Origin of the sequence: Janthinobacterium sp. NFX145, from assembly GCF_049810325.1 — a bacterium.
GTDB lineage: Bacteria > Pseudomonadota > Gammaproteobacteria > Burkholderiales > Burkholderiaceae_D > Janthinobacterium > Janthinobacterium rivuli.
On record NZ_CP187360.1, the window covers coordinates 2,567,625 to 3,018,262 of the forward strand.

At 62.8% G+C, this 450,638-nt stretch carries 417 protein-coding genes, 1 tRNA gene, 2 pseudogenes and 1 riboswitch (2 of these 421 cut by a window edge); of the genes and pseudogenes, 219 read left to right on the plus strand and 201 right to left on the minus strand.

Features of this window, described 5'->3' with window-relative positions:
* A protein-coding gene (locus ACPJXG_RS11465; protein ID WP_425254313.1) for a serine hydrolase domain-containing protein crosses the window boundary here: on the plus strand, window positions 1-5 show its end. It extends 1,885 nt beyond the left edge of the window; the window shows 5 of its 1,890 coding nt (coding positions 1,886-1,890); the start codon falls outside the window, past its left edge; the stop codon is at window positions 3-5.
* Window positions 6-12: 7 nt separating this feature from the next.
* On the opposite strand, the gene ACPJXG_RS11470 is transcribed toward ACPJXG_RS11465, so the two are convergent.
* The 7 genes from ACPJXG_RS11470 to ACPJXG_RS11500 all read right to left on the minus strand — a co-directional run bounded on the left by ACPJXG_RS11470 (window position 13) and on the right by ACPJXG_RS11500 (window position 8,219).
* Window positions 13-270, minus strand: coding sequence for a hypothetical protein (locus ACPJXG_RS11470; RefSeq protein WP_425254314.1), 258 nt, complete (start codon window positions 268-270; stop codon window positions 13-15).
* Window positions 267-1,127 (minus strand): DUF692 domain-containing protein, encoded by an 861-nt coding sequence (locus tag ACPJXG_RS11475; RefSeq protein ID WP_425254315.1) that lies wholly within the window; start codon window positions 1,125-1,127, stop codon window positions 267-269. Before ACPJXG_RS11475 ends, ACPJXG_RS11470 begins: the two co-directional genes overlap by 4 nt.
* The gene (locus ACPJXG_RS11480; protein WP_425254316.1) at window positions 1,111-2,022 is read right to left on the minus strand and encodes a TIGR04222 domain-containing membrane protein; all 912 of its coding nucleotides are present in this window, start codon (window positions 2,020-2,022) and stop codon (window positions 1,111-1,113) included. The genes ACPJXG_RS11475 and ACPJXG_RS11480 overlap by 17 nt, the downstream gene beginning before the upstream one ends.
* Complete coding sequence (locus ACPJXG_RS11485) at window positions 2,019-2,747, minus strand: hypothetical protein (RefSeq protein WP_425254317.1); 729 nt, start codon at window positions 2,745-2,747, stop codon at window positions 2,019-2,021. The genes ACPJXG_RS11480 and ACPJXG_RS11485 overlap by 4 nt, the downstream gene beginning before the upstream one ends.
* A gap of 98 nt (window positions 2,748-2,845) precedes the next feature.
* Window positions 2,846-3,688: a phosphoserine phosphatase SerB gene (serB, locus tag ACPJXG_RS11490; protein WP_425254737.1), complete on the minus strand. Its 843-nt coding sequence runs from the start codon at window positions 3,686-3,688 to the stop codon at window positions 2,846-2,848.
* 55 nt (window positions 3,689-3,743) lie between these two features.
* Window positions 3,744-7,187 (minus strand): transcription-repair coupling factor, encoded by a 3,444-nt coding sequence (gene mfd, locus ACPJXG_RS11495; protein WP_425254318.1) that lies wholly within the window; start codon window positions 7,185-7,187, stop codon window positions 3,744-3,746.
* 87 nt (window positions 7,188-7,274) lie between these two features.
* Entirely contained in the window at window positions 7,275-8,219 is a 945-nt protein-coding gene (locus ACPJXG_RS11500) for a 5'-nucleotidase (RefSeq protein ID WP_278316210.1), read from the minus strand.
* A gap of 340 nt (window positions 8,220-8,559) precedes the next feature.
* Between ACPJXG_RS11500 and ACPJXG_RS11505 the strand changes: the two genes are divergently transcribed.
* From ACPJXG_RS11505 to ACPJXG_RS11520, 4 genes are all read left to right on the plus strand, one after another.
* Window positions 8,560-10,329 (plus strand): methyl-accepting chemotaxis protein, encoded by a 1,770-nt coding sequence (locus ACPJXG_RS11505; RefSeq protein ID WP_425254319.1) that lies wholly within the window; start codon window positions 8,560-8,562, stop codon window positions 10,327-10,329.
* Between the two features lie 332 nt (window positions 10,330-10,661).
* Window positions 10,662-12,257: a methyl-accepting chemotaxis protein gene (locus tag ACPJXG_RS11510; RefSeq protein WP_425254320.1), complete on the plus strand. Its 1,596-nt coding sequence runs from the start codon at window positions 10,662-10,664 to the stop codon at window positions 12,255-12,257.
* Window positions 12,257-13,156 carry a putative bifunctional diguanylate cyclase/phosphodiesterase gene (locus ACPJXG_RS11515; RefSeq protein WP_425254321.1) on the plus strand — a complete coding sequence of 300 codons (900 nt, stop codon included), beginning with the start codon at window positions 12,257-12,259 and terminating at the stop codon, window positions 13,154-13,156. Before ACPJXG_RS11510 ends, ACPJXG_RS11515 begins: the two co-directional genes overlap by 1 nt.
* Before the next feature lie 51 nt (window positions 13,157-13,207).
* On the plus strand, window positions 13,208-15,985 hold the full coding sequence (locus ACPJXG_RS11520) for an ATP-binding protein (protein WP_425254322.1): 2,778 nt from the start codon (window positions 13,208-13,210) through the stop codon (window positions 15,983-15,985).
* 3 nt (window positions 15,986-15,988) lie between these two features.
* On the opposite strand, the gene ACPJXG_RS11525 is transcribed toward ACPJXG_RS11520, so the two are convergent.
* Window positions 15,989-16,909, minus strand: a complete 921-nt coding sequence (locus tag ACPJXG_RS11525; protein WP_425254323.1) for a lipase secretion chaperone — start codon at window positions 16,907-16,909, stop codon at window positions 15,989-15,991.
* A gap of 10 nt (window positions 16,910-16,919) precedes the next feature.
* On the minus strand, window positions 16,920-17,834 hold the full coding sequence (locus tag ACPJXG_RS11530) for a lipase family alpha/beta hydrolase (RefSeq protein WP_425254324.1): 915 nt from the start codon (window positions 17,832-17,834) through the stop codon (window positions 16,920-16,922).
* Between the two features lie 361 nt (window positions 17,835-18,195).
* On the opposite strand from ACPJXG_RS11530, the gene ACPJXG_RS11535 reads away from it, so the two are divergent.
* The gene (locus tag ACPJXG_RS11535; RefSeq protein WP_425254325.1) at window positions 18,196-18,852 is read left to right on the plus strand and encodes a TetR/AcrR family transcriptional regulator; all 657 of its coding nucleotides are present in this window, start codon (window positions 18,196-18,198) and stop codon (window positions 18,850-18,852) included.
* Window positions 18,853-18,914: 62 nt separating this feature from the next.
* Here ACPJXG_RS11535 and ACPJXG_RS11540 read toward each other — a convergent pair whose 3' ends face one another.
* Complete coding sequence (locus tag ACPJXG_RS11540) at window positions 18,915-21,194, minus strand: penicillin-binding protein 1A (protein WP_425254326.1); 2,280 nt, start codon at window positions 21,192-21,194, stop codon at window positions 18,915-18,917.
* Between the two features lie 246 nt (window positions 21,195-21,440).
* Between ACPJXG_RS11540 and ACPJXG_RS11545 the strand changes: the two genes are divergently transcribed.
* Entirely contained in the window at window positions 21,441-23,708 is a 2,268-nt protein-coding gene (locus ACPJXG_RS11545; protein WP_425254327.1) for an OPT family oligopeptide transporter, read from the plus strand.
* Window positions 23,709-23,764: 56 nt separating this feature from the next.
* Here the strand turns inward: ACPJXG_RS11545 and ACPJXG_RS11550 are convergent, their stop codons facing one another.
* Together ACPJXG_RS11550 and ACPJXG_RS11555 are read right to left on the minus strand one after the other, a co-directional pair.
* Complete coding sequence (locus ACPJXG_RS11550; RefSeq protein ID WP_425254328.1) at window positions 23,765-24,694, minus strand: AAC(3) family N-acetyltransferase; 930 nt, start codon at window positions 24,692-24,694, stop codon at window positions 23,765-23,767.
* The gene (locus ACPJXG_RS11555; RefSeq protein ID WP_425254329.1) at window positions 24,687-25,880 is read right to left on the minus strand and encodes a hypothetical protein; all 1,194 of its coding nucleotides are present in this window, start codon (window positions 25,878-25,880) and stop codon (window positions 24,687-24,689) included. The genes ACPJXG_RS11550 and ACPJXG_RS11555 overlap by 8 nt, the downstream gene beginning before the upstream one ends.
* Before the next feature lie 133 nt (window positions 25,881-26,013).
* Between ACPJXG_RS11555 and ACPJXG_RS11560 the strand changes: the two genes are divergently transcribed.
* Together ACPJXG_RS11560 and ACPJXG_RS11565 are read left to right on the plus strand one after the other, a co-directional pair.
* Entirely contained in the window at window positions 26,014-26,241 is a 228-nt protein-coding gene (locus ACPJXG_RS11560) for a hypothetical protein (RefSeq protein ID WP_035819625.1), read from the plus strand.
* Window positions 26,242-26,339: 98 nt separating this feature from the next.
* A complete protein-coding gene (locus tag ACPJXG_RS11565) occupies window positions 26,340-26,861 on the plus strand; it encodes a GNAT family N-acetyltransferase (protein ID WP_278316200.1) in 522 nt (173 codons plus the stop codon).
* Here ACPJXG_RS11565 and ACPJXG_RS11570 read toward each other — a convergent pair.
* From ACPJXG_RS11570 to ACPJXG_RS11590, 5 genes are all read right to left on the minus strand, one after another.
* On the minus strand, window positions 26,848-27,228 hold the full coding sequence (locus tag ACPJXG_RS11570) for a hypothetical protein (RefSeq protein WP_425254330.1): 381 nt from the start codon (window positions 27,226-27,228) through the stop codon (window positions 26,848-26,850). The two genes, ACPJXG_RS11565 and ACPJXG_RS11570, sit on opposite strands and share 14 nt — an antisense overlap.
* A 14-nt stretch (window positions 27,229-27,242) precedes the next feature.
* On the minus strand, window positions 27,243-27,989 hold the full coding sequence (locus ACPJXG_RS11575; protein WP_425254331.1) for a hypothetical protein: 747 nt from the start codon (window positions 27,987-27,989) through the stop codon (window positions 27,243-27,245).
* 440 nt (window positions 27,990-28,429) lie between these two features.
* Complete coding sequence (locus ACPJXG_RS11580; protein ID WP_425254332.1) at window positions 28,430-28,945, minus strand: hypothetical protein; 516 nt, start codon at window positions 28,943-28,945, stop codon at window positions 28,430-28,432.
* A 12-nt stretch (window positions 28,946-28,957) separates the two neighbouring features.
* Window positions 28,958-29,644, minus strand: coding sequence for a UPF0149 family protein (locus ACPJXG_RS11585; protein WP_425254333.1), 687 nt, complete (start codon window positions 29,642-29,644; stop codon window positions 28,958-28,960).
* Window positions 29,645-29,775: 131 nt separating this feature from the next.
* The gene (locus ACPJXG_RS11590; RefSeq protein WP_425254334.1) at window positions 29,776-31,281 is read right to left on the minus strand and encodes a peptide MFS transporter; all 1,506 of its coding nucleotides are present in this window, start codon (window positions 31,279-31,281) and stop codon (window positions 29,776-29,778) included.
* Window positions 31,282-31,592: 311 nt separating this feature from the next.
* Between ACPJXG_RS11590 and ppnN the strand changes: the two genes are divergently transcribed.
* The 11 genes from ppnN (at window position 31,593) to ACPJXG_RS11645 (ending at window position 42,099) form a co-directional block, all read left to right on the plus strand.
* The gene (ppnN, locus tag ACPJXG_RS11595; protein ID WP_035819612.1) at window positions 31,593-32,963 is read left to right on the plus strand and encodes a nucleotide 5'-monophosphate nucleosidase PpnN; all 1,371 of its coding nucleotides are present in this window, start codon (window positions 31,593-31,595) and stop codon (window positions 32,961-32,963) included.
* A 188-nt stretch (window positions 32,964-33,151) separates the two neighbouring features.
* Window positions 33,152-34,201, plus strand: a complete 1,050-nt coding sequence (locus ACPJXG_RS11600) for a LacI family DNA-binding transcriptional regulator (RefSeq protein ID WP_402718550.1) — start codon at window positions 33,152-33,154, stop codon at window positions 34,199-34,201.
* Window positions 34,202-34,398: 197 nt separating this feature from the next.
* Window positions 34,399-35,205 carry a transporter substrate-binding domain-containing protein gene (locus ACPJXG_RS11605; protein WP_425254335.1) on the plus strand — a complete coding sequence of 269 codons (807 nt, stop codon included), beginning with the start codon at window positions 34,399-34,401 and terminating at the stop codon, window positions 35,203-35,205.
* A 90-nt stretch (window positions 35,206-35,295) separates the two neighbouring features.
* Window positions 35,296-35,988: an amino acid ABC transporter permease gene (locus ACPJXG_RS11610; protein ID WP_425254336.1), complete on the plus strand. Its 693-nt coding sequence runs from the start codon at window positions 35,296-35,298 to the stop codon at window positions 35,986-35,988.
* Window position 35,989: 1 nt separating this feature from the next.
* Window positions 35,990-36,640, plus strand: a complete 651-nt coding sequence (locus ACPJXG_RS11615) for an amino acid ABC transporter permease (protein ID WP_425254337.1) — start codon at window positions 35,990-35,992, stop codon at window positions 36,638-36,640.
* Window positions 36,627-37,361 carry an amino acid ABC transporter ATP-binding protein gene (locus ACPJXG_RS11620; protein ID WP_099403130.1) on the plus strand — a complete coding sequence of 245 codons (735 nt, stop codon included), beginning with the start codon at window positions 36,627-36,629 and terminating at the stop codon, window positions 37,359-37,361. The genes ACPJXG_RS11615 and ACPJXG_RS11620 overlap by 14 nt, the downstream gene beginning before the upstream one ends.
* On the plus strand, window positions 37,358-38,104 hold the full coding sequence (locus ACPJXG_RS11625; RefSeq protein WP_425254338.1) for a sugar phosphate isomerase/epimerase family protein: 747 nt from the start codon (window positions 37,358-37,360) through the stop codon (window positions 38,102-38,104). Before ACPJXG_RS11620 ends, ACPJXG_RS11625 begins: the two co-directional genes overlap by 4 nt.
* Window positions 38,101-39,042 (plus strand): sugar kinase, encoded by a 942-nt coding sequence (locus tag ACPJXG_RS11630; protein ID WP_425254339.1) that lies wholly within the window; start codon window positions 38,101-38,103, stop codon window positions 39,040-39,042. Before ACPJXG_RS11625 ends, ACPJXG_RS11630 begins: the two co-directional genes overlap by 4 nt.
* Window positions 39,043-39,067: 25 nt before the next feature.
* Entirely contained in the window at window positions 39,068-40,027 is a 960-nt protein-coding gene (locus tag ACPJXG_RS11635; protein ID WP_425254340.1) for a 2-hydroxyacid dehydrogenase, read from the plus strand.
* Between the two features lie 35 nt (window positions 40,028-40,062).
* Window positions 40,063-41,085 carry a porin gene (locus ACPJXG_RS11640; protein WP_425254341.1) on the plus strand — a complete coding sequence of 341 codons (1,023 nt, stop codon included), beginning with the start codon at window positions 40,063-40,065 and terminating at the stop codon, window positions 41,083-41,085.
* A 12-nt stretch (window positions 41,086-41,097) separates the two neighbouring features.
* Window positions 41,098-42,099, plus strand: coding sequence for a Gfo/Idh/MocA family protein (locus ACPJXG_RS11645; RefSeq protein WP_425254342.1), 1,002 nt, complete (start codon window positions 41,098-41,100; stop codon window positions 42,097-42,099).
* Between the two features lie 72 nt (window positions 42,100-42,171).
* Here the strand turns inward: ACPJXG_RS11645 and lysS are convergent, their stop codons facing one another.
* The 4 genes from lysS to ACPJXG_RS11665 all read right to left on the minus strand — a co-directional run bounded on the left by lysS (window position 42,172) and on the right by ACPJXG_RS11665 (window position 45,732).
* Window positions 42,172-43,701: a lysine--tRNA ligase gene (gene lysS / locus ACPJXG_RS11650; protein WP_425254343.1), complete on the minus strand. Its 1,530-nt coding sequence runs from the start codon at window positions 43,699-43,701 to the stop codon at window positions 42,172-42,174.
* Window positions 43,702-43,719: 18 nt separating this feature from the next.
* The gene (locus ACPJXG_RS11655) at window positions 43,720-44,421 is read right to left on the minus strand and encodes an HAD family hydrolase (RefSeq protein WP_425254344.1); all 702 of its coding nucleotides are present in this window, start codon (window positions 44,419-44,421) and stop codon (window positions 43,720-43,722) included.
* A 2-nt stretch (window positions 44,422-44,423) separates the two neighbouring features.
* A protein-coding gene (gene prfB / locus ACPJXG_RS11660; RefSeq protein ID WP_138829122.1) for a peptide chain release factor 2 occupies window positions 44,424-45,528 on the minus strand; the annotation gives its coding sequence in 2 pieces (ribosomal slippage) (window positions 44,424-45,446 and window positions 45,448-45,528; 1,104 coding nt in all).
* The gene (locus ACPJXG_RS11665) at window positions 45,445-45,732 is read right to left on the minus strand and encodes a hypothetical protein (protein WP_176390249.1); all 288 of its coding nucleotides are present in this window, start codon (window positions 45,730-45,732) and stop codon (window positions 45,445-45,447) included. Before ACPJXG_RS11665 ends, prfB begins: the two co-directional genes overlap by 84 nt.
* Here ACPJXG_RS11665 and ACPJXG_RS11670 point away from each other — a divergent pair.
* Complete coding sequence (locus ACPJXG_RS11670) at window positions 45,731-47,764, plus strand: bifunctional 2',3'-cyclic-nucleotide 2'-phosphodiesterase/3'-nucleotidase (protein WP_425254345.1); 2,034 nt, start codon at window positions 45,731-45,733, stop codon at window positions 47,762-47,764. The genes ACPJXG_RS11665 and ACPJXG_RS11670 overlap by 2 nt on opposite strands.
* Window positions 47,761-48,252 carry a tetratricopeptide repeat protein gene (locus tag ACPJXG_RS11675; protein WP_425254346.1) on the plus strand — a complete coding sequence of 164 codons (492 nt, stop codon included), beginning with the start codon at window positions 47,761-47,763 and terminating at the stop codon, window positions 48,250-48,252. The genes ACPJXG_RS11670 and ACPJXG_RS11675 overlap by 4 nt, the downstream gene beginning before the upstream one ends.
* Here the strand turns inward: ACPJXG_RS11675 and ACPJXG_RS11680 are convergent.
* Together ACPJXG_RS11680 and ACPJXG_RS11685 are read right to left on the minus strand one after the other, a co-directional pair.
* Window positions 48,206-48,676, minus strand: a complete 471-nt coding sequence (locus ACPJXG_RS11680) for a hypothetical protein (protein WP_219312716.1) — start codon at window positions 48,674-48,676, stop codon at window positions 48,206-48,208. The two genes, ACPJXG_RS11675 and ACPJXG_RS11680, sit on opposite strands and share 47 nt — an antisense overlap.
* Before the next feature lie 9 nt (window positions 48,677-48,685).
* Window positions 48,686-49,582: a hypothetical protein gene (locus tag ACPJXG_RS11685; protein WP_425254347.1), complete on the minus strand. Its 897-nt coding sequence runs from the start codon at window positions 49,580-49,582 to the stop codon at window positions 48,686-48,688.
* Between the two features lie 368 nt (window positions 49,583-49,950).
* Here ACPJXG_RS11685 and ACPJXG_RS11690 point away from each other — a divergent pair, with 368 nt between their 5' ends.
* The 6 genes from ACPJXG_RS11690 to ACPJXG_RS11715 all read left to right on the plus strand — a co-directional run bounded on the left by ACPJXG_RS11690 (window position 49,951) and on the right by ACPJXG_RS11715 (window position 59,099).
* Window positions 49,951-51,108, plus strand: a complete 1,158-nt coding sequence (locus tag ACPJXG_RS11690) for an ABC transporter substrate-binding protein (RefSeq protein WP_035819582.1) — start codon at window positions 49,951-49,953, stop codon at window positions 51,106-51,108.
* A gap of 85 nt (window positions 51,109-51,193) precedes the next feature.
* Window positions 51,194-52,084: a branched-chain amino acid ABC transporter permease gene (locus ACPJXG_RS11695; RefSeq protein WP_035819581.1), complete on the plus strand. Its 891-nt coding sequence runs from the start codon at window positions 51,194-51,196 to the stop codon at window positions 52,082-52,084.
* Between the two features lie 7 nt (window positions 52,085-52,091).
* Window positions 52,092-54,035: an ABC transporter permease subunit gene (locus ACPJXG_RS11700; protein ID WP_425254348.1), complete on the plus strand. Its 1,944-nt coding sequence runs from the start codon at window positions 52,092-52,094 to the stop codon at window positions 54,033-54,035.
* A gap of 10 nt (window positions 54,036-54,045) precedes the next feature.
* Window positions 54,046-54,768 carry an ABC transporter ATP-binding protein gene (locus tag ACPJXG_RS11705; protein WP_425254349.1) on the plus strand — a complete coding sequence of 241 codons (723 nt, stop codon included), beginning with the start codon at window positions 54,046-54,048 and terminating at the stop codon, window positions 54,766-54,768.
* Window positions 54,769-54,876: 108 nt separating this feature from the next.
* Window positions 54,877-56,898: a DKNYY domain-containing protein gene (locus ACPJXG_RS11710; RefSeq protein ID WP_425254350.1), complete on the plus strand. Its 2,022-nt coding sequence runs from the start codon at window positions 54,877-54,879 to the stop codon at window positions 56,896-56,898.
* Between the two features lie 122 nt (window positions 56,899-57,020).
* Window positions 57,021-59,099 (plus strand): TonB-dependent receptor plug domain-containing protein, encoded by a 2,079-nt coding sequence (locus ACPJXG_RS11715; RefSeq protein ID WP_425254351.1) that lies wholly within the window; start codon window positions 57,021-57,023, stop codon window positions 59,097-59,099.
* Window positions 59,100-59,102: 3 nt separating this feature from the next.
* On the opposite strand, the gene ACPJXG_RS11720 is transcribed toward ACPJXG_RS11715, so the two are convergent.
* From ACPJXG_RS11720 to ACPJXG_RS11750, 7 genes are all read right to left on the minus strand, one after another.
* Window positions 59,103-59,423: a DUF2288 domain-containing protein gene (locus ACPJXG_RS11720; protein ID WP_035819573.1), complete on the minus strand. Its 321-nt coding sequence runs from the start codon at window positions 59,421-59,423 to the stop codon at window positions 59,103-59,105.
* Between the two features lie 41 nt (window positions 59,424-59,464).
* Window positions 59,465-60,172 carry an RES family NAD+ phosphorylase gene (locus ACPJXG_RS11725; RefSeq protein WP_425254352.1) on the minus strand — a complete coding sequence of 236 codons (708 nt, stop codon included), beginning with the start codon at window positions 60,170-60,172 and terminating at the stop codon, window positions 59,465-59,467.
* A 2-nt stretch (window positions 60,173-60,174) separates the two neighbouring features.
* On the minus strand, window positions 60,175-60,612 hold the full coding sequence (locus ACPJXG_RS11730; RefSeq protein WP_425254353.1) for an MbcA/ParS/Xre antitoxin family protein: 438 nt from the start codon (window positions 60,610-60,612) through the stop codon (window positions 60,175-60,177).
* A 137-nt stretch (window positions 60,613-60,749) separates the two neighbouring features.
* Window positions 60,750-63,377 (minus strand): S53 family peptidase, encoded by a 2,628-nt coding sequence (locus ACPJXG_RS11735; protein WP_425254354.1) that lies wholly within the window; start codon window positions 63,375-63,377, stop codon window positions 60,750-60,752.
* An 85-nt stretch (window positions 63,378-63,462) separates the two neighbouring features.
* Window positions 63,463-63,549: riboswitch (cyclic di-GMP riboswitch) on the minus strand.
* Between the two features lie 274 nt (window positions 63,550-63,823).
* Window positions 63,824-64,237, minus strand: coding sequence for a fosfomycin resistance glutathione transferase (fos, locus tag ACPJXG_RS11740; RefSeq protein WP_425254738.1), 414 nt, complete (start codon window positions 64,235-64,237; stop codon window positions 63,824-63,826).
* A gap of 20 nt (window positions 64,238-64,257) precedes the next feature.
* A complete protein-coding gene (recJ, locus tag ACPJXG_RS11745; protein ID WP_099403146.1) occupies window positions 64,258-65,958 on the minus strand; it encodes a single-stranded-DNA-specific exonuclease RecJ in 1,701 nt (566 codons plus the stop codon).
* The gene (locus ACPJXG_RS11750) at window positions 65,955-67,007 is read right to left on the minus strand and encodes a hypothetical protein (protein WP_425254355.1); all 1,053 of its coding nucleotides are present in this window, start codon (window positions 67,005-67,007) and stop codon (window positions 65,955-65,957) included. The genes recJ and ACPJXG_RS11750 overlap by 4 nt, the downstream gene beginning before the upstream one ends.
* A gap of 160 nt (window positions 67,008-67,167) precedes the next feature.
* On the opposite strand from ACPJXG_RS11750, the gene ACPJXG_RS11755 reads away from it, so the two are divergent.
* The 7 genes from ACPJXG_RS11755 (at window position 67,168) to ACPJXG_RS11785 (ending at window position 73,628) form a co-directional block, all read left to right on the plus strand.
* Window positions 67,168-68,445 carry a lipoprotein-releasing ABC transporter permease subunit gene (locus ACPJXG_RS11755; protein WP_099403227.1) on the plus strand — a complete coding sequence of 426 codons (1,278 nt, stop codon included), beginning with the start codon at window positions 67,168-67,170 and terminating at the stop codon, window positions 68,443-68,445.
* Between the two features lie 65 nt (window positions 68,446-68,510).
* The gene (locus ACPJXG_RS11760; protein ID WP_425254356.1) at window positions 68,511-69,776 is read left to right on the plus strand and encodes a lipoprotein-releasing ABC transporter permease subunit; all 1,266 of its coding nucleotides are present in this window, start codon (window positions 68,511-68,513) and stop codon (window positions 69,774-69,776) included.
* A 16-nt stretch (window positions 69,777-69,792) separates the two neighbouring features.
* Window positions 69,793-70,518 carry a lipoprotein-releasing ABC transporter ATP-binding protein LolD gene (gene lolD / locus ACPJXG_RS11765; protein ID WP_035819561.1) on the plus strand — a complete coding sequence of 242 codons (726 nt, stop codon included), beginning with the start codon at window positions 69,793-69,795 and terminating at the stop codon, window positions 70,516-70,518.
* 12 nt (window positions 70,519-70,530) lie between these two features.
* On the plus strand, window positions 70,531-71,328 hold the full coding sequence (locus ACPJXG_RS11770; RefSeq protein WP_425254739.1) for a TatD family hydrolase: 798 nt from the start codon (window positions 70,531-70,533) through the stop codon (window positions 71,326-71,328).
* 7 nt (window positions 71,329-71,335) lie between these two features.
* Window positions 71,336-72,568: a PQQ-dependent sugar dehydrogenase gene (locus tag ACPJXG_RS11775; RefSeq protein WP_425254357.1), complete on the plus strand. Its 1,233-nt coding sequence runs from the start codon at window positions 71,336-71,338 to the stop codon at window positions 72,566-72,568.
* A gap of 198 nt (window positions 72,569-72,766) precedes the next feature.
* Window positions 72,767-73,153, plus strand: coding sequence for a Rap1a/Tai family immunity protein (locus tag ACPJXG_RS11780; protein ID WP_425254358.1), 387 nt, complete (start codon window positions 72,767-72,769; stop codon window positions 73,151-73,153).
* A gap of 1 nt (window position 73,154) precedes the next feature.
* Window positions 73,155-73,628: a T6SS effector amidase Tae4 family protein gene (locus tag ACPJXG_RS11785; protein WP_425254359.1), complete on the plus strand. Its 474-nt coding sequence runs from the start codon at window positions 73,155-73,157 to the stop codon at window positions 73,626-73,628.
* 3 nt (window positions 73,629-73,631) lie between these two features.
* Here ACPJXG_RS11785 and ACPJXG_RS11790 read toward each other — a convergent pair whose 3' ends face one another.
* Window positions 73,632-75,620: a helicase-related protein gene (locus ACPJXG_RS11790; protein ID WP_425254360.1), complete on the minus strand. Its 1,989-nt coding sequence runs from the start codon at window positions 75,618-75,620 to the stop codon at window positions 73,632-73,634.
* Between the two features lie 231 nt (window positions 75,621-75,851).
* On the opposite strand from ACPJXG_RS11790, the gene ACPJXG_RS11795 reads away from it, so the two are divergent.
* The 3 genes from ACPJXG_RS11795 (at window position 75,852) to ACPJXG_RS11805 (ending at window position 79,574) form a co-directional block, all read left to right on the plus strand.
* Window positions 75,852-76,331: a GNAT family N-acetyltransferase gene (locus tag ACPJXG_RS11795; protein ID WP_402718529.1), complete on the plus strand. Its 480-nt coding sequence runs from the start codon at window positions 75,852-75,854 to the stop codon at window positions 76,329-76,331.
* A 61-nt stretch (window positions 76,332-76,392) separates the two neighbouring features.
* A complete protein-coding gene (locus ACPJXG_RS11800; RefSeq protein ID WP_425254740.1) occupies window positions 76,393-78,816 on the plus strand; it encodes a DNA internalization-related competence protein ComEC/Rec2 in 2,424 nt (807 codons plus the stop codon).
* A 281-nt stretch (window positions 78,817-79,097) separates the two neighbouring features.
* Window positions 79,098-79,574, plus strand: a complete 477-nt coding sequence (locus ACPJXG_RS11805) for a hypothetical protein (protein WP_425254361.1) — start codon at window positions 79,098-79,100, stop codon at window positions 79,572-79,574.
* A 35-nt stretch (window positions 79,575-79,609) separates the two neighbouring features.
* Here ACPJXG_RS11805 and ACPJXG_RS11810 read toward each other — a convergent pair whose 3' ends face one another.
* Entirely contained in the window at window positions 79,610-80,557 is a 948-nt protein-coding gene (locus ACPJXG_RS11810; RefSeq protein ID WP_425254362.1) for a LysR family transcriptional regulator, read from the minus strand.
* Between the two features lie 222 nt (window positions 80,558-80,779).
* On the opposite strand from ACPJXG_RS11810, the gene ACPJXG_RS11815 reads away from it, so the two are divergent.
* The 7 genes from ACPJXG_RS11815 (at window position 80,780) to ACPJXG_RS11845 (ending at window position 85,219) form a co-directional block, all read left to right on the plus strand.
* Window positions 80,780-80,998, plus strand: a complete 219-nt coding sequence (locus ACPJXG_RS11815; protein ID WP_425254363.1) for an antitoxin VbhA family protein — start codon at window positions 80,780-80,782, stop codon at window positions 80,996-80,998.
* Complete coding sequence (locus ACPJXG_RS11820) at window positions 80,995-81,579, plus strand: Fic/DOC family protein (protein ID WP_425254364.1); 585 nt, start codon at window positions 80,995-80,997, stop codon at window positions 81,577-81,579. Before ACPJXG_RS11815 ends, ACPJXG_RS11820 begins: the two co-directional genes overlap by 4 nt.
* Window positions 81,580-81,702: 123 nt before the next feature.
* Window positions 81,703-82,464: a sulfite exporter TauE/SafE family protein gene (locus tag ACPJXG_RS11825; RefSeq protein WP_034756294.1), complete on the plus strand. Its 762-nt coding sequence runs from the start codon at window positions 81,703-81,705 to the stop codon at window positions 82,462-82,464.
* A gap of 32 nt (window positions 82,465-82,496) precedes the next feature.
* The gene (locus tag ACPJXG_RS11830; protein WP_425254365.1) at window positions 82,497-83,192 is read left to right on the plus strand and encodes an HAD family hydrolase; all 696 of its coding nucleotides are present in this window, start codon (window positions 82,497-82,499) and stop codon (window positions 83,190-83,192) included.
* A 58-nt stretch (window positions 83,193-83,250) separates the two neighbouring features.
* Window positions 83,251-84,051: an alpha/beta fold hydrolase gene (locus ACPJXG_RS11835; RefSeq protein ID WP_425254366.1), complete on the plus strand. Its 801-nt coding sequence runs from the start codon at window positions 83,251-83,253 to the stop codon at window positions 84,049-84,051.
* Window positions 84,052-84,184: 133 nt separating this feature from the next.
* Window positions 84,185-84,754 carry a dCTP deaminase gene (gene dcd / locus ACPJXG_RS11840; RefSeq protein ID WP_034755486.1) on the plus strand — a complete coding sequence of 190 codons (570 nt, stop codon included), beginning with the start codon at window positions 84,185-84,187 and terminating at the stop codon, window positions 84,752-84,754.
* A 120-nt stretch (window positions 84,755-84,874) separates the two neighbouring features.
* On the plus strand, window positions 84,875-85,219 hold the full coding sequence (locus ACPJXG_RS11845; protein ID WP_051958669.1) for a FlxA-like family protein: 345 nt from the start codon (window positions 84,875-84,877) through the stop codon (window positions 85,217-85,219).
* A 42-nt stretch (window positions 85,220-85,261) separates the two neighbouring features.
* Here ACPJXG_RS11845 and ACPJXG_RS11850 read toward each other — a convergent pair whose 3' ends face one another.
* Together ACPJXG_RS11850 and ACPJXG_RS11855 are read right to left on the minus strand one after the other, a co-directional pair.
* Window positions 85,262-86,758: a HAMP domain-containing sensor histidine kinase gene (locus ACPJXG_RS11850; RefSeq protein WP_425254367.1), complete on the minus strand. Its 1,497-nt coding sequence runs from the start codon at window positions 86,756-86,758 to the stop codon at window positions 85,262-85,264.
* 2 nt (window positions 86,759-86,760) lie between these two features.
* Window positions 86,761-87,450, minus strand: a complete 690-nt coding sequence (locus ACPJXG_RS11855) for a response regulator transcription factor (RefSeq protein ID WP_176389168.1) — start codon at window positions 87,448-87,450, stop codon at window positions 86,761-86,763.
* Window positions 87,451-87,643: 193 nt separating this feature from the next.
* Between ACPJXG_RS11855 and ACPJXG_RS11860 the strand changes: the two genes are divergently transcribed.
* The 3 genes from ACPJXG_RS11860 to ACPJXG_RS11870 are packed head-to-tail and all read left to right on the plus strand — an operon-like array spanning window position 87,644 to window position 89,040.
* Window positions 87,644-88,072 (plus strand): Spy/CpxP family protein refolding chaperone, encoded by a 429-nt coding sequence (locus ACPJXG_RS11860; protein ID WP_425254368.1) that lies wholly within the window; start codon window positions 87,644-87,646, stop codon window positions 88,070-88,072.
* 30 nt (window positions 88,073-88,102) lie between these two features.
* Entirely contained in the window at window positions 88,103-88,246 is a 144-nt protein-coding gene (locus ACPJXG_RS11865) for a hypothetical protein (protein ID WP_425254369.1), read from the plus strand.
* The gene (locus tag ACPJXG_RS11870; RefSeq protein WP_425254370.1) at window positions 88,204-89,040 is read left to right on the plus strand and encodes an intradiol ring-cleavage dioxygenase; all 837 of its coding nucleotides are present in this window, start codon (window positions 88,204-88,206) and stop codon (window positions 89,038-89,040) included. Before ACPJXG_RS11865 ends, ACPJXG_RS11870 begins: the two co-directional genes overlap by 43 nt.
* Here ACPJXG_RS11870 and ACPJXG_RS11875 read toward each other — a convergent pair.
* Both ACPJXG_RS11875 and ACPJXG_RS11880 read right to left on the minus strand, forming a co-directional pair.
* On the minus strand, window positions 89,037-90,482 hold the full coding sequence (locus ACPJXG_RS11875) for a DUF1501 domain-containing protein (RefSeq protein ID WP_425254371.1): 1,446 nt from the start codon (window positions 90,480-90,482) through the stop codon (window positions 89,037-89,039). The two genes, ACPJXG_RS11870 and ACPJXG_RS11875, sit on opposite strands and share 4 nt — an antisense overlap.
* Window positions 90,483-90,491: 9 nt before the next feature.
* Window positions 90,492-92,294: a DUF1800 domain-containing protein gene (locus ACPJXG_RS11880; RefSeq protein WP_425254372.1), complete on the minus strand. Its 1,803-nt coding sequence runs from the start codon at window positions 92,292-92,294 to the stop codon at window positions 90,492-90,494.
* Window positions 92,295-92,706: 412 nt separating this feature from the next.
* Between ACPJXG_RS11880 and ACPJXG_RS11885 the strand changes: the two genes are divergently transcribed.
* From ACPJXG_RS11885 to ACPJXG_RS11920, 8 genes are all read left to right on the plus strand, one after another.
* Window positions 92,707-93,273, plus strand: coding sequence for a hypothetical protein (locus ACPJXG_RS11885; protein WP_425254373.1), 567 nt, complete (start codon window positions 92,707-92,709; stop codon window positions 93,271-93,273).
* Between the two features lie 63 nt (window positions 93,274-93,336).
* Window positions 93,337-94,071 (plus strand): hypothetical protein, encoded by a 735-nt coding sequence (locus ACPJXG_RS11890; RefSeq protein ID WP_425254374.1) that lies wholly within the window; start codon window positions 93,337-93,339, stop codon window positions 94,069-94,071.
* Between the two features lie 4 nt (window positions 94,072-94,075).
* On the plus strand, window positions 94,076-95,431 hold the full coding sequence (locus ACPJXG_RS11895; RefSeq protein WP_219313534.1) for a hypothetical protein: 1,356 nt from the start codon (window positions 94,076-94,078) through the stop codon (window positions 95,429-95,431).
* Between the two features lie 10 nt (window positions 95,432-95,441).
* Entirely contained in the window at window positions 95,442-97,616 is a 2,175-nt protein-coding gene (locus ACPJXG_RS11900) for a hypothetical protein (RefSeq protein WP_425254375.1), read from the plus strand.
* A gap of 19 nt (window positions 97,617-97,635) precedes the next feature.
* Entirely contained in the window at window positions 97,636-98,664 is a 1,029-nt protein-coding gene (locus ACPJXG_RS11905; protein ID WP_425254376.1) for an aminotransferase class I/II-fold pyridoxal phosphate-dependent enzyme, read from the plus strand.
* A complete protein-coding gene (locus ACPJXG_RS11910; RefSeq protein ID WP_425254377.1) occupies window positions 98,648-99,508 on the plus strand; it encodes a GIY-YIG nuclease family protein in 861 nt (286 codons plus the stop codon). Before ACPJXG_RS11905 ends, ACPJXG_RS11910 begins: the two co-directional genes overlap by 17 nt.
* Window positions 99,509-99,541: 33 nt before the next feature.
* Window positions 99,542-100,192 carry a hypothetical protein gene (locus ACPJXG_RS11915; RefSeq protein ID WP_425254378.1) on the plus strand — a complete coding sequence of 217 codons (651 nt, stop codon included), beginning with the start codon at window positions 99,542-99,544 and terminating at the stop codon, window positions 100,190-100,192.
* A 9-nt stretch (window positions 100,193-100,201) separates the two neighbouring features.
* Entirely contained in the window at window positions 100,202-100,930 is a 729-nt protein-coding gene (locus tag ACPJXG_RS11920) for an amidohydrolase family protein (protein WP_425254379.1), read from the plus strand.
* Here ACPJXG_RS11920 and ACPJXG_RS11925 read toward each other — a convergent pair.
* From ACPJXG_RS11925 to ACPJXG_RS11945, 5 genes are all read right to left on the minus strand, one after another.
* The gene (locus ACPJXG_RS11925; RefSeq protein WP_425254380.1) at window positions 100,887-102,059 is read right to left on the minus strand and encodes an acyltransferase family protein; all 1,173 of its coding nucleotides are present in this window, start codon (window positions 102,057-102,059) and stop codon (window positions 100,887-100,889) included. The two genes, ACPJXG_RS11920 and ACPJXG_RS11925, sit on opposite strands and share 44 nt — an antisense overlap.
* Window positions 102,060-102,092: 33 nt before the next feature.
* On the minus strand, window positions 102,093-103,466 hold the full coding sequence (locus ACPJXG_RS11930; protein WP_425254381.1) for a sigma-54-dependent transcriptional regulator: 1,374 nt from the start codon (window positions 103,464-103,466) through the stop codon (window positions 102,093-102,095).
* A 157-nt stretch (window positions 103,467-103,623) separates the two neighbouring features.
* A complete protein-coding gene (locus tag ACPJXG_RS11935; RefSeq protein WP_035819521.1) occupies window positions 103,624-105,888 on the minus strand; it encodes an arginine/lysine/ornithine decarboxylase in 2,265 nt (754 codons plus the stop codon).
* 239 nt (window positions 105,889-106,127) lie between these two features.
* On the minus strand, window positions 106,128-106,613 hold the full coding sequence (locus ACPJXG_RS11940; RefSeq protein ID WP_425254382.1) for a dihydrofolate reductase: 486 nt from the start codon (window positions 106,611-106,613) through the stop codon (window positions 106,128-106,130).
* Window positions 106,610-107,395, minus strand: a complete 786-nt coding sequence (locus ACPJXG_RS11945) for an alpha/beta fold hydrolase (protein ID WP_425254383.1) — start codon at window positions 107,393-107,395, stop codon at window positions 106,610-106,612. Before ACPJXG_RS11945 ends, ACPJXG_RS11940 begins: the two co-directional genes overlap by 4 nt.
* Before the next feature lie 227 nt (window positions 107,396-107,622).
* On the opposite strand from ACPJXG_RS11945, the gene ACPJXG_RS11950 reads away from it, so the two are divergent.
* The 4 genes from ACPJXG_RS11950 (at window position 107,623) to ACPJXG_RS11965 (ending at window position 113,472) form a co-directional block, all read left to right on the plus strand.
* A complete protein-coding gene (locus tag ACPJXG_RS11950; protein ID WP_034784423.1) occupies window positions 107,623-108,198 on the plus strand; it encodes a TerD family protein in 576 nt (191 codons plus the stop codon).
* A gap of 211 nt (window positions 108,199-108,409) precedes the next feature.
* On the plus strand, window positions 108,410-109,669 hold the full coding sequence (locus ACPJXG_RS11955) for a TerD family protein (protein WP_099403176.1): 1,260 nt from the start codon (window positions 108,410-108,412) through the stop codon (window positions 109,667-109,669).
* A gap of 9 nt (window positions 109,670-109,678) precedes the next feature.
* Entirely contained in the window at window positions 109,679-111,004 is a 1,326-nt protein-coding gene (locus ACPJXG_RS11960; RefSeq protein WP_425254384.1) for a VWA domain-containing protein, read from the plus strand.
* A gap of 197 nt (window positions 111,005-111,201) precedes the next feature.
* Window positions 111,202-113,472 (plus strand): TonB-dependent receptor domain-containing protein, encoded by a 2,271-nt coding sequence (locus ACPJXG_RS11965; RefSeq protein ID WP_425254385.1) that lies wholly within the window; start codon window positions 111,202-111,204, stop codon window positions 113,470-113,472.
* On the opposite strand, the gene ACPJXG_RS11970 is transcribed toward ACPJXG_RS11965, so the two are convergent.
* Both ACPJXG_RS11970 and ACPJXG_RS11975 read right to left on the minus strand, forming a co-directional pair.
* A complete protein-coding gene (locus tag ACPJXG_RS11970) occupies window positions 113,469-114,512 on the minus strand; it encodes an SMI1/KNR4 family protein (RefSeq protein WP_099403179.1) in 1,044 nt (347 codons plus the stop codon). The two genes, ACPJXG_RS11965 and ACPJXG_RS11970, sit on opposite strands and share 4 nt — an antisense overlap.
* Entirely contained in the window at window positions 114,512-115,486 is a 975-nt protein-coding gene (locus tag ACPJXG_RS11975; protein ID WP_099403180.1) for a thymidylate synthase, read from the minus strand. The genes ACPJXG_RS11970 and ACPJXG_RS11975 overlap by 1 nt, the downstream gene beginning before the upstream one ends.
* 157 nt (window positions 115,487-115,643) lie before the next feature.
* Between ACPJXG_RS11975 and ACPJXG_RS11980 the strand changes: the two genes are divergently transcribed.
* The gene (locus ACPJXG_RS11980; RefSeq protein ID WP_425254386.1) at window positions 115,644-118,403 is read left to right on the plus strand and encodes a bifunctional diguanylate cyclase/phosphodiesterase; all 2,760 of its coding nucleotides are present in this window, start codon (window positions 115,644-115,646) and stop codon (window positions 118,401-118,403) included.
* A gap of 197 nt (window positions 118,404-118,600) precedes the next feature.
* Window positions 118,601-120,043 carry an OmpP1/FadL family transporter gene (locus ACPJXG_RS11985; RefSeq protein WP_425254387.1) on the plus strand — a complete coding sequence of 481 codons (1,443 nt, stop codon included), beginning with the start codon at window positions 118,601-118,603 and terminating at the stop codon, window positions 120,041-120,043.
* A 148-nt stretch (window positions 120,044-120,191) separates the two neighbouring features.
* Here the strand turns inward: ACPJXG_RS11985 and ACPJXG_RS11990 are convergent, their stop codons facing one another.
* Genes ACPJXG_RS11990 through wrbA form a run of 9 tightly spaced genes read right to left on the minus strand, consistent with a single transcriptional unit; the run spans window position 120,192 to window position 130,399 of the window.
* Window positions 120,192-121,283, minus strand: coding sequence for a threonine aldolase family protein (locus ACPJXG_RS11990; RefSeq protein ID WP_425254388.1), 1,092 nt, complete (start codon window positions 121,281-121,283; stop codon window positions 120,192-120,194).
* Between the two features lie 9 nt (window positions 121,284-121,292).
* Window positions 121,293-121,967 (minus strand): leucine efflux protein LeuE, encoded by a 675-nt coding sequence (gene leuE, locus ACPJXG_RS11995; protein ID WP_402718502.1) that lies wholly within the window; start codon window positions 121,965-121,967, stop codon window positions 121,293-121,295.
* Between the two features lie 11 nt (window positions 121,968-121,978).
* A complete protein-coding gene (locus tag ACPJXG_RS12000) occupies window positions 121,979-123,832 on the minus strand; it encodes an ABC transporter transmembrane domain-containing protein (RefSeq protein WP_425254389.1) in 1,854 nt (617 codons plus the stop codon).
* Window positions 123,833-123,882: 50 nt separating this feature from the next.
* Window positions 123,883-124,959 (minus strand): lipocalin-like domain-containing protein, encoded by a 1,077-nt coding sequence (locus ACPJXG_RS12005; protein ID WP_425254390.1) that lies wholly within the window; start codon window positions 124,957-124,959, stop codon window positions 123,883-123,885.
* Entirely contained in the window at window positions 124,959-127,556 is a 2,598-nt protein-coding gene (locus ACPJXG_RS12010; RefSeq protein WP_425254391.1) for an FtsX-like permease family protein, read from the minus strand. The genes ACPJXG_RS12005 and ACPJXG_RS12010 overlap by 1 nt, the downstream gene beginning before the upstream one ends.
* Window positions 127,544-127,972, minus strand: a complete 429-nt coding sequence (locus tag ACPJXG_RS12015) for a DUF4124 domain-containing protein (protein WP_425254392.1) — start codon at window positions 127,970-127,972, stop codon at window positions 127,544-127,546. The genes ACPJXG_RS12010 and ACPJXG_RS12015 overlap by 13 nt, the downstream gene beginning before the upstream one ends.
* Window positions 127,969-129,384 carry an FAD-binding oxidoreductase gene (locus tag ACPJXG_RS12020; protein WP_425254393.1) on the minus strand — a complete coding sequence of 472 codons (1,416 nt, stop codon included), beginning with the start codon at window positions 129,382-129,384 and terminating at the stop codon, window positions 127,969-127,971. The genes ACPJXG_RS12015 and ACPJXG_RS12020 overlap by 4 nt, the downstream gene beginning before the upstream one ends.
* On the minus strand, window positions 129,381-129,791 hold the full coding sequence (locus ACPJXG_RS12025; RefSeq protein ID WP_425254741.1) for a DUF2069 domain-containing protein: 411 nt from the start codon (window positions 129,789-129,791) through the stop codon (window positions 129,381-129,383). The genes ACPJXG_RS12020 and ACPJXG_RS12025 overlap by 4 nt, the downstream gene beginning before the upstream one ends.
* Window positions 129,791-130,399 (minus strand): NAD(P)H:quinone oxidoreductase, encoded by a 609-nt coding sequence (gene wrbA, locus ACPJXG_RS12030; RefSeq protein ID WP_070255883.1) that lies wholly within the window; start codon window positions 130,397-130,399, stop codon window positions 129,791-129,793. The genes ACPJXG_RS12025 and wrbA overlap by 1 nt, the downstream gene beginning before the upstream one ends.
* Before the next feature lie 67 nt (window positions 130,400-130,466).
* Between wrbA and ACPJXG_RS12035 the strand changes: the two genes are divergently transcribed.
* The gene (locus ACPJXG_RS12035) at window positions 130,467-131,843 is read left to right on the plus strand and encodes a YihY family inner membrane protein (RefSeq protein WP_425254394.1); all 1,377 of its coding nucleotides are present in this window, start codon (window positions 130,467-130,469) and stop codon (window positions 131,841-131,843) included.
* A 122-nt stretch (window positions 131,844-131,965) separates the two neighbouring features.
* Entirely contained in the window at window positions 131,966-133,363 is a 1,398-nt protein-coding gene (locus tag ACPJXG_RS12040) for an esterase-like activity of phytase family protein (protein ID WP_425254395.1), read from the plus strand.
* 22 nt (window positions 133,364-133,385) lie between these two features.
* Here ACPJXG_RS12040 and ACPJXG_RS12045 read toward each other — a convergent pair whose 3' ends face one another.
* Genes ACPJXG_RS12045 through ACPJXG_RS12060 form a run of 4 tightly spaced genes read right to left on the minus strand, consistent with a single transcriptional unit; the run spans window position 133,386 to window position 138,981 of the window.
* A complete protein-coding gene (locus tag ACPJXG_RS12045; RefSeq protein WP_425254396.1) occupies window positions 133,386-135,386 on the minus strand; it encodes a DUF6630 family protein in 2,001 nt (666 codons plus the stop codon).
* A gap of 29 nt (window positions 135,387-135,415) precedes the next feature.
* A complete protein-coding gene (locus tag ACPJXG_RS12050) occupies window positions 135,416-136,822 on the minus strand; it encodes a PoNe immunity protein domain-containing protein (protein WP_425254397.1) in 1,407 nt (468 codons plus the stop codon).
* 34 nt (window positions 136,823-136,856) lie between these two features.
* Window positions 136,857-137,669 (minus strand): alpha/beta fold hydrolase, encoded by an 813-nt coding sequence (locus ACPJXG_RS12055; RefSeq protein ID WP_425254398.1) that lies wholly within the window; start codon window positions 137,667-137,669, stop codon window positions 136,857-136,859.
* A gap of 1 nt (window position 137,670) precedes the next feature.
* Window positions 137,671-138,981, minus strand: a complete 1,311-nt coding sequence (locus tag ACPJXG_RS12060) for an O-acetylhomoserine aminocarboxypropyltransferase (protein ID WP_425254399.1) — start codon at window positions 138,979-138,981, stop codon at window positions 137,671-137,673.
* 377 nt (window positions 138,982-139,358) lie between these two features.
* Here ACPJXG_RS12060 and ACPJXG_RS12065 point away from each other — a divergent pair, with 377 nt between their 5' ends.
* Together ACPJXG_RS12065 and ACPJXG_RS12070 are read left to right on the plus strand one after the other, a co-directional pair.
* A complete protein-coding gene (locus tag ACPJXG_RS12065) occupies window positions 139,359-139,901 on the plus strand; it encodes a 2OG-Fe(II) oxygenase (RefSeq protein WP_425254400.1) in 543 nt (180 codons plus the stop codon).
* Window positions 139,902-140,029: 128 nt separating this feature from the next.
* Window positions 140,030-140,476: a CBS domain-containing protein gene (locus ACPJXG_RS12070; protein WP_010398828.1), complete on the plus strand. Its 447-nt coding sequence runs from the start codon at window positions 140,030-140,032 to the stop codon at window positions 140,474-140,476.
* A gap of 69 nt (window positions 140,477-140,545) precedes the next feature.
* Here the strand turns inward: ACPJXG_RS12070 and ACPJXG_RS12075 are convergent, their stop codons facing one another.
* On the minus strand, window positions 140,546-142,807 hold the full coding sequence (locus ACPJXG_RS12075; protein ID WP_099403198.1) for a putative bifunctional diguanylate cyclase/phosphodiesterase: 2,262 nt from the start codon (window positions 142,805-142,807) through the stop codon (window positions 140,546-140,548).
* A gap of 434 nt (window positions 142,808-143,241) precedes the next feature.
* Between ACPJXG_RS12075 and aroC the strand changes: the two genes are divergently transcribed.
* The gene (aroC, locus tag ACPJXG_RS12080) at window positions 143,242-144,336 is read left to right on the plus strand and encodes a chorismate synthase (protein WP_425254401.1); all 1,095 of its coding nucleotides are present in this window, start codon (window positions 143,242-143,244) and stop codon (window positions 144,334-144,336) included.
* 128 nt (window positions 144,337-144,464) lie between these two features.
* On the opposite strand, the gene ACPJXG_RS12085 is transcribed toward aroC, so the two are convergent.
* A complete protein-coding gene (locus ACPJXG_RS12085) occupies window positions 144,465-145,961 on the minus strand; it encodes an HDOD domain-containing protein (protein ID WP_035819462.1) in 1,497 nt (498 codons plus the stop codon).
* Window positions 145,958-147,637 (minus strand): putative bifunctional diguanylate cyclase/phosphodiesterase, encoded by a 1,680-nt coding sequence (locus ACPJXG_RS12090; protein ID WP_402718492.1) that lies wholly within the window; start codon window positions 147,635-147,637, stop codon window positions 145,958-145,960. The genes ACPJXG_RS12085 and ACPJXG_RS12090 overlap by 4 nt, the downstream gene beginning before the upstream one ends.
* A gap of 456 nt (window positions 147,638-148,093) precedes the next feature.
* On the opposite strand from ACPJXG_RS12090, the gene ACPJXG_RS12095 reads away from it, so the two are divergent.
* From ACPJXG_RS12095 to ACPJXG_RS12110, 4 genes are all read left to right on the plus strand, one after another.
* Window positions 148,094-149,776 (plus strand): isovaleryl-CoA dehydrogenase, encoded by a 1,683-nt coding sequence (locus ACPJXG_RS12095; protein WP_425254402.1) that lies wholly within the window; start codon window positions 148,094-148,096, stop codon window positions 149,774-149,776.
* 145 nt (window positions 149,777-149,921) lie between these two features.
* On the plus strand, window positions 149,922-150,572 hold the full coding sequence (gene upp / locus ACPJXG_RS12100) for a uracil phosphoribosyltransferase (RefSeq protein WP_010398816.1): 651 nt from the start codon (window positions 149,922-149,924) through the stop codon (window positions 150,570-150,572).
* Window positions 150,573-150,594: 22 nt separating this feature from the next.
* The gene (locus tag ACPJXG_RS12105) at window positions 150,595-150,957 is read left to right on the plus strand and encodes an Hpt domain-containing protein (RefSeq protein ID WP_402718490.1); all 363 of its coding nucleotides are present in this window, start codon (window positions 150,595-150,597) and stop codon (window positions 150,955-150,957) included.
* 298 nt (window positions 150,958-151,255) lie between these two features.
* Window positions 151,256-151,459, plus strand: coding sequence for a cold-shock protein (locus ACPJXG_RS12110; protein ID WP_010398811.1), 204 nt, complete (start codon window positions 151,256-151,258; stop codon window positions 151,457-151,459).
* A 270-nt stretch (window positions 151,460-151,729) separates the two neighbouring features.
* On the opposite strand, the gene ACPJXG_RS12115 is transcribed toward ACPJXG_RS12110, so the two are convergent.
* Window positions 151,730-152,641, minus strand: coding sequence for a LysR family transcriptional regulator (locus ACPJXG_RS12115; protein ID WP_035819455.1), 912 nt, complete (start codon window positions 152,639-152,641; stop codon window positions 151,730-151,732).
* Window positions 152,642-152,857: 216 nt separating this feature from the next.
* Between ACPJXG_RS12115 and aceB the strand changes: the two genes are divergently transcribed.
* On the plus strand, window positions 152,858-154,456 hold the full coding sequence (gene aceB, locus ACPJXG_RS12120) for a malate synthase A (protein WP_099403203.1): 1,599 nt from the start codon (window positions 152,858-152,860) through the stop codon (window positions 154,454-154,456).
* 79 nt (window positions 154,457-154,535) lie between these two features.
* On the opposite strand, the gene gloB is transcribed toward aceB, so the two are convergent.
* Window positions 154,536-155,345: a hydroxyacylglutathione hydrolase gene (gene gloB / locus ACPJXG_RS12125; RefSeq protein WP_425254403.1), complete on the minus strand. Its 810-nt coding sequence runs from the start codon at window positions 155,343-155,345 to the stop codon at window positions 154,536-154,538.
* A 19-nt stretch (window positions 155,346-155,364) separates the two neighbouring features.
* Between gloB and ACPJXG_RS12130 the strand changes: the two genes are divergently transcribed.
* The 4 genes from ACPJXG_RS12130 (at window position 155,365) to ACPJXG_RS12145 (ending at window position 157,543) form a co-directional block, all read left to right on the plus strand.
* Entirely contained in the window at window positions 155,365-156,141 is a 777-nt protein-coding gene (locus ACPJXG_RS12130; protein ID WP_425254404.1) for a class I SAM-dependent methyltransferase, read from the plus strand.
* Entirely contained in the window at window positions 156,134-156,583 is a 450-nt protein-coding gene (rnhA, locus tag ACPJXG_RS12135; protein WP_046682922.1) for a ribonuclease HI, read from the plus strand. The genes ACPJXG_RS12130 and rnhA overlap by 8 nt, the downstream gene beginning before the upstream one ends.
* Window positions 156,584-156,670: 87 nt before the next feature.
* Window positions 156,671-157,387 carry a DNA polymerase III subunit epsilon gene (gene dnaQ / locus ACPJXG_RS12140; RefSeq protein ID WP_035819444.1) on the plus strand — a complete coding sequence of 239 codons (717 nt, stop codon included), beginning with the start codon at window positions 156,671-156,673 and terminating at the stop codon, window positions 157,385-157,387.
* 81 nt (window positions 157,388-157,468) lie between these two features.
* Window positions 157,469-157,543: transfer RNA gene (locus tag ACPJXG_RS12145), tRNA-Val, on the plus strand.
* Window positions 157,544-157,629: 86 nt separating this feature from the next.
* Here the strand turns inward: ACPJXG_RS12145 and ACPJXG_RS12150 are convergent.
* Entirely contained in the window at window positions 157,630-158,664 is a 1,035-nt protein-coding gene (locus ACPJXG_RS12150) for a tyrosine-type recombinase/integrase (RefSeq protein ID WP_402718486.1), read from the minus strand.
* A gap of 178 nt (window positions 158,665-158,842) precedes the next feature.
* Here ACPJXG_RS12150 and ACPJXG_RS12155 point away from each other — a divergent pair, with 178 nt between their 5' ends.
* From ACPJXG_RS12155 to ACPJXG_RS12165, 3 genes are all read left to right on the plus strand, one after another.
* Complete coding sequence (locus ACPJXG_RS12155; protein ID WP_425254405.1) at window positions 158,843-159,652, plus strand: DUF6651 domain-containing protein; 810 nt, start codon at window positions 158,843-158,845, stop codon at window positions 159,650-159,652.
* Window positions 159,653-159,793: 141 nt separating this feature from the next.
* Window positions 159,794-161,158: a P22 coat - protein 5 family protein gene (locus ACPJXG_RS12160; protein WP_425254406.1), complete on the plus strand. Its 1,365-nt coding sequence runs from the start codon at window positions 159,794-159,796 to the stop codon at window positions 161,156-161,158.
* A gap of 58 nt (window positions 161,159-161,216) precedes the next feature.
* A complete protein-coding gene (locus ACPJXG_RS12165) occupies window positions 161,217-161,672 on the plus strand; it encodes a hypothetical protein (RefSeq protein ID WP_402718483.1) in 456 nt (151 codons plus the stop codon).
* Window positions 161,673-161,729: 57 nt separating this feature from the next.
* Here ACPJXG_RS12165 and ACPJXG_RS12170 read toward each other — a convergent pair whose 3' ends face one another.
* On the minus strand, window positions 161,730-162,377 hold the full coding sequence (locus tag ACPJXG_RS12170; RefSeq protein WP_257626541.1) for an FxDxF family PEP-CTERM protein: 648 nt from the start codon (window positions 162,375-162,377) through the stop codon (window positions 161,730-161,732).
* A 116-nt stretch (window positions 162,378-162,493) separates the two neighbouring features.
* On the opposite strand from ACPJXG_RS12170, the gene ACPJXG_RS12175 reads away from it, so the two are divergent.
* Genes ACPJXG_RS12175 through ACPJXG_RS12200 form a run of 6 tightly spaced genes read left to right on the plus strand, consistent with a single transcriptional unit; the run spans window position 162,494 to window position 165,233 of the window.
* Window positions 162,494-162,997, plus strand: a complete 504-nt coding sequence (locus tag ACPJXG_RS12175; protein ID WP_425254742.1) for a DnaT-like ssDNA-binding protein — start codon at window positions 162,494-162,496, stop codon at window positions 162,995-162,997.
* Window positions 162,994-163,434 (plus strand): hypothetical protein, encoded by a 441-nt coding sequence (locus tag ACPJXG_RS12180; RefSeq protein WP_425254407.1) that lies wholly within the window; start codon window positions 162,994-162,996, stop codon window positions 163,432-163,434. Before ACPJXG_RS12175 ends, ACPJXG_RS12180 begins: the two co-directional genes overlap by 4 nt.
* Window positions 163,421-163,804, plus strand: a complete 384-nt coding sequence (locus ACPJXG_RS12185; protein ID WP_425254408.1) for a hypothetical protein — start codon at window positions 163,421-163,423, stop codon at window positions 163,802-163,804. Before ACPJXG_RS12180 ends, ACPJXG_RS12185 begins: the two co-directional genes overlap by 14 nt.
* Window positions 163,804-164,301: a hypothetical protein gene (locus ACPJXG_RS12190; protein ID WP_425254409.1), complete on the plus strand. Its 498-nt coding sequence runs from the start codon at window positions 163,804-163,806 to the stop codon at window positions 164,299-164,301. The genes ACPJXG_RS12185 and ACPJXG_RS12190 overlap by 1 nt, the downstream gene beginning before the upstream one ends.
* Window positions 164,298-164,699, plus strand: coding sequence for a DUF4128 domain-containing protein (locus ACPJXG_RS12195; RefSeq protein WP_219313699.1), 402 nt, complete (start codon window positions 164,298-164,300; stop codon window positions 164,697-164,699). Before ACPJXG_RS12190 ends, ACPJXG_RS12195 begins: the two co-directional genes overlap by 4 nt.
* A 33-nt stretch (window positions 164,700-164,732) precedes the next feature.
* Window positions 164,733-165,233: a hypothetical protein gene (locus ACPJXG_RS12200; protein WP_402718479.1), complete on the plus strand. Its 501-nt coding sequence runs from the start codon at window positions 164,733-164,735 to the stop codon at window positions 165,231-165,233.
* 1,233 nt (window positions 165,234-166,466) lie between these two features.
* Here the strand turns inward: ACPJXG_RS12200 and ACPJXG_RS12205 are convergent.
* The 4 genes from ACPJXG_RS12205 to ACPJXG_RS12220 all read right to left on the minus strand — a co-directional run bounded on the left by ACPJXG_RS12205 (window position 166,467) and on the right by ACPJXG_RS12220 (window position 170,771).
* The gene (locus ACPJXG_RS12205; RefSeq protein ID WP_425254410.1) at window positions 166,467-168,569 is read right to left on the minus strand and encodes a hypothetical protein; all 2,103 of its coding nucleotides are present in this window, start codon (window positions 168,567-168,569) and stop codon (window positions 166,467-166,469) included.
* 135 nt (window positions 168,570-168,704) lie between these two features.
* Window positions 168,705-169,001: a helix-turn-helix domain-containing protein gene (locus ACPJXG_RS12210; RefSeq protein WP_425254411.1), complete on the minus strand. Its 297-nt coding sequence runs from the start codon at window positions 168,999-169,001 to the stop codon at window positions 168,705-168,707.
* 530 nt (window positions 169,002-169,531) lie between these two features.
* The gene (locus ACPJXG_RS12215; RefSeq protein WP_139143344.1) at window positions 169,532-170,071 is read right to left on the minus strand and encodes a hypothetical protein; all 540 of its coding nucleotides are present in this window, start codon (window positions 170,069-170,071) and stop codon (window positions 169,532-169,534) included.
* Between the two features lie 205 nt (window positions 170,072-170,276).
* Window positions 170,277-170,771, minus strand: coding sequence for a hypothetical protein (locus tag ACPJXG_RS12220; protein ID WP_425254412.1), 495 nt, complete (start codon window positions 170,769-170,771; stop codon window positions 170,277-170,279).
* A gap of 140 nt (window positions 170,772-170,911) precedes the next feature.
* Here ACPJXG_RS12220 and ACPJXG_RS12225 point away from each other — a divergent pair, with 140 nt between their 5' ends.
* Window positions 170,912-171,769 carry a helix-turn-helix domain-containing protein gene (locus ACPJXG_RS12225; RefSeq protein WP_425254413.1) on the plus strand — a complete coding sequence of 286 codons (858 nt, stop codon included), beginning with the start codon at window positions 170,912-170,914 and terminating at the stop codon, window positions 171,767-171,769.
* 329 nt (window positions 171,770-172,098) lie between these two features.
* Here the strand turns inward: ACPJXG_RS12225 and ACPJXG_RS12230 are convergent, their stop codons facing one another.
* Window positions 172,099-173,340 (minus strand): hypothetical protein, encoded by a 1,242-nt coding sequence (locus tag ACPJXG_RS12230; RefSeq protein ID WP_425254414.1) that lies wholly within the window; start codon window positions 173,338-173,340, stop codon window positions 172,099-172,101.
* 380 nt (window positions 173,341-173,720) lie between these two features.
* Between ACPJXG_RS12230 and yddG the strand changes: the two genes are divergently transcribed.
* The gene (yddG, locus tag ACPJXG_RS12235; RefSeq protein WP_425254415.1) at window positions 173,721-174,626 is read left to right on the plus strand and encodes an aromatic amino acid DMT transporter YddG; all 906 of its coding nucleotides are present in this window, start codon (window positions 173,721-173,723) and stop codon (window positions 174,624-174,626) included.
* Window positions 174,627-174,643: 17 nt separating this feature from the next.
* Here the strand turns inward: yddG and ACPJXG_RS12240 are convergent, their stop codons facing one another.
* The 7 genes from ACPJXG_RS12240 to ACPJXG_RS12270 all read right to left on the minus strand — a co-directional run bounded on the left by ACPJXG_RS12240 (window position 174,644) and on the right by ACPJXG_RS12270 (window position 185,898).
* The gene (locus tag ACPJXG_RS12240; protein ID WP_425254416.1) at window positions 174,644-175,807 is read right to left on the minus strand and encodes an MFS transporter; all 1,164 of its coding nucleotides are present in this window, start codon (window positions 175,805-175,807) and stop codon (window positions 174,644-174,646) included.
* Between the two features lie 91 nt (window positions 175,808-175,898).
* Complete coding sequence (gene vioE, locus ACPJXG_RS12245) at window positions 175,899-176,480, minus strand: violacein biosynthesis enzyme VioE (protein ID WP_099402241.1); 582 nt, start codon at window positions 176,478-176,480, stop codon at window positions 175,899-175,901.
* A gap of 10 nt (window positions 176,481-176,490) precedes the next feature.
* Window positions 176,491-177,609 (minus strand): tryptophan hydroxylase, encoded by a 1,119-nt coding sequence (locus ACPJXG_RS12250; RefSeq protein ID WP_425254417.1) that lies wholly within the window; start codon window positions 177,607-177,609, stop codon window positions 176,491-176,493.
* Window positions 177,609-178,898, minus strand: a complete 1,290-nt coding sequence (locus ACPJXG_RS12255; RefSeq protein ID WP_035819422.1) for an FAD-dependent oxidoreductase — start codon at window positions 178,896-178,898, stop codon at window positions 177,609-177,611. The genes ACPJXG_RS12250 and ACPJXG_RS12255 overlap by 1 nt, the downstream gene beginning before the upstream one ends.
* 1 nt (window position 178,899) lies before the next feature.
* Window positions 178,900-181,917, minus strand: a complete 3,018-nt coding sequence (gene vioB, locus ACPJXG_RS12260; protein ID WP_425254418.1) for an iminophenyl-pyruvate dimer synthase VioB — start codon at window positions 181,915-181,917, stop codon at window positions 178,900-178,902.
* Window positions 181,914-183,224 carry an FAD-dependent oxidoreductase gene (locus ACPJXG_RS12265; RefSeq protein WP_219313819.1) on the minus strand — a complete coding sequence of 437 codons (1,311 nt, stop codon included), beginning with the start codon at window positions 183,222-183,224 and terminating at the stop codon, window positions 181,914-181,916. Before ACPJXG_RS12265 ends, vioB begins: the two co-directional genes overlap by 4 nt.
* Before the next feature lie 520 nt (window positions 183,225-183,744).
* Window positions 183,745-185,898: a TonB-dependent receptor gene (locus ACPJXG_RS12270; protein ID WP_402718465.1), complete on the minus strand. Its 2,154-nt coding sequence runs from the start codon at window positions 185,896-185,898 to the stop codon at window positions 183,745-183,747.
* A gap of 74 nt (window positions 185,899-185,972) precedes the next feature.
* Here ACPJXG_RS12270 and ACPJXG_RS12275 point away from each other — a divergent pair, with 74 nt between their 5' ends.
* Together ACPJXG_RS12275 and ACPJXG_RS12280 are read left to right on the plus strand one after the other, a co-directional pair.
* Window positions 185,973-186,260 carry a hypothetical protein gene (locus ACPJXG_RS12275; RefSeq protein WP_278316106.1) on the plus strand — a complete coding sequence of 96 codons (288 nt, stop codon included), beginning with the start codon at window positions 185,973-185,975 and terminating at the stop codon, window positions 186,258-186,260.
* 2 nt (window positions 186,261-186,262) lie between these two features.
* The gene (locus tag ACPJXG_RS12280; RefSeq protein WP_099402183.1) at window positions 186,263-188,494 is read left to right on the plus strand and encodes an NADP-dependent isocitrate dehydrogenase; all 2,232 of its coding nucleotides are present in this window, start codon (window positions 186,263-186,265) and stop codon (window positions 188,492-188,494) included.
* Window positions 188,495-188,587: 93 nt separating this feature from the next.
* On the opposite strand, the gene ACPJXG_RS12285 is transcribed toward ACPJXG_RS12280, so the two are convergent.
* The 3 genes from ACPJXG_RS12285 to ACPJXG_RS12295 all read right to left on the minus strand — a co-directional run bounded on the left by ACPJXG_RS12285 (window position 188,588) and on the right by ACPJXG_RS12295 (window position 190,858).
* Window positions 188,588-189,031: a DUF411 domain-containing protein gene (locus ACPJXG_RS12285; RefSeq protein WP_035819413.1), complete on the minus strand. Its 444-nt coding sequence runs from the start codon at window positions 189,029-189,031 to the stop codon at window positions 188,588-188,590.
* A 67-nt stretch (window positions 189,032-189,098) separates the two neighbouring features.
* Window positions 189,099-189,467, minus strand: coding sequence for a hypothetical protein (locus ACPJXG_RS12290; protein WP_158300138.1), 369 nt, complete (start codon window positions 189,465-189,467; stop codon window positions 189,099-189,101).
* 47 nt (window positions 189,468-189,514) lie between these two features.
* On the minus strand, window positions 189,515-190,858 hold the full coding sequence (locus tag ACPJXG_RS12295; protein ID WP_099402180.1) for a sensor domain-containing protein: 1,344 nt from the start codon (window positions 190,856-190,858) through the stop codon (window positions 189,515-189,517).
* 257 nt (window positions 190,859-191,115) lie between these two features.
* Here ACPJXG_RS12295 and ACPJXG_RS12300 point away from each other — a divergent pair, with 257 nt between their 5' ends.
* Complete coding sequence (locus ACPJXG_RS12300; RefSeq protein ID WP_425254419.1) at window positions 191,116-192,732, plus strand: hypothetical protein; 1,617 nt, start codon at window positions 191,116-191,118, stop codon at window positions 192,730-192,732.
* Between the two features lie 78 nt (window positions 192,733-192,810).
* On the opposite strand, the gene ACPJXG_RS12305 is transcribed toward ACPJXG_RS12300, so the two are convergent.
* Window positions 192,811-194,175, minus strand: coding sequence for an amino acid permease (locus ACPJXG_RS12305; RefSeq protein WP_219313833.1), 1,365 nt, complete (start codon window positions 194,173-194,175; stop codon window positions 192,811-192,813).
* A gap of 153 nt (window positions 194,176-194,328) precedes the next feature.
* Window positions 194,329-194,820 carry an acyl-CoA thioesterase gene (locus ACPJXG_RS12310; RefSeq protein WP_425254420.1) on the minus strand — a complete coding sequence of 164 codons (492 nt, stop codon included), beginning with the start codon at window positions 194,818-194,820 and terminating at the stop codon, window positions 194,329-194,331.
* 86 nt (window positions 194,821-194,906) lie between these two features.
* Here ACPJXG_RS12310 and ACPJXG_RS12315 point away from each other — a divergent pair, with 86 nt between their 5' ends.
* Window positions 194,907-195,629: a GntR family transcriptional regulator gene (locus tag ACPJXG_RS12315; protein ID WP_425254421.1), complete on the plus strand. Its 723-nt coding sequence runs from the start codon at window positions 194,907-194,909 to the stop codon at window positions 195,627-195,629.
* The gene (locus tag ACPJXG_RS12320) at window positions 195,622-196,359 is read left to right on the plus strand and encodes an SDR family NAD(P)-dependent oxidoreductase (protein WP_219136911.1); all 738 of its coding nucleotides are present in this window, start codon (window positions 195,622-195,624) and stop codon (window positions 196,357-196,359) included. The genes ACPJXG_RS12315 and ACPJXG_RS12320 overlap by 8 nt, the downstream gene beginning before the upstream one ends.
* Before the next feature lie 41 nt (window positions 196,360-196,400).
* Here ACPJXG_RS12320 and ACPJXG_RS12325 read toward each other — a convergent pair whose 3' ends face one another.
* Entirely contained in the window at window positions 196,401-196,874 is a 474-nt protein-coding gene (locus tag ACPJXG_RS12325; RefSeq protein ID WP_116744637.1) for a heme-degrading domain-containing protein, read from the minus strand.
* A 94-nt stretch (window positions 196,875-196,968) separates the two neighbouring features.
* Between ACPJXG_RS12325 and alkB the strand changes: the two genes are divergently transcribed.
* From alkB to ACPJXG_RS12350, 5 genes are all read left to right on the plus strand, one after another.
* On the plus strand, window positions 196,969-197,631 hold the full coding sequence (alkB, locus tag ACPJXG_RS12330) for a DNA oxidative demethylase AlkB (RefSeq protein WP_425254422.1): 663 nt from the start codon (window positions 196,969-196,971) through the stop codon (window positions 197,629-197,631).
* A gap of 89 nt (window positions 197,632-197,720) precedes the next feature.
* Window positions 197,721-198,641: a GTP cyclohydrolase FolE2 gene (gene folE2 / locus ACPJXG_RS12335; protein WP_425254423.1), complete on the plus strand. Its 921-nt coding sequence runs from the start codon at window positions 197,721-197,723 to the stop codon at window positions 198,639-198,641.
* A gap of 24 nt (window positions 198,642-198,665) precedes the next feature.
* On the plus strand, window positions 198,666-198,824 hold the full coding sequence (locus ACPJXG_RS12340; RefSeq protein WP_157814607.1) for a hypothetical protein: 159 nt from the start codon (window positions 198,666-198,668) through the stop codon (window positions 198,822-198,824).
* A gap of 87 nt (window positions 198,825-198,911) precedes the next feature.
* A complete protein-coding gene (gene blaOXA, locus ACPJXG_RS12345) occupies window positions 198,912-199,730 on the plus strand; it encodes a class D beta-lactamase (RefSeq protein ID WP_402718457.1) in 819 nt (272 codons plus the stop codon).
* Complete coding sequence (locus ACPJXG_RS12350) at window positions 199,727-199,975, plus strand: hypothetical protein (RefSeq protein WP_425254424.1); 249 nt, start codon at window positions 199,727-199,729, stop codon at window positions 199,973-199,975. The genes blaOXA and ACPJXG_RS12350 overlap by 4 nt, the downstream gene beginning before the upstream one ends.
* 158 nt (window positions 199,976-200,133) lie before the next feature.
* On the opposite strand, the gene ACPJXG_RS12355 is transcribed toward ACPJXG_RS12350, so the two are convergent.
* The 4 genes from ACPJXG_RS12355 to ACPJXG_RS12370 all read right to left on the minus strand — a co-directional run bounded on the left by ACPJXG_RS12355 (window position 200,134) and on the right by ACPJXG_RS12370 (window position 203,404).
* Window positions 200,134-201,051 (minus strand): hypothetical protein, encoded by a 918-nt coding sequence (locus ACPJXG_RS12355; protein WP_425254425.1) that lies wholly within the window; start codon window positions 201,049-201,051, stop codon window positions 200,134-200,136.
* A gap of 181 nt (window positions 201,052-201,232) precedes the next feature.
* Complete coding sequence (locus ACPJXG_RS12360) at window positions 201,233-201,913, minus strand: hypothetical protein (RefSeq protein ID WP_425254426.1); 681 nt, start codon at window positions 201,911-201,913, stop codon at window positions 201,233-201,235.
* A gap of 7 nt (window positions 201,914-201,920) precedes the next feature.
* Window positions 201,921-202,997 (minus strand): ParA family protein, encoded by a 1,077-nt coding sequence (locus tag ACPJXG_RS12365; protein WP_425254427.1) that lies wholly within the window; start codon window positions 202,995-202,997, stop codon window positions 201,921-201,923.
* Between the two features lie 47 nt (window positions 202,998-203,044).
* On the minus strand, window positions 203,045-203,404 hold the full coding sequence (locus tag ACPJXG_RS12370; protein ID WP_425254428.1) for a hypothetical protein: 360 nt from the start codon (window positions 203,402-203,404) through the stop codon (window positions 203,045-203,047).
* Between the two features lie 362 nt (window positions 203,405-203,766).
* Between ACPJXG_RS12370 and ACPJXG_RS12375 the strand changes: the two genes are divergently transcribed.
* Window positions 203,767-206,220 (plus strand): penicillin-binding protein 1A, encoded by a 2,454-nt coding sequence (locus ACPJXG_RS12375; RefSeq protein WP_425254429.1) that lies wholly within the window; start codon window positions 203,767-203,769, stop codon window positions 206,218-206,220.
* A gap of 39 nt (window positions 206,221-206,259) precedes the next feature.
* A complete protein-coding gene (locus ACPJXG_RS12380; RefSeq protein ID WP_425254430.1) occupies window positions 206,260-207,801 on the plus strand; it encodes a cryptochrome/photolyase family protein in 1,542 nt (513 codons plus the stop codon).
* Window positions 207,802-207,894: 93 nt separating this feature from the next.
* Here ACPJXG_RS12380 and ACPJXG_RS12385 read toward each other — a convergent pair whose 3' ends face one another.
* Window positions 207,895-208,065 carry a hypothetical protein gene (locus ACPJXG_RS12385; protein ID WP_158300136.1) on the minus strand — a complete coding sequence of 57 codons (171 nt, stop codon included), beginning with the start codon at window positions 208,063-208,065 and terminating at the stop codon, window positions 207,895-207,897.
* A gap of 533 nt (window positions 208,066-208,598) precedes the next feature.
* Here ACPJXG_RS12385 and ACPJXG_RS12390 point away from each other — a divergent pair.
* Window positions 208,599-208,844 (plus strand): hypothetical protein, encoded by a 246-nt coding sequence (locus ACPJXG_RS12390; RefSeq protein WP_099402167.1) that lies wholly within the window; start codon window positions 208,599-208,601, stop codon window positions 208,842-208,844.
* 31 nt (window positions 208,845-208,875) lie between these two features.
* On the opposite strand, the gene ACPJXG_RS12395 is transcribed toward ACPJXG_RS12390, so the two are convergent.
* From ACPJXG_RS12395 to ACPJXG_RS12410, 4 genes are all read right to left on the minus strand, one after another.
* Entirely contained in the window at window positions 208,876-209,610 is a 735-nt protein-coding gene (locus ACPJXG_RS12395) for a hypothetical protein (RefSeq protein WP_425254431.1), read from the minus strand.
* Complete coding sequence (locus ACPJXG_RS12400) at window positions 209,607-210,179, minus strand: hypothetical protein (RefSeq protein WP_425254432.1); 573 nt, start codon at window positions 210,177-210,179, stop codon at window positions 209,607-209,609. The genes ACPJXG_RS12395 and ACPJXG_RS12400 overlap by 4 nt, the downstream gene beginning before the upstream one ends.
* A 79-nt stretch (window positions 210,180-210,258) precedes the next feature.
* Complete coding sequence (locus ACPJXG_RS12405; protein ID WP_425254433.1) at window positions 210,259-210,546, minus strand: putative quinol monooxygenase; 288 nt, start codon at window positions 210,544-210,546, stop codon at window positions 210,259-210,261.
* 93 nt (window positions 210,547-210,639) lie between these two features.
* Window positions 210,640-211,212, minus strand: coding sequence for an FMN-dependent NADH-azoreductase (locus tag ACPJXG_RS12410; protein ID WP_425254434.1), 573 nt, complete (start codon window positions 211,210-211,212; stop codon window positions 210,640-210,642).
* A 162-nt stretch (window positions 211,213-211,374) separates the two neighbouring features.
* Here ACPJXG_RS12410 and ACPJXG_RS12415 point away from each other — a divergent pair, with 162 nt between their 5' ends.
* Complete coding sequence (locus ACPJXG_RS12415) at window positions 211,375-211,770, plus strand: winged helix-turn-helix transcriptional regulator (RefSeq protein WP_176389929.1); 396 nt, start codon at window positions 211,375-211,377, stop codon at window positions 211,768-211,770.
* A 6-nt stretch (window positions 211,771-211,776) separates the two neighbouring features.
* Here ACPJXG_RS12415 and ACPJXG_RS12420 read toward each other — a convergent pair whose 3' ends face one another.
* Complete coding sequence (locus ACPJXG_RS12420) at window positions 211,777-212,826, minus strand: helix-turn-helix transcriptional regulator (RefSeq protein WP_402718451.1); 1,050 nt, start codon at window positions 212,824-212,826, stop codon at window positions 211,777-211,779.
* Window positions 212,827-213,043: 217 nt separating this feature from the next.
* On the opposite strand from ACPJXG_RS12420, the gene ACPJXG_RS12425 reads away from it, so the two are divergent.
* Window positions 213,044-215,053 carry a glycoside hydrolase family 3 protein gene (locus tag ACPJXG_RS12425; protein ID WP_425254435.1) on the plus strand — a complete coding sequence of 670 codons (2,010 nt, stop codon included), beginning with the start codon at window positions 213,044-213,046 and terminating at the stop codon, window positions 215,051-215,053.
* A gap of 13 nt (window positions 215,054-215,066) precedes the next feature.
* On the opposite strand, the gene ACPJXG_RS12430 is transcribed toward ACPJXG_RS12425, so the two are convergent.
* Window positions 215,067-216,185 (minus strand): Gfo/Idh/MocA family protein, encoded by a 1,119-nt coding sequence (locus ACPJXG_RS12430; RefSeq protein ID WP_402718449.1) that lies wholly within the window; start codon window positions 216,183-216,185, stop codon window positions 215,067-215,069.
* Between the two features lie 32 nt (window positions 216,186-216,217).
* The gene (locus ACPJXG_RS12435) at window positions 216,218-217,405 is read right to left on the minus strand and encodes a phytanoyl-CoA dioxygenase family protein (protein ID WP_425254436.1); all 1,188 of its coding nucleotides are present in this window, start codon (window positions 217,403-217,405) and stop codon (window positions 216,218-216,220) included.
* A 114-nt stretch (window positions 217,406-217,519) separates the two neighbouring features.
* On the opposite strand from ACPJXG_RS12435, the gene ACPJXG_RS12440 reads away from it, so the two are divergent.
* The 9 genes from ACPJXG_RS12440 (at window position 217,520) to ACPJXG_RS12480 (ending at window position 227,591) form a co-directional block, all read left to right on the plus strand.
* Window positions 217,520-218,569 (plus strand): LacI family DNA-binding transcriptional regulator, encoded by a 1,050-nt coding sequence (locus ACPJXG_RS12440; protein WP_425254437.1) that lies wholly within the window; start codon window positions 217,520-217,522, stop codon window positions 218,567-218,569.
* A gap of 73 nt (window positions 218,570-218,642) precedes the next feature.
* Window positions 218,643-220,460: a DUF885 domain-containing protein gene (locus ACPJXG_RS12445; RefSeq protein ID WP_425254438.1), complete on the plus strand. Its 1,818-nt coding sequence runs from the start codon at window positions 218,643-218,645 to the stop codon at window positions 220,458-220,460.
* Between the two features lie 101 nt (window positions 220,461-220,561).
* Window positions 220,562-221,017 (plus strand): homoprotocatechuate degradation operon regulator HpaR, encoded by a 456-nt coding sequence (gene hpaR, locus ACPJXG_RS12450; protein WP_425254439.1) that lies wholly within the window; start codon window positions 220,562-220,564, stop codon window positions 221,015-221,017.
* A gap of 315 nt (window positions 221,018-221,332) precedes the next feature.
* Window positions 221,333-222,499: a porin gene (locus ACPJXG_RS12455; protein WP_425254440.1), complete on the plus strand. Its 1,167-nt coding sequence runs from the start codon at window positions 221,333-221,335 to the stop codon at window positions 222,497-222,499.
* Window positions 222,500-222,527: 28 nt separating this feature from the next.
* On the plus strand, window positions 222,528-223,043 hold the full coding sequence (locus ACPJXG_RS12460; RefSeq protein WP_255206321.1) for a sorbitol dehydrogenase family protein: 516 nt from the start codon (window positions 222,528-222,530) through the stop codon (window positions 223,041-223,043).
* A 9-nt stretch (window positions 223,044-223,052) separates the two neighbouring features.
* Entirely contained in the window at window positions 223,053-224,663 is a 1,611-nt protein-coding gene (locus ACPJXG_RS12465) for a GMC family oxidoreductase (protein ID WP_425254743.1), read from the plus strand.
* Window positions 224,660-226,048 carry a c-type cytochrome gene (locus tag ACPJXG_RS12470; protein ID WP_425254441.1) on the plus strand — a complete coding sequence of 463 codons (1,389 nt, stop codon included), beginning with the start codon at window positions 224,660-224,662 and terminating at the stop codon, window positions 226,046-226,048. The genes ACPJXG_RS12465 and ACPJXG_RS12470 overlap by 4 nt, the downstream gene beginning before the upstream one ends.
* Before the next feature lie 114 nt (window positions 226,049-226,162).
* Entirely contained in the window at window positions 226,163-226,615 is a 453-nt protein-coding gene (locus ACPJXG_RS12475) for an RrF2 family transcriptional regulator (protein ID WP_219309694.1), read from the plus strand.
* Window positions 226,602-227,591, plus strand: coding sequence for an NAD(P)/FAD-dependent oxidoreductase (locus ACPJXG_RS12480; RefSeq protein ID WP_425254442.1), 990 nt, complete (start codon window positions 226,602-226,604; stop codon window positions 227,589-227,591). Before ACPJXG_RS12475 ends, ACPJXG_RS12480 begins: the two co-directional genes overlap by 14 nt.
* Here the strand turns inward: ACPJXG_RS12480 and ACPJXG_RS12485 are convergent.
* Window positions 227,519-228,292 (minus strand): SDR family oxidoreductase, encoded by a 774-nt coding sequence (locus ACPJXG_RS12485; protein ID WP_425254443.1) that lies wholly within the window; start codon window positions 228,290-228,292, stop codon window positions 227,519-227,521. The two genes, ACPJXG_RS12480 and ACPJXG_RS12485, sit on opposite strands and share 73 nt — an antisense overlap.
* Window positions 228,293-228,415: 123 nt before the next feature.
* On the opposite strand from ACPJXG_RS12485, the gene ACPJXG_RS12490 reads away from it, so the two are divergent.
* Both ACPJXG_RS12490 and ACPJXG_RS12495 read left to right on the plus strand, forming a co-directional pair.
* Entirely contained in the window at window positions 228,416-229,339 is a 924-nt protein-coding gene (locus tag ACPJXG_RS12490) for a LysR family transcriptional regulator (protein WP_425254444.1), read from the plus strand.
* A gap of 15 nt (window positions 229,340-229,354) precedes the next feature.
* Window positions 229,355-230,107, plus strand: a complete 753-nt coding sequence (locus ACPJXG_RS12495) for a DUF4303 domain-containing protein (RefSeq protein ID WP_425254445.1) — start codon at window positions 229,355-229,357, stop codon at window positions 230,105-230,107.
* A 3-nt stretch (window positions 230,108-230,110) separates the two neighbouring features.
* Here the strand turns inward: ACPJXG_RS12495 and ACPJXG_RS12500 are convergent, their stop codons facing one another.
* From ACPJXG_RS12500 to ACPJXG_RS12530, 7 genes are all read right to left on the minus strand, one after another.
* Window positions 230,111-231,232, minus strand: coding sequence for a metallophosphoesterase (locus tag ACPJXG_RS12500; RefSeq protein ID WP_425254446.1), 1,122 nt, complete (start codon window positions 231,230-231,232; stop codon window positions 230,111-230,113).
* Window positions 231,233-231,311: 79 nt separating this feature from the next.
* Entirely contained in the window at window positions 231,312-232,826 is a 1,515-nt protein-coding gene (locus tag ACPJXG_RS12505; RefSeq protein ID WP_176389897.1) for an ATP-binding response regulator, read from the minus strand.
* On the minus strand, window positions 232,813-234,636 hold the full coding sequence (locus tag ACPJXG_RS12510) for an ATP-binding protein (RefSeq protein WP_425254447.1): 1,824 nt from the start codon (window positions 234,634-234,636) through the stop codon (window positions 232,813-232,815). The genes ACPJXG_RS12505 and ACPJXG_RS12510 overlap by 14 nt, the downstream gene beginning before the upstream one ends.
* Complete coding sequence (locus ACPJXG_RS12515) at window positions 234,633-235,718, minus strand: ATP-binding SpoIIE family protein phosphatase (RefSeq protein WP_425254448.1); 1,086 nt, start codon at window positions 235,716-235,718, stop codon at window positions 234,633-234,635. The genes ACPJXG_RS12510 and ACPJXG_RS12515 overlap by 4 nt, the downstream gene beginning before the upstream one ends.
* On the minus strand, window positions 235,715-236,149 hold the full coding sequence (locus tag ACPJXG_RS12520) for an ATP-binding protein (protein ID WP_051958626.1): 435 nt from the start codon (window positions 236,147-236,149) through the stop codon (window positions 235,715-235,717). Before ACPJXG_RS12520 ends, ACPJXG_RS12515 begins: the two co-directional genes overlap by 4 nt.
* Window positions 236,150-236,159: 10 nt before the next feature.
* Window positions 236,160-236,522 carry an STAS domain-containing protein gene (locus ACPJXG_RS12525; RefSeq protein ID WP_278316061.1) on the minus strand — a complete coding sequence of 121 codons (363 nt, stop codon included), beginning with the start codon at window positions 236,520-236,522 and terminating at the stop codon, window positions 236,160-236,162.
* 7 nt (window positions 236,523-236,529) lie between these two features.
* Window positions 236,530-237,408 (minus strand): STAS domain-containing protein, encoded by an 879-nt coding sequence (locus tag ACPJXG_RS12530; RefSeq protein WP_425254449.1) that lies wholly within the window; start codon window positions 237,406-237,408, stop codon window positions 236,530-236,532.
* A gap of 213 nt (window positions 237,409-237,621) precedes the next feature.
* Here ACPJXG_RS12530 and ACPJXG_RS12535 point away from each other — a divergent pair, with 213 nt between their 5' ends.
* From ACPJXG_RS12535 to ACPJXG_RS12550, 4 genes are all read left to right on the plus strand, one after another.
* On the plus strand, window positions 237,622-238,035 hold the full coding sequence (locus ACPJXG_RS12535) for a hemerythrin domain-containing protein (RefSeq protein WP_099402142.1): 414 nt from the start codon (window positions 237,622-237,624) through the stop codon (window positions 238,033-238,035).
* Window positions 238,036-238,067: 32 nt separating this feature from the next.
* A complete protein-coding gene (gene hmpA, locus ACPJXG_RS12540; RefSeq protein WP_425254450.1) occupies window positions 238,068-239,249 on the plus strand; it encodes an NO-inducible flavohemoprotein in 1,182 nt (393 codons plus the stop codon).
* 128 nt (window positions 239,250-239,377) lie between these two features.
* A complete protein-coding gene (locus ACPJXG_RS12545; protein ID WP_225241489.1) occupies window positions 239,378-239,686 on the plus strand; it encodes a DUF485 domain-containing protein in 309 nt (102 codons plus the stop codon).
* Between the two features lie 14 nt (window positions 239,687-239,700).
* Window positions 239,701-241,368 (plus strand): cation acetate symporter, encoded by a 1,668-nt coding sequence (locus ACPJXG_RS12550; RefSeq protein ID WP_425254744.1) that lies wholly within the window; start codon window positions 239,701-239,703, stop codon window positions 241,366-241,368.
* A 64-nt stretch (window positions 241,369-241,432) separates the two neighbouring features.
* Here ACPJXG_RS12550 and ACPJXG_RS12555 read toward each other — a convergent pair whose 3' ends face one another.
* A complete protein-coding gene (locus ACPJXG_RS12555; RefSeq protein WP_035819341.1) occupies window positions 241,433-241,888 on the minus strand; it encodes an RrF2 family transcriptional regulator in 456 nt (151 codons plus the stop codon).
* A 340-nt stretch (window positions 241,889-242,228) separates the two neighbouring features.
* Between ACPJXG_RS12555 and ppc the strand changes: the two genes are divergently transcribed.
* The 12 genes from ppc to ACPJXG_RS12615 all read left to right on the plus strand — a co-directional run bounded on the left by ppc (window position 242,229) and on the right by ACPJXG_RS12615 (window position 259,081).
* Window positions 242,229-244,982 carry a phosphoenolpyruvate carboxylase gene (gene ppc / locus ACPJXG_RS12560; RefSeq protein ID WP_425254451.1) on the plus strand — a complete coding sequence of 918 codons (2,754 nt, stop codon included), beginning with the start codon at window positions 242,229-242,231 and terminating at the stop codon, window positions 244,980-244,982.
* A gap of 110 nt (window positions 244,983-245,092) precedes the next feature.
* Window positions 245,093-246,103 (plus strand): type I glyceraldehyde-3-phosphate dehydrogenase, encoded by a 1,011-nt coding sequence (gap, locus tag ACPJXG_RS12565; RefSeq protein WP_425254452.1) that lies wholly within the window; start codon window positions 245,093-245,095, stop codon window positions 246,101-246,103.
* 86 nt (window positions 246,104-246,189) lie between these two features.
* Window positions 246,190-247,650 (plus strand): pyruvate kinase, encoded by a 1,461-nt coding sequence (gene pyk, locus ACPJXG_RS12570; RefSeq protein ID WP_425254453.1) that lies wholly within the window; start codon window positions 246,190-246,192, stop codon window positions 247,648-247,650.
* Window positions 247,651-247,807: 157 nt separating this feature from the next.
* Window positions 247,808-247,981 (plus strand): hypothetical protein, encoded by a 174-nt coding sequence (locus ACPJXG_RS12575; protein ID WP_161784151.1) that lies wholly within the window; start codon window positions 247,808-247,810, stop codon window positions 247,979-247,981.
* Window positions 247,982-248,040: 59 nt separating this feature from the next.
* Window positions 248,041-248,523, plus strand: a complete 483-nt coding sequence (locus ACPJXG_RS12580; RefSeq protein WP_425254454.1) for a DUF3617 domain-containing protein — start codon at window positions 248,041-248,043, stop codon at window positions 248,521-248,523.
* A 134-nt stretch (window positions 248,524-248,657) separates the two neighbouring features.
* Window positions 248,658-249,164: a sigma-70 family RNA polymerase sigma factor gene (locus ACPJXG_RS12585; protein WP_278316052.1), complete on the plus strand. Its 507-nt coding sequence runs from the start codon at window positions 248,658-248,660 to the stop codon at window positions 249,162-249,164.
* Window positions 249,161-250,126 carry a FecR domain-containing protein gene (locus ACPJXG_RS12590; protein ID WP_278316051.1) on the plus strand — a complete coding sequence of 322 codons (966 nt, stop codon included), beginning with the start codon at window positions 249,161-249,163 and terminating at the stop codon, window positions 250,124-250,126. Before ACPJXG_RS12585 ends, ACPJXG_RS12590 begins: the two co-directional genes overlap by 4 nt.
* A 324-nt stretch (window positions 250,127-250,450) precedes the next feature.
* Entirely contained in the window at window positions 250,451-252,910 is a 2,460-nt protein-coding gene (locus ACPJXG_RS12595; RefSeq protein ID WP_425254455.1) for a TonB-dependent siderophore receptor, read from the plus strand.
* Between the two features lie 74 nt (window positions 252,911-252,984).
* Window positions 252,985-253,353 (plus strand): hypothetical protein, encoded by a 369-nt coding sequence (locus ACPJXG_RS12600; RefSeq protein ID WP_402718425.1) that lies wholly within the window; start codon window positions 252,985-252,987, stop codon window positions 253,351-253,353.
* Entirely contained in the window at window positions 253,350-254,006 is a 657-nt protein-coding gene (locus ACPJXG_RS12605) for a hypothetical protein (RefSeq protein ID WP_425254456.1), read from the plus strand. The genes ACPJXG_RS12600 and ACPJXG_RS12605 overlap by 4 nt, the downstream gene beginning before the upstream one ends.
* A gap of 358 nt (window positions 254,007-254,364) precedes the next feature.
* Window positions 254,365-258,072, plus strand: coding sequence for a PAS domain S-box protein (locus tag ACPJXG_RS12610; protein ID WP_425254457.1), 3,708 nt, complete (start codon window positions 254,365-254,367; stop codon window positions 258,070-258,072).
* Between the two features lie 13 nt (window positions 258,073-258,085).
* Window positions 258,086-259,081, plus strand: coding sequence for an HD domain-containing phosphohydrolase (locus ACPJXG_RS12615; protein WP_425254458.1), 996 nt, complete (start codon window positions 258,086-258,088; stop codon window positions 259,079-259,081).
* A gap of 11 nt (window positions 259,082-259,092) precedes the next feature.
* Here ACPJXG_RS12615 and ACPJXG_RS12620 read toward each other — a convergent pair whose 3' ends face one another.
* The 4 genes from ACPJXG_RS12620 to ACPJXG_RS12635 all read right to left on the minus strand — a co-directional run bounded on the left by ACPJXG_RS12620 (window position 259,093) and on the right by ACPJXG_RS12635 (window position 263,220).
* The gene (locus tag ACPJXG_RS12620; protein ID WP_425254459.1) at window positions 259,093-259,734 is read right to left on the minus strand and encodes an RES family NAD+ phosphorylase; all 642 of its coding nucleotides are present in this window, start codon (window positions 259,732-259,734) and stop codon (window positions 259,093-259,095) included.
* A gap of 40 nt (window positions 259,735-259,774) precedes the next feature.
* The gene (locus ACPJXG_RS12625) at window positions 259,775-260,419 is read right to left on the minus strand and encodes a hypothetical protein (RefSeq protein WP_425254460.1); all 645 of its coding nucleotides are present in this window, start codon (window positions 260,417-260,419) and stop codon (window positions 259,775-259,777) included.
* Window positions 260,420-260,543: 124 nt separating this feature from the next.
* Window positions 260,544-262,424: an esterase/lipase family protein gene (locus tag ACPJXG_RS12630; RefSeq protein WP_425254461.1), complete on the minus strand. Its 1,881-nt coding sequence runs from the start codon at window positions 262,422-262,424 to the stop codon at window positions 260,544-260,546.
* Window positions 262,425-262,437: 13 nt separating this feature from the next.
* A complete protein-coding gene (locus tag ACPJXG_RS12635) occupies window positions 262,438-263,220 on the minus strand; it encodes a DUF481 domain-containing protein (RefSeq protein WP_176389881.1) in 783 nt (260 codons plus the stop codon).
* A 256-nt stretch (window positions 263,221-263,476) separates the two neighbouring features.
* On the opposite strand from ACPJXG_RS12635, the gene ACPJXG_RS12640 reads away from it, so the two are divergent.
* The 11 genes from ACPJXG_RS12640 (at window position 263,477) to hmgA (ending at window position 275,327) form a co-directional block, all read left to right on the plus strand.
* Window positions 263,477-264,163, plus strand: coding sequence for a winged helix-turn-helix domain-containing protein (locus ACPJXG_RS12640; protein WP_035819315.1), 687 nt, complete (start codon window positions 263,477-263,479; stop codon window positions 264,161-264,163).
* The gene (locus tag ACPJXG_RS12645) at window positions 264,156-265,508 is read left to right on the plus strand and encodes a sensor histidine kinase (RefSeq protein ID WP_425254462.1); all 1,353 of its coding nucleotides are present in this window, start codon (window positions 264,156-264,158) and stop codon (window positions 265,506-265,508) included. Before ACPJXG_RS12640 ends, ACPJXG_RS12645 begins: the two co-directional genes overlap by 8 nt.
* Before the next feature lie 174 nt (window positions 265,509-265,682).
* Window positions 265,683-266,585, plus strand: a complete 903-nt coding sequence (locus tag ACPJXG_RS12650; protein ID WP_425254463.1) for a VirK/YbjX family protein — start codon at window positions 265,683-265,685, stop codon at window positions 266,583-266,585.
* A 112-nt stretch (window positions 266,586-266,697) separates the two neighbouring features.
* Window positions 266,698-267,672, plus strand: a complete 975-nt coding sequence (hemB, locus tag ACPJXG_RS12655; protein ID WP_070218449.1) for a porphobilinogen synthase — start codon at window positions 266,698-266,700, stop codon at window positions 267,670-267,672.
* A 114-nt stretch (window positions 267,673-267,786) separates the two neighbouring features.
* On the plus strand, window positions 267,787-269,130 hold the full coding sequence (locus tag ACPJXG_RS12660) for an MBL fold metallo-hydrolase (RefSeq protein WP_425254464.1): 1,344 nt from the start codon (window positions 267,787-267,789) through the stop codon (window positions 269,128-269,130).
* A gap of 56 nt (window positions 269,131-269,186) precedes the next feature.
* On the plus strand, window positions 269,187-269,708 hold the full coding sequence (gene msrA / locus ACPJXG_RS12665) for a peptide-methionine (S)-S-oxide reductase MsrA (RefSeq protein WP_035819305.1): 522 nt from the start codon (window positions 269,187-269,189) through the stop codon (window positions 269,706-269,708).
* A gap of 10 nt (window positions 269,709-269,718) precedes the next feature.
* Window positions 269,719-270,537: a helix-turn-helix domain-containing protein gene (locus ACPJXG_RS12670; protein ID WP_425254465.1), complete on the plus strand. Its 819-nt coding sequence runs from the start codon at window positions 269,719-269,721 to the stop codon at window positions 270,535-270,537.
* A gap of 175 nt (window positions 270,538-270,712) precedes the next feature.
* Window positions 270,713-272,050 carry an MFS transporter gene (locus ACPJXG_RS12675; protein WP_425254466.1) on the plus strand — a complete coding sequence of 446 codons (1,338 nt, stop codon included), beginning with the start codon at window positions 270,713-270,715 and terminating at the stop codon, window positions 272,048-272,050.
* Window positions 272,051-272,066: 16 nt separating this feature from the next.
* Complete coding sequence (locus tag ACPJXG_RS12680; RefSeq protein WP_425254467.1) at window positions 272,067-273,734, plus strand: FAD-dependent oxidoreductase; 1,668 nt, start codon at window positions 272,067-272,069, stop codon at window positions 273,732-273,734.
* 109 nt (window positions 273,735-273,843) lie between these two features.
* The gene (locus ACPJXG_RS12685) at window positions 273,844-274,029 is read left to right on the plus strand and encodes a DUF2783 domain-containing protein (protein WP_092708909.1); all 186 of its coding nucleotides are present in this window, start codon (window positions 273,844-273,846) and stop codon (window positions 274,027-274,029) included.
* Window positions 274,026-275,327: a homogentisate 1,2-dioxygenase gene (gene hmgA, locus ACPJXG_RS12690; protein WP_035819294.1), complete on the plus strand. Its 1,302-nt coding sequence runs from the start codon at window positions 274,026-274,028 to the stop codon at window positions 275,325-275,327. The genes ACPJXG_RS12685 and hmgA overlap by 4 nt, the downstream gene beginning before the upstream one ends.
* A 29-nt stretch (window positions 275,328-275,356) precedes the next feature.
* Here the strand turns inward: hmgA and ACPJXG_RS12695 are convergent, their stop codons facing one another.
* Window positions 275,357-275,479: a hypothetical protein gene (locus ACPJXG_RS12695; RefSeq protein WP_255206395.1), complete on the minus strand. Its 123-nt coding sequence runs from the start codon at window positions 275,477-275,479 to the stop codon at window positions 275,357-275,359.
* A 161-nt stretch (window positions 275,480-275,640) separates the two neighbouring features.
* On the opposite strand from ACPJXG_RS12695, the gene ACPJXG_RS12700 reads away from it, so the two are divergent.
* Together ACPJXG_RS12700 and ACPJXG_RS12705 are read left to right on the plus strand one after the other, a co-directional pair.
* Window positions 275,641-278,334 carry a polysaccharide deacetylase family protein gene (locus ACPJXG_RS12700; RefSeq protein ID WP_425254468.1) on the plus strand — a complete coding sequence of 898 codons (2,694 nt, stop codon included), beginning with the start codon at window positions 275,641-275,643 and terminating at the stop codon, window positions 278,332-278,334.
* 2 nt (window positions 278,335-278,336) lie between these two features.
* Window positions 278,337-278,717: an immunity 22 family protein gene (locus ACPJXG_RS12705; protein WP_425254469.1), complete on the plus strand. Its 381-nt coding sequence runs from the start codon at window positions 278,337-278,339 to the stop codon at window positions 278,715-278,717.
* Here ACPJXG_RS12705 and ACPJXG_RS12710 read toward each other — a convergent pair.
* A complete protein-coding gene (locus ACPJXG_RS12710) occupies window positions 278,702-279,919 on the minus strand; it encodes a response regulator (protein WP_425254470.1) in 1,218 nt (405 codons plus the stop codon). The genes ACPJXG_RS12705 and ACPJXG_RS12710 overlap by 16 nt on opposite strands.
* Window positions 279,920-280,030: 111 nt before the next feature.
* Here ACPJXG_RS12710 and ACPJXG_RS12715 point away from each other — a divergent pair, with 111 nt between their 5' ends.
* Together ACPJXG_RS12715 and ACPJXG_RS12720 are read left to right on the plus strand one after the other, a co-directional pair.
* A complete protein-coding gene (locus ACPJXG_RS12715) occupies window positions 280,031-282,109 on the plus strand; it encodes a TonB-dependent receptor (RefSeq protein WP_425254471.1) in 2,079 nt (692 codons plus the stop codon).
* A gap of 17 nt (window positions 282,110-282,126) precedes the next feature.
* Complete coding sequence (locus tag ACPJXG_RS12720) at window positions 282,127-282,672, plus strand: RNA 2'-phosphotransferase (RefSeq protein WP_402718406.1); 546 nt, start codon at window positions 282,127-282,129, stop codon at window positions 282,670-282,672.
* Here the strand turns inward: ACPJXG_RS12720 and ACPJXG_RS12725 are convergent, their stop codons facing one another.
* From ACPJXG_RS12725 to ACPJXG_RS12770, 10 genes are all read right to left on the minus strand, one after another.
* A complete protein-coding gene (locus ACPJXG_RS12725; RefSeq protein ID WP_425254472.1) occupies window positions 282,673-283,872 on the minus strand; it encodes a PepSY-associated TM helix domain-containing protein in 1,200 nt (399 codons plus the stop codon). It abuts the gene before it with no gap.
* Window positions 283,872-286,349: a TonB-dependent siderophore receptor gene (locus tag ACPJXG_RS12730; RefSeq protein WP_425254473.1), complete on the minus strand. Its 2,478-nt coding sequence runs from the start codon at window positions 286,347-286,349 to the stop codon at window positions 283,872-283,874. The genes ACPJXG_RS12725 and ACPJXG_RS12730 overlap by 1 nt, the downstream gene beginning before the upstream one ends.
* Window positions 286,350-286,453: 104 nt before the next feature.
* A complete protein-coding gene (locus ACPJXG_RS12735; protein ID WP_425254474.1) occupies window positions 286,454-287,440 on the minus strand; it encodes a FecR domain-containing protein in 987 nt (328 codons plus the stop codon).
* Complete coding sequence (locus tag ACPJXG_RS12740; RefSeq protein WP_425254475.1) at window positions 287,437-287,946, minus strand: sigma-70 family RNA polymerase sigma factor; 510 nt, start codon at window positions 287,944-287,946, stop codon at window positions 287,437-287,439. Before ACPJXG_RS12740 ends, ACPJXG_RS12735 begins: the two co-directional genes overlap by 4 nt.
* A gap of 118 nt (window positions 287,947-288,064) precedes the next feature.
* Window positions 288,065-289,234, minus strand: a complete 1,170-nt coding sequence (locus ACPJXG_RS12745; RefSeq protein WP_425254476.1) for a HupE/UreJ family protein — start codon at window positions 289,232-289,234, stop codon at window positions 288,065-288,067.
* Window positions 289,235-289,251: 17 nt separating this feature from the next.
* Window positions 289,252-290,463 (minus strand): hypothetical protein, encoded by a 1,212-nt coding sequence (locus ACPJXG_RS12750; RefSeq protein WP_425254477.1) that lies wholly within the window; start codon window positions 290,461-290,463, stop codon window positions 289,252-289,254.
* A gap of 63 nt (window positions 290,464-290,526) precedes the next feature.
* Complete coding sequence (locus tag ACPJXG_RS12755) at window positions 290,527-290,772, minus strand: hypothetical protein (RefSeq protein WP_425254478.1); 246 nt, start codon at window positions 290,770-290,772, stop codon at window positions 290,527-290,529.
* Window positions 290,773-290,785: 13 nt separating this feature from the next.
* Window positions 290,786-292,285, minus strand: a complete 1,500-nt coding sequence (locus ACPJXG_RS12760; protein ID WP_425254479.1) for a DUF4331 domain-containing protein — start codon at window positions 292,283-292,285, stop codon at window positions 290,786-290,788.
* 374 nt (window positions 292,286-292,659) lie between these two features.
* The gene (locus ACPJXG_RS12765; RefSeq protein ID WP_425254480.1) at window positions 292,660-293,307 is read right to left on the minus strand and encodes an NrsF family protein; all 648 of its coding nucleotides are present in this window, start codon (window positions 293,305-293,307) and stop codon (window positions 292,660-292,662) included.
* The gene (locus tag ACPJXG_RS12770; RefSeq protein WP_176390831.1) at window positions 293,304-293,888 is read right to left on the minus strand and encodes a sigma-70 family RNA polymerase sigma factor; all 585 of its coding nucleotides are present in this window, start codon (window positions 293,886-293,888) and stop codon (window positions 293,304-293,306) included. Before ACPJXG_RS12770 ends, ACPJXG_RS12765 begins: the two co-directional genes overlap by 4 nt.
* A 130-nt stretch (window positions 293,889-294,018) precedes the next feature.
* On the opposite strand from ACPJXG_RS12770, the gene ACPJXG_RS12775 reads away from it, so the two are divergent.
* From ACPJXG_RS12775 to ACPJXG_RS12810, 8 genes are all read left to right on the plus strand, one after another.
* A complete protein-coding gene (locus ACPJXG_RS12775; RefSeq protein WP_425254481.1) occupies window positions 294,019-294,825 on the plus strand; it encodes a DUF1223 domain-containing protein in 807 nt (268 codons plus the stop codon).
* Complete coding sequence (locus tag ACPJXG_RS12780) at window positions 294,825-295,421, plus strand: cytochrome b/b6 domain-containing protein (protein ID WP_099402103.1); 597 nt, start codon at window positions 294,825-294,827, stop codon at window positions 295,419-295,421. The genes ACPJXG_RS12775 and ACPJXG_RS12780 overlap by 1 nt, the downstream gene beginning before the upstream one ends.
* Window positions 295,422-295,470: 49 nt before the next feature.
* On the plus strand, window positions 295,471-296,202 hold the full coding sequence (locus ACPJXG_RS12785) for a molybdopterin-dependent oxidoreductase (protein ID WP_425254745.1): 732 nt from the start codon (window positions 295,471-295,473) through the stop codon (window positions 296,200-296,202).
* A gap of 83 nt (window positions 296,203-296,285) precedes the next feature.
* A complete protein-coding gene (locus tag ACPJXG_RS12790; protein WP_425254482.1) occupies window positions 296,286-296,588 on the plus strand; it encodes a pentapeptide MXKDX repeat protein in 303 nt (100 codons plus the stop codon).
* Between the two features lie 167 nt (window positions 296,589-296,755).
* The gene (locus ACPJXG_RS12795; protein WP_425254483.1) at window positions 296,756-297,976 is read left to right on the plus strand and encodes an MFS transporter; all 1,221 of its coding nucleotides are present in this window, start codon (window positions 296,756-296,758) and stop codon (window positions 297,974-297,976) included.
* A gap of 8 nt (window positions 297,977-297,984) precedes the next feature.
* Window positions 297,985-298,137: a hypothetical protein gene (locus ACPJXG_RS12800; protein WP_425254484.1), complete on the plus strand. Its 153-nt coding sequence runs from the start codon at window positions 297,985-297,987 to the stop codon at window positions 298,135-298,137.
* A complete protein-coding gene (locus ACPJXG_RS12805) occupies window positions 298,137-298,685 on the plus strand; it encodes a DUF6714 family protein (protein WP_035819254.1) in 549 nt (182 codons plus the stop codon). Before ACPJXG_RS12800 ends, ACPJXG_RS12805 begins: the two co-directional genes overlap by 1 nt.
* A gap of 37 nt (window positions 298,686-298,722) precedes the next feature.
* Complete coding sequence (locus ACPJXG_RS12810) at window positions 298,723-299,364, plus strand: CatA-like O-acetyltransferase (RefSeq protein WP_425254485.1); 642 nt, start codon at window positions 298,723-298,725, stop codon at window positions 299,362-299,364.
* Here ACPJXG_RS12810 and ACPJXG_RS12815 read toward each other — a convergent pair.
* Entirely contained in the window at window positions 299,361-300,119 is a 759-nt protein-coding gene (locus ACPJXG_RS12815; RefSeq protein ID WP_425254486.1) for an AraC family transcriptional regulator, read from the minus strand. The two genes, ACPJXG_RS12810 and ACPJXG_RS12815, sit on opposite strands and share 4 nt — an antisense overlap.
* Window positions 300,120-300,204: 85 nt before the next feature.
* Between ACPJXG_RS12815 and ACPJXG_RS12820 the strand changes: the two genes are divergently transcribed.
* A complete protein-coding gene (locus ACPJXG_RS12820; RefSeq protein ID WP_425254487.1) occupies window positions 300,205-300,966 on the plus strand; it encodes an alpha/beta fold hydrolase in 762 nt (253 codons plus the stop codon).
* Here ACPJXG_RS12820 and ACPJXG_RS12825 read toward each other — a convergent pair whose 3' ends face one another.
* Window positions 300,967-301,608, minus strand: a complete 642-nt coding sequence (locus ACPJXG_RS12825) for a LysE family translocator (RefSeq protein ID WP_034755914.1) — start codon at window positions 301,606-301,608, stop codon at window positions 300,967-300,969.
* A 106-nt stretch (window positions 301,609-301,714) separates the two neighbouring features.
* The gene (locus ACPJXG_RS12830; protein ID WP_425254488.1) at window positions 301,715-302,800 is read right to left on the minus strand and encodes a YeiH family protein; all 1,086 of its coding nucleotides are present in this window, start codon (window positions 302,798-302,800) and stop codon (window positions 301,715-301,717) included.
* Window positions 302,801-302,906: 106 nt separating this feature from the next.
* On the opposite strand from ACPJXG_RS12830, the gene ACPJXG_RS12835 reads away from it, so the two are divergent.
* From ACPJXG_RS12835 to ACPJXG_RS12845, 3 genes are read left to right on the plus strand one after another with little or no spacing between them, the layout of a single operon-like run.
* Window positions 302,907-303,806: a LysR family transcriptional regulator gene (locus ACPJXG_RS12835; protein WP_035819247.1), complete on the plus strand. Its 900-nt coding sequence runs from the start codon at window positions 302,907-302,909 to the stop codon at window positions 303,804-303,806.
* Between the two features lie 32 nt (window positions 303,807-303,838).
* The gene (locus ACPJXG_RS12840) at window positions 303,839-304,411 is read left to right on the plus strand and encodes a helix-turn-helix domain-containing protein (RefSeq protein WP_035819244.1); all 573 of its coding nucleotides are present in this window, start codon (window positions 303,839-303,841) and stop codon (window positions 304,409-304,411) included.
* A gap of 7 nt (window positions 304,412-304,418) precedes the next feature.
* Window positions 304,419-304,943: a GNAT family N-acetyltransferase gene (locus tag ACPJXG_RS12845; protein ID WP_278316011.1), complete on the plus strand. Its 525-nt coding sequence runs from the start codon at window positions 304,419-304,421 to the stop codon at window positions 304,941-304,943.
* Between the two features lie 30 nt (window positions 304,944-304,973).
* Here the strand turns inward: ACPJXG_RS12845 and ACPJXG_RS12850 are convergent, their stop codons facing one another.
* Window positions 304,974-306,362, minus strand: coding sequence for a methyl-accepting chemotaxis protein (locus tag ACPJXG_RS12850; RefSeq protein WP_425254489.1), 1,389 nt, complete (start codon window positions 306,360-306,362; stop codon window positions 304,974-304,976).
* Window positions 306,363-306,679: 317 nt separating this feature from the next.
* On the opposite strand from ACPJXG_RS12850, the gene ACPJXG_RS12855 reads away from it, so the two are divergent.
* Window positions 306,680-306,943, plus strand: a complete 264-nt coding sequence (locus tag ACPJXG_RS12855; protein WP_081922454.1) for a DUF378 domain-containing protein — start codon at window positions 306,680-306,682, stop codon at window positions 306,941-306,943.
* A 12-nt stretch (window positions 306,944-306,955) separates the two neighbouring features.
* Window positions 306,956-307,318, plus strand: coding sequence for a hypothetical protein (locus ACPJXG_RS12860; protein ID WP_278316009.1), 363 nt, complete (start codon window positions 306,956-306,958; stop codon window positions 307,316-307,318).
* A gap of 47 nt (window positions 307,319-307,365) precedes the next feature.
* On the opposite strand, the gene ACPJXG_RS12865 is transcribed toward ACPJXG_RS12860, so the two are convergent.
* Together ACPJXG_RS12865 and ACPJXG_RS12870 are read right to left on the minus strand one after the other, a co-directional pair.
* Window positions 307,366-307,716: a c-type cytochrome gene (locus tag ACPJXG_RS12865; protein WP_425254746.1), complete on the minus strand. Its 351-nt coding sequence runs from the start codon at window positions 307,714-307,716 to the stop codon at window positions 307,366-307,368.
* Window positions 307,717-307,904: 188 nt separating this feature from the next.
* Entirely contained in the window at window positions 307,905-308,783 is an 879-nt protein-coding gene (locus ACPJXG_RS12870) for an EamA family transporter (protein ID WP_199534278.1), read from the minus strand.
* A gap of 155 nt (window positions 308,784-308,938) precedes the next feature.
* Here ACPJXG_RS12870 and ACPJXG_RS12875 point away from each other — a divergent pair, with 155 nt between their 5' ends.
* Window positions 308,939-309,907, plus strand: a complete 969-nt coding sequence (locus ACPJXG_RS12875) for an IS1595 family transposase (protein ID WP_099402232.1) — start codon at window positions 308,939-308,941, stop codon at window positions 309,905-309,907.
* Between the two features lie 120 nt (window positions 309,908-310,027).
* Here ACPJXG_RS12875 and ACPJXG_RS12880 read toward each other — a convergent pair whose 3' ends face one another.
* Window positions 310,028-310,744: an immunity 52 family protein gene (locus tag ACPJXG_RS12880; protein ID WP_158300130.1), complete on the minus strand. Its 717-nt coding sequence runs from the start codon at window positions 310,742-310,744 to the stop codon at window positions 310,028-310,030.
* Window positions 310,745-311,170: 426 nt separating this feature from the next.
* Here ACPJXG_RS12880 and ACPJXG_RS12885 point away from each other — a divergent pair, with 426 nt between their 5' ends.
* Window positions 311,171-311,614 (plus strand): hypothetical protein, encoded by a 444-nt coding sequence (locus tag ACPJXG_RS12885; protein ID WP_158300129.1) that lies wholly within the window; start codon window positions 311,171-311,173, stop codon window positions 311,612-311,614.
* Here the strand turns inward: ACPJXG_RS12885 and ACPJXG_RS12890 are convergent.
* Window positions 311,584-311,846, minus strand: a pseudogene (locus tag ACPJXG_RS12890) (IS481 family transposase); the annotation flags it as partial. The gene ACPJXG_RS12885 and the pseudogene ACPJXG_RS12890 overlap by 31 nt on opposite strands.
* Window positions 311,847-311,969: 123 nt before the next feature.
* On the opposite strand from ACPJXG_RS12890, the gene ACPJXG_RS12895 reads away from it, so the two are divergent.
* Together ACPJXG_RS12895 and ACPJXG_RS12900 are read left to right on the plus strand one after the other, a co-directional pair.
* Entirely contained in the window at window positions 311,970-312,113 is a 144-nt protein-coding gene (locus ACPJXG_RS12895; RefSeq protein ID WP_158300128.1) for a hypothetical protein, read from the plus strand.
* A gap of 78 nt (window positions 312,114-312,191) precedes the next feature.
* Window positions 312,192-312,608: a hypothetical protein gene (locus ACPJXG_RS12900; protein WP_099402088.1), complete on the plus strand. Its 417-nt coding sequence runs from the start codon at window positions 312,192-312,194 to the stop codon at window positions 312,606-312,608.
* Window positions 312,609-312,668: 60 nt separating this feature from the next.
* Here ACPJXG_RS12900 and ACPJXG_RS12905 read toward each other — a convergent pair whose 3' ends face one another.
* Window positions 312,669-314,528, minus strand: coding sequence for a phytase (locus tag ACPJXG_RS12905; protein ID WP_425254490.1), 1,860 nt, complete (start codon window positions 314,526-314,528; stop codon window positions 312,669-312,671).
* Window positions 314,529-314,545: 17 nt separating this feature from the next.
* Entirely contained in the window at window positions 314,546-317,083 is a 2,538-nt protein-coding gene (locus ACPJXG_RS12910) for a TonB-dependent receptor (protein WP_425254491.1), read from the minus strand.
* A 306-nt stretch (window positions 317,084-317,389) separates the two neighbouring features.
* Here ACPJXG_RS12910 and ACPJXG_RS12915 point away from each other — a divergent pair, with 306 nt between their 5' ends.
* The 6 genes from ACPJXG_RS12915 (at window position 317,390) to ACPJXG_RS12940 (ending at window position 324,424) form a co-directional block, all read left to right on the plus strand.
* The gene (locus ACPJXG_RS12915) at window positions 317,390-318,292 is read left to right on the plus strand and encodes a GGDEF domain-containing protein (protein WP_402718375.1); all 903 of its coding nucleotides are present in this window, start codon (window positions 317,390-317,392) and stop codon (window positions 318,290-318,292) included.
* Window positions 318,292-319,317, plus strand: a complete 1,026-nt coding sequence (locus ACPJXG_RS12920) for an AraC family transcriptional regulator ligand-binding domain-containing protein (RefSeq protein ID WP_425254492.1) — start codon at window positions 318,292-318,294, stop codon at window positions 319,315-319,317. Before ACPJXG_RS12915 ends, ACPJXG_RS12920 begins: the two co-directional genes overlap by 1 nt.
* Window positions 319,318-319,581: 264 nt before the next feature.
* Window positions 319,582-320,976 (plus strand): class I SAM-dependent methyltransferase, encoded by a 1,395-nt coding sequence (locus ACPJXG_RS12925; RefSeq protein WP_035819223.1) that lies wholly within the window; start codon window positions 319,582-319,584, stop codon window positions 320,974-320,976.
* Window positions 320,976-322,319: a sensor histidine kinase gene (locus ACPJXG_RS12930; protein ID WP_099402082.1), complete on the plus strand. Its 1,344-nt coding sequence runs from the start codon at window positions 320,976-320,978 to the stop codon at window positions 322,317-322,319. The genes ACPJXG_RS12925 and ACPJXG_RS12930 overlap by 1 nt, the downstream gene beginning before the upstream one ends.
* Window position 322,320: 1 nt before the next feature.
* Window positions 322,321-323,418, plus strand: a complete 1,098-nt coding sequence (locus tag ACPJXG_RS12935; RefSeq protein WP_225241410.1) for a hybrid sensor histidine kinase/response regulator — start codon at window positions 322,321-322,323, stop codon at window positions 323,416-323,418.
* Window positions 323,411-324,424 carry a response regulator gene (locus ACPJXG_RS12940; protein WP_051958603.1) on the plus strand — a complete coding sequence of 338 codons (1,014 nt, stop codon included), beginning with the start codon at window positions 323,411-323,413 and terminating at the stop codon, window positions 324,422-324,424. The genes ACPJXG_RS12935 and ACPJXG_RS12940 overlap by 8 nt, the downstream gene beginning before the upstream one ends.
* A 58-nt stretch (window positions 324,425-324,482) precedes the next feature.
* Here the strand turns inward: ACPJXG_RS12940 and ACPJXG_RS12945 are convergent, their stop codons facing one another.
* Entirely contained in the window at window positions 324,483-325,010 is a 528-nt protein-coding gene (locus ACPJXG_RS12945; RefSeq protein WP_425254493.1) for an SRPBCC family protein, read from the minus strand.
* A 204-nt stretch (window positions 325,011-325,214) separates the two neighbouring features.
* Here ACPJXG_RS12945 and ACPJXG_RS12950 point away from each other — a divergent pair, with 204 nt between their 5' ends.
* Both ACPJXG_RS12950 and ACPJXG_RS12955 read left to right on the plus strand, forming a co-directional pair.
* Complete coding sequence (locus tag ACPJXG_RS12950) at window positions 325,215-326,000, plus strand: DNA/RNA non-specific endonuclease (protein ID WP_219309474.1); 786 nt, start codon at window positions 325,215-325,217, stop codon at window positions 325,998-326,000.
* 24 nt (window positions 326,001-326,024) lie between these two features.
* Window positions 326,025-326,279 (plus strand): hypothetical protein, encoded by a 255-nt coding sequence (locus ACPJXG_RS12955; protein ID WP_035819202.1) that lies wholly within the window; start codon window positions 326,025-326,027, stop codon window positions 326,277-326,279.
* Window positions 326,280-326,412: 133 nt separating this feature from the next.
* On the opposite strand, the pseudogene ACPJXG_RS12960 reads toward ACPJXG_RS12955, so the two are convergent.
* The 6 genes and pseudogenes from ACPJXG_RS12960 to ACPJXG_RS12985 form a co-directional block, all read right to left on the minus strand.
* Window positions 326,413-328,632: pseudogene (locus ACPJXG_RS12960) on the minus strand (M28 family metallopeptidase); the annotation flags it as partial.
* Between the two features lie 185 nt (window positions 328,633-328,817).
* Complete coding sequence (locus ACPJXG_RS12965; RefSeq protein ID WP_425254494.1) at window positions 328,818-331,694, minus strand: M16 family metallopeptidase; 2,877 nt, start codon at window positions 331,692-331,694, stop codon at window positions 328,818-328,820.
* A gap of 76 nt (window positions 331,695-331,770) precedes the next feature.
* A complete protein-coding gene (locus tag ACPJXG_RS12970; RefSeq protein WP_176389805.1) occupies window positions 331,771-332,103 on the minus strand; it encodes a type II toxin-antitoxin system RelE/ParE family toxin in 333 nt (110 codons plus the stop codon).
* 1 nt (window position 332,104) lies between these two features.
* Window positions 332,105-332,392 carry a type II toxin-antitoxin system Phd/YefM family antitoxin gene (locus ACPJXG_RS12975; RefSeq protein WP_099377240.1) on the minus strand — a complete coding sequence of 96 codons (288 nt, stop codon included), beginning with the start codon at window positions 332,390-332,392 and terminating at the stop codon, window positions 332,105-332,107.
* An 81-nt stretch (window positions 332,393-332,473) separates the two neighbouring features.
* On the minus strand, window positions 332,474-333,472 hold the full coding sequence (locus tag ACPJXG_RS12980; RefSeq protein WP_176389804.1) for a sensor domain-containing diguanylate cyclase: 999 nt from the start codon (window positions 333,470-333,472) through the stop codon (window positions 332,474-332,476).
* An 89-nt stretch (window positions 333,473-333,561) separates the two neighbouring features.
* The gene (locus tag ACPJXG_RS12985) at window positions 333,562-334,467 is read right to left on the minus strand and encodes a sensor histidine kinase (protein ID WP_176389803.1); all 906 of its coding nucleotides are present in this window, start codon (window positions 334,465-334,467) and stop codon (window positions 333,562-333,564) included.
* Window positions 334,468-334,753: 286 nt separating this feature from the next.
* Here ACPJXG_RS12985 and queE point away from each other — a divergent pair, with 286 nt between their 5' ends.
* The 8 genes from queE (at window position 334,754) to ACPJXG_RS13025 (ending at window position 343,485) form a co-directional block, all read left to right on the plus strand.
* Window positions 334,754-335,389 (plus strand): 7-carboxy-7-deazaguanine synthase, encoded by a 636-nt coding sequence (gene queE, locus ACPJXG_RS12990; RefSeq protein ID WP_035819193.1) that lies wholly within the window; start codon window positions 334,754-334,756, stop codon window positions 335,387-335,389.
* Between the two features lie 22 nt (window positions 335,390-335,411).
* Window positions 335,412-335,858 (plus strand): 6-carboxytetrahydropterin synthase QueD, encoded by a 447-nt coding sequence (gene queD, locus ACPJXG_RS12995; RefSeq protein ID WP_035819191.1) that lies wholly within the window; start codon window positions 335,412-335,414, stop codon window positions 335,856-335,858.
* Complete coding sequence (gene tadA / locus ACPJXG_RS13000) at window positions 335,851-336,363, plus strand: tRNA adenosine(34) deaminase TadA (protein WP_035819189.1); 513 nt, start codon at window positions 335,851-335,853, stop codon at window positions 336,361-336,363. Before queD ends, tadA begins: the two co-directional genes overlap by 8 nt.
* Window positions 336,364-336,573: 210 nt before the next feature.
* The gene (locus ACPJXG_RS13005) at window positions 336,574-338,937 is read left to right on the plus strand and encodes a TonB-dependent hemoglobin/transferrin/lactoferrin family receptor (protein ID WP_425254495.1); all 2,364 of its coding nucleotides are present in this window, start codon (window positions 336,574-336,576) and stop codon (window positions 338,935-338,937) included.
* 61 nt (window positions 338,938-338,998) lie between these two features.
* The gene (locus tag ACPJXG_RS13010; protein ID WP_425254496.1) at window positions 338,999-340,153 is read left to right on the plus strand and encodes a hemin-degrading factor; all 1,155 of its coding nucleotides are present in this window, start codon (window positions 338,999-339,001) and stop codon (window positions 340,151-340,153) included.
* 270 nt (window positions 340,154-340,423) lie between these two features.
* Window positions 340,424-341,341, plus strand: coding sequence for an alpha/beta fold hydrolase (locus ACPJXG_RS13015; protein WP_099402069.1), 918 nt, complete (start codon window positions 340,424-340,426; stop codon window positions 341,339-341,341).
* 42 nt (window positions 341,342-341,383) lie between these two features.
* Window positions 341,384-342,301, plus strand: a complete 918-nt coding sequence (gene ldcA, locus ACPJXG_RS13020; protein WP_425254497.1) for a muramoyltetrapeptide carboxypeptidase — start codon at window positions 341,384-341,386, stop codon at window positions 342,299-342,301.
* Window positions 342,302-342,306: 5 nt separating this feature from the next.
* Window positions 342,307-343,485: a DUF418 domain-containing protein gene (locus tag ACPJXG_RS13025; protein WP_425254498.1), complete on the plus strand. Its 1,179-nt coding sequence runs from the start codon at window positions 342,307-342,309 to the stop codon at window positions 343,483-343,485.
* A 9-nt stretch (window positions 343,486-343,494) separates the two neighbouring features.
* On the opposite strand, the gene ACPJXG_RS13030 is transcribed toward ACPJXG_RS13025, so the two are convergent.
* Window positions 343,495-344,211, minus strand: coding sequence for an SOS response-associated peptidase (locus tag ACPJXG_RS13030; RefSeq protein ID WP_425254499.1), 717 nt, complete (start codon window positions 344,209-344,211; stop codon window positions 343,495-343,497).
* 145 nt (window positions 344,212-344,356) lie between these two features.
* Between ACPJXG_RS13030 and ACPJXG_RS13035 the strand changes: the two genes are divergently transcribed.
* The gene (locus ACPJXG_RS13035; RefSeq protein ID WP_035819178.1) at window positions 344,357-344,578 is read left to right on the plus strand and encodes a hypothetical protein; all 222 of its coding nucleotides are present in this window, start codon (window positions 344,357-344,359) and stop codon (window positions 344,576-344,578) included.
* Between the two features lie 7 nt (window positions 344,579-344,585).
* On the opposite strand, the gene ACPJXG_RS13040 is transcribed toward ACPJXG_RS13035, so the two are convergent.
* The 10 genes from ACPJXG_RS13040 to ACPJXG_RS13085 form a co-directional block, all read right to left on the minus strand.
* Window positions 344,586-344,831 (minus strand): hypothetical protein, encoded by a 246-nt coding sequence (locus tag ACPJXG_RS13040; protein ID WP_035819175.1) that lies wholly within the window; start codon window positions 344,829-344,831, stop codon window positions 344,586-344,588.
* A 72-nt stretch (window positions 344,832-344,903) separates the two neighbouring features.
* Window positions 344,904-345,218, minus strand: a complete 315-nt coding sequence (locus tag ACPJXG_RS13045) for a hypothetical protein (protein ID WP_425254500.1) — start codon at window positions 345,216-345,218, stop codon at window positions 344,904-344,906.
* Window positions 345,219-345,455: 237 nt separating this feature from the next.
* Window positions 345,456-345,662 (minus strand): hypothetical protein, encoded by a 207-nt coding sequence (locus ACPJXG_RS13050; RefSeq protein WP_070259409.1) that lies wholly within the window; start codon window positions 345,660-345,662, stop codon window positions 345,456-345,458.
* Between the two features lie 106 nt (window positions 345,663-345,768).
* Window positions 345,769-346,338 (minus strand): manganese efflux pump MntP, encoded by a 570-nt coding sequence (gene mntP, locus ACPJXG_RS13055; RefSeq protein ID WP_070218395.1) that lies wholly within the window; start codon window positions 346,336-346,338, stop codon window positions 345,769-345,771.
* Window positions 346,339-346,395: 57 nt separating this feature from the next.
* The gene (locus tag ACPJXG_RS13060) at window positions 346,396-347,250 is read right to left on the minus strand and encodes an undecaprenyl-diphosphate phosphatase (RefSeq protein ID WP_099402063.1); all 855 of its coding nucleotides are present in this window, start codon (window positions 347,248-347,250) and stop codon (window positions 346,396-346,398) included.
* A 94-nt stretch (window positions 347,251-347,344) separates the two neighbouring features.
* Window positions 347,345-348,211 (minus strand): alpha/beta hydrolase, encoded by an 867-nt coding sequence (locus ACPJXG_RS13065; RefSeq protein ID WP_425254501.1) that lies wholly within the window; start codon window positions 348,209-348,211, stop codon window positions 347,345-347,347.
* Window positions 348,212-348,295: 84 nt separating this feature from the next.
* Window positions 348,296-348,937: a hypothetical protein gene (locus ACPJXG_RS13070; protein ID WP_425254502.1), complete on the minus strand. Its 642-nt coding sequence runs from the start codon at window positions 348,935-348,937 to the stop codon at window positions 348,296-348,298.
* 104 nt (window positions 348,938-349,041) lie between these two features.
* Window positions 349,042-349,374: a hypothetical protein gene (locus tag ACPJXG_RS13075; protein ID WP_425254503.1), complete on the minus strand. Its 333-nt coding sequence runs from the start codon at window positions 349,372-349,374 to the stop codon at window positions 349,042-349,044.
* A 25-nt stretch (window positions 349,375-349,399) separates the two neighbouring features.
* Entirely contained in the window at window positions 349,400-350,086 is a 687-nt protein-coding gene (locus ACPJXG_RS13080; protein ID WP_425254504.1) for a hypothetical protein, read from the minus strand.
* A gap of 103 nt (window positions 350,087-350,189) precedes the next feature.
* On the minus strand, window positions 350,190-351,854 hold the full coding sequence (locus ACPJXG_RS13085) for a DUF6138 family protein (RefSeq protein WP_425254505.1): 1,665 nt from the start codon (window positions 351,852-351,854) through the stop codon (window positions 350,190-350,192).
* 431 nt (window positions 351,855-352,285) lie between these two features.
* Here ACPJXG_RS13085 and ACPJXG_RS13090 point away from each other — a divergent pair, with 431 nt between their 5' ends.
* Window positions 352,286-352,978, plus strand: coding sequence for a DUF3334 family protein (locus tag ACPJXG_RS13090; RefSeq protein ID WP_034784631.1), 693 nt, complete (start codon window positions 352,286-352,288; stop codon window positions 352,976-352,978).
* Between the two features lie 59 nt (window positions 352,979-353,037).
* On the opposite strand, the gene ACPJXG_RS13095 is transcribed toward ACPJXG_RS13090, so the two are convergent.
* From ACPJXG_RS13095 to ACPJXG_RS13105, 3 genes are read right to left on the minus strand one after another with little or no spacing between them, the layout of a single operon-like run.
* On the minus strand, window positions 353,038-353,484 hold the full coding sequence (locus ACPJXG_RS13095) for a GNAT family N-acetyltransferase (protein WP_425254506.1): 447 nt from the start codon (window positions 353,482-353,484) through the stop codon (window positions 353,038-353,040).
* 48 nt (window positions 353,485-353,532) lie between these two features.
* Window positions 353,533-354,204 (minus strand): hypothetical protein, encoded by a 672-nt coding sequence (locus ACPJXG_RS13100; RefSeq protein WP_425254507.1) that lies wholly within the window; start codon window positions 354,202-354,204, stop codon window positions 353,533-353,535.
* Between the two features lie 12 nt (window positions 354,205-354,216).
* Window positions 354,217-354,759 carry a DUF2939 domain-containing protein gene (locus ACPJXG_RS13105; protein WP_425254508.1) on the minus strand — a complete coding sequence of 181 codons (543 nt, stop codon included), beginning with the start codon at window positions 354,757-354,759 and terminating at the stop codon, window positions 354,217-354,219.
* A gap of 209 nt (window positions 354,760-354,968) precedes the next feature.
* Here ACPJXG_RS13105 and ACPJXG_RS13110 point away from each other — a divergent pair, with 209 nt between their 5' ends.
* From ACPJXG_RS13110 to ACPJXG_RS13125, 4 genes are all read left to right on the plus strand, one after another.
* Entirely contained in the window at window positions 354,969-356,567 is a 1,599-nt protein-coding gene (locus tag ACPJXG_RS13110) for an ABC-F family ATPase (protein ID WP_034756044.1), read from the plus strand.
* Between the two features lie 205 nt (window positions 356,568-356,772).
* Complete coding sequence (gene nadA / locus ACPJXG_RS13115; protein WP_425254509.1) at window positions 356,773-357,906, plus strand: quinolinate synthase NadA; 1,134 nt, start codon at window positions 356,773-356,775, stop codon at window positions 357,904-357,906.
* Window positions 357,903-358,769 (plus strand): carboxylating nicotinate-nucleotide diphosphorylase, encoded by an 867-nt coding sequence (nadC, locus tag ACPJXG_RS13120; RefSeq protein ID WP_425254510.1) that lies wholly within the window; start codon window positions 357,903-357,905, stop codon window positions 358,767-358,769. The genes nadA and nadC overlap by 4 nt, the downstream gene beginning before the upstream one ends.
* Window positions 358,769-359,533, plus strand: coding sequence for a substrate-binding periplasmic protein (locus ACPJXG_RS13125; RefSeq protein WP_425254511.1), 765 nt, complete (start codon window positions 358,769-358,771; stop codon window positions 359,531-359,533). Before nadC ends, ACPJXG_RS13125 begins: the two co-directional genes overlap by 1 nt.
* A 45-nt stretch (window positions 359,534-359,578) precedes the next feature.
* Here ACPJXG_RS13125 and ypfJ read toward each other — a convergent pair whose 3' ends face one another.
* Entirely contained in the window at window positions 359,579-360,469 is an 891-nt protein-coding gene (gene ypfJ, locus ACPJXG_RS13130) for a KPN_02809 family neutral zinc metallopeptidase (protein WP_425254512.1), read from the minus strand.
* A 165-nt stretch (window positions 360,470-360,634) separates the two neighbouring features.
* Between ypfJ and ACPJXG_RS13135 the strand changes: the two genes are divergently transcribed.
* A complete protein-coding gene (locus ACPJXG_RS13135; RefSeq protein WP_425254513.1) occupies window positions 360,635-361,528 on the plus strand; it encodes a GNAT family N-acetyltransferase in 894 nt (297 codons plus the stop codon).
* 9 nt (window positions 361,529-361,537) lie between these two features.
* Here the strand turns inward: ACPJXG_RS13135 and ACPJXG_RS13140 are convergent, their stop codons facing one another.
* On the minus strand, window positions 361,538-362,236 hold the full coding sequence (locus tag ACPJXG_RS13140) for a DAPG hydrolase family protein (RefSeq protein ID WP_035819138.1): 699 nt from the start codon (window positions 362,234-362,236) through the stop codon (window positions 361,538-361,540).
* A 107-nt stretch (window positions 362,237-362,343) separates the two neighbouring features.
* Between ACPJXG_RS13140 and ACPJXG_RS13145 the strand changes: the two genes are divergently transcribed.
* A complete protein-coding gene (locus ACPJXG_RS13145; RefSeq protein ID WP_425254514.1) occupies window positions 362,344-363,018 on the plus strand; it encodes a TetR/AcrR family transcriptional regulator in 675 nt (224 codons plus the stop codon).
* On the opposite strand, the gene ACPJXG_RS13150 is transcribed toward ACPJXG_RS13145, so the two are convergent.
* The 8 genes from ACPJXG_RS13150 to ACPJXG_RS13185 form a co-directional block, all read right to left on the minus strand.
* A complete protein-coding gene (locus ACPJXG_RS13150) occupies window positions 362,981-363,661 on the minus strand; it encodes a DNA alkylation repair protein (protein WP_425254515.1) in 681 nt (226 codons plus the stop codon). The genes ACPJXG_RS13145 and ACPJXG_RS13150 overlap by 38 nt on opposite strands.
* 33 nt (window positions 363,662-363,694) lie before the next feature.
* Window positions 363,695-364,906, minus strand: a complete 1,212-nt coding sequence (locus tag ACPJXG_RS13155) for an ISL3 family transposase (protein WP_425254727.1) — start codon at window positions 364,904-364,906, stop codon at window positions 363,695-363,697.
* A gap of 171 nt (window positions 364,907-365,077) precedes the next feature.
* Entirely contained in the window at window positions 365,078-365,854 is a 777-nt protein-coding gene (locus ACPJXG_RS13160; RefSeq protein WP_425254516.1) for a peptidylprolyl isomerase, read from the minus strand.
* A gap of 111 nt (window positions 365,855-365,965) precedes the next feature.
* Window positions 365,966-366,745, minus strand: coding sequence for a peptidylprolyl isomerase (locus tag ACPJXG_RS13165; RefSeq protein ID WP_131686481.1), 780 nt, complete (start codon window positions 366,743-366,745; stop codon window positions 365,966-365,968).
* Between the two features lie 84 nt (window positions 366,746-366,829).
* Window positions 366,830-367,117, minus strand: a complete 288-nt coding sequence (locus ACPJXG_RS13170) for a BolA family protein (protein WP_035819127.1) — start codon at window positions 367,115-367,117, stop codon at window positions 366,830-366,832.
* Window positions 367,114-367,743, minus strand: coding sequence for a septation protein A (locus ACPJXG_RS13175; protein WP_219309381.1), 630 nt, complete (start codon window positions 367,741-367,743; stop codon window positions 367,114-367,116). Before ACPJXG_RS13175 ends, ACPJXG_RS13170 begins: the two co-directional genes overlap by 4 nt.
* Window positions 367,744-367,826: 83 nt before the next feature.
* Window positions 367,827-368,228: a peptide-methionine (R)-S-oxide reductase MsrB gene (msrB, locus tag ACPJXG_RS13180; RefSeq protein ID WP_035819122.1), complete on the minus strand. Its 402-nt coding sequence runs from the start codon at window positions 368,226-368,228 to the stop codon at window positions 367,827-367,829.
* A gap of 9 nt (window positions 368,229-368,237) precedes the next feature.
* Complete coding sequence (locus ACPJXG_RS13185) at window positions 368,238-369,716, minus strand: protein adenylyltransferase SelO (RefSeq protein ID WP_425254747.1); 1,479 nt, start codon at window positions 369,714-369,716, stop codon at window positions 368,238-368,240.
* 224 nt (window positions 369,717-369,940) lie between these two features.
* Here ACPJXG_RS13185 and ACPJXG_RS13190 point away from each other — a divergent pair, with 224 nt between their 5' ends.
* Window positions 369,941-371,593 carry a 3-(methylthio)propionyl-CoA ligase gene (locus ACPJXG_RS13190; RefSeq protein ID WP_425254517.1) on the plus strand — a complete coding sequence of 551 codons (1,653 nt, stop codon included), beginning with the start codon at window positions 369,941-369,943 and terminating at the stop codon, window positions 371,591-371,593.
* Between the two features lie 6 nt (window positions 371,594-371,599).
* Here the strand turns inward: ACPJXG_RS13190 and ACPJXG_RS13195 are convergent, their stop codons facing one another.
* The 4 genes from ACPJXG_RS13195 to ACPJXG_RS13210 are packed head-to-tail and all read right to left on the minus strand — an operon-like array spanning window position 371,600 to window position 376,093.
* Window positions 371,600-373,123, minus strand: coding sequence for a chemotaxis protein CheW (locus ACPJXG_RS13195; RefSeq protein ID WP_425254518.1), 1,524 nt, complete (start codon window positions 373,121-373,123; stop codon window positions 371,600-371,602).
* The gene (locus tag ACPJXG_RS13200; protein ID WP_176390988.1) at window positions 373,110-373,634 is read right to left on the minus strand and encodes a chemotaxis protein CheD; all 525 of its coding nucleotides are present in this window, start codon (window positions 373,632-373,634) and stop codon (window positions 373,110-373,112) included. The genes ACPJXG_RS13195 and ACPJXG_RS13200 overlap by 14 nt, the downstream gene beginning before the upstream one ends.
* Window positions 373,631-374,455 carry a CheR family methyltransferase gene (locus ACPJXG_RS13205; protein ID WP_425254519.1) on the minus strand — a complete coding sequence of 275 codons (825 nt, stop codon included), beginning with the start codon at window positions 374,453-374,455 and terminating at the stop codon, window positions 373,631-373,633. The genes ACPJXG_RS13200 and ACPJXG_RS13205 overlap by 4 nt, the downstream gene beginning before the upstream one ends.
* A gap of 3 nt (window positions 374,456-374,458) precedes the next feature.
* Window positions 374,459-376,093 carry a methyl-accepting chemotaxis protein gene (locus ACPJXG_RS13210; protein ID WP_235211671.1) on the minus strand — a complete coding sequence of 545 codons (1,635 nt, stop codon included), beginning with the start codon at window positions 376,091-376,093 and terminating at the stop codon, window positions 374,459-374,461.
* Between the two features lie 643 nt (window positions 376,094-376,736).
* Here ACPJXG_RS13210 and ACPJXG_RS13215 point away from each other — a divergent pair.
* Window positions 376,737-378,824, plus strand: coding sequence for a 3-hydroxyacyl-CoA dehydrogenase NAD-binding domain-containing protein (locus ACPJXG_RS13215; protein ID WP_425254520.1), 2,088 nt, complete (start codon window positions 376,737-376,739; stop codon window positions 378,822-378,824).
* A 45-nt stretch (window positions 378,825-378,869) separates the two neighbouring features.
* On the opposite strand, the gene ACPJXG_RS13220 is transcribed toward ACPJXG_RS13215, so the two are convergent.
* From ACPJXG_RS13220 to ACPJXG_RS13230, 3 genes are all read right to left on the minus strand, one after another.
* Window positions 378,870-379,718 carry an alpha/beta fold hydrolase gene (locus tag ACPJXG_RS13220; RefSeq protein ID WP_219309364.1) on the minus strand — a complete coding sequence of 283 codons (849 nt, stop codon included), beginning with the start codon at window positions 379,716-379,718 and terminating at the stop codon, window positions 378,870-378,872.
* A 107-nt stretch (window positions 379,719-379,825) separates the two neighbouring features.
* Entirely contained in the window at window positions 379,826-380,224 is a 399-nt protein-coding gene (locus tag ACPJXG_RS13225; protein ID WP_425254521.1) for a VOC family protein, read from the minus strand.
* Between the two features lie 101 nt (window positions 380,225-380,325).
* Window positions 380,326-380,565, minus strand: a complete 240-nt coding sequence (locus ACPJXG_RS13230) for a DUF2798 domain-containing protein (RefSeq protein WP_035819102.1) — start codon at window positions 380,563-380,565, stop codon at window positions 380,326-380,328.
* Between the two features lie 96 nt (window positions 380,566-380,661).
* Here ACPJXG_RS13230 and ACPJXG_RS13235 point away from each other — a divergent pair, with 96 nt between their 5' ends.
* Window positions 380,662-381,603, plus strand: coding sequence for a LysR family transcriptional regulator (locus ACPJXG_RS13235; RefSeq protein WP_425254522.1), 942 nt, complete (start codon window positions 380,662-380,664; stop codon window positions 381,601-381,603).
* A gap of 113 nt (window positions 381,604-381,716) precedes the next feature.
* Complete coding sequence (locus ACPJXG_RS13240; protein ID WP_099402044.1) at window positions 381,717-381,920, plus strand: hypothetical protein; 204 nt, start codon at window positions 381,717-381,719, stop codon at window positions 381,918-381,920.
* Between the two features lie 88 nt (window positions 381,921-382,008).
* Here ACPJXG_RS13240 and ACPJXG_RS13245 read toward each other — a convergent pair whose 3' ends face one another.
* On the minus strand, window positions 382,009-383,709 hold the full coding sequence (locus ACPJXG_RS13245) for an MFS transporter (RefSeq protein WP_425254523.1): 1,701 nt from the start codon (window positions 383,707-383,709) through the stop codon (window positions 382,009-382,011).
* 228 nt (window positions 383,710-383,937) lie between these two features.
* On the opposite strand from ACPJXG_RS13245, the gene ACPJXG_RS13250 reads away from it, so the two are divergent.
* The 3 genes from ACPJXG_RS13250 to ACPJXG_RS13260 all read left to right on the plus strand — a co-directional run bounded on the left by ACPJXG_RS13250 (window position 383,938) and on the right by ACPJXG_RS13260 (window position 386,641).
* Window positions 383,938-385,116 carry an acetyl-CoA C-acyltransferase gene (locus ACPJXG_RS13250; protein ID WP_425254524.1) on the plus strand — a complete coding sequence of 393 codons (1,179 nt, stop codon included), beginning with the start codon at window positions 383,938-383,940 and terminating at the stop codon, window positions 385,114-385,116.
* A gap of 126 nt (window positions 385,117-385,242) precedes the next feature.
* Entirely contained in the window at window positions 385,243-385,545 is a 303-nt protein-coding gene (locus ACPJXG_RS13255) for a Dabb family protein (protein WP_058048132.1), read from the plus strand.
* Window positions 385,546-385,642: 97 nt separating this feature from the next.
* The gene (locus ACPJXG_RS13260) at window positions 385,643-386,641 is read left to right on the plus strand and encodes an NADP-dependent oxidoreductase (protein WP_425254525.1); all 999 of its coding nucleotides are present in this window, start codon (window positions 385,643-385,645) and stop codon (window positions 386,639-386,641) included.
* 51 nt (window positions 386,642-386,692) lie between these two features.
* On the opposite strand, the gene ACPJXG_RS13265 is transcribed toward ACPJXG_RS13260, so the two are convergent.
* Entirely contained in the window at window positions 386,693-387,889 is a 1,197-nt protein-coding gene (locus ACPJXG_RS13265) for an FAD-dependent monooxygenase (protein ID WP_425254526.1), read from the minus strand.
* 125 nt (window positions 387,890-388,014) lie between these two features.
* On the opposite strand from ACPJXG_RS13265, the gene ACPJXG_RS13270 reads away from it, so the two are divergent.
* Both ACPJXG_RS13270 and ACPJXG_RS13275 read left to right on the plus strand, forming a co-directional pair.
* Entirely contained in the window at window positions 388,015-388,815 is an 801-nt protein-coding gene (locus tag ACPJXG_RS13270; protein ID WP_425254527.1) for an AraC family transcriptional regulator, read from the plus strand.
* 68 nt (window positions 388,816-388,883) lie between these two features.
* Window positions 388,884-389,309 (plus strand): GNAT family N-acetyltransferase, encoded by a 426-nt coding sequence (locus ACPJXG_RS13275; RefSeq protein ID WP_425254528.1) that lies wholly within the window; start codon window positions 388,884-388,886, stop codon window positions 389,307-389,309.
* A 97-nt stretch (window positions 389,310-389,406) separates the two neighbouring features.
* On the opposite strand, the gene ACPJXG_RS13280 is transcribed toward ACPJXG_RS13275, so the two are convergent.
* The 9 genes from ACPJXG_RS13280 to ACPJXG_RS13320 all read right to left on the minus strand — a co-directional run bounded on the left by ACPJXG_RS13280 (window position 389,407) and on the right by ACPJXG_RS13320 (window position 398,932).
* Window positions 389,407-390,417, minus strand: a complete 1,011-nt coding sequence (locus tag ACPJXG_RS13280) for an ABC transporter permease subunit (protein WP_035819084.1) — start codon at window positions 390,415-390,417, stop codon at window positions 389,407-389,409.
* Window positions 390,418-390,441: 24 nt separating this feature from the next.
* Window positions 390,442-391,941 carry a sugar ABC transporter ATP-binding protein gene (locus ACPJXG_RS13285; protein ID WP_035819081.1) on the minus strand — a complete coding sequence of 500 codons (1,500 nt, stop codon included), beginning with the start codon at window positions 391,939-391,941 and terminating at the stop codon, window positions 390,442-390,444.
* Between the two features lie 77 nt (window positions 391,942-392,018).
* Window positions 392,019-392,954, minus strand: coding sequence for an ABC transporter substrate-binding protein (locus ACPJXG_RS13290; protein ID WP_077404737.1), 936 nt, complete (start codon window positions 392,952-392,954; stop codon window positions 392,019-392,021).
* A 64-nt stretch (window positions 392,955-393,018) separates the two neighbouring features.
* Entirely contained in the window at window positions 393,019-393,969 is a 951-nt protein-coding gene (gene tal / locus ACPJXG_RS13295; protein ID WP_425254529.1) for a transaldolase, read from the minus strand.
* On the minus strand, window positions 393,969-395,456 hold the full coding sequence (gene xylB / locus ACPJXG_RS13300; protein WP_425254748.1) for a xylulokinase: 1,488 nt from the start codon (window positions 395,454-395,456) through the stop codon (window positions 393,969-393,971). The genes tal and xylB overlap by 1 nt, the downstream gene beginning before the upstream one ends.
* Window positions 395,457-395,487: 31 nt before the next feature.
* Complete coding sequence (locus tag ACPJXG_RS13305) at window positions 395,488-396,495, minus strand: LacI family DNA-binding transcriptional regulator (RefSeq protein ID WP_425254530.1); 1,008 nt, start codon at window positions 396,493-396,495, stop codon at window positions 395,488-395,490.
* 295 nt (window positions 396,496-396,790) lie between these two features.
* Window positions 396,791-397,528, minus strand: coding sequence for an NRDE family protein (locus ACPJXG_RS13310; protein ID WP_099402033.1), 738 nt, complete (start codon window positions 397,526-397,528; stop codon window positions 396,791-396,793).
* Complete coding sequence (locus ACPJXG_RS13315) at window positions 397,519-397,809, minus strand: DUF4936 family protein (RefSeq protein WP_035819070.1); 291 nt, start codon at window positions 397,807-397,809, stop codon at window positions 397,519-397,521. The genes ACPJXG_RS13310 and ACPJXG_RS13315 overlap by 10 nt, the downstream gene beginning before the upstream one ends.
* 7 nt (window positions 397,810-397,816) lie before the next feature.
* Window positions 397,817-398,932: a YgfZ/GcvT domain-containing protein gene (locus tag ACPJXG_RS13320; RefSeq protein WP_425254531.1), complete on the minus strand. Its 1,116-nt coding sequence runs from the start codon at window positions 398,930-398,932 to the stop codon at window positions 397,817-397,819.
* Between the two features lie 176 nt (window positions 398,933-399,108).
* On the opposite strand from ACPJXG_RS13320, the gene mltG reads away from it, so the two are divergent.
* Genes mltG through ACPJXG_RS13335 form a run of 3 tightly spaced genes read left to right on the plus strand, consistent with a single transcriptional unit; the run spans window position 399,109 to window position 401,807 of the window.
* Window positions 399,109-400,095, plus strand: coding sequence for an endolytic transglycosylase MltG (gene mltG, locus ACPJXG_RS13325; protein ID WP_425254532.1), 987 nt, complete (start codon window positions 399,109-399,111; stop codon window positions 400,093-400,095).
* Window positions 400,096-400,121: 26 nt separating this feature from the next.
* Entirely contained in the window at window positions 400,122-400,763 is a 642-nt protein-coding gene (gene tmk / locus ACPJXG_RS13330; protein WP_425254533.1) for a dTMP kinase, read from the plus strand.
* A 15-nt stretch (window positions 400,764-400,778) separates the two neighbouring features.
* Window positions 400,779-401,807, plus strand: coding sequence for a DNA polymerase III subunit delta' (locus ACPJXG_RS13335; RefSeq protein WP_425254534.1), 1,029 nt, complete (start codon window positions 400,779-400,781; stop codon window positions 401,805-401,807).
* A gap of 60 nt (window positions 401,808-401,867) precedes the next feature.
* On the opposite strand, the gene ACPJXG_RS13340 is transcribed toward ACPJXG_RS13335, so the two are convergent.
* A complete protein-coding gene (locus ACPJXG_RS13340) occupies window positions 401,868-402,221 on the minus strand; it encodes a hypothetical protein (RefSeq protein WP_425254535.1) in 354 nt (117 codons plus the stop codon).
* A gap of 153 nt (window positions 402,222-402,374) precedes the next feature.
* Between ACPJXG_RS13340 and ACPJXG_RS13345 the strand changes: the two genes are divergently transcribed.
* The 6 genes from ACPJXG_RS13345 (at window position 402,375) to ACPJXG_RS13370 (ending at window position 406,206) form a co-directional block, all read left to right on the plus strand.
* A complete protein-coding gene (locus ACPJXG_RS13345; RefSeq protein WP_425254536.1) occupies window positions 402,375-402,761 on the plus strand; it encodes a VOC family protein in 387 nt (128 codons plus the stop codon).
* 86 nt (window positions 402,762-402,847) lie between these two features.
* Window positions 402,848-403,627 carry a TatD family hydrolase gene (locus ACPJXG_RS13350; protein WP_077404693.1) on the plus strand — a complete coding sequence of 260 codons (780 nt, stop codon included), beginning with the start codon at window positions 402,848-402,850 and terminating at the stop codon, window positions 403,625-403,627.
* Window positions 403,628-403,643: 16 nt separating this feature from the next.
* A complete protein-coding gene (locus ACPJXG_RS13355; RefSeq protein WP_425254537.1) occupies window positions 403,644-404,297 on the plus strand; it encodes an ankyrin repeat domain-containing protein in 654 nt (217 codons plus the stop codon).
* A 274-nt stretch (window positions 404,298-404,571) separates the two neighbouring features.
* The gene (locus ACPJXG_RS13360) at window positions 404,572-405,495 is read left to right on the plus strand and encodes a methyltransferase domain-containing protein (protein WP_402718323.1); all 924 of its coding nucleotides are present in this window, start codon (window positions 404,572-404,574) and stop codon (window positions 405,493-405,495) included.
* Window positions 405,496-405,595: 100 nt separating this feature from the next.
* Window positions 405,596-405,844: a hypothetical protein gene (locus ACPJXG_RS13365; protein ID WP_035819046.1), complete on the plus strand. Its 249-nt coding sequence runs from the start codon at window positions 405,596-405,598 to the stop codon at window positions 405,842-405,844.
* A gap of 164 nt (window positions 405,845-406,008) precedes the next feature.
* Window positions 406,009-406,206: a hypothetical protein gene (locus ACPJXG_RS13370; protein ID WP_034784591.1), complete on the plus strand. Its 198-nt coding sequence runs from the start codon at window positions 406,009-406,011 to the stop codon at window positions 406,204-406,206.
* Between the two features lie 63 nt (window positions 406,207-406,269).
* On the opposite strand, the gene ACPJXG_RS13375 is transcribed toward ACPJXG_RS13370, so the two are convergent.
* Window positions 406,270-407,388 (minus strand): phospholipase A, encoded by a 1,119-nt coding sequence (locus ACPJXG_RS13375; RefSeq protein WP_425254538.1) that lies wholly within the window; start codon window positions 407,386-407,388, stop codon window positions 406,270-406,272.
* Between the two features lie 285 nt (window positions 407,389-407,673).
* On the opposite strand from ACPJXG_RS13375, the gene fusA reads away from it, so the two are divergent.
* Together fusA and ACPJXG_RS13385 are read left to right on the plus strand one after the other, a co-directional pair.
* Entirely contained in the window at window positions 407,674-409,782 is a 2,109-nt protein-coding gene (fusA, locus tag ACPJXG_RS13380) for an elongation factor G (RefSeq protein WP_425254539.1), read from the plus strand.
* A 183-nt stretch (window positions 409,783-409,965) separates the two neighbouring features.
* Window positions 409,966-410,496 carry an SRPBCC family protein gene (locus ACPJXG_RS13385; RefSeq protein ID WP_425254540.1) on the plus strand — a complete coding sequence of 177 codons (531 nt, stop codon included), beginning with the start codon at window positions 409,966-409,968 and terminating at the stop codon, window positions 410,494-410,496.
* 263 nt (window positions 410,497-410,759) lie between these two features.
* Here the strand turns inward: ACPJXG_RS13385 and ACPJXG_RS13390 are convergent, their stop codons facing one another.
* The gene (locus ACPJXG_RS13390; protein ID WP_425254541.1) at window positions 410,760-412,511 is read right to left on the minus strand and encodes an ATP-dependent nuclease; all 1,752 of its coding nucleotides are present in this window, start codon (window positions 412,509-412,511) and stop codon (window positions 410,760-410,762) included.
* 196 nt (window positions 412,512-412,707) lie between these two features.
* The gene (locus ACPJXG_RS13395) at window positions 412,708-413,622 is read right to left on the minus strand and encodes an alpha/beta hydrolase (RefSeq protein ID WP_425254542.1); all 915 of its coding nucleotides are present in this window, start codon (window positions 413,620-413,622) and stop codon (window positions 412,708-412,710) included.
* 140 nt (window positions 413,623-413,762) lie between these two features.
* On the opposite strand from ACPJXG_RS13395, the gene ACPJXG_RS13400 reads away from it, so the two are divergent.
* On the plus strand, window positions 413,763-416,963 hold the full coding sequence (locus ACPJXG_RS13400; RefSeq protein ID WP_425254543.1) for a PAS domain-containing protein: 3,201 nt from the start codon (window positions 413,763-413,765) through the stop codon (window positions 416,961-416,963).
* On the opposite strand, the gene ACPJXG_RS13405 is transcribed toward ACPJXG_RS13400, so the two are convergent.
* The 4 genes from ACPJXG_RS13405 to ACPJXG_RS13420 are packed head-to-tail and all read right to left on the minus strand — an operon-like array spanning window position 416,960 to window position 425,409.
* On the minus strand, window positions 416,960-419,854 hold the full coding sequence (locus ACPJXG_RS13405) for a PAS domain S-box protein (protein WP_425254544.1): 2,895 nt from the start codon (window positions 419,852-419,854) through the stop codon (window positions 416,960-416,962). The two genes, ACPJXG_RS13400 and ACPJXG_RS13405, sit on opposite strands and share 4 nt — an antisense overlap.
* Window positions 419,855-419,861: 7 nt before the next feature.
* Window positions 419,862-421,052 (minus strand): hybrid sensor histidine kinase/response regulator, encoded by a 1,191-nt coding sequence (locus tag ACPJXG_RS13410; RefSeq protein WP_425254545.1) that lies wholly within the window; start codon window positions 421,050-421,052, stop codon window positions 419,862-419,864.
* Entirely contained in the window at window positions 421,049-421,927 is an 879-nt protein-coding gene (locus tag ACPJXG_RS13415) for a CheR family methyltransferase (protein ID WP_219309310.1), read from the minus strand. The genes ACPJXG_RS13410 and ACPJXG_RS13415 overlap by 4 nt, the downstream gene beginning before the upstream one ends.
* Window positions 421,927-425,409, minus strand: coding sequence for a response regulator (locus ACPJXG_RS13420; RefSeq protein ID WP_425254546.1), 3,483 nt, complete (start codon window positions 425,407-425,409; stop codon window positions 421,927-421,929). Before ACPJXG_RS13420 ends, ACPJXG_RS13415 begins: the two co-directional genes overlap by 1 nt.
* Window positions 425,410-425,691: 282 nt before the next feature.
* Here ACPJXG_RS13420 and ACPJXG_RS13425 point away from each other — a divergent pair, with 282 nt between their 5' ends.
* Window positions 425,692-426,144, plus strand: a complete 453-nt coding sequence (locus ACPJXG_RS13425) for an Hsp20/alpha crystallin family protein (RefSeq protein ID WP_099402226.1) — start codon at window positions 425,692-425,694, stop codon at window positions 426,142-426,144.
* Between the two features lie 329 nt (window positions 426,145-426,473).
* Here ACPJXG_RS13425 and ACPJXG_RS13430 read toward each other — a convergent pair whose 3' ends face one another.
* Window positions 426,474-427,820, minus strand: a complete 1,347-nt coding sequence (locus tag ACPJXG_RS13430; RefSeq protein WP_035819021.1) for an MFS transporter — start codon at window positions 427,818-427,820, stop codon at window positions 426,474-426,476.
* 217 nt (window positions 427,821-428,037) lie between these two features.
* On the opposite strand from ACPJXG_RS13430, the gene cyoA reads away from it, so the two are divergent.
* From cyoA to ACPJXG_RS13465, 7 genes are all read left to right on the plus strand, one after another.
* Complete coding sequence (gene cyoA / locus ACPJXG_RS13435) at window positions 428,038-429,021, plus strand: ubiquinol oxidase subunit II (RefSeq protein WP_071653323.1); 984 nt, start codon at window positions 428,038-428,040, stop codon at window positions 429,019-429,021.
* Window positions 429,022-429,105: 84 nt separating this feature from the next.
* Complete coding sequence (cyoB, locus tag ACPJXG_RS13440; RefSeq protein WP_034748052.1) at window positions 429,106-431,109, plus strand: cytochrome o ubiquinol oxidase subunit I; 2,004 nt, start codon at window positions 429,106-429,108, stop codon at window positions 431,107-431,109.
* Window positions 431,102-431,740, plus strand: coding sequence for a cytochrome o ubiquinol oxidase subunit III (gene cyoC / locus ACPJXG_RS13445; RefSeq protein ID WP_034788486.1), 639 nt, complete (start codon window positions 431,102-431,104; stop codon window positions 431,738-431,740). The genes cyoB and cyoC overlap by 8 nt, the downstream gene beginning before the upstream one ends.
* On the plus strand, window positions 431,737-432,123 hold the full coding sequence (gene cyoD / locus ACPJXG_RS13450; RefSeq protein WP_034748058.1) for a cytochrome o ubiquinol oxidase subunit IV: 387 nt from the start codon (window positions 431,737-431,739) through the stop codon (window positions 432,121-432,123). Before cyoC ends, cyoD begins: the two co-directional genes overlap by 4 nt.
* Window positions 432,120-432,956: an SURF1 family protein gene (locus ACPJXG_RS13455; RefSeq protein WP_035819020.1), complete on the plus strand. Its 837-nt coding sequence runs from the start codon at window positions 432,120-432,122 to the stop codon at window positions 432,954-432,956. Before cyoD ends, ACPJXG_RS13455 begins: the two co-directional genes overlap by 4 nt.
* Window positions 432,940-434,289 (plus strand): ATP-binding protein, encoded by a 1,350-nt coding sequence (locus ACPJXG_RS13460; RefSeq protein ID WP_034748064.1) that lies wholly within the window; start codon window positions 432,940-432,942, stop codon window positions 434,287-434,289. Before ACPJXG_RS13455 ends, ACPJXG_RS13460 begins: the two co-directional genes overlap by 17 nt.
* Window positions 434,279-434,815, plus strand: a complete 537-nt coding sequence (locus ACPJXG_RS13465) for a response regulator transcription factor (RefSeq protein ID WP_099402007.1) — start codon at window positions 434,279-434,281, stop codon at window positions 434,813-434,815. The genes ACPJXG_RS13460 and ACPJXG_RS13465 overlap by 11 nt, the downstream gene beginning before the upstream one ends.
* Here ACPJXG_RS13465 and ACPJXG_RS13470 read toward each other — a convergent pair whose 3' ends face one another.
* From ACPJXG_RS13470 to ACPJXG_RS13540, 15 genes are all read right to left on the minus strand, one after another.
* Window positions 434,816-435,541: a hypothetical protein gene (locus ACPJXG_RS13470; protein ID WP_425254547.1), complete on the minus strand. Its 726-nt coding sequence runs from the start codon at window positions 435,539-435,541 to the stop codon at window positions 434,816-434,818.
* A gap of 167 nt (window positions 435,542-435,708) precedes the next feature.
* Window positions 435,709-436,293, minus strand: coding sequence for a hypothetical protein (locus tag ACPJXG_RS13475; RefSeq protein WP_425254548.1), 585 nt, complete (start codon window positions 436,291-436,293; stop codon window positions 435,709-435,711).
* Between the two features lie 27 nt (window positions 436,294-436,320).
* A complete protein-coding gene (locus ACPJXG_RS13480; protein WP_219309298.1) occupies window positions 436,321-436,815 on the minus strand; it encodes a GNAT family N-acetyltransferase in 495 nt (164 codons plus the stop codon).
* A 104-nt stretch (window positions 436,816-436,919) separates the two neighbouring features.
* The gene (locus ACPJXG_RS13485) at window positions 436,920-437,285 is read right to left on the minus strand and encodes a hypothetical protein (RefSeq protein WP_425254549.1); all 366 of its coding nucleotides are present in this window, start codon (window positions 437,283-437,285) and stop codon (window positions 436,920-436,922) included.
* A gap of 25 nt (window positions 437,286-437,310) precedes the next feature.
* Window positions 437,311-438,114 (minus strand): phosphonate ABC transporter, permease protein PhnE, encoded by an 804-nt coding sequence (gene phnE, locus ACPJXG_RS13490; protein ID WP_425254550.1) that lies wholly within the window; start codon window positions 438,112-438,114, stop codon window positions 437,311-437,313.
* Complete coding sequence (locus ACPJXG_RS13495) at window positions 438,111-438,923, minus strand: PhnE/PtxC family ABC transporter permease (protein ID WP_425254749.1); 813 nt, start codon at window positions 438,921-438,923, stop codon at window positions 438,111-438,113. The genes phnE and ACPJXG_RS13495 overlap by 4 nt, the downstream gene beginning before the upstream one ends.
* Window positions 438,924-438,934: 11 nt before the next feature.
* Window positions 438,935-439,747: a phosphonate ABC transporter ATP-binding protein gene (locus tag ACPJXG_RS13500; RefSeq protein WP_425254551.1), complete on the minus strand. Its 813-nt coding sequence runs from the start codon at window positions 439,745-439,747 to the stop codon at window positions 438,935-438,937.
* A 130-nt stretch (window positions 439,748-439,877) separates the two neighbouring features.
* The gene (locus ACPJXG_RS13505; RefSeq protein WP_099377113.1) at window positions 439,878-440,744 is read right to left on the minus strand and encodes a putative selenate ABC transporter substrate-binding protein; all 867 of its coding nucleotides are present in this window, start codon (window positions 440,742-440,744) and stop codon (window positions 439,878-439,880) included.
* A 26-nt stretch (window positions 440,745-440,770) separates the two neighbouring features.
* Complete coding sequence (selD, locus tag ACPJXG_RS13510) at window positions 440,771-441,835, minus strand: selenide, water dikinase SelD (RefSeq protein WP_425254552.1); 1,065 nt, start codon at window positions 441,833-441,835, stop codon at window positions 440,771-440,773.
* Between the two features lie 104 nt (window positions 441,836-441,939).
* Window positions 441,940-443,019 (minus strand): tRNA 2-selenouridine(34) synthase MnmH, encoded by a 1,080-nt coding sequence (gene mnmH / locus ACPJXG_RS13515; RefSeq protein WP_425254553.1) that lies wholly within the window; start codon window positions 443,017-443,019, stop codon window positions 441,940-441,942.
* 90 nt (window positions 443,020-443,109) lie between these two features.
* The gene (locus ACPJXG_RS13520) at window positions 443,110-443,922 is read right to left on the minus strand and encodes a hypothetical protein (protein WP_425254554.1); all 813 of its coding nucleotides are present in this window, start codon (window positions 443,920-443,922) and stop codon (window positions 443,110-443,112) included.
* Window positions 443,919-445,004: an HBL/NHE enterotoxin family protein gene (locus tag ACPJXG_RS13525; protein ID WP_072453575.1), complete on the minus strand. Its 1,086-nt coding sequence runs from the start codon at window positions 445,002-445,004 to the stop codon at window positions 443,919-443,921. The genes ACPJXG_RS13520 and ACPJXG_RS13525 overlap by 4 nt, the downstream gene beginning before the upstream one ends.
* A 49-nt stretch (window positions 445,005-445,053) precedes the next feature.
* Complete coding sequence (locus ACPJXG_RS13530) at window positions 445,054-446,145, minus strand: hypothetical protein (protein WP_425254555.1); 1,092 nt, start codon at window positions 446,143-446,145, stop codon at window positions 445,054-445,056.
* Window positions 446,146-446,239: 94 nt separating this feature from the next.
* Window positions 446,240-446,929, minus strand: a complete 690-nt coding sequence (locus tag ACPJXG_RS13535) for an LrgB family protein (RefSeq protein WP_219309284.1) — start codon at window positions 446,927-446,929, stop codon at window positions 446,240-446,242.
* Window positions 446,926-447,384 carry a CidA/LrgA family protein gene (locus ACPJXG_RS13540; RefSeq protein WP_425254556.1) on the minus strand — a complete coding sequence of 153 codons (459 nt, stop codon included), beginning with the start codon at window positions 447,382-447,384 and terminating at the stop codon, window positions 446,926-446,928. The genes ACPJXG_RS13535 and ACPJXG_RS13540 overlap by 4 nt, the downstream gene beginning before the upstream one ends.
* Before the next feature lie 103 nt (window positions 447,385-447,487).
* Here ACPJXG_RS13540 and ACPJXG_RS13545 point away from each other — a divergent pair, with 103 nt between their 5' ends.
* The 4 genes from ACPJXG_RS13545 to ACPJXG_RS13560 all read left to right on the plus strand — a co-directional run.
* The gene (locus ACPJXG_RS13545) at window positions 447,488-448,396 is read left to right on the plus strand and encodes a LysR substrate-binding domain-containing protein (RefSeq protein ID WP_425254557.1); all 909 of its coding nucleotides are present in this window, start codon (window positions 447,488-447,490) and stop codon (window positions 448,394-448,396) included.
* Between the two features lie 49 nt (window positions 448,397-448,445).
* Entirely contained in the window at window positions 448,446-449,240 is a 795-nt protein-coding gene (locus ACPJXG_RS13550) for a glutaminyl-peptide cyclotransferase (protein ID WP_425254558.1), read from the plus strand.
* 81 nt (window positions 449,241-449,321) lie between these two features.
* On the plus strand, window positions 449,322-450,176 hold the full coding sequence (locus tag ACPJXG_RS13555) for a hypothetical protein (protein ID WP_425254559.1): 855 nt from the start codon (window positions 449,322-449,324) through the stop codon (window positions 450,174-450,176).
* A protein-coding gene (locus ACPJXG_RS13560) for a hypothetical protein (RefSeq protein WP_176389061.1) crosses the window boundary here: on the plus strand, window positions 450,173-450,638 show its 5' portion. It continues 182 nt past the right edge of the window; only the first 466 of its 648 coding nucleotides appear in the window; it begins with the start codon at window positions 450,173-450,175; its stop codon lies off the right edge, out of view. Before ACPJXG_RS13555 ends, ACPJXG_RS13560 begins: the two co-directional genes overlap by 4 nt.

Sequence of the window (450,638 nt, forward strand, 5' to 3'; positions counted from 1 at the left end):
TCTAGAGGGCGCTCAGCGCCAGGCAGCCAGCAGCCGGCGCCACCAGCGTTGCGCCGGCCTGGCCTTGCTGCCGTGCGCGGACCGCTTGGCGCGATAACTGGCCGCCGCCATCTGCAGGCCGACGCGGTCCATCGCCGCCATCGCCTCCGCTTCCTCTGGCGACAAGCCTTGCAGCAAAGCGTGCGCACGGGGATCGAGCAGGAAGGCGGCACGCAGGGCGTCGTCCGTGTACAACTTTGCCAGGTAGGTTTCCAGTGCGGGGGAACTCATGTGTTTCGCCCTGCGCGCAAGGCCGCGCGCGCCAGCTCCAGCTGGCCCAGCACATGCTCGAACGACGGGTAATTGCCGTCGCGTTCGACGATCACCGTCAACGGTTGCGGCGCCTGGCGCGCCAGCACCGTCAATAAAGCGAAGACTTCGGGTGGCACGTCGTGCAGGTGGTCGTCCAGCAGGCGCTGGCCGCCGCCCGGCGCGTCTATCCAGTGGCCGCCGCTCAGGTGCACGGCGCCGACCCTGTCCAGCGGCAGGCGCAGCAGCAGTTCCTGCGGCGATTCGCCGGCATTGACGGCATTCGCATACAGGTTGTGCAGGTCGAGCAGCAGCGGCACTTGCGCGCCGTGGATAATTTGCGCCACCCACTCGGCTTCGTCCAGGGTGCTGGCGGGCGGCTGGAGCAGGGTGGCGATGTTTTCCATCAGCGGCGCGCAGCCGACGATGCGCGTGGCCAGTGCGATATTGGCGATCGCCCCGGCGGCGCTGCGTGGCGTGCGCGGCGGCGCCGCCAGGTGGCCGATTTCCACGCCGCCGGCGCGCACGAAACTCAGGTGCTCGGACCACGATTCGGCCTGCACTTCTTTCATCAGGCGCGCCATCGCATGCAGGCGGCGCGGGTCGGCGGGAATCGTCGAGGCCAGCCCCATGCCCACGCCATGCAGGCTGACCGGCACCTGGCGCGCCAGGCTGCACAGGGCCGCGATGCCGGTACGCGAGGCGCGGTAATAATCGTCAGCGATCACTTCCAGCACGTCGATCCGCGCCAGGTTGGACACGATGCCGGCAGCCAGTTCGCCACGCCAGCCCAGGCCGACGCGGTCGCGCGTGGCGCCCTGGCTAGCTGCCACAGCCACCGCCGCATCCACCGCAGCCGCTGCCGCACGACGAGCCGCCGCCGTCTCCGCCCGATGAGGAATCGCCCGAGTCGCTCGACGTCGAGCTGCCGCCCTGCTGCGGCCGGGGCACCGGGTACAGCTCGGCGACGTAGGCATACACGGACAAGGGCAGGGCGCCGAGGCCGAAGATGGCCGCCAGCAGGGCCATGTCGGCACTGCTGCTGCCTGCGTTCAGGCGCGACGAGCGCATGTTCAGGCGGCCAAACAGCATGCGCAGGTCGGTCAGCAGCCGCTGCGCGCTCCAGCTGGTCGCCTGGGTGCGCAAGCCGCGCAGCATCAGGAGAAAAATCACCAGCAGGACCGCCAGGAACAGCAGGTTGTAATGCTGGCGGCTGATGGCGATGACGGCCTTGACGGCGGCCACCGTCAGCAGCAGCCAGTGCGCAGCCCAGGTGATGCGTTCGCGGCGGCGCAGCAGCGGCGGGCCGACCAGCAATTCCTGCTGCGTCAAGGTCTCCTGGTAGGCACGGCATGACGGCAGCATCTCGGCCTGCACGGCCAGTTCCTTGCTGTGACCCTGGCGGCCCAGGTACAGCCGCAGCACGTCGCGTTCGATGTCATGGCGGGCAAAGCGCAGGCTGTCGGCGCTGGCCGTCTCCAGCAGCGGGCCATCGGCGCGCAGCAAACCGCGGTCGACCAGCACGATGGTGGCGATTTTCACGGCTTCAAGCGCGCCGCCGCGCAGGTAGGCGATGCGGTAGGGATCATCGGCCAGCGACAGCTGGGCGTGCGGATTGCGCAATTCCATGCGTATGAGCAGCTCGCGCGCGAGGTAGTACACGAGCACGCCGAAGATCAGATAGGCCAGCAGGAACCATGGCCCGCTCCAGTCAAAGGGATTGAGGCCGTTCACCGCATCTGCTCCGCGTGCTCGCGCAAGTGTCCGGTAATCGTCATCAAGCCCGTAAAGGTGGGCAGGGCCTGCCCCGGCGCCAGGCGCGCCGTTTCGCGCGCCGCCGACATGGCTTGCAAGGCGGCGTGCAGGGCCGGCTCGCCCAGCTGGTCGACAAACGCTTCGAGCGCCTGCTTGCCGGACAGCGCAGGCTTGCCCTCCAGCTGCGCCAGCGAGGCTGCGGCCGCGCGCAGGGGGCCGGCCGCGTCGGCGATGGCGCCTGCCAGCTGTTCTTCATTCAGGCTCAATAGCATATAGCGCTCGCGCATGCGCACCTGCTGGTTCAGCAGCACTTGCCGCAGCCGGCGCAGCACGGCGTCGCGGCTGGTGTGCAGACTGGCGAACGGGTCGACGCCATGCAGCACCCTGTGGCGCGCGATGATGTCGGCGAACTTGACGGCGAAGGCGTCGGCGGCCTGCGTCAATTCGCTCTCGAGCAGGAACATCACCTGCAGATCGATGGCGGCATGCGCCAGGCGCAGTGACCCGCGCAGCGCATCGGCCGCCTGCGGCGTAAAGCGCTTGAGCAGCAACAGCAGGTTGACGTCGGAGGTGGCGCGCACCTGGCCATCGGCGGCCGAGCCAAACAGCACGGCGGCGGCAAGGTCGTCACCAAAGGCGCTTTGCGCGGCGGCGACAAACACATCCAGGTGGCGTTGAATCTCTTCTGGCAGCGGTGGCGGCATGCGGTGTACTTTCACGGTGGGTTGGCGGAATGATCATAAGTTTGCAATATAGCAAAAATGTCCATCCCTGCGCGCACCGTCCGCCAGAGAGCATCAACTCAGGTCAATACATTGAGCAAGCCATCGAGTCCCACGAAGTTCAGCGCCACGTCGGCCTGCGAGCGCACCACGGGCTTGGCGCGGAAGGCCACGGACAGGCCGGCGATGCCCATCATTTTCAAGTCGTTGGCGCCGTCGCCCATGACGATGGCTTCGGATGGGGAAATGCCCATCTCCTTGCACACGCGCTCCACGGTGCGCTGCTTTTCCTCGGCGTCGACGATGCCACCGACGACTTTGCCCGTCAGCTTGCCGTCGACGATTTCCAGTGCGTTCGCATGCGTGTAGTCGAGGCCCAGGCGTTCCTTCAGGCGCTCGGTAAAGAAGGTAAAGCCGCCCGATACCAGCAGGGTTTTCAGGCCGGCTTTTTGCACGGCCGCCAGCATGGTTTCCGCGCCCGGCGACAGTTTCAAACGCTCGTCGTAGACGCGCTGCAGGGCCGACGCATCGAGGCCTTCGAGCAGGGCCACGCGCTGTTTCAGGCTGGCGCTAAAATCGAGTTCGCCGCGCATGGCCGCTTCCGTGATGGCTGCCACTTGCGGTTTCAGGCCCTGCATGTCGGCGATTTCATCGATGCACTCGATGGTGATCAGGGTCGAATCCATGTCCATCGCCACGAGCTTGAATTCGGCCAGTTCGCGCTGGCCCATCATGTAGGTGGCGTCCAGCTGCGCCGCCTGGGCCGCCACTTCGATGGTGGGGCGCAGCGCAGGCGAATAGGCGATCTGCTCGCAGCGCACGGCGTTCGGGCCCAGGCGCGTGATGGAGGTCGGCGCGGCCAGCGCGGCGATGCGTTCGAGGCGTGCGCTATCGCCGTCCAGGCCCTGCAGGATCAGATTCATGGTGATGCTCTTGGTAGTGGTCATGGGGCAGTCCTGCATTAAGTATCGAAATGGTCTACACCGTCAATTGCTTGATGGTGGTCTTGATCTGTGTCACGCGCGCGGCCAGGTCCGGCATGGCGGCCGTGATTTTCAGCTTGTCCTGGCCATGCAGCTTGATATGGCGGTTTTTCTGGATCAGGTCGATGATGCGCATCGGGTCGATGGGCGGCTTGGCCATGAATTGCAGGGTAGCCGCCTCGCCATGCACGTCGATCTTGACGATGCCCACGGTTTTCGCCGCGATGCGCAGCCGGTGCGTTTCGACCAGGGCCTTGACGGCGTCGGGCAGCTTGCCGAAACGGTCGATCAGCTCTTCCTGGATATCGTCGATCTTCTCTTGCGTGGCGCAGTTGGCCAGGCGCTTGTAGATCGACAGGCGCTCGTGCACGTCGCCGCAGAAGTCGGCCGGCAGCAGGGCCGGCACGTGCAGGTTGATCTCGGTGGTCGAGGCCAGCGGCGCGGCCAGGTCCGGCTCCTTGCCGGCTTTCAGCGAGCGCACGGCTTCGTTGAGCATGTCCGAATACAGCTGGAAGCCGATTTCCGTCATCTCTCCCGACTGGCTCTCGCCCAGCACCTCGCCGGCGCCGCGGATTTCCAGGTCGTGCATGGCCAGGTAAAAGCCGCTGCCCAGTTCTTCCATCTGCTGGATGGCGTCCAGGCGGCGCTGCGCGAGTTTCGTGAGACCTTGCACGTCGTGCACCAGCAGGTAGGCGTAGGCCTGGTGATGCGAGCGTCCGACCCGGCCGCGCAGCTGGTGCAGCTGCGCCAGGCCGAACTTGTCGGCGCGGTGCATGATGATGGTGTTCGCCGTCGGCACGTCGATGCCCGTTTCAATGATGGTCGTGCACAGCAAAATATTAAAGCGCTGGGCGACGAAGTCGCGCATGACCTTTTCCAGGTCGCGCTCGTGCATCTGGCCGTGCGCGACGGCGATGCGCGCCTCGGGCAGCAGTTCCGTCAGCATGGCCAGGCGGTTCTGGATGGTTTCCACCTCGTTGTGCAGGAAGTAGATCTGGCCACCCCGTTTGAGTTCGCGCAAGCACGCTTCGCGGATGATGGCTTCGCCTTCGCTGCGCACGAACGTCTTGATGGCCAGGCGCTTTTGCGGCGCCGTGGCGATGATGGAAAAGTCGCGCAAGCCTTCCAGGGCCATGCCCAGGGTGCGCGGGATCGGCGTGGCCGTCAGGGTCAGCACGTCCACTTCCGCGCGCAGGGCTTTCAAGGCTTCCTTCTGGCGCACGCCGAACCTGTGTTCCTCGTCGATGATGACGAGGCCCAGGCGCGTAAACTTCACGTCGTCGGACAGCAGTTTATGCGTGCCGATGACGATGTCGATGGTGCCGTCGGCCATGCCCTTGAACGCTTGCGTGATCTCCTTGCCGCTGCGGAAGCGCGACAATTCCGCGATGCGTACGGGCCAGTCGGCGAAGCGGTCGGCGAAGGTTTGCGCATGCTGCTCCGCCAGCAGGGTGGTGGGCGCCAGGATGGCCACCTGCTTGCCACCCATGACGGCGATGAAGGCTGCGCGCAGCGCCACTTCCGTCTTGCCGAAGCCGACGTCGCCGCAGACCAGGCGATCCATCGGTTTGCCGGAAGTCATGTCCTTGATGACGTTATGGATGGCCTCGGCCTGGTCCGGCGTTTCATCGAAGCCGAAGCTGTCGGCGAAGCGCTGGTAGTCGTGCGACGAGAATTCGAACGAGTGGCCCTGGCGCAGCGCGCGGCGTGCATACAGGTTGAGCAGCTCGGCGGCCGTGTCGCGCACCTGTTCGGCCGCGCGCTTTTTCGCTTTTTCCCACTGGCCCGAGCCGAGCGAATGCAGCGGCGCGTCTTCCGGCGACGCGCCCGAATAGCGGGAAATGACGTGCAGCTGCGACACGGGCACGTACAGTTTCGTGTCTTTCGCGTATTCGAGGTGCAGGAACTCCGTTTCGCCTTCGCCCAGGTCCATGCTGGTCAGGCCCATGTAGCGCCCGATGCCGTGGTTGATGTGCACGACGGGGTCGCCGATCTTCAGCTCCGACAGGTCGCGCACCATCGATTCGACCTGCGTCACGCCTTCCTGCCTCTTGCTGCCGACCCGGCGGCCGGAACCGGCGTACAGCTCCGTCTCGGTGATGAAGGCCAGGTTGCCCTCGGGCGTGAACAATTCAAAACCCGCATGCAGCGGCGCCACGCCCAGCATCAGCCTGGCGTCGGACTGCAGGAAGCCGTCGCTGCCCTCCACCGGCGTCAGGTGCAGATCGTATTCGCTGAAGTACTGCTGCAAGGTTTCGCGGCGGCCGTTCGATTCGGCGCAGATCATCACGCGGCGGCCCGCCTGCAGCAGGTAGCTGCGCAGGTTGGCCAGCGGATCGTCGGCGCGGCGGTTGACGGCGATGTTCGGCACGGGCGCCGACAGTTCGGACGCCAGCGCATCGTTCGACTTCGCGATCGCCAGGCGCGGATACGGCTTGGCCAGGGCGAAGAACTGTTCATCGGACAGGAACAGCGACTCGGGCGGCAAAATCGGCCGCTCGCGGTCCGCTTTTAAAAAGCGGTAGCGCGACTGGGTATCGGTCCAGAAGCGGCCGATGGCCGCATCGATCTCGCCCACCAGGGCCAGCGAGGCGTCGGGCGGCAGATAGTCGAACAAGGTGGCCGTTTGTTCAAAAAACAGGGGCAGATAATATTCGATGCCGGCCGAGGCGATGCCGCTGCTGATGTCCTTGTAGACGACGGAGCGCGATGGATCGCCTTCGAACTGCTCGCGCCAGCGGTTGCGGAAGGTGGTGCGGGCCGCTTCATCCATGGGGAATTCGCGGCCCGGCAACAGCCGCACTTCATGCACGGGATACAGCGAGCGCTGGGTGTCGGCATCGAACGTGCGGATGGTTTCGATGGTGTCGCCGAACAGGTCGAGCCGATAGGGCAGGGCTGACCCCATGGGGAACAGGTCGAGCAGGCCGCCGCGCACCGAGTATTCGCCGGGCGACATCACTTGCGAGACGTGGCTGTAGCCGGCCAGGGTCAGCTGCGACTTCAATCGTGCTTCGTCGAGTTTTTCGCCCTTCTTGAAGAAGAAGGTGTAGGCGGCCAAAAAGGACGGCGGCGCCAGGCGCACCAGCGCCGTGGTGGCCGGCACGATCAGCACGTCGCACTGGCGCGTCTGGATTTCGTGCAGGGTGGCCAGGCGCTCGGAGACCAGATCCTGGTGCGGCGAAAACGCGTCGTAGGGCAGCGTTTCCCAGTCCGGCAGCAAATGGCAGCGCAGGTCCTTGCCGCCAAACCAAGGGATTTCATCGAGCAGGCGCTGGCCGTCGCTGGCCTGCGCCACCACCACGGCCAGCATCTGGCCCCGCGCTTTCAATTCCAGTGCGGCCAGCGCCAGGGCATAGGCGTCGGATGAACCATACAGGGCGGGCAGCGCATAGCGGTTGCCGGGCTTGGGGAGGGCTTTTGTTAAGTCTAAGGACATGCAGGCGATGACACTAGTGGCAGAGGCAGTTGAATGGGACAGCTGTGGTGCGCGCAGCGCCGCCAGTGACGGCGCTGACAGGCGAGATTATAGACCATCACCCGCGCGCATATTCGCGATACCGAAAGGAACATGCACCATGGGGATGGTCCCGCCCGCCGATTTGAGGTGGCTCAGCTGGTCGTCGAAGAAGATATGCGGCTTGAACACGGCCAGCACGCGCGATTTGTCCATGCCGCCGAGGAAAAACGTTTCGTCGGCCGCCACGCCCCAGCTTTTCAGGGTCGTCACGACCCGCTCGTGCGAAGGCGCGTTGCGCGCCGTGATGATGGCGATGCGCAGGATCTTTTTATAGCCGGGATCGCGCCGCTGGGCTCTTTCCTCCAGGCGCTGCATGGTGGCCAGCTTCTGGAACAGGCCGGCCAGCGGTCCCGGGCGGTGCGGCGTGCCCACGTTCAGGGTTTCATGGGCGTGGAATTCATCGACGTCGTTGTTGCGCTTGAAGACGGTTTCCGCTTCGTCGTCGGCGATCACGCCGTCGAAGTCGAAGGCCACGCGCAGTTCCTCGTCGTTCTCGTCGTCTTCCGTGCGCGACGGCAGCACCAGGCCGGCCGGATAGTCGCAAGCCAGGGCGCTGCGCACATCGTCTTCATTCGCGCTGAGGAAGAGCGAGGCGTTGAAGGCGGGCAGGTAGGGGTAGGGCGACTTGCCCGTCATGAAGGCGGCGCGCGAAATATCGAGGCCGTAGTGGGCGATGCTGTGCATCACGCGCAAGCCCGTTTCCGGCGAATTGCGCGAAAACAGCACCACTTCCACGGGCGACTGGCGCGGATAATGCTTGTTGATGTTCAGGAAGCGGCGGATGAAGGGAAAGGCCACGCCGCGCGGCAAGACCGTGTCGATATGCGTTTCCTGGTATTTGCGGTATTCCTCGGGACCGTTGTCGAGGTAGACCTGGTGCGATTCGGCCAGGTCGAACAGGGCGCTGGAAGCGACCCCGATCACCAGTTTGTGTTCGATAGGATAAGCCATGGTCTGCCTGTTGTTTGCTTGTTGCTCATCTTATACGACTATCAACTGCGTAGCCAATAGTGGCGCAGCGCGATTTTTTGCACCAAAGCGGGGCGCTCTGTCAATTTTTTTGACCGCTGTGCAATACACGCCACAGTAAAGAAATAAATCTTGTTTTGTATCAAGTATTTGACAGCCAGCGCCCCCGTTTTCCACTATGCTTCCTATTATAAAATCTCGCCAATTGTAACGAAGCGTACGCCCCATCCCCGCCACCTTTATACAAGTGTCAGCTGTTTTACTCGAACATGCCAGCCCCGCATTCGCCAGCAGTCTTCGTGACTTTATAAAGGATCTCGCCATGTTTAAGAATTTACTGATCAAATGGAAGTTGGCGACGCTCGTTGCCGTGATGATGGCGGCCTTGCTGGTGGTGGGCATCAGCGGCTATACGGGCATCGCCACCGTAGGCCGCGCCGTCAATGAAATCGGCGTGGTGCGCCTGCCGTCGATCCAGGGCCTGATGATGATCAGCGAAGGCCAGACGGCCGTCGCCGCCGCCACCCTGACGGCCGCCATCTATGAAAACAATTACCAGGCACAGGACAAGTTCGCGGAAGCGCTGCAGCTGCGCACCAAGGCCTGGAACAATATCGAGGCGGGCCGCAAGCTGTACGAGCCGCTGCCGCAAACGCCAGAGGAAGCCGCGCTGTGGCAGCGCTTCCAGGGCGAGTGGGCGGCCTGGAAGGGCGATGACGACAAGGTGCGCGCCATCTTGCGCCAGCTGGCCGACAACCGCGACGAGCCGCGGCAGAAAGAGTTGTTCGTGACTTTCTACAAGCAGTATCAGGACTCGCGCGCGCTGTTCGGCAAGGCCGAAGGCACGCTCAACGAGATCATCAAGCTCAATAACGGCGTGGCCGATGCCAGCGTCAAGGACGGCAGCGCGGCCGTGATCCGCTCGGAAAGCCTGATGGTCATCCTCGGCTTGCTGGCTTCCGCGCTGGGCATCGGTTGCGCCGCCTACATCACGCGCGCCATCACGCAGCCGATCAATTCGGCCGTGAAAGTGGCGCAAACGGTGGCCTCGGGCGACCTGACGAGCCAGATCGAAGTGCACACGACGGAAGAAACGGGCCAGCTGCTGCAGGCGCTGAAAGACATGAATTCCAGCCTGGTCAGCATCGTCGGTCAGGTGCGCAGCGGCACGGAAACCATCGCCACGGCCTCGTCGGAAATCGCCAGCGGCAACCTGGACCTGTCCTCGCGCACGGAAGAGCAAGCCAGTTCGCTGGAAGAGACGGCGTCGTCGATGGAAGAACTGACGTCCACCGTGCGGCAGAATGCCGACAATGCCCAGCAGGCGAACCAGTTGGCGCTGAGCGCCTCGGGCGTGGCCGTCAAGGGCGGCGCCGTGGTGGGCAAGGTGGTCGAGACCATGGACGCCATCAACGACTCGTCGCGCAAGATCGTCGACATCATTTCCGTCATCGACGGCATCGCCTTCCAGACGAATATCCTGGCCTTGAATGCGGCCGTGGAAGCGGCGCGCGCGGGCGAGCAGGGACGCGGTTTCGCCGTCGTGGCGACGGAAGTGCGTAATCTGGCGCAACGTTCGGCGGCGGCGGCGAAGGAAATCAAGACCCTGATCGGCGACTCCGTGGTGGCCGTCGACGCGGGCAGCAAGCTGGTGGCCGAGGCGGGCAGCACGATGGCCGAAATCGTCTCCAGCGTGCAGCGCGTGACGGACATCATGGCGGAAATCAGCCTGGCCACGCAGGAGCAAAGCTCGGGCATCGACCAGATCAACCAGGCCATCGGCCAGATGGACCAGGTGACCCAGCAAAACGCGGCCCTGGTGGAAGAGGCGGCCGCCGCTGCCGAATCCCTGCAGGAGCAATCGGGCCAGCTGGCCGACGTGGTCAGCGTCTTCAAGCTCGATGGCGCCCAGGCGCCTGCCGCGCGCGCGAACGCCAAGCCGGCCGCGCCACGCGCCGCGGTGGCCAGCGTGGCGCCGAAGCGTCCGGTACCGGGACATGCTTCGCGCCCCGCCGCAGGCCGCCCGGCCTTGCACGCGGTGTCGTCCCAGCGCCAGAGCGCGCCGCGCAACGACGAGTGGGAAGTGTTCTGATCGATTGACGGCGCCAGCATGCGCTAACGGACGGCCGCCTTGTGCGGCCGTTTTTGCCTGTGCACTGCGGTTACTACTTACTAAAAAAACAGCGTTATAAAAATAGCTGTTTTGCCATCTAAGCAAATCTTTGCAAAACTTAACGCGACATTGCTTGTGAGATAACTCACACTGCCTGCCGTACCACCCTTGTTCCCGCCTCGGCCACATCCCGGCTGACCCCTCCGCCTGCTGCGTCCAGCCATACCTGGCAGGCGGCAGCCATTGCCGTCAGCCTTGCATGCGAGCCCGGCGCGATGACCGATGCACCACACTGAAGGATGCGAATAAAGATGGCAAATATGAAAATCGGCACGCGCCTGCGCTGCTCCTTTGCGTTGTTGACCTTGCTGCTGCTGGCGACCGCCATGCTGGGCATGCTGCGCCTGTCCAGCCTGGAACTGCGCATGCGCGACGTGATCGACGACAAATATCCGAAAACCGTGCTGGCCAACGACATCATCAAGAATGTCAACATCATCGCGCGCTCCTCGCGCAACCTGCTCCTGATGACGGAGCCGCGGCAGCTGGCGCAGGAACGCGCCACCATCGCCAGGGCGGGCGGCGAAACGGAACAGGGCCTGGCGCAGTTGGACAAGGTGGTGCTGTCGCCGCAGGGCCGCCAGCAGATGGCGGCCGTGACGCAGGCGCGCGCCGCGTTCAACGCCGGGCGCGACAAGGTGCTGGCCCTGCTGGAAGAGGGCGCGCGCGACGAAGCGACGACTTTGCTGCTCGGCACCGTGCGCGGCGAGCAGCTGCGCTACATGGCGGCGCTGGAAAGCCTCATCGCGCACCAGCATGAGCTGATGGAGCAGGCGGGCGCCCAGGTGCGCCACGAATACATCACGGCGCGCAACATGATGCTGGCGCTGAGCGCGCTGGCCGTGCTCTTTTCGCTCGTCACCGCCTGGCTGGTCACGCGCAGCATCGTCAATCCGCTGCGCCATGCCCTGACGGTGGCGCAGACCGTGGCCGCCGGCGACCTGACGTCGACCTTCGGCCGCCACGCCGGCGATGAAACGGGCAAGCTGCTCGACGCGCTGTGCATCATGAACGGCAACCTGCTCGACATCGTGCAGCAGGTGCGCGGCGGCACCGATACCATCGCCACGGCCTCGTCGCAGATCGCGGCCGGCAATATCGACCTGTCGTCGCGCACCGAGGAGCAGGCCAGCTCGCTGGAACAGACGGCGTCGGCCATGGAAGAACTCAGTTCCACGGTGCAGCAGAACGCGGACAATGCGCGCCATGCCAGCGTGCTGGCCGTCGAGGCGGCGAACATCGCCGGCGCCGGCGGGCAAGCCGTGGGACAGGTCATTCACACCATGGACGCCATCAGCGCGTCCTCGGCGCAGATCGCCGACATCATCGGCGTGATCGACATGCTGGCCTTCCAGACGAATATCCTGGCCCTGAACGCGGCCGTCGAGGCGGCGCGCGCGGGCGAGCAGGGGCGCGGCTTTGCCGTCGTGGCGACGGAAGTGCGCAACCTGGCGCAGCGCAGCGCGGCGGCGGCGCGCGACATCCGCGCCCTGATCGCCAATTCCACGCAGCAGGTGGACGCCGGCGCGGCCCTCGTGGCGCAGGCCGGCGCCACGATGCAGGACGTGGTGGCGGCCGTGGGGCGCGTGAGCCAGATGGTGGCCGACATCACGGCGGCCAGCGCCGAGCAAAGCACGGGCATCGGCCAGGTCAGCCAGGCGGTGCTGCAGATGGACGAAGTGACGCAGCAGAACGCCGCCCTGGTGGAAGAGGCGGCGGCCGCATCGCAATCGCTGGAGGGCGAGGCGGCGAAGCTGCTGCAGGTGGTCAGCGTGTTTCGCCTGCGCCAGGGGCCGGCGGTTCTGGCGGGCCGCCCTGCGTCTGCCGTGCCGCGCCTGCCGGCCTAGTGGCGCGCCTGGCAAGGTTCTGGCAGGTCGCGCTGGCGCGGCTGTGCCGGGCGCCGGCGCGCAGCCGGGAGTTGCAGCGGCGCCTGGACAGCGCCATCGCCGGCGGCGAATTCTGCTTTCACTACCAGGGCAAGTTCGATACGGCGCAATTGCGTCTGGTCGGCCTCGAAGCGCTGCTGCGCTGGAACCATCCGCGCCACGGCCTGGTCTATCCGAACGAATTCATCGGCCTGGCCGAGCAGACTGGCGCCATCGCCGCGCTGGGCAACTGGGGCATTGACGCGGCCTGCCGCCAGCTGGCGCAGTGGCGCGCGCAGGGCCTGCCTTTGGTGCCGGTCGCGGTGAACGTCTCGGCGCGCCAGCTGTGCCAGCCGCAGTTGCCGGCGCAGTTACCCGATTTCGTGCTGGGCTGCCTGCGGCGCCACGCCATTCCCGCCTGCCTGCTGGAGCTGGAAGTGACGGAAAGCTGCTGCATCGACGACATGGCGCAGGCGGCGCAGGGCTTGCGCCAGCTGCGCGCGCTGGGGCTGGCCATTTCACTCGACGATTACGGTACCGGCCATTCGGGCTTGAGCCATGTCAGGCTGCTGCCGATTCATACCATCAAGGTCGACCGTTCCTTCATCCATGACCTGGGCAGCAGTGGCAGCAGTGGCCGCGACGCCGTCATCGTCGCCTCGACCCTGGCGCTGGCGCGCGGCCTGGGCTTGCAGGCGCTGGCCGAAGGCGTGGAAAACGGTGAGCAATTGGCGCAGCTGCGGCGGCTGGGCTGCCCGCAGGTGCAGGGATTCTATTTGCACCGCCCGGCGCCCGCGGACGAGGTGGCCGCGCTGCTGTCCGCCGGCCTTGTAACAGTGCCGAAACATGGCGCCATGCGGCATGGCGCGGATGCTCAGTAGAATATGGCCACTGCAAGCCGCGTGCTTTAACACCTACTCCCCCACGCAAGAATGATAAACAGTCCCGTCCCGGCCTATGTCTTTGGCCCGTTTCGCCTTTTGCCGCTGGAGCGCCTGCTGTTCGAGGGCGACCGCGCGCTGCGCCTGGGCAGCAGGGCCATGGACTTGCTGCTGGCCCTGCTGGAGCGCGCCGGCGACATCGTCGACAAGCATGAACTGGTGGCCATCGTCTGGCCCAATGCCGTGGTCGACGACGCGACCTTGCGCGTGCATCTGGCGGCGCTGCGCAAGGCGCTCGGTGATGGCCGCGACGGCCAGCGCTACATCACCACCATCCCCGGTCGCGGCTACGGCTTCCTGGCGCCGCTGGCGCACACGGGCCGTCCGGCCTCCGGTGCGGCTGGCGCCGAGCCGCGCCACAATCTGCCCGTCATGCTGACGCGCATGCTGGGCCGCGCCGAGGTGCTGCAAACGATGGCCAACCAGCTGCTGCAATTGCGCCTGCTGTGCATTGCCGGTCCGGGCGGGATCGGCAAGACCACGCTGGCCGTCGGCCTGGCCACGCGCGTGCTGCGCCGCTATGCCGACGGCGTGTGTTTCGTCGACCTGTCGCCGCTGGACGAGGACCGCCTGGTGCCGCTGGCGCTGGCCACGGCGCTGGGCGTGGCGGTGCCGGCCGGCGACGCCATGCCGGTCCTGCTGGCCTATCTGCGCCCGCGCCACATGCTGCTCGTGCTCGATAACTGCGAACACGTGATCGGCGCGGCCGCCACGCTGGCCGACGCCTTGCTCAAGGGCGCGCCGCTGCTGCACCTGCTGGCCACCAGCCGCGAGCCGCTGCGCCTCAGCAGTGAACAGCTGCAGCGCCTGCCCGCGCTGGAATTGCCGCCGGCCGATGCCGCGCCCGATGCGGCGGCGCTCCGGCATTTCGCCGCGGTGCAGCTGTTTTGCGAACGCTGCGCGGCCGTCGACGATGCCTTCGTGCTGGCCGACGCCGACGTGCCCGTGGTGGTGGACATCTGCCGGCGCCTCGACGGCATCCCGCTGGCGCTGGAGCTGGCGGCCGGGCGCATCGGCCATTTCGGCCTGCACGAGTTGCGCCGCCAGCTCGACGACCGCTTTCGCCTGCTCACGCGCGGCGCGCGCAACATGCCCTTGCGCCACCAGACCCTGCGCGCCACCCTGGACTGGAGCTACGGCCTGCTCGATGCGCAAGAACGCCAGGTGCTGCAGGCGCTGAGTGTGTTCAGGAGCCGCTTCCGCCTCGAGTCGGCCAGCGCCGTGGCGGGCTGCGACGTGTTCGACACACTGGCCGACCTGGCCGCCAAGTCCCTCGTCAGCATCGAGTTTTGCCGCCAGCATGTGTATTACCGGCTGCTCGACACCACGCGCGCGTATGCTGGCGCGCAGCTTGCGGCGGGCGGGGATGCGGGCGCCGTGCTGCTGCGCCATGCGCGCCATTGCCTGGGCCTGGCCGGACGCATCGCCGCCGACTGGGCAAGCATGCCGCCGGCCCAATGGAGCGCGCGCTACGGCCGCCATGTCGACGACCTGCGCGCCGCCATCGACTGGGCCTTCGGCGAGGAGGGCGACGTGGCGCTGGGCGTGGCGCTGACCCTGGCCGCGCAAACCCTGTTCTATCAGCTGTCGCTGATGGATGAATACCGCGTGCGCGTCGAGCGGGCGCTCGAGCGCATGGCAACGCATGCCGTGGACGACCCCGACAGCGAGATGCAGCTGCATGCCTCGCAGGCGCACCTGCTGCTGCATACGCAGGGCATCACCGGCACCATGCTGCGTTCGTTCCAGCGCGGCTATGCGCTGGCCATGCGCACGGACGATGGCAGCCGCCGTGCCGAAGCGATCTGCGGCATGTGGATCTGCAGCCTGAAGCTGGCCGACTTCCAGCGCGCCGACAGTTACGTCACCGAGCTGGCCATCCTGTGCGACACGCGCGATGACACGGCGATGCGCCTGGTGCTGGCGCGCATGCGTTCCGTGGGCGAGTATGTGCAGGGACGCTACGCGCAGTCGGCGGCGCTGGCGCGCATGGTGCTCGCGCATCCCGAGGGCGCCGCGCAGCTCGGCTTCAACAATGCCTTGCTGGCCGATCACCAGGTGTGCCTGCGCGGCACGCTGGCGCGCTGCCTGTGGATGCAGGGCCGCCCCGACGACGCACTGGCGCTGGCGCGCGAGGCGGTGACGGTGGGCTTCGAGCACAATGGCGTCACGCTGTGCGTGGCGCTGGCCATCAATGCCATTCCCGTCGCCCTGTGGTGCGGGCAGCGGGAACTGGCGCATGCGTGGATTTGCCTGCTGTGCGAGCACGCGGCCCGCTATGGCTTGCTGTACTGGAGCGCCTGGGGCGCCGCCTACCAGCGCCTGCTCGACGGGGGCGAGGCGCTGGCGCTGTTCCCCTGGCCGTCGGTGCGCAGCTGGCCGATACAGGTCGATCTGATGGCCACCCTGCACGACGCGGCCGCCGATAGCCAGGCGCTGCGGCGCGCGCGCATGGGCCTGGCGCCGTGGAGCGCGCCGGAAGTGCTGCGCCGCGACGCGCACCACCGCTGGCGCGCGCTGGCGCACGACGATGCGGCCGGCCTGGAAGCGGTGCGGGTGCAGCTGGAAGAAGCGCTGCAGCTGGCCAGGGGCCAGCAGGCGCCGGGCTGGGAGCTGCGCTGCGCCACCAGCCTGGCGGCCGTGCTGCAGGCGCAAGGCCGCGCCGTCGCCGCGCATGCCGTGCTGGCCCCTGTGCATGCCGGTTACCGTCAGGGACGCGAGACGACGGATGTGATGGCGGCGGCGGCTTTGCTGGCGCAGCTGGCTTGAGCGCTATTCGTAGGCGCCCAGGCGGCGCTGTTCCTCCGGCGTGAAACTGGCGTCGCGCAGCTGCTGCAGGGCTGCCGCATCCTGCGCGCCGCCGGGAAGGCTGGCCTGCTGTGCCTTGGCAGCCTGGTACGCGATGATGCGCTGCTGCCACTGCGATTCCTCGCGGTCCAGTTCCGCCAGGCGCGCCGCCGCCGCCGGCGTAAACGTGCTGGCGCGCAGGCGGTAGACTTCATTCTCGCCGCCGCCCTGTGCCCGCAAGGCCTTGACGGAGGCGTCCAGCTGCGCCACCTGCAGCGGCGCATCGCGCGCGGCGCGCTGGGCCGGCGACATTTTCTGGTCCAGCGCGGCCAGTTGCGCCTGTCGCTGCGCCTCGTCGAGCGTGGCGTCGCCGAGGATGGCCATGCGCGCCACGGCGTCGTCGTCATATGCGTCGCTGGCACCGAACAGGCCCGCGCTTTCCTCGGCTGTAAAGTAATTGCTGCGCAAGGCGCGCATGGCTTGCAGGCGCGCGCGCGCCGCCAGGGCCGCATCGGCTTGCGCCGGCAAGGCCTGTTCCGCGCCGGCCAGCGCCTGCTTGTAAGCCAGGTAAGCGCCCAGCAGGCGCTTGGCTTCGCGGGCGGGCGCGGGCGCCAGGCGCTTGTCGAGTTCCGCCTCGATCTGGCTGCGGATGGCGGCCAGCGGCTTTTCGCCGAGGCCCGCCAGATAGTAGTCGAACAGGTGGGCCAGTTCCGCGTCGACCACCAGCTTGTCGCCGGCGGCCACCGTCACGTTGCCGTCGGGCCGCGTGCCTTCCATCGAGCGCACGAACGCGAACAGGTCCGGTTCCGCCTTTTCCGGCGGCGGGGCGGGCGCCTCGCCCGGGCGCAGCGCCAGGTACAGGGCCAGCGCCGCCAGGCTGCCGCCGAAAATCCATTTCGCGTGCATGCGCTTCTCCTTACAGTCCCAGGCCTTGCAGGCGGTTGGCTTGCTGGCGGAAGACGGTGACGGGGCTCGTCTCGAACAGATTGACGATGCCGACGAACTGGTTGACTTCATCGAGGTGGTTCATGGCGTAGTCGTCGCGGATCACCTTGCCCAGGTGGCTGGAGCAGCTGCTCACCAGGCCATCGTTCTTGACGCCGCCGAAGGCCAGGCTGATGGCCGCCAGGGCAGGGTCGCCCACGTCGAGCACATTCGTGTACGGCTGCGCGCCGCTCCACGAAAAGTAGTGCACGCCTTGCACCTGGTAGGCGCCTTCGCCGCAGGCGGAGGTGGGTACGCCTTGCGGGTGGCGGCTATTGAACGCCAGCGAGCCGGCCGTGGACAGCGACGCCAGCGAGGCGCCCGCGTTTTGCGGCAAGCCCTTGTTGCCGGACAAAATGCCAATCAGCGAGGCGAGCGCATTGCCCAGCGCATTGCTGGTGTTGGGAATGGCGCCGCTGAGGATGTCGGCCACCTTGGAACCCTTGTTCACGCCGGCCACGCTGGTGACGGACGCCACCAGGTCGGGGCGCACGGAGGCGACATAGCGGGCCGTGGGGCCGCCGTGGCTATGGCCGATCAGATTGACCTTGGCCGCGCCGGTGGCGGCGAGTATTTGCCGCACCTGCGACAGCAGCTGCTCGCCGCGTACTTCCGTGCTGTTGGCGCCCGACACGGTGGTCACATACACTTGCGCGCCGCCGCTGCGCAGGGCGGCGGGAACGCCATAAAAATATTCGACGGGACCGAGCTTGTCAAAGCCGAACAGGCCGTGCACGAGCACGATCGGGTACTTGGTCTGCGTGTAGCCGGCGGCGCTGGCGCTGCCGGGCACGATGGCGAGGGAAAACAGCAGGGTGGATAGCAATTGCCAGAAGCGAGTCTTCATTTTGTCTCCGTTATTTGAATAATATGGAAATGTCGATGCTGTAGCGGTGAACCGTGCACTCCTTACATTCTCGATGCATTAAAAATAGCGAGCGCTCGGTTTTTTGAATGTAGCACCGCTGGATGTAAATTGCATTTGAATTGCATGATGCAGCGCAATAACTGTGGGAATTTGGCGTTGCTGATGTGCCCATTGCATAGTTGAAAAGTCAAATAGTTGTTTTCCTGAGCTATAATCGGCCCGGCATCCGCCGTCCCGCCGTCTTGCCATGCCGCGTACCGGCATGGCATGGATATCGCTCCTCCACCGTTACTTGGGAATGCACTTGTCGACCCATTTTAATTTTGAACAGTTTCAGCAGATGACGCCTTTAAATGGCGAAAACATCTGGGAATATATTCTTGACCGCCACGCGGAGCGCATCGGCGTCAAACGCCGCAAGCCGGCGCTGGAAAATCTTGAACGCATCTTCGTCGCCACCTTCCGCCTGGCCAATGACGTGGGCTTCCGCGCCATGAGCTTGCGCGATTTGTGCCGCGAGACGGGGTTGTCGATGGGCGGCCTGTATGGCTACATCACCAGCAAGGATCAACTGGCTGAAATGATCGAGGATGTGGTGCGCCACGCCACGCAAGCCTTGCCGCTGCTGTTTGTGGACGTGAAGTCGCCGCTGGACCGCCTGGAAGCGATGATACGCTCGTCGATCTACCTGTCCGAAGTGCTGCAGCCGTGGTTTTATTTTGTCTTCATGGATTCGCGCGTGCTGCAGGTGGAGCAGCGCAGCATGGCGAAAAATTCGGAACTGTATGTGCAGACCCTGATCGCCACCACCATAGCGGAAATCGAAGCGAAGCCGCAGGGCGATCCCACCTTGCTGGCCGCGCACTGCCTGGCCCTGTTCCAGGACTGGTATGTGAAACGCTGGAAGTACCGCGCCGCGAAGGTCAATGTCGACGATTTTGCCGACAGCGTCGTCAGTACGGTGCGCGGGTATTTGAGCATGGTCAAGGCGGCGTAAAAACGCCGCCAACGGCGGCTTGCCGGGTTACGCCGTTCCGGCTAACCCGACCTACGGGCTCATCAGTTCGTGGTTTCCACCGGCACCGTCTCCGGCACGGCCGCCGGATCCGTCGGCGTCTCCACGTCCATATCCAGCGTCTTGACGCCATTCATGTCGATGAATTCGTCGTACAGCCACTCGCCGTCGACCTGGCTCAGGCCCGCCGGCACGGCGCGCGTGATTTGCGGGCGCGCCGACAGGGCCGTGCGCATGTAGTCGATCCAGATCGGCATGGCCAGCGAGGAGCCGAATTCGCGTCCGCCCAGAGATTTGGGTTCGTCATAGCCCATCCACGCCACCGCCACGATGCCGCCGCCATAGCCGGCGAACCAGCCGTCGACGGCGTCGCTGGTGGTGCCCGTCTTGCCGGCGATGTCGCCGCGTCCCAGTTTTTTCGTCGCCGCCGCGCCGGTGCCGGTGCGCGTGACTTCGCGCAGCATGCTGTCCATCACGAAGGCGTTGCGCGGGTCCAGCGCCAGGGTCTTGTCGTCGTTCGGCGCGGGCGGCTTGGTCTGCATCAGCACCGTGCCCCTGGCGTCGACGATGCGGTCGATCAAATACGGCTCCACCTGGTGGCCGCCGTTGGCGAACAGGGCGTAGGCGCCCGCCATCTGCACGGGCGTGACGGAACCCGTGCCCAGCGCCATGGTGAGATTGCTGGGCTGGCGCTTTGGATCGAAGCCGAATTTTTCCATGAAGTCGTGCGTGTATGACACGCCCAGTGCGCGCAGGATGCGCACCGAGGCCACGTTCTTCGATTGCGCCAGCGCGTAGCGCATGGTGATGGGGCCGTCGAACTTGAAGTCGTCATTCTGCGGCGCCCACACCTTGCCGCCCGCCTGCATTTCCAGGGGCACGTCGTTGATCAGGGTGGCCGGCGAAAAGCCTTTTTCCAGCGCCGCCGAATACACGAACGGCTTCATGGCCGAACCGGGCTGGCGCCAGGCTTGCGTGACGTGGTTGAACTTTTGCAGGTTGTAGTCGAAGCCGCCCACCATGGCGTGGTAGGCGCCCGTTTCCGCATCGAGCGAGACGAAGGCGGCGGCCACCAGCGGCACTTGCGTGATGGCCCAGTTGCCCTTGCCATCCTTGCTGATGCGGATCACGGCGCCCGGGCGCAGCTTGATGCCAGCGCTGGCCTTGGCGGACAGGGCAGGGGCGGCAAAGCGCAGGCCTTCGCCCGTGATGGTCTTGGCGTCGCCGTCGCCCGTGTCGGCCACCACCTTGCCGCTAACCACTTCCGTGACGACGGCGGCGATCAGGCCGTCGCTGTCCGGGCGTTTTTGCAGTGCAGCATCGATGGCGTCGTCGCGCTGCTCGGCGTCGAGCGGCATGTCGATGAAGGTTTCCGGGCCGCGATAGCCGTGGCGCTGGTCGTAGGCGATGACGTTGCGGCGCGTCGAGGCGTAGGCCGCGTCCTGGTCCGCTTTCAGGATCGTCGTGTAGACGCTGATGCCCTTGGTGTAGCTGTCTTCCTTGTACTGGGCATACACGGCCTGGCGCGCCAGTTCGGCCACGTATTCGGCGTGCGTGTCGAAACCCTGCTTGCCGCGGGTATTGATATGCAGCGGCTGCGCCAGCGCTTGCTGGTACTGGCCTTCGCTGATGTAATCGAGTTCGCGCATGCGTTTCAAGACCAGTTGCTGGCGCGCGTGCGCCTTTTTCGGATTGCTGATCGGGTTATGGCGCGATGGGTTTTGCGGCAGGCCGGCCAGCATGGCCATTTCCGCGATCGACAGTTCATTCAGCGGTTTGCCGAAGTAGGTCTGCGCCGCGCTGCCGAAGCCGAACGAGCGCTGGCCCAGGTACATCTGGTTCATGTACAGCTCGAGAATCTGGTCTTTCGACAGGGCCGCCTCGATTTTCAGGGCCAGCATGATTTCATTGAGCTTGCGCGAGGCGACTTTTTCGCGCGTCAGGAAGAAGTTGCGCGCCACCTGCATGGTGATGGTGGAACCGCCGCCGTGGCCGAAGCCGTGGCGCAGGTTCGACAGCACGGCACCGCCGGCACGCACGAAGTCGATGCCGTGGTGTTCGTAGAAGCGGCCATCCTCGATGGCCAGCAAGGCCTTTTTCATCATTTCCGGCACTTGCGCGATCGGCACGAAGTCGCGGTGTTCTTCGCCGAATTCGCCGATCAGCACATTGTCGGCCGTGTACACGCGCAGCGGTATCTTTGGCTGGTAGTCGGTGATGACGTTCAGTTCGGGCAGGCGCGGGCGCACATATAGGAACAGCCACGCGGCCAGCAGCACGGCGGCGGCCAGCGCGGCGCAGCCAGCGATGATGATAGTGCGCACGGTGGCGCGGCGGGAAGGCCAGGGGAATCCGGTTCGTTTGGCAGTCAAGGCAGTCTCACGTGAGCGTGCAAGGCACGGTGGCAGCGATTATAGACCAATGCGCCAACGCTTCCCGTGCGGGCGGGGCGGCGTCATGGACCTCAAAAAACCTTTTCATCGAAACGCGGCTGTGCGATAGTCTCGGCTTCAAGAAAATAGCCTGGATCTCGATCCGGGCTGTTTATTTTAAAAATTAAGGAAATATCCATGGCAAAAGATGCAATGCCGAGCGCCGTGAAGCCGTATATTCCGGCCGATGCGAAACTGCCCGAAATGACCTTCCGCGCGCTGTTCATGGGCGTGATACTCGGAATGGTCTTTGGCGCCTCTTCGCTGTACCTGGTGCTGAAAGTGGGCCTGACCGTCAGCGCCTCGATTCCCGTCGCGGTCATTGCGATTACCCTGTTCGGCCTGGCCAAGAAGGTGGGCGGCAAGGATTCGTCGATCCTGGAAAACAGCATCACGCAAACGGCCGGTTCGGCCGGCGAATCGCTGGCCTTCGGCCTGGGCGTGACCATGCCGGCCATTTTGATCCTCGGCTTCGACCTGGAAATCTCGCGGGTCATGCTGGTCGGTATTCTCGGCGGCCTGCTGGGCATCCTGATGATGATCCCGATGCGCCGCACCATGATCGTCGACCAGCACAAGGAACTCAAATTCCCCGAAGGCACGGCCTGCGCGGAAGTGCTCAAGGCGGCCGCCACGGAAGAATCGCGCATCGCCGCCGGCGAAAGCATCGAAAAGGATTCGGCTGCCGCGCTGGACGCCAAGCGCCGCGCGAAGATCATCTTCGGCGGTTTTGCCGTCGGTTTGCTGTATAAAGTCTTCAATATCTCGTTCAAGGGCTGGAGAGACACGCCGGGCGTGGAATTTGCCGCGCCGCTCAAGGGCGGCTCCATCGGCGCCGAGATTTCCCCTGAATTGCTGGGCGTGGGCTACATCATCGGCCCGCGCATCGCCGCCACCATGGCGGCCGGCGGCGTGCTGTCGTATTTGCTTTTGATCCCGATGATCAAGTTCTTCGGCGACAGCCTGACCACCGTGCTCTCGCCGGGCACCAAGTTGATCAGCGAAATGGGCGCGGACGACGTGCGCAGCGCCTACGTGCTGTACATCGGCGCGGGCGCCGTGGCCGCCGGCGGCCTGATTTCCCTGGTGCGCGCCATGCCCATGATCTGGCGCAGCCTGTCGGCCGGCCTGAAAGGCATCGGCAAGGGCGTCAAGAGCAATTCCACCCTGCGCACGGACCAGGATATCCCTCTGAAATGGGTCATCATCGGCTGCCTGTCCATCATCGCCGTGATCACCTTTGCCACGCCGCTGCACATGAACTTCCTCGGCGCGCTGCTGATCCTCGTCTTCGGCTTTTTGTTCGCCACCGTATCGTCGCGCCTGACGGGCGAAATCGGCTCGTCGTCGAACCCGATCTCCGGCATGGCCGTGGCCACCTTGCTGTTTACCTGCCTGATCTTCCTGATCATGGGCTGGACGGGCGGACGTTACTATGTGACGGCCCTGTCGGTGGGCGCCATCGTGTGCATCGCCGCCAGCAATGCGGGCACCACCTCGCAGGATTTGAAAACCGGCTACCTGGTGGGCGCCACGCCGCGCCTGCAGCAGTACGCGATTCTGGCGGGCGCCTTGTCGTCGGCGCTGATCCTCGGACCGATTCTGCTGAAGCTGAACGAAGCGAGCACCGTCTACGTGCCAGCCGCGCAAGTGGCGCCCGGCCTGACGGTCGATGCGTCGAAGCTGACGGTGACGGGCGAGCTGCATGGCCCGCAAGCCGATACGGACCACAATACGTATAAAGTCTGGCAAAAGACGGACACCGTGGGCGGCCCGGCCGGCAAGTATTTCGTCAAGGAAGATGGTCAGCTGGCTTACCTGGTCGATCCGGGCATCAATGGCCATTACAGCAAGCGCCCCGATGGTTCGGAAGTGAAGAAATATGATGCGCCGAAGGCCGTGCTGATGTCCTACATCATCAAGGGCATCCTCGACCAGCAGCTGCCGTGGACCCTGGTGCTGTTCGGCGTGATGATCGCCGTGGTGCTGGAAATGGCCGGCATCCCGTCGCTGGCGTTTTCCGTGGGCGTGTACCTGCCGCTGTCGTCCACCTTGCCGATCTTCGTCGGCGGCCTGGTACGCTGGCTGGCGGACCGCCGCAACAACAAGCTGGAACACAATGCCAAGCTGAACGAGGAAGAACGCCAACTGGCGGGCGACCGCAGTTCGGGCGTGCTGCTGGCCTCCGGCTACATCGCCGGCGGCGCGCTGGCCGGCATCATCATTGCGATTACGGCCGGCGTGCTGACGCACTTCGACCAGATGATGGCCGACTGGGCCGAGCATGGCAATCCGTTCTACGCGGGCTTGCATTCGGATGCGCTGTCGCTGCTGCCGTATGCCGTCATCATCGTGCTGCTGTATATCGTGGCGCGCGAGAGGAAAGCGGGCAGTTCGCAGGCTTGATGTCCTAGTCTATCCAATGAGAGCCGCCCGGTGTCATGACGATCCGGGCGGTTTTTTTATGCACGAGCGATGGGCCGCACCGCCAGTTGCTCCGCGCTGGCGTAGATCGTCACGTTGTCGGACGCCAGCTGGCGCAGGTGCTCGAAGAAGGCCTGCGCCGGAATGGCCCACGATGCCGCATCGCCAACTTGCCCGTTGACGCGCAGGCCGGCGGCATCGAACTCGCGCGCAAAATAATCGCGCAAATCATCCCGGCTTGCATGGTCGATGCGGCGCTGGGCGACTACTTGGTCGAACGGGCGCACGGGCACGTCACAGCGCCGGCCGGCGTGGTCCAGGCAAGCCAGCAGCTTTACATCGTCTTCCCAGATGGGCACGGGAAAGGCGTCGCCCATGGCGTCTTCCAGCGCGTGGTAGAACGTCACGGGCCCCATGGAAATGCCCAGGCCCAGCACCTTCGCCTGGTCGCAGCCGATGAAGCGCTGCCACGGCGAGCCCATGCCGAAGATCGAGGGCGCGCGGTGGTGTGCCTCGGTCAGATCGGCGGCATGGCGGCCCCACGCGGACACGGAGTGAGTCGGGTGGATGCTGCGGTGGATCGCATCACTGGCCAGAAAGGCTTCCGGCAGGCGGCCCATGTGCGTGCCATGGCGGCGCGGGTCGAATACATAGTCCGGCATGGCGCAGGTGGCGCGCACCGTGCCGCCGGGCAGATAGTAGGTGGGCAGCAGCAAGGTGCCTTGCGGGCCGACGGCGTCCTGCAGGGCATGTACCACGGCCACTGCGCCGCCTTCCACGTAGCCCAGGCTTTTCAGCGAGGAATGCACGAACAGCGTATCGCCTGGCGCCACGCCCAGCCGCGCCAGGCCGGACGCCAGCGTGGCGCGCGTCACGTGGGGCCTGCTCTGGCGCAGGTGCCGTACGCTGGCGGCGCGGCGCCACGCTTCCAGCGCGGCGTGGATGGCGCTTTTTGTCTTTTCAAGCATCGCCAATTTGCATTTCCAGCAGGTTCGCATCGATGCAGAATTTGGCGGCCCAGTTCAGGTAGGACCAGCTGCCGTAGTCGCCATCGACGGGAAACGAGCCCTTGACGCCGCCGCGCGCGTGCGCGGGACCGTCGATGCTGATGGAGCGCCGTACGTAACGGTTCAGCCGCCGCCCCGCGTCGAGGTAGCGCCGCTCGCCCGTGAGCCGGTACAACAGGAACAGGCAATGCGCATTTTGCGCGGAACCCGTGAGGCAGGCGTAATCGGCTCCAGGCTGGAAGTCCGGGCCGAGGCGGCCCGCCAGGTAGCCATCGGCCGCCACGGCGTTGGCGACGCCCGTGGCGGTGCGCGCGGCGGCGTCCAGCAGGTCGGCGCGCGCCGAAAAACGGTGCGCTTCAAGCACGCCGCGCAAGGCGTAGCCGATGGTGTGGGTCAGGGGCAGCAGCGGGTTGTCGAGGCAGTTGGAAGCGAACCAGCCGTTGGGGCGCTGTTTGGTCAACGCCCAGTCGACCTGGCGCAAGCCGGCCGCGCCATAACCGTGGCCCGGTGCGATGCGGTCCGCTTCGAACAGGCCCCAGGCCACGTGCGTCTCATAAGCCTTGTCGCCGGCGCTGGCGAACGGCGTCGGATGGCGGCGCCAGCAGCCGTCGGTATCCTGGCTGTCGCGCAGCCAGCTTGCCGCGCGGTGCGTGGCGTCCTCGTAGGTTTCGCCGTACGCTGCCACGCCGGCGGCCAGGCCCAGCAGGATCTGGCCCGTGTTGAAGGTGACGGGCACGCGCGGGGTGGAGTCGATCTTGCCGCCCTGGAAACCGCCTTCGGGGAACTGGATGGCCACGCACCAATCGAGCATGCGGCGCGCGCGCCCGTGCAGGGCCTCATCTTCACCATGATCGCCGGTGCGCCGCGCCAGGGCGATCATGGTGGGGATGATGTAGCCGGTGGTCTCCGGGTACGAACTCGACCAGCCCTTCAGCAAATTGTAGTCGCGCGCGACGCCGCCGTCGTTTGAGCTGGAATGATCCTGCGCCGCGCACAGCCAGGCCGTGCAGGCCTTGACGACGGCTTGCGGGCCGGGATCGAAGGCGGGCAGGCCGCGCCGGTCCGACAGCCGCTCCATGCGCGCCGCCGCCGGCAGGCCCGCCTGCGGCGCCAGTGTGTTGCGGATCTTCGTGAGCAAGGTGCGCATGGCATTCCATTTGGTGATTGGCTCAGGCCACTCTAGCGCCGGCAGCCGGCACGGCTATTGACTTGCCGCAAGGATTCGCTGCCGCCGGAATTGACGCATAATGGCTACTTCACCGTCGTCGACGAGGCCCGCCATGAACAATGTCACGCTTGAGTATTCGGTCGTCACCAATCCCGACTCCTTTGTCGGCTTCAAGTATTACGTCAAGGCGGGGCAGGCATTCGATGCCGACGATTTCGCCTATTCCTACAAGCTGAACCGGTCCGACCTGGACCCCGACAGCGTGCTGGCCACGCGCGAGGCGGCGGCGAATCTGCAGCCGGGCGAGTGGCTGACGGTGTCGCATTCGATTGCGGCGTAGCGCTATGGCTGCGCGTTTCCACTTTAACTTTACCGGCCCGCCAGGGATCTATGCATCTGACTCTTTCAGCATTTCCTGATATTTCCATTGTTCCAACCTTGCCTGAACACGCGCAAGCGCTGGCCACCCTGGTGGCGCAAAACCGTGAGCACCTGCAAGCTTATTTGCCCGCCGTGGTGCAGCTGGACTCCTTCGGCGAGGCGCAGGCCTATCTGCAGGCCGCTTGCGCGCGCGCAGCCAGCGGTGACGTCCTGGAGTGGCATGTTTTCTCCGCTACGGCCTTGTGCGGCAGCATCCGCCTGAAAGACATCGACGCAGCGGAGCGCAATGCCCGGATCGGTTATTACCTCGGAAGCCAGTTCCAGGGCCGGGGCATCGCCAGCGCCGCGGTACGCGCCGTCCTCGCGCATGCGTTTGGCGCGCTGCAGTTGCACCGCATCGAATTACAGTGCGCGGCCGGCAATCACGCCAGCATGGCGCTGGCCGAGCGGCTGGGGTTTGCGCACGAGGGCGTGCTGCGGCAAGGGGAGCTGTTAAATGGCGTGTTTGTCGACCTGCACGTCTTTGGTTTGCTGCAGCCCGATTTTGTGCCGGAGGGTGTGGCCTTTAGCCCGGCATGAACCACGCCCGCAATTCATCCTCGGCCCTTTGCGCCGTCTCCTGCGTCAAGGTCAGCACGATGATCTTTTCCTGCGCCGGGAGCTGCCCATCGCTGCAGGCCAGCTCGATGGCTTGCTCGAAACTCGTGTAGCCGTGGCCGAATTCACGCGGGCATTGCTGCACGATGCGCGCCGCCTTGCCGGCGTTCCTGTCCGCCAGGTTGACGATGGGATTGCCGTCATAAAACGGCTGGCCATTGGCAAACGCGGTGCGCAGATACGGCGCGCACTGGCCGTCGAGGAAGGCCAGGCGTGCCTGCCAGTAGGCCTCGGCCGCCGCATACACGGCATGGTCCTCGAGAAAATCGGCAAACAGGATATCGCTCATGGTGTTCTTTCCGGCTAGATGCCGAATATTTTTAAAATCGCGTCAGTAAACCCTTCGAACCAGCTGCCCACCTTGCCCGGCTGCTTGCCATGGCGCGGGGTTTCTTCGTACAGGTAGACGCCGTTGTCGCCATCGAAGCGGTCGTTGAGCAGCGCCTGCTGGCCGCGCAGGTAGGGGATGAAGGTTTCGCTGCGCAGGGTCGAATACAGCACGTCGGTGGTAAAACCCAGGGTGGCGGACTGGCTGATGGAGCGCCCCTGGCCAGCCCGTTCCAGGCGCACGCCGCGGCAGCCGCGCACGATCAGGGTGACGGGGCCGCGAAAAACGATGAAGCGCAGCTGCAAGGTAAGCCAGGCATGCAGGCTGCCCAGGCGCCAGTGGCTGCTGATTGCCAAAGGCTGGTCCGCATCGCAGACCAGGCCGACGAGGCCCCGTGGCTGGAATACGAGGGCGCTGCCGGCCGGCAGGTGGACGATGGCCACTTCCAGCAGCGGGTCGTCGCTGGCCGATATCGTCACGGATGCCGGCTCGCTGCTTTCCAGCCGCGTCAGCGCCACCATGCCGGCGGCCAGGCTGGTGAACGGGAAGCGCCAGTCCAGCAGCCACTGCGTACGTTTATGCGTACTGACGGGCGACGATTGCAGGTATTCGGGATGGATCAGCATCCGCTGGCCAGGCTGCAGCAGCAAGCCCTGCGAGACGGCGGAAATGCGCGATTCGCCCTGCGGCGGCAGGGGCAGGCTGGCGGCGTTGAGCTGCAATGCGCGCGCGATCGACAGCGGCGGCAAACGGGCAGCGCCGGGTGCCAGCACGAAGTAAAAAGAAGGCCTTGATGGCCACGGGCAGCAACATGGCCGACAAGACCAGCAGGGCGGCCGTGGGTGCCACGTCCATGACGGGTGCGCGCCAGCGGGCGATCCAGTTGCGTGCCAGCTGTCCTTCGCCGGCCGTAATCGCCGCCTGCACGGGTGCCAGCGCGCCGGCCAAGGCTTGCTCGTTGATGGTAAATGGGGCGGGGCGGGCGGAGTGCGTGGCGCCGGTGCGGGCGCGCTGCGTTGTCCCGGCTTGATACGCTTGCAGGTTGATCTCGCGCAGGCGCTGGCCCTGCGCTTCGAGTTGCGACAGCTGCGCATAGGCGTCGCTGCCGGGCAGGCGTGCCGCCAGCGGATGCTGCGCTTCCAGTTCACGGCGCTGGCGCAGATTATTTTGCAGTGCCGCATACGCGCGCACGTGGTCCGCGTGCAGGCGCGCCAGCGTCTGGCGTGCATCTTCGCCACTGATCGCCGCCTGCAGGGCCGTCAGATAACGGGCTTCCTGTATCAGTACTTCGATCTCCACGCGGCGCGCCGCTTCGTCTTGCGCGTGCAGGGCCAGGGTGTTCGTGTCGGGCAGGGGGGAGGGTGAACAGCGAGGGCTGCTGCCGCGCGCGCAAAGCGGTCAATTGCGCCTGCACTTGCGCCAGGCGCGCGGCGATGGCCGCTTGCGAGGCCGTTTGCAGGGCGTTGACACGCGCCGTGGCGGCAGCGGCCAGGCCGGCGCCATGATGATCGGCGCCGTTGGCGGCCAGCCTGAGGGCGGCGACGGCCTCGCTGCCGGCGCTGTAGGCGCGCCATTCGGCCAGCAGCATGCGTCCGGCCAGCAGGATGACGATGAACAGCGCGAACTGCAGCGCGTGGCGCAGCAGGAAGCGCAGGGTGGCCGTCAGCAGCTGGCGCAAGGAGGAGTCGCCTTAGGTCGCCGCGCTATCGGCATCGGCACAGCATTTCTTGTACTTCTTGCCGCTGCCGCAGTGGCACGGGTCGTTGCGGCCCGTCTTCGGCAGTTCGCGCAAGACCGTGGCGCCGGGCTGGCTGTGTGCCTGGCTTTTCAGGTGGCGCTGGCGCGCCCAGGCCGCGTTGATGGCGATCACGCAAGGAATCACGCCATCCATGGCCGTTTCAGCGGCATCGTCATCGAGTTCGCCGGCCGTGGCCAGGTGCTGGAACGGTGCCAGGTATTGCGGGTGGCTGACGGCCAGGGCGGCCCACTGGGGCTTGTCCAGGCTCGTGCCAAGTACAAAACCGGCGCACCAGGCGGGTACGCTCCATTCCGGGCCGCACACATAGATGGGCTCGAAGCTGTCCGGGTCCTTCGCCAGCCATTCGACCATATAGGCGTGGTGGCGCTGCGCCAGGCTGGCCGCCCGTTCGCTGGCCTCATCCTGTGCTGGCGAGGCGCTGCCGGTCGCCTTGTCCCACACCCACGGCAGCCACTGTTCTGGCGCGATCTGTTTCGGACTCAGGGCGACGGCCGTGAGAAAACCTTCCAGCATCGACACGTCCATGGCACGGCCGGCCAGGGCAGGCGCGGCCAGCAGGGTGTCGAGTTCGGCGTATTCGTCGTCGGAGAGGGGCGTGGTGGTGGAGATGCTGGACATAATATTCTTTGGTGATGTGAGTGGAGTGGCCGGTGGCCCTGGCCGTATTGTACCGCCCGGCAAGGGGAAAACCGGCGCTGGAATGAAAAACGGCGGCCCGCAGGCCGCCGTTGTCAGCTAAGGCAGAACGCTTACTTCACGCCATGCATCAGTTTGTTGATCAGCGGTGCGATCAGGAACAGGATCACGCCGGCGCCCAGCAGGGACCAGAAGCCGAAGGTGTAGCCGGACAGGGCCGACTGCACCGACATGCCGCTGGTGCCGCTGACGTGGCTGGCGAAGATGCCCGACAGGTTGTTGCCGATACCAGTCGACAGGAACCAGCCGCCCATGCCCAGGCCGACCAGGCGCACTGGCGCCAGCTTGGTGACCATCGACAGGCCGATAGGCGACAGGCACAGCTCGCCGATCGATTGCAGCACGTAGACGGTGGTCAGGGTCCAGAACGGGATCTTGTTGTCGGCGCCAACCAGGCTCGACAGAGCGAAGATCAGCAAACCGAAGGCCAATGCGTTCCCCAGCAAGCCCAGGCCGAATTTGCGCGGGATCGACGGATTGACGTTGTGGCGCGCCAGGAAGACCCAGATGGCGGCAATGATCGGCGCGAAGACGATGATGGCGACCGAATTGACGGTCTGGAAGTAGGCGGTCGGGAAGATCCAGAAGCCCAGGTCGCGGTTGACGATCTTGTCAGCCAGGAAGGTAAACGAGCTGCCTGCCTGTTCGAAGAACATCCAGAACAGGATGTTGAAGACAAAGATCAGCAGCATGGCGATGACACGGTCACGCGCCACTTTACCGTTGCGTATGCCTTCGATCATCAGCATCACGGCCAGGCCGATGAACAGCGCGGTCAGGACGATTTGCAGCTTTTCAGCGCCGACGGTCAGCAGGAAGTAGACGAGCGGGATCACGCATAGGGAACCGACGGCCACCCAGACGACGCGCATCGGGTTGCCGGAACCGGCTTCCGGAGCGCCGATGCCTTTGAGGGCGCGGCGGCCGATGGCGAACCATACCAGGCTGATCAGCATGCCGAAACCGGATGCCATGAAGACCATCTTGTACGACGGCATGGCGCTGGTGCCGAAGATCGACTCGGCCAGCCACTGGGTGAAGACAGGGGCAACCATGGCGCCCATGTTGATGCCCATGTAGAAGATCGTGAAGCCACTGTCGCGGCGCGGATCGGCGGTCGTGTACAGCTTGCCGACCATGGTCGAGATGTTCGGCTTGAACATGCCGTTACCGACGATCATGGTGGCCAGGCCCAGGTTGAAGATGTCCTGGTTCGGTACCGAGATGCAGAAGAGGCCGGCAGCCATGAAGACGGCGCCCAGCAGGATCGAGCGCTGGTAACCGATGACCCGGTCGGCGATATAGCCGCCGAACAGGGCGCCGGCGTACACCAGCGCGAGGAAGGAACCGTAGGTCAGGTTGGCCGCTGCCTGTCCCGAACCGTCGCCAGCGTGGAACTGGGCCACGATGTACAGTACCAGCGCCCAGCGAACTCCGTAGAACGCGAAGCGTTCCCAGAATTCAGTCATGAACAACATCCACAATGGGCTTGGATGGCCCATAATCTGCTTGAACTCGGGAATAACGGCTTCCTTGTTGGGCGTAGTCGCACCGCTCATGCGGTTCCTCCTGAAAAATTATTATAGTCAATCGATACAACGAACTTATGGAAGCCTGCGGGCGGCGGGGACTCTCATGAAGAACCTCACGCACGGGAATTCCAATAGGCTGGCATTCTAATCTACAAATTGCGCTGAGCGAAGATTTCGATTCGCATTAGCAAGAATGACTGTTTCATATTGTTCAAACCGGTTTGCAGACAAGGGCGGCACCGGCGATTTTGCGGCGGCACAGCACAACTTGCCTGACTTGTCGTATATTAAGGCTGCATGACCTTCGAGCATCGATTTTTAAAGGGATTTTTCGCATTATGGAACACGACGTTATCGATACTCTGGTTTCACCGGAAGGCCGCCTGGACGTGCTCTCCAAGACTGAAGTCAACAAACTGCTCGACACCAGCCAGGGCGGCCTGTACAACACTTTCCGCCGCTGCGCGCTGGCGGTCCTGAATTGCGGCAGCACCATCGACGATGGCCGCGCCCTGCTGGAGCGCTACCAGTCGTTTGAAATCTCCATCATCCAGCGCGAGCGCGGCATCAAGCTCGACATCAAGGGCGCGCCAGCCATCGCCTTTGTCGACGGCAAGATGATCAAGGGCATCCACGAGCACCTGTTCGCCGTGCTGCGCGACATCATCTTCGTCAGCGATGAAGTGACGGGCAACCCGAAATTCGACTTGCAGAGCACGGAAGGCGTGACGGACGCCGTCTTCCACATCCTGCGCAACGCCAACGTGTTGCAAACCCAGCTCAACCCGAACCTGGTCGTGTGCTGGGGCGGCCACTCGATCAACCGCGCCGAATACAATTATTCGAAGGAAGTGGGCTACCAGCTGGGCTTGCGCGGCCTCGACATCTGCACGGGCTGCGGCCCCGGCGCCATGAAGGGCCCCATGAAGGGCGCCACCATCGGCCACGCCAAGCAGCGTTTGCACAATGGCCGTTATCTCGGCATCACCGAGCCGGGCATCATCGCGGCCGAGTCGCCGAATCCCATCGTCAATGATCTCGTCATCATGCCGGACATCGAAAAGCGCCTGGAAGCGTTCGTGCGCGCCGGCCACGGCATCGTCGTCTTCCCCGGCGGCGCGGGCACGGCCGAAGAGATTCTGTATATCCTCGGCATCCTGCTGCACCCGGACAACGCGGAAATTCCCTTCCCGCTGATCTTCACGGGGCCGGAAACGTCGCGCGAGTACTTCGTGCAAATCAACCAGTTCATCCACGACACCCTGGGTCCGGAAGCGCAGCAGCGCTATAAAATCATCATCGACGACCCGGAACTGGTGGCGCGCGAGATGCTCGAAGGCATACGCCAGGTGCGCGAATTCCGCAAGGCGCATAGCGACGCGTATTACTTCAATTGGCTCTTGAAGATCGATCATGAGTTTCAGAAGCCCTTCCACCCCACGCATGAAAACATGCGCAACCTGAGCCTGCACAAGAACCAGCCCACGCATTTGCTGGCGGCCCAGCTGCGCCGCGCGTTTTCCGGCGTGGTGGCGGGCAACGTCAAGGATGACGGCATCCGCTCGATCGAAGAGCACGGCAACTTCGAGATCCACGGCGACAAATCCATCGCCGGCCCGATGGATGCGCTGCTCGCTTCCTTCGTGGCGCAGCACCGCATGAAACTGGCGGGTACGGCATACGTGCCTTGCTACACCGTCGTCCAGTAATTTTTTAGTCAGCGCCGCCCGCCCTCAGCATTTGCCGAGGTCGGGCGGCGTTTTTTCATTCATGCGCCCATCGTGTTCCTTCGCCGCCACAGGCAATCAAATCGCTTGCGTCATCGATGCGTGGGTGCTATCTTTGGAACCGGTTCCAAAATAAAAATATGCAGGTCAACAGGTAGTGGAGAACAAGCTTGGATTCAGTACGCGGCAATAAAAAAACCCTCTCCGGCGAGCCGGCACGGCCCGTGACCATCGCCCAGGTGGCGCGCGAGGCGGGCGTGTCGAAGACGAGCGTGTCGCGCTTTCTCGGCGGCGAGCTCGACGCCCTGTCCGAGAATATCCGCCAGCAGATCACCAGCACCATCGCGCGCCTCGGCTACCAGCCGAACCAGATGGCGCGCGGCCTCAAGCGGGGACGCACGCGCCTGATCGGCATGGTCGTGGCCGACATGCTCAATCCCTACACGGTGGCCGTGCTGCAAGGCGTGGAGGCGGCTTGCCAGCAACATGGCTATACCTTGATTCTGTGTAATACCGGCAATGACGAACAGCGCGAACGCCAGTCGCTGGCCGCGCTGCGCTCGTACAGCGTGGAAGGGCTGATCGTCAACACGCAGGGGCGCAACATCGAGTCGTCCGACTTGCAGCAGGCGGGCATGCCCATCGTGCTGGTCGACCGCCGCATCGAGGGCGCCGATTTCGACCTGGTGGGGCTGGACAATGTGCAGGCGGGCCGCCTGGCTACCGCGCATCTGATCGAGCAAGGTTTCGACGCCATCGCCTTTGTCGCGCCGCCCTTGACGGGTGTCAGCTCGCGCCTGATGCGCGCCGACGGTTTCCAGTCCGTGATGGCCGAGCATCCGGGCTGCGTGGGCGAAGTGCTGGCGGTGGACCTGGACGACCGGCCTTCCATCGACGCGCAGGTGCGGGAATGCCTGGCGCAGTGGCGCGGCCGCCGCGTGGCGCTGCTGGCCTCGAACGGCATGGTGGCGCTGGAACTGGCGCTGATGCTGCAGCGCCTCGCCTTGCGCATGCCGCAGGACGTGGGCTTGCTGGGCTTTGACGAATTGCCATGGTCGCCGCTGGCGGGCCTGAGCACGATCGAGCAGCAGACCTATGAAATCGGCTTTTCGGCGATGACGTGCATGCTGTCGCGCCTGCAGGGCGAGCAATGCCCGCCGCGCGAAGTGCTGTTGCCTGGCAAGCTGATCGTGCGCAATTCCACCCGGGGCGGAGACTGACGGGAAAGAGGGCCTTGCCCTTTTTTTTGGAAAGGTTATGGAACCGGTTTCATAGATTGTATTCACACTGGAAAGGGGAGTGGATAGTCAAGCGTAGTAAAGGTGGAAAACGGCAAGAGACGAAATAAATCGTCCATTTGACAATATTCCCGGAAGTGCCTCGACGAGGCCGGTACCGGGATCACAGGAGACTGAGCATGAAGATGACGACACTGTTTTACGCGAAAATCGTGGCCTGCGCGCTGGCAGCAACGTGCGCCCTCGGCGCGGCGGCCGACGCCGGCGCCCAGACGCTTGGCGACCTGATCAAGAAGGGCAAGCTGACCATCGGCGTCGTCAGCGGCACGCCGCCGTTTGGCAGCATCGACGCCAAGGGCGGGCCCGTCGGCTATGACGTCGACGTGGCCAACCTGATCGGCAAATACCTGAACCTGCCCGTGGAAATCGTGCCCCTGACGGCACCGTCGCGCGTGCCGTCGCTGGAATCGGGCAAGGTCGACTTCCTCGTGGCGACCCTGGCGCCCACGCCGGAACGGGCCAAGACCCTGATGTTCACCATGCCCTACAGCGCGTTCGAGCTGGCCATCGTCGCGCCGGTCGGCGGCAAATTCAAGGCCCTGGCCGACCTGAAGGGCAAGAAAGTGGGCGTGACGCGCGGCACCACGAACGACACGGCGCTGAGCCGCATGGCGCCGGCCGGCACCAGCATCGTGCGTTTCGAGGATGACGCCACCGTCACCCAGGCCTTGCTCAGCAAGCAGGTCGACGCAGTCTCGATCCCCAGCACGATGGCGCTCGACATCATCAAGACGCGCGGCGCGGGCAAGATCGAGGTTCGCTTCTCCTACTCGCTGCAACCGAACTCGATGGCCGTGCGCCGCGGCGACTTCGAGCTGCACCAGTGGCTCAACAACTTCATCTACTACGTCAAGCTGAACGGTGAACTCGACGCCATCGCGCGCAAGTGGAGCGGCGCGCCGCTGCCGGCGCTGCCGACCTTCTGATGCCGCCACCCGCACAGCGATAGTGCTTGTCCGCACGGCGCGCCGCCACGGTGGCGCGGCCGGGGACGCGCACGTAGAAAGGAGTTGAGTATGCCGTATGAATTTCATTTCGAACTCGTCATGCAATCGCTGGACCGCCTGTTGTGGGGCGCGGCGCTGACGATACGCCTGAGCGCCTTATCGATGGTGCTGGGGCTGGTGGTGGGCGTCTGCGCCGCCGTCATCCTGAAGAACGGTCCCGCCTATGCCCGCGCCGTGGTGCGCGCCTATGTCGAGATCATCCGCAGCACGCCGTTCCTGGTGCAGCTGTTCATCATCTACTTCGGCTTGCCGTCGCTGGGCTTGCAGCTTGACGCGAACGGTGCCGCGCTCGTGGCCATGACGGTCAACCTCGGTGCTTATGCTGCCGAGATCGTGCGGGCCGGCATCGGCGCCGTGCATCCGTCGCAGCTGGAAGCGGCGCAGGCGCTGGGCATGACGCGCTGGCAGGTGATGCGCCACGTGGTGTTGCTGCCGGCGCTGGAAAAAGTGTATCCGGCGCTGGCCAGCCAGTTCACCTTGATGATGCTGGCATCGAGCGTCGTATCGGCCATTTCCGCCGAAGAACTGACGGCCGCCGCCCACCTGCTCGACTCGGAAACCTTCCGCAGCTTCGAGATCTACATCGTCGTGATGGTGCTGTACATCCTGCTGGCCCTGCTGTTCCGCTTCAGCTTCTGGGTGCTGGGCCAGATCGTTTTCAAACGCCGCCGCCGTCTGGGCGCGGTGCGCATGGGAGCATGACATGATCAGTGACTTTTCCTGGGATAACCTGCAATTCCTGCTCGAGGCCACGCGCTGGACCATCGGCCTGTCGCTGATCGTCTTCGTCACGGGCGGCATCGCCGGCTTCGCGGTGGCGCTGCTGCGCACGGCGCGCAGCCCGGTCCTGCGTTTCATCAGCGCCCTGTACATCCAGCTGGTCCAGGGCACGCCCGTGCTGATCGTGCTGTTTCTGACTTATTACGGGCTGGCGCTGTTCGGCTACAAGCTGTCGCCGCTCATCGCGGCCGGCGCGGCGATGACGATCTTTGCCAGCGCCTACCTGGGCGAGATCTGGCGCGGCTGCATCGAAGGCGTGCAGCGGCAGCAGTGGGAAGCGTCGGCCGCGCTGGCGCTGAACCGCTACCAGCAGCTGCGCTACGTCATCCTGCCGCAGGCGCTGCGCCATTCGCTGCCGCCGACCGTGGGCTTCATGGTGCAGATCATCAAGAACACGTCGATCACCTCGATCATCGGCGTGGTGGAACTGACGCGGGCAGGGCAACTGGTCAGCAATGCGACCTTCCTGCCGTTCATCGTCTTCCCCATCGTCGCCCTGATCTACTTCGCGATGTGCTATCCGCTGTCGCGCTACAGCCATTCACTGGAAAGGAAATTCCATGCCCATCGTTGACATCGACAATATCAGCAAGAGCTTCGGCGCCAATCACGTGCTCAAGGGCGTGTCGTTCGCCGTCGAACGGGGCCAGGTGATCGCCGTGATCGGCCGCAGCGGCTCGGGAAAAAGCACCATGCTGCGCTGTATCAACGGCCTGGAAACCATCGACAGCGGCAGCATCGTCGTGGCCGGCCACACGCTGACGGCGCGCCAGGAACGCCTGCTCGACTTGCGCAAGGACGTCGGCATGGTCTTCCAGAGCTATAACCTGTTCCCCCACCTGACCGTGGAAGAAAACGTCATGCTGGCGCCGCGCATCGTCAAGAAGGTGCCCGACGCGCAGGGCCGCGCCACGGCGCTGCGCGTGCTCAAGCAGGTGGGCCTGGACCACAAGCGCGAAGCCTATCCCGAGCAGCTGTCGGGCGGCCAGCAGCAGCGCGTGGCGATCGCCCGTTCGCTGGCGATGGAGCCGCAAGTGATGCTGTTCGACGAAGTGACGTCGGCGCTCGACCCGGAACTGACGCAGGAAGTGCTGAAGGTGATGGAGGAGCTGGCGCAGGCGGGCATGACGATGCTCCTGGTGACGCACGAGATGGAGTTCGCGCGGCGCATGGCCGACGTCACCGTCTTCATGCACCAGGGATTGGTGTGGGAGAGCGGGCCGTCGGAAGCCTTTTTCAGCAACCCGCAAACGCCCGAAGCGCGCCAGTTCGTCGGCGCGGGAGCGATCAAGTGAGCCCCGTCCTGGTGGCGGCGTCGGCCTATGGCGCAAGCAGGGTAAGGCAGCTGGGGCAAAGCCATTTCATCGATGTGGTGGCCGATGCGGGCGGTGCCGGCATCGAGATCCGCCGCGAGCTGTTTACCTCCGACTTGCCGGATCTGGCGCGCATGGGCGCGGCGGTGGCCGCGCGCGGCCTGTACTGCGTGTATTCCACGCCCATCGAATTGTGGGACGCGGACGGATTGCTGCAGCACGAGTTGCTGCGGCAGATGCTGGATGAGGCGGCGCGCCTGGGCGCGCGCTACCTGAAGGTGTCGCTGGGCCATTACCCGGCCGCGCCGGACTTGCCGGCCCTGAAGGCGCTGCTGGAGGCCGCGCCCGTGGCGCTGCTGGTGGAAAACGACCAGACGGCCCATGGCGGCAAGCTCGCGACGATGGCGCGCTTCCTGGCGGCGGCGCGCGACATCGGGCTGCCGGTGGGGCTGACCTTCGACATCGGCAACTGGCGCTGGGTGGATGAGGATGCGCAGCAGGCGGCGCGCCTGCTGGCGCCGTACGTGCGCTACGTGCATTGCAAGGCCGTTCTCGACGACGGGGGCCGGCTGTCCGCCTGCGCCGTTTCCGAGGCCGATCCCGCCTGGCGCGCCGTCTTCGCGCACTTTACGCCGGGCGTGCAGCGGGCCATCGAGTTCCCGCTCGAGGGCGCCGACCTGGTGGCCGAAACGGGCCGCTACATTCAAATTCTGGAGGCCGCATGATGAAGCTTGATGTCGTCACCTACGGCGAAGCGATGGCGATGTTCGTTGCCGAGCAAACGGGAGACCTGGCGGCCGTGGCGCACTTTACGCGCCGCCTGGCCGGCGCCGAGACGAATGTCGCCATCGGCCTGGCGCGCCTGGGCTTGAAAGTCGGCTGGCTGAGCCGGGTGGGCGACGACTCGTTCGGCCGCTTCATCCGCGCCAGCGTGCAGGCCGAAGGTGTCGATTGCAGCCGGGTCGTTGCCGTCGCCGGCCAGTCCAGCGGCTTCCTGCTCAAGGAAAAGGCCGAGAACGGCGCCGATCCGCTGGTCGAATACTTCCGCAAGGGTTCCGCCGCCAGCCGGCTGGCGCCCGAGCATTTCGACCCCGCCTATTTCCTGTCAGCGCGCCATTTGCACGCCACGGGCGTGGCCGCGGCGCTGTCCGAGACCAGCCTGGCGTTCGCCGGCCAGGCGCTCGACTTCATGCGCGCGAATGGCCGCAGCGTGTCGTTCGACCCGAACCTGCGGCCGTCGCTGTGGCCGTCGCAAGCCGTCATGGTCGAACAGATCAACCGCCTCGCCGCCAAGGCGGACTGGGTGCTGCCCGGCCTGGGGGAGGGGAAAATCCTCACTGGCCACGACTTGCCGCACGACGTCGCCGGCTTTTATCTGCGGCAGGGCGCGCGGCTGGTGGTCATCAAGCTGGGTGCCGAGGGCGCCTATTACCGCACGGCCGAGGGCGACAGCGGCATGGTGGCGGGCGAGCGCGTGGCCAACGTGGTCGACACGGTGGGCGCCGGCGACGGCTTCGCGGCTGGCCTGGTCAGCGCCTTGCTGGAAGGCTTGCCGCTGGCGCAGGCGGTAGGGCGCGGCAACCGGGTCGGCGCCTTCGCCATCCAGGTGGCCGGCGACATGGAAGGCTTGCCGACCCGCGCCCAGCTCGACGCGCTGGGCTAATCTCGAACCGAACAGGGGAAAACTCGTGAAAAAACATGTGGTTGTCTATAAAAAACTGGCCGAGCCGCTGCTGGCGCGCCTGCGCGCCGAATGCGAGGTCACGTACTTCGAAGCGATCGATGCGGGCAATCGCGCCGCATTCGCCGCCGCCATCCGCGGCGCGCACGGTCTGCTGGGCGCCAGCGTGCGCCTGGACCGCGAACTGCTGGACCCGGCCGCCAACCTGCACATCATTTCCACCATTTCGGTGGGCGTCGACCAGTTCGACGTCGATTACCTGCGCGAACGGGGCATCCTGCTGGCCAATACGCCGGACGTGCTGACGGAAACGACGGCCGACACGATCTTCGCGCTGATCCTCGCCAGCGCGCGCAGGGTCGTCGAACTAGCCGAATTCGTCAAGGCCGGACGCTGGACGCGCAGCGTGGGCGAAAGCCAGTACGGCGTCAACGTGCACGGCAAGACCATCGGCATGCTGGGCATGGGCCGCATCGGCCGCGCCGTCGCCCGCCGCGCCGCGCTGGGCTTCGGCATGCAGGTGCTGTACGTGAACGGCGAAGCGGTGCCCGAGGTGGAGGCGGCGCTGGGCGCGCGCCAGGTGGCGCTCGACGACTTGCTGACCGGCTCCGATTTCGTCTGCGTGGTGCTGCCGCTGACGGCGCAGACGGAACGCATGATGGGGCGGCGCGAATTCGCGCTGATGCGCCCCGGCGCCATCTTCATCAACGGCTCGCGCGGGCGCATCGTCGACGAGGCGGCGCTGATCGAGGCGCTGCAGCAGGGCACCATCCACGGCGCCGGTCTCGACGTGTTCGAGCGTGAACCGCTGGCGCCGGACAATCCGCTGCCGCACATGGCCAACGTGGTGGCGTTGCCGCACATCGGCTCGGCCACGCACGAAACGCGCTACGCCATGGCGCAGCAGGCCGTGGACAACCTGCTGGCCGGCTTGCGCGGCGAGCGTCCGCGCCACCTGGTCGGCTAAGAACAGTATCCATAAAAAGACAGACAGGGAAAGAAATGAAGAACAAGGTAGCAAGGGCAATCATCATCGGCGCGGGTGCTTGCGGCGGCCTGTGTAGCGCGCAGTCGAACGTGACCATGTATGGCATCGCGGATCTGGGCGTGGTATCCGAGAACGGTGGCCCAGGGGGCAGGGTGCTCAAGGTGACGAGCGGCATCGCCAACGGCTCGCGGCTCGGTTTCAAGGGCAGCGAAGACCTGGGCGGCGGCATGACGGCGATCTTTACGATGGATGCGGGCATCCTGGCCGACACGGGCGCTTCGGCCCAGGGCGGCCTGCTGTTCGGACGCCAGGCCTTCGTCGGCCTGGCCGGCGCGGCGGGCACCTTGCGCCTGGGCCGCCAGTACACCTTCATCGATAGCAGCCTGGGTGTGCTGGACCCGTTTTACCTGGGTTTTGCGGGCAGGATGAGCAATGTCTTCACGGCCGGCTACATCAGCCGGGTCGACAACAGCATCACCTACAGCTCGCCCGTGCGCGGGGGACTCTCCGGCGAGCTGGCGTACGGCTTCGGCGAAGTGCCGGGCGATGCGTCGGCCAAACGCTACGTGGGCGCGGCGGCCACCTATGCCAGCGGGCCGCTGTATGTGCGCATGGCGCACCAGGATGCCAATACGCTGTCGACCGCGCTGGTGGCGGGCAGGGCGCGCAACACGGTGCTGGGCGCCACCTGGGACTTCGGCGTGGTCAAGGCGCATGGCGCCGTCGCCGTCAGCAAGAGCACGGCTGGCGCCGCCACCACGGTCGACAGTGCGGACCTGATGCTGGGCGCCACCGTGCCTGTCGGGCCGCACAGAGTCCTGTTCTCGTATGTGCGGCGCGACGACCGGCGCGCCGCCAACGGCGACGCTTCCCAGATCGGCATCGGCTACACCTACGCGCTGTCGAAGCGCAGCACCTTGTATGCGGCCTATGCGCACATCGACAACCGCAATGGCGCCGCCTATGTGGTGGGCAACGCCACCGACAACGGCACTGGCAACCAGGCCTGGAACCTGGGCCTGCGCCACACTTTTTAAGGGGAGAATCGAATGAAGAAAATCGGATGGATTTTGGTCGGCGCCAGCACCGTGGCGCGCGAATGGATGGTCGACGCGATCGGCCAGCAGGGCGACGCCGAAGTGCTGGCCGTGGTCAGCCGGGACGCCGCGCGCGGCGCCGCCTTTGCCGAACAATTCGGCATCGCCGCCAGCTACACGGACCTCGACGCGGCGCTCGCGCATCCGGGCGCGGACGCCGTGTACATCAGCACCACCAACGAGTTGCACATGGCGCAGACCTTGCAGGCGGCGCGCGCCGGCAAACACGTGCTGTGCGAAAAGCCGCTGGCGCTGAACCTGGACGACGCCCGCCGCATGGTCGACGGCTGTGCCGAAGCGGGCGTGGTGCTGGGGATTAACCACCACCTGCGCAACGCGGCCAGCCACGGCAAGGTGCGCGAGCTGATACGCGCCGGCGAGATCGGCCAGCCCCTGTATGGCCGCGTGCTGCACGCGAACAACCTGCCGCAGCACTTGCGCGGCTGGCGCCTGGACGCGCCGGAGTCGGGTGGCGTCACGCTCGACATGTTCGTGCACGACGTCGACACCTTGCGCTTCCTGCTCGACGCGGAGCCGCGCCACGTCACCGCTTGCGCCACCAGCGGCGGCATGACGGTGGCCGGGCTGGAAGAGGGGCTGATGGCCGTCATCGAGTTCGATAACGGCACCTTGGTGCAGGTGCACGACGCGTTCAACGCGCCGTATTCGCTGTCCGGCGTGGAAATCATCGGCACCAAAGGCACCATCTTCGCCACCGGCGTGATGACGCAGCGCCCCGTCGGCAGCATCAGCCTGACGCGCGAGGCCGGCAGCATCGACGTCCCCGTCGAGCATGAAAACCTGTACGTGCGCTCGGTGCGCGCCTTCCAGCGCGCCATGCGCGGTGTAGGACAGCCGGCCGCCACGGGCGACGACGGCATGCGCGCGCTGGCCACGGCATTGGCGGCGCAGCAGGCCAGCCGCAGCCACCAGCGCGTGACCCTGGCCGGCTGACGTCCGACCGCACAAATAAAAAAGCCGCCTGATCGTAAAATCAGGCGGCTTTTTATCGGCTTGCGTCCGTGATTAGTCTTCGCGGCGCAGATGCGGGAACAGCAGTACGTCGCGGATGTTCGGCGAATCCGTGATGATCATCATCAGGCGGTCGATGCCGATGCCGCAGCCGCCTGCTGGCGGCATGCCGTATTCCAGCGCGCGGATGTAGTCGGCGTCGTAGAACATTGCCTCTTCATCGCCGGCGTCCTTGGCGGCCACTTGCGCCAGGAAGCGGGCCGACTGGTCTTCCGCATCGTTCAACTCGGAGAAGCCGTTGGCGATCTCGCGGCCCACCATGAACAGCTCGAAGCGTTCGGTGATGCCGGCCACCGTGTCGGAAGCGCGCGCCAGTGGCGACACTTCGACCGGGTAGTCGATGATGTAGGTCGGCTCCCACAGCTGCGCTTCGGCCGTTTCTTCGAACAGCGCCAGTTGCAGCGCGCCCAGGCCGGCCGTGGCGAACGGCTTGACGCCGAATTTCTTCAGCTCTTCCTTGATGAATTCCGCATCGTTCAGCTGCTCCGGCGTGTAGCCTGGCGCGTATTTGTTGATCGCTTCAACGATGGTCAGGCGGTGGAACGGTTTTGCCAGGTCCAGTTCGCGGCCGCCGTAGGTCAGGGTGGCGGTGCCGTGCGCGTCGATGGCGGCCTGGCGGATGACGGCTTCCGTGAAATCCATCAGCCATTTGTAGTCGGTGTAGGCCGCGTAGAATTCCATCATCGTGAATTCTGGGTTGTGGCGGATCGACACGCCTTCGTTGCGGAAGTTGCGGTTGATCTCGAACACGCGGTCGAAGCCGCCCACGACCAGGCGCTTCAGGTACAGCTCGGGCGCGATGCGGAGGAACATCTGCATGTCCAGCGCATTGTGGTGCGTGATGAACGGCTTGGCCGCCGCGCCGCCGGGGATCGTGTGCAGCATCGGCGTTTCCACTTCCATGAACTCGTTCTTTTCCATGAAGCGGCGGATCGACGAGATGGCGGCGGTACGCGCCTTGAAGGTGCGGCGCGTCTCTTCGTTCATGATCAGGTCGACGTAGCGCTGGCGGTACTTCGTTTCCTGGTCGGCCAGGCCGTGGAATTTGTCCGGCAGCGGGCGCAGCGACTTGGTGATCAAACGCAGTTGCGTGACCTTGATGGTCAGTTCGTCCGTCTTGGTCTTGAACAAGGTGCCTTGCACGCCCAGGATATCGCCCAGGTCATAGTGGTGCAGGGCGGCCATGGCCGCTTCGCCGGTGAGATCAAGCGTGGCGTAGATCTGGATGCGGCCGTCGGCTTTCGGGCCGGAAGCGTCTTGCAAGGTGGCGAAAGCGGCTTTCTTGCCTGCTTCGCGCTTGAGCATCATGCGGCCGGCCAGCACCACGTGTACGGGGTTTTCTTCCAGCTCTTCGCGCGTCTTGCTGCCGTATTGCGCGTGCAGATCGGCCGCCTTGTGCTCGGGGCGGAAATCGTTCGGGAAGGCGACGCCTTGTTCGCGCAGTGCTGCCAGCTTGACGCGGCGCTCGGCGATGATCTTGTTTTCATCGGGTGCGGCGGCTTGTTCTTGGATATCCGTAGTCATGGTGTTCTTCGTTGGTGATTATTGATGATGTGGTGCCAGCGCTGGCGCCACGCTGGCAAACAGTGCGTCGACGTCGAGCGAGGAGAAATCCGGCACGATGGCAATGACGTTGTCGAATGCGGCAAACGCTTCTGCCGGCAGGGTGGTGGTGAGCACCACGACCCGCATGCCGGCACGGCGCGCCGCTTCCACGCCCAGGGGCGCGTCTTCAAAGACGATGCAGTTGTGCGGCAGCGCGCCTGCCAGCAGCGCGCCTTTCAGGAAAACGTCCGGGTGCGGCTTGCCCCGCTCCACGTCGGCGGCGCCGACGATGGCGTCGAAGCGGTGGCGCAGGTCCAGGCCATCGAGCGTGAACGCGATGTTCTCGGCCGGTGCGGCCGTGCCGACTACCAGCCCCACGCCGGCCTGGCGCGCGCTGGCGATCAGCCGGTCGAAACCGGCGACTGTCGCCAGGTGCGGGCCATACAGTTCGCGGTAGACGACTTCCTTTTCAGCCAGCAGGGTGACGTGGTCGGCTTCCTCGCCCAGGTACTTGGCGATGATTTCGTGTCCCTGCCGTCCTGCCGTGTCGCGGAAAAAGACGTCCGCGTCCAGCGCATGGCCGTGGCGTTCAAAGAACGCCAGCCACGATGTCGTGTGGAAGGCCATGTTGTCGACGATCGTGCCATCCATGTCGAACAGGAAGGCGCGCTGCGTCAATGCCGGAGCGGATGCGTTCATCCTTATACGCCTTGCTTGAGCGAGGCGGAAATGAACTCGTCGATGTCGCCATCGAGCACGCCCTTGGTATTGCCCGTCTCGAAACCGGTGCGCAAGTCCTTGATGCGGGACTGGTCCAGCACGTAGGAGCGGATCTGGTGACCCCAGCCCACGTCCGTCTTCGAGTCTTCCAGCTTTTGCTGTTCGCTCATGCGCTTGCGCAGTTCATGCTCGTACAGTTTCGCTTTCAGCATTTCCATCGCTTCGGCGCGGTTGCGGTGCTGCGAACGGTCGTTCTGGCACTGCACCACGATGCCGGTCGGCGCATGGGTCATGCGGACGGCGGAGTCGGTCTTGTTGATGTGCTGACCACCGGCGCCCGACGCGCGGTAGGTATCGACGCGGATATCGGCCGGGTTGACGTCGATCTCGATCGAATCGTCGACTTCCGGATACACGAACAGCGACGTAAACGAGGTGTGGCGGCCGTTGGCCGAGTCGAACGGCGACTTGCGCACCAGGCGGTGCACGCCCGTTTCCGTGCGCAGAAAGCCGTAGGCGTGATCGCCCTCGACCTTCAGGGTGGCCGTCTTGATGCCGGCGACCTCGCCGTCGGACTGCTCCAGGATTTCGACCTTGAAGCCCTTGCGTTCGCAATAGCGCAGGTACTGGCGCAGCAGCATCGAAGCCCAGTCCTGGGCTTCCGTACCGCCGGCGCCGGCCTGGATGTCGATGAAGCAGTTGTTCGGGTCCATCGGATTGTTGAACATCCGGCGGAATTCCATGCTTTCGATGACCTTGCGGATTTCCTGCACGTCCTGCTCGATCGCTTCGAGCGTGTCGTCGTCGCCTTCTTCGCGGGCCATGTCGAACAGGTCGCGGGTGTCGCGCAGGTCGGCATCGGCCTTGGCCAGGGTGAAGACGATGGCTTCCAGCGCCTTCTTCTCTTTACCAAGGTCCTGGGCGCGCTTGGGATCGTTCCAGACGGTGGGGTCTTCCAGCTCTTCGTTGACTTGCTCTAGTTTCTCCGACTTGACAGTGAAGTCAAAGATACCTCCGAAGTTCGGCTTCGCGGACCGTCAGGTCGTTCAGCAGGGCGGAGATGATATTGATGCGTTCGGCTTCCATAATGTTCTGGTCTTCTATGGTGAAATCAAACCCTGAATTATACGCGAGCGCGGCGCGTTTCTGATGCCGGCGGCGCCGAATCGATGCCGCACGGGGCAATAAAATGACGATTTTGCTGTATTTGCGACAATATTTTTGCCTTGAAGATGGCTGGCGTGCTGCGTATGATGCTGGCGATATTGTCTTTCCATAGGAATACATCATGCTTCAATCTCCCCGTCTTGCCCTGTTACCGCTGCTGCTGGCCGGCTGCGGCGCCTTGCCGCCCGCCGCCACCGGACCGGTCCACCCGCTGGCCTCCGCGCAGGCAGGCAGCAGCGCCACCCTGGCCCTGCTCGAGACGACGGACTTGCACGCGAATGTGCTCAGTTATGATTACTACAAGCTGCAGGCGGAGCCGTCGATCGGCCTGGAACGCACGGCGGCCCTGATCGCCCAGGCGCGCTTGGACTTTCCGAACAACCTGTTGCTCGACAACGGCGACACCATCCAGGGCACGGCGCTGGCCGACTACCAGGCATTGGTAAAACCGCTGGCCTGCGACCAGACCCTGGCCATCTACAAGGCGATGAACTTGCTGAAAGTCGACGGCGGCGGCATCGGCAACCACGAATTCAACTACGGCCTGGCGTTTCTGAGCCAGGTGACGGGCAACCAGTTTGACGTCGACAGCGTCGACGCCAGCAAGCCACGGTGCGCCGGCCCCGCGTTCCCGCAAGTGCTGGCCAACGTCTACAGCGTGAAGAGCGGCAAGCCGCTGTTCGCGCCGTACCACATCATAGCCAAGCAGATCACGGCAACCGGCCCCGATGGCAAGGCCATCACCTCCACCGTGAAGGTCGGCATCATCAGCTTTGCGCCGCCCACCATCATGGCCTGGGACAAGCGCTGGCTGGAAGGCCGCGTCTACACGCAGGGCGTGCGCGAGACGGCGGAAAAATTCATCCCCGAGATGCGCGCCAAAGGCGCCGAGCTGGTGGTGGCGATCTCGCACGGCGGCCTCGATGACAGCCCGTACTCGCCGAGCATGGAAAACGGCAATTACTACCTGTCGCAAGTACCGGGCGTGGACGCCATGCTGATCGGCCACTCGCACCAGTTGTTCCCGAACGCGACCAGCACGGTGCCGCAATTTAATTTGCCCGGCGTCGACAAGGCCAAGGGATTGGTCAATGGCGTGCCGACCGTGATGGCCAATTTGTGGGGCAAGCACCTGGGCGTGATCGGTTTGCGCCTGCGCCACGACGGCAAGCGGTGGGTCGTCGACAAGGGCGCCACGACGGTGGAAGCGCGCGGCATCCAGAATGCGGACAAGAGTTACGTCCAGCCCGATCCTGCCATCGCCAAGCTGGTGGCCGAGGAACACGCGGCGACGATTGCCTACGTGCAGACGCCGGTCGGCGCCACGGACTTCCGCATGTCGACATACTTCGCCGATGTGGGCGATGTGAGCGCCATCGAAGTGGTGAACCAGGCGCAAGCGGGCTACCTGGCCGCCTACGTGAAGGCGAATTTGCCGCAATATGCCAGTCTGCCCGTGCTGTCGATGTCGTCCCCGTTCAAGAGCGGCTCGGCCGGCGTGTCCGACTACACGGATGTCAAGGCGGGCAATGTCGCGCTCAATAACGCGGCCGATCTGTATTTGTATCCGAACGCGCTGTACGGCGTGAAGATGAATGGCGCGGACTTGAAAGCCTGGCTGGAGCAGTCGGCGCAGCGCTTCAACACCATCGACCCGAACAAGCTGGAAGCGCAGGAACTGGTCAACACGGCCCACCCGAGCTACAACTTCGACGCGATCACGAGCGCCGACGTGCGCTACCAGATCGACGTCACGCAAAAGCCCGGCCAGCGCATCAAGGGCCTGACGTACAAGGGCAAGCCGGTAGACGCCAGCCAGGAATTTTTGATCGCGACGAATAACTACCGCGCCAGCGGCGGCGGCAACTTCCCCGGCCTCGACGGCAGCAAGACGGTGGTGGCTTCGCCCGACAATAACCGCGAACTCCTGATCGCCTACGTGACCAAGGAAAAGAACCTGACGCGCGCGAAAAACGGCTCGGCGCGCAGCTGGCGCTTCGCCAGGGTGGCCACAAAAGGCCCGGTGGTCTTCCATTCCGCGCCGAACGTGATCGACCTGGCCAAAGCGGCCGGCATCGACAACGTCACGCAGCTGAAGCTTGACGATGGTGCGGGCAAGGGTTTTGCGCTGTACCAGCTCGACCTGTCGAAATGATGCTGGCAAACTTGCTGTTGGCCGCCGCGCTGGCCTCGCCCGTGGCAGCGGCGGCGCCCGATGTCACGGCCCGGGCCAAGGTCCTGATGCGTGCGGGAGAAGCGTCCCAGCCGCAGGCGCGCGCCCTGTTCGAACAGGCGGCAAGGCAGGGCAGCGGTCCGGCTGCGTATTACCTGGGCTTGATGTTCAAGAATGGCATGGGCGGCCCGCAGGATGGCGCCGCCGCGCTGCGCTGGCTGGAACTGGCCGCGCAACGGGGCGTGGCGCCGGCCATGTTCATCGTCGCGAACATGCTGCTGGAGAGCGATGAAGCCAGGGCGCGTTACTGGCTTGACGCTGCCTGCGAGCAGGAGCACCCTGAAGCCTTGATGCAAAAAGCCATCGCCACGAAAGAAGGGGCAATGGGCTATGCGCGCAGCGATGCGCAGTCAACGCTGCTGATCAGGATGGCTGAGCATGCGATGGGGCACCGGGGGCAGGAGCCTTGATGCCGTCGTTTTTCGATTCCTCCCTGGCCTTGAGCAACGCCTGAAGGTCTTTCGTTGCATCCACCACACCCAGCACGTCTTTTGACAGCAATGTCGCTGCAACACTGACGACAGCGGCGGCGACGTCAATCGCATGCTTGACGTCTTTTATTTTTTCCAGCGCCGCATTGGCGATATCGATTGCCTGGTCGGCCTGCCTGGCGGCCTCTTGTGCGCCATCTGCGATCATGTCGATGCCGTGCGCCTGGAAACTGGCCACCAGTTCATTGAGGTGGTCTTCGAGTTCCTTCAGTTCCTCTTTTTGCTGAGGGCTCAGTGTCCTGCGCCCCTTGATCCTCCACGCCAGCAGCAAGGTGGAAATCTCGGACAGGTTATTGGCGATTTCGAATGCTTTCAAGGTGGCCTGTTTGTTGATCGTTGCCATAATGTCCTCCTACCAAGTTGCAGGTGCAAGGAAGGCCACCTGGAGTTTCAGTTCATCGACGCGCAGGGAGAAATCCTTCAGTTGCTGTTGCAGTTGCGCGCTGTCGTCGCGCGATTTGCGAAGGCTGTCGAGGCTTTCCTGGAAGGCCTTGACGGCCCTGGCATAGCTATCAGGAATTTTCGCGCGTTCGCCTAGTTGCTTCTCGTCACGATACAGCCGGACCCTGACGTAATTCGTTGCCAGCGGCTCGGCACGTGCCGTTTCATGCAGGGCCATGTGCAAGACGCTGCTGTCGCGCCGTTCGATCGCGATCCTGTCGCGGTACGCCGCCTGCACATAGGTATTGAGCGCATTGGTGATGATGCCGATTGCCTCTTGCTGTGCGAGTAGTTCATTGATGGCTGATTTCTGTATGTTCTGCGTCAGCAAACGGCTCAGTTGTTCGCTCAGTTTCATGACGATGCTTACCTGCCCCGGGTCGAGCAGCGGCGTACCGCTGCCGGGAACAGGAATGCTGCCCAGAGCGTCGCCGAGGCCGGAAAACTGATCGTGGTAGTCGGCTACCTTGCTGCCGCTCAGATCTTGCAGGGCTTGCGCGTAGCGCGCCAGGACACTGTTCAGCAGCAGTATTTTCTGATTCGAATTGGCGATTTTGTCACAGCCGCGCCTGGCCTGCTGCTCGGCGGCTGCAGGGTCGAAGCCATCGGTGGAAATCAGGTTTCTGCGCAGCTCATTGTTCATGCAGCTATCCACGGTGGCGTTGGCGATGGGTGGGAAGGCGGCGGTCATTTGCTGGCCCGTCTGCGCAAAGCTGTCGACGGATTTGAAGCTGGCGCAACCGCTGAGCATACTGAGCAGTAGTGCAGCGAGGGAAAGGGTAAACGATTTTGTCAGTGGTAGCGGCATAATGCCTCCGGGCAGGTGGTGGTGCAGGAGAGGCCCATGCGGATGCCGGGGCACATCTCACCTTAGCAGTCGACGAGGGTTCGGCTTTGCGGTAGATCAAGCAGGCGAGGTGGTGCGTGCTTCAGCGGAAATTGGCACCCGCCTTTCTCCTCGGCGGTCAAGTCATTTCGGTTTTGCTGCATAATTTCCTTACAAAATACTGACAAGATTTCGGCGGAAATGTTGTTTTTTCTATGTTGCGACGCGTCATATGTAGTTGTTGCTGGTGCATGTTTACTCACCTACAATGATTTATCGATGGGGCGGTTATCCAGCGTACGACTATAAAAATAAGTGGCATTAAAAACGTTGTATCAGAGGAGATGACAATGAATTTGAAACAGAAATTGCTCGTGGCAAGTTTGGTTTTGGGTTTCTCGCAGGCGGCCGTCGCAGCCGACCCCATCAAGATCGGCGTGTCCGGTCCGTTCACGGGCGGTTCCGCGCCGATGGGCGTGTCGATGCGCGACGGCGTCAAGCTGGCCGTGGCGGAAATCAATGCCAAGGGTGGCGTGCTGGGCCGCTCCCTGCTGCTCATCGAGCGCGACGACGAAGCGAAGAATGAACGCGGCGTGCAGATCGCCCAGGAGCTGATCAACAAGGAAAAGGTCGCCGCCACCGTCGGCTACATCAACACGGGCGTGGCCCTGGCTTCGCAGCGTTTCTACCAGGAAGCGAAAATTCCCGTCATGAACAATGTGGCGACGGGTTCCATCGTCACCAAGCAGTTCGCCGACCAGCCGGAGAACTACGTCTTCCGCAATGCGGCCAATGACACCATCCAGTCCGGCATGATCGTGCATGAGGCGATCGAGAACCGCAAGTTCAAGAAAGTGGCGATCCTGGCCGACTCCACCAACTATGGCCAGCTGGGCCGCGAAGACCTGGAAAAGGCGCTCGACAAGAAGGGCATCAAGCCCGTCGTCGTGGAAAAATACAACATCAAGGACGTCGACATGACGGCCCAGCTGCTGAAAGCCAAGCAGGCGGGCGCGGAAGTCGTGCTGACCTACGGCATCGGCCCGGAACTGGCGCAGATCGCCAACGGCATGGAAAAACTGGGCTGGAAAGTGCCGCTGATCGGCAGCTGGACCCTGGCCATGGGTAACTTCATCGACAACGCGGGCAAGAACGGCAATGGCACGCGCATGCCGCAAACCTTCATCCAGGATGCCAGCACGCCGAAGCGCAAGGCCTTCATCGACGCCTACGTGGCCGCCTACAAGCCATCGGGCGGACGCATGCCATCGGCCGTCTCGGCCGCGCAAGGCTACGATTCCATCTACCTGCTGGCCGCGGCCATCACGCAGGCGGGCGGCACGGATGGCCCGAAAGTGCGCGCCGCGCTGGAAAACCTGAACGAGAAGGTGGAAGGCGCCGTCACCACCTACAACAAGCCATTCAGCAAAACCAACCATGAGGCGATCACGGCCGACCTGACGGTCTTCGGTGAGGTCAAGGACGGCAAAGTCGTCCTCGCGAAATAAGCCTGGCAGACAGTCGCCGCGCAGTGGCCAGCCTTGAGGAATCAGGACTGGCCATTTTTTCATCGTTCGTCTTCCGGGGAATACCATGGAAATCTTCCTGCAGCTCGTCTTCAGCGGCGTCGCGCTGGGCATGATCTATGCCGTCATCGCTTTCGGCTACCAGCTGACCTTTGCCACTTCCGGCACCCTCAATTTCGGCCAGGGCGAATCCCTGATGCTGGGCGCGCTCGTGGGCCTTTCCCTGGTGGGCACCATTCACGGCGGCCCGTACATGAGCTATCTGCTGATGATCCCCATCGTCATCGTCTTCGGCGCCTTGCAGGGCGTGTTCGTCGAATGGATAGGCGTGCGGCCCGCCATCAAGATCAAGTCCGAATTCGGCTGGATCATGTCGACCATCGCGCTGGCCATCATTTTCAAGAACGTGGCGGAAAACATCTGGGGCAAGGATGACCTGATGTTCCCGTCGCCCCTGTCTGCCGCGCCGTTTCAGGTGTTTGGCGCCAATGTGCAGCAGATGCAGGTGGCCGTCATCGTCGGCGCGCTGGCCATCATGCTGGCCGTCGAAGTGTTCAACCGCAAATCGATCTATGGCAAGGCCGTCGTGGCGACAGCCAACGACCGCGACGCGGCCGGTCTGATGGGCATCAACACGGGCATGGTCATCACGTTCTCCTACGCGCTGTCGTCGGCGACGGCCGCCTTTGCGGGCGTGCTGGTGGCGCCGCTGACCTTGACGGGGGCGACCATGGGCGCCTCGCTGGGCTTAAAAGCCTTTGCGGTGGCCATCATCGGCGGCCTGACGTCGGGCGTGGGCGCCATCGTCGGCGGGCTGATACTGGGCATCGCGGAAACGACCACCGGCTATTACATCTCCACCGGCTACAAGGAAGTGCCAGGCCTGCTGCTATTGCTGCTGGTGCTGGCCATCAAGCCGTCCGGCCTGTTCGGCAAAGCCGCGATCAAGAAAGTCTGAGGACGACATGAACAAGAAAATCTCCATGCTGGCGCTGAGCGCGGCGGGACTGGCCGCGCTCGCACTGTTCCCCATCGTCATCCCGAACCCGTATTACATCCACCTGGCCGAGACCATCCTGATCTACGCCATCCTGCTGTTCGGCCTCGACATCGTCGTCGGCTACACGGGGCAGGTGTCGCTGGGCCACGCGGGCCTGTTCGGCATCGGCTCCTACGTCACGGGCGTGCTGGTGTTCAAGCTGGGCCTGTCGTTCTGGCTGGCCATCCCCGCCAGTATTTTGGGCGCGGCCGTGTTTGGCGCCATCCTGGCCTTGCCGGCCCTGCGCGTGACGGGGCCCTACCTGGCCATGGTGACCCTGGCCTTCGGCACCATCGTGCAAATCCTGATCAATGAAATGAGCTTCCTGACGGAGGGTCCGATGGGCATCAAGATCCACAAGCCCGTGCTGTTCGGCCACAAACTGACGGAAGTGGAGTACTACTACATGGTCGCCGCGCTGCTGGTGATCTCGCTGGTGGTGGTGCACCGCATTTTGAAATCGAACCTGGGCCGCGCGTTCGAAGCCTTGCGCGACAGCCCCATCGCCTCGGACTGCATGGGCGTGTCCGTGTACCGCTACAAGGTGTACGCCTTCGTCATCAGCGCCGGTTTCGCGGGCCTGGCCGGCAGCCTGTATGCGTATTCGGAAGAGTACATCTCTCCCAATACCTACAACTTCGAGCTGACGATCTTGTTCCTGCTGGCCGTCATCATGGGCGGGCGCAAGACGCGTTCCGGTGCGCTGATCGGCGCCATGATCGTCGTCATGCTGCCCAGCCTCTTGTCGGACATCGAATTGTTCCGCAAGATCGCCGTGGCCGCCGCCGTGCTGGGCGTGATCGGTTCCGCCTTCATGCTGGCGAAGAAACGCTCCACCGTGCGCGGCGTGCTCGTGCCCCTGGTGGCCACCATTGGCCTGGCCGCGTATTCGTACAAGCTGGAAAACATGGTCGACTGGCGTCTGACCATCTTCGGCCTGATGACCTTGTTTGTCGTGTACTACCTGCAGGATGGTATCGTGGGCTTTTTGATGAGCTTTATCGGCAAGGGCCGGCGCCATGTGCAAGCCGTCGCTTCGCACGGCGTGGCGCCATTCGACCACGCCCAGGGCGGGCAGCAGGGCGCGACCCTGCTGCGCGTGGAGCAGGCCCTGATGCAGTTCGGCGGCCTGAAGGCGCTGAACCAGGTGGACTTGAACGTCACGCAAGGCTCCGTGCACGGCTTGATCGGGCCGAACGGCTCGGGCAAGAGCACGATGATGAACGTGCTGACGGGGATCTACAAGCCGACGGCGGGCAAGGTGGAGTTTGCCGGCGCCGTGATCTCCGGCCGCACGCCATCCGAGATCGCGCTGGGCGGCGTGGCGCGCACCTTCCAGAACGTGCAGCTGTTCGGCGAAATGACGGCGACGGAAAACGTGCTGGTGGGCTTGCACAATACCTTCAAGTCGAATGTGCTGGACGTGATGCTGCACACACCGCGCTACAAGCGCGAAGAGGCGGCCGCGCGCGAGCGGGCCGCCAGCATCCTCGAATTCGTCGGCCTGGCGGACCTGGCCAACGAAGAGGCGCGCAATCTGCCGTATGGCAAGCAGCGGCTGCTGGAAATCGGCCGCGCGCTGGGCCTCAACCCGCGTTTGCTGCTGCTTGACGAGCCGGCCGCCGGCCTGACGGCGCCCGACATCAAGGAACTGATGGCCATCATCCGCAAGATCCGCGAACACGGCATCACCATCATCCTGATCGAGCACCACATGGACGTGGTGATGGCGCTGTCGGACGTGGTGACGGTGCTCGATTTCGGCCAGAAGATCGCCGAAGGCGCACCCGCGCTGGTCCAGAGCGACCCGAAAGTGATCGAAGCCTACCTGGGCGGCAGCGCCGAAACCCTGGCGCCAGCGGCGCACTGAGAGGAAGACCATGCTGACCATTAGCAATCTGCACGCCGCCTACGGCAAAGTCGAAGTCCTGCACGGCATTTCGCTCGACGTCCCGAAAGGCAAGCTGGTGACCCTGATCGGCTCGAATGGCGCCGGCAAGACCACCACCATGCGCGCCATTTCCGGCATGCTGAAACCGAAATCCGGCAGCGTCACGCTGGGTGGCAAGGACGTCACGGGCCTCGATTCGCACCGCATCGCCCGCGCCGGCCTGGCCCATTCGCCGGAAGGCAGGAGGGTGTTCGCCTCGATGTCGGTGACGGACAACCTGCTGCTGGGCGCCTTCCCCCGCTTTACGCGCTCGCGCCCGAAAGGCGACATCAAGGGCGACCTGGACAAGGCCCTGGAGCTGTTCCCCCGCCTGAAGGAGCGGCGCGACCAGCTGGCCGGCACCCTCTCGGGCGGCGAGCAGCAGATGCTGGCCATGGCCCGCGCCGTGATGCTGAACCCGGAAGTGATACTGCTGGACGAACCGTCGATGGGCCTGGCGCCGATATTGGTGGAAGAAGTCTTCCGCATCATCACGCGCTTGAAGGCCGAAGGCGTGACCATGCTGCTGGTCGAGCAATTCGCCGCCGCCGCCCTGAACGTGGCCGATTACGGCTACGTGCTGGAAAACGGCAGCATTTCCGTGCATGGGCCGGCGGAAAGCCTGAAAAATGATCCGAAGGTGATCGCGGCGTATCTGGGGGGAGGGCATTAATGCGGCATTAATGCGGCAATGATGCGGCAATGGGATCACTGCGCCTGCAGGGCGCGATTTTTCTTGCAAAAGGCTTATGCTGCCGAATTATTATCTTGAAATGCAACGATGACGATGCCAGAAGTGGATGCTGCGCAGTGGGAGTCCCTTGACCTTGAATGGCACGGGGACTTCGCGTTTATGGACGGGGCGTTACTCGGTGACGATAGTGCACGCGAGGCATACATCATGCTCGCGCTTGCAGGAAAGCTGCCCTCCGAGATCGCTCAAGAGGCAAGTTCCTGGCGTTTTCCGTCGTCGCCTTTGCGTGCTCGGCAAATGGTCTGGCGACATCGAACCCATCCGGGGTTGTTGCGCGATAGTCAGCGTGATTACTACCTGCTGCCGCATTACCTTGCGCGATATGGCTACCATGCGGTGCAGGCTTTGCCGTTTCGTTTCAATGGCACCCTGGAAGACCTCGGCTACCACTACTGGCGTGACCAGTCCTGCGCCTATTGGTTTGGCGATTATTCGGTCACTGTCATGGTTGATGTAAAGCACCAGGCGCTTGCTTTGCTCGGGCCGGCGCCAGCTTTTGTATCCGCCGATTGCGCGCTGTTCAGCGATGGCGTGAATGTTTTTCTGTCTGGAAAGGTGACCGCGAGTGCGCACGACCGTATCCGTTACACCAATCACCCGGATTACAGGGTGATCTACGGGCAGGTCTACAGAGGATACAAGCGGCTGCACCAGAAGGATGGCACTCCTTTGCCCATCGCCCATCCTGACGGCTTTCGCATGCTTGCGCAGCGATGGGGGACGGATGGCGAGTCGATCATCGTGCAGGCACAGCAGGGATCGAGCATTGCATATGAATATTTTTACCGCATTGATCATGCCGATCTGGCCACCTTCACCGTACTGAACGAACGTTACGCCAAGGATGGGCAACGTGCGTATTATTTGACGGGAAAGTCCATGCGCTATGTGGGCGATTTCCAATTGCTCAAATGCCGGCAACCGGAATTTGATGAGGCCGGCCGGGTGGTGTCTGCGCGTGAGTTTCAGCACGAGTATATTGCCGTGGATGATCAGTTTGTCTACGCAGCAGGGACGCGTGTGCGCGGCGCTCACGGCCCCAGTTTCCAACACCTGGGATTCGACTATTACCGCGATCATCAGCGCGCTTATTACCGCAACAAACCGCTGCATGTGGATGTGGACAGTTTCGTCGTGGCGCTGGTACATCATGCAGGCGCCGATTACTCGTCGAGACTGGTGGGCGACCGAAACGGGCCGCTGGGCAGCGACGGGGTACTCGACAAGGTCATGCAGCAGCGGTGGGCGCCATTTTTCGAGGCGCATCCGCAACTGACGGATTACTGGTGGCACCGCTTGCAGGCGCAGGACGAGGCGCAGGCGGCGCAGCAGGAAGAAATCCCGGCGCGGCGTGTCATCGGATCTGGCTTCGAACTGGGCCGACATGTGTACTTTCATGGGCGGCCCATCACCGGATTGGATGCAGCCAGTTTCAAATTATTGGGTGAACATCTGTGCGGCGATGTCAATGGCTTGTATCTGATCCCGTATCATGAAGTTGACCGCGCCGTGCCCGAACGGTTTTCTACCGAGTCTGTGGAGCATTTCAGCGCATTCGATTCGATTTACCTGAGTGACGGTAAAAAAGTCTATTGCCACCGAATTTTCTATCACTGTCCTGAGCCCATTTCGAAGGCTGACCTTGCCACCTTCGTGAGCTGCGGTTATGGCTGGGCCAAGGATAGCCGTGCCGTTTACTACAGGGGGCAGGCAAAAAAAAGCCTCGTTCCTGAAAATACACGGATACTTGGCATTTATGCGTTCAATTCCACGTTGATGATGTCCGATGGCAAGCCATTGGCTGTCGAATTCAGCCCGGAAGAAGTCTCGGTGCCGCATCCTCATTTTCTGCAGCTAGGCACGCGTAAATTGTTTTGTGGCCGAAGCCCGCTGAGCGCCAAGCGCATAGACCTGGCCACGTTGGCGTTTCTCGATGATCGCCATGCGCGCGACAAGCATCGCTTCTACCGCTACGACGGCCATGCCGGATTGACTGAGGTCAGCGAAGAGGACTACCGGGAGGGGCTCGCAAAGCAGAGCGTATCGTGACGTTTGTCCTGGTCCCGGCTTGACAAATCCTCTACACTGCGCACTTCCTCGTATGGCGTAGAACAGCTCTCATGTGCAGCAGCCTCAGGTATCATCCCCTCGTTCTCATCTTGCTCTCAGGCATGGCCTGCGCCGGCGATGCACCACTGCAGAAAGTTGAAATTTCCGCCGCCAGCGGCATGCAGCAGCGGCGCGACGACACGGCCGCGAAGATCGTCGTCAGCCGCGATGACCTGGTTCAATATGGCGACAGCAGCCTGGCCGCGACGCTGAAACGCCAGCCCGGCGTCTCCGTCGTCGGCGGCGAGGTGCGCATGCGGGGTCTGGGGGCGGGCTACACGCAGATGCTGATCAACGGCGAGCCCGCGCCACCGGGATTTTCCATCGAATCGATCACGCCCGACATGATTGAGCGCATCGAGATTTTGCGCAGCGCGACGGCTGAATACAGCATGCAAGCCGTCGCCGGCAGCATCAACGTGATCTTGCGCAAGGGCGCCAGCGGCGCCGAGCGCGAATGGAAGCTGGGCGCGGGCCGGCAGGACGGCCGCTGGCAGCCTGCCGCGTCCCTGCGCGTGGCGGACAAATTGCCGGGTTTCGCCTATGCGCTGACGGGTGCGATCGAGCGCACGGCCGACGACGTGGCGGGCAGGACGACTGACACCATGTCCGATGCCGCCGGCCTGCCGCTGGCGCTGCGCGACACGCGCACGCGCAATGCCTCGTCCGTCAACAAGGCCAGCCTGACGCCGCGCCTGCACTGGACCCTGGACAAGGGCGACAGCATCACCTGGCAAAGCCTGCTGGACTGGTATCGCACGGGGTTTGACGGCGTGGCGCGCGAAACGACCTTGCTGGGGCAGGCATCGAGCTATCCGCGCAATGGCGCCACCTCGCAAGCGAGCGTGTTTTCAGCGCGCAGCGATGTGAGCTGGTCGCACTCGCTGGGGGCCGCGGGCAAGCTGACGGCCAAGCTGGGCGTCAACCACAACCGGCGCGACACGGATTACGCCTTCCATGGCGAGGCGGCCGGTGGCGCGCCCCTGCTGCTGCGCGGCGTGGTGTCCGACGCCATCGACGACAGCGTCAACAGCAGCGGCAAATACCTGGGCCGGCTGGGCGGCGGCCACGCCCTGAGCGTGGGCTGGGATGGCAGCCTGATACGCCGCAGCGAGTCGCGCCGCCAGCGCGACACGTATTTTGCCGGTGGCGCGCCGTATGCGCTCGATGAAGACTACACGGCCGACGTGCGGCGCCTGGCCCTGTATGCGCAGGATGAATGGGATGTGACGCCGCGCCTGCAAATGTATGCGGGCGTGCGCTGGGAAGGTTTGCAGACGGCGACCGAAGGCCGCACCTTGAGCGAAGTGCGCACGCGTGCCAGCGTCTGGAGTCCCGTGGCGCAGCTGCTGTGGAAGCCGCCGCAGCAGGAGCGCGACCAGCTGCGGCTGGCGCTGGCGCGCACCTACAAGGCGCCCACCACGCGCAACCTGGTGCCGCGCCGCTACACCGTCAACAATGGCAACAGCGCCAACAATCCCGATTTCCAGGGCAATCCCGACCTGCGCCCGGAACTGGCGTGGGGGCTGGACGCGGCCTGGGAAAGCTATTTCGGCAAGAGCGGCGTGGCCAGTTTGTCGGCATTCACGCGGCGCATCAGCGATGTCACCGTGCAGCGCCTGTTCCAGCACGATGGCATCTGGACGGCCAGCCCGTTCAACAATGGCACGGCCACGGTGCGCGGCATTGAAATGGATGTGAAGTTCCCCGTGCGGACCTGGTGGGCGCAAGCGCCCGATGTCGACGTGCGCGCCAATGCGGGGCGCAACTGGTCGCGCGTCGCCGCCGTACCGGGTCCTGGCAACCGCCTGGCCAGCCAGGTGCCGGCCACGTTCAACCTTGGGCTCGATTACCGGCGCTCGCCGATGCTGAGCATGGGCGGCAATCTGCACGTGCAGACGGGCGGACTGGCGCGGCTCGATGCGCACGCCAGCAGCCATGCGGGCGTGCGGCGCACCTTGGACGCGTATGCGCTGTGGCAGCCGGACGCGAAAACGCGCGTACGCCTGTCGGCGGCCAACCTGCTGCACCGGCAGCAGGTGCAAGGACAATCCTATGTGGACGGGGAGGGCCGCAGCGACAGCGTGACGACCCTCGACAGCAGCGCTGCGCTGCGGCTGATGCTCGAACGCAGCCTGTAAGCATCAGTGCCTGGTCGGCTTTTCCTGCTGCACCAGAATGAACGGGCTGACGACGGCGGCCCACAGGGATGCGTCGGCGGCCTGCCAGTCCAGCGCCTGCTGGTCGGAGACTTTGGCCACTTTGCCATCGGCCATCCATTGCGTGATCGTGGCCTTGTCGTCGTGCGAGATGCGCACGGCCACTTCGACCAGGTCCAGTTCATTGGCGACCCAGACGACGTTGCCCTGGGCGAAGTGCTTTTCCAGTTCGCTCCAGGCCAGGCGGGCCGTTTCGCTATTCACTTTGAGGCGCAGTTCGGTGTCTTTTTCAGGATTGGTTTGCATGTGAGATCAGGTTGCGGTGAGTCGGTGCCGATGCGCGCGGTTTATTTGCCTGGGACGGCTTCCACCTGCGGTATTGGCGTACCCCGCCATGTTAACCGATAGGCGGCGCCTTTGCGAACATTGCCCACGAGGGCGGGGCGGAAGCAGGCCAGGTTGGTGCCGCCCGCCAGCCGGGTGCTGGGGAAGATGATGCCCATGGAGCCGGCTTCGAGCAGGATGGCGGCCAGGTCTTGCGAGGCGATGTAGCTGGCCGGGTCGAGGCAAGCCTGATAGCGCTCCTGGCCGCGCAAGTCGTGGAAGCTGGCGGAAAAATCGGCCAGCAGCGACTGGTAGCTGACGCTGTCGTCGAAATAATCGATTTCCTGGTATTCCACGGTCTTGTGGAAAATGATCTCGGCCAGCGCCGTTTTCATGTCGAAGGCACAATACCAAGCACCCCGTTCGCCATCGTTGAAACGCGCCCCTTCCGGCCGGGCATAGGTGTAGGCGGCGTTGATGATGCGAAAGTGCGGCACGCCAAAAACCAGCTCGTCCACGCCAATTCCTGGCGCGCCGCCGTACTCGGCCACCAGGCGCGCATTCGTCGCGTTATCGAGCTCGAACAGTTCGCGCAGGTGCGCGTCGTCCTCGGCCAGAGGCGCCAGCACGGAGTCTTCCATGTCGGCGAAGCGCGACGGGATCAGGCGGCACGTGTCGATCTGGCGCAAGGCGGCCAGCGGCGGCAGGTGTTCATTCGGGACGGCAGGCACGATCACAGCCCTCCGCGGCGCGCGTCGAGCAGCTTGCGCACCGTTTGCATGGCCAGCAAGCCGCCGGCCAGCATCTGCGACAGGGGCGTGCGGCCGCCGAAGATCGGGTTTTTGTTGGGTAAACTGACCCATTCGTCGGCCAGTTTGTCCCCATACAGGATGTGCAAGGCTTTATAAATGCCCAGCAAATAGGAAATGCGCGTGATGCGGTCCACTTCCAGCACGCGGTCCGGGTGCTTCTTCCACTCGTACCAGGCGCTGCTGGACAGGCCGCCCAGCAATTCGCGCGCATCGTCGTCGCGCAGTTTCCAGGCGGAGGCAAGCTTGAAAAAGCCTTTCAAGGCCGCCTTCGACAATCGCTCGCGCTCGGCTTTGGCGTTCAGGTCGACGAGCACGGCCGGCTCGAAGCGGCTTTTCGGGTAGGCGTAAGCGAGATTCATGATATGTCCTTCGGTAAAACTCTGTTTAAGGATTATTTATACTCCTTTTCAGGATTCTTTGCAACGGCCGCGCGCATGCAAAACGGGGCGCGCCAGGACATGTGTCCCGGTGCGCCCCGTTGGCAGGCCGCGTTCGCTTATCTGGCCGTGACAGTGACGGGCACGTTCAGCTGCGCCGTCAAGCCGTTATTGTCCAGCGCCACGACCTTCAGCGTGTAGCTGCCCGTCACCGGCAGGGGCCAGCGGGCCGTGATGGTCATGCCGCTCATGGAAAACTGCATGCCCAGCGGCGCGCCGATGATGGAGATCCACAGCGCGTTCGCGCCCGGCGCCGTCAGCACGATGCTGCCGCTCATGGCCTTGCCGGCCACGCCCGTCATGGCGGCGGCGCTGATCGTGGGACCGGTGGCGGCGATTTTTACCGTCGCCACGGCCTGGCCCGTCAAGCCCGTCTTGCTGTCTTTGGCGATGACCGTCACGCTGTAGCTGCCCAGCACGGGACTGGCCCAGCTGACGGCGCCGGCGGCGTTGATGCTCATGCCGGACGGCGCGCCCGACAGGCTGTAGCTGACGGGGTTGGGCGCCACCGTCGTGGCCGTGAACGACAGGGCCACGCCCGGCTTGCCGCTGACGCTGGACACTGTCACCACGGGTGGCAGCGGGGCGGCGATGGCCACCGTGTAGATGCCTTTGCCGCTGAGGCCAGTCTTGCTATCCTTGGCCGTGACGGTGACGGCATAGGTGCCGGCCACGGGCGCGGCCCAGCTCACCAGCCCGGCGTTGCTGATGCTCATGCCGGCCGGTGCGCCGGCGAGCGTGTAGCTGACGGGATTGGGGGCGGAGACGCTGACGTTGAACGCCAGTGCCGTGCCTACCTTGCCCGTGATGGCGCCGGTGCCGACGACGGGCGGCGCGACAGGAGTGATCACGATGGCGTACACGCCCTGGCCACTGAGGCCGCTGACGCTATCCCTGGCGACCATGGTCACGGCATACGTGCCGGCGATGGGGTTGGCCCAACTGACCACGCCCGTGGCGGCGATGCTCATGCCGGCCGGCGCGCCCAGCATGCTGTAGCTGAGGGGATTGCCTGCGCTGGCCGCGACGGTGAACGACAGCGGCTTGCCGGCCGCGCCGCTGATGCTGGCCGGCGCCACCACGGGGGCTGTTGGCGCGATCTGCGTGCCCGACAGGCTGGCCAGCAGGCTTTTCACGTTGGGCGTGCCCAGGCCGCCCAGCGGGTCGTAGCCGACCCTGGCCGTGCACACGCCGCAAGTGCCGTTGCTGCCGCGCGTGATGTCGGCAAAGCTGCTGGCAAAGGTGCCGGGCACGCTGGCGATCTGGCCGTACAGCATGCCGTGCGCCAGGCCGAGCGCCGTCTTCGCCTGCAGCGCGCGGCTGGCGTTGGCGATGGCGATCAGGCCGGCCCATTGCGGCGTGGACAGGCTGGTGCCGCCGATGCTGAGCCAGCTGGCGGTGCTGCTACCCGGTGTCATCACGGCCGTGTACTGGCCCGTGGCGGGGTCGGCATTGAAGGCCACGTCGGCCACGTTACGCCGCAGCAGGTTGGTCAGGCCGGGCACGCTGGCCGTCTGGTAGCTGGGCAATGCCGTATAGGCGCTGATGCCGCCGCCCGTGCCGGACCAGGCCGTTTCGCTGCGCACGCCGCTGCCGCTATAGCTGAGCGTGGTGCCGCCCACGGCCAGTACGTTGGACGATACGGAAGGCCAGGACACGCCGCTGCCCGAGTCGCCCGTGGCGGCCAGGTAGCTCATGTTCTTGCCCGTGAAGGCGCTGTCGACGGAAGTCGTCCAGTTGCCCTCGGCGGCGCCAAAGCTCATCGACACGACGCCAGGCCCCATCAGGTTGGCCAGGCGCACGGCGCCCAGCAGGCTGTTGATGGACGCGTCGGGCGCCTCGATCAGCACGATGCGCGCCAGCGGCGCCGTGGCATGCGCCCACTGCACGTCGAGCGCGATTTCCATGGCCCAGCCCGAGTTATAGGCGGGCGCGGTGGCCGTCATGGTGCTCGACGGCGTGTTGTAGACAACGGAAAATTCACAGCCGCTGAGCGGGGCCGGCGGCAAGGGCAAAGTGGCATTCGTGGCGATGGCCTTGATGGTGCAGCCTGGCAAACCGAATTTCTGGTTGAAGATGGCCAGTTCGGCCGCCGCGTTCGGGTTGTGCATGGCGTCGACGATGTAGATCGTCTGCCCCGCGCCCAGCTGGGCCGCCTGGGCTGGCGTCAGCGCCGTGCCCGCCGCCGGCAGGGCGGGCAGGTCGTAGGCGGCGCGGATTTGCGCGGGAGAATAGGTCGCCACCACGCTGCTGCCGGCCATGGGCGCGGCGACGTCGCTCGCGCCGCTACCATCGAGCAATGGCGCGATGTCCTGCGCCGCCTGTTCCGCGACGGCGATTCTTTGCGCCGTCAGGCGGCGCGTGGTCATTTCCCCCATGGCGCCGGGCACGCGCTGCAAGTGCGGCCGCCAGTGCGCCGAGCCGCTGCTGTTGGCGCTGTCGCGCCCGTCAGGCGTATCGAGCAGGGCCGGGGCCGCATGGAACATCGGTTGCACCACCAGCGCGCCGACGGCGTCCGGAATGACGGGCACCTCGACGGTGAACTGTGTCGCGGCCGTGGCGATGGCGGCAGGCGGCGTTGATGCCGGCGTCTCCTGGCCGGGGCCGCACGCGGCCAGCAGGATGGCGGCCGTGGCGCCCAGCAGCAGGCGCCCGTGACGGTGGTGCGGGGGAATGATTTTTTTCATGGCGAAACTCTCCGAGTTGGGCGAGGGCCACATCTCGACAATGCATCCAGGCTGGTGCCGCGCGCTGGCGGCTCCGGTCCTGCACATTGGCAGCCCCGCTGCCGTGGCGCTTGCGCGCGGTAGGCCGGTGGCTTTGCGTCCCCGCCTTTCGACGGGTTTGCCCTCAAAACTGATCATGCATCATTGGGAATTTCCTGATGCGTCATCAATTTTAGTGAATTTTCCAAATAAGTGTTAACTATTTTCAATCAATATTTTTATTTTTGCAATGAAATGTGGCTTATTTGCCTGTTGCTGAGTGGAATCTTGTCGACTTTGTTAAGTCTTAAAAGCAAGGTTATCAGGGGTGTACCGATGCATGACAGTGTTTTTTCACAACCACGGTGCTTGTTTTTTTGAGGAATAATGAATTTAACGAATTTATTGAATATTCGATGTGGCCAGCTTCAATCCTCGAACACCATGCCCTGGTACGGCGCTGCGCGGCAGGCCGCCAGCCGTTGCGCCAGACTGCCCGTATGGGCTTCCAGTTGGTGGCCGTCCGGATCGAGAAAATACAGGGAATCGCCGGCGCTGCGGTTTTCCTGCCATTCGGGCACGCCAGCTGCGCGCAGGCGGGCGGCAAAGGCGGGGAAGTCGTGCTGGGAAATGGAAAACGCGTAATGCGTGTAGGCCGGGCTGGCCAGCGCAGCCGTGCCTTGCCCGTCCAGCGACAGGCATAGCCACAAATCCCCGGCCGACAGATACGCGCCCCTGTCCCAGCGCGCATGCAGGCGCAGGCCCAGCATCTCGCGGTAAAAGGCGACGCTGCGCGCCAGGTCGCGCACGGACAGGGTGAGGTGGTTCAGGCCGGTCAGCATGGTGTTGCTTTCAGGTGCCATCAGACAGGTTCCGCATGCTCCACCATCAGCTGAACTTTCGTGGTGCCATTGTATTCATTCGCATCAAGCCGAAATGCGACCCGCGTGCGTTCGCCCAAGGCGTCCGTATGCCCGAACCAGATGGCATCGAAGCGCACACCGTTCTTCTCCAGCAGCAGTTTCAAGTGGCGTTCTTTTAAGATGCGCTGGCTGACGACGCGGAATTCATCGCAGAAGACGGGCGGGGCGAAGCCCTGGCCCCACACCTGGCCATCCATCAGCTCGATGAAGGCCGTCGTGTAATACGCGTCTTCCAGCGGGCCGTCCGTTTCCACGACGCGCTCCAGCTGTTGCTGGCTGAGCCAGGCCTGGCCCACGGCTTCGAAAGCCTTGGAAAAGGCGTCGAAAGCGTCGGCGCGAATGGTCAAGCCGGCCGCCATGGCGTGGCCGCCGAACTTGTCGATCAGGCTGGGCGCCCGCTTCGACACGAGGTCGAGCGCGTCGCGCAAGTGGAAGCCGGGGATCGAGCGGCCCGAGCCCTTGATCCAGCCGTCCGCGCCGGGCGCGAACGTGATGGTCGGGCGGTAGAATTTTTCCTTCAGGCGCGAGGCCACGATGCCGATCACGCCCTGGTGCCACGATTCATCGAACACGCTGATGGTGCTGCTGTTGGCCGGCTCGAAGTCATCGAGGTGCAGCAGGGCCGTGTCCTGCATTTCCGCCTCGATTTCACGGCGCTTCAGATTGATGTCGTTCAGTTGCTGCGCCAGCGCCCAGGCGCGGCCTTCGTCGTCCGTGACCAGGCATTCGATGCCCAGCGACATGTCTTGCAGGCGGCCGGCCGCGTTCAGGCGCGGTCCCAGGGCAAAGCCCAGGTCGAACGGCGTGGCGCTGCGCGCTTCGCGGCCCGCCACGCGAAACAGCGCCGCCACGCCCGCGTGCATATTGCCCTTGCGCATGCGCTTGAGACCTTGCGCGACGAGGATGCGGTTGTTCGTATCGAGGCGCACCACGTCGGCCACCGTGCCCAGCGCCACCAGGTCGAGCAGGTTTTGCAGGGGCGGCTGGGTTTTCTGGTCGTAAATCCCTCTTTGGCGCATTTCCGCGCGCAGGGCCAGCAAGACGTAGAACACCACGCCCACGCCCGCCAGGTGCTTCGACGGGAAACCGCAGGCGGGCTGGTTCGGGTTGACGATGACGGCCGCGTCGGGCAGGGTGTCGGCCGGTAAGTGGTGGTCGGTGACAACCACCTGGATGCCGCGCCGGTTCGCTTCGGCCACGCCGTCGATGCTGGCGATGCCGTTGTCGACGGTGATGATGATGTCGGGCGACTTTTCGCGGGCCGTCAGTTCGACGATTTCCGGCGTCAGGCCGTAGCCGTACTCAAAACGGTTGGGCACGATGAAATCGACGTCGGCGCCCATGGCGCGCAAGCCGCGGATGGCCACGGCGCAAGCGGTGGCGCCGTCGCAATCGTAGTCGGCCACGATGACCATGCGCTTCTTGGCGGCAATCGCGTCGGCCAGGAAGACGCCGGCCGCGCCGATGTGCAGCAAGCCGGACGGCGGCATCAGGGCCGCCAGTTCGCTCGACAGTTCTGCCGCGTCGGACAGGCCGCGCGACGCGTACAGGCGGGCCAGCACGGGGTGGATGCCGCCCTGGCGCAGCAGTTCGGATTCGCGGTAGGGGCAGGGACGGGTGGCGATGCGGGTACGGGTCATGATGCTTTCAACTTGTTCAGGGTAATCGCGCGCCAGAATTTGCGCTGCGCATGCTTGCTGGTGGTGCAGGCTAGCCAGGCGTCGCGGTGGCTCAGCACCAGGCGCAGCTGGCCAAGGCGGCCATCCTTGACGGCCGCCAGCAGGGGCGCGAACCAGTCCGTTTCCAGCGCTTGCAACTGCTGCAGCCACATGCCCCATTCCTGGGCTTGCGCCGCTTCGATCAAGCCGCCCAGCACGACGATCGCGTCCTGTTGGCTTGCCAGCACACTGTTTGGACTGGCATCGCGCTGCGCCGGTTCCGCCAGCGCGGCCAGCCAGCCCGGTGCGTCTTTGGTATGCAGGCTGGCCGCGCAGCGCGCAGCTTCAGCGTTGGCCAGGCTGGCGCCCCAGATCCAGAAAGAATTGATGGCTTTCAAGCCCCGCTCTTCGCGCGCCGCATTGACGGGATGTTCATGCCACAGCATCTGCACTTCATTTTGCAGGCGGCGCGCGGCGCGCGCGTGCTCGCCTTCCGGCATCCACACGGATAGGTCTTGCGTGGTGGCGGCGTCCGGCGTGGCGCACTGCAAGTCGCTCCAGCCATCGGCGCGCATGAACCAGGTGCCCGCGTCGCCATACGACAGGGGCTGGCCAATTTCGTCGAAATACGGGCGCGCCGTGTCGAACAAGGTGCGGCCATCGGCCTCGCTCAGCTTGAGCTGCCGCAAGTCTTCCAGGCTGATATGGCTGCGGGCGATGGCCAGGTGGGCCGGATGCAGCAGGAAGTAGCGCGCGCCCGGTTCCGGCACCAGGCCGTAGCCGCGCATGGCCTGGGCCGCAAAGGCCGATTGCGCCGCCTCGCCGTTGGGCGCGGGCGACAGGCTCAAGGCATGCGCCAGCCACGCTTCGTGCGGCAGCAGCCGGTTGGCGTTGTCAAAAGTTTCTAAATTGCAATCAGAGGTGCGCGACAGCAGGGCCGCCAGGGCGGGCGCCTGCAAGACCTTGAGCAGGTCGGCAGCCAGCTCGGCATTGGGCAAGGCGAAGGGCAGGACGAGGGTAAGTTGATTCATCCCGAGATTGTAGGCGATTGTGGCGCTGGAGGAGTAGTTCCCGCGGTTTTTCCCTAGCCGCCGGGTGCGGAAAAATGGCGCCACGGTGATGTGTTTCGCGCATGAAATACCATTTGTGTGGCACACTGCGCGCTCGCATATCACGTTGTCGCGGGAGCGCATGAGCATCATCAAACAATTTCCTTTCGAATGGCAGGTCGGCGTGCGCTATACGCGCGCCGGGAAACGCAGTGGCCGCAACAGCTTCATTTCCTTCATTTCCCTCATTTCCGTGGCCGGCATCGGCCTGGGCGTGGCCGCCCTGATCGTCGTCCTGTCCGTCATGAACGGCTTCCAGAAGGAAGTCACCGACCGTTTGATGTCGGTGCTGGCCCACGTCGAGGTGTTCGACACGAGCGGCTCGATGCCGAACTGGCAGGCGCAGGAGCGCGCCGCCTACGCCAACCCGCAAGTGAAAGCCGTGTCGCCGTTCGTGGAAACCCAGGGCATGCTGCTGAACGACGAAACCATGCGCCCATCCGTCGTGCGCGGCGTGCTGCCGCAGCAGGAAGCCACCGTCTCCAGCGTGGCGAGCCAGATGAAGCAGGGCAGTTTCAAGGAATTGACGCCAGGCTCGTACAACATCGTGCTGGGCATCGACCTGGCCAAGGCGCTCGACGTAAAGGTGGGGCAGAACGTCACCCTGATGCTGGAACGCGAACCGAGGGCGGGCGATCCTGCCACCGGCATCGTCATGCCACGCATGCGCGCGCTCAAAGTATCTGGCATCTTCGAGGCGGGCCACAATGAACTCGATGGCAGCCTGGCGTTTGTGAACATGCAGGATGCGGAGCAGCTGCTGCAGCTCGACGGCCCGTCCGGCCTGCGTTTGCGCCTGCACGACATGAACCAGGCGCCGCAAGTGGCGCGCGAACTCAAGGCATCGATGCCGGGCCAGCTGTGGATGCGCGACTGGTCGCGCGCCAGTGCCAGTTGGTATGCGCTGGTGCAAAGCCAGAAGAACATGATGTTCATCATCCTCAGCATGATCATCGCCGTGGCCGCGTTCAACCTGGTCTCGACCCTGGTGATGTCGGTCACCGACAAGCAGGCCGACATCGCCATTTTGCGCACCCTGGGCGCCTCGCCGTTCTCCATCATGAAGATTTTCATGATCCAGGGCGCGCTGGTCGGCTTGCTGGGGAGTGCCCTGGGCGTGATCGGCGGCGTCGTGCTGGCGCTGAATGTGGGCGTCATCGTGCCCTTCATCGAAGGCATCTTCGGCCTGCACTTCATCTCCAAGGAAATCTACCAGATCAGCGCCGTGCCGTCCGACGTGCATTGGCTGGACGTGGCGCAGATCGGCCTGATCGCCTTTGGCCTGGCGCTGGTGGCGACCATCTACCCGAGCTGGCGCGCCGCGCGTGTCAAGCCGGCCGAGGCGCTGCGGTATGAATAGTTGGCTGATCAACAAACTGCCGGGGTCAGACCCGGCGGGTCAGACCCCTTGGAATTAACGAATCAATGAGCATGTTAAAAAATCTTCCTTTCGAATGGCTGGTCGGCTTGCGCTACACGCGGGCCGGCAAGCGCAGTGGCCGCAACAGTTTTATCTCTTTTATTTCGCTCATTTCCATGGCCGGCATCGGCCTGGGCGTGGCGGCGCTGATCGTCGTGCTGTCCGTGATGAATGGCTTCCAGAAGGAAGTGACGGACCGCATGTTGTCCGTGCTGGCCCATGTGGAAGTGTTCGACAACAGCGGCAGCATGCCGGACTGGCGCGCTGAAGCGGCGCAGGCTTTCAAGAATCCTGCCGTGAAAGGCGCCGCGCCGTTCGTGGAAACGCAGGGCATGCTGCTGCGCGACGATGCGCTGCGCCCCGCCATCGTGCGCGGCGTGCTGCCCGAGGAAGAGCCGAACGTCTCCGACGTGGCAGGCCAGACGCGCATGGGCACCTTCAAGGCGCTACAGCCGGGCACCTTCAATATCGTGCTGGGCATCGAGCTGGCGCGCGCCCTGCGCGTCAACCTCGGCGAAAAAGTCACCCTGATGCTCGCGCAGGGCCAGGTCACGCCGGCCGGCGTGCTGCCGCGCATGCGCAGCTTCACCGTCAGCGGCATCTTCCAGGCGGGGCATAATGAATTCGACGCCGGTTTGGCCTTCATCAACATCGAAGACGGCCAGCGTTTGTTGCGCCTCGATGGTCCGTCCGGCCTGCGTTTGCGCCTGGCCGACATGAACCGGGCGCCGCAAGTGGCGGCGGAACTGAAAAAGACCATGCCTGGCGACCTGTGGCTGCGTGACTGGTCCAAGCTGAACGCCAACTGGTTCGCCGCCGTGCAGACGGAAAAACGCATGATGTTCATTATTCTGACCCTGATCATCGCGGTGGCCGCCTTCAACCTCGTGTCGACCCTGGTGATGACGGTGACGGACAAGCAGGCCGATATCGCGATTTTGCGCACCCTGGGTGCTTCCCCTCGCTCCATCATGAAGATCTTCATGATCCAGGGCGCGCTGGTGGGCATCCTGGGCACGATTTTGGGCGTCGGCGGCGGCGTGCTGGTGGCCATGAACATCGACGTCATCGTGCCTTTCATCGAGCATTTGCTGGGCGTGCAGTTCCTCTCCAAGGACATCTATTTCATCAGTACCGTGCCGTCCGACCTGCGCTGGCCCGACGTCACCAAGATCGGCGTGCTGGCCGTGATCCTCGCCTTTTTGGCGACCCTGTACCCAAGCTGGTGGGCTGCCCGCGTGAAACCTGCGGAAGCCCTGCGCTATGAATAAACCACTGACGACTACCATGACCGATCTGAACAAACCTGCCTCCAACGGCGCTTCCGCCGATTCCGCCGTCCTTTCCTGCCGCGGCCTGGGCAAGACTTTCACGCAGGGCAGCTACAAGGTGCAGGTACTGGCCGGCATCGATATCGACGTTCACCGTGGCGAACGCGTCGCCATCGTCGGCGCTTCCGGCTCCGGCAAATCGACCCTGCTGCACCTGCTGGGCGGCCTCGATACGCCCACCAGCGGCAAGGTGACCCTGCTGGGCAAGGACTTCGCCACCCTCAGCGAAAAGGCGCGCGGCGACTTGCGCAACGCTTCGCTGGGCTTCGTCTACCAGTTCCACCACCTGCTGCCCGAGTTTTCCGCGCTGGACAACGTCGCCATGCCCTTGATGATACGGCGCATGAAGCGCGCGCCGGCCACCGAGCTGGCGCAGCAAATCCTCACGCGCGTGAACCTGGCCAAGCGGGTCACGCACACGCCCGGTGAATTGTCGGGCGGCGAGCGCCAGCGCGTGGCCCTGGCCCGCGCCCTCGTCACGCAGCCGGCCTGCGTGCTGGCCGATGAACCGACGGGCAACCTCGATCACGCCACGGCCGAACAGATTTTCGACCTGATGCTGGAGCTGTCGCGCACCCTGGGCACGGCCTTCGTCATCGTCACGCACGATATCGAGCTGGCCAAGCGCTGCGACCGCGTGCTGCGCCTGACGGACGAAGGGCTGCAGCCGTACCAATATTAAGGAACCGCCATGCTGTGGATCGACACGCACTGCCACCTCGACGCACATGAATTCGGCGATGAATCGCCGCAGGTGGCGGCGCGCGCGCAGCAGCAGGGCGTGGCGATGATCGTCATTCCCGCCGTCGAACGGGCCAATTTCGCCATCGTGCGCGACCTGGCGGCAGCGGCGCCCAACGCCTGCTATGCGCTCGGTATCCACCCGATCTACGTGCCGCACGCCACCGAGGACGATTTGATCGCCCTGCGCGAAGCCGTGGCGCTGGCGATGAACGACCCGCGCTTTGTCGCCATCGGCGAGATCGGCCTCGATTTCTTCATCCCCATGCTGTGCGAACCGGCCATGCGCGCCAGGCAGGAACACTTCCTGCGCGAGCAACTGAAGATCGCCCGCGACTTCGACCTGCCCGTGCTGACCCACGTGCGCCGCTCGCAGGACATCGTCCTCAAGCACGCGCGCCAGATCCGTCCGAACGGCGGCATCGCCCATGCGTTCAACGGCAGCTTCCAGCAGGCGCAGGGCTATATCGACCTCGGTTTCAAGCTTGGCTTCGGCGGCGCCATGACGTTTACGCGCGCCTTGCAGATACGCCGCATGGCCACGGAGTTGCCTTTGGACTCCATCGTGCTGGAGACGGATGCGCCCGATATTTCCCCCAGCTGGATCCACCCGGGCCGCAACAGTCCCGAAGAATTGCCGCGCATCGGCGCCGTGCTGGCCGAGCTGCGCGGCCTGGCATTGGCCGACGTGGCCGTTGCCACCAGCGCCAATGCGCGCGCCGTACTGCCCCGATTACCCTTGATGGAATGAGACCACAATGAACAACAAGATCATCCTGGCCGCTTGCCTGTCCGGTGCCTTCGCTCCCGTTATGGCTGCGACCAGCGCCCAGTGCGACGGCTTGCCGCGCCTCGACGTCACCACGCCGTCCGGCTTTTGCGTGGCCGTGCTGGCCGACGGCCTGAAATTCCCCCGTGGCGTGCTGCCGCTGACGAATGGCGACATCCTCGTCACGGACATGACGGGATGGGCGCCGAAGCAGGGTAAATTGTGGCTGTTGCAGCCCAAGGCGGCCGGTGGCGGCTACGAGCGCAAGCTGCTGCTCGACAAGCTCGATCGCCCGAACGGCATCGTGCAGGGACCGGACGGCATGGTCTACGTGGGCGAGGTGGGACGCATCTTCCGCTTCGACCTGCGCGACACCACGCGCACCGTCACCGACGTGATCGGCGGCAAGGCCAAGACGCCGCGCCTGCCGGGCCTCGGTTTGCACCTGCTGACGAACATGCGCTTCAGCCCCAAGGGCGACCTGTACGTGAACGTGGGTTCCAGCACCGACCATTGCGAGAACGATGGCAAGGCGCCCGATTCAACCAAAGCCTGTCCTTCGGCGGAGGGACTGGAAGCGCTGGGCGCCATCCGCGAATACACGATGGCCTGGCCGGCCGGCACGGTGACGAGCTGGCGCACGCATGCGCGCGGCTTGCGCAATTCGATGGCGCTGGCTTTTCACCCTGCGACGGGCGAGCTGTGGCAGGCGGAAAACTCGCGCGACGCCATCCAGGCCGCCATGCCGCAACTGAAAAGCGACGAAAACCTGCCGCATGAAGAACTCAATCTGATCAAGGCCGACCGGCACTACGGCTGGCCGTACTGCTACGACGACAACGTCGCCAGTCCTGAATATCCGAAGACGGCGTGCGACGCCCAATACGCGGCGCCGGAGCGCCTGCTGCCCGGCCATGCCGCGCCGCTGGGCATGACCTTTTATACGGCCAGCCGCTTCCCGGCGCTGTACAAGAATAGCCTGATCATCGGCTACCACGGCTACCGCAGCAATGGCCACCGCCTGGTGGCCCTGCTGCCCGACAAGGCTGGCGCGCCGCTGGGCAAGTCCGTCGACTTGATCAGCAACTGGGAACGCAAGGGCAAGCAGGGCAGGGGCGCGCCCGTCGACGTGAAGCAGGGGCAGGATGGCGATATCTATATGGCCGATGATCATAATGGGCTGGTGCTGAAGCTGCATTATGCGGCGCCGGGCAAACCGTAACTTTCACGGGTTTTGTACGTGTAGGTCGGATTTGCGGGGCAACGCCGCGCGTAATCCGACATCATTGTTGGCTGGTGTTGTCGGGTTACGGCCTTTGGCCTAACCCGACCTACCCGACCTACGCTTGACCTCGCTCAGTGCGGGGCTGGCGCATCCTTCTACAATCAGCCAGACCTCCCTCACTGACCATGGCTGGCCATGCATGTCCCCTTCCTTTTCATTGTATTGAGCCTGTGGCTGCCCAGCGCACACGGGCAGGGCGCAACCAATGCTCCGGCACCGCGCCTGAGCGCCGACCAGCTGATCGCGTATTACCAGCAAGGGCCGGCCAAGGGAGCGATGGCCGATGCTGTCTTCCTGCTCGATCAGCGCTACGCCAAAGGCTACCTGGCCGGCGTGGCCGATGCGGCGCAGGGGCGGCTGTGGTGCGATACGGGTCGGCTGAAAACGGTGGAAATCGACGCGCACATCGTCGCCGAACTGAAAAAGCTGCCCGCGCGCGCGCGTCTGGGCGAAGCGTCCACCCTGATCGTCGCCATTCTGGCGCGGCGTTTTCCCTGTTCCACTCCACCACCAGGAGGCTGACGTGAAACCTGCATTCATCAAGCTGCGCGAGAATTATCCGAGCGTGGCCGCCGTCGACCAGGCGACCCTGTTCGGCGAAATCGGCTGGGAAGACTTGATCGGCAAGGACAGCTTTGCCAATACCTGCGCCATCCGCGTCAGCCTGGCCCTGATCAAGGCCGGCGTCAAGGTCAAGGGCCGCATGGCCATCCGCAAGGGGCCGTTCAAGGGCGCGCTGATCGAACCGGGACAGGCCAAGCTGGCGCACATGCTGGCCAGCCCCTCGATGTTTGGCCCGCCCGAGAAATTCGCACGCGACGCCGCCATCGCCGGCATCGGCCAGCGCAAGGGCCTCGTCGCCTTTTTCCGCATTCCCGGTTACCTGGGTGGCGCCGGCGGGCATATCGACATCCTCTTGCCATCCATCGGCGTGAAGGTGTGCGGTTCCGAGTGCTACTGGGATTGCGCGGAAGTGTGGTTCTGGGAAATCCGTTGACGCCTATTTGAACTTCTTGCTGGAGCGTCCGCGCGAAGCCGCGTTATGCGCGCGCAGGATGGAGTCGACCCGCTCCGACGCGTCGCGCGACAGGTTTTGCGCCACGGCGATATCGGGGAAGAATTCGGGCAGGCGATAGCTGAGCCACGCATACGCGGAATAGTAGCGGCAAGTGTCTTCCACCTGCTGCAAATTCTGCGTGCCGCCGCCGTACGCATGCTGGCGCAAGGTGCTGGTTTTTCCCTGCGACAGATTCTTCGCCCAGTGTTCCCACGCCGTTTGCAAGGACGGCACCTTGCTCGATATCGGCACCAGCGACAGGGTGAACTTGTCGGCCACGGACAGGGGCAGGGTGTCGAGCCAGACGGCGCGCTCCTTCTGGTCTTCCGTGATGCGGGGGAAGAAGAAGCCGTCCGGCACGTCGATATTGTGAATGAAGCGGCGCAGCAGTTTAGACAGCGACAGTTCGCCCGTCACGGACGAAATGCGGTGCAGATGTTCAAGCGACGGCGCCACGGCAAAGCCGCTGGTATTGAGCGGATGCAGTTTTTCCTTCAGCAGCGCGCGCATCACTTCATGCGTCTCGTTGTCGTAGCCAGCCACCAGGCCCTCTTCATGCACGCCGTAGCGGCCCGCGCGCCCGGCGATCTGGCGCGCCAGCGCGGCTGAAATCTCTTCCTCTTCGCGGCCATTGTATTTGACGCAGGTGGTCATGACGATGCGCGCGATCGGCATGTTCAGGCCCATCGCCAGCGCATCCGTGCCGACGACGATATCGGCCGTGCCATCGCGGAAGCGCTGCGCCTGCGCGCGCCGCACTTCGGGCGACAGGTTGCCGTACACGGTGGCCACCGACAGGCCCGTTTCCGTGATCATGTCGCGCCACATCAGTACTTCGCGGCGTGAAAAGGCGATGACGGCGTCGCCGCGGCGCAGGTTGCGCACCTTGCGCACGGCGGTCGGCTCCATCGACAGGGGCGCCATGCGCTTGAGTACATGCACTTCCAGCGGGCAGTCGAGGCGTTCGGCCAGCGCCTCGATGGCGCGCCGCGCTTCCGGCGCTCCCACCAGATACACGGTGTGGGCGGGCGCGCCGCAGACGGCCGCCGTCCACGCGGCGCCCCGGTCCGGGTCGGCCAGCATCTGGATTTCATCGATGACGGCCACTTCGACGACGGTTTTCGTGTCCAGCATTTCCACCGTGCTGGCCACGTGCGTGGCGCCATCAACGACCCTGCGCTCCTCGCCCGTGATCAGGCTCACGGCCAGCGGTTTGCCATGCGGCGCGGCTTCCTGCAGGCGCTCGTAGTTTTCCAGGGCCAGCAGGCGCAAGGGCGCAAGGTAGATGCCGCTTTTTGCCTTGACCAGCGCTTCCATCGCGCGGTGCGTCTTGCCGGAATTGGTGGGGCCCAAGAGGGCGATGAAGCGGCGCGGCAGGCGGCGCGCCATCTCGAACGAGGCCGGATACTCGGCCAGGTTGATGCTCTGGCGCGTGCGCGCCGCATGCTGTTCTTCCTGCTGGCGCTCGATGGCGTGATGGAAGCGCTGGCGGATGCGGTCGAAGACCATGCCGGCCGGCTCGGACGTCTGCATGTCGGCCAGCGTATGCAGGAAAACCATCGGATCCGTGTCCACGTCCTCGCTCAAGCCCGCGATATCGGCGACGAAATCGATCACGTGCTGGCGCAGTTCGTCGAAGACGGCCACGCTGGCCCGTTCGCGCACGAGGGCCAGCTTGGCCTCGCGGTCCATCTTGCGCCACTTGGCCGGCCGCGCCAGCACGCCTTGGCTTGGTACCAGCGCATACGGCACCACCAGGTGGCCAGCCTTGACCACGCCGGAAAAGCGCACGAAGACGCGGCCTTCCATTTTCACCAGGCGGATATGCTCGGCCAGTTCCCCCAGTTCCGCGACCAGGGTGGCGTCGTTATTGTCTTCGCTGCTGTCGGAAATGTCGGTGGAGGTGTCGGGAGGAAGTGCGGAGGAAGTCATGTCGTGCCTGGGTGTTGAAGTAAGCGAGGCCGATTATACCGTCGATGGGGCCGGGCGGTGTTCGGCAAGCCATTGCCTAGCCGGCCGCGCGCGCACCAGGCGCAGGCCCCAACCGCTGCCATGCCGGCGCCGCGTTACGCGTCAAAATTGATCATGTAGCAAGTAAATTTTCCCCGAGGCGCAAAGAACGTTCAAAATGGGGTTTTCCATTTGCCCGTCGAATCTTGCCATATGAAAATTATTTTCTCTTTGGAAGCACCTGCCGCCCTATCGTTCAAGAATCTTTACGACACGACGAATTGGGGCCCGATTGAACGCGATGTGGGGTTTTACGCCGATGCGCTACGAGGTTCGTGGGCCTCGGTGTCGGCCTATGATGGAGACAAGCTGGTGGCGTTTGCGCGCGCAATTTCAGATGGGAAACTACATGCATTCATTACAGAAATGATCGTGGATCCCGAATACCAGCAGCGCCGCCTCGGAGAACAGCTATTGACGCTGCTTGTTGAACAGTGCCATTTATCGGGTATCAAGGATATCCAGCTCTTTTGCGCGAAGGGAAAAGCCGGCTTCTATCTGAAAAATGGCTTTGTCAGGCGCCCGGACGATGCGCCAGGCATGCAATACGCCAGGGCGCCGGGCGCTGATATTCCAAGCGCCAGCCCAGCCCCGGTTGCGCTGGATCAGATGAAGGGCGGGAAAGCCGCCTGAGCGCCGGCGCCGGCTCTATAGTCTGATGCCTATCTTCGCACTTGGCGACCATCACGCTTCCATGCGCACCCTGATCCTCGGTTTTGCCGCCGGCGCCGCGTGGCTGCAGACGCAGGCCAGCCTGCCGCCGCATGCGGGCGCGGCGCTGCTGGCTGTTGCCGGGTCAGCGATGGCGGCGGCCCTGCTGCTGCGCCGCCACGCGCACTGGCGCGCCGCTGTTGCGCTCGCTAGTGGCGTGGGACTGGGCTTTTACTGGGCCGCCTGGCTGGCCCAGGCCGCCATGGCGCCGCAACTGGCGCTGGCCGATGAAGGGCAGGACATTGTTGTTACGGGCACCATCGCCAGTCTGCCGTACCGCTTCGAGCAGGGCGTGCGCTTCAATTTTGCCGTGGAGAAGGCTGTTGGGGCGAAGGTTCCTCCCTTGATCGCCTTGTCCTGGTATGCGGGTTTTCGCGATGAAGTGACGAACGCCGTGGGCGACGTGCAGCCGGGCGAGCGCTGGCGTTTGACGGTGCGCCTGCAGCGTCCACATGGCAACGCGAACCCGATGGGTTTTGACTATGAAGCGTGGCTGCTGGAGCAGGGCGTGCGCGCCACGGGCTATGTAAGGCCGCAGCCGCGCGCGGATACGCCGAACGTGCGCCTGGCCGCCTTCGTGCCCGGCTTCGGCAACGTGGTGGAGGCCAGTCGCGCGGCCCTGCGTGCGCGCATCTTGCGCAGCCTGGAAGGCAAGCAGTATGCGGGCGTGATCGTGGCGCTGGTGGTGGGCGATCAGCGCGCCATTCCCCAGTCCGACTGGCAAGTGTTCAACCGCACGGGCGTCAGTCACCTGATCTCGATTTCCGGCTTGCACATCACCATGATCGCGGGCCTGTTCGCCTTAGGTGCGGGCGCGTTGTGGCGGCGTTCATTCTTTACCGACTGGCAACTGCCCTTGCGCTTGCCGGCGCAAAAGGTGGCTGCCCTGGCCGGCGCGCTGGCGGCATTTGTGTATGTGCTGCTGGCCGGCTTCGGTGTGCCCGCGCAGCGCACCTTGTATATGTTGCTGGTGGTCGCGCTGGCCTTGTGGCTCGGACGCATCACCAGCATCGTGCATATCCTGTGCCTGGCGCTGGGCGTGGTGCTGCTGCTCGACCCGTGGGCCGTGCTGTGGCCCGGTTTCTGGCTGTCGTTTGGTGCCGTGGCCACCATGCTGTACGCGACGGCAGGGCGCACCACGGCGCCCATGCCGCTGCATGCTGGACGCTGGCGCCGCCTGCGCGCAGCCGTGGCGCTGGGCGCGCATACGCAATATGTGGTGACGGTGGGGCTGGTGCCGTTGACGATGCTGCTGTTCTCGCAAGTGTCGCTGGTCAGCCCTGTGGCCAATTCGCTGGCCATCCCCATCATCAGCCTGGTCGTCACGCCCTTGTCCCTGGCGGGCAGCCTGCTGCCGGCGCCCTTGTCCGATGGGTTACTGCTGCTGGCGCACGCCATCGTGCAGATGCTGGCGCAGTTGCTCGAGTGGCTGGGTGCGCGCCGCTTTGCCGTGTGGACGGCGCCCGCGCCGCCAATGTGGAGTTTTTGCTGGGCATTGTTTGGCACGGCATGGCTGCTGGCGCCACGTGGCTGGCCACACCGCTGGGCGGGCATGCTGGGCTGGCTGCCGCTGCTGACGGCCTTACCGTCCAGCCCGCCGCCGGGCCACATGTGGATCACGGCTTTTGACGTGGGACAAGGCATGGCCGTGCTGGTGGAAACGCATGATCACCGCCTGCTGTACGACACGGGACCCGCCTACAGTCTCGACTCCGATGGCGCCAGCCGGGTCATCGTGCCTTACTTGCGCGCACGCGGCATAGGCAGGCTCGACGGCGTGATCATTTCCCACAGCGACCTCGATCACGCGGGCGGCGCCATGTCCCTGCTGGAAAACGTGCAGGTGGGCTGGCTGGCCTCGTCGCTGTTCGAAGGCCACCCGGCCGTCGAGGCGCGGCGGGAGTCGCACCGCCCCTATCTGCATTGCGTGGCCGGTCAAAGCTGGACCTGGGAAGGCGTGCACTTCGCCATGTTGCACCCTTTGCCGGCCAGCCACATGGACATTGCCCTGAAGCCGAACGCCCGCAGCTGCACCGTGAAAATCACGGCTGGCAAGCACTCGATCTTGCTGGCCGGCGATATCGAAGCGGCGCAGGAGGCGCAATTGCTGGCTCGTTCTGCGGAGGACGAACTGGCCGCCGACGTGCTGCTGGCGCCGCATCACGGCAGTGGGACGTCTTCCACGCAGGCATTTTTGAACGCCGTCCATCCGACCCTGGCTATTTTTCAGGTCGGGCACAGGAATCGCTATAAACATCCGAAGGCGCAAGTGTATGCGCGCTATGGCGACATGGGCATTGCCCGGCTGCGCACGGATGTGGAAGGCGCGGTGGTGCTGGAGTTTGGGGAGGGGATAGCTGTGACGCGGTATCGGGACAGCCGGCCGCGTTATTGGCACGGCCGGTAGTGATGGCGTGCATGTGCCTGTCCATCGCTTCGTGCATGACTCGTTGCGCCAGCGCCAGGCCACTTGACGGTGAAATAGCCTTTTTAAGGTGCGGGTGACATTGTGTGATATTTCTTTTGGGTAATTTATTTATACTTCGTGCTGGTCGGTGCAGGGCTTTGCCGTTCGTGGGTATGCATCGGGATAATGCCGCCAAGCGGGCAACCGATGGTCACTGCACTCGGGAAAGCGCATGTGGATGTTACGTTATGTGGGGAAGTAGAATTAACTGAAGGGTTTGTATGTTTTTTGCAATTGGCTTTTTTGTGGCTATTGGCGGACTCTGTATCATGTCCAAGCCTTTCCGGTTCCTGTTTCTCGCGGTTTTCTGCCTAAGCTTAGTGTATGGCTATAGCGTGTCGTATCATGTCAACGGCAGTGGACCAGATGGCGATGAACTCAAGATGTTATTCAATTTGTATAGCCTTAATATCGGCCTGTTTTTGCTTGCCAGTTATCTCGGCTATCAACTGAATGCCAGTGATTCTGTGGAAATGTATCAGCGTCGTCGCCTGGCCACCTTTAAATTTCTTGTTAAATGGGGAGTGATTTACGCTATTTACAGTTTCATAGTGCAAAAAATAATAAATAAGGTCATGGATGACGGGGATGCCGGATTTTTTGTCATGAAGTTTTTCGGTCTTTATTTCTTCGGATTTTTCCTCTTTCTTGTTTTCGCCATTCCGTGGCTATTCCGCAGGCTGTCACCACGCAGTTAGGCTGGCATCCGGCTGCGACGGTCGCGCCTCGATGCCTACGTGTTTAATCCTGTGCGCGCCACATCTGCCCGCTCGTCCGGTATCTCCAGCCCCCGCTGCCGCACATACTCCAGAAACAACCGCGCCCCCTTGGCCATCCTCGACGTGCCATACACGGCATGAATGCTGGGATCGAGCTCTTTTGATGACGTCAGCCGGTACGCCGTGCAGACCCGGCGCAGGGTGCCGGCGGCCACGGCGGGCTCGGCCAGCCAGCTGGCCAGGCGCACGATGCCGGCGCCTTCGAGGGCCGCCTGGAAGGTGGCGATGCCGGAAGTGAAGCGGAAGCGCGGCTGCACCTGGTAGCGCACGTTGCGTTCGCTGGAGACGAAATGCCAGTCGCGCAGGATGCGGGGGGCCGAGTGCATGATGATGTCGTGGCCGGCCAGCTCTTCCGGCTCCTCGGGCGCGCCCATGCGCTCTATATAGTCGGGCGAGGCGTACATGTAGCGGCGGTAATTCCACAGGGGGTAGCCGATCAGCTCGCTCGACTGGGGGAAGGCGCCGCGGATGGCAAAGTCCAGCTTTTCCTGGATGGGGTCGATCGATTTATCCGAGAAATGGATGTCCACGGACACGTTCGGGTAGTCGCGCGAAAACTGTGCCACCACTTTCGGCAGAAAACCCAGCGACAGGATTTCCGGCGCGGAAAGGCGCACCCAGCCTTGCGGCGAGTTGCTCAATTCCGCCAGTTGGTCTTCCGCCTCGGCCTGTGTTTCCAGCAAGTGCTTGGCCGATGCGTAATACGTTTCGCCGGCCGTTGTCAGGGTGAACTGTTTTTGCGTGCGCAGGATCAGCTCGGCGCCGATGGCGTCTTCGAGGAACTGGATGGCGCGCGTGACGGCCGACGGCGAGCGTCCCAGCATGCGTGCCGCGTGGATGAAGCTGCGCTTTTCCACCACGGTGCAAAATGCGCGGATCTCCCACATCAGTTTCATCGACATCGGTGACTCCTGGCAAAAGAGGCCAGTAGACCGCAGTGTCAGGCATTTCGTCAAGTGCGATGCCACATGGCGTTTTTCGCAATGCGCACGAATGAACACGTGGGGGTGCGGGGAGCGGCTATTCCCATGAGTAACTTCGGGCAGTGCCGCATGGCTGCCAAGTCAATCATTGCGTAGCATGCTAAAATCTGCCTTGAAATATCGTTTCTACGGGAGAAATTGATGGCCAAATTTACCCAGCAAGATCGTCAACGCTCCGTCAATCAAACACTGGCAAGTTGGGCAATTGAAGGCTTTGAGCCAGATCCGCAATACTTGGCGTTGCTTGACCGCTATATTCAAGGTGAACTTACGCTTGTCCAGGTGCGCGCAATGACCGATGTCCAATTTGGTGTCAGCGCGGATGACCAGGAAAAAACGCCAGTGCTGCATGCCGCGTGACTTTCAATGACCCCTATTGTTATCCTGGTACGGATATCCTGCGTAACAAGCCGGATATCCGTGACAAGGAACGATTGAGGCAGTTCGAATTTCGTAAAACTGCCGAGCGCTCCATGGAGCTTCAGGAAAGCCCAGTTGTTGGACGATTCGATTTAGCACACTTGCAAGCAATACATTCCTACCTTTTTCAAGACCTGTATGCTTGGGCCGGAAAAATTCGGACCGTGGATATTTCCAAGGGTTCCACGTTTTTCGCGCATCACGCCGCGATCCAGAACTATGCAGACAAGCAGGTCTTTCCAGCCATTGCACGCGACAAGCTGCTTGTCGCGCTCGATAAGCCGATATTCATTACGCGCCTCGCCTATCACTATGCCGAAATCAATGCCCTGCATCCGTTCAGAGAGGGCAAAGGACGCAGCACGCGGCAATTCATCGAGCAACTGGCACGGCATGCGGGCTTCGATCTCGACTACACTAAAGTGTCTCAAAAAACCTGGATAGATGCGGCCACTGTGAGTTTTGCCGGCAACCTGGGACCGATGGAAAACGTGTTCACAATGATAACCAGCCAGCAGTAGTCAGGCCACCTGGCGCATTCCGTCAAGCGTTACGCCTGATTGCGTTTTCCGCAATTTGAAGTTGCATCCGGAAAAATCCACGGCGCCTATACTGCCGCTGTCGATCATTCCTCATTGCCTATCATGCTGACCATCTCGCTGCTGTGTTTATTTGCCTTCTTTGCCGGCCTGATCGATGCCGCCGTGGGCGGGGGCGGGTTGATACAACTGCCGGCCCTGTTCAACCTGATGCCGAACATGGCCTCGACGTCGTTGTTGGGCACGAATAAACTGGCGTCCGCCTGTGGCACCACGTTTGCCGCCCGCTCGTTTGTCGGCAAGGTGCATATCCCCTGGCTGCTGGTGCTGCCGGCCGTGGCCAGCGCCTTCGTCATGTCCTTCATCGGCGCGGCCGCCGTGTCGTATGTGCCGCAACAGGTGGTGCGCCCCATGGTGCTGGTGTTGATCATTATCATGGCCATCTATACCTTCATCAAGAAGGATTTCGGCACGACCCGCGAAGCGCGTCCCATCGGTCCGCGCGAACGCATTCTCGCCATCGTCATCGGCGGCGCCATCGGCTTTTATGACGGCCTGTTCGGACCTGGCACGGGCAGTTTCCTGATTTTCCTGTTCATCCGCGTCTTCGGCTTCGATTTCATCCTCGCCTCGGCCTGTTCGAAACTGGTGAATATCGCCACCAACGTGGCTGCGCTGGCCTTCTTCATTCCCGCCGGTCACGTGGTCTACGCCGTGGCCGCACCGATGGCTGTGTGCAATATCCTGGGCGCCTTGACGGGCACCTGGATCGCCGTGCGCCGCGGTGCCGCCTTCGTGCGCATCCTCTTCCTCGTGCTGCTGGTGTTGCTGATCGTGAAATTGTCCTACGACATCTTCTTCAAGTAAGTTTTGATAGATAACAAGAGCGACAACAAGCCATGAAAACCATCCAGGGCGTGCTGTGGGACAACGATGGTGTGCTGGTCAACACCGAGCAGCTGTTTTACGAAAGCAACCGCGACTTGCTCTTGCCCTACGGCATAGACCTGACGCCAAAGCAATTTTTTGACTGGTTCCTGGACAATAACTATGGTGCCTGGCATGTGCTGCTGGGGCAGGGGCACGACATCGAGCTGGTCGAGCGCCTGCGGGCCGAACGCACCGTGCTGTTTGCGCAACGCCTGCGCCAGGCGCGGCAGCTGGCCATGCCCGGCGTCAAGCAAGTACTGGCGGCGTTGCGCCCGCACGTGGCCATGGGCGTGGTCACCAGTGCCTACGAACAGCATTTCCGGATCAGCCATGCGGCCACAGGCATGCTCGGCCACTTCGACTTCGTGCTGACGCGTGAAATGTATGGCGACAGCAAGCCGGCGCCGGACGGCTACCAGCTGGGCTTGCAGCGCCTGGGCCTGGCCGCCGCCGACTGCGTGGCCGTGGAAGATTCGCCGCGCGGCTTGCGCGCCGCCAATGCGGCGGGGCTGGAATGCATCGTTGTGCGCAATCAGATGAACCGTCATCACGCGTTTGACGACGCTTTTTGCGTGGTGGATTCAAACGCGGAGCTGGGCGAGGTACTGGCTTCGTTCGTGCCCGGCATGACGCGGTCGCAGGGACAATTAGAGGCCTTCCTCTGATCCGTCTTGCCGGCATGCCATTACAATTGTGTATCGCATTCACCGGCACCGTCCCAGGATGACCCTCCCGCAACTGCACTTTGCCCACGCCAATAGTTATCCTGCCGGCACCTACCGCAAGCTGTTTGGCTTGCTGGGCCAGCACTACACCGTGCAGGCGCTCGACATGCACGCGCACGACCCGAATTATCCCGTCAGCACGGGCTGGCCCGAGCTGGTGCGCGAATATATCGACGAGCTCGAACGGCGCTACAGCGCGCCCGTGATTCTCGTCGGCCATTCGCTCGGCGGCATGCTCAGCGTGATGGTGGCCAAGCAGCGGCCCGATCTCGTGCGCTGCGTGGTCTTGCTCGATTCGCCCGTGGTGGCGGGCTGGCGCGCCTTGCTGGTGCGCCTGGCGCGCAACACGGCGCTGGGCGAGCGGTTCTCGCCGTCACGTTTTTCCGCCCGGCGGCGCAAGCTGTGGCCCGATGCGCAAGCGGCCTATGAGCATTTTGCCGCCAAGGACATGTTCGCCATCTGGGCGCCGCAGGTCTTGCGCGACTACATCGACAGCGGCCTGGAACCCCATCCGGAAGGGGTGCAGCTGCGCTTTACGCGCGAAGTGGAAACGGATGTCTACCGCAGCTTGCCGCACCATATCGGCGGCCTCGTCAAGGATGGCTTGCCAGTGCCCATCGGCTTTATCGGCGGCACGGAATCGGTGGAATGCCGCCAGGCGGGCTTGACGGCCACGCGCAAGCTGGTCGGCAAGTTTTTCCGCCAAGTGCCGGGCGGCCATCTGTTTCCCATGGAAAACCCGGAACTGACGGCGCAAGTGGTGCGCGAGATGATCACGGCATTGCTGGCGAAACAATAGAATATCGCCAGGGATTTTCAGGCGATGGGGGCCAACGGCGGCGGATTTTCGCGTAAAATCCTGCCATCCGGGCCGCGCCTGCAGCAGGCGTGCGGCCCCAGCCATTCCGATATTCTAGAAAGATACCCCTGCGATGACGATTAAAAGCGATAAATGGATACGCCGCATGGCGGAAACAACGGGCATGATCGAGCCGTTCGAACCGGGCCAGGTCAAGGAACGCGACGGCAACCGTATCGTGTCCTATGGCACGTCCAGCTATGGTTATGACATCCGTTGCGCCGACGAGTTCAAGTTGTTCACCAATATCAACACCACCATCGTCGACCCCAAGGATTTTGACGCAAATAACTTCGTCGACGTGTCGGGCAAGGGCTATTGCATCATTCCGCCGAACTCGTTCGCGCTGGCCCGTACCGTGGAATACTTCCGCATTCCCCGCAACGTGCTGACGATTTGCCTGGGCAAGAGCACCTATGCGCGCTGCGGCATCATCGTCAACGTCACCCCGTTCGAACCGGAATGGGAAGGCTATGTGACCCTGGAGTTTTCCAATACGACCCCGCTGCCGGCAAAAATCTACGCCAACGAAGGCGTGGCGCAAGTGCTGTTCTTCGAGTCCGATGAAGTGTGCGAAACGTCGTACAAGGACCGCGGCGGCAAATACCAGGGCCAGGTTGGCGTGACCTTGCCGAAGACCTGATCGCAGCGAAGGCGGGGCGCCAGCCGGTTTAGCCGTCTTTACCTGCCTTTACACCCGCCGCCCTATATCCGCCCCTCATGCCTGCCGTTAACCTTGGTATTGAAACACTGAGGAGGCAGTATGGTAGCGGCAATCGGTTCAGGCGGCGCAGTCGGCGCAGTCGGCGCGGCCAGTAGCGCCAGTGCGGGCAGCGGTTCGCAGATCGCGGCGCTGCAAAAGCAGATCACGGCGGCGCAAAAGCAGTTGACGGAGTCGCAGAAGGGCGAGCAGACGGAGGCGTCGCAAAAGCTGCAGCAGCAGCTGGCGCAGCAAATCCAGGCCTTGCAGGCGCAAATTGCCCAGTTGCAAGCTGCCGCCGCGCAGGCGCAGCAAGACGCTCAGCCGGCCAGCAGCGCCGATACGGCGACGAGTCCAGCGCAATCGACCTCGTCGACCCTGGGCAGCATCATCGATACGCAGGCGTAACAGTTTATTCGCGCATAAAAAAACGCCAGGCTCGCCGACAGGTCAGCCTGGCGTTTTGACGGGCAACAGCATTTCCACGCACAAGCCGCCACCGCCGCGCAAGCTGGCACTGATGCGGCCGCCATGGGCGCTGATGACGTGCCGGGCGATGGCCAGGCCCAGGCCGTGGCCATCCGTGCTGTGCTGGGTATTGGCGGCGCGGAAGAACGGTTCAAAAATGCGGGTCAGGTCGGTGCTGGCCACGCCGGGGCCACGGTCCAGCACGGCGATGCGTAGCCATTCTTGCTTGCCATCATGCTGGCGCGACAGTTCCACGTGCACCGTGCCGCCATCGGGGCTGTGCTTGACGGCATTGCGCACGACGTTTTCCACGGCGCGGGCCAGCAGTTCCGGCTGGCCCGTGACGCTGGCGTCGGCCATGGCCGCGTCGCCCGCCAGGGCTATGCCCAGCAGGCGCGCCCTGGCTTCATAGCGGGCGTCGTCCACGATGTCGTGCACGAGATCGGCGATGCTGACGTCTTCGCTGTGCGTGTGCCCGGCACCCGCTTGCGCGGCGCCGGCCTCCAGCCGTGACAGGGTCAGCAGTTCACCGATCAGTTTATCCATGCGCTCGCTTTCGCGTTCGATGCGCTGCATCGAGGCGGCCATCTTTTCCGGTTGCTGGTGCGCCAGGCCGATGGCGGCCTGCAAGCGCGCCAGCGGCGAGCGCAGCTCGTGCGACACATCATGCAGCAAGCGCGTCTGGCTATCCATCAGGCTGCGCAAGCGGCCCGTCATGCGGTCGAAATCGCGGCCCAGGTCCGTCAATTCATCGCCGCGCTTGCCGCTGGCGTGAAAGCGCGGCGCCAGGTTGCCGTGCGAGGCGGCTTCGAACGCCTGCCGCAAGTCGCGGATGGGGCGCGCAAAATACCAGGCCAGCAAAAAGGCGAACAGCAAACTGGCGGCGATGGCTGCGGCCAGGGGGATGAAGTTGCGGTAGGGCGTGTCCATGCGCGGCGGCATGCCGCGGCCGAATTCGCCGCGTGGTGGCGCGCCCGCTTCGTGCGGCCGTGGACCGGCTCCCATGGCGCGCGGGCCGCTCATGGCGACGGCGTTGAGCGTGTCGCGCGCGGCGCCCGCCTCGGCATGGCGGAAACGTTCGGACGAGGGCAGGAACAGCAGGTAGCGCTTGCCGTCGCTGCCAGACGCTTCGCGCACGACGGGATGGGCCTGGCCCTGCTCCAGCATGGTGTGCGCCTTGGCCAGCATGGCGGGATGCACCGTGCGGCCCATCAATTCTTGTCCTTTGGCATCGACGGCAAACACGCGCATGCGTTCGAGCTTGCCCAGGAATTGCCGCAAGGCCTGGCTGCCGCCTGCCTCCAGAGTGGCGCTGGCGGCCTCGATGATCATTTGCGCGGGCGGACTGGTATCGATGTCGAGGGCCCGTTCCTGCTGCGCTGCCCGGTTTTTCAGCCAGAAGGTGCCGCCGATGCCGATGGTGGCCGTCACTTGCGCCAGCATGATGCACAGAAAAAACTTCCAGAACAGACGGCCCACGCTTACTCCTTGATCAGCTGGTAGCCGAGACGGTACACGGTTTGCAGGCAGGAACGGCCATCGGCCAGGCTGCCGAGCTTGCGGCGCAGGCTGCTCAAGTGCACGTCGATATTGCGGTCGAAGCGGGCCATGGGCCGTCCCAGACCCAGTTCCGACAATTGATTCTTGCTCACGGGCTTGCCCGCATGGCGCACCAGCACTTCCAGCAAATTGAATTCCGTGCTCGTCAGTTCCAGGTGCCCGCCGGCCCAGGCAACGCGGCGCTGTTCGGGCCACATCGTCAGTTGTCCCACGGTCAGCGGCGCCAGGCCAGACGCATCATGCGGCACGGCTTGCGAACGGCGCAGGATGGCGCGGATGCGCGCCGTCAGCTCGCGCGGCGTGCACGGTTTGGTGACGTAATCGTCGGCGCCCAGCTCCAGCCCCACGATGCGGTCCGTATCGTCGCCGCGCGCCGTCAGCATCAAGATGGGCAGGTTGCTGCCGGCACGGATGCGGCGCAGGGTTTCCAGGCCATTCATGCGCGGCATCATGACGTCGAGGATGGCGATGGCATACAGGCCCGTCAGCGCTTCGGCCGCGCCGCTTTCGCCGTCATGCACGGCGCGCGCATCAAAACCTTCCTGCGTCAAGTATTCCTGGAACATGCCGACCAGTTCCACGTCGTCATCGATTAACAAAACCTTGCTCATGCCTGTGCTTTTTTCGGGTGAATATCGCCCGATGATAGCAGTCAAAGGGGGCCGTTCACGGTGGTTTTACCCGCTTTTACATAGGTCCGCTTACATTTGCGCACCTTCCTTTACCCGCTTTTACGCGGCCTTGACGTTGCTTTACACACCAGGCGCCGACAATCAGGGCTGATCGCCACGAAAGGAAATCCCGATGAAATACCTGAGTATCGTCGTCTCTTTGTTGCTGCTGTCCGCTTGCAGCATGCCGCTGCTGGCTCTGGCCCAGCCTGGGCCGCCGCCAGTCTTGCCGCCGTTTCTGCATGGCATCGAGCTGAACGAAGCGCAGCAGGACAAGATTTTCGCCGCCACCTACGCTCAGGCGCCCTTGCTGCGGGAACAGGAAAAGATCGCTTTCAAGGCCCATGAACAGCTGCACACGCTGGCCGGATCCAGCGCCTACGACGATGCGAAGGCCAGTGCGCTGGCCAGCACGGCGGCGCAAGCCATGGCGCAGATCAGCTTGCTGCAGGCGCGCCTCGAGCAGCAATTGCTGGCCGTGCTGACGCCGGAACAGCGCCAGCAGGCGCAGCAGCGGAGCGACGGCCGCCAGGGCCCGCGTCGGCTAGAGCGCCCCGAGTAAGCGGCCGGCGCGACCACAGGGAGAGCCAGCATGCGCATCGAGGCGCTCTCGCGACGGGCCACGCAGGTTTTGTACCTGTGCGCCAGCCTGAACCCCGCCCTGGCGGGCTTGCCCCACTTGATGGAGTACGTATGGAATTACATGATCACGATCTTGCATCCGACCTCGAAATGATGCGGCGACAGGCGGCTGAGCGGCGGCAAGTGCTGCGCTGGCTGCTGGCCGGCGCCGCCACCTTGCCTTTGATCGGCTGTGGCGGTAGTTCGGACGCCGGCGCCACGGCGGCCAGCAGCGGCACCGTCACAGTGCCGGCCACGGGCGCCTGCACGGTGATACCCGAGGAGACGGGCGGGCCGTATCCTGCCGATGGCACGAACACGCATGGCGGCAGCATCATCAATGTGCTGAACCAGACGGGCTTCGTACGCAGCGATATCCGCGCCAGTTTCAATGGCGCCACGGGTGCGGCGGCGGGCGTGCCCTTGACCATCCATTTGCAGTTGCTTAACGCCAGCGGCGGCTGCGCCAGCCTGGCCGGCTACGCCGTCTATCTGTGGCATTGCGACCGCGACGGCCTGTATTCGCTGTATTCGAGCGGCGTGACGGCGCAAAATTACTTGCGCGGCGTGCAGGAAACGGACAGCGCCGGCAACCTTGCCTTCACGACCATCTTTCCCGGCTGCTACGCCGGGTGCATGCCGCACGTGCACTTTGAGGTCTATCCCAGCCTGGCCAAGGCGGCCTCTGCCTCGAACCGCATCAAGACGTCGCAGTTCACTTTCTCGATGGCAACCTTGAACGAGGCCTACACGGCCAGCGGCTACACGGCCAGCGTGCGCAACCTGGCGCAAATCAGCTATGCCAGCGACAATGTCTTTGGCGACGGCACCAGCTTGCAGATGGCCACGGTGACGGGCAATGCCACGGATGGCTATGTGGCCACCTTGACCATCTCCGTGAACGGCTAGCCTGCCGTCATGAACCCCAGGTCGCGCCGGCTGAAGTTGCCGATGTTCGGGAACACCTCGGCCAGCTGGCTGTCGGCCACGCCGAACCACTTGGCCAGGGTGGCGCCGTACTGGTCGACGGACGTGGTCGGCAGCAGGGCGCCGGAACCGACGTCCAGCGCATGGCCCAGGCCCGTGGTGGGGAAGGCGCCGTAGATGTCGCGGCCCTTTACGGCGCCGCCCACGACAAAGTGGTGCGCGCCCCAGCCGTGATCCGTGCCGTCGCCGTTGCTGCTGAAGGTGCGGCCGAAGTCCGAGGCCGTAAACGTCGTCACCTGGCGCCGCACGTCGGCACCTTGCAGGGCCGCCAGGGTTGCGTCGAAATACGCGAGCGCGTGCGCCAGGCGCGCCATCAGGTCGCCATGCAGCTCCTTCTGGCGGTCATGCGTGTCGAAGCTGCCCAGGGTCACATAAAACACTTGCCGTTTCGCTCCCAGAGGGCCGCGCCCGCCGATGATGCGCGCCACCGTCTGCAATTGCACGGCCAGTTGGTTGACGCTGGACGCGCCCGTGTTCGGGTTGATATAGGGTGGCGGATTGGGCACGCCGCCCGCGCCGGCCGCCAGCATGGCGCCGCTCAGCACGCTCTGGCTGGAAATGGCGCGTTGCACCGTTGCCACGTGTTCCTGCTCCATCATGTCGTCGCCCGCCGTGCTGATGATGTCGCGCAAGGCGGTTTCACCCTCGGTGGTGTCGAACAGGTAGCCGCCGCCGATATTGCGGATCGGCACGGCGCCCGCCCGGCCCACCTGGAACTGGCGCACCTGGCGCCCGCTGAGGAAGAGCGCGTTCGACGCGGCCGAGATGGCGGTAAACGTCGCATTCGCGTTGCCGGCGCCGAGCAGGTCGCCCAGGCGTCCGCCCCAGCCGATGCTGGCGCCTTCCGGCAAGCCCGATTGCCACGTCGATTGCTGGTCGTTATGCGAAAACAGTTTCGGCGGCAGCGCCACATTGCCCGCCTTGTATTGGGCCAGGGTCAGGGGCTGGATCAGGGTGCCGACATTGGCCACGATGGCGGCGCGGCCGCCGTCGAACAGGTCTTTCACGGGAGCGAGCGCGGGATGCAGGGCAAAGCTGCGGCCCGCCTGGGCCGTGGCGGGCGTGATCGGCAGCACGCCGCCCGTTTCGCCGACGCCGGGCAGGTGGATCGAATCGTTGCTGCCTGTGTTGCGCAGGCGCACATATTCACTCCATGAAGGCGTGTCGGTGGCCAGCACCGTGTTGAAGGTATCGTTGCCGCCGTTCATGAACAGGCAGACGAGGGCCTTGTAGTCGTCGACGGACTGGGCCGCAGCCTGCCCCATGGCGGCCAGGTTGAGGGCGAAGGGCGCGGCCGTGCTGCCTGCCAGGCCCAGCATGGAGCCGAGGAAGCGGCGGCGCGAGAAGTGAGTAGGGGTAGTCATGCAGCTTCCTTATTTTTGAACCAGGTATTCAGGCGAGGCCATGGCCAGGAAAATGGCCAGGTACGCGCGGTTGGATTTCGCCTTCGTCACTTGCGCGGCATTGCTGCCGTTGGCGGCGGGAATCGCGATGCTCGTGACGGCCGACAGGATCCTGGTGCGCAGCCGGGATGACATATTGCCGGACATTAATAGCAAGTTGACCCGGTCCAGCAAGGCGGCCGGCTGCTCGGCCAGCGCCAGTTCGGCCGAGTAGTCGCCCTTAACGGCGCTGTTTTCCGCCACGCCGCCGCTGATGGCGTCCTGCATGAAGTTCAGGTAGCCGGTGACGGACGGCTCCGACGTGATCTGCATTTCCGGCGCCACCAGGCCCGCCGTCGCCAGCGCCGAATTGGGCGGTACGTAGGACGGACGGAAATAATTGAAGACGGAGGGCGCGTTCATGGGATTCTGGCCCAGTCCCGACAGCGGATCGCTGAGGTAATAGATGCGGTATTGCAAGGCGGCATCCCTGGCGTGGAACGCGCGCATCCAGTTGCCCAGACGCACCAGCGGTTCACGCAATTTGCCCGTGCGCAGGCTGCTGCCGGCTGGCGCCAGCGCGTCGGGATCGAGCAGCACGGCGCGGATCACGGCCTGCATGTCGCCGCGCACGCCAGAACCATTGTTGGCGAAGGCGGCCGCGACCCTGCCCACATAGGCCGGGCTGGGGTTGCTGGTGACCAGGCGCTGGATCAGCTGGCGGCCAAAGAAGGGCCCCGCATTCGGATGGTTGAACAGGGTGTCGAGGGCCAGCGCCATGTCCGCTTCGCCGCCGGCGGCGCCCGCCGCACTGACGCCCAGAAAGCGTTTTTCGCTGGTCGAGTGGTACGCCGCATAGTTCTGCATCGGCTTCCAGTCACGGTCCGGATCGGCCACGCTGCCAAAGAAGCGGTTCGCGCCCTGGTCCGGCCCGGCCCAGCTCCAGCCCGTAAACACTTTCGCCAGGCCGCTCACATCGTCGCGCGTATAGGTGTCGATGGGTTTGCCGCCGGACATTTTCAATGAACCATCGGCATTTAGCTGGTACAGGCCGATGGTAAATAACTGCATCACTTCGCGGGCGAAATTTTCGTCGGGCGTGCGCGTGGCCGATTCCTTCTGGTTGCGCAGGTGCGACAGGTACAGGCCCATCATCGGATGCGTGGCCACGCCTTGCAGCAGGGTGCGGAAGTTGCCGAACGCGTGTTGCCCCAGCATATCGTAATAGCTGGCGACGCCCCGCGTTTGCGGCCACACGGCCTCGTTTTGCGTGGAGACGACAAAGATTTCCGACAGGGCAAAGGTCACGCGCTGGCGCAGTTGGTCGTCGCCGCGCACGGCTTGCTGCCAAAACGATTCATAAAAGTCGTTCGGCACGGCCTGGGTGGCCGCCGCGCCCGCGACGGGATACTTGGCGTCGATATATTTACGGTGCAAGGTTTGCGGTTTGGAAAACTGCGCGCGGAACCAGGCGTCGCTGTCGCTGGCGGCCAGGGCATCGATGGCCGCCATGTCCGGCCCGAACGTGGCGCGGCCCAGGAAGCGCGACGCTGCCGGGCGCGTGAACGTGGCCGTCTGGCCGGCCGGTGGCGTGGTCAGAGGCGGCGGCGGAATGGTCTCGCCCGGCGTGGTGCCGGGGGCTGCCGGATCGCCGGGGGCGGTGGTCCCCGGTGGCACGGCCGAGATGTCCGGGTTCTGGGTGGCGCCGGTCTTGCTGTCGCCGCCACCGCCGCAGGCGGCTAGCAGGCTGAGTAGGGTGATGGCCAATAAACGGCGCAAAGTAGGGTCTATCATTTAGTTTCTTTCAGGCAATCAAATTCTGGCCCGTTAATTGTAGGGCTTGCCTACTAAAATCCTGTTTCCAATTAACTATTTACGTGTTGGCCACGTTTATTTTTGCGACCATTTGGCGTGGCAATGAAGGTGTGTTTGAAGATGTAGCGCGAAGTTTGTTTTTTGAAAATGAAAAATATTTTTTGTCTGGAACAAGCACTGTGGCGGATAGGCGACGTAACCATTCCTGCCAATTAAGCTTGTTCAAAAGCTCATCTTGACAACGAAACCTGCTTCGCCGGAAACCATGGTTTTTACGCTATCGGCGAAACGCCGTTCGCCGTCCTGTCTCTTTTTCCCCCTGCGCCTGACTGGCATGGCCCTTGCAACAGGGAGGCATGGCTTACCCGCCCATCTTTCACCGGAGCCTGTCATGACCAGCCGCCTGCTCGACTACCGTCCCGAAATGGAATTGCCTGAAGCGCCGGGCGTGCTGCCTTTGCTGCAGGAAGATGAACTGGCACTGGCGGCGCAGTTGCTGGAATTGCAGGCGCCGGCCCAGTTCGATGCTTTCCTGGCGCGCCAGCTGGACGCCACCGCGGCGGGACAGCAAGTGCGTGGCACGCCGCTGGAAGGGCCGCTGCGCCAGTTGCTGGGCAAGGTGGTGGCGCCCTTGCTGCCCCTGCATGGCGGTTCGCCGCAGGCGCTCAAGCGGCGCGCTGCACGCATCTTCGGCATGGAACTGGAAGGACTCAGCCCGGAAGACAAGGAATTCGAACTGGCGCGCCAGGTCGTGCATCTGATCGATGCCGTCAACACGGCGCTGGCGCAGGACGGCGGCATGCGCGCCCGCGCGCCCGGGGCACGAGTGGAAACGGCCTTGCTGCAAGTGGCACGCAGCGAGGCGCCAGGCTTGCTCAGGCAGGCGGCGCAAACGCCGGGGCGGGACGCTGGCCGCTGGCGCCGCGAGGGCGGGCACATCGTCGTGCTCGATTGTTAGCCGGACGGCCAGTCTGTCCGGCAAGGTAGTCCCAACCGAGGTAATTACTTTGAGGAGCTGATCATGCATGACTTGGATCGTACGACCCTGGAATACGGACAGGAGATGTCCGGTTTTGAAGCGGAGCAGTTCGAGTTTGGCCAGGGCGAGTGGAGCGGCGAGGGCGGCGCGAACGCCATGTTTTCCGAGGCCGAGGAGATGGAACTAGCAAATGAACTGTTGTCGGTCAGCAATGAAGCCGAACTGGAACAGTTTCTCGGCAATTTCCTGCGCAAGGCCGCCTCCGTGGCGGGCGGCATCATCAAGTCGCCCGTGGGACAAGCCATCGGCGGCGTGCTCAAGGGTGTGGCGAAGAAGGCCATTCCCCTGGCCGGCGGCGCCATCGGCGGCTATTTCGGCGGCCCGCTGGGCGCCAAGATCGGCAGCGGCCTGGCCTCGGCCGCTGGCGGCGCGCTGGGGCTGGAAGCGGAAGCGTCGTCGAACGAGGACCGCGAATTCGAAGGCGCCAAGCAGTTCGTGCGCCTGGCCGCCGATACCGTCAACCGCGCCGCGCAGGCGCGCGGTGCGGGCGATCCGCGCGCCATCGCCCAGGCGGCCGCCAGCGCGGCGGCGCGCCAGTTCGCGCCCGGCCTGCTGGGGCGCCCCGGCAGTCAGGTCGTCACGCAGAATGGCAGCGGCGCCGGTGCGGGCGGCGGCATGGCGCAGGGCGGCGGACGCGGCCAGGGCCAGGGCGGCATGCGCCAGTCCAGCGGACGCTGGGCGCGCCAGGGCCACAAAATCGTCCTGTACGGCGTCTGACATCATGGCCATCGGCGCTTACGCTGCCTGGATGCTGGCCCAGGAGGCACGCTCGCTGCTGACCCGGCTGGCGCGGCTGGAACCGTTCGCGCTGATCGAGCCGACGGTGCTGGCGGCCGCCCTGATGCCCAGCGCCCAGTCGGCCATCGAAAGCCAGCTGGTGCAGGGCCGGCGCGAACTGCGGCGCATGGTGGCCCAGTTCCAGTGGTGGTTGCGGCGCGAGCACGCCGACGGCGCCAGCATGGCCACGGCCGCCGAGGCGCAGCGCCGCTTTACCTTCCTGCGCCTGAAGTTCAATGCCGCGCTGACCCAGTTCGACCTGTTCAATGAAGTCATCACCCAGCGCAGCGAGCACAAGACGGGCGTGTGGCTGGCCGGCCTCGACATCGTTGCCGCCGATGCGCTGGCGCTGCCCGGCAATGTGTATCAGGCGCCGCCCGTGATCTGCTACCTGGACCGGGGACCGGGCGCGGCCATCCGCCGTGCGCGCACGCGCCTGCCGGGCGGCGGCGACAATCCCGTCGCCATCATCCGCCTGCCGCGCGAACGCATGATCGGCAGCAGCATCGCCTCGTCGCTGGTGCACGAGGTGGGCCACCAGGGCGCGGCGCTGCTGGACCTGGTGGCGTCCTTGCGGCCCGTGCTGCAAGCGATGCAGCACGGCGGCAGCGGTGCCGTGCACGTGTGGCAGCTGTGGGAACGGTGGATTTCCGAGATCGTGGCCGATTTCTGGTCGCTGGCGCGGGTGGGCGTGGCCGCCACCCTGGGACTGATCGGCGTGGTCAGTCTGCCGCGCGTGTTTGTCTTCCGCCTCAACATCGACGATCCCCACCCGGTGCCATGGCTGCGGGTGCGCCTGAGCTGCGCCATGGGGCGGGCCCTGTATCCGCACCCGCAGTGGGACCGCCTGGAGCAGCTGTGGCTGTCGTACTACCCGTTGACGGGTCTGCCGCCAGCCCGGCAACGGCTGCTGGAACAGTTGCAGGCCAGCATGGCGGCCCTCGTGGGCTTGCTGGTGCAGCACCGGCCGCCAGCCTTGCGCGGCGGCTCGCTGGTCGAGGCCATGGCCGTGCACACACGCCAGCCGGCCATGCTGGCGCAGCTGTTTCGCAGCTGGACCCTGGCGCCGGCGCAGATGTACCAGGCGACGCCGACCCTGGTGTTCGCCGTGCTGGGCCAGGCGCGCGCCAGCGGCACCTTGAGCCCGGAAGACGAAAGCGAGCTGCTGGGACGTTTGCTGAGCCACTGGGCCCTGCGCAGCACGCTGGACACGTCGGAGCTGTGCGCCGATGTCGTGCGGCATGGCCGCCAGTCCGGCAGGCCGCTGCCGCCCCTGGCGTCGCGTTTGATTATCCATTGAGGAGAATGACATGAGCAGCAAGATAAGCAGCAATATGGGTGGCAAGATGAGCAGCAAGAGCGGGGCGGCGGGCCAGGCCGGGCCGAAACACCACGGCGGCAGCATCGCTGTCACCGTACATGAACAGGACAGCGGCGTGAGGGTCGTCAATGCCGCCATCAGCCTATACCGGGGCATGGATGCCGATTGCCATCTGTTCAATGCCGCCACCTGGGTAGCCGATCCCGCCATGCTGGTGGGCGTGCGCTGGACCGATGGCACCGGCCGCACCGTGTTTGCCGACCTGGCGACGGGCAGCTACGTGGGGGTGTATGGCAATTTCCCCGCCACGGCGCCCCAGTGCGTGACGGTGCAGGCCGGTTGCAGCGCCGTGCTGTGCTTCACGCCCCAGCTCAATCCCCAGGTGGGACTGGTGTTCGAGACAGCCGATTGCCAGCCCAGCGACTGCCATTTCGGCAGGGTGGGCGACCGCGCCGTGGCCACCGTTTCCTTTGACGGCGATCAAAGCGCCGATGGGCGCGACCAGGTGCAGGTGCTGGCCGCCACGCCATGGGTGCCCATGCGCGGCGCGGCGAATACCTTTTCCACCCCCGTGCGGCGCGCCGGCATGCACCGTTTCATGGGGCAGATGATGCTGTCGCAGCGGCCCGAACTGCGCAGCGCCTTGCCCGTGCCGGAAGGGCTGAGCCCGAACGCCATGCTGGCCGTGGATGCGGAATACGAGACGGAAGAGCGCCAGCCGCAGCCCATCTCGGGCAATGTGGGCGTGTCGCTGACGCGCACGGAAACGGAGCCGACGGAAGACTTGCCGCTGTGGACCTTGATACGCAACAGCACCGAGGCGATGTCGTTTACCAATTACCTGCATTTCATGGACAGCCTGTTTTGCGGCGACCTGGCCAATGTGCGCGGCTTCGAGCAGGAACGCTTCGTCAAAAAGGCCGAGGTGTTCCAGCAGCTCAAGCAACGCCGCGCGCTGCCGTTTTCCGATGCCGATTCTTACCGCGTGCTGAAAGTGGCGACGGAAGCGTTCGTGATGGTCAATTGCGGCGTGCTGAACCAGCCGCTGGCCTTCAATCCGGCCGAGGACAACGCCTACCTGGACCGGCGCGACATACCCCAGGGACGCGACCTGGAAACCGTGCTGCGCAACGATTACCTGGAAAACATCGACGGCTTCCAGACCTTGCCCTACCTGGCCGTGATCCGCCGCAAGCTGCCCGACATTCCCATCAGCATCCCGCGCGGCCAAGAAGGCGAAGTCGATCTGTGCTTTGGCATCATCCAGGAAAAGCTGGCCAATCCTTGCCTGCTGGAACTGATCTGGTCCTACTGGCATGAAGAGGGCATGCTGGTGCAAACCATGAATGCCATCGCGCAGCGCTTCCAGAATCTGCGCGCGCCGGGCAACAGCCTCGCCCCCCTGTCGAACACGGAAATCGACATGTTGCGTCCGCTGAATAATTTGCTGTGGGGATACACGCAGGATGAACAGCATCGGCTGACCGTGATGCGCCGGAACTATGAGTATGACCATCACTACGGTGTGCGCCTGGACGGCAAGGCAGTGCAGCACTTCCGGCCAGCCGATAGCCGCTCCAAATTCCTGGAGGCCTTCCACCACTTGCTGCGCCTGCTGACCTCGTTCTACAAGCAGGATGACGACACCACCGTGAAGGCGGACGCCTTCCCCGTGCTGAATGCCTTGAAAGAAATCCACCTGATCCTGTCGCAGGGCGCACACAACCAGTTCGGCGACTTGCCGTCGACGGCGCGCATCGAGATGCTGATGCAGCAGTGGATGCTGGCGCGGCCCGAGTTCCGTGAATTTTTACCGACGCGCGTGATGGTGGCGTATCCGGAACCGTGGATGGACAGGGTCGACGCCATGAAGAAACTGCAGGGCTGGACGGATACGAGCGTGATGCATTTCCGTAACCTGGCCATCTTTGGCGAGCAATTGCTGCTCTCCGTGCGCTATGGCAACTGGAGCGACATTTATGAACCGACGCAGGCCTTCAACTGGGCGCGCTTCTGGCGCCCGCAGGTGCAGGGCTATATCCACGGTTACCGCGCCGCCACCGGGGTCGATTTGTCCGTCGACAGCAGCGACCCGGTGGTCGAATCGACGATGCCCTCGGTGCTGCTGCGCCAGCGCCTGAGCCAGCAGCTGCGCAGCGTCTAGGGCGGGAGGGGACGCGTGCATGCTCGACTTTACCAGTGCCCTGTACCTGGGCATGCGCCATCCGGCAGCCTCGCTGGCGCCTTGGAGCAGCTTGAGCCTGGGCCAGCCGGCCGCGCTGCAGGAACCGCCCGGCGCGCAGGCCCTGGCCATGGACCTGGCTGCGCTGCAAGGCTGCGAAGCGGCCTGCGTGCTGCCGTCGACCCTGCATTTGTTCTGGGACCTGTTCGGCATGCTCGCTGCCGAGCGGCTGGTGATCCTCGTCGATGGCGGCAGCTACGCCATCGCGCGCTGGGGCGCCGAGCGGGCGCAGGCGCTGGGCTTGCCGCTGCGATTGTTTCCCAGCGGCGAGATGGCGGCCTTGCGGCGGCTGGTGGAAACCTGGGGCCGGCAAGGGCGGCGCCCCCTGATCCTGGCCGATGGCTATGTGCCCGGCAGCGAACAGCTCTTGCCGCTGGCCGGCTATGCGGCCCTGGCGCAGCAGGGCGGCGGTTATCTGTTGCTGGACGACACGCAGGTGCTGGGCGTGATGGGTACGCAGGGCGGCGGCTCGGCGCGGCTGCATGGCTTGCATGGGGAATCGCTGATCGTCGGCGCCTCGCTGGCCAAGGGATTCGGCGTGCCGCTGGCCGTGCTGGCCGGCAGCCGCAAGCTGTTGCGGCGCTTCGCGGCGCACAGCCAGACGCGCGTGCACGCCAGTCCGCCGTCGGCCGCCGTGCTGGCGGCGGCGCGGCGCGCGCTGGCGCTCAATGCGCGCCATGGCGACGCCCTGCGCGCCAGGCTGGCGGACAGGGTGGCGCAATGGCGGACGGGAATGGCGGCGGCTGGCATCGTTTGCCGCGGTGGCAGCTTCCCCGTGCAGCGCCTGCCCGGCCGCGCCCATCTGCAGCCCGCCTTGCGCGCAACGGGCGTGCTGGCGCTGGCGCAAGCGGGAGACGGTCCTGGCGCGCTGACTTTTTTGCTGCGGGCGGACCAGACGCCGCGGCAACTGGAACAGGCGATGAACTTGCTTGAACATCACATCAGGAGGCGATATGCACGAAGCGTTTGAAGTGCTGCCCTTTGCGGGGCAGCCGGGAGCGGCCGGCGAACAGGAATGGTCGCAAGAATGGTCGCAGGAGTGGCAAGGGGAGGCAGAGGGCGAGTGGGAAAGTGAATGGGAGAGCGAGTGGGAGAGTGAATGGGAAGGCGAGCGTGTGCGCCCGGGCGGCGGACGCGGTGCCATGCCCATGCGCGGTGGCGGCTTGCGCGCGAGGCCGCCGCTGCGGGGGCCGCGCCGTCCCGCGCCGCCACGTTACCAGGGGCAGGGGCGCCGGCCGCCACGCTATCCGCCGCCACCCTTGCCGTATCCGCCGCGCTACCGGGGCTGGGGCGGCTACGGCGCCATCTATCCGACCATTTATCCGGCGCCGTATCAGGACACGGGCCAGTATCACGATCAGAATCAAGGGCAAGATCAGGGGCAGGATCAAGCCCATGACCAGGACCAGGACGGCGGCCAGATGCAGGGCGAAGTGCCGCCCATCCTGGCGTCCACCCTGGGCCGTGTGCCGGGCGCGGCCGCCTTGCGCTACCAGGCTGTGGGCGCGATTCCGCAGGCCGTCAACGATGCGAAGCTGTATGTGATCGAGTTCGACACCAAGGATGGCCGGCGCGCCTACAGCGGCCAGACCGATGATTTGCGGCGGCGCCTGAAACAGCACCACCTGTGCGGCAAGATGATGGGCATGGACATGAGCGCGCACGACGTCTACGTGGCGCCGCTATCGTCGGCCGCGCAGCGGCGCAGCATGGAAAAGGATATCCACAGCGACATGTTTACCCACCGGCGCGGCGTGCTGACCAACCAGCGGCGCGAACTGGAAATGGCCGTGCTCGGTGAAATGTGGGGTTGACACCAGCACTTGATGACTGCGAAGGAGACCGTCATGCACCAACTCGAATGCGCATGCGCGCAATGCCGGCAGCGGGCCGGCGCTGCGTTTGAAGTGCTGGAGTTCGGCCGGGACTGGCCCGGCAAGGGCACGGCGCCGGCCATCTTCGGCGAAGAGGAAGAATTGCAGCTGGCCATGGAGTTGCTGGAAGTGGCCAGCGAAGAGGAACTGGAACAGTTTCTCGGCAATGTCTTCAAAAGCGTGTGGAAGGGCGTCAAGAAGGTGGGCGCGACCATTGCCAAGGTGGCCAAGCCTTTGGGCGGCGCCTTGAAGGCCGTGGCCAAGACGGCCTTGCCCTTTGTCGGTGGCGCCCTCGGCTCGATGATACCGATACCGGGCGTCGGCACGGCGCTCGGGTCGGCCCTGGGGCGCGCGGCCAGCAATGCGCTGGAACTCGAAATGGAAGCCGAGGCGCCGGCCGACCGCGAACTGGAACTGGCGCGCCGCTTCGTGCGCATCGCGGGGCAGGCGGCGCGTCTGGCGGCCGACGGCGACGGCAGCGCGCGCGCCGTCGAAAGTGCGCTGACGCGGGCCCTGCACCAGCAATTGCCGCACTTCCGCTCGCCTGCGCCGCAGCAGGAAGATGAAAGCGGACGCTGGCGCCGGCGCGGCAACCGCATCGTCGTCATGGGCGACTGGCAATAGCGTGGCACGATGATCATCGATTGCCACTGCCATGCGGGACCGGGCGACGGCTTGAGCGGGCCGTGGGACAGCGATGCGCCACTGCCAGCCTACCTGCGCCGCGCCCGGGAGGCCGGCATCGCCCGCAGCGTGCTGTTCGCCGCCTTCCACTCCGACTACGCCATCGCCAACCATGGCGTGGCGCGCCTGGTCGCGTCCGATCCGCAGCGTTTTTACGGCTTTGCCTTCGTGCATGCGCGGCGCGACCGGGGCCGCATCATGGACCTGGTGCGCACGGCCGTCGAGCGCTACGGCTTTGTCGGCATCAAGGCGCACCGGCTTGACGCGCGCATCAGCGGCGAAGTGTGCGAGGCGGCGCGCTTCTTCGGCTTGCCCGTGCTGTACGACCCGGCCGGCGAGGTGGCCGTGGCGGAATTGCTGGCGCAGCAGTATCCCGACGTTAATTTCATCCTGCCGCACCTGGGCAGCTTTGGCGACGACTGGGCCGCGCAGCTGGCGCTGATCGACCATCTGGTGCGCCACCCTAACATCCATACGGACAGCTCGGGCGTGCGCCGCTTCGACTTGCTGCAACAGGCCGTGCGCCGCGCGGGGCCGCACAAGGTCCTGTTCGGCTCGGACGGCCCCTGGCTGCATCCGGGGCTGGAATTGCACAAGATTGAACTGCTGGGCTTGCCGCCAGCCGATGCCGCGCTCATCCTGGGGGAGAATTTCCTGCGGCTGGCAAGGCAGGGCTAGACACCGAGGCCGGCGCTGTCGCCATCGCAGGCACGAACGCCTGCAATGGCGACAATGACAGCGGCCGCTCGACGAGCAGGAACAGTGTCATTGCCGGTGGCAGGCTGAGAGCCAGCATGAGCGGCATCAACAGTAAAAAGAAGGCCAGACCATGCGCTTGTGGCGGATGGAGCAGGGCCAGTGCCAGGAAGGCGCCTTTCAGCGCCAGGCCGTGGATCAGATAGTAGGAGTAGCTGATATTGCCCAGCCAGCGCAAGGGCGTCCAGCAAAACAGGCGCGCCAGCCAGTTGGCGCGCGCCTGGAAGCAGCACAGGCAAAGCAGGAAAAAGGCACACGCCAGCAATGCCAGTTTCAGCAGCAGTGCCAGCGGCAGCAACAAACAACCCAGCGCGCACGGCACGGCGCAGGCGGCCAGTGCGGGTGGCGGCGCGCGCCAGGCGGGCGCCGCCAGCGCTTCATGGACAAGGATGCCGGCGATAAACAGCAGCAAACGGGCGGGGCCGCCGAAGATGGCGAAGAGGCCGCCTGCCAGCAAGGTCAGCACGGCGAAGAAGCCGCCGCGCCAGCTGCGGCTGCGCCGGCGCAAATCGAAGACCAGGATGAGCAGGGGGATCAGCAGGTAATACAGCATTTCGTAGCTGAGCGACCAGGCCACGCTGATGAATGGTGGCGCCGCCGTGAAACCACTGAGCAACAGAAAATTGCTGCTCAGGTAAGCGACTGCCTGCGGCCATGCCGCCGGTATCCTGCTTTCCGACGGCAGGGCGCACGACAGCAGCAGGTACAGGACGAAGACGCAGCTGTAGACGGGGTAGATGCGGCGCGCGCGGCGGCGCAGGTAGGGCAGCAGCGCTTGTTGGCGGGACATCAGCGAGCCATAGATCAGATAGCCGCTGAGCACAAAAAACAGGTCGACCCCCGCATTGCCCATGCTGTGCAGGGCTGTCGCCAGCGGCGTGACGGCGCCGCCGTCGCCGCGCCATGGCGCTTCCAGGCTGACATAGTGGACGAGAAATACCAGCAGCACGGCCAGGCCGCGCAAGCCTTCCATGGCGCGCAGCTGCGGCGCCGCGCCGGGGCGCGACAGTTCGAAACAGGCGGACAGGCGATGGCAGGCTGGGCTGGACATGCGCCGACTATAGCCGTCTGGCTGTTGCCGGTCTTATGGCGGCACAACATCAGGCGGCGCCAGCTGCGCTGCGCAGCTGGCCGCCTTGCGGCGTATCTGCAGCGCGCGGTCGCTCACGCCCAGGCGGGCGGCGGCGCGCTGGTTGTTGCCGCCTTCCTCGGCCAGCACGAGGCGGATGGCCACGTCGGTGGCGCAGCGCGTGATGTGCGACAGCTTGCAGCCTTGGGCCAGGGCCCGCCGCACGGCCGCCTCGAAGTGCTGGTCGGGCCAGGGCGGCGCCAGCAGCCGTTCTTCGGGCGGCAGGGCGCCGATGGTGATGGGGCCGGGGCCGCAATGGCGGTGCCAGATGCGCGTGACGGTCTGGCGCAGTTCGCGCACATTGCCCGGATAGGCGCGCAGCAGCAGGTATTCCCTCACGGCGGCGTCCAGCGCGGGCGGCGGCCGTTGCGCCAGTTCGGCGAGGAAATGCCGGGCCAGCGGCAGGATGTCGTCCTGGCGCTCGCGCAGGGGTGGCGTCTGGCAGCGCCAGCCGGCGATGCGGTAATACAGGTCGGCACGGAAGGCGCCGCGCGCCACCTCGTCTTCCAGTTCGCGGTTGGTGGCGCAGACGAGCCGAAATTGCGTCGGTTGCCAGGTATTGCCGCCCACGCGCTTGTATTTGCGCTCCTGGATGGCGCGCAGCAGCTGCGCCTGTAGCGGCAGTTGCAGTTCGCCCACTTCGTCGAGGAACAGCACGCCGCCGTCGGCCAGGGCAAACGCGCCGTCGCGCGCCGCCGCCGCGCCCGTAAAGGCGCCCCGTTCGTGGCCGAACAGTTCGCTGCCGGCCAGTTCCGGTGACAGGGTGGTGCAGTCGAGAATGATGAAGTCGCCCCTGCAGTTGCCGAGACGGTGAACCAGTTGCGCCAGTAAATCCTTGCCCGTGCCCGTCTCGCCCGTGATCAGCATCGGTGCCTGGCTGAAGGCGGCCATTTCCACCACCTGGTGCAGCAAGGCGGTCCAGGCCGCGCTGTCGCCCACCAGCTGCTGGCGCACGGCGCCGGACGCCAGCAACTGCGCCACGGCTTGCCAGCGCTGCAGGCGCGCCAGCACCTGGCCCGTATCGATGGCGCCGCCAGGCCACAGCAGCACATCGAGGGCGCCCGCGGCCATCAGGGCGCGCTGCTGCGCGCAGCTCGGGGGATGGCCGCAGGCGGCAATGGCCAGCACGCGCGCATGGCCGCACAGCACCGGAAGCGCTTGCAGCAGCGCGCTATCGGCCTCGGCAAACAGCACGATGCCCGCAGCGTCCTCGCCGCCATCGTGCCGCCGGGCTACAGTTACCTGAGCCTGCTTCAAGGCCGTCATCAGCAAGGCGCCGCTGCCAGCCGCCGCCTGCTGCATAATTTCCAGCCAGACCTTGAGCGCCATATGCCAGCCATCACGAGGGCACGAGTGGCCCATCTTAGAAGCCCGACACCCCAGCCGTTTGATCTGGCGCAAGCGTGCGCGGTAGCCCGCAATGAAAAACGCCGCCTGATTTGCATCAGGCGGCGCTATTAATGAAGTTCAACGAACGTCGATGTTTTTAGACGTTCTCGTCCAATTTCACGCAATCAACAAAATATCCGCGTTTGCCATCGACTTCGCGTTTCACCAGACCGTGCACATCCGTCTCGAAGCCGGGGAAACGCTCGTTGAAGTCGCGCGCGAAGCGCAGGTAGTCGACGATGGTCTTGTTGAAGCGTTCGCCCGGGATCAAGAGCGGGATGCCCGGTGGATACGGCGTCAGCAGGATGGACGTGATGCGGCCTTCCAGTTCGTCGATGGCCACGCGCTCGATTTCGCGGTGCGCCATCTTGGCGAAGGCGTCCGATGGCTTCATGGCCGGGATCATGTCGGACAAATACATTTCCGTCGTCAAGCGCGCCACATCGTAGGCCTTGTAGAAATCGTGGATCTGCTGGCACAGGTCGCGCAAGCCCATTTTTTCGTAGCGTGGGTTGGCCGCCGCAAATTCCGGCAGGATGCGCCACATCGGCTGGTTCTTGTCGTAGTCGTCCTTGAACTGTTGCAAGGCCGTCAGCAGGGTATTCCAGCGGCCTTTGGTGATGCCGATGGTAAACATGATGAAGAACGAGTACAGGCCGCACTTTTCAATGATGACGCCGTGCTCGGCCAGGTATTTGGTGACGATGGACGCGGGGATGCCCGTGTCGCCGAACTGGCCGTCCAGCGACAGGCCCGGGTTGACGATGGTCGCCTTGATCGGGTCGAGCATGTTGAATCCGGGAGCCAGGTCGCCGAAGCCGTGCCAGTCATCCTCGGCGCGTATCATCCAGTCTTCCTGCTGGCCCATGCCTTCGTCGTTGAAGCTGGCCGGACCCCAGACCTGGAACCACCAGTCCTGGCCCCACTCCTGGTCGATCTTCTTCATGGCGCGGCGGAAATCGAGCGCTTCCATGATCGATTCTTCCACCAGGGCCGTGCCGCCCGGCGCTTCCATCATGGCCGCGGCCACGTCGCACGAGGCGATGATGGAATACTGCGGCGACGTCGACGTGTGCATCAGGTAAGCCTCGTTGAAGGCGTCCTGGTCCAGCTTGACCGTGTCCGATTCGCGCACGAGAATTTGCGAGGCCTGCGACAGGCCGGCCAGCAATTTGTGCGTGGACTGGGTCGAGAAAATCATCGATTCCTTGGCGCGCGGACGGTCCTTGCCGATGGCGTGCATATTCTTGTAGAAATCGTGGAAGGTGGCATGCGGCAGCCACGCTTCATCGAAGTGCAGGGTGTCGATCTTGCCATCCAGCATCTCGCGCAGGGTTTCCACGTTGTAGATCACGCCATCGTAGGTCGATTGCGTGATGGTCAGGATGCGCGGCTTCTTGTTCTTCGCTTCGCGCGCGAACGGATTTGCCTCGATCTTGCGGGCAATGCTTTCCGGCGTGAATTCATGCAGCGGAATGGGGCCGATGATGCCCAGGTGATTGCGCGTCGGCATCAGGAACACGGGAATGGCGCCGCACATGATGATCGAATGCAAGATCGACTTGTGGCAATTGCGGTCGACGACGACGATGTCGCCTGGCGCCACGGTCGAGTGCCACACCATCTTGTTCGAGGTCGAGGTGCCGTTGGTAACGAAATAGCAATGATCGGCATTGAAAATGCGCGCCGCATTGCGCTCGGACGCGGCGACCGGACCCGTATGGTCGAGCAGCTGGCCCAGTTCCTCGACGGCGTTGCAGACGTCGGCGCGCAGCATGTTTTCCCCGAAGAACTGGTGGAACATCTGGCCGATCGGCGACTTCAGGAAGGCCACGCCGCCCGAGTGGCCAGGGCAGTGCCACGAGTAGGAACCGTCGTTGGCGTAGTGCACCAGCGCGCGGAAAAATGGCGGCGACAGGCCGTCCAGATACGATTTCGCTTCGCGGATGATGTGGCGCGCGACGAATTCCGGCGTATCTTCGAACATGTGGATGAAACCATGCAGTTCGCGCAGGATGTCGTTCGGAATATGGCGCGAGGTGCGCGTTTCGCCGTACAGGTAAATAGGGATGTCGGCGTTCTTGTAGCGGATTTCCTCGACAAAGGCGCGCAGCGATTTCAAGGCGTGGTCGGTTTCCTCGATGGAACCGGCGCCGAATTCTTCATCGTCGATCGACAGCACGAAGGCTGACGCGCGCGATTGTTGCTGGGCAAATTGCGACAAATCGCCGTAGCTGGTCACGCCCAGCACTTCCATGCCTTCTTTTTCCATTGCGGCGGCAAGGGCGCGAATGCCCAGGCCGGACGTATTTTCAGAACGGAAATCCTCGTCAATGATGACGATAGGGAAACGAAATTTCATGCATGTCTCCAAAAAAGCAAGCCGCCCCTGACTTATGTGGAGGGGCGGACTAGGGCGCGACAGCCAGGCGGTAACGCAACCGGGCAGCCGCAGAAAAAAAATAAGAACGGGATTCTCGCAGAAATGCGGCCTCTGCGGGAAAAAAATATCACCCCACAGCGTCACAAGCTTGCACTAGCGTGACGCATGGGTGTGACAGGGGTATTACAGCAACATTCTGCTAACCACTTTCAACCTTATCAGGCTTTGCGTTCCAGCGTGACAAAGGCGTAAGGCAGGCCGGATTTCTCCGACATGTGCGCCTCGCGTGCAGTTTCTTGCCACACAGCATTCTCCACGGCGGGGAAAAAGGCGTCGCAGTCAAAGGTCTGGCCGATTTCCGTGATGATCAAACGCTGTGTCAGGGGCAATGCCTGCTTGTAGATCTCCGCGCCGCCGATGACATAGCCTTGGTCGCCGTCCAGCAGGGCGATGGCCGCTTCCACCGACGACACCGCTTCCACGCCCTCGTGGCGCCAGTCCGGATTGCGCGTAATGACGATGTTGCGGCGATTCGGCAGCGGTCGGCCGATGGAATCGAAGGTCTTGCGGCCCATGAGGATGGGGTGGCCCGTCGTCAGACGCTTGAAATGCGCGAGGTCTTCCGGCAATTTCCACGGCAGGGTGTTGTCGATGCCGATGCCGCCTTGCTGGTCGGTGGCGACGATGATGGTCAAATGGCTCATTGGTTCTGTGAAAAAGGTGGGGGCGTAGCCCGATGCCCGTCATTATCGTTGAAATTGCCGGCGGCCTCCAGATGCGCACGCATGGCGTCGGCCAGCGGCCCCGGTGCTTCCAAGGGAATCATGTGGCCGGTATCGTCTTTCAGGATGTGCAGTGTGGCTTGCGGCAGGCGCTCCGCCATGGCGCGCAGATCGTCGGGATGGACGAGCTTGTCGTCTTCGGCGCCCACGATCAGTACGGGAAAATCGAGTTCCGGCAAGCGCGCCATCAGGTCGGGGCGGGCTATGGTGGTGATGAATTGCGCCAGCAGCACGTCCTTGCCCAGGTCCAGCCCCATCTGCTGGATCAGGCCCGTGATGGCGGCATCGTCCAGGTGTGACGGGTGCAGCAGTTCGCGCAGGCGCTGGCGCGTGATGCCCGTATAGGCATTGCGCTCGAGCATGGCGACGATACGCTGGCGCGCGTCGACTTCCGCCGGCAGCAAACCTTGGGCCGAATTGGCGATCAAAGTAAGGGATTTCACGCGCCGCGGGTGCGCCAGCGCGTGTTCGAGCGCCAGGTAGGCGCCCAGCGAAAAGCCCACCAGATGGGCGTGTTGGGCGCTGTGGCTGGCGATCATCTGCTGCATCTGGGGGCGCGTGCGCGCCTGGTGCAGAGGCACGTGCCGCAGATCGAAGGCGTCGCCCAGGGCAGGCGCCAGGCGCGACCACAGGCGCGCGTCGCACAGGGTGCCAGGAATGCAGTCGAGCCGTGTCTTGGTATTGTTCAACTTGGTATTGTTCAAGGACAAGCCTGGGTTCAAGGAGGGTGAAATTTTTTATCGAGTGGCATTATCCGCCATTTTTCACCTCCAGGCAGCGGCCCGATATTTTCCTCATGGCATTATTTTCAATAGTGCGCGGCTGGCAAGCCGTCACTTTATGGTAGGCTCATGGCTCATCAAGCCGGAGTGCCGGCGACGTGACCTGAAACACCGAATGCAACCCATTAATTAAATAAAGAGGAAACACCATGGCGATCAGTTTGCAAAAAGGCGGCAATGTCAACCTGAGCAAGGAAGCTCCTGGCTTGAAGAAAATCGTGATTGGCCTGGGCTGGGACCCGCGCGCCACCGATGGCGCCGCATTCGACCTGGACGGCAGCGCCTTCCTGCTGAAAACGGATGGCAAGGCCCGTTCCGATGCCGATTTCATTTTTTATAACAACCTGAAGTCGGCTGACGGCTCTATCGTGCACGCGGGCGACAACACCACAGGCGGCGGCGATGGCGACGACGAGAAAGTTGCCGTCGACCTGGCCAACGTGCCGGCCGATATCGACAAGATCGCCGTGGCCGTCACCATCCACGACGCGGAAAACCGCAAGCAGAACTTCGGCATGGTCGGCAAGGCCTATATCCGCTGCCTGAACGGCGACAACGGCGCGGAAATCGCCCGCTACGACCTGTCGGAAGACGGTTCGACGGAAGCGGCCATGATCTTCGGCGAAATCTACCGCGCCGGCAGCGAATGGAAATTCAAGGCCATCGGCCAGGGTTTCAAAGGCGGCCTGGGCCCTCTGGCCCGCTCTTTTGGTATCAACGCATAAAAACACCTGTCAAAACCTACTGCGCGTCGCGATTTGCGGCCTCCGATGCTCACTGTGCTAAAGCACAGCTCCGCGTCTCGGCCACAACTCGTTGCCGCTCGCTACGGTTTTGTCAGGCGTTTCAACGCATATGTACATTCGTACTGTCTTCGGACGACGCGCCTTGCCCTGAGCCGTTGTCCGAAGCTCTCACATCTGAATAAATAGTCCCATGGAAAACCTGATCAAGGGGCAGCGCCTGGCGCTGTCCGGCCTCGTCACGGGCAATGTCGTGCAACTGGGCCTCGCCAGCGCCGGCGTGGCGCTCGATTTTGCCTGTTTCGGCCTCGATGCCGCCGGCAAGCTGTCCGACGACCGCTACATGACTTTCTTTAACCAGCCGCGCACGCCGTGTGGCGGCGTGGAAACCGCGGCGCCGTCCGGCGATGCGGCCGGTTTCAGCTACCAACTGGACCGTTTGCCGGCGTCCATCGAGCGCCTGGTCGTCACGGCCGCCATCGATGGCGACGCCACCATGGCGCAGCTGGGCAGCGGCCATCTGCGGCTGCTCGACGGCGGCAGAGAATTGGCCCGCTACACGTATGCGGGCGCCGATTTTGCGCAGGAAAAAGCCGTCATGCTGGGCGAGTTTTACCGCAAGGATGGCGGTTGGCGCTTCATGGCCGTGGGCCAGGGTTTCAATGGCGGCCTCGATGCCCTGGTCGCCCATTTTGGCGGTGTAGTGGCGCAGGCGGTTGCTGAACCTGAACCGGCGCCGCCGCCCAAGATTTCCCTGTCGAAGATTTCGCTGACCAAGGCGGGCCAGACGCACAAGGTGTCGCTGGAAAAGGGCGCGGGTGCGCCGAGCAAGCTCACCGTCAAGGCCAGCTGGGTCGATAACGGCGATGGCGACGACGATAACGACGACCTTGATTTGCGGGTCGGCATCCTCTTGCCGAACGGCCAGATGCGCTTCATCCAGGCGCCCGATACGCCCGGCAATTTTGGCGCCATGCCCTTCGTGCGCCACCTGGGCGACGTGGCGGGCGCATCGGGCAAGGAGCCGGCCACGGAAACGGTGGAAGTCAATCCCGCGCTGGCGCAGCATTACGGCGGCACGGTGGGCCTCGTCTTCAGCGTGTATTCGGCGGTGGCCAATGGCGCCGTCTCGGTCGCGTCCATGCAGCCGAAGATGGTCATGCAATATGGCGAGCAGATCGTCGAGTGCGCGTTCGATTTTCGTTTGTCCAAGGCGGCCGACGACGATACCGTCTACACCTATGTGATCGGTATGGCGCGCATCACGCCCGACAGCATCATTCTGGAACCGTCGGGCAAGACGTCGGAGCCGGGCAGCGAAGCGACGCCATGGCTGAGCTGGCAGGGCGAGAACCTGCAACTGGCCTTCAACGGTCCCGTCGTTTTCAAGGGCGAGGACAAGGAAGATGAAGATGATTGCAATGCGGACAATCCACGCCGCTATATCGCCTAGGAGGCACTGATGGAAACCTTGTCCAAGGGACAGCGCTTGCCGCTGGCCAATCTCGTTCCCGATGGCGTGCTGCAGGTCGGCGTAGCCGCGCAGGGCCTGGCGCTCGACGTGGCCTGCTTCGGCCTCGATGCCAGCGGCAAACTGTCCGACGAGCGCTACATGACCTTTTTCAACCAGCCGCGCACGCCGTGCGGCGGCGTGGAAGCGCGCGCGGGCAGCGCCGGTGACATGGCCGAGTTTGCCTTGCAACTGGCGCGCTTGCCGGCCGGCATAGACCGCCTCGTCGTGACGGCGTCCATCGATGGCGGCGGCGTGATGTCGCAGCTGCAAGTTGGCCACGTGCGCCTGCAGGCGGGAGGACGCGAGCTGGCACGCTTTGCGTTTGCCGGTAGTGATTTCGCACAAGAAAAAGCCGTCATGCTGCTTGAACTCTACCGCAAGGATGGCGGCTGGCGCTGCATGGCCGTGGGACAAGGTTTCAATGGGGGACTCGATGCGCTGGTGCGCCACTTCGGCGGCGAAGTCGACCAGGCCTCTCCTGCCGCGGCGTCGGCAATCCAGCAGGCGAAGATCAACCTGGAAAAACGGGTCGAACGGGAAGCGCCGCAACTGGTCAGCCTGGTCAAGCAGGCCGGCGTGTCGCTGCAAAAAGTGGGACTGTCGGAGCACCGCGCCAAAGTGTGTCTGTGCCTCGACATTTCCGGCTCCATGGGGCGGCTGTATAAAGAGGGGCTGGTGCAGCGCTTTGCCGAACGCATCCTGGCCCTGGGCTGCAAGTTCGACGACGATGGCGAGATCGACGTTTTCCTCTTCGGCAAAAACGTCCACCATCCGGCGCCGATGGCATTGAGCAATTGCAATACCTACGTGGGCCAGGCGATACAGCGCCATCCGCTGGAAGGCGACACGCGCTACGGCGCCGCCATGCAGGCGATACGCGCGTTTTACTTCCCCGACGCTGCCGGCGGCGAGCGCACGCGTGCCGTCGCGGCCGAGTTGCCCGTGTACGTCATGTTCGTCACGGATGGCGGCACGAGCGATCAGGCGACGACGGAGAAACAATTGCGCTGGGCCAGCAATGAGCCCATCTTCTGGCAATTCATGGGCATCGGCAAGGGACGCAAGTCGAAAAGCAAGTTTCTTTCCGCCTTTGCCGATTCCGATTTCCCTTTCCTGGAAAAGCTCGACGAATTGCAGGGCCGCCTGGTCGACAATGCCAATTACTTTTCCGTCAGCTCGCCCGACGAGCACAGCGATGCGGAACTGTATGACTTGTTGATGACGGAATATCCGGGCTGGCTGAAACTGGCGCGCGGCAATGGCTTGCTCAGGTAGCGTAACGGTAGCGCAAAGTTCATCGGATGAGGCTGTATGACCACAAGTGCAAGAGATTTGTAAATTGAAGTAAATAACAATGGTTCGCATTTGCTTTGCGCAATGGAGTCGTGGCATGCTGGAACTGTGCCCATGCCTGTGTCCTCACGCCACGGCGCAGTGCCTCATCCGTAGCGTCTCCATTATTTTTTAAGCAAATGCATAAAATCCTCTTTCACTGTCTGGCGGGCGGCAGCCTGCTCGTCTCCGGCGCCGCCGTCCAGGCCCAAACCACGACTACCAGCGGCGATACCGTCGTCAAGCCCGCACCAGCCAAGGCGCCCGCCGCCGCGTCTACGCCTTCCGTTAGCGTGACGGCCGAACGCCCCACGGGCCGCATCGACCGGCAAGTCTACGACGTCAAGTCCGACGTGGGCAGCAGCAACGGCACGGCGGCCGATGCCTTGAATAATGTGCCGTCGGTGGCCGTCGATCCCGATGGTTCCGTATCCCTGCGCGGCAGCAGCAATGTGCAGATATTGATCGATGGCAAGCCGTCGGCCATGCTGCAGGGCGATTCGCGCGGCGCCACCCTGAATGCCATGGCGGCCGACGATATCGAATCCGTGGAAGTGATCAACAATCCCGGCGCCCAGTTCGGCAACGAGGCCGGTGGCGGCCCCATCCTGAATCTGGTGATGCGGCGCAACCGCAAGCCGGGCGGCTTTGCCACCGTCAACGCGAACGCGGGCATCGCGGGGCGCTACAACAGTTCAGTGTCCGGCACCTACAACGAAGGCCCGTGGGGCTACCAGGGCGGCATCAATGTGCGCCATGACGGCCGCAATTCCGTGGGCGAGGTCAGCCGCGAACGCCTGGAACGCGACACTGGCGCTTTCGCCCCCAGCAGCCAGCGGTCCAGCAACAATGGCTTGAATGACTCGCTGGGCTTGCACGGCACCGTCAATTACAACCTGAACGCCAACGACACCCTGGCCGCCAGCGTGTCGTATAACGGGCGCAGCAACGACCAGCGCTCGCTCGACCGCTACATCAATGGCGACAGCACGGGCAGCACCATCGGTGACTATGTGCGCAGCACCGTGCGCAATGGCGACAGCCGCAACACCAGCTGGGGCGCGCGCTACGACCACAAGGGCGAGTTGCCGGGAGAATCCCTCAAAATCGACTTGCGCGTGTCCTCGTCGACCAACGAGAGCGACAGCGATTACGCCAATACCTACGCGCTGGCGCCCGTCAATGCCTTCGACAGCCGCGCGCGCCAGCACAGCGAGACGGGCAACCGCATCGTCGATTTCAGCGGCGACTATGAGCGTCCGCTGGCGGGCGGAACGGCCAAGCTGGGCTACAAGGTGGCCGACAACAAGAGCAGTTTCGACACCTTATATACGGACATCAACCCGGGCAGCCTGCTGGAGACCGTCAACCCCATGCGCAGCAACCGTTTCGAGCTCGACGAGCGCACCATCGCGCTGTACGGCTCCTACCAGATGCGCCTGACCGAGCGCTGGGGCGCGCTGGCTGGCTTGCGCGCCGAATACACGGACTTGAACGTGCGCCAGATCACCAGCGGCAGCGAGGCCAGCAACAATTACGTCAACTATATTCCCAGCCTGTTTGCCACCTACAAGGTCAGCGACGAGAGTAACTTGCGCTTCAGCTATGCGCACCGCATCCGCCGTCCGAATGCGGGCGACCTGAACCCTTACGTGGTCTACCGCGACGAGTTCAATGTGTCGGCCGGCAATCCGAAGCTGAAACCGACGCAGACGGATTCGTTCGAGATCGGCTATGAAACGAAAATCGCTGGCCTGGAAAGCAGCTTGCGCGCCTATCACCGGCGCGACACGGACGCCATCGTCGATTACCGCTACTTTATCAGCGACAATGTGCTCTTGACCACGCGGGAAAACGGCGCAGGCAGCCATTCGAGCGGCCTGGAGTTCAGCGTCAGCGGCAAGCTGACGCCATCCTTGACCCTGAACACGAGCGGCAATCTGGCGCGCAGCCAGCAGACCAGTTCCGACGACCTGGGCAACCGCAGCACGCGCACGGCCAACGCCCTGAGCGGCCGCGCGCGCCTCAATTACCAGGTCAATACTGCCAACCAGCTGCAACTGGCCCTGCAAATGCAAGGCAAGACGCTGTCCGGGCAGGGCTACCGCTCGCCGAACAATACCCTGAATGTCAGCTGGCGCCACACGGTGACGCCGCAGCTGAGCCTGGTCATGAATGTGACCGATGTGTTCAGCAGCAACAAGATGGAAACCGTCATCAACAGCGCTTCCTTGCGCGAGACGAGCACGCGGCGCTTCGACGGACGCATGATTTACGTGGGACTGTCGTACCGCCTCGGCGGCGCCACGTCGGCGGCGAAAGAGGGCGAGCGCGAACCGCGCTTCGGCCCGCCGGGCGGACGCGGCCCAGGCGGCCCCGGTCCGGGCGGACCGGGAGGCGAAGCGGGCTAGACCGCCAGCGCGATTTCGTTCAGGAAGTCGATGAAATCGTCCGTATGCTGCTCAAAGCGCCATTCGCCCGTGCCATGGCTGGCGCGGTACACGGGCAAGTCGCCGTCGATGCTTCTTTCTTCCAGAGGCACGCAGTACGGGTCGCCGCCCGCATCGGCAATCACCACCAGCTTCGGCGGCCAGCCCGCGATTGCGTGATGGCGCTCGGGATGGACGGAGTAGCCGTGCTGGGCCTTCACCAGCTCGGCCGCGCCGTACAGGTGCAGTCCCTGGGGAAAGCGCTTGCCGTCGACATGCACGCGCAGCGGCGAATACCATTCCAGGAAGCGGCGGTATATCTCCGGCAATACCCAGTGCGCGTCGATGGCGGCCATGTCCTCGGCGCTGGCGAGCGTCAGCCAGTTCGACGGTTGCGCCAGGTCCTGTTCGCGCTGGCGCCGCAGCGCCAGTTGTCGTTCCAGGAAGGTGGCTGCCTTTTCCAGGCGCGACAGCGGCTGGGTCAGCGTGTAATGCGTGGCGGGCGCCTTGTAGCCTGCACCGTCCGGGTAGCCATCCGCTTGCCAGGCCAGCACGGCGCTGAGTCGCAGCTGCTCTGCCTTCCAGTGGCCGGGATCGGCAGGCAAGCCCTGGTCAAACGGCTGGCGGCTGAACACGGCCAGGCTTTTGATCGCCTTGGCGCGCACTTCCAGGCCGGTGGCGCTCGACGCCGCCAGCGCCACCAGGGGCGCATACGCGTCCATGCCTGTACTTTTCAGCAAGCCATCCACTGCCCAGTACGCCAGTGCGGGCTGCTCCAGTGCCCAGGTGAAAAAGGCCGCATGTTGACTGCCTTCCACCAGATGCACGATATCGCTCATCAAAAAACTGCGCCAGTGCAGCAGTTGCCCATCGCGCGCATACGCCGTCAGGATCTCGAGCACGGCCAGGCGGTCGTCCGCGGCATGCTTTTTGATCAGCCGCTCTTTCAGACGGGCAAACTTGCTGCCATCCGTTTCGTCAAACAGCTTGCGGTGCAGTGCTGCCAGCGGTGCGGCCGCCATCAGACGGCCATCGCCGCCTTGATGGGCGCATGGTGTTCATAACCTTCCAGCGAGAAGTCGGACGGTTCGATCTTTTCCAGCCACTCCGGCTCGTACTTGCCCGTCTTGGCATAGTCGGGCACGCGGTCGGAAATGACGAAGCGCGGCGCCGGGAACGGCGTGCGCTTCAATTGTTCTTCCACCATGTCGAGGTGGTTCTCGTAGATGTGCGCGTCGCCGATGAAGTAGGTGAACCAGCGCGGCGTGTAGCCCGTCAGGCGTGCCACCAGGTGCAGCAGGGCTGCGCCTTCGGCGATGTTGAACGGCGTGCCCAGGCCGATATCGTTGCTGCGCACATATAAACACAGCGAGATTTCGCGCGTGCTGGCGTTCGGGATGAACTGGTACAGCAAGTGGCAAGCGGGCAGGGCGACGGCGTCCAGCACGGCCGGGTTCCAGCCGTGGAACAGGATGCGCCGGCTGCCCGGGTTCGTCATGATGGTGTCGAGGCACTCGCGCAACTGGTCGACGGCCTTGTACAGCAGCACTTTTTGCACGCCGTCTTCGACGATGGGGGCGATCAAGGTAAAACCGTTCGCTTGCGCGTCGGCAATTTGCGCGGGCTGGTCGGCGGCCAGCAGTTTATAGGCGGGCCATTGGCGCCATTGCACACCGTACACGGGGCCGAGGTCATCCTCGCCTTCGCGGTAGGGGTTGGCCAGCCATTGCGCATTTTCATTCGCGTTCTGGTCCCAGACTTTACAGCCCAGCGCGCGGAACTCGGCCGCGTTGCGCGAGGCGCGCAGGAAGGCGCACAATTCGCCGATCACGGATTTGAAAGCCAGTTTCTTGGTCGTCACGGCAGGGAAATTGCCATTGGCCAAGTCGAAACGCATCATGGCGCCCGGCACGCTCAGGGTGCGGATGCCCGTGCGGTTGTCTTGCCAGCTGCCCGTTTCGAGCACGGTCTTGATCAAATCTTGATATTGCTGCATGTATTTCTCCAACGGTAAGGACTGTGATTGTAACGCAGGCGCGACAGGCGGGCCGCGGCCCACGCACATAATTACGCTGCTGTCTTACCTGCAAACATGACTCTGTGGTAATTTGTGTGTCCTTAAAGAAATACACAGAAACGGCAGATGCTGCACCATGTTCTTGCGACAATTTGTAAATAATAACAACGCCGCCGTGGTGGAGATGAGCAGGGCCGATTTTCTCAAGGCCAACCTGCGCCTGATCCTGGCCTGGCCCTTGCTGGGGCTGGTCCTGTGCGCGGTACTGTGGACGGCCACCTTGCTGCAGCTGGAGGCGGAAAAGAAGGTGGCGCAGCAGCAGGCGCTCGACGGCGTGTCCTCGTTGTCGAAAGCATATGGCCAGTATCTGCTGCGCACCCTGGAGCAGATGGACCAGCTGACCTTGCAGCTCAAGTATGAGTGGGAAAACTCGCGCGGCCACTTGCGTCTCGATCAATTGAAGATGCAGGGCATGTATGCCTTGCCGCAATTTGCCATCGTCGCCATCCTCGACCGCAAGGGCCACCCGGTGACGGCCACGGCGCCGCTCCAGCGCTTGCGGACCAGTGAGCGCAGCGATTTCCTGCTGCGCCACTGGCGCAGCAATTCCAGCGCGCTGCGCATCGCGCTCGGGCGGGCCAGCGCCGTCAATGCAGGCAGCGCGGCGGCGCCCGACGCCGACGCAAGCCTCGTGCATTTCACGCGCCGGCTGGAAGACGAGGATGGCAATTTCGACGGCGTGCTGCTCATTTCCATTCATTCCAGCTATTTTTCCGAATTCTACAACAGCGTCAGTTTCGGCAAGTTCGGCATGTCGGCCATGGTGGGCGAGGAGGGCGAGCTGTTCAGCACGCGCCTCGGCTCGCGCGTGCTGCCGACCCGGCGCGGCCAGGGCACGCCATTCCTTGACACCAGCTTTCTGGAAACGGAGAGCGGCGCCATGCATTCTGGCGGCAGGATCGCTTTTTCCGACAAGCAAAATCGCTATGTGGGCTGGCAGGCGCTGAAAGCCTATCCGTTTACGGCCGTGGTCGCACTGTCGGACGGCGAAATGCTGCATCCCTACGAGGAAACGCGCACGATTTATCTCGGCATCGCCTTCGCAGTCACCGTGCTTCTGCTGGCCTTTACCGCCGTTGCCACCATGCTGTCGCTGCGCCTGGCGTGGCGCCACCACCAGTCCGAAGGCGTGCGCAATGCCTACCGCATGGCCACCGAAGGCACGAGCGACGGCTTTTATATCATTGCCGCCTTGCGCGGCGCGGACGGCAGCATCCTCGATTTCGAGATGGTCGACTGCAACGAGCCGGGCGCTGGCTACTTTGGCGTACGCCGCGAACAGCTGCTGGGCATGCGCCTGCAGTCGCGCGCCCACGAGCCGTATTTCCGCGACCTGATCCATAATTACCGGGCCGCCATGGTTTCCGGTTTTTCCGAGGAAGAGATCGAACTGCCGGAAGGCAACCCCTTCAAGCTGCGCTGGATACGCCGGCGCGTGGTGCGCAGCGGCGACCGCCTGGCCGTCACCCTGCAAGACATCAGCACGGCCAAGGAGCACGAGCGCGACTTGCGCCGCCTGGCCAATGAAGACGGCTTGACGGGCTTGCCCAACCGCTACTGGCTGCAGCAATTCCTGCCCGGCGCCCTGGGCCGCGCCGCCATCGCGCGGCACATGCTGGCGCTGCTGTTCATCGACCTGGACGGCTTCAAGGATATCAACGATACGCAGGGCCACGCCGAGGGCGATAAAGTGCTGCGCGCCGCGTCCTTGCGCCTGAAGGCCGTGCTGCGGCCGGGCGACCACGTGGTGCGCCTGGGCGGCGATGAATTCGTCGTCGTGCTCGACCCGGTGGAAGACGACAGCCGCGCCGAACAGGTGGCGCAGCGCATCGCCATCGCCTTCGACGAACCGTTTTACCTGGGCAGCGAACGCCACAAGATGGGCGCCTCGATCGGCATCAGCCTGTATCCGCGCGATGGCGCCGAGACGGATGTGCTGCTCAAAAACGCCGACATCGCCATGTATGCCGTGAAAGTGGCGGGCAAGGGCCATCACCGCTTCTTCCAGCCGGAACTGTTCGAAACCATCCGCAACCGCCGCGAACTCGAGCAAAGCCTGGTGGCGGCGCTGGAGCAGGATCAGTTCCTCGTCGTCTACCAGCCGCGCGTCGACGCCATGAGCGGGCAGCTGTGCAGCATGGAGGCGCTCGTGCGCTGGCAGCATCCGCAGCACGGCATGGTGCCGCCGCTGGAATTCATCCCCGTGGCCGAGAGCAGCGGCCTGATTTCGCAGCTGGGCGAAGTCGTCATCGAAAAGGTGTGCCTGCAGATGGCGCGCTGGCAGGCCAGCGGTCTGGAACTGGTGCCCGTGTCCATCAACGTCTCGGCGCGCCAGTTCGGCCGCGGCGACGTGCACCAGGTGCTGGCGTCTGCCCTGACGCGCCACCGCATCGATGCGCGCCTGATCGAGGTGGAAATCACGGAATCGGCCATGATGGATGAACAGAACCGCGCCGTGGAGCAGCTGTCTGCCATCCGCGCGCTGGGCGTGCGCTTGCTGGTCGACGATTTCGGCACCGGATACTCGTCGCTGTCGCAGCTGCAGAAGTTCGCCATGGATGGCTTGAAGATCGACCGCGCCTTCACCATGGAGCTGGGCCGCTCGGAGCAGGGCGAAGTGTTCGTGCGCGCCATCCTGTCGATGGCGCATGCGCTGGGCATGAGCGTGGTGGCCGAAGGGGTGGAGACGCGCGAGCAGCTCGACATCCTGCGCGCCCTGCAATGCAACGAGGTGCAGGGCTATTTTATCTCGCGTCCCGTGCCCGCCGAACAGATGCTGTCGCTGATGCATCAGCGCTTTCTGATACCGCTTCCAGCCCCTGCGCTGGCACTGTAGAACGGCGCGATGGACGAGAAAAACAACGCTGTTTCATAAAAAGAGCGAACGTTCGCTTTTTTCTAAAAAATATTATATGCTTCGCTCATGCCGTCAGTGAATTGGAGTTCACGGCGGCAAGAAAAGTGCAAGACGGGGCAGTTTGGGATGCCCGCGATAGTGTGCCGAAGACCTTCATATAATAAAGAGAGACCAACTTGAAACATAAATATCTGCCCCTCCTGATCGTTGCCGCGTTCGCCGGCATTTCCTCCACAGCACAAGCATCGGGCTACCGTTTCGGCTCGCAAAGCGTTTCCGCTCAAGGCACCGCCGACGCCAGCGGCGCCGAAGCGGCCGACGCGTCGACCATTTTCTACAACCCTGCCGGCCTGTCGCGCCTGGAAGGCACGCAGTTCGTTGGTGGCGGCACTTTGGTGGTACCGCATTCGACCTACCAGGATAACAACTCCGTCAATTTCAGGGACAAGCCAACAGGCGGCACGACCAAGGACTACGCACCGGATGCCGTCTTTGCGCCAGCCCTGTACGCCAGCAAGAAAATCAATGACCAATGGACCGTCGGCATGGGCCTGTTCGTGCCCTACGGCGCCAAGCTTGACTATGGCAACAGCTGGAGCGGCCGCTATGCGATCACCAACATCAAGCTCGAAGCCATCGCCCTGAATCCTTCCGTTTCCTTCAAGCTGGACCAGCACCACTCGTTCGGGTTCGGCGTGACGGCGGAATACATGAAGGCGGAACTGGGGCAGGCTGTGGACGTGCCAGGTTCGGTCTCGTTCTTGCAGCAACATGCGGCAGCCGCATCGACCGCTTTTCTTACAAATATCCTCAAGACCCAAGGCATGGATGCATTTAATGCCGCCAGGACCGCACTGGGTACGGCCAAAGATGGCCACGCTTCGATGGATGGCGACGATTGGGGCTTTGGCTTCAACCTGGGCTACCTGTACCAGCTGAATGAAGGCACGCGTTTCGGTATCGCTTACCGTTCGTCGATTTCGCACAAGCTGAAAGGCGACACGATCTGGGACTTCTCGCAAGTGTCGAACAACGCCGCCGTGAATGGCTTCATCGGCGCCGCATCGGGCAAGGTCAACTCCAAGGCGCTGGTCGAACTGCGCACGCCGGAAACCGTATCGATCAACGCCTTCCATCAGATGGATGATCGTTGGGCCTTGATGGGCGACGTCACCTGGACCCGTACTTCGCGCCTGCAGAACCTGGATATCCAGTTCCCGCCGACGGCCGAAGGCGCCGAGCGCATTCGCCAGAACTGGAAAGACACCTACCGCGTCTCGCTGGGCACCAACTACAAGTACAGCGAAAACCTGTTGCTGCGCGCCGGTATCGCGCATGACCAGGCACCAGTACGCAGCGCCGAGCTGCGCCACCCAGCCTTGCCGGACAGCGACCGCATGCAGTACTCGATCGGCGCGAACTGGAAGCTGAACGCCAATTCCTCGATCGACCTGGCCTACAGCTATATCGACTTCAAGGATGCTGAAGTGAACTACACTAATAAATGCGGTCCAGTGCCGCCGTTGTCCACTGGCTGCACCGGCAACGGTGAAACCACCAAGGGCCTGTTCAAGACCCGCATGCAGTTGATCGGTCTCGCTTACAACTACAAGTTCTAAGCAGGTAGTGGCGGCCGACCCGGCCGCCATGAAATGAAAAAAGCGCCTTCGGGCGCTTTTTTTTTGGGGTGCATGGGTTTTCGGAAGTTGTCGGCTTACGCGCTGCGCGCTAACCCGACCTACCCCGACCTACGTCGACCAACGCCGCTCAGGCTTTGATGCGCATGGCCTGATCCAGCAAGGTCAAGGCCAGCCGCACGCTGTCGTCCGGCAGTTCCAGCAAGTTATCTCCCACATACCATTCCACCACGCTGTGGCCGGGCAGCGCCGCGTGGCTGGCGCGGCCGAACAGCCAGATGCCGTGGTCGGCGGCCACCTGGTTGCGGATGGCGATGGCCCGTTCGCGCGAGACGGGCAAATGCAGGTGCAGCATGTTGGCCTGCGGCTGGGCGGGATTGACGGCTATCGATGGAAAATCGCGCAGCAGCGCGTACAGCCACTGGGTGCGCCCAAAATACCGCGGCATGGCGGCGATGCGCGCGTCGAACTGCATGGCGGCGGCCACCACGTAGGGCGTGCGGTGCACGATATTGCCGCCCTGGCGGCGGAACCATTCGCGCGCCCGTTCCACAAAGGGGCGGCTGCCGGCCAGCATGGCGCCACCGAGGCCGCCGATGCCCTTGTACAGCGACACGTACACGGAATCAAAACCGTCGCAGATGGCGGGCAGGGACTGCTGGAAACCTGCTTGCGCCTCCCACAGACGCGCGCCATCCATGTGCAGATGGATGTTGTGCTCGCGGCAGTGCCGCTTGATGTCGTTCAAATCTTCCCACGACGGGCACTGGCCGCCGATTTCGCGCATCGGCAACTCCAACTGCACGGCGCCCAGTTGATCGGGCACGGCGCGCAAATCGTCCGCCGTCCACGGACGGTGCGGGTCGCCGATCGTCAAACCCTTGAAGTGGTCGAGCAATTCGTGGTTGCCCCGTTCGTGGCGGAGGATGTGCGAAGTGGGATGCAGCGCCACCAGGCGCGAACCCCGGTCCTGGCACGCCAGGCGCAGGGCGGTGACCTGCGTCATGGTGCCCGTGATGCAGAACACGGCCGCCTCGAAGCCGAGCAGAGCGGCGATCTTGTGCTCGAACTGTTCGATCAGCGCGCCTTCGCCATAGGTGTCGTGCGCGATGTCGTTGGCCTCGCACCAGACGGCCATGGCGGCGAAGGTGGCCGCAGGCGTCGGTTGGCGGTGGCCTGGCAGGACGGTGTGGCAGCGCTGGCGCAGTTCGAGCTCGGTCACGGTAATTCCTTACAGGGTGGCCGTGGCCAGTTTCGCGCCGAAGCCGATGAACATGGCGCCCACGCCGCCGCCCATGCCGGCCGACAGGCGGCGACGGCGGCGGAAGGTGTCGGCCAGGCGCGCGCCGACAAAGATGATGGCCGTCAGGTAGGTAAAACTGATCACCTGGCAAATCAGGCCCAGGCCGACGAAGGACAGCACGGGATTCGGGAAGGCCGGGTCGACGAACTGGATGAAAAACGAGATGAAGAACAAAATGGCTTTCGGGTTCATCAGGCTGATGATCAGCGCCTTGCGGAATGGATCGCTTTCCTTGACGGACGCTGGCGCGGCAGGCGCTTCACCATCGGCCGGCGCGGGCGCGCGCAGCTTGCGCCAGCAGCCTATCAGCATCTGCAGGCCGATCCAGCCCAGGTAGGCCGCGCCGATGTATTTCACGACGTAGAACAGGGCCGGGCTGGCTTTCAGCAGCGAGGCCACGCCGCAGGCCGACAGCACCATCAGAATCAGGTCGCCGGCGAAGATGCCGAAGGCGCCCTGGTAGGCGGGCCGCACGCCCCGTTGCGCGGCGACCGACAGCACGTACATGGAATTGGGGCCGGGCAGGATGACGATGAAGATGGTCCCCAATAAAAAGGTCCAGAAATCGGTGATGCCCAGGTTGGCGTGGAAAAGTGCGTTCATGATGGTTCTGTTTAATTGATTTGTGCGTGATGGAATTGCAGGGCCGCCAAGTTGGCGTAAATACCTTTCATTGCGACGAGCGACGCATGCGTGCCCATCTCGACGATCTTGCCGTCTTCCATGACGATGATGCGGTCGGCCCGTTGTACTGTCGCCAGGCGGTGCGCGATGATGACGGTGGTGCGGCCCACCATGGCCGCTTCCAGCGCTTTTTGCACCAGGCGTTCCGATTCCGCATCCAGCGCGCTCGTCGCTTCATCGAGCAGCAGCAGCGGCGGGTTTTTCAGCAGGGCGCGGGCGATGGCGATGCGCTGGCGCTGTCCGCCGGACAAACGCACGCCGCGTTCGCCGAGGAAGGATTTGTAACCGTTCGGCAGGCGCTCGATGAATTCGTGGGCGGCCGCCATTTTCGCGGCCGCGATCACTTCCTCGTCGCTGGCGCCGGCGCGGCCATAGCGGATGTTTTCCATGGCGTCGGCCGAGAAGATCACGGTATCTTGCGGCACGATGCCGATGGCATCGCGCAGGGTATGCAGGTCGAGCTGTTTGATATCCACGCCATCGAGGCGGATGCTGCCGCTTTGCGGGTCATAAAAACGCAGGAACAGCTGGAACAGGGTGGTCTTGCCGGCGCCCGACGCACCGACGACGGCCACCGTTTCGCCGGCGCGGATGTCGAGGCTGACGTGATCGAGCGCCGCGGTATCTGGGCGTGACGGGTACGAAAACAGGACGTCGTCGAGCGACAGCGCGGCGCCGCTTGCTGCGCGGGCGGGCAGCGGCAGCGGCGTGGCAGGCGACTCGATGTCCGATTTGAGGGCCATCAGTTCCAGCAGGCGTTCGGTGGCGCCGGCGGCGCGCTGCGCTTCGCCCATGACTTCAGACAGGGCGCCGATGGCGCCAGCCACGATGGAGGCGTACAGGATGAACTGGCCCAGATCTCCGCCCGTCATCGAGCCTTCCAGCACGGCGCGCGCCCCCAGCCACAGCACGAAGACGATGGTGCCGAAGACCAGCAAAATCGCGATCATGGTCAGCAAGGCGCGGGCGCGGATGCGGCGCATGGCCGTCATGAAAGCGCCTTCGACGGAGTCGCCGAAGCGTTTCGATTCGATTTTCTCGTGCGTGAATGCCTGCACGGTGGGCATGGCATTGAAGATTTCGCCAGCCATGGCCGACGCGTCGGCGATGCGGTCTTGCGAGTCGCGCGACAGCTTGCGCACCTTGCGGCCAAACACGATGATGGGCACGACGACGAGAATCAAGAGGCCGATGATGATGCCGGCCAGCTTGGCGCTGGTGACGAACAGCATCACCAGGCCGCCCAGGAACAGCAGCACATTGCGCAGCGCCATCGAGATGCTGGTGCCGACGACGGCCTGTATCAATGTCGTGTCGGTGGTGATGCGCGACAGGACTTCACCCGTCTGCGTGGTTTCAAAGAAGGCGGGGCTTTGCGTGACGACGTGGCGGTACACGGCGCTGCGGATGTCGGCCGTGACCCGCTCGCCCAGCCATGACACCGTATAGAAGCGCGCCGCCGTGGCCAGCGCCAGGATGGACGCCACGCCGAACAGGGCGAGGAAGACCAGATCCACGTGCTGGATGCTCTTGGAACCGGCCGCGCCGCCGAAACCGAGGTCGATCATCTGCTTGAAGGCGGCAGGAATGGCCAGGGTCGAGGCGGCGGCCACCACCAGCGCGATACCGGCCAGGAAGAACTGCTTGCGGTACGGCGTCAAAAAGGGCATCAAGCCCTTGAAGGCGGCCAGGCTGCCTTTTTTCAGCTCGCGGCTGGTGCCGGTGTCGGGGGACAGTGTGGTTGCGGTGGTGCTCGTGTTGCCTGTTTCTGTGCTGGTTGTCATTGTTTTTCGCTTAGTATTTACTGTATCTGGTATTGCTTATTTACAATTGCTTATAACTTCATCGGCTGGACGTAGCCCGTCATTTCCAGGTAGGCGCGGCCGACCGGCTGGCCATCGCGCTCCACGGTCACGGCGCCTTCCCAGTATACGGCCCCCGTCGAACGGCGCGAATCAAGCTCCTGGTCTGGCTGCAGCGGCTTGATCTGCCAGCGCGTGGGACCCGTGCGGATCTCCGTGGCGACCGGGTATTCGGCCTGCGTGCGGGGCGAGCGCCACAGTTGCGTGGGCGTGAAATCGACGTCGCCGGGCGCGAACTGCGTCATCTTGCCGGAGGCATCGCGCCATGTCGCGTGCGCCCATAGTTTAGCACCTGTCTTGCTGCGGATCTGGAAGGCCATCAGGGCGCCGCCGTCATCGAGGTTGGCGCCTATCCAGTTCCAGCCACTGGCGTCCGCATCGAGCACCTGGCTGGACCACTCGTGATCGAGCCAGGTGGTGCCCGTCACGGCTTCGGCCTTGCCGCCCGCGCGCGCGATCGTGCCCGTGGTTCGCAGCTGCGGTTCGCTGTAGTAGTAGCTCGATTGCGCAGGACGCGCGCCCTTGCGCGAATAGCCGCCTTGGCCCTGCAGCAGCACGGGCTGGGTGGGCGCGAGGGTCAGCTGCAAGTTGAATTCGCGCGCGGCCAGGCTGATCTGATACGTGCCGTCGGCATGGCGCCGCATGCGCCAGTCGTCGAGTTTGACGTCCGTGTCGCCCACCTTGGCGTAAGCCAGGCCGAAGCCCTCGCGCGCGCTTTTCTCGTCGTGCAGCAGCTTGCCTACCTTCGGATCGGACAGGGCCGCATGGCCGATGATCAGCTGTTTCGGCGCGAAGGCGCTGGGATTCAGCGCATCGGTGGCCGTGGCGCTGCGAAAGAAGGTCACCTGGTAGCCCAGTTGCTCGCCGCCTGCGGTTTTGACCCAGCCCGTGGCGTACCACCATTCCGTTTTATACGCGGGATGGGCGCCGAAGTCGTGCGGCAGGCGCAGGGACTGGCCGGCCGGCAGCGGCGTGACGGGGGCGAAGGCGGGCGGCGCGGCCAGGGCAGGCAAGGCCAGCGTCAATAACAACATGAAAACACGGCGCATTACCAGTCCTCCCTGACGGCGCGGATGGGGCCAGCGGACAGGGCTTGCCTGCCCGCGATCAGCGCCGTGGCGGCGGCTGCCGTCAGCAGGGCGGCGGCCACGGTGGCGATCAATGGCCACGGCAGGTGCAGCTGCATGGTCCAGTGGAACGATTGCGGATTGACGATGAAGACCAGCACAAAGCTGATCAACAGTCCCAGGACAAAGCCGGTGGCGATGCCCAGCGCCGTCAGCGCGCCGCCTTCGATCGCCAGGATGGACAAGATCTGCCCGCGCGTCACGCCCACGTGGCGCAGCATGCCGAATTCGCGCGCGCGCGCCAGGGTCTGCGCCGAGAACGTGGCGGCCACGCCGAACAGGCCGATGACGATGGCGATGGCTTCCAATAAATACGTGACGGCGAAGCTGCGGTCGAAAATCTGCAAGCTCAAGGCGCGGATGGCCGAGGGGTTCGATACTTCCAGGCTGGCGCCAAACGGCAGGCTTTTCAGGCGCTGCTGCAGCGCGTCGCCCGTGGCGTCCTTGGCCAGCCACAGGGCCGCGTCGCTGACATCGAGGTCGCCGGTCAGGGTGCGGTAATCGTCCAGCGGCATCTGGATGGCGCCGGACGAGCGCGCGTAATCGCGCCAGATGCCGGCAACAAAGAACTGGTGCAAGCCGCCCGCCAGCGGCAGGTCGATTTGCTGGCCAGGTTTGACGTTGTACAGGTCGGCCACCGCCTCGGACAGCCAGACAGGTTTTGCGCCCGCTGGCACAGGCAGCGTGTCGCCCACCAGCACCATGCTCTTGCCCGGGTCTGGCAAATTGATGGGGCGCGCCAGCAGCGCCACATTCGGGCGGTCGGGCGCCAGCGACAGCGAGCGCACGCGCTGGAAATCCACCCTGGCCACCTCGGGCAGGGCGGTGATGCTGGCCTGTTCGCGCGGATTCAAACCGGCCGTCCCGCCGCTGGCGGCCGTACGCGCATACACGTCGGCGGGCAAGATCTGCAGCAGCCAGTCGTCGACGGAGACGCGGAAACTCGACACCATGATGGCCATCGCCACCATCAGGCTAAAGCTCGACAGCACGCCGCCGAGGGCGATGCCGGCCTGGCCCGAGGCGTTGGCCAGGCGGGCCAGGGTCAGGCTGCGCACGGGCGCATGCGCGCTCGTTTCCGTGCGCAGCCAGGCGCGCTGCAGGAAGCGGAAGACGACGGCGGCCAGCTGCGGCATCAGGGCGATGGCGCCGATCAGCAGCAGCGCGATGGACAGATAGCCGAACAGGGGCAGTTCGAACACGGGCGGCAGGAATGTCAATGCGCCGGCCAGCAGCAAACAAGCCAGCGCCGGCCAGGTTTTCGCCAAGCGCGTCGTCACGACTTCTTCGCTGCCCGATTTCAGGGCGATGGCGGGGGCCGCGCGGGCCGCCTCCAGCGCGGGCGCGGCGCAGCCCAGTAAGGCGACGCCGAGGCCCAGGGCGAAATACACGCAGGCGGCGATGGGCGTGAACTGCACCTGCGGCTGCACGCCGGCGAAATAGCCGGCGCCCAGGTCGCCGCCGAAGAAGCGCAGGGCCACGGCGGCCATGGCATAACCGCCAGCGATGCCGAGAGCCGCGCCGACGATACCGAGGCTGGCGCCTTCGAGCAGCACCTGGCGCAGCAACTGGCCCCGCTCCATGCCCAGCACGCGCAGCAGCGCGAACTGGCCGCGGCGGCGGATGACGGACAGCGCCTGCGTGGAAAAGACCAAAAAGGCGCCCGTAAACAGGGCGACGAGGGCCAGCACCGTCAGGTTGACCCGGTAGGCGCGGCTGAGGTTATTGTTGCGGCTATTCTGGTTTTCGTCGTTGGGCTGGCCCACCTGGAAACGCCCCGGATACTGCGCTTCCAGTGTGCGCGCGAGATCGGCCTGGAAGGCGTCGCGGTTCACGCCCTGGCGCAGTTTCAAGTCGATGCGCGACAGCTTGCCCACCTTGTTGAAGCGCCATTGCGCCGCGCCGATATCCATGACGGCGATACGCTGGCCAGCGCGCGCCCGCTGCAGCGAACCTGCCACGCGCAGCGCCACCGTGCCCGTGCCCGATTGCAGGACGACCTGGCCGCCTTCTGCCACAGCCAGCCAGCGCAAGGCGGCGGGCGACAAAAAGACGGCGTCGTCGGCCAGGGTGTCGAAAGGCTGGCCTTCGGCGGGCGCGCCGATCAGGTCGGGCGAGATGAAGCCGGCGCGAAAGACGTCGAGCGCCAGGATGTGCAGCGGGCCGCCGTCCTGGCCAGTATGGCCGGCCACCGCAGCTTGCAGCTCCAGCACGGGCGAAGCCACGGCCACGCCGTCGCGCTGCGCCAGCTGCGGGTAGATGCTTTCGTCGAACAGCGCTTCGCGCCCGGCCACCTGCACGTCGGCCTGGCCGGACAGGCTTTTGACGGCCGTGGAAAATTCATTGAAGGCGGCCGCGTTGATCAGGTGGATGGCAAAGCCCAGCGACACGCCGATGGCGATGGCCAGGATGGCGACGAAGGCGCGCACGGGATGCGCGCGCCACTCGCCCAGCAGCAGCCAGCGCGACAGCAGGCGCGTGCCCGCGGGATTTGCTGCAGGCGCACTCAATTCAAGCATTCGACGGCCAGGCGTTCGCCGGCGCGCCGCGCTTTCAATTGCGCCGCGTCGCGATTCTTGTCGCCGGCGCCGACGGCGTCCTGCGCCGCCCATTTCTGTTCCAGGCGCAGCTGGGCGCAGTGCTTGTCGCGCGTTTCCTTCTGTTTGGCGCCCCGTTCTCGGGCCTGGTCTACCAGTTTTTCCTGCTGCTGGCGCGCCGCTTCCAGCTGGCTGGCCACCCGTTCCTGGCGCGTGGCCGCGCCCTTGTCGACGGCCGGCGGCGGCGAGGGGATTTCCAGGATTTGCAGCTGGCCGCCCGTGCAGGGCGTGGCGCTATAGCTGGTGTGGCCATCCTGCACGCATTTGTAGACGTCCTGCGCACTGGCGGAGCCGGCCAGCAAGGCCATGGTGCAGAGCAGGAGGGACGGCGATCTCACAATATCTTCCCCGGATTCATGATGTTCTGTGGGTCCAGCGCCTGTTTGACAGCGCGCATCAGCTGCAGTTCCAGCGGCGATTTATAACGCGCCAGGTCGTCCTTTTTCAGGGCGCCGATACCGTGTTCGGCCGAGATGGAACCACCAAATGCGTGGACCTGGTCGTGCACGATACGGTTGATCGCATCCTGGTTGGCCAGGAAGTCACGGTCCGTCATGCCGGCGGGCGGCGCCACGTTGTAATGCAGGTTGCCGTCACCCAGGTGGCCGAAGCACACGAGCTGGCAGCCGGGGAAGGCCCTTGCCAATGCCGCATCCGTGACGCTGATGAAATCGGCGATGCAGGAAATAGGCAGCGAGATATCGTGCTTGATGTTCTTGCCCGCCTGCGCCTGCGCCAGCGGGATGTGCTCGCGCAGCTGCCATAGTCCCTCGGACTGCGCCACGGAACTGGCGACGACGGCGTCGGCTATCAATTCGTCTTCCAGTGCCGCGCCGATGCTCGCTTCCAGCAATTCCACGGCGTGCGCCTCGGACTGGCTGCTGGATAATTCCAGCAGCACGTACTGTCCGTGGGCTTCGGCGAAAGGCCGCGGCAGCTGCGGGAACTGTTCCGCCACCAGTTGCAAACAGTATTGCGACATCAGTTCAAAACCCGTCAGGCTGGCGCCGCAATGGTCCTGCATCAGGCTTAATAAACGCAGGGCGTGGGCGGGCGTAGGCATGGCGGCCAGCGCCGTGATGCACGCTTTTGGCTGCGGGTACAACTTCATCACCGCGCCCGTGATGACGCCCAGGGTGCCTTCGGCGCCGATGTACAGGTCGCGCAAATCGTAGCCGGTATTATCCTTGCGCAGGCCGCGCAAGCCGCTCCAGATTTCGCCTTGCGGCGTGACCACTTCCAGGCCCAGGCACAGCTCGCGCGTGTTCCCGTAACGCAGCACGGCCGTGCCGCCCGCGTTGGTGGCCAGGTTGCCGCCGATGGTGCAACTGCCTTCGGCCGCCAGCGACAGGGGGAACAAACAGCCGGCGGCACTGGCCGCTTCCTGGATGGTTTGCAAAATGCAGCCCGCGTCCACCGTGATGGTGCGGTTGACGGGATCGAGCGCGCGGATGCTGTTAAAACGCGCCAGCGACAGCACGATGGCCGTGCCAGCGGCGTCCGGGATGCTGCCCAGCACCAGGCCCGTGTTGCCGCCTTGCGGCACGACGGGCACCTGCCATTGCGCGCAGGCGCGCAGCACGCCTGCCACTTGCTCCACCGTGGCGGGGCGCAGCACGGCCAGGGCCTTGCCGGTAAACCGGTCGCGCCAGTCGGTGAGGAAGGGCGCTGTGTCGGCGTCGTTGGTGAGCACGTAGGCTTCGCCCAGCAGGTCGCGGCAGGCGACGAGAAAATCGGCTTTTTCAGTCATTTCTTGATGCTCACTTTATTCACTTTTTCCAGCAGCTCTTTGGCCATGCGCTTTGCGGCTTTTTTGTAAGGACGCAGATACAGCACGGCGCAGACAAAATAGATGCAGACGATGGCCGCCTCGCCCCAGGCCATCAGGGCCGAGGTGGGGTTCGTGTCGCTGTAGCCGCGCACCACGCCTTCCGTAAAATACAGCAGGATCACCATCGACGACCATTGCAGGGTATAGACGTCGCGCTTGATGACGCCGTACAGTGGGATGAGCAGGGGTGCCGCTTTCAGCACGACCCAGGAGCCGCCCGGCTGCAGCGGCGCGATCACGGTTTCCCACAGCAGGCACCAGACGATCAGGGTGACGAGGCTGGCGATGGCGCCCCAGTGAAAATACTTGTGCAGTACGCCGTGCATCATGCGCCTGCCAGTTTCGCGGCGTTTTCCGCCAGGCGCCGGCCCAGGGCGATGGCCAATCGTTTTTCATCCTCGCTCAGGGCCTTGTCGCCGTCGATGCCGGACCAGTGCGTGGCGCCATACGGCGAGCCGCCCGTGGACGTCGTCATCAGTTCGGGATGCGTGTAGGGCAGGCCCATGACCAGCATGCCGTGGTGGAAAAGGGGAATCATCATCGACAGCAGGGTCGATTCCTGGCCGCCGTGCAGGCTGCCCGTGGACGTGAACACGCAGGCGGGCTTGCCGGACAGGCTGCCGGCCAGCCAGTCGCTGGCCGTGCCATCCCAGAAGTACTTCATGGCGGCAGCCATGTTGCCGAAGCGCGTGGGCGAGCCCAGGGCCAGGCCCGCGCACTCCTGCAAGTCTTCCAGTTCCACATAAGGCGCGCCATCGGGCGGCACTTCCGGCGCCGTCGCCTCGGCCACGGTGGAGACGGCGGGCACGGTGCGCAGGCGCGCATCGCAGCCAGGCACGCTTTCCACTCCCTGGGCTATCAGCTCGGCCAACTGGCGCGTGGCGCCATGGCGTGAATAAAACAATACGAGAATAATCAGATTGGTTGGCTTCATCATTGGTATTATAGGGCGCTTTACAGCCTGATACGACTGCTGTCATGGCGCCGTTCTGATTTTGCACATGTTTTCAAAATATATAATCCCCATCTTTCAATACCTGTGGCGCACCCTGCACATCGGTGCCGACATTGTGCGTGGCCTGACGTGGTCCGAAACGCGCGACCTGCTGCAGTTCGCGCGCCGCCGCGTGCGCGAGGAAAGCCTGCCGCAAGTGGCCGGCAGCCTGACGTTCGCCACCGTGTTCGCGCTGGTGCCGTTGCTGACCCTCGCGCTGGCGATCTTCACCACTTTCCCTCTATTCAATACCTTCCGCCACGCGCTGGAAGACTATTTCGTGCAAAGCGTCATGCCCAAGGGCATATCGAACACCATCCTCGATTATCTGACCACGTTCGCCTCGAAGGCCACGCGCCTGTCGGCCATCGGCGCGGGCGCGCTGATCGTCACGTCGGTGGGCATGATGGGCTTGATCGAGCGCGTCTTCAACCGTATCTGGAGAGTGCGCCAGGAACGTCGCTGGACCAAGCGTCTGCTGGTTTACTGGGCCATCGTCACCCTGGGGCCGCTGCTGGTGGGCGTGTCGCTGACGGTGACCTCGCGCCTCTTCATGGCCACCAGCGGCGTGGTGGGCGCCGTGCCTTTCATCGGCGCCGTGTTTTATACCCTGGTGTCGATCGGCCTGACCATGCTGGCGTTTACCCTGCTGTACATCGCCGTGCCGAACCGCGACGTGGACTGGCGCGACGCGGCCTGGGGCGGCTTGCTGGCCGCGCTGGCGTTCGAGGTGGCCAAGCGCGGCTTTGGTGAATTCATCCAGGAATTCCCCACGTATTCGCGCATCTATGGCGCGCTGGCCGCCTTGCCGCTGTTCCTCGTATGGATTTACCTGAGCTGGATGATCACCCTTGTGGGCGCCTTGCTGGTGGCCGCCTTGCCCGTCGTGAAATACGAGCGCTGGTGGTACGAGGCGGCGCCGGGCAGTGAATTCGTCGACGCCGTCGCCATCCTGAAAGTGCTGCACCAGGCCTGTCACTGCGCCGATTCGGCCCTGGTGGGCGCGGCGGAAATTCGCCGCAGCACGCGCCTGGGCTTTGAAGAAATGGAAACCCTGCTCGACAAGATGGTGCAGCAGGGCTGGGTAGGACGAGTTAACGTGGATGGCGCCGTGCGGGTCCAGTGGGGCAAGCGCGTGGCCGACAGTTCCGACCACTGGGTCTTGCTGGGCAATGTCAACCGCATCAGCCTGGCCGATGTCTACCGCCTGTTTGTCTTCGGCGGCATGCGCGTGAACTCCGGCTATCCGGCCGGTTCCACGAATGAACGCGACATCAAGGCGGCCGAAGAAGCGGCCGCGCTGGCGGCGCAGGTGGAAAGCGCCGTGGAGCAGGGCCTGGGCTTGAGTCTGGCGCAGCATTTTGGGGAAGTGCGCTGCGCGTGACGGGCCGGGGAGGCGCGCTTCCTTGCCCGCCTATGCCCCGCACGATAGGGCGCGCATGTCATAAACTGGTCACCGAAGGCCGGTAAGCTTTCCTCTTCATTCATCTTGTTGAGGAAGCAAATATGCGTTGTCATTTGAGCGGTTTGAATGTGTGCCGCGGCCTGGCCATCGTGGTGATCAGCGGCGTGCTCGCAGCCTGCGGCGGCAGTTCCTCTGCCGCTCCTGATGCGGTGCCCAAGGACGGGGAAGGCTTGCCGCACCAGCTTGCCGGCTGGGCAGCGCTGCCTGACACGGCGCGCTGGCCAGGGCCGGTTACGGGACAGTTCACAGCCGCAGCGCTGGGCGTCACCCCGCCGTTTGCCAGTGGAGTGCCGATTCCCGGCTTTTCCGCGCTGCTCAGGAATGATGACGGCAGCTGGACTGCCATGGCCGACAATGGCTATGGCGCCAAGGGCAATTCGGCTGATTTCGTGCTCGGCCTGTATAACGCCAGCATCAACTTCCGCACGGCCGCTGACGCCAGCAAGGCGCCTGGCAGCATCAAGCTCAACAGCTTCCTGGCCTTCAACGACGCCAAGGGTTTCTTAAACGATGGCAAGGGCGTTGACCTGAAAATCACGGCCGACTACGTCAACTACCCCCGCAACACCACCGGCGGCCTGGTCTTTGCCGACAGCGGTATCGCCGTGGATGCGCGCATTCGCGCTGGCCGCTTGCTGACCGGTTTTGATTTCGACATCGAGTCGCTCGCGCGCGCTGCCGACGGTACTTACTTCGTGGGCGAGGAATTCGGCCCCTATATCCTGCACTTCGACAAAAACGGCACGCTGATGGGCGACCCGGTTCCCCATCCTTTCCTGCGCAGCCCGGCCAATCCGGAAGTGCTGGGCAAGGGCGCCAGCATTACCTTGGCAGGCAGCCGCGGCTTCGAAAGCCTGGCCTACAATGCCGACCGCAGCCTGCTCTACGCGGTGCCGGAGGCGGCGCCAAGCGATCCGTCGCTGCGGCCCGTCGCAGCCGATGAACGTTACCTGAACATCTTCGAGTTCGACCCCGGCACCATGCGCTACACGGGCAAGAACCTCGTGTACCGCAAGGATGGCGCGGCCAAGGACAATGGCGTCGTGATCGGCGACATGACCAATGTCGGCGGCAGCAAGTTCGTGCTGATCGAACGCGACGGCTTCTGGGGCGCCAAGGCCGTGATCAAGCGCCTGTACCTGGTGGACCTGAAAGAAAAAGATGCTGACGGCGCGCTCAAGAAAACGCTGTTGGTGGACTTGCTGAATATCTCCGACCCCAAAGGCATAGGCGGGCAGGCGAGCAATATGCCCGTGGGTAAGTTCAGCATGCCTTTCGACTCGGTGGAGAGCGTTGAAGTACTCGATGCCCAGACGCTGGTCGTGGCAATCGACACGAACTACCCGGGTGAAGACGGCCGCAAGCCGGGCAAGCCGGACGACACCGAAGTCATTACCCTGCGTTTTGACAAGGCGCTATTCGATCGTTCCGCCAAATAACGACAATGTGCCGACAATCCGCTCATAGCAGGACCGGCCGCAAGGCCGCCTGCAGCGCCACCGCCTGGAACGCGGCCGCATCCTGCGCCCGCACCACGCCCAGATAATAGGTGTCCTCGTCGCCGTGCAGGTTGACCAGGCGCAGCTGATGCGGCGCCAGGTGGGCGGCAATGGCGGCCAGGCCGTCGGCCATCGCGTCGCCATCCTCGCGCTGCGCCCAGCGGAAGTCCTGCAGCGCGGGCAGGCCGATATGCAGGCGGATGTGTGGCACTTCATCGACCGATTTCCAGTCCAGCGTGGCGCCGTGGCCCAGCACATCGGCGGCCGTCGACCAGAGCAGGAAGAAGCAGGCCGCTTCGGGCGTATCGCCTTCGTATTCTTCTTCCGGGTCGTCCTGCGCCAGTTCTTCCAGGGTGATGTCCACGCAGCGCGCGGCCAGTTCCGCATCGCCTTGCAAGAGCAGGGCGGCCATGGCGCGCAATTGCTCGCGGTCGGCCTTGGCCAGGATTTGCGCGGGCGTGAAGCTGTGGCGCGGCACCGCTTTCTTCTTGCCCAGCCCCATGGCCTCGCTCAGTTGCGCCGTGATCGCCGCCTTGAAGTTTTCCACGGTGTCGAACTGCTCCAGCAACTGGCCCGTGAAATCCATGCTCCAGGCCATGCCATCCTTGACGACATATAAAAAGTCGCTTTGCACGGCCACGCCACGCAAATGGTGGGCGGGTGGATACAGGGGCGTGAAAGCCTGTTTTCCATCCAGGGTCAGCATGCACGCGAGACCTTGCGCGTCGATGGCGAAGATCAGGTTCTTGCGCAATTTGGGCGGCGACGAGGTGGTGGCGCAGTCGATGGCCTCGTACTGGCATGGCGCCAGCAGCTCGCCCTGGCTATTGACGAGGCCAAACAGGAAGCGCCCTGCGATGCGCTGGCTGACGATGGCGATTTTTTTCTTCGTGCCGACATCCTGCACGGAGCTGTAGGCTGGCGGCACCACGACCTTGCCCATCTTGTCGACCACGCCATACACATTGCGTTTTTTGTCATCATCAGTCTGGTCTGTCTGGCGCTCGATGTCGATCAAGCCATCTTCGCGCAGGCATATGTTATCCACCCTGTCGATGAGCAGCGCACCATCGGGCATGCGCAGCAAGCGGCTGGCGCCGTCCGGATCGATTTGCTGCAGCAGATGGGGGCTGATCACGTACAGGGCGCCGGGGGCGGGCGGTAGCACCAGCATGCCGTTGAGGTCCAGCACGCCGTGCGCGTCGGGCGCGTCCGCCGTGGCAAAGGTGATCCAGCCATCGTCCGCATAATAAACGCCCAGGTCCACATAGCGCTGCGACAGCGGCACGATCCAGCGGCCATACGGCGTGACCAGGCCGGTGACGTCCGGTTCGCCGGCGGTGCTCACTTCATAGCACAGCGCGTCTTCTTCCCAGCCCACCACTTCCAGGCCTTGCAGGAACGGCAGTTCGTCCGCGCCGAGTTCCTCGACATCGGCCAGTTGCGCGCTGGCCGTGGCCGACCAGTAGCCGGTGGCAGGCGATGCGGCGCCAGCGGCCAGCAGCGGCGCCAGCGCTTCCCGGTCGCCGCGCAGCAGGGCAGAGTGCAAGGCTTGCGCCTCGGCGCGCAGCGCGTCGAGCCCGGCCGCGTAGTCCGGCGTGCCGATATCGTGCGGGATCAGTTGCACGCCATCGAGGATCAGCCATGGCTGGCCGCTCGCCAGCAGGGCGCTGATGGCGCCGCGCGCGACGATGGCGGCCGCGTCGCGCGGTTTGTCCATCAGCGCGGACAAGGCTTGCCAGCTGGCCTGCGCCTGCGCCATCGGTGCGGCCAGCACGCAGGGGCAGTCCTCGCCATCGCCGTAGATGGGCCAGGCGGTGGTCTGCGTGCCGGCGCCGATGAGCAGCTTGAACAGCATCGGCGTGTCCAGCCGCCACTCGGCCAGGCCCGTGATCGTCTCGGTGTCGAAGCCGGCCTGGCCGGGCAGGAAGGTGGTGCTGAACAGGGCTGCAGTGTTGATCATTGATATTTGTCTAAAAGTGAACGGGGGATTCAGGGCGCTGGCGGCATGACCCAGTGCGCCAGCGCGCTGCGATCGAGGCCCAGGTGTTTGGCTGCGGCAGCCGCTTCGAAGGCCCACAAGCCGTAGTAGCCGCCCAGGCCGTGTGCGCGCAAATGGCCGTTGAACCAGTCTTCGCGCACCAGCGCGCCATGCCAGCTGGCCAGGTACTGCCGCAGGTGCTCCAGCTGCTGCGCGGCATCGTCCGTATCCAGGCACTCGAACAGGGCCGAGTAGGGCTCGGCGAAATACCATTCGTCGACGGCGGGACGCTGGGGATCGATGGTCGACAGCAGCGCCTCGTACACGGCGTCTTCGCCATCGAAGGCTGTCTGCAGGGCGGCCAGGCGGGCAGCCAGGTCGTGGCGGCCGAACAGCAGGGCGGCGCCCAGCAACTGCAGGGTGCGCGCGTAATCCGTCAATTGTTCGAAATCAAAGGCAGGCAAGGCGTCGTCATCGTAGGCTGCGGCCAGGGCCGCGCGCGCCGTTTCGCAGGCGGCAACGGCCGATTCCAGCGCCGGTTCCACGTCAGGCAAGGGCAAGCCTACCGTGTAGCGCAGCGAGAAGACCTGGTAAGCCGTGCTGGCGGCCGCGCACGCCCAGTAAGCCGCGTCGCCACCGTCGTTTTCCGCCTGCGCCTGCGCGCGCCCGTAGGCGGCCAGCAGGGCGTCGAGGTAAGCGAGGTTGCGGCCAAAGTCGAACGCAGTGCCGAACGTCTCGGGCGGCACCTGGCGCGGCGCGTGGGGCCAGGGCGTGGATGCAACCGGGCAGGTGGCGGCGCATTCGCGCTGGATGGCCCAGTCGGCGAAGATTTGCTGCATATACTGCGCCGTTTCGTCGTCGTGGACGATGGCGCCGACGCCCACAAAGGTCGTGCCCAGCAGGGTGTAGCCAGGGAAGCGGCTGCTCTCGTAGGCGATGGTGGTCACGCTCTGGATGGTCCTGCCGTCGCTCAGGTCGCGCACGCGGAAGTACACATCGTCCCAGCCGGCCAGCGGTGCCGCTGGCGGTGCATTCGGCAAGGTGGTCCAGCTGCCGTCCTCCTGCTCTTCATAGGCGTCGAGCAGCTCGTCGAGGCCGCCGGGGCGGTCGATGCGGTTGTTGGCGTCGTATTGCAGGTCCAGTTCGGCCGCGAAGGCTGCCGCGTGGCGGCCCTCGAAGACCAGGTACTGGGAGCTCGTGGTGCCGACCAGCAGATCCGTGTGCTGGCCCGCCACGACGAGCGCCTGCGGCAGCCGGCACCATTGGTAGTATGGAATGCCGGCCATGGGGCCGCCTTCGTCCGCCAGCGGGTTAGTGAAGCGCAGCTGTTCCAGCCATTTATAGCGTTCGTGCCGCTCCGCTTCCGTGCCGCTGCCGCGGCCAGTCAATTCATCGAACAGGGTACTCAATAACATCATGCATCCATCCTAAAAAAAGCCGTATGGCCGGTGCTTATGCCGCTGCCGTTTGCGCAAACGCAAACAGCGCTTCGAGCACGGCGTCGGGCTGCTCGGCCATCAATTCGTGCCCGCTGTCGACCTGCACCACCGTGCCATGCGCGATCGCAGACGTGAGCAAGCGGGTCGATTTGGGCGGCGTCATCATGTCGCGCGCGCCGAAAATGAATAAAGTGGGGCAGTGTACCGAAGCGGCGGCGATTTCGCCGTTCGCGTAGGCATTGCAGGCAAAAAAATCCGTGTGAAACACATGATCGGGGTTGAGGGCGGCGATGCGCTGTTTCAAGCGCCGCGCGCCGCCCATGGCATAAAAGCCGGGGCCGGGGAACGACGGTTTTTGCGCGATCGACGAGTGCGACCAGATATTGACCATGTCGATGGCCGCCTGTTCATCGTTGAGCGACGTTTCCAGCAGCGCCGGCGAGACTTTCATCGGGTAGGTGGAGCCCAGCATGGCCAGGTGGCTGACGCGCTCGGGCGCCAGGAATGCCGCTTCCAGCGCGATCAAGGAACCCATGCTGTGGCCGACCAGCATGGCCCTGGCCGCACCGGCAGCGTCCAGTACGGCCAGTATCCAGCGCGCCAGCTCTTCCACCGTAGTTTTCGCCGCACCCAGGCTGCGCCCATGGCCCGGTAAATCCACGGCCAGCACGTTCCAGCCGTGGTGAGCGAAAAAGCGCGTCTGCAGGGCCCACACGGAATGGTCGTTCTGCGCGCCGTGGATGAAGACGGCCGTCGGCTGGTTCGGGTTGAATGGCTTGCCACCCGTGTAGCAGTAAGCCGTGGTGTTGTCGATGGTGAGCAGCATCTCAGGTGCCTTTCTGCGACAGTTTCAGGCCACGGGCCAGGTCTTCGATCAAGTCATCGGCGTCTTCCAGGCCGACGGACAGACGCATGGTGCCCTGCGTGATGCCCGCCTGTTCGAGTTGATCGTCGGGCACGCGGAAATGCGTGGTGGAGGCGGGGTGGATGACGAGCGACTTGGCGTCGCCCACATTGGCCAGGTGCGAGAAGATCTTCAGGCTGTCGACAAAGCGCTGGCCCGCCGCGCGGTCGCCACGCAGGCGGAAGGTGAACACGCCGCCCGCGCCTTTCGGCAGCAGGGTTTTCGCCAGTTCATAGTCGGGATGCGACGGCAGTTCGGGGTAGGACACGGATTCCACGGCCGGATTGGCCAGCAAAAAGTCGATGATTTTGCGCGTGTTGGCCACGTGGCGGTCCATGCGCAAGCCCAGGGTTTCGATGCCCTGCAAGATGGCGAAGGCATTGTGCGGGCTCATGACGGCGCCGAAATCGCGCAAGCCTTCGCGCCGCGCGCGCAGGGCGAACGGCGCTACCGTCGATTCCTCGGCGAAGACCATGCCGTGAAAGCAGTCATACGGCTCGCACAGTTCGGCGAAACGCCCCGTCTTGTCGTATGCCGCTTGCCAGTCGAAGGTGCCGCCATCGACGAGCAAGCCGCCGATGGCCGTGCCATGCCCGCACAGGAATTTGGTGGCCGAGTGGAACACCAGGTCGGCGCCATGCTCGAAGGGGCGCAGCAAATACGGGGTGGTAAACGTCGAGTCGAGCATCAACGGCAGCTGGTGTTCGTGCGCCAGCGTGGCAATGGTCGGGATATTCAGCACGTCGAGGCCGGGATTGCCCAGGGTTTCGGCAAACAGCACTTTTGTAGTTGGGCGGATGGCGGCGCGCCAGGCGTCCACGTCGCGCGGGTCGACAAACGTCGTGTCGATGCCGAAGCGTTTCAAGGTGTAGGCCAGCAGGTTGTGCGAGCCGCCGTACAGGGCGCGTGAGGCGACGATGTGCGAACCGGCGCCGGCGATGGTGGACAAGCCCAGGTGCATGGCGGCCTGGCCGCTGGCCGTGGCGATGCCGGCCACGCCCCCTTCGAGGGCGGCGATGCGTTCTTCCAGCACGGCGTTGGTGGGATTCGAGATGCGCGAGTACACGTGGCCGGCCCGCTCCATATTGAACAGCGAAGCCGCGTGCTCCGAACTCTTGAAGGCAAACGAGGACGTGAAGTGGATGGGCGTGGCGCGCGCGCCCGTGGCCGGGTCGGGCGCGGCGCCGGCATGCAGGGATAAGGTATCGAAACCGGGGTATTTCGGGCCGCTCATGGTGTCTCCGCCAAGTTTTATAGTGGCAAGATCGTAACCTGATTTACCTCGGAGCAAAAGGGCTCCCGTGCAGGGCGCATGGCGCCGTGCTGGCGGACGGTCAGGCTCAGCTGGCGTGTAACCTGCAGTGTAAAAAAAGTGACCGGCGCGGTGTGGCGGTGGTAGGATACCGGATCAGCGATATTCGGGCTGTTTGACCTGTGCGCGTGCGCCGCGCCGCAGGGAAGGCTGCTACGTGCCAGCGAAATCCTGGGCTTCAGGCGAACTCTCATCGCATGTCCACCAGGAAAGATTTTATGCCCGCAATATCGTTCGACGGCGACCTCGCCGTACCCGGACCATCTATAGTCGACGGCCTCTGCCACGCAGGCTGGCTCATGCAAGAGCATTTCATTTCCCCTGAACTGAGCCGCCAACTGGCCGCCGAATGCGTGCAATCCATGCTCAGCGGCAAGATGAAGGGCGCCGGCGTGGGCAGCGGCCATGCACCGCTGCTGCAGCCGGACATCCGCGGCGACCATATCGAATGGCTGGAAACGGGCCGTTCAGCGGCGTGCGACCGCTACCTGGAGCATATGGAAGCGCTGCGCTGCATGCTCAACCGCGAGCTGTTCCTGGGGCTGGAAGAATACGAAAGCCATTTCGCCCTGTACGCGCCGGGCGCCTTTTACCGTGCCCATCTGGACCGTTTCCGCGACGACGACAAGCGCACCGTGTCCGTCGTGCTGTACCTGAACGACGACTGGCTGCCCGAGCATGGCGGCGCGCTGCGCCTGCACCCGCAAGGTGGGTCCGTGGTGGACATCTTGCCGCAAGCGGGGCGCATGGCCATGTTCATGTCGGGCGAGATGCTGCACGAAGTGCTGCCGACGGCGCGCGAGCGTCTCTCCATAGCAGGTTGGTTCCGCCGCCGCGCGTGATGCAAAGTGCTGCGCAATCCCCCTCGATTTGATTGCGCGCAAGGCTGGATTTTTCCGCAGGCATAGGCTACAGTCGCAGTAAGGGCTAGAATAACTAAAATACCAATCACGCGGACAGGACGGCCAATATGAAAGTATCTGAAATTCTCCAAGTCAAGGGCAATATCCTCTACACGGTCACGCCTGACCAGCCCCTGCTTGACGCGGCCAATACCATGGCTGAAAAAGACATCGGTTCGCTGGTGGTCATGGAATTTGGCGACCTGGTCGGCATGCTGACCTTCCGCGAAGTACTCAACGCGCTGCATGAAAACGCGGGCCAGATCGGCGGCGGCACCGTGCGCAAGCACATGGATGACCACCCGATCACCGTGACCCCGGATACGGAAGTCAATGAAGTGCGCCGCATCATGCTGGAAAAACACGCGCGCTACCTGCCCGTCATGAACGCCAAGACCTTGCTGGGCGTCATTTCCTTCTACGACGTGGCGCGCGCCGTGCTCGAAGCGCAAAGCTTTGAAAACCAGATGCTCAAGGCGTACATCCGCGACTGGCCGGCCGAAACCACCGATTAAGCTACGCTGATCGAGTAAAAACAACGCCGGCAACCGCCGGCGTTTTGCATTGACGATCCAGGTTGAGGCCTACGCTGCCCCCTGCAGCGCCTCGTTGTTCAACCAGGTGCCCAGCGCCGTGGCCGTCATCGGGCGGGCGAACAGGAAACCTTGCGCCATGGGGCAACCCAGCGCCTGCAGGATTTGCGCCTGCCGCTCGTCTTCCACGCCTTCCGCGATCACGGCCAGGCCCAGGTTGCGGCCCAGCTGGATGACCATTTCGGCGATGCTGCTGCCGCGCGCCGATCCCGTGATTTCCGTCACAAACGCGCGGTCGATTTTCAGGCGGTCGACCTGCAGGCGCTGCAAATAGGATAGCGAGGAAAAACCCGTGCCGAAGTCGTCGATGGCGATGCTGACACCCGTCTGCTTGATCTGCCACAGCATTTTGATCAGCAGGTCCGGCTCTTCCATGGCCATCGATTCCGTGATTTCCAGCTCGATGAATTCAGGCGGCGCCTGCGTCTCTTCCAGCGCCGCGCGCAGCATGTCCAAAAACAGCGGGTGGCGGAACTGCACTTGCGACACATTGACGGACATGACGAAGTTGCGGTGGCCCTGCTCGCGCAGCAGCACCAGTTCGCGGCACGCCGTGCGCAGCACCCATTCGCCCAGGTCGATGATGATGCCCGAGTATTCGGCAATCGGGATGAAGCGGTCGGGCGAGATGAACTTGCCGTCCGGCGTCTGCCAGCGCAGCAGCGCTTCGGCGCCCACGGGGCGGCGCGTGGTCAGGTCGATCTGCGGCTGATACACGACAAACAGCTGGCCCTGGCTGAAAGCCGTGCGCAGCGCGTGCATCATGCGGACTCGTTCGCGGATTTCGATGCCCATGCTGCGCGAGAAATAGAAATGTCCGGCGCGCTGCTGGCTTTTCGCCCGCTTCAGGGCGATATCGGCATCCTTCAGCGCATCGGCGCCCGTGCCCGCATGTTCGCCGAGCCGCACCAGGCCCAGGGTAGCGGACAATTGCACGTCCTGCCCATCGATGCAGAACGGCGCCTGGAACAGGGCCAGGATGTTGTTAGGATTGACTTGCGAGGAGTCGCCCAGCACGCAAAAGATGTCGCCGCCCAGGCGCGCCACCGTCAGCTGGGGGCCCAGCTGGGTTTGCAGGCGTCCCGCCACGGCCACGAGCAGCATGTCGCCGAACTGGTGTCCCAGCGCGTCATTGGTCTCGGCAAAATGGTCGAGGTCCACCAGCGACAGGGTGGCGTCGTCGCGCGCGGGGCCGGCCAGGGTGGCGTCGAGGATTTCCACCAGGCGCGTGCGGTTGGGCAGCTTCGACAATTGATCGTAGAAGGCGGCATTGTGCAGGTGCGACACCAGCTCGACGTTGTCCAGGCCCACGGCGACGTTGCTGCAGAAGACTTCCAGCAGGCTTTCGTCGATGGCCGACAGGGGGCGCGGCAGCACGAGGTAGGCGGCCGCGTCGCGGCTGGCCTTGCCCGCGAAGTACAGGGTGGCGTAGTCGTGCGCGTACACATTGCGCCGCTGCGCCAGGGTGTGCTCGATGGCGGCCATCACGCGGGGGTTTTGCAGGCCGCACAGCGCGCTGTGCGGCAAGCTGGAAAAGCTGCCGGTGCAGGCCGAGACGAGCAGTTCCCGTGCGCCATTGTCCTGCAAATCCTGCACGCACAGCACGCCGTCGGCGCGGATGCCCAGCAGGTCGGCGATCTGCGCCAGCACGCCGGCCGAGAAATTCTGCACGCCGTGCAGCGCCATCAGCTGCGTGCTGGCGTGGACGATACGATCCAGGCCGCGCCGGCTGCTGCTGATCGAACGGATCTGCTCGTACGAGCGGATGGCGGCCGTCACCGTGGTAAACAGCTTGATGCGCGTCAGTTCGGACTTGGTCTTGTAGTCGTTGATGTCGAAATCGCGGATGGCGTCGATTTCCGGCGCGTAGCCAGGCTGGCCCGTGCGCAGGATGATGCGCACGTCCGTCATTTTCAAGGTTTCGCGGATGTAGCGCACCAGGTGCAGGCCCGCGTCATCCTGTTCCATCACCACGTCGAGCAGGATGACGGCGATGTCGTCTTCATGCTTGAGCAGTTCGCGCGCCTGGCCGGCTGAATACGCATGCACGAATTCCAGCGGGCGGTGCTGCATTTCCAGGTTGCCCAGAGCGAAAGTGGTGGTGGAGTGGACGTCTTCATCGTCGTCGATGATCATCACCCGCCAGACGCTGCGCGGTGCGGCCGTCAGCGGCGCCGCTGGTTGTTCATCGAGGAATACCAGGTCGTCGTGATCGTCCTTGTTGGCGTCAAGGGGGATGATCGGTGCGGGCATGTATAGCTTCTCCAGGATGACTCGGAACGAGATGTGAGCACATCAGAAATGTCCAGGGCGTTGTTGCAGCGCCTCGCCGTACTTGCGTACTGTCTTCGGCGCCGCGCCTAGCCCTGACCATTTCTGATGCACTCAGGGCGCATCGAAAATGTAGCACTCAGGTGCTGCCGAGGCTCGCACATTTTCTGATGGTCCATCGTCCAAGTATATAGCTATTTAATAAGCAAAATGTTTTTTTAAATCTATTCTGTGGAGCAATATTTCTTGTATTGCATGATTGCAACTCATCTCTGGTATTTTTTATATGAAAAAATACACGGGATTTTAAAATGGCGAGATGGGTGGGGGAATATCGGGGCCTGGCGTGGCATTAGCGGCATGGCATGCCCCGCAGGCTGGTAGAATTGAGTTTTCCAGTCCTCACATTTCCTACTATGTCCGGCAATTCTTTTGGCAAGCTGTTTACTGTTACCACTTTCGGCGAATCGCACGGCCCGGCCATCGGCTGCGTGATCGATGGCTGTCCTCCTGGATTGATCCTGTCGGAAGCCGATATCCAGCCTGAGCTGGACCGCCGCAAGCCGGGCACGTCGCGCCATGTGACGCAGCGCCAGGAATCCGATACGGTGGAGATTCTGTCCGGCGTGTACCAGGGCGTGACGACGGGTACGCCCATCGCGCTGCTGATCCGCAATGAAGACCAGCGCAGCAAGGATTACGGCAATATCGCGGAAAGCTTCCGCCCCGGCCATGCCGACTACACCTACTGGCATAAATACGGCGTGCGCGATCCGCGCGGCGGCGGGCGTTCGTCGGCGCGCCTGACGGCGCCCGTGGTCGGCGCGGCGGCGATCGCCAAGAAATGGCTGCTGCAGCAATACGGCACCACGTTCAAGGGCTGCATGAGCCAGCTGGGCGACATTCCCGTGCCATTCCAGTCGTGGGAACACGTGCATGCGAACCCGTTCTTTGCCGCCAGCGGCGACGCGGATCTGATCGCGCGCATGGAAGATGCCATGGACCAGTTGCGCCGCGACGGCGATTCCATCGGCGCGCGCATCGACGTGATCGCGCAAAACGTGCCCGTCGGCCTGGGCCAGCCCATCTACGACAAGCTCGACGCCGACATCGCCTACGCCATGATGGGTATCAATGCGGTAAAAGGCGTGGAAATCGGCGCCGGTTTCGATTCGGTGGCGCAAAAAGGTTCCGAGCACGGCGACGAACTGACGCCGGAAGGCTTTATCGGCAATAACGCCGGCGGCGTACTGGGCGGCATTTCGACGGGGCAGGATATCAGTGTCTCGATCGCCATCAAGCCGACGTCGTCGATCCGCACGCCGCGCCGCTCGATCGATAAAGAAGGCAATCCCGTGATGGTGGAAACGTTTGGCCGCCACGACCCGTGCGTGGGCATCCGCGCCACGCCCATCGCCGAAGCCATGCTGGCGCTGGTGCTGATCGACCACGCCCTGATGCACCGCGCGCAATGCGGCGATGTGTCGGTGAGTACGCCGAAGTTGAGATAAGGAATGTTGTGGTGTCGGATTACGGGCCTGCGGCCCTAATCCGACCTACGACCTATGCCATGCGTAGCGGCAAAATGTAGGTCGGATTAGCGCAAAGCGCGTAATCCGACAACATTGTTGGCGTCCGGTCACGCCACCTTATTCGCCACCAACTCCAGCTGGTGCCGCATCTCCACCGACTGCACCAGCAACGCCCGGATATCGTTGATCAGGTTGAATTCCGTCTGATTCAATTGAATTGGCGGGAAGCTGTCGTCCCAGTCGCCATATAAAAATCCCGTGGGGTGGCCGTTGGCCGACAGGGGCAGCACGACGAAGCTGCGCGCTTCCGACAACGTCGATTTCCACCATTGCGGCAGCTTGGCGGCAAATTTCGGGTCGCGCGCATTGTCGATGAAAATCACGCGGTCGCTATTGAGGGCCGCGTGGAAGACGTTCGGCTCATACGCATCGCCAAACACCATCAGGTCCTGCAGGTCGGCCATGCCTTCGCCCATGCTGATGCGCGCCGAATACAAATGATCCCTGTGGTTGCGCACGAACGCCACCGAGCGCGAAAAATCAAAACCCTGATGCAGCGTTTCAAGCGCCATCGAGACCATCTGTCCCGGACTGGCGCTGCCGATGGCGCCGCGCAGGTCGGCCAGGCCGCCGATCAGCACGCGGTTGCCTTCGGCGCGCATGCGCGTGGACGCCAGCTGGCGCGCGCGCCGTTCGGCCGGTTTCGACAGGGGCGCGATCGACAGGTCGGCCGCTGCCATCGCCTTGGCCTTGTCCACGGCCACCACCAGGTCCGTCGCCGTAATGCCCAGGGTGCCCGCATAATCGTCGATCAGCGCATGCACTTGCGCCGCGCCGGCCGCATCGTCATGCCACAGCGAGTCGGCGCAGCGCGCCGCCATCGTCGACAGTCCCGCCATCCAGTCGGCGCCGCTGACGGGAGAGTTGTCCGGCGACGGGTCCATCGGACGCATGCCGTTGATCAGGTGCTGCGGCAAACCCCAGTGGGCGGCCGTGGCATAGCCCACTTCCGGCAGCGACAGGCCGAGGATTTCGCGCGCGGCGGCCGCCTCGTTGCCGGGACCGGCGTGCGCCTGCATGCGCGCCCAGAAGTCCGTCATATAGAACGTCACCATCATGCGGCCCAGGGTGTGCAGCATCGAGCAGACGACGGCTTGCTCCGCCTGCAGGCTGCCGGCGCTGGTGGCCACCTGCTGCGCCACCATCCCGGCCAGCACGGCCTTTTCCATTTCCACGTGGGCGCTGACGGAATCGGGCGAGGCCTGCGACAGCTCCTCGATCAGCTTCAAGCCCAATGCCAGGTGTCCGATGGCGTCGATGCCCAGCACCAGCACGGCCTTCGACACCGTGTTGACGCGCTGGCCGAAGGCCGAATACATGCCGCTGTTGGCCAGCCTGAGTACCTTGTGCGTGAGGACAGGGTCGGACAGCACCGTTTGCGTGATGTCGAATTCGTGGTCATCCTCGCCGCGCATGGCGCCCAGGATGGCGCTGATGGCTTTCGCGAAGCCGGGCATGTCGCCCTGCTGGCGCGTGCGCGCCCACAGCAAGTCCAGGGTATTTTTGCCGAGCTGTGTCGGCACCGTGAAATGACCTGGATTCATTGCACCCCTCCGCGCGGTTCATTGGCAGACGGCGCAGGCACCAGCGCCGCATAGGTTTTGTCGCTCAAGGCCGCTAGCGCGGCATGGGCCGGCATCGGTTTGCCCGTCAGGTAGCCTTGCACATACTGGCAGCCGCGCGACTCGATGAAATGCATCTGCTCTTCGGTTTCCACGCCCTCGGCTACCACGGACAGGTTCAAATGCTTGGCCAGGTCGAGAATGGTGTTGCAGATGGCCGCATCCTTGCTCGATTCGGGCAAGTCCTTGATGAAGGTGCGGTCGATCTTCAGCACCGAAATGGGGAAGCGCTTCAGATACGCGAGCGAGGAGTAACCGGTGCCGAAATCGTCGATGGCGATGCGCGCGCGGCGCTCCGTCATCTTGACGAGGATGGTTTCCGCATGCACGGGGTCGATCATCAGGGTGCCTTCCGTAATTTCCAGCACCAGGTGTTCGCCGGACAGCCCCGAAAACGCGATGGCGTCATCGAGCACGTCGAGGAATTTGTCGTTGCGGAACTGGCGCGGGCTGATGTTGACGGAGATGTACAGCGGCCGCTTGGCCACTTCCTGGAACTGCTTGAGCTGCACGCAGGCCGCTTTCAGCGCCCAGGCGCCCAGCAGGTTGATCAGGCCATTGGCTTCGGCAATCGGGATGAAGCGCACGGGCGGCACCAGGCCCAGGGTCGGGTGCTTCCAGCGCATCAGGGTTTCGAAACCCTGGATTTGCCGCGTGTGCGCGTCGACGATGGGCTGGTAAAAGAGTAAAAACTCGCCTTCGCGCACGGCCTGGAACATGGCCGCTTCCAGCGAAATATCGTGTTCCGACGGGCCATTCAGGCGCGGGCTGTAGACCAGGCAGCGGGCCTTGCCCGTTTCCTTGGCGCGCGACATGGCCGCATCGGCCAGTGCCACCAGGCGCACTTCATCTTCCGCGTGCAGCGGATAGATAGCCACGCCCACGGACGCTCCCACGTAGATCGTGTGGCCATCGACCTCGAACGGCGCCTGCAGGGTGGCCAGCAGGCGGCCCGTCACCAGTTTGATCTGCGCATCCGTGGCGCTGCCGGGCAGCACGGCGACGAATTCATCGCCGCCCACGCGCGCCAGGGTGTCGCTGTCGCGCAGGGTCTTGCGCAGGCGCGCCGCGGCCAGGCGCAGCACGGCGTCGCCGACGGGGTGGCCCAGGCCATCGTTGACTTTTTTAAAGCCATCGAGGCCGATGGTGGCGACGGAAAAGCCCTGGCCCGAACGCGCGGCCTGGGCGATCACCATGCGGATGCGGTCCGACAGCAGCAAGCGGTTCGGCAAGCCCGTGAGCGCGTCGTGCGTGGCCATGTGGCGCAGCCGTTCTTCCGTATTGTGCTGGGCCGACGTGTCGCGCCCGACCACCAGCAGTTCGGCCATGCCGGCCGCGTTCATATAAGAAGACAGGCGCAGTTCGAACCAGATTTCCTGGTCCGGCGTTTGCAGGCGCACTTCCAGGCGGCCCGGTTCTTCCAGGGCGTCTTCCAGCGCCGCTTGCAGCGCCGCGCGCGACGCTTCGGCGGCCAGCGGCAGCAGCAAGTGGCCGGACATGCCCGAGGGCGCGGCAAACAGGGTGGCCGCGCGCTTGCTGGCGAACAGGATCAGGCCGTCCGTATCGAGCCGGAACACGACGTCGCCTGCCTCTTCCATGAGGTTGTCCAACTCGTGGCGAGCCTCGCGGTGGGCGGCGGATGGGGTACTGGAAAACATCGTGCTGGCTTTTACCTTTTTGTTATCAGTGCCGGCGCACGCTGCAGGGCAGGGCGCCAACGGAAAGACTGCGTCGTGCGTGCCGCGTGCCATAGGGGCCGAAAGGGCGGCTATCGGAACGCGATCCACACGAAATGTATCATTGAAAAGCACCCGATTACATGAAATAGAGCAACATTGCTTCAGGTTTTGTAAATATTCCTGCCTTCCATGAAAAAAATCATGTCGCGCGGGGCATGTGGGCATTTTCATTCCACATGGAAACATTTATCTGCGCCTGCTTCCACTGGCGCGCTTGCCCCGCCATGCGCTTTGCGCTAGTCTGGCTGGCAGACGGTGTTGACGGTGCGCCAGCGACGGCAAGGGCGCCATGATAACAAATCGCGGGAGACTCCCATGAATGCCTTTGACACGCATGAAGTTTTTAATCAGGCCACGCCCTTTGAAAACGTCAATCTGTTCGCCTGCGACCCGGCGCTGATCGAAGCGCTGCTGCGCGAGGGCGGTGGTGCGGCGTTGCAGGAGCTCGACGCGCTGGGCGACAGGCTGGGCCGCGCCGAAACCTATGCGCTGGCGCGCCTGGCCAATATCCACACGCCCGAGTTGCAGCAGTTCGACCGCGCCGGCCGGCGCATCGACGAAGTGCTGTTCCATCCGGCCTGGCATGAGCTGATGGCCATCCTCGTGGGCGCCGGCGCGCACGCTTCGCCCTGGGCCGCGCCCGGTCCCGGCGCCCAGGTGGCGCGCGCGGCTGCCTATCTATTAGTGGGGCAGGTGGAAAACGGCGCGCAGTGTCCCGTGACGATGACGTATGCCTCGGTGCCGGCCCTGCGCCAGGCGCTGGACCTGCCGCACATCGCTGCGCGCTGGCTGCCGAAAATCCTCTCGCGCGACTACGATCCCCGCTCGCTGCCCGTGGAACAGAAGCGCGGCGCCCTGGTCGGCATGGGCATGACGGAAAAGCAGGGCGGCTCGGACGTGCGCAGCAATACCACGCGCGCGACGCAGGTGCCGCCGGCCGAGGCGCGTACCCTGTTCGGCGGCGAGGCTGCTGGCGCCTGGCGCATCGTCGGCCACAAATGGTTTTTTTCGGCGCCCCAGTGCGACGCCCATCTGATCCTGGCGCAGGCGGACGAGGGGGGATTGTCGTGCTTCTTCCTGCCGCGCTACCTGCCCGACGGCAGCCGCAACGCCATCCGCGTGCAGCGCCTGAAAGATAAACTGGGCAACCGCTCGAATGCCTCGTCGGAAGTGGAGTTCACCAATGCCTACGGCTGGCTGGTGGGCCAGCCGGGGCGGGGTATTCCCACGATACTGGAAATGGCCAGCCACACGCGCCTCGATTGCGTGCTGGGCAGCACCGGCATCATGCGCGCCTCCTTGACGCAGGCGCTGCACCACGCGCGCCAGCGGGCCGTGTTCGGCAAGCCGCTGGCCGAGCAGCCGCTGATGCAAAACGTGCTGGCCGACCTGGCGCTCGAATCGGAAGCTGCCACGGCCTTCGCGCTGCGCCTGGCCCGCTGTTTCGATGAAAAGGACGATGCGCAGCAAGCGATGCTGGCGCGCGTGCTGACGCCGGCCGGCAAGTACTGGATCTGCAAGCGGGGGCCCGGCTTCGGCTTCGAAGCGATGGAAGTGCTGGGCGGCACCGGCTATGTGGAAGACGCGCCGCTGGCGCGTCTATATAGAGAGCTGCCCGTCAACTCGATCTGGGAAGGTTCGGGCAACGTCATGTGCCTCGACGTCTTGCGCGCCTTCGGCAAGTCGCCGGCCGCGCGCGATGCGCTGGCGGCCGAACTGGCGCTGGCCGGCGATGAGCACGCCGACTTTGCGGCATACCGCATGCGGCTGCTGGCCGACCTGGACGGGCCGCAAACGGATGAATTCGGCGCCCGGCAATTATCCGAACGCATCGTGCTGGCCGTGCAGGCCGGCTTGCTGCTGCGCCATGCGCCACCGTTTGTGACGCAAGCCTTCCTGCAGTCGCGGCTGGTGCAAGCGCCGGGCGGCGCGTATGGCCGCTTGCCGGCCGGCACCGATTGCAAGGCCATCCTGGCGCGCGCGCTGCGCGAGTATTGATTTCAATAAATCCGATTATTTCGAAAATTCCGGCCACAGGCGGGCTGGGGGCTGGGATAATGCTGCAATCCATCATTTTATCGATACACAGCGCGCTTGCGGCCCAGGCTTGCCGCCGCGCCAGCTACAGAGAAAGAAAAACAAGATGAAACAAGATCCACGCTTTCCGAATTTGTTCATTACCGATCACCCTTTGATCCAGCACAAACTGAGCCACATGCGCGAGCACGACACGTCGACGCGCACCTTCCGCGAGTTGCTCAAGGAAATCACTTTGCTGATGGGCTATGAAATCACGCGCGACCTGCCGCTGACGACGCGCGAAATCAAGACCCCGCTGGTCACCATCGACGCGCCTGTCATTGCTGGCAAGAAGCTGGCCATCGTGCCCATCCTGCGCGCCGGCATCGGCATGAGCGATGGCTTGCTGAACCTGGTGCCATCGGCACGCGTGGGCCACATCGGCGTGTATCGCGATCCGGCCACCCACATGCCCGTGGAATACCTGGTGCGCCTGCCCGACTTGAACGAGCGCACTTTTATCTTGTGCGACCCGATGGTCGCGACCGGCAATTCGGCCGTGTATGCCGTCGACGTGCTGAAAAAGCGTGGCGTGACGGACGAACAGATCATCTTCCTGGCCCTGGTGGCCGCGCCGGAAGGCGTGACCGTGTTCCAGAACGCGCATCCGAACGTCAAGATGTTCTGCGCCTCGCTCGATTCGCACCTCGATGATCACGCCTACATCGTGCCAGGCCTGGGCGATGCCGGCGACCGCATCTTCGGCACCAAGTAAGCGAACTCAGGCGAGTATTGCGATGGCAACCTTGATCGACCCGGATTTCCGCGCGCGTTTGCGCGCCCTGAACGAAAAATATGCGGCTGGCGTGCCGGCCCTGTTGCAGGCGATTGCGCAGGCAAGCGGCCGCTGCGACAGCGAAGGCCCGCGCCTGGAGCCGTTAACGGAGCTGCACCGCGCGTTGCACGCGGTGGCCGGCTCGGCCGCTACCTTTGGCTTTGCCGCGCTGGGGCAGGAGTGCCGGCGCATCGAGCAACTGGTGCGCGCCATGCTCAACACCCCTGCGCAAGCGGTGGCGGAATGGTCTGCCGTGCGGGCGCAGGTGGTGGCGCTGCTGGACTGGGCGCGACGCGACGCGGCTGCCACCCATTTCACCGCGTAAGTGACCGCGCCATAGTAATGTGGTTGCAATGATTCATTTGATGCAACGCAAAGCACTCGCGTCGCAGATTAGGATATAGTGTCTCCATGCCGCTGGTACAGGGCGCCGCAAGACGGGGATTTGGCTATTAAAGTAGTGTTCGCAAGTTTATTTTGCGAAAGAATGGTTTTTCTCAGTTTTGTTGGTATAATTGGGCATCGTTGGATTCGAGGTAGTAGTGCAGTTTGTCTGTCATTTCTTTCTTGCTTCAAACGATATAACGGGCGCAAGCCCAACTTAACTGAAATAGGAAATTGTAATGGCAACTGGCATCGTAAAATGGTTCAATGATTCGAAGGGTTTCGGCTTTATTACCCCTGACGAAGGCGGCGAAGATCTGTTCGCTCACTTCTCGGCTATCCAGTCGAACGGCTTCAAGTCCCTGCAAGAGAACCAACGCGTTTCTTTTGAAGTGACCGCTGGCCCTAAAGGCAAGCAAGCTTCGAACATTCAGCCAATCTAATACGCTGGATCAAACGAAATAAAGAAATCCTCGGTCTCCGAGGATTTTTTTTCGTCTAAATTTCCGTGAAGTACGGGTTTTGGATGAATTGAGTGGCTCTTTTGCCATGCTTTGCGTCGTCAGGTAGCCACGTAGGTCGGCTTAGCGCTTGCGCGTAAGCCGACAAGGGTGGCGTTGGGAAGATGTATGGGCTGGTGTCGGCTTACGCTGCGCTAAGCCGACCTACGCCAACCTACGCTCAGCTGCGTTCTTCAATATAGCTTGCATTGGCTAGATTGCCCGCTCGCGCCAGTAGTCGGGTTGCGAATAACTGTGCCTCAAAAAATCCACAAACGCCCGTATGCGCAGCGGCAAGTGGCGGCGCTGGGCGAACACGGCATAAATGTCGTTGCCCGGGGCGGCGAACTGGTCCAGTACCGTCACCAGTTGGCCCGAGGCGATCTCGGCGCCGACTTCCCACATCGAGCGCCACGCCAGTCCCTTGCCGGCCAGCGCCCAGTCGTGCAGCACTTCGCCATCGTTGCAGACCATATTGCCCGCCACCTTTAAAATCACATTCTTGCCGTTTTCGCGGAAAGTCCAGCCCCGCTGGCTGCCTTCGCTGCTGATCGCCAGGCAATTGTGTTTCGCCAGGTCGGCCGGGATGCGCGGCGTGCCCGCCCGTTTCAGATAGGCGGGCGAACCGACGAGCACGCGCTGGTTGTCGGCCAGTTTGGTGCTCACGAGCGAAGAATCGGACAGGCTGGCGATGCGGATGGCCACGTCGATGCCTTCGCCGATCAGGTCGACGAGGCGGTCGTTCAGGTTCAGCGACACCGTCACGTCGCGGTGCTCGGCGACAAAAGAGGGGATCAAAGGCGCCACGTGCTGGCGGCCGAAGCCGGCCGGTGCGGAAATGAGCAGATGGCCGCTGGCCTTGACGCTGCGCTCGGCCACGGCCGCTTCCGCTTCTTCCAGTTCACCGAGGATGCGCTGGCAATCTTCCAGGAAGGCGGCGCCTTCATTCGTCAAGGCCAGCTTGCGCGTCGTGCGCTGCAGCAATTTGACGCCGAGGCGCTGCTCCAGGGCATCGAGGCGCCGGCCTATCATGGCCGGAGCGATGCCCTCGGCGCGCGCGGCGGCCGACAGGCTGCCCTTGGCCACCACTTCCACGAAGGTCGATATTTGTCTGAACTGTCCCATGCCGTGCTCCCGCGATGCCGTCACTTGTGATAAAAACGCATAGATGAAGTGATTTTTAATCTCGTTTCCATGCCTTATAGTGCAATACTATAGAACAAACGCGCCGCCCGGCAGAGTGTTTTTGCGCCTCTGTCCAGCTTGTCCGCGCAGTTGTTCGGCTTATACTTGGATCACCAGATTACCTTTTCTTATATTGACTAAAAACCGGAGAACTTCATGACGCAGAACACGATCGCACTTCCAGAAGGCATGCAAATCACGGGTGACATCCAGCCCGGCTATGAACAGATTTTGACGCCGGCCGCATTGGATCTGATTGCCAAGCTGACGCGCGCGTTTGAGCCTCGCCGCCAGGAATTGCTGGCCGTGCGCGTGGAACGGGCCAAACGCCTCGACGCGGGCGAGCGTCCTGATTTCTTGCCAGAAACCGCGCACATCCGTGAAGGCGACTGGAAGATCGCGCCGATCCCGAAGGCACTGGAATGCCGCCGCGTGGAAATCACGGGTCCCGTCGAGCGCAAGATGGTCATCAACGCCTTTAACTCGGGCGCGGACAGCTACATGACGGACTTCGAAGATTCGAACACGCCAAACTGGGATAACCAGCTGACGGGCCAGATCAATATGTTCGATGCCGTGCGCAAGACGATTTCGCTGGAGCAAAATGGCAAATCGTACAAGCTGAACGACAAGATCGCGACCCTTGTCGTACGTCCACGCGGCTGGCATCTCGATGAAAAGCACGTGCTGGTCGATGGCAAGCGCATTTCCGGCGGCATTTTCGATTTCGCTCTGTTCATGTTCCATAACGCCAAAGAGCAGTTGGCGCGCGGCGCCGGTCCGTATTTCTACCTGCCGAAGATGGAATCGCACTTGGAAGCGCGGCTGTGGAACGATATTTTCGTCATGACGCAAAACGAATTGGGCTTGCCACAAGGCACGATCAAGGCGACCGTGCTGATCGAAACCATCCTGGCGGCCTTCGAGATGGATGAAATCCTGTACGAGCTGAAAGAACACAGCTCGGGCCTGAACGCGGGCCGCTGGGATTACATCTTCTCGTGCATCAAGAAATTCAAGCTGGACAAGGATTTCTGCCTGGCCGACCGCGCGAAAGTCACGATGACGGCGCCCTTCATGCGTGCCTACGCCTTGCTGCTGCTGAAAACCTGCCACAAGCGCGGCGCACCAGCGATAGGCGGCATGGCCGCCTTGATCCCGATCAAGAACGATCCGGAAAAGAACGACATCGCCATGGGCGGCGTGCGCAATGACAAGGCGCGCGACGCCACCGACGGCTACGACGGCGGCTGGGTTGCTCATCCGGGCCTGGTGGAACTGGCCATGGGCGAGTTCACGAAAGTGCTCGGTGACAAGCCGAACCAGATCGAGAAACAGCGTCCCGACATCGACGTGAAAGCGTCGGATCTGCTGAACTTCCAGCCGGAAGCGCCGATCACGGAAGCGGGCTTGCGCTACAACATCAACGTGGGCATCCATTACCTGGGCAGCTGGCTGGCCGGCAATGGTTGCGTGCCTATTCACAACCTGATGGAAGACGCGGCCACGGCCGAGATCAGCCGCTCGCAAGTGTGGCAGTGGATTCGTTCGAGCAAAGGCGTGCTGGAAGACGGCCGCAAGGTCACGGCCGAGATGGTGCGCGCCATGATTCCGGAAGAGCTGGCCAAGGTACAGCGCGATGCGCCAGGCGGCAACGGCCCGACCTATGTGCGCGCCGGCCAGATTTTCGAGGAAATGTCGACGTCGGAATCGTTCGCCGAATTCCTGACCTTGCCGCTGTACGAGGAAATCTGATCCTGATCAAATAGCAGCATAAAAAATCCCGGCGATGCCTTAAGCATCTGCCGGGATTTTTTATTGTGGAAGAGTTCGCTTAAAAATTATTCTTCCACATCCGTAGCGCGGCAAACGCTTCCACGGGCGAGGCATCTGCCGTCAGCTTGCCTTCCACCTTCAGGCTGGTCAGGATCGCCGGTTCGCGATAGCGCAGGAAGGGGTTCGTGGCTTTTTCCAGGGCGATGGTCGACGGCACGGTCGACAAACCCTGCTGGCGCTTTTCCGTATCGATGGCGATGCGTTCCTGCAAGGCTGCATTGCCCGGTTCGACGGCGTTGGCAAAGCGTAAATTGGACAAGGTGTACTCATGCGCGCAAAATACCTCGGTATCGTCGGGCAGGGCGGCCAGCTTGCCCAAGGAATCGGCCATCTGGCCCGGCGTGCCTTCGAACAGGCGGCCGCAGCCCCCCGCAAACAGGGTGTCGCCGGAAAACAGCCATGGCGCGCCGCTGCGTTCGTCGCGCTGGCGCACGTAGGCGATATGTCCCTTGGTATGGCCGGGCACGTCGATGACGCTCATCTGCAAACCCAGCTCGGGCACATGGGCGACATCGCCTTCGGCAAGCGGTTCCGTGATGGCTGTGATAGCCTCATTGCGCGGGCCGAAGACGGGGACGGCGAAATGCTGCAACAATTCAGGCACGCCACCCGTGTGGTCGGCGTGGTGATGCGTGAGTAAAATGGCGCACAAGGTCAATTGATGGGCTTGCAGCGCATCGAGGATGGGCGTCGCATCGCCGGGGTCGACCACGGCGGCGTGGCGGCCGTCATGGATCAGCCACAGGTAATTGTCGGCAAAGGCGGGCACGGCAAGTACCGATAAAGCGTGTTCAGGGGAGTGTGTCATGAGCAAAAGAGAAAACTGAATGGACAGTGTGGCATCCGAAAAATCCATTATAGCGCTTGACGGCTGGCTGCAGACGCCGGCCGGTCTGTACGTGCGCGCCTGGGAGCAGCAATGCCTCGACAGCCTGACCGTCGATATCTTCGGTTTTAATGCCGTGCAGATCGGCTTGCCCCAGCTCGATGCGCTGGCGGCCAACCGCATGCCGAACAAATGGCTGCTCGACGCGCGCCTGCCTTCGCGCTCGCCGCAGGAGCGCCGCCTGACCCTGGTGTCGGCCTTCGACGAGTTGCCGTTCGACTCGCAAAGCCTGGATCTAGTGGTCTTGCCGCATGTACTCGAATTTGCCGCCGAGCCGCACCAGGTCTTGCGCGAAGTCGAGCGCGTGCTGATCCCCGAGGGACGCGTGATCGTCTGCGGCTTCAATCCGGCCAGCCTGTGGGGCATGCGCCAAGGGGTGGGGCGGATCACGGGCCGCCACTACCTGCCGCAAGCAGGCGAGCTGATCTCTATGCCGCGCATGAAAGACTGGTTAAAATTGCTGAACATGGGCGTCAGCCAAAGCTACTTCGGCTGCTACGCACCTGCCTGCAGGACAGAAAAATGGTTGCGCCGCAACGCTTTCATGGACAAGGCCGGTGCGCGCTGGTGGCCATATCTGGGCGCAGTGTATATAGTGCAGGCGATCAAGCGCGTCAAAGGGATGCGTTTGATCGGTCCGGCGTGGACCAAAAAACCGGCGACGGCGCCCGCAGGCGCACCGGTCACGAATAAAAGGCGGGAACAGCAAGATGGCTAAGTTTGAAGACAAGGTAGAGATTTACGCCGATGGCGCATGCAAGGGCAATCCCGGCACAGGCGGCTGGGGCGCGCTGATGGTGGCCGATGGCGCCAAGAAAGAAATTTACGGCGGGGAACTGAATACGACGAATAACCGGATGGAATTGAAGGCCGTGATCGAAGCTTTGACGGCGCTCAAACGTCCTTGCCAGGTGGTGCTGTATACCGATAGCCAGTACGTGCAGAAGGGTATCAGCGAATGGATCCACGGCTGGAAGGCGCGCGGCTGGAAAACGGCGGCCAAGGCGCCCGTGAAAAACGTCGACCTGTGGCAAGCGCTCGATACGGCCCAGGCCGTCCATGAAGTGGAATGGCGCTGGGTGCGCGGCCACAATGGCCATCCGGGCAATGAGCGGGCTGATCAGTTGGCCAATCTGGGCGTGGAAACCGTGCGCGCGTAAGCATATCCAAGCTCGGGAGTTGTAATCGCAGGGCACAGGTTTGCTATACTGTGCCCTTCGCTTTTTGCTTTTACGAATGAATCCGCCATGCGTCAAATTGTTCTCGATACTGAAACCACCGGCCTGAACCCGCGTACGGGCGACCGCATCCTGGAGATCGGGGCGGTCGAACTGAACAACCGCATGTTGACGGGGAATAATTTCCACCATTACATCAATCCCGAGCGCGATTCGGAAGAGGGCGCGTTGGCCGTCCACGGATTGACGACGGAATTCCTTAGCGACAAGCCAAAATTCGCGGAAATCGCCGACGAGTTTCGTGCCTACATCGCCGGCGCCGAACTCATCATCCACAACGCCCCGTTCGATATCGGCTTCCTGAACGCGGAATTCAAGCGCCTGAACCTGCCGCCCGTGCACGAGCAAGTGGTTGGCGTGATCGACACCCTGGTGCAGGCGAAAGAAATGCATCCGGGCAAGCGCAACTCGCTCGATGCCCTGTGCGACCGCTACGGCGTCTCGAACGCCCACCGCAAGCTGCACGGCGCGCTGCTCGACTCCGAGTTGCTGGCCGACGTCTACCTGGCCATGACGCGCGGGCAAAACAGCCTGAGCATGGAAGAAGAAGTGGAAGTGGCCGCCGACGGCGCCGCCCTGGAAATCGTGCCACTGGCCGAAGTCATCTTCCAGAGCGCCACGGCCGACGAACTCGCCGCCCACGAAGCCACCATCGCCGGCCTCGACAAGGCAGCCAAAGGCCAGTGCATCTGGACCGCCGTCACGGCGCCGCCAGCGGCCGCCTGAGAAAAAGCGATGGTATGGTAAATTTCCTCTTGCCAGCCCTTGCAGATGCCGCAACACCTATGCGATAATTCGCCTCGCTTCGGGAGGTTAGCTCAGGGGTAGAGCACTGCATTCACACTGCAGGGGTCGCAAGTTCGAAACTTGCACTTCCCACCAGAATTCGCTTTAATATCAAGAACTTAAATAAAGCCGCCAATCATCGATGGGCGGCTTTTTCTATGGGTGTAATTTTCGGGTGTAATTTATCCGACTTGCACGAGGTTGGACAGTTTGTCGAGCGCTGTACGTTGGGCATCCACCTGAAGATGAGCATACCGTTGCGTAGTGCGAATGTTGGTGTGCCCCAGAACTTTACTGATGGTGTAGAGGTCGACTCCGAGGCCCAGCATGATGCTTGCGCACGAGTGTCGCAAATCGTGGAAGTTGACGTGGTGCATGCCGGCCCTTACCCTGGCACGTTGCCAAGATGACTTGACGCTGCTCGGTGTAATAGTTAGCGGCAGATATGGAAGCCAGGGCCTCAGTGCTGGAATGATCGGAATAATCCGCGTCTTTAATGTTTTGGTATGACTAGATGGCAGAGTGATGGTGTCACGGCCAATATCCTGGCGGCGAATCTTGAAAATTTCTCCCCGCCGCGCACCAGTAAGTAACGCGATCCAGATGGCCGCTTGCACGCGCGCCGAACAAAACTCCGCTATCCGTTGAACCTGCTTCACGGAAAGAAATACTTCTCTTTCATTATTCACAACGACATTTTCTATACGAAGCCCGAAATTCTCAGGTATCAGGCGTTGGCGCCATGCCAAAGCTAAACCTTTCTTTGCGCACGCAAGAGATCGATTTATCGTGGCCGGCGCGTAAATCGATTCCAATTCCTTCGTTTTTGCATTCGCTACCTTTTTACTGGCGTCACGAATAAAGTGGTCTGCAAATTCCTGCGCCTGGCTTGCCTTGTAAAGCGCTGCCCATGGCCCAAGACGCACCACATGGAACTTTGACGTGTCGGCGCTTTTCAGGCTTTTTGAGTGCTCCAGGTATATCGCCAGTATTGCAGTCATTGGCGGGTCGCCTGGGATCACTACTTGCTTTTGCGATGGTGTCCGTTCTGCTGCCCTGAGCAGCTCCGCCTCTACGAGCTTGGCATCACGCGCAGTTGCACCTTTCGGCAACTTTCGGTGAATTCTTTTGCCATCGACCATGATGCCGACGTGCTTCCTACCTTCTTTGTCATCCCAGATGGACATTGGTTGTTTTCCTTTAAGCAGTTCTTGCATTTTTCAAGGTCGTAGCGCTTGGAGCGCGCGCTGACCGGTGTATATGGCAGCCCTGCCTGCTCAAGGCGACGGATCGTTGATTCGCTGACGCCGAGCGCGGCGCAGGTATGCTGCCTGTTCAATTCCCCGGATGCGCTGGCGTGTCTCTTGCCGGCGGCCTTGCCCGGAAAGAACGACCATGCCATTCAAATTCAACGCAGACGGAACCATTGCCATCGACGGCGAGAAGAAGCTGCCGATCTTCATTCACCCGAACGGTACCGAAGCGCCATTCGACGCGGATACCACGCTGGGCACGATCACCCGCCTGAACGGCGAGGCCAAGACCCACCGCGAGGGCAAGGAAGCGGCAGAGGCAAAGCTGAAGACCTTCGAAGGCATCGAAGACGGCGTGGCTGCACTGGCCGCCCTGAACACGGTCAAGAGCCTCAGCTCTGGCGAACTGAAAACGGCCGCCCAAGTCAAGGAAATCCAGGACGCGGCCGCCAAGACCGCGCAAGAGCAGGTTGCCGCACAGGCCAAAACCAGCGCCACACAACTGCAGGAACTGACCGCGCAGCTGGAAAAGCGCACCAGTGAACTGAATACCCACATGATCGGCGGCGGCTTTTCCAGCTCGAAGCTGTTCACTGACGACAAGCACCCGCTGCGCCTGGCCATCCCTCCCGAAATGGCCAAGGCGTATTTCGGCAACAACTTCAAAGTCGAGGACGGCAAGACCGTTCCGTATGATGCCGGCGGCAACAAGATATTCTCGCCGACCCGCCCGGGCGAAATCGCCGACTTCGATGAAGGCCTGGCGCAGTTGGTGCAAGCCTGCCCGTTCAAGGATCAAATCCTCAAGGGTTCCGGCGCATCAGGTGGTGGTGCGACTGGCGGTGGTGCAGGCGCTGGCGCAGGCAAATCCATGACGCGCGCCGCTTTCGATGCAGCAACGCCGGCCGCGAAGGCGGAATTTGCCAAGGGTGGCGGTGCCGTTACCGATTAATCGCTCCCGACGTTGAGCAAACCATTTCCATTTCAGTATTACCGCAACGCATAGCCAACGCCTGGATGGGGGTTGGTGTTTTGGGCTGGATGGCCTGTCTGTTTTAAAAATTCCAAATCACTAACTTTTAAAGGCTTTACCATGAAGAAAACCTTGCTGTCGGTCATGGCCCTGTGCGCTATGGCCCTGTCTATTGCCGCGTCGGCGACCACCGCGATTACCCACAAGGCCGTCGAGATGCTGGTGGCCGTGCCAGAAAAAGCCGACTTCGCCGGTCGCGTACTGGTCGAATTGGCATATCGCTACATCACCAACTACGCCGCGCGCACCGGCGTGATCATGGGCGCAAACTCACTGAGCGGCCTGATCACCACCATCTACAGTGCTTCGGACCAAGTTGCGCGCGAGCTGGTCGGCTTCATCCCAGCAGTTTCCGCTGATATGAACTTTACCCGAGCGGCGGTCGGCCAGGAGGTTACGTCGCCAGTCGCGCCTGCTGCGGTTGCGACCGATATCGCTCCAGCGGTGACGCCGCCCAATGACGGCGACCAGAACATCGGCAAGAAGGGCGTGGTCATCACCAAGGCGCGCCGCGTCCCGATCCGCTGGAATGGTGAGGAGCAACTGGCTCTGGATAACAACGGTGCGAGCTACAACGTGATCCTGCGCGATCAGTTTTCCCAGGCCATGCGCACGCTGGTGAACGAAGTCGAAAGCGACCTGGCCGCGCTGTATGTTAAGGCGTCGCGTGCCTGCGGCAATGTTGGCGTTGCTCCATTCGCCACAACAGGCGACCTGACCGACACCGCCGGCGCCCTGCGCATCCTGGAAGAGAATGGCGCCCAGGGTCTGGATTTCCAGTTGGTGCTGGGTTCGGCTGCGATGGTCAACCTGCGCGGCAAGCAATCCGGCTTGTTTAAGGTCAACGAAGCCGGCCGGGAAGACATGTTGCGCAACGGCATGACGGACCGCCTGCAAGGCTTTGCGCTGCGCAATAGTTCCGGCATCAAGCTGCACGGCAAGGGCTCCGCTGCTGCTGCAACCACCAATGCCGCTGGTTATGCCATTGGCGCTACCGTCATCACTCTGGCGGCAGTTGGCACCGGCACCTCACTGGCTGGCGACACCATCACCTTCGCTGGTGATGCCAATCAATACGTGGTGTCGAGCGGCGACGGTGATGTCTCGAATGGCGGCACCATCACGCTGGCTGCGCCTGGTCTGCTGAAGGCCATTCCGGCTGCCGCCACTGCCATTACCGTTGCCGCGACGGGCTTCCGCAACATGTTTTTCGCACGTTCGGCCATCCAGCTGGCCACTCGTGCGCCAGCGCTGCCGAAACAGGGCGACTCGGCCGTCGACCGCATGCTGGTCACGGATCCACTGACCGGCCTGACCTTCGAGATCAGCATGTACGCCCAGTACCGCCAGATGCAGTACGAAGTGGCGCTGGCATGGGGCTGCGACTCGGTCAAGGACGAATTCATCGGCATCCTGCACGGCTAACCATCAACCCGGCCCGGCCAGCACTGCGGTGCTTGCCGGGTCTCACCTGGAAATCACCATGGATACCATCCAAATCGTATCGACGGACCTGCGCACGCAGGGGCCGTTCGTCGTCATCAATAAATCCGACTTCAACCCCGACATTCACGAGCCGTACGGCGACCAGGACCTCGGCGCATCGGTCGAGCGCGTGCCAACCACGGCCGAACTGCTGGCCGCGCGCGATCAGTTGATCGTGCGCGAGCGCGAACTGGCGGCTGAGAATGAGCGCGTTGCCAAGCAGGCTCACGAAAATGAGCTCGCTGCCGCCCGCATCGCGGACCAGACCGCCGCGAATGAAGCCGAAGCTCAGCGCCTGCGTGGCGAGGCCGGATCCTTGGCTAGTGGTGCGGTCGCCAGTACGCAAGCCACCGGGATGAGTAAGGAGCAACTGCAGGGTGCGCTAGATAGTAAGGGCATCAAATACCCTGCGGCGGCAAACAAGGCTGAACTTCAAGCGCTGCTGGGTGCTTGAATGAGGTAGTGGTTGCTGGCAAAAAAACGGCGCCATCGTGCAAGGCGCCAATTTTAATTAAGACGACTTAGCTTTGCGACGAGCCATGAAGCCGATGAGGCCCAGGCCTGCCAACATCATGCCGTAGGTTTCCGGCTCTGGTACTACTGGGGTGATATTCGCTGTATAGGCCATGTTACTTACAGAATGGTGGTTCCATGCGCCATTCAAATCAAGGGGATTGGCGCCATCGGAATTCAGATACGCAAATTTGCCTCCCAAGCCAGCGTCGGCGGTCGAACCTTGCATCGTCACGCTTGAAATTGGATTGTCGATGCCTGCAGTTGTTAAAAATGCGATGTACTTTACACCGACTAGCAATGTCAAATTGATTTCATTCGCTACGAGCGTCTGGACGCCACCGCTATACGCGATTGGTGAACTTGTGTACAAGGCCGGCCCGATGGCTTTGCTGCCATCCCAAGTCGCAATTATCAACCCCACGTTGCCATTGTTACCTGCAGTCGCATAAAAGCTGAAATCCTGAAGTACTCCTTCGAATGATGTCGTTAAGGTTTCGCCGTAGCTGGTCGTGTCAGGAGCACCCAGAGAAGAGATTCCACTGCCAAGTAACGCGACGTTGGAAAAGGTTATGGCTTGTGCGTGGATGCAGGCGCAGAAAATGAGAGCGCTGAGCGTAATTTTGGCAACAGTTTTTGAGTTCATTTCATCCCTGTGTTTTGATGTTAAAAAAGTACTGAAATTAATTATACGACAATTTTATGCGGTATTTGCTGGATATATTTTTGTTATCAAAGTAATAGGAATAAATTTCGATCATCATCGAAACAGGTGCCGGCCTGGCAGACGCAGACTCATATGCCAGCGTCGCCGCGGCTGATGCGCGTTGTGCCAGCCTGGGCCTGACCGCTTGGGCAGCGCTGGCCGAGGCATCCAAGGAGATCGCCTTGCGCAAGGCGGTTCAGTTCATGGCCTCCTACCGCACGCGCTGGGCCGGCCGCCGGGTGTATCAGCATCAGGCGTTGGATTGGCCACGCTACAACGTCGTGGTCGACAGCTTCATTGTGCCCAGCATCATCGTGCCGGTGGACGTGGTGAATGCTTGCATTGACCTGGCCGTGCGCGCCGGCAACGGCGAAGACCTGCTTCCCGACCTCGACACCGGCTCGAACGCCATCAAGAAGGACAAGACCGGCCCGCGGGAAACGGAGTACTTCCAGAACACCAAGGACGCGCGCGAGCGCTTCGTGGCCGTGGACGCGCTCCTGGCGCCGTACTTCGGCACGGCCGGCGGCGGCAATTCGATGAAGGTGACACGGGCATGAGTACCAATCCAACAATACACCGCGTGGCGTTCGGCCTGCAATGCGACGACCTCATCTACACCGGCATGTCACGTGCGGTCTGGACGAGCTCACTGGTGCCAGACTGCGTTATCAAGATCGAGGAGCGGGCCGGATACTTCCAGAACGTCGTTGAATGGGAAACTTGGCAGCGCGTCAAGGATACGCCGCTGTCGCGCTGGTTCGCCGCCTGCCGCTGGATCAGCCCGAATGGCACCATCCTGGTGATGGAGCGCACGCGCGCCGCCGGTGATGCTCAATATCCGGAGAAGATGCCGGCCTTCCTCTGCGACTTCAAGCGTCGCAACTACGGCATGTCGGGTGAGTTTCTGGACTGCCACGACTACGGCACGAACATGTTGTTCGAAAACGGCATGACAAAACGGATGATCAAGGCGGACTGGAGTGACAGCGCATGACCGACTACACCAGGCCGCCGTGCGCGCCGACCAGTCCCTGCGCCGCAAGGGCGGCATCGTGGTGCTGCGCCAGGTCGTGACCGGCGAGTACGATCCGGGCCTGGGCACGGCGCCCAGCGCGACCACTGACTACGAAGGCAAGGGTGTCAAGATCAATTACGAGGCCGAGAACATCGACGGCATGTTGATCCAGGCGGGCGACCAGAAGCTGCTGCTGTCACCACTGCAGCGTAATGGCGCGCCGATGCCGCAGCCTACCGCCGCCGACCTGGTGCTGTTCGGCGGCGCCAACTACACGGTCAAGGCCGTCGAAACCACCGCGCCGGTCGACGTGGCAGTGCTGCGCACGCTGCAACTCAGGGGGATTTGATGGCCAGTATGTCGTTTTCCATGCAGATCGCCGAATTCATCGCCAAGACCAAGGCCAATCAGGACTTGGTGGTGCGCGCCATCACCATGAAGATCGACAACAAGGTGATGCATCGCTCGCCGGTAGGTGATGCTAAGTTCTGGAAGCACATGCCGCCACCTGGTTATACCGGTGGCCGCTTCCGCGCCAACTTGCAGCTCTCCATCGGCTCACCGTCTGCTGGCGTGCGCGACCTGATCGACAAGGACGGCAGTGCCACGATTGCCGCCCACGGCAGCACGATCAGTGCGGCGAAGGCGGGCGACGTGATCTATCTCGTGAACAACCTGCCTTATGCGAAACGCATCGAAGAGGGCTGGTCCCGCCAGGCGCCCGTCGGCGTGGTGATGCTGACGGTCGTGGAATTCCGCACCATTGTGGACAATGCTGTGAACGGCGTGCGCGACGGCACCACCGCAAGCGAGTTCGCTCAAGGCTATTCGAGCTATAAATTATGAGCCAAGCAACAATACGCGCGGCACTGGAGACGGCACTGACCAGACTCGCGCCATCCATCGACACCGCATGGCAGAACGTGCCCTACACGCCGGTTACTGGCCGGCCGTATCAGGCCGCCTACCTGCTGCCGGCGGAACCTGCCAATCACTCCATGGGCGACGGCTCGCGCCAGGAGCGCGGCATCTTCCAGGTCAGCCTGATGTATCCGTCAGGGCAGGGCACTGCCGTTGCCGGCGCGCGCGCTGAAATGATCAGGGAGCTGTTTCGGCGCGGCGCAAGCTTCACGAAGGGCGATGTGACCGTGCAGATCGAGCGCACGCCTGAAATCGCAGACGGCCGCGAGGACGGCGACCGCTGGATGGTCCCTGTCAAGATTCGCTGGTTCTGCAACCTGTAACCCGCATCACCCACACAGATCCGCACTTACGGCTTGCTGCCAGCAGCCAAGACGGCACTGGCCATTGCCGACTTGGAGGAGCAGAACGCGGCCTTGGCTGGCTTCGCGAATAGCGAGAAGACCATCGAGCTGAATAATCGTAAGATCGACAGCTTGAGCCGCTTGCGCGCCGCGCAAGGTGTCGCCCAGGCCCAGGAGGCTGGCACCGACGTCGCCAAGGCCAAGGAACTGCTGGATATTTTGACGGCCGTCGACACGGTGGCGCAGGCTGCTGCCACCGGCATGGCCGAATCGTTCGGTGCTGTGGGGAAAGCGATCGGCGGCCTGACCACAGCGCTGACTGGCTACGAACGCACGCAGGCTGGTGTCGCAGCGCAACTGGCGGCCTCAATGAAGGACGCCGGCGGTGATCCGACTAAGATCGCCAAGGCTCAAGCCACAGCAGCCCAGCAGGGCGCGCAAGCGCAGATCAAGTCTTATGGAGACATGGCCAGCGCCGCCAAGGGCTTCTTCAAGGAAAGCAGCACCGGCTAATCGGCGAGCTTGATCAACTGGCCTGCGCATTCCCACTAGTGTGGCAGCCGGAGATTTATGGAATAGGTATAGACGAGGGCGACGAGATCGCTGCTCAGGGGGCGGCTGCGAGACCGCGTTTAGGAATCGAGCTCACCCAGAGCCTGCAATTGGAAAATGCGCCGAATAGCGGCGACTGGCTTACCACTGCCGGGCATGCCGCGCTTAGAAGTCAGGTTTGGGGTAATTGGCAGGCGGATCCAGACAGTCACCGATATCGCCGTCATAATGATGGTGAGGTATTGTGGGCGACACTTGATTGGCTTACCGCAACATGTCCGCGCTGAATCAGCAACTGGTGTATACAATCAGGCTCCAGAAATACCGATCGTCACAAGACTACGATACCTCAAACGGGGTCAAACTTGTCCTTGTGGGCCTTGAGGCGTTGACGGCACTCTGAGGTTTTGGCATGCAGAAAAAGCTTCGAAGCAAGATGCTTGAGATGTAGATGCTATAAACTCAGCTAGGCTTCCGCGGCGAAGCCTGGGCGAAGCGTAATTGTCTCTGTGGTCAATATAACCCGATCCATATCGATGTGTACCAATCAGCTGAGGCGGGCAGCGTGAGCGTACGCTCTAATGCATCGCGACCAGCACGATGCGTTGCAGTACCGATCGACATTCAAACGTCAGCACCGGCTGCGGCAGCCAGCCCCAAACCGCGGGCACCGCCTACACGTCAAGCCAAAGTCGGAGCCCTGCAAAAACCTGAGCTATAAAGTCGCAGGGTGTTTAGCCATGGAAGATATCCTGTCTGAGCCTGCCGAAGCTCAAGCGGCATTTGCTAGCGCGCAGTAGGAGTTTCTGCAGGGCAGGGGATAGGCAGGTCGGCCCCAATCTCCTCGTTGGATCCGGCAGCTGTGAGATCGCGAACCAGGAGTCTGGCAGGACACCCAGGTCTCAACACGATCATTGGCTCTTCATCTTTCAAGAGCCATGGATCAGGAGAGCCTAAGCTATAGGTGGCGATTCAGGTAGCTATAGCTGCTATTTTGGACCGGATGTGATTACCGGAAAGAATATCAACGGACTGTTTGCTAATACGTGAGGGCAAAATACGTGAAGCCCGCGTATTTAGTTTAGTGACCAAGGAAGCGTGACACAGTGCTGCTTTGCCGTATGCCGACATCTTATAGGTCGACGCAAATTTTCTATACGGATTGTGGAAAAAACCTACGTGCAAACCGCTCGCTTAACGGACGGTTTGCAGACGAACGACGACGGTCCGATCGATATCGAGATTTTCGTTTGCGACCCCGTAGGCGCTGTCGGCGCCCTGTGCCGACAGCCCATTCACCAGGATCAGGCCGGGCGCGGCGTCCTCCAGCGTTTTGGCGGCAGCGGCTGCCCGTGCGGCAGACAGTATGCGATTGCCGCTGTCTTTGGTGCCGGCTGCCGGACAGCCATCGATCTTGACCGCATCCCGAATCTGATTGACGTAGGTGCAGCGGGGCGCGACCCTGGCGCCGCAGTTTGACGCTGAGGCAGCGGGCGGTGAGGCAAGGCCGGTAATCGACGCGTTGAAGCGGCCGCCGGTGCTTTCAGCATGGTGGACCGCAGCAGCGGCCAACAGTTTCAGTTCAGTGTCGATCGTCTGGCTGCTGCAGGCATTGCTGGCGAAGGATTTGCTGGGGGCGAAAGTCACCACGTAGTCGCGCCCGTCGCGCACGCATGCTGTGTTGTGGGCGGCAAAATAGCCGCTGGCGCAGAACGACGCGCCAGCGTCCGGCGTGGCGGCAGTGCCGCCGCCGCTGCCGCCGCCAGCGGGATACGGGGCCACATTGATCACCGGCGCGACGGTATTGGTGGGGTTGAAGGTATTGCTGTTATTGATGTTGAAGTTGGCGTTCAGCGTCGCCGAAGCCTGGCTGACGGCATACGCGGCGGCGGATACGTTGATGTTGTTGGCTATCGCCACCTGCAGGTCGCTGCCTGCCACACCGGTCTGGCTGACAAGCAAGGCCGGTGCGCTGCGTGCGGCGTCGTCGATGACCTTGGCACTGGCGGCGTCCGCAATCCGCGTTACGGAGGCCTCATCGACTTGTTCCAGTGTTGGGAAGATAATTTCTGGCGGCGAGATTTGCCCATACTTGTCTTTTTCGGGCACGCGCGCGCCGGCCTTGACCCTTGTTTCCATCTTTTCGACCAGCAGCATCTGGCGTGCGGCCCACTCGTTAGCAAGGGAAACGTGCAGCGCGACGGGCGGTGCTGGCGGCGCTTTTTGCCCGTCCACCATCGCTGCATAAGATGCGCTAATGCTGCCGAACAATTCATGGGCACCGTGAGCCGATCCTGTCGCATCGTACTCTACCAGCTTGTCTTCGATGATGGTTTTGTTCGCTGCATCGTCCTTGATGTCCGTGATGAACAGCGTGTCGACGATCTCGGTCAGCATGGAAAATTGCGTGCCCTGCTGCAGATTGCTGCAGGCAGCGCGCCGCATCTCCCGCATGAATTGCTGCAGGTATTTCGGGTTATCCGATCCGGTTTTTTTCAGCCGTTCCTGGTAAATGCCTTCGATCTTTAGCTTGGCCTTGTTGACGCTTTTCTGGATATCGGGACCGAAAGCCATGTAGCTGACGCTGATGACGCCGTAGCCTTGCTGGTCCAGTTTGTTGATGATGGCGTCGGCTGGCCGCAACGCGCTGTGCAGCATGTCGAGACTGCGCCGAGCGACATGGACGATAACTTGGTTGCGCAGCGTGTCGCTGATGACAAGCCGGTAGTCGCCGGACAGAAGTCGGTCAAACTGGTCAAGGGTGGCTCGGAAGTTGGTATCCCAGGCGGCCAACTCGATGGCCATTTGCTGGCTGAACAGCTGACGGTCCTTATACAGCGTCTGCCGTAGTACGTTGATGCTGGTGCGCAGCTCAGCGAGCTTTTGGCGTATCGCTGCCGGATCGATTTGATTCACTGCATTTGCTACGGCAACCAGCCGGTTTTGCTCTGGGCTTTGCAGGCTGTTTTCGAGTGCATCTTTTTTCTGATTGACAAGGTCTCTCAACTCATTCAGTTGCGTGACGACCTTCTCAAACTTGTCTAGCTCCGCTTTCCTGAGCATCTCGGCCTCGCCGGTTGAGAACTCGTAGTCATACTTGGTCTGGATTTGTGCAAATGCGCACAAGGGCAGGAATTCGTAGTGTTTCTTGCTTTGATTTAGCCATACATCACAGTCGCCGAAGTTGCCAAGATGCGCGGTGAGTATATTGCTGGGAGCAGCGTTCGGCAGGGGATCTTCTTGCACTTGTCGGCATTGTTCCGATACGTCAACCCGTTGACCAATCGATTTGGACATCTGGGCTGCACAACCACTGAGCAAGCTGATCCCAACTATGACGAACATAGTAAAAGCATGTATACGCATGATTTTTCTCCCTAGTGTCTTGTCATACTAATGGCGAAAATTGAAAAAATTATCACCAAATATCACTTAGATAACAAAATTACCTAGAAAGAGGAGTGAAAAATTGTCCTCAAGACCATCTTTGCGGATGTCAGATTGTACCGGCTTGCGCCGTACGGCACCTAGCGCGCGACGAATCGTTGCTGCGCACACGCGTAAAGCACAGCGGTGATGAAGTTCGTCGGAGATTTCCTGCAAGCGGGCCTGCGCGCGCTCCATTACGATATCGTGTAAAACTGCGATATGCTCAGGCTTCAACGCAGGTGGTCTGCCGCCGGCTCTGCTTGACGGCTCCGTGCCGTTGAGTGGATATTTCGTTGCCATGGCATGCTCCTCCCACATCGCGATAGCATGCCACAACTCCGATATTGATTTTGTCTACAAATAGGAACTTGGGGCAAATCTGGGGCAATGGGTTGTTGACCCGCTGTCCAGCCCCAAACGATACTGCCGCTTCCTGCGGCCGTTTTCACGTCAAGGGAGTCCATAAGCTTAGCTTGCGGGCGGTTCCTCTCGACGGAATTATTAAGCTAAACCAGCGCCAGACCTATTTGTTGCCAGCGCCAGCGGGTGCATTGCTGCGCCCTCCGCCGGATGGCTTGCCCGTTCCACTTGGCCACCCTCCGCCATTTCCTTGCCCACCGCCAGCTGCCCCGCCACCTTTACTGCCACCGCCCTGGGAGCCAGCACTACGGCCTCCGTTATTACCGCTACCTTTACTCATTTTTATCTCCTTTCCGGATCACTGTGAATCGCCACGAGTCTGCTGGACACTCGCTAGCCTTTCAACATGCCTTCGCTCGCACTCGGAATGCCGTTCATTTCTTGTCGCCTTTGGTGCTTGCCGCTTCACATCATGGACATGCGGCATTCGCCAGGCCTCCGGTGTTGCAAGCATTGAGGTAGCCTTGCGCCACTGCTGGCGTCAATTTACCGCCCGTCTGTGCGTTGATGAATGCTGTGCGACAAGCGCTTTGACCGTTGCTCCCCGGGACAATCGTTTGAGCGTTCATGCGTTGAACATAGGTGACGGGGTCGACGCCACAGAGCAGGGCGTTGCTTTGCGCGACAAACGCTCCGGCAGCGTTCTGGACGATATTGGTCGCTTGTTCGCAGTTGTTGGCCTGAGTGCGCACTGTCAGGTGGAGAGGGACGGGCGGGTTCACGCCATTTGGCTGGAGACCGAAGGTCAAGTGAACGTCGGGTTGTGCGGCCGTCAATTCACACACTTGCAGGTTTTGCGTAGCAGGGCTGAGGCTTTTGCAGAGGCCGCTGGTGGCGGCATTGCCATAAAACGCCAGCGATGGGCATCGATTTGGAACCTGCGCCAAAGCACAGGAGGAGGCGGACAACAGCGAAACGATCATTGCGGCATGACGCATCTGGGATTTCATCTTGTTCCTTTCGACTTGGTTGAATGGTTGAGTCTGCTATCTCAAATTGAGGTCTGGCGACTAGCTCCAGGATGTAAGCAATACAAATCCTACATGTTTCGACTAAAGAAAAACTATTCAAATGTAATAATATTAATTTTTTGAAAATATCGTTGATATGTATCAGTGGTGTCCCGTTCCAACTGAGCACAGGTACGCTTTCCAGCTATCGGGGGATGTTATCTGTTGATGCGATAGCACTCTTGATCCTTTCCTTGAGCGGCAAAATCATCGATCCAGCTGCCGTGCGATCGTCCCGATTCCGGCTCAGGAAGTACGGATCGTCTTCGGCCAAGGTACTGACTGACGGCAGTATCAACGCGTGCATCGAAGGTGACGATCCTGAGGGGGCGCCGATGCGCGAACTGAAGCTAGTCACGCCGCCGGCTTGAGTCTGAGCTCTGGGGTTCAAAATTTGCCACTCCTGGTCTCGCGTACGCAACCCGGTGTCGAGTTCGGAGGCAGGCAAAAACATGGCTTGCAATGCCTGCACCGTCCCACCCGATCCCGGCGGCAGTAAGCCAGACGGCGATTGACGCTGTACAGCCTCGGCTACTGATTTTCTTAAGATATAGAACATAATAATGTTATATAAACGCCATTTTTTAACAGTGGTGTTGTAGTATGGCAATTCGTAACTGACGTTTGGCGATTGAGGCACTCAGGGGATTTCCCTTTTGTAAGCATGATTCCATGGCTGCGACCTTTGCGGCCATTTTCGTATGCGGGTAATCCTGGCTTGCTTTGCATCGATCGGGCGCTTGCCGAGGCATCGTCAAAATATCAAACTGGGGATCAGGAATGCCGAACTCGCTTGCCTATCATGTTGTCGTAAATGCGCTCGAGGGCAAGGCTGGCTGGACGCCGATGACCAGGTTCGTCTCCGCGGTGTCGCACGCCATCAGTGGCCACCTGCCATATCAGCGCTACCATGCCGCTGGCCGCGCCAGAATGGCTGAGGGAGCTGGGGCCGGTGTGGTCGAGCGCATGGTCAACGACTTCCTCGCCACCGACATCAACCCTGGCTATCTGCTTCTATCGTCATTCCAGCGCGAAGCCGATGTGTTGATCGCGTTCAACGTCTATAACCAGTCAGCCAAACTTGGCGTGCAGACTAGCCTTGGTGCCAGTGGCTACGCGCGTCGGCCCAGCAGTGCCTCCTGCAATGGCGCAGATGGAACGCTTGCGGCCGATGGCGATGATCCTGATGGCTGCCGCCAAGGCACCCTGGCGATTGTGGAAACCATGATGGCGACCACGCGGCGCAATGCGCAGTTGCCGAACGGAGCAGAGACGCGCAGCTTGACCAGCATTGCCAATATCCTGGGTGTGGAGGCGTCCGCTGCCGGAGAAGTGGCTCTGGTGTTTGAAAGCGAGGGACACCTTCCCATCGCCAGTGTCGCCCGCAAGCTGGGCTGCCACCAGCGCACTTTGGAGCGCCGTTTGCGGGAGTCAAATATAACCGCTGAAGCCCTTAGACAAGCGTCGCGCTTGATTCGCGCATCGCATCGCCTCTCATCCTTCGACAGCCTTACGATGATTGCCTTTGACGAAGGTTTTTCTGATTTGGCCCACATGACCAGGGCATTTCAAACCGCATCGGGAATGCCTCCCAGTCTCATACGCAAGTTGATGCGCCTTAAGCCACCTCATAGGTGACCTTCCATTTCCAAGCTTGCTTATTATGCTGGCGTGTCATGAAGCCCATTAGGCCGAGGCCCGTCAGCAGCATGCCGTAGTGTAGCTCACGTCCGTTATAACTGCGATAGCACTGGGCAGCAAGGGATTGGCGCGCCGACGTTGAGGGGCCATTGCGTCAGCCGTGCGCCCGTATGCCGAAGGCAGATAGTCCAGGTGCGCCCAAATACAGGCACTCGGACCTGCCCAAAAACAGGCCAGGCCCTGTTGTCTTTCACACTGGCGCGAGTTACCCGGATCGCCCTTGGTGAGACTGGCCGGGTTCAGGCCGAACCATGATGGCGATATTGTCACAGGTCCGACGTTGCGTTCCCGTCGGGAATGACCAGTACAAAATCGTAGCCCTGAATCATGCCCTGAACACTGCTGTCTCCATTCGCCAGGGATTTGGCCGATCCCAGCAAGGGGCGCACGTCGAACAATGACCATTCCTTATGTTCACTCGCCGCGGCAAAGAAGGGCAACACGCCAGCCATGGCGGACTTGGTATCGACTTTTTCGATTTCTGTGATGGCAGACGCGCGCCCAATGCCGGCAAATTGCGACTGCTGGCCTTTGGACGCCAGCACCAGCACATGCAGCGATTTTTTTCCGCGGCCTTCCGCATATTCAGCCAAATAATTGCCGATCTCCCGGCTACCGGCGCCAAGCGGGTTATAGCCCCGGAATACATGCACTGCACCGGCTTTCAGCAACATGCGCTGTGCAGGCGCAAGCGTCAAATGGCTGGCCACATACTGCTTCATTAGCCTGGCACGCTGTGTATTGGACGAATACCCTTGTCCCGGCGTCATGTTTTTGGCATAAATGCTGCGGCTATCAATCAAGGAATTCAACATCTCCAGGGCGGGCATTTCCTTGGGTGTCGTGAGCAGTTTCTGTAATGCGACTAATTCTTCTTCTTTGATTTTTACCATGAAAAGCTCTCGCGGATCTCCGCTCTCCGACGCTCGGCGATAATCGTCGCTTTCAAGCTTGCGGAAGGCCTCGATTTTTGATTTCGCCAAAGGACCAAGCGGTTGCTCGGCCATTTGATCGAGCAAATATTTCGAAGCGCCCATGAGTTCCTGATCCATTCCCACTAAATGGAACGATGGTCCGGCAGCTTTCGCGATACGCGCCAGGAATTGGGCCTCAGCTTGCCATTTGTAAAACGCAGTCGCTACCGGATATGCCTTATTAAATGCCGCTATGCCAGCGACGCCGGTATCGGATTTCAACGTTTTTTCCAAAGCATCAGCAACCGCCGGCCCATTTTCGATAATCAGCGTCGTAAATCCTTGCTTTGCCAGTTCTTCAAAATACGCCGCCGAAAAATTCGCAATTTCTGCAATGCCATGGTCTTCGCCGATGAGTACGAACTGGCTTTCCAGGCCCGCGTTTAGCAATGTCGTAGCGCCGGAACCAGCCATCTTTCCATGATCGATTGTGATAGTCGTGCGTAGGGTGGCCAGGCGGTCTGGCAACGATAGCGGCTTATCCGCCGACAAGACAGGCATGGCCAAGCTGGCCAGCATGGTAAAAATAATCATGGAACGAGTTTTTTGCATTATTTTTCGCATAAATTGTCTTCTGTCTGGCGATTTCAGTCGCGGTGTATTTGGAAGCAGGATGTCCTGCTCGGCTGGTAAGCAATCGCGATCACGCGCTATCAGTATGCTGCGCGTAATTCGGGTAGGCTGGGCTTGAGGATACTTCCTTTTATAATTTTTATGTATGGGCGGGAAGGAGAAATTTGCCGATGCCACGGTAAATCAGGTGACGCGACAAGGATCCTGACACAGAAGAGTGTAAGTTTGGCTACTGGAATATAGTATCCGCAAATAATTGATGGAATTTCAATAATTCTCACCGCTGATTGCCCTGGAGAACGACACCGGGCGTGTAACTGCATCATCTGAATGACATAAACATGAAAAATACCAACAAGGCCACCCTGACCGGGCTGGGCGCCATTCTGCTGTGGAGCTCGATTATCGGACTGATCCGCAATGTCATCGACCTGCTGGGACCCACGGGCGGGGCGGCGATGATGTACAGCGTGGCGTCGGTGTTCCTGCTGCTGTCCGTGGGTTGCACGCGACCGAGCGAATTTCCACGCCGCTATCTGCTCTGGGGCAGCCTGCTGTTCGTCACTTATGAGCTGTGCCTGGCGCTGTCGATAGGCTATGCCAGCACGGCGCGCCAGGCCATTGAGGTGGGTATGGTGAACTATCTGTGGCCAACCTTCACCATCGTCGCGGCCATCGTGTTCAATGGGCAGAAGAGCAATTTCCTCATCGTGCCGGGTTTCCTGCTGTCCGTCGCCGGCATCAGCTGGGTGCTGGGCGGCGAACAGGGTTTTGATCTGGCCGGCAGCGTGGCCAACGTGCGCGGCAACCCGCTCAGCTATGGCCTGGCCTTTGCCGGCGCGGTGATCTGGGCCGCGTATTGCACCGTGACGGCGCGCATCGCGCAGGGCAAGAATGGCGTGACCCTGTTCTTCATCCTCGTTTCCGTCAGCTTGTGGATCAAATACCTGCTGCAAGGCGGCGGCCCCATGGTGTTTACTGTCGAGGCCGTCATCTACCTGCTGCTGGCGGCCGGCGCCATGGGCTTTGGCTACGGCGCCTGGAACGTGGGCATTTTGCACGGCAACGTCACGATCCTGGCCGGCGCCTCGTATTTCATCCCCGTGCTGTCCGCCGCGCTGTCGTCGCTGCTGCTGCGCACGCCGCTGTCGCTGGCTTTCTGGCAAGGTTCGGCGATGGTGTGCGGCGGCGCCATCCTGTGCTGGCTGGCGACGCGCGCACGACGCATCAAACCAGTCAGCACCTAACACCGCGCCGCCAGCCGCTAGTGCGACAACACCGAATCGCGCGACTTGTGCCCGAGGTAAGGCAGCAAGCTGATGAGGCCAAGCACGGCCAGTGCGACGCCGACCCACAGCGGGGAGCGCAAGCCGTAGCCGGCGGCGATGCCGAGGCCGCCGAGCCAGGAACCGGCGCCCAGGCCGATGTTGATGACGGACGTGTGCACCGTGTTGACCAGCGGCCCCGGATGGGCCGTTTTCATCACGCGGGCGATGATGGCGGGATTCATCGACATGCCGACCAGGCCCGTGACGACCAGCAAGGTGACGCTGATGGTCTTGTCGTGCGCAAAGACGGCGAACAGCGCCAGGCTGATGCTCAGGATGACCATGCCCCAGACCATGATGACGGTGGTGTAGCGGTCCGCATAGCGGCCGACCACGCCATTGCCCACCACGTTGGCGACGCCGTAGACGCCCAGCAGCCAGGGGATGTCGGAAGCTTGAAATCCTGTAATTTGCGTCAGGAGGGCCGCGAAGTAGCTGAAGGCCGCGAAAATCGCTCCGATGATGAGGCCGCTGCTGGCGTACGCCGCCCACAGGTGGCGGTTGCGGAATTCCCCCAGTTCCTTGCCGAGGCTGACGACCTCGGATGGTTTGGAGGGCGGCACCAGTACGCTGATGAGCGCCAGGCACATCAGCGCCAGCAGCACCACCAGCCAGAAGCTGGCGCGCCATCCCAGGTGCTGGTCGATGAGCGTGGCGACCGGCACGCCCACCACGGAAGCGAGCATGAGACCGCCAATCACGACGGCGGCGGCGCGTCCGCGCGCGTCGGGCGCGACGATGTCGGCGCAGATCGCCAGGGACAGGCCAAAGCAGGTGGCGGCGGCCACACCCGTGACCACCCGCGCGATGGCCAGGATGTCATAGCTGGTAGCGGACGCGGCGACGGATTGGGCCAGCACATAAAAGCCCAGCAGCCACAGCAGGCCCTGCTTGTTCGGCACGCGCAGCTTGAGCAGGACGATGGTGCTCAGCGGTCCGCCGATGACCATGCCCATGGCGTAGAGCGAGATCAGGTAGCCGATGCGTGTCACCGGTTCGTCCATGGCCAGGGCCAGCGACGGCATCATGCCCGCCACCATGAATTCGGAGGTGGTTAACGAAAAGATCGTCAACCCCAAAATGTAAACAACCAGCGGCATAGCAATATCCTTCGAGAGTAATAACAAAAACACCCGCCAGGCGTGGCGCGCGCTACTGCCGCATGCGGCCGGGGCGCGCGCCACGTCCTGGTCAGGTGTTGCAAGACGTAAAGACGCTGTCCGGAATGTCGCCGACCAACAGATTGGGAAAGTCGCGTACCGACAGGTGCTGCGGGTCGTTGCCAGTGACCATGCGCAACAGGCGGTTGCCACCGGCCTCCAGGTAAAAGACCGATGGCGGCTTGCCCGTCCGTTCGACTACCCAGGCGTCCGCCTCCCGGCCCAGCACGCTGTGGAGGCCGTCGTGACGGGCACTGCCGTCGACCAGCACCGCTTGCGGCAGGAACAGGTCATGGAACGGCGTCACCTCGTCGGCCAGCGCCGTGCCCTGCAGCTGCTCGCCAGTTGCCTGCGCCTGCCTGGCGTAAGCCACTTTCTGCTTGCGGCTTTGTTCGCGCCTGGCGTCGCCGATTTCCGACATCCACAGCAGGTGTCCATGTTCCTTTTCCGACCAGGGATTGAACAGGCCATCGATGCGGCAGATGTTGCGCGCATAGTCGAACCAGCAATAGCCGGACGTGACCTGGTCATCCGCCTGCATCGGCGTCCAGTAGGAAACATAGGCGCTGCTCCATTGCATCGGCAACAGCGGCGGTGAGACGTGTGTCGGCATGGTGTCTCCCTTAGCGGCCCAGCGCGTAGCCAAGGCTGGCCATCAGCGCTTCCTGCAGCGACGGCAAGTCCTTGCGGCGGGCGTCGAAGCTGGCGGTCAGCTCTTCATTGCTCAGTTCGATACGCTCGCCAACGCTTTCAAACCACAGGCGGCTGCTGTTGGCGTGCTCCTTGAACAGTTGCACCAGGGGCACGGCGCGGGCATTGAAACTGTCCAGGGCCGCGGCCGTGCCAGCTTCGGTATTGAGGATCTTGACCAGCAGCAGGGCTGCCACCACGGCCATGGTGGTACCGTGGCCAATGGAAAAATGCCCCGATTGCAGCGCATCGCCGAGCAGGACGAACTTGCCGTCGCAGGCCTGGTCGTGGCTGAGGGTCATGAAGTTGCGCCAGCCCTGGCCCGGTTGGCTCTGCAGTCCGTGCTCGCCGAGTTCGGCTTTGAATGTGTTGGCGATGTACGCGGCGGCGTCGCGCTCGGACAGCGCTTCCAGCCCGGCCCTGGCGTACGTTTCTTCGCTGCACTCGACGATAAAGGTGCTCATCGTGTCCGAGTATTTATAGGCATGGCCGATGAAAATGCCGTGCTCATTGCTGCGGAACACCAGGTTCATCTGGTCGAACAGCTGGGTGGTGCCGTACCAGATGTATTTGTTGCGGCCGAAATCGATGTGCGGCGCCAGCGCCGGCGGCAAGTCCAGCGATTTGTAGTTGACGCCATTCGATACCACCACCAGGTCGTACTCGGCCTCCAGCTGCGCCTTGTCCGCTGGCGGCGATTCGTAACTGATCGTGATGCCGGCCGCCACGCACTTGGCGCGCAGGGCCTGCACCAGGGCCTGGCGCCCCACGCCGCACAGGGTCACGCCGGTGCTCATCAGATTGGGCTGGTCGTGATGCACGAGCTTGAATTCTTCCAGGAACTGCGGATTGAGCCGCTCCGGCTGCTCCAGGTAGGACAGCGGATTGGCGGGATGGCGGGGCGGGCGTCCCGGCAGCACGACACCCCAGCCCAGCACTTCTTCCGGGGTGTTTTTTTCCGTAATGCTGATATTCCAGCCGGGCTGGGCCTGTTTCATTTGACTGGCGAACAGCAGTCCTGCGGGGCCTGCGCCGATGACGAGAATGTTCATTAATTTACCCTTCCAAGTTTGTACCAAACGTTTTGTTTCTTCTGGATTTGCTGCAATTCATCGTAAGGAACCGATGTGAAGTACAGTTTCTCCGCCATGTCTGGCGGATAAACACGGGGGAATTTCTTGTGCATGTAGCGCGTGTAGCGCGTCTGCAGGAAGAAAATCAGATTCGGATTGCTCAGGGCTTCATAGTTGGCGATCGCCATGTCCTGCATGGCGTCCGCCTGCACCTTGCGCTGCTGCGTGAACTCGGACAGGGCAGGGCCCAGGGCGTTGCCGTGCTTTTCCAGCAGGGAAACGAAGACGTGGACGTCTTCCAGCGCCATGTTCATGCCTTGCCCGAGGAAGGGGGCGGTGGCATGCGCCGCATCGCCGATCAGCAGGATATTGGCTTTGTAGTGGAAGGTGCTGGAGCGGACATTGATGAGGTCGTTGCTGGGCAGCGCCATGAACTGGTCCAGCATCTCCTTGCGGCGCTCCGGCGGCAGGGTGCCGAAGTAGCGGCTGAAGAAGTCGGCCATGGCTTCGCGGTTGAGCGTGCCCAGGCTGGGCGTGCCGGTGTAGGGCAGGCACAGGGCAAAGCTGATGCTGCCGTCCGGGATGGTGGCCGCGCGGCCGGCAAACAGGCCCTTGGAATCCATGCCGAAGAAGTACAGCAAATCCTTCCTGAAACCCAGATCCGCCGCGTTCGGCAACACCAGCGTCTTGTAGCCGTGGCGGAAGTAACTTTGCCGGAACTCGAAACGGCGCATGCCGCTTTGCATGGCGCGCCGCACGGCCGAGTGGGCGCCGTCGGCGCCAATGACCAGGTCGCCATGCAGTTGCTGCAAGACGCCGTCCGGGCCCTGGATCAGCACGATCTTTCTTTCCAGGTCGACATCCAGGCATTTATGCTCAAAGTAATATTTCACCTCGTGCTTGGCGGCATGCCGGTTCAGCAGGCGCTGGAAGGCGGTGCGGTCCAGCGACAGGGGGAACAGGCCTTCGAGCGGAGTCAGTTCGCGTATCCGGTGGCGCCCGCCCACGCTGAAGGCCATGCCGACGATGGGTTCGCCGCACTGGTCGAGCTCCTGCTTGCTGATGCCCGCTCCCAGGACGGCCTTGATGCCGCGCACCGTCATGCTCACGCCGATGGCGCGCGAGTTGACCGGGTCGGCGTTTGCCGCGTTTTCCAGCAGCGGATCGCCGCGCTTTTCGACAACGTGGACATCGTGTCCCCGTTGCGCCAGATAAATGGCGCTGAGGCTACCTGCCAGGCCTCCGCCGACGATAATGATTTTATGCATTTCAAGCCTCTCTTGACATCTTTCCCCGAGATAAATCGGTAAGTTGCTGATTAAAAAATTCCAACATTTCTATCGGCGCCATGCCGATGGCATCGCTCTCAAGGCTGCGCGCGTACTGCGCCAGCGCCAGGCATTTCTGCGCCAGCATGTCGCAGCCCAGGCTGTAGTCGCTGCTGACCCTGCTGCTGACGGGCGCGGGCACGGGCGGTCCCGCATGGCGGCCGGGCACGCCGGACGGCATGTTCATCAGGGCGGCCGACAGGGGACGCAACAGGCCGGTCATGATGTCGATGGAGGCGTTCATCAGGCGCGAGCGGCGCAGGCTGCCCAGCGGCTGCTGCGCGAAATGGTGCGCCATCATCAGGAAGGTCAGTTCGTAGCAGTCTTGATACAGTTGCATCAGGGCACGCGCCTTCTGATCGGTCACCACGGTGCAGTCCGCGCGCGCTTCCAGCACGGGATTCTTCAGCGCCGGCACGGCCGGCTCGAACGGCTTGTCGCAGGCTGAAAACTTGCCGGCGACGGTGCGCAGCCGCTGGAAGTGCGACGAGGCGAAATGCGGCGAATCGACGGCCACGCCTTCGCCCTGTTCCGTGACGAAATCGATGGCGAACAAGGCGCTGTCGCGGTCGGACACTTCCAGCTGGTAGCCGGGATAGGCGCGGTTGGTCAGTTCTTTCAGGAACAAATGGTGTTCGCCGCCGCGCTTGCCGCCGCCGCTCTCGAACAGGCCGGGCAGCCCGGCCAGGGCCTGGCGGATCGCGATATAGAAGGTGGCAATCGATTTGCCCGGCGTGGGAATGTAGTCGGGCCATTCGAAGCGCACGAAGCGGGCCAGCACGTGTTCGGAAAATGGCTCGAACGCAAATTCCGTATCCAGGCCGAAACGCTGGCGCGCCTGCTGGCCCAGCAGCGGCATACCGCTGTAAAACGGCTCGCCCAGCGCCATCAGCACATTGTTCACTAATAAGTAGTGAATCATTTCTTCATGCGCGATTTCCAGCAGGGCGCCGCGCGTGCCGCTGTTGCGGCGCCGGTCCTCGGCGCCGCAGGCCAGATCCAGCTCGGCCGGCAGCCAGCGGCCGGCCTGCACCAGCGCTTCCCCCTGCGCATAATTGGGAATCGAATACGCGGCATACAGGTATTGCAGCATCAGCGACAGTTCCAGGTCGATGGCCTTTTTCAGCTCCTCGATCAGCTCGGCCTTGCTGCCGATGACAGGCGGCACCGCCGCTTCCGGCACCGCCGCCTTGGCCGCGGCTGCCGCCTCGACCTGGGTCAGGTATTTCAGGAACAGGCGCGATTTTGGCAGCGACAGTTCGCGGGTGCTGGGCATGTAGTAGCTTTTGTCGCGGTTTTGCGGATCGCACATCTGCCACATCAGGCGCGAATACGTTTCGCACTTGCACTGGTCCGCCAGGCTGAAGACCTTGTCCGACATGAAGGGATACACGAGCTCGTAGTAACTCATCACATGCCGGTAGAGGAAGGCGTAGTCGACCTGTTCGGCCGGCACGTCGTCGAGGTCCCAGTCGTCGGGCAGCACGCGCACGCCGAGGTATTGTTTGGCGTTGCCGGTCCCCAGCACGATGCGGGTCGCGCCCGGCTGGCGTCCCGTCAGGGTCAGCGCCGTGTAGCCATGCCCGAGCGGCGACGGCTGCTGCTGCACGGCCAGCAGCGCGCCGTCTTCCGCTTGCGCCAGGGACGGGGGCGCCGCCAGCTCGCCGCGGAAGCGGCTTTGCACGGTGATGGTCTGCGGAAATTGCTCGTGCTTTTTATGGTTCGGCGCTTCCAGGTACAGCTGGTTGCCGTCCGATTGCAGCACCCAGTCGGCTTCATTCCACTGCGCCTGCGCGCTGCCCAGGCTGAGCGAACCCGAGGCGCCAGCGTGCAGCAGCGGCACGTCGAAGACCCCGTGATGGCGCCAGTGGTCGCGGTACAGCGGCTCCGGTATGCGCGCCAGCAAGGTGCCGGCGCCGTCCCGCAGCAGCAGCTCGCCGAGCGCCTGCTTGCCGCCCAAGGCATGCGTGGGATGCTGTTCCGAGACGGCGCCCGCGTCGCGCGTGGTGAAGGGGATGGCCGTCGGCATGTTGAACGCGACGCGGTCCGCATGCACTTGCACCAGCACCGGCCCCAGGCTGGCCTGGCGCGGCTGCAGCAGACGGCCTGCCGGATAGGTGGCCAGCTCGTCGCGCCGCCACAGGCCGATGCTGCCGGCCAAGTCGTAGAACACGGGCGAGTCGGGTTTTAGCGGCGTCGACATATTGAACAGGCAGTACTGCACCGTCAGGCCCAGCACCTCGTCATCGGCCAGGGCTTGCTGCAAGGCATGCATGCTGGCTGGCAGCGGCAGGTCCGCATTGAACAGGAAATGCGGGTCCTGCTTGGCCACGGAAAACTGGAACAGCCGCGAGCGGCCAAATTCCTCGTCCAGAAAATGCCCGCTGCGTTCCGTGATATGGCCGCTGCCGAGCCAGCGCACCGAGTGCGCCTGCGCGATGTCGGCCGTGAACAAGGTGGGCGTGTTGGGCGTGGCCAGCTTGTCGCTCAGGGTGAACTGGCCGGCGTAGATCAGCGTGGTGTCCGGTTGCGCCGGGTTGTTGTCGATCCACCTGGCGCGGTTGAACGTCGTGCGCAGGTACTCGTTGTAGTGGCCCCACAGTCCCAGCCTGGCGCCCACCAGCGCGTCTTGCGTATCGACCTCGCCCTCCCGCAACTGGACACCCGTGATCCGCGCGTTTTCCCACGAGAAATGATTATTCCCGCCAAAATTGTGGCCTGCCGCCAGGCTGAAGATGCCGTCCGGATCGGGCTTGCCCTGTGCGTTGAAGCGGGGGGCAAGCTGTTTCAGGTGCGCATGGAATTCGGCTGGCGGCCGGCTCAGGTCGACAGCTTCGCCCGCCATCGATACCGCATTCGTGGCGATATCGATGTTGCCGTGCGTATTGCGATTCCCCGTCGGCACATTGGCGCGGGCAAAACCCCGAAAATGCAGGCGGGGGAAGTCAAGTAAGCTCATGCGCGCTCGGTCGAGGAAGTGATGAAGGTATCGTTGGCGGCGGCGACGACGTCGTCCCGTTGATCCAGCCGCTGCAGCAACAGGCCGCTGGCTTGCTGGGCGCTGATCAGGCTGCCTTCCATCCAGCCGCAATGCGCGGTATAGGCATCCGAGCAGGAGATGATGCCGTCGCGGTGCAGCAGCACGGCCGGATGCTCGGCTTCCGGCTCCACGCAAAACTCGACGCCATGCGGCCAGAACTTGTGGAAGTGCGCCTTGATCGGCGGCAGCGGCTGGCCATCGAGCGGCAGGACTTCTTCCAGGTGGCTGCGGACACGCTCCAGGTACACCTCTTCACCAAGCTCCAGGCTGTCGCGCCAGTAAGTGGCGCTTTTGCTGTCGGTATAGAACAGCACGTACTTGTCGCCCTTGAAGTAAATCTTGCGCAGAGGATTTGCCGCCATCAGCACCTTGTCGGTCAGCCCCAGCGCGTCCCACCAGGCCGTGTCGAACGTGAAGAATCCTTTGAAGAGGGGCAGGGAGTCGTACTGGAACGGGCTCCAGGCGTTTGGAAAATCCAGGTTCAGGCGCGGCATGGCGGACGGCGGGACGGTCATTACCAGATGGCGTGTCCGGTGCATATGCGTGTCGCCGTGGTGGCTGAAGGCAAGCACATGCTCGGCGCCGGATTTTTCAACGGACAGCAAGCGGTGTTCGAGCCGGAATTCCACCCCGGCGGCCTGCGCCTGGTGCTGCAACTGGCACAGCAACGCGTGGTAGCCGTCGGTGGCATAGTGCCACTGGTTGGCGGCGTTTTCCGTAAAGTGCTGCGTTTCCGGATGCTTCTTGATGATGTCGTAGGCCATGGCCGCCGATACCATCGGCAGCAGCAAGGCGTCATAGCCGGTCGCCTTGATGATCTGGGTGGCCCTGGCGGCGCCCAGGTAATGGCTGAAGAACGCGAGGAAGGAGTCGTTCGGATGCTCTTTCAGCATCGGGCTCAGGCCATCGAGCGTTGCCTTCAGCTCCTCCAGCACGCTATCGCGGGAGATGACCTCGGTGAACGGGTAGACGGCATGCGGCAGTCCGCTGCCCTGCATCAGTTGCTGGAAATGCGGATGCAGCTGCGGCGAGTAGCGGGCAGCGCCGAGTTCGGCAATTTCCTCGCCGTTTATTTTCCGCGACTGGATGCGGCCGCCGACGGTGGCATTCAGGTCGAATACGCGGATGCGCAGCTTCCTGCTGGCGGCCGCGTCGATCAGTTGATTGGCGCAAGTCAGGCCTCCGATGCCGGCGCCCACGATGCAAATATCAGAATACGTGCTCATACGAAATTCCTTTTTAACGTGCATTAATCAAAAAGCTGCAAAATCGCTAGCAAAAGTTTCCCCGGCACGTGTAGGCGAGGGAGGGGGACGCTGCGTGTTACCGCACTTCGCGAGCGTTATCGGCTGGGAAATGAAGAGCCTGGCGAAAACTGGCGTTGTGTCTGGAATGGTCGATTCTTGGCAGCAGAGTTTCTGTTTCAAATCAAAGATGGCACCGACAGTAGCCCACGCATCGGGCAGTCAATTTGATAAATATCAATGTAGTTGTCGTTCGGCGTGACGCCTGTGTTGATGCAGCGCTGCCAGCGCGGTGGCGGCGGCGGTGTGCCTGGCAGGGGCAGGGAGGACTGGAATGTGGAGCGGTGCGGGTTCTCCCGCCACTGCCCTGGTCCGTTAGACCGCAGTCATGCGGAGAGTTCCGCTGTTTGCCGATGGCGACAGGGCCGGCAATGGATCCTGTCGCCATCGGCGGTGGGTAGGTCTCTTTTTGCTGCTTTTTTTACTTTGCTGCTGGAGTCCGTTAAAAATCCACGGCGGCCGACAGTTGCACGCTGCGGGGCGCCGATTGCGAGACGGTGCCATACGAAGCCACGCCGGCCCAGTAATGGCGGTCAAACGCGTTCATCAGGCCGGCGCGCAGGGTCGTCGTCTTGCCGGCGATGGCCGTGCGGTAGCGCAAGCCCAGGTCGACCTTGGTCCACGACGGTACCGATTGCAGATTCGTCTGGTCGACGAACTGCTTGCTCGTGTAGCTGACGGCGCCCGTGGCCGTCAGGCCCGGCCAGTACGGCAGATCCCATTCGCCGCCCAGGTTGGCCATCGACGTGGGCACGCCGACGGGGCGCTTGCCGATGGTGGCGGCGCTGTTGGTCTTCACCAGGCGCCCGTCGAGCAGGGTGACGCCGGCCAGCAGGCGCACGGCCTTGCTGGCGGCGCCGGACAGGTTCAGTTCCAGGCCACGGTTGCGCTGTTCGCTATCCATGCTGTAGACCTTGCCATACAGCTGGCCGCTGGGTTTGCTCACCTGGAACACGGCCAGGGTCGCCAGCACGACGCCGAAATCGGCCTTCGTGCCCACTTCATACTGCTTGCTCTTGTAGGGCGCGAAAACCTGGCCCGCGTTGCTGGCGATGTTCGGCGCGATATCGCCCTTGCTCAGGCCCTCGATATAGTTCGCATACAGCGACACGTGGCGCAGCGGCTTGACGACGATGCCGGCCAGCGGCGTCAGGGCGCCCTGTTTGTAATGCGTGGTGAGCGCGCCGCTGGTGGCGTGGTAGTTTTTCGATTCGACCAGCTGGCGGCGCACGCCCAGGGTCAGCTGCACGCGCTGGTCCAGCATGTCCAGCGTATCGGCCACGGCCAGGCTGGACAGCGTGGAGGCCGACAGTTTCGGCACGCGGGCCGGAGCGGGAATGCCGGGATCGGGCACGGCGACAGGGTGGTAGATATTCGAAGTGATGAGCTTGCCGGAATTGCTCACGTTGCCAAACTCGTCGCGGTAGACATTGCCCATCACGACCAGCGCATGCTCGACGCCCCCCGTGCGAAAACGCGTGCGCACGCCCGTGTCGGCGCTGGCGCGCCGCACGCGGAATTTCCAGTTCATGGGCGTGACCGTCATGTCGCCGGCCGCGCTGGTGATGGTCGGCGTCTGGTCCGAATAGCGCGACACGTCGGAGCGCGTGCCGCCCACATCGGCGAACACGGTCACTTTATCGTTCACATCGTATTCGAGCTTGCCCAGGGTGGCCAGGTCGTTCGACTTCCACCAGCCCCAGGACTGGGCGATGTTGCGCCGGCCATCGGGCGCTTGCGGCACGGGCAGGCGCGCGGCCACGAGGAAAGGGCGCGTGGGCGCGTCGATCCACTGGTATTGCTCGATCACGTCGAGCGAGGCGCGCAGCCGCTGGCCCTGGTAGTCGAGGGCGATGGCCGCCACTTCCGCGCGCGAGGTCTGGTGGTCGAGCGGCGTGCGGCCCTGGCGGTGCAAGCCATTGACGCGGATGCCGAAACGCCGCTCGTCGCCGAAGCGGCGGCTGACGTCGATCGCGGCGCCAGCCTGCGAGCCCGAGCCGTAGTCGACGGTCAGGCGGGTCAGGTCGCGCGGCAGCGAGCGTTTCGGCACGGCATTGACGACGCCGCCCACGCCGCCGTTTGGCGACATGCCGTACAGCAAAGCGGCTGGTCCCTTGAGCACTTCGACGCTCTGCAGGTATTCCGTAAACAGGTGGTAATTGGGCGACACGCCATACACGCCGTCAAACGCCACTTCGCTCAGATTGCCCTCGTTGAGGGGAAAGCCGCGGATGAAAAACGAATCCGTGACGCCGCCGATCTGGCCCGTGAAGCGGGTCGATGGGTCGCCGCCCAGCACCTCTGCCAGGGTCAGCGCCTGCTGGTCCAGCATGCGCTGGCTCGTGTAGCTGTTGACGCTGAAGGGCGTATCGAGCAAGTCTTTTTCACCGAGCATGCCGGCGCGCGCGCTTTTGGCGATCTGTCCGCCGGCGTCCGCTTCGGCCTGGCCATTCACCAGCACGGTGGCGAGCGGGGTGGATGCTTCGGCCGCCGCCTGGGCGATCGCCTGCGGCGTGACGCTGGCAACGAGCAGGCCGGCGAGGATCAGCCGGGTGGTGAGGTGGGGGTGGGCGAGTGGGGAATGTGGAATGGGCATCAAGGGCAGCGTATAAAGTTAGTAGGGAGGAATTGCATGCACGACATTATAAATGAGAATCATTACGATCCATAATGACTAACATCGTCATCGCTGCCACGCTCACGACCATGCCGCGCGCGTGCCTGGAGGGCATTTCAGCGCGGAAAATGGCCATCCTGGGCCTTCAGATCCCGATATTTGCTGTCTTATATAAGATTCGTCGCCATCGGATACACAAACAGCGGCAGGACAGTCTAAAATACGTGGTGGGCAAGCACGGCGTCACCGCCGGCACACTAGCCGTCCAAAGCAAGGCTAACCGTCCTGTGTTTGGAATGAAGAAAGTTAACCACCAGGCATCACCGCATACAAGGGAATGAACATGGCAACACAAAAATCCAAAATCATCTACACGCTGACTGACGAGGCGCCGCTGCTCGCGACGTATTCCCTGCTGCCAATTATCAAAAAATTCACCGCGCCGGCTGGCGTGGACGTGGTCGCCAGCGATATTTCGGTGGCGTCGCGTGTACTGGCTGAATTTCCCGAATTCCTGACGGACGCGCAAAAAGTCCCGAACACCCTGGCTGAACTGGGCAAATTGACCCAGAATCCGGACACCAACATCATCAAGCTGCCGAACATCAGCGCTTCCCAAGGCCAGCTGATCGCCTGCGTGCGCGAATTGCAAGGCCGTGGCTACAAGCTGCCGGATTACCCGGAAGATGCGAAGACGGAAGAAGAAAAAGCCTTGAAGGCCCGCTACGGCAAGTGCATCGGCAGCTCCGTCAACCCGGTCCTGCGTGAAGGCAATTCCGACCGCCGCGCGCCGAAGGCTGTCAAAGAGTATGCACGCAAGCACCCGCATTCGATGGGCGAGTGGAGCCAGTCGTCGCAGACGCACGTCTCGCACATGCACCACGGCGACTTCTACCATGGCGAAAAATCGCTGACCCTGGAAAAGGCGCGCGACGTCAAGATGGAACTGGTCACGGCCTCGGGCAAGACCATCGTGCTGAAACCGAAGGTTTCCCTGCAAGCGGGCGAAATCATCGACAGCATGTTCATGAGCAAGAAAGCGCTGCTGGAGTTCTACGAGAAGGAAATCGACGACGCCTTCAAGACGGGCGTGATGTTCTCGCTGCACGTCAAGGCGACCATGATGAAGGTCTCGCACCCGATCGTTTTCGGCCACTGCGTGCGCATCTTCTACAAGGACGCGTTCGCCAAGCACGCCGCCCTGTTCGACAAGCTGGGCGTGAATGTCAACAATGGCATGAGCAACCTGTACGACAAGATCGAAACCTTGCCGGCGTCGCAAAAAGATGAAGTGCTGAAAGACCTGCACGCCTGCCACGCGCATCGTCCGGAACTGGCCATGGTCGATTCGGCCAAGGGCATCACCAACTTCCATTCGCCGAACGACATCATCGTCGACGCGTCGATGCCAGCCATGATCCGTATCGGCGGCAAGATGTGGGGCGCCGATGGCCGTCCGAAAGACGTCAAGGCAGTCATGCCGGAATCGACTTTCGCACGGATCTACCAGGAAATGATTGGCTTCTGCAAATGGCATGGCAACTTCGATCCGAAGACCATGGGCACCGTGCCGAACGTGGGCCTGATGGCGCAGCAAGCGGAAGAATACGGTTCGCACGACAAGACGTTTGAAGTGCCTGAAGGCGGCATCGCCAACATCACCGACCTGGAAACGGGCGAAGTGCTGCTGACGCAAACGGTGGAAGAGGGCGATATCTGGCGCATGTGCCAGGTCAAGGACGCGCCGATCCGCGACTGGGTCAAGCTGGCCGTCACGCGCGCGCGCAACTCGGGCATGCCTGCCGTGTTCTGGCTCGATTCCTACCGTCCGCACGAGAACGAAGTCATCAAGAAGGTACAGGTTTACCTGAAGGAGCACGACACCAAGGGCCTGGACATCCAGATCATGTCGCAAACACGCGCCATGCGTTACACGCTGGAACGCGCCTTCCGCGGCCTGGACACCATCTCGGTGACCGGCAACATCCTGCGCGACTACCTGACCGATTTGTTCCCGATCCTGGAACTGGGCACCTCCGCCAAGATGCTGTCGATCGTGCCTTTGATGGCCGGCGGCGGCATGTACGAAACGGGCGCCGGCGGTTCGGCACCGAAACACGTCAAGCAACTGGTGGAAGAAAACCATTTGCGCTGGGATTCGCTGGGCGAGTTCCTGGCCCTGGCCGTGTCGCTGGAAGACATGGGCATCAAGACGGGCAACGCCAAGGCCAAAATCCTGGCGAAAACCCTCGATGAAGCCACCGGCAAGCTGCTGGACAACAACAAGTCGCCATCGCCACGTACCGGTGAGCTGGACAACCGCGGCAGCCATTTCTACCTGGCCATGTACTGGGCGCAAGCCCTGGCTACGCAGAAGGACGATGCGGAACTGGCAGCGCATTTTGCGCCAGTGGCCAAGGCCCTGGCCGACAACGAAGAAAAGATCGTTGCCGAGCTGAAAGCAGTACAAGGCAAGGAAACGGATATCGGCGGCTACTACCTGCCAGATCCGGCGAAGACGGAAGCGGTCATGCGTCCTAGCGCCAGCCTGAATGCAGTGCTGGACAGCATCTGATGCAGTCCTGACAGGCAGTCAGTGCTTGACTGCCTGACACAAAAAAACGCCGCCGGAAGCGATTCCGGCGGCGTTTTTCATTTCCCCTCAGGGTTATTTGTAGTGCTTGTAGACTTCGGTGCTGCCATTGTTCTTGACCAGCAGGACGTCATACGCATCCTTGCGCGGTCCTTCCATGCCTGGCGAACCCATCGGCATAGCCGGCACGGCCAGGCCTTTGGCCTTGGGTTTCTCGCGCAGCAACTGCTTGATTTCGCTGGCCGGTACATGGCCCTCGATGGCGTAGCCGTTGACGAGGCCCGTGTGGCAGGAGCCGAGCGCGTCGGGAATGCCGGCCAGCTTGCGGTATTGCGCCGGCATCTCGACATTTTTCGCGCGCACCGTAAAGCCGTTCGCTTCGAGGTGCTTGATCCATGCGGAACAGCAGCCGCACGAGGCGCTCTTGTAGACTTCAATGACGGGCAGGGCCGCCATGGCGAACGTGGGCAGGCCCAGCATGGCGGCGAAGGCGCCGCGCACTAATAAATGTTTGATCATGTGCTGCTTTCAGACGAAGTAGGTCTATCGTGGCCACCTCGGTGGCCTGTGTGGGACGTGCTTGGGGTTATGCGGAAAGCGGTCTCGGCGGCCGGCGCGGGCCGTCGGGAATGAATCCCGTCGGCAAGGTGGACGTTGCGATGGCGACTTGTTGCGCGCCGTTGCAGGGCACGGCAGGCAGGGCGAGGCAGGGCGGCATCAGCGCGCCCGCGCAAAAACTGGAGCAGGCGCCGCATGCGGGGTGCTTGGCAGGGGGCTTGTTGTCTTCTGGCGTGCTGGCGCTGTCCGCAGCGTGATGCTGGCAGGCGGCCGGCATTGCGACGGCAGGTGTGGCTGCGAAAGGCGCGCACGCCAGCATGGCGCCCGCAGCGGCCGTTTGCAGTGGCACCGCCGTGATCAACAGCAGGATCAGCCATGTTTTGAAGAGTCTCAGCATCGCCGGAAAGTATAGCATGCGCGACTGTCGCCAAGGGCGGGCGTGGGCTAGCGCGAGGCGGCGGCCAGCACCTTCGAGGCGTACATGGCCCGGTCCGCATGGCGCAGCAACTGCTGCGTGGTATCGCCGTCTTCCGGATAGTGGGCCACGCCGATGCTGACGGCGATCTGCAATTGCTGTCCGTTGCCCAGGTGCAGCGGCGCAGCCAGGGCCGCATGGATCTTTTGCTCGATCAGGCTGACGTCCACCGGCGCGGCATTGCTTTCCAGAAGCACGACGAATTCATCGCCGCCCATCCTGGCCAGGGTGTCGGTTTCACGCATGCAATCGCGCAGGCGGCTCGCCACCGTTTGCAGCAGCAGGTCGCCACAGGCATGGCCGTGCTCGTCGTTGACCCGCTTGAAGTTGTCGAGGTCGAGAAACAGCAGCGACAGCCGGCCTTCCTGGCGGTGCGCGCGCGCGAATGCCGTGTGCAGGCGGTCATGGAACAGGCGGCGGTTGGGCAATCGGGTCAGCTCGTCGTGCATGGCCATGAACTGCATTTGCGTCTGCAACTGGCGGCGCTCGATGGCGGTGGCAAGTTGCTTGGCGACAAATTGCAGCAGATCCTGGTCTTGCGCCGAGCCGATGACGGCATCCTGGCCCCCTTGCAGAGCCAGCGCGCCGATGCTGCCCAGGGACGAATACAGCGGCACGGCCAGCCAGCACGAAGACAGGGCGCAGGCCGCCGTTTGCAGCGCCGCCGGCAGACCTGCCAGTTGTCCCGCCTGCAGACGCAGCGGGCGGCCGCTGCGCAGGACTTCGTCGCACAGCAGGCTGGCCAGGGACGAGGTTGGCTGGGGCGCGCTGTCGTCGGCATGGGAAGTCATCGGAGCTTGCACGCCGTGTTCGTCATGCAGCAGCAAGGTCAGGCTGCGCGTCGGCAAGTGTTCGCCGATGATGTGCTGGATGCGGTGCAGCAAGGCGGGCAAGTCCTGCGTCGCCTGCATGGCTTCGGAGATGGCGTACAGCGCGGCCTGCTTGGCCTGCGCCTGTTTCAGCAAGGTGATGTCGCGCGCCACCGCCACGCGCAGCTGGTCGGCGGCGGACCACCGGGCCGACCACATGATGTGCGCCAGGCTGCCATCCTTGCGCAGGTAGCGGTTCTCGAAGTGCGTCTGCGCATGGCCATCCATGATGGCTTGCGCGGCGGCCAGGGTGCGCGCGCGGTCGGCGGGAGCGACCAGATCGAGCATGCGCTTGCCGATCATTTCCTGCTGCGTATAGCCGAAGATGCGTTCGCAGGCGGCGCTGACGAAAACAAAGCGTCCCTCCACGTCGACCATGCACACGGCATCGAGCAACAAGTCGGTAAAGCTGGCCAGCGGGGCGTGCAGAATCTTGTGTTCCATATTGGCATTTTAATGGACATTCCCGGCAGAGATTCAACTTGTTGTGGGTAGTCAAGGCTGGCGGCATGAAAATGTTTCATTTCCCCGACGCTCATGCTTTGCCGTTTCTTGCCGTTAATGCAGTATTGCCATGCAGTACTTGCCATCACGCCAGATAACGTGACGCCAGGTTTGCCTGGCGCCAGGTGATTGCAAAAAAACTAACCATATCGAACTTTTATGATGCCTCTTCTCTCCATTTGCAAGGTGACAGCGCCATGACCTCCATTTCTCCACTGTCCAGTTGGAATAGCGCCCCGTCACGGGCCTCCGCCACCACGTCGAACCGCACGGAGGCGCCGGCGCCCGCATCCACGCCGTCTGCCATCGTTGCGCTCAGCCCGGAGAGCGTGAACGACGGCAAGCCGGCCGCGTTCGTGAAAGCGCCCATGGTGTGGGAAAGCACGACGCGCGACAAGGTCAGCGAGGCGATGACGAAGAGTTTCTCATCGTACGCGTTTGGCGGCCGCTTCAGCGGCCTGGGCGCGGCCATGCTGGGCCAGGCCAAGCTGGGAAACTATAATTTCTCGCAGGCGATGCGGCAGCCGCCGCCAAGCACCACGCCGAATATCTATGGCGCATCCGGCATCGCGCCCGGCAGCCTGCACGGTAATGGCGAAGACCGGGTGTCCCTCAGCATCACCACCAAGAGCGGCGTCGAAGTCAAGCTGTCGCTCGACAGCCAGGGCGACGGCCTGGCCGTGAACATGACGACCAGCGGCGACCTCAGCGACGCTGAAGCGCGCGCCCTGGGCGAGCTGGCGAAAGGTTTCCAGGAAGCCATCGACGGCATGGGAGAAAGTACGCCGAAAATCAAGCTGGAAGGCTTGATGCAGTTCGACCAGCAGGTGCTCGAGTCGGTGAAGCTGCATGCGGAAGTGAAGGTGCGGGGCGAGCCGGAAAGTGTTCAAACCCTCGATTTCCAGGCTGATGGCGCGCAGCGCAAGGTCAGCTTCAGCGGCTTGGCCGGCAGCGTCGACCTGAAGGTCGACGCCAGCCAACTCAATACCCTGGGCAGCAAGGAGCGCCAAGCCAAGGCGCTGGACAGTTACATGAAACAGTTCGACCAGGCGGCGTCGCGCGGCCATGGCGACGCGGGCCTGGTGTCCATGCTCAAGGATAGCTTCACTGCCTTGCACAGCAACGCCGCCGCGCCACAGGTGGCCACGGACAATCCCGCGACGGGCAAGTGGCGCCTGGCGGCCGAGGACAAGTCCATCCTGACGGGACTGGCCGATTTCAGCGCCTCCGTGTCGCAAACCGTGAAATTCAGCAATCCCATGCGCAGTGCGGAAAGGGATGGCTTCAATTATGAAGTGTCACAAAAGACGGAGCAGGCCGGCGCCAGCCAGGACGAGCGGTCGATCCGGCAGCAGCAGCAATCGAAGCTGAGCGCCAGCTTCCATGAAACGCTCGTCCCCGGCGTGCCGTTGCGCCTGCTGGACAATACGGAATCGCAGAACTATACCTACCATCAGATCGAGGATACGGCCAGCAGCGATGCGCAAGTGGCGTACAAGGATGGCAAGATGGTCAAGGCGAGCCTGCGGCAGGAGGGCAACCAGTCCGAGCGCGTCATGAAGTATTTCCTGGGCAAGCTGGAATCGGACAAGACCACGCCAGGCAACTATTCCGTGCTGCGCGACCTGCTGCCCGTGCTGGGGCCGTACAAGACGGACGAGCTGGGCATGACTCCAGAGAAAAAGGCGGAGCAGCGCCAGCAGGCGATGCTGACATTGAGCGACGACGTGCTGCTGCAGTCGTATGCGGGCATGACCATCAGCACGTGGCGAGCCGATGTGCTGCCGGAGGAGAGTGGGGCCGCCACGGCGTAAAACCGGCAGCCTCCAATGTCAAAAGCCCGTCTGCGAAGACGGGCTTTTTGTTTGCCGATTGCAAAATACAGCGCAAGCCTATGCCTTGGCCTTGCTTTGCTTGATCCAGTAACCGACGCCCAGCGCGGCGAGCCACACGGGTATCAGGTAGACGGAAATGCGCAGGCCTGGCGTCAAATACATGATCACCAGAATGCCGGCCAGGAACACCAGGCACAGGTAGTTGGTGAACGGGTAGCCCAGGCTCTGGAACAGGGTCGTCTTGCCTTCGATTTTCTTCTGTGCGCGGAAGCGCAAATGGATCCAGCTGATCATGGCCCAATTGATGATCAGCGCCGACACGACGAGGCCCATCAGTACTTCGAACGCTTCGCCCGGCATGAAGTAATTGACCACCACGCAGGCGCCCGTCGCCAGGGCCGATACGCCCAGCGCCACCAGCGGCACGCCGCGGCGGTTCAGGTGCAGCAGCGCGCGCGGCGCATTGCCTTGCTTGGCCAGGCCGAACAGCATGCGCGTGTTGCAGTACACGCCGCTGTTGTACACGGACAGGGCGGCCGTCAGCACCACCACGTTCAGGGCCGTGGCCACCAGATTGCTGTCGAGCGCATGGAAGATCAGCACGAAGGGGCTGCCGCCGGTGACGACGTTTTGCCACGGGTACAGCGACAGCAGGATGCCCAGCGCGCCGATGTAGAAAATCAGGATGCGGTAGATGGCCTGGTTGGTGGCGCGCGGAATCGTCGTGCTCGGATCATCCGCCTCGGCCGCCGTGATGCCCACCAGTTCCAGGCCGCCGAACGAGAACATGATGACGGCCATGGCCATCACCAGTCCCTGCCAGCCGTTCGGGAAGAAGCCGCCGTGCTGCCACAGGTTGGCCACCGAGGCTTGCGGACCGGCGTCGCCGGAAGCGAGCAGGTATGCGCCGAAGACGATCATGCCGATGATGGCGACCACCTTGATCAGGGCGAACCAGAATTCCATCTCGCCGAAAGCCTTTACATTGAGCAGGCTGATGGCGTTGATGACGCAAAAGAAGATCAGCGCCGAGACCCAGGTGGGCACGCCGGGCCACCAGTACTGCACGTAGATGCCGACGGCCGTCAGTTCGGCCATGCTGACGAGCACATACAGCACCCAGTAATTCCAGCCCGACAGGAAGCCGGGCAGGTGCCCGCAGTATTTGTCGGCAAAATAGCTGAAGGAGCCGGCGACGGGTTCGTCGACCACCATCTCGCCCAGCTGGCGCATGATCAAAAAGGCGATGACGCCGGCGATGCCGTAGCCCAGCAGAACCGAGGGGCCGGCCATCTTGATGGTTTGCGCGATGCCCAGAAACAGGCCGGTGCCGATGGCGCCGCCCAGGGCGATGAGCTGGATGTGGCGGCTTTTCAGGCCGCGCTTGAGCTCTTGTGGTTCGGTATTCCCGACTGCCGTCATATGTTTTATCCTGTTTTTACGGGGCTGAGGTCGCTGATTCTAAAGCATGCACGGGCAAATCAGGAGCGAAATGCATGTTGCACTGCGGAGACGCAAGAAAAGCCCCGCATCTTCGCCGAACGGCGCGCAAAACGGCGGCCCAGGCGTCCGCTTTTACGTGCCCGCCGCGACGATGGCTGGTTCGTACACGGCCAGGAACTCGGGCGGCAGGCGGCGCGCGCGCCCGCTGCTCAATTCGATGCAGATCAAGTCCCAGCGTCCACGCACGACGGTGGCGCCGTCGCTGTCGCGGATCAGCTGGAAGCGCCGTTCCATGCTGGAGCGGCCATCGCTGGCGCACAGCCAGGTGGCCAGGGTCAGCGCTTCGCCGGCCCGCGTCGGCAGCAGGTAGTCGTATTCGCCGCGGCGTATCGCCATGGCGCGGTCCAGGCGCCGGTAATCGTCGAGGTCCAGCCCCAGGGTGGCCGAATGGTGCCAGGCGATATGCTCGCACCAGCGCACGTAGACGGCGTTGTTGGTGTGCTGCAAGCCGTCGATGTCGCCCGCTTCGGGCGTGACGGGCAGGGTATGGGCGTGCGGATAATCCCAGTTCAAGTGCATTCCTTTCGAGACGGTGGCGGCTGATTGTACGGTCTGGCGGCGCATGCTGTCTTCGGCGCACGCAGGGAAAAACACTGTTTTTTCACATTGATGTATGATGCATCATAATTTTTCAACGATCAAACACACGCATGAACCATCAACTGGACAGTCTGGTGCACGTCAATCTGGGCAAGTCCGTGTACGCCATGCTGCGCGAAGCGCTGGCGGCCGGGCGCTTCCAGCCGAATGACCGGCTGCGCATCCGTGAGCTGGCGCTGCAGCTGGGCACGAGCGTCACGCCCGTGCGCGACGCCATGCTGCAGCTGGTGCAGGAAGAGGCGCTGGTGCTGCGCTCGCCCCGTGACTTCCGCGTGCCCGTGCTGAGCGTGGCGCGCTACCTGGAAATCCGCGCGCTGCGCCTGGAACTGGAAGGCCTGGGCGCGTTCGAAGCGGCGCAGCGCACCGACGCCGCTACCCTGGCCGACCTGGAGCGCCTGCTGCAGGCGAATGAAGAGGCCATCGCGCGCCACGACCTGGCCGCGGCCCTGCAATGCAACCAGGCGTTTCACCTGGGCCTGGCGCAGGCGGCCGGCATGCCGACCTTGAAACGCTTCGTCGACCACCTGTGGATGCAGACGGCACCCCTGATCGCCGCCGGCTACGCCAGCTTTTCGCCCGACATGCGGGTGGGCCACCACCACGCCATCATCAGCGCGCTGCGCCAGCGCGACGGCGCGGCCGCGCGGCGCGCCATCGAACAGGACATTCTCGACGGCGGCACGCAGATGCTGGCCTATGTCATGCGCCAGGAGCGCATCCACGCCGGCACAACCGGACAAGAACAGGATAAGGAAGAACAGGAACATGAGTGAACAGAAAACCGCCATCGTCACGGGCGCCAGCCGCGGCATCGGCCACGCCGTCGCGGAACGCTTCCGCAGCCTGGGCTGGCGGGTCATCACCGTCTCGCGCAGCCCGATTCCCGGCGGTTGCCCACGCAGCCAGGAGCACAACACGCATGTGTGCATGGACTTGTCGGACCTGAGCCAGATCGGACAGATGGTCGAGACGCTGCGCCCCATGCTGGGCGACTCGAAACTGCACGCCCTGGTCAACAATGCGGGCGTGTCGCCGAAAGGACCGGGCGGCTCGCGCGTCAATTCGCTGACCACCGACATGCAGACCTGGCAGGAAATGTACAACACGAATTTCTTCGCGCCGCTGGCGCTGACGCGCGGCTTCGCGCAGGAATTGTCGAATGCGCACGGCGCCGTCGTGAACCTGTGCTCGATCGCCGGCTACCGCGTGCACCCGTTTGCCGGTTCCGCCTACGCCAGCTCGAAGGCGGCGCTGGCGTCGCTGACGCGCGAAATGGCCAACGACATGGCGCCGCTGAACGTGCGCGTCAACGCGATTGCGCCGGGCGAGATCGACACGGCGATTCTGTCGCCCGGCACCTCGCACATCGTCGACACGCAAATTCCCCTGCGCCGCCTGGGCACGACGGCCGAAGTGGCCGATTTGGTGGAGTTCCTGTGCAGCGAGCGCGCCTCGTACATCACGGGCGCGGAAATTCCCATCGACGGCGGCCAGCGCATTTAGAGCCTGTCCCGGTAGCCGGCGCGGATGGCGCCTGCGAGGCGTCAGTGCGCGTCCAGCTGCGCCTGCAGCGCGGCCACCACCAGCGCGTGGTCGTCCGCCTGCGCCAGGCCGGAAACGGTGACCGTGCCGACCAGTCCCACGCCGCGTATCAGCAGGGGAAAGGCGCCGCCGTGGCCCGCGTATTCGATGTCATCGAGGTATTTCACGTCTTCGAAGGTGCTGCCGCGGCTTTTATACGAGATGCCCATGTAATAGGAGCTGCGGCAAAAGCGTTGCACCGTATTGTTCTTGCGGCGTATCCAGTCCGCCTGGTCCGCCGTGGCGCCCGTCATGGCGTGGTGGAACAGGACTTGACCGTTGCGCGTGATGTTGACGGTGACGGCCTTGCCCCGCTTGCGCACTTCTTCGACGATCCACAGGCCCACGGCCAGCGCGGCGTCGTTGTCGAAGCGTTCGAATTGCAGGGATTCTTCCTGCTGCGCCAGGGTTTGCAGCAAATCGGCGTAATGATCCATCGTCAGGGAGTCGGGTAGTGGCTGGAAGCGCTACTGTAGCGCACCATGGGGCGGCCGCGCGCGCTTTTTCCATGGCGCGGCTAAAATAGGCGGCATGAACCTGTCCCTGTTCGCCGATGAAGAGCAAGTCCCGGCCGGCCCCGTGCCGCTGGTGCCGGGCTCGTGCGCGTCCGTCCTGCTGCGCGCTTTCGCGCTGCCTTACCTGGACGAGCTGCTGCCGGCCCTGGACGCCATCGTGCTGGCCGCGCCCCTGCGCCATATGGCCACGCCGGGCGGCTTGCGCATGTCGGTTGCCATGAGCAATTGCGGCCCACTGGGCTGGGTCACGGATGGACGCGGCTACCGCTATGCGCGGCGCGATCCGGACAGCGGTCTTCCATGGCCGCCCATGCCGCCCGTGTTCCTGCGCCTGGCGCAGGCGGCGGCGCAGGCGGCCGGCTATCCGGGCTTTGTTCCCGACGCCTGCCTGCTCAACCGTTACGCGCCCGGCGCGCGCATGGCCCTGCACCAGGACCGCGATGAATGCGATTTCACCGCGCCCATCGTCTCCGTCTCGCTGGGGCTGCCCGCCACCTTCCTGTTCGGCGGCGCCGAGCGGGCCGACAAGGCGGCGCGCATCGGCCTGCTGCATGGCGACGTGGTGGTGTGGGGCGGCGCCGACCGCCTGCGCTTCCACGGCGTGGCGCCCCTGAAGGAAGGCGAACATGCCGTACTGGGCGCACAGCGCATCAATCTGACGTTTCGCAAGGCCAGCTGAGCTGTCAATACGCGCATTAATGCAAGATACTTGCAAATGCGGGGATTTTTCGCCATGATATGCAACTTGTTTGCATATGGAGTCATCCCATGAAGCGCGATTCGATTTCCTCGCCCCTGCCTGACGTGGCGGCCGGCCCCCATCTGGGCAGCCCCCTGCCGCTCGAGTGGGTCGGCATGCAGGGCATCGCCTTGCCCCTGTGGCTGGAAGAGGGCGGGCAGGCGCAGCAAGTGCATGCCTGGGCCGACGTGCAAGTCGATTTGCCCGACCCGCGCGTCAAGGGCATCCACATGTCACGTTTGTATCTGCTGCTCGATGCGTTTGCCGCCGCGCAGCCGCTCGATGCGGGCGCGCTGGCCGCCGTGCTGCGGCGCATGGTGGACAGCCACGCCGATTGCGGCAGCACGCAGGCGCGCCTGGCGCTGGCGTTTCCCTTGCTGCGGCGCCAGCCGGCGCTGCTGACGGCGGGCTTGTCGGGCTGGAAATCGTATCCCGTGCGCCTGCAGGCCAGTGTTACTTCGCAGGGCTTTGCGCTGTCCCTGACGGTGGAGATCGGCTACTCGTCGACTTGCCCATGTTCGGCGGCGCTGTCGCGGCAACTGCTGGCCGACGCCTTCGCGGCGCGGTTCGGCGCGGGCGGCATCGACGGCGCGGCCGCGCGCGGCTGGCTGCAGGAACACGCGAGCCTGGCCACGCCGCACAGCCAGCGCAGCACGGCGACGGTCACCGTGTCATTGACGGAGCAGGCGGAGCTGGAGCTGTTCCCCCTGATCGACCTGGTGGAGGCGGCGCTGGCGACGCCGCTGCAGACGGCCGTGAAACGGGCGGACGAACAGGCGTTCGCGCGCCTGAATGGTGCTAACCTGATGTATGTGGAAGACGCGGCCCGCCGCGTGCAGGCGGTGCTGGCGCCACGCCATCCGCAGGCGCGTGTTACCGTACGGCATATGGAAAGCCTGCATCCGCACGACGCCGTGGCGCAGGCGGGCAAGCTTGCCGGAGATTACTAGTCAACCACTGTGGAGGAGGACAGCATGCCGGAGAAAATCGAGCGGGAAGTCAATGATGACAGCCTGGAGGCGGAGCTGGAACGCGAACGGCGCGAGCATGCGCTGATCGACGAGGAAAAGCTGGGCATGGATGAGCTGGAAGAGGAGCGGCTGAAGCGGGAACGCCAGCCGGGCGGTCACTAAGGTCAAGGCAATGTTATCAGCGCTGGCATCGCGCCGTGCTGCCCGGTACAATTTCGCTTTGTCCTTCTCCCCCAACCCCGGAGGCCCATGAAATATCGCGCATTGTTCCAGTTTATCCTCGGCCTGACGGCCGCCACCCTGGCCGCTTCGCAGGCCCGGGCCGCCACCATCTGCACCGCCATGGCCGATGCCAAAACGGGCGCCGTCTTGCTGCAAGAGGGCAATTGCCTCGACAGAGTCACCCCCGCATCCACGTTCAAGATCGCGCTCAGCCTGATGGGCTATGACGCCGGCTTCCTCAAGGACGAGCACAAGCCGGCCCTGCCGTACCGCCAGGGCTACGTGGACTGGGGCGGCGAAGCCTGGCGCCAGGATACGGACCCGTCGCGCTGGATGCAGTATTCCGTCGTCTGGTATTCGCAGCAGATCACGCAGGCGCTGGGCGCCGAGCGCTTCCAGAAATACGCGAAGGCTTTGCGCTATGGCAATGCGGATGTCTCGGGCGATCCGGGCAAGGACAACAGCCTGGAGCGTTCTTGGATCAGTTCTTCGCTGAAAATCTCTCCGCTGGAACAGCTGGGCTTTTTGCGCAAGCTGGTCAATTACCAGCTGCCCGTGACGAAACAGGCGATGGAAGCAACGCAGCGCCTGACCCGCCTGGCGGACGTGGGCGGCTGGCAAGTCCATGGCAAGACGGGCGCGGCCTTCCCGCGCAAGGCCGACGGCAGCTTTGACGAAGCGCATGGTTACGGCTGGTTCGTGGGCTGGGCCAGCAAGGGCGAGCGCAGCATCGTCTTTGCGCGCCTGGTGCAGGACGAGCAGAAAGGCCAGCAGTCCGCAGGCTTGCGCACGCGCGACGCCATGTTGAAGGAATTGCCGGCCATGCTGGAGCAGGCGCAGAAGTGACGGCCAGCATCGTTGCCGCCACCTTCATCGCCACCGATGGCGACTACCTGGAAGCCATCATCGAGGTGGATGGCCAGCGCCTGCACGTGATGGACGAGTTTGGCGGCGCGCAGATGGCCGCCGGCACGCACGTCCAGCTCGAACTGTGGCCCATGACCAGCGAAAGTGACGATCAGGATGCGATCTTCAGCTCTTATCTTAGCCGTAAAAAAGGAAAGACCGCTCTGAGAGATGGATTGCTCTAATGCTCAAACAGCATATTACCGAAATTTAGACACTAGAATTTTCGTTATACCATAGAATACCTACGTGCATTTCAGACCGGCGACAATAGCATCCTGATTTTTTTCGATTTTCAAGAAGTCGCATAGAAATTTAAACTTGAAATGCATTAATAAATAAATTATTTAGTTTGTATATGATATTTTTTTAAATTGTTTGAATTGGATATTGATTTATTATGATATTCGGCCAGCCAGAGAAATTTATCTAAAACCTTGGTTAGTTGCGTCCCACTTGATTTATTATCCTTCTCTTTTTCTATGCTATGTTTTAGTTCGGTTAGTTTTTTTTGTATTGCTTCGTAGTGCTTCTTAATATATATATCCACGGAACTGACATGACTTAAGTAGTTTAATGGATCTCTTTTTGCGGATTCTGCAATCATAGGTATGTTCACGTCAATTGAAGAAATTGCATAGCCAATATAATCAAGAAATAAAAGCTCATCCAAACTGTCTTTTTGAATTATTGGTCGCCCATTGTACATAAATTCAGCTAAGATTTTTATTTTTGACATTAGCACCTTGTCTTTTTCAATTTCCGGGTGTAATACTACTCGGGGATGAATTGCAATTTTACTTTCTGCGGCGTAGGCTTCAATTAATCCTGTTCCTACTGCAAAGTTATCTTTTATGAGGCAATATTTATTCGAAATTCCACCACGGAGAAAAATTCCTCTTTCAGAGAAGCAATGAAATATTAGTGCTTGAAGTCTTATGGTTATTATAAAAAGTGCATTGGCGGAATGCATGTACATTAAGTCTATGTTTTTCAGGTCTTCAACTTGCTTAGGCTTATAAGTTATTATTATTGAATCGGAAACAAGGCAGCTACTAATTTCATAATATTTGTAAAGATTGAAGTGTTCATTTTTTGCATATTTTTCTTTTGTCTCTTTATTGTCAGCTAAATCTAGAATTTTTTTGTTGGCATCCATGAAAGAAATAAAATCCATCGCAACTTTATCTGATTCAATCGAGCCATTTATGTCCCGATAACCTAGCATATCTATGAATAGTGTCCACTGAATTAATTCCATTTTTCCTCTGAAAAATTTATTGTAAATGAATATGTTTGAAATAAAAAATCGACAAATATAAAATATCGGGGGGCATAAAATAATTGATGGTTTTATTTTTTAGATTGTGCATGGTTGATAATATTTTATTTGCAATTTTTATTGAAATTATTTCTCAATGTTTTTGCCTCAATTTTCATTCTTATTTAATTTTTGCGCCACTAAATTTTGGTTTTTTTAATGTGGTTTTTAAAGTTGCATCGGCATAAGAGGCAAGCCATAATCCTTTTTCTCTTACTGATGATGAGTTGCTGTGCTCCAACTCTGAAACAATATTTTCAACTGATGATTTTAGTTTTTTTGGGCGAATTTTGGAGGTAATGCCAATGTAGTCTATAAACCATAAGCCATCGTCCTCTTTAATTAAAAAGTTTGGATTTCCAATGCCATCAGGATAGACTAACGCAATGACTTCTGTGGAAATAACTACTCGGGGATATCTTGCGGTAGTACTTTCTACATCATACGCCGCAATTAACCCCGCACTGAAAGTAAAAGAGTTTATGGAGAAATGCTTATTGACCGCAATACCACCTCTGCATAATAATTCCTCGTCTAATAAAAGGCGTTGATACTCGGCGACATGAGTTGCAAATCCAGTAAAGCCTTTTGCATCATATGGTTTTGAAATTACTATTGAATCTGAAAATTGAGTGATCGTGCAGGTCGGATCATCATGAAATATATTTGCGGCTCCTTGATGACATTTGTATAGCTTCATTAGATAATCGACACTATCATGAGAAATGTCGTGGGCTACCATTTGCTTGAATCCTAAAATATCAAGAAATGCAACAAAATGTTGTTTGAATTCTGCTGTCATTTAATCCTCATGAAAATGAGTTCAGTATTTTTGCCAATTTCTCAAACCGACTTTTATAATCGCTCATACGCGCTTGCGCTTTTGTCCAGTTATTTCCTGACCAAGGAATTCCGCTTTCGGATATGCGCGCAGTATCTTCTCTTTGTATGTTGAAGACTGCCTTCCCTACATCTTGCATGAGTGGGGCTAATTGATTGAAATCTGGAATCTCAATCGCTATTGGTTTGTTGATGGTTGGCAAATAATATTTTTTTTCCGTACTGATTTTTGAAAATACTGGTTTTAGTGATGCGACGATTTCTTTTGGTAAACGATCCATCCATAATTTATATCCTGGCTTTGGTTCGCCTTTATATAGTTTAAAGGCTTGTATTATGCCACCTAAAAAGGCAGGTTTTCCAGGTCGGATAGGAAGCCCAAGTTCTAAGTATTGATCAACAATGAATGCATGCTCCCGCATCCAACGGTCCACAATTTTTGACAATGTATCTATTGCTTGAACGTTAAATCTATCTGGTGCAACTGGGAGGAAAAATGCATCGCATACTAAAAAGAATGCCCTTGTTAACGCGCCAGAGCTTGGTCCGACATCAATAAAAATATAATCATACTTTTCTTTTGCTCCTAGACGAATTAAAAAATCTCCAACTGATACATATGTACGCATCAAATTAGTTCGCATGCTTAATCGTTGAACGTGTGCCTCGGCTAGATCATCTTCAATTGTGCTTAAATCTACTGAGCCACGTAGGAGGTATAAATTATTTTCAACTTGTGTAACTTTTATTTTTGCCAAATCAATAAATGCCGCATCACCTCTAATGCGTTGATTTAAAGCATCTAATAAACTTGTGCCAGGCAACTCTGCTACATCTTTGATTATTTTACTTTTTGCTGCTATTGCTGCTTCTGCATCTAATTTTTGGATAGTTGAGGCAAGAGCGATGCCAGTTAAATTGCATTGAGGATCGGCATCAACCATAAGTACTTTTTTCCCGCTATTTGCTAAATAAGTTGCGAGGTTAAAGGTTGTGGTTGTTTTTGATACGCCACCTTTATGATTGTATAAAGTTATAATTTTCAAGTTTTTACCTTTAATATAAGTGGCAAAATTATTTTTATTTACTTTAATTATTTTTCAGTTTTCAGAAATTCAACAAATCTCATTGCCATAAAAATAAGAATTGATGCATATAAAAGCCACTCTACGGTCGTAAAATTTACCTTTGAATGCCAAATACCCCACAACGATCCGATGAGAATGGACATTGCCCCCATTAGTAAGATACCTTTTGGTAGCGGAATGCCACTTCTGTATAGCGTAATCATGCAGATTACAGATGACGTTCCAATTAAAATTGTGAGGAAAAAAGATGGCGAGGTCATTGCTGAGATAAAGTCCTCCGATTCTTTTGCTGTCTTGGAAGCAAGGGTATTTAATATTATGTTCAGGATTGGGATTAAGAAAAATAATGCGGGCTGCCATTTCATATTGGTTTCCTAAAAAATTTTCAAAAATAATACACCATAAATGTGGTGGCAGCAATTAATTCTAGCGTCCATTTTTGACTCATTTTTATTGTTGTAATTATTTCGAGTTTGTGATATGAAATGTATTTAAATTTAAGGTTGGAGCTTTTAAGGCTATAAAATTACTTTCTTTTTTGAAGAGATAATTCTATAGGTGCTTGATTGGTAAGGAGGTTTTATTGGTTTTGCTGTTTATATTTTGTAAAAATTGCCGATGATCTTATTTGGGAATATGGCACCAATGCGAAGTTTTTTCACTCGACACAAGCCCGCCCTATATACTTGCTGAAACGGATTTTCCGGCATCAGACAAGGTTACAAGCATGGCATCAGGCATGGAGCAGTTTCAGGAAAAAGCAAGGCAGGCATACACATGGGCGCGCGCGCAGGCATGGCGCGTGGCCGGTGCGGCGTGGGTGAGGGCGGTGGCGCTGTACCGGCGCGGCCACGCGCACCTGATGACCTTGCCGCCCGTGCGGCGCGCGCTGGTGCTGGGATTATGGTCTTTCCTGGCCGTGCTGGCGCTGCTGACCTTGTACATGCTGCTGCTGATTCCCCTGACACCGAGCATCCACGACTTGCGCCAGGCGCGCGCGGCCGCGCCGAGCACCATGGTCAGCGCCGGCGGCGAGGAGCTGGCCCGCTTCGACCAGGGCTTGCAGGAACGGGTCACCTTGAAGCAGATTTCGCCGAACGTGATCAGCGCCTTGATCTCGACGGAAGACCACCGCTTCTATGACCACCACGGCATCGATTTTACGCGCACGGCGGGCGCCGTCTTGCACACCGCAAGCGGCAACCCCCAGGGCGGTTCCACCATCACGCAGCAACTGGCGCGCAATATGTTCCCCGAGGAAATCGGCCGTTCGCGCAACCTGAACCGCAAGCTGAAGGAGCTGATCACGGCCCTGAAAATCGAGGCCACCTACAGCAAGACGGAAATTCTGGAAGCCTACCTGAATACGGTACCCTTCCTGTACAACACTTACGGCATCGAAATGGCGGCCCGCACCTACTTCGACAAGCCCGCCTCGCGCCTCGACATCCTGGAAAGCGCCACCCTGGTCGGCATGCTCAAGGGCACGAATTACTACAATCCCGTCGGCAACCCTGAACGTTCCCTGCAGCGCCGCAACGTGGTGCTGGGGCAAATGCGCAAGCACGACGTCATCGACGAGGCACGCTATAAACAGTTGATCAAGCGTCCGCTGCGCCTGCATTTCGAGCGCCAGAGCGAGCGGGCACAATCGGACAGCCATTTCACGGCCTATGTGCGCAAGTGGCTGATCGACTGGGCCGACGAAAACGACTACAACCTGGAGCGCGACGGCTTGATTGTGCACACCACGCTCGACCACGATTTGCAGCAGGCGGCCGAGCGCGCCGTCGAGCGCCAGGCGAATGCCTTGCAGGCGATTGCCGACGTGGAATGGAGCCGCGCCGGCGTGCCGTCGTCCACCTCGACGGGCATGTACGCGGGCATGCAGGGCGGCAGCGTGCCCTTCGATTATTTCTGGAAATCGCATCCTGGCTTGCTCGACAGCTTCGTGCGCGAGTCGGCTGACTACCGCAAGCTGACGGCGGCCGGCGGCACGCCCGAGGCGGCGCTGGCGCAACTGAAGGGCGACCGCGCCTTCATGGCGGCCCTGCGCAAGTCGAAGACGCGCCTGGAAGCGGGCTTTACGGCCATGGACCCGGCCACGGGCGCCGTGCGCGCCTGGGTGGGCAGTCGCGACTTTGCGCGCGAACAGTTCGACCATGTGTCGCAGGCGGCGCGCCAGCCCGGCTCGACCTTCAAGCCCATCGTGTATGGCGCGGCGCTGGAAAAGGGTTTGAGCCCCGAGCACGTCTACCGCGATGAAGTGATGGATATCAATGCGGCCGACGGCACCAAATGGCGCCCGACGGACATGAGCGGCACGACGGGGCGCGACATGACCATGCGCGACGGCCTCGTGTATTCGAAAAACACCATCACGGCGCAAGTGATGCAGGACGTCGGCTTGCCGCCGATCATCAAGCTGGCGCGCGCGCTGGGCATTCGCGACAGCAAGCTGGAAAAAGTGCCGTCGCTGGCGCTGGGCACCAGTCCGGTCACCTTGCTGGAAATGGTCAACGCCTACGCCAGCATCGCGGCCCAGGGCGAAGCGCGCCTGCCGTTTGTCGTCACGCACATTACCGACCGCGAAGGCAAGGTCATCGCCCGCTTCGGCGAAGACAAGCCCAAGCGTGCCATGCAGGAAGCATCGGCCGCCACCCTGACGGACATGATGCGCGGCGTGATCGACCGCGGCACGGGCACGGCCATCCGCAGCCGCTTCGGCATCCGTTCCGACGTGGCCGGCAAGAGCGGCACCACGCAAAACAATGCGGACGGCTGGTTTATCCTGATGCATCCGGAACTGGTGGGCGGCGCCTGGGTCGGCTTCAATGACGCGCGCGTCACCATGCGCAGCAATTACTGGGGCCAGGGCGGCCACAACGCCGTGCTGGTGGTGGGCGACTTCTTCAAGACGGCGCTCGACACGGGAAAACTGTCGCGCGACGCCATCTTCCCTGGCGGCAAGCCACCGCCGCCGCTGCGCCATGTGGAGCCGGTCGACGAGCCCGAGGATGAACCGGTGGAAGAGCCGGGAGATTTGCTGCAAGAAGGCGCACCGCCAGCGCCGCTGGCCATGCCGCCCGAAGGCGAGGGCGGGCAGGAGTCGCATGGCAAGGCGGTGCAGGAGGCGGCGCCTGCGCCTGCTCCTGCGGCGCAGCCGGTGCCGCAAGGATAAGCGCCGCCATGGCGATTTCAACCATTGCAAAGAATAATCATGACCTCACCGAAGCCCACGCTGCGCCTGATACTCGGTGACCAGCTCAATGCACGGCATCGCTGGTTCACCGAGGTCGATGGCGCCACCATCTATGTCTTGATGGAGGTGCGGCAAGAAACCGATTATGTGCTGCACCATGCGCAGAAAATCCTGGCGATCTTCGCTGCCATGCGCGAGCTGGCGCGCCAGTTGCGCCAGCTCGGCCACACCGTGCATTACATCGCCATCGACGACGTGGCAAGCACGCTGTCGATACCGGAGAATATCGAAGCGCTGATACGCCACTATGACGCCGCCGCCTTCGAATACCAGGCGCCCGACGAGTGGCGCCTCGACCAGCAGCTGTACCAGGCCGGGCGCCGTTCGCGCATACCATGGCTGATGGTCGACAGCGACCATTTCTACACGGCCCGCCACGAAGCTGCCGATATTTTCGCCGGACGCAAGCAGTGGCTGATGGAGTTTTTCTACCGCCAGATGCGCAGCACGCATCAGGTGCTGATGGAAGACGCGAAAAAGCCCGTCGGCGGCCAGTGGAACTTCGATCACGATAACCGCAAGCCCTGGCGCGGCACGCCCGCCGAGCCGCAGGATCCGCGCACCGTGCATGACCATTCTTTGCTATGGCAAAGCATCGTCGCCGCAGGCGTGAAGAACTTCGGTGCGCCGCATGCCGACCGGCTGGCGTGGGCGCTGAACCGGGATGAAGCGCTGCAGCAGCTCGATGCCTTCATCGAGCGGGCCTTGCCGCATTTTGGCGACTTCCAGGATGCGATGAGCGTCAAGGCCTGGCGCTTGTTTCATTCCCTGCTGTCGTTCGCGCTGAACGTGAAAATGCTCAACCCGCGCGAAGTCGTCGCCAGGGCGCAAGCGGCTTATCAGGCGGGCCATGCGTCGCTGGCCGCGGTCGAGGGTTTTATACGCCAGATACTGGGATGGCGCGAATATGTGCGCGGCGTGTATTGGGCCCATATGCCTGGGTATGCCGAGAAGAATTTCTTTGGCCATGCGCGCCCGCTGCCGGCATGGTTTTGGGATGGCAAGACGAAGATGCATTGCCTGTCGCAGGCGATCACCCAGTCGCTGGAACAGGCGCATGCGCATCACATCCAGCGCCTGATGGTGATCGGCAATTTCGCACTGCTGGCCGGTCTCGATCCTGCCCGGGTGCATGGCTGGTACCTGGGCATTTATATCGATGCCTTCGAGTGGGTGGAACTGCCCAACACCGTTGGCATGAGCCAGTTCGCCGATGGCGGGCTGCTGGCCACCAAGCCGTATGTCTCCAGCGCCGCGTATATCGACCGCATGGGCGATTATTGCAAGGGCTGCCATTACGATAAAAAGGCGCGCATCGGCGAGCGCGCCTGTCCCTTCAATGCCCTGTACTGGGATTTTTTCCATCGCAACGCGGACACATTGGAACGCAATCCCCGCATTGGCATGGCGTATCGCCAGCTGGAGAAGATGGACGAGGCGGCAATCGCCGATTTCAAGGAACAGGCGCGCAAGATGCTGGCAAACCTCGATGTCTTGTAATACCCTGCTTATGGCAAGGCATTGCGCCTCAAGCCCGCTTCCCGCGCGGTGGCAGTCCAACTGGAAAAGTGCCGCGTGGGGCCGGCAGTCTGCTTACCATTTGGGCTCACGTGACCAGCGTAGCACTGTTGCAAGCCTGATCTTCACCGTATAGTCCTCTCCCGTTTCATGCTCCAGCCACAGGATGCCGTCTTCGATGCTGACCCAGGCATCGACTATACGCGTGTCGAACGGCATCGCCGTGTCTTTGATATCAATCTTCATCCGTCCAGACTCAACATTGAGCGACCTTAATACCCGCGTCGTTCGCTGCGTAAACTCGATGACGTATGAAGTGTTTCTTTTTTTCACCATCCGGAATGCTCACCCAAAATGCTTTGAATATCTTTTAAATATTACTATATAAAAATTTTCTCTAGCGCACGAAGGAATCGCTCGTCTGTTAAAAATTTCACTGGGAAATTTATATTATTCTAAATAAAATAAATTCCAGATGGAAATTAATGTTTCTTGTGGTTGGTAAATTATTTCCCAATGGAATATTGATTTTATATTTTTACAATTCCATGCCTGCTGCATTATCTGAGTTGATATAAGTCAATGTTTTTTGTGTATTGATTTTAGAATATATTCTTACTGCTAGGATATGGGGTCAGCAGTGGTTCAGTGAGTGATGTCTGCTTGAAGAAATAAAAAATACTTGGTACTGGAAAAGGATCAATCAAGGCGGTCTGTCGAATTGCGGCAGGCTGAAGCGGGAGCATACGGTGCTTGTCCCATACTTGACATGAATTTACATGGTAAATAAAAATTACATCGGTGACCTCGCGCAGGTGGCGCTTGATCATCCCAGGCGGATCGATGCATTGATGGCACAAAAAATAGATGTGGCGATTATTTTCCAGGAAATGCTTGGCACCGCCGTGGCAGCCAAATATTTGCACACAAATGGCGTGCCGCTATCTGTCGCATTGCGCGTATTGGTATGCGAGCGCAGAAAAGACCCGTCGCCGCCAAAAATGATCGGAATTGAAAAAGGGTAGTTCCATTGCGCCCGTCCAGGCTGCCTGCGTGTCAGACCGTATTGCGCCGCAAGCCCGCTTCCCGCACGAACACTTGCAGCGCCGCCATGGTCTGCTGGTGCAGCGTTTTCAGTTCCGCTCGCAGCGCGGGTGTGATGGCCAGGTTGCCGTTCGCTTCCTTGCGCACTGGCAGGCCCAGTACCTGCGCCATTTCCACCGGGTAATTCGTGAAGTCGCCATACGGCCGCTTGCCGTCCACGGACGGGGTGGGCCAATAGCCTTCGGCCAGGTAGTCTTCCGCCGCCATGCCCAGCATTTCCAGCGACATCCACGACTGTTGCCGCAGCAGTGTCAGATGCCGGGCGGTCAAAGTAAACGGCGCCTTGCTGTTGGCATAGCTGCCTGGCTTCAGGTCGGCCATCTGCACGAAGTGGGGCAGCAGCAGCGCCGCTTCCATCAGGCGCTGCGCGGCCAGCGCCGCATCCTTGCTGGCGATGGCCTGCATGGCCAGTTGCAGGGTGTCGCCCTTGCCCAGCGGGTAGGCCGGATTGAGCATGGGCGCGCCGCTTTCCACGGGCGACCAGCCGATGTTGAAGCGCCGTATCAGCGCCAGATGCTGCACATTGAGTATTTTCGGCAGCGGAGCGTCGAGGGTGGCCAGGATGCGCTGATGCACCGCGCTGGGCAGGTCCTTGTCTGCCGCGCGCACGAGCACGGGCGAACACAGCAGGACACCGGCGAGGCGCAGCAGCTGGCGCCGCAGGGGCTGGATCAGGCGCGGCATCATGGTGCCGTCAAGTCCTGGCGCTGGAACTCGATGCGGTTTTCCTGGTAGTCCCACTTGGTGTAGGGCCCGAACACGCGCCGGTTTTCCTTGCTGTCGGCATTCGACAGTTCGCGCTTCATGCGGCGTACCAAAGCGGGATCCGTGAGCGGCGCCGTCGTGGCGGCGAATACGTCGTGCCGCACGCTCTGTTTGGCGTCGGCGCCGCGCGAGATGATGGTGAGCTTGCGTGAGGCGGGATCGAAGTACACGCGCATGGCGAAGGTATTCATGTCCTGCAGATACAGGCCGTCGTCGCGCTGCTGGGCATAGAAATAATCGCCGCAGACTGCCTTCGGCTCGCGTTTCCACTCGCAGGACAGGGCGATCAGCAGGTGCCGCTCGTCGAGTTGCTTGACCGAAATGCGTCCTTTGGAGTAACCCCAGGTGCTGGCCGGCACGGTTGCCGACGAGGCAAGATTGTATTCGCCCACCAGCTTGGTCAGGGGAAGGGCAGTTTGCGCCGAGGCGCAAGCGCAAAGTGTCAGGGCGGCTGCCGCTACGGCGCCTTGTATCTTGGAAAATGGAGTCATGATGGCCATAAAGAAAAGTTGCCATATTATAGATGGCAACTTGCCAAGATGGCCGCGCGCTTGCGCGGCGCGCTGGCTGTTACTTCAGCTTGCTCAATTCCGCGATATCGATGTTGACGACCTTATCGCCCACGGCAGCGACCAGCGTCTTGAAGTGCGGTGTCGCTTCATGCGCCGTGTGAGCGGCCTTGTCGGTCCATTCCTCCAGCATGATGAAGCGCGTGGGTATCTTGTTGTCGAGGTGCAGTTCGTAGCGCAGGCAGCCGCTTTCCGCGCGGCTCGGTGCCACGACGGCTTCCAGGGCGGCGCGCACGGGGTCGATATGTTGGGCTTGGGCATCGATGGTGGCGACGATGATCAGGGTCATGGAAGTCCTTGTGGTTGGGGTGCCAGCAGCTTAGCGCATCTGGCGCTTCCTTGCCGGCTGCACCGCGACGGCTTGCGGCGCAGCCGGCACTCCTTACGCGGCTTGCAGCGCGCCGATCTGCTCGAAGGCCCCCGCCAAGGCTTGCTCTCTGGCTGCGTCGCTGACCTTGACGCCTTCGGCGCGCACGATCTCGATCTGCGTGATGCCGAGGAAACCGAGGAAGGCGCGCAGATGGCTTTCCTGGTGTTCCAGTGCCGCCATCGGCGTGTCGGCGCCGTAATAGCCGCCGCGCGTCGAGGCGATGATCACGCGCTTGCTGCCCAACAAGCCTTCGGGGCCGTTGGCGCCGTACTGGAAGGTTTTGCCGGGCACGGCGAGCGCATCGAGCCACGATTTGAGCTGGCTGGGGATGGCGAAGTTGTACATGGGCGCGCCGATGACGATGACGTCGGCGGCCAGCACTTGCTCCAGCGCGCCGGCCAGCGCTGCGCCATCGGCGGCGCTGGGGGCTGCCGTAAATTGCGGCAACGGTTGCGCGGCCAGGTCGTGGTACTGGACGGTGGCGCCGGGCGCGGCCGCTTGCAGGCGGGCGACGATGGCGGCGGACAATTGGCGGCTGAGGGAATGCTCGCCGAGGATGCTCGAATCGATGTGCAGGATGTTCATGTGTGCCTTCTTGGGTGGTATGATCGGGTGGTATGTTTTTGTAACCGAGTTAAATATAGTGACTATCAAATGAACGCACAAGAAGGCACTTTTTCCACACTGGGGCACACGGATGTGACTATGGGCGACGCCGCCGCGCAAGGCGCGGAGCTGGAACGGCGCATGCGCGACGAGGGCGGCCACGCGGGCGTGGCCGCTTCCTGCCGCCCGATCACGGATATCCTCACGCGCGTGGGCGATAAATGGAGCGTGATGGTGGTGATATTGCTCGGCAATGGCACCAAGCGCTTCAACGAAATGCGCCGCCTGATCGGCGGCATCTCGCAGCGCATGCTGACATTGACCCTGCGCGGGCTGGAGCGCGACGGACTCGTCACGCGCACCGTATTTCCCACCGTGCCGCCGCGCGTCGACTACGCCCTGACGGACCTGGGGCGCTCGCTATTGATCCCCATCAGCGCGCTGGGCGCCTGGGCCCATGGCCACCGCGACGCCATCGATACGGCGCGGCTGGTGTTTGATGCCAAAAGCGCCGCTCAAGCGCCATCAGGCGACTAGCTCGGTTCAAACGGCGGTATTGGCACTTTGCATGTCGTGCCGGTAGCGCGCTGGCGGCAGTTCGAACTGGGTCTTGAAAAAGCGGGTGAACGCGCTTTGCGACGAAAATCCCAGGCGTTCGCCGATTTCCACCACGCTCAGACTCGTTTCGCGCAGCAGACGGCGCGATTCGCGGCTTTTGGCGCGCAGTTCCAGGGCGCGGAACGAGGTCTGCTCCTGCTGCAACTGACGTTGCAAGGTCCAGCGGTTCATCGCCAGGCCGTCGCACAGGGCCGGCAGCAGCGAGGCGCTGTCGGCGTCGCCTGCGCCTTGCCGGCCCAGCAGATCGATGATGGCTTGCTCCACGCGGGCCGAAAACAGCTGCGCGCCCTGCAACTGCTGCAATTGCCCCTGCGCGTGCCGCAGCGCGTGCGGCGCCAGCATGGCGTTGAACTGGGCGAAGGGCCGGTCCAGCGCCGGTGCGTCAAACGTCAGGGTATTGCGCGCCTGGCCAAAGGTGGCGGCGGCGCCGAAGCACTCGGAAATGGCCGGCGCGAACCACGGCGCCTTGCCCTGGAAGCCGGCATGGAAGGCGGTGGGCGCGCCATCGTCGTAGGCGCGCGCGACCAGTGACAGCATGCGGAAATTGGCCAGCGCCTGCATGGCGCCCCCTAGCGAACAGAATTCGGACAGGTATTCGATCTCGATGCGCGTGCCATTTTCACTCATCAGCATGAAATCGAATTCGCCGATCAGGCCCCGCAAGTGCAGCAGCTCGTGCAGCGCGCTGCGCAGGGTGGGGCGGTTGAAGCAGACGTGGGCGATGCCCGAGTAATGCGCGAACCAGTGCGTCACGTCGAGGTCGAGCAGGCCGCGGTGCTGCGGCAGTTGCTGGGCGTAGGCCGTCATGCGGCGGTGCCGCTCGGCGTTGATGCGGCCGCCCGGCTCGTCCAGCTGCGCCGGCGTGATGCCCGTGCGCTGAAAAAATTCGGCGGGGTCGTGGCCATCGGCCTGCATGGCGCGCGCGCATTGCTGCGCGATCCGGTTCGAAACCGTGCGCGTATCGGGTTTGTGCAAGGTTGTCTCCTGCTTATTCTGCTTGTTGTAGTAATTTTTCATAAATATTAGCACTTTGTAGGAAATTGTTGGTTGTTGTGCCATCTAACCAAAAATTGTTCTCGCGGGTATAAAGCACGTGTTGCGCGGTCAAGAAACTCACGCATTCTCACGCTATATTGTTTTTGGCCGGCCTTGCTGCCGCGCCTTGATACCTACAAAAACAGTCTTGGAGATAATGATGAATTGCACTTTGAAACCGATGGCCCGCCTGGTCGCCGGCTGCGTCGCCACGCTTGCCTTGGCCGCTTGCGGCAACGACACCGTCAGCGAGGAATACAAGCAGCCCGTATTCGGCGCCACCACCTTCAATCTGGTCCAGGCCGACGGCTATGCCTTCAAGGATATGAACCGCAACGGCAAGATCGACCCGTACGAAGACTGGCGCCTGTCGGCCGAGGCACGCGCGGACGACCTGCTGTCGCGCATGAGCCTTGATGAAAAAGCCGGCCTGATGATGCATGGCACGGCGCCCACCGTGGCCGACCCCACCGGCATCGGCCAGGGCGGCGCCTACGACTTGACGGCGCTGCAAGACCTGATCGTCAAGCAGTATGTCAACACCTTCATCACGCGCATGGCGGGCGACTCGGCCAATATGGCGGCGCAGTACAACAAGGTGCAAGCCCTGAGCGAGACGTCGCGCCATGGCATTCCCGTGTCCATCAGCACGGACCCGCGCCACCATTTCCAGTACACGGTGGGCGCCAGCGCCGGCACCAAGGGATTCTCGCAATGGCCGGAAACCCTGGGCCTGGCCGCCATCGGCGACGATGCGCTGGTACGCCGCTTCGGCGACATCGCGCGCCAGGAATACCTGGCCGTCGGTATCACGCAGGCCCTGTCGCCGCAGGCGGATCTGGCCACCGAGCCGCGCTGGTCGCGCATCAACGGCACCTTTGGCGAAGACGCGGACCTGGCCAAGCGCATGGTGCAGCACTATATCGAAGGCTTCCAGGATGGGAACACGGGCCTGCATGACGGCAGCGTGGTGGCTGTCGTCAAGCACTGGGTCGGCTACGGCGCCACGAAAGAGGGCTACGATGGCCACAATTATTATGGCCGCTACATGACTTACCCGGGCAACAACTTCGCCTACCACGTCAAACCGTTCGAAGGCGCCTTCATGGCCAAGGCGGCATCCGTCATGCCGACCTACGCTCTGCCGGACGGCAATATCACGATCGACGGCATCACCCTGGAACAGGTGGCGGCCGGCTTCAGCAAGACCATGCTGACGGACCTGCTGCGCGGCAAATACGGCTTCGAAGGCGTGATCCTGTCCGACTGGGGCATCACGTCCGACTGCGACGCCAACTGCCGCAACGGCACGGCGCCCGGCGTCGCGCCTTCCTTCATGGGCTTCGGCACGCCGTGGGGCATGGAAGACGCCACCAAGGCCGAGCGTTATGTGAAAGCCGTGACGGCGGGGATGGACCAGTTTGGCGGCGTGACGGAAGCGCCATACCTGACGCAAGCCGTGCAGCGCGGCCAGCTGACGGAAGCGCGCATCAATGCGTCGGCGCGGCGCATCCTGATCCAGAAATTCAAGCAGGGCCTGTTCGAGCATCCGTTTGTCGATGCGGCCAAGGCGGCCACCACGGTGGGCAAGGCGGACTTCATCGAGGCAGGCCTTGAAGCCCAGCGCCGCTCGCTCGTCCTGCTGGAAAACAAGGACAAGGTCTTGCCGCTGGCGGCCACCGTCAAGAAAGTCTACCTGTACGGAATCGATGCGGCCGTGGCGCAGCAGTATGGCTACACCGTGGTCGCCACGCCGCAGGAAGCGGACGTGGCCCTGCTGCGCGTGGCCGCGCCGTATGAAATCCTGCACCCGAACTACATCTTCGGCAGCATGCAGCATGAAGGACGCCTGAACTATGTCGACGGCGACGCCGACTACGAGGCGATCAAGAACGCGGCGAAGTATGCGCCGAAGACGGTGGTCACCGTGTACCTGGACCGCCCGGCCATCCTCGGCAACGTGCAGGACAAGGCCAGCGCCATCCTCGCCAACTTCGGCGTGAGCGACGGCGCGCTGTTCGATGTCCTGACGGGCAAGGCCAAGCCGCAAGGCAAGCTGCCGTTCGAACTGCCATCGTCGATGGCCGAAGTGCAGGTGCAGAAGTCGGACGTGCCGTATGACACGGCCCATCCGCTGTACAAGTTCGGTGACGGCCTGGCCTACTAAACCACCCCTGTCGTCAACGCAGGGAAATCCAGCTGCGCTCTTTGACGGAGCGCAGCGCCGCGGCTATCAGCCGGTCCACCTCGTAGCCATCGCGGAAGGTGGGCCAGACCGGCTGGCCGCCGGCGATGGCCTGCAGAAAATCGCGCGCTTCGATGACGATCTGCTCGTTGTAACCGGTGCCGTGCCCGGCGCCCTGGCTGAACGCCAGGTAGTCGGGGTGGGCGGGTCCCATCAGCAGGCGCTGGAAACCCTGGCGCTGCGCCGGGCGGCCGGCGTCGTACAGCCATAGTGCATTCTGCTCTTCCTGGTCGAAGGCGAGTGCGCCTTTCGTTCCCGTGATGCGGTAGGTGTAACCCATCTTGCGTCCGGCCGCCACGCGGCTGAAGGTCAGGGCGCCCAGCGCGCCGCTGGCAAAACGCAGCATCACATTCCCCTGGTCGTCATTCTCCACCGCTTCCATGCCAGCCGGACCTTGGCGCTGCGCGTGCACGGTATTCATGTCGGCCACCAGCGAGTCGACGGGGCCGCCCAGGCGCAGGGCCAGGTTGAGCAGGTGCGAGCCGACGTCGGCCAGCGCGCCGGCGCGCGTTGCCGTCGCTTCCCGCGTGCGCCACGAGGCGGGAGCGTGCGGGTCGTGCAGGTAGTCTTCCACGTGTTCGGCGGCGACGTGGATGATTTCGCCGATTTCGCCCGATTCGATGATGTGGCGCGCCAACTGGCTGGCGGGCGTGCGGATGTAGTTATAGCCCACCATGTTGGCCACGCCCGCAGCGTCGGCCGCCTGCGCCAGCAGCAGGGATTCGGCGGCCGTCATGCCCAGCGGCTTTTCGCAAAACACGGGTTTGCCCAGGGCCAGCGCGGCCAGCACGATGTCCTTGTGCGTGGCCGGCGGCGTGGCGACGATGATGGCGTCGATGGCGGGATCATTGATCAGCGCGCGCCAGTCGCCCGTGGAGCGGTTCCAGCCCAGTTCCTGCGCGCTGCGGGCGGCGCCTTCCGCGCTGCTGGTGCAGATGCATTCGCATAAGGGGTTCAAGGTCGTGGGAAAAATGCTGCGCACGGCTTTGTAGGCGATGGTGTGGGCCTTGCCCATGTAGCCGGCGCCGATCAGGCCGATGTTGATGTCTTGCATACGGAGTCTCCGAAAATGTCGCGGTAGGGAAGTCAGGCTTGCTGGCGCCAGGCATGGCTGTCGAGCGCGTCGAGGAAGCGCGCTATGGGCCAGTCTTGCGCCAGCGCTTCGTGCATGAGCTGCTGCTGCGTGGGCGGCGCCATGCCGGTTATGGGCTGGTCGCGGTCAAGGTTGCTGGGGAAGGCATAGCCTTCGGCGCAGGCGGCAATCGCATGGCTGGCACCAAGGTCATTCAAGTCGCCCTGCGCGCGCAAGGTCTGCAGCGCCGGATACAGCGCTGCGCTCATGGCGCGGCGGTCCAGCGTTTCCATGGCGCGCCCGAATGGCGACGACACTTGCAGCAAATTCGCCATGCGGCGGATGTCGGGCGAGCGGTTATGGCCCGCCGCATGAAACAGGGCCGGGTTGAAGAAGACGGCGTCGCCTTGTGACAGCGGCAGCTGCACGCAATGCTGCGCAAAATAATCGCGGAACGGTTGCTGCTGCCAGGCGAGAAAGCCGGGCCGGTAGCGCTGCGAATAGGGCAGGTACAGGGTGGGGCCCGATACCAGCGGCATGTCGCAATGGGCGACGGCGCCCTGCAAGGTCAGGAGGGCCGACATCTGGTGCACGGGCGCGGGATAGGCGGCGCAGCTGGCGGCGCTCTGGAAGCCCAGGTGATAGTCGCGGTGCGGCGCCTGGGCCGCCCCGCCCGGGTTTACGACGTTCACTTGCGCCGTCATCTGGTAGGCGGGACCGAGCCAGGCCTCGGCGATCCACGCGAAGACGGGATTGCTGTAATAGCGCGCGAACGCCTCGGGCGCGCGCAGACACAGTTTTTGCTGGGCATTCCAGATGCGGTCATTCGCGCCCGGTTTGGCGAAATGGTCGCCGCCCGCCTGGCCGCTCGCGTGCTGTTCGGCGATCAGTGCGTGAAACACGCCGCTCACCTGTTCCAGGGTAACCATGTCGTCGACGGCGCGCTGGAGCACGATGACGCCGGGGCCATCCATCAGCGCCTTGCCCCATTCTGCCTGCAGCGCGCGCAGCGACGCCGTACTGGCGGCCAGCGCGCGCACCTGGTCACAGTCGTAGACGAGGATGTTTGCATCGACCGAGGCGGCGTGGGGATAGTCAGCCAGCGCCGTGCCTTGGCTGACGGTGCGGATGAAGTCATCGAGCTGGCAGTCTTGCTGCGACAGCCAGAAGGGCACGGGCGGCGCGGCGTCTTTGGTGATCATGCGGTGTCTCCGTTGTTTAAGTTGTAGAATCAGTATAGGGATGAAAATCCGCATTTTTCATCAGGAAATCCATCAAAAAACCATCAATAAACGATCAATTACCATGGACATGGCATGACGCATCCGTTTCCCGTCAAGGTCGTGGCGCTGCAGGCCGGCGTCAGCGTGGCCACCGTCGACCGCGTGATCAAGCAGCGCGGCGGCGTGCATGCCAATACGGTGCGCCGCGTGATGCAGGCGCTCGACGAGCTGGCGCGGCAAAGCACGCAGGTGGGGCTGTCCGGCAGAAAATTCATGCTCGACGTGCTGATGGTGGCGCCGCGCCGTTTTACGGACGCCGTGCGCGCCGCACTCGAATCGGAGCTGCCGTCCTTGCATCCGGCCGTGCTGCGCTCGCGCTTTCATTTGCATGAAACCCTGGAAGTGGATGGCATCGTTGAACTGCTCGAACGCATCCGCAAGAACGGCAGCCACGGCGTGCTGCTGAAAGCGCCGGACTTGCCGCCCGTGGCCGAGGCGGTGAACCGGCTGGCGGCGGCCGGCATTCCCGTGGTGACTCTGGTGACGGATTTGCCCGCTTCCGCGCGCCGCAGCTATGTGGGCATGGATAACCGCGCGGCGGGTGAGACTGCCGCCTGCCTGATCGGCCAGTGGCTGGGGGCGGGCAAGCGGCCAAGGAAACAGCAAGTGCTGGTCACCCTGAGCAGTAACCGCTTTCACGGCGAGGAAGAGCGCGAGATCGGCTTTCGCCGCGCGCTGCGCGAACGGCACCGCCATTTATCCATCGTCGAAGTGAGCGAAGGCCACGGCATCGACGGCGCCACGGGCGCGCTGGTGCGGCAAGCCCTGGCCGGGCATGCGGACATCGCCGCCGTGTATTCGATAGGCGGCGGCAATGCCGCCATCGTGCAGGCATTCGCGCAGGCGGACCGGCCTTGCCAGGTCTTCATCGGCCACGACCTGGACGCGGACAACGTGGCACTGCTCAAGTCGGGCGCCATCCACGCCGTGCTGCACCATGACCTGGGCCAGGACATGCGCCGCGCCTGCCAAGAGGTGCTGCGGGCGCAGGGCGCGCTGCCGGTCCTGTCGCAAGCGCCGCCATTGTCCGTCATCCAGATCGTCACGCCGTGGAACCTGCCGGCCCTGAACGGCCTGAATTGACAGGCATGCGAGGCTGGCCGATACTCGCCGATTCGCTCATCGCTCATCGCTCACCTCAGGAAGGAATCCCCCGATGTCCGTCACTCCGCAATTGTGCAAGCCCGTGCTGGCAGCCGCACTTTCCATCGTATTTGCCATGCCCGCCATGGCCGCCGCTCCTGCCATTCCCGCAGTTGCAGGCGCTTCATCGGCCTGGGTCGAGGCCAGCAACCGCAACGCGGCCATCGTGCTGGCGGCGCAGGCGCAGTTTTCGCCCGAAGACGCCTCCGACACGGGGCTGTCCCAGTACGATGGCCTGGCTGCCGACCTGGGGCCGAACATCACCGAGCGCCATGTGGCGGCCATGCAAAAGGCGCGCGCGCAATTGCAGCAAAAGCTGGAACTGGAACGCGACGAACGCATACGCCAGGACCTGGAAATTCTGATCGGCGCCGTCGACCAGGAAATCACGGGCGCGCAGCTGGAAGCCCAGTACACCTTGCCGTGGGTCGATGTGCCGCAAATGGTCTTTGGCAGCATGCAAAGCCTGCTGCAGGAGCAGCGTCCGGCCGCACGCCGCGCCAAGGCGCTCGAACGCCTGCGGCGCTACGTGGGGCAATTCCCGGGCAGCACGCCGATCACGGCGCAGGCCAGGGCGCGCTTCACGGAAAAGATCGGCCAGCCTGGCCTGGCGGGCCCCGTGCGCCTGCAGGTGGAGCAGTCGCTGGAAAACGTGCCGACGTATATCGCCGGCATCCGCAAGCTGTTCGCCGACATGAAAGTCACCGGTGCGGAGAACTCGCTGGCGGCCATGGAACAGCAGTTGAACGAGTATGCGGCATGGGAAAAGCAAGTGGTGATGCCGTTGGCGCGCACGGATTTCCGCATGGCGCCCGAGCTGTATGCATTCCGCCTGAAGCAGGTGGGCATCGACATCGAGCCGCGCGCGCTGGTCGAACGGGCGCAAGTGGCCTACCTGGAAACGCGCGCCGCCATGCAGGCGCTGGCTCCCGTGGTGGCGTCGAAACTGTCGCTGAAGGGCGTCGACGGCAGTGACTACCGCCAGGTGCTGCGCGCGCTGAAAAGCGATTCGATTCCCAACGAACAGCTCGAAGCGCACTACAAGGGCGTCAACATGCAGCTGGAACAGCGCATCGCCCTGCAGCGCGTGGTCGATATTCCTGCGCGCGCCATGACCATGCGCCTGGCGTCCGCCGCAGAATCGGCGGCCCAGCCGGCGCCGCATATGCGTCCGCCTCCGCTGATCGGCAATACGGGAGAACATGGCCAGTTCGTCCTGCCCGTCAGCAATCCGGCCGCCAGCGGCAAGGGCGAAGCGTATGACGATTTCAATTTCGCGGGCGCCGCCTGGACCCTGAGCGCGCACGAAGGCCGCCCTGGCCACGAGTTGCAGTTCAGCGCCATGGTGGAGCGGGGCGTGTCGCAGGCGCGCAGCCTGTACGCGTTCAACAGCGTCAACGTGGAAGGCTGGGCCCTGTACGCGGAAGCGGAGATGATTCCCTACGAGCCGGCCGAAGGCCAGTTCATCGCGCTGCAATTTCGCATGCTGCGCGCGGCGCGCGCCATGCTCGACCCGATGCTGAACCTGGGACAAGTCACGCGCGAAGAGGCGGGCCGTATCCTGACTGATGAAGTGATGCTGTCGAAACCGATGGCGCGCCAGGAGTTGGACCGCTACACCTTCAACATGCCGGGCCAGGCGGGCAGCTATTTCTATGGCTATACGCGCATCCTGCAGCTGCGCGCGGAAACGGAGCTGGCGCTGGGCGAGAAATTCGACCGCCTGGCCTTCAACAACTTCCTGCTGGGGCAGGGCTTGCTGCCGCCGGACTTGCTGGCCAAGGCCGTGCGCGAACACTTCATCCCGGAGCAGAGAAAAGCCAAAAGCTGACGCCATGGCATGGGAGCGGCAGGGAAGGGGAATTTTGCCGCTATTGTCTTCGGGCGGGTCGTATAATGCCCCTCATTTGCCGGCCATCCAAGGAGTTCCGCTTGCAGTCACCGATCCGTTATCCGAACATGCCGCAACTGCTGCTGAAGGCCCGCGATAGCCTGCTCCAGCATTTCCGCCCCATCCTCAATCACTTTGGCGTGACGGAGCAGCAGTGGCGCATCATGCGCGCGCTCAATGAAAGCCCGACCCTGGAACCGCGCGAGCTGTGCGAGATCTGCCAGATTTCCAGCCCCAGCATGAGCGGCATCCTGGCGCGCATGGAAGAAATCGGCTTGATCGGGCGCAGCAAGTTCGAAGGCGACCAGCGCCGCCGCAAGGTGCACCTGTCCGAAGCGGGCGCCAGTTTGCTGATGCAAATGGGTAAGCTCATCGACCTGCAGTATGCCCACCTGGAAGCGGCCTACGGCAAGCAGGTGTTCGAAGACATGCGCCGTGCCCTGGAAGCCTTTATTGCCCTTGAAACCCTGCCGGTGGCGCTCGCCATCCTGCGCTGACCTTTCCATTCCCCCCGTTTTTCCGCCTGCCTGACCCTCCACCGGGCGCGTGTTTTTCGACACGCGCCGCCGCTGCTTTCCGCATGCCTGCCGCCGTCATTTCCGCACATTGCGGGGCACGCGGCCGCGCGCTTGCTGGTTTTGCTATAAGACTACGCCCTACAGTCAATTACTTACATGTGAGTAAATAAGCGTATAATTTGCCTCACTTGATCCAAATCAAGAAGAACAGCGGACGCCCGTATCAATGGATGGGGCGGCAACGCGGCGCCACGCCCGTATTTCGCCAGATAAAACAGGAAAGTCAGGAAAAAAATGAACACACCATGCATGCGCGCTGCGGCGCTGGCCGTTTCCACGCTCATCGGCGCAAACGTTTGCGCCCAAAGCAATGTCACCATTTACGGCGTCGTCGATGCGGCCACCGCCTACGCCAGCAACCAGGGCGGCAAGTCGACTACCTACATGCGCAGCGGTAACTTGTCTGCCAGCAAGATCGGTTTCCAGGGCGTGGAAGACCTGGGCGGCGACCTGAAGGCGCTGTTCCTGCTGGAAAACGGTTTTGAAAGCGACACGGGCGCCATGAGTTCCGCCGGCACCCTGTTCAACCGCCAGGCTTACGTGGGTTTGCAATCGTCAGCCTACGGCAGCGTGACGGCCGGGCGCCAGTACACCCCGTACTACCTGCTGGTGGGTTCTTTGGCGTCGAGCAACGTCCTGACGGGTGCCACCGGTGCCCACCCGGGCGATATCGACGGCCTCGATACGACCGTGCGCATCAGCAATTCCGTCACCTACAGCATGCCGGCATGGCGCGGTCTGCAGGCCAGCGCGCAGTACGGTTTTGGCGAAGCGTCTGATGGCAATGCCGTGGGCAGCAGCTTCAGCGCCGCCGTCAAATACAGCACGTCGCCAGCCGAATTCGCGCTTGGCTACCTGAAACTGAAAAATGGACAGAATGGCGCCGGCTGGAACGGCAAGGCGTCGGGCAGCTTCGGCATCTCGGCCATCAACCAGGGCTATGCCTCGGCGGAGAGCGTGCAGTTCATCGCCGCCAGCGCGCGCTACACCATGGGCAAGTGGATGGTGGGCGCCAACGCCAGCAACGTGCAATACCAGGCCGGTACCCGCTCGGCCTTCCGCGACACGGCCATTTTCAACACGGCCGGCCTGATCTCGAGCTATCAGCTGACGCCGCAGTGGTTCCTGGCCGCAGGCTACAGCGACACCTTCGCCAGCCACGCCAACGGCATCGCCGACCGCGCGCGCTACCGCCAGCTGTCGTTCGAGCAGAACTACGCACTGTCGAAGCGCACGGCGATTTACCTGATCGAAGCGCGCCAGCTGGCACGCGGCCAGACCCTGGGCCAGGATGGCGCCATCGTCAACGCCGTGGCCTCGGTCGGCGATTCGCAAAACGGCACGCCGTCGTCGAACGGCGGCCAGACGGTCGTCATGGTCGGTCTCAAGCATTCTTTCTGAACGGTTGCTGAACTCACGGGAGCTTCAATTGGACGCTACATATAACAAGGAGGGCCGCGGCCCCCTGAATCCCGGCCGCCGCATGGTGCTGGCCGGCTTGCTGTCGGTGTCTGCCGCGGCGCTGATTCCCTGGGCGCTGGCCGAGCCGGTCGCCAATGCGGAAGAGGGCGCTTTCCTGGCCGTATCCGCCGTGCTGGTGGGCCGCCAGGCACTCGATCCGGATCTGGCCCAGCGCCTGTACAAGGCGCTGGTGGCGCAGGACGCCGCCTTTCCCGCGCACGTGCGCACCCTGCTGGCGCTGATCAACGCGCAAGGACTGAAGAGCGCTGGCATGCAAGCCGCGCTCGATGCGGCGCAGTCGCCGGTGGCCGCCTTGCCGCGCCAGATCGCCAGCGCCTGGTACCTGGGCATCGTCGGCACGGGCGAGGCGGCGGTTTGCGTCGCTTATGAAGAAGCGCTGAACGCAGCCGTCGTCGCCGATGTGCTGGTCCCCCCTTCGTATTCCTACGGCGCCTACGGCAGCTGGGCCAGAAAACCAATCTAAGGAGCCATGATGGCTGAACAATACACTGCCGATTACATTGTGATCGGCTCCGGCATCATCGGCTCCCTGGTCGCGCGCAAGCTGGCGCTGGCTGGCGCCAAGGTGCAGATACTGGAAGCGGGACCGCGCGTGACGCGCGGCGAAATCGTCGGCCGCTTCCGCAACTCCACGCGCCGCAGCGACTTGATGTCGCCGTACCCGTCGGTGCCGACCGCGCCGCACCCGATTTACCAGCCCAAGGACAGCGGCTACCTGGTGCAGGCCGGTCCGTATCCGTACCCGGCCGAATACATCCGCCAGTTTGGCGGCACCTCGTGGCACTGGGCCGCGCAAGCGTGGCGCAACGTGCCGAACGACTTCCGCATCCATACCCTGTATGGCGTGGGCGTCGACTGGCCGATCAGCTATGCAGACCTGGAGCCGTTCTACCAGGAAGCGGAAGACATCATGGGCGTCTCGGGCGCCGACAATACGGGTTCGCCGCGCAAGCAGGCCTTCCCGATGGAACCCGTGACGGAACCGTTTGCCATGCGCCGCATCCGCGAGCGCCTCGACCCCGTCTTCAAGGTGGTCGGCAATACGGTGGCGCGCAACAGCGTCAGCTACGATGGCCGTCCGGCCTGCTGCGGCAATAACAGCTGCCAGCCGATCTGCCCCATCGACGCGCAATACCACGGCGGCATCGCCGCGCTGCAGGCCGAGGAAGCCGGCGTCCAAATCCTGTGCAATGCCAACGTCTACAAGCTGGAACACGACGCGCAGGGCCGCATCACGGCCGCGCTGTACTACGACGTCGACAAGAAGAGCCACCGCGTGACGGCCAAGACGTTTGTTTTGGCCGCCAACGGCATCGAAAGCCCGCGCCTGCTGTTGCTGTCCGCCTCGGAAAAGTATCCGAACGGCCTGGCCAACAGCAGCGACATGGTGGGCCGCAACCTGATGGACCATCCGAGCACTTCGCTCACCTTCGACGCCGATGAAGACCTGTGGCTGGGCCGTGGTCCGCAAAGCCCCAACTCGATCAACACCATGCGCGATGGCGGCTTCCGCAGCGAGCATTCGCCGTACCGCCTCGATTTCACGAACATCTCGAGAGTCGACGGCGCCACCAAGGATCTGATCAGCAAGGGCGTGTTCGGCGAAGAATTCGAACAGCAGCTGCGTTTCCGCTCGGCGCGCGAAATGAGCTTGAAGACGGTGCTCGAAGTGCTGCCAAATCCTGAAAACCGCATTACGCTGAGCGAAGAAAAGGACAGCATGGGCATTCCCAAGCCCCAGGTGCATTACGCGATCGATGAATACACCAAGCGCGGCCACGAGCGGGCGAAGCAGGATTTCGAACGCATCGCCAAGCTGATGGGCGGCACCAATCTGCGCCACAGCAAAGAAGGCGTATTTGCCAACAACCAGCACATCTGCGGCACCTTGTCGATGGGTTCCGACCCGGCCAAGGCCGTGTGCGACCAGTGGGGCCGCACGTTCGACCACGCCAACCTGTTCCTGTGCAGCACCGGCGTGCTGCCCACGTCCGGCACCTGCAATTCGACGGAAAACGGCCTGGCCGTGGCGCTGCGCACCGTCAAGCATATCCTCGACGAACAACAGGGAGGAACGGCATGATGACGGTCTTCAGACTGGCGGCCGGCGCCGCCTTGTTGTCCCTGGCCTTGCCCGTGCTGGCGGCGCCAGCGCCGGGCGCGGACGTGCAGGCGATCGAACGCGGCCGCTACCTGGCCACGGCGGGCGACTGCATCGCCTGCCATAGCGTGCCTGGCGGCAAACCGATGGCGGGCGGCCTGTCCCTGGTCACGCCGCTGGGGGCCATCGTCGCCACCAACATCACGCCGTCAAAAACGCATGGCATCGGCAACTACACCTTGGCGCAGTTTTCCGCCGCCGTGCGCCACGGCGTGCGGGCCGATGGCGCCAACCTGTACCCGGCCATGCCGTACACGGCCTACGCCAAGGTGACGGACGACGACACGGCCGCCCTGTACGCCTACTTCATGCATGGCGTGGCGGCGGTGGACATGGCGCCGGCGCAAAAGACGGACTTGCCGTTCCCGTTCAATATCCGCCTGTCGATGGCGGGCTGGAATCTGCTGTTCCTCGATAAGAAGCCTTTCGTGGCCGATGTGTCGAAAAGCATGGAATGGAACCGAGGCGCCTACCTGGCGCAGGGCCTGGCTCACTGCAGCACCTGCCACACGCCGCGCAATGCGCTGATGGCCGAGCAGCTGTCGCAGGAACTGGGCGGCGCGGACCTGGGCACGTGGTACGCGCCGAACATCACGTCGGACGTCAACAGCGGCGTGGGCGGCTGGAGCCAGCAGGAACTGGCCGGCTACCTGCGCACGGGCCGCACAGCCAGCAAGGCGCAGGCGGCGGGACCGATGGCCGAAGCCATCGACCATAGCCTGAAGCACCTGAGCGACGCGGACTTGAACGCCATCGCGCACTACATCAAGGGCGTGCCCGCCATCCGCGACAAGGCGGACACGAAACCGGTGACGCAATGGGGTCAGGCGGGAAACCAGTTGAACGCCATCCGCGGCGTGCCGCTGCCGCAAAATCTGAACAGGATGTCTGGTGCGCAGCTGTACGATGCGCAGTGCGCCAGCTGCCACCAGGCCAGGGGCGAGGGCAGTTTCGACGGCAGCTTGCCGCCGTTGTTCCACAATTCGGTGACGGGCCGCAGCAACAGCAATAACTTGGTGATGGCGATACTCGATGGTGTCGAGCGGCAGGATGGTGGCAGTGGACACCTGATGCCCGCCTTCCGCCAGACACTGTCGGACGAGCAGATCGTCACCCTCGGCAATTACGTGCAGCAGATGTACGGCAACCCCGCTGTCAAGGTCACGCCGCAGCAGGTGACGACCCTGCGCAATGGTGGCGCGCCGTCCAACCTGATCGGCCTGGCCCGCGCGGGCATCATCGTCGGCGTGCTGGTGCTGCTGGGCTTGCTGCTGTGGTGGCGCGGACGGCGGCGCAAGGCGGTGTAAGCCTGAAACCATAGCAAAGGCTGGGGTCGGACCTGACAGGGTCTGGCCCCTTTTTTATGCCGCATAATTGCAACTAATTTGCATGTGCGATGGATATGTACTATCATTAGTTACATGAGACGCGACAGCAAACTATCATCGATCCTCCATGTGCTGCTGCACATGGCCCATGCGGGACGCCCGATGACGTCCGAAGAACTCTCCGGCTACCTGGACACCAACCCCGTGCTGGTGCGGCGCGTGATGGCCGGCTTGCGCGAGCGCGGCTACGTGGCGTCGGGCAAGGGGCATGGCGGCGGCTGGCGCATCGTCTGCGACCTGCACCGCGTGACGCTGCAAGATATCTACGTGGCCGTGGGTTCGCCCACCATCTTCGCCATGGGCAACCGTGTCGATCAGCCGGGCTGTTTGGTCGAGCAGGTTGTCAACCAGTCGCTGGCCGGCGCCTTCGATGAAGCCGAGGCGCTGCTGATCCAGCGCTTTGGCGCCGTCACCCTGGCCGATCTGGCCGACCGTTTCAGCCAACAATACGCCACTCACAAAGGAGCACCACATGCACATTCCTGAATCGCCTGGCATCCCGTTCGATGCCATCATCGTCGGCGGCAGCTACGCGGGCCTGTCCGCCGCCACGCAACTGGCGCGCGCCCGCCGCCGCGTCCTGGTGATCGACGGTGGCCAGCGCCGCAACCGCTACGCCAGCCATTCCCACGGTTTCCTGACCCAGGACGGCAGCGGCACGGCCGCCATCGCGGCCGAGGGCAAGGCGCAGTTGATGGCGTATGCCAGCGTCACATGGCTGGACGGCACGGCCGTGCAAGCGGTGGCGAGCGGTGATGGAGATGGTTTCGACGTGACCCTGGCGGACGGCCATGTCGTGCACGGCCGCCGCCTCGTGCTGGCCACCGGCGTGATCGACGAGCTGCCGCCGGTAGCTGGCCTGGCCGAGCGCTGGGGCGGCAGCGTCTTTCACTGCCCGTACTGCCACGGCTATGAACTGGAGCAGGGCACCATCGGCGTGCTGGCCACCGGCCCCCTGTCCATGCACCACGCCCTGATGCTGCCCGACTGGGGCACGGTGACTTTTTTCCTGAATGGCGCGTTCGAGCCCGATGCGGCGCAGCTGGCGCAGCTCGAGGCGCGCGGTGTAACGCTGGTGCGCACGCCCGTGGCGCGGATCGACGCGGTGGCCGACGTGGTCACGGCCGACGGCAGCCGCCACGCGATGGCTGGCCTGTTCGTGGCGACCCGCACCCGCCTGGCCAGTTCCCTGGCCGGCGAATTGGGCTGCTTGCTGGAAGAGGGACCCATGGGACCGTTCGTGCGCACCGACGAGCAAAAGGCCAGCAGCGTGCCCGGCGTCTTTTGCTGCGGCGATGCGGGCCGCATGGCGGGCAGCGTGGCGTTCGCGGTGGCCGATGGCGCCATGGCCGGCGTGGCGTCGCACCGCTCGCTGATGTTCGGACTCGATCAGGCGGCAAAACCGCCATCGATCTTCAGCCCGGCGCCCGTGACGAACGCCGCTTCCGCGCTGGCCAGATAGGCGACCATGCCGGCGATTTCATCGGCCGTGCCATGGCGGGGCAGGGCCATCAGGCCGTGCATCAGGTCGGCGAAGTCGCCCGTCGGTGGGTTCATGTCCGTGGCGACGGGACCCGGTTCCACGTTGTTGATGGTGATGCCCCGCGGGCCCAGGTCGCGCGACAGGCCTTGCGTCAGGCCGCTCAGCGCCGATTTGCTCATGGCATAAGCAGCCGCGCCGCCGAACGGCATGCGGTGCGCATTCGTGCTGCCGATATTGATGATGCGCCCGCCCGTCGGCATGTGCGCCACGGCCGCCTTGATGGCGACGAACACGGCACGCACGTTGACGTTCAAGGTCTTGTCGAAGTCTTCCAGCGAAAAATCGTCGATGGCGCCAGGCAGGAACACGCCCGCATTGTTGACGAGGATGTCGATACGGCCAAACTGCGCCGCCACCTTGGCGATGGCGGCCGTCAGGGCGGAGGCGTCGGCCGCATCGGCCTGCACGCCCAGGGCCTTGCCGCCGCTTGCCTCCACTTTGGCGGCCAGCGCCTGCGCTTCGGCGGCGGAACTTTGATAGGTGAAGACGACGTTGGCGCCCTGGCTGGCAAGGCGGCGCACGATGGCGGCGCCGATGCCGCGCGAGCCGCCAGTCACAAAGGCGATCTTGTCTTGCAGTGGCAAGGTGGTGCTGGTGCTGGTGGTGGCTGGAGTTTGCATGATGAGCTTTCTGAGTGAGGAGTCGAGGAATTCAGTATCTGCCTTTCATTCCTGCCGCGCTAGCCAGCAATCCCTACAATCACTTTCAACCATTGCTATCAAATGAGCGGGTAGAATGGGCGCATGGAAGCCCTCAATCACTTGCAATCATTCGTGCTGTCTGCCGAGCTGGGCAGCTTTTCGGCGGCCGCGCGCCGCCTGGGGCTGACGCCGGCGGCCGTCAGCAAGAACGTGGCGCGCCTGGAAGCGAGCCTGGGGTTGCGGCTGTTCCAGCGCAGCACCCGCCGCCTGACCCTGACGGAAGGGGGCGAGCGCTTCCTGCAGCAGATCGGCGGCGCCCTGTCCACCTTGCGCGAAGCGATCGCCGGCGTGGCCGAAGAGGGCGGCCAGCCGGCCGGCATCCTGAAAATCAGCATGGCGCCGTCGTTCGGGCGCAGCTACGTGGTGCCCTTACTGGGCGACTTCATTGCGCGCTACCCTGGCGTCATCCCCGACTGCCATTTCGACAACCGGCAAGTGGACTTGATCGGCGAAGGCTTCGATGTCGCCATCGGCGGCGGCATCGAACTCACGCCGGGCGTGGTGGCGCGCGAACTGGGCCACGCCCACATCGTCGCCACGGCGTCGCCCGCCTTCATGCAGGGCAAGGCCATGCCCACGCACCCGTCGGACCTGGCGCAATTCGACGGCGTGGCGCGCCGCTCGGCCGGCAGCGGCCGATTGCGCAGCTGGATACTGCGCGACGGTTCCGGCGGCGAAGGCGTGGCCGAATGCCGGCCGCGCGCCATCTTCGACGATCCGGAAGCGATGGCGCAGGCAGCCATCCTCGGCGTCGGCGTGGCGCTGCTACCCATGCCGCACGCGCTGGCCCATTTGCGCAGCGGCGCGTTAATCCGCTTGCTGCCCGGCTGGCATGCTGATTCCGGCCCCTTGTCCTTGTACTATCCGAGCAAGAAACTGCTGCCCGCGAAGACGCGCGTCTTCGTTGATTTCCTGCTGGAGCAATTCCGCCAGCGCGATTTCGCCACGCAGATACGGCCCGATTAAACAATGAAAAATCTTATGCCTGACAACTACAGCCTGTTTTACACTTTTGATGGCGATGTACCCACCCGCTTCCGGGAAGTGCGCGTCTTCGGCGCCACCGTCTGGACGGCCAGCGGTGCGGCCATGACCTGGGGCGCGGAGACGCGCACACAGTACGCGAGCGTCGCCGAAGGGCAGGCCGCCTATCTGTCCCATTGCGATGCTGCTGTCGCCGGTGGCCATACCCTGGCGCGCGCCATGCTCATCGACCCTGCCGTTTTCGATTTCGCGCTGCTGCACACCCTGGTGGCGGACGCCGCGCGCCGGGCTGTCGCTGCCGTGCGCCGTGCGCATCCCGATCAGCACATCGACGCTTTCGCGCTGGTCAGCGACGACAGCGCCATGACCATCGGCCCGGCGGCCAACAGCCGCGAAGCGCTGGCCGCCTCGGAATACGGCGAAGAGATGTTGTGGAATCCGGCCGAATGGGCGTTTGAGGACGGGGTCGCGTATTTCGACAGCGCCTACCGTTTGCTGCTGCAGGCGCACCGCGACTTGCCGTTCGGCGTCGATTTCAGCACTTTTCGCAGCGGCGTGTTCGAGGCCTGCATCGCGGCGCTGGCGCAGCTCGATGGCGAAGGCTGTTTTGGCGTGGGAGTGCAGCGTGACGATTTCGTGCTGATGTTCGAGGTCAGCGACAGCGAAGCCGTGGAAGGCGCCATGGCGCGCCTGAATCCGCCGGCCGTGGCGGCGCGTTTCGCGGCGTGGATGGCCAGTTGCGCGGAGTAACGCTTACGCTGCCAGCAGCCTCAGTCTCGTGATTTCCGCCGGTGCGCCGATGCGTTTCGGCGGGCCCCAGTAACCGGTGCCGCGGCTGACGTAAATCCACAAGCGGCCTTGCCGGTGCAGGCCGGCCACGTACGGCTGTTGCAGCGGCACGAACAGATTCCAGGGCCAGAATTGTCCGCCGTGCGTATGGCCCGACAGTTGCAGGTCGTAACCTGCCGCTTCGGCCTCGGGCGCGCTGCGCGGCTGGTGCGCCAGCAGGATGCGGGGGATATCGGCGGGCGCGCCGGCGATGGCCGCTTGCGGGTCGCTTTTCTGGGCAGGGTCGAAACTGGCCGCATTGAAATCGGTGACGCCGGCCAGCGCCAGGCGCGCGCCGTCGTGCTCGAGCACCGCATGTTCGTTCATCAGCACGCGCAAGCCCAGGCGGCGGAACTCCGCCACCCACGGTGCTGCACCTGAATAGTATTCGTGGTTGCCCGTCACGAGGAAGACGCCGTGGCGCGCGCGCAGCTCGCCCAGCGGCGCCGTATGGCTGCCCAGTTGCGCCACCGTGCCGTCGACCACGTCGCCCGTGATGGCGATGATGTCGGACCGCAGGCCGTTGGCGCGCGCGACGATGGCTTCCACGTAGGCGCGCTTGATGGTGGCGCCCACGTGGATGTCGCTCAGTTGCACGATGGTCAAACCCTGTAAGGCGGCCGGCAGGCCGGCGATGGGCACCGTCACTTCGCGCACGCGCGCCACCCTGCGGGCGTTGATGAAACCGACGGCGGTGGCCAGCAGCGCCAGAACGAGGACGGCCACGGCGGACGCCTGCGCGTGCAGGCGGGCGGCGGGAATCAGCAGGGTGAGTTCGCGCAGCACGGTGAGCACGAACAGCGAGGAAAAAAAGCCCATGCATAGCGAGCCGGCCCAGCTCAGGCGGTCGGCCAGGCGCGCATCGTTGGTGACGGCGCGGGCGAAGATGGCCATCGGCATGAGCATGGTCGAGGCCAGCAAGACGGCGCCGCCCAGCAGCCAGCCGGCCAGGCCGACGGGCAGGGCCGGCAGCAGCAGCCAGCCGAGCAGGGCGTGCAGGGCGCCCAGTATCATGGTGATGCGCAGCAGCGGCGTGCGGGTTTTCATGTCATGGTTCCAGAGGTGAGGCGGCCGCCGATTATAGCGGATGCCCTGGCAACACGCAGCTGCCACCCCGCCATCGCGCTCAGGGTGCGATATGCAATCCCAGCATGGCCAGCTTGCCGAAATCGACGGGTTTGGCAAAGTGTTCATTGAAACCCGACGCCAGGGCCGCCTGCCGGTCGTGTTCCTGGCCGTAGCCGGTCAGCGCGACGAGCAGGAATTGCTGCGGTATCGGCAACTGGCGCATTTTGACGGCCACGTCGTAGCCGCTCATGTCGGGCAGGCCGATGTCGAGAAAGACGATGTCGGGCTTGAATTCCAGGGTGCGCTCGGTCGCTTGCGTGCCCGTGTAGGCCGTGCGCACCGTGTGGCCGTACATTTCCAGCAGTTCGGCCAGGGTGTCGGCCGCATCGCAGTTGTCGTCGACGACGAGGATGCGCTGGCTGCCGCCGGTGGCCGCTTCCGGCACCGGCGCGGCCGGCTGCGGCAGGTTGGCGTCGAGCGGCAGGATGACTTCGAAGGTGCTGCCCAGCCCCACGCCGGGGCTGTGCACGCTGACCTGGCCGCCATGCAAGGTCACCAGGTTGCGCACCAGCGACAGGCCGATGCCCAGGCCGTCCTGCACCCGGTCGGGCGAGTGGCCGCTTTGCTCGAACAGGCCGAAGATGCTGTCGATATTGGCGGCGGCGATGCCGATGCCGTTGTCGCTGAGGCGGATGCGCACATTGTCGCCTTCGCGCGCGGCGGTGATGGCGATGCGCCCGCCCGGCGCCGTGAACTTGGCCGCGTTGAGCAGCAGGTTGGCGACGATCTGCGACAGGCGCACGGCGTCGCCGCAGACCCACAGTTCTTCCTTGGGCAGGTTCACGTCCAGCGCATGGCCGCGCGCTTCGACGCTGTGCGAACTCGTCTCCAGCGCGCTGCGGATGACGCTGGCCAGGCTCACGCTTTCCCATTGCAGCGAGATCTTGCCCTGCGAAATGCGCGACACGTCAAGCAGGTCGTCCACCAGGCGCACCAGGTGGTCCGTGTGGCGGCCGATGGTGCGGCGCGCATTGTCCTGCACGGCCGGCACGACGGGGTCGAGCTTGCACAGCAGGGCCAGCGCCGTGCGGATGGGGCCCAGCGGGTTGCGCAATTCGTGCGCCAGGGTGGCCAGGAATTCATCCTTGCGGCGGTCCACGTCGCGCAGCGCGCGCTCCACGCGGCCCAGGCGCAGCAGCGCCTTGACGTTGGCGATCAGTTCATCGGCCTCGATCGGCTCGACCAGGTAGTTGTCGGCGCCGCCATCGAGGGCGCGGATCTTGTCGGCCGAGCCGATGCAGGAAGCGGACGTCTGCAGCACCAGGATGGTGTTGGTCTCGGCGCCGCCCTTCAATTGGCGGCACACTTCCAGGCCGTTGATGTCGGGCAGCTTGACGTCGAGGAGGATCAGGTTCGGGCGGTCCTGGCGGGCGCGCAGCAGCGCGTCGCCTCCGTTCGAGGCTTCGATGACCTTGAAGCCGGCGCGTTTGAGGATGCGCGACTTGGCGTAGCGTGCGCCATCGCTGTCATCGACGTTCAGGATCAGAGCATCGCTGTTGTTATCCGGTAGCATGCGCATTGTCCCAGGTGGTTGTGCCTTGCGGCGGAACCGGCTCTTGCCGGTGGTGTGTATTGCCGATCAGCGCGCGCAGGGTCGCCAGCAATTGCTGGCGCGACAGCGGCTTGACGTAGTAGGCGTCGGCGCCCAGGGCCAGGCCCTTGCGCACGTCGTCGATTTCGGTGGCGACGATGACGGGCACCTGGCGCCGCAGCGGGTCGTTTTTCAGCTCGGCCAGCCAGTGCCAGGCCGTTTCGCCGTGCAGCATGATGTCGAGGATGACGGCGGCGGGACGCTGCTGTTCCCAGCGCTCCTGCGCCTCGCGCACGCTGCGCGCGGGAACGACGCGAAATTCGCTGCCGGCCAAAAATTTTTCATACAGCAGGCGCACGGGCGGATTGTCTTCCACCACCAGCACGCCGATGCGCTGGTCGTTGCCATTGTCGTTGGCCGGCGCGCTGGGGGGCAGGCTGCCTTCGGGCGCATGGTAGCTGGTGGGCAGGACGACGGAAAACAGCGAGCCCTCGCCAGGCGTGCTTTCCACGCTCACCGTGCCATTGAGCAGGGTGGCCAGGTTGCGGCACAGGGGCAGGCCCAGGCCCGTGCCCTTGACCTTGCGCTGCATGTGGTTTTCCACCTGGCTGAATTCCTCGAAGATCAGCTGCACGTCTTCGGCGGCGATGCCCAGGCCCGTGTCGGAGACGGAAAAGCGGATGGCATCCTGCTCCGGCAAGGGCGTGGCGCTGACGATGATGGCGCCCGCTTCCGTGAACTTCAGGGCGTTGGCGATGAAGTTGCGCAGGATCTGCGACAGCTTGCCTTCATCCGTGTGGATGTGCAGCGCCGGGTCGGGATCGATGAAGGTCAAGGTGAGCGATTCGGACACCAGCAGCGGGCGCAGCATGCCGCGCAGGGCGCTGAACAGGTCGGCCACCTGGAAACTGTTGGCGTGCACGTCGACCTTGCCCGCCTCGATCTTGGCCAGGTCCAGCAGGTCGTTCACCAGATCGCTCAGGCTGACGGTGCTTTGCAGGATGAACAGCACCTGCTTTTCCTGTTCCTCGGACAGTTCGCCGTCGATGCGGTCGAGCAGCAGTTTGGACAGGGCGCGGATGGAACTGAGCGGCGTGCGGAATTCATGGCTCATGTTCGACAGGAAGCGCGATTTCATCTGGTCGGCGCGGCGCAGGTGGTCGGCTTTTTCATCGAGTTCCGCGAACAGCGCCACCACGCCACGGTTGGTGTCTTCCAGTTCACGCGTCAGTTGCAGCAGGTCGTCCTGGCGCGTCTTCAGTTCGGCCAGGGTGGTCAATAGTTCGCGGTTCTGCTGCTGCACTTCGGACAGCGTGATATCCGAGGGCAGCGCCTGCAGGCTGCCGGACAGCGTGCCGATCATGCTGCCGTCGAGCAGGGGCGCGTCGCGCGGGAACAGTTTGTGCAGCGTGATGTGCGTGCCTTCGCCCGGCGTGCTGTGGATATGGCAGCGGTCCATCAGGCGCTGTGCGCCCAGGATGCCCAGGCCCATGCCCGTGGGCGAGCGGTAGGTGCCGGCCAGTATCTTGTCGAGCTGCGCGATGCCGGGGCCCTGGTCTTCGATGCGGATGCTGAGCACCTGCGGCGCCGTCTGGCCATCGATGGCGAAATGCACCTTGCCGCTGCCGGCGTAGTTGTAGACGTTGCGCGCCAGTTCCGACACGGCCGTGGCGATGCGCACCTGGTCCTGCACGCCGAAGCCGCACAGGGCGGCGATCTGCCGCGCGCGCTGGCGCGCTCCCACCACATCGAGTTCGCTGCCGATATGCGCCGTCAATATGCGTTGCGTCATGTTGTTTCGCTCCTTTCCGCACCGGCCGGCAGGTGCTCCTCGTGTTCGCGCAGCACCACCACCGTGACGTCGTCGCGCCCGCGCGCAAAATCGCGGTACAGCACGGCGGCGACGAGGCTGGGGTGGCAATGCGCCAGGCCCGGATACTGTTCCAGGTCCCAGCGCGTGTGCAAGCCGTCCGAGTGCATGATCAAGGTCGCGCCCAGCTGCCACGGATAGCAAAATTCCTGCACCTTGCGCAGGTTGCTGCCGACGATGCCGTTATGCGACAGCAGATGCCGACGCTGCTGCGCATCGAAGGCGCAGGCGGCGATGTTGCCCACGCCGGCAAAGCGCAGTTCGCGGCGCGCGCTGTCGATGTGCGCCACGGCCAGGGCCGCGCCGCGCGTGGTGCGCAGGGCGCCGTGGGCCAGTTCGATGAAGGGGGCGGGCAGGGGCGGCAAGCCGGGTGTGTCAGTTTCCAGCAAGGCGCTGGCGCGTTCCGAGGCGCGCGCCGCCAGCGGGCCGTGACCCAGCCCATCGGCCACCAGCAAGCTCAGTTCATGGCCTTCGCAGACCACGTTCCAGGCGTCGCCGCACACCTGTTCCGAGGGCAGCGGCAGGCACACGGCGCCGACCTGCCAGTTCGGATGGGCGGGAATGGCGCTACTGGCATGCTGTCCCCAGACCACCACCATCAGCACCGTGCCCTTGCCGGGCGCCGTGTACAGGTCGAATTCCTGACCCAGGCGGCGTATCGCGCCCAACCCCACGCCGTAGGTGCCCGTGGTGGAATGGCCATCGGCCATGTGCTGGCGTACATTGCCCATGCCGGGGCCGTTGTCGATGGCCAGCACCTCGATGCCGCTGGTGCCGCCGCGCAGCACCTTGCGCAGCAGGATCTCGCCGCGTTGCGCATGCTTGACGATGTTGGTCGCCGCTTCGCTGATGATGATGGCCAGCTGGCCCGTGCGCACGTCGTCGAAGCCGATGCGCCGCGCCAGTTCGTTGCCGGCGCGCCGGGCCGCGGCGATCTCGCTCGGCTCGCTGATGGGAAAACTGCGTTGCCTGGCTATGTCAGGGGCTTGCTCGATGTGGTTCAAAACAGCTTCCATTTCGCGATGGTGACGGTGGTGCCCGCGCCGGGCGCCGTGTCGATGTGAAATGCGTCGGCCAGGCGCTTGGCGCCGCCCAGCCCCAGTCCCAGTCCGCCGCCGCTGGTATAGCCATCGGTCAGCGCCAGGGGGATATCGTCGATGCCCGGTCCCGCATCGACAAAGCGCAGTTCCAGTCCCTGCCGCGCGCCATCGCAGACGCGCGCGATGCGCGCTTCGCCGCCGCCGCCGTAGCGCAGGGTGTTGCGCGCCAGTTCGCTGGCCGCCGTGATGATCTTGGTCTGTTCGATCAGGCCAAATCCCATGGCGACCATGCTGTCGCGTACCTGCTTGCGCAGCCGCACGACGTCTTCGTCGCTGTGCAGGGGCAGGATCTGCTGCGCCTGTTGCACCCCTGCCTGTGCCTGCGCGCCTAGCATGGCGCCCCCGTCATGCGCATGCGCCGTCCCGTTCCAGCAGCTTGATGCCCCGTTCCACGTTGAGCGCCGTGCTCACGCCTTCCAGGGTCAGGCCCAGTTCCACCAGGGTGATGGCGACGGCCGGCTGCATGCCGACGACGACGGTGTGCGCATCGAGGATCTTCGCCATCGCCGCCGTGTTGCTGATCATGCGGCCGATGAAGGAGTCGACGATGTCGAGCGCGGAAATGTCGATCAGCACGCCCGTGGCGCGGTCCGTCACGATGCGGGTGGTCAGGTCGTCCTGCAAGGTCATCGCCAGGCGGTCATGCATGTCCACCTGGATCGTCACCAGCAGCAGCCGGCCCATGCGTAAAATGGGGATTCTATCCATAGGCGCCTCAGTGTTGTTGCTGCTGGTAGGTGATGCTGGAGCCCGTGCGTTTCAGGGCCACGACGAAGGCGTCGGCCAGGGTGGCCTTGGTCATCACGTCTTCCAGGTTGACGCCCAGATGCACGATGGTTTGCGCGATCTGCGGGCGGATGCCGCTGATGATGCAGTCGGCGCCCATCAGGCGCGCGGCGGCGATGGTTTTCAGCAGGTGCTGCGCCACCAGGGTGTCGACGGTCGGCACGCCCGTGATGTCGATGATGGCGATCAGGGCGCCCGTGTCGACGATCTTTTGCAGCAGGCTTTCCATCACCACCTGCGTGCGGGCGCTGTCGAGCGTGCCGATCAGGGGCAGGGCCAGCACGTTTTGCCACAGCTGCACCACGGGCGTGGACAGCTCCAGCAATTCCTGCTGCTGGCGCAATATCACCTGTTCGCGCGCCTTCTGGTAGATGGCGATGGTCAGCAGGCCCAGTTCGTCGAACAGTTTGCTGGTGCTGACGATGGCGTCGCCCAGCTGCTCCGGCTGCGCCGTGATTGCCTTGCGCAGGTAGCCGAACAGCGGCTCCTTCAGGGCGAACATGAAGCTGGCCGTGTCGATCGGCGAATAGCCCTGGCGCACGCGCGACTGCGATATTTCAGCGAGCAGCTGGCGCGTATCGTCCCAGGCGCCGCCTTCGAGGTCGAACGAATCGCCGCTTTCCAGCGCGCCCGCCAGCAGCGGCAGCAATTGCGATGCCTGCTGGCGCAGCTCGTTTTCCGCGATCTTGTCGCGCCGCACCAGGCGGGCGATCAGGCCGGCCATCCAGCCGTCCAGCAGTTCCGTGTGGTGCTCGCTGATGATGCCGGCCAGTTGCTGCGCCTGGCCCGTGCCCGTCTTGTTTTTCATGCTCATCCTTGGCTGGAGTGGAGGGTGCGGCACGGCCGCAAACGGGCCCGCGCTGTGATGAAGAAATTATAGGCAGACATGGCCGCAGCTTGTGTTCCATGCCGCACATAGTGGCCATGTCAGTATGAAATACTGGTCATTTAAAGATGCATGTAATTTGCATGTTTAAGCGAATTCCGCTACACTGGCAACACTCAACAAGATAAACACGCCATGAATATCGACAAATTCAAACAGCAGCACCTGGACATCCTGGCCGCCATCGACGACTTGCGCCAGCTGGCGCGCGGCGGTGTGGCCGCGCAGGCACAGGCCATTGCCGAACAGATCATCGCCATGAGCGGCTTGATCAAGCTGCACCTGGCCGTCGAGCAGCGTTACCTGTATCCGGCCGCGCAAGCGTCCGGCGTGGCCAAGGTGGCACAACTGGGACGCCAGTACGAAAACGAAATGCACGGCATCGCCGGCGCCTACCTCGATTTCGCCGGCCGCTGGAATACGCCAGTGCGCCTGGAAGCGGAACCCGAAGCCTTTCGCAGCGAAGCCAATACCGTCCTGCACGCGCTGTTCCAGCGCATGCGGCGCGAAGACCATGAGTTATATCCAGCCGTAGAGACGCTGGCCTAGACCGATTACTTACATTCTCACAGGAGTTCCACATGCTGACCCAAGAACAACGCGCCATCATCACGGCCACCGTCCCCATCCTCGAGCAGGGCGGTGAAGCGCTGACGCGCCACTTCTACAAGAATCTGTTCCGCGACCATCCGGAAGTGCTGCCGTACTTTAACCAGGCGCACCAGCACAGCGGCGACCAGCAGCGCGCGCTGGCCAATGGCGTGCTGATGTATGCCAAACATATCGATCAACTCGATGCGCTCGGTGACCTCGTGTCGATCATCGTCAACAAGCACGTGGCCTTGCAGATCCGCGCCGAGCACTATCCGCTGGTCGGCGCCAGCCTGCTGCAGGCGATCCGCGAAGTGCTGGGTGTAGAAGTGGCCAGCGACGCCGTCATTGATGCCTGGGGCGCGGCCTATGGCCAGCTGGCAGATATTTTGGCGGGCGAAGAAGGGCGCATCTACAAGGCGCAGGCGGCCGCGCCGGGCGGCTGGAGCGGCGCGCGCGACTTTTTAGTGCGCAGCAAGACGGTGGAAAGCGAAGAGATCACCTCCTTCCTGCTGGCGCCCGCCGATGGCCAGCCCGTGCTTGACTTCGCGCCCGGCCAGTATATCGGCGTGCTGGCCAACGTCGATGGCGTGCCCATGCGCCGCCAGTACTCCTTGTCGGCCGCCAGCAATGGCCAGACCTACCGCATCAGCGTCAAGCGCGAAGCGGGCGGCAAGGTGTCGACATTCTTCCACGATCACGTGCAGGCAGGCGACACGGTGCAGCTGACGCCGCCATCGGGCGACTTCGTGCTGAAAGACAGCGACAAGCCGCTGGTGCTGATCAGCGGCGGCGTGGGCATCACGCCAACCCTGGCCATGCTGACGGCGGCCCTGCGCGGCAAGCGTCCCGTGCATTTCATCCACGCGGCGCGCCACCACGGCGTGCACGCGTTCCGCGCGCAGATCGACGAGCTGGCCGCGCAGCACCCGCAGTTGCAGCGCTTTTACTGCTACGCGGAACATGGTGGTGAACACGACGCGCCGGACGCCGTCGGCTTGCTGAATAAGGAGCAGCTGAATCACTGGCTGCCGGCCTCGCGCGACGTCGATGCCTATTTCCTGGGACCGCAGCCATTCATGCGGGCCGTCAAGCAATACCTGCGCGAACTGGGCGTGCCGGAACAGCAGACGCACCATGAATTCTTCGGACCGGCTGCCGCCTTGAACTGATTTTCTGCCTGCCTTGTGTTGTCCCTGCGAGAAAAAACGCTGCCGTAAGGGGCGGGTAAGCCTCGCGCTGTACTGTGAATCCAAGCTCGCACAAAAGAGCACGCTTTTACATAACAGGAGGCAACACAATGCATGACGATCTGGTTCAAAAAATCAAGGGCGACCCCAGCTATCATCAGCTGGTCAAGGTGCGTTCCCGCTTCGGCTGGGCGCTGACTGGCCTGATGATGCTGGTGTATTACGGCTACATCCTGCTCATCGCCTTTAACAAGGAATTTCTGGCCACGAAAACGGGTGCCGGCGTGATGACCTGGGGCATGCCGATCGGCCTGTTCGTCATCGTGTTTACTGTGGTGATCACCGGCATTTATGTACGCCGCGCCAACAAGCAATTCGACGACCTGACCAGCGCCATTCAGGCACGGGTGCAAGCATGAACGGCGCCTCATCGATGCAACGCCCATTTTCCTGCCTGGCAGCCCTGACCTTGCTGGCGAGCGCCAGCGGCAGCGTGCTGGCAGCCGGCGCCGACCTGGGCCAGGCAGTCAAGCAACCGACCAACTGGACGGCGATCATCATGTTCGCCGCCTTCGTCATTTTTACCTTGTTCATCACCAAGTGGGCGGCTGCGAAGACCAAGTCGGCTTCCGATTTCTATACGGCTGGCGGCGGCATCACGGGTTTCCAGAACGGCCTGGCGATTGCCGGCGACTATATGTCGGCCGCATCGTTCCTCGGCATTTCCGCCGCCGTCTTTTTGAACGGCTACGATGGCCTGATCTATGCCATCGGCTTTCTCGTCGGCTGGCCCATCATCACCTTTTTGATGGCCGAGCGCTTGCGCAACCTGGGCCGCTACACGTTTGCCGACGTGGCCGCCTACCGCTTCAAGCAGGCGCCGATCCGCATCTTTTCCGCGTCCGGCACGCTCGTCGTGGTGGCGTTTTACCTGATCGCGCAGATGGTGGGCGCGGGCCAGCTGATCAAGCTGCTGTTCGGCCTCGAGTACTGGATCGCCGTCGTCCTGGTCGGTACCTTGATGATGATTTACGTGCTGTTCGGCGGCATGACGGCCACCACCTGGGTGCAGATCATCAAGGCCGTGATGTTGCTGGGCGGCGCCACCTTCATGGCCGTGGCCGTGCTGGCGCAATTCAACTTCAGCCCGGAAGCGCTGTTCGCCAAGTCGGTGGACGTGCACGCCACCAAGGAAGCCATCATGGGCCCTGGCAGTTTCATCAAGGATCCGATCTCGGCCATCTCCTTCGGCATGGCGCTGATGTTCGGCACGGCCGGCTTGCCGCACATTTTGATGCGTTTCTTCACGGTGCCGAGCGCCAAGGAAGCGCGCAAATCCGTGTTCTGGGCCACCACCTGGATCGCCTATTTCTACATTCTGACCTTCATCATCGGTTTTGGTGCCATCGTGCTGGTGAGCACCAATCCCGAGTTCAAGGATGCCGCCGGCAAGCTGCTGGGCGGTAACAACATGGCGGCCGTGCATCTGGCCAAGGCCGTGGGCGGCAACGTCTTCCTCGGCTTCATGTCGGCGGTCGCGTTCGCCACCATCCTGGCCGTCGTGGCGGGCCTGACCCTGTCGGGTGCGTCGGCCGTGTCGCACGATCTGTATGCGACCGTCATCAAGAAGGGCAAGGCGACGGGCGCCAACGAACTGAAAGTGTCGCGCGTGACGACGATCGTGCTGGGCATTATCGCCGTGGTGCTCGGTATCGCCTTTGAAAAGCAGAACATCGCCTTCATGGTCTCGCTGGCTTTCGCGATTGCCGCTTCGGCCAACTTCCCCGTGCTGTTCATGTCGGTGCTGTGGAAGGATTGCACCACGCGGGGCGCCACCATCGGCGGCTTCCTCGGTTTGACCACGGCCGTCGCGCTGACGGTGGTGTCGAAGTCCGTGTGGGTCGACGTGCTCGGCCATGGCGAAGCGCTGTTCCCTTACGCCTCGCCGGCGCTGTTCTCGATGACGGCCGGCTTCGTCGGCATCTGGCTGTTCTCGGTGCTCGACAAGAGCCCCCGCGCGCGCATCGACCGCGCCGGCTACGAAGCGCAGCAAATGCGTTCGGAAACGGGCATCGGCGCGGCAGGCGCCAGCGCGCATTGATGTTTTAGATAGTTGCTGAAAGAGACAATGCCCGGTTCGCCGGGCATTGTTGTTTTTGGCGCGCTTACTTTGCCACGCGCAGGGGGATGACGCCGGCCGCCAGCGCGGGCGCGCCTGGCGTCGCTTCGAGTATCGATGCCAGGGTCACCGTGTCGAGCACGGCCAGAAAGGCGGCCGTTGCCTGGCCCAGCTTGGCCTTCAGCAGGCAATCTGGTGTGAGCGGGCAGGTATTGCTTTCCTTGTTAAAACATTCCGCCATGAAAAAATCGCTTTCCGTCTCGCGCACAACGGTGCCGATATTGATCTCGGCCGGGTCGCGCGCCAGGCGCAGGCCGCCATTTCTCCCGCGCACCGTTTCCACGATGCCTGACAGGCCCAGCTGGTGCACCACCTTCATCAAATGATTCTTCGAGATGGAATGCAGGTCGGCGATGTCCTGGATGGTCACCAGGCGGTCGCGGTGCACGCCCAGGTACATCAGGGTGCGCAGGGTATAGTCGGTATAGGCAGTCAGTCGCATGGGCTTCGTTCATAAGATGTGGATTACATCCTTGTTTCATCCGCAGCATACAGGAGAGTGCCGGCCGTGTGTGTTGCGCCGTCACTTTTCAGCCTCGAAAGACAAAAGTTGATTGCCTTTCGCTTAAATGCGTAGTAAATTTTCATATTGTTGCCATGGCAAACAGCTCGTAAGCCCTTGTTAGCCCTTTGGGTAGGATTTTTTTTGATGGAAATCAAGAGGATGGTGAAGCAATAAGGTAAATTTACTACAAATTCGACGATGGGCGTTTCCCGGGCCGGGAAGCGCGAACTACGCAATCTGTGCGGTGCCGCCGTGGCCGCCCCAGGAAATACATACCATGCAAATGAATGAAGTGAAAGACGAGCTGCTGAGCAGCGATATCCGCCAGCTGGGCCGTCTGCTGGGCGACGCCATCCGCAACCACCTGGGCGACCCCGCCTTCGAGCGCATCGAACATGTGCGCCAGCTGGCCATCCGTTTCCGCCGCGATAATGATGAAGCGGCGCGCGCGCAACTGTCGGACGCGCTGCAAGCGCTGTCGCAGGAAGAAACCACGCAATTGACGCGCGCCTTCAGCTATTTCTCGCTGCTGGCCAATATCGCGGAAGACCAGCATCACATCCGCCGCACGCGCGCCCACTTGATCGCCGGCTCGCCGCCGCGCCAGGGTAGCCTCAGCCATGCCGTCGGCAACGTGTTTGACGCGGGCAAGGCCGATGCACTGGAAACATTCTTCGAAGATGCGTTCGTCAGCCCCGTCTTCACGGCGCACCCGACGGAAGTGCAGCGCAAGAGCATCCAGAATTGCCAGATGGCCATTGCCCGCCTGTTGAGCGAGCGCGACCGCGTGCAAATGACGCCGGAAGAAGCCGGGCAAAACGAAGAAGCGCTGGGCCGCGGCATCGTCACCCTGTGGCAGACGCGTTTGCTGCGCACGAGCAAGCTGTCGGTCATGGATGAAGTGGCCAATGGCCTGTCGTTCTACGACCATACCATCCTGCGCGAATTGCCGAAATTGTATTCCTCGCTGGAAACCATGCTGGCCCAGCGCGATGCTCGCTGGGAAGATGCGGAATTGCCCAATTTCATGAAAGTCGGCAGCTGGATAGGCGGCGACCGCGACGGCAACCCCTTCGTCACGGCCGACATCCTGCGCAGCACCCTGCAAACGCAGGCCGACAAAGTACTCGATTTTTACCTCGGTGAATTGCGCAAGCTCGCATCGCAGCTGTCGCTGGCGCAAATACTGAACGCGTGCAGCGAGCCGCTGCGCGCGCTGGCCGAACGCTCGGCCGATGCGTCGCCGCACCGGGTCGACGAACCGTACCGCCGCGCCTTGCACGGCATTCATGCGCGCCTGGACGCCACGCGCGTGGTTCTTTCCGGCAAAGGCAAGCAAGCCGACGGCGTGCAGCCCTACGCCGCGGCTGCGGAACTGCTGGCCGACCTGGACGTGGTCCAGCATTCGCTCGTCAGCAATGGCTTGCGCGCGCTGGCCCGTGGCCGGCTGCGCCAGCTGCGCCGCGCCGTCAAGGTTTTCGGCTTTTCGCTGGCGCCGCTGGACTTGCGCCAGAATTCCGACGTGCACGAGCGCGTCGTGGGCGAACTGTTCGCGGGCGCCCAGCCGGGCCTGGTCTACCTGGACCTCGATGAAGAGCAACGCATCAGCCTGCTGCTGGCCGAACTGGAATCGCCACGCCTGCTGACGTCGCCGTATGCGCAATACTCGGAAGAAACGACGTCCGAACTCGACATCTTCCGCGCCGTACGCGAAGCGCACGTCAAATACGGCAAGGAATCGGTGCCGAACTGCATCATCTCGAAGGCGGCCAGCGTGTCGGACTTGCTGGAAGTGGCTTTGCTGCTGAAAGAAGTGGGCTTGCTGCGCCAGGACAGCCGCGAAGTGGACGTCAACATCATCCCCCTGTTTGAAACCATCGACGACTTGCGCGCCGGCCCCGCCATCATGGCGCGCGCCTTCGGCTTGCCGTTCTACCGTGGCTTGCTCGAATCGCGCGCGGATCAGCAGGAAGTCATGCTCGGCTATTCGGACAGCAACAAGGACGGCGGCTTCCTCACGTCCGGCTGGGAACTTTATAAAGCCGAGATCGAGCTGGTGACGGTCTTCAAGCAATACCAGATCAAGCTGCGCTTGTTCCACGGCCGCGGCGGTTCCGTGGGCCGCGGCGGCGGACCCAGCTATGAAGCCATCCTGGCTCAGCCGGCCGGCGCCGTGCAGGGACAGATCCGCCTGACGGAGCAGGGTGAAGTCATTACGGCCAAGTATGCGAACCCGGAAGTGGGGCGCCGCAACCTGGAAGTGCTGGTGGCCGCCACCATCCAGTCGACCCTGTTGCCGCAGGCACAGCTGCAGCCGAAGGCGTCGGCCGGCGCGGGCCACCTGGCCGCGATGGAAGAGCTGTCCGGCACGGCCCTGAACGCCTACCGCGACCTGGTGTATGGCACGGAAGGGTTTGAACAGTATTTCTGGGAATCGACGGTGATCGCGGAAATTGCCGCCCTGAATATCGGCAGCCGTCCCGCCTCGCGCAAGAAATCCACGTCCATCGAGGATTTGCGCGCCATTCCCTGGGTCTTGAGCTGGGCGCAATGCCGCTTGATGCTGCCGGGCTGGTTCGGTTTCGGTTCCGCCGTGCAAGCCTACTTGGCTGCCCATCCGGCCGGCGGCGCGGACGTGCTGCGCGGCATGTACACGGACTGGCCCTTCTTCACGTCCTTGCTGTCGAACATGGATATGGTGCTGGCCAAGAGCGACATCGCCATTGCCGGCAAGTATGCGGAACTCGTCAAGGATAAAGTATTGCGCGAGGCCATCTTCACGCGCATCCGTGCCGAATACGCGGCCACCCTGGACGCCTTGAAACTGATCACGGGCCAGGAAGAGTTGCAGCAAGCAAATCCGCTGATGCAGCGGTCCATACGCAACCGTTTCCCGTATATCGACCCGCTCAATCACGTGCAGGTGGAGCTGTTGAAACGCTTCCGCGAGGGCAAGCAGGATGCTGCGGCGCGCACGGGGATACATTTGTCGATCAATGGGATTGCGGCGGGGTTGCGGAACAGCGGTTAATGAAAATCAAGCCCAACAGCTAAGGCTGGGGTCGTACCCTCAGGGTACGACCCCGGTACTTGCACTTGGGTTGGCTTTACGAACTCAGCAGAAAACAACAAGGAGACAGCATGACCATCAAAGTTGCCATCAATGGCTATGGCCGCATCGGCCGCAATGTCTTGCGCGCGTTTTATGAAGGCGGCAAGCAGCAGGATATCGAAATCGTCGCCATCAACGACCTGGGCGACGCCAAGTCGAATGCGCATCTGACGCGCTACGACACGGTGCACGGCAAGTTTCCCGGCGTCGTCACCATCGATGGCGAGAACATGCTCGTCAATGGCGACCGCATCCGCGTCTTCGCGCAGCGCGACCCGGCCCTGATACCGTGGGGCGAACTCGGTGTCGACGTGGTGCTCGAATGCACGGGTTTCTTCACGACCAAGGAAAAAGCGTCAGCCCATTTGAAGGGCGGGGCGAAAAAAGTCATCATTTCCGCACCGGGCGGCAAGGATGTGGACGCCACCATCGTGTTCGGCGTGAACCAGCACGTGCTGAAAGCCGCGGATACCGTCATTTCCAACGCGTCGTGCACGACGAATTGCCTGGCGCCATTAGTGAAACCCCTCAACGACGCCATCGGCATCGAATCGGGCCTGATGACCACCGTGCACGCCTACACGAATGACCAGGTCTTGTCTGACGTGATGCATGAAGACTTGCGCCGCGCCCGCTCGGCCACGCATTCGATGATTCCCACCAAGACGGGCGCGGCGGCCGCTGTCGGCCTCGTCTTGCCGGAGCTGAATGGCAAGCTGGACGGCTTTGCCATCCGCGTGCCGACGATTAACGTCTCGCTGGTCGACCTGTCCTTCATCGCCAAGCGCGACACGACGGTCGAGGAAGTCAACGCCTTGCTGAAAGCGGCGTCGGAAGACGCCCTGAAAGGCATCCTGACGTACCAGACGGAACCGCTCGTTTCCATCGATTTCAACCACAACCCGGCTTCGTCGAACTTCGATTCGACCCTGACCAAGGTTTCGGGCCGCCTCGTGAAAGTGTCGTCGTGGTACGACAACGAGTGGGGCTTCTCGAACCGCATGTTGGACACCACGGTCGCCCTGATGGCGGCCAAGTAAGAACGTAGTACCGCTGATCCAGCGCACCAGGACGGCCGGCCCACAAGGCTGGCCCTTGTAGCAACTTATTTTAGAAAGCAGCAACCATGACCATGCAAGTACAGCAACGCGCCACCAAGATCGTTTCCACCATCGGCCCCGCTTCGAACGATATCGACACCCTGGTCCGCATGTTCAAGGCCGGCGTCGACGTCGTGCGCCTGAACTTTTCGCATGGCAAGGCGCAAGACCATATCGACCGCGCCCGCATGGTGCGCGAAGCGGCAGCCCTGTGCGGCCGCGAAGTGGCCATCATGGCCGACTTGCAAGGCCCGAAAATTCGCGTCGGCAAGTTTGATGAAGGCAAGATTTTCCTGGAAAACGGCGCCAAGTTCATCCTCGACGCGAAATGGGGTGAAAACGGTGAACTGGGCAATCTCGAGCGCTGCGGCCTCGACTACAAGGAATTGCCGCGCGACTTGCGCGCCGCCGACGTATTGCTGCTCAATGACGGCCTGATCGTGCTGACGGTCGATAAAGTCGTCGGCAGCGAAATCCACACCACCGTCAAGATCGGTGGCGAATTGTCGAACAACAAGGGCATCAACCGCCAGGGCGGCGGCTTGTCCGCGCCAGCGCTGACGGCGAAAGACATGGAAGACGTGAAAACGGCGATGAGCTTCCAGGCCGATTACGTGGCCGTGTCCTTCCCGAAAAACGCCACCGACATGGTCATGGCGCGCCAGCTGGCCAATATCGCCGGCGAAGCGTGGGACCACAAGCCGATGATGATCGCCAAGATTGAACGCGCGGAAGCCATTCCAGCGCTGCAAGAAATTCTCGACGCGTCCGACGGCATCATGGTGGCCCGCGGCGATCTGGCCGTGGAAGTGGGCAATGCGGCCGTGCCGGCCCTGCAAAAACGCATGATCAAGATGGCGCGCGCGTCAAATAAACTGGCGATCACGGCCACGCAGATGATGGAATCGATGATCGTCAACGCCGTGCCGACCCGCGCGGAAGTGTCCGACGTGGCCAATGCCGTACTGGACGGCACGGACGCCGTCATGACGTCGGCGGAAACGGCGTCTGGCCGCTATCCGATCGAAACGGTGGAAGCGATGGCCGCCATCTGCCTGGACGCGGAAAAATGGGATACCTGCAAGCTGGACGCCGATTTCCTCAACGCCACGTTCTCGCGCATCGACCAGTCGATCGCCTACGGCGCCCTGTTTACAGCCCACCACCTGCGCGTAAAGGCCATCGCCACGCTGACGGAATCGGGTTCCACGGCACTGTGGATGAGCCGTTGCAACATCGACATCCCCATCGTCGCGCTGACCCCGAGCGTGGGCACGCGCCGCAAGCTGGCCCTGTACCGCAACGTCAGCACCCTGGAACTGACGTCCGGTACGGACCGCGACAAGGTTTTGCAGCAGGCGGAAGATTTGCTGGTCGAGCATAAAGTCGTGGCCAAGGGCGACACCGTTGTGCTGACCTGGGGCGAGCCGATGGGCAAGGTCGGCGGCACGAACGCGCTGAAAATCATGAAGATCGGCCAGCACTGACCGTCTCGCCCGCCGCCACTCGCCTGCAGCCTTAAGAATGGCTGAAAAACAGGCGCTTGGCCGCCCGCCGCAATGGCAGATGCCCAATCTGCCATTGCGGTGACCCCATTTCCGTGTCAGCATGGCTTTCCTGCCTTCCAGGGTGCATCCGGAGTTCATGATGACCGAGTACTTGCCTGCCTTGATCTGGTCGCTGTCGGCCTTCGCTTGCCTCTTCATCGCCAAACACCGCGCCTTACGAATAACGGCCATCCGTGCCGTCCTGGTGACTTTCCTGGGGCCGTTTGTTATTCCCTTCGTGCTGGCCGCAAGGCCCGAGATACGCCGCTAAGCGTGTGGCCTGCGCGCGTTCCTCTTTGCTATAGTCAAGTTTTTAGCTGAGGAATGCCCATGCAGCGCAGCGCGCCCCTGTTTCTGATGACCATCCTTGCCCTGTCCACGGCCACGTTCGCTTCGGCGGCCGAGCCGGCGCAGCGCTTGCAACGTGCCACCGGACTGTGGAAGGTGACGCCCGCCACCTCGCCATTTTCCTGGGAAATCTGCGTCGACCACGCGCGCGACCGGCTGATCGACGACGACCTGTGGTCCGATTTCGAACAGGAATGCCAGATCGAGTCGCACAGCCGCCAGGGTGATAGTTACCATTTTCAATCCAGCTGTCCGGACGCCAGGCTGACCGTCACCTTCAAGGGCGACCTGGCCAAGGCATATACCCTGAGCGCCGACACCACCGTGCAAATCAATGGCAAGAGCGAAGTGCAGCGCACGGAACTGGCGGCCGTGTTCCAGGGCGCTTGTCCGGCCGGGCTGGCGCCGGGAGCGAAGAAAATGCGCGGCGGCATGGTGATGAAGAGCTTGTATACCGACCGCTAGAAGATTACCGCCACGCTGAAACAACAGTTTCCAGGGATAGGCAGGCGCCGGCATTGACGCCGGAGGCCATGATTTGTGATAATGAGAATTATTATCAATTGGCCGCGCCTTGCCTTGCGCGCATCGGAGTCCCAGTGAACATTGCGCAGTCCAGCGAGTCGATAGCCGGCATTTACAGCCACCACCATGGCTGGCTGATGCGCTGGCTGCGCGCCAAGCTGCAGTGCGCCGACCATGCGGCCGACCTGGCACACGATACCTTCGTGCGCCTGCTGACGGCGCCGCCGGAGAACCGGCAAGCCTTGCGCGAACCGCGCGCCTATCTGACGACCGTGGCGCAGCGCCTGCTGATCGATCATTACCGGCGCCTGTCGCTGGAGCAGGCCTGGCTGGAAACGCTGGCGCAGCAGCCTGAATTGCTGATGCAGTCGCCGGAAGAACGGCTGCTCGTGCGCGAAGCCCTGCAGCGCATCGATGCCATGCTCGACGGCTTGCCGCCGCCGGTACGCAGCGCCTTCCTGTTGGCCCACGTTGACGGCCTCGGCTACGGGGAAATCGCCCGGCGCCTGGCCGTGAGCGAGCGCAGCATCAAGCGCTACATGGTGCAGGCGTTCGAGCGCTGCATCCTGCTGATCCTGTGAGCGCCATCGATCCCCGCGCCGCACGCGCGGCGGCGCAATGGCTGGTGCGCCTGCACGGGGGCGCCTTGACTCACGACGAGCAGCAAGCGTTCCATGCCTGGCGCGCCAGCGATCCCGCGCATGAAGCGGCCTGGCAGCGGGCCGAACTGGTGTGCAGCACCCTGGCCAGCGTGCCGCCCGCCCTGCGCCAGGCGGCGGACGCGGCGGTGCCGTCGCCGCAGCGGCGCGCCGTGCTCTATGGCCTGGCGGGGCTGATCGCGGCCGGGCCGGCCCTGTGGCTGGCCAGCCAGTCGGCGCCCTGGCAAGCGTGGCGCGCCGACATCCGCACGGCCAGGGGCGAAATCCGCCACATGACATTACCCGACGGCACGCAGCTGGTGCTCAATACGGACACGGCCATCGACGTGCACTACGGAGCGGAGGAGCGGCTGGTGATGCTGCATGCCGGTGAAATCCATGTCGCCACGGCGCAGGACGGGGCCGTGCCGGCGCGTCCGTTTCTCGTGCGCAGCAGCAATGGCGCCGTGCGCGCGCTGGGCACGCATTTCAGCGTGCGCCAGCGTGGTAGCGTGCTGGCGCCGCGCACCGAGGTCAGCGTCAGCGAGGGGGCCGTCGAGATCGCGCCATCGCAGGCGCCCGAGGCATTGCACAGGGTCGATGCAGGCCGGCAGGGCAGTTTCGACGACGTGGCCGTTTCGGCCCTGACGCCGTTGTCACCGCATGCGGATGCCTGGCTGCGGGGCGTACTGATCGCCGAGCGCATGCCGCTGGGCGAGGTGCTGGAGCAGGTGGCGCGCTACCGCTATGGCGTGCTGCGCTGCGATCCCGCGCTGGCCGCCATGCCCGTGGACGGCATTTTCCAGCTGAACGATCCGGACAACATCCTGCTGTTACTGCAGCGCTCTCTGCCAATCCGGCTGGCGCGCCGCACGCGCTACTGGATCAGTGTCGAGGCGGCTTGAGCTGGTCGGCTTACGCGCGGCTGCGCCCCGCTAAGCCGACCTACGGTTTGTGCGGATATGGGCGGTTTGGCGTGCTTGTGTAGGTCGGCTTAGCCCGCAGGGCGTAAGCCGACAGGCAACACCGGCTGGCTTTGTCGGCTTACGCGTGGCTGCGCCCCGCTAAGCCGACCTACGGTGTTCCGTCTAGCAAATATGCGCCACTATTTACATTTTCCTTGTCCCTTTTTGCGGATTGCTTCGTCATACAAGATAGAGAACGAACAATCCGAACCATCGAAAGGGCTTTACATGGCTTTGCAGCAGCGCAATTTGACAACGGCACGCATGACGCTCCATCCCACCACCGGCGCCGTGCGCGCCGCGCTGGTCCTGTTCCTCGCCGTGGGCGCCGCCGGCGCCGGCTTGCCGCAAATGGCGCTGGCCGCCGAGTCCGCCCCGGCCGTCACCGCACGCGACTATCATATCCCCGCCGGCAGCCTGCGCGACGCGTTGCCCGCGTTTGCCATCGCCGCCGGGATCAATCTGTCCACCCAGGGCGTGGCGCTCGACGGCCTGGCGACGCCGGGCTTGCAGGGGCGCCATGGTGTCACGGCCGGCCTGCAAAAACTGCTGCAAGGCAGCGGCCTCGAAGTGACGGACGGTGGCAATGGCAATTACCTGCTGCGCAAGATCAATGCCAGCACGGCCGATGGCGGCCTGGCCAGCATGCCGGCCGTGGTCGTCAGCGCCGAGGCCGACCGCGCCACGGAAGGCACGGGGCTATACACGTCGAGGAATATGTCGACGGCCACAGGCTTGAACTTGTCGCAGCGCCACACGCCGCAAACGGTGAGCGTCATTTCGCGCCAGCAAATGGAAGATTTCGATCTGACCACCCTGCAGGACGTGGCGCGCGCCACGCCCGGCATCTATGGCAAAACGCAGGGCGTGTCCGACCAGGAAACCAGGTATTTCGCGCGCGGCTTCGCCTTGAGCCACGTGAATGTCGATGGCTTGCCGCTCGACGTCACGGATTTCAATGAGCGCAACGTCTCGGCCGACATGCTGATGTACGACCGCGTGGAAGTGGTGCGCGGCGCCACCGGCCTGATGGAAGGGGCGGGCGCGCCGTCTGGCAGCATCAACATGGTGCGCAAGCGTCCCACGGCCACGCCCTTGCTGGATGCCTCCATTCACCTGGGCAGCTGGAAGGACCGGCAATTGACGGTGGACGCCAGCAATGCGCTGAACGACTCGGGCAGCGTGCGCGGGCGCGTGGCGGCCAGCCTGCGCGACAGCGATAGTTTTGTGGACGTGGTCAACAACAAGAACAGCACCGTGTATGCGATCGTCGAGGCGGACCTGACACCATCGACCACGGCCGGCATCGGTTTTTCGCGCCAGCACAGCCGCACCGACGGCGTGTTCGTCGGCTTGCCGACTTTGCTTGACGGCCGTCACATGGACTTGCCCCGCTCGACTTTCCTGAACAATGCTGATTCCTTCCAGAAACGCGACAACAACGTCCTCTTCGCCGACCTGGAAACAACGCTGGAGAAGGGCTGGCGCAGCCGCTTTGCCATCACGCATATCGACGCCTCGTCGGACACGCGCAATACCACCAACAGCCGCGTCGCTGGCGAAACGTATCTGCTGGAACAGTCGGAAACGGGCTGGAAGTACGGCACGCAACAAGTGGTGGCGGACTGGCGCTTGAGCGGCCCCGTCACCTGGTTCGGCCGCCAGCATGACGTGATCGTCGGCGCCAGCTACCGCCATGACGATTCGGACGCGGCCCAGAGCTGGGAAGGCGCGCAAACGCGCGTGATCGATATCCGCCACTGGAATCCGCGCGCCTACCGCATGAACGGCGCGCCATTTGAGCCGTACAACTGGGGCCGCAAGACGGACGAGAAGGGCCTGTACGCGGCCGGCAACTTCAGCCTGGCCGATCCGCTGCGCCTGGTGCTGGGCGGGCGCTTCGGCTGGTATGCGCAGGATGTCACGGGCTGGTATGCCACCAATCCGACGTGGCGCCGCAGCCTGACGGAGAACGCGAAATTTACGCCGTACGCTGGCCTCGTCTACGATCTGGACCAGCACCACTCCATGTATGCGAGCGGCACGCAGATATTCGAGCCGCAAAGCGTGCTCGATGTCAAAGGCAATACCTTGCCGCCGTTGAGCGGCACCAATCTGGAAGTGGGCGTCAAGGGAGAATATTTTGGCGGCAGGCTCAACGCCAGCGGCGCCTTGTTCCGCATCCGGCAAAACAACCGCGCCATGACCGATGAAGTCAATTGCCCCACGGGCGGCCCCATCTATTGCGCCCGCGCGGCCGGGCAAGTGCAAAGCGAAGGCGTCGACTTGCAATTGTCGGGCTCGCCATTGCCGGGCTGGCAGATTTCGGGAGGCTACACCTATGTGCTGGCCAAGTACACGAAGGACAGCGTGGCCGCCAACATCGGCCAGCGCATCGCCACCGATGAACCGAAGCAATTGTTCAAGCTGTACACGAACGTGCAGCTGAGCGGCAGCCTGGCGCCATGGAATGTGGGTGCCTCCGTGTACGCGCAGGACAAGATCTACCGACGCGATACGGCTTACCTGACGCGGCAGGGCGGCTACGCCATCGTCGGGCTGACGGCCGGCTATCGCATCAATGAGCAGCTACAGCTGCGCGTGAATATCGATAACGTGCTCGACCGCCGCTACTATCAGGCGCTCGGCTATTCCTGGTCGGGCGGGCTGGAACGCTACGGCGCGCCGCGCAGCGTGCTTGTCTCGCTGAACTACAAGATGTAGCGGCTGCGCCAGCGGAGCGCGCCCGTGCGGGCGCCTCTGCTACACTGCCGCCGTCTTTATCTTTCCCCTTTGCCATGACCGCTACTCCTGTCCTCACACCCCTGAAAAACGCCTTCCAGCAATCGCGCGCCGAGAATAACATCGAGCTGATCCTGCCTGAACTGCTGGCCGCGCAATTGCACGTCGTCATCGGCGGACAAAGCGAGCAGATCGACCTGTTCCTCGTGCCGTCCCCCAATCCCGAGCGCCAGTGCGTCACGGTGGCGGAAGATCTGGCCTTCCTGGCCGGCATCGCCTTTCCGAAGATTCCCGTCACGGGCGCGCAATTGGTCGCCTCGATTCCGGCCGAGATCGAAATCGTCATCCTGCATGGCGATGGCGCCAATTACCTGACGCGCGAGCAACTGGCGTGGTTCCGCGGCATGCTGGCGCAGCATACTTGAGCGGCATTCCCGCCAGGCGATTCAAGCCGGCGCGCGCTGAATGGATACGCTTTGCGGCCGCCGACGATGCCAGCGCGCAAGCGGCGATGATGGCCAATCTGCGTCCCGTGCTGTGGCGCAGCGTGCTGCTGGGCGGCTGCGCCCTGATCCTCGCCTTTGTCGGACAAGCCGTCTGGCGCGATGCGGCGTACGCGGGCGAGGCAGTGCTGCTGCTCCTGCCGGCGCTGGCCGCATGGATCGTCGCTCTGTTCGTGCTGACTGGCCCCGCTCTGTCTTTTCATGTCGAAATCAACGACGCCGGCCTGTTGCTGCGCCGGGTGGCGCGGCGCCTGCCTGGCCATGACAAGGTGCTGCAACTGGCGCCGCGGCAGATCCGCGCGCTCGAGGTGGTGACCTACGCGGGCGCGGTGAATGTCTACCGCGGCGGGCCGCCGATGGCGCGCGTGGAGCTGCTGCTGCACACGATCCTCGGCGACTGTCCGCTGATCCGCGTGGTGGGCATGGATCTGCCCGTGCCGCAGCGCTGGTCCTTGCGGCAGATCACGGACGAGCTGAGCGACCGCTGTACGCTGGCCGGTATCCCTGTGGCCGTGCGGGCCGGTCCGACTTATCAGGCATCTGCCGCCATACGCGCGCAGTGGCCGCCAGCCTGAACAGACGAGCGCTGTCGCATGGCGACCTCAGAATATTGCCTTTCTTACCATAGTATTGCTGAAGTCCTATGAATATGTTCGCAAAGCAACTATACTCATGGCTCTTTAAAAATCATCGTCACGCTGGCGGCCAGCCATCCGCGCCAGAGTTCGTACGCATTCCGCTTTTTCCCTCTGTAAAAAGCACCTTTCCCCCGCGCGGCAGGCGCGGGCGTGATGACCGAGCCTTGCCCTGGTCGACTGCTACCGTTGTCTTTTCCGCTGTGTTGCCGCTTTAGTAAAAAGCGTGGCGCCGGCGCGCGCGGTGCGCCGTCATGTTTTGCGACATCACGTTTCACTCTATTGAGTTCACGACAGTATGCTGAGTTCCATCTTTGCCGTATCGACCGATACCATGCAGTACATCTATGGCACGCACAATGCGTGGCTGGTGCTGTTTTCCATCGGCATCGCCATCTTTGCCTCGTTCATGGCCTTGCAGATCGCCGGCATGGCGCGCAGCAGCGAGCGCGGCTTCCAGCGCCAGACGGCCATCATCACGGGCGCCATCGCGCTGGGCGGCGGCATCTGGTCGATGCACTTCATCGGCATGCTGGCTTTCGACATCTGCACGCGCGTGTCCTTCGACCCCAGCCTGACCTTGCTGTCGATGCTGCCCGGCGTGGCCGCCTCGTGGGTGGCGCTGCACATGCTGGCGCGTCCGAGCATCAACTGGCGCCAGCTGGTGGTGGGCGGCGTGCTCGTCGGCGTGGGCATCGGTTCCATGCATTACAGCGGCATGGCCGCCATGCAGACTTCGCTGACCCTGCATTACCAGCCGTGGCTGTTCGCCCTGTCGCTGGTGGTGGCGGTCGTCATGGCCATGCTGGCGCTGTGGATACGCTTCGGCCTGAGCGCCATGCGTTTGCGCCTCAGTCCCCTGGCGTCCTTGCTGGTCAGCAGCGTCGTCATGGGGTTGGCCATTTCCGGCATGCATTACACGGGCATGCTGGCGGCGCGTTTTTCCGGCACGCCCACGGCAGGCGAGAACACGATCACGGTGCAAGCGTCGTTCGTGGCGCTGGCCGTGGCCCTGATCACCGTCACCCTGACCGTTTTCGTGGCCGCCGCGAATGGCTTGCTGCGCTACCGCCAGTTGCTGCGCCACGCCAGCGCCAGCGAATCGCGCCTGCGCGCCATCGTCGATACGGCGGCCGACGGCTTGATCACCATCGATGGCCAGGGCAAGGTGCGTTCCTTCAACCCCGCCGCGGAAAGCTTGTTCGGCTGGCGCGAAGCGGACATCGTGGGGCGCGACGCCAGCGTGCTGCTGCAGCCGGCCGACGCGGCCGAGTACCAGGGCTATCTGCGCGACTACCTGGAAACGGGCGCCTCGCGCATCCTCGACAGCGGACGCGAACTCGATGGCTGCCACAAGGATGGCACGGTGCTGCCCATGCGCGTGGCGATCGGCAAGATCGACACGCCGGGCCAGCCCCTGTTCGTGGCGTTCGTCACGGACATGCGCTCGTCGCGCAGCATGGAGCAGGCGCTCAAGGACAGCGAGCGCCAGTACCGCACCCTGATCCGCAATATCCCCGGCGTGTCCTTCCACTGCAGCTTCGCGCCCGAATGGAAGATGATCTTCATCAGCGACGCCGTTTTCAATCTGACGGGCTGGATGCCGCAGGACTTCATCGAGGGACGCGTGCGCCTGTTCGAGCTCGTGCACCCGGACGACCGCCAGCGCGTCAACGACACCTGCGTGCAGGCGGCCGGCGAAAAGCGCGATTTCGAGAACGTCTACCGCATGATGCACCGCGACGGGCGCGAGCGCTGGGTGCGCGAAAGCAGCGGCCCCGTGCTCGATAACGACGGCGTGGTGCGCTGGATCGACGGCGTCATCCTCGATATCACGGAAAGCGAATTGCGCAACGCCGAATACGAAGGCAAGGTGACTGCCATCTCGCGCGCGACGGCCGTCGCCGAGTTTGACCTGCAGGGGCGCATCCTGGCGGCCAACGAGAACTTCCTCGACCTGGTCGGCTACCGGCTCGACGACGTGCTGGGCCTGCACCACAGCATCTTCTGCGAACCGGGCTATGTGACCTCGCCCGATTACATCGCGTTCTGGCAGCACCTGGCGCAGGGTGAATTCAACACGGGCGAGTACAAGCGCATCGGCAAGGATGGCGGCGAAGTGTGGATACAGGCCTCGTACAACCCGATCTTCAACACGGACGGCAAGCCGTTCAAGGTGGTCAAGCTGGCCACGGACGTGAGCGAACGGCGCGCCATGCAGGAAAACCTGCGTGCGGCAAAAGACCGCGCCGAACTGGCCGCCGAATCGAAGACCAGCTTCCTGGCCAACATGAGCCATGAAATCCGCACGCCGATGAACGCCATCATCGGCTTCACGGAAGTGCTGCTGGGCACAGCCCTGGACAGCCTGCAGCGCCGCCACCTGGGCACGGTGCGCCAGTCGGCCCGCTCGCTGCTGGAACTGCTGAACGACATCCTCGATATGGCCAAGCTGGAAAAGGGCGCGACCGAACTGGAACTGGTGGACTTTTCGCTGCCCGACCTGGTCGACCACGTGGCCGCGTCGCTGCGCGTCACGGCGCATGCGCGCGACCTGGTGCTGCATGTCGACGTCGATCCCGGCATGGGCCAGTTCTTCCTCGGCGACGCGCGCCGGGTGCAGCAGGTGCTGACGAACTTGATCGGCAACGCCGTCAAGTTCACGGAAGTGGGCCATGTGCGCGTGGCCGTCGGCATGCAGGGCGAGCAGGTGCATATCGCCGTGCACGACACGGGCATCGGCATCCCGGCCGACCGCCTGGATAAAATCTTTGCCCCGTTTACGCAAGCCGATTCCTCGATGAGCCGGCGCTTTGGCGGCACGGGCCTGGGCACGACGATTTCGCTGCAACTGGTCGAGCTGATGAAAGGCAGCATCACGGTGGAGAGCACCCTGGGCGTGGGCAGCGTGTTCCACGTGCTGCTGCCGCTGGCGTCGGGCAAGGCCGTGGCGCGCCGCAGCGAGCAACCGGTGGTGGCCTTGCCGCCGCTGCGCATCCTGGCGGCCGACGACGTGCCGCAGAACGTGGAGCTGCTCTTGATCAGCCTGGGCGCGGCGGGCCACCAGGTGATCGCCGCCAGCGATGGCGAGAGCGCCGTGCGCGAGTTCAGCAAGGGCAGTTTCGACATCGTCCTGATGGACGTGCAGATGCCGCGCATGGATGGCCTGGAAGCGACGCGTTTGATCCGCGTGTTCGAGCGCGAACAGGGCCTCAAGGCGACGCCCATCATCGCCCTGACGGCCAGCGTGCTGGAACAGGACCGGCGCGCCGCGCAGACGGCCGGCATGAACGGCTTTGCTTCAAAGCCGCTGGAAATGCACAAGCTGACGGCGGAAATCGCCCGCCTGCTCGATATCGCCGTGGCCATGCCGACGCCAGCCGCTGGCGCGGCGGCACGCGCGGCCGCCGGCCAGGTCGACTGGCAGCGCGGCATCGCCCTGTGGGGCGGACGCGAAGCCTTGCAGCGCGCGATTGGCCGCTTCGTGCAGGCCAATGGCGATTGCGCCGCCATGCTGGCGGCGGAACTGGAGCGCGGCGGCGTCAGCGTGGCAGGCCATCTGCTGCACCGTATCAAGGGCGCGGCGGGCAACCTGTGCCTGGTGCAGGTCGAAAGCCTGCTGGGACGCATCGAGCAAGCCATCGCGCGCCAGCTGCCGGTGACGCAATTGCTGGTGCAGCTGGCGGCCGCCTTCATGGCGCTGGCCGGCGAGCTGGAAGAGGCGGGGCTGCCGGCTGTGGCCATGCAGGCGCCGGCCGCCGGCGCGCCCCTCGATGCCTCCGCCGCGGGCGCCTTGCTGCGGCAAGCCATCGCCAGCCTGGAAGGCGGGCAACTGGACGACGCCCTGATGGCGCAGATCGCCGCCATGCTGGCGCCGCACGGCCAGCAGCCGCGCCTGCAGGCGCTGGCCAGCGCCATCGACGACTTTGAATTTGCGCGCGCCGCGGGCGTGCTGCGCCAGCTGCTGGCGTGGCTGGAAACGCCAGCGCCTGCCGACCTTTCCTGATATTGGGCTAACGATGACATTACACGAAGACAAACCGATCCTGCTGCTGGTCGACGATGAAGCGACGAATCTGCAGGTGCTGCGCCAGATTTTGCAGGACGATTACCGCCTGCTGTATGCCAAGGATGGCGAGAAGGCGCTGGAGCTGGCGCAGAACAATCCCGTCGAACTGATCCTGCTCGACATCATGATGCCCGCCATGACGGGCTATGAAGTGTGCCGGCATCTGAAGGCCATGCCGGCCACCGCGTCCATCCCCGTCATTTTTGTGACGGCCCTGTGCGACGTGAAGGACGAGGCGGACGGCTTTGATGCCGGCGCAGTCGACTACATCACGAAACCCGTCAGCCCGCCCATCGTGCGCGCCCGCGTGCGCACGCATCTGTCGCTGGTCGACGCCGAGGAATTGCGCCGTTCGCGCCTGCAGGTGATCCAGACCCTGGGCCAGGCGGCCGAATACAAGGACAACGAGACGGGCATGCACGTCATCCGCATGAGCTATTACGCGCGCCAGCTGGCGCTGGCGGCCGGCTACAGCGCGGCCAGGGCGGAAGATTTATTGAATGCGGCGCCCATGCACGACGTGGGCAAGATCGGCATCCCCGACGCCATCCTGCAAAAGCCGGGCAAGCTCGATGCGGACGAGTGGCAAGTCATGCGCCGCCACGCGGAAATCGGCGCGGCCATTATCGGCGAGCACGCAAGCGGCCTGCTGAAAATGGCGCGCACCATCGCCCTGACGCACCACGAGAAATGGGATGGCAGCGGCTATCCGCAAGGCTTGAAAGGCGAGGAAATCCCGCATGAGGGCCGCATCGTCGCCATCGCCGACGTCTTCGACGCCCTCACCAGCGAACGCCCGTACAAGCGCGCCTGGACCATCGACGAAGCCATCGCCACCATGCAGCGCGACAGCGGCACGCACTTCGACCCGGAGCTGCTGGCGCTGTTCGTGGAACAGCTGCCAGCCATGCTGGAGATCAAGGACAAGTGGCGCGAGCCGGTATAGGGAATCTCAGATCAGGGCGGGTCCACGCGCAGGTGATCGGCCAGCAACTGTGCATACGCAGCGCTGCCGCCGAATGCCAGCTGTGAGCACGCCATGGTCTGGCCCAAGGTTGCCATGTGGCGCGATGAAATGGCATACGCAAGTTTGCCGGGCTGGCGGCGCGATGGATACATGAAACCGTGAATCGCGCCGGCTTCCTGTGCGATGATCTGATCCAGCTGCCAGCCCAGCCATTGGCACCAGCCGTGATCGGGGCTGCGCAATTGGTCAAAAATACCGAGCCGGCTGGCGGCAAGTCCTGTCAGATCGAGCAATTGCAGCGGGGTGCTGAATGACAAGGTCGCGATCAGCGCTTGTTGCGCGCCATGCGCGATATAAAAGGTGCCCGGGCGCGTGACGTCGTTGCGGCAAAGCTGGGCTTCCCAGGCTGCCGTGCAGGTATCTTCCGCGATATAGACCCAGTGATAGGGGAAGCCGTTTGAGTCAGCCAGCTCGGCGGGCGGCCCGAAGCGGTAGGTGCGTTCGACCTTCGCGGGCCAGATGGATGCCACGTTCCACGCTGCGCGTACCAAGGGTTGGCCTGCTTGATGGGTGGCAAGATTGCTTAATAATTCAACGCGCAGCGATGTCAATGCCGGCAGGCGCGCAGCCATGTCCGGTGGGACGGGGGACGTTGTATGTCCGTGTTGCATGTTAACCCACGATGTCAGCCATCCTCCTATGCTGCCACTTCGCCACCGCAAGCACCTTGCGCAATCTCTCGTTTGCCGGCAGATTCAGCAGCGCCTGCTGGCCTGGATGGATCTCGGCCCGCGTCTCGAACGATTTGCCTGCGAGCATCTCTGCTGGCGACAGTTCGTTGAGTTCGTCTGCACCACTGACCCAGAAGGCATGGATTTCACTGCTGGGCTGGCCGGCAAGGATGGCCAGTACCGGCGCGATCAGTTCCGGTACGGGCTGGACAAATTGCCATGCAGGAAACTCCTTGCCGATACTGCGCCCCTTGGGCGTCACGCAATAAAACCGATTGTTTTCCACCGCGCGATACAGCGACGCTTGCGACAGTTCCACCCATCCTTGTCCAATGACATCGGACACCTTGAGTTTTGACACGGGAAGCTGGAGCGGCGTGAGCGGCGGCGGGGCGCCCAGCGAGGCGCGCGCCTCATGGAGCGCGCGCGTGGCCAGGTCGATCAGGCGCGGGCGCTCGGGCCCTTGCGCCAGTATGTCGAGCTGTGCGGTCACGAGGCGCGAGAATTGTTCCACCAGCCGCAGGTCGCTATCCGTTAATGCCTGAAGCTCGGGCGCCAGAGTATCGTGATGCAGATGCGCTGTCATGATGATTCCTTTGCAGTAGCGTGGTAAAGAACATCATATACAAGATTCTCATGTTTCGCAACTTTATCATGTGATGTAACTTTCGTATCCAGCGATAAGGCATGCGGAAAGAATGCCAAGTGCATCAGGGCAAGGTGTCAGGCATGCGCAAGATCCGCCGTATCTCCAGAATCGCCTGCGGACTTTCCTGCACGCTGTGCCACGACGGGATGACTTTTTCCGACAGGGCGCCGTCGAGGTGGGCGCTGGCGTAGGGCACCACGCCGTCGCTCGATTCCGCCAGCGGCAGGTCCGGCGTGTCGTTACCCATGATCGAGTAGTAGCGCACGTTCGGACTGATGGGCAGGTCGGCCACCAGGCGCACGAACGGGTCCTTGTCGCTGAGGTTATCGATGCTGTTGGGGATGCGCAGCGGTTCGCTGCTGCCCGTGTCGAGCTGCGCCAGGCTGCCGGCCGCGTCGGACAACTGGTCGAGCATGTTGATGGGCAGTGTGATCAGGTTGGCGATCCAGCGCGCCACCTTGTGGTTGGCGAACGAGGTGCCGCGGTGCGGCGCGGCGATGAAGATGGCGCGGTTCACTTGCGGCATGGCCGTGAAATTCAGGTAGGGCGCCAGGCCGGCGCGCACTTTTTCCGCCTTCTTGCCCTTCAAATTGTATTCTTCCGTGATGGCGTCGAGCAGGGTGTTGCTGGCATCGGAGACCATCAGGCGCGCCAGCACGCCGCCCATGCTGTGGCCGATCAAGACCATGTCGTTGGCCGCGTCGGCCTTGGCCGAAGGGTCGAACTGCGCCAGGGTCGCGTTCAGCGCCTTGCGGATGGCGGCGTTGTTGGCCGCCAGCGGCGCATTGCTCGGGTAGTACACTTGCCAGATCTGGTAGCGGCGGCGCAGCTGTTCGTCGCCCATCAGTTCATTCGCCACGTTGATCCACGCTTCCGGGCTGCTGGCCAGGCCGTGCAGCATGACGATGGTGCGCTTGTTCGGATCGTAGGGCTGCATCAGGTGTACCTGCGGGCGCGAAATGCCGTCGGCGCGGCCGAACAGGGTGCGCAGCGCCTGCACGCCAAAGCCGGAGCGGGCCAGCCACAGGCCATAGCCGGCCGTGAAATTGGCGGCCACGGGCAGTTCCTGGCCCGCCATGCGCGTCGATTCGCTGCGCGTCGGGTCGACCAGCATCACCAGCAGCTGCTGCGTGGCCAGGACTTCCTGCAGGCTGTTGCCGTCGAAACGGATCAGCGCCGTGACGACGGGGAAGCGGGTTTCCTGATACGGTACATAGCCGTCTTTCGATGGCTTGGGCTTGGGCATGACGGCCACCAGGTCGGCGCCGAAGCCGTCGCGCCGGTACACATTGCGCAGGCCGGAAAACGACAGCGAAGTGGCCGGCAGCAGTTCGTCGGGCAGGGTGCCGTCATCGGGCAGGCGCAGGGCCGACAGTTCGCTGTCGATCTGCCAGCCGGCGACGCGGATCACATGGCCGTCGGGCCGGTATTCGCCACGGTGGCGAAACAGGTTGCCGACGGCCTTTTGCACGGCATAGTTATAGTAGTCGCGGATTTGCGTCTGGCGTTCCTCGAACGCGCGCTGGCCCGGCGTGCGCGTCGTGTAGAACAAATAGGCATACGCGTAGCGGGCCGATTCGAGCCAGGCGGCCAGCGTTTCGGCACTCGGGTGGCCGCCCTGTTTTTCTTCCGCCAGCGCGCTTTCCAGCCACAGTTCGGACAGGGTGGCCAGGCGCTGCTCGTCGCTGAGCAGCTCGGAGCGGGCCAGGTCGGCGCGGCAGCTGCCCGTATTGGCTTCGCAGGCGGCGATGTCGCTGCCGATGATGCGCAGCACCTCGCTGGCCGAGGCGCTCAGTTTGCCCGTCGTGAGAATGTCGCCACGCCGCTGCTGCAGGTAGTCGGCCGGCGAGATCGCGCTGACGGTGACGGCGGCGCAGCCGCTCAGCAGCGCCGCCGCGCACAGCAGGGCGCATACGCGCAGGCGCCGCATCGGCATCAGCATGTGGGCGCGCGCCTTAGAACGAGTAGACCAGCGTCAGCGACGTTTGCGTATCCGTGTTCTTCTTGTCGTCCGGTACGCGCGTGTCGTTGCGGGCGCTGAAGGCGGCTTTCATCTGCATGGTGCCGTTGATTTTCGTGCTGAGGGCTGTTTCGGCGATCGAGTGGGTGTTCGAGGTGCCCCGTTCCACGCTGACCGTCTGGGTGAACATGGCCGACTGGCTGATCTTCCACTTCATGGCGGCCGCGCCGCGCACCGTCAGGCCGTGTTCCGATTCGCCCGCGTCGTTGGTGCCGCTGAAATAGCCCGGACCGACTTCCACGTCGACGCTCTTGTCGCTCGACTGGTACCAGCGCGAGCCATGACCGACGGCCAGGGTCGAGTACTTGGTGTAGGCGCCGAACTTGTCGTTGACGTGCGAGGCCAGCACGAACAGCTTTTCATGATCGGCCATCAGCTTGTAGGCGGCCTTGGCGGACGCGGAAAAGCGTTCGGCCGAGCGTTCGCGCACTTTCTCGCCATCGTCGTTGGTCGTTTCGTCTTCCTTGAAGTAACCGCTGAAGATGTACTGGTTGCTCCAGTCATCGAGTTCCTGGCGCGCGTCGATCTTGCCCGTGACGGAAGTGCCGACCGTATTGCCCGAGGTGGTGATGGCGCCCAGTTCGGCGGAAGTGCTCCAGCTGCCGATGGGGATTTCATCGAACAGCATGCTTTGCTTGGTGTCTTTGGTGTCTGCGGCGGCGCTGCCGCAGCTGATGGCCATGGCCAGCGCCAGTGCGAGAGAGTGGGTCGATTTCATGGCAGTATTGGTTTGTGGCGTGCGCCAGGCGCGCCTGATCTTCGTTAATGGCAGTGGTGGTTTGCAGGCCGCGGCAAGCCGGAAGGCGCCGAAAACATGCGCACATCAGCATGCGCGCGCGGGCGCGGCCAAACATTGTCGAGGCTGTATTGTACCCGACCCTGCCATCGCGCGCCGCACGCGGCGGGGCTGGCAAGTGGCGCGCGCCTGGCGTATGCTGCGCCTATTTGCTGCCTGATCTTTACAAGGAACTCCCGTGCGCTGCCTGGTCATCGAAGACGAAGCTGAAACTTCCCGCTATATCTGTGCCGGCCTGCGCGAGGCGGGCCACGACGTCACCGCCTGCGACAATGGCATCGACGGCATGCGCCTGGCCTGCGGCGAAGACTGGGATGCGCTGGTGCTCGACCGCCTGCTGCCCGGCGAGATCGACGGCCTGGCCATCGTCGCGCGCCTGCGCGGCATGGGCCGCAACACGCCCGTGCTGGTGCTGTCGGCGTTGTCCAGCGTCGACGAGCGCGTGCGCGGCCTGCGCAGCGGCGGCGACGATTACCTGTCAAAACCGTTCGCCATCGCCGAACTGCTGGCGCGCATCGAGGCGCTGCTGCGGCGCGCCGCGCCCGTGCCCGAAGCGACGCAGCTGCAGGTGGCCGACCTGGTACTCGACATGCGCACCATGCGCGTGACGCGCGCCAACCGGCAGATCGCCCTGCAGCCGCGCGAATTTCGCCTGCTGGAATACCTGATGCGCCACCAGGGCCAGTCCGTCACGCGCGCCATGCTGCTCGAAGCCGTGTGGGACTACCATTTCGACCCGCAGACCAACGTTATCGACGTGCAGGTGAGCCGCTTGCGCACCAAGGTGGACAAGGAATTCTCGCCGCCGCTGATCCACACGGTGCGCGGCGTCGGCTACACCCTGGGCGTGATCGACGGTGCGTAACTGGCACCGCTCGATCGCGGCCCGCCTGGCGCTTGGCTATGGCGTGCTGGTGGTCGTGTCGATCAGCATCGTCTGCGCCGTGTTCTATTTCGGCACCATCGGCGTGCTCGATCGCAGTGTGGATCGCAAGCTGACTTTGCTCTCGGAGCGCCTCGCCGCGCTGTACCAGCAGGGCGACAGCAGCCGCACGGCGGCGGAAATCGCCCATTTGCTGACCGACCGCACCGACAGCGACACGGAGATCTTTTTGCTGGTGGGCGCCGATGGCCGCCGCGTGGCGGGCAATCTGTCGTCCTGGCCCGACGTGGGCAGCCCCGTGGGCCGCTTGCTGCACCGCGACGTCACGCGCGAAGGGCGCAGGGTGCCCGCGCGCATGCTGATCCGTGACCTCGAAGGTGGCGCGCGCCTGTTCGTCGGGCGCGACATGGAAGAGGGCAAGTCGATCCGCACGCTGGTGCTGCGCTCGCTGGCCTATGGCGGCGGGGTGGCCATCTTGCTGGTGGTGGCGGGCGCGTGGCTGTTCCGGCGCCAGCTCGAGGCGCGTATCGGGCAGATCCGCCGTACGGCGGGGGAAATCGAGGCCGGTGACCTGAGCCGGCGCATTCCCGTCGCCAGCGAAGACGAATTCGGCTTGCTGAGCCGCGACATCAACCGCATGCTCGACCGCATCGAACACCTGATGGAAGGCGTGCGCCACGTGTCGAACGCCATCGCGCACGACTTGCGCACGCCGCTGGGCCGCATCCGCAACAAGCTCGATGGCGCCTTGCGCCAGCGGCAGGACGTGGCCGGCTATGCGCAGACGGCGCAGGCGGCCATCGACGATATCGACGACCTCACGCGCGTGTTCGACAAGCTGCTGCAGATCGCGGCGGCCGAATCGGGCATGCGCCCCGAACATTTCGACGACATCGACCTGCAGCAGATCGGCGCCGACATCGTGGAAATGTACGAGGCCACGGCCGACGAGCAGGGCGTGCTGCTGGTGCAGATGTATGGCGACGGCGTGCCCGCGCGCGGCGACCGCAACCTGCTGGGCAGCGCGCTGGCCAGCCTGGTCGACAACGCCATCAAGTATGCGGGGCCAGGCGCCACGGTGGAAGTGTCGGCCGGCAGCGATGAGCAGGGCGGCTGGCTGGCCGTGCGCGACAACGGCCCCGGCGTACCAAAGGAAGAACTGCCGAAGCTGACGCAACGCTTTTACCGGCTCGACAAGAGCCGCCACTTGCCCGGCAATGGGCTGGGCTTGTCCATCGTGGCGGCCATCGCGGCCCTGCATGGCGGCAGTCTGGAGATCGAGGATGCGGCGCCTGGCTTGCGCCTGCGTTTGCGGCTGCTGCGCTAGCATGGCCGGCGTGGCGTATCGGCACATTACCAACTTGTAACCCCCTTCATTTTCGCCTCCCCCTATCATCCGCTCTACCCGGCGTGGAGCGGCTGCGTGCGCGCAGCCGCCTGTTCCGGGCTGCCCGCGGCCTGCTGCGGCTTGCCTGTCCCGATACGTCGCAGAGCCGTTTTCATGCATACTTTTACCGCCACCGGCGACAACGCCGCGCCACAGCAGGCGCCACTGCGCCAGCATGGCCACCGTATCAAGGCCGCGCTGGGCGCCATCGTCTTTCCCGTGCAGCGCGCGCGCTGGCAAGCCTTCGTCGCCCGGATGCCGGGCCTGGCGGCGCTGGCGCAAGCCCATCCCAGCCTGCTGTACAAGATTTATCGTCCCTACGCCAGCCGCCAGTTCGGCTGCGCGGCACGGGTGGACCTGCTGTGCGGGCATTACCGTTTCCTGTGGCAGGCGGGCGCGCGGCCGCTGGTGGAATACGCGGCGCGCCGCGCGCTGGTGCTGGCCGCCATCGAGGGCAAGGATGGCGCCACCTACCGTTTGCAGCTGACGGCCATCCACGACAGCCACCGCGAAGGGGAGTTGTGCCTGCGCCTGACGCGCGACGGCGTGCCGCTGTACCTGGCCAGTTTCCTGTTCCGGCCCCAGGCCGGCGGCGCCGTCATCCAGCTGGGCGCCTTGCAGGGATTGCGCTCGCCCGCCGGCGCGCAGGCAGTCAAGGACGCCACGCGGGCGCTGCACGGCTGCCGGCCGAAAAACCTGATGGTGGCCGCCTTGCGCGACCTCGGTGATTTTTTTGGCTGCATCCACCTTGACTTGGTCAGCAACGCCAACCGCATCGCGCTGAACTGGCGCCGGCGCCGGCACATCTCGTGCGACTACGACCTGGCGTGGCGCGAACTGCATGCACAGCCCACCAGTGGCGGCAATTACCGCCTGCCATGCGGCCCTTGCCGGATGCCGGAGCTGGAGCTGCTGCCGTCGAAAAAGCGGGCGGACGCGCGCCGGCGCGGCGCCATGCTGCTGCAGCTGGCGGCCGACATGCGCTGGCAAGTGGTGGCCCTGCTGCACGCGCAATGACGGCGCGGGGCCGGGTTTCTTGACCTGCGCGGCTTTTTTTGCCGCGCAGCCCGGCGCAAGCGCCTTGATCGGCGTTATACTTGCGGGCGTCCTTAACCTGAAGCCAGTTACCATGCCAGCACAATTCCCCACTTCGCGCATGCGCCGCCTGCGCGCGACCCCGCAACTGCGCGAGCTGTTCCGCGAAACCGAGATCAATCCGCGCGACCTGGTCCTGCCGATCTTCGTCGACGAAGGCAGCAGCGATTTCATCGACATCAAGTCCATGCCCGGCGTGCGCCGCATTCCCGAAGCGAAGCTGGCGCAGGAAATCGAGCGCTACGCGCGCGCCGGCCTGCGCTCCGTCATGACCTTCGGCATTTCGCACCACAAGGACAGCCACGGCACGGACACGCTGAATCCGGACGGCCTGGTGGCCCGCATGTCGCGCATCATCAAGGACGCCGTGCCGGAAATGGTGGTCATGTCCGACACCTGCTTCTGCGAATACACGGACCACGGCCATTGCGGCATCCTGCATGGCGATACGGTCGACAATGACAGCACGGTGCTCAACCTGGGCAAGCAGGCCGTCATCGCGGCCCAGGCGGGCGCCGACATCATCGCGCCATCAGCCGCCATGGATGGCCAGGTGGCAGCCATCCGCAGCGCGTTAGATGCGGCCGGCTTCCACGACACGCCCGTGATGGCGTATTCGACCAAGTTCGCTTCCGGCCTGTATGGCCCGTTCCGCGACGCGGCCGGCAGCACCCTGAAGGGCGACCGCAAGACCTACCAGATGGACCCGATGAACCGCCGCGAAGCCGTGCGCGAGTCCTTGATCGACGAAGCCGAAGGCGCCGACGCGCTGATGGTCAAACCGGCCGGCGCGTATCTGGACATCATCCGCGACCTGCGCGAAGTGACGCGTTTGCCGATCGGCGCTTACCAGGTCAGCGGAGAATATGCGATGATCAAGTTCGCCGCGCAGGCGGGCGCCATCGACGAGCGCCGCGTGGTGCAGGAAACCCTGGGCGCCATCAAGCGCGCGGGCGCGGACATGATCTTTACGTATTTTGCGATGGATGTGCTGAATAATCCGTATTGAGCCTTGTCTCTGGCGCACAGCTAGCATCCTTTTTTACCCCAAAGGCAAAGTCTGGGGTCGGACCCTCAGGGTCCGACCCCGGTATTTACGCCGTTGGGTTTATTTAGCTTATCCATGCCCCTGAAAATCTCCCGCATCCTGCACGCCGGCTATGTCTTCGAATGCGAAGGCACGGCCATCGCCTTCGACCCCATCGTCGAAAACCCGTTCAGTCGCAATTGCCACGCGTTTCCGCCCGTGCGCTTCGACCTCGACGCCGTGCGCCGGCTGCGCTGGGATGCCGTCTTCATCTCGCACTTCCACGACGACCACTGCTCGCTCGACAGCCTCGATGTGCTGGACCGCGCCACGCCCATCTATCTATACTGCGTCTTCGACGAACTGTTCGCCATGCTGCGCGCGCTGGGTTTTAGCCGCGTCGAGCGGCTGTACGTCGACGTGCCCGTGCAGGTTGGCAGCATCGAAGTGATCCCGCGCCGCGCGCTCGATGACGATGTCGACTCGCTGTTCCAGGTGCGCGCCGCCGGCTTGAACGTGCTCAACGTGGTCGATTCCTGGATCGGGCCGGAGACGCTCGAACAGCTGGCAGCGTTTGCGCCATGGGACATGGTGCTGTGGCCATTCCAGACCATGCGCGAGATCGCCGTCATCGCGCCGTCGCAGGCGCAGCCTGGCCCGGTCGACCTTCCCGACGACTGGATTCCCCAGCTGCGCGCGCTGGCGCCCCGGTACCTCGTGCCCAGCTCCTGCCAGTTCGTGCAGGAAGACTGGTCCTGGTACAACCATGCGATGTTCCCGATTACCTACCGCCAGTTCGCGCAGGAGATCGGCGCTGCGCTGCCCGAGGCGCACATCTTCCGCCTCGACCCATCGACGGCCGTGCTGCTCGATGCGCACGGTGTGAGCAGTGCCGAACCCTTGCCCTGGGTCATCCCCGTGGGCCCGCAAGACGTGGATTTCGACTACCGCCCCGACGCGCCGCCGCCCGTCACGGCGGACATCGCGCGCCGTTTCGCGCCATTGAGCGACGCCGATGCGGCCTTGGTGCTCGATTTCTGCCGCCACGGTTTGCTGGAACGCTACCGCGACATGGAGCTGCCCGAAGACAGCTATTTCCAGGCTCCGCGTGTGTGGCGGCTGTCGCTGTACGGCCATGACGGCGCGGCCACGATCCTGCATTACCGCACGCACGGCGACTTGATCGACCTCGTGCCGGACACGGGCGAGGCGCCGGGATGGACCACCGAGGTGCCGCTGGTGAAATGCCATGCGGCGCTGGTGCTCGGTGAATCGCTGACCTCAATGTACATGCGCATCAACGATGGTCCTTTCGACGCCGCCACGCGGGACGAACTGGACGAGGCCGACATCGTCGACGACCCACTGATCCGCTGCCTGTTCAACGATGCCATCGGCGCCTACCAGGCGGCGCAGCTCAAACGCTTGCTGGCCCGCTGAAGAAAGTCGCGCGACAGGGTAAGATAGCTGCTTCTGACTAGAACGGGAAAGACACCATGGCACAAGACAATGCACAAGGCAATGAAACCGCGATCCTGGCCGGCGGCTGCTTCTGGGGCGTGCAAGACTTGCTGCGCCGTTATCCGGGTGTGATCGCCACGCGTGTGGGCTATAGCGGCGGCGACGTGGCCAACGCCACCTACCGCAACCATGGCACGCATGCGGAAGCGATCGAGATCATTTTCGACCCGAACACCATCAGCTACCGCAAGATCCTGGAATTTTTCTTCCAGATCCACGACCCCAGCACAGAAGACCGCCAGGGCAACGACCGCGGCACGAGCTACCGTTCGGCCATCTATTACACGAGCGACGAGCAAAAACGGGTGGCCGAAGACACCATCCGCGACGTCGACGCTTCCGGCCTGTGGCCCGGCAAGGTGGTGACGGAAGTGGCGCCTGCAGGTCCGTTCTGGGAAGCGGAACCCGAGCACCAGGATTATCTGCAGCGCTTGCCGCATGGCTATACCTGCCATTACATCCGGCCGGACTGGGTCTTGCCGCAGCGCGGGCAGTAAGGAAACAGATATGCGTTACTGGCGCGTCGAGCGGCGGCAGGCGGAAGGGCAGCTGGACTTCGGGCGTACCCTGGAGCTGATGGCCGCCATCGGCCATGCGGACGTGAATGCCGTCGCTGGGGCCATCCTGAAAACGGTCAGCACGGTCGCGCCGATTGCCCAGTGCACGATCTTTGCCTATGAATTCGGCAACCGCCCCCGCACGGTCGCCGTGGCCGACCGGCGCGGCGGACGTTTCCTGCAAGATATTGCCGACAGCTACGCGCGCCACTATTACGCGCTCGATGGCAACCAGCGCGTGATCGCGCCGGCGCCGGGGCGAAAAACCGATCCCGCCATCGTGCTGCACCAGCAGGCCAGCGACGAGATCGACCATCCCGGCTACCGCGCCGCCTGCTATCAAAAACCGAATGTCTCGGACCGGCTATCGCTGCTGCTGCAGCCGGCCGGCGATATCTGGCTGTCCGTCAATTTCTACCGCGACAGCAGCCAGGGCCAGTTCCAGCCCGGCGAAGTGGCGGGCATCGAAACCCTGTCACCGCTGTTTGCCCATGCCGTCAAGCATCACTACAGCCTGAACGGCCAGAATACGCAAGGCGTCGCGCCCATGATGCTGGCACGGCTGCGCCAGCATTGTCCCGCCTTGAGCAAGCGCGAACTGGACGTGCTGCGCTGCGTGCTCGAAGGCCTGACGGCCGTGGAAATCGCCGAGATCATGGGCGTGCAGCCGTCCAGCGTGACGACTTACCAGAAACGCGCGTATAAACGCCTGGGTATTTCCAGCCAGCGCCAGTTGTTCGCCCTGTGCGTGGCGCCAGCACCCGTCTAGTCCCTTCGGCGTAGCAATGGCTCCGCCTTCTTGACTGTTTTGGCCGCGAAACGTCCCCAAAATGGGGACAGCCGCCGGCATCGTCGTCTGCATACTGTGTTTCAAGCCGGGATCACCCGGCCGCTCTCACCCAATAAAATCAACAAGGGGAGGGCGACACCTTATGGAGACAAGCATGACCATCGCCACCACTGCGCCCGTCCTCGACGCGGCCACCGACCAAATGGAACAGCAGGTGATGCGCAAGGTATCGCGCCATCTGCTGGGATTTCTGTTTCTGCTGTTCGTGTTTTCCTTTCTTGACCGCATCAATATCGGCTTTGCCGGTCTGACCATGATGCAGGACCTGGGCTTGAGCGGCACCCAGTTCGGTTTTGCCACCACCCTGTTTTACATCGCCTACATCGCCTGCAGCATCCCCAGCAATATCGTGCTGGCGCGTATCGGCGCGCGTAAATGGATAGGCAGCATGATGATCGCCTGGGGCCTGGCCTCGACGGCGACCCTGTTCGCCAGCGGCCCGGCCAGCCTGTATGCGCTGCGCTTTCTCGTCGGCGTGACGGAGGCTGGCTTCCTGCCCGGCATGCTGCTGTACCTGACGTACTGGTTTCCCAGCGCCTACCGGGCGCGGGCCAATGCCCTGTTCATGATCGCCATGCCCGTGACGGCCGCCATCGGCTCGGCCCTGTCGGGCCTGATCCTGGGACTCGATGGCCACTGGGGCTTGAAGGGCTGGCAATGGCTGTTTTTGCTGGAAGGCATGCCATCCGTATTCCTGGGCCTGGCCGTGTACGGCTACCTGGACGATGCGCCCAACAAGGCGAACTGGCTGAGCAAGCTGGAACAGCAGGTGCTGGCGCGCATGCTGGCGGCCGAGCACAAGCCTGCCGTCGTACACCTCGCGCAGCAGCAGAAGACCTCGGTGCTGGCGGAAATGTGCTCGCCCACCGTGCTGAAATTCGGCGTCGCCTATTTCTGCCTGGTCAACACCCTGGCGATGGTGGCCGTGTGGACGCCCTTGATCGTGAAAAGTTTTAATAGCAACGCCAGCAACACGCAAATTGGCTTGCTGGCCGCCATTCCGCAAGTGTGCACCGTCATCGGCATGATTGCCTGGGGCCGCCGCTCGGACCGCCTGCAGGAACGCCGCTGGCACATCGTCTGGCCCATGCTGCTGTCGGCCGCCGGCTGGCTGTTCACGGCGTACTCGGCCAGCCCCATCATGCAACTGCTGGGCGTGTGCATGGCTTCGACGGGCGCCTATACCGCCATGTCCGTCTTCTGGACCACGCCGGACCGAGCGCTGAGCCTGGGCGCGCGCGCCATCGGCATCGCCGTCATCAACGCCACGGGCAATATCGGCTCGGCCCTGAACCCCGTCGTCGTGGGCTGGCTGAAGGACATCACGCACAGCTTTGCCACGGGCTTGCTGTACGCCAGCGTGCTGCTGGTGGCAGGCGCGGCCATCGTGCTGACCCTGCCCATCGCGCGCGGCGGCAAAGAACAATCTTGATTGAAGAGGACCCATCATGAGCGACATCTTCCACCCTTATCCCCATGTGCCGAAAGTCTATCCGCCTGGCAAACCGGCCGGTGCATCGACGCAACACGTTCCTGTCCTGATCGTCGGCGGCGGCCCCGTGGGTCTGGCCACGGCCCTGGGCCTGGCGCGCCACGGCGTGCGCTCGGTGCTGATCGAAGCGGACGATGGTGTCTGCACGGGCAGCCGCGCCATCTGCATTTCGCGGCGCAGCCTGGAAATCATCGAACGCCTGGGCGCACTCGACGGCTTTATCAGCAAGGGCTTGCCATGGGCGGGGGGACGCAGCTTTTACCGCGACGAGGAAGTGCTGCACTTCACGATGCCGCAAGACGCGAACCAGAAGCTGCCGCCCATGGTCAACCTGGCGCAATACCATATCGAGCAATTCCTGCTCGACGCGGCCGAACGCCAGCCGGAGCTGATCGATATCCGCTGGCAATCGAAAGTCACGGGCGTGCAGCAGCGCGCCGATGGCGCCACGGTCACGGTGGCCACGCCAGACGAAACCTACCAGATTGACACGGACTGGCTGGTGGCGGCCGATGGCGGGCGCAGCGTCGTGCGCGAAGCGCTGGGCCTGAAATTGCAGGGCACCAGCTATGAAGGGCGCTACGTGATCGTCGACATCCATCTGAAGAGTGAGCGCCCGACGGAGCGCCTTGCGTATTTCGACCCGCCGTCGAATCCCGGCTCCACCGTGCTGGTGCACAAGCAGCCCGACGATATCTGGCGCATCGACTATCAATTGCGCGACGACGAGGATGCGCAGGCGGCCGTGCTGCTGGAAAACGTGGCGCCCCGCGTGGACAGCCTGCTGGCCATGATGGGCGAAACAGCGCCGTGGCATCCCGTATGGATCACCATTTATAAAGCCAACGCGCTGACCCTGGAAAAATACCGGCATGGCCCCGTGCTGTTCGCGGGCGATGCGGCCCATTTGGTGCCCATCTTCGGCGTGCGCGGGGCGAACTCCGGCATCGACGACGCGGACAACCTGGCCTGGAAGCTGGCGTATGTCGTCAAGGGACTGGCGCCGGACAGTTTGCTGGACAGCTATTCGGACGAGCGCGTGTTCGCCGCCCATGAAAACCTGCGCCACGGCACCAAAAGCACGGAATTCATGGCGCCGCCCACCTTCGCTTTCGATCTCATGCGCACGGCCGTGCTGGGCCTGGCGGGCAAGCACGCGCACGTGCGCTCCTTGATCAACCCGCGCCAGACGAGCGCCATCGCGTATGCGCAGTCTGCCCTGAATGCGCAGGATAGCGAGGCGTTTGCCGCCGGCCCCGCGCCGGGCACGGTCTTGCCCGAATGTCCGCTGGCGTTGCCGCACAACGGCGGACAAAAAGCGGGGTATATTACCGATTTGCTGAAACGCGCCGATGGCGATTTCACGGGGCTGTATTTCAGCGACGATGGCGCCGTGCCAGCCGAACTGCTGGCGCTGGACGATGCATTGCCGTTGAGTACCGTGGCGATCGCCCGCGGCGGGGCGCAAGGGTGCGCCTGGGACCACACGGCGCAGGTATTCTCGCTGTTTGACGCGCAGCCTGGCAGCTATTACCTGGTGCGCCCGGATGGGCATGTGCTGGGGCGCTGGCGTGAGGTGAGGGTGGAGCAGGTGCTTGAAGCGCTGAAATGGCTGTTGAATTGAGTCAAACCCACCGGCAAATTCTGGGGTCAGACCCTCAGGGTCTGACCCCAGCAGTTCCGCCTTTCGGGTTGAAAAGGCTGAACGTCATACATCAGGATCAGGAGACAACATGACCGACATCGAACTGGATAATTTATACACCGAGCTGTGCCACACCATGGGCGGCCTGGGCGAGCAGCGTTCGCCCCTGTTCCTGGCCCGCTTCGCCTTGCTGGCCATGGGCGCCATCGGCAAGGCCGACGTGGTGCAGGGCTTGCTGCGCGACGCGGCCGACGGCCTGGCGGAGCCGGCATGATCGCCGCCGGCTACCAAAGCGGCTTCGGCAACGAATTTGCCACGGAAGCCGTGCCCGGCGCCTTGCCGCAGGGGCAGAATTCGCCGCAGCAGGCGCCATTGGGCCTGTATGCGGAACAACTCTCGGGCACGGCCTTCACGGCGCCGCGCGCGCAAAACCGGCGCTCGTGGCTGTACCGCATCCGTCCCGCCAGCCAGCATCCGCCATTTACCCTGGCGGAAAATACCCGGATCGTCAGCGATTTCCACGCCATGCCCCCCACGCCGCCGAACCAGCTGCGCTGGGACCCGCTGCCGTTGCCCGACGGCGCGACGCCAACGGACTTCATCGACGGCTGGCAAACGATGGCCGGCAATGGCAGCGCTGAAACGATGAGCGGCTGCGCCATCCACGTGTACGCTGCCAACCGCTCGATGCAGCGCTTCTTTTACTCGGCCGATGGCGAATTGCTGGTCGTGCCGCAGGAGGGCAGGCTGGCGATCGCCACGGAACTGGGCTTGATCGAGCTGGCACCGCAGGAAATCGCCGTGATTCCGCGTGGCGTGCGCTTCCGCGTGACCCTGCCCGATGGCGCGGCGCGCGGCTATGTGTGTGAAAACTTCGGCACGGCCTTCCGCCTGCCGGACATGGGGCCCATCGGCTCGAACGGCCTGGCCAACAGCCGCGATTTCCTCACGCCGCACGCGGCCTACGAAGACATCGACGGCGCGTGCGAACTGCTGGCCAAGTTCGGCGGCCACCTGTGGCGCACTACTCTCGACCATTCACCGCTGGACGTGGTGGCCTGGCATGGCAATTACGCGCCCTATAAATACGATTTGCGCCGTTTTAACACCATCGGCTCGATCAGCTACGACCATCCGGACCCGTCGATCTTCCTCGTGCTGCAGGCGCCGAGCGAGAACCCGCTATTTGGCGCCATCGACTTTGCCATCTTCCCGCCGCGCTGGCTGGCCGCCGAACACACGTTCCGCCCGCCCTGGTTCCACCGCAACGTGGCCAGCGAATTCATGGGCCTGATCCACGGCGTGTACGACGCCAAGGCGGCCGGCTTCGTGCCTGGCGGTGCCAGCCTGCACAACTGCATGTCCGGCCACGGTCCCGATGCGCAGACCTTTGAGAAGGCCTCGCACAGCGACACGTCCGCGCCCGTGAAGGTGGGCGACACCATGGCCTTCATGTTCGAAACGCGCACCATCCTCAAGCCCACGCCATTCGCCTTGAACAGTGAACTGCTGCAAAACGATTATTTCGAGTGCTGGCAAGGCTTGCGCAAGCATTTCGACCCGGAGCCGTGACAGCTACACGGTTCGGCTTGCTCAAGTGATCAGTGCGGCAGGCACACGCGTCCCGCCACATTGATCACGTCGTCGCCCGCATGCGCGCGCAGTTGCAGCAACATCAGGGCCACGCCCAACATCAGCGCAGCGGCGCAGAGTTTCTTGTGCATCGTCTTTTCCGTTTTCACTATCTATGGAGGTGTTCAGCGATATTATTGCCGAAATTCATCGTGCGGGCTGAGCTTGTGCCAGGCGTGCTTTACAATTATGCATCGTGCGCATCCGCGCCATCTGAATTCTATGCATAGTATGTGAAGGGAATGACAAGCCTGTGACTTCCAAACCGATCAAGATCGCCGCCACCGTTGTCGTGGCACTCGCCGCTGGTGCCGGCATTTATAGCTACACGCGTCCCGCAGCCACCGCCACGCCCGGCGCACCCGCATCCGGCAGCCCGGCCGCCGCCGCCCAATCGACCGTCGATACGGCCGCCGTAGCCAGCCAGTTCCGCGACTTGCTGGGCAATTTCCGCAAGATCATCGTGCTGCTGGCTGACGAGCAAAGTCTGCCGGAAGGCGCGCGCGACGAAGCCCGTAAAGTGGGGCAGGCGCTGTTCCATGAAAACCAGGAACGCATCGCCAAGCTTGATCTTGCGCTCGACCAGCTGACGGCGCCCACCAATCCGGGCCGCTTCGAGGCGCTCGACAGCCTGTTGACGTATATCGAATCCGATCCCGGCCTGTATGACGCGGACCGCCTGGCTTTTCGTGAACTGCTGCAAAGCATGCTGGCCGACGTGGCCAAGGATTCGTCCTTGCCCGCCATCAAGCTGCACAAGCGTATTTCCGAAGACCTTGATGCGCTGGGCGAGATCGAGCGCAATTACGAGAAAGAAATCCGGCAAATCTTCGGCAGCCTGGGCCAGCGCGCCATCGAACTCAAGCGCGAGCGGTGGGACGATTATGTGGCGCAGCTGAAAAAACTCTACAGCCGCGACCAGATACTCAAGGAAAATGGCATCGTCGTACCGTATGCAGTACCCCCGGCTGGTTCCGTGCCCGAAGCCAAGCCCGTGCCAAAAAAAGATGAGGCGGAAATCTTCGGCCTGGGCTTGCCGAAGAAAACCATCGTGCTGACCTTTGACGATGGTCCGCACCGCCGCTACACGGAAGAAATCAGCGCCATTTTGAAACAATATGGCGTGCCTGCCGTGTTCTTCAACGTGGGCCGCAACCTCGGTTCGCTCGATGCGCAAGGCCACGCCAAGCTGAACGCGGGCGCGGAAGTAAGCCGCAAGCTGATGAAAGAAGGCTATGCCGTGGGTAACCACAGTTTCAGTCACGCACAATTGTCGAAACAGACGGGCGACAAGCTGAAAGGCGAAATCCTCGGCACCGACACTTTATTGAAGGCCATCAGCCCCGAGCGGGCCGCGCTGTTCCGCTTCCCGTATGGCGCGCGCAACAGCGAAGGCATGGCCGCGCTGGCCGATGCGCATTTGAAATCCGTGATGTGGAATATCGATTCGCTCGATTGGGCCGACCCCGTGCCTAGTTCCATCACGAACCGCGTGCTGGCGTCCGTCGACAAGGCGGGACGCGGCATCGTCCTGTTCCACGACATCCATGAACGCACGGTAAAAGCCTTGCCGGCCGTGCTCGACAAGCTGATCGCGGAAGGCTATCAATTCGCGGGCTGGGATGGCACCAGCTTCCAGGTGGCAAAAAGCACGGCCCCGGCGCCCGAGAAAGTGCCCGTGACCACCGGTTACGCCAATTCCTGGGCCGTCGTGATCGGCATCGACGATTATGCGAAGTGGCCGAAATTGCAATATGCGGTGCGCGACGCGCAAGGCATCCGCGAAACGCTGATTGAAAAGTTTGCGTTTGCGCCCGAGCGCGTCGTGACCCTGAAAAATGGCGAAGCGACGCGCAACAACATCCTGGCCGCTTTCCACGACAAGCTGGCCCATGGTGGCGTGCAAAAGAATGACCGTATCTTCGTCTTTTTCGCCGGCCACGGCGCCACGCGCAAGCTGAGCTCGGGACGCGACCTGGGCTACATCGTGCCCGTCGATTCCGACCCGGCGCAGTTCGCCACGGATGCGATCCCGATGACGGAAATCCAGAATATCGCGGAATCGCTGACGGCCAAGCACGCGTTCTTCGTCATGGACGCCTGCTACAGCGGCTTGGGCCTGACACGCGGCGCCGGTTCCAGTTCCTTCCTGCGCGACAACGCCAAGCGCATCGGCCGGCAAATGCTGACGGCTGGCGGCGGCGACCAGCTGGTGGCCGACGGCGGGCCGAACGGTCACTCCGTGTTCACGTGGACCCTGTTGCAGGGCCTGGCGGGCAAGGGCGACCTGAACGGCGACGGCCTCATCACGGCCACGGAACTGGCGGCGTATGTGGCGCCGGCCGTGTCCAGCGTATCGAACCAGACGCCCGCGTTCGGCAGCTTGCCTGGCTCGGAAGGGGGAGATTTCGTGTTTGAATTGCCGGGCGAGACGGAATTCCTCAGCCCGAATACGACGCAGTTGTCGACGGAAGCCATCGCCCTGAACAGCAAGCTCGATGCGAAACCGGCGGCGGCCAGCGTCACGGTGAAGGATTTGCAGGGCGGCGAACAGAAGATCGTCACGCCGGGCGCCGTGCCGAGCTCGACGCGTCAGCTGGCGCAGCGGGCCAACGACCGCGGCTTGCAGCTGTACAAGGAGAAACAGTATGCGGCGGCGGAAGCGCAATTTACGGAAGCGCTGAAACTGCGTCCCGACTTCGCGCTGGCGGCGAATAACCTGGGTTTTGTCTTCTACAAGCAGGAAAAGTTCCGCGAAGCGGCCCGCTGGTTTGAAAACACGGTCAAGATGGATCCGTCGCGCGCCATTGCCTATTTGAACCTGGGCGACGCCTATGCCAAGGCCGGCGATGCGGCCAAAGCGAAAGCCGCCTATAAAACCTATCTGGAACTGGCGCCGACGGCGGCGACGGCTCCGGCCGTGCGGCAAAAAATGGAAAAGCTGTAAGCGTGTCCGGCAGCTTGCCCATCGTCCACGTGTTTGCCTGCAGCGGGCGTTTCCCCAAATGGGAAGCGCTGCAGGCCTACTTGTCGCCCACGTACACGGAGGATGGCGATGCCGTGCCGTCGCCGTTCTTCCTGGAAACGGGCCTCACGTGCTATGAGCCAGCCTGCTTTGAAAGCGCCATGCTGGCCTCGCCCGTGCCGCTGGCACAGTTGCTCGATGGCGTGTCGTATGGCGACAGCTGGCTGGCGCAGGCGTGCGCGGACGCGGATGGGCAGCACTTGCTGGCTGACACGAGCGTGTGCGTGTTTGCGCCGAACCAGCTGGCGCACCCGCAGCGCAGTTCGCTGCATTACGTGGGCAGCTACCATTACCGGGTGGATTGATCGCCATCCTGGCGGTCCTCATGCAATAGCTTGTTGACGGCCGCCAGCAGGCTGGTGCCCGACGTGGTGATGAAACGAGCGCCGGCCGCCTCCGCTTCCGTGCCGTAACTGGCGACCGTATCTTTGCTGCAATACACGATGATCGGTAGCGCGGGCAGCGCCTGGCGCACTTCGCGCACCGTGCGCACGCCCGCATCCTTGATGCGGCGGCGGTTTTCCACCCGTGCCATGTCCGTGATGAACAGCGCGTAAGGCTTCTGTTGCAGCATGGCCAGCGCCTGCCGCGTCGATACGGCCTGGTCCACCTTGATGTTTTCCCGTTCCAGTTGTTCCACCAGCAAGGTATTGTTGCGCGGATGGTCGTCCAGCCACAGCACCAGGCTGGCGGGCTTTTTCTCCGCCGGCATGCCGGCCAGGGCCGTGACGGCCGCGTCCCCGTCCGGCGGATGCGCCAGCAGCAGCTGCGTGACGGCTTCCTGCATGTCGTCGAGCGATTTTTGCTGCAAACGGCTCAGTTCCGTCACTTCGATTTCCTTGCCGCTCTCCAGGCGCACGGATTCGTTCTTGACCATGCTGTCGGCCCGCTTGATCATGATGGACAGGTAGATGCGCGTGAGCAGGTAGCCGATCAAAAAACCATGCACGGAAAAGAACAGCATGATGCCGCCCACGACGGCCATGGCCGTGCCCGTATCGGTGGCCAGGCTCGGTGCGATGAAGGCGGCCATGCTGCGCGCGCTGCCGGGCAGGCTTTTGAGCTCGATCAAGCCCACGCCGACGATGATTTTCGTCAGCCAGTCCGATACTTCCACCAGATTTGAATTGATTTCCATGGGCGTGGGCGTGCCCAGGAACAGGGTATTGCTGGGGTTTGCGGCCGCCGCATCGGCCCCGGCGGCCGGCGGCTCGTCCGTGGGGCGGGCCTTGCCATTGGTGCGCTCGTCGGGCGGGGCTGCGTTGACGGTGCCCGATGGCAGGGTGCGCGGTATGCCGAACAAAAAGCCCAGCAGCATGCCGCTGACGCAAAATCCCAGGCTCCACAGCAGTGCCGGCACGGCGTGGTAGTAGGGCGGCAGCAGGGCGCCTGCCAGCACGGCCAGCAAGCCCGCCAGCAGGATGAACAGCAGGATATACGGCAGCGCATCGCGCTTGCGCACGGCGGCGGCGTTTGTTGCCTTGCCGGTGCTATCGCCCAGGTCCATGATCGTTCCTTCAAAAAATACTGAATCCAAACAAGCTGCCATCCACGTATATATCGGGTAGGCTAGACCAGGCCGTGGGCCCATATTGACATCATAAAAACTGGAGACGCGATGCGATTGAGAAAACGCAAACTGGTAGCAGCTTGTGCACTGGCATTGTTGGGCATGGGGCGCCAGGCGGCGGCGCAGGACCCGGCCGAGGCCGTCGCCATCGCCGATGAGGCGCGCACGGTAAGAGTGGCGGGCCATTACGACAACGCCGTCGGCACCTCGGATGCGGCCAGCCAGGGCGTCATCACTACTGAATTGATTGTCAACCGGCCTGCCTTGCGTACGGGCGAATTGCTGGAATTCGTGCCGGGGCTGATCGTCACCCAGCACAGCGGCGACGGCAAGGCCAACCAGTACTTTTTGCGCGGCTTTAATCTTGACCATGGCACGGATTTCGCCACGTATGTCGACGGCATGCCCGTCAACATGCGCACGCATGCGCACGGCCAAGGCTATTCCGACCTCAATTTCCTCATTCCCGAGCTGGTGCAGCGCATCGATTACAAGAAGGGGCCGTATTTTGCCGGCGAGGGTGATTTCGCCTCGGCAGGCAGCGCCCGCATCCGCCTGGCCGATAAATTACCGCAAGGCCAGGCCAGCGTGTCCGTGGGCCAGCACGGCTATCTGCGCGGCGTCGTCGCCGATTCGGTCGCGGCCGGGTCTGGCACCTTGCTGGTTGGCCTGGAAGTGAACCGCAACAACGGTCCCTGGGACGTGCCGGAGCGCGTGCGCAAGGTCAGCGGCGTGCTGCGCTACAGCCAGGGCACGCAAGATGACGGTTTCAGCGTGACGGGTATGGCGTATAAAAACAGCTGGAACGCCACCGACCAGGTGCCGCTGCGCGCCGTGGAATCGGGCCAGATCGGCCGTTTCGGCAGCCTGGCGCCCAGCGACGGCGGCGACACCTCGCGCTACAGCCTGTCGTACGCGATGCGCAAGCGCACGGAAAACCGCTTGTTCGAACTCGACGCCTACCTGATCCGCTCGCAGCTGGAACTCAGTAGCGATTTCACCTACTTCCTGGCCGACCCGGTAGCCGGCGACCAGTTCCAGCAAAGCGAGCGGCGCACGGTGGCGGGCGTGAACGCCAGCGAAAGCTGGACCACACAGCTGTTCGGTCTTCCCCTGCGCAACAAGCTGGGCGTGCAGGCGCGCTATGACCGCCTGTCGCCCGTGGGGCTGTACAACACGGTGAACAGAGTACGGCAAAGCACGGTGCGCGAAGACCGGGTGCGCGAAGCCAGCATCGGCCTGTATGGCGAAAACACGGTGCAATGGCTGCCCTGGCTGCGTTCCGTGGCGGGCGTGCGCTATGACGCCTACCGTTTCAATGTGGACAGCAGTATCGCCGGCAACAGCGGCGCGGCAAATGACCACGTGGTGTCGCCGAAGCTGTCATTGATCCTTGGTCCCTGGGGCAAGACGGAATTCTTCGTGAACTACGGAAAAGGTTTTCATAGCAACGACGCGCGCGGCACGACGCAGACGCGCCTGCCGGACGGCGAAGCGTCCACGCCCGTCACGCCTTTGGTGCCGACGAAAGGCATGGAATTGGGCGCGCGCACGGAATGGCTGCCGGGCCTGCAAAGCTCGCTGGCCCTGTGGCGCCTCGACATCGCGTCAGAATTGCTGTTCGTCGGTGACGCGGGCGAGACGGAGCCCAGCCGCGCCAGCCGCCGCCACGGCATCGAGTGGAACAACCATTACATAGCCGCGCCATGGCTGCTGTTCGACCTGGACCTGGCCGCCTCGCGCTCGCGCTATACGGAAAACGACCCCGCCGGCAATTTTATCCCCGGCTCGATTGACAAGGTGGCCTCGTTCGGCGTGACGGTGACGGATCAGGGGCCGTGGTCGGGCGCCTTCCAGCTGCGCTACTTCGGCCCTCGTCCCTTGATCGAGGACAATAGCGTGCGCTCCGCTTCCACCACCTTGGCCTACGCGCGCGTGTCGTATCAGCTCAACCGCAAGACGCGCATTGCGCTCGACGTGTTCAACCTGTTCGACAAGCGCGCCAGCGACATCGATTATTACTACGCGTCGCGCCTGCCCAGCGAGGCCACGGAAGGGGTGAACGACCGGCATTTCCATCCGGTCGAACCGCGTTCCGCGCGCCTGACCTTGTCATATGCGTTCTGAAAACGGTAGACTGGGGCATGACAGATCACTTGGTAAATACCAGCAAATTCCTTTCCCTGATCCTGCGCCACGCCCCCGAGAAAATCGGCCTGGCGCTCGATCCAAACGGCTGGGCCGACATCGGCCAGCTGCTGGCGCTGGCTGCCCAGCATGGCCGACGCCTTTCCCGTGAACAATTGGATGACGTGGTGGCGCTCGACAGCAAGACGCGCTATGCCATCAGTGATGATGGCTTGCGCATCCGCGCCAATCAGGGGCATACGCTGGCGGCCGTCGATATCGCCTTGCCGCCCGCCACGCCACCGGCCATGCTGTACCACGGCACGGCCAGCCGCTTTGTCGAGGCGATCCGCGCCGGCGGTTTGCTGCCAGGCTCGCGCAATCATGTGCACCTGTCGTCCAGCCGTGAAACGGCCGTGGCCGTCGGTGCGCGCCATGGCAAGCCCGTCGTGCTGACGGTGGATGCGGCCGCCATGCGGGCGCAGGGCCACGTGTTTTATGTATCGGACAATGGCGTGTGGCTGACGCAGGCCGTGCCGGTGGCATTCATCGGTTTTCCCTGACTAATGGCGTAGCGCCCTGGCCTTGGTTTGGCCTTGGCGCTTGCGGCGCCAGATCAGCACGCCCGTCACGCTCAGGCCCGCCACCAGCATGCCCATGGCGCAGATGAACAGTTTGAAAGGCCAGCCCCACATCGAGGCCATGTGCAGGGCGCTGATCCAGCTGCGGATGGTGTCGCCGCTGGCTGCGCCCGTGGGCAGCCAGGCGGCCAGCTGCCGGCCGCTGGCCGCATCGAAAAAGACGGTGGTGAGACCCTTGTGGGCGCGCACGTCGCGGCTGCTGCGCACGTTGTAGCTGTACACGCCCAGCGCGCGCTCGTAGGCCAGCGCATTTTCCTCGATGATCGTGAAAGAGTGCTGGCGCGCCAGCGCGTCCATCAACTGGCGGCCCTGCGCGCGCGCGGCCGGCCAGTCCAGCTGCTGGCCCGGCGACGGCGTGTGCCGCGCGACGATTTCCTCGGCACCCTGGTGGGCAAACAGCGGATGCATGATGGCCGCATAGGCGCCGTACAGGTTGAAGGCGACGCCGCTCCACGCAAACACCAGCAGCATGGCCCACAGCCACAGGCCGCCCGCGCGGTGCAGGTCGAATATGAGTTTATAGCTGCCGCCATTGCGGCGCAGCAGCCAGGACGGGCGCCAGCGCAGCAGCCACGGTTTTGCTCCCGGCGCGCGTTTCTTCAGGCGCGCGGGGAAGGTCAGGGCGGCGCCGATGAAGCAGTCGAGCGTCCACACGATGGCGACCAGACCGAACACCAGCAAGCCTGTGTCGCCCAGCGCCAGCGCGTAATGCAGGCGCTCGATGAAGGGCAGCAGGTTGATGGCGCCCTGGCTGATGGCGCCCCAGCGGCGCTGGCCAAGAATCGCGCCCGTGTAGGGATCGACGAACACCTCGTCGCTGGCCAGCGGCGCGTCGGCCGCCGGACGCAGGTAAAACACCATGCTGTGGCCTTGTGGCGCGGACAGCGGCGCGTAGCTCACCTGCGCTTGGGGAAAGCGCGCGGCGACGGATTCGCGCAGCAGCAGGGCGTCGAGCGGCACGGCGCCCGGCGTGGGCGGCGCGGCGCGGAAGACGGCGGGCAGCATGGCTGCCTCCAGTTCATCCTTCCACGCGAGCGCGCCGCCCGTCACGCCCGCGACGATGAGGAAGCCGGCCATCAGCAGGCCGGCATAGCGGTGCATGGCCGCCAAGACAGGGCGCATCAGAACCTGTACATCGCGCTGACGTTGGCCGTGCGTTCGGCATTGCGGTAGCACAGGTTGGGCAGGTAGCCGCAGTCATACAGGGTCTGCTTGTTCAGCACATTGTTCACGTTGAGGGCGAACTGCCATGGCCCGCGCGACACGCCCAGCGCCGCATCCCACTGCGTCAGGCCGCCATTGCGGATATTCAGGTTCTCGCCATCGGAGTTCGAGCGCATGGCGCCGAGAAAACGCATGCCCAGCGCCGCATACGCGGGCAGGCTGCCGGCCAGCGTGAACGACTGGCGCGCCCAGGCCGAGGCGCTGTGGCGCGGTGCGCCCGCCTGCTGCAAGCCCAGGTCGCCGTTATTGCTCTTTGTGACCTCCGTATCGAGGTAGGTGTATTGGGCGATCAGGCTCAGACGGCTGGCGAGCTCCGTGCGCGCTTCCAATTCCAAGCCGCGCGAACCGACTTTCCCCGTTTGCTGCAGGCGGCCCGGGTTGCCGATGTCGGACGTGGTGACGTTGTCGCGCACCAGGTCGAACACGGCCGCCGTGTAGCTGGCGCGCTGGCCCACGGGTTCGTAGCGCACGCCCGCCTCGAACTGCTTGCCGCGCGACGGTTTCAAGGCGTCGCCGTTGGCCGTGATGCCCAGCTCGGGCGAGAACGAGGTGGCGTAGCTGACATACGGCGCCCAGCCGCCATCGAACAGGTAGACGGCGCCCACGCGGCCCGTGGTGGCCGATGGCGACTGGTGGAAGTCGGGTTTGACGGCGCCGCTATGGAGGTCTGTGACGTCGCGCGACTGCGTGGCCTTGTCGCGGCGCAGGCCCGCCGTGACCACCCAGCGGTCCCATTTCAATTGATCCTGCGCGTACAGGCCCAGCTGGCGCGACGGCGCTTCGGCGCGCGTGGGCGCCTTGGCCGGAACCAGGGGCTGCTTGCCATACACGGGCTGGTACAGGTCGATCGGTTCGATAAAACCCTTCTGATGGCGGTAGTCGTCCGTGTTGCGGATATTCGCGTAATCGACGCCCAGCAGCACCTGGTGCGCCAGGCCGCCGGTGGCAAACCGTGCCTGCAGCTGCGTATCGGCGAACAGGCTTTTCGACGCCGTATCGACGGGCATGAAATAGCGCTCCACCGTGCCGTCGTCATTCAGGCCGCCGGGGAACATGTCCGTGCGGTCGTTCTTCAGGCGCGTGTAGCGCAGGTTCTGGCGCAGCGACCAGGTATCGTTGAACGTGTGCTCGAACTCGTAACCCAGCATGGTGTTGCGGCGCTTGAAGCGGTTATCGTCGCCCATCAGGTTGACTTCTGGATCGACCTGGCCGCGCGGGCCAGGCTGCAGCAGCTGGTTGGGAAACGCGTACTGCTGGTTGTCCTGCTCGTAGCGGGCCAGCAGAGTCAGACGCGTGGCGGGGCCGGCCTGCCACGTCAGCGAGGGGGCGAAGTACAGGCGGTTGTCGCGGTCGCGGTCCAGCCGCGTATGGGCTTCGCGGCCCAGCATGACGACCCGGTAAGTCCAGGCGCCCGGCGCGTCGATGGCGCCGCCCACGTCGGCTTTCAGCTGGCGGCGCTGGTAGCTGCCGTACTCAATCCCCACTTCGCGCACGGCGTCCGCGCTGGGACGCTTGCTGACGGCGTTGACCATGCCGCCCGGCGGAATCTGCCCGTACAGCACGGACGCGGGGCCGCGCAGCACTTCCAGGCGTTCCAGGCCATACGGTTCGATCGAGGCGCCAAAGGTGCGGCCCGAATTGCGCAAGCCATCTTGCAGGATGCCGTTCGTCTCGATGGTGAAACCGCGCAGCAGCGAGGAGTCGTCGCTGCCCAGCGGGCGCTGGTTCGGCGTCACGCCGGCCGTGTAGCGCAGGGTCTCGTCGAGCGATTCGGCATTGCGGTCGCTGATTTCATCGGCCGTGACGATGGACACGGATTGCGGGTTTTCATGCAGGGCCGTATCCGTCTTGGTGGCCGAGCCGGCGCGCCGCGCCACATAGCCGCGCACGGGGCCCGTCGCTGTTTCGCGTTCGCTGCTGGCATTGATGGTGATGGCGGGCAGGGTGGCGCTGGCCTGGGCCGGTGCCGTCTGTGCGCCTGCCGGCGCTGGTGCATTCTCCGCCCGCAGCGCATACGCGCCGTTGGCGCCCGCCACCACGCGCACGCCCTGGCCGCGCAGCAGTTCCTCGAAACCCTGGCGCACCGTGTAGCTGCCCGCCAGGCCGCCGCTGTGCTTGCCCTGCAACAGGGCCGCATCGGCCGACAGTTCCACGCCGGCCGCGCTGGCGAACGTGGTCAAGGCCCGTTCCAGCGGTCCGGCGGGCACCGCGTACTGGCGTTTCGCTTGCGTAGTCTCTAACGTCTGGGCGTGGGCGGCTGGTGCCGTGACGGCCAGGGCGCCGGCTGCGGCGCCAGCCAGGAACAGGGCCTGGATGGTGGCAGCGAGGGGAAATGGACGCAGTTTGTGCGCGGGTGCGCTCAGGCGAGGGGGCATGGTGCAAATCCTTGGAAAGTGGCGGGGAAAAAATCGGTTCTTCCCGTATTCCGAACGAAAAGCCAAAACCCTCAAGGTTTTTTCACTTATTTTGCATATATTTTTCAGGCGGCGGGGCGCGGTCCTACGCTGACCCAGTAGCGCGTGCGGTAGCGCAGTTGCACGGGCAGGCTGGCGGCCAGGTTGGCCAGCGAGCGGTCCGTGTCGCGCAGCGAATACACGCCCGTCACGCGCAGGCCGGCGATGGATGCGTCGCAGCGCAGCACGCCGTGACGGTAACGCCCCAGTTCGGCCAGCAGCTGATCCAGGCGCATACGCTCGGCAACCAGGCTGCCATCGGCCCAGGCGGCGGCGCTGTCTTCGACGTTCGTCACATCTTGCACCTCCCGGCGCGTATAGCCGGCTTGCTGGCCGGCCTGCAGGTGTAGTGAGGGGGCGCCGTCCCGCACCGGCTGCAGGGCGACTGCGCCCTGGAACACGGCGACACGGCTCTCGTCGTCATCGAGGCGCACACTGAAGCGCGTGCCCAGCGCCGTGGCCGTGCCTTGCGGCGTTGCCACCAGCAGCGGACGATAGACGGGCGCCGCTTCGCGGGCGCTGGTGACGAGGATGGCGCCGGCGCGCAGCACGATGCGCCGTTCGCCAGCGCTGTATGCCACGTCGATGGCGCTGGCCGTGTCGAGCACCACGTGCGTGCCGTCGGCAAGCGCGATGGCGCGCGTCTCGCCGACCGACGTGCGGTAATCGCCGGCGGCGCGCTGCCACAGGTCCGTTTCGTGCGCCAGCAGGGCCGTGCCGCCGCCCGCCGCGATCAGCCCCAGCAGCTGCAAGGCGCGCCGGCGGCCGATGGCATGGCGCGGTGCTGGCGTGAGGGCGCCGCGCGCCACGTCGCGCGGCAGGGCCTCGAATTGCCGGGCGAAGCGCTGCAGCCGGGCCCAGGCCCGTTCGTGCTCGGGGTGGGAGGCGCGCCAGGCGGCGCAGGCGTCGGCATCGGCCGCGCTGGCGTCCTCCGCCCACAGCCGCGCCATCCACTCGGCGGCGCGCTGCAGCACGGCGGGGGCGATGGGCGCGCTGTCCAACGGGGAGCTCATGCAAATTGCGCCGCACAGCAGGCCAGCAGGGCGCGGGCGATGTATTTTTCCACCGACGAGACGGAAACGTCGAGGCGCGCGGCGATGTCGGCGTAGGCCATGCCGTCCAGTTTACACAGCAAAAAGGCCTCGCGTACCTTATTTGGCAGGCTGGCCAGGATGGCGTCGATTTCCATCAGCGCTTCGACGATCAGCGCGCGCATTTCCGGCGTGGGCGCGGCCGCTTCCGGTTGCGCGGCGATGGCGTCCGCGTAGGCTGACTCGATATGCCGGCGGCGGAACAGGTCCACCAGCAGGCCGTTGGCGATCTGCGCCAGATGCTGGCGCGATTCGTCCGGTTCGGGTGCACGGCCGCGCGCGAGGATGCGCAGATAGGTGTCGTGCGCCAAGTCGGCCGCATCGAAGGCGTTGCCCAGCTTGCGGCGCAGCCAGCCCTGCAGCCAGCCGTGGTGGTTGCTGTAGAGGACTTCGATTTGCCGGTGCAGTTCCAGTTCGGGGCCTAGCATGCCACCTTTCCATGCCATGGTCCGCGGGACAGTCCGGCCTTGATGCGATTGAGAATTGTTCGTATTGTAGCCCGATTGCGCGCGCTTGTGGCTCGCTAGTGGCTGTCCAACAACGCCGTCAGGCCGAAATCAGCTTGATATCGGCCACCCGCTCCACCAGCCACACACACGCCACCAGCGCGATGGCCAGCGAGCCCACGGTCAGCATTTGCCGGTACAACCACGTCTTGCGCAGCAGCCAGGCGAGGGGCAGGAAGGCGGCGACGATGGCCAACTGGCCCAGTTCCACGCCCACGTTAAAGCCCAGCAGGCTGGCCAGCAAGGAACCCTGCGGCAAGCCCAGGTCGCGCAGTACGCTGGCAAAGCCGAAACCGTGGATCAGGCCAAACGCGAAGGCGGCCACGGGGCGCTTGCCCCGGAATAGCGGCAGCAGATTGTTCAGCGCGGCCAGGATCACGGAAGCGGCAATGGCCGACTCCACCCAGCGCGATGGCAGCGAGATGAGCGAGAGGCTGGCCAGGCTCAAGGTGATGGAGTGGGCCAAAGTGAACGCCGTGACGACTTTGAAAACGTCAATAAAAGCCGCATTCAAACCCAGATGCAAAGTCTGGGGTCGGACCCTCAGGGTCCGACCCCGGTTTTCTGCCGTTGGGTTTAAGCGCTTTTGTTGCTCGCTTATACCAGGCAGCAGCACGGCCGGCAGCAGTAAAGACAGCAAAAACAAAATATGGTCGTAGCCGATCCAGATATGCCAGATGCCGTGCTTGACGTAGGCGCCGAACTGCGCGAGGCGGTCGGGCGCGGCCAGTGAAATCGTCTGGCGCGGGCTGTCTGGGTCGAAGATGGCCGTTTGCGTATTGCCACCGCTATCGATTTTGACGAGTCCCTTGTGCTGCGGATCGAGGTCGGCGAACAAGGTGTAGCCGATGGCGAGACTGGCCGGGGCGGCGCCGGGACAGCTGGCCTGGAAGCGCAGCACGCTGTAGGCGCCGTCCGTATGATGGTCGATCAGCTGCTCGACGGCTTTCAGGGGGCACACGCCCTGGTCGCTGGCGACCTGCAGGCGCTGCAAGGCGTAGGCGGCGATGGCGTCGTGGCGCGCGCGGATTTCATTCCACGTCAGCGCGCCGTCGCCATTGCCATCGAGGCCGATGGCGAAATCGAGGTCGCGCAGGGCGATATCCCATTGTCCCTCGATCTGCTGGCCGTGCACGGCCAGGCTCAGGTAGCTGTCGCTGGGCTTGTGGGCTTGGGCGGGCGCGAGCCACATCCACAGAAGCAAAACCATGCAAGGCAGACGCAGTTTCACAGGGCACCCGCTTTCTTTGCACTACTGAGTTTCTGCCCATCCTGCGGCCCCAGCTGCCTGACGAGGCGCTGCAGGGCCACGTCTTCCACGCCATTGGCTGTGATCCAGGCCAGTACGGGCTGTGCCGCCGAATAGTTGCGCGCGGCGAGGGCCGCTTCCAGCAGGATGCGCATGTCGGGCACTTCCTTCTGGATGGCCCAGTTCTTCTGCGCCAGTTGCAGGGCGGCCGGCACATCCTGTTGTACAAACAGGGCGAAACGGGCTTGTTCGCGCTGGTGCACGGTGTCGCCGCGCTGCATGGCGGCGTTGAAGCGGGCGGCCAGTTCCGCCTTCGCCGCCAGGAAGGCTGGCTGCTGGCCGGGCAGCGCCTGCAGGGCGAGCGCGTAACGCAGCAGCAGGGCGTCGATGCGCTGCTGCTCTTTCAATAGTTTGACGACTTCCTGCGGGCGCTGGCGGTCGAGCAGGAAATCCGCGTAGGCGCCCAGCAGATAGCTGTCGCGCGGCTGCTGCGCCAGCGCCCTGGTGTAGCGCGCTTCGGCCAGCGCTGATTCTCCGCGCCGCGTGGCCATTTCCGCCAGCAGGGTTGCGGCCCAGCTTTCCAGTTCGGGCGCCGCGCCGGCGCTTCTTTGCAAGGTCAGATCCAGCAGGCGCTCGCTGCTGGCGGCGCGGCCCGTGACGCTGGCGATATTGGCAAGGCAGGTGACGGTGACGAGCTGCGTCGTCAAGGCCGACAGCCGGGCGCAGCTTGCGGTCGCCTGGGTGTAGTCGCCCTGCACGGTGAGGACTGTCGCGCGCGTCAGCCAGGCCTGGCCGTTTTGCGGCTGCTGCGCGATGACGGCGTCGAGATCCTGCAGGGCGGGGCCGAAATGGTGGGTGCTTTGCAAAATGGTGGCGCGCAGCAAACGCACGGGGACGGGCGGCGCCGCCTGCCGCCACCAAGGGGCCAGCGCCGCTTGCGCATAACCGAGGTAACGCGGATCCGTGTCGCTGCGCGCCAGGGCAATGTAGCGCTGCGCCAGGCCGCTGGCCAGGGCCAGGTCTTGCGGGGTGGTATTCAATTGCTGGCGCAAGGCGCGCAGTTCAAGTTGCGTGGCGTCGGCGCGGCGCGGCAGCTGTTCGATGACGGCGCCGCCATCTTTCGGCGTGTAGGGCGCGGCCCATGCCAGCAAGGGCAGGCAGGCGCACAACAGGGAAATCGGTGTTTTCATCGTGGACGCCATCGACGGTGATTGGTATAGGCGCCGGAGAGCTCACTCGCCGGCGCCCGCACGTTACAGTGGTACCGGCTCCGTATTGTCCGGAGACGTCGCCATGATGGCGTCGATGCCCACGCCATCCTTGTCATCGCTGGTGGTCAGGATGACGTTGCTGACGGCCACATAAAATGCGTCGAGCAGGACGACGGGGGGAGGGTTGACTCCACCGTTATCGCCGCCGTGGCTGCTGCTACCGCCGCCACCGCAGCCGGCCAGCAAGGCCGTGAGCGCCAGGGCGCTGCATGCATAGAGCTTTTTCATCGCGTTCTCCTGGTTACAGCTGCGGCGAACCGGCCACGGGATTTTTCAGGTAGGGGAAGCCTGCCGTAAACGACGTTTCGTCAAGGAAGGCGCCGTCCGTGAAGTGCAGGCCGCCGGCCGGGGCATCGGCCGGGGCGCAGCCGATGTTCAGGGTGCACAGCTTGCCCATGGCCACGCGCAGCACCACGTCGACCACGTCGTCGCCGGGGCGGCGGCCGTTCGGGAAGCCCGCGTTATCGCCGCCGATGACGCCGAGGCGGTTTTGCGCACCGACATTGGTGGCCGCGATCGAGGTGTTCAGGCGCAGCATTTCGGACGCCGTCACGGTGACGGGCTGGTTCACGCCCTTGATGCCCGTCAAAAAGGTGGCCACCAGGTCGTTGCGGGGGAAGTTGGTGGGCGCCTTGGCGCCTGCCGAGCCGTACAGCACTTCCACCAGGGCTGGCGCCGTGGGGTTGGTGACGTAGTCGGCAAATTGCGCGTCGCCCGACGGCTTGCTGGCGTTGAAGCGGTCCTTGTCCTTCAGGCCGATCACCAGTTCATTTACCAACGGCATGCCCAGGCGCGACACTTGCACCCACGCGCCGCCTTCCTTCGAGGCCGCGGTGGCCGTGCCGGGAGCAGGGTTCAGCAGGCGTCCCTGGCGCAGGCTGGCCGTGGTCCAGCCGCCGATGACGGGGTCGCTGCCCGCCGTCAGGCAGGCGGTCGGCACTTCCATCTCGATGGCCGTGACGTTTTTCTTCGCCAGGTCATCCTTGGCAGCGGACTCCGCATTCGCGGCAAACTCCGTGGCGGGCGCCTTGATGTTGATCAAGTCGAACGTTTCGCCCAGGTTGACCACGAACGGGTCCTTGCGCTGGCCGACGAACAGGCGCGCCGGCGTGGCGCAGCCGGGAATGTTGACAGCGTACACATGCTGCGCGGCATACGCGGCGTAATTGGGGATGGCCTTGTTGCCGATATTGTCGACCGGCTTGTCGAAGGTCGTGCCGCCGCCGCTGGCGTTGGTGACGCTGCTGCGCGTGCCCGTGCGGCGGTCGCCCCGCACCACCGTCACGCTGTAGGTTTCGCGCACGTTCAGGCCGGCCGGGTTGACGGAATCGATGGCGCCGCCGTTGATGACGAGCGGAATCGAGACTTTCTTGCCGCCTACGGTGAACTGGCCATCCTTGATGGTGTTGGTGAAGCGGAACTGGAAGGTGAGGTCTTCCTTGCCGTCGCCGTTGTTGTCGATATGGATTTCATACAGGGCGTTCGGGTCCATGGCGAAGTAGTTCGGGCCGCCGTACGCGTCTTGCAGGGGAATATAGTCGGCCACCAGCGTGGTGTAGGCGCCGCGCCCCGTTTCATAGCTACGGAACATATAGAAGTCGGTGGCGTCGACTTTGGGGTTTTGCGTGATGAACGGCGCTTCGCGGTGGCTGGAAGCGAAGGCCGATGGCGCGATGGCCAAAGCCAGCAGGTTGCCCAGTAGGGCGGCGCCCAGTGCGGTTTTCGAGTGTAACAATGACATGTCGATTCTCCCTGATTGTTATGTGCATACATAGGACTAGCGGGAATTACGGGGCTGCATCAGTTGTACGGAGCGCCAGCGCGATCGGATTCATTCCTTGCAAATTAATTTTGGGCAGCGGAATGAACGGCCGTCGATCACCAGGGGCTGGCGCACGAGGTCGAATCTACGTGGATATTGCACGTCAGTAAGAAAAAATATTTTGTGGACAAGAAGAGACGCCGCCACCAGTGATGGCGATAGCCTGTTGCGCTATGTCGCGGCGTTTGCGAAGGCGTGCACGAGGCGTGTGAGAATGCGTGAGTATGCGGATATGGAGACGATAGACGCTCGAAACCCGCTTGACCGGCGCCCCGCTTGCGGGGAGAGTGTGCTTACCAGGCCAGCACTTTGGGCCCGATGGCCGCGCCGATGGCGGTCGGCACCAGCATGCCCAGCACGTACCAGAAGCCGACGAAGCTGGCCGCCAGTTCCGGGCAATGCAGGCAATACACGAGCGCTGCCATGGCGCCGGCGGCAAAGCCGGCGGCCGCGCCGGCCAGGCGCAAGCGCGTGGGCGCCAGCTGGCGCATCAGGCGCAGCACGGCGGCCAGGATGGGCAAGGAGAGGGTGGCGATCAGCAAGGGGCAGCTGCGCCAGGTGGCGCCCCAGAACAGCTCGGCCCGTTGTTCGGGCGGCGCTTCCTGCACGATGATGGCGCCCAGCGCCCACATCAGCAGCAGGGGCATGGCGAGCAGCAGGGGCAGGGCCCGGGTGGCGGCGCCCGGCATGCACAGGCGGCGGCTGACGTGCCAGGCCGCCAGGGAGAGGCAGATGACGAAACCGACCTTGATCCAGAAGTCGGGCAGCAGGGCCAGCTGTTCCAGATTGGGCCGTACGCCCAGCAGCATGGCCATCAGCGCCACGCTGGCCAGCAGCCCGGCGCCCAACGTGGACGCGGCGCGCCAGTGCGTGCCCGGCGGCGGCGCGGCGGCCACGTCGGGGCCGCTGGCCAGCATGGCGATCAAGTCATCGGTTTTCATGGTGTCGTTATCCTCAAGTTGGCCGCCAGTGCCTTCAAGCCGCGATGCACGGCCACTTTGACGCTGGCTTCCGAAATCTGCATGGCCACGGCCGTGTCGCGCACGGACCAGCCATCGAGCTTGGTATGCACGATGGCGTCGCGCTGCTGCGCGGGCAAGCTGGCCAGCAGCTTGGCCAGGTCGCGGCTGGCTTCGGCCGCCTCCGCGTCGGCGCTGGAAAACAGTTCCTGCGCGCTATCTTCTTCGTCATACGGCAAGTGCTGCGCCTCGCGCCGCGCATGCCGGCGCAGCCAGTCGATCAATTTATAGCGCGCAATCGCATGAATCCACGACGTCAGCGGCACGCCCGTATCGTAGGTCAAGCGCTGGTTGTGGATGGCCAGCAAACACTCCTGCACCAGGTCTTCCACGTCGTCCGGCCAGCGCTGCAGGCGTTTGCGCAGGAACGCGCGCAAATGGCCGCTGGTGGCTTGCAAGAAACTGCGGTAAGCCGCCGCATCGCCATCGAGTCCGCGCAGCATCAAGCCATGCAGCCGCAGTTCCGTGCCATGCAGGTGTTCGCTTACAGGTATTCGTTGCATGCAGGCCTTTGGTGACAGGCGTTGAAAAAAATAAATTCAAAAATAATGGAGGGTGGCTGTAACCAATCCGGCCATCGCGGCGAATTGACAGGCAAGCACGCTTCTTATTTCAATATACCGGGTAACGACCATGGACATCAAGCACCGCCTTGCAACACTGCTTTTACCCGTCCTGAGCGCGGCCGTGGTCGCCCCGGCCATGGCGCAAATGGCGGCCGGCCAGCGCTGCGCCGTGCAAAGCGGGCCACAGACGGCGGCGCTGGTGGAGCTGTACAGCAGCGAAGGCTGCTCTAGCTGCCCGCCCGCCGACCAGCGCCTGAGCGCCTTGCGCAAGGAAGCGGGCGCGGCCAGCCTGATCGTGCCGCTGGCCTTGCACGTCACCTACTGGGACCAGATCGGCTGGACGGATCCGCTGGCGCAGGCGCAATTCGACGCGCGCCAGGCTGAATTGCTGCGCCACCAGCCGCGCCACGTGGCCTACACGCCGCAGTTTTTCGTCGGCGGCACGGAATTGCGCAGCTGGGATACGCAACTGCCGGCCGCCATCCGCCGCATCAACGCCACCGCCGCGCCCGTCAAGATTGACCTATCCGCCACGCCGGGGCCAGGTGGCAAGCTGCTGCTGGAAGCCCATGCCAGCGCGCCGGACGCACAGACGGGCGGCCAGCTGTATGTGGCCATCAGCGAAAGCGCGATCGTCTCGAAAGTGCTGCGCGGCGAAAACCGCGGCGCCACCCTGCAGCACGATGCGGCCGTGCGCCTGTGGCTGGGACCGGTTGCGCTGGCGCAAGGCCGCGCCCAGTTGCGCCGTGAAATCAATCTGCCCGCCAGCTGGCGTCCGGAGCAGCTGCAAGTGGTCGCCTTCGTGCAGCGCAGCGACAGCAGCGCCATCCTGCAAGCCGTCAGCACGGCATCCTGCGCGAAGGGAGCGATGTGATGAACGGACAAGCAAACGTGATCCACCCCGCCTGGCTGCGCATCACGCACTGGCTCAATGCCGTGGCCGTGGTCGTGCTGGCCACCAGCGGCTGGCGCATTTATAACGCGGCGCCATTCTTCCCGTTCGAACTGCCGCGCGCGCTGACCCTGGGCGGCTGGCTCGGCGGCGCGCTGCAATGGCATTTTGCCGCCATGTGGCTGCTGGTGGCCAATGGCTTGCTGTATCTGATTATCAATATCGTCTCGGGACGGCTGCGGCGCCAGTTCTTTCCCCTGTCGCCGCGCCTGCTGCTGGCCGATTTCGCCGCCGCGCTGAAGGGCAAGCTGGCCCATGCTGACCCGCGCCACTACAACATGGTGCAGCGCGCCGCCTACCTGTTCGTCATGCTTGACTGCATCGTGCTGGTGTTGTCCGGCCTGGTGCTGTGGAAGTCCGTGCAATTTCCCCTCTTGCGCGAGCTGATGGGCGGCTACGAGCGCGCGCGCAGGGTCCACTTCATCGCCATGGCGCTGCTGACGGGCTTTGTCGGCGTGCACCTGCTGATGGTGGCGCTGGTGCCGCGCACCCTGGTCGCCATGCTGCGCGGCCGCTAAGGAGATGAGCATGAAAAAAACCATCATCGTGCAAGAGCAGGGCCAGGCCATGCTGGACGACGCCTTGCGCCAGATCAGGCAGCCGTCGCGGCGCCTGTTCCTGCAGCGCAGTTTGACCCTGGGCGGCCTGTCCCTGCTGACGGGATGCAACGCCAGCGACCCGTCCGCCATCGAGACGGCCCTGACGGCCGTGTCGCGCATGAACGACACGGTGCAGGGCTGGCTGTTTGATCCGAACAAGCTGGCGCCCACGTATCCCGATTCCATGATCACGCGGCCGTTTCCATTCAACGCCTATTACGGCGAAGATGAAGTGGAAGAGGTCGATGGCGACGCGTGGCGCCTGGAATTGAGCGGCTTGATCGCCGACAAAAAGCCGTGGACCCTGCCGCAGCTGCGCGCGTTGCCGCAGGAAACGCAGGTGACGCGCCACATTTGCGTGGAAGGCTGGAGCGCCATCGGCAAGTGGGGCGGCGTGCCGTTTTCCCACTTCCTGAAGCGGGTCGGCGCCGACACGACGGCGAAATACATCGGCTTCAAGTGCGCCGACGATTATTTCACCAGCATCGACATGGCCACGGCCCTGCACCCGCAAACCATCATGGCCCTGACGTATGACGGCCAGGAATTGCCGCCCAAGTATGGCTATCCGATGAAATTGCGTATGCCGACCAAGCTGGGCTACAAGAATCCCAAGCACATCCAGGCGATTTTCGTGACGAATACGTATCCGGGAGGGTATTGGGAGAATCAGGGATACAACTGGTTCGGCGGCTCTTGATTACTTTTAGCATCACCTGTAGCACAGCAACAGCTTTACCACCGGGCAATCTCGCCCATACAACCCAGAGACAAGGACATATCATGAAAACCAGCATCACCGCCATCATCGCTTCCGCCATCCTCATGTCGGGCGCCGCTTTCGCCCAGGACGCCATGAAAAAAGATGCCATGGCCAAGGACGCTTCGGCCGACGCCATGCACAAGGATGCGATGGGCAAGGACGGCATGAAGAAGCCGATGGCCAAGAAGCACATGAAGAAGGATCACATGGACAAGGATGGCATGGCAAAAGATGCCATGGCGAAAGACGGCATGGCCAAGGGCGAGATGAAAAAGGATGAAATGAAAAAGGATGGCATGGCCAAGGATGCGATGGCCAAGTAAGGTGGAAGCCCGGCGCCGTCAACGTGACGGCGCCGGGCCTGGTTTGCGCTCCCCCTGCGTTTGCGTCAGACCAATCTTGCAATAATATTATTCTTGCTACGCTTCAAGATGCGAAGTTGCCAATTGGTGTAAGCTGGCTGTCTCGCGTTTTCCCCGTTTGCAGAATCATGAACGAACCATCGCTTGCCGCGCAGTCCCCCGAAGCACCTCCCTCCGACAAACCGATCCGCCGCCGCTCGCTGTTCGCCGCCTGCAGCGCGCATGCCGTGCATGACGGCTTGACGGACGTCATTTACGTGCTGTTGCCCATCTGGCAGGCGCAGTTTGCCATCAGCTATGCCATGGTAGGCCTGCTGCGGGGATCGTACTCGGGCATGATGGCCGGTTTCCAGCTGCTGGCCAGCCGCATGGCCAGGCGCTGGGGACGCGAACGCCTGCTGGTGGGCGGCACGGCGCTGGCCGGGGTCGCCTACCTGGTCGCGGGGCAGGCGGGCGGCCTGGCTGTGCTGCTGTTCGCCTTGCTGCTGGGAGGCCTGGGCGCCAGCACCCAGCATCCGCTGGCCTCGTCCATCGTCACCGACACGCACGAGGCGGGCGGCGGCGTGAAGGAAGCGCTGTCGCACTATAACTTTGCCGGCGATATCGGCAAGACCCTGATTCCCGCGCTAGTGGGCTTGCTGTTGCTGGTGTGCAGCTGGCAAGCCAGCGTTTCGCTGCTGGGCTTGCTGGGCCTGGGGGCGGCCGGCTTGCTGTGGTGGCTGCTGCCCAAGCCCGGCGACATCCAGGCCGGCGTGAAAAAGGCGGACAAGAGCATCGCTGGCAGTGGATCCAAAGGCAGTTTTCGTGCGCTGCTGGCCACGGGCACCCTCGACAGCGCCGTGCGCATGGGTTTTCTCACCTTTTTGCCATTCCTGCTGAAAAGCAAGGGCGCTGGCACGGCCGGCATCGGCGTGGCCCTGTCTCTGCTGTTTGTGGGCGGCGCCTTCGGCAAGCTGCTGTGCGGCTATCTGGGCGCGCGCATCGGCATGATGAAGACCGTGTGGCTGACGGAATCGATGACCTCGCTGCTGATCGTGCTGGCCCTGTGGCTGCCGCTGGCCGGCGTCATGGCCATGCTGCCCCTGCTGGGGCTGGCGCTGAACGGCACCTCGTCCGTGTTGTACGGCGCCGTGCCGGAACTGGCTGAGCCCGGCAAGCGCGAACACGCATTTGCCCTGTTCTACACGGGCAGCATCGGCGGCGGGGCGCTGTCGCCCGTGCTGTTCGGCGCCCTGGGCGACCATACGAGCGTGCCGACGGCCTTGCTGGCGCTGGCGGCCGTGTTGCTGCTGACTTTACCGCTGGCGTGGAAAGTGCAGCGGGGCCTGGCGCACGGCGCCGCCACATGACACCACGCATGACGCTGCCATTGTCGCGCGATAAACACGATACGCAGCATGCCTTGAACGGGGAATTGACCCGCCTCGCCCTGACGCCAACGCCTGGTGAGGTGGAAGAGGGCGTGGCCGAGGTGGCACGGGCGATTTTGGGGATATCCAAGGATTTTTAATGAATTGTTCAGATAATGTATCGACGGCCACGGCGGACGCGGCCAGCCTGATCGCCTGCATTGAACGCGAGTTCGCTGGTACGCAGCGCGCGGAAACATCTTTGCGCCAATTTCTCTTGACGGATCAATACGGTATGTCGGAGGACATCAGCGAAAGGGAATGGGTTGCGAGCGGCAAGGATCGAGTCGATTCGATCTGGCAAGAGATTCCCGATGCTGAAATCGAGGAGGGCGAAGGTTTGCTCGCCCATATGGAGGCTGAGGAGTTTCTGTATTACTTGCCGGCATACATGCGCTACGCTGTGGCATATCAGCATCGGACAAGCTGGGAGACTGATGTGCTCGGAATGACAGTGCATGCGCTTTCACCGTCTGAACGGAGCCAGGATTCGCGCGCGTATGCGATCGCGAAGTACGCCGGCTTCAATGCGGCGCAAAGAAAGGCCGTCGTGCAATTCCTGACGTTTGTCGTACAGGTGGATGAGAGCCTGTCTGGACAGTATGCCCTGGCCGCCCTGACAAATTACTGGCAAGCCGATACGGCGTGACTTGCCCGCCAGTACTGCCATCGTCTACACTCGCCGCATGAAAAATTTTGAAAAGCGGCGCGACCGCTATGACTTGTTCCGCGCGTTCGACAATCCCCTCGTCAACATCAACTTCCAGCTCGACGTGCCGGATTTCCGGCCGTGGTGCAAGGAACGGAACATCCCCGTATTCCACTTTTTCCTGTTCTGCCTGCTCAATACGGTCAGGGAAATCGACAACTTCATGTACCGCATCTACCAGGGCGAGGTGATCAAGATCGACGATTTCCCCGCCTCCTACACCGTCATCAACGGCGACGAGAACCTCAACTACACGCGCTTCGCGATGACGGACCAGCTTGATGTATTCATCGCACGCAGCCTGGAAGCGAAACGCTTGGCCGAAGCAAGTTCCGCGCTGATCAACACGGGTGAGGGAGAAACCGAGCGCGAGCAGCGCAACAATATCTTCATCACCTGCCTGCCTTGGCTGGAACTGGCGGCCATCGAGCATCCTGTCTACCGCCACGGCGACGCCGATATCCCGACCTTTACTTGGGGCAAGTTCGGTCCCGCGCAGGACGATGGCCGCATGCGGGTGCCGTTTTCCGCGCAAGCCCACCATGGCTTTGTCGATGGCTACCATGTGCAGAAACTGGCGCAGGCGCTGGCGCGGCGCATCGCCGCCATCATTGCCTAAGCTAGATAATCGCTGGGCGCCTGGCCCAGCACGCGGCGGAAGGCGGCCGTAAAGGCGCTGGGACTGGCATAGCCAAGGTCGAGCGCGATCCTGGTGACGGCTTGCCCGTCGGCCAGCCGCGTGATGGCCGCCAGCAGGCACGCTTGCTGGCGCCATTGGGCAAAGGCCAGGCCCGTCTGGGCGCGGAATTGCCGCGTAAAGGTGCGCCGGCTCATGCCGGCTTGCGCCGCCATCGCATCCAGGCTGCGGTCCAAAGTCGGTTGCCGTAGAAATTCCGTGCACAGCCGCGCCAGCCGCGGCTCCTGCGGCAGGGGCGCGCTCAAGGGCAGTGGGCTGGCGGCGGCAATCTCATCAAGCAGCAAGGCCATCAGTCGTCCGGCCCGCGATTGTTCCGCATACAAGGCATCGACGGTCACAGCCTCGGCCAGCAGCTGGCGCAGAAGCGGCGAGGCGTCCAGCACCTGGCAGTGGGACGGCAAGCCGCTTCCGGCGATGGCGGGCGCGTCGATAAACACGTTGTGCATGGTCACGGCGCCATGCATGCGCATGCCGTGGACGAGTTGGGGCGGAACCCAGCAAGCGCGCTGCGGCGGCACCAGCCAGTTGCCTTGCGGCGTGTGCACGCTGATGACACCGCGCGCCGCATACGCAAATTGCCCACGCGCATGGCTGTGGCTGGGAAAGACGGCATCAGCCGCATAGTCGCGCGCCGTGGCGATCAAGGGGCGCGGCACTTCCGTATAAAAATCATCCATGGCCCACACTCTATAGTATTTGACCTGGCATCGAAGGCGGGCCGTTTAAAGACCGCTTACCATGCACTCTTTTTCAGGAGTGAACATGCACAATACTTGTCACCGCGTGGGCCACGGTCCCCACGCCGTCATCGTCCTGCACGGCTGGTTTGGCGACGCGCGGGCGTTCGAACCGATGGAAGCGGCCCTTGATGGCGCCAGTTTCAGCTATGTCTTCATGGATAATCGCGGCTATGGCGGCATGCGCGGCGCGGCAGGTGAGTACTCGATGGACGAGGTCGCCCGCGACGCGCTGGCCTTGGCAGATGCGCTGGGCTTGGACACCTTCAGCGTGGTGGGGCACTCGATGGGCGGCATGGCGCTGGAACGGCTGGCCTTGCTGGCGCCCTTGCGCCTGCGCAAACTGGTGGCCGTGGCGCCCGTGCCCTGTTGTGGCGTAGCGCTTGATGGAGCGGCCCGGAAACTGTTTCTCGACGCCAGCGGCAATGTGCAGGTGCGGCGCGCCATCATCGACCGCAGCACGGGCGGACGCTTGCCGGCTACCTGGCTGGACTGGAAGGCGCAATATTCGTGGGAAAGGTCGGATCCAGCCGCGTTTACGGCTTATTTCCTCGCGTGGAGCGGGACGGATTTCAGTGAGGAAATCAAGGCGGCGCGCGTGGCACTGCCCTTGCTGGCGCTGGTGGGGGAGCATGACCCCCGTTTCGATGCGGCCCTGATGCGCCGCACGTATCTGGCGTGGTACCCGCAAGCCCGGCTGGAGGTGCTGGGCAATGCGGGACACTATCCGATGAATGAAACGCCGCTGGCCCTGGCGGCCAGCATCGAGACATTTTTACTACAGTAATTACGCTGCCTTGCTGCGCAGGCGCAGCAGGCTCAGGCCCAGCAGGACGAAGGCGCCGCCCGTGATGCGGTTGAACAGCTTGGCGCGGCCCGGCGTGGCCAGCTGGGTTTTCAGCAGGCGCGCCAGGTTGGCATAGAACAAGTGGGCCAGCATGGCGCAGGCGACAAACGAGGTCGTCAGCACGGTGAACTGGATGGCCACCGGTTCGCCCGGCGTGATGAATTGCGGGAACAGTGCCGAGAAGAACAAAATAGCTTTCGGATTGGTCAGCGCCACCGTCAAGCCCTGGCGGAACAGTTTCCAGAACGAATTGGGATTCGCCGCGCCGGCCACCACTGGGGCATCGGCCACGACGCTGGTCTTGCTGCGCCATTGCTTGATGCCCAGATACACGAGGTACAGGGCGCCAGCCAGTTTCAGCAGCATGAAGGCCGTGGCCGAGGTGGCCAGCACGACGCCCATGCCGGCCATGGCCACGCCGGAAATGATGAACAGGCCAAAACCATTGCCCATGCTGCTGATCATCGCGCGGCGCGGGCCGACGGCGATGGCATTCGAGATAGCCAGCAAGACTGCCGGGCCGGGAGAAAACGTGACGAGCAGGGCGACGCTGCAGAAAAGCAGCCAGTTCGAGAGATGCATGGGTGTTCCTGGGTGGGGCCGAAGCCGGATTGAGAGTCAAAACACCTGTATTGTACGAAGTTTTCGGCTCCCGCGTCAGCGGCCCCGGCTTGAATCAAGCTCAAAGTCAGGCAAACAGGCTGGCGACCACATGGTTGATGGCGGCGCCACCGGCGATCAGCCAGCAGAACAGCAGGCCGGCCAGCAGCAGCGGCTTGATGCCGGCGCGGCGGATGGCCGACATGTGCGTCGTCAAGCCCAGGGCCGCCATGGCCATGGCCAGCAGGACCGTATCGAGTTCGGTAATGGTGGCGACGGTGCCCGCTGGCAGCAGGCCCAGCGAATTGAAGGCCACTGCGCCGATAAAGATGAAGGCGAACCAGGGAATGGCCAGCTTGCTGGATTTATCGTGGTTGCCGCCTTTGGACTTGCCACGCGCCAGCACGGCCGACAGGATGACGAGGAACGGCGCCAGCATCATCACGCGCACCATCTTGGCGATCACGGCCGCATTCGCCGCTTCCTGCCCGATCGACTTGCCGGCCGCCACCACTTGCGCCACTTCATGCACGGTCGAGCCGATGTACACGCCAAACGCGGTGGGCGTGGCGCCCAGCAGATGCCAGCCTTGGTTCAACTGGTACAGCAATGGGTAGAGGAAAATGGCGATGGTGCCGAACACCACGACGGTGGAGACGGCGACGGTCACATCTTCGCTGCGCCCCTTGACGACGGGTTCCGTCGCCATCACGGCCGCCGCGCCGCAGATCGAGCTGCCCGCGCCGATCAGGATGGCGCTGTTGCGTTCCAGCTTGAACACCTTGGTGCCAAGGAACATGGCCAGGCCAAACGTGGACGCCAGCACCAGCGCGTCGATGGCGATGCCGGCCAGGCCCACCTGGCCGATATCCTGGAAGGTCAAACGGAAGCCGTACAGGATGATGCCAAGTCGTAATAATGTCTGCTTGGAAAAGGCCACGCCCGCGCCGCACGTGGGCGCCAGGCGGCCATACACGCTGTTGCCCAGCACAATGCCCAGCATGATGGCCAGGGTCAGGGCGCTCATGCCGTGGCTTTGCATCCATTCCAGTTTGCCCAGCGCGATGGCTGCATAAGCGATTGCGCCGCTCAGCAGAAGGCCTGGCAGAAGACGGCCATAGCGGCCGCTGAAACTTGTTGTGTTTGTTGTGTTAGTTGTTGAGAGGGATGACATGCCGTACTCCATGTTCTTGTTGCGTATGGCATGACTGTACAGCTCACTGATTAAATGGTAAAACGGATTGTTTTTGTATGTTTAACCTATTAAGTGAGTATGTGAGATGGCGTTGACCTTGCGGCAACTGCAAATTTTCCTGGCCGTGGCGGATACGGGCAGTACCAGTGCGGCCGGCGAGCAGATTGCGCTGTCGCAATCGGCTACCAGCGCGGCCCTGAATGAACTGGAAACCTTGCTGGGCGCGCAACTGTTCGACCGGGTGGGCAAGCGATTGCTGCTCAATGACAATGGCCGTTTGCTGTTGCCCCAGGCGCGGCAGATGCGCGACGGGGCCGCCAGCATCGAGCGCCAGTTCGCGGGCGCCGACCCGTCCGTGCCCGTCAGCCTGCAAATCGGCGCCAGCACGACGATAGGCATCTATCTGTTGCCGCAGATTCTGGCGCAGGCGGCGCAGCAATACGGGCGCAGCATCCCGCAAGTGACGATTGCCAACACGGCCGACATCGCGGCCGCCGTGGCGGAGTTCCGTGTCGATATCGGCCTGATCGAAGGGCCGTGCCACGAAGCGGGCTTGCTGGTGGAACCATGGCTGACGGACCAGATGCTGATCGTGGCCGCACCCACGCACCCGCTGGCGCAGCTGCGCCATCTTCTCAGCTTTACGGAACTGAACCAGGCGGGCTGGCTGCTGCGCGAAGCGGGCTCGGGCACACGCGAAGCCGTGGAGCAAGCCTTGGTGCCATATCTGCACTATCTGCGCGCCGCAGGCGAATTCAGCAACTCGGAAGCCATCAAATATGGCGCCGCGGCCGGTCTCGGCATCGCCTGCCTGTCGCGCGTGGTGGTGGCCGATCTGCTGGCCAGCGGGCAACTGGTGGAACTGGAGACCATGCTGCCACCATTGGAGCGCAACTTTTATCTGATTCGCCAGTCCAAGAAGATACTTTCGCCGCGTCTGGCTGGTTTCCTGGAATTGTGCCGCCACGCGTCGCGTATGGCTTGACTGTTTTTCATATATGGAATAAGTTCCCGTATATGGAAAATTTGGTGAGCGCAGATAACGATACGGAACAGCGTCTGGCGGCGCGCCTGAAACAGTTGCGCGTGGAGCGGGGCTGGTCGCTGGACCAGCTGGCCACCGCCAGCCAAGTCAGCCGCGCCACCCTGTCACGCCTGGAAAATGGCGAGGTCAGCCCGACCACGGTCGTGCTGGGCAAGTTGTGCGCTGCGTATGGCTTGGCCATGTCGCGCCTGTTGCGCATGGTGGAAGACGATTTTCCACCCGTGCTGCGGCGCGCCGAGCAAAGCGTGTGGACGGACCCTGACACCGGCTTTATCCGCCGTTCCGTCTCGCCGCCGTCGCGCGCGCTGGCGGGCGAAGCGCTCGAATGCGAGCTGGGCGCTGGCGTGACGATCAGTTATGCCGCCTCGCCCCGGCCCGGCATGGAACACCATCTGTTGCTGCAGGAAGGCAAGCTGAGCGTGACCGTCGACGGCCGCTCGCACGAGTTACTGGCCGGCGACTGCCTGCGCTACCAGTTGCATGGTCCCAGCGCATTCATGACGCCGCCAGACAGCGGCGCCCGCTATTTTCTTTTTCTTGTCTGAGGTCATCATGCGCGTATCGCTACGCCACTTTTCGCCCGCCGATATTCGTGAACGCTTGCCGGAGTTAGGCGCCTTGCTGCGAGACTGCGTGCACGACGGCGCCAGCATCGGTTTTATCTTGCCCTTCGATACGGCGTCCAGCCAGGCATTCTGGACGGATAACGTGTTGCCGGCCGTCACGCGCGGCGTGCGCCTGCTGCTGGTGGCCGAGGTGGAAGGGAGGTTGGCGGGCGCAGTGCAGCTGGACTGGGATACCAATCCCAACCAGGCGCACCGGGCCGAAGTACGCAAATTGCTGGTCGCGCCCGCTTTCCGTCGGCGCGGCCTTGCGCGCCAGCTGATGCAGGCGCTGGAAGCACAGGCGCGCCTCTTGCCGCGCAGCCTGCTGACCCTGGACACGCGCAGCAGCGACCATGCGGAACCGCTGTACTTGTCGCTCGGCTATGTGGTGGCCGGCAGCATCCCCGGCTATGCGCTGGCGCCGGCCGGCGACCGGCTGGACGCCACCACCATCATGTACAAGCAGCTATAAATGAGAGCGGCGCAGCGATAGGTGGGGAACTCAGGCTTTCAGCCGCGCTCTAACACCTACGGCAGGCCGGCTTGCCGGCGCTGTGACAGCGTGAGTGGTCTGTGCGGCCACGAGGCTGATGCCGTTCGCGGCTTGGGCGGGTGCCTGGTCACGACTCAGCTTGAAGATGTCCACCGTGCCCGACAACAAGGTGGCGCGCTGTTGCATGCTGGCCGCCGCCGTTGACGCCTGCTCCACCAGTGCCGCGTTTTGTTGCGTTACCTGTTCCATCTGCACGATGGCGGCATTGACTTGTTCGATGCCAGACAATTGTTCGCCGCTGGCCATGCTGATTTCGCCCATGATGTCCGTGACGCGGTGCACGCTGGCCACGATCTCGCGCATGGTGGCGCCAGCCGTATCGACCAGGCGCGCGCCCGCGTCGACCCGCTCGACGGAGTCGCCGATCAGCTGCTTGATTTCCTTGGCCGCATTGGCCGAGCGTTGCGCCAGGGTACGGACCTCAGCGGCCACGACGGCAAAGCCGCGCCCCTGTTCTCCGGCACGCGCGGCTTCCACGGCCGCGTTCAAGGCGAGGATATTCGTCTGGAAGGCGATCGCGTCGATGACACCGATGATGTCAACGATCTTTTTCGACGAAGCGTTGATCGAGCTCATGGTATCGACCACTTGCGCCACCACCGTGCCCCCTTTGCCGGCCACGGCCGCGGCCGATTGCGCCAGCTGATTGGCTTGCCGTGCGTTATCGGCATTTTGCTTGACGGTGCCCGTCAGCTCGTCCATCGAGGCGGCCGTGCGCTCCAGCGAACTAGCTTGTGCCTGCGTGCGCTGCGACAAGTCCAGGTTGCCGGCGGCGATTTCGCCCGAAGCGCCCGCGATGTCGTGCGTGCCGCCGCGCACCTCGCCCACGATGGTGATCAAGCTGGCATTCATGTCTTTCAGCGCTTGCAGCAGTTGTCCTACTTCATCGCTGGAATCGACGCGGATATGTTCGCTCAAGTCGCCGCCAGCCACCTTGCGCGCCACTTTGACGGCATGCCGCAAGGGCCGCACGATGCCGCTGCTGATGAACCAGGCCGTCGCCAGGCTCAGCACGCCGCCGACCAGGCCCAGCACAATGATCAGCACGCTGGTATCGTGCGCGCGGGCCATGGCCGCCTCGGCCGCTGAGCGCATCTGCGCCGATTGCGTGGCGATCTGCTGGTCGAGTTCGCGCAGGGCAGGCTGTTCCTGCGTGCTGTTGCGCGTGGCCTGCAATTGCGCGATGCGCGCATAGCGCTGGTTCACGCTGCTGTCGATTTCCCCGCTCACGGCCGACAGCTGCCAAGTGCTGATGATCACCACCACGGCCAGTAAAAGCGATGCGAGCAAAAAGCCTGTGGTCAGGCGCACACCGATACGTATGTTTGAAATATTCATGTCCCCTCAGCTGTTGTCCCATGGTGGCCACCTTCCATGCCTGCGGCATGATGCGGCGCTTGTCCCCTGAAGTTGCTGGGGTGAAATGAGTGTAGCAGCGCGGTACTAAGTAATCTATAAATATTTCCATATTGGAATTAGTCACTGCCTGTTTAGCAACAGCGGCACGGCCTGTTGCCAGATAAAATCACCCGTCTGATTACAGACGCTTCCTACCTCAATAGCCGGCATCGTCCGACTGGCGTATGCCGGCGCCGCGCCTACACTGTTACTTGTACAGACCCTTGACGGGGCATTTCTTCTCACAGGAGGCTGATATGGCGAATATCCAGGCAGGATCGGACGGAGCGGCAAAACAGGAAATGACGGCCAAGCGCCTGAATGTGGTCGACTGGATCTCGATGATCCTGTTGATCGTGGGCGGCTTGAACTGGGCGCTGGTGGGCTTGTTTGATATCGACATCGTGGCCCGCATCCTGGGCGCCATGTCGACGGCATCGCGCGGCGTGTACGTGCTGGTGGGGCTGGCTGCGCTGTATTCCATCTATCTGTGCGTGCGCAAGCTGCCAGCCAAGCCCTAGACGGGAGGACGCATGCCTGTTGGTGCCAGCCCCAAGCGCGAACGCGAATTCAAGCAGCTTGAAAAAGAGTTCAAGCAGGAGGGGCGCTATCCGGGCCGAGAGGAAGAAGTCGCCGCCCGTATCGTGAACAAGCAGAGGGCGCAGGCGGGTGAAACGCAGAAGGCGCAAGGCCGCCAGCGTGATGAAAAGCCTGCGGCCAGGGTTGCCAGCGAAACGGCGGCGCGCGACTTGCCGATTGCAGGATACCAGCACCTGACGGTGGCGCAGATACGCGACAAGCTGGGTGGCCTATCCGCCGCCCAGTTGCGACGCCTGCGCGACTATGAGGCGGCGCACAAGAAGCGCAAGGGTGTGCTGCAAGCGCTGGGAGCTTGATCTGGCGTAATGGGCTTGAGGGGGCTTGAGGCGGTGTGCCTGTGTGCTTACTGCGTGCGCAGATAGGCAAGCAGGTCGGCCACTTGCTGTGCGTTGCCGATGCCCCAGAAACGCATGTTATTGCCAGGAATGAAATCGCTGGGGGCTTTCAGGAAGCCGGCCAGGTTTTGCTCGGTCCAGACGATATTCGCATTTTTCATGGCCGCCGAGTATTTATAGTCGGTGGTAGCACCGGCTTTGCGGCCGATAACGCCTGTCAGCTTGGGGCCGAAGCCGCCGCGCGCCGATGGCCCCACCTGGTGGCAGGAGGCGCACTTCCGAAACGCGGCCTTGCCTGCTTCGGCATTGCCAGTGAGGGCGGCCGCAGCGGCTGGCGCGGCCGCGTTGGCCATGGCCATTGGCGCCAGCAGCAAGGCTGCAGCGCTTAAAGGGGAGAGCAAACGAAAAAGATATATGGATGTCATCGATGAGGCGGAAGTGCGCAATATGGATATGGCGAGCGATGACGCATTTTACAGGCGGGCATCAAAAGCTGCCTGTCAGCTGGGCAGCGATGCCAGGAAGCCATGCAGGATGACTGACAACGCTAGCGCTTGCCGCCCTGTGCACCCAGCGCCGCCATGGCCGACGCAAACACGATGCAGGCAATGGCCAGCCACTGCGTCAGACTCAGCAATTCTCCCAGAACGGCCATGGCAGCCAGCGCGCTGACGGCGGGCGCCGCGCTGCTGAACATGCCGAATACGCCTTGCGGCAAGCGGCGCAGGGCAAAGATTTCCAGCGAATACGGCAGGGCGCTGGACAGCATGGCAATGGCCAGGCCCATCAAGGCAATCGATGGTGCCAGCAAGGCCGTGCCCGAATACGCGACACCGATGGGCACCGTCACCATGGCCGCCACCGTCATGCCCCAGGCCACGGCTTGCCCACCTTGCAAGGTCGAGGCGCGCTTGCCAAAGATGATGTACAGCGCCCAGCACAGCGCTGCCCCCAGCGCGTAGGCCACGCCGACGGGATCCAGGCTGCCTGGGCTGCCTTGCAGGGGCAACAGCAAATACAAGCCGAACACGGCGCAGGCCACGGCCAGCAAATCGCGGGGCCGGCGCGACGACAGCATGGCCACAGCCAGCGGCCCCGTCACCTCGATGGCGACCGCGATGCCAATCGGTATCAGCGCAAACGCCCGGTAAATCAGCAAGTTCATCAAGCCCAGCACGGAACCGTAGACCAGCAAATTCAGCACATCCTTGCGCGTCAGGCGATAGCGCCACGGGCGGAAGATCGCCAGCAGGATCAGCGCCGAAAACCCCACCCGATACGCCGTAATCCCTTCCACGCCAATGACCGGAAACAGATTCTTCGCAATCGCCGCCCCTAGATTGACGGAAATCTGGCCTCCCAATACGGCCAGGGAAGGGAGCAAAATGCTGTCGGGGAGGGAAGAGGTCGAGGCGGGGGAGGTCATGGGACGCCATTTTAATACGCAACAGGCCGCCAGTCGCTGGCAGACATGCAAGCGACCGTAATTTATGGCTCTGTCATCGATAAATAGGGGATCTGCCTGAATCTTTCCTTGGCTGTGCTGTCTGACTCTGCATACCCACCATGCAGGAGCCGATCATGCAGCCAGCCGAATGGATACGCTTTATCGCGCAGTTTGCGCAGTTGAACCGACGCCAGCGGCAGGCAGGAATAGCCTTGCTGTGTGGCAATGGGCCACACGATGTGACCGTCACGCTGCTTGAAAACGCTACGCAAGCACGCCTGGGCTGTCCCGCCTGCCAATCGTGTCACCTGCACCGGCATGGCCATGCGCACGGCCTGCAGCGCTACCGCTGTGTATCCTGTGGGCGCACATTCAATGCCTTGACGGGCACGCCGCTGGCGCACTTGCGCCATAAATCGCTGTGGCTCGACTATGCGGATTGCCTGCTTGATTCCAGGTCGGTACGCCAGGCCGCTCAGCAGTTGGGACTGCACCGCAACACCACGTTTCGCTGGCGGCACCGTTTTCTCAGCGTAGCAAAGACGGACCGGCCGCATTGTCTGCATGGCATTGCCGAGGCCGATGAACTCTACGTGCTGGAATCAGAAAAGGGATCCAGGCAGATGACGCGTCCGGCGCGCCGCCGTGGCGGCCATGCCCATCAGCGCGGCATTTCCAATGAACAGGTTTGCATCCTGGTGGCGCGCGACCGTACGGGCCAGACCCTCGATTTCGTCACGGGCAAAGGGGCGTTGACGAAGGCACAGCTGCATCATTCCCTGTTACCCGTTATCGACAAGGACGTGCTGCTGGTGACCGACGGTCATGCCGCCTATCTGGCTTTTGCGAGGGAAGCGGGCATCAGCCACCAAGCAGTCAACTTGCGCGCTGGCATCCGTGTGCGAGGGGCCGCCCACGTGCAGAACGTCAATGCCTATCACAGCCGCTTGCGCGCATGGCTACGGCCCTTTCACGGCGTGGCGACGCGCTACCTGCCGAACTACCTGGGCTGGCGCTGGATACTCGACGCCAGGCGCATCCGTTCATCGGAAACGTTATTGAAAGCAACGTTGGGCGCATTCCCACACTTGACGGTGACATAGCCTAATTTATTGGCCTGTACTGGCAGCCGATATTGCAGATGGATGGCGATGCCAGTCGTTTTGGCGTTCACTGCCGGCATGGCAGGGTATTTCCATGCGGGCGAAACGCGTTATCCTTCATTAAATATCGACATAGCGAGGCAGCAAGTCCTGCTCGACCAAGCCAATCTCAATGGCGTTGGCGATCCTGACGTGCTCGGGGTTCTCATCAGAAAAAGGCTCGTCGGTGACACTGACGATGATGGTGCCGATCTGCTGGTCTTCACCTTGCTCGTCCATCGCCATCACGGGGATCAAGGCGCGGGCTTCTGGTACTTGCCGGACCGTCAGTACACGCGGCAAGTACAACATCCAGCCCGCACCCGGACGATCCTTGAAGACTTGTTTTTTAAAATACTGATTACGTGCAACCGTGATCAAGACCGGCCTTAGGGAGCCACCGATAATGGACAGCAGTTCTTTCACACCATCAATGCCGAGCCGTCTGGCGGCTTGACCGTAATCGCTGATCTTGAAAGTCCGGGAGGGCCAGTCACTGTCGCTGAACCCAAGCGCCATACTTGCTCCCTCACCGTCTGCGAGCTCGCCATTCCAGGCACTGAGATATCGAAATTTCTCATCCTTGAACTCGGCCTCGAGTACGGCTTCGGCCGCAGTGGTGAGTTCGCCCGAAGCATCGAAAACCGGATACAGAAACGACTCTGCTTCTGTCTCCTGCGACAGAAACCAATTCTTTCCAAACGCCTCCGTTTTTTGCAAGAAGCGGATAATTGTCGCGATTTTCTGGACGGAAGGTCGGAACGCAATGGATGGGTTTGCTGCATCGCGTTTGAACAAGGATTTTATTATCATAATATTATTTTGTGTAATAAGTGGTAATACCCAGTGCACTTAAACTGGGCAGCATGTGTTCATACGCGAGTGGCGTGTGAAAGTACCAAATCTGCGAGGATAGCGGGTTACAAGTCCTGCTATCAACCCCATTTCGAGCCAATCAGGCAGTCATTAATCTTTGCTTGTAATCGCGTGCGGCGGGCGACAGCTTGCGAGAGTCGCTCTCGTGGCGATATTTATCCTTTAATATTGTCACAATGCTTGCAATTGAGAAAGATATATTGCAAGATTGTTTTTTTGAAAAAGTCTAACACCTCATGCGCAAGCTGTGGTGCGCCATTTGCATTATTCGGAGCACCCTTTTCGCTGCTGCACTGGTCGTCGGGACGGCTGTGCATGTGTCATGATATTGTAGAAAAGGAGCAGTAAGTGAGTAAGGTTGGAAAAATTGCCGTGGGTCTCGCTGTTGCCATCATTTGCGTTAACTCGTTTGGGGCTCAGGGGCGGTGGACTGAAGGTTTTGGGCAGGGAAATCTCGAGTACTTTATCGATCAGGATGGAATGCGGCTGTATATTGGCTGTCCAACGCAAGATGGCAGTGCAGATTCCCAATCGAGCGTATCGCTTTCGCAATTGAATAATAATAAGGAAGTTGAGAAATTTACCGTTGACGTCAATGGCGTTTCTTATGATGGGCCATTCAGCGCCGACAGCCGCGCAGGTGATAATAACTTCATTTCCTTGCTGGAGAATCTGAGGAAAGGAAATGCCGTTGTGAAGTTTAATGGGAAGGCAATAAAAATCCCTAAAAGTAACGCAGCCAAGGTTATTCCTGTTTATGGCAAGAAATTTAGCTGCAATCTTTCCATGTAGACTGTTACTGTCCAGTCCCATTTGATCATGTCCTGCGCCGCGCTCAGCGTGGTATGCAGTGTATGGGCCCGGTGCGAATGGTTTTGTACATCGTCCCGCTTGAGCCACTTGGCAGCCGTGCACGGGTGATATTGAAGACCTTGGCGGCTTCGCGCTCGGACAGTCCGGAGTCTTTGATTTCCTGCCGGACCTTCAGGGTGGTGCGGGCTTGGGGATGAATGCGTGAGCTCATGGACTGAAGTTTATGCGATGTGCTGCAAGCGATGGGACGATCTTGGTGGCAAACCGCCTATCAACTCGTCAAGCACAGCTCCGGCACGGAACAGGGCCATGCTGCGACGAGGAATATGATCACATGGCTAAACAGCTGGCGCATGTCACGGCATGGATGCCGAATGGAATCGGGACCATTTCGCTCGGCAAGACGCGCAGCGAAGAGCTGCTTGCCTATTGCAAGGCCTATGCATTGAACGCTGATGTCGATCTCAGCGAAATGTGACCATATTGGCAGAGCGCTTCGCTAAGCTGCGGGCCTGTCGAACAGAGCATTAACGTGTCAATCAGGAGTAGAAGGGCAATGCATATATTTAGTATCGGCGACACCAATTTTGAAGTGGATGTCGCGAAATCCCGGATCAGCCTTGAGGCGCGCGCCGATGGCATGTGGGAAATCAATATCACGATCGAGGCCGACGACGACGTGTTCATGCGGCTGACGGAAGACGACGATGCGCCCTGGTCGTGGGCGCTGTATCCGCCGTCCTTCATTTTGCACGGTTTGCTCGTGGAGGGACCGGATGCCGCGCCCGTGCATAGGCTTGCCGTCGATGCAGGCAATACGCAGTGTGAATCCGCTTTTTACATGATGGAATACCGTGACGTAGCTGATCTTCGCCTGGAGGAATTGTCTGCACAACGCCTGGCAGTGACGGGCAGTGTGGACTTTTTTGGCAAAAGTCTGCCTTTTGCCATCGATATGCCGCGTACAAGATAGCGGCAATTTTTAATATCGCTATCGGACATGGGGCAGCCTTGACTGGCCGCCCCATGCTCATTACTCCAGCTTCAAGGCCTTCGCCACATCCCCCCACGCCACATACTTGAAGTTCTGCGGTCCATCGGGCAAGCGCTTGTAGCCGTCCTGGATCACCAGCATGCCTTGCGCATACGCGCCGCCCAGGTTGGCGGAAGTCACGTCCAGGCCATCCGTTTCCGAGGTGCCGTCGATGCCGGCGGGCAGGTTGAAGCCTACCTTGAAGCGGCCGCGCACCTTGTACGGCGCTTGGGCGTCGAGCACCACGTAGCTGCTGTCGCCCTGGCTGGAGACGATCAGGTAGCCAGAATCAGCCTTGCCGCCCGGTTTGCGGTAGATGGCCATGCCTTCCACATCGGCCGTCAGGTTCGCTCCCACGGGCAAGACCATGGAGAGTGTATCCGGCTTGGCGGCGTCGGCCGAGGTGGTCCAGATGCCGCGCGTTTCCTCGCCCAGGAACAATCTGCCGTTGGCGTCGTCGGCCACGCAGCCTTCCGGTTGGGTGGCGACCTTGAAGCTGCGCAAGAGGGTGGCGCTGAACTTGTTGCCTTCCAGGCCGATGCTGTATTGCTGGAAGGTGCCGTCCTTGTCGTTGATGAACGCTTGCACGCCGCCGCTGGCCGGTTGGTACAAGCACATGCCGTAGATGCTTTTCAGGCCGGTCGGAAAACGGCCCGCTTCCGCCACGACGCCATCGGCATTGATGGTGAACAACATCATGCTGTTGTCGTCGCGCTGGGTGGCCACGGCCAGGTCGACCTTGCTGCCACCCAAACTGATGTTCTGCCGCACGTCGACGTTGTTCAGGCGGCCCACTTCCAGCAGCTGCGTCTGCTTGCCTTGTAGGTCGTAGACGAGCAGTCCCTGCTTCTTGTTGGTGCCGAGGATGCGCGCATTGGCGGGGTTGCTGGACAGCCAGATGGCCGGATCATCGGCCGCGTCGCCCTGGCGCGCCATCGGCTCCGTTTGCGCTTGCGGGGCGATGATGGCCACCGCAGGCTGCGTTTCCACCTTGCCCGTCCATTTCAAGGGCCGCGCTTGCCAACCGTTCTTGCCGCGAAGCAGTAGCGATTCCTTGTGCAGCGCAAGCTGGCTGTCACCCTTGCGCACGTTCAAGGCAACGGCTTGGGCTGGCTGCGCCGTCCATTGACTTCCCTGATGGGTGAACAGGTGCAGCTTGTCCGCCTTGCCGTCGAGCACGGCCACGCCACCGGGCAACACGGCCAGCGCGCCGGCGCCTCCGTCCAGTTGGCCATACGGCTTGCGCAGGGCCACCACTTCGCGCTTGCCCATGCCCTCGGATTCGGCGTCATACGCCCACACGCCCATGTTGGACTCGCTCACCAGCAGGCGCTGAGCGCCATCGTCGACCCGGCAATGCTTGGCGTGCGGCGGCAAGGCCAGCTTGCGCACCAGCTGGCGCTGCTCACCCTGCATCACCCACTGTTCCGCCTGGCCATCCTTGCCGATCAGGAACAGATGGTCGAGTTGCTGGGCGTCGCGGTAGAGACAGGACGCTTCCACGGAAAACGTCGGCACGGGAAACGGCGCGAGCTTGACCAGCTTGCCGGCCTGCACGTCGACCGTCACGGGAAGCGGGCGCTGCGTGTCCGCTTCCAGGAACACGGCCAGCACTTTGCCGCCATCGATGCGCGTGTCGAGCTGCTTGGCGCGCACGGCGATGCGGTCCTGTTCCTGGCCGCTTGCATTGAACAGGCGCAAGCCATGCTTGTCGAGAAGCAGCCAGCCGCCGCCGGGCAGACGCGCCAGTTCTTCCGCTTCCTGCGTGAAGGAAGGAACGGTCTGGACAGGCGCGGCTTGCGCCGTGGCCGCGAGGCAAAAAGCAGCCAGCAAAGCGCTGCAGAGTACGGTTTTTTTCATGGTAGGTAAAATCATCATCAGAAGGCGCTGGCTTTCAGGCTCACTTTGAAAGTGCGGCCGTATTGTTCGTTCTGCACGTTGAATTGCTTCGTGCCCTGGTAAACATAGTATTTCTCGTTGTTCAGATTCGCCGCCTCGAACATCAGCTGGAACTGCTTGTTGATCTGGTAGGACAGCGAGAAATCGAGCTGCTTCTGGCTGGCGACGATATGGTCCTGGCTTTGGTCGAGGATATCGTTGCCCATTTCCAGCAGATACGGCGACTTGTAGTTGAGGGCCAGGCGGGCGCTCACCGGTCCTGTTTCATAGCCCAGCATCAAGTTCATCACCTGGTTCGACTGGCCCGGCAGGCGGATGTCGCGGTTCATTTGCTTGTTGCTGGCCTTGTCGAAGCGGCCGATTTGCGCGCTCGAGGTGCTCAGGGTGCCGTTCACGCCGACGAGGAATTTATTGAACGGCGCCGGCAGCATGCGCAGCGGCTGCATATAGGCCAGTTCGATACCTTTCACTTTGGCCGCGTCGCCATTCGCATACGAGGTGGCCGAGGTGTAATTGGCCCACTGACCCGTGCCGGCCAGGTTCGTCGTGTAGGTAAAATTCTTGATGTCCTTGTAGAAACCGTAAGCCGACATCACGCCGTCGTTGCCCAGGACTCTTTCGATACCGAGGTCCAGATTGTTGGCTTTCAAGGGTTTCAAGTCCGGGTTACCGATCACGGCTTCCGTGTTGCTGGCCAGGCTGATGCCCGGCGCCAGCTGGCTGAAGTTGGCGCGCACCACGGCTTGCGTCCACGCGGCCCGCACGCTGGTCTTTTGATCCAGGTCATAACGGGTTTGCAGGTTTGGCAGCCAGTTGGTGTACGAACGTTCGCGCGTCAATGGCGTCGCGACGCCGGCGCTGTCCACTTGCGAACCGGCCGCTTCAAAGCTTGTACGCTCGGCGCGCACGCCGCCGAGGATGTGCCAGGCGTCGAAGTCGTAGCTGTTTTGCACATACATGGCGTTGATGTCTTCATGCATGCGGTAGTCATTGATGATGGATTCCGTGGCCAGGCGCGCCTTGGTGCGGTCCAGTCCGGCCACTCTGGCGCGGATCAGCGTGGGGTCGAGCGCCACGCCGATGTTGCCCAGGTCGTAGTCGAGGGTATGGCCCTGCACGAAATTGCTCATCGACGTGGAACCGGTGCCCCAGTAATTGCCGCTCGTGGCCTTGCTGCTGTTATACGCCCATTGATCCGTGTCATTGGTTTTTTCGCGGCGGCTGACTTTGGCGCCGAATTTCAGCGTGGCGATGTCGAACTTGCGCGCCAGGTCGATGCGCGCATGGTGTTCATTGTCTTTCGAGTAGCGCTTTTGCAGGGTGATGGCGTTCAGCGCGTAATTGGCCGGGTCGTACAGCGCGGCGGGGCCGCTCAATTTCGGCTCCTGCGTATCCGTGAAGCTGATGCCGTTAAAGTTGCTGAGGCCGCGGAAACGGCCGTCGTTCAGGGATTCCGGCGTGTCCTCCGTGGCGCGGCTCATGCCGCCTTTCACGTCCAGCGTCCAGTCGCCCGATTTCTGCTGCGTGCCCAGGACCAGCGAGCGCACTTGCTGCGTGTATTTGCGCTGGCGGATGCGGCGCTCGGCGCGCGCGCTGGCCGTCTGGTCTTCGGCCAGGCTGCCGCCCGCGATATTGCTGATGGTCAGGCGGTCGCGCACTTCATTGTCGGAAAATTCGCTCACAAAAGAGCGCAGGAACCAGCTGTTGCCCGCTTCGGGACGGTAATCGAGATTGACGGCCAGGGCGCCGCGCTTGCGCACGGGCAGGTAGTCGCGCAATTCCAGGCCGGACAATTTCCCCTTGCTCCAGGCGCCGCCCGTTTCCACGTCGTCGGAGCCGAACGAGCGCTTTTCCGCGCTCAGGCCGGCTGCCACGCCCAGCTTGCCGTCGAGGAAGCGCTGGGCCCACAGGGCGCCGCCGCTGGGGCTGGTCTTGCCCGTCTTTTCATCGTAGCTGGCGCCCACGTTGGCCGACAGCAGCTTGCCCGGCAAGTCGAAGGCGGACAGCGATTTGACTTCGACCGTGGCGCCCAGCGAGTTGGCGTCCATTTCCGGCAGCAAGGTTTTCGAGACTTCCAGCGTGCGGATCAGGCCGGCCGGCAGGATGTCGAGCGCCACGGCGCGGCGGCCCGCTTCGGGCGACGGCACGAGGGCGCCGTTGATGGTGACGGCGTTCAAGTCCGGCCCCAGGCCGCGCACCGTGATGTAGCGGCCTTCGCCCTGGTCGCGCTGCACGGATACGCCGGGCAAGCGGGCCAGCGCTTCGGCCGCGTTTTTGTCCGGCAAGCCGCCGATATCGTCGCTGCTGATGACGCTGATGATGTTGTCGGCTTTCTCTTGCGCGGCGATGGCGTTGCGCAGGCTGGCGCGCTGGCCGCTGACGACCACGGTGGCGGCCGGCTGGCCGTCCTCACCTTGCGCTTGCGCATGGCTTTGACCGCTGAAGACGGCCATGATGCCGATGGCCACGGCCGTCAGGCGCAGCGGGGAGGGGAACGATGTGTGCATGGTTTTCATGAAGAGCTCGGTTAGGGGAGGGAACCGGGCGGATTCTAGGCAGCAAATATGACGGTTGCGTGACAGCCAAGGGATTGTCAGCCTGAAAACAACGGCCTGTGAACGCTTTGCGGCCAGAAATGGAACATGGTGAGCTGAAATGACCTGCCGCCGCAGGGCGCATGGGCAATGGCATGCCGTATTTGCATGAGCGCCCAAGGTAATGCTGAGCCGTTTGCACCTGCCGCACGGGCGTGGGGCATGTCATCGTGCCGTCATGGGCGGGCGCTATCGTGGCGACAGCACCACTTTTAAAGGTTTCCCCACATGCTGCCATTGCACCGTAACAGCCTGATTGCCGCCGCACTGGCCTTGCCCTTGTTCTTGTTCCTGTACGCCACACTGGGGCACCCTAAACCGGTTGCCATCTGGAAGTGGATGGATATCGTCTGTGAAGGCGGCACGGCCGTCATGGCGGGCATCTGGTTTTTGTTTACCCTCAGCAGCCGTCCGCGCGGACTGGTGACGAGTTTGATCGCGGGCGGCCTGTGCGCCATCATGCTGGGCTCCTGGGCCGATTGCCTCGATGAATTCTTTGCCGTCGATAAGAGCGCCGTGTGGGATAACTGGCTCGAAGCCTTGATTCCGTTTGGCATGCTGGTGCTGACGATCGGCATGTATTACTGGCGCCAGGAACAGTTTCGTCTGAACGAGCACCTGCAAAAGCGCGAGCGCCTGTTCCGCGACCACCGCGCCTTCGACCGCATCACGCAGCTGGCCGACGCCAGCTATCTGCGCACGCAGATGCGCCTGGAGCAGGAGCGCCGGCCCGGCCTCGATTGCGCGCTGGTCTTGCTCGACATCGACAGCTTTCATTTGATTAACCGTGAATACGGCCACCGCGAAGGCGACCGCGTGCTGCAAGCCGTGGGCCACATGCTGCTGCTGAACTTGCGCAATGACGATTTGCTGTGCCGCTATGCGGGCGACCGCTTTGCCGTGCTGATGCCCGGCGTATCGCGCGAGGATGCGGCCGTGAAGGCGCGCCACCTGTGCGCCATGGTGGGGCAGATGCGCCACCACGCCAACGACAACCGTGAAATCCGCCTGAGCCTGCGGCATGCCTGCTCGCTCACCGATGGTGTGCCGGAAGTGGTGCTGGCCGAGCTGAGCCGGGCCGTGGAAACGCCACGCTCCGGTGCCGGGATCAGTGCCGCCGCGCCTGCCTGATGCCGCTGAACCAGCAGGGCGATCCCAGCATCGCGGCCCACCACCAGCCGGCGCTGGTGCTCGATTACGCGCGCAGCCGCGAGCTGGCTGTGGCGCCGCTGCTCAAGGGTACGGGTCTCGACGGCGGCGCGCTGCCGTCCGCGGAAAGCCAGGTCAGCGCCGCGCAATACCTGCAATTGCTGGCCAACGTGGCGCGCGGCCTGGACAGTGCCGACACCAGCTTCATGCTGGGCCAGCAAATGCTGCCCGGACATTACGGCGCGGCCAGCCACGCCTTGCTGCAGGCGCAGAATCTGCGCCAGGCGCTCAGCATCCTGTGCGACTTTCATACCTTGCTGTGTCCGCTGCTGCAACCGCGCTTGCGCGAAGCGGGCGACATGCACGTGCTGTACTGGGTCGATGCGTTCGGCGCGCCGAGCCAGCTGCCTTTTCTGGTGGAAATGCACATGACGGCGCTGGCTGCCATGTGCCGCTGGCTGGCGGGAGAGTCCCTGCCGTGGCGCTTCTGCTTCAACCGCGCGCGCCCCCGTCACGTGGAGCAGCACGAAGTGCACCTGGGCCAGGCGCTGCGTTTCGATTGCCAGGTCGACGCCATGCTCATCGATACCAGCTGGCTCGACAAGCCCTGGCCGCGCGGCAATGCGACGGCGGCCGCGCTGGCCTTGCGCGCGGCGGCGCTGGCACCCGTGCCCGCCGCCAGCCTGCTCGGCGCGCTGTACGACTATCTGCTGGCGAACATCCGCTGCGCGCCGACCCTGGAGCGCACGGCGCAGGAGTTCGGCGTCAGTCCCGCCACCTTGAAGCGCCACCTGGCGCGCCATGGCACGCATTTCCAGGCCGAACTGGACCAGGTGCGCGCGCACAAGGCGATTTATCTGTTCCAGGCGCATGGTTACGACAACGATGCCGTGGCCGCCTACCTTGGCTTTCATGATGCCACCAACTTCCGCCGCTCGTTCAAGCGCTGGACAGGGCAAACGCCGCAGTTGCTGCGTCACGCGCTGGCCTTGTTCGTCGCTGGATGATCGAAGGCGTTGCGCGCCAGCGCCACGGACAGTCGTTCCTGAGGGAACAATTGCTCGTTCTGCTACATCCATAGTACACTCGATCAGAGAGCGAACAGACGCGCTTTGAGGCGCTCCGGCACGGCGTCACGCGACGCCGCAATACCGCCATTTTGATGGCGGTGCCGGCGGCAAACGACCGGTGTGCCGTGCCTTAACCCAGCCTGGAATCTGGTGTCACCAGTGTGGTGCGCCGGGAACCGGGCAACTTGATAATGCTCAATCGTGTATTCACAATCGCAGATCGATCCAGTCGTCAGTTTCCGCAACACCCAGGGTGAGGCGGTGCGCGGCACGATTTTCAACTTGCAGCGCAATTCGCTGGTCATGGAAATCTACAATCCATACTCGATTGTGCAGGTCAGCGAGGTGCTCAATGACGTGACGGTGCGCATGGGGGCGAAAAACGCCTACGTGGGCAAGGCCGTCGTCATCAGCAGCGTCAACACGGGCCTGACCGCCATCGTTTCCGTGACCTTGATCGACGAGTGGCGCGAGCTGAGCGACGTGGTCGTCGTCAAGGGCGCCGTATTGAAAGAGTCCAGCGCCTTTGTCGCCGGCTGGGGCGAACGCTTCCGCATCCGCCGCGATTACCAGATCGTTGTCAACGAAATGCGCGCTTTTTTGTCGGAAGTGTCGCGCTGGGTCGAGCAGGTCGACTTGTCCGATTCGCTGCCGAAGGAAAACGGCCGCCTGCGCCCCGACATCTTCGATGAACTGGCCCTGCCGCTGATGGAGCAGACGCAGCTGTACCTGCGCCAGCTCGAGGTGGAAGCGTCGCTCGTCGAGGAAGAGCGGGCGCCGGCCCACCGCGCCTTCGCCCAAGCCGCGCTGCACCCCTTGATCCTGCGCGCACCGTTCGTCTTCCGCACGTTTACCAAACCGCTCGGCTATGCGGGCGACTACCAGATGGTCAACCAGCTGCTCGACGATCCACGGCAAGGGCCGAGCACCTATTTTCAGATCGTCAATGCGGCCTTCTTGCAGGCGGCCGTGGCCACGGCGCACCGCAACCGCATCGATATCCTGACGGAATTCCTGTCGCAAAAGGCGGCCGCGGCGCGTGCGGCAGGGCGTGTGTATAAAGTGCTCAACGTGGGCTGCGGCCCGGCCATTGAAGTGCAGCGTTTCCTGGAAACCTGTCCGGACGCGCAATGGCTGGCCTTCGAGCTGGTCGACTTCAGCAGCGAGACCCTGGACTGGACGCGCGCGCGCCTGACCACCATCATGCAGCGCACGGGAAGAGTGGTCGAGATCGATTACGTGCACGACTCCGTGCACAACCTGCTCAAGCGCCGCCATGGCTCGGGCGTCACGGGCTTGCCCGGCAGTTTCGACGCCGTGTATTGCGCCGGCCTGTTCGACTACCTGTCCGACAAGGTCTGTGCGCGCCTGCTGATGCACTTCGCCTCGCGCGTGGGGCCGGGCGGACGTTTGCTCGTCACCAACGTGCACGCGAACAATCCGGGCAAGTTCGGCATGGAGCATTTGCTCGAGTGGCATTTGATCTATCGCAATGAAGAGGGGCTGTCAGCCTTGCTGCCCGAGCACGCGACGGATCCGCTGATCTATGTCGATCCCACGGGCGTGAATGTGTTCGCGGAAGTGAGCATTCCTTGATGGACACTCCAGGCCTGCACGCTGGCTACACGGCCGTTTTGCGCGACTTCCGCCTGGAATTCAGCCGTGGCGGGGCCTATACGGGCATCGTGCTGATCCTGCTGGGCATGGGCCTCGATTCTGCCTTGTATCCGGACAAGCAGTCGGCATTCACCAGCGCGCGCATTCTTGTGTCCGTGCTGATTTTTTGCGTCGTGCTGGCCATGCGCACGCGCTGGGCGCAAGACCGCATCCAGGGCCTGACCTTTGTCTGGCTGATCCTGCCGCAAATCATGATCGCCTGGATGATCGCCGTCACGGAAGGCGCCACCTCGATCTATTATGTGGGCATGACCCTGGCCATCTATTCCTCGGGCATCGTGCTGGCTTTCGGGCTGTGGCAAAACATGGTCTTCGGCGCCATTTCCTGCCTGCTGTACGTGGCCGCCTGCGCCTGGCATGCGGGCGGCTTCGACCTGGCCGGCACGTTTGTCGTCAACTGCCTGTTCCTCATCATGTCGGCCAGCATCAGCGCCGTATTTACGTATTTCAATGAGCGCGCCCGCTTCATGCTGTTCCAGCTGAAGGCAGAAGTGGCGCAAAAGAATACGCAGCTGGAAGAAACGAATAAGAGCCTGGCCGATATCAAGGGGCAGATGCTGCAGCAGGAGAAAATGGCCGCCATCGGCACCCTGGCCGCCGGCATGCTGCATGAAGTCAATAATCCCGTGAATTTCTGCATGATGGCCATCGAGGTGGCCATCGAAGACCCGGCCGCCAAGCAAAGCGCGCTGGTCAGCGAATGCCTGGCCGACGCCAAGCAAGGCATGCTGCGCGTGCAGCACATCGTGTCCGACCTGAAAACCTTTGCCTACCGCAAGAGCGGCAACCAGCTCGAGACGGGACACTTCCAGTTTCGCAGCGCGCTCGACGCGGCCATCCGCCTGGTCGGACATGAAACGAAAAATGTCAGCATCAGCCACGACTTGCCGGTCGACACCCTGGTGCGCGGCGATGAGGCGGCCATCGTGGGCGTGCTGATCAACTTGCTGGGCAATGCCGTGCTGTCCATGCGCAAGGGCAATGCGCCGCCATTCGAGATCCGCATCACGGCCCACTGGGACGACAATCGCCTGCGCATCAGCGTGCGCGACAACGGCCCCGGCATAGCGCCGGAAAACCTGGCGCGCGTGTTCGAACCGTTCTTTACCACGCGCGAAGTGGGGCAGGGCCTGGGCCTGGGCCTGAGCATCAGCTATGGCGTGATCGAGCGCCACGGCGGCACCCTCAGCGCCGAAAGCGAGCTTGGGGTGTGGGCCAGCATGAATTTCGACCTGCAGCGCTCCGATTGGGAGGGCCGCTAGCATGGACAGCGATAGCCGCGCCAGCGTGCTGTACGTGGACGACGAAGCGCTTGCCTGCAAGTATTTCGAGCGCGCCGTCGGTCCCCGCTACCGGGTGCTGACGGCGCAGAGCGTCGATGCGGCGCTCGCTCTGCTGCAAGACGAGGCTGGCCAGATCGACGTGCTCGTCACCGATTACCGCATGCCGGACCGCCTGGGCAGCGAGCTGCTGCAGGAAGTGGCGCAGCGCTATCCGCACATCGTCTGCATGCTGGTGACCGCGTATGCGGACAAGGACGTCCTGCTTGAACTGATCAACGGCGGCTCTTTGTTCCGCCTGCTGGAAAAGCCGCTCGACCTGGCCGCCATGCAAACGGCGCTGGAACTGGCGGTGCAGACGGGACGCGAGCGCGCCGCGCGCCGCCAGGGCCTGGTGGCGATGGAAGAATCGCTGGCTTTTCTTGCGCATGAATTGAACACGCCGCTGGCGGCCATCGCCAATTTTGCGCGCGGCATCGCGCGCCGCGCGCAGGCGGATGCCGCACCGCAGGCCGAGATCGGCGAAGCGGCCGCCTTGATGCACGACAATGCGCGTTATTGCCTGTCCGTGCTGGCCAGCTTTATCGACACGGTGCGCCTGGCCAGCGCCGGGCCCGGCATGCAGGGTGGCCGCCGCGCCGGCAGCGCGCGCCAGTTGCTGGACGCCTTGCTCGACAGCTATCCCTTGAGCGCGGCACAGCGCGCCGCCATCACGGTCGACGTAGGCGACGATTTCTCCATCGCCGAGTCGCCCAATTGCGTCGCTCTGATTTTATCGTCCGTGCTGGCAAATGCCTTGCGTTCGGCCGGCGAGCAAGCCCATCCGGCGATCGGCATCCGCATCGACGCCGGCCGCATCACGGTGCGCGACAACGGCGCCGGCATTGCCCCCGAGATCGTCGAACAGCTGTTGATCGACCCCGTCAGTGCCAGCGGCGGCGAAGGCAAGGGCTGGGGCATGGTGTTTTGCCACCGCATGATGCAGTCGTTCGGCGGCAACCTCGATATCGCCACCGAGTTTGGCACTTCCACCACGGTAACCCTGAATTTTCCAGTACATATAAGGAACGAGCATGATTGACGCCAATCTGCGTTTGCCGGCTCAGCGTGAGTCGGCGCAAGGCTTGCCGACGATACTCTATGTCGATGACGAGGCCAACGCCCTCAAATATTTCCAGCGCGCCATCGCGCCGCTGGCCGACGTGCTGACGGCCACCTCGGTCGAGGAGGGCAAGCGCATCCTCGACGAGCAAGCCGACCGCATCGCCGTGCTGGTGTCGGACCAGCGCATGCCCGGTGCCTACGGCAACGAATTGCTGTCGTATTGCTGGGACCGCCATCCGCACATCGTGCGCATTTTGACCACCGCATATTCCGAGCTGGAGCACACGGTGGAAGCCGTCAACCAGGGACAGATCCACCGCTACATCCAGAAGCCGTGGGATATCGCGGCCCTGCGCATGGAACTCAAGCAGGCACTGGAACTGGCGCGCTTGCGCAACGAACACGCCCAGTTGCTGCGCGAAAAGCTGATGGTGCGCCAGCGCCAAGCCGTCGCCAACCGCATCGGCACCCTGTACGCCCTGTGCGCCAGCCTGGCCGGTCCGGAGCAGCAGTTGCCGGTGGAAGCGTATTTGTCGGCGGCCCTGACGGCCGGGGTCACGCCGCCCGAGCCGGACTGGCTGTTGATGGATTATGCCGACCTGGTCAGCTCGGAAGCCTTCCGCGGCACGGCGTTTGCCGCCGCCGTGCGCCAGCAGCTCGACACGCTCGAGCGCGAGCATCCGGGGCGCGGCGTGGAGCATGTGATCGACATGCTGCTGCCCGTGGTGGGCGCTGCCCTGCAAAACCAGGGCGGCACGGCGCTGTTTCTCGATGGACGGCTGTTGACGGAATTCCTGGAAACGCCGACCACGGCGCCTGTCTCGGCCCTGCACTCGTTCTGGCTGGCTACCTTGCTGTGGCTGGCGCGGCGCGGCTGGTCCTTGCAGCTGAGCAAGACGGAACTGGGCTTGCAAGGCAAGATGGTGCAGGCTGAACCGGCACTCACGCCGGACCACCTGGCGGCCTGGATCGAGCAGTTCTGACCGGGTGTCAAGTAAAACAGGGCCGCGCGGGCCCTGTTTCTCGTGGCGGTGAGCGGGCTTAGCGCTCCGACGCCGCCTTCAGGCTGTTCAAGCCTTTTTCAAAGTCCTTGCCGATCATGGTATCCATGCTGACGAAGACCGTCATGACCTTGCTGACGTAAGGGCTGGGGCCTGTCATGGTCCAGTTCACCCTGGTGCTGTCGCCTTCTGGTGTCATGGTAAAGGTGGTGGTGTTGTGGCTTTCGAATGGTTTCAGGAAGTCGAGCTTGATGACGGTGCGTTCGGGCTGGGCCGCTTCCGTGATTTCCATGCGGCCGGCGCCCACCTTGTCATTGCCCGTCCAGGCATATTGCGCGCCCAGGCCGTTGGCCGGACCCGTAAACGTGCGGCGCATGGCCGGATCGAGCTTTTCCCACGGCGACCAGGCGGCCCAGTAATGGAAGTCCGTGATCAGGGCGGCGATTTTCTCGGGCGGTGCCTTGATGGTGATTTCGCGCTGGACACTGAAGGTGTCGGGTTTGGTCGTGGCATAGCCGAGGATGGCGGCGACGACGACAACGATCAGCAGCAGGGTTTTTTTGATCATATGCTCTCCAAATCTTGAATGGTCGATGCGAACGAATCAAGGCAATCTTAGCAGATATGAATGGCTGTGCGCGGCCTGTTGGCCTTTATTTGCGCCAGCGCGTGGCAGGGCCGCATGCGGCCTTGCACAGGGGCGCACGGCAGGATTGTGGTAGGGCGCCCGCGTCCGCTAGAATGCTGGCCTGCAAAGATTTCAGAGGGAAATATGATTCAACGATCGATCGCCAGGCTGACTCTGGCGTGCGGCTTGCTGGCGTCCGCCTTTGCCGCGAACCTGGCGCATGCCGATGCCTGTCCCGCCCATTACGTCGATGGCCGCAAGCCGGAAATCACCAACCCCAAGCTGGACGTCGCAACCAAGGAACTGTGTTACAACGTGTTTGGCGTGATGCACTCGGGGATTACGCGCACGCCGCTGTGGTCGGCTGAGCACTTGACGGCGAACAACCTCGAAGCGGCGCAGGATTTGTCGCGCGAAAATTCCTTCCATGCCGAACGCAAGCTGCCCGCCGCCCAGCGTGCGGAACTGGCCGACTATGCGCGCAGCGGTTTCGACCGTGGCCACATGGCGCCCAACGGCGACATGCCGGATCGCCAGAGCCAGCGCGACAGCTTTACCCTGGCCAACATGGTGCCGCAGGATGCGCGCAACAACCGCTACGTATGGGCCGGCATCGAGGGCGCCGTGCGCAAGATGGCGAAGAAAGAGGGCGATCTGTACGTGATCACGGGGCCGGCTTTTATTGGCGGCAACCTGCGCAAGGTGGGAAGAGTCATCGTGCCCAGCCATTTGTACAAGGCCGTGTACAGCCCGCGCCAGCGCGCTGGCGCCGCCTATTTCATAGAAAACGTCGATACCAAGACGTATGAGGTGCTGAGCATTGCGCAACTGGAAGACAGGATAGGCATCGATCTGTTACCGTCGCTGACGCGCCAGCAAAAACTGCGCATGCTGAGTTTGCCCAAGATCAATAGCAAGTCCAGGAAATAACAAGACCGTCGAAAAGGAAATACCATGTGCGCAAAGAAATTCGTCCCGTATGCCAATGAAAGCGATGTGCTGGAGATTGGCAACCTGAGCATCGAAAACCGCATCGACCGCATCAGCATCAGCGGCGACATCGACCTGACCCTGGACAAGCCGGGCCTGGCTCTGGCGAAACAGCTGCAAAAACTGCTGGCCGACGTGGTGGCGCAGCTGGAAAAGCAGGAATTGCCCGACCAGCTGCCGCCGCCCGAGGTGACGTCGGTGGCCAATCCCTTCGAGTGACGCTGGCGGGAAGGTCTACTGTGCCGCTTTGGCGGCGCGATAATAGCCCTTTCCTGCTGATCTCTTCCGGCGCGTTCGCCACTGCATACGCGCTCAGGGCGATGGCGATGGCCGAGTATTGCTGCGCCGCGCTGAAAGGCTGCACCTTGTCATACGTGTCGAGCAGCGTGTGATGCACGCGCGCATAGTCGAAATCGCCGAGCACGGTAAATTTCGGCGTCGGCACGCCATGCAGGCTGAAGACGGCGTCGTCGCTGCCGGCCCGCGCGTTCATTGCCTTGCTGGCATCGCGCGGCACGTCATTGATGCTGGCGGCGAAGCCGAACACGGGGTGGACGTCTTGCAGCGCCCGTTCGACCCGGCCAAACACGGGTTGCCAGGCCGTGGGAATCGTGATGCCGTCGATGGCGCCGGGCCGGCCGTCGCGGTTGAGCATCATGACGATATTCTTCAATTCACCCGCATGCCGCTCGGCGAACGCGAACGATCCCTTGCGGCCGATTTCCTCCGCGCCGAAGGCGACAAACATGATGGTGCGGCGCGGCTTCGCTTCCGATAACGCCAGCAGGCGCATCGCTTCGAGCATGGTGGACACGCCGCCGCCATTGTCGGCCGCACCCGTGCCGCCATCGTAGCTGTCGAGGTGGGCGCCGATCAGCACGATTTCCTCGGGCTTGTCCGTGCCGGGAATGCGGGCGACGACGTTGTGATACGTCACAGGGCCAGGATAGAACCAGTTGCGGATGTCAAACTCCAGGGTGACGGCTTCGCCGCGCGCCAGTCGCTGGCGCATGTCCGTGTACTGTGGCGCGGCCAGCTTGATGTCGGGCAAAGTCGGCAGGGCCGCCCAGGTGGCGGGCGCGGCGCTGGCGGCATACAGCGGTTCCTCGCCGGACTGGATGGTGCCGAGGGCGCCAGCGGCCATCAGCACTTGCGTGATGGCCCTGGGCTTGTGGATGGTGCTGCCATCGCGCCCGCCGCCACCGTTTTCGCCGCCCGTCAGCACCCATTTGCCCTTGAATTGCGCGGCGCGCTGGCGCGCCTCTTCCACGGTAGACGGACCCACGATGGCCAGTCCCTGCTGCACGCCACGCGTGCCGGCCGTGTAGGCGGGTGTCGCCAGGCGCAGGGGCTGCGCCTGGGGCGCCAGCATCCTGCCCGACCAGGGACCGCGGTTGAAGCCGACGGGCATCTGGCCCGCTTCTTCCAGCTCGGCTTGCACGCCCCATTGCCGCAGTTGCATGCGTGCCCATTGCGCCGCATGCGTGTAGGCATCGCTGCCGGCCATGCGGCCGCCAAAGCGGTTGCTGAGGATGTCGAGCCACTCCATCGCGCGCGGCTCGCTGGTGCCCAGCGCCACAATCCGGCGCGCCGTGGCGTCGTCCGATGGCGATGATGCAGGCTGGATGACGGCATCCCTGCCGGACAGCGCGGCCAGGAAGGCGGGCAGCCTGTCTTGCTGGCGCGCCGCCAGCGCCGCATCCAGCTTGGCGGAACGGCGCCGCTTATCCTGGCGCAGCAGTGTTTCATAGGCGCCCAGGACGCCCTGCATCCCCGCCAGGTCGCTGGCGTCTTGCTGCCCGGCCTGCTCCGGGTGTTCGATCTGGAAAGCCATCACGCTGGCCAGGTATTGAAACACCAGCGTTTCGCGGATAGTCGCCTGGCTGGCGATGGAGAGCCAGCTTTCCAGCGCACTGGCCGGTAGCGTGAAGTCGGGAATTGCCTCGATCCATTCTGTTAGCCAGGCGCCGTCGCGCCGTTGCACGGCCAGGGGATCGCGCTGCGCCTGTGTTGCCATCCGCAGCACGCGCACGCGCTCGGCCGGCGTGGAAGGACCGCGCGCGCCGCCATTGGCCACGGGCGGCGCGGCCAGCAGCGCCGGCGGCACATAGCGTTCCTGCAGCCGCGTGCCGCTCACGGGCTTGGGTTCGTTCTCATCGGTTTCGACCAGGCGTTCGCCGCTCAGCACGTCGCCCTTGGCTTGCAAGGTCCAGCGTATCGTCACCTCGGTGCTGACCTCCTTGCCGTTGCGCCCAGTGCTGACGCGCTTGCCGCCGTGCCGGAAGATGGTGCCGGCGGGGCCGGCCGTGCCATGCACCGTGCGCGGCGGCGTAAGCTGGCCCCGTTCGTCGAGCCACGCGATCGTCGCGCGCAAGCCGCCTGGCTCTTCGCTAATGTCGAGTATGCCCGTGTCGATCAGGTCGGCCTCGACGCCATTCGTCGTGGTCGTGCCCGTCGCCGTCTGGAATTGCCACTGTCCGGCGAGGGAGGGAGCCTGGGCGTACAGGGCGCCCGGCAGGGCGGCAACGGCGAGGACGCAGGTGGCGTAAAGGCGGGGAGGGAACAGGTGCATGGATATCCTTGTCGTGGTTTTCGCTCGGGAAGAGTCGAAAAACAGTATGCGGATAACCAGATTGCCAAGATGCTACTTTCCGACCAAGGCCGGGATTGGCGGACTGAAGGCGGGTTTGGCCGTGCCGAAGAATAGATCAACCTCATCCGGCAAGCTGCGTCGGACGAGGTTGATCTGGCACAAACTTACTTGGCGAAGGCCTGCGCCGCCGGTGTCACGGTGACGGCTGACGGCTGGATGTTCAGCTTCATCGCGCCGATGACCTTGTCTTCATCAAGCAGGGCCTGCGGCTTGTTGCCGTCGTACTTGATGGGAGAAAACGCGTCGCTGACGAGCTTTTCCTTCAAGCCGGCCCCATCCTTGGCGACGATCACCACGGACAGGTTTTTTGCCGACAGATGCTGCTTGATGGCGCGGTTGACGTCTTGTACCGTCAGCTTCGACAAGCCGTCACGCATCAGCTTGGTAAATTCCGGCGTGCCATACCATTGCGAATCGAGCGCATATCCGAGTTGCTGGTCCTGCGTCGACGTCATGACGAAGACGTTCTTCATCAGGTAGTCGCGCGTGGTGGCGAAGTCATCCTGCGTCAAGCCGTTGTCGATGAGCTTGCCCAGTTCCGTCAGGGCCACGCGCAGCGCGAAGTGGGCGTTGTCCGGCGCCACGGGGCGGATCCAGATTTCGAACAGCTGCGCCTTGCGGCCCAGGTTCGGGTTCGGGAAGAACTGATACATGCCGCGCGGGAAGGCCTCGATGTATGCGTAATCGCCATAGTTCATGCCGCGCAGCTCACGGATGCGCTGGTACAGATAGGAATTCGAGGCGCGGTGCTCGCCCAGCCACGTCTTCGCCAGCCACAGGGCGGGGAAGTCCGGGTGCGTGCGCGTCACGTCGAGCGGCAGGCCGAAGGAGATGGCCGTCGCACGCGTGTTTTTCTCGATGATCTCCACTTCCAGGCCGTTTGCCTTGCGGCCCGCGGGTTTCACCGTGGCCGGCAAGCCGGAGCCGGCCGGCAAGCTTGCCAGCGCCTGCTTCAGCGACGCCGTCATGGCGTCGGAGACGTCGCCGGAAATGCCCACCTTGACGGCGCCTTGCGCATACGCGCTTTTCCAGAACTGTTTCACGTCGTCCAGGGTGATGGCGTCGATGCCGGCAAGCGTGCCCAGCACAGGGTGGCCGTACGGTGTGCCCGCATACACATTGGTTTGCAGGCGTTCCTTGGCGAATTCCTCTTCGTTATTGTCCTTCAGGTCCAGCAGCAATGCATTCTTTTGCGCATCCTTCAGGCGGCGGAAGTCGTCTTCGCGGAAACCCGGCGAGAGCAGCAGCGGCAGGGCGATGGCGTTGAACTGCGACCAGTTATCCCGGTGGATGGAGCCCGTAAACGTCGTCATTTCCTTGTCCGTCTGCTGGCTGAAACTGCCGGCCAGCGGGAACAGGGCCTGGTTGACTTCGTCGATCTTGCGTTCGGACGAACCACCGGACGCCACCATGGACGCCGTCAGCGCGGCCAGGCCTTCCTTGCCTTGCGGATCTTGCGCGGAACCGGCCGCGAACAGCAGCTTGTAGCGGATCTGCGGCAGCGCGGATTTTTGCACGAGCACGTCGAACTTCGCGGTCGAGACGGCCGGCAGCAGGCTGGCCAGTTTAGGCGTGGTGGCGATGGCGGCCGCCATCGGCTGGTGCGACAGGGTCGTCACCACCAGGCCCTCGTCCGTCAGGTATTTGCGCGCGGCCGCCTGCAGGTCGGCTGGCGTGAGCGTATCGATCAGGCGGTAGTACTGGTTGATGGTGGCGTACGAGCGGTCGAAATGCACGAACGACGCCAGGGTGCCGGCGATTTGCTCCGTGTTGTCGAGCGAGCGGATCAAGCCGTATTTTTCGGCCGACTTGGCGTCCGCCAGGTCTTTTTCGCTCACTGGCGTGTCGCGCAGCTGCGCCACGGTTTTCAGGATGGCGTCGCGCACGTAGACGGCGTCATCGATGTTTTTCACGCGCGCGCCCAGCACGGCCAGGGTCGGGTCGACCCGGTCCGGCGTCATGTCGAACAACTGGTCGACCTTTTGCTCGTTTTGCACCAGGCGTTTATATAGCGGCGAGGTGCGGCCGAACGACAGCGACAGCAACGTTGCCAGCGCGGCCTGGTCCTTGTCCTTCACGGAAAACGCGGGCGCATGGAAGCCCACGGCTACCCACGGCAGGGTCGGCGTGGGCCAGGCCACGTGCTTGTAGACGGGGCCGCGTGGCGCGGGTTCCACGGGCACGGCCGCCTGCTGCTTGCCACGCTGCCAGGCGCTCCAGTATTTCTCCACCAGCGCGATGGCTTGCTGCGGCTCCACGTCGCCGGCGATGATGATGGTGGTGCGCTCGGGACGGTACCAGCGGTCGAAGAAGATCTTCGAGTACGCGTACTGGTTCGGCATGTCTTCGATGTCCTGAATAAAACCCATCGTCGTGTGCTTGTAGGTGTGCGTCGTGTAAGCGCTGTCGCGCATCACTTCGAACAGTTTCGAGACGGGATTGGCGCTGTTCTTGTTGTATTCGCCCAGCACGGCCCGCGATTCCGTCTTGAACGCGTCTTCCGCATAGTCGAGGTGCTGGAAGCGGTCCGCCTCCACCTTCAGCACGGTTTCCAGGTCTTGCTTGGCAAACGTCGTGTGGTAATTCGTCAGGTCGTCGCTCGTGTACGCGTTCTGGCGCGCACCGGCGCGGGTGATGACTTCCTGGTATTTTTCGGGCGGATAGGCCTTGGTGCCGCGGAACATCATGTGCTCGAAAAAGTGGGCAAAGCCGGACTTGCCCGGCTCGACTTCATCGCGCGAACCCGTCTGCACGGGAATTTGCAGCGAGACCAGGTTGGGGAAGCCGGTCGGCACGATGATAATTTTTAATCCATTGGCCAGGGTCTTTTCCGTGGCCTTGAATGGCAGCAGATCGGTCTTGCTGGCGGCAGCGCTGTGGGCGGCGGCCGGCTTGACGGGCGCGGCGCCCAGGTTCGACGCGGCCATGGCCGACAGGGCCAGGGCGAAAGCGGGTAATAAAACGGGCATGATTCTTGACACGGGGGCTCCTTCTTTTCTTGGAATGTGGAAAGTGCAACGCCGCAGCATAGAATATTCACGCCGCCCTGCATAGGGGCTAAAAGTCGGGCCGCAGGATGCGTGTCGTGAGATGGCTGAGAAAATCGCGCCGGGTGGGCAGGAACATGCGGATATACACGATGCCGTGCGCACGGTCGTGGTGGTAGATCACGCGGATCTCCTCGCACAGGCGTTGCCGCACATCCATGCCGACTTCGCGGGCGGCCTCGACGGGCGTGTCGCTGTCGGGAAAGGCTTTCAGATCAGCGAATAATTGCCGGAAAGCGGCGCTGAGCTGCGCCTGGGCGGCGGCCGTGTGGCGCGCCTTGAAGTCGCTGCGCAGCGCATTGAAATCGGCTTGCGCGCTGTTCAGCACGACGATGCGCGCCATCTCAAGCCTGATCTAGGCTGGACAGGAAGTCTTCTTCGGACACCACGTCGCCGCGCGCGATTTCCTGGTTGCCCATGGCGATCAATTTCATGAACGCATGCTGTTCCTGCATCTGCCGCGCTTGCCGCTTGCCTTCCTGGTAGGCGTGCATGGACAGCACGACCATCTTCGCCTCGCCATTTTGCGTGATGATGATGGGCTCATCCTGGCCAGCGTCAAAGCTGTTGACGATTTCCGTCGTATTGGCCTTGAGATAGGAGATCGGCTTGATGCGTTCCTTGAGATTCATGGCGGCTCCGAATGAGATAAACTGCGACACGACCAAATATACACCAAATTTGGTCGTGTTACTTGGACGCGTATTTGCTGCTTACGTCAGCGTCGTTTCCGGCAGGCTGATGCGGTTGCGGCCCAGGTGCTTGGCGCGGTACAGGGCGCAATCGGCCGTGTGTATCAATTGCCCCAGTTCCGTGCCGGGGCCGGGCAGGGCCGTGGCGGCGCCGATGCTGACGGTGACGCAGGCACTGGCACTGGCGCCATCGGCGCGCTTGCGCGGCAGCTGCAGCCGCTCCACGCGCTGGCGGATGCGTTCGGCAACGATGGCCGCGCCCTTGAGCGACTGGTTCGGCAGGATGACGGCAAATTCCTCGCCGCCGTAGCGGGCCACCAGGTCGTTCGTGCGCATTTCGCTGGCCACGGCGCCGGCCACCTTGCGCAGGCACAGGTCGCCGCCCTGGTGGCCGTGGTTATCGTTATATTCCTTGAAATTATCGACATCGACCATCAGCAGCGACAGGGGCTGGCCTTGCCGCTGGGCGCGCTGCCACTCGGCCAGGATGGTGTCGTCGAAGCAGCGCCGGTTGGCCAGGCCCGTCAGGCCGTCGCGCGTGGCCAGGCGCTCCAGTTCGACATGCGCGCGTTTTTCATCCGTCATGTCGCGCAGGGTTTCGACGACCGCGATCAGTTCGCCGTGATTGCCATAGATGGGGCTGGCATCGACGGCCAGGTAGCGCCGCCGTCCCGTGCGCGGCATGTCGCACCAGTTTTCCGCGCACAGATTGCTGCCCGTGCTGCTGCGGTATTGCTGCTGTGCATGCAGCGCGCGCATGTCGCCGCCGCGCCCGGCCAGCAGCAGGTCGGCCAGGGTGGGGCGCTCGTCGTTGTAGAAGCAGCGGCCCGGCTCGCGCGTGCGCAGCACTTCGGCCGCCGGCACGCCCGTCAGCTGCTCGCAGGCGCGGTTCCAGATCATCACCTGGCCATGCATGTCGAGGACAAAGGTGGGCACGACCAGCAATTCCATCATCTTGACGGCGAAACCCTGGGCTGCATCGCAGGGCGCAGCGCTGGCCTGTGCATGGCTATCCGGCATGTAAACATCCTTCTTGGGGTGAATGGGGCTGGCTCGCTGGCCATGATGCAGCGCAGCGAGACGGGGGATGTTGATATTGAGCAATATTTTCAGCGATGCGCCATCGCCTCATCGTGGCAACCTGGCAGGGGCAGCGACACGCGCAAGGTGGTGCCGGCGCCGCTGAGGCTTTCGATGTGCAGGCTGCCGCCGGCGGCGGCCACGCGCTCATGCATGCCGGACAGGCCGCAACCGAGGCGCGGTGGCGAACCCGACAGCCCGACGCCGTCGTCGCTGATGCGGCATGCCAGGGTGGCGCCCGTTTGTTGCAGGCTCAGCTGGACATGCGTGGCGCGCGCATGGCGGGCGATGTTCGCCAGCGCTTCCTGCAGCGCGTGGTACAGCAGGGGGCCATGTGCGCTGCCGGCGGCCGCGTCGAGCTGGTAATCGCAGCTGCAATCGATGCCTGTGGTGCGCTTGAAGTCCGCCAGCAAGCCGTCGCACGCCGCCTGCAGACCTGCGTCGAGGGCGGGAGGGCGCAGGTCGTGGATGACGCAGCGCAGCGCCGCGATGCTGAGGTCGACATTGCGCGCCATCACGGCCAGTTGCCGCGCCAGCAAGGGCGCCGCGTCATGCGTGCTGGTCTGCAGCATGGCCAGGTCGAATTTCAGGGTCAGCAGATGCTGGCCCAGGTCGTCGTGGATGTCGCGCCCGATGCGCAGGCGTTCCTGTGCGCGCGCCTTGTTTTGCTCAGCGGCCAGGCGCGCCTGTTCGGCGTCCGCGCGCAGCTGTTCCAGCGCCTGCAGGCGCAATGCCAGGCGGCGCTGGCGCCACAGCAGCAGCGCCAGCGCAGCGAGCAGGATGGCGCAGGCCAGCATCAAGGGGCCGGACCTGCCATCCTGCGGGCGCGGCCCGGCGGCGTGGCCGGCGTGCAGGGAAGCGACTGCGATGGCCGCCAGGCAGACCAGAATGCTCAGGCGGTACGGCGGACGTATCCAGCGTTGCAGCATCTCCATGCTCCCCAAAAATGTTTTCCATCAGGCAATGTTATTACAGAAAATATATTAACTTGGGGCTATTTATATTGTCTAAACGCAAAAGCTGCGCAGTTATGCCCGCCAATGTGGCTTTCTGGTCCGCTGGATGCCGCGGCGGCAGGTGGCGGGCACGGCATTTGCACGGGAAGTGTCGTGGCGGCATATAATAGAGGGTTGTCAATCGGCTTTTGCGGTGACGGCGCATTGCGCCGGCCTCGATGCGCTCGCCCTGCGCGATGGCGCCAGCCAGCTCTTAGGAAATACAGTGACTTATAGCATTAAAGAGATTTTTTACACCCTGCAGGGCGAAGGCGCGCACGCGGGCCGTCCGGCCGTGTTTTGCCGTTTTTCCGGCTGCAACCTGTGGACGGGCCGCGAAAGCGACCGCGCCACGGCCGTGTGCCAGTTCTGCGACACGGATTTCGTCGGCACCGATGGCGAACTGGGCGGCAAGTTCAAGACGCCGCAGGAACTGGCCGCGCTGATCGACAGCCTGTGGCCGGCCAGCTACGCGCCGAGCAAATACGTGGTGTTTACGGGCGGCGAACCGCTGCTGCAACTCGACACGGCCCTGATCGCCGCCATGCACGCGGTGGGCTTTACCATCGCCATCGAAACCAACGGCACCTTGCCCGTGCCGGCCGGCGTGGACTGGATCTGCGTCAGCCCGAAGATGGGCTCCACCCTGGTGGTGCACAAGGGTAACGAAATCAAGGTGGTCATTCCCCAGTTCCAGCAAGACCTGGCGGCCTACGAACAACTGGACTTCGAGAACTTCTTCGTGCAGGCGATGGATGGTCCTTTGGCCGCGCACAACATGAAGCTGGCCATCGAAACATGCAAAAGCAACCCGAAGTGGAAGCTGAGCCTGCAAACCCACAAACTCCTGCAAATTCCTTAAATACTAGTATCAATACAATAATATGCTGACTATCACACGCAAGCTCGAATTCGACGCGGGCCACCGCATTCCCGACCACAAAAGCCAGTGCCGCAACCTGCACGGCCACCGCTATACGGTGGAAATCACCCTGGTCGGCAAGGTCATCGAAGCGGAAGGCAATTCCGATAATGGCATGATCATGGACTTTTCCGACGTGAAAACCCTGGCCAAGCAGCACCTGGTCGACGTCTGGGACCACGCCTTCCTCGTCTACGAAAAAGACACGGCCGTGCGCGACTTCCTGGCCAGCCTGCCCGACCATAAGACCGTCGTCATCGATCGCATCCCGACCGTGGAAAACCTGGCGCGCATCGCCTTCGAGATCCTGAAAGCGGCATTTACCGACCACTTCGGCACGGGCTTGCACCTGCATAAGCTGGTGCTGCATGAAACGCCGAATTGCTGGGCAGAAGTGACCGATGACTGAAACGCACGCTGGCGCGCAGGACGCGCGCTACATGCAGCTGGCCCTGGAGCAGGCCCAGCACGCATGGGACCTGGGTGAAGTGCCCGTCGGCGCCGTCGTCGTCAAGGATGGCGAAGTCATCGCCGTCGGCTACAACCAGCCCATCGGCCGCCACGACCCCACGGCGCACGCGGAAGTGATGGCGCTGCGCGCGGCCGCTGAAAAGCTGGGCAACTACCGCTTGCCCGGCTGCGAGCTGTACGTGACCCTGGAGCCGTGCGTGATGTGTTCGGGCGCCATGCTGCATGCGCGCCTGGCGCGCGTGGTGTACGGCGCGGGCGACCCGAAGACGGGCGCCTGCGGTTCCGTGCTGAACCTGTTCGAGCAGCCGGCCCTGAATCACCAGACGGCGATACAGGGCGGTGTGCTGGCGGACGAGTGCGGCGCTTTCCTCAAGCGTTTTTTTGCCGAGCGCCGCCGCGCGCAGGCGGAAGCGCGCAAGCTGGCCAATCCGCCGGCCTGTTAGCTAGGTCTTGCCAGCCATGCCAGCCCTCCCGGCTGGCATTTTTTATAACTGTTGCGAAATAACATCTGTATAGACCACTTTGCCATTCTCAAATGAGAATGATTCGTGTTACAGTATTGTTTTCGCCAGCAAACTTTCCTTATGCATCGTTAACACTTTCGTTATCGATCCGGGTTCAAGAGCCAGCCTTTACTCTTAGACCGGATCATCATGACTACTGTGCCTACGCAGCGCCTCGCTGCCCCCGTTGTTCCTGCCGCCCAACTGCCTGCCCGCCGCCATAACCTGGTGCTGCGCGCCGCCTTGCTGGGCCTGTTCGCCGCGCCGCTGCTGCCTGCCATGGCGCAAACGGCCGCCATCAACGCGGGCACGGCCGCCCAGGAACCGGCCAAGCTGCCTGTCTTCCCGGAAATCGTTGTCAATGCCAAGCAGGATTATGAGCGCCGCGCCGGCACCAAGACGGTGATCCGCAGCGACGACCTGGAGCGCCGCAACGTGACGGACATGGCTGGTATCGTGCGCTATCAGCCGTTGATCAGCACGCCAATGGCGGCCTCGGGCGGTGGCGGCATCTGGGATGGCGCGGGCAATACAGGTTACAACATCCGGGGCCTGGAAGGCAACCGGGTCAGCCTGGAACTCGATGGCATTTCCCTGCCTGATGCCGCACCGAAGCCGGACAGCACTAACATGAACGCCTTCGGCATGGGCCGCGATTATTTTGATCCAGAAACTTTCCGCGAAGTGCGCATCGATTCGGGCACGACGGCCGTCAGCGGCGCCAATCCCGGTCTGGGCGGTGGCGTGGCTTTCATTACCAAGTCGCCCGAGGATTACCTGGGCGAAGGGGTGGACCATTACGTGGCCTATAAATACGGCCGCGCGACCGCCGACCGCAGCAATGCGCACACCCTGACGGGTGCGGCCAAGATCGGCACCAATCTGCAAGGCCTGGCCGTGTACGTGCACCGCGATGGAGAACAGCTGGACAGCCGTGGCAGCGCGCCAGTCAACCCGGATGACTGGCATTCGAACGCCTTGCTGTCGAAGCTGGTGTGGGCCTTGCCGGGCGAACAAAAGCTGGACTTGACGGTCGACATGTTCGAACGCAAGAACAAGCGCGACCTCAACAATAAAGTCAGCGCCATGTACCCGGACGGCGTGCAGCAAGATTCCGCCACCAAGCGCACCCGCGTCAGCCTGGGCCACGAGGTGGTGCTGAAGGATTTCGCCCTGTTCGACCGCCTGACCTCGAAAGTCTATCTGCAGAATGCGAAGATCGAGGACAAGAGCAAGGGGCGCTATGTCTACCGCGGCAACTCCCAGCGCGCCATCGACACCAGCTTCAAGAATGACAGCATCGGCTTGAGCTCGGAAGCGTTCAAGCAGCTCAACACGGACAACGCGCTGCTGTACGGCGTGCAGCTGGAACACGCCAAATCGCGCCGGCCCTGGATGGAAGACCGCACCCTCATCGCCACGGGCGAGCACCAGATCACGCGCAAGAACCGCATGGCCGACATGGATGTCACCAAGCTGGCCCTGTACGTGCGCGACGACCTCAGTTTCGACCTGGGCGGCAAGAAAGCCGTGCTGACGCCGGGCCTGCGTGCCGACTACCGCAAGCTGGAGCCGAAAAACCTGCAGAACTACCTGATCGGCGTGCCGAATGCGGCCAAGGAAGTGCGCAAGGAAAGCGACACCTACTTCACGCCGAGCCTGAGCCTGTCCGTGGAAGTGCTGCCGCAAATGCAAGCCTACGCCACGTTCACGCGCGGCACGCGCCTGCCGACGGCGATCGAACGCACGGGTACCTATGATTCCATCAGCTATACGGGCACGGGGAATGGCTATGCCGTGCTGGGCAACCCGAATCTGGGCAAGGAAACCAGCAAGGCGTATGAACTGGGCCTGAAAGGCGACGTGACCAGAGGCTTGAGCATGCAGGCGTCCGTCTACCAGACGGAGTACAAGAATATGATCGAGTACGTGGCGCAAGAGCTGGATCCGGTGAATTACCCGACCCTCACCCAAGGTCTGTTCCGTCCCGAAAACATCGGCAATGCGCGCACCTGGGGCGCCGAGCTGAGCCTGCACGCGGAGCTGGGAACCTGGTTGCCAGCCATGCAGGGCTACCGCGTCGACCTGGCCACGGGCGTGGCCAAGGGCCGCTCCTTCAATACCCTGACGGGCGAGAGCGGCGGCCTGGCCTCGGTGGCGCCGGCCAAGACGGCGCTGACCTTCGGCTATGACCATACGAACAAGCTGTTCGGTCTGGAACTGACGGCGCTGCATGCCGGCGAGAAACAGGCGCCGAACGATTTGCTGATGGGCGGGACCGCGCCGCTCTTCAAGGTGCCGTCGTACACCATCTTCGACCTGTCGACCTACTGGAACGTGCACAAGAACGCCAAGATCATCGTCGGCGTGTACAACTTGACTGATCGCAAGTACTGGGATTACGCCGCCGCGCGCAGCCTGGCCGCCGGCACCACGGTTGCCAGCCGCGCCGAGATCGAGCGCTACACCAAGCCGGGCCGCAACGTCGCCGCCAGCCTCAGCGTCAACTATTGATTTTTACCGGGGAGGGGTGCTTGCCCCTCTTTTTTTCCATGTTTGATTGAATGGTCTCTCTATGAAGTTATCCAAACTCGTTCTATCCCTGCTAGGCAGCCTGCTGATTGCAAACGCATATGCGGCCCCAGCCACCTTGGCGGAACGCTGGTCCACCTTGCGCACGGAACAGCCGAAGCTGCAGATTCGCGACGCGGCGCGCGCGCTGGGTGTATCTGAAGCGCAATTGCTGGCAACCAACATCGGCAAGGGCGTCACGCGCCTGCAGGCCGACGGCAACCAGCCGCGCGAAATCATGCGCGCCGCGCTGGACTTGGGCATCGTGCAAGCGATCACGCGCAATGAAAACGGCGTCATCGAAACGACGGGCGTCGCCAGTAAATTCAAGCAGGCGGGCGACAAGTCCGAGCAGGCCGACGCCAAGGACCCGGAAACGCAAGCGCGCCAGCGCAATATCGCCGGCGGCTACCTGGGCGGCCAGATCGACCTGCGTTTCCACTTTGAAAACTGGAAATATGCATTTGCTGTGGAGCAAGCGGGCCGCGACGGCAAGCCCACGCGCAGCCTGCAATTTTTTGATGCCAACGGCACGGCCGTGCACAAGATCTACCTGCGCAACGAGCCGGGCGTAGCCGTCTACGATAAATTGGTGGCGACTTTCCGCCTGCCGCAGCAAAGCGCGGAGCTGAACGTGCTGGCCGTGGCGCCGAAAGCGGCGGAAAAGCCGGATGCGGAAATCGATGTCAAGGAATTCCAGCTGGCCTGGAAAGACATGACGGATGTGCACCAGTTCGCGCAAATCATGCGTGAATTCCACCTGACGCGCGAACAGGCGCTGCGCCTGGCGCCGGCCGGCGTGGTCGAGCGCGTGACGCCGCAGGCGCTGCGCACCCTGCTGGAAAACGCGGCGAAGGACAAGGTCGCCATCATGGTGTTCCTGGGCAATGAGGGCTTGACGCAAATCTACAGCGGCAAGATCGAAAAAACCATGGCCGCCGGCGGCTTCTTCAATGTGCTGGACCCGGACTTCAACCTGCACATCCGCGACACAGCCCTGCGCAGCGGCTGGGTCGTCAAGCGCGGCGGCGTCACCTCGGTCGAGTTCTTCGACAACGACGGCACGCAAGTGGTCTCTTTCTTCGGCGTGCGCGAGCGCGGCAAACCGCAGCCGCAAGCGTGGGTGGATCTGGCTGACAGCCTGCCAAAGGCAAAATAACGTTTTTTTGCAAGTTGATTAGTATCAGCACATGACAGAACCGTAGCGAGCGGAAGCGAATTGTGGTCGAGAAGCGCAACCGTACTTTAGGTACGGTGAGCATCGCAGGCCGCAAGTCGCGACGCGCAGTAGGTTATGTCATGTGCGAGCAGAGCAACACTTCAGCTGGGTGCCGCGTGCCGGTCTCATGTCTGAAGCACAATAGTGGTATGCTGGTTGCAAGGCCGCAGCGATCGTGTCTGCGTGCTGGTTCCTGTAAGAGAGGCAATCATGGCAACCATCATGGCGAACGGCCTCAACATAGCTTATGAAAGCCACGGCGACCCCGACGATCCGTGCGTGCTGCTGGTCATGGGCCTGGGCATGCAACTGATCGCCTGGCCGGCGGACTTCGTCGAAGGCATCGTCGAGCAAGGCTTTCGGGTGCTGCGTTTCGACAACCGCGACAGCGGACTGTCGAGCAAGATGGCGCTGGCGGGCAAACCGTATCTGCCGCTGGCCTACGTGAAAAACCTGCTCGGCTGGCCCCTGAAAACTTCCTACACCTTGAATGACATGGCGGACGACGCGCTCGGTTTGCTGGCGGCCTTGCGCATTGCGCAGGCGCACGTGATCGGCGTGTCGATGGGCGGCATGATCGCGCAAGTGATGGCGGCGCGCGCGCCGCAGCAGGTGCTCAGCCTGACGTCCATCATGTCGAGCAGCGGCCGGCGCGGCTTGCCCGGCCCCACGCGGGCGGCGCGCAATGCGCTATTGCAACGTCCGAAACGCAATGCCAGCCGCGCCGAACTGATGGCGCACATGGCGGCCACCGTGCGCGTCATCGGCAGTCCCGCCTATCCCGTGTCGGAAAAACTGCTGTACCAGCGCATCGAAGCGGCGCTGCAGCGCGGCAGTTGCCCGGAAGGCGTGGCGCGGCAGATGGTGGCCATTGCCGCCTCGGGCGAACGCACGGCCTTGCTGCCGAGCATCAGTTGCCCGGCGCTGGTGATCCATGGCGCGGCCGATCCCCTGATCCCCGTTGCCTGCGGCATCGATACGGCGGCGCTGATTCCGGGCGCCCGGCTGGAAGTGATCGAAGGCATGGGACACGACATGCCGCCCCAGCTGATCGAGCGCCTGCTCGCCTTGATCGATGTGCATCTGCAAGGTAAGATGGCGCCCCAGATGCGCTCCCAGCCAGCTTAAAAGTAACTCGGCGCGCCCACAACTTTTGAAGGCACGGGCATTTTGAAGACACCTGAGATTGGCATCGCCATCGTGGCACCGGGCGGTTATGCGCCCGACGCGGCGGCTTTGGAACGCGGCATCGCCCGCTTGCAGGCGCAAGGCGCCACCGTCCACAATTACTACGACCACGAGCACATATTCCAGCGCTTCGGCGGCACGGATGCGGGCCGCCTGGCACAGCTGAACGCGGCCGCCGCCGACCCGGACGTGCAGGTGGTGATCGCCTTGCGCGGCAGCTACGGCATCAGCCGCCTCCTGCCCGACATCGATTTCGACGGCATGGCGGACAGTGGCAAGCTGTTTGTCGGCTACAGCGATTTCACGGCCTTCCACATGGGCTTGATGGCGAAAACGGGCCGCGCCAGCTTTGCCGGCCCCATGCTCTGCGACGATTTTACGCGCGACGAGCCCGAGCAATTTACGCTCGATCAACTGTGGTCGTGCCTGGCCGGACCCACGCACACGGTCACGGGTACGGCGGCGGGCAATCCGCAGGTCGAAGTCAGCGGTAAATTATGGGGCGGTAACCTGGCCATGCTGGTTCACTTGCTGGGCACGCCGTATTTCCCGGAAATCGACGGCGGCATTTTGTTCCTGGAAGACGTCAACGAACACCCGTACCGGGTCGAGCGCATGCTGCTGCAATTGCTGCACGCGGGCGTCATCGGACGCCAGCAAGCCGTGGTGCTCGGTGATTTTTCCGCCTATAAATTGAGCCCCATGGATAACGGTTATGATTTCGACGCCATGCTGGCCTATGTGCGCCAGCGCCTGCCCGTGCCCGTGCTGACGGGGCTGGAATTTGGCCATATCCGCCGCCGCGTCACCTTGCCGTTCGGCGGCCACGCGCGCCTGCAGTCGGATGCGTCCGGCTTCAGCTTGCAGGTGAGCGATTACCCGACCCTGGCGCGCCCCTGAGCTCCATGAGCGCCAAGCCCGGCAGGCTGCTGCAGCTCGACGTGCTGCGCGGTCTTGCCGTGTTTGGCATCCTGCTGGTGAATATCTGGGGCTTTGCCTGGGGCACGATTTCCTTGCGCTACGGCACCTTGCCGGCGCAGCCGCCCGTGCTCGACCAGCTCGTCATTTTCGGGATTGCGGCGCTGGCGCAATTCAAGTTCTATCCCATCTTCGCGTTTCTGTTAGGCGCCGGTTTTGCCCTGCAGACACGTTCCCTGCAGCGCCAGCTGGGCAGCTGGGAGCAGGTGCAAGCTGCCTATCGGCGCCGGCTGCGCTGGCTGCTCGTGTTTGGTCTGCTGCACGGTTTCCTCATCTGGAGCGGCGACGTGCTGACCTCGTATGCCGTGGCCGGCATGCTGATCCTGCCGCTGGCATCCGCCAGGCTCAGCCGTGTACGCAACCGCGCCTGGCTGGTCGCCGCCGGTTTTCTGCTGTTCATGTGCTTGCTCATTCCCGTGGGCCAGCAGGGCGGCGCGCCGGACATCGCGCGCGACCTGCACAGTTTTGCGGAGCGCTACGCCATCTACACGCAAGGCAGCGTATGGGCGGTGGCCAGGCTGCGCGCCAACGATTTCCTCGTCTCCTTGCTGTACGCCACCGTCATGCTGCCGCACATCATCGTGCTGTTCCTGCTGGGTATCTTGTCCGTACGTTGTGGCTGGCTGACGCAGCCGCAGCGCCACCAGCGGCTGTGGCGCCGGGTGCGCGCCGTGGGACTGGGCCTGGGCTTGCCGTTCAATCTGCTGGCGGCCGGGGCTGTCGCGTGGCAGGTGGCCGATCCGTATCAGACCGTGTTCGATACGGCCCTGTTCGAAGTGGGTCTGTTCGCCGGCGGCCCCGTGCTGGCGGCCGGCTACGTGGCCGCGCTGATGCTGGCCGGCCCCTTCATGCTGCGCTGGCTCGGCGCATGGCTGGCGCCCGTGGGACGCATGGCGCTGAGCAATTATCTGCTGCAATCGCTGATCGGCACCTGGTTGCTGCAGGGGCCAGGCCTGGGCTGGGGCGCCAGTTTGCGTCCGGCCGAGATGCTGGGCCTGGCCGTGCTGATCATGGTGGGGCAGGTGCTGCTGAGCCGCTACTGGCTGCGGCATTTCCGCCAGGGGCCGATGGAAGCGCTGTGGCGCCGTCTGGCGCGCTTGCCTTAATCCATTGCCTCAGTCCGTCCCCCAGTCAAACGCGCCTTGCGCCGCGGCCGGCGATGGTGCTTTGGCCTTGGCGGTCGGCACCAGCGGATTGTCGACGGCATGCCACTCGAACAGTTCCACATCCAGCATGCAGGTGCGCGCCAGGTGCAGCGCTTGCTCGGGTGTCAGGGCGGGATCGAGCCAGCGGTGCGCGTCTTCCTGGCTGACGGCCACGGGGCGGCGGTCGTGGATATCGACCATGCCGCCCAGGCTGTCGGCCGTCACCAGCACGAAGCCCGCTTCCTCGCGATTGACCTTGTATGGCCCGAACTGGGCCAGCGCCAGCAGGAACAGGGGCGCGCGGTCGCGGCGGTGGATGTGCCACGGTTGCTTGCTGCCTTTCTCTCCCGTCCATTCATACCAGCCACGTACGCAAACGATGCCGCGCCCCGCGCGCAGCAAGGGCTTCCAGTAGGCGCCGGCGAGTTTTTCCAGGCGGGCATTGATGGCGATGGGGATTTTTTTCTTGCCGGGAGCGGGTGTGGCCGCGGCTGCCCAGGCGGGCCGGTAGCCCCAGAAGACATCGTCGACCCGGTGCGCGCCATCTTGGATGTGCAGCACGGGCCGGTACGTGCCGGGCGACACGTTCAGGTGCGGCTCGGCTTCGCTGTCGAATACGGCGTCGGTCCAGCCGAAGGACGACGCCAGCACGCGCGCCGTGTCATTTTGATCGAATCGTCCACACATGGCGAAATCATACCCGATCGCCGGGCGCCGCGCGGGCAGGCGCGTGCGCGCTTCCTGTGTGTGATCAAACGTACAGACTGCCAGCGGCGCGTGGCGCACAGTAGGGACCAGTCAGCTTCCTGACGCTTCTTGCACCGGAGGAAATATGTCTTTTGAAAATCCCACCATCCATAAAGGCTTTATCATCAGCGCCACGGCCAGCCAGCGCCGCGATGGCCGCTGGGTCGGCTCGTATGTGAGCCAGAACCAGGCCTGCGGCGCGTATGCGGACACTTGCGATTACGACGATTGCAGCAATGAAAAAGAGGCGCAGCAACTGGCGCTGTCCATCGGCTGGCGCCTGGCCGATGGCGTGTCGGCACGTTGAAACAGCCTTAGCGCTTGCCCCGCAGGGCCAGTAGCAGGCCGGCCAGGGGGAAGAGCAGGGTAGCGCCCAGCCGTACGGAGGTCAGTGAAGCGGTCTCCACACCCAGCACATGTGGCAAGGCCAGCAGCAACAGGGGCACGGGCACGGCGATGGCAAAGAAAAACAGGTACCACGAATAGCCATTCTTCTTGGCCAGCAAGGCGATCAGCGCGCAGCCGACGAGGAAGACCAGCGGCAAGTTCACATATTCCATTGTTCTATGTTTTCATCCGGGAAAGCGCGTCATTATACGCGCCGCCAAGGCGTCCGGAGGGGCTTGCCGGCGTCAGTTGCCGACGAAATCCGGCGGCTGCGGGGCCTGCGGTGCCTGCTTTCCCGCGAGCGGCGCATCGGCCGGCAGCAGAGCCTTGATGGCGCCGTTATAGATGAGTTCCTGGGCATACGCCGAGGCCTCGATCAAAGCCGCATGCGCGGACTTGAAACTGCTGGGCGTTTCAACCAGCACCGGCTTGGCGTACACCTGCTGCGTATCGCCGCGCTTGCTGATCAAAATCATGCCCCGGTAGCGCCCATCCTTCTCCAGCGCCCCCGCCACATGAAATTCATAGCCCCTGATCTGGTGTTTTTGTCCCTGATCCATGTCTCCCGCCTCCAGACCTGATTGTCGTGGCCCGGACCTTTTTATGCGTATCGAACAGCTGAGTGTTTGATTTGGCTCAAGACCGCCAATTCAAGCAACGGTTCAACTAGCGTATCGACGCTTGCTGCAAGCGTAGCGAGCGGAGGGGATGTGTGGCTGAGAAGCGCAACCGCACTTTGGTGCGGTGAGCATCGCCAGCCGCAAAGCGCCCCGCGCAGTAGCTTGCGGCAAGCGTCATCATCCAGCGCGAATGGCGCGGATCTGCTGGGCGGTTTCCTCGATCTCCCGATACGCTTCCTGGATATAGCCGTTGATCGGATGCCCATCCATCCACTCGAAATAGGCGCGCTCGTCGTGTTTGATGGCAAATGGGACGTGGTGGTCGCGTATCGATTCGGCCGTTTCGCGCACCAGCGAGGCAAAAAGCAGCTCAAGAGTTTCCATGATGGTCACCTTGCGAGACAGGAATGCAGAGCCTTGAATGTAGCACAAAGCGCGTCGCCAGCCACGCTGCTGCCTGTGGCGTGCGCGCCCGTTGCCCGGCCCACCATCAGGCCGGATGGCCGATATGCTCGTACAGGATCACGCAGCCGATGACGATCAGCACCAGGCCACCCACCAGTTCGGCGCGCCGGCCCGCCACCGTGCCCAGCACGCGGCCCAGCATCACGCCCAGGGTCACCATGACGAAGGTGGAAAAACCGATGGCGGCGGCAGTCACGACAATATTTGCGCCCAGCAGGGCCAGGCCAGCGCCCACCACCATGGCGTCGATGCTGGTGGCCAGGCCCGTCACGGCCAGCACCCAGAACGAGTGCGACTGGGCCGGCGCCTCTTCCTCATCGGCATCGGAAAGGGCATTGCGTATCATCAGCAAGCCGATGATGCCCAGCAGGCTGAAGGCGATCCAGTGGTCCCACGCTTCCACGTAAGGTGCGGCCACGCTGCCCAGGGCCCAGCCGATGATGGGCGTGATGGCTTCGATGACGCCAAAGATCAGGCCCGTGCGCAGCGCCTCGCGCCATTGCGGCTTGTGCAGGGCGGCGCCCTTGCCCACGGCGGCCGCGAAGGCGTCGGTGGACATGGCAAGCGAGAGGGCGGCGGTGGCGGCGAAATTCATCGTTGGCTTTCTGTAAACCTGGCTGGGATGTGTGTATAAACTGCAAACCCGGCGATTTTACCCCAGGTACAGCACTACCAAGGAGGCCAGCAGGCAATACGCGCCAAAGAAATGCCAGCGCCCTTGCTCGAGCCAGCGTGACAGCCAGCGCAGGGCCAGCAAGCCGGCCAGGAAGGACAGCAGCATGCCCAGCAGGCTGGGGCCGAGCAGGTGCAGCAGGCTGTTGCCGTGTTCCATATGGTCCAGGCTGCCATTTGCCACGGCCTGGTAAAAGCGCCAGCCTTCCTTGACCAGCACGGCCGGCGTCAGTACGACGGCCAGGGCAAAGCTGAATTCCTCGGCGCGGCGCTGCGGCACGCCCATGGCGATGCCGGCGGAAATGGTGGCGCCCGAGCGGGAAAAGCCCCGGAAAGGCAGACACAGGCCTTGCACAGCGCCGATCACCATCGCCTTGCCGATGGACAAGGTGCCATGCTGGCGCGCTTGCAGGCGCGACGAGACAATGATCAGGACGCCTGCGGCAGCCAGCGCGGCGGCCATCAGCTTCGCGTTGCCGAACAGGTGCTCGATTTCAAAACCGGGCGCATCCTTGCTCATGACGTGCGTAATGCCCTTCAGCAATCCGAAGCCGACGATGCCCGTCAGGGCCGTGGCGGCCGCGAGCAGCAGGACATTGCTGCGGAAGGCGCTGGCCGAACTGAAATACGTGGCGCGCCAGGATTTCCAGAAATACACGATGACGGCGAACATGGTGCCCGTATGCAGCATCACCAGCAGCATGGTCAGCTCCGGCGAGGTGGGATCGAGGCCCATCCATTTTTCCGCCATGATGACGTGGGCGGAACTGGACACGGGCAGCAGCTCGGCGAAGCCCTGGACGATGGAAAGTATAAATAATTGCAAGAAGCTCATGGGTATCGGACTCGGGCGGGAAAAGCAGGGCCGCCGATTTTACCCGCCCGATCCTGCGGCTACGCCCCTCGCCAGATTACAGTTTGTCCATGTTTTATTGCCCAGCCGGCGCCTGCGGCTGGAAAACGCTGCGGAACGCCTTCAGTGCTGCCGGGTGATAGATCGTGCCGTGGGTTTCTTCCGGCATTTTTTCCACATGCCATTGCAGGCCGCGCGGTGCCTGTTTCTCCAGCACATCAGCCAGGCGCTGCACTTCGATGGCGATGCCCGCTTCGCTGCTGGACGCCAGATACAGGCTGTGCTTGCCTGGCGTGCCCTTGGCTATCAGCCCGGCCGCCTGGCGCGGCAGGGCGCCGTGGTCCCACCACAGGCTGGGGTCGAAGGCCAGGTAATGGTCGAACAACTGCGGTTCCAGCAGATAGGTTTCCACCACGAACAGGCCGGCCAGCGATTCGCCGACGATGGCCGTTTCGCCCGTCGTGCGGTAGCGGCGCTTGACTTCCGGCATCAGTTCGTCGCGGATGAAGGCCCGGTAGGCCGACGCGCCACCCACGACGGGGGCGATCTTGCGGTCTGCCGCGCTCTCCGTCGGGCCCGTCAAATCGCGCCGGCGCTGCGTGTTTTGCATGCCGACCAGCATGAAAGGGCGCATCGTGCCATTCGCTACCGACACTTGCAGCAAGCCGGCCACGTGCAAAAAATCTTCCGCTACGCCGCCGTCCGGCATGTACAGCACGGGCAGCGGCGCATCGGGCGGCGTATCCCAGGCGCGCGCCATGTACACATTGATGTGGCGCTTTTCCTGCAGCGCCTGCGAATCGATGCTGAAACTCTCGCCGATGACGAGCGGCGTGGCCGCACTGGAGGAAGCGGTGGCGGCGGGTGCGGCAATGGCGAGGTGGAAGGGGCTGGACAGCAGCAGGGCGGCGGCGAGGTGCAGTGCAAGGCAGGAGCGGCGCATGGTTTCCCGTGATAAGTAGTGGAAAGATGGCATGTACGTGTATGGACGTGCATCGGGCAATTCTATCTTATCTTTGATGCAGCATTACTTGATCGTCAAGAGTTTCCGCTCGCGCACGATACCGGCCTTGTCGATCGTGTAGGCGACCAGCAGCGCGCCATCCTCGGCGCAGGCGTGGCAGGTGATCAGGGGCGTGGAAAACAGCACGCTCTGGCCGCCATCGCTGGTCGCCGTGCTGCCGACGAAGTCGGCGGGCGCAAACGGGACAGAGTCCGGATGGGCGGCGGCAAACGCGCGCCAGGCCGGCGTGGCGCGGTCTTCCTCGCCCACGGAGCCTTCGTCGACGTCGATGGCGGCGCCATCGCTGCCGATCAGCAAGGTGCCTTCATTCGTGTTGGCGCGGAATGGATAGGTGACGGTGGCCAGGGCCGCCTTGCCCAGCGGGCGCCAGGCGGAGATGAAGCCGGCGTTGTTTGCCTTCACCAGCATCCGGGCGGCGGCGATGGCTTGCGGATGCGCGCCGCTGCGCTGCATGGTGCGCAACAGGCAGACGTCGGGCGCGGTGGAAGAATGTTCGCTGCGGCAAGCCGATAGCGAGCGTTCCTGCCACACGGCGCGCGCGTCGACCGGGCCGATGGGTGGAAGGCTGGCCGCCTGCACAGCCGCCAGGCTGGACAGTGCCAGCATGGCGCAGCCAAATACGTAGCGGGAAAATTGTGTGGGCATGGGGAACTTTCTGTAGCGGAAACAATAGAGCCTCCGATTATAGGAGGGGGCCGGCGAGCTTGCCCACACGAAACGGCCTCGCTGGCGGCCGGCTTGCGCCTCGATCAGCGCTTTTTTGCCGCCGCCTGGCGCAAGGCCTTCGCTTCCTGCTTGTTGGGGATATGCGGGCGCTTGGCCAGTTCCGCCTTGACGGCGGCGATGGCGGCGCCGAATAGCTGTTCAGCCTGCTCGACGCTGGCGCCCGCATAGTGCTGCTGGTTGGATTGGGCGGCACGCAGCCGGCGCAGCAGCGCCAGCAATTGCTTGCCGTGCAGGGCAGCCAAGTCCTGCGCCAGCACTTGCGCGCCCAGCGTGACCTCCACATGCTCGGGGGCGAGCAGCTGCAGCAAGGCCAGGCCTGCAGGCTGGGCGACTGGGGTCAGTTTGGGCTTGTCCATTGGCAGTTTAAAGCTCCGTGTAGGATTACAAGTATTCCCAGATTTCATCGAAGGTTTCGCGCGCGAAATCGTTGCGCCACGCTTCCGAGTTCTTTTCGCGGCTGACGCCAAACACGGCGCGCCACGTCTGCTTCGGCGAGCTCGTGTAGGTTGCGGCGATCTTTTCCAGGCCGGCCTTGCATTGCTCGACCTTGCAGCCGCTCTTCGCCAGTTGCTGGGCCGCAGGCGCCCAGGCGACAGGCGCCTTGACGACCTGGCATTCGAAGCTGACGGCGACCGTCTGCATGCCGTTTTCCACCGTGACCGGGTCCGCCTTGGTGGCCTGGCAGGCGGCGCCATTCTTGGCGGCGATAACGTTCGCGGCCAGCTGTTCGGCGGCCGGCGTCAGGGCCGCGCGCATGGCTGCCGGGAACAGGTCGGCGATCAGCTTGCCCGTTTGCGTTGGGAATTTGGCATCCGCTTCCTTCAAGCCGCTGTACGACGCGTATTCGGCGCTTTGATGGCCCGCCAGGCGGGTCGGGCGCAGGTAGGCGTTGAGTTTGGCAACGCTGGCTTCATCCTGGTTGATGATGGTCTTGATGTACAGATTGGCTACGTCCAGCGGAGCCAGCTCCGCAGTGTCGGCGGCAATGGCGGGCTGGGCCAGCGCCACGGCGGCGGCCATGCTTGCCGCCAGCAGGGCGGCGCGCGAGGTTGTGTGTGTGTTTTGCATGTATTTTCTCCACGATTCAATGTCAGGCGCCAAAAGATGCTTTAAAGAAATTTTGGCGCCCGCATTATAAATGGTGAAAGTCATAACGTTGCACACATTAGGCCTACCCCTTGCTGGCTGCTTCAAGCAAAGCCAGCAGCAGCTCCTTGCGCCGGCCTTGCGCCTTGCGCGCCAGCGTCGCCAGTTTTTCCAGCTTGCCCCAGACCGGATACAGCATGTGTTCCACCTGATAGCCTTCCAGCCCTTGCAGTTGCTGGCAGAACAGTTCCAATTTTTCCACCTCTTCCAGTTCCGCCTGGATTTTCACTTTGGCGTTGTCCGTGCATGCGCGCAGGCAGGCCGCCAGCACGGGGACGGAGTCTGGCGTGACGCCATGCTTTTCAGCAAAGGCCGCCGTGAACTGGTCTTGCACACACTGGTGTTCCTCGTCGACGTTCGCCATGTAGTGCTGCACCAGCGGAAAATAGCGAGCGTCGAGCAAGCCCAGCCCAAACGTGGCGTAACTGCCTGGCATGCAGTTCTTTTCGCCTTCCGTGTCGGCATAAAATTCGAATTGCTCGATGGCGGCGCGCGCATACGCTTCCAGCTGCGGCTGCAGGGTGGGCCAGGCGAGGGCGTTGGCAAAGAAGCGGTGCGTGTCGGATTTCGCCAGTCCCTTGAGCGGCAGATATGCCTTGACCTTCGATTTGAGCTTGATCTGGTAGCTTTTCGGAAAGCCGTTGTTCAGCAAATGCGTGACGAACGCCAGCGCCTGCGCATACGCGTCTTCCTCTTCCTGGACGATGCTGATGTTGATCGTGGCAAACACATCGTTGGCGCGGCATTCCAGCTGGGCATTTTTCAGGTGGATGGCGTCGGGCGCGAAAGTGCCGCTACCTTCCTTGAGCATGCGCACGGCCCGTTCGCTGCCCAGTTCGCGGGCGATTTCCAGGAATTTCAGGCCCGTCGACTTGGCGTAGCTCGGTTCGTGGCGCAAGATCATCACGGCGCCATACAGCAGCAGGTCGATCGGCGCCAGCGTCTGAGCGTCTGGCGCCGCGCCCGCTTTCAAGCTGTATTCCGCGCTGCGGTAGCTCGATTTCTGCACGTCATAGAACTGCGGCAGGAACTGCTTTTCCGCCCAGACCGTCACGGCCTGGATGATGTCGCTGCGGTGTTCGGCCAGCGCTTGCGGGCGCGACTTGTTCAGTTGCTCGATGCGCTCGAATAGGGCGATCGTCCAGGCGATATCGGGCTGCGGAAACAGCAGGGGATCGAGCAGGTGGCGCGCGAGGAAGAAGGTTTCCAGTTTTTTCGTCGGCCGCTTGCCGTGCTCGAGTTTTTGCGTGACGTAAGTATGTATGCGTTCGAGCAGGGTTTGGCGCTTGCCTTCGTTGACGTATTCCAGCAAGGTCAGGTGCAGCTTGCCCTGCGCCGTCTGGAATTTGCCGCGAAAGCTGAAGCGGTAGTCGATCATCGGTGTGTCGGCCAGTGTCTCCAGCTTCGCTTGCACCATGGCAAGCAGCTGGGGGGCGATGCTGTCGCGCACGACGGCTTCATCGAGGCGCGCCGGCGTGCGGGGACGCACGTCGTCGTCGAAGCCCAGGTCGATCTCGTCGGCGGTGGTGCGTCCTGGTTTGTAGTCGAGCAAGAAATCATTAAAGATGCCCATCTGCAGGGTGGTCCGATTCACGGCGCTTTCCAGATCGGTGCGCTTCAGGCGCTCGGCAAACCACGCCTCCACGGCCGCCATCATTTCCGCCGTTGCCTGTTCTTGCAGTGTACTCATCCTCTCATGCCTTTCGCTGGTTGTTGTCCTGGCGGCGCCGTTGCGTCCCGCGGGGGCAGTATACGTGATGCTGCCTTTTCGCCATGGTTTCAAGCGTGCCAGGCTGATTCTTTCTGCATGCTTATCTTCCGCATAATGTTGCCTTGCAATGTATTGGTATTTCCGCACAGATCGTCAAGTAAATGCAGGTATGGCTGGACGGAAATGTTACATCTGGGTATTCTGCGCATGATACTTATTTCTATACAGTTATTTCTATACAGAAAAAGGTAAGAGGGCGGTTCGTACCGGCGGCAACGCGGCGCGCCCCGCCACGCAAGGTCAGGCATGCAAAGGTGAAGTCGTCCGTCTGCTGAGCGAAACGGTCAGTTTCGGCTCGCGGCGGGCAGGGAACAGTGCTGTCATCTTAAAAATAGTAGGAGAGGTTGCTCATGGATGCAGAAAAGGATGTTGTGTACGGTACAGAAGATTTGTTGATGAGTTTGTGCAACTCGGTGGTTCGGGTGCTCAACGTTGCAACGCAAAGTAAAGTCAATTATTCGGGCATGGTGCAGCGCATTACGAAGACCGGCCTGAAGCCGGACATCGGCTGTTTCGTCATGTTCGATGGCGGTTTCACAGGCCTGGTGGTGCTCAATTTTGCCGCCGATACGGCAATGGAAATCTACGAGCGCTACATGTTGCACATGGGCATGCCGAAGTCGGAACTGGCCAGCTTCTACACGTCGGACGAAGTGTCGAACATCATGGGCGAGCTGATGAACCAGATCGTGGGCGACTTCACGGGCAAGGTGCGGCGCGAACTGCAAACGAACATCACCCAGAGCCAGCCGAAGATGCTGGTGCTGAACAAGCAGGTGATGCTTAGCGTCGACACGCCGCTGGACCGCCCGGAAATGCGCCGCGTCACTTTCTATACGGAAAAGAACAATATTTTCTATCTGGAACTGGCGATCGACCGTACCGAGTTCATCAAGCTGCACGATTTCGATTCGCGCGAAGTCGACGCCGACTCGCTGATGGATGGCGAATTCGCGAACCGCGAACGGGACGCCGCTCCCGCGCCTGCGGCGGAACCGGAAGACGACGACAACGCCGATTTGCTCAAGTCGCTGGGCATGTAAGCCGATGTCGCTGACAATGGCTGGCGACAAATTTACCGTCAGCCATTGTCGCATGCAGCCTACAAGGCCTTGCTCATGAATACCCGGCTCGTGCCTTCAGGGCTGCAGGCGATGTCGCCGAAGCGGCGCCAGCCGCGCCGCTCGTAAAATTCGGGCGCCTGGAAACTGATGGTGTACAGCACCGCCGAAGCGCAGCCGCGCCGGCGTCCTTCCTCTTCGAATTGCGCCAGTATCTGGCTGCCCAGGCCCAGCCCACGCAAGGCGGCGGGCAAATAAAACAGATCGAGAAACAGCAGGCCCAGCGAGGTCCGGCCCATGGCGCCGCCCAGCACCCGCTGGCTGTCGCGGTCGCGCACGACCACGCTCAATACCTGCCTGTCGCTATAGCCGGTGATGGCATCGTTGTAGGCGTTCAAGCCCTCGAGGATGGTTTGCTCGACCTCCGCGTCGATCGTGGCGCTGACGCAGATGGTGTAGGGCAAGGCGTTGTGCGGGTATGCAGGCATGGCGGACAGGAGAATAGTCGATAACTGTATAAATATACAGTATATTGACTAATTTTGCCCGGCTTGTTGCGGCAACGTCAATGTTTCCATGCGGCGCATGCCCACCATGCCGCTTTGCTGGCTGTCATCGAGCGACCAGTACTCAAGCGCATACGCATGGCTGCCATCGATGATGGTCAGCGATTCCTTCTGGCGTCCGTTGGGCGCCTTGTAATACAGGCGCCGCGCGGGCCTGCCATCCACAGTCTGCTTGAACGATTGCGCCGACATGCGGGCGCGCTTGCCAGTTTTGCCCGCCATCGACATGGCCGTGATCGTCACATAGGCCCGGTCCGGGCAGCGGGCCAGCAGGTGCCCTCCGCTCAGGACGGTGGGCTGCGCTTGTTCCAGCGGGAAACCGAACGGCTGCACGCCGACGATATCCATACAGCCCATCTGTTGCGCCAGGCCGGTCAAAGCGACCGGATCGAGCGCGCTGGTATAGTGTTTTTCAGCGGCCCGCGCCTGACCCAATGCCAGACGGCGCTCCAGTTCGGCCAGCGAAATGTCGCTGGGCACGGGCAGCGGGGCAGGGGCGTCAGGATCGGCGGCCGTGGATGTTTCCGCCTGCATGCGCGCGGCAACAGAGTGGCTGCTCCCGGCTGTGCCATCGAGTGCGTGGGCGAGTGATGTGGCGCTGGCAAGGGCCATGGCCAGCGATAAAGCTGGGTGTTTCAGCATGAAATTTCCCGGTTAACGTGCGGCCATCGCCGACGCAATCTCGATTGAACTGAGTTTCCAGCCCCACACGCCATGGCGCAGCAGGACCAGTGCGCCGTCCTGCGCATTGCCGTCTTTCGCACGCACGACAAAGGTGTTCACGCCGGCATAGCCTGCCGAATACTCGGCCTTTTTCTGCGCGCCATCGGCGGGCGCGTCCGCCGTGTCGCTTGCTTGCGGACTGACGGCGCTCTTGTTGACCAGCGCGACGACGCCTGCCGGCGAGACCATGGTATCGACCATCTTGCCCAGCATGGCACTGGCGATCGACTGGCCCAGGGCGGCCAGCGGGTTGCCGCTGCCGGCGGTCGCTTCGATGCTGCGCGCCATGCTGGCCTCCAGCTGCGTCTTGACGCTGGCGCGCAAGGCGGGGAAGTCCACGTGTGCGGCCAGGGCTTCGGCGTTGCGCTCGGCCAGCGCGGTCTTGATTTGGTGCAAGGCGTAGTAGGGAGAAGCGTAGACGGTGGCGGCGACGGCAACGGCGGCCAGAGCGGCGGCGATGGTGATTTTTTTCAAGTGAGGCCTGTAAGGTGGAGGGGAGAAAACGGATGCCGCGCAGCGTATCTGCTAAATGGGAATACGGCAATCGTATTTTCTTGCCATTATTCTTTACATTGATTTCCAACGTCCTGGCTGGCCCCCTATAGAGGGAAGAGGGTGGGTGCTGTATAATGGGTGCAAAGTACCTAACTAGCTGTTTTAACTGAATAAAGACCCAATATCACATGCTATCTACAGCAAATATTACGATGCAGTTTGGCGCCAAGCCATTGTTTGAGAATATCTCCGTCAAGTTCGGCGACGGCAACCGCTATGGTTTGATCGGCGCGAACGGCTGCGGCAAGTCGACGTTCATGAAGATCCTGGGCGGCGATCTGGATCCGTCGGGCGGCAATGTCATGCTCGATACCAACGAGCGCCTGGGCAAGCTGCGCCAGGACCAGTTTGCCTTTGAAGACATGCGCGTCCTCGACGTCGTCATGATGGGCCACACGGAAATGTGGGCCGCCATCCAGCAACGCGACGCGATCTACGCGAACCCGGAAGCGACGGACGACGACTACATGCAGGCCGCCGAGCTGGAAGGCAAAGTCTCCGAATACGACGGCTACACGGCCGAATCGCGCGCCGGCGAACTGCTGCTGGGCGCCGGTGTCGCCATCGACCTGCATCAAGGCCCGATGAGCAATGTCTCGCCAGGCTGGAAGCTGCGCGTGCTGCTGGCGCAGGCGCTGTTCTCGAACCCGGACATCCTGCTGCTCGACGAGCCGACGAATAACCTCGATATCAACACGATTCGCTGGCTGGAAGACGTGCTCAACGAGCGCAACTCCACCATGATCATCATTTCCCATGATCGCCACTTCCTGAACCAGGTCTGCACCCACGTGGCCGACATGGATTACGGTACCCTGAAGATTTACCCAGGCAACTACGACGAATACATGTTCGCCTCGACCCAGGCGCGCAACCAGCAGCTGGCCAACAACGCGAAAGCGAAAGACAAGGTTGCCGAGCTGCAGGAATTCGTGCGCCGCTTCGCCGCGAACAAGTCGAAGGCCCGCCAGGCCACGTCGCGCGCCAAGCAGATCGAAAAGATCAAGGTCGACGACATCAAGCCATCGTCGCGCGCCTATCCCTTCGTGCGTTTCGACGGCGAGAAGAAATTGCACCGCCTGGCCGTGGAAGTCGAGAACATCTCGAAAGGCTTTGACCGCCAGCTGTTCAAGAATTTCAGCATCATGGTCGAAGCGGGTGAGCGCATCGCCATCATCGGCGCCAACGGCGCCGGCAAGACCACCATGCTGCGCTGCATCGCGGGCGACATTGCCGGCTTGCAGCCTGACCAGGGCCGCGTGAAGTGGGCGGAAAACGCCAACGTGGGCTACATGCCGCAAGATCCGACGGAAGATTTCGCCAAGGACACGAATCTGACCGACTGGATCGGCCAGTGGACGAAAGAGGGCGACGACGACCAGGCCGTGCGTTCCATCCTGGGCCGCTTGCTGTTCGGCGGCGACGATGTCAAGAAGGCCGTCAAGGTACTGTCCGGTGGTGAAAAAGGCCGCATGATGTACGGCAAGCTGATGCTGGGCCGCCACAACGTGCTGATGCTCGATGAACCGACCAACCACATGGACATGGAATCGATCGAGTCCCTGAACATCGCGCTGGAAAAATACGCGGGCACCCTGATCTTCGTGTCGCATGACCGCGAATTCGTGTCCTCGCTGGCGAACCGCATCATCGAGATCAAGGAAGATGAAGTGGTCGATTACCGTGGCAACTACGAAGACTATTTGAAGAGCCAGGGTATTGATTAATTTGTAGGGTAACGTTGCGTCGGATTACGCGCTGTGCGCTAATCCGACCTACGTCAGGGTGAGTTGCCCGGATTGGTCGCGTAATCCGACAATTTCGGCCAGCGAAGCCACCCAGCACCACACCGACGCGCCGCGGTCCTTTCGTTCCGGCGCACCTGCTTTATTGCAATCGTGCCGGTCTATCCCGTTTTTGTTTGACACAGCCATGCAAACTTTAGCCATCAAATCCGTCGAGTATGAACATCCGCAAGACGGAGCCAGCTGCACTGCCCACGCCTGGGCACGCACGCCAGCGACGCCTTCCCCGGCTGAAAAAGCCGAACTGATCACGCGCATCAAGCGCCTGCTGATCGAGCGCGAAGCCGTGCTCGTTGCCCACTACTACGTTGATGCTGATCTGCAAGACCTGGCAGAAGCCACGGGCGGCTGCGTCTCCGATTCCCTGGAAATGGCCCGCTTCGGGCGCGACCATCCGGCCAAGACCCTCGTCGTGGCCGGCGTGCGTTTCATGGGCGAAACGGCAAAAATCCTCAGTCCCGAGAAAACCGTGCTGATGCCCGATCTCGACGCGACCTGTTCGCTCGACCTCGGTTGCCCGGCCGATGAATTCACGGCCTTCTGCGACGCCCATCCGGACCGCACGGTTGTCGTCTACGCCAACACCAGCGCGGCCGTCAAGGCGCGCGCGGACTGGATGGTGACCTCGTCCATCGGCCTCGATATCGTGGCCCACCTGCATGCGCAGGGCAAGAAAATCCTGTGGGCGCCGGACAAGCATCTGGGCGGATATATTCAGAAGGAAACGGGCGCCGACATGCTGCTGTGGCAGGGTAGTTGCCTCGTGCATGACGAATTCAAGGGCATCGAACTCGATTTGCTCAAGGAAGAGTATCCGCAAGCCAAGGTGCTCGTGCATCCGGAGTCGCCCGCGAATGTGGTGGCGCTGGCCGATATGGTCGGTTCCACGTCGCAAATGATTGCGGCAGCGCAAACCATGGACACGGACACCTTCATTGTCGCCACCGACAATGGCATCCTGCACAAAATGCGCGCGGCCGCGCCTGGCAAACGTTTCATCGAAGCGCCCACGGCCGGCAACAGCGCCACCTGCAAGAGCTGTGCGCACTGCCCGTGGATGGCCATGAACGGCTTGCTGAACCTGGCGCAAACGCTGGAAAACATGCACAACGAAATCCACGTCGATCCCGCCGTCGGCCAGTTGGCCGTGCGCTCGATCAACCGTATGCTCGATTTCGCCGCCGCCAAGAAGGCAGGCCTCAAGCCGGGTGCTGACCTGGCAAAAGAAACCACATTGTTCCAAGGAATCGGTCCAGCATGAGTACCCTCGTTAATTCTTTCGCTCCTTTCGATGCGGCCCTGGCGCGCGCGTTCGAAGGCAATTTGCTGGCCGCCTTGCTGGAAGACGTAGGTCAGTGCGACCTGACGGGCGAGCTGGTGCCGCCCGACCATATCGTCACGGCCCGTGTCATCGTGCGCGAAGCGGCCGTGCTGTGCGGCGCGCCGTGGTTCGAAGGCATCATGAAAAGCCTGGACCGCAGCATCGACATCGTTTGGCATTACGCCGAAGGCGACCTGATGACGGCCGACAGCGTCGTCTGCACCATTCAAGCGCCGGCGCGCGCCTTGCTCACGGCCGAGCGCAGCGCCCTCAATTTCCTGCAATTGCTGTCGGCGGTCGCCACGGCCACGCGCCAGTATGTCGATGTGATCGCCGGCACCAAGGCGTCCATTTTAGATACGCGCAAGACCTTGCCAGGCCTGCGCCTGGCGCAAAAGTATGCGGTGCGCGTCGGCGGCGGCAAGAACCAGCGTCTGGCCCTGTACGACGGCATCCTGATCAAGGAAAACCATATCGCGGCCGCGGGCGGCGTCAGCCAGGCCCTGGAAAACGCGCGCAACCTCGACGCGGGCGTGCCTGTGCAGATCGAGGTGGAAACTCTGGCGCAATTGCAGGAAGCGCTCGATGCGGGCGCCGTCTCCGTCCTGCTCGATAACTTCAGCAACGATATGATGCGCGAGGCCGTGGCCATCACCAACGGCCGCGCCTTGCTGGAAGCGTCCGGCGGCATCAACGTCGACACCGTGCGCGCCATCGCCGAAACGGGCGTGGATCGCATCTCGATCGGCAGCCTGACCAAGGATGTGCGGGCTACCGATTACTCCTTGCGCATCGTCGGCTGATGAAAAAAGCAGGGCGGCGTCTGCTGGCCCTGGCGCTGCTGTGGCCCGTGCTGCTTGTGCCATCGCAGGCGCCAGCCCGGGAACTGCTGGCCGTGGGCGCGCAGTTCGAGCGCGTGTTCGAGTATCAAAACAGCGGTGAATATGGCGGACTGGGCGCGGAACTGCTGCGCCTGATGGCGGCGCGCACGGGGCACACCGTGCGTTTTCGCATGGTGCCGTGGGCGCGCGCGCAAGCCATGCTGGTGCAGGGCCAGGCCGATATCCTGATCGGCCCCTACAAGACGCCCGAGCGCATCGCCAGCATGGCGTTTTCCGACAAGCCGTTTTACCAGGACCAGATGGTGTTTTATACGCGCCAGGACGCCAGCTTCGGCTGGGATGGCGACTACGCGGTGCTGAAGAACCGCCGGGTGGTGCTGCTCAATGGCTGGGCCTATGGCGCGGACTGGGAGCGCGTGCGGCCCGGCTTGCAGGTCAGCGTGGCCAACAACGTGGAAAATGGCTTGAAGATGCTGGTGCACAACCACGTCGACGTGTTCGTCAGCAACCGCCGCAACACCGATCCCGTCATCGCCCGTCTGGGCTACGGCCGCCAGGTGAAACCCCTGCCCAAAGTCATCGAGATACAAAACGGCTATTTCGCCTTCCCCCGTGCGCCCACTTTCGACAAGCTGCGCCTGCAGTTCGACCAGGAAATGAACAGCCTGATCGAGACGGGCGAGCTGAAACGACTGGGCAAGCGCTACGACGTCGGCGTGCCTTGATGGCGGTGCATGCCGGCCCGCGCGGGGCGGCATGCGTGGATTCATTTACAACTGGCGCGCCTCGAACGTATTGCACTGGGCAATCTGGCCGCTTTCGATGCCCTTGGTAAACCAGCGCACGCGCTGTTCCGAAGTGCCGTGCGTAAACGAATCCGGCACGACGTGGCCTTGCGCCTGGCGCTGCAGCGCATCGTCGCCGATGGCCGTGGCCGCTTTCAGGGCCGCTTCCACGTCGCCCTGTTCCAGGATCTTGCGATCCTGGTTCGCGTGGAAGGCCCACACGCCGGCAAAGCAGTCGGCCTGCAATTCCAGGCGCACGGACATGGCGTTGGCCTGGCGCTCCGACTGCGTGCGGCGCGCATTGTCGACCTTCTCGGACAAACCCATCAGGTTCTGCACGTGGTGGCCCACTTCATGCGCGATCACGTAGGCTTCGGCAAACTCGCCCGACACCTTGAAGCGCTGCTGCATCAGATTGAAAAAATCGAGGTCCAGATAGACTTTCTGGTCGCCGGGGCAGTAGAACGGCCCGCTGGCGCTCTGGCCCGTGCCGCAGGCGGTCGGAATGCTGCCCGAGAACAACACCAGCTTGGGTTTCACATAGTTGCCGCCTTCGGCCTTGAACAGGGCGCCCCACGTGTCTTCCGTATCGGCCAGCACGGTTTTCACGAAGCGGGCCATGTCGTCCGATTCGGGCGGCTGACGCGCCGGCGCCTGGCTTTGCTGGGTGCTGATCTGGCCGCCACCGCCGCTGAGCAGGTTCAGCAAGGTCAAGGGATTGACGCCCAGCACATACGAGCCGACGAGGGCGATGACGATGGTGCCGATGCCGATCGAGCGCCCGCCAAAACCAAAGCCGCCGCCACCGCCGCTCCCACCGTCTTCGCCACGGCGATCTTCCACATTGTCGCTTTCGCGATTGCCTTCCCATTTCATGATATTTACTCCTGCTGCGATTTGCGATTGATTGGTGACGCCGCAAGATGTCTCTTGCGGTGAATCTTATAACGAATCTTACAATTATCGCAGCAAACTGCGCCGCGACAGGAGCGACAGTGTTACGCTTTGCAACTTTCCAACCACATCACAACAGGTGCACGCATGGCGCTTGCCAACGATACACTTATTTCGCCAACGGCGGTGGTCCAGGCCCAACTGGACGCCTACAACGCCCACGACGTGCCGGCCTTGCTGGCCATCTACGCCGATGACGCACAGCAATTCCAGCATCCCGATACCTTGCTGGCGCAAGGCAGCGCGCAGATTGGCCCCCGTTTCACGGCACGTTTCGCCGCCAGCCGGCCGCGGGCGCAGTTGCTCAACCGCATAGCCTGCGGCAAGCTGGTGATCGACCATGAAATCGTCCATGGCGACACGGACGATGGCGTGTCGGCCCAGGAACTGGTGGCGACGTATGAAGTGGAGCAGGGCCGCATCCGCCGTGCCTGGTTCAGCTTTGGCGCTTTGACGCGCTTGCGCGTGGCGCTGCCGGCCGATGTACCCGCCATGAATGCGCTGATCGCCCGTTCCGGCGTGGAACTGAGCGCGGGATTTTATACGCAGGAGCAGGCCGAGTCCGTCACGCGCCACGTGTTCGGCGTCGATACGCAGCTCGTTGCCGACCGGACGTATTTCGTCATCGAACGCGATGGCGCCATGCTGGCCTGCGGCGGCTGGAGCCAGCGCGCCACCCTGTATGGGGCCGACCGCGCCAAGAGCGGGCCGGACCCGCTGCTCGATCCGGCCAGCCAGCCGGGCCGCATCCGCGCCTTCTTTGTGGAGCCTGCGGCCGCGCGCCAGGGAATGGGCAGCATGCTGATGCGCCATTGTGAACGGCAGGCCCTGGCCGCCGGTTTTACCGCCCTGGAACTGGCCGCCACCTTGCCCGGCGTGCCGCTGTACCTGGCCAGCGGCTTTGCCGTGACGGAAGAGTTTCATCTGGACTTGCCCGATGACATCAAACTGCCGCTGGCGCGCATGCACAAGCAGTTGTAAAACCATGTTTTACCAGGGCAGCGGTGCCTTTTCCCCGTTGGCGTGCTCGCCGTAGTACAGCGACGGCAGGAAGCGCGACAGATAGGTAAATTCGCTGTAGCAATGGCGCAGCAAATTGAGGCCCAGCACGTCGGGCACGTCGCGCACGGGATTCAGGCTATTGCGGCCCAGCAAGAAGCGGCTGCGCAGCACGCAGCCCGTGGGCGTGTCGCGCGTCAGGTGCAGCATTTCGCCATCGAGCGGATCGCCCTGCGGGTCCAGCTGTACATGTTCGCCAAAGCCGATGCGCGCGCAAATGGCGGCCGACAGGGCGCCGCTGTCCTGGGCCTGTTGCAGTTGCGCCGGATCAAATACTTCCTTCGGGTCATGGAACTTCAGCTTGGCTTTCACGGGCGGAATGTCGCCCAGCGATTCCACCGCCTCGATCGAGGCGCCGTAGTAATTTGCTCCCTTTTTCCACGCGCTGTTCCAGCCGTGATGGGCCACGTGATCGTGCGGGTGCCACCATTTGATGTGCTGCGTCGTCTCGAAAAACGTAAACCACCAGTCCAGCATGCGCCCGCTGCAGCCGTGCAGTTCCGTGCGCGCCGCCACCAGCAGGCAACCGTCGGGCAGGCGCGTGATGCCCGTTTCCAGGTGCAGGGGAAACGGGTCGAGCAAGTCGCCTGTGTTGGTGATGCTCCATGGGAATTCAATATGCTGCGTCATGTCCTTCTCCTTTGTTGGGGTGAGCCAATTATATATTAAAGAAACGCAATACGTTTCCAAAATATGTTTCAGTGTAAAATTGCTTATCGATCAAGCTGGGAGATGGCATGCAGGAAGAAGAGAGCAAGGCTGTGCGCGGACGGGGCCGTCCGGCGCGGCCGCCCGGGGAAGCGCGCGAGGCGGCCGTGCAGGCGGCCACCTGGCTGCTGCTGCAGGAAGGCTATGCGGCCACGACGATGGAAGCGGTGGCGCGCCACGCGGGTATGGCCAAGAAGTCGCTGTATCAGTACGCGGCCAACCGCGAGGAACTGGTCGCCCTGGTGGTGCGCGGCTGGACGGACGCCTTTTTGCCGGCCATGGCGCACGATGCGACCGCGCCCGCTGAGGTCTTGCCGTTATTGAAGGAGATCTTGCAGGCGATGGCGGCGCGCGTGCTGACGGCGGACGCCGTGGGCCTGTTCCGCCTGCTATGCACGGAGTTTCCCGCGCGCGCCGATTTACTTGCCGTGTATCAGCGCAACGGCATCGAGCGCGGCACGGCCATGCTGGCCGAGTGGCTGCAGCGCCAGGCCACGCGGGGCCACGTGATGCTCGGCGATGCTTCGGAACTGGCCGGCTTGCTGCTGGCGATGGTGATTGCCGAGCCCCTGCGGCAGATGGCGCTGGGTTTGCTGGCGCCCGTGCCGGCCTGGGATGCCGGCCCCCGCATCGACGCCGCGCTGCGTCTGCTGGGCGGATCGGCGTTCAAGGTGGCTGGTGCTTCAGCGCTTCGCGGTAGCTGAGCGGCGACAGTTGCTGGCGGTGCGTGTTGGCAAACGTCGTCACGGCCTCAGGCGCGTGGCGCGCATAATCGCGCAAGGCCCAGCCGATGGCCTTGCGGATGAAAAACTCGTCTTCGTGGGCCAGGGCCAATGCCGCGTCGAATAGCCAGGCCACATCCGTGTCGGCGCGCCAGCCCAGCTGGTGCAGCATGGCGATGCGGCGCAGCCAGAAGTCTTGGTGGTGCAGCGCGTCATCCATGTGCGCATGGCCGTCGCCGCCGCGCTGGTGCGCCGCCTGCAGCACCTCGCCGACGATGCCGGCCATGCCGTCCACGCTGTCCCACCAAGCCCGCTGGCGCGCCAGGCCAAGCAGGGCGGGGATGTGTTCAACGTCCAGCTGGCGCCAGTGCAGGGCCAGCATGTCGAGCGCCACGTGCTGGTATTCGCGCTGCGGCTGCTGCCACAGCCGTTGCGCGTGTTCCAGCAAGGTCGCGGCATCGATGCCCTTCAAGCTTGCCAGCAAGCCCCTGGCGGCCAGCCGCCGCTGCGGCGCCGCCACGCCCAGGAAAATGAACTGGTCGCGCATATAGGCTTGCATGGGCGCCGCACGGCCCGGTTCGGCCGCCGCTTCCAGCGCGATTTTTAATGCTTCATGTAGATCCATCCCAGCTCGCTTTCTTCAGGCGTAAAAAAAGGTTCATCGCGTTTTACCGGGGAAGGCATCCTTGATTTTGAGGAAAAAATATGCAGAGTCCCGGAATCCGTAGGCCATCCGTTTGATGACTTTGATGCGGTTGTTGACGCCTTCAAGAATGGACGAATTCATCGGATAGATGGCGGAGGCGATGATGCCCCGGACGTATTTGCGTAAGCGCTTGGCGAATTTAATCACGGGGGCGATCTCGCTCTCGAGGGCGAGGCGCATCCAGCGTTTCCATCGACGCGCACCCTCGCGAACGGATGGCGCGAACCAGATTTCTTTGAGTTCGGTTTTGAGCAAATAGACCGTCGACAGAGGGGCGTTGGCCGCGAGCAGTTCGTCAAGTTTGATAGCACGGTCGTCTTCAAGGTTGTCGCGATTGCGCAGCAGGAGCCAACGGCTACGCTTGATGACCTGGCGCGCTTTGGAATCGTCGCGCAGCGCGTTTGCCTGGTCGACACGCACCCGGTCGACGACTTCACGGCCAAAGCGCGCAACGACATGGAAAAGATCGTAGACGACTTCGGCGTTGGGGCATTGCGCCCGCACTTCGAGATCCATCGCCGTGTTCATATCCATCGCCACAGCCTCGATTCGGGCGCAGCCTTCTGCGCCCAACGCCTCGAAAAACGGACGGATGGCGACCCGGCTATTGCCTTCGCCAACCCAGAGCACACGCATGCGCTGGGCATCGAGAACGACCGTGGCATAACGATGGCCTTTGTGCAAAGCGAATTCATCCATGACGAGGCGCCGCACGTCGCCAGCGGCGAACTGGCCGTGCAGGTGTGCTAAGCGCTGTAGGTCAATGGCCTTGATGGTGTGCCAGTGCAGGCCTGTCAGCTGGGACACGTGCTTGATCGGGATAAGCTGTGCCAGCGCCTCCACCCAGACCCGGACGCGGTGAGTCACCCGCGAGCGCCGGTCCAGCCAGGAGATATGCTCCGTCATCCGGGCATCGCAGTGATGGCAGTCCAGGCGCCGGATTGGCACCTTCAACCAAACCCGTCGATCCAAAATATCCCGATCCCGGATGCGCCGCCAGCGCTGCTCATGAACTAGAGCACAAGGCTGCCGGCAGCTACCGCAAAGCGCGTCGGTAGTGGGGCAGGCGTTGAGAACGATCAGCAGCGATTCGTCGTCCTGTTCGACGACGGAATCGACAATATGCCCTTCCCAAAATGGAAGAGACGACATAGCATTGAGCATGGCGGCGAGAGTGGTAAGGTAATTGGTTTGTTTGGCGACAATCAATTTACCAATTCAAAACCCTTGCCGCCACCCCCTCCCAGCAAAAAACGTCAAGCCCGTCTTTCCCCATCAACCGCGATGAACCAAAAAAAAGCGCCCCAGGGAGCGCTTTTTCATGCCGATTCAGTATTACTGAATCTTGGCTTTTTTCATCAGTTCGTCGCGGTAGGCGGCGAGTTTCTTCTGTTGCAGCGACTCGGCCACTTGGCCCTTGACTTCTTCCAGTGCCGGCAGCTTCGTCGGACGGGTTTCTTCCAGCTTGATCACGTGGAAGCCGAATTGCGATTGCACTGGCGTTTGCGTGACCTGGCCTGGTTTCAGGGCAATCATGGCGTCGGAGAATGGCTTCACGTACGAAGCTGGGCTAGCCCAGTCCAGGTCGCCGCCATTGGCTGCGGAACCGTCTTTCGATACTTTCGCCAGTTCTTCGAACTTGGCGCCGCCTTTCAGCTTGGCGATGATGTCTTTCGCTTCCGCTTCGGTGGCCACCAGGATGTGGCGTGCATGGTATTCCTTGTCGCCGGCCTGTGCCTTGAACTTGTCGTACTCGGCCTTGATTTCAGCGTCCTTGACGGGGTTTTTCTTGACGTAGTCGGCCAGCAGGGCGTTGATGATGATGCTTTGACGGGCATTGTCGATCTGCGACTTGACTTCCGGACGCGTGCCGTAGCCTTGCTTGTCGGCTTCCTGGATCAGCACTTCGCGGCCGATCAGGTCTTTCTTGATGGCTTCGCGCAATTGCGGCGAATCCGCTTGTTTGCCTTGGGCGACGACTTGCTTGACGACCTGGTCGACGCGCGACGAAGGGATGGCCTTGCCATTCACGGTGGCCACGTTTTGCGCGAACGCAGGGATCGCTACAACGGCGACCAGGGCTAAGATCAGGCGGGCTGGCTTCAAAATCATGTTCATTCCTAATAAATATACTAAAAATCGATACGCGCGACTGCCGTGCAGTGCGCATTCAGGCGCAGAATACACGACCGGCGCCGAAAAGGGCGCCGGGGAGGTCAGTTCTTACTGAACTTTCGCTTTTTTGATCATTTCTTCCTGATACGCTTGCAGTTTCTTTTGCTGCAGCGCTTCGGCGATCTGTGGCTTGACTTCTTCCAGGGTCGGCAGTTTTGCCGCGCGGGTGTCGTCCAGCTTGATCACGTGGAAACCGTTAGGCGTTTGCACCGGGGTGTCGGTGACCTGGCCTTTTTGCAGTTTCACGAAGGCGTCCGAGAAGACTTTCGGGAAGGACGATGGGGCTGCCCAGTCCAGGTCGCCGCCATTGTCGGCCGAACCGGCATCTTTCGATTGCTTGGCCAGGTCTTCGAACTTGGCGCCGCCTTTCAGCTTGGCGATGATGTCTTTCGCTTCCGCTTCGGTGGCCACCAGGATGTGGCGCACGTGGTATTCCTTGTCGCCGGTCTGGGCCACGAACTTGTCGTATTCCGCCTTGATTTCAGCGTCGTTGACCGGGTTCTTTTTCAGGTAGTCGCCGACCAGGGCGTTGATGACGATGGCCTGGCGTGCGTTCTCGATTTGCTGCTTGACGGCTGCATCTTTACCGAAACCTTTGTTTTCCGCTTCTTGCATCAGCACTTCACGGCCGATCAAGTCCTTCTTGATCATTTCGCGCAGTTGCGGCGAATCCGGTTGCTGGCCTTGGGCGACGACTTGCTTGACGACTGCATCAACGCGCGACGATGGGATAGGCTTGCCATTAACAACGGCAACATTTTGCGCAAAAACAGGTACCGCGACAACGGCGAGTAGTGCGATCAGCAAGCGGGCTGGCTTAAAAGTCATTATTAAATCCTGTTAGGGAAAGTTTCGTAAAAAACGCATGGAAAGAAATTGATAACATGGCTCGGGTACGCCAAAACGCCATCCTTACACTACTTCGGACGGCGCCAGGGCCACAATCGCCAATGCATGTATCTCATTATGCATCATATCGTGCACGGAATCATACACCAGTCGATGGCGCATGACGAGCCTGAGCCCCTCAAATTGACTAGAAATAATGCGTAGATTGTAATGGCCTCCGCCCGAGGCGGCGCCAGCATGGCCCCGGTGGCGCGCCGAGTCGTCTTCCAGCACGCATTCCAGAGGAGAAAGTGCCGTTTCCAGGCGGGTACGAATGCGCTCCATGCGCGTTGTCGTGTCGTTCGTCATCATGCGTCTTCCTTGATATGTTTGGCCAGGAACAGGGTTTGCGCCACGATGAAGGCAAAGAAGATGCCCGTCGCGCCAAACGCCTTGAAACTGACCCAGGCAGCCATGTCGCCCTGGTACAGCACGAAGGCCACGAACAGGTTCAGTGCGCCCAGAAGGCCGAAGAAAATGATCCAGGCGGCCAGCAGCTGGTTCCATACGGCATCAGGCAATTGCACTTGCGCTTCCATGGTCTTGCGGATCAGGTTTTTCTTGAAGCCAACATGCGCGATCAGCAGGGCCAGGCCGGACAGCCAGTAAATCAGGGTCGGCTTCCATTTCAGGAAGAAATCGTCATGCAGGTAAATGCTGGCGCCGCCGAACACGACAAAGATGAACAGCGACAGCCACAGCATGCCGTCCACCTTGCGTCCGCGCAGCAGCAGATAGCTGACCTGGCAGGCGGTGGCGATGATGCCGACGAGGGTGGCGAGTATCCACGGCGCCTGGTCGGCCTTGATCAGGCCGCCTGACACGAAGCCGGACAAATATTGCTGCACGAAATCGTGCGTGGCCGCTTCATACATGCCGCCCAGCTTGAAGGCGGCGAAGAAGGCGATCAGGGGGAATAGGTCGAATAGAAATTTCATGGCGAGACTTTACACTGGTCTTATTAAAATCATCTTAGGAATGGCTTAGGAGCAACCGAATCGCTCCCAAGCATTCCTGTGTCTCACGGCTGCGGATCGAAGCGCAAGGAGGCCGAATTGATGCAATAGCGCAAGCCGGTCGGCGGCGGGCCGTCCGGGAAGACATGGCCCAGGTGGGCGTCGCAGACGGCGCAGATAATTTCCGTGCGCAGCATGCCGTGGCTGCGGTCAGTGATTTCCGTCACGTTGGCCGGGTCGAGTGCCTGGAAATAGCTGGGCCAGCCGCAGCCGGAATCGAACTTCGTGTCCGAGGCGAACAGGGGCGTGTTGCAGCAGACGCAGGTGTAGACGCCGTGTTCATGGTGGTCCCAGAACTTGCCCGTGAAGGCCCGTTCCGTAGCAGCGTGGCGCGTGACTTCGTATTGCATCGAGTCGAGCATGGCGCGCCATTCGGCGTCGGTTTTTTTGACTTTATTCGTGGTCATAATGACTCCTCAGGATGAGCAACTGACTTCAAGGTGGCTGGCCCAGTCGGGCGGCAGGGCCGCATAGTGCTGGTGTTCGGGCTGTTCGTCAAATGGCTTTTGCAATATTTCCAGCAGTTTCGCCACTTCCGTGTAGTCCTGCTGCTGGGCTTTTTCGATGGCCACTTGCGCCAGGTAGTTGCGCAGCACGTATTTCGGGTTGACCAGGTTCATCGCCTCTTGCCGTTCGGCATCGACGCTGTGCTCCTGCCGCAGACGCGCGCGGTATTGCGCCGCCCATGTATCGAAGGCGGGGCGGTCGATGAACATGTCGCGCAGCACCGTGTCGTGCTCGGGAGTATCTACTTGCAGTGTCGACAGGGCGCGGAAGAAGTTGGTGAAATCCACGTGATTGGCTTGCATCAGCGCAAACATGCTGTCGAACAGGGCCGTATCGTCGTCGTGTTGCGTGCGCAAGCCCAGCTTGGCGCGCAGCAAGGCATTCATCTTGTCTGCAAAAGCGGGCTGGTAGCTGTCCAGCGCCGCCTGCGCCAATTCCACTTCGCCGATCAAGGGCAGCAGTGCCTGGCCCAGCGCATAGCAGTTCCAGTGGCCCACCTGCGGCTGGTTGGCGTAGGAATAGCGGCCTTGCTGGTCCGTATGGTTGCAAATGTGTTCGGCATCAAACGCTTCCATGAAGCCGAAGGGACCGTAATCGAGCGTCAGGCCCAAGATCGACATATTGTCCGTATTCATGACGCCATGCATGAAGCCCACGGCTTGCCAGTGCGCAATCATGTGCGCCGTGCGCACGCACACTTCGGCCAGCAAGGCTTGATATGGATTTGATGCAGCGCGCAAGTGGGGATAAAAACTGTCGATGACGTAATCGGCGAGGATTTTCAGCTCGTCCGGCTGCTTGCGGTAAAACCAGTGTTCGAACGAGCCGAAGCGAACAAAACTAGGCGCCATGCGCGTCACGACGGCGGCCGTCTCGACGGTTTCGCGCATGATGCCTTGCTGCGAACCCATGATGGACAGCGCGCGCGACGTGGGTATGCCCAGCGCCGCCATGGCTTCCGAGCACAGGAATTCGCGGATGGACGAGCGCAGCACGGCGCGGCCGTCGCCCATGCGCGAATACGGCGTGGCGCCGGCGCCTTTCAGCTGCAGCTCCATGGGGCCGTGCTCGGTGGCGATATCGCCCAGCAGGATGGCGCGGCCATCGCCCAGCTGGCCGGCCCAGACGCCGAACTGGTGGCCCGAATACACGGCTGACAATGGTTGCGAGCGCTCGGCAACCGCATTGCCGCTCAGCAGCGCCACGTAGTCCGGCTCGGCCAGGCGCGCCGCATCGAGGCCGATGAGGGCTGCGGCGGGTGCGCTGGCGGCCACGAAATACGGGGCGGGCAGGGGCGTGGGCATCAAGCGCGTATAGAACGCGGGCGGCAAGGCCGCAAAGGCGTTATCCAGTGGTAAGGTATGAGCGGTGATGGCAATTCCAGTCAGTAAGATGGACCGGCAAGGTGCGCCAGCCTGGAGTACGATTTTACCGCACGGCGCCAAGGCGCGTGGCGGGCACTCTTGCAGCTGTTTGCATAGCAAGAAACGGAATCAAGAATTCCATGTTGCATCGCAATATCGAAATGCGTTGACGATTTCCGCACGACCGTACGAAACTAAGGAAAGTCTTTAAATTCCAACAACAAGCAAGTATCCACCCAGGAGAGACGATGTCGGCATTCCCCTTGAGTCCAGTGATGGGCCAGATGATGAATCAGCCCCTGCTGATTTCCAGCATTATCGAGTTTGCAGCGCGTCATTACGGGGGCAGCGAAATCATTTCGCGGCGGGTGGAAGGCGATATGCACCGCTACACCTACCGCGATTGCCACCAGCGCGCGCGGCGTCTGGCGAACGCCTTGCATGGCCTCGGTGTCGGCATGGGCGACCGCGTCGCCACGCTGGCCTGGAATGGTTACCGCCACCTGGAAGCGTACTATGCCGTGTCCGGCTCGGGGGCCGTGCTGCACACGATCAATCCGCGTTTGTTTCCCGACCAGATCGCCTACATCTCGAACCATGCGGAAGACCAGGTCTTGCTGTTCGATTTGACCTTCCTCCCCGTGGTGGAAAAGATCGCCGCCGACTGCACCTTCGTCCGTCATTTCGTGCTGATGTGCGACCGCGAGCGCATGCCCGCCAGCAGCACGATTCCCGACCTGCTGTGCTATGAAGACTTGATCGCCACGCATTCCGACGATTACGCCTGGCCCTTGTTCGACGAGAATGCGGCCGCCACCCTGTGCTACACGTCGGGCACGACGGGCAATCCCAAGGGCGCCCTGTATTCGCACCGCTCGACCGTGCTGCACGCGTATGCGTCGGCCATGCCCAGCGGCCTGAACGTGCGCGCCTCCGACACGGTCTTGCCCGTCGTGCCCATGTTCCACGTAAATGCCTGGGGCTTGCCGTATTCCGTGCCCCTGTCCGGCGCGCGCATGGTGTTTCCCGGCGCGGCGCTCGATGGCAAGTCGCTCTACGAACTGTTCGAGGCGGAAAAAGTGACGTTCTCGGCCGGCGTACCCACCGTCTGGCTGGGGCTGCTGAACCATGCCTTGCAGAATAACTTGAAATTTTCCACTTTCCGCCGCACGGTGATCGGCGGCGCGGCGTGCCCGCCGGCCATGATGGATACCCTGATCGACAAGTTCGACGTGGAAGTCATCCACGCCTGGGGCATGACGGAAATGTCGCCGCTGGGCACGGCCGGCGGCTTGCAGACCAAGCACCTGGACTTGCCGAAGGACGAACAGCGCAAGATACTGCAAAAGCAGGGCCATGCGATCTACGGCGTGGACATGAAGATCGTCGACGACGACGGCAAGGAATTGCCGTGGGACGGCATCAGTTATGGCCATTTGCTGGTGAAAGGGCCGTGGATCATCTCGTCGTATTACAAGAACGAGGGCGGCGAGGTGTTGCAGGATGGCTGGTTCCCCACGGGCGACGTGGCCACCATCGACACCGACGGCTATATGCAGATCACGGATCGCAGCAAGGACGTGATCAAGTCGGGCGGCGAGTGGATCGGCACCATCGACCTGGAAAACCTGGCCATGGCCCATCCGGCCGTGCTGCAGGCGGCCTGCATCGGCGTGTTCCACCCGAAATGGGACGAGCGCCCCGTACTCGTCGTCGTGCTGCGTCCCGGCATGACGGTCACGCGTGAAGCGTTATTGCAATTTTTCGAGGGCAAGATCGCCAAGTGGTGGACGCCGGACGACGTGCTGTTCATCGACGCCTTGCCCATGGGCGCCACGGGCAAGATCCAGAAGAACAAGCTGCGCGAGCAGTTCAAGGGGCACCAGCTGCCGGGGATGTAAAGCAGCCTAGGCAGCCTGCGGCAGCGCCGCCCCCAGTTTTTCCAGCAGATGGTCGCACTGGAAGACGGACAGGGTCTGGCGCTGCGCCTCCGTGCCGATATCGATCATCTCATCCATTTCGCTGCGCAAGTCGTCGTGTTCACCCGTACGGATGATTTGCGGCGCCGCAAAGCGCTGGCTGTCGGAAATGGTCATGATGTTGTCGACGTGGTCGACGAGAAAGCCGTAGCGCTCGTTGCCCCGTTCCACGATCAGAATCTTGCCGGTGCTATCGTCCGGCAAGGCCGGCATGGCGTACAGCTGGCGCAAGTCGATGATGCTGATCATTTGCTGGCGCAAGTTGAGCATGCCGCGCATGCAGGCCGGCATGCCCGGCGGCGTCGTGATGGCGCCGCTGAAATCAATGATTTCGCGCACTTGCCCGATTTCCACGGCGAAGCGGGTTTCCACGGTAAACGTGATGTAGACGCGGCGCTGCGCCTTGTGCGTGGCGGCCGCCGTTTCCGTCACGGCCGGGTACAGGCGCGCGTGGCCGTCGCGCATCTCGACAATTTCCGCCTGCGACAGAATGCCCTTGTGGTCGAGGAAAATGATGTCGCCCAGCCCCTCTTTCGTGATGCAGCCGGCGAACATGGCGGCGCGCGCCTTGCTCAGCAGGGGAATCGGCAGCACTTCGTCGCCAAAGAAATGCACGATGCTGTCGACGGAATCGACGAGAAAACCAACGGTCGTGTCATCGAGGCGCACGACGATGATGCGCTGGTCGCCTGTTGCAGCCGTGCCGGACGCGGGCGCCTGCAGCAGGGCGCCGAAGTCGACGACGGCCACCTGGCTGCCGCGAAAATGCATGCGCCCCAGGCACAGTTCGCTGTTCAGCAGGGAGCTGTGCAGTTCCGGTACCCGGATGATTTCCTGGATGGCCAGCATTTCAAAGGCAAACGTGGCGCCGGCCGCATGGAAGCTGACGCATTGCCGGCGTTCGCTTTGCGCATGGTAGCGGGCCGTGCTCAGCCTGGCGCCGGTCGCCTGCAGGGCTAGCACATGGGGCACGTTTTCAATGCGCAGCAGGGCATGCGGGTCGAGCACCTGCAGCAGGCGCGCGCCGCCATCGAGCAGGATCGTGCCGGCGATGACGGCGTGGCTGTCGCCGGCCGCATATTGCAGGGCGCTGCGAGCGCTGGCGGGCACGCGCAGGATTTCGCCCGTATCCTGGAAGACGATGCCGATCAGCACTTGCTGGAAGTCGAGGATGGCGATCTTGTCCGTGGCCACGGCGCGCGGCGCATCGGCACGGAACAAGCGGCCCAGGTTGACCACCGGAATGACGCTGCCGCGCAAGGTGAACATGCCTTCCAGATACGCGGGGGACAGGGGCAGGGCCGTGACTTTCGCCGGGTAGTTCACCACTTCGCGGATGCAGCTGGCGGGCAGGGCGAATTCATCGTCGCCCAGGTGGAAGGAGCCGAACAGTTCGGTGGCCGTGTCGCTTGCGCCCTGTGCTTGCAAGCCCGTCGCCTCATGCATATCCATATGCGCCTTCCTTGCGTGGAATTAATTCGGGTGGCGCCACCACATCGGTGACGGCAAAGCTGTGATGGGCGCAGTCGATCAGCAACTGGCGCCCGTGGCGGCCGCCCAGCGCGCAAAAACTCACCGCCAAGCCGCACTGGTCCAGGTATTTTTGCGCCGCTTGCGCGTTTTGCCGGCCCACTTGCAATCTCCCGTTGCGCGGGCCGAACATGCTGGCGCCGCCTGCCAGCACCACTTCGATGTCGGCGTAATCGGCCTGGCGCACGCCCATCAGGCGCAGCAGCGAGGGCACGGCCTGGCTCACATAGCGTGCCCCCAGGCTGCTGTCGGCGCCCGGCGCTTCCGGCAGCAAACAGTGGGCCAGGCCGCAGCATGGGCCATTCTTCCAGATGAAACCGATGCCGATGCACGAGCCCAGCAAGGCTTGCAGCTGCTCGCCATGCGTGCCCACGCTAAGTTGACCCATGCCAACATGGTGCAGCGGCAAGCCAGGGTCGATGATGATGCTCATGCGCTACCCGCCTTATAAATCATGGGAAACTCGAATTGGTAGCCGGTACCGAGCCGGGCGATGGTTTCCGACTCGCCCAGGATCAGCCGGCCTTCGTCCTTCAGACTCAGGCGAGCCTGGCGCAGCACGGTTTCCTGGTGCTCGGCATCGAAATAAATCAGCACGTTGCGCAGGAACACCAGGTCGAACTGCCGCGCCGGACGCAATGCTTCCAGCAAATTATGCTGGGCAAAGCTGACGTGTTGCCGCAGTTCTTCATTGACTTGGACGCCATACGGCGCGGGTGTGAAATATTTGCGCAGCAAGTCCGGGTGCGACAGACGGATGCGCTCGACGGAGCGGCCGCTGTACTGGCCGGCCCGCGCCGCGCCGAGGATCTGCTGCGAAATGTCGCTGGCCAGGATCTGGTAGCGGAAAGACGGCGTTTGCAGCTTGAATTGCTCGCACAGCATGGCGATCGAATACAGTTCCTCGCCGCTGGCGGCCGCCGCCGACCAGATGGCCAGGCAGCCATCCGGATGCGCGCGGGCCCAGGCGGGCAGGTAGCGGTCGCGGAAGTAATCCCAGATCGACGGCGTGCGGAAGAACAGGGTGTCGTTGGTGGTCACCAGGTCGATGAAATGGTCCACCTCGTCGCGGTCGCTGGCCACGCGCTCCAGGTACGCCTGGTAGCTGTGCAGGGACAGCGCCTGCAGCCGTGGCTGCAAACGCCGTTCCAGCAAGACGCTCTTGCGCGCCGTCATGGCGATGCCCGTATGCTGGCGCACCAGCGCGATCAGGGTTGTCAGCACCTCGGGCGTCAAGCTGGCCGCGTGGCTCATGGTCTATACCACGAAGCCGGAGACAGTCTGGTTCAGGCTGCCAGCGCGCTCGTTCAGTCCATCCGTCGAGCGAGCGATGCTGTCGCAGTTGGCGGCCGACTTTTCCGTTTCCTCGGCGATGTACTGGATGGCCGTCGACACTTCGCGCGCCGTCAGCAGCTGTTCATTGGCCGCCTTCGAGATATCGGAAATGGCCAGGGTGGTCTTCGCCACGCCCGAGACGATCTTGTCGAAGGCGTCGCTGGCCTGGCGCGAAATCTCGCTGCCGGTGGAAACCCGCTTGACGGATTCGTTGATCAGCTTGGAAATTTCCTTGGTCGCCTGCGACGAGCGCTCGGCCAGCTTGCGCACTTCGTCGGCGACGACGGAAAAGCCCAGGCCGTGTTCGCCCGCGCGCGCCGCCTCGATGGCCGCATTGAAGGCCAGCATATTCGTCTGGTTGGCGATTTCGCTGATGACCTTGACGATTTCGCCGATGTCTTCCGACGAGCGGTTGATCAAGTCCATCGCCTCGATCGACTTGGCGACGGCGCGCGCGCCCGCTTCCGCTTCCTGCTGCGTGGCTTTTGCCAGGAAATCGGCATTCGAGGTGTTTTCCGCGATGGAATTGATGGAAAACGTCAGGCCGTCGATGGAGGCGTTCATTTCTTCCACCGTGGCGCCCAGCGCCTGCGTGCCCACGGCCACGCCCGTGGCCCGCTCGGCGATGGCGTGCGAGGCGTCGGCAAAGCCGTTGGCAGCCGACACCACGTTGCCGATCACGCCGCGCAAGTCGACGATCATCTTGCTGATGCCGCCGGCCAGCAGGTCGATCGGCTCGTCGCCCTCGGGCACGATATTGCAGGTCAGGTCGCCTTGCGCCGCGCGCGCCACCGATTCGAGCAGGGCGTTGACCTTGCGGCTGTCGTTGGCGGCCTTGGACTGGATGCTGTTTTCCAGGTTCACCTGTTCGCTGATGTCGATGGCGAACTTGACCACTTTATATGGCTTGCCGTTCAGGTCGAGGATGGGGTTGTAGGTGGCCTGTATCCACACCACCTTGCCATGGTTGCCCAGGCGCTTGTAGCGGCCCGCGTCGAATTCTCCCCGGTTGAGCTTTTGCCAGAATTTCTTGTACTCGGCGCTGCTCGCATACTCGGGCTCGCAGAACATGCGGTGGTGCTCGCCCTGGATATCGCTCAAGTCGTAATCCATGACGGCGAGGAAATTCTCATTCGCTTCCAGCACATTGCCCTGCATGTCGAATTCGATCACGGCCTGCGCCTTACCGATGGCGCTGACCTTGCCTTCGTATTCGACATTGCGCTTTTTCAGGGCCGTGATGTCGGTAGCGAACTTGATGACTTTATACGGTTTGCCGTCCGCGTCGAGGATGGGGTTGTAGGAAGCGTTGATCCACACTTCGCGCCCATCCCTGGCGCGGCGCTTGTATTCGCCCTGGTCGAATTCACCGCGTCCCAGCTTGGCCCAGAAGTTGCTGTATTCATCCGTTTTGACATACTCGGGGTCGCAGAAGATGGCATGGTGCTTGCCTTGCACTTCGGCCAGGGTATAGCCGACGACACGCAGGAAATTCTCATTCGCATGCAGAATGGTGCCGTCGAGCTCGAATTCGATGACGGCCTGGACACGGTTCAATGCAGTATTTATCGCTTGTAAGTCCAGATCCTGGGAGTGGCTGACATGGCTGGCTGCGTCCATAGTATTTCCTTCGGGGTGAGAAGAGGAAGGGGGAGCGATAAGGCTGCTGTTATTATTTTTTCTGCTATCGGTTTAAGACAAGGATTAAGGCAAGGATTAAGGCAGCGGTGTTATTGCATCAGCCGGCATCCGGTGATAATCCGTGAGAATGTGCGCGATGAACGTCCGCCGATGTTCGCCATACGGATTGCCTATAGTGTTTGAATTGTAGAGTATTGATTTGAATCAATAATTTTATTATTCCCCAGCGTCTGGCGAAAAACAAGGGGCGGGAATAAATAATGTCAAAACTGTCGCAATTGGCCCCTGTCCACATATAACAAGCCCCTTCTTTCACATAATAAAACGATGTTATTATTATTGTGTTTTTATTATTTAAATGAATATCCAAGTGATAGCTTCTACAGACGCTTGCCGCTTGCAGCAGGATCTTCCCGCAAACGATGTTGTACCATGGCGTACCATGCTGGCGCCGGACGCGCCACGACAAAAATAATACGAGCGTTCTTTTATGCGGTATAGTGAAGCTTCATCCCTTGCAACCACCTCATCGCTGAGCAAAAATCAATAAGGAAGAGACATGAGTGCTGAATATCAAGTGAACGGCGCCGTTGCCGTCATTACCCTGGCCAACCCGCCCGTCAATGGACTGGGCCTGGCGACGCGCACGGCCGCCGTGGCCGGCATCCGCCAGGCGCTGGCGGACGAGGCCATCAAAGCCATCGTCATCACGGGCGCCGGCAAGGCCTTTTCGGGCGGCGCCGACATCAAGGAATTCAATTCGCCCAAGGCGCTCACGGAACCGACCCTGCATACCCTGATCAACGTTGTCGAGCAATCGACCAAACCGGTGGTGGCGGCCATCCACAGCGTTTGCATGGGCGGCGGCCTGGAGCTGGCGCTCGGCTGCAACTACCGCGTGGCCGCGCCTGGCGCGCAGATGGCCTTGCCGGAAGTCAAACTCGGCATCTTGCCGGGCGCGGGCGGCACGCAGCGCCTGCCGCGTGTGCTGGGCCTGGAAATGGCCCTGAACATGATCGTTTCCGGCACGCCCGTCGCATCTGAAAAATTGGCCGGCACGGCCCTGTTCGACGAAGTCATCGCGCCTGGCGCCGATTTGCTGGCCGCCGCCGTGGCCTTCGCCACGAAAGTGGCCGATGTGCGCCCGCTGCCGAAAGTGCGCGAGCGCAAGGTCGACTACCCGAACCACGAAGCGTTTTTGCAGTTTTCGCGCAATACCGTCAAAGCCATGTCCGGCCCATTCCCCGCGCCGCTCAAATGCGTCGACGCCGTGGCGGCCGCCGTGACGATGAAATTCGACGAGGGCTTGAAGTACGAGCGCGACCTGTTCATGCAGCTGGTGCAGTCGCCTGAATCGAAAGCCCTGCGCCACGCCTTCTTTGCCGAGCGTGTCGCCAGCAAGGTGCCCGACGTGCCGTCCGACACGCCCGTGCGCGCGATCGCCAGCGCGGCCATCGTCGGCGCCGGCACCATGGGCGGCGGCATCGCCATGAACTTCGCCAACGCGGGCATCCCCGTGATGCTGCTGGAAACGAAACAGGAAGCGCTGGACAAGGGTCTGGCCACGATACGCAAGAATTACGAGAACACGGTCAAAAAGGGCAAGCTGACGCAAGAGAAGGCCGAGCAGCGCATCGCGCTCGTTTCCGGCACGCTGGCCTACGCTGACATTGCGCAGGCGGACATCGTCATCGAAGCCGTCTTTGAAGAGCTGGGCGTCAAGGAAACCGTCTTCAAGCAGCTCGACGCCGTCATGAAGCCGGGCGCCATCCTCGCCTCGAACACGTCTACGTTGGACCTGGACAAGATCGCCGCGTTTACCCAGCGCCCGCAAGACGTGATCGGCACGCATTTCTTCAGCCCGGCAAATGTGATGAAACTGCTGGAAATCGTCCGCGGCAAGGAAACGGGCAAGGACGTGCTGGCCACGGCGCTGGCGCTGTCGAAAAAGCTCAAGAAAACCGGTGTCGTCTCGGGCGTGTGCGACGGTTTCATCGGCAACCGCATGATCGAGCAATACAGCCGCCAGGCCGGTTTCCTGCTGGAAGAGGGTTGTCTGCCGGAACAGGTCGACAAGGCGGCCGAGAAATTCGGCTTCGCCATGGGCCCGTTCCGCATGGGCGACCTGGCCGGCAACGACATCGGCTGGGCCATCCGCAAGCGCCGCTACGTGGAAAAACCGGAAGTGACGTATTCGAAGACGGCCGACCTGCTGTGCGAATTGAATCGCTATGGACAGAAGACGGGCGCCGGCTGGTATGACTACAAGCCGGGCGACCGCAAGGCCTATCCGTCGGAGCAGGTCAACGCCATGATCATCCAGCACTCCGCCGACATCGGCGTGGCGCGGCGCAAGATCAGCGACCAGGAAATCGTTGAACGGCTCGTGTATGCACTGGTCAACGAAGGCGCGCGCATCCTGGAAGAGGGCATCGCCCTGCGCGCCTCGGACATCGACATGGTGTATTTGACCGGTTACGGCTTCCCGCTGTTCCGCGGCGGCCCGATGTTCTATGCGGATACGGTCGGCTTGCCGAACGTGCTCGACACGATTGCCGGCTATGCCAAGGGCCGCCACGGCGAAGCGTGGACGCCGGCGCCGTTGCTGGTGAAGCTGGCGGGCGAGGGCAAGGGTTTCAATAGCTGATGTTGGGTTGTTGAATGACAAAGGGCAGATTTCTCTGCCCTTTTTTTATTTCTTCTTCGCCACCATCTTGACCGCCTCGTTGACGATGACGGGGTTGTCTTTCTGGATGTAGTAGCCGGCGCCCGTGATGCGCTCGATGGCTGGCGCGCCGGACAGGCGCTGCCAATCCTTTTCCTGGGCCCGCACCACGTTCTCGAACGAACCCATTTCCTCGATGCCGAACTTGTCGCGTACCAGCAGCATGGCGGGCACGCGCAGCGGGCTGCTCATGTCGACGTGTTGCAGGCACTGCGTCTGGGCATCGAATTCGGCCGATTCCGTACTGTTGAACATGAGTTTGCGCCGCGTTTTGACGAGCATGGCGTAGGCGGACGCGTCCGTCTGCAGGCGGTTCCATTGCTGCGGATGCGTGGGATCGAGCAAGACCAGGCCGGCCACGTCCTGCGGGTACAGCCTGGCATACACATACTGGTACAGCCCGCCCAGGCCATGGCCGACCAGCACATACGGCGGCTTCAGGCCCGCTTGCGCCAGCAGGGCGCGCTGCTGGGCGGCAATGGTGCACGGGTCGCGCGGCGTGGTGGTTTTTTTGCTGTCGCCGTAGCCGGGACGGTCATACACGAGCACGCGGTGCTGCCGAGCTACTTCGGGCACCACCTTGGCCCACACATCCTTGCCGTCGCCCATGGCCGACTGGAACACCACGGGCAAGCCGCTCTGGCCGCTCAGGGTGTAGGCGATGCTGGCGTCGGGCAGGGCGGCCGTGGCCGGCACGCCGGGCATGACCGGGGTCGATGGCAACAGGGAGCAGCCGGAAAAACAGCCTGCCAGCAGCAAGCCGGCGCTGGAGAGGAGCATGGTGCGCGCGGGGCGGCCGACGAATAGATGATGCATGAATCTCCTTCTTGGTGCACGGACCGGGGACGGGCGTGGCTTGCCAGCCATTATAGGCAAATCGTGCCGAAGTGGAAATGCCGAACAGAGGCGTATTTCCCGTCCTGTCAGCCGGCGTCGGCGTGATGGCAGACGGCTTCGATGCGGTTGCCGTCCGGATCGAACAAAAAGGCCGCGTAATAGCTGGCGTGATAGTGGCGCAAGCCGGGCGCGCCCAGGTCGATGCCGCCATGCGCCAGCCCCGCATGCCAGAACGCTTCCACGGCGGCGCGCGAGGGCGCCTTGAAGCAGCAATGGCGGCGCGGCGCGTCGTCGGGCGTGGGGCCGAGGCGCACGGAAAAATAGCTGCGCCCGGGATGCTGCGCATCGCTGCGCTCGCCATAGCCTATCCATGCATCGGCATGGTCGCTGCCCACCTTGGGCACGCCTAGCGCGGCGAAGATGGCGTCGTAGAAGCGCTCGGCGCGTTCCAGGTCGCTGACGGTGAGGGAAACGTGATCGAGCATGGGTACTCCGCTATAAAAACAAGGACGGCCATAGCATAGCCCGGATCAGGGCGGCCGTGGGCGGAAGTGACCGAGTGATACTGTTGCTGGCCGACTGCCGGTTAAGGGCGGCTGGCGAGCCGTGCCACGATACTGCGGCTGAACAGTTGCACGCGGGGCGCGAACAGCATCACGGCGCAAAAGGCCACGGGCCAGGCGGCAAAGAAGGCATGGCGCCAGCGGGGCAGGAAGTCTGCTTGCAGGCCGATATTGAGCCAGGTGACCCAGGCGCTCATCAGCAGGGTCATGAGCAGCGACATCAGGAAGGCAAATACGCAGCGCAGGCGCAGGGCGTCGGACATGGTGCACTTTCAAAGTGTAAAGATACGCCAGCGTAACGACTTGCAGCAATCTATACTAGAGCCATATTTTTAATTTCAAATTCCGAAAATGCAATCATGCTTGACGATTTAGCCTTATTTGTCGCCATTGTCGAGGCGGGCAGCCTGCATGCGGCGGCCGTCAAGGAAGGCTTGCCCGCCGCGACCGTCACGCGCCGGCTGCAAAAGCTGGAAAGCCAGCTTGGCTACCGCTTGCTCAACCGCAGCGCGCGCCGCCTGCAGCCGACGGCGGAAGGCTGGCAGTACTACGAGCAGTGCCGTCCCCTCGTGCACGCCCTGCGGCAGGCGACGCAGCAGCTCGACGCCAGCCTGTCGGCGGTCTCGGGCAGCATCCGCGTGCTGGCGCCCGTCAACTTCGCCAGCGGCTTGCTGACGCCGGCCTGGGTCAGCTTCATGCAGAAGTATCCGGACATCCGCCTGGAGCTGGAACTGTCGAACCTGCTGCAAGACCTGGTGGGCAGCGGCGCCGACCTGGCCATCCGCGTGGGCGCGCTCGACGATTCCTCGCTGATGCAGCGCAGGCTGGGCAGCGCTTCGCTGGTGATGGTGGCCGCGCCTGCCTACCTGGCGCGCGCCGGCGTGCCGCGCGACTTGCAGGAACTGGAAAAGCACGAGCTGATCGTGGCCGAGCCGCTGCGCAGCTGGCGCTTGCGGCGGCCCGGTGACGGCGCCGAGCTGGTGATCGAACCGCAGGCGCGCCTGCGCGTCAATGAAATGCGCCTGGCCGTGGAAATGGCCGACGCGGGCATTGGCATCCTGCTGTGTCCACTGCTGCAATGCCGCGACGAAGTGGCCAGCGGCAGCCTCGTGCGCGTGCTGCCCGACTGGATGCCGCAGCCGCGTCACGTGTACGCCGTGTGGACGCAGCGGCGCTACCTGCCGGCCCGCGTGCGCGTGCTGCTCGAGCACCTGGCAGCGTTCGCGGCGGACAATCCTCTGTTGAGCGAAGAGGCCGGCGCCGATCAGGTCGCTGCGCCGGGTATCCTTTCCAATAAGTAATACCGAGCGCTTGTACTTTTCGTCAAGATCGCGTTAAGATAAAGCAGCCCGCTTATCCAGTGGGCAATCTGGTGTTTTTTCGCGCAATCCCGTTCCTATCCATGAGAGTAGCAATGAAATATCTGATCATTCCCTTCTTGCTGGCCATCACCGGCTGCGAAGTACTGTATGACGCGAACCGGGACAAGATCGGCGAGTACTGCAACAGCCTCAATAATTTCGACGACCGCAACGCCTGCCGCAAGCGCAACCAGACCAGCTACCAGGAATACGTGCAGCAGCGCGACCAGGTGAAAAAGAGCAAGAGCGACAAGTAAGCTTGCAACCACATAAAAAAACGCCGCTGACCAGTCAGCGGCGTTTTGCATTGCGGACCCCGGCCTTGCGACCGGGGCTTGCTTCAGATTAATCGTCAGCGTAGATATTGTTATCCTTCGTTTCCTTGACGAACAAGGTACCGATCACGACAGTCGCCAGGGCGACGACGATCGGATACCACAGGCCGTAATAAATGTCGCCCTTGAAGGCCACCAGCGCGAAGGCCGTGGTCGGCAGCAAGCCGCCGAACCAGCCGTTACCGATATGGTAGGGCAGGGACATCGAGGTGTAGCGTATACGCGTCGGGAACATTTCCACCAGCATGGCGGCGATCGGGCCATACACCATGGTCACGTACAGCACCAGGATGAACAGCAGCAAGACCACCATCGGCTTGTTGATCTGGTCCGGATCGGCTTTCGCAGGGTAGCCCGCTTCCTTGATGCCGGCGCCCAGTTCTTTCTTCAGCGCCACTTCGTGGGCCTTGCTTTCCGCATCGAAGTTCAGGCCATCGGCCGTCATGACGGCGTTAAACGACGTAAATTCCTTCGTGCCGATGCGTACCTTGGCGATGCTGCCCGCTGGCGCGTCTTCCTTCGTGTAGTTCACCGAGCTGTTCGACAGGAAGCCCGTGGCGATGTCGCACGACGATGGGAATTTCTTCGTGCCCGTCATGTTGAACTGGAAGTGGCAAGAGGCAGGATCGGCGACCACCACCACTGGCGAGTTCTTCAGAGCCGCTTCCAGCTGCGGGTTGGCGAAGTGGGTCAGGCCGTTGAAGATCGGGAAGTAGGTGGCCGCGGCGATCAGGCAGCCGCCAAGGATGATGTACTTGCGGCCGATGCGGTCGGACAGGCTGCCGAAGAACAGGAAGAACGGCGTGGCCAGCAGCAGGGCGATGGCGACGAGCACGTTGGCCGTTGCCAGGTCCACTTTCAGGGTCTGGATCATGAAGAACAGGGCGTAGAACTGGCCCGTGTACCAGACGACGGCCTGACCGGCGGTCAGGCCGATCAGGGCCAGGATGACGATCTTCAGGTTTTTCCACTGACCGAATGCTTCCGTCAGCGGGGCTTTCGAGGTCTTGCCCTCGGCTTTCATCTTGGAAAACGCCGGCGATTCATTCATGGCCAGACGGATCCACACGGAAATACCCAGCAGGATGACGGAGACGAGGAAGGGAATGCGCCAGCCCCATGCTTCGAAATCCTTCTCGCCGGTCGCCAGGCGGGTGCCCAGGATGACCATCAGCGACAGGAAGAAGCCCAGGGTTGCCGTCGTTTGTATCCACGCCGTGAACGCGCCGCGCTTGCCTTCAGGCGCATGCTCGGCCACATAGGTGGCTGCGCCGCCGTACTCGCCGCCCAGCGCCAGGCCTTGCAGGATGCGCAGGATGACGAGGATGATCGGTGCGGCGATGCCGATGGACGCGTGGCCCGGCAGCAAGCCGACGATGAAGGTGGAGCCGCCCATGATCAGAATGGTGATCAGGAAGGTGTACTTGCGGCCGATCATGTCGCCCAGGCGGCCGAAGACCAGCGCGCCGAACGGACGCACGATGAAGCCGGCGGCGAAAGCCAGCAGCGCGAAAATGAAGGTGGTGGTGGGGTCGCCGATGAAGAATTGCTTGGCGATGATGGAAGCGAGCGAACCGTACAGGTAAAAATCGTACCATTCAAAGACGGTGCCGAGCGAGGATGCAAAGATGACCTTGCGTTCCTCGGGCGTGAGGGGCGTGCCTTTGGTGGAAAATTTTCGTACGTCGGCCGGGCCGGATGGTGATGCCATGGTTTGTCTCCCTATGTTTTATAGTGAACTGATGCCGCGGTCTTTTTGACCATTCTTGCAACAGCTGGAGGCGAGTGTGTTCTCCGAACCTTACGTCATGCTTGCTTGAAACTTACACCAAGCTTACAAATCGATGTTGTCCCGAACTTTGCGAACGACCGTACTTAAATGTGCTATTCTCATTGCGCAGATACCCCACCCCATAATATCCCCACAAGGAGACACAGCATGAATGAAGCCGTCATCGTATCGACCGCCCGCACGGGCCTGGCCAAGTCCTGGAAGGGCGCGTTCAACATGACGCATGGCGCCACCCTGGGCGGCCATGTGCTGGCGGCCGCCGTCGAGCGCGCGCGCATCGAGGCGGACGAAGTGGAAGACGTGCTGGTCGGCTGCGCCTTTCCCGAAGGCGCCACGGGCGGCAACATCGCGCGCCAGGTGGCGCTGCGCGGCGGCTGCCCCGTCACCACGGCCGGCATGACCGTCAACCGTTTCTGTTCCTCGGGCTTGCAGGCGATCGCCCTGGCGGCGCAGCGCATCATCGCCGGCGAAGGCGATATCTATGCGGCCGGCGGCGTGGAATCGATTTCGTGTGTGCAAAATGAAATGAATACGCATATGTACCGCGACGTCTGGTTGCAGCAGCACAAGCCGGAAGTGTACTGGCCCATGCTGCAGACGGCCGAAACCGTGGCCAAGCGCTACCAGATTTCGCGCGAGCGCCAGGATGCCTACGGCGCGCAAAGCCAGCAGCGCGCAGCAAGCGCCCTGGCCGCCGGCCTGTTCGACGCGGAAATCGTGCCGATGACCACCATCATGGGCGTGGCCGACAAGGCCAGCGGCATGCTGGTCTCGCGCGAAGTGACGATTGCCGCCGATGAAGGCATCCGTGCCGACACGACGTATGACGGCGTGGCGAAGATCCGCCCGGCCATTCCTGGCGGCGTCATCAGCGCCGGCAACGCCAGCCAGTTTTCCGATGGCGCTTCGATGGCCATCGTCATGAACGCGAAAGTGGCCGAAGCGAAAGGTCTACAACCGCTGGGCATCTTCCGCGGCTTTGCCGTGGCCGGCTGCGAACCCGATGAAATGGGCATCGGCCCCGTGTTTGCCATCCCGAAACTGCTGAAAAAAGCGGGCTTGACTGTCGCCGACATCGGCCTGTGGGAACTCAATGAAGCGTTCGCCGTGCAAGTGCTGTATTGCGCCGACACCCTGGGTATCCCCATGGACCGCCTGAACGTGAACGGCGGCGCGATTGCCGTCGGCCACCCGTACGGCGTGTCGGGCGCCCGGCTGACGGGCCACGCCTTAATCGAAGGCAAGCGCCGCGGCGTCAAGTACGTGGTCGTGACCATGTGCATCGGCGGCGGGCAGGGCGCGGCCGGGCTGTTCGAAGTACTGTGATTTAAATTAAACCCAGTCTGCGGGCGGCCTTCGAGGCTGCCCGTTTGTTTTGCGCGCCTGCTTCCTGCAAGACGCGCCGATAGCGGGTACAGTAATGCTTCATTAATAAACAAGCAGCCTGCCACCATGATCAAGCACATCGTTTTCTGGAAACTGTTAGACCACGCCGAAGGCGCCGACCGCGCCACGAACGCCTTGAAACTGAAAGCCCTGCTCGATTCCTGTTCCGACCTGGTGCCCGGCATCTTGAAATTCGAAGCCGCCGTGGCCCAGCCGGGCCTGGAAGCGACCTACGACATCGTCCTGTACAGCGAATTCGCCAGCCGCGAAGCGCTCGACGCCTACCAGAACCACCCCGAGCACGTGAAAATCAAGCCGTTTTTTGGGGCCGTGCGCGAAGCGCGGCAGTGCATGGACTATGAAGTGTGAAAACCCGTTAACCCCAAACGAAGGGCCGGGGTCGAACCCTCAGGGTTCGACCCCAGTTGTCGCCTCTGGGTTTCATTGATCAATAACAGGAGCATTCATGACCACCTACCAACGCATCGTCCTCGCCTCGCGTCCCGCCTCCACGGAGGAAGTCAACCCGGCACATTTTCGCCTGGAAAATCAAGACCTTCCCGCCATCAAGGATGGTGAATTGCTGGTACGTAACCAGTACCTGTCGCTCGATCCTTACATGCGCGGGCGCATGAGTGCGAATAAAAGCTATGCGGCGCCGCAGGCTTTGAATGAAACCATGATCGGCGGTACGGTGGGCGTCGTGCTGGAATCGAAGCATCCGAAGTTTGCCGTGGGCGACACGGTCGTGGGGACTTTGGGCTGGACGGAAGTGGCCGTGTCGGATGGCACCATGCTGCGCAAGGTCGACACGACGCAGATTCCCGCCTCCGCCTACCTCGGTTCCGTCGGCATGCCGGGCATGACGGCGTGGTATGGTTTGAATCAGATCATGGCGCCGAAAGCGGGCGAAACCGTGGTCGTGTCGGCCGCCAGCGGCGCCGTGGGCAGCGTCGTGGGGCAACTGGCGAAATTGAAAGGCTGCCGCGTCGTCGGCATCGCCGGCGGCGCGGACAAGTGCGCCTATGTGGTGAATGAACTGGGTTTCGATGCCTGCGTCGACTACAAGGCGGACAATCTTGAGGCCGATTTGGCGGCGGCCACGCCGGACGGCATCGACGCCATCTTTGAAAACGTGGGCGGCGCCATCTTCGATGCGGCGCTGGCGCGCACCAACGCGTTTGGCCGTGTGGCCGTGTGCGGCTGGATCGCCGGCTACAATGGCGAACCGACGCCGCTCGACAATGCGCGCCTGATCCTCACCAACCGCCTCACCGTGCGCGGCTTCATCGTTTCGGAACAGCCGGAATTCTGGCCGCAGGGACTGGCGGAACTGGGAACGCTGGTGGCGACGGGCAAGCTGAAATTCCGCGAATCCGTGGCTGACGGCCTGGCCAGCGCACCCGAGGCCTTCATCGGCCTCTTAAAAGGGCGCAACTTCGGCAAGCAGCTGGTGAAGTTGTAAGCGGGCCGTCCTGAAAAGTAACCGGGCCCGCCCGGTAGCACAGCAATGCTTTCAATAGATCGGGAGCGTGAAATCCTCGTCGATCCTGCGCGCCTTGCTCGTGGCGTTCGCTTGCAACAGCGACTGGATCAGGGCGCTGCCGAAGCACCGTTGCAGCAGGTGCGCGATGGCGATGCCGAACCGCGTCCGCACGTGCATGAGCCGGATGAGGCGAGGGCTTAGCTCCCGCTGTGTACGCTCGGCATACGGGCGAAGGATGCGTTCGTATGCCTCGAAAGCCTCGGTGTGGGTCGCGCATCTCTTGATTTCCCCCGCCAGCACGTTGGCTCCCACCAGCGCCAGCGCCGTGCCCTTGCCCGTGAATGGCGTCGGGCAGTGCGCCGCATCGCCCAGCAAGACCAGCCGGCCTTTTGACCAGGTGGAAGCTTGCACCTGGCTCATCGGCCCGAAGTAGAAGTCCTGGACATTATCCAGCTCGGCGATGATACGATCGGCCACCTTGCCCCGGCCCACCAGTGCCGCACGCAGCATCTCGCGCGGCGACGGCGTCGTCGGACTCCGCACGCCAGGCTCAGCGGAAGGAAAGGTCATCAGCACGGTAGTGTGCGTCAAGCCACCTGGCCTGAGGTTGATCATCGTCCCGCCTATGCCGTTGACGGAGCAGGCCCAGAAGTCGTCTTCCGGTCGCCGGGGAATGTTGAAAAATGCCATGTAGGCGCCGAGGTAACGCATGCGCGTTTCAGCAGCCAGCGCCAGGTCTCTGGTCGGCGAACTCACGCCATCGGCGCAGATCACCAGTTCGAAGTCCTCTGCCGTGCCATCGGCAAAGGTTGCCCGCACGCCATTTTCAATCTCTTCAACGCCACTGACGGACGTGCCAAAACGGTATTCGCAAGTACCGCTGGTCGCATCGAACAGAATACGGGCGAAGTCGCCGCGCAGGATTTCGAAATCGCAGGTCAGTCCACCGATACTACCTTTGGGAAAAACAGCCACCACCTTGCCGGCCGCGTCGAGCCACTTCTGTCCGCACTCCAGCGTGTCGCGTGCCTCGACCTGTTCCGTCAAACCCATGCGCTTGATGACCTGCTGCGCGGCATCCTTCACATCGACGTTCTGCCCGCCGACCCTGAGCGCGCCAGCCTTTTCGACGAGCACCACGGAGTAGCCGTACCTGCTCAGCCACCAGGCACACGCGGGGCCGGCGATGCCGCCGCCGCAGATCAGGATTTTCTTCGTTTGTTCCATATGACAGCTTTCGTGGTTGTGATGTCAGCGTCCATGTTAGGCGCGCCACGTGTTGGTCACAATGAGCCAACAGGCCATGTTATATTGAATTCTTGCCACTGATACTGACCCTTGAAAGGTGCCCGATGCCTGTTTTCAGCGACGATTCGTCCAGCGACTGGGAAGACCCCGACTGCGTGCCAAGGCCGGTGGTCACGCTTGGCGCCGTTGGCCGCGACATGGATAGCCGCAAGGAGAGGGATTTCCATCAGCATCGAAAAGGCCAGTTCCTGCTCTGGATGCGCGGCGTGCTGACCTGCGAGGTCGACGGTGGCTTCTGGTTGGTGCCGCCAGGAAGCGCCATTTGGGTACCCGGTGGCACACAACATCGAATGGATGGGGCCGGCACGGTCGATTGTTACGTGGTGTATGTCGATCCTGCGGAGGACGACGCGTTGCCGCGGGAGTGCTGCACCTTGTCGACCACGCCGCTGCTGCGTGAATTGGTGATCCGTTCAGCGGCACTGCCGATGCGCTATGAAGAGGGCGGCATGGCGTCACGACTGATGACACTGCTTCTCGACGAAATGGCGCTGGCGCAGCCCGGCCAGGTTCATCTTCCCCTGACGACAGACAAGCGGCTACGCAAACTGGTCGAGTGGATCATGGCGCGTCCGTCCGATCCGGGCAACATCGAATCGTGGGCGCAGCGGATGGGCATCAGTGCGCGCACGCTGTCACGCCTCGTGTCCCGGGAAACCGGCATGAGTTTCGGACGCTGGCGCAGGCAACTGCATATCCTGCTCGCCTTGCAATGGATGGCCAGGGGTGCCACGGTCCAGCATGTCGCAGAGGGCCTGGGCTACGAGAACGCGAGCAATTTTGTCGTCATGTTTCGCAAAATACTCGGTGAAACACCTGGACGCTACTTGAAACCGTACGCTTGAGCCGCACCACCTGCCACGGCGTGGCAGGCCGTGCGACAATGGCGGCCCCTCTCTTATTACCGCATGCCATGACCAAGCACACCATCCGCCTCGGCGACTGGGCCACCCTGGGCTCCGACGCCACCGCCATCCGTTTTGAAGTCTTTGTCGATGAACAGAAAGTGCCGGCCGAGATTGAACTCGACGACATGGACGCCGTCTGCCTGCACGCCGTCGCCTATGATGACTTTGGTGCCGCCATCGGCACGGGCCGGTTACTGCCCGATGGCCACATCGGCCGTATGGCCGTGCGCCAGCCGGGACGCGGCACGGGCGTGGGTGGCGCCATCTTGACTTTGCTGATGGAGAAAGCCCGCGAACGCGGCGATGCAGCGGTGGTGCTGAACGCGCAAACCGTGGCCGCGCCATTTTATGCGCGCCACGGTTTCGTGCAGCAGGGGGAACAGTTTGAAGAGGCGGGGATTGCGCATGTGGAGATGCGGCTGGTGTTCTAGGGTGTTGTCGGATTACGCGCGTAGCGCTAATCCGACCTACGACGTCAACGGTAGGTCGGGTTAGCGCGCAGCGCGTAACCCGACAACACCAGCACAATCAGTTCTGCGCGTGCGACTGGCGCCATTTGTCGAGAATCACCGCCAGCACGATCACAACACCTTTCGCCACATACTGCCAGAACGACGACAGCCCCAGGATCGTCAAGCCATTGTTCATCACGCCGATGATCAGGGCGCCGATGACGGTGCCCCAGACGGAACCCACGCCGCCCATCAGGCTGGTGCCGCCGAGCACGACGGCCGCAATCGCATCGAGTTCATAACCGGTACCCCAGTTGCCGTTGGCCGCGTACAGGCGGCTGGCCGACATGGCGCCGCCCAGGCCGGCGAACAGGCCGCTGATGGTGTAGACAAACATTAGCACGAGGCCAACCTTGATACCGGTCAAACGGGCCGCCTGGATATTGCCACCGACGGCGTAGATATGCAGACCCAGTGTCGTCTTGCGCAAAATAAACCACGTCAGCACGACGACGGCCGCCGCCAGCCAGATCAGCCAGGGCACGGCCAGGAAGCTGCCGTTGCCCATCCATTCGAAGCTCGGGATTTCCGTGTTCAGCACGCTGGTGCCGTCCGCCAGCAGGTAGGCGGCGCCGCGCAGGGCCGTCATGGTGCCCAGGGTCACGACAAACGGGTTCAGGCCGACGAGGGCGACCAGCACGCCATTGAGCGCGCCCAGCAGCAGGCCGACGATGAGGAAGGCGGGAATCGAGAAGCCGGCGAACTGGGCCGACAGCGACATCAGCATGCCTGCCACGGCCGAGACGGCCAGCACGGAGCCGACGGACAAATCGATGCCGCTGGTCAGGATGACGAAGGTCATGCCGGACGCCAGCACGATGTTGATCGACACCTGGCGGAAGATGTTCATGGTGTTATTGCTGGTCATGAACGTCGACGTGCCGTCGGCCGAGAAATACACGGTCAGGCCGTACATGGCCAGGTAGAGCACCACCAGCACGGGCAGCATGCCCAGGCGGCGCATCAGGTTCGAGGCATTGAAGGGTTCGCCGGCGCGCGCGGCGCCGCTGGTGGTACTCGTTGTCATGTTAAATCTCCTGAATGATTATTTTTATGCCGCTTCTTGCAGGGTGGCATAGGCAAGGATGTTTTCCTGCGTGATGTCGTCGCCCGTGACTTCGCCGGTGAGCCTGCCTTCGCACATCACCATCACGCGGTCGCAAATGCCGACCAGCTCGGCCAGTTCGCTGGAAATGCACAGCACGGCCGTGCCCGCGTCCGCCAGCTGGTGGATGATCTTGTAGATTTCGCTCTTCGCGCCCACGTCCACGCCCCGCGTCGGTTCATCGAGGATGAGGACCTTGGGCGCGATGGCCAGCCAGCGCGCCAGCAAGACTTTCTGCTGGTTGCCGCCGGAGAGTCCGCCGACGATGCCGTCCGGCCCCGACACTTTCACGTTGAGGTTGCTGATGGCCTCGCGCGTGAGCTGGGTCAGGGCGCCACGGTTGACCACGCCTGCCGTCGCATGCTTGGACAGGATATTCATCGACATGTTTTCCATGGCCGACAATTGCATGAACAGGCCCAGGCTCTTGCGGTCTTCGGGCAGGTAGCCGATGCCGTGGCGGATGGCCGCCAGCGGCCGGTGGATGTGCACTTCCTGGCCATCGAGCCATACTTGCCCGGATTGCTTCTTGTCCGCGCCAAAGATCAGGCGCGCCAGTTCCGTGCGGCCCGCGCCGACGAGGCCGGCAAGTCCCGTCACTTCACCCGCATGCAGGGCGAACGAGGCCGGCTTGACCTTGCCGCCGCCCACCTTGTCCACGCGCAGGCGCTCGGCGCCCCGGGTGGTGCGGCGCTGGTGCGAATAAAAGTCGTCGGCGGGGCGGCCCACCATCATTTGCACGACTTTCTTTTGATCGAGCTCATCCTTGCCCAGCTCGCCCACATAGGCGCCGTCGCGCAGCACCGTGATGCGGCGCGCCAGGCGTTCCACTTCGGCCATGCGGTGGCTGATGTAGAGTACGGCCAGGCCCTTGTCGCGCTGCTCTTCGATGATGCGGAACAATTGTTCTGTTTCCCGGTCGGACAGGGCGGCAGTGGGCTCGTCCATGATCAGGATGCGGCTTTCGTGCACGAGGGCGCGGGCGATTTCCACCTGCTGCTGCTCGGCGATCGACAGGGTCGACACCATGGTGTCGGCGTCGAAGCGGGAACCGAGATCGGCCAGGATGGCGTTCGTGCGCGCGCGCATTTCGCCGCCCTTGACGGTCCAGAACGGTCCCTTCGGCTCGCTGCCCATGAAGACGTTCTGCGCCACTGTCATGTTCTTGGCCACGCTCAGTTCCTGGTAAATCAGGTTGATGCCCAGCGCGCGTGCTTCGCCCGGGTTGCGGATGCGGATCGGCTTGCCGTCGAGAATGATCTCGCCGGCGTCCGGAGTGTACACGCCCGATAAAATCTTCATCAGGGTACTCTTGCCGGCGCCGTTCTCGCCCATCACGGCATGGATTTCGCCGCTGCGCACGGTCAGGTGCACGCCGCGCAGCGCGCGCGTGGCGCCAAAGCGCTTCTCGATGCCGCGCATTTCAAAAATAATATCGTCGCTCATGACTGTCCTTCCTTGCTTGTGAAACTGGCGCCGCCTGCCAACCGGCCAGCGGCGCCTCGTGGTTCAGGTCAGGCAGATCAGTTCTTTACCCAGCCCGTGTAAGTGGCGACGTTTTCCTTGGTGATGGCCGGGGTCGGCAACAGCACCATGGTCTGCTTCGGCGTGCGGCCGTTCATGATGTCGTAGCCCATCTGCACGGCGTCGGTCGCCATGCGGTACGGGTTTTGCGCCGAGGTGGCGGCAAACAGGCCGGCCTTGTTTTTCAAGGCGTTCTGGCCATCGGGCGCGCCATCGACGGCCGTGATCAGTTTCACGTCCGTGCGCTTCGACTGCTTGATCGCCAGTTCGGCGCCGATACCGGTCGGATCATTGATGGCGAACACGCCGTCGATCTTCGGATGGGCCGTCAGCAAGTTCGACATCACGGTCATGCCGCCGTCGCGGCTGCCGCCCGCGTTCTGGTTGTCGGACAGGATCTTGATATCCTTGAACGCAGCCAGGGTTTTCTTGCAGCCATTCACGCGGTCGATCACGGACGTGACCGGCGGGCCGTTCAAAATCACCACATTGCCCTTGCCGCCGATCTGCTTGGCCAGGTAGGCGCACGACACGTCGCCCGCCATGGTGTTGTCGGACATCACGGTGGCCGACGCGCCCACGGCGCCCACGTCGACGGCGATCACGACCACACCCGCATTGCGCGCTTTCTTGATGGCTGGCGCGATGCCCTTGGAATCGACGGCGTTCAGGATGATGATGTCGGTCTTGTTGGCAATAAAGTTCTCGATCTGGTCCACCTGGGTGTTCAGGTCATACTTGCTGGAAACAGTGGTGACTTTCACGCCAGGGCCGCCCAGCTTTTTCGCGCTTTCTTCCGCGCCGCGGCCAATGGCGACAAAAAACGGGTTGGCCAGGTCGCCCACGCTCACGCCGATCGATTTCAGCGGTTTGTCAGCAGCGAAAGCGCCACAGGCGGCGGACAGCAGCAGGGAGGCGGTAATGACTTTTTTCATGAGGATCTCCAAGGGTTTTTATTGTGAAAAACAAACGGTGCTACGGGTGAAAAAGGGTGCCAACTTATTGACTGCGTAATTTCTCGATCATGGCGTCCAGCTTGCCCGCATCGACGGCAAAGCCGCGGATGCCTTCGGCCAGCTTTTCGGTCGCCATCGCGTCGTCGTTCAAGGCGTAGCGGAAAGCCGCTTCGTCATACGTGATGGCCGGCTGCGCCTCGCCCAGGTCGCCGCCCAGGGCCCGCTCGAACGGTGCATCTGCCGTTTCGAGTTTCGCCAGCAGATCGGGGCTGATGGTCAGCAAGTCGCAGCCGGACAGGGCCGTGATCTGGCCCACGTTGCGGAAGCTGGCGCCCATCACTTGCGTGGCGATGCCATGTTGTTTGTAGTAATTGAAGATGCGCGTGACCGACTGTACACCTGGATCGTTGGACAAGCTGCGCGCCGCTTCGTCCCATGCCGCGCCCAGCGATTTTTTATGCCAGTCGTAGATGCGGCCCACAAAAGGCGAGATCAGGCGTACTTTCGCGTCGGCGCAGGCGACGGCCTGGCAAAACGCGAACAGCAGGGTCAGGTTGCAAAAGATGCCGTCTTTTTCCAGCTCGCACGCGGCCTGGATGCCTTCCCAGGTGGCGGCGACCTTGATCAGCACGCGCTCGCGACTGATGCCGGCTTGCTCGTACAGGGCGATCAGGCGGCGCCCGCGGGCCACGGTGGCGTCGCGGTCAAAGCTCAGACGGGCATCGACTTCCGTCGATACGCGGCCCGGCACCACCTTCAAAATTTCCAGGCCGAAGCGCACCAGCACCTGGTCGACAATATCGTCGAGCGACGCGTTCTTGTGCGCGGCGACGGTGCTTTCCAGCAAGGGCGCGTAATCGGGCTGCAGCACGGCTTTTAAAATCAGCGACGGGTTGGTGGTGGCGTCCTGCGGCGCGAAGCGCGCCAGTTGCAAGAAGTCGCCCGTGTCGGCGACGACGGTGCTGTGTTGTTTCAATTGTTGCAGCTGATTCATTACTCTTCCTTATCACTGAGTTGGTGCAAGGCTTGCACGGCGGGAAACAAGCTACGGTAGCGGCTGTAGCGGATGCTCAAGGCTGCGCTGTGCGCGGCATCGGGCAAGAAAGTGTTTTTGATGGGCAAGCTGGTGGCCAGCAGCTGGCGCTGGCCGATGGCGGCAAAGCCCAGCTTGGCCGCGCCCAGGCTGGCCGACAGTTCGCTGTTGTGCAGGGTGCGCATCTCGCGTCCCAGCACATTGGCCAGCAATTGCGCCCAGTACTGGCTGCGCGCGCCGCCGCCCACCAGCATGCAGTGGGGAACCACGGCACCCGTCGACGTGACGGCGGCCATCGCGTCGCGCAAGGCAAAGGCCACGCCTTCGAGCACGGCATAGCCGAGCTGCGCCGGCGTGCTGTCGTGGCCCAGCTGCAAAAAGGCACCGCGCACTTGCGGGTCGTTATGCGGCGTGCGTTCGCCGGACAGGTACGGCAGGAACAGGGGGGCCGATGGCGCGACGGGGGCGTCGAGCGGCAAGAGCGCTTCCACCAGCGCCAAGAGGGCTGCCTCGTCGGGCTGGCCCAGCACGCCAGTGGCCCAGCGCAAGCAGCTGGCGCCGGACAGGATCGCGCCCATCGCATACCAGCGGCCGGGCAGGGCGTGGCAAAAGCTGTGCACGCCGCCGGCCGGGTTGCCCAAAGGCTGTTCTGTGACGGAAACGATGGCGGCGCTGGTGCCCAGCGAAATGAAACTGTCGCCGCCATTGACGGCGCCGATGCCCACGGCCGAGACGGGGTTGTCGCCGCCACCGGCCGCCACCACCACGTTTGCTGGCAAGCCCAGTTTGTCTGCGACGGCGGCCAGTACCGTACCCGTGGCGGCGTCGCCTTCGGCCAGCGCCGGCATCTGTTCCGGCACCAGGCCGCAGGCGGCCAGCATGGGGGGGAACCAGGCGCGCCTGGCTTCGTCCAGCCACAGGGTACCGGCCGCGTCGGACATGTCGGTGACCTTGTTGCCCGTCAATTGCAGGCGCAGATAATCTTTCGGCGACAGCAGGCAGGCGATGGCGGCAAAGGCGTCAGGCTCGTGGGTTTGCAGCCACAGCAGTTTTGGCGCCGTCAGGCCCGCCATCGGCAGGCTGCCCGTCACGTCCGCATACGCGGGATAGTCGCGCGCCAGGCTGGCCGCTTCGGCTTCGGCGCGCGCATCGTTCCACAGGATGGCGGGACGGATCACGGCGTCTTGGTCGTCGAGCAGCACGGCGCCGTGCATCTGGCCCGACAGGCCGATGCAGGCGATCTGTGCGTATTCCTGCGGCCAGCCGGCGCGCAGCTGCGCCAGGGCGTTGACGCAGGCGGCCCACCAGTCCTGCGGCGCTTGTTCGGACCAGCCCGGCAGTGGGCGGCTGGTGTCGACGCGCACGGACGCCTGGCCGCGCACGGCGCCAGTGCTGTCCATCAGCACGGTTTTCAGTTCGGAGGTACCGAGGTCGATACCGAGGGAAATCGCTGGATGCATGTTGATTTACTGTAAAAGGTCAGGGGCAGCCGCAGGAATTGCGTACGCGCAAGGTCGGCGACAGGCGCTGCACGTGTTGGGCACGGCCGGGATGGGCGATGCGCTCGATCAGCAGGTCGACGGCCATGGCGCCCAGCTCTTCGAGCGGCTGCGCCATCACGGTCAGGCGGGGGCTGAAGTAATCGGCCCAGTCGAAATCATCGAAGCCAGCCAGCGCGACGTCTTGCGGTACCGCAATGTGCGCGTCGCGCAAGGCATGCATGGTGCCGATGGTCATCAGGTTATTGCCGGCCACAATGGCCGTCGGGCGCTGTCCGGCAGGCAAGGCCAGCAATTCGCGGGTGGCCGCGCCGCTGCGCTCGAGGTTGGAGTCGCCCGAGCGCAGCAGTTCCGCATCGAAGGCGATATTGGCGCGCTGCAAGGCCAGGCGGTAGCCTGCGATACGTTCATCCGTCGTGGACAGGCCGGGCGCGCCCGCGATGAAACCGATGCGGCGGTGGCCGTGGGCCGTGATCAGGTGGCTGACTAGCTGGGCCGTCGCCTCGATGTTTTCCACACCTACCTGGTCGAACGGCTGTGGCGACATGCGGTCGACCAGCACGGAAGCGATCTTGTTGCTGGTCAAATAGTCGAGCGCGCGGTTGTGCGGATCGCCGGACGGCGCCAGCACGATGCCGTCGACCCGGCGCTGGTGCAAGTTCTGTACTACTTTGAGTTCCTGCTCGGGATCGTCATGCGTATCGGAAAACAGCATCATCAAGCCATGGCGCGTGCAGGCCGCCTCGATGGCGCGCACGGTTTCGCTGAAATAATGATTGGTGAAGGCGGAAATGGCCACGCCGATGGTGCCCGACGAGGAGCCGGCCAGCGCGCGCGCCAGCATGTTCGGCACATAGCCGATCTGCTGCATGGCCGCGTTGACGGCGGCGACGGTTTTCGGGCTGACCTTGCGGGTGCCGTTGACTACGTGAGAGACGGTCGACAGCGATACGTCCGCCGCCCGCGCTACATCTTCCATGGTGGCCATGGTGTCTCCTGAGGTTTTTTTATTATTGTGTACTGCGATAGTGTGCGGCTGTGTCGCCGCGATTGAAGCTATCGTAAACAAAAGAAAGCGCTTGCGCAAGCGCTTTCTTTTTTGTGCGAGCGGATGTCGAGTGGGTTTTTGATGAAGAGAGAGGAGACTTGCGTAGGTCGGATTAGCGCGCCGCAGGGGCGCGTAATCCGACATCGGGGACGGTGGTGATGCCGGTTGAGGGCGCTGGTGTTGTCGGCTTACGCGCTTGCGCGCTAACCCGACCTACGCATGATGCAAGGTGGCGTTATTGAATCACCAGCTCATGCAATTCGCCAGGAGAATCCCGAAACAATTTGACGACGGTGGAGGTGCGCGTGCCGTAGCCCGGCGTTTCGATGCAGACGGCGGACAGCACGCGCTCGAGGTCGAGTGGCACGCCCGTGTCCGGCAAGCGGAAGTCGGGTGCGCGCGTGGTGTCGGCCAGCATGTCGAAATACGCTTCGTCGGGCGCGCCCTGGCACAGCAAGCTGGCGAACTGGGCCTTGGTCTTCAGGACCTTCGGCCATGGCGCGTCGAGCAGCGCGTTGGACAGGCCGTAGATGCCTGGCTCCAGAGGCTGGCCGTTGCGCGCATCGCCATCGCCCCGGTTGGAAAACCAGATCAGGGTATCCGCGTCGCCCAGCACCAGATTAAAACCGTTGTAGGCTTTGCATCCGGGGCGGATTTGCGCGATGTAGTCTTGCGGCGACATATTGCCAGCCAGGTAGTCGGCCACCAGGGCGCCGCGCGAGGGGGCGTCCGGGTTGCGGTCTTGCGGGCTGCGGATATTCGTGATGGCGGCAAAGCGCGAGCTGCCGGCGCCGGCTTGCGTGATACCCATCCAGCTGCCGCCCGCCTGCAGGTCGCGGCCAGCATACACTTGCGGGTGCTCGGGCCAGGCACCAGCGGGGGCGCTGGCGCGTTCGTAAAATTCGTCGCGGTTGGCGGCGGCAATCAGCGGGATGTGCGGATTGACTTTCCAGGCAAAAACGATCAGGCACATGGAGGCAAATCCATGAACACTTCCGTATGGCGCGCGCCGGCCGTCAATGACAGCAAGCCCGCTTCGTCGGCTGCGCTGGCCAGCAGTTCCGTAAAGCCTTCGCCGACGACGGGATAAATTTCCATCCACGTCTGCAAGCCATCCTTGGCGTCAGGACGGCGCTTGAGTTGCGGCGCCACGCCGGAGGCGGCCGCCAGTTTTGCCTGCAAGGCACGCACCCTGGCTTCCAGCGCCTGGGCGTGCTCTTCTTTTACCTGATAGTAAACGTACAGATCTTTCATGGCATTCTCACAAGTCGAGTGCGTCGAGCACGTAAGGCATGGTCAGGAATTGCACGGCGGCGCCCTGGGCCGAGCCGTAGCGCACGGCGCCGGCGGCGCTTGCACCTTCTTCGATGGCCGCCAGCTTCATTTCAACGAGGGCGTCGATGCCGCCCACGCCGTTCGGAGCCGCGTTGACGACCATGCCGCAAGGCTGCTCGGGGTCGCTGATGGCGAATAGTTCGCCGCCGGCCACGACCGAGGGATCGGCAATGCTGACGAGGGTGGTGCGGCGCTTGAGCTTGCCCAGATACTGGCTGCGCGCGACGATTTCCTGGCCCGGGTAGCAGCCTTTCTTGAAATTGACGCCGCCCAGCAGCTCGAAGTTGACCATTTGCGGCACGAATTGCTCTTGCGTGGCGGCCGTGATTTGCGGGATGCCCGCGTGGATCTCGGACAATTGCCAGGCGTCATTGCCGCCCTTGGCCAGCTGTTGCGTCAATGGGGTCCACACGTCGCGCGCCGTGGCGGCCGACGTCAGCCATTCATAGCGGGCGCTGCCAAATGCATCGGCCACGCGCAGCAGCGTGCCCAACTCATGCTCGACCTTGCTGAACGGCGTGGCGGGCAGTGCCGGGAACCAGGCGGACAGGGCCGAGCTGGCCTTTTGGCCGCCGAGGCCCAGGACGACCTGGTTCGCTTCGTCAAAGGATGCATCGTGCAGCTTGGCCTTGGCGCGCAGCACGAACATTTGCAGCCGCTTCTGGATGGCTGGCTGTATGGTGCGCGGCAATTGCAGATAAATGGTGGTGGCGTTGCGCCACATCAGGAAACTGGCCAGCAAGCGGCCCTTCGGCGTGCAGTAGCCGGCCAGGCGCACTTGCTCCTGGCTCAGGTGTTCCACGTCGTTGGTCAGCTGGCCGTGCAGGAAACTGGCTGCCTCGTCGCCGTTCAAGCCGATCAAGCCCTGGTCCGTGATGGCCGCGACAAAACCTTCTTGCAGCTGGAGCACTGTCAGGGACTGGCCGAAATCATGGATAGGGGCGGCGGCGATGGGGGCGGTGCCGTCAGGCACGCCACCGGTGGCAACGGGACGGGCGCCTTGGGCGGTTAAAAATTGATTCCAGTTATTCATAATTTCCATTAGATCAGCGATTAAGCATTATCATTACGGGTTCATTATAGTGATGTCGCGCAAATTGCGTCGGCAGCGGCGAGATTGCCAGTGTTGGCGCCGCTTTGCGCGGACTTGCTTCACAAATGAACGATCATAACAAGCGCGCGTTGCCCGCCAGCGAGCGCATCACAAGAATCGGAACAATGGCTTTCTTTAAAAAACTTGTAGTCAGCTCAGTCATCGCCGCCATCGGCGTCGGTGGTACTTTTGTGTATTGGGCGCAGCAGCCCATCACCACGGACGGCGAGGCGATCCCGTTTACGATCAGCCCGGGCAGCGGCGCGCATGCGGCCGGCCAGCAGATCGCGGACGCGGGCGTGCCCATCGTGCCCATCCTGTTCAACATGCTGGCGCGCATCGAAGGCAAGACCTCGAAGATCAAGGCCGGTTCCTACGAGTTGAAACCGGGCACCACGCCGCAGCGTTTGATCACGCAGCTGGCGCGCGGCGAGTTCGCGCAAGAGTCGCTGACCATCATCGAAGGCTGGACCTTCAAGCAGATGCGCCTGGCGATGGCGAATCACCCGGGCCTCAAGCACGATACCGTGGACCTGTCCGACAAGGAACTGATGGCGAAGATCAGTCCGGAATACGTGCTGCCGGAAGGCCTGTTCTTCCCGGACACGTATCTGTTCGCCAAGGGCGCCAGCGAAATGCAGATTTTCAAGCAGGCGCACGCGGCCATGATCGGCCGCCTGTCCGAAGCGTGGGACAAGCGCGATCCGGCCTTGCCATATAAAAATCCGTACGAGGCGCTGATCATGGCTTCCATTGTGGAAAAGGAAACGGGACAAAAGTCCGAGCGCGCCATGATCGCCGGCGTCTTCGTCAACCGCCTGAAGACGGGCATGCTGCTGCAGACGGACCCCACCGTGATCTATGGCATGGGCGACAATTACCAGGGCAAGATCCGCAAACGCGACCTGGAAGCGGACACCCCGTACAATACCTACACGCGCGGTGGCCTGCCGCCCACGCCGATCGCCCTGGCCGGCGCGCAATCGCTGACGGCGGCGCTGGCGCCGGCCCGCACGCAGGCACTGTATTTCGTCGCGCGCGGCGACGGCACCAGCCAGTTCTCGGCCAACTTGCCCGACCATAACCGCGCCGTGAACCAGTATCAGCGTTAACCCATCATCAGAGAACAAGAAGTTTCATGACTCAACACTATCAACCGCGTTTCATCACCTTCGAAGGCATCGATGGCGCGGGCAAGTCCACGCATATCGGCTTTGTCACCGACTACCTGCAGCAGCGGGGCGTGAGCCTCGTCTCGTCGCGCGAACCGGGCGGTACCAGCCTGGGTGAAAAGCTGCGCGAATTGCTGCTGCATGAAAAAATGCATCTGGAAACGGAAGCCTTGCTGATGTTCGCCAGCCGCCGCGAACACATCGCCCAAGTCATCGCGCCCGCTTTGGCGCGGGGCGAGTGGGTCATTTCCGACCGCTTTAGCGATGCCAGCTTCGCCTACCAGGGCGGCGGCCGTGGCATGGACCTGGGCAAGATGGAAGCGCTGGAGGCATGGGTGCACCCGCACTTGCAGCCGGACCTGACCTTCCTGTTCGACGTGCCGCTGGAAGTTGCCCGCGCCCGCCTGGACGCGACGCGCGCGCTCGACAAGTTCGAGCAGGAGCGGTCGGATTTCTTTGCCGCCACGCGCAACGAGTATCTGCGCCGCGCGGCCCAGTTCCCGGAACGCTTCCGCATCATTGATTCCACGCAAAGCATTGCCGATATTCAAGTACAGCTGGCAAAACTGCTGGATATTTTGCTCGAACAAAGCGTCGCAACATGCTGATTTACAAAGAATAAAATGACCAGTTCTCTCTATCCATGGCAACAGGACGCCTGGCAGCAATTGCAAGCCTTGCGCCCGCGCATGCCGCACGCCATTTTGTTCCATGGCGCGCAGGGCATCGGCAAGGCCGACTTCATCGAGCATTTTGCGCAAGCGCTGCTGTGCGAAGACGTGCGCGCCGACGGCCATGCCTGCGGCGCTTGCGCCTCGTGCGGCTGGTTTAGCCAGGGCAACCATCCCGATTACCGCCGGGTCCGTCCGGAAGCGCTGGAAGACGAGGTGGCCGACGAGGGCGAAGAGGGCGAAGGCGCGAAGAAAAGCGCCAAGAGCAAGACGCCGTCGAAAGACATCAAGATCGAGCAGATCCGCAACCTGGCCGACTTCATGAACATTTCCACGCACCGCCAGGGCTTGCGCGTGGTGGTGCTGTACCCGGCCGAGGCGCTGAATACGCCCGCCTCGAACGCCTTGCTGAAAACCCTGGAAGAGCCGCCGCCGGGCACTTTGTTCCTGCTGGCCTCGAACAGCCTGGACCGCTTGCTGCCGACGATTTTGTCGCGCTGCCGCAAATTCGCCTTGCCCATGCCCAGCCACGAGCAGGCCTTGACGTGGCTCAAGCAACAAGGCTTGAACGATGCGGACAGCTGGCTGCGTGAGCAGGGCGGCGCGCCGCTGGCTGCGCTGGCACAGTCCGAATCGGGCGGCCGCGAAGAAACGGAACAGTTGCTGCAAGTGCTGGCCAATCCCGGCGTGGAAGCGGCCCTGAAGGCGGCCGATAAATTGCAGAAGGCCCCGCTGGCGCCGCTGGTTGCGTCATTGCAGCGCTGGCTGTACGACGTGTTTTCCGTCAAGCTATCCGGCACCATCCGCTACTACCCGCGCCACCGGCGCGAGCTGGAAGCCTTGGCAGGACGCATCAACGTGAGCCGGCTGATGGCCGCCATCAAGGCCGCGAATGAGCGCCGGGCGATTGCCGAGCACCCCTTGTCGCCGAAGCTGTTCCTGGAAGACATGCTGCTCGACTACGCATCCAGCTGCCAATAAAATCAAGCGCTTGCATTGTCAAGTTAATCCAAATTCTTTGAATATTGGCGCACTTGGAACTTAGCCGCAGGCGCGCGTGCAACTGCGGTATTGCACTTCGCACGCTTGCTGGCGTTCGGCGCGCCGGGCACGGAAGGCCTGGGCTTCGGTGGGGCGCAGCTGCTCCGCTTGCGCGTCGACATTCCTGCCGGCCGCGACGTAGGGATTGCTGCTGGGCTTCATCGACAAGATGGGGCTGGTATCGTTTTCCGTGGCGCCTTGCGCCTGCGCGCGGCAATCCTGGCGCGCCGAGGCGCAGACGGGCTGGCACAGGTCCGCCTCGGCGGCAGGCTTGGGCACGCCGCGTTTATCCTGGGCATGCGCTGTCAGGGCCAGGCAGGCCAGCAGTATCAAAGGGCGGGCAACTTTCAGCATGAACACTCTCCACGTATCCGCGCGCAACCCCATGGTAGCGCTGCGGTAAGCCACTATACATCTTGATAATATTTTTGCCTATCAGGCATACCCGTTTGCTACGCTTGGCCCCCGGTGATACAGTCAGGACACTGGACAGCAACGGAGGCGGGCATGAAGCGAGTCACTGGCATCGGCGGCATCTTTTTCCACGCGCAAGACCCGGCCGCGCTACGCGCCTGGTACCAGCGCCACCTGGGCCTGGACGTGCAGCCGTGGGGCGGCGCCGCTTTCAGCTGGATGGACGCCGGCGGCAAGCCGACTGGCGGCACCACCATCTGGTCCGTCGCGGCCAATGACAACGAACAATTCGCGCCCGGCAAGGCATCCTTCATGATCAACTACCGCGTCGACGATCTCGACGCGCTGCTGCAAGCCTTGCGCGACGAAGGCTGCAACGTGCTGGAAAAGGCGCCCGATTCCGAGTATGGCCAGTTCGGCTGGGTCATCGATCCCGAAGGCAACAAGGTGGAGCTGTGGCAGCCGCCGCAGGGGCAGTAGGCGGATCACGCGGGAGTCGTCAGCAACAGGACGGATTTGCACCTTCCTCCTGCCAGATTCCGCTCCCTCCGGTACAATCCCGCCTTATGTATATCGATTCCCATTGCCATATCAATTTTCCCGAGCTGGCTGCTCGCATGCCCGAGATCCTCGCCAAGATGGCCGAGAACAAGGTGACCCATGCCTTGTGCGTGTCCGTCGACTTGCCGGACTTTCCACAGGTGCTGGCCTTGGCCGAGCAGTATCCGCATATCTTCGCTTCCGTCGGCGTGCATCCCGACTACGAGGACACGCCTGAACCGTCCGTGGAAGACCTGGTGCGCCTGGCCGACCATCCGAAGATCATCGCCATCGGCGAGACTGGCCTCGACTATTTCCGCCTGACGGGCGACCTGGAGTGGCAGCGCGAGCGTTTTCGCACTCACATCAAAGCTTCAAGAATCACGCGTAAGCCCTTGATTATTCACACAAGAGCGGCCAGCGAAGACACGATACGCATCATGCGCGAAGAGGGCGCTGGCGTGTCGGACGGCGGCGTGGCCGGCGTCATGCATTGCTTTACAGAATCGCTGGAAGTGGCGCGCGCCGCCATCGACATGGGCTTCTATATTTCGTTTTCCGGCATCGTCACGTTCAAGAGCGCCAAGGATTTGCAGGCCGTGGCTCTGGAAGTGCCGCTTGAGCGCATCCTCATCGAGACGGATTCGCCGTACCTGGCGCCCGTGCCGTTCCGCGGCCGCATGAACGAACCCGGCTACGTTGCCCACGTGGCGGAATACCTGTCGACCCTGAAAGGCATACCGCTGGATCAGGTGGCACGCCAGACGACGGATAATTTCTTCAAGTTATTCAATCAGTTGCCATAACTTCTTAAGGTCAGACATGATGAAAAAACTCGCGCTGGCGATGCTGCTGTGCTGCGCCAACGCCAGCCATGCCAGCCATGCGGCGCCGGAACCGGACGCTTTCTTCCGCGCCGTGTCCGTGAATAACGTCAGCGGCGTGCGCAGCATGCTGGCGGACGGGATGAATCCGAACCAGCCTGATGCGCAGCGCGGCGACATTCCCCTGGTGCTGGCCCTGCGCGACGATGCGGACCGGGTTTTCCAGGTGCTGCTCGAGGCGCCCGGTATCGACATCGAAGCCCGTTCAGCCAATGGCAACACGGCGCTGATGATGGCGGCCTACAAGCACAAGCAGGACGCCGTGAACGCCTTGCTGGCCAAGGGCGCCAAGGTCAACCAGAGCGGCTGGACGGCGCTGCACTATGCGGCCTCGGCGGGCGACTTGCCCATCATGAAGATTTTCCTGGACCGCGACGCCGTGGTCGATGCGCGCGCGCCCGCCAACGTCACGCCGCTGATGTTTGCCGCCCGCGAGGGGCAGGAGGGCGCCGTCAAGCTGCTGCTGTCTTGGGGCGCGGACGCCAGCCTGAAAAGCGACCATGGCTGGACGGCCGTGCAGTTTGCCCAGGCGGGCGACAAGCCCGGCGTGGTGGCCATCATCGAAGCGGCACAAAAGGCGCGCCGCACGTAAATAAGTCCATGCAAGCAATGCTTTAATTTCAATACTTTCCATGCCAGCGCTGAAACTGGCATGGAATTGCCTCTCACCTCAGCCCTTTGTTCTCCTTGCCGATTAACGATAATGATCGTGTCGCATTAATCAGGAGATACGTCGCATGGGTCATCACCTCACCGTCAGGCGCCGGCTGTATTGTCGCCGCCCCTCGCGCAGCCCGTGCGATATCACTGCTTTCTGGAATGACAAAACCGATCGGCCATCGGAGCCAGACTCCAAGAGGACAGACATGCTGAATGAACGAGAAATCGAGAGTTGTTACCTGGGGCAATTTATCCCCGTCCATTACCACCACAATATGTTGATGGACCAGAACCGCATGCACGGGTTCAAGTCGGCGATCGATTACGCGGTGAAGCCTGGCATGAAAGTGCTGGAGTTGGGCGGCGGCACGGGCGTGCTGTCGTGGTTTGCGGCCGCACGCGCCGACAAGGTGTGGTGCGTGGAGTTCAATCCGGACATGGTCAAGGAAGCGCGCAAGATGCTGGCGCTCAATCCCAACGGTGAAAAAGTCGAAGTCGTCCATGCGGACGCTTTCGAGTACCTGCCGCCAGAGCCTGTCGATGTGGTCATTTGCGAAATGATCCATGTCGGCATGCTGCGCGAAAAGCAGGTGGAAGTGATCGAATCGTTCAAGCGCCGCTACCTGGCCCGCTTTGGTGGCCCGCTGCCCATCTTCCTGCCCGAAGCCGTCATCATGGCCGTGCAGCCGATGCAGCAGGAATACGATTTCGAGGGTTTCTATGCGCCCATCGTGCAATTCCAGGAAACCACGGCCATCCATCCTGGCGTGCTGGAACTGGCGCCGCCTTCCGTCTACAGCATCATCGACTTCAGCCAGCCGACGGACAGCGTGTTCGGCTTTGACGGCAAGTTTGTCGTCGAGCGCAGCGGCACCCTGAACGCCTTGCGTTTCGTCACCAAGAACATCCTGGCCGTCGTGCCCGAGCGCTCGACCACCATCGACTGGCTGAACCACTACATGTGCCTGCCGCTGGCCACGCCGGTGGCCGTGAAGGCGGGCGACGTGCTGCAAGTGAGCTTCCAGTACCGCGCTGGTGGTTCGATCCCTTCGCTGGAAGCATCGATCCGTGCCCAGGTCATCTATGACGTCAACCTGCAGCCAGCGATACAGAACGCCGTCTACGCATAAGTAGCGTTAATTCCAAGGCAACGCCGCAGCGATTTCGTCCTGCGGCGTTTGTCCATTCAGGGTATATTTCGTCTTTTACCCACTGGACAGCTTTACTATCATGGAACAGATCGATCAGCGTTACCTCGTGCAACAGAACAAAATCAGCGATGGCGAGACCAGGCCACCCGTGTTTGCCAAGGTAATGCGCAGCAAGGAAGGCGTGTTTGAAGGCGTGTCCTTCATCAAGTCCAAGGACAAGGCCACCATCATGACCATCGAAGATGCCAACCAGGCGATCAAATGGGCCACCAGCAAGAAGCCGAACGCGCATGAATACATCACGAAAGTGATTTGCGTCGGTCAATAAAGGTATCCGCAGGCCCCGTTCATTCCCGTTTTTGCGCCGTTCATCCCCGTAGCACGCAGTTCATCGCACGGCCGTTGCCGCCGTGGCGGCGCTTTTATATAGTGCTGTCACGGTAGCGGGGCAAGCACGGCTTGCTCCGCACATTTCATTCTAGGGGGAACGCGATGCTGGGATTCGTGCTGTGGTTGCTGCTCTTGCTGGTGTGCTGGCCCCTGGCCTTGCTGGCGCTCGTGCTGTATCCGCTGGCCTGGCTGCTGTTGCTGCCATTCCGTTTGATCGGCATCGGCGTGGAAGGCGTGTTCGAATTGCTGCGCGCCATCGTCATGCTGCCGGCGCGCGTGCTGGGCGGTGGCCGGCGATAAACCAGATATTTCCCGTAAAAAATGGCGCCCTCGGCGCCATTTTTGTTTGCGTGACTGTGCCGCTTACAGGTCGACCATGAAACCGGCGCCGATCGATTTCTGCGAATAGTTGTAGTCGATCAAGCTCTGGCCATAGCCGGAGAACAGTTGCAGATAGCCTTTCAGGTTGGCCTTCAATGGGAAGGCCCAGCTTGCCTGCATGGAGCCATGCTTCTTGCTGAAATTGCGGCGCGCCGTCACGGCGTACTCGTGCCCCTTGTTGCGGTAGCTCACGCGCAAATCGCCATGTCCCATGTAATCGGTGATGTCGATATTGTCATTATCGGTCTTGCCATTGTCGAGGCGGTGCCAGATGCGCGTCGTGACGGCCAGATTGTCTTTTTCCACGCCCAGCTCGGCATACACGCGGTTCCAGCTGCGCGACAGAGTCGACGTCTGTCCGTTGGACTGGTGCACGAGGCCGAAGTTCAGGTAATTGAATTCCACGCCCGCGAAATTCTTGTTGATCGGCATCACCAGCATCAGTTCCGGCTGGTAATTGGTCTCGCGGAACGGGCTTGATGCCTTGCGGTTATACGCCTGCCAGAAACTTTGCTGCGTGTAGCCGAACCACATGTCGATCGGTGTGCCGGCGATGTCTTCCAGCAGCTTCATCTTGAAGCTCAGCTGGAACGTCAGTTCCACATGCTGGCTCTTGATGCCGCCTGGCGTGAAATCCTGGAACGGTTCGTCGTTCGAGGCGTCGCTGTAATTGGCCAGCAGCAGATAGGTGTCGCGGTGCGGGCGGAAGTTGAACAGGCCGCGCTTCGAGGCGTCGTTCAGTTCCCACGATTGCTGCGTGCGCGAAATCGGCGCTTCCGGTGGCGCAGCGCCAGCCTGCGCGATGGCGGGAATGGCGGCGTTGACGGCGTCCGGCGTGGCGACGCCCGGCGGGCTGACTGGCGTGAGGGGCGCGACCTCGGCCGCTGCTGCCAGGGTGACGGCCGCAGTGGCGGGATCGCCGCCAGCCGCGATGGTGGCCTTTTCCGCCGCCTTGGCCAGGGTGTCGAAGCAGCCGAGGCGGGCGCTGGCGTCACCAAGCACGGCGCAACGCTGCATTTGCTGTTCCAGTTCGCCGGCCATGGCCAGCGCCGGCGATGCCAGCAGGGAAGAGAGGATTATTTTTCTTAGTTGGATAGTCATAAGCTGAGTAGGGCATGTCGTTCGGTGCGCACCTGGGCTGCATGCCGGCGGCGTCGCCTTGCATGGCGGGATGCCATGCGTATTGATTTTTATTAATCTTTGTTGAATTAAAGTTCAAAAATTAAGGTCTTGGAAGTATAGCCGAATCTGCAATTAGCCCCGTGTCCCTGACGTGCGTAGCGCGGACAGTGTTGCGCGCTTGGTAAACGGCCCGCTGCCGTGCCGCCCAAATCGATGTCTGCTACACTGGAAAACCGGGCGCCGGGGCTAGCCATGGAGATTGTGATGACCCGCAAAACACCTATCGAGCGCTACCGCAACATCGGCATCAGCGCCCATATCGACGCCGGCAAGACCACCACCACCGAGCGCATTCTTTTCTACACCGGGGTGAATCACAAGATAGGCGAAGTGCACAATGGCGCCGCCACCATGGACTGGATGGAGCAGGAGCAGGAACGAGGCATCACCATCACCTCGGCCGCCACCACGGCCTTCTGGAAAGGCATGGCCGGCAACTTCCCCGAACACCGCATCAACATCATCGACACGCCCGGCCACGTGGATTTCACGATTGAAGTCGAGCGCTCGATGCGCGTGCTTGACGGCGCCGTGATGGTCTACGATGCCGTCGGCGGCGTGCAGCCGCAATCGGAAACCGTCTGGCGTCAAGCCAATAAATACCATGTGCCGCGCATCGCCTTCATCAACAAGATGGACCGGGTGGGAGCGGATTTCTTGCGTGTGCGCCAGCAGATCACCGACCGCCTGAAGGGCGTGGCCGTGCCGATCCAGCTGCCCATCGGCGCCGAAGAGCATTTCACGGGCGTGATCGACCTGTTGAAAATGCGCGCCATCACCTGGGACGATGCCAGCCAGGGTGTGCAGTTCAGCTATGGCGAGATTCCCGCCGAACTACAGGCGCAGGCGCAGCAGTGGCATGATCACATGGTCGAGCACGCGGCCGAAGCCACGCTGGACATGACGGAACGCTACCTGAATGGCGACACGTTTACGGAAGCGGAGCTCAAGCAGGCCTTGCGCGCGCGCACCATCCGCAATGAAATCGTGCCCATGCTGTGCGGCAGCGCCTTCAAGAACAAGGGCGTGCAGGCGATGCTCGACGCCGTCATCGAATACCTGCCGTCACCGATGGAAGTGCCGCCCATCATGGGCCATGACGAGCATGACAACGAAGTGGAGCGCCATCCGACGGACGACGAGCATTTTGCCGCCCTGGCTTTCAAGATCATGACGGATCCGTTCGTGGGGCAGCTGACCTTCTTCCGCGTGTATTCGGGCGTGGTCAATTCGGGCGACATGGTCTACAACCCGACCAAGAGCGCGCGCGAACGGCTGGGGCGCATCCTGCAGATGCATGCGAACGAGCGCAAGGAAATCAAGGAAGTGTATGCGGGCGACATCGCCGCCGCCGTGGGCCTGAAAGCCGTGACCACGGGCGACACACTGTGCGCCATCGATCACATCATCGTGCTGGAAAAGATGATTTTTCCGGAACCTGTGATCTCCCAGGCGGTCGAACCCAAGACCAAGCCTGACCAGGAAAAGATGGGCATCGCCCTGAACCGCCTGGCGCAGGAAGACCCGTCGTTCAGGGTGCATACGGACGAGGAATCGGGCCAGACCATCATGTCCGGCATGGGCGAGCTGCATCTGGAAATCCTGGTCGACCGCATGCGGCGCGAATTCGGCGTGGAAGCCAATGTTGGCAAGCCGCAGGTGGCGTACCGCGAAACCATCACGCGCGCGGTGGAAGACGTGGAGGGCAAGTTCGTCAAGCAATCGGGCGGACGGGGCCAGTACGGCCACGTGGTGCTCAAACTCGAACCCTTGCCGCCAGGCACAGGCTACCAGTTCGTCGACGCCATCAAGGGGGGCGTGGTGCCGCGCGAATTCATTCCGGCCGTCGACAAGGGCATCATCGAAACATTGAAGGCGGGCGTGCTGGCCGGCTACCCTGTCGTCGACGTGAAGGCCACCTTGACGTTCGGTTCCTACCACGACGTCGATTCGAACGAAAACGCGTTCCGCATGGCCGGCTCCATCGCCTTCAAGGATGGCATGCGCAAAGCGTCGCCCGTGCTGCTGGAACCGATGATGCAGGTGGAAGCGGAAACGCCGGAAGAGTTCATGGGCAACGTCATGGGCGACCTGACGGCCCGCCGCGGCATGGTGCAAGGCGTCGACGACATCCCCGGCGGCGCGGGACGCATCGTCAAGGCCCTCGTGCCGCTGGCGGAAATGTTTGGTTACTCCACCACCTTGCGGTCGCTGACGCAGGGCCGCGCCACCTATACGATGGAATTCAAGCACTATGCGGCCGTGCCGAAGCATATCCTCGACCAGGTGGCATCTGCTGGCAAAGCCAAGTAGGTCGGGTAGGTCGGATTAGGCCCTCCGGGCCGTAATCCGACACCATTGTTGGCCTGGTCCGTTGATGGTGTCGGCTTACGCGCTGCGCGCTAACCCGACCTACGCTCAAGATGGCGTGCAGGCCTTTCCCATTTTCGGCGTCACTGCTACATTAACTATCAGTTCACCAACATAGGAGAAAGCATGACCACCGCAGAACAGAAGCAGGAAGGACAGCACCGCGACAGCAGCGACTTTGTCATCACGCAGACTTTCGACGCGCCGCGCGAACTCGTGTTCCGCTCGTGGGTCGAGCCGGAGCGCCTGGCCCAGTGGTGGGGGCCCGTCGGCTTCGAATTGAGCGTGCTGGCGCTGGACCTCAAGCCGGGCGGAGTCTTCCATTACGGCATGCGCGCCGACAATGGCTATGAGATGTGGGGCAAGTTCACCTACCAGGCTATCGAAGCGCCTGAACGTATCGTTTCCATCTTGTCGTTTGCCGACAAGCAGGGCAATGCCGTGCAGCACCCCGTCAGCGCCACTTGGCCGCTGGAATCGTTCAATGTCATGACGCTTAGCGAAGAGAATGGCAAGACGACGATGACCTTGCGGTCAACGCCGCACAAGGCGACGGATGAGCAGCATCAGACTTTTGTGGAGGGGCATGAGTCGATGACGCAGGGGTTCAAGGCGACCTTCGCCCAGCTAGCCCAGTACCTGGCGCGTGTTCAGTGAGTTTTTATTGAATGGCGGGCCAGAGCCGCGGGCCTGAGAAAATGTCCATGGCTGCGTTGCTTGGGCTCGCCGTACATTCGTACTGTCTTCGCCCGCGCGCCTTGCCCTGGCCATTTTTCAGGTCCGCTGGGCCCGGGGAGCCTTTGTTGGAGACGCGGGCGTTTTCTGCTTATCGTTGTCAGTTCGCGTTTGAGTGACGCCTGCTTGCGCACCGTAGGCAGTCGTTCGCAGATCGAATGGCGCGTATAAAAAACGCTAAACTATTACATCCATTGCACTAGGTCGTGTATATCCTGTGGTCTTTGCGCGTGGTTCAGATTGCCGGAATGTAGAGCCGCGTTCAGAAAGTTCACTCGGTCTGTATCACTCTTTCCTATGCCAAGGTGCGCTTCAATCGCACCGCCAGGCCAGACCCAAATATCTTGCGTCCGAAGCGTTTGAACAAGCTGGTCGATTTCATTCGGCATGCCAACAGCAAGTAACTCGAAGGCTTCTGCAGGCGAATGGCTTGACATCCCGACCCCGTTTGGCCCCTTTCTTGTCGGAAGACCACTAGCATCTAGATAAATCCCAAGGCCGGGGCAATTTACTGCGAACCAATTTATGCAAGCAATAAAGGGCTGACTCACCGGGTCGACTAATCCGAAGCTAGGAGCAACCTTGAAGACGAAATCTAAGTCTGCGAGCGCCTTCGGAAAGAATCCTACCGCCCGGAGAATTTGCATCATCGGCAGCAACGTAGAACTACTTGAGCCTGAGACGATGCAGCCTTTATCATGTGCGTAGGAATGCCCGCGCGACGTCTGATAAATCTGCGGTAGGAGCATTAGCTCAGTTTTGCCTTCAACTAGCAACACCCTGTCGGAAAACAACACGTGAGTTGCAGTTTGTATTGAAAAAACTGCCTCCGCGTGATGTTGATTTGCAGCGAACGCAGTAGCTGCTGAGCTGAGCTTCTGGCGAGCGACAGTTTTGTTTGCCGCGTCCTTGTAAATCATCAATGTTTGGAGCGCCTGAGCTCTTCCTATCAACAGGGGCGAATGCGTTGAGAAGATAATTTGGAAGTTTTGATTTGAGAGTTGGAGAAGCGACTCCCTTAACAATTCTATTGCTTGTGGATGCAGATAAAGTTCAGGCTCATCAATCAGTAGAACTACAGTGCCCCCAGGGTTGCCAGCCGCGGTAGTCAAGTCAGCAAGGAGCTTGATGAGAGCCATATGAGTACTGCGTTGAGTTCCATGTCCGAAAGATGTAAATGGTCGTGGGCAACCCGCCATGTCAGAAAGAGTGACCGTTGACGATTTGAATAGGTCTTCTATTTGAGGTGTCGCGAAATTTAGATGCAAGGTCAGACCAGGGAAGAAAGATGCAATTGCTGCTGTCGCGTCCAATTCGAAGGCACCGAGCTCCGCCATCCTGTTTTGCCCATTGAGGTGACCCGAGACAGCTCCAAGGGCGACTTGCATTGCAGTGACTGCGGCAGCATTATTCGCATTAATTCGTCCCAATACTTGCTTCAGCAAAAGGCCAATTGTATTTTTTGCTCCGAACTTCCCGACATCTTCGCCAGCGTCCTCCATGGCCTCAATATGTAAGGGTTCGGGAAACAATACTGCGAGAGCGTTATCTAATCCCGCTGGGTTGTCTACCCACGCATTAGTTTGATAATCGTACACATCGATTTTCAGCTGTGCAGCTGTACAGTTTGGTACGTCCTGTCGACGTCGAAATTTAAGTGCGGCGCCATGTACGAAACGAGCTACAGCCTGTTGTTGATTTGCGGGGAGGAGTTGAAGATTTACATTTTCTATGATCCCCTCTACTGTCACGGCAACGGTCGTATCATGAAATACGTGGGCTTGCAAAACGCTTTTCCTAAGTAGCCAACTAATGGCCCGGAGAATATTTGACTTTCCAGAGTTGCTGTAGCCAACGATAGGATTGAAGTTGCCCATAGGCACTGTTACAGCCTCGCATGAGCAAAAATTGTTTATAACGACTTCAGATAGACGCATTTCCCCTCCAAATTGTTATCAGCACTTCTTCGAATCACTATTTGATTCGTACTGTCAACGATTGTAAGGCTTAATTGTTATTGGAAAATCTATCAATCTGGAAATATTCGCTTTATGTCAATTACGAGCGTTCTCGTCAGACTTTAACGCACCCGACAACCTATGCTGAATGAGCTTCAAAGCAAACGTTGCCGGTTTACAGCACCTTTCCTCCCTCCATCCCCAACATCCCCCGCACCACCGGCAAAATCATCCCCCACGCATTCGACGTTGCCGCAATCTCGTCATAGTGACTGGCCCCCGGCAAAATCAGTACTTCCGCATGGTCACCGGCCTTCACAGCTTTCGCTGCGTAATCGTGCGCCACGCGGGGTGGGGAGATGGTGTCGAGCTCGCCTGTGATCAGCACGGTGCGGCTGCCGTTGGGGATCAGGTCGGCGGCGTTGGTGTCGCTGTAGATGTCGGGGCGGTCGGTGCTGGCGCTGCCTGCCAGCTGGGCGATGTCGCGCTCGCAGCTGGTCTTGATCAAGTCTTTCTCATGGCGCAGGTCGGCCAGGCCGCCCAGGCTGACGATGTTTTTCGCTGGCAGGAACTTGTCGCGGTAGAGGGGGCTGGTCTTTGGCAGTTTTTCCCGGCCGGCGATCCATTGCACCAGCTGGCCGCCGGCCGAGTGACCCATGGCGACGATGCGGTTCACGTCCAGCTGGTACTGGGGCGCGTGCTGCTGCAGGCTGTCGAGCGCCGCGTGCATGTCTTCGTAGGTGCCCGGATAGCCGCCGCCCGGTTCGTCCACGCGCCGGTACTCCACATTCCACACGGCGATGCCTTGCGCCACGAGGGCGCCGGCCACGTTGCGCATCTGCTTGATGCCGCCGAAGGCCACCGTCCAGCAGCCGCCATGCACGAGCACGACGACGGGGAACGGCCCGCTGCCTTCGGGCCGGAACAGCTGCGCGTACTGCGATGGCGCGGCGCCATACGCGATCTGCGCCGTGGGTGGCGGGCCGTTCAGGGCCAGGTAGTCGTCCAGGCTCATGGGGGCGGCGACGGCGCCGTGGGCCGAGGCGAGCAGGGCGGTGGCGATCAGGGAGGATGGCAAGGAAGTAGGCATGCTGGAATTCGCTTGAGAAGAGAGCAACACTTTAGCATAGGGCCGCAGGGTCGCAGAGATCAAGCAGTGCGCTGTTTTCCTCCTGCAAGAGGGGTGCCCCATGGTATATTCCGGGCATCAGTTTTCCCCTTATCGACACGGTGCACGCAAACAACATTCTTTCCTTGCTGGACGCCGAGCATAGTGCGCTGGGCAGCATCGCGGCCGGCGCCGACCTGGCCCATGCACTGGAACACCTGTTGCTGGCGCTGCAAGACCTGGCCGAGGGCGGCGCGCATGCCTGCCTCGTGCTGATCGACGAGGCCGACCGCTTTTGCGGCTTGTCCGCGCCCAGCCTGCCGCAAGACCTGTGCCTGGCACTGCGCCACGGCGGCGAGCAGCCATCTCCGTTCGGCACGGCCGCCTTTTCCGGCGCGCCCGTGTATTGCGGCGACATCACGCGCGACGTGCACTGGAGCGCGGGACGCAAGGAAGCCATGCTGCACGGCTACCGGGCTTGCTGGGTCGCCCCCGTCTTCGGCGCCAAGGGACATATCCTGGGCGTGCTGGGTCTGTTTTTCCCCGCGCCATGCCATCCCACGCAACCCGAGATCGAATTGCTGGCGCTGGCCGCGCGCGTGGCCGCGCATGTGATCGAGCGGGGCCAGCTGGAACAGGCGCTGCACGACAGCCGCGAACATTTTCATTACGCCATAGAACTGAACACGCAAGTGCTGTGGACGGCCGACGTCGACGGCAAGCTCGATTATGTGGCGCAGCGCTGGCGCGAATGGACGGGCGGCATCGGCCTGGGCACCAGCTGGCTGGACGCCATCCACCCCGAGGACGTGCCCCATTCCCTGGCGGCCTGGAGTGAAGCGGTGGGCAGCGGTCAGCCTTTCGACCAGGAAATGCGCGTGCGCCGGCAGGACGGCCAGTACCGCTGGGTGCATTCGCGCGCGTATTGCCGGCAGGACGAGCGCGGCCAGCCCGTGAAATGGTATGGCTCGTGCGAGGATATCGACGAGCATTGGCAGGCGCGCAATGCCTTGCTCGACAGCGAGGCGCAGTTCCGTTCGCTCGCTTCCACCATGCCGAACCAGGCCTGGCTGGCGCATGGCAGCGGCGCCACCTACTGGGTCAACGAGCAAGTCTGCGACTACACGGGGCAATCGCTGAAGTCGCTGATCACCAGCGGTTTTCGCCACTGCGTGCATCCGGACGACGTGCAGGCCACGCAAAAAAGCTGGGAACGGGCCGTTACCACCGCCAGCGCCTACGAGCACGAATTCCGCATGCGCCGTGCCAGCGATGGCGCCTACCGCTGGTTCCTGGCGCGCGCCTTGCCGCTGTTCGACGAGGCGGGCACGGTGCTGCGCTGGGTGGGCACGAATACGGACGTGCAGGAACAAAAGAACGTGCTGGAAAAGATGGCTTACCTGAATTCCTCGCTGGAAGTGGAAATGGCCAACCGCACGGCCGACCGCGACCGCATGTGGCGCTTGTCGACCGACATCATGCTGGTGGCCGACCTGGCCGGCATGATCATCGCCGTCAATCCCGCCTGGAGCCAGATCCTCGAGCGGCCGGAAATCGAATCGCTGGGCATGGACTTCATCAGCCTCGTGCATCCCGACGACCGCATGGCGGCCTTGAAGGATTTGTCGCGCCTGGCTCATGGCGCACCGACCTTGCGCATGGAAAACCGCTACCGGCGCCGCGATGGCGGCTACCGCTGGATTTCCTGGACGGCCGTGCCGGCGCAAAAGCTGATCCACGCCATCGGCCGCGACGTCACCGATGAAAAAGAGGCGCGGCTGGCGCTGGTGCGCAGCGAGCAAGCTTTATTGCAGGCGCAAAAGCTGGAATCGATCGGCAAGCTGACGGGCGGAGTGGCCCACGATTTCAACAACGTGCTGCAAATTATCTCGGGCAATTTGCAGTTGCTGAAGCTGACCGTGGCCGACAATCCGCAGGCGGCCAGGCGCCTCGCTTCGGCGGCCTCGGCCGTCGAACGGGGCGCCAAGCTGTCGTCGCAACTGCTGGCCTTTGCCCGGCGTCAACCTTTGCGGCCGCTGGTGACGGACCTGGGCCGTTTGCTGCGCCGCATGCATGAGCTGATCCGCCGCGCCCTGGGCGAAGCGATTGCCGAGGAAACCTTCATCAGCGACGGCTTGTGGCATACCCTGGTCGACCCGAACCAGATGGAAAACGTGCTGCTGAACATGGCCATCAATGCGCGCGACGCGATGGACAAGGGCGGGCGCCTCACGTTCACCTTGAGCAACGTCACGCTCGATGCGGACTACGCCAGCCGGCATGCGGACGTGCTGGAAGGGCAATACGTGCTGCTGACCATCACCGACACGGGCCATGGCATGGAGCGCGACGTGATCGACCAGATTTTCGAGCCGTTTTTCACCACCAAGCGCGAAGGCGAGGGCACGGGACTGGGCCTGTCCATGGCTTACGGCTTCATCCGCCAGAGCGCGGGCCACATCAAGGTGCATAGCGCGCCGGGCGCCGGCACGACGTTCAAGATCTACTTGCCCCGTTCGCTGGAAAAGCTGGCCGAACCGCCACCGGGACTGACGGGCCCCGTGCTGGGCGGCAGCGAGACCATCCTCGTGGTGGAAGATGATGCTCCAGTTCAACATACGGTGGTCGACATGCTGCGTGGCCTCGGCTACGACGTGCTGCATGCGGACGATGGCACCTCGGCCCTGGCCCTGCTGGGCACAGGCGTGGCCATCGATTTGCTGTTCACGGACGTGGTCATGCCTGGGCCCGTCAGCAGCAAGGAACTGGCGCAGCAGGCCAGGCTGCTGCTGCCGGAACTGGCCGTATTGTTTACCTCGGGCTATACGCACAACGCCATCATGCAGGGCGGGCGGCTCGATCCGGGCGTTGAATTGTTGAGCAAACCGTACCAGCGCGAAGACCTGGCGCGGCGCATCCGCCATGTGCTGGCCGACCGCCGCCTGGTGGGCGCACCCGACCCGTCCGGGCGGCGCATCCTGCTGGTGGAAGACAATGACGATGCGCGCGAAATGACGACCGAGATGCTCAATATGCTGGGGCACACCGTGCACGGCGTGGCCAGCGCCGAAGAAGCCTTGCCCCTGTTGGCCATGCCGGGCCTGGACGTGCTGGTGACGGACATCAGCCTGCCCACCATGTCCGGCCTGGAACTGGCGCGCCATGCGCGCGCGCACTGGCCGCAGCTGGAGGTGGTGTTTGCTTCCGGGCATGACTGGGGCGCCAGCCTGATGCAGGACGCCAGCGCGCGCTTCCTGCGCAAGCCGTTTGGCCTGGAAGAGCTGGCCGGCGCACTGAAGGCGCGCCGGCTCGACGTCTACTAGGCACCCAAGCTTGGCGGCAGCAAGGCTTGCTGCAGTTGCTCGACGGTAAATGGTTTCACCAGGAAGCGCGCCTGCGGGTCCAGCACGCCGGAATTGGCCGGCGCGTGGCCCGTGGAAAACACCACTTCCAGCTGCGGATAGTCGCGCGCCGCGACTTCGGCCAGCTCGGCGCCCGACATCCGCGGCAGGCTGATGTCTGTCAGCAGCAGCTCCAGTCCCGGCGTGCCCAGCAGGGGCAAGGCTTCCTCGGCCGTGCCCACGGCCAGTACCGTGTGTCCCAGCATGGCCAGCAGCTCGCTCGTCATGGCGCGCGCGTCCGCATTGTCTTCCACCAGCAGGATGCGACGCACACCCGGCAGCGATGGCACAGGCTGCTGCGGCGCCAGCTGCGCGCGGTACTGGTGCAGGGCAGTCACGTGGCGGCCGTTCGCCAGCAAGTGGCGGATGCGCCGCGCCAGGTCTTCGCGGCGGTAGGGTTTGCTCAACAATTCCACGCCCGGCTCCAGGCGGCCGCCCTGCATCATGGCGTCCTGCGTGTAGCCCGAGGTAAACAACACGGCCAGCTGCGGCAGCAGCACGCGGGCCTGGCGCGCCAGCGCCGTGCTGGGTACTTTGCCTGGCATCACCACATCCGTAAACAGCAGGTCGATGGGGACGCCGCTGCCGATGATGGCCAGCGCGCTTTCGCCATCGCTGGCGCGCAGCACGACGTATCCCAAGCCGCGCAGCATGTCCACCACCGTCGTCTGCACCTGCACGTCGTCTTCCACGACGAGAATGGTTTCCTTGCCTCCCAGCACCGGGCCGCCCAGTTGCAGCGGCAGTTCCGTTTCCGCTTCAAGCGAGCGTGGCAGGTAGATGCGGAAGGTGCTGCCATGGCCCGGCAAACTGTCCACCGTCAGGTGGCCACCGCTCTGGCGCAGGAAACCGTAGGCCATGCTCAAACCCAGCCCCGTGCCTTCGCCTTCCTTTTTTGTCGTGAAGAACGGTTCGAAAATCTTGTCCAGCAGCTCGGCGGGAATGCCCGTACCCGTGTCCGAGACGGCCAGTTGCACGTAGTCGCCGGGCGCCACGTCCGCATGGCGGGCCGTGTAGTCGCTGCCCAGCACGCTGTTACTGAGTTCGATGGTCAGCTGGCCCTGGCCAGCCATGGCGTCGCGCGCGTTGATGGCCAGGTTGAGGATGACGTTTTCCAGCTGGTGCGGGTCGACCAGGGCGCGCCAGCAGTCGTCGGCCAGCAGCAGCCGCGTCTCGATGCTTTCGCCCGTGGCGCGCCGCAGCAGTTCTTCCGTCGCGCGCAGCAGTTGCGCCAGGTCGGTCACCAGCGGCTTCAAGGGCTGGCGCCGCGCAAACGCCAGCAGCTGGGCCGACAGCTTGGCGCCCCGTTCCACGGCGGCCGAGGCGCTGGCGATGCGCTTGGCGGCCAGCGGGTCGTCGGCCAGGCCCAGCTGCAGCAATTGCAGATTGCCGGAGATGATTTGCAGCACGTTATTGAAATCATGGGCCACGCCGCCCGTCAGCTTGCCCAGCGCTTCGAGCTTTTGCGATTGCAGCAGGGCCATCTCGCTGTGGCGCAACGATTCCTGCATGCTGCGCAAAGTGTTTTGCGCCTCTTTTTCCACCGTGACGTGGCGTCCGGTGGCGAAGATCAGGTCGCCTTCGGGCGCCGCCACCCACGACAGCCAGCGGTGGCCGCCACCGCGGTGCCGGTAGCGGTTCTCAAAGCTGGGCATGGATTCCTTGCCGACTTGCAGCAAGGCCTGGCGCGTGGCGGCGGCATCGTCGGGCAGCACGAAGTCGAAGATGCTGCGGCCCAGCATTTCTTCGGGCAGCCAGCCCAGGATGGCGCCGGCGGCCGGGTTGACGGCGGCAAAGCAGCCATCGGCATCGATGGCCACCATCAGGTCTTGCGCGCTGCGCCATAGCCGCTCGCGTTCGCTGTTGCGCGCGGCCAAGTCCGCTTCCAGTTTCTTTTCCACGGTGATGTCGCGCGCGCTGCAATACACCTTCTCGCCCTCGGGCACGGCCACCCACGACAGCCAGTGCCAGCCGCCCAGCTTGTGGCGGTAGCGGTTTTCGAAGCGCAGCGCCGGCTGGCCCTGGTTGGCCGCATCCCAGGCCGCATAGGTGCGCGGCAAGTCGTCCGGGTGGATCAGTTCAAAAAATTTCGTCGTGCGGATTTCCTCGGCCGACCAGCCCAGGGTGGCTTGCCAGGCGGGATTCGAGTGTTCGAAATAGCCGTCGAGGTTAAGCACGCCCAGCAGATCGGGGCTGACGTTCCAGGTACGGCCGAATTCGCGCGTGCGCTCGGCTACTTGCATTTCCATGCTGGCAGTCAGGGTGCGCAAACGCGCTTCCGCCCGCGCCCGCAAAATGGTCGACCAGACCCGTTCCGACACTTGCACGGCCAGTTCGATCTCGTCCGCATGCCACAGGCGCGCAGCGCGGCTGTGCACGACGAACAGGGCCGCCAGCTGACCATCCTTGGCAATGGGAATGTTCAGGAAGGCGCGGATGCCCAGGCGCGCGAACGTGGCCAGCGCGGCGGGTATGGCCGTGCGCGGGTCGCTGGCCACATCGCTGACGGCCAGCGCCTGGCCGGCGGCAAGCGCATCGGCCAGGCCTGCCGCGTAATCGCCGAGGAAATACTCGCCAGCGGCGCCCGGCGCCAGGCCATCGCTCCACGCATGCTGCAGGGTGGGGCACTGCAGGGTCTGGTCGATATCGAAACAGGCCACTTGCTGGGCGCCCAGGCGCTGGCCCAGCAACTGCGCCGACAGGGACAGGATCTCGCCCGTGTCTTGCAGCAGGCGCAGCCGGCGTTCCAGTTGCAGCAAAAAGGCGACGCCGCTGGCGCCGGCCTGGCTGCGGGGGGCGGGAGTGCTGCTCATGGGGGCCTCAGCTGCCGGCCAGCGGCAGAGTGACGCTGAACAGGGCGCCATTGCCGGGCTGGCTTTGCAGGGTGATGGCGCCGCCGTGCGCATCGACCAGCTGCTTGGTGATGAACAGGCCCAGACCCAGGCCGCCCGTGCGGTCCTGGTGGATGACGCGCTCGAAGGCGTCGAAAATGCGTTCCTGGTCGCGCGCATTGATGCCGATGCCATGGTCGCGCACTTCGATGACGGCGCTGTTTTGCGTGTGCGCCAGGCTGATTTCCACGGGCTGGCCTTGGCCGTAGCGCACGGCATTGCTGATCAGGTTGACGACGATCTGCTCGACGCGGAAGGCATCCCAGTAACCGTGGATGGGCTCGAAGGCCATCACTTCCAGCACGCTGCCCGTCGTGGCCGCATATGGCGCCAGGTCGTCCGCCACGCGGCGCACGAGGCAGGTCAGGTCGACGGCTTCGCGGCGGATCGACAGCTTGCCGCTGGTGATGCGCGAGACGTCGAGCATGTCGTCGATCAGGCGCACCATGCTGCGGATTTGCCGCCCGTCGCGCGCCACCATCTTGCCCAGCTTGTCCGGCTCGAAAGCGGCCAGGTTGCCCCGTTCCAGGTTGACGGTGCGCATCTGCGTTTCCAAAAACAGCGTGTTCAGGGGCGTGCGCAGTTCGTGCGCCACCATGGACATGAATTCGTCGCGCAGGCGCAGCGAGCGCTGCAGTTCCGCCTGCGTGGCGCGCAATTCTTTCAGCAGCGCTTCCTGCTGCTGGCGGCTGTGCTCGAGCGCCTGCACCTGGCGCCGCGTTTCGCTGCGCTGCTGGTGCAGGGCCACGAAGACGTTGACCTTGCTTTGCACGGCATTGATGTCGAGCGGCTTGTGCAGGAAGTCGACGGCGCCGCTTTCATAGCCCTGGAAGGCGAAATTCATTTCCTTGCCGGCCGCCGTGACGAAGACGATGGGGATGTGGCGCGTCTTTTCCGTGCCGCGCATCAATTGCGCCAATTCAAAACCATCCATTTCCGGCATTTGCACGTCGAGGATGGCCAGCGCGAAATCGTGTTCCAGCAGCAGGGCCAGCGCTTCTTCGCCCGAGGATGCCTGGTAGACGCTGCGGTCGCTCTCGCGGATCAGCGCATTGAGTGCGCGCAGGTTTTCCGGCAAGTCGTCGACGATCAGCAGTTTGGTACTTGTTTCATTCATCATGTTTCATTCCTGGCATGGCTTTGCCGTCCAGCGTAGTGGGAAGCGGCGTGCGAGGGCGCACGCTTGCGGTAGAGCTTTTCGGGACCCGGCAATGGCTCGAAGTCGGCGGCAAAGCGGGTGAAATGCGTGCTTTCCTTGCTGCCCAGGCCCAGGAAACCCCGGTGGCACAGCGAGTCGTGGAACAGGCCCAGGGCCCGCTCCTGCAAGGTTTTGTTGAAGTAAATCAGCACGTTACGGCACAAAATCAATTGCGTTTCAATAAACACGCTGTCCGTGGACAGGCTGTGGTCGGTAAAGTTGATACTGTCGAGCAGGCGCTGCTGGAAACGCGCAGTGGCATGTTCGACCGTGTAGTAATCGGCCAGCTGGCCCAGGCCGCCTGCGGCCAAGTAGTTGGCGCCGTACTCATCGAGCCGGTGCAGCGGATACACGCCGCGCGCGGCCGTGGCCAGCGCTTGCGGATTGATGTCGGTGGCGTAAATCGTGCTGCGTTCGAGCAAGCCTTCCTCGTGCAGCACGATGGCCAGCGACAGCGCCTCTTCGCCCGTGCAGCAGCCGGCCACCCAGATGGTCGGCGACGGGTAGGTTTTCAGCACGGGCACGACCTGTTCGCGCAAGGCGAGGAAAAAAGCCGGGTCGCGGAACATTTGCGTGACGGGCACGGTCAAAATCTGCAGCAGCTTGCCAAAGGCGGCCGCGTCGTCCAGCACCAGTTGCTGCAAGGCGGGCACGTCGGCGCAGTGCAAGCGTTCGAGCGCCTGACTCAGGCGGCGCCGCTGCGAGGGTAAGGAGTAATCGCGAAAATCATAGCTGTAGCGCTGATAGATCGCTTCCATCAGCGCGTGCAGTTGCGCGTCCGTGGTGCGCAGAGACATCAGATGCGTTCCATCTTCGGCATCCACACGCGCAACAGCGAATACAAGCGGTCGAGGTCGATCGGCTTGGCCAGGTAATCGGATGCGCCCGCCTGCAGGCATTCTTCCTGGTCATTCTTCATGGCCTTGGCCGTGATGGCGATGATGGGCAGCTTGTTGTAGCGGCCATCGGCGCGTATCAAGCGCGTCGCTTCCAGCCCATCCATGCCCGGCATCATGACATCCATCAACACCAGGTCGATATCGTCCACGCTGTTGAGCTTGCTGATGGCTTCGAAGCCGTTGCGGCCGATTTCCACCACCACGCCTCGCTGTTCCAGCGCATTCGTCAGGGCAAAGATATTGCGCACGTCGTCGTCCACCAGCAAAATCTTGCGCCCTTCAAATACGCGTTCGCGGCTGCGCACCTGCTGCAGCATGCCCTGGCGCTCGCTCGACAGTTCGGACTCCACCTTGTGCAGGAAGAGGGTGACTTCGTCGAGCAGGCGCTCGGGCGAACGGGCGCCCTTGATGATGATGGAGCGCGAGTATTTCATCAGGTCCGCTTCTTCCTCGCGGCTCAGGTTGCGGCCCGTGTAGACGATGACGGGCGGGAACGAGCACAGCTCTTCATGTTCCATGCGTTCGAGCAATTCGTTGCCCTGGATGTCGGGCAGCTTCAAGTCGATGATCATGCAGTCGAAAATCTGTGTTTTCAGCAATTCCAGCGCCTGCTCGCCCAGCGCCACGGCCGTGATTTCCACGTCGTCGTCGCTGATCAGGTGAACCACGCTTTCTCGCTGGCGTTCGTCGTCCTCGACCAGCAGGATGCGCTTCATTTTTTGCGTAAACTTCGATTCGAGCTTGCGGAACACTTCCTTCAGCTGTTCGCGCGTGCGCGGCTTGGTGGCGTAGCCGATGGCGCCCAGCTGCATGGCTTCCTGGATCTGGTCGTTGCCGGACACGATGTGCACGGGAATGTGGCGCGTCAGCGGGTTTTCCTTCAATTGCTGCAAGACCAGCAAGCCCGGACGGTCCGGCAAGCCCATGTCGAGCAAGATGGCGTCGGGCAGGAATTCCTCGGCCAGGCGCAAGCCTTCGTCGGCGCCGTGCGCCACCAGGCAGCGGTATTGCATTTCATGCGCGAGGTCGAACAGGATGCCGGCAAACGACGGCTCATCCTCGATCACCAGCACGGAACGCTGGCCCGTTTTGGCGGCCGGCACGCTATTCCTGTCATCCTCGAAGGTGGGTAGCGGCACGGGCTTGGCGGCGGGCGCCGCCTTGGGTGCGGCGGCCGCGGCGGGCGCTTGCGGCGCGGCGGTGGGCGTCGGCGTCGACGCCGCTTCCACCGCGCGTTCCGGCATGACGGCCGGCAGCACCAGGGTAAACGTGCTGCCCTGGCCGGGTGTGCTGGCCAGTTCGATGCTGCCGCCCAGCAAGGCGGCCAGGTCGCGCGAAATCGACAGGCCCAGGCCCGTGCCGCCATAGCGGCGGCTGGTGGTGCCGTCGGCCTGGTGGAAGGCGTCGAAAATCTTGTGCTGCTGGTCGCCGGCGATGCCGATGCCGGTATCCTGCACCTGGAAGCGCACCTGGCCGGCCGCATCCGTGCTCACGTGCAGGGACACCGTGCCCGCATCCGTGAACTTGATGGCGTTCGACAGCAGGTTTTTCAGGATTTGCTCGAGGCGCTGGCGGTCGCTGACGAAGGACGGCGGGACGTCCGGCGCCACCTTGACGTCAAACACCAGTTTCTTTTGCTGCGCCTGGGCGCCGAACAGCATCTTCATGCTGCTGAGCAGCTCGTTGAAGGGCACGGCTTCCGGCGTCAATTCCAGCTTGCCTGCCTCGACCTTGGAAATGTCGAGGATATCGTTGATGAGGGTAAGTAAATCGTTGCCGGCTGAATAAATGGTTTGCGCGAACGTCACTTGTTCCGGCGTCAGGTTGCCACTGGTATTGTCCGACAGCAGCTTGGACAGGATCAGCGAGCTGTTCAGCGGTGTGCGCAGCTCATGCGACATGTTCGCCAGGAATTCGGATTTGTAGCGGCTGGCCCGCTGCAGTTCTTCCGCGCGCGCTTCCAGCTGGGCGTGCGCCTCGCCGATGGCCATGTTTTTCTGGTCCAGCGACAGCGCCTGCACGGCCAGTTGCTCGTTCGACTGCTCCAGCGCCGCCTTTTGCTCTTCCAGGTGCGCCTGCGACTGTTCCAGCACGCGCGACTGTTCGCCCAGCTCTTCGTTGGCCGTGCGCAGTTCTTCCTGCTGCACTTCCAGCTCTTCATTCAGTTGCTGGGTTTCTTCCAGCACGTTTTGCAGGCGCTGGCGGTACAGGGCCGCTTCCAGCGAGGTGCCGACATTCGCGGCAATCAGGTTCAGCCATTCCTTGGCGCGGGCGCTGACGGGATGCGTAAAGCCCAGCTCGATGACGCCGTTGACGACGCCTTCGTTGTTGACTGGAGTCAAGACCAGTTCCAGCGGCGTACCGCGGCCCAGGCTTGACGTCACGGTCAGGTAATTGTCGGGCACTTGCTGCACATGCTTGAGGCGCTTTTCGCGCGCCGTCTCGCCCACCAGGCCTTCGCCCAGCTTGAAGACTTGCTTGTCCTTCACACCCTGATCGTTGAAACCGTACACGGCCGTGCGGCGCAGGCTGCCATCCTCGTCGATGACGTAGAGGGTGGCGATGGCCACGTCGAGGCGGTGGGCCAGGAAATCGAGCACGTGGCGTCCCAGTTGCGGCAAGCCCAGTTGGCCGCTCGTGTGGGCCGCCAGCTCCGTCTGCCCCGTGCGCAGCCAGGCTTGCTCCTGCAACACGTCGTTATCCTTGCCGCGCTGCTCCAGCGCATCGTTGTAGATGTCGGACAGGCGCAGCAGTTCGCGCCGTCCCAGGTAGGCCAGCAAGCCCGACAAGCCCAGACTGAGGATGAGGAACACGACGACGGCCAGCATGGTGCGGCTTTCGGCCGTATCGGCCCGTTCCTGGCGCAAGCGCTGTTCCATGGACAGGAAGGCGAGAAATTCGCGGCGGATTTCGTCAAATTCCAGCTTGCCTTCGCCCTGGCGCACGCGCGCGAGGAATTCCTGGTTGTTGCGGCGCTGGGCGATCACGGCTTCCGCGTAATCGAGCCACTGGCCTTGCAGCGCGCGGATGCGGCGCAAGCGGTCCACCTGGATGGGGCTGTCGGACACCAGATCCAGCAGGGTGGTCATTTCCACGGCGATCTTCGCCTTGCCCGATTTGTACGGCGCCAGGAACGTTTCGTCGCCCGTCAGCAAATAGCCGCGCATGCCCGTTTCCAGGTCGACCGACAGCTTCATGACTTCATTCGCATTGCCGATCACCCGTTCGGAATGTTCGACCGAGCGCAGGGCCGAGAGCAGGTAGGCGATCAGGCCGACAAACACGAGGGCCGTGATGACCCCGATGACCAGCGGCAAGGTCACATTGCGGGCGAGGATGCGGCGAAAGCTGAAGGAGTCGATCGGGGTCTTGGTATTCATTATGTCCGTGGAAGGCTGTCGCGAAAAAATCAATTTTAATTGAAATGCAAGATTTCTGGTGGTCAAGCATAGCGTGCGTTAGCATAACAGCCTTGGGGCATTTTCCGCAGGCGCAAGGTAGTGCAAAGCGCGCCAGCGCACAGATGAAAGTAGCTTGAAAATCAAGCTGGCCACGATTGAGGCGGATCAAAGAGATTGGTTGTTGACATCCTAAGATGCAGGAGGTGGTGGCGCCCATGCGGCTGGCCACCGTGTGCAAACCAGACCATGCAGGAGGACATCATGGCTAATCATTTGATCCGTCGCGATCCGCAAAACCCGCTGGCACGTTTCGACCCGTTCAGCGATATGGAAGAATTCATGCACGACTTTTTCGCGCCCGCCCTGCGCCTGCGCGATGGCGGTTCGCCACGCATGCGCGTCGACATTTCCGAAACTGAACAAGCGTATCAGGTGCAGGCGGACATTCCAGGCGTCAACAAGGACGATATCAAGGTGTCCATCGACGGCAACCGCGTCTCCATCAGCGCTGAACTCAAGGATGAAAGGGTGACCCGCGATAGCGGCGGCAAGAGCGTGCGCAGCGAGCGCGAGTACGGCCAGCAATACCGCAGCTTCGTGCTGCCGCAAGAAGTGGACGAGGCCGGCGCGCAGGCCCGCTATGAAAATGGCGTGTTGCTGCTGGACTTGCCGAAGAAGGAGGGCACGGGCGGCCGGCAGCTGGCGATACAGTGAGCCGGATCGGGTTTAGCTGCGTAGGTCAGATTAGTGCAGCGTAATCTGACCATCTTCGTGGCGTGCTTGTCGGCTTACGCCCTGCGGGCTAAGCCGACCTACGAAAAAACGCGGGACGATGCCGGCGTTTTTTCAAACTGCGCGCCGGGCCGGGTTTTAGTTGCGTAGGTCAGATTAGCGCAGCGTAATCTGACAATCTTCGTGGCGCGCCTGTCGGCTTACGCCCTGCGGGCTAAGCTGACCTACGAAAAAACGCCGGACGGTGCCGGCGTTTCGTGGGGTGTTCCGGGTGACGGCGCGCCGCCACCCGGATTGCCTCTGTATATATGTCAGTCGCGAATTTCCAGCGCCCGGTTCAGGCTCAGGGCGGCCAGTGAGGCGACGGCGCCTGACAGCAGGTAGAAACTGACGTAGGCGAGGCCGAAGTTGGCCGACAGGCCCAACGCCACGAGCGGGGCGAAGCCGGCACCGACCAGCCAGGCCAGGTCGGACGTCAACGCCGCACCCGTGTAGCGGAAGCGGGCAGGGAAGTTGGCCGTCACGGCGCCGGCTGCCTGGCCGTAGGACAGGCCCAGCAGGCTGAAGCCGACGAGGATGAAGACGTCCTGGCCAAAGTTGCCGCCACCCATCAGGGTTGGCACGAAGGCGCTGAAGATGGCGATCAGCACGGCCAGTACGCCCAGGGTGGTGCGGCGGCCCACTTTATCGGCCAGCACGCCGGAAATCACGACGCCGATGGCGGCCAGCACGGCGCCCAGCATCTGCACTTGCAGGAAGTCGGATGCGGAACGGGTCTGGTAGACGGAAATCCACGACAGCGGGAACACGGTGACGAGGTGGAACAGGGCGTAGCTGGCCAGTGCGGCGAGGGCGCCGATCAGCACGTTGCGGCCCTGGCCGCGGCTCATTTCAAACACGCTCACGGGCTGCAGTTCGCGTTCGTCGAGCAGGCGCGCATATTCATTCGTCGACACCAGGCGCAGGCGGGCAAACAGGGCTACCACGTTGATGGCGAAGGCCACATAGAAAGGATAGCGCCAGCCCCAGTCGAGGAAGTCCTCATCCGTCAGGGTGGTCAGCATGAACCAGAACAGGCCGGCGGCGATCAGGAAACCGACCGGTGCGCCCAGCTGGCCCAGCATGGCGTACCAGCCGCGCTTGTTTTCCGGCGCGTTCAGGGCCAGCAGCGACGGCAAGCCATCCCACGAGCCGCCCAGGGCCACGCCCTGGCCGATGCGCAGCACGGACAGCCAGATGATGGCGGCAAAGCCCAGGTGCGAATACGTCGGCAGGAAGGCGATGCCGGCCGTCGACACGCCCAGCAGGAAGAGGGCGAACGTCAGCTTGGCACTGCGTCCCATGCGGCGCTGGATCTCCATGAAGATCACGGTGCCGAACGGACGGGCGATGAAGGCGAACGAAAAGATCAGGAATGCATATAAGGTACCTTCCAGGCGTTCTTCAAACGGGAAGAAGACGCGTGGAAACACCAGCACCGAGGCGATGGCGTAGACAAAGAAGTCAAAGTATTCGGAAGCGCGGCCGATGATCACGCCGACGGCGATCTCACCGGGGTCGATATGCGATTCGACCGTGCCGGCCCCGCGTGCGTCGCGCAGGGAGTGGGGGGAAAAGTCGGCGGGTACATCCCCGCTGTGTATGCGCGTGCTGGACATGATGATCGTCTCCAATATAGTTTCGAGTTCGGCCAACGCGTAACATACCCCGGGTGTCTCACGCCCGGAGTAGGACTATTCAATAGATAGCTGTAGGAAAACTCCGCAACCACCGAGTGAAAATCCGAGCAAGGGGGTGGACAAAACGTCCAATTGCCAACGCGCTCCAGTGAGAATACAGTACCATATCTTCATCCCCTGTACTGGACTTTCCTGTATGTTTTCATTAAAAGTTCGTCGCGGACTGCTTCTTTTACCTCTCGCATTGTTGGCTGGTTGCAATACGGTGGTACTGAATGCGTCTGGTGACATCGCAGTTCAGCAAGGCAATCTGATTGTCATCTCGACATTGCTGATGCTGTTGATTATCGTTCCGGTAATCGCCCTGACCCTGCTTTTCGCATGGCGCTATAGAAAAAACAACACCGCGGCCAAATACGAGCCGGACTGGGACCACTCGACTCGCCTCGAGCTGATCATCTGGGGCGCGCCCCTGTTGATCATTATCGTGCTGGGCCTGCTGACCTGGATCAGCACCCACACCCTCGATCCATACCGCCCATTGAGCCGTATCGACGCCAACCGCCCCATTCCTGCCAGCCACAAGCCGATGATCGTCGAAGTCGTGGCCCTGGACTGGAAATGGCTGTTCATCTACCCGGAGCAAGGCATCGCTTCCGTGAATGAACTGTACGCGCCCGTCGATCGTCCGATCCGCTTCAAGATCACCGCCTCGTCCGTCATGAACTCGTTCTTCATCCCCGCACTGGCAGGTCAGATCTACGCCATGCCGGGCATGGAAACGCAGTTGAATGCCGTCATCAACAAGCCTGGTGTCTATAAAGGCTTCTCCGCCAACTACAGCGGTGCCGGTTTCTCGGGCATGCGCTTCAAGTTCCATGGCGTGAATGATGCGGACTTCGACAAATGGGTGGCATCGGCACGTGCCGGTGGCGGCGCGCTGAACCGCGACGACTACCTGTCGCTGGCCCAGCCTAGCGAACGCGATCCGGTTCGCCGCTACAGCGCCGTACCTAGCGATCTGTACAAGGCAATTCTGAACCGCACCATCGTTTCCGACGCCCTGTGCGTGACGCCGGTCGAGCCATACAAATTGACGATGGCAAATAGCCCGGTAGCGGCCGTAACGGCAGTAGTCGCTAGCGATGCAGTAGTTGAAAAGGGCGTTCAAGCCAAGTAACGACTGCATGAATCCCGCAGCGCATTGCGCTGCAGATACTGGCGCCGCTTGCCTGGCGCCTCCCTTTTTTCTCTGAGAGTAACAATGCTAGACCATATTGATCTGACGAAGCTTATATTCGGCCGTCTGACTTGGGATGCAATTCCATTTCACGAACCTATCCTGCTGGTGACCTTTGCGATGGTTGCCCTGGGCGGTATCGCACTCGTTGCGGCACTGACGTATTTCCGCGTCTGGGGTACCCTGTGGCGCGACTGGATCACCAGTATCGACCATAAAAAAATCGGTATCATGTACATGATCCTGGGCCTCGTCATGCTGCTGCGCGGCTTTGCCGACGCGCTCATGATGCGTACCCAGCAGGCTGTTGCCTTTGGCGACAATGCCGGCTTCCTGCCACCGCATCACTACGACCAGATCTTCACCGCCCACGGCGTGATCATGATCTTCTTCGTCGCGATGCCTTTCGTGACGGGTCTGATGAACTACGTGGTGCCGCTGCAAATCGGCGCGCGCGACGTGGCTTTCCCTTTCCTGAACAACTTCAGCTTCTGGATGACCACCATGGGCGCCGCCCTGGTCATGGCTTCGCTGTTCGTTGGCGAATTCGCCCGCACGGGCTGGCTGGCATATCCACCGCTGTCGGGCATCGTCGGCAGTCCGGACGTGGGGGTAGACTATTACATCTGGTCCTTGCAGATTGCCGGGGTCGGGACGCTCTTGTCCGGTGTCAACCTGATCGCCACCATCGTCAAGATGCGCGCGCCAGGCATGACCTGGATGAAAATGCCCGTCTTCACCTGGACCGCACTGTGCACCAACATCCTGATCGTCGCCGCTTTCCCGGTACTGACGGCCGTGCTGGCCATGCTGTCGCTGGACCGCGTTGCAGGCTTTAACTTCTTCACGACGGAACTGGGCGGCAACGCCATGATGTACGTCAACCTGATCTGGATCTGGGGTCACCCGGAAGTCTACATCCTGATCCTGCCGCTGTTCGGCGTGTTCTCGGAAGTCGTCGCCACGTTCAGCAGCAAGCGCCTGTTCGGCTACGCCTCGATGGTGTACGCCACCTGCGTCATCATGATCCTGTCGTACCTGGTATGGCTGCATCACTTCTTCACCATGGGTTCGGGCGCCAGCGTCAACTCCTTCTTCGGCATCACGACGATGATCATTTCGATCCCGACGGGCGCGAAGATCTTCAACTGGTTGTTTACCATGTACCGCGGCCGTATCCGCTTTGAACTGCCTATGCTGTGGACGATCGGCTTCATGGTCACCTTCACCATCGGCGGCATGACCGGCGTGTTGCTGGCCGTACCACCAGCGGACTTCGTGCTGCACAACAGCCTGTTCCTGATCGCCCACTTCCATAACGTGATTATCGGCGGCGTGGTCTTCGGTGTATTTGCTGCAATCAACTACTGGTACCCGAAAGCCTTCGGTTACAAGCTCGACGTGTTCTGGGGCAAGTGCTCGTTCTGGTTCTGGTTCGTCGGCTTCTACCTGGCCTTCATGCCGCTGTACGTGCTGGGCCTGATGGGCGTGACCCGTCGTGTCAACCACTTTGAAGATCCATCGTTGCAAATCTGGACCATCATCGCCTGGTTTGGCGCCGTCTCGATCGCACTGGGTATCGCTTCCATGCTGATCCAGTTCTTCGTCAGCTACCGCAACCGTCACGCCCTGCGCGACGTGACCGGTGACCCATGGGGTGGCCGTACGCTGGAATGGTCGACGTCGTCGCCACCGCCAGACTATAATTTCGCCTTCACGCCACAAGTGCACGAACTCGATGCATGGACTGACATGAAGAAACACGGTTACCAGCGTCCGACGTCCGGTTTCACGAAGATCCACATGCCGAAGAACACCTGGGCTGGTTTCGTGATCGCCGCGCTGAGCGCACTGGTTGGTTTTGGCCTGATCTGGCAAATGTGGCTCGTCGCCAGCATCGGCTTCGTGATCATGATGGTCACCATCATCGTCCATACCTTTAACTACAAGCGCGATTACTACATTCCTGCGGAAGAAGTGGTCCGTACCGAAGACGCTTATACTAAATTGCTGAGCAGCCATGTCTGATACCATCGCCCATAACACCGGCGCCGCTGGCGCCGCACCAAGCACGCGCAGCTACTTTGTGCGTGAGCACCACCCGGAAAACGGCAGCCTGCTGGGTTTCTGGCTCTACCTGATGAGCGATTGCCTGATCTTCGCCTGTCTGTTCGCCACGTACGCCGTGGTCGGCCGCAGCTATGCGGACGGCCCGACGGGCGCCGCGCTGTTCGACCTGCCGCTGGTGGCCGTCAACACGGCCATGCTGCTGCTGTCGTCGATCACCTACGGCTTCGCCATGCTGGCCATGCAGCGCAAGCAATTGCGCAGCACCCTGGTCTGGCTGGGCATCACGGGCCTGTTCGGCCTGGCCTTCCTGTCGCTGGAAATGTATGAATTCATTCATCTGATCCACGAAGGCGCCGGTCCGCAGCGCAGCGCGTTCCTGTCGTCGTTCTTCGCACTGGTCGGCACCCACGGCTTGCACGTGACGTTTGGCGTGATCTGGCTCGTGACCTTGATGTTCCAGTTGAACAAGCATGGCCTGACTCCGGAAAACGGCCGTCGCATGATGTGCCTGTCGCTGTTCTGGCACTTCCTGGACGTCATCTGGATTGGCGTCTTCACCTTTGTCTACCTGATGGGAGTGCTGCCATGAGCGACCACCACACACACGGCGATAGCCACCACCATGACAACCACGATCATGGCAGCCTGAAAAGCTACACGATCGGTTTCATCCTGTCGGTGATCCTGACGGCCATCCCGTTCTGGCTGGTGATGACGAAAGCCATCACCAACTCGGGCACCATGGGCCTGGTCCTGCTGGCGTTCGCGGCTGTTCAAGTCGTGGTGCACATGGTGTACTTCCTGCACATGAACACCAAGTCCGAAGGCGGCTGGAACATGATGGCGCTGATCTTCACGATCATGATCGTGGGCATCGCCATGGCCGGTTCCCTGTGGGTCATGTACCACATGAACCACAACATGATGCCGGATCTGATGCCTGAGTACATGCATACGAAAACGGCTCCATGATGAGTAATACGCGCCCAAGCAACACCGGGCGCGCCCCTGGCGCCGCATCGCAAGATGCCGCGCCAGGCCCACGCGGCATGGTCGTGCATTATTCAAAAATTGCATTGGCCTTGCTGGCGGGGATCTTGTTTGCCGGTTTCTGTGCCCTGGGCACCTGGCAAGTCAAGCGTCTGTTCTGGAAGCTTGACCTGATCGAGCGCGTCGAACAACGCGTACATGCGCCCGCAACGGACGCACCTGGACCCGCAGCCTGGGCCAGCATCACGCAGCAAACGGATGAATACCGCCATGTGCGACTCTCCGGTACCTATCTCCCCATTTTCAATACCCTGGTGCAAGCAACGACGGCACTGGGCAGCGGTTACTGGCTGATGACGCCCTTGCGTCTGGCCGATGGCAGCACCGTGCTGGTCAACCGCGGCTTCGTGCCGAAACGGGAAGGCATCGCCGCCAGCACGCCGGCCGGTATCGTCCACGTCGACGGCTTGCTGCGCGTCAGCGAGACGGGCGGCGGTTTCCTGCGCGAAAACAGTCCTGCCACGCAGCACTGGTATTCGCGCGACGTGGCCGCCATCGGCGCCTCGCACATGCTGAGCAATGTGGCGCCGTATTTTGTCGATGCGAAGGCCAAATCGGAAACGGCCGTTGATGCACCCGTCGGCGGCCTGACCGTGATTTCCTTCCACAACAACCACCTCGTGTACGCCTTGACGTGGTTCGCGCTGGCCCTGATGGTGGCCGGCATCACGTGGTGGCTCGTGCGCGAAGACAAGCGCCGCCGCGCGCGCCGTAGTGCCGGCACGCAAGAGAGTGACCATGCCGGGCAGGATTGAGATCCTGCCCAACCGCGAAGTGTTAGAGCGCGGTGCGGTGGCGGCCGAGATGGAACATCCGGCCGGCCACCAGAACATGAAGTTGCTGATCCAGCTGCGCTGGCTGGCCGTGATCGGCCAGATCAGCACGATCTTCGGCGTGGGCGTGGGACTGGGCATCGCCTTGCCCGTGCCTTACATGCTCGAAGTGCTGTCCTGCCTCATCGCTTTTAATCTTGCCAGCCTCTTGCGCTGGCACGAACGCCAGCCCGTTTCCAACACGGCCCTGTTCCTCGCTCTGCTGGTCGACGTCACCGTGCTGACGGCCCAGCTCTACCTGAGCGGCGGCATCAGCAACCCGTTTGCCTTCCTGTACCTGCTGCAAGTCATCCTCAGCGCCGTGCTGCTGGAAGTGTGGTCGACCTGGATCATGGTGGCCATCACCAGCCTGTGCCTGGCCGGCCTGGCCTTGCTGCCCGGCCCCTTGATCCTGCCGATCGACCCGGAGCGGGGCTTTTCCAGCCTCTACGTGCAGGGCCTGCTGATCTGCTTCATTTTGAACGCGGCCTTGCTGGTGGTGTTCATCACGCGCATCAACCGCAACCAGCGCGCTGGCGACGCCAAGGTGGCGGACTTGCGCCAGCGCGCGGCGGAAGAAGAGCACATCATCCGCATGGGCTTGCTTGCCTCGGGCGCCGCGCACGAGCTGGGCACGCCGCTGGCAACCCTCTCCGTCATCCTCGGCGACTGGCGCCGCATGCCGGAACTGAGCAAGAATAGCGAATTGCTGGAAGAAATCACGGAAATGCAGGCGCAGTTGCAGCGCTGCAAGAGCATCGTCAGCGGCATTCTGTTGTCGGCGGGCGAGGCGCGCGGGGAATCTTCCGTGAAAACGACGATCAATACCTTCCTCAACGACCTGGTCGACGAGTGGCGCACCAGCCGGCCGATCCAGGGTTTCGAGTACGATAACCGCATCGAGCACGACGTGCCCGTCGTCTTTGATTCGACCCTGAAACAAACCATTTGCAATGTGCTCGACAATGCGTTGGAAGCGTCGCCCGAGTGGCTGCGCTTTGAAGCCACGCGCGAAGCGGACGCCTTGCACCTGGTCATTACCGATGCGGGTCCCGGCTTCGAGCCGTCGATGCTGACGCACCTGGGCAAGCCGTATCAAAGCAGCAAGGGCAAGCCCGGCGGCGGTCTCGGACTGTTCCTGGTGGTCAATGTCGCGCGTACCCTGGGCGGCACGGTGACGGCACGCAACCGGGTGCAGGGCGGGGCGGTGGTGCACCTGGCCTTGCCGCTGGCGGCCATCAAACTGGAAAGAGAAAGCGACCACCATGCAGGATGACCGTCTGTTACTGATCATCGAAGACGACGCCGCGTTTGCCCGCACCCTGGGCCGCTCGTTCGAACGGCGCGGCTATCAGGTCATCCTGGCCACCAATTTCGACGAAGCGAGCGCCTTGCTGGAGCAGCATTGCCCCGACTACGCCGTCGTCGATTTGAAACTCAACGGCAATACCTCGGGTCTGGCCTGCGTGCAAATGCTGCACCAGCACGACCCGGACATGCTGATCGTCGTGCTCACCGGCTACGCCAGCATCGGCACGGCTGTCGAAGCCATCAAACTGGGCGCCTGCCAGTACCTGGCGAAACCGTCGAATACGGACGACATCGAAGCGGCCTTCGGCCACGTGGCCGGCAACGCCGACATCGAACTGACGAACCGCGCCACCAACATCAAGACCCTGGAATGGGAACGCATCCACGAAATGCTGGCCGAGACGGATTTCAATATCTCGGAAACGGCGAGAAGGCTGGGCATGCACCGGCGCACCTTGGCACGCAAGCTGGAAAAGCAGCGGGTGAAATAGTCACCGCGCAGTTTGGGCGTCGTCGAACGTCAGCTCGACAACGCTGTCATCGCCCCAGTCCTGTTCCCGCAACGGCGGCGTGAACGACGTTCCACTGAAGGGCACGGGCGCGCTTTTGCCGTTGTAGCTGATTGTCGCGGCCGTGATGCGCCGTGGTTCGGAAAAGCTGTAGGTGCCCTTTTGCGACACGAAGTTGCAGGGACCGCCCAGTGCGCCCATCGCCGTGCGCATGGCGAAAGGCAAGGTGTCCTTGTCGATGGCCCAATGCACTTCGCACGCCAGCCGCAGGTCGCCCAGGCGGCGGATGGTGTCGCTGGTGGCCGCGCTCCTGACGTAGGGAATCCACCGGACCGAGCCAGCCTTGCGGTTCACGCTCAGCTCGGCCTTTTCATACAGCGGACCTTGCTCGACGGGCAAGCTGAAGATATTGCGCTCGTTCAGCGGGATCGCCATCCCCGCTTCGTCGCTTTCCAGCCGCAGTGCGAGGGCGTGCATGTCGACATCGGCACGGCGCGGCTCCAAGATGAAGCGCAACTGCGCGCCAGGCGCCAGCGCGTGTTTTTCCTCGAAGCGTTTGACGCCCTTGAGCATGGCACTGTAGGGCTTCCAGTCCGGATCCCGGATGCCTTTGACATTGACGGAGGCCGCGACATCCTGAGCGGATGGCTCCGTGGCTTGCGCCGTATCCGCCTGGGCCTGTACCGCGGCGCCGTATAAACACAGCATAAGACCAGCTATTGCACGCATATTCATCCTGTTCATTTGACTCCCAAGTAATCGTAATCCCAGCTTGGCAGAGTGTAGAAAAAAACACAGGCGCCAGGTGGTTTTTAAGACAGGATGTCAATCGGGATGAATGGAGTGCCTGAAATCGCTGTTTTCCGGATTCGCCATCAATGATCTGCGGCTTTAATGGCGGTGCCCGAAATGACCAATGCCTCGTGCTCATAGGCGCCCAGATGGCCATAATGACCTTTGGGACTGAGATAAGCGACAATATGCACAAGCGGCTGCTCATAGGCTGAATTGGGCGCCACCAGGCCAACGTCCCGCCATGCAACACTGCCGAAGGAATTTAGCCACCATGGGCCGGCGTCACCAAGGTCAAGCTGGGCCGGCTGGAACATGCTCTTTTCAAAGCCTCGCGACCAGACGCCATCGCGTTCGATGGTACGGTAGCCATAGCCTGCCATGATATTGGCCCGTTCGGATGGATGGTCGCGCCAATAGCGTTGACCATTCGTGTAGGCATCACGCATGACGTCTGATTGCGTGAGAATTCCACCGTATGGATGAGTCAAGCCTTGAAAGAACCACTGCGCATATTCGGCTGGCGGCGTGGATGCTTGCTTGTTCGCCGCCTCTGATTGCGCAAACGCATGGGCATATTCAAGAACGATCTGTGGAATATTGCCAGCGTTTGCCTTGCCGGCAAGGGCGCTTATGAATAGCAGGACTGTTGCAATAGATCGTCGCATCGCGTTTCCTCTTTCCATTGTTAATGTCTAGGCAGGCTCCCGCCATTCCATTTTCTGCACCTGGATATGCGGATGGCTTTCCAGCGCTTCCCATTCCGGCAAAAAGACAAAGCCCTGTTTCTGATAAAACGCGGCCGCGCGCGCATTTTCCGGTGCCACGTCAAGCACCAGGCGAGGATGGCCATTGTTCACGGCGCATTGTTTCACGGCATCGACCAGGCCCTGCGCCACGGCCAGGCCCCGATATTCGCGATGCACCCACATGGCGATCAGATGGCACTCGCCATTGCCGGCCACCACTTGCGCGGCGAGGCCAATGGGTTTGTCGCCATCAAAGGCGAGGAAAAAGGTGCGCTGCGGCGTGCTGACGGCACGCTGCTGCCAGTCGGCATCGGAAAAACCGGCCGCGCTGGCATGGCTGGCGCCAAAGGCCGTGGGGGCGTCGAGCAGGGCGGCCAGGCGCGCGGCTTTCAGGGCGGGCCAGTCGCTGGCGGTGGTGGGGCGGATGAGAATATTGTTCAAATCTTCAGGATTCCTCAGGCGACAAGGTCAGTCATAGCGGTCATTGGCGATATTAACAGCATCGCTGCCGTGCCGGCTTCCCGTTCATATTTATCGGATGCAACTCAGGACTGGTCCCACACTTCGATGGTCAGCAGTTGATCGGGTTCACAGACGGCAATGCGGTTCTTGTGCACGGTAATGCAGCCGGGCCAGCCCGTCAGCTGGCCTTGCGGAAATTCGCCATCCAGCGCCTCGGCAATGCCCGCCTGCAGCAGGGGAACGATGTCGCTTGCCAGCGCCGTGTAGCGGTTGGGAAAGCCGTTGAAGGTCAGCTGGGTCGCTTTGCCTTGCTGGCACAGTTGCGCGATCCAGTCCGCGCCGAACAGGCCCGCTTCCCACGTGGCGAGAAATGCATCCTTGTTGACTTGCGTCATGTCGGCCATTTGCTCCGGCGTTTCTGTCGAGATAATGGTCCACCAGCCTGACATGGCTTGTCCTTGTGAAAAGTGAAAGTTAACGGGTCATGGCGCGGCGCAGCAGGTAGCTGAGGCCGTCGACGGCGGCCACCATCAGCAGCATGGCGACGATGACTGTAGCGGCGTTCTGCATCTGGAACAGCGACAGATGGTATTTCAGCATCTGCCCCAGGCCGCCCGCACCGACGACGCCGAGGATGGCGGCGGCGCGGATATTGTTTTCCCAGCGGTACAAAGTGTAGGACATCATCTGCGGGCTGCATTGCGGCAAGGTGGCGTACAGGAAGGCCACGGCGGGCCGTGCGCCGTTGATGCGCAAGGTGGCGGCCGGCAAGGGCGGACAATTTTCAAACGCGTCGGCAAACAATCGGCCCAGCACGCCGACCGTGTGCAGGGCCAGCGCCAGGGTGCCTGCAAACGGGCCCAGGCCGGCGGCGATCAGCAAAATCGAAGCCCACACCAGTTCCGGGACCGAACGCAGCACGTTGAGCACCGCGCGCGTGGCGTTGCGCGCCAAGGAACCAAAGCGGCCACTGGCGGGCAGGGCCAGCAGGGCCCCCAATATTGCCGCGATGACCGTGCCGATGGCCGACATGGCCAGGGTTTCAAACGTGGCCACGCCGACTTTCATGAGGAAGTTCGGCGCCAGCTCGGGCGGGGCGAAGCCGTGCAGGAAGTCGGCGCTCGTGCGCACGGCGTCGGCGCTGAAGAACTCGCCCCATTTCAGGGGCAGGGTGGCGAAGCTGGCGATGACCAGCAGCAGCAAACCGGCCAGCAAGGCCCAGGTCGACCAGCGCACGGGGGCAGGCGCGGGTATCGCGGCGAAATTCGGATGCTTCATGCCAGCCTCCGGCGCAGCATGGCGGACACGGCGTCGGCGCCCGCCACCAGCAGCACGAACACCATCAGCATGGTGGCCAGCTCATTGCCCGCCATCATTTTCATCGATTCATCCATGCGCTGGCCCAGGCCGCCCGCGCCGACAAAGCCCATGACAACGGAGCCGCGGATCGCGCATTCCCAGCGGTAAATCGTATATGACACCAGTTCGGCGGCCGATTCGGGCAAGGCGCCGTACAGCAAGGCTTTCAGGCGGCCGCTGCCATTGTGGAGCAGGGCGTTGCAGGCGGACGCATCCGATGATTCGAGGATTTCCGCGTAGACCTTGCCCAGCATGCCGCAATAGGTAAGGGCAATGGCGATCACGCCGGCCGTCGGCCCCAGGCCGACGATGCGCACTAATAATAATGCCCAGACCAGTTCCGGTACGCTGCGCAGCAGCACCAGCAGCGCACGGACTGCGTGGCGCAAGGCGGCGGCCAGCGGCGACACTTTGCCGCTGCCGATGCGCGAGATCGACAGGCGCTCCGTCACCAGCAGGGTCAATGGGATGGCGCCCAGCATGGCCAGCGCCATGCCGGCCGTGGCCATGGCGATGGTTTCCCAGCTGGACACAGCCACCAGTTGCAAAAATTCCAGCGAGTGGGCGGGCGGCACGAAGCTGGCGATGAATTGCCAGGTGGCCGCCAGGCTTTGCGCATCCCATAAAATCCACGGCTTGAATTCGGCCTGCACCAGCATCGGCCACAGCACGAGCAGCACGACGGCAGCGCCGGTCAGCCGGCCGCGCCAGGCGGGGTCGCGCGGCATGGCGGTGCTCTTCAGCAAAGGGGCCTCGCCGCGTCCAGATTCGTTTCCACGGCCTCGAACTTCGGCGCCGGATCGGCCTTGTTGCGGTACAGCTCGGCGATCATGGCGTCGCTGACCTCGCTGCTGGGCGCATCGAACACGATCTGGCCATCGCGCAGGGCGACGATGCGCGTAAAGCAGGCACGGGCGATTTCCACCTGGTGCAGGCTGCAGATCAGGGTGGCGTTGCGTTCCGCCGCTTCGGCCTGCAGCACATGGATCGTCTGCAAGGCCAGTGTGGGGTCGAGTGCGGACAAGGGTTCGTCGACGAGGAACACTTGCGCATCCGACACGAGTGCGCGGGCCATGCCGCAGCGCTGGCGTTCGCCGCCGGACAGACGGTCGACACGCGCATACAGTTTGTCTTGCAGATTGAATTTACCGAGCGCTTCCCACGCGGCGCGCGGGTCGACGGGCGCCAGCAGGGAGCGCATCGCCGTCCACAAGCTCCATTGCGGCAAGCGGCCCGCCAGCACGGCGTTGACGACCCGCTGGCGCGGCGGCAGCGGCGGCGTTTGCGGCGCCAGGAACAAGCGCGCGCGCAAGCGGTGGCGCGCGGCGCTGGCGACTTGCCAGGGTGAAGTGCCCAGGATGTTCAATGTGCCTGATGCCGGACGCAGCGCGCAGGCCAAGGTGTGCAGCAAGCTGGTCTTGCCGGCGCCGGAGGGGCCGATCAGGGCGATCTGTTCACCTTGGGCCACGTCCAGGTCCAGCTCGCGCAGCGCCAGCGCATTGCCGGCGGCGCCCGCGTGGTGGACGGAGACCTTGTGAAGTTGGAATGTCATGCGATGTTTCGGTTTTTTTGGGGCGGTGTCGGATTACGCGGCTGCGCCGCTAATCCGACCTACGCCATACAACGGACAGCGTAGGTCGGATTAGTCCGCAGGACGTAATCCGACAGGTTCGGCAATAAAGTTACTTCAACAACTTCGCATCGCGCGCGGCCGCTTCGATATCCTTGTAGTTCTCGGCCTTGGTCGGGATGAACTTGGTGGCGCGCTGGAGTTCGAGGATTTCCTTGCCTTCGGCCGTCGATGGATCGAGCGCCAGGAAGGCGTCCGTCAGCTTCTTGCGCACGACGGGGTTCATGTCGGCGCGCACGCTCCAGTTGTAATCGTAGTAGCCCGGTGTCGTGTAGAACACGCGCACTTTGCTGGGATCGACTTTTTTGGCTTCGACCAGTTTTTCCCAAACGGAAATGTTCAAGGTACCCGCATCGACCTTGCCGCCGGCAACTGCCGCCACGGTGGCGTCATGCGCGCCCGAAAACGCGATGCGCTTCATGTCCGTGTCCGGATTGATCTTGGCTGCCAGCAAGTAGTAACGCGGCATCAAGTGACCGGAGGTCGACGATTCCGAACCAAACGTGAAATTCTTGCCTTTCAGGTCCGACAACTGATTGATGTCCTTGCTGGTGGTCACGAACACCGAGCGGAACTTCGTGTCTTCCTCGCGCTGTACCAGCGGGACGATCTTGCCGCCGCTGCGCACGTTCGCTTGCACGAAAGTAAAACCGCCGAACCAGACCATGTCGAGCTTGTTGTTGATCAAGCCTTCCACGGAGGCCGCGTAATCGGTGACAGGCGTAAATTCCACCTTCATGCCCAGCTTTTTCTCCAGGTAGCTGCCCAGCGGCTTGAATTTGCGCTGCAACTCCGTCGGCGCTTCGTCGGGAATGGCGGACACGCGCAGCACTTGCTGCGCCTGCGCCAGGCCGCTGTGGATGGCCAGGGTAGCGGCAACGGTGGCCAGGATGGCGGGGAATTTTGAGAATGTGGTCATGGGACTGCCTTTAAAAAAATTGTTCATTAATATACGGAAACCCCGGTCGTGCCTTCCAGCATCTCGCCGATAACGACGGCGTCGGCAAAACCTTCGGCGCGGAAAATCGCCAGCACTTGCTCGACGGCTTCCGGCGCGCAGGCCACCAGCAGGGGGCCGGCCGTTTGCGGGTCCGTCAAAATGGCCTTGTCGATGGCGCTCAGGCTGTCGGCCAGCGCCACTTGCGCGCCGTAGCCTTGCCAGTTGCGGCCGGAGGCGCCCGTGATGTTGCCGTTGTGCGCCAGTTGCTGCACTTGCGGCAGCAGCGGCACGGAATCCATGGCGATGCGCGCCTGCAACTTGGCGCCGCGCGCCAGTTCCAGGGTGTGGCCCAGCAAGCCGAAGCCCGTTACGTCCGTCAGCGCATGCACGCCGTCGAGCAAAGCCAGCTTCTTGCCCGGGGTATTCAATTTGGTGGTGTTGGCTATCAGGGAAGCGTAACCACCCGCATCGAGTGCATTCTTCTTCAGCGCGGCCGACAAGATGCCCACGCCGATCGGTTTGCCCAATACCAGCTTGTCGCCGACGCGCGCGCCCGCGTTGCGTTTCACTTGCGATGGGTGAACCAGGCCCAGCACGACCAGGCCATAGATCGGCTCGACGGAATCGATGGTGTGGCCGCCCGCGATGGGGATGCCGGCCTGGGCGCAGATGGTTTCGCCGCCTTTTAATATGAGGCCGATGGTTTCCACGGGCAGCTTGTTGATCGGCATGCCGACCAGGGCCAGCGCCATGATGGGCGTGCCGCCCATGGCGTACACGTCGGAAATGGCATTGGTGGCGGCGATGCGGCCGAAGTCGAACGGGTCGTCGACGATGGGCATGAAGAAATCCGTCGTGGCGATCAGGGCCTGCTCGTCGTTGAGCTGGTAGACGGCCGCGTCATCCGAGGTTTCTATGCCGACCAGCAATTCCTTCGGCAGGGGAAAGCCGCCGCTGCCCTTCAAAATGTCGGCCAGCACGCCCGGCGCAATTTTGCAGCCGCAGCCGCCGCCATGGGCAAATTCGGTCAATCGGATGGGGGTATTTGGTGTTACTGCGCTATCTGACATGGGAGTTCCTGCTGATGTTGTGTACTGCTATGATCATTTTTACCCCAGACGCAAAATCTGGGGTCGGACCCTCAGGGTCCGACCCCGGTATTCTGCCTTTGGGTTCATTGCTTTCCGTCTCCGACGATAGCACATAATGCGCGCGCGGCTTGCTCAAAGGCATGTTCTGAAATATCGGGCAGTACCAGCGGCGTCGCCTGGGCGTAGCGGCTGAAGTTGCGGGCAATCGATTGCCGGTAAACGGGGTCGTAATGCTGTACCAGCAGTTCTTCCACCAGCTCGGCCATCCGGCCAGACGTGCCCAGTTGCTGCCAGTGGGCAATTTTCTCCTTGCCATGCAGCTGCGTCAGCAGGGCCAGCTGCACGTTCAGGCGCGCCGGGTCGCCGACGAAATGGTCATAGTCCTGCATCAGCAATTGCACGCGCTGGTCTGTTGCCAGCCGGACGTCCGTACAAGCGGCCGCGCGCATCTTTTCCATCAGCGCATCGGGCACGCGCAAACGGCCCACTTTCTTGCTTTCCGATTCGATGAAGACGGGCAGTGCCGGGTCGAAAGTGCGCAGTTGCTGCCACAGCGCGCTTTCAAACGCTTTTTGCGATGGCTGGTCTTCCTCGGGCAAGCCGCCCAGCACGGAACCGCGGTGGGCCGCCAATTGCTCCAGGTCGATCACTTGCGCGCCTTGGCTGTCCAGCACTTGCAGCAAGCGGCTCTTGCCACTGCCCGTGGGACCGCACAGCACGTTGATGAAGTCGAAGGGCTCGGGCAGGGTGGCCAGCTCGGCGTTCACGTGGCGCCGGTAATCCTTGTAGCCGCCCTCGAGCTGCGTGACGGGCCAGCCGATGCGCGCCAGGATGTGCGCCATGGCGCCGCTGCGGTTGCCGCCGCGCCAGCAGTAGACGAGCGGCTTCCAATGCTGCGGGTGGCCGAGCAAACCCTCTTCGATATGCCGCGCGATATTTTTCGCCACCAGCGCCGCGCCCAGCTTCTTCGCTTCAAACGCGCTCGTCTGCTTGTATAAGGTGCCCACGCGCACGCGCTGTTCGTCGTCGAGCACGGGCAGGTTGATGGCGCCCGGCAAGTGGTCTTCCGCGAACTCGGACGGGCTGCGCACATCAATGATGGCATCGAACTCGCTCAAGCGGGGCAGGATGTCGCTGAAAGGCTGAACTGCGGGGTATTTCATCGTGGCGCGGGTGCTGGCAAGGGGAAAGACGTATTATCCCCGATAAACGCCCGTGCCGTCAGTCCCTGCAAGCAATGGATGCCAGGCGCTTCAAGCGGCATCCGTGCCCAGGGCGGCCAGTTCCGTGCTGGCGGCCGTCGCCATCAAGGCAATGACGACCGCGGCATCGCCCGCGTCCAGGTCGCCGCTGACCTCGAGCAGGTCGCTGACGAGAAAATTGACGGCATTGCGCACGCCTGAAATGCTGCTGGCGAGGCCCTGGCAATCCGTGCCCAGCTGCTGGCACGCCGCCGTCATGCCATTGAAGGCACCGATCTGGCCATTCAAGCCGCCGATCTGGCCTTGCAGGTCGCTGACATCGGATTTCCATTTCAAGTACAGACCGAGGGCCACGGCCAGTCCGACCAGACCGAACGGACCGAGCGCCAGCAGATAGTAATAGCGCTTTTGCGCCGCATCGAGTTCGCTTTGCGCGTCGCCCAGTTGCCCCTGCAAGCTTGTCACCTGGCTTTGCAGTCCCGCTTCGACGCCGGCAAGCTGGTTGAAATACCCCATCAATTGCGCCGTTTGCGCCGTCAACGTGCCGGCCGTGGCGTTGGCTGTGCCTTGCAGCTGCTGTGCCTGTTGTTGCAGGGCAGACATCGCCGCCTTGATATCGGGCAGCGGCGCTTGCGCCGACAGCATGGTTTGTACTTGCGCCAGCTGCGGCGTTGCCGTCTGGACGAAGGCGGCAACAGCCTGTTGCAGCGCGCGCGTCTGCGTCACCATGGGCTGGATCAAGGCATTGCAGCCGGCCTGGATCTGCTGGGCGGCTGGCGGCAAGCTACCGAGGGCCGCGATCTGCTGCTGCGCGGCCAGCAGGTTGGCGAGGGTTTGCGTCAGCAGGCCGGCCATGGCGCTCACGCCGCTGCGGCAACGGCCGCTTCGCCCACCGTCTGGCCCTTGGGCGCGACGATGCTGGTGACGCCCGTCATCTGGCCCTTGATGGTGGTGATGTCCGTGGTGACGGCTTGCATTTCCGTGTTGGCGGCCGTCAGGAACAGGGTGCGGATGGTGTCCGTGTTTTGTATGCCTTGCTGGAGGTCGCTGATCAGGCTGCCCAGGTCGCTGCTGAGGAATTCCCACGCGTTTTCCATCTGCGTGGCCGATTGCACGGCCGCCTGCACCTGGTTCGACAGGCTGGCATAGCCGCTGCTGATGCCGGTGGCCAGCTTGACTTCGGCCGTCAGCGACGCTTCCTGTCCCAGCAAGGTCGCCTTTTCATCGTTCAGGTTTTTCAGGGTGATGGCCGAGGCCACTTCGCCGCCTATGCCGGCGGCCACGACGGCAACACCGGCCACCACCAGCGGCGTCGACGTGCCTGCCGTGACGAAATCGGCCACGCCCCCGACGACGACCATGAAGGTGCCGCCCACGATGGCCAGGCCGCTCAGCACGGTACCGGCAATGGCGCCGTCGATCTGGCCCTGGATGGTGCCGAGCTGGCTGTTGATGGAGCTGAGCACGCCATTGTCGCCATTCACGGCCGCGTTCAGGTCGCTGACGGTGGTGGAGAACGAGGCGGAATCCGTGGTCAGGTTGTCGTGCAAGGTCTGCAGGGCGCTGACGACGCCATTCGCGGCCGTCTGGTATTGCTGGGATTGCTGCTGCAGCGCCGTCAGGGTGGCGATCCATTGCGCCTCGGTCGAGCCGGTAGGCAAGGCCGTCAGCACGGCATTGTTGAGCGCATAGTAATTGCCGATATTGGCGATGTTGGCAATGATCGTGGGCTGGATGACATTCAGGTAGGCGGTGGCGTGGGTTTGCGCCTGACCCAGGCCATCGTTGATTTGCGACTGGTATTTCAGCAAATTGGCGTCGCCCGAAAAATCCACGCTGGGCTGCTCGTTGATGCTGTTGGCGTAGGTTTGTATCAGCAGCGCTTGTGAACATTGCGCTTTGTTGGCGGTGCTGATGCCTTGTGCTGCCTGGTTTTGATTCGACATGCGCGGCTCCTCGGATGGATCGTTGTGGGGACAAGCGGTGGCACGTTGTTCAGGACGCGCCTGTCATGGCTTGCTCCAGCGGCGCCAGGCTGGCGGCCAGCAGCTGCCACGCCGTGTTGGCGTAATCGAGCTGCCCGCCCAGCGTTTCGGCGTCGGCATTGCTGGCCATGCCGGCGACGGCGTCGGCAAAGGCGGCCAGGCCGGCGCTGACGCCCGTCGCAGGCGGCGCCTGTGGCGACTGGCCCCAGTCCTCGGCCAGCATCTGGGCCGTATCGAGTGCGCTGTTGAACGCGCTGGTGAACTGGCTGTTCTGCACCTGCACCACCTTGGCCACGGCTACTAGCGCATCGGCGTCGGCCAGCTGCTGGTAGGCGCTGGCCAGCAGGGCATTGTTGGCGTTCAGGGCCGCACGGGCCTGCGCCGTTTCGGCCACCCCCTGTTCCGCCGCATCGATGCCTTGCACCACGAAGTCGCCCGATGGCGCGGACTTTCCATCACTCTGGGTATCTCTGATGGTGGTCATGGTCTTGACGATCAATTCCGTCACGGCAGCGCCCGTCTTGTTGGCGCCGGCGACGATATCGGCGATATTCGTGTTGATGGTGGCCTTCAGCTGGTCGATGCTGGCCGATGACGCGCTGGCAGCGGCGCCCAGGGCGGCGATGGTGGCCGACAGCGCCGTGTTGAAGCCCGCGTTGAGCGGCGCCAGTTCGCCGGCGATGGCGCGCATGTCGCCCGCCAGCGCCTGGGCTTGCTGGTTGATGTGTCCCGACTGCACCGCCAGTTGCCGGTAGACCTGCGCGATGTCGGCGCGCGCGGCGGCATCCTGCGCCGCTTGCGCCAGCCGGTGCCGTTGCAGCTGGTAGGCGGCGTCCCATAGCGCGGCAAAGGCTGTCGCCTGGCTCAGCAGACCGATGTAGGCGGGCAGGATGCGGTCGCCGGCGGTCATCGCCCGGCTCTTCATTTGTGACTGGAACTGGCTGACCTGATAGGCCAGGCCGGCATCGACTTGGGCGTCAAGGTCGAGATTGGCTTGCTGCTCCAGCAGATCGGCGGCCATCTGCGTGAACAGGAACTGGTCGCTGGCGGAAAAATACTCGACTTGCAAGGCTTGCGGCCCTGGATTGGATGTGCTTGCCATAGGGTTTCCGGGATGGTGGGCGAACGAAACTCCACCCACTATCGCCCAACCCGCGCTTGCCGCTTTGACCTGCCGCAATCGCGCCGAGGGAACGTTAAGCGAGCAAGCGCCCCAGCAGCGGCGCCAGCAGCACCGTCACGACGCCGGAAAAAATCATCGTCAAGCTGGCCACGGCGCCTTCTTCCGTGCCCACCCGGCGCGCCACGGACAAGCCAAAACCGTGCGCGGCCGCGCCATACGGGGCGCCACGGGCGATGCGCATGCGCAAGGGCAGCAGTTTCAGCAGCGGTTTGCCCAGCATCAAGCCGAACAAACCCGTCATCACCACGAAGATGCCCGTCAGCTGGGCCGAGCCGCCCATGTGGCGCGACGCTTCCAGCGCGAATGGCGTCGACACGGAGCGGGCCAGCAGGCTGCGCGCCATGTCGCCGTGCACCCCCAGCAAGCGGTCCAGCAGCAGGGTGGCGGCGACCGAGGCGACGATGCCGGCGCAGCTGCCCAGCGACAGGGCCAGCCAGTGCTTGCGGATCAGCTTGCGCTCCTGGAAGATGGGCAGCGCAAACGCGATGGTGGCCGGCCCCAGCAGCCACGGCAGCCAGCGCGTTTCGCCGAAATACGTGGCGAACGGCGTCGAGGTCGCCTGCACAATGACGATGAGTATTGCCGAGGTGCAGATGGCGGGCGTGAGCAAAAAGTGCGGATGGCGGCGGTGCAGCGCCTGGTTGGCGTAGAACAGCACCAGGGTCAGCAGCAAAAACAGCAGGGACAGGAGCACGGTGTTCATGCTTGCGCCCTGGTTGTGCGCTGGCGCAGCAGTTTTTGCAGGCGCAGCTTGCGTTCATAGCGGCAGACCCATTCCACGGTGAACGCCGTGACCAGCATCACGCTGGCAAAGCCCAGGCCGATATTCACGAACAGCATCAAGCCCTGAGACTTCAGCAGCTGCGTAAATTGCACCACGGACACGACCAGCGGAATGAAGAACAGCAGCATGTTGGCCAGCAGCCAGTTCGCGCCCAGTTCGATGGCTGCTGGCCGCACCCAGCCGGCCAGCAGCAGTGCCACCAGCACGAACAGGCCGACGACGCCGCCGGAAAACGGCAGGTGCAGGGCGGAAGCGGCCGCATCGGCCAGCCACCAGGCGGCGATCAGCACGCCCACTTGCCACACGGTCTGCGCGGGCTGGCGCCAGACGGGGACGGAAAGTGGGGCGGTAGTGGAATAAGGGACGGCTTTCACGGCGGGCTTTCTAGTGGCAGGGGGAAGTTTTCATTGTAGGGATCCCGCATCAAAAGATAAAATGACTTAAACTCATGATTATCATTCGATATTGGAATGCATTATGGATATCCGCTCCCTGCGCTACTTCGTTGAAGTGGTCGAGCAGAATAGTTTTACGCGCGCGGCCGCCAGGCTGCACGTGACGCAACCCACCGTCAGCAAGATGGTCGCCCAGCTGGAGCAGTCGCTGGACCTGGCCTTGCTCGACCGCGCGGGCAAGCGGTTTACCCTGACGGACGCGGGCCAGGTGGTGCTGGCGCGCGCGCATGAGTTGCTGGCCCTACACGCGGAGCTGAAGGTGGAATTGCGCGACCTGCAACATCTGGAGCGGGGTGAATTGCGCGTCGGCGTGTCGCCGCAAACCCATTCGACCCTGGCGCCGTGGCTGGCCGAATACCACCAGCGCTATCCCGGTATCGAGCTGAAGATGTATGAAAGCGGCACGCAGGCGATCGAGCGCGACTTGCGCACCGGCACGGTGGAACTGGGCACCATGCTCGACTACCCGGGCAATGCGGCCACCTGGCAAGATTTCGAAGCCTTGCCTCTCGTGCGCTCGCCGCTGTGCTTGCTGGCCGCGCCCGGTTCTGCGTGGCAGGGACGCGCTTCCGTCGCCTTGGCCGAGCTGGCCGACAGCCCCTTCATTTTCTATGGTGCCGCGTTTGCCTTGAACGACATCGTGCTGGACGCTTGCCAGCGGGCCGGTTTCGCGCCGCGCATCACGGGCCGCAGCGGCCAGTGGGATTTTATCGCCTCGCTGGTCAGGCTGGGCGTGGGCATCTGCCTGCTGCCGAAGATGTATTGCGATACCCTGGAGCCGTCGCAATTTGCCGTCATTCCCCTGGACGGTCCGCCCGTGGAGTGGAATCTGATGCTGGCCTGGCGCCGCGGCGGGCGGCTGTCGTTTGCCGCGCGCGCCTGGCTGGAGCTCGTCAGGACGCGCATGGCGGACGCGGCCCGTTTACAATAGGCGCTCGCCAACCACCGTCAAGAATATGAAGAATATCGGTAAAACAAGTGTGAAACGCACGGCAGGTTCGCTGCTGCTGGGATTGTTGTGCACCGTGGGCCTGATGAGCGAAATGGGCTACGCCCAGGCGGCCATTCCCGTGTATGGCTATTTCGTCAAAAATACCTATCCACACGACCCCCAGGCGTTCACCCAGGGCTTGCTATTCAAGGATGGCCACCTGTATGAAAGCACGGGCCAGAACGGCCAGTCCTCCTTGCGCAAGGTGGAACTGGCGACGGGCAAGGTCTTGCAGAAAACCATGCTGGACAAAACAGTATTTGGAGAAGGCATCACCGACGTGGGCGATGAAATCCTGGGCCTGACGTGGATTTCGCAGACCGGCTATGTCTTCGACCTGAAGACCTTCAAATTGAAACGCAAATTCAGCTACCAGGGCGAAGGTTGGGGCCTGGCCAGCGACAGTCAATTCGTCTACATGAGCGATGGCACGTCCGCCATCCGCGTGCTCAATCCGAAAACCCTGGCCGAGGTGTGCCGCTTCGAGGTGAAGGCGGAAGGCCGCGCCATCGAGCGCCTGAACGAGCTGGAAATGGTCGACGGGGAATTGTTTGCCAATGTGTGGGGCGCGGACGTGATCGCCCGCATCGACCCGGCCAGCGGCAAGGTTGTCGGCTGGATCGACCTGACGGGCTTGCTGCCGCCCGGGCAGCGGGGCACGGCCAACCCCGACGCCGTGCTCAACGGCATCGCCTGGGATGCACGGGGCAAGCGCTTGTTTGTCACGGGAAAACTGTGGCCGAAGCTGTTCGAGATCGAGCTGATCGAAATCCAGCGCCGCTGATGTTTCCAATTGGGCAGTGTTGCTGGCGAGGAATCGTTTAGAATTCTGATTCTTCGCCCCGTGCGACCTTTACAGGATGCCATGCTGTCCCTCTCTTTATGCCGCCTGGCGGCCTCCGCCAGCTTGCTGGCCGCTGTCCTGCCCGCCGCGCAGGCGCAAACATCCTACGTGCCGGTGATGAAGCAGTACGGCGACTTTGTCGTCACGCGTGACCGCCACGACCCGCTCGTTACCCTGACTTTCCGCCGGCACGGCTACTGGCCCGGCGGCGCGCGCGAGGTGGTGGAAGTGCGGCCCATCAAGGCCACGCGCGAAGGCCAGCCCATGCTGCTGGCGTTTACCAAGGGCTATACGGGCCAGGGCACGATATTGATCGGCGTGCAGAATGGCGAGCCACTGATGCGCCCCATCAGTCCCATGCAGCGCGACAATATGGTCCGCACGGAACGCGACCCCGAATGGGGCGTACCGCAGCCGGGCAATAGCGAGGTACTGCTGTTTCCCCGCGACGGACGCGCGCTCGATACGGGCACGGGCGAACTGCTGTGGTTTGACGTGCCGGGCAACGTCCGCGGCGATTATCCGCATGCCATGCTCGTCTCCGTCTCGCCCGACGGGCGGCGCGGCGCCTATCTGACGAATACGCTGACGAAGGTGGGCATCATCGTTGCCACGCGCGACGACGGCGTGGCCGGTGAGCTGGCCTTGCCGCCGGACACCTATCAACGGTGGCTGAAGCCCTTGTCGGAGGCCGCTTCCGCGCAGGCGGGCGCCGCCATCAAGGCGCGCCAGGGCCGCACGGATTCGATCCGCATCCGGCGCGAGCTGGAACTGGCCTGGTTCGGCCAGCAATTTCAATGGAAACAAGGCAAGAACGGCTTGCAAGTGACGGGGCTGGGCCTCATCTCCGCGCCGCCGGAAGGAAAACAGCCATGACAATATGTAAACTGATCGCCGGCTGCTTTGCCGCCTCCTTGCTGGCCGGCTGCGTGCACGGCGAAACGTTCCCCAAGGATTATCTGGCGCAAGATATCGACAAGCAACAAGCTTTGCTGGAACTGGACGTGGTCTTTGGCAAAGAGCCCGATGACAAGCTGACGTCGCGCGTGACGGCGCGCAATACCGTGGAATACGCGGGTGCACCGCATATCGTCGTGCCGTTTTACCAGAAGGGACTTGGCTTCGACCAGGGGTTTGCCGGCACCTATATCTTTGGCGTCGTGTATCCCGTTGCCAAGGTCGAAACGGCCACGGCCAGCAGCCGCGTCTTCGGGCAGAAACTTGAGGGTCAGCAACAGGGCAGCCCCCGCTACCGTTTCCGCGTACCAGGCAAGGCGCAGTGGAACAGCAATGAAACCTTCATGCTGAGCTTTGAGCGCAAGGGCCGCCGCGAAGAAA

What these genes read in the sequence shown, in the direction of transcription:
- ACPJXG_RS11470 (WP_425254314.1), bottom strand. Translation starts at nt 270, where the DNA reads ATGAGTTCCCCCGCACTGGAAACCTACCTGGCAAAGTTGTACACGGAC.
- ACPJXG_RS12405 (WP_425254433.1), bottom strand. Translation starts at nt 210,546, where the DNA reads ATGACCCTGATCATCGTCGCCACCATCGATGCCCAAGCCCAACATATC.
- ACPJXG_RS12320 (WP_219136911.1), top strand. Translation starts at nt 195,622, where the DNA reads ATGAGTGAACAGAAAACCGCCATCGTCACGGGCGCCAGCCGCGGCATC.
- ACPJXG_RS13505 (WP_099377113.1), bottom strand. Translation starts at nt 440,744, where the DNA reads ATGACCACATTCTCAAAATTCCCCGCCATCCTGGCCACCGTTGCCGCT.
- ACPJXG_RS13535 (WP_219309284.1), bottom strand. Translation starts at nt 446,929, where the DNA reads ATGAACACCGTGCTCCTGTCCCTGCTGTTTTTGCTGCTGACCCTGGTG.
- ACPJXG_RS13070 (WP_425254502.1), bottom strand. Translation starts at nt 348,937, where the DNA reads ATGCCCACACAATTTTCCCGCTACGTATTTGGCTGCGCCATGCTGGCA.
- ACPJXG_RS12510 (WP_425254447.1), bottom strand. Translation starts at nt 234,636, where the DNA reads ATGACGCAACGCATATTGACGGCGCATATCGGCAGCGAACTCGATGTG.
- ACPJXG_RS12215 (WP_139143344.1), bottom strand. Translation starts at nt 170,071, where the DNA reads ATGAAATCCCAGATGCGTCATGCCGCAATGATCGTTTCGCTGTTGTCC.
- ACPJXG_RS11585 (WP_425254333.1), bottom strand. Translation starts at nt 29,644, where the DNA reads ATGTCCAGCATCTCCACCACCACGCCCCTCTCCGACGACGAATACGCC.
- ACPJXG_RS12000 (WP_425254389.1), bottom strand. Translation starts at nt 123,832, where the DNA reads ATGACAACCAGCACAGAAACAGGCAACACGAGCACCACCGCAACCACA.
- ACPJXG_RS13420 (WP_425254546.1), bottom strand. Translation starts at nt 425,409, where the DNA reads ATGAATACCAAGACCCCGATCGACTCCTTCAGCTTTCGCCGCATCCTC.
- ACPJXG_RS12580 (WP_425254454.1), top strand. Translation starts at nt 248,041, where the DNA reads ATGCAGCGCAGCGCGCCCCTGTTTCTGATGACCATCCTTGCCCTGTCC.
- ACPJXG_RS13310 (WP_099402033.1), bottom strand. Translation starts at nt 397,528, where the DNA reads ATGTGCCTGATCGTTTTTGCCTGGAAAGTCAATCCGCACATCCCGCTG.
- ACPJXG_RS12170 (WP_257626541.1), bottom strand. Translation starts at nt 162,377, where the DNA reads ATGAACTCAAAAACTGTTGCCAAAATTACGCTCAGCGCTCTCATTTTC.
- ACPJXG_RS12635 (WP_176389881.1), bottom strand. Translation starts at nt 263,220, where the DNA reads ATGAAATCGACCCACTCTCTCGCACTGGCGCTGGCCATGGCCATCAGC.
- ACPJXG_RS11730 (WP_425254353.1), bottom strand. Translation starts at nt 60,612, where the DNA reads ATGAATCTCGCTTACGCCTACCCGAAAAGCCGCTTCGAGCCGGCCGTG.
- ACPJXG_RS11720 (WP_035819573.1), bottom strand. Translation starts at nt 59,423, where the DNA reads ATGCAAACCAATCCTGAAAAAGACACCGAACTGCGCCTCAAAGTGAAT.
- ACPJXG_RS11915 (WP_425254378.1), top strand. Translation starts at nt 99,542, where the DNA reads ATGCACCAACTCGAATGCGCATGCGCGCAATGCCGGCAGCGGGCCGGC.
- ACPJXG_RS12725 (WP_425254472.1), bottom strand. Translation starts at nt 283,872, where the DNA reads ATGCGCCCTGTCTTGGCGGCCATGCACCGCTATGCCGGCCTGCTGATG.
- ACPJXG_RS12310 (WP_425254420.1), bottom strand. Translation starts at nt 194,820, where the DNA reads ATGCGCCGCCAGACCGTACAATCAGCCGCCACCGTCTCGAAAGGAATG.
- hmpA (WP_425254450.1), top strand. Translation starts at nt 238,068, where the DNA reads ATGCTGACCCAAGAACAACGCGCCATCATCACGGCCACCGTCCCCATC.
- ACPJXG_RS13080 (WP_425254504.1), bottom strand. Translation starts at nt 350,086, where the DNA reads ATGCAAAACACACACACAACCTCGCGCGCCGCCCTGCTGGCGGCAAGC.
- mntP (WP_070218395.1), bottom strand. Translation starts at nt 346,338, where the DNA reads ATGAATTTCGCCGCCACCGCCGCCCTCTCGCTTGCCATGTCCACCGAC.
- ACPJXG_RS11630 (WP_425254339.1), top strand. Translation starts at nt 38,101, where the DNA reads ATGATGAAGCTTGATGTCGTCACCTACGGCGAAGCGATGGCGATGTTC.
- ACPJXG_RS13215 (WP_425254520.1), top strand. Translation starts at nt 376,737, where the DNA reads ATGAGTGCTGAATATCAAGTGAACGGCGCCGTTGCCGTCATTACCCTG.
- ACPJXG_RS12300 (WP_425254419.1), top strand. Translation starts at nt 191,116, where the DNA reads ATGACCTCCATTTCTCCACTGTCCAGTTGGAATAGCGCCCCGTCACGG.
- blaOXA (WP_402718457.1), top strand. Translation starts at nt 198,912, where the DNA reads ATGAAATATCGCGCATTGTTCCAGTTTATCCTCGGCCTGACGGCCGCC.
- ACPJXG_RS12340 (WP_157814607.1), top strand. Translation starts at nt 198,666, where the DNA reads ATGCCGGAGAAAATCGAGCGGGAAGTCAATGATGACAGCCTGGAGGCG.
- ACPJXG_RS12745 (WP_425254476.1), bottom strand. Translation starts at nt 289,234, where the DNA reads ATGGTTTTGCTTCTGTGGATGTGGCTCGCGCCCGCCCAAGCCCACAAG.
- ACPJXG_RS13375 (WP_425254538.1), bottom strand. Translation starts at nt 407,388, where the DNA reads ATGACTATCCAACTAAGAAAAATAATCCTCTCTTCCCTGCTGGCATCG.
- ACPJXG_RS11790 (WP_425254360.1), bottom strand. Translation starts at nt 75,620, where the DNA reads ATGACTTCCTCCGCACTTCCTCCCGACACCTCCACCGACATTTCCGAC.
- ACPJXG_RS12360 (WP_425254426.1), bottom strand. Translation starts at nt 201,913, where the DNA reads ATGACAGCAGAATTCAAACAACATTTTGTTGCATTTCTTGATATTTTA.
- ACPJXG_RS13110 (WP_034756044.1), top strand. Translation starts at nt 354,969, where the DNA reads ATGCTATCTACAGCAAATATTACGATGCAGTTTGGCGCCAAGCCATTG.
- ACPJXG_RS12415 (WP_176389929.1), top strand. Translation starts at nt 211,375, where the DNA reads ATGCGCGACGAGGGCGGCCACGCGGGCGTGGCCGCTTCCTGCCGCCCG.
- ACPJXG_RS11960 (WP_425254384.1), top strand. Translation starts at nt 109,679, where the DNA reads ATGGAAACCTTGTCCAAGGGACAGCGCTTGCCGCTGGCCAATCTCGTT.
- ACPJXG_RS13485 (WP_425254549.1), bottom strand. Translation starts at nt 437,285, where the DNA reads ATGTCAGGCTGGTGGACCATTATCTCGACAGAAACGCCGGAGCAAATG.
- ACPJXG_RS13475 (WP_425254548.1), bottom strand. Translation starts at nt 436,293, where the DNA reads ATGCGACGATCTATTGCAACAGTCCTGCTATTCATAAGCGCCCTTGCC.
- ACPJXG_RS12550 (WP_425254744.1), top strand. Translation starts at nt 239,701, where the DNA reads ATGCAACGCCCATTTTCCTGCCTGGCAGCCCTGACCTTGCTGGCGAGC.
- ACPJXG_RS13430 (WP_035819021.1), bottom strand. Translation starts at nt 427,820, where the DNA reads ATGTCCAGCACGCGCATACACAGCGGGGATGTACCCGCCGACTTTTCC.
- ACPJXG_RS11920 (WP_425254379.1), top strand. Translation starts at nt 100,202, where the DNA reads ATGATCATCGATTGCCACTGCCATGCGGGACCGGGCGACGGCTTGAGC.
- ACPJXG_RS12820 (WP_425254487.1), top strand. Translation starts at nt 300,205, where the DNA reads ATGCACAATACTTGTCACCGCGTGGGCCACGGTCCCCACGCCGTCATC.
- cyoD (WP_034748058.1), top strand. Translation starts at nt 431,737, where the DNA reads ATGAGCGACCACCACACACACGGCGATAGCCACCACCATGACAACCAC.
- yddG (WP_425254415.1), top strand. Translation starts at nt 173,721, where the DNA reads ATGAAAAATACCAACAAGGCCACCCTGACCGGGCTGGGCGCCATTCTG.
- ACPJXG_RS12355 (WP_425254425.1), bottom strand. Translation starts at nt 201,051, where the DNA reads ATGGAATTAATTCAGTGGACACTATTCATAGATATGCTAGGTTATCGG.
- alkB (WP_425254422.1), top strand. Translation starts at nt 196,969, where the DNA reads ATGAACCTGTCCCTGTTCGCCGATGAAGAGCAAGTCCCGGCCGGCCCC.
- ACPJXG_RS13245 (WP_425254523.1), bottom strand. Translation starts at nt 383,709, where the DNA reads ATGGCATCACCATCCGGCCCGGCCGACGTACGAAAATTTTCCACCAAA.
- ACPJXG_RS12770 (WP_176390831.1), bottom strand. Translation starts at nt 293,888, where the DNA reads ATGCAACGAATACCTGTAAGCGAACACCTGCATGGCACGGAACTGCGG.
- ACPJXG_RS11755 (WP_099403227.1), top strand. Translation starts at nt 67,168, where the DNA reads ATGAGCATCATCAAACAATTTCCTTTCGAATGGCAGGTCGGCGTGCGC.
- ACPJXG_RS12325 (WP_116744637.1), bottom strand. Translation starts at nt 196,874, where the DNA reads ATGGATCATTACGCCGATTTGCTGCAAACCCTGGCGCAGCAGGAAGAA.
- ACPJXG_RS13545 (WP_425254557.1), top strand. Translation starts at nt 447,488, where the DNA reads ATGGATATCCGCTCCCTGCGCTACTTCGTTGAAGTGGTCGAGCAGAAT.
- ACPJXG_RS12095 (WP_425254402.1), top strand. Translation starts at nt 148,094, where the DNA reads ATGAATGCCTTTGACACGCATGAAGTTTTTAATCAGGCCACGCCCTTT.
- ACPJXG_RS11910 (WP_425254377.1), top strand. Translation starts at nt 98,648, where the DNA reads ATGCACGAAGCGTTTGAAGTGCTGCCCTTTGCGGGGCAGCCGGGAGCG.
- ACPJXG_RS13225 (WP_425254521.1), bottom strand. Translation starts at nt 380,224, where the DNA reads ATGCTCGATCACGTTTCCCTCACCGTCAGCGACCTGGAACGCGCCGAG.
- ACPJXG_RS12855 (WP_081922454.1), top strand. Translation starts at nt 306,680, where the DNA reads ATGGCGAATATCCAGGCAGGATCGGACGGAGCGGCAAAACAGGAAATG.
- ACPJXG_RS11810 (WP_425254362.1), bottom strand. Translation starts at nt 80,557, where the DNA reads ATGTCGATGAAACTGATGTGGGAGATCCGCGCATTTTGCACCGTGGTG.
- ACPJXG_RS11830 (WP_425254365.1), top strand. Translation starts at nt 82,497, where the DNA reads ATGAAAACCATCCAGGGCGTGCTGTGGGACAACGATGGTGTGCTGGTC.
- ACPJXG_RS13170 (WP_035819127.1), bottom strand. Translation starts at nt 367,117, where the DNA reads ATGATGACGAACGACACGACAACGCGCATGGAGCGCATTCGTACCCGC.
- ACPJXG_RS13160 (WP_425254516.1), bottom strand. Translation starts at nt 365,854, where the DNA reads ATGATTTTGAAGCCAGCCCGCCTGATCTTAGCCCTGGTCGCCGTTGTA.
- ACPJXG_RS11975 (WP_099403180.1), bottom strand. Translation starts at nt 115,486, where the DNA reads ATGCAGCAATATCAAGATTTGATCAAGACCGTGCTCGAAACGGGCAGC.
- recJ (WP_099403146.1), bottom strand. Translation starts at nt 65,958, where the DNA reads ATGACCCGTACCCGCATCGCCACCCGTCCCTGCCCCTACCGCGAATCC.
- ACPJXG_RS12760 (WP_425254479.1), bottom strand. Translation starts at nt 292,285, where the DNA reads ATGTCATTGTTACACTCGAAAACCGCACTGGGCGCCGCCCTACTGGGC.
- ACPJXG_RS12505 (WP_176389897.1), bottom strand. Translation starts at nt 232,826, where the DNA reads ATGCTACCGGATAACAACAGCGATGCTCTGATCCTGAACGTCGATGAC.
- ACPJXG_RS13335 (WP_425254534.1), top strand. Translation starts at nt 400,779, where the DNA reads ATGACCAGTTCTCTCTATCCATGGCAACAGGACGCCTGGCAGCAATTG.
- ACPJXG_RS12165 (WP_402718483.1), top strand. Translation starts at nt 161,217, where the DNA reads ATGGATACCATCCAAATCGTATCGACGGACCTGCGCACGCAGGGGCCG.
- ACPJXG_RS12680 (WP_425254467.1), top strand. Translation starts at nt 272,067, where the DNA reads ATGAGCGACATCTTCCACCCTTATCCCCATGTGCCGAAAGTCTATCCG.
- ACPJXG_RS11970 (WP_099403179.1), bottom strand. Translation starts at nt 114,512, where the DNA reads ATGGCGGCCGCACCGCTGGCAGCACTGCACCGCAAGCTGTTTGACGAA.
- ACPJXG_RS12070 (WP_010398828.1), top strand. Translation starts at nt 140,030, where the DNA reads ATGAAAGTATCTGAAATTCTCCAAGTCAAGGGCAATATCCTCTACACG.
- ACPJXG_RS12755 (WP_425254478.1), bottom strand. Translation starts at nt 290,772, where the DNA reads ATGAAAAAGCTCTATGCATGCAGCGCCCTGGCGCTCACGGCCTTGCTG.
- ACPJXG_RS12545 (WP_225241489.1), top strand. Translation starts at nt 239,378, where the DNA reads ATGCATGACGATCTGGTTCAAAAAATCAAGGGCGACCCCAGCTATCAT.
- ACPJXG_RS11690 (WP_035819582.1), top strand. Translation starts at nt 49,951, where the DNA reads ATGAATTTGAAACAGAAATTGCTCGTGGCAAGTTTGGTTTTGGGTTTC.
- ACPJXG_RS11665 (WP_176390249.1), bottom strand. Translation starts at nt 45,732, where the DNA reads ATGATGTATTCCTATGGAAAGACAATATCGCCAGCATCATACGCAGCA.
- ACPJXG_RS12060 (WP_425254399.1), bottom strand. Translation starts at nt 138,981, where the DNA reads ATGAGCGGCCCGAAATACCCCGGTTTCGATACCTTATCCCTGCATGCC.
- gap (WP_425254452.1), top strand. Translation starts at nt 245,093, where the DNA reads ATGACCATCAAAGTTGCCATCAATGGCTATGGCCGCATCGGCCGCAAT.
- ACPJXG_RS11735 (WP_425254354.1), bottom strand. Translation starts at nt 63,377, where the DNA reads ATGAAAAAAATCATTCCCCCGCACCACCGTCACGGGCGCCTGCTGCTG.
- ACPJXG_RS11905 (WP_425254376.1), top strand. Translation starts at nt 97,636, where the DNA reads ATGCTCGACTTTACCAGTGCCCTGTACCTGGGCATGCGCCATCCGGCA.
- ACPJXG_RS12940 (WP_051958603.1), top strand. Translation starts at nt 323,411, where the DNA reads ATGATTGACGCCAATCTGCGTTTGCCGGCTCAGCGTGAGTCGGCGCAA.
- ACPJXG_RS11925 (WP_425254380.1), bottom strand. Translation starts at nt 102,059, where the DNA reads ATGTCCAGCCCAGCCTGCCATCGCCTGTCCGCCTGTTTCGAACTGTCG.
- ACPJXG_RS12210 (WP_425254411.1), bottom strand. Translation starts at nt 169,001, where the DNA reads ATGGCAACGAAATATCCACTCAACGGCACGGAGCCGTCAAGCAGAGCC.
- ACPJXG_RS12085 (WP_035819462.1), bottom strand. Translation starts at nt 145,961, where the DNA reads ATGAATCCAGGTCATTTCACGGTGCCGACACAGCTCGGCAAAAATACC.
- ACPJXG_RS13465 (WP_099402007.1), top strand. Translation starts at nt 434,279, where the DNA reads ATGCAGGATGACCGTCTGTTACTGATCATCGAAGACGACGCCGCGTTT.
- ACPJXG_RS12710 (WP_425254470.1), bottom strand. Translation starts at nt 279,919, where the DNA reads ATGGACCTGGGCGATAGCACCGGCAAGGCAACAAACGCCGCCGCCGTG.
- ACPJXG_RS12155 (WP_425254405.1), top strand. Translation starts at nt 158,843, where the DNA reads ATGCCATTCAAATTCAACGCAGACGGAACCATTGCCATCGACGGCGAG.
- ppnN (WP_035819612.1), top strand. Translation starts at nt 31,593, where the DNA reads ATGGAACACGACGTTATCGATACTCTGGTTTCACCGGAAGGCCGCCTG.
- ACPJXG_RS12180 (WP_425254407.1), top strand. Translation starts at nt 162,994, where the DNA reads ATGAGTACCAATCCAACAATACACCGCGTGGCGTTCGGCCTGCAATGC.
- ACPJXG_RS11535 (WP_425254325.1), top strand. Translation starts at nt 18,196, where the DNA reads ATGACGCCTTTAAATGGCGAAAACATCTGGGAATATATTCTTGACCGC.
- ACPJXG_RS11670 (WP_425254345.1), top strand. Translation starts at nt 45,731, where the DNA reads ATGCTTCAATCTCCCCGTCTTGCCCTGTTACCGCTGCTGCTGGCCGGC.
- ACPJXG_RS12035 (WP_425254394.1), top strand. Translation starts at nt 130,467, where the DNA reads ATGTTTTCAAAATATATAATCCCCATCTTTCAATACCTGTGGCGCACC.
- ACPJXG_RS12265 (WP_219313819.1), bottom strand. Translation starts at nt 183,224, where the DNA reads ATGAGCACGTATTCTGATATTTGCATCGTGGGCGCCGGCATCGGAGGC.
- ACPJXG_RS13085 (WP_425254505.1), bottom strand. Translation starts at nt 351,854, where the DNA reads ATGAGTACACTGCAAGAACAGGCAACGGCGGAAATGATGGCGGCCGTG.
- ACPJXG_RS13425 (WP_099402226.1), top strand. Translation starts at nt 425,692, where the DNA reads ATGGCTAATCATTTGATCCGTCGCGATCCGCAAAACCCGCTGGCACGT.
- ACPJXG_RS12535 (WP_099402142.1), top strand. Translation starts at nt 237,622, where the DNA reads ATGAATATCGACAAATTCAAACAGCAGCACCTGGACATCCTGGCCGCC.
- upp (WP_010398816.1), top strand. Translation starts at nt 149,922, where the DNA reads ATGAAACAAGATCCACGCTTTCCGAATTTGTTCATTACCGATCACCCT.
- ACPJXG_RS11525 (WP_425254323.1), bottom strand. Translation starts at nt 16,909, where the DNA reads ATGCACGCGAAATGGATTTTCGGCGGCAGCCTGGCGGCGCTGGCCCTG.
- ACPJXG_RS12130 (WP_425254404.1), top strand. Translation starts at nt 155,365, where the DNA reads ATGGACAGTGTGGCATCCGAAAAATCCATTATAGCGCTTGACGGCTGG.
- ACPJXG_RS12730 (WP_425254473.1), bottom strand. Translation starts at nt 286,349, where the DNA reads ATGCCCCCTCGCCTGAGCGCACCCGCGCACAAACTGCGTCCATTTCCC.
- ACPJXG_RS12620 (WP_425254459.1), bottom strand. Translation starts at nt 259,734, where the DNA reads ATGGCTGCGCGCCTGCCGGCATTGACATCGCTGCGCGTTGAATTATTA.
- ACPJXG_RS11795 (WP_402718529.1), top strand. Translation starts at nt 75,852, where the DNA reads ATGAAAATTATTTTCTCTTTGGAAGCACCTGCCGCCCTATCGTTCAAG.
- serB (WP_425254737.1), bottom strand. Translation starts at nt 3,688, where the DNA reads ATGAATCTGATCCTGCAGGGCCTGGACGGCGATAGCGCACGCCTCGAA.
- ACPJXG_RS12740 (WP_425254475.1), bottom strand. Translation starts at nt 287,946, where the DNA reads ATGCTAGGCCCCGAACTGGAACTGCACCGGCAAATCGAAGTCCTCTAC.
- ACPJXG_RS12735 (WP_425254474.1), bottom strand. Translation starts at nt 287,440, where the DNA reads ATGAGCTCCCCGTTGGACAGCGCGCCCATCGCCCCCGCCGTGCTGCAG.
- ACPJXG_RS13280 (WP_035819084.1), bottom strand. Translation starts at nt 390,417, where the DNA reads ATGACAACGAGTACCACCAGCGGCGCCGCGCGCGCCGGCGAACCCTTC.
- ACPJXG_RS12440 (WP_425254437.1), top strand. Translation starts at nt 217,520, where the DNA reads ATGACGCATCCGTTTCCCGTCAAGGTCGTGGCGCTGCAGGCCGGCGTC.
- ACPJXG_RS12410 (WP_425254434.1), bottom strand. Translation starts at nt 211,212, where the DNA reads ATGAACATCCTGCACATCGATTCGAGCATCCTCGGCGAGCATTCCCTC.
- ACPJXG_RS12525 (WP_278316061.1), bottom strand. Translation starts at nt 236,522, where the DNA reads ATGGATAGAATCCCCATTTTACGCATGGGCCGGCTGCTGCTGGTGACG.
- ACPJXG_RS13525 (WP_072453575.1), bottom strand. Translation starts at nt 445,004, where the DNA reads ATGTCGAATCAAAACCAGGCAGCACAAGGCATCAGCACCGCCAACAAA.
- ACPJXG_RS11500 (WP_278316210.1), bottom strand. Translation starts at nt 8,219, where the DNA reads ATGGCTTATCCTATCGAACACAAACTGGTGATCGGGGTCGCTTCCAGC.
- ACPJXG_RS12445 (WP_425254438.1), top strand. Translation starts at nt 218,643, where the DNA reads ATGTCCGTCACTCCGCAATTGTGCAAGCCCGTGCTGGCAGCCGCACTT.
- ACPJXG_RS11815 (WP_425254363.1), top strand. Translation starts at nt 80,780, where the DNA reads ATGGCCAAATTTACCCAGCAAGATCGTCAACGCTCCGTCAATCAAACA.
- ACPJXG_RS11980 (WP_425254386.1), top strand. Translation starts at nt 115,644, where the DNA reads ATGTTCTTGCGACAATTTGTAAATAATAACAACGCCGCCGTGGTGGAG.
- ACPJXG_RS12595 (WP_425254455.1), top strand. Translation starts at nt 250,451, where the DNA reads ATGACGCTCCATCCCACCACCGGCGCCGTGCGCGCCGCGCTGGTCCTG.
- ACPJXG_RS12795 (WP_425254483.1), top strand. Translation starts at nt 296,756, where the DNA reads ATGAACGAACCATCGCTTGCCGCGCAGTCCCCCGAAGCACCTCCCTCC.
- ACPJXG_RS11590 (WP_425254334.1), bottom strand. Translation starts at nt 31,281, where the DNA reads ATGAGCGGTGCGACTACGCCCAACAAGGAAGCCGTTATTCCCGAGTTC.
- ACPJXG_RS12280 (WP_099402183.1), top strand. Translation starts at nt 186,263, where the DNA reads ATGGCAACACAAAAATCCAAAATCATCTACACGCTGACTGACGAGGCG.
- ACPJXG_RS13240 (WP_099402044.1), top strand. Translation starts at nt 381,717, where the DNA reads ATGAAATATCTGATCATTCCCTTCTTGCTGGCCATCACCGGCTGCGAA.
- ACPJXG_RS13555 (WP_425254559.1), top strand. Translation starts at nt 449,322, where the DNA reads ATGCTGTCCCTCTCTTTATGCCGCCTGGCGGCCTCCGCCAGCTTGCTG.
- pyk (WP_425254453.1), top strand. Translation starts at nt 246,190, where the DNA reads ATGACCATGCAAGTACAGCAACGCGCCACCAAGATCGTTTCCACCATC.
- ACPJXG_RS13460 (WP_034748064.1), top strand. Translation starts at nt 432,940, where the DNA reads ATGCCGGGCAGGATTGAGATCCTGCCCAACCGCGAAGTGTTAGAGCGC.
- ACPJXG_RS13320 (WP_425254531.1), bottom strand. Translation starts at nt 398,932, where the DNA reads ATGGAAATTATGAATAACTGGAATCAATTTTTAACCGCCCAAGGCGCC.
- ACPJXG_RS11900 (WP_425254375.1), top strand. Translation starts at nt 95,442, where the DNA reads ATGAGCAGCAAGATAAGCAGCAATATGGGTGGCAAGATGAGCAGCAAG.
- tmk (WP_425254533.1), top strand. Translation starts at nt 400,122, where the DNA reads ATGACTCAACACTATCAACCGCGTTTCATCACCTTCGAAGGCATCGAT.
- folE2 (WP_425254423.1), top strand. Translation starts at nt 197,721, where the DNA reads ATGAAGCGCGATTCGATTTCCTCGCCCCTGCCTGACGTGGCGGCCGGC.
- ACPJXG_RS12850 (WP_425254489.1), bottom strand. Translation starts at nt 306,362, where the DNA reads ATGAATATTTCAAACATACGTATCGGTGTGCGCCTGACCACAGGCTTT.
- ACPJXG_RS12800 (WP_425254484.1), top strand. Translation starts at nt 297,985, where the DNA reads ATGACGCTGCCATTGTCGCGCGATAAACACGATACGCAGCATGCCTTG.
- ACPJXG_RS12750 (WP_425254477.1), bottom strand. Translation starts at nt 290,463, where the DNA reads ATGAAAACACCGATTTCCCTGTTGTGCGCCTGCCTGCCCTTGCTGGCA.
- ACPJXG_RS11505 (WP_425254319.1), top strand. Translation starts at nt 8,560, where the DNA reads ATGTTTAAGAATTTACTGATCAAATGGAAGTTGGCGACGCTCGTTGCC.
- ACPJXG_RS12715 (WP_425254471.1), top strand. Translation starts at nt 280,031, where the DNA reads ATGCGATTGAGAAAACGCAAACTGGTAGCAGCTTGTGCACTGGCATTG.
- ACPJXG_RS12845 (WP_278316011.1), top strand. Translation starts at nt 304,419, where the DNA reads ATGCGCGTATCGCTACGCCACTTTTCGCCCGCCGATATTCGTGAACGC.
- ACPJXG_RS12905 (WP_425254490.1), bottom strand. Translation starts at nt 314,528, where the DNA reads ATGAAAAAAACCGTACTCTGCAGCGCTTTGCTGGCTGCTTTTTGCCTC.
- leuE (WP_402718502.1), bottom strand. Translation starts at nt 121,967, where the DNA reads ATGAACGCACTTTTCCACGCCAACCTGGGCATCACCGATTTCTGGACC.
- ACPJXG_RS12830 (WP_425254488.1), bottom strand. Translation starts at nt 302,800, where the DNA reads ATGTCATCCCTCTCAACAACTAACACAACAAACACAACAAGTTTCAGC.
- ACPJXG_RS13495 (WP_425254749.1), bottom strand. Translation starts at nt 438,923, where the DNA reads ATGCCGCGCGACCCCGCCTGGCGCGGCCGGCTGACCGGCGCTGCCGTC.
- ACPJXG_RS13405 (WP_425254544.1), bottom strand. Translation starts at nt 419,854, where the DNA reads ATGAGCAGCACTCCCGCCCCCCGCAGCCAGGCCGGCGCCAGCGGCGTC.
- ACPJXG_RS12010 (WP_425254391.1), bottom strand. Translation starts at nt 127,556, where the DNA reads ATGCTTGAATTGAGTGCGCCTGCAGCAAATCCCGCGGGCACGCGCCTG.
- ACPJXG_RS11620 (WP_099403130.1), top strand. Translation starts at nt 36,627, where the DNA reads ATGCCCATCGTTGACATCGACAATATCAGCAAGAGCTTCGGCGCCAAT.
- gloB (WP_425254403.1), bottom strand. Translation starts at nt 155,345, where the DNA reads ATGACACACTCCCCTGAACACGCTTTATCGGTACTTGCCGTGCCCGCC.
- ACPJXG_RS13370 (WP_034784591.1), top strand. Translation starts at nt 406,009, where the DNA reads ATGCTGGGATTCGTGCTGTGGTTGCTGCTCTTGCTGGTGTGCTGGCCC.
- ACPJXG_RS13145 (WP_425254514.1), top strand. Translation starts at nt 362,344, where the DNA reads ATGCAGGAAGAAGAGAGCAAGGCTGTGCGCGGACGGGGCCGTCCGGCG.
- ACPJXG_RS13135 (WP_425254513.1), top strand. Translation starts at nt 360,635, where the DNA reads ATGGCGCTTGCCAACGATACACTTATTTCGCCAACGGCGGTGGTCCAG.
- ACPJXG_RS11880 (WP_425254372.1), bottom strand. Translation starts at nt 92,294, where the DNA reads ATGATAGACCCTACTTTGCGCCGTTTATTGGCCATCACCCTACTCAGC.
- ACPJXG_RS13305 (WP_425254530.1), bottom strand. Translation starts at nt 396,495, where the DNA reads ATGGCCACCATGGAAGATGTAGCGCGGGCGGCGGACGTATCGCTGTCG.
- ACPJXG_RS11800 (WP_425254740.1), top strand. Translation starts at nt 76,393, where the DNA reads ATGCGCACCCTGATCCTCGGTTTTGCCGCCGGCGCCGCGTGGCTGCAG.
- ACPJXG_RS12920 (WP_425254492.1), top strand. Translation starts at nt 318,292, where the DNA reads ATGCCGCTGAACCAGCAGGGCGATCCCAGCATCGCGGCCCACCACCAG.
- ACPJXG_RS13065 (WP_425254501.1), bottom strand. Translation starts at nt 348,211, where the DNA reads ATGCGCCGCTCCTGCCTTGCACTGCACCTCGCCGCCGCCCTGCTGCTG.
- ACPJXG_RS11685 (WP_425254347.1), bottom strand. Translation starts at nt 49,582, where the DNA reads ATGCCGCTACCACTGACAAAATCGTTTACCCTTTCCCTCGCTGCACTA.
- ACPJXG_RS13365 (WP_035819046.1), top strand. Translation starts at nt 405,596, where the DNA reads ATGGAACAGATCGATCAGCGTTACCTCGTGCAACAGAACAAAATCAGC.
- ACPJXG_RS12090 (WP_402718492.1), bottom strand. Translation starts at nt 147,637, where the DNA reads ATGGAAGAGGCAGGCGACGTCGTGTTCCGGCTCGATACGGACGGCCTG.
- ACPJXG_RS12455 (WP_425254440.1), top strand. Translation starts at nt 221,333, where the DNA reads ATGAACACACCATGCATGCGCGCTGCGGCGCTGGCCGTTTCCACGCTC.
- ACPJXG_RS11675 (WP_425254346.1), top strand. Translation starts at nt 47,761, where the DNA reads ATGATGCTGGCAAACTTGCTGTTGGCCGCCGCGCTGGCCTCGCCCGTG.
- ACPJXG_RS13190 (WP_425254517.1), top strand. Translation starts at nt 369,941, where the DNA reads ATGTCGGCATTCCCCTTGAGTCCAGTGATGGGCCAGATGATGAATCAG.
- ACPJXG_RS12520 (WP_051958626.1), bottom strand. Translation starts at nt 236,149, where the DNA reads ATGCTAGGCGCGCAGGCACAGGCAGGGGTGCAACAGGCGCAGCAGATC.
- ACPJXG_RS12435 (WP_425254436.1), bottom strand. Translation starts at nt 217,405, where the DNA reads ATGATCACCAAAGACGCCGCGCCGCCCGTGCCCTTCTGGCTGTCGCAG.
- ACPJXG_RS12500 (WP_425254446.1), bottom strand. Translation starts at nt 231,232, where the DNA reads ATGAAAACCCGCACGCCGCTGCTGCGCATCACCATGATACTGGGCGCC.
- ACPJXG_RS13140 (WP_035819138.1), bottom strand. Translation starts at nt 362,236, where the DNA reads ATGACGCAGCATATTGAATTCCCATGGAGCATCACCAACACAGGCGAC.
- ACPJXG_RS11825 (WP_034756294.1), top strand. Translation starts at nt 81,703, where the DNA reads ATGCTGACCATCTCGCTGCTGTGTTTATTTGCCTTCTTTGCCGGCCTG.
- aroC (WP_425254401.1), top strand. Translation starts at nt 143,242, where the DNA reads ATGTCCGGCAATTCTTTTGGCAAGCTGTTTACTGTTACCACTTTCGGC.
- ACPJXG_RS11705 (WP_425254349.1), top strand. Translation starts at nt 54,046, where the DNA reads ATGCTGACCATTAGCAATCTGCACGCCGCCTACGGCAAAGTCGAAGTC.
- ACPJXG_RS12720 (WP_402718406.1), top strand. Translation starts at nt 282,127, where the DNA reads ATGACAGATCACTTGGTAAATACCAGCAAATTCCTTTCCCTGATCCTG.
- ACPJXG_RS12975 (WP_099377240.1), bottom strand. Translation starts at nt 332,392, where the DNA reads ATGAATCTCAAGGAACGCATCAAGCCGATCTCCTATCTCAAGGCCAAT.
- ACPJXG_RS12285 (WP_035819413.1), bottom strand. Translation starts at nt 189,031, where the DNA reads ATGATCAAACATTTATTAGTGCGCGGCGCCTTCGCCGCCATGCTGGGC.
- ACPJXG_RS11520 (WP_425254322.1), top strand. Translation starts at nt 13,208, where the DNA reads ATGATAAACAGTCCCGTCCCGGCCTATGTCTTTGGCCCGTTTCGCCTT.
- ACPJXG_RS12275 (WP_278316106.1), top strand. Translation starts at nt 185,973, where the DNA reads ATGACTAACATCGTCATCGCTGCCACGCTCACGACCATGCCGCGCGCG.
- msrB (WP_035819122.1), bottom strand. Translation starts at nt 368,228, where the DNA reads ATGACCACGAATAAAGTCAAAAAAACCGACGCCGAATGGCGCGCCATG.
- ACPJXG_RS11935 (WP_035819521.1), bottom strand. Translation starts at nt 105,888, where the DNA reads ATGAAATTTCGTTTCCCTATCGTCATCATTGACGAGGATTTCCGTTCT.
- ACPJXG_RS13395 (WP_425254542.1), bottom strand. Translation starts at nt 413,622, where the DNA reads ATGCCTACTTCCTTGCCATCCTCCCTGATCGCCACCGCCCTGCTCGCC.
- ACPJXG_RS12055 (WP_425254398.1), bottom strand. Translation starts at nt 137,669, where the DNA reads ATGCTGCTCACCATCGACAACACCACGGCTTACTGCTACACGGGTGGC.
- hmgA (WP_035819294.1), top strand. Translation starts at nt 274,026, where the DNA reads ATGATCGCCGCCGGCTACCAAAGCGGCTTCGGCAACGAATTTGCCACG.
- ACPJXG_RS12910 (WP_425254491.1), bottom strand. Translation starts at nt 317,083, where the DNA reads ATGAAAACCATGCACACATCGTTCCCCTCCCCGCTGCGCCTGACGGCC.
- ACPJXG_RS11865 (WP_425254369.1), top strand. Translation starts at nt 88,103, where the DNA reads ATGCGCATCGAGGCGCTCTCGCGACGGGCCACGCAGGTTTTGTACCTG.
- ACPJXG_RS12825 (WP_034755914.1), bottom strand. Translation starts at nt 301,608, where the DNA reads ATGCATCTCTCGAACTGGCTGCTTTTCTGCAGCGTCGCCCTGCTCGTC.
- ACPJXG_RS13075 (WP_425254503.1), bottom strand. Translation starts at nt 349,374, where the DNA reads ATGGACAAGCCCAAACTGACCCCAGTCGCCCAGCCTGCAGGCCTGGCC.
- ACPJXG_RS12675 (WP_425254466.1), top strand. Translation starts at nt 270,713, where the DNA reads ATGACCATCGCCACCACTGCGCCCGTCCTCGACGCGGCCACCGACCAA.
- ACPJXG_RS11895 (WP_219313534.1), top strand. Translation starts at nt 94,076, where the DNA reads ATGGCCATCGGCGCTTACGCTGCCTGGATGCTGGCCCAGGAGGCACGC.
- ACPJXG_RS12395 (WP_425254431.1), bottom strand. Translation starts at nt 209,610, where the DNA reads ATGATGCCGCGCCTGATCCAGCCCCTGCGGCGCCAGCTGCTGCGCCTC.
- ACPJXG_RS11750 (WP_425254355.1), bottom strand. Translation starts at nt 67,007, where the DNA reads ATGAATCAACTTACCCTCGTCCTGCCCTTCGCCTTGCCCAATGCCGAG.
- ACPJXG_RS13260 (WP_425254525.1), top strand. Translation starts at nt 385,643, where the DNA reads ATGACCACCTACCAACGCATCGTCCTCGCCTCGCGTCCCGCCTCCACG.
- ACPJXG_RS11875 (WP_425254371.1), bottom strand. Translation starts at nt 90,482, where the DNA reads ATGACTACCCCTACTCACTTCTCGCGCCGCCGCTTCCTCGGCTCCATG.
- ACPJXG_RS12970 (WP_176389805.1), bottom strand. Translation starts at nt 332,103, where the DNA reads ATGGCGCGCATCGTCGTGCTGAACAGCGCGCAAGCCGATTTCAATGCG.
- ACPJXG_RS13165 (WP_131686481.1), bottom strand. Translation starts at nt 366,745, where the DNA reads ATGACTTTTAAGCCAGCCCGCTTGCTGATCGCACTACTCGCCGTTGTC.
- wrbA (WP_070255883.1), bottom strand. Translation starts at nt 130,399, where the DNA reads ATGAAGCCAACCAATCTGATTATTCTCGTATTGTTTTATTCACGCCAT.
- nadC (WP_425254510.1), top strand. Translation starts at nt 357,903, where the DNA reads ATGAGTACCCTCGTTAATTCTTTCGCTCCTTTCGATGCGGCCCTGGCG.
- ACPJXG_RS11605 (WP_425254335.1), top strand. Translation starts at nt 34,399, where the DNA reads ATGAAGATGACGACACTGTTTTACGCGAAAATCGTGGCCTGCGCGCTG.
- dcd (WP_034755486.1), top strand. Translation starts at nt 84,185, where the DNA reads ATGACGATTAAAAGCGATAAATGGATACGCCGCATGGCGGAAACAACG.
- ACPJXG_RS12160 (WP_425254406.1), top strand. Translation starts at nt 159,794, where the DNA reads ATGAAGAAAACCTTGCTGTCGGTCATGGCCCTGTGCGCTATGGCCCTG.
- ACPJXG_RS12495 (WP_425254445.1), top strand. Translation starts at nt 229,355, where the DNA reads ATGCCTGACAACTACAGCCTGTTTTACACTTTTGATGGCGATGTACCC.
- cyoB (WP_034748052.1), top strand. Translation starts at nt 429,106, where the DNA reads ATGCTAGACCATATTGATCTGACGAAGCTTATATTCGGCCGTCTGACT.
- ACPJXG_RS12785 (WP_425254745.1), top strand. Translation starts at nt 295,471, where the DNA reads ATGCTGGACGACGCCTTGCGCCAGATCAGGCAGCCGTCGCGGCGCCTG.
- ACPJXG_RS13350 (WP_077404693.1), top strand. Translation starts at nt 402,848, where the DNA reads ATGTATATCGATTCCCATTGCCATATCAATTTTCCCGAGCTGGCTGCT.
- fusA (WP_425254539.1), top strand. Translation starts at nt 407,674, where the DNA reads ATGACCCGCAAAACACCTATCGAGCGCTACCGCAACATCGGCATCAGC.
- ACPJXG_RS12875 (WP_099402232.1), top strand. Translation starts at nt 308,939, where the DNA reads ATGCAGCCAGCCGAATGGATACGCTTTATCGCGCAGTTTGCGCAGTTG.
- ACPJXG_RS13235 (WP_425254522.1), top strand. Translation starts at nt 380,662, where the DNA reads ATGCTTGACGATTTAGCCTTATTTGTCGCCATTGTCGAGGCGGGCAGC.
- ACPJXG_RS11860 (WP_425254368.1), top strand. Translation starts at nt 87,644, where the DNA reads ATGAAATACCTGAGTATCGTCGTCTCTTTGTTGCTGCTGTCCGCTTGC.
- ACPJXG_RS11640 (WP_425254341.1), top strand. Translation starts at nt 40,063, where the DNA reads ATGAAGAACAAGGTAGCAAGGGCAATCATCATCGGCGCGGGTGCTTGC.
- ACPJXG_RS11545 (WP_425254327.1), top strand. Translation starts at nt 21,441, where the DNA reads ATGGCAAAAGATGCAATGCCGAGCGCCGTGAAGCCGTATATTCCGGCC.
- cyoA (WP_071653323.1), top strand. Translation starts at nt 428,038, where the DNA reads ATGTTTTCATTAAAAGTTCGTCGCGGACTGCTTCTTTTACCTCTCGCA.
- ACPJXG_RS13470 (WP_425254547.1), bottom strand. Translation starts at nt 435,541, where the DNA reads ATGCTGTGTTTATACGGCGCCGCGGTACAGGCCCAGGCGGATACGGCG.
- ACPJXG_RS12390 (WP_099402167.1), top strand. Translation starts at nt 208,599, where the DNA reads ATGGTAAATAAAAATTACATCGGTGACCTCGCGCAGGTGGCGCTTGAT.
- ACPJXG_RS12955 (WP_035819202.1), top strand. Translation starts at nt 326,025, where the DNA reads ATGTGCGCAAAGAAATTCGTCCCGTATGCCAATGAAAGCGATGTGCTG.
- ACPJXG_RS12950 (WP_219309474.1), top strand. Translation starts at nt 325,215, where the DNA reads ATGATTCAACGATCGATCGCCAGGCTGACTCTGGCGTGCGGCTTGCTG.
- ACPJXG_RS12815 (WP_425254486.1), bottom strand. Translation starts at nt 300,119, where the DNA reads ATGGATGATTTTTATACGGAAGTGCCGCGCCCCTTGATCGCCACGGCG.
- ACPJXG_RS12465 (WP_425254743.1), top strand. Translation starts at nt 223,053, where the DNA reads ATGGCTGAACAATACACTGCCGATTACATTGTGATCGGCTCCGGCATC.
- lysS (WP_425254343.1), bottom strand. Translation starts at nt 43,701, where the DNA reads ATGACTACGGATATCCAAGAACAAGCCGCCGCACCCGATGAAAACAAG.
- ACPJXG_RS12470 (WP_425254441.1), top strand. Translation starts at nt 224,660, where the DNA reads ATGATGACGGTCTTCAGACTGGCGGCCGGCGCCGCCTTGTTGTCCCTG.
- ACPJXG_RS13220 (WP_219309364.1), bottom strand. Translation starts at nt 379,718, where the DNA reads ATGCATCATCTATTCGTCGGCCGCCCCGCGCGCACCATGCTCCTCTCC.
- ACPJXG_RS12205 (WP_425254410.1), bottom strand. Translation starts at nt 168,569, where the DNA reads ATGTCCAAATCGATTGGTCAACGGGTTGACGTATCGGAACAATGCCGA.
- ACPJXG_RS12075 (WP_099403198.1), bottom strand. Translation starts at nt 142,807, where the DNA reads ATGCCCGCACCGATCATCCCCCTTGACGCCAACAAGGACGATCACGAC.
- ACPJXG_RS12790 (WP_425254482.1), top strand. Translation starts at nt 296,286, where the DNA reads ATGAAAACCAGCATCACCGCCATCATCGCTTCCGCCATCCTCATGTCG.
- ACPJXG_RS13060 (WP_099402063.1), bottom strand. Translation starts at nt 347,250, where the DNA reads ATGAGCTTCTTGCAATTATTTATACTTTCCATCGTCCAGGGCTTCGCC.
- mnmH (WP_425254553.1), bottom strand. Translation starts at nt 443,019, where the DNA reads ATGAAATACCCCGCAGTTCAGCCTTTCAGCGACATCCTGCCCCGCTTG.
- ACPJXG_RS11700 (WP_425254348.1), top strand. Translation starts at nt 52,092, where the DNA reads ATGAACAAGAAAATCTCCATGCTGGCGCTGAGCGCGGCGGGACTGGCC.
- ACPJXG_RS12610 (WP_425254457.1), top strand. Translation starts at nt 254,365, where the DNA reads ATGCTGAGTTCCATCTTTGCCGTATCGACCGATACCATGCAGTACATC.
- ACPJXG_RS12105 (WP_402718490.1), top strand. Translation starts at nt 150,595, where the DNA reads ATGGCAACCTTGATCGACCCGGATTTCCGCGCGCGTTTGCGCGCCCTG.
- ACPJXG_RS11965 (WP_425254385.1), top strand. Translation starts at nt 111,202, where the DNA reads ATGCATAAAATCCTCTTTCACTGTCTGGCGGGCGGCAGCCTGCTCGTC.
- ACPJXG_RS13410 (WP_425254545.1), bottom strand. Translation starts at nt 421,052, where the DNA reads ATGATGAATGAAACAAGTACCAAACTGCTGATCGTCGACGACTTGCCG.
- ACPJXG_RS13155 (WP_425254727.1), bottom strand. Translation starts at nt 364,906, where the DNA reads ATGCTCAATGCTATGTCGTCTCTTCCATTTTGGGAAGGGCATATTGTC.
- ACPJXG_RS12115 (WP_035819455.1), bottom strand. Translation starts at nt 152,641, where the DNA reads ATGGGACAGTTCAGACAAATATCGACCTTCGTGGAAGTGGTGGCCAAG.
- ACPJXG_RS12865 (WP_425254746.1), bottom strand. Translation starts at nt 307,716, where the DNA reads ATGGCCATGGCCAACGCGGCCGCGCCAGCCGCTGCGGCCGCCCTCACT.
- ACPJXG_RS12555 (WP_035819341.1), bottom strand. Translation starts at nt 241,888, where the DNA reads ATGCGACTGACTGCCTATACCGACTATACCCTGCGCACCCTGATGTAC.
- ACPJXG_RS11485 (WP_425254317.1), bottom strand. Translation starts at nt 2,747, where the DNA reads ATGCCGCCACCGCTGCCAGAAGAGATTCAACGCCACCTGGATGTGTTT.
- ACPJXG_RS12805 (WP_035819254.1), top strand. Translation starts at nt 298,137, where the DNA reads ATGAATTGTTCAGATAATGTATCGACGGCCACGGCGGACGCGGCCAGC.
- ACPJXG_RS12225 (WP_425254413.1), top strand. Translation starts at nt 170,912, where the DNA reads ATGCCGAACTCGCTTGCCTATCATGTTGTCGTAAATGCGCTCGAGGGC.
- msrA (WP_035819305.1), top strand. Translation starts at nt 269,187, where the DNA reads ATGGCACAAGACAATGCACAAGGCAATGAAACCGCGATCCTGGCCGGC.
- ACPJXG_RS12295 (WP_099402180.1), bottom strand. Translation starts at nt 190,858, where the DNA reads ATGGAACACAAGATTCTGCACGCCCCGCTGGCCAGCTTTACCGACTTG.
- ACPJXG_RS11570 (WP_425254330.1), bottom strand. Translation starts at nt 27,228, where the DNA reads ATGAGCGATATCCTGTTTGCCGATTTTCTCGAGGACCATGCCGTGTAT.
- aceB (WP_099403203.1), top strand. Translation starts at nt 152,858, where the DNA reads ATGACGCAGAACACGATCGCACTTCCAGAAGGCATGCAAATCACGGGT.
- ACPJXG_RS11510 (WP_425254320.1), top strand. Translation starts at nt 10,662, where the DNA reads ATGGCAAATATGAAAATCGGCACGCGCCTGCGCTGCTCCTTTGCGTTG.
- ACPJXG_RS12695 (WP_255206395.1), bottom strand. Translation starts at nt 275,479, where the DNA reads ATGCACAAGAAACTCTGCGCCGCTGCGCTGATGTTGGGCGTGGCCCTG.
- ACPJXG_RS11845 (WP_051958669.1), top strand. Translation starts at nt 84,875, where the DNA reads ATGGTAGCGGCAATCGGTTCAGGCGGCGCAGTCGGCGCAGTCGGCGCG.
- ACPJXG_RS12480 (WP_425254442.1), top strand. Translation starts at nt 226,602, where the DNA reads ATGCACATTCCTGAATCGCCTGGCATCCCGTTCGATGCCATCATCGTC.
- ACPJXG_RS11615 (WP_425254337.1), top strand. Translation starts at nt 35,990, where the DNA reads ATGATCAGTGACTTTTCCTGGGATAACCTGCAATTCCTGCTCGAGGCC.
- ACPJXG_RS12935 (WP_225241410.1), top strand. Translation starts at nt 322,321, where the DNA reads ATGGACAGCGATAGCCGCGCCAGCGTGCTGTACGTGGACGACGAAGCG.
- ACPJXG_RS12775 (WP_425254481.1), top strand. Translation starts at nt 294,019, where the DNA reads ATGGACATCAAGCACCGCCTTGCAACACTGCTTTTACCCGTCCTGAGC.
- selD (WP_425254552.1), bottom strand. Translation starts at nt 441,835, where the DNA reads ATGTCAGATAGCGCAGTAACACCAAATACCCCCATCCGATTGACCGAA.
- ACPJXG_RS11550 (WP_425254328.1), bottom strand. Translation starts at nt 24,694, where the DNA reads ATGCTTGAAAAGACAAAAAGCGCCATCCACGCCGCGCTGGAAGCGTGG.
- ACPJXG_RS11645 (WP_425254342.1), top strand. Translation starts at nt 41,098, where the DNA reads ATGAAGAAAATCGGATGGATTTTGGTCGGCGCCAGCACCGTGGCGCGC.
- ACPJXG_RS13175 (WP_219309381.1), bottom strand. Translation starts at nt 367,743, where the DNA reads ATGAAATTTCTATTCGACCTATTCCCCCTGATCGCCTTCTTCGCCGCC.
- ACPJXG_RS12930 (WP_099402082.1), top strand. Translation starts at nt 320,976, where the DNA reads ATGGACACTCCAGGCCTGCACGCTGGCTACACGGCCGTTTTGCGCGAC.
- dnaQ (WP_035819444.1), top strand. Translation starts at nt 156,671, where the DNA reads ATGCGTCAAATTGTTCTCGATACTGAAACCACCGGCCTGAACCCGCGT.
- ACPJXG_RS13230 (WP_035819102.1), bottom strand. Translation starts at nt 380,565, where the DNA reads ATGTCCGACGCCCTGCGCCTGCGCTGCGTATTTGCCTTCCTGATGTCG.
- ACPJXG_RS13035 (WP_035819178.1), top strand. Translation starts at nt 344,357, where the DNA reads ATGTCTTTTGAAAATCCCACCATCCATAAAGGCTTTATCATCAGCGCC.
- ACPJXG_RS12685 (WP_092708909.1), top strand. Translation starts at nt 273,844, where the DNA reads ATGACCGACATCGAACTGGATAATTTATACACCGAGCTGTGCCACACC.
- ACPJXG_RS13390 (WP_425254541.1), bottom strand. Translation starts at nt 412,511, where the DNA reads ATGCGTCTATCTGAAGTCGTTATAAACAATTTTTGCTCATGCGAGGCT.
- ACPJXG_RS12045 (WP_425254396.1), bottom strand. Translation starts at nt 135,386, where the DNA reads ATGATCAACACTGCAGCCCTGTTCAGCACCACCTTCCTGCCCGGCCAG.
- ACPJXG_RS12110 (WP_010398811.1), top strand. Translation starts at nt 151,256, where the DNA reads ATGGCAACTGGCATCGTAAAATGGTTCAATGATTCGAAGGGTTTCGGC.
- ACPJXG_RS11695 (WP_035819581.1), top strand. Translation starts at nt 51,194, where the DNA reads ATGGAAATCTTCCTGCAGCTCGTCTTCAGCGGCGTCGCGCTGGGCATG.
- ACPJXG_RS12575 (WP_161784151.1), top strand. Translation starts at nt 247,808, where the DNA reads ATGATGACCGAGTACTTGCCTGCCTTGATCTGGTCGCTGTCGGCCTTC.
- ACPJXG_RS13265 (WP_425254526.1), bottom strand. Translation starts at nt 387,889, where the DNA reads ATGGAACAAACGAAGAAAATCCTGATCTGCGGCGGCGGCATCGCCGGC.
- ACPJXG_RS12290 (WP_158300138.1), bottom strand. Translation starts at nt 189,467, where the DNA reads ATGCTGAGACTCTTCAAAACATGGCTGATCCTGCTGTTGATCACGGCG.
- ACPJXG_RS12040 (WP_425254395.1), top strand. Translation starts at nt 131,966, where the DNA reads ATGCGTTGTCATTTGAGCGGTTTGAATGTGTGCCGCGGCCTGGCCATC.
- ACPJXG_RS12385 (WP_158300136.1), bottom strand. Translation starts at nt 208,065, where the DNA reads ATGAAGATTGATATCAAAGACACGGCGATGCCGTTCGACACGCGTATA.
- ACPJXG_RS11885 (WP_425254373.1), top strand. Translation starts at nt 92,707, where the DNA reads ATGACCAGCCGCCTGCTCGACTACCGTCCCGAAATGGAATTGCCTGAA.
- ACPJXG_RS12425 (WP_425254435.1), top strand. Translation starts at nt 213,044, where the DNA reads ATGATGAATTGCACTTTGAAACCGATGGCCCGCCTGGTCGCCGGCTGC.
- ACPJXG_RS12945 (WP_425254493.1), bottom strand. Translation starts at nt 325,010, where the DNA reads ATGATCAAAAAAACCCTGCTGCTGATCGTTGTCGTCGTCGCCGCCATC.
- ACPJXG_RS11950 (WP_034784423.1), top strand. Translation starts at nt 107,623, where the DNA reads ATGGCGATCAGTTTGCAAAAAGGCGGCAATGTCAACCTGAGCAAGGAA.
- ACPJXG_RS11610 (WP_425254336.1), top strand. Translation starts at nt 35,296, where the DNA reads ATGCCGTATGAATTTCATTTCGAACTCGTCATGCAATCGCTGGACCGC.
- ACPJXG_RS12150 (WP_402718486.1), bottom strand. Translation starts at nt 158,664, where the DNA reads ATGCAAGAACTGCTTAAAGGAAAACAACCAATGTCCATCTGGGATGAC.
- ACPJXG_RS11780 (WP_425254358.1), top strand. Translation starts at nt 72,767, where the DNA reads ATGCATGTCCCCTTCCTTTTCATTGTATTGAGCCTGTGGCTGCCCAGC.
- ACPJXG_RS13100 (WP_425254507.1), bottom strand. Translation starts at nt 354,204, where the DNA reads ATGCTGAAACACCCAGCTTTATCGCTGGCCATGGCCCTTGCCAGCGCC.
- ACPJXG_RS12400 (WP_425254432.1), bottom strand. Translation starts at nt 210,179, where the DNA reads ATGACTCCATTTTCCAAGATACAAGGCGCCGTAGCGGCAGCCGCCCTG.
- ACPJXG_RS11835 (WP_425254366.1), top strand. Translation starts at nt 83,251, where the DNA reads ATGACCCTCCCGCAACTGCACTTTGCCCACGCCAATAGTTATCCTGCC.
- ACPJXG_RS13345 (WP_425254536.1), top strand. Translation starts at nt 402,375, where the DNA reads ATGAAGCGAGTCACTGGCATCGGCGGCATCTTTTTCCACGCGCAAGAC.
- ACPJXG_RS13385 (WP_425254540.1), top strand. Translation starts at nt 409,966, where the DNA reads ATGACCACCGCAGAACAGAAGCAGGAAGGACAGCACCGCGACAGCAGC.
- ACPJXG_RS11890 (WP_425254374.1), top strand. Translation starts at nt 93,337, where the DNA reads ATGCATGACTTGGATCGTACGACCCTGGAATACGGACAGGAGATGTCC.
- ACPJXG_RS13360 (WP_402718323.1), top strand. Translation starts at nt 404,572, where the DNA reads ATGCTGAATGAACGAGAAATCGAGAGTTGTTACCTGGGGCAATTTATC.
- ACPJXG_RS13250 (WP_425254524.1), top strand. Translation starts at nt 383,938, where the DNA reads ATGAATGAAGCCGTCATCGTATCGACCGCCCGCACGGGCCTGGCCAAG.
- ACPJXG_RS13500 (WP_425254551.1), bottom strand. Translation starts at nt 439,747, where the DNA reads ATGACATTCCAACTTCACAAGGTCTCCGTCCACCACGCGGGCGCCGCC.
- ACPJXG_RS12475 (WP_219309694.1), top strand. Translation starts at nt 226,163, where the DNA reads ATGAGACGCGACAGCAAACTATCATCGATCCTCCATGTGCTGCTGCAC.
- ACPJXG_RS12380 (WP_425254430.1), top strand. Translation starts at nt 206,260, where the DNA reads ATGACCTCACCGAAGCCCACGCTGCGCCTGATACTCGGTGACCAGCTC.
- ACPJXG_RS12375 (WP_425254429.1), top strand. Translation starts at nt 203,767, where the DNA reads ATGGCATCAGGCATGGAGCAGTTTCAGGAAAAAGCAAGGCAGGCATAC.
- ACPJXG_RS13315 (WP_035819070.1), bottom strand. Translation starts at nt 397,809, where the DNA reads ATGAAAGATCTGTACGTTTACTATCAGGTAAAAGAAGAGCACGCCCAG.
- ACPJXG_RS13025 (WP_425254498.1), top strand. Translation starts at nt 342,307, where the DNA reads ATGAGCGCCAAGCCCGGCAGGCTGCTGCAGCTCGACGTGCTGCGCGGT.
- vioE (WP_099402241.1), bottom strand. Translation starts at nt 176,480, where the DNA reads ATGCCGACACACGTCTCACCGCCGCTGTTGCCGATGCAATGGAGCAGC.
- ACPJXG_RS13090 (WP_034784631.1), top strand. Translation starts at nt 352,286, where the DNA reads ATGGATGCAGAAAAGGATGTTGTGTACGGTACAGAAGATTTGTTGATG.
- ACPJXG_RS11760 (WP_425254356.1), top strand. Translation starts at nt 68,511, where the DNA reads ATGAGCATGTTAAAAAATCTTCCTTTCGAATGGCTGGTCGGCTTGCGC.
- ACPJXG_RS12765 (WP_425254480.1), bottom strand. Translation starts at nt 293,307, where the DNA reads ATGAAAACCGATGACTTGATCGCCATGCTGGCCAGCGGCCCCGACGTG.
- ACPJXG_RS12240 (WP_425254416.1), bottom strand. Translation starts at nt 175,807, where the DNA reads ATGCCGCTGGTTGTTTACATTTTGGGGTTGACGATCTTTTCGTTAACC.
- phnE (WP_425254550.1), bottom strand. Translation starts at nt 438,114, where the DNA reads ATGAAGCATCCGAATTTCGCCGCGATACCCGCGCCTGCCCCCGTGCGC.
- ACPJXG_RS11555 (WP_425254329.1), bottom strand. Translation starts at nt 25,880, where the DNA reads ATGCGCACCTTGCTCACGAAGATCCGCAACACACTGGCGCCGCAGGCG.
- ACPJXG_RS12650 (WP_425254463.1), top strand. Translation starts at nt 265,683, where the DNA reads ATGCATACTTTTACCGCCACCGGCGACAACGCCGCGCCACAGCAGGCG.
- ACPJXG_RS13285 (WP_035819081.1), bottom strand. Translation starts at nt 391,941, where the DNA reads ATGAGCGACGATATTATTTTTGAAATGCGCGGCATCGAGAAGCGCTTT.
- ACPJXG_RS13270 (WP_425254527.1), top strand. Translation starts at nt 388,015, where the DNA reads ATGCCTGTTTTCAGCGACGATTCGTCCAGCGACTGGGAAGACCCCGAC.
- ACPJXG_RS12485 (WP_425254443.1), bottom strand. Translation starts at nt 228,292, where the DNA reads ATGCAAACTCCAGCCACCACCAGCACCAGCACCACCTTGCCACTGCAA.
- ACPJXG_RS12005 (WP_425254390.1), bottom strand. Translation starts at nt 124,959, where the DNA reads ATGCGCCGTGTTTTCATGTTGTTATTGACGCTGGCCTTGCCTGCCCTG.
- ACPJXG_RS12530 (WP_425254449.1), bottom strand. Translation starts at nt 237,408, where the DNA reads ATGAAAAACAAGACGGGCACGGGCCAGGCGCAGCAACTGGCCGGCATC.
- ACPJXG_RS12315 (WP_425254421.1), top strand. Translation starts at nt 194,907, where the DNA reads ATGAACCATCAACTGGACAGTCTGGTGCACGTCAATCTGGGCAAGTCC.
- tal (WP_425254529.1), bottom strand. Translation starts at nt 393,969, where the DNA reads ATGAATCAGCTGCAACAATTGAAACAACACAGCACCGTCGTCGCCGAC.
- ACPJXG_RS13455 (WP_035819020.1), top strand. Translation starts at nt 432,120, where the DNA reads ATGATGAGTAATACGCGCCCAAGCAACACCGGGCGCGCCCCTGGCGCC.
- ACPJXG_RS13415 (WP_219309310.1), bottom strand. Translation starts at nt 421,927, where the DNA reads ATGTCTCTGCGCACCACGGACGCGCAACTGCACGCGCTGATGGAAGCG.
- ACPJXG_RS13530 (WP_425254555.1), bottom strand. Translation starts at nt 446,145, where the DNA reads ATGGCAAGCACATCCAATCCAGGGCCGCAAGCCTTGCAAGTCGAGTAT.
- ACPJXG_RS12065 (WP_425254400.1), top strand. Translation starts at nt 139,359, where the DNA reads ATGCAAGAGCATTTCATTTCCCCTGAACTGAGCCGCCAACTGGCCGCC.
- ACPJXG_RS12900 (WP_099402088.1), top strand. Translation starts at nt 312,192, where the DNA reads ATGCATATATTTAGTATCGGCGACACCAATTTTGAAGTGGATGTCGCG.
- ACPJXG_RS12860 (WP_278316009.1), top strand. Translation starts at nt 306,956, where the DNA reads ATGCCTGTTGGTGCCAGCCCCAAGCGCGAACGCGAATTCAAGCAGCTT.
- ACPJXG_RS12195 (WP_219313699.1), top strand. Translation starts at nt 164,298, where the DNA reads ATGAGCCAAGCAACAATACGCGCGGCACTGGAGACGGCACTGACCAGA.
- ACPJXG_RS11530 (WP_425254324.1), bottom strand. Translation starts at nt 17,834, where the DNA reads ATGAAGACTCGCTTCTGGCAATTGCTATCCACCCTGCTGTTTTCCCTC.
- ACPJXG_RS11655 (WP_425254344.1), bottom strand. Translation starts at nt 44,421, where the DNA reads ATGAACGCATCCGCTCCGGCATTGACGCAGCGCGCCTTCCTGTTCGAC.
- ACPJXG_RS12020 (WP_425254393.1), bottom strand. Translation starts at nt 129,384, where the DNA reads ATGACTGAAAAAGCCGATTTTCTCGTCGCCTGCCGCGACCTGCTGGGC.
- hemB (WP_070218449.1), top strand. Translation starts at nt 266,698, where the DNA reads ATGCCAGCACAATTCCCCACTTCGCGCATGCGCCGCCTGCGCGCGACC.
- ACPJXG_RS12430 (WP_402718449.1), bottom strand. Translation starts at nt 216,185, where the DNA reads ATGCAAGACATCAACATCGGCCTGATCGGCGCCGGCTACATGGGCAAG.
- ACPJXG_RS13045 (WP_425254500.1), bottom strand. Translation starts at nt 345,218, where the DNA reads ATGGATCAGGGACAAAAACACCAGATCAGGGGCTATGAATTTCATGTG.
- ACPJXG_RS11870 (WP_425254370.1), top strand. Translation starts at nt 88,204, where the DNA reads ATGGAATTACATGATCACGATCTTGCATCCGACCTCGAAATGATGCGG.
- ACPJXG_RS12305 (WP_219313833.1), bottom strand. Translation starts at nt 194,175, where the DNA reads ATGACGGCAGTCGGGAATACCGAACCACAAGAGCTCAAGCGCGGCCTG.
- tadA (WP_035819189.1), top strand. Translation starts at nt 335,851, where the DNA reads ATGACTGAAACGCACGCTGGCGCGCAGGACGCGCGCTACATGCAGCTG.
- vioB (WP_425254418.1), bottom strand. Translation starts at nt 181,917, where the DNA reads ATGAGCTTACTTGACTTCCCCCGCCTGCATTTTCGGGGTTTTGCCCGC.
- ACPJXG_RS12630 (WP_425254461.1), bottom strand. Translation starts at nt 262,424, where the DNA reads ATGCTGATGCCGATGCGGCGCCTGCGCGTATGCGCCCTGCTGTGCGCG.
- ACPJXG_RS13205 (WP_425254519.1), bottom strand. Translation starts at nt 374,455, where the DNA reads ATGAGCCACGCGGCCAGCTTGACGCCCGAGGTGCTGACAACCCTGATC.
- ACPJXG_RS12600 (WP_402718425.1), top strand. Translation starts at nt 252,985, where the DNA reads ATGACCGCTACTCCTGTCCTCACACCCCTGAAAAACGCCTTCCAGCAA.
- ACPJXG_RS12190 (WP_425254409.1), top strand. Translation starts at nt 163,804, where the DNA reads ATGGCCAGTATGTCGTTTTCCATGCAGATCGCCGAATTCATCGCCAAG.
- ACPJXG_RS11775 (WP_425254357.1), top strand. Translation starts at nt 71,336, where the DNA reads ATGAACAACAAGATCATCCTGGCCGCTTGCCTGTCCGGTGCCTTCGCT.
- ACPJXG_RS13290 (WP_077404737.1), bottom strand. Translation starts at nt 392,954, where the DNA reads ATGAAAAAAGTCATTACCGCCTCCCTGCTGCTGTCCGCCGCCTGTGGC.
- ACPJXG_RS13015 (WP_099402069.1), top strand. Translation starts at nt 340,424, where the DNA reads ATGGCAACCATCATGGCGAACGGCCTCAACATAGCTTATGAAAGCCAC.
- ACPJXG_RS12370 (WP_425254428.1), bottom strand. Translation starts at nt 203,404, where the DNA reads ATGAAATGGCAGCCCGCATTATTTTTCTTAATCCCAATCCTGAACATA.
- ppc (WP_425254451.1), top strand. Translation starts at nt 242,229, where the DNA reads ATGCAAATGAATGAAGTGAAAGACGAGCTGCTGAGCAGCGATATCCGC.
- ACPJXG_RS11680 (WP_219312716.1), bottom strand. Translation starts at nt 48,676, where the DNA reads ATGGCAACGATCAACAAACAGGCCACCTTGAAAGCATTCGAAATCGCC.
- ACPJXG_RS12615 (WP_425254458.1), top strand. Translation starts at nt 258,086, where the DNA reads ATGACATTACACGAAGACAAACCGATCCTGCTGCTGGTCGACGATGAA.
- ACPJXG_RS12230 (WP_425254414.1), bottom strand. Translation starts at nt 173,340, where the DNA reads ATGATTATTTTTACCATGCTGGCCAGCTTGGCCATGCCTGTCTTGTCG.
- ACPJXG_RS13040 (WP_035819175.1), bottom strand. Translation starts at nt 344,831, where the DNA reads ATGGAATATGTGAACTTGCCGCTGGTCTTCCTCGTCGGCTGCGCGCTG.
- ACPJXG_RS13355 (WP_425254537.1), top strand. Translation starts at nt 403,644, where the DNA reads ATGATGAAAAAACTCGCGCTGGCGATGCTGCTGTGCTGCGCCAACGCC.
- ACPJXG_RS12490 (WP_425254444.1), top strand. Translation starts at nt 228,416, where the DNA reads ATGGAAGCCCTCAATCACTTGCAATCATTCGTGCTGTCTGCCGAGCTG.
- ACPJXG_RS13200 (WP_176390988.1), bottom strand. Translation starts at nt 373,634, where the DNA reads ATGAGCATCATCATCGACCCTGGCTTGCCGCTGCACCATGTTGGCATG.
- ACPJXG_RS13050 (WP_070259409.1), bottom strand. Translation starts at nt 345,662, where the DNA reads ATGGAAACTCTTGAGCTGCTTTTTGCCTCGCTGGTGCGCGAAACGGCC.
- ACPJXG_RS13195 (WP_425254518.1), bottom strand. Translation starts at nt 373,123, where the DNA reads ATGGATATGCATGAGGCGACGGGCTTGCAAGCACAGGGCGCAAGCGAC.
- ACPJXG_RS12050 (WP_425254397.1), bottom strand. Translation starts at nt 136,822, where the DNA reads ATGATGTTATTGAGTACCCTGTTCGATGAATTGACTGGCCGCGGCAGC.
- ACPJXG_RS12985 (WP_176389803.1), bottom strand. Translation starts at nt 334,467, where the DNA reads ATGGAGATGCTGCAACGCTGGATACGTCCGCCGTACCGCCTGAGCATT.
- ACPJXG_RS13275 (WP_425254528.1), top strand. Translation starts at nt 388,884, where the DNA reads ATGACCAAGCACACCATCCGCCTCGGCGACTGGGCCACCCTGGGCTCC.
- fos (WP_425254738.1), bottom strand. Translation starts at nt 64,237, where the DNA reads ATGCTGACCGGCCTGAACCACCTCACCCTGTCCGTGCGCGACCTGGCG.
- ACPJXG_RS13150 (WP_425254515.1), bottom strand. Translation starts at nt 363,661, where the DNA reads ATGGATCTACATGAAGCATTAAAAATCGCGCTGGAAGCGGCGGCCGAA.
- ACPJXG_RS12250 (WP_425254417.1), bottom strand. Translation starts at nt 177,609, where the DNA reads ATGAACATTCTCGTCATCGGCGCAGGCCCCGCAGGACTGCTGTTCGCC.
- ACPJXG_RS13255 (WP_058048132.1), top strand. Translation starts at nt 385,243, where the DNA reads ATGATCAAGCACATCGTTTTCTGGAAACTGTTAGACCACGCCGAAGGC.
- mfd (WP_425254318.1), bottom strand. Translation starts at nt 7,187, where the DNA reads ATGTCCTTAGACTTAACAAAAGCCCTCCCCAAGCCCGGCAACCGCTAT.
- ACPJXG_RS11715 (WP_425254351.1), top strand. Translation starts at nt 57,021, where the DNA reads ATGGCCTGCGCCGGCGATGCACCACTGCAGAAAGTTGAAATTTCCGCC.
- ACPJXG_RS12270 (WP_402718465.1), bottom strand. Translation starts at nt 185,898, where the DNA reads ATGCCCATTCCACATTCCCCACTCGCCCACCCCCACCTCACCACCCGG.
- ACPJXG_RS12025 (WP_425254741.1), bottom strand. Translation starts at nt 129,791, where the DNA reads ATGCACGGCGTACTGCACAAGTATTTTCACTGGGGCGCCATCGCCAGC.
- nadA (WP_425254509.1), top strand. Translation starts at nt 356,773, where the DNA reads ATGCAAACTTTAGCCATCAAATCCGTCGAGTATGAACATCCGCAAGAC.
- ACPJXG_RS11955 (WP_099403176.1), top strand. Translation starts at nt 108,410, where the DNA reads ATGGAAAACCTGATCAAGGGGCAGCGCCTGGCGCTGTCCGGCCTCGTC.
- ACPJXG_RS11805 (WP_425254361.1), top strand. Translation starts at nt 79,098, where the DNA reads ATGTTTTTTGCAATTGGCTTTTTTGTGGCTATTGGCGGACTCTGTATC.
- ypfJ (WP_425254512.1), bottom strand. Translation starts at nt 360,469, where the DNA reads ATGAAATGGGAAGGCAATCGCGAAAGCGACAATGTGGAAGATCGCCGT.
- ACPJXG_RS12810 (WP_425254485.1), top strand. Translation starts at nt 298,723, where the DNA reads ATGAAAAATTTTGAAAAGCGGCGCGACCGCTATGACTTGTTCCGCGCG.
- ACPJXG_RS13005 (WP_425254495.1), top strand. Translation starts at nt 336,574, where the DNA reads ATGACTACTGTGCCTACGCAGCGCCTCGCTGCCCCCGTTGTTCCTGCC.
- ACPJXG_RS11930 (WP_425254381.1), bottom strand. Translation starts at nt 103,466, where the DNA reads ATGGCGCTCAAGGTCTGGCTGGAAATTATGCAGCAGGCGGCGGCTGGC.
- ACPJXG_RS12670 (WP_425254465.1), top strand. Translation starts at nt 269,719, where the DNA reads ATGCGTTACTGGCGCGTCGAGCGGCGGCAGGCGGAAGGGCAGCTGGAC.
- ACPJXG_RS13340 (WP_425254535.1), bottom strand. Translation starts at nt 402,221, where the DNA reads ATGCTGAAAGTTGCCCGCCCTTTGATACTGCTGGCCTGCCTGGCCCTG.
- ACPJXG_RS13010 (WP_425254496.1), top strand. Translation starts at nt 338,999, where the DNA reads ATGAAGTTATCCAAACTCGTTCTATCCCTGCTAGGCAGCCTGCTGATT.
- ACPJXG_RS12915 (WP_402718375.1), top strand. Translation starts at nt 317,390, where the DNA reads ATGCTGCCATTGCACCGTAACAGCCTGATTGCCGCCGCACTGGCCTTG.
- mltG (WP_425254532.1), top strand. Translation starts at nt 399,109, where the DNA reads ATGGCTTTCTTTAAAAAACTTGTAGTCAGCTCAGTCATCGCCGCCATC.
- ACPJXG_RS13030 (WP_425254499.1), bottom strand. Translation starts at nt 344,211, where the DNA reads ATGTGTGGACGATTCGATCAAAATGACACGGCGCGCGTGCTGGCGTCG.
- rnhA (WP_046682922.1), top strand. Translation starts at nt 156,134, where the DNA reads ATGGCTAAGTTTGAAGACAAGGTAGAGATTTACGCCGATGGCGCATGC.
- cyoC (WP_034788486.1), top strand. Translation starts at nt 431,102, where the DNA reads ATGTCTGATACCATCGCCCATAACACCGGCGCCGCTGGCGCCGCACCA.
- ACPJXG_RS12840 (WP_035819244.1), top strand. Translation starts at nt 303,839, where the DNA reads ATGGAAAATTTGGTGAGCGCAGATAACGATACGGAACAGCGTCTGGCG.
- ACPJXG_RS12625 (WP_425254460.1), bottom strand. Translation starts at nt 260,419, where the DNA reads ATGACAGCGCATCTGCATCACGATACTCTGGCGCCCGAGCTTCAGGCA.
- lolD (WP_035819561.1), top strand. Translation starts at nt 69,793, where the DNA reads ATGACCGATCTGAACAAACCTGCCTCCAACGGCGCTTCCGCCGATTCC.
- ACPJXG_RS13125 (WP_425254511.1), top strand. Translation starts at nt 358,769, where the DNA reads ATGAAAAAAGCAGGGCGGCGTCTGCTGGCCCTGGCGCTGCTGTGGCCC.
- queD (WP_035819191.1), top strand. Translation starts at nt 335,412, where the DNA reads ATGCTGACTATCACACGCAAGCTCGAATTCGACGCGGGCCACCGCATT.
- ACPJXG_RS12255 (WP_035819422.1), bottom strand. Translation starts at nt 178,898, where the DNA reads ATGCATAAAATCATTATCGTCGGCGGAGGCCTGGCAGGTAGCCTCAGC.
- ACPJXG_RS13095 (WP_425254506.1), bottom strand. Translation starts at nt 353,484, where the DNA reads ATGCCTGCATACCCGCACAACGCCTTGCCCTACACCATCTGCGTCAGC.
- ACPJXG_RS11940 (WP_425254382.1), bottom strand. Translation starts at nt 106,613, where the DNA reads ATGAGCCATTTGACCATCATCGTCGCCACCGACCAGCAAGGCGGCATC.
- ACPJXG_RS12780 (WP_099402103.1), top strand. Translation starts at nt 294,825, where the DNA reads ATGAACGGACAAGCAAACGTGATCCACCCCGCCTGGCTGCGCATCACG.
- ACPJXG_RS12660 (WP_425254464.1), top strand. Translation starts at nt 267,787, where the DNA reads ATGCCCCTGAAAATCTCCCGCATCCTGCACGCCGGCTATGTCTTCGAA.
- ACPJXG_RS11560 (WP_035819625.1), top strand. Translation starts at nt 26,014, where the DNA reads ATGAACAATGTCACGCTTGAGTATTCGGTCGTCACCAATCCCGACTCC.
- ACPJXG_RS12835 (WP_035819247.1), top strand. Translation starts at nt 302,907, where the DNA reads ATGGCGTTGACCTTGCGGCAACTGCAAATTTTCCTGGCCGTGGCGGAT.
- ACPJXG_RS12870 (WP_199534278.1), bottom strand. Translation starts at nt 308,783, where the DNA reads ATGACCTCCCCCGCCTCGACCTCTTCCCTCCCCGACAGCATTTTGCTC.
- ACPJXG_RS12895 (WP_158300128.1), top strand. Translation starts at nt 311,970, where the DNA reads ATGGCTAAACAGCTGGCGCATGTCACGGCATGGATGCCGAATGGAATC.
- ACPJXG_RS12980 (WP_176389804.1), bottom strand. Translation starts at nt 333,472, where the DNA reads ATGCCGGATAGCCATGCACAGGCCAGCGCTGCGCCCTGCGATGCAGCC.
- ACPJXG_RS11855 (WP_176389168.1), bottom strand. Translation starts at nt 87,450, where the DNA reads ATGAGCAAGGTTTTGTTAATCGATGACGACGTGGAACTGGTCGGCATG.
- ACPJXG_RS11710 (WP_425254350.1), top strand. Translation starts at nt 54,877, where the DNA reads ATGACGATGCCAGAAGTGGATGCTGCGCAGTGGGAGTCCCTTGACCTT.